This window comes from Nocardia sp. NBC_01377, assembly GCF_045040005.1.
GTDB lineage: Bacteria > Actinomycetota > Actinomycetes > Mycobacteriales > Mycobacteriaceae > Nocardia > Nocardia noduli.
The window spans coordinates 8,514,423-8,870,139 of the sequence record NZ_CP109566.1 but is presented as its reverse complement, the minus strand read 5'-3'; the positions used below and the strand labels follow the sequence as shown (position 1 = coordinate 8,870,139).

The window sequence follows — 355,717 nt, the reverse complement described above, 5'->3', positions numbered from 1 at the left end:
CAGGAACAGTTTTCATCGATGCGGTATCGACGTAACCTGCCGGGAACGTCAGTCGGTGCCACCCACGCGCTGGACGAGGCCGCCCAGCGACTGGAGCTGCTCCACGAAATTCGGGTAACCACGGTCGATATGGAAGACGTCGTGCACTTCGGTCACTCCGTCGGCCACCAGGCCGGCGAGCACGAGGCCCGCGCCCGCGCGGATGTCGGAGGACCACACGGGAGCGCTGGACAGTCGCGGAATTCCGCGGACGACGGCGTGGTGTCCGTCGGTACGCGCGTCGGCGCCGAGGCGGATCATCTCCTCCACGAAACGGAACCGCGCCTCGAAAATATTCTCGGTGATCATCGAGGTGCCGTCGGCGATCGCCGCAAGGCCGATCGCCATCGGCTGGAGATCGGTCGGGAATCCGGGGAACGGCAGGGTCGAGAAGTTGACCGCGCGCGGACGCTCCGGTTGCACCACACGGAAGCCGTCGACGTCGAAGGAGATGCGCGCGCCCGCCGAGCGCAGTTTGTCGAGCACCAGGGACAGGTGTTTCGGGTTGATCCCGGTGACCTTCACATCGCCCATGGTCATCGATGCGGCGATCCCCCACGTCGCCGCGACGATGCGATCGCCGATGACACGGTGGTCGGTCGGCGACAAGCGCTCGACCCCCTGGATGGTCAGCACCGAAGTACCCGCGCCGCTGACCCGGGCGCCCATCTGTACGAGCATGTTGCAGAGGTCGACGATGTCGGGTTCGCGCGCCGCGTTGTCGATGACGGTCTCCCCCTCGGCGAGTACCGCCGCCATGAGGATGTTCTCCGTCGCGCCGACCGAGGGGAAATCCAGCCGGATCCGCGCGCCCTGCAATTCGTCGGCGCGCGCGACGACGCAACCGTGCTCGATTTCGCTGGTCGCGCCGAGCAGTCGCAGGCCCGCCTGGTGCATGTCGAGTGGACGCGAACCGATCGCGTCGCCACCGGGCAGCGCGACAACGGCGCGCTTACACCGCGCCATCAGCGGTCCGAGGACGCAGACCGAGGCGCGGAACTGGGTCACCGCGGGGAAATCCGCGTGGTACTTCGGCTCGGCCGGGGTGTTGATGGTCACCACGGAACGATCGCCGGGCGACTCGTCGGCGATGGTCACCTCGCAGCCGAGTCCGCGCAGCACCTCGGCCATCAGCGGCACGTCGAGGATGTCGGGGCAGTTGGTGATCCTCGAGGTCCCCTCCGCCAATAGGGCAGCAGCCATCAGCTTGAGGACGCTGTTCTTAGCGCCTCCCACTGCGACTTCGCCGACGAGCCTGTTGCCCCCGGTGACCAGAAACCGTTCGCTCACACCGGCTAGCTTATCCATCGTCGGCGGGAGATACGCGCGTGTACGCGATCCCGGTACACCGACGGACAGGTCGGTTGTCTGATTCGTCCCGAAGTCCTCGCGCGGCGGAGATCGGAATCCGCTCTCACTTCCAGCCGGGTCGTACACCACGGTACGATCCGCTCGTGCGGTACGACGCGGCCTCGGGTGACCGCCTCGACGGTGGACTGAACTCGACACTTCGGGAATGCCAGACCGATTGATCCGGGGTGATCAGGTGCTCGGCGTGTCCGGCCGCGCCTCGCTCCCTGTCATCACCGGGACGACGTGGCACGTCGATGGCATCGATCGATGACATGCCGAGGGAGGATTTCGCCGGCCTCCTGCGAGGCACGCACGATCGGCGGGTTGAAACCTATTGGTTCGCAACTTGTTCGACCCGGACGGTAGGGCATGCGGGTCGGCACGGATCGGCGGACGAACGCGGCACCGCGGGACTCCTCCCCCTCACACCGGGCCCGCACGGCGCCGCGAACCACGACGAACGCGGGGCCGCGGGGCCGCGGGGCCTCCGCCTCCATCAGACCGGGCGGCACGGCACCTACAGCGCCGCGAACCACGCCGTACGACGCGGTATCACTGATCCTTCTTACCGCCGCCGGGCTTCCACAGAATGTCACCCTCGGGGTTGGTGACCCGGCTCAGGATGAACAGCAGGTCGGACAGGCGATTGAGATATTTCGCGGGCAGGACGGCGGTGTCTTCGGGGTGAGCCGCGACCGCGGCCCATGCCGACCGCTCCGCCCGACGCGCCACGGTGCGCGCGGTGTGCAGTAGCGCGGCCAGCGGGGTGCCGCCGGGAAGGATGAACGAATTCAGCGGCGCCAGTTCGGCATTGAACTCGTCGCACCAGCCTTCGAGCCGATCGATGTAGTCCTGGGCTATCCGCAGCGGCGGGTACTTCGGCTCGGCGACCACCGGGGTCGACAGATCGGCGCCCGCGTCGAAGAGATCGTTCTGTACCTGCCGCAGCACCCCGAGCAATGCGGGATCGGGCTGTCCGAGCGCGATCGCGACGCCGAGCGCCGCGTTGGCCTCGTCGCAGTCGGCGTAGGCGACCAGTCGCGGATCGGTTTTGTCGACCCGGGAGAAATCGCTCAGGCCCGTGGTCCCGTCGTCACCGGTCCTGGTGTAGATCCGAGTCAGGTGCACACTCATGCGGCTGTCCGCCTCTCCGCGTGTTCTCGCCGGTCGCGACGCTGCCTGCCGGGGTTCCCGGCGACGAGAGTCCGCGCGGTCGAATTCGGTCGTTGCGCTCCCGAGCGTAACGCCGGGCGGCTACATCCCCGGCATGCGGCGGGTGCGGTCCGACGGTCGGGATTCGACCCAGGAGAGAAAGGCCGCGCGCGCGCCGCGATCGAGGGCGAGCTCGTAATCGCCGTCGGCGTCGGCGACCGCGGTGACGATGATGTCTTCGGTCATGATGTCGTATTCGTCGCCGACCGGACCCCGACGGTCACCGATCTCGATGCCACGTCGTCGAATGGTGGAATCGGGGCCGAGTCGCAGACTCGTGAGTTTGTAGAAGACGAGGCGATCCTCGTCGTATCGGATCAGACCGTGCCGCCAGCCCTGGCCCCCCTGTGCGGGCAGTACCCGCAGCAGCGCGGCCGTGCCGCCGCGGCGCAACATGACGAGCCGGTAGACGGATATCAGGGCGAGTGCGACCAGCACCGACACCAGAATGATCAGAACAACCATCCCGGTCTGCAATGCTGTTCGTCCCTTCTCGACGGCCGTTCACGAGCCCCGCCGGATACCCTGCCGATTCGATATTCAAACACGAGTGTACAAACGGCCGAACAGGTGGGGCTGGATGCCCCGAATACCGTTGTCGGCGGCGAAGATATCTTCGCCGCCGACAATCGGATCTATGGAGAGCTGTTCACGAACCAGAGGGTCTCAGAGCTGTGCGACCTTCTCGACCGCGCGCACCTGAGCCTGGGCCACCTTCTGGTCTTCGTCGGTGGCCGCCGCGTCGGCGAGCACCTTGCGGGCCGCCTCCACGTCGACCTCACCCGCGAATTCAGCGGATTCGGCCAGGATCCGTACGGACGTGGCGGTGACCGAGAAGAAGCCACCGTGCACCGCCGCGACGATCCGCTCGCCCTCGACAGGAACGATGTTCACGATGCCACCCTCGACCAGCTGGCCGAGCAGCGGTTCGTGGCCCGCCATGATGCCGACCTGGCCCTCGGTCGTCTGGGCGCTGACGAACGACGCCTGACCGGACCAGAGCCGACGCTCGACGGCGACGAGATCTACTGACATTTCGGCCATGGGTGACTACTTCCCGGCGATCTTCTTGGCGGCCGCCTCGACGTCGTCGAGACCACCGCAGGAGTTGAACGCCTGCTCCGGGAAGTGGTCGAACTCGCCCTTGCAGACGCGGTCGAAGTCATCGATGGTCTGCTCCAGCGGAACCACCGAGCCCACCTGACCGGTGAACTTCTCGGCCACGATGAAGTTCTGGCCGAGGAACTTCTCCAGGCGACGGGCGCGACCGACGAGGACCTTGTCCTCTTCGGAGAGCTCGTCCATGCCGAGGATGGCGATGATGTCCTGCAGTTCCTTGTACTTCTGCAGGATCCGCTTGACCTCGTTGGCCACCGCGAAGTGCCGATCGCCGACGATCGAGGCCTCGAGGATACGAGAAGTCGAGGTCAGCGGGTCGACGGCGGGGTAGATGCCCTTCTGCGAGATCGGGCGGGAAAGCTCGGTCGTCGCGTCCAAGTGGGCGAAGGTGGTCGCCGGGGCCGGGTCGGTGTAGTCGTCGGCGGGCACGTAGATGGCCTGCAACGAGGTGATCGACCGACCACGGGTCGAGGTGATGCGCTCCTGGAGCTCACCCATCTCGTCGGCCAGCGTGGGCTGGTAACCGACGGCGGAGGGCATGCGGCCGAGCAGCGTCGACACCTCGGAACCGGCCTGGGTGAACCGGAAGATGTTGTCGATGAACAGCAGCACGTCCTGGTGCTGCACGTCGCGGAAGTACTCGGCCATCGTGAGCGCTGAGAGAGCCACCCTCATACGGGTGCCCGGCGGCTCGTCCATCTGGCCGAAGACGAGGGCGGTGTCCTGGAGGACGCCCATCTCTTCCATTTCCAGGTGCAGGTCGGTGCCCTCACGGGTGCGCTCGCCGACGCCGGCGAATACCGACGTGCCGGAGAACTCACGCGCGATACGGGTGATCATCTCCTGGATCAGCACGGTCTTGCCGACACCGGCGCCACCGAACAGACCGATCTTGCCGCCCTTGACGTACGGGGTCAGCAGGTCGATGACCTTGATACCGGTCTCGAGCAGCTCGGTCTTGCCTTCGAGCTGATCGAAGCTCGGGGGCTTGCGGTGGATGCCCCACTGCTCGCCGTCGCGGCCGAGCCCCGGGGTGTCGAGGCAGTCGCCGAGCGCGTTGAACACGTGACCCTTGACGACGTCACCGACGGGCACCGAGATCGGCTTGCCGGTGTCGGAGACGGACGCGCCGCGGACCAGGCCGTCGGTCGGCTGCATCGAGATGGTGCGCACGATGCCGTCGCCGAGGTGCTGGGCGACCTCGAGGGTCAGGGTCTTGGCGACCGAGGTCAGCGTGATCTCGGCGTGCAGAGCGTTGAACAGCTCGGGGATCGCGCCACGCGGGAACTCGACGTCCACGACGGGGCCGATGACCCGGACGACGCGGCCTGCGGCTGCGCCGGTCCGGCTCGTGTTGTCTTGAGTGACAGCTGCGGTCATTTGGATTGGTTCTCTCTGTGTCGATTTGCGGCATGCACCGGCCCTGCGTGGTTACGCAAGCCGCCGCGTTCGGGCCAGTTGTTCATGCCGCGGCGCTTAGTCGCGGTCCGAGCTCGACGCCAGCGCGTTCACGCCGCCGACGATTTCGCTGATTTCCTGCGTGATCTGGGCCTGACGGACCGAGTTCGCCTCGCGCTGAAGCACACTGGCGAGTTCGTTCGCGTTGTCGGTGGCCGCCTTCATTGCGGTGCGCCGAGCCGCGGACTCGGATGCCGCTGCCTCGAGCAACGACGCGTAGATACGCGTGTTGACGTACTTGGGCAGCAGAGCCGCCAGCAGTACGTCGGCGTCGGGCTCGAATTCGTACTGCGCCGAGATCTGCGCGGTCGGCGAGTCGGACAAGCTGTCCTCGCCGAGGTCGAAGTTCTCGTCGACGAAACTCACCTGGATCGGGGCGAGCCTGCGCACCTCGGGGGTCTGGGTCAGCATCGAGACGAAACGGGTGTACACGATGTGCAACTCGTCGACGCCCGCGATATTGCCGCTGCCGTCCGGATTCGGAACCTCGTTCTCGGAGCCCGCCATGAAGCTCTCGACCAGGTGCGCGCACGCGGCCGAGGCATCGCTGTACTTGGGCTGCTGCGAGAACCCGGCCCACGAGCCGATCAGATCCCGGCCGCGGAAGGTGTAGTACGTCACACCCTTCTTGCCCATCACGTACAGCACCGGCTCTTTGCCCTCGCCGCGCAGCGTGGTCATCAGCTCTTCGGCGCGCCGGAGCACGTTCGAGTTGTAACCACCGGCCATACCGCTGTCACTGGTGATGACCAGGACGGCGGCACGGCGCGCGTTCGGACGTTCGGTGAGCAGCGGGTGCGACAGATTCTGCGACGCGCTCGCCAGTTCCCCGAGAACCTTGGTGATCTCCTCCGCGTACGGCTTCGCCGCCGCGACCCTGGCCTGCGCCTTGGAGATTCGCGAGGTCGCGATCAGCTCCTGGGCCTTGGTGATCTTCTTGATCGAATTCACACCACGAATGCGGGAGCGCAATTCACGCAAATTTGCCACGGTTCACACTCCCTTCATTCGCACGGGCGGCCTGGGCGGGCACGACCGGGCGACGCGTGACGTCGCCCCCGTGCCCGCTCGTGCCGCAGATCGGAAAAAGCATCGCTGATCCGCGCTTACTTCTCGACGTGCTTACGGGTGACCGACAGCGACTCGACCTCTTCGTGGTCCAGTTCGCCCGCTTCGGCTTCGTTCACCACGCGGCTGCCATCGGAAGCGAGGAAGCCCTGCTTGAACTTGTCGGTCGCCGCCTTGATGGCGTCGGCCGCGTCACCGGTGAGCACCTTGCCGCCTTCGATGGACACGAAGGCGTCGGCCGCGTCGCGGTGCAGGTCCTCGATCAGCTCCGCGTTGAAGCGGCGGATGTCGGCGACCGGAACCGAGTCGTAGTAGCCGGCGTCGACCAGGTAGATCGAGACGATCTGGTCCTCGACCGCGACCGGCGAGTACTGATCCTGCTTGAGCAGCTCGACCCAGCGGGCGCCACGCTCGAGCTGCGCCAGCGACGCGGCGTCGAGGTCCGAGGCGAAGGCGGAGAACGCCTCCAGCTCGCGGAACTGCGCCATTTCCAGACGCAGCGAACCGGCGACCTTCTTCATGCCCTTGGTCTGGGCGGCGCCACCGACGCGGGAGACCGAGGTACCGACGTTGATCGCCGGGCGGACACCCTTGTTGAACAGGTCGGACTCGAGGAAGACCTGGCCGTCGGTGATGGAGATGACGTTGGTCGGGATGAAGGCCGAGATGTCGTTGGCCTTGGTCTCGATGATCGGCAGACCGGTCATCGAGCCCGCGCCCAGCGCGTCGGACAGCTTCGCGCAGCGCTCGAGCAGGCGCGAGTGCAGGTAGAAGACGTCACCCGGGTACGCCTCGCGGCCCGGCGGGCGACGCAGCAGCAGCGAGATGGCGCGGTACGCCTCGGCCTGCTTGGTCAGATCGTCGAACACGATGAGGACGTGCTTGCCCTGGTACATCCAGTGCTGGCCCAGGGCCGAACCGGTGTAGGGCGCGAGCCACTTGAAGCCGGCGGAATCGGACGCGGGCGCGGCGACGATGGTGGTGTATTCCATCGCACCTCGGGCCTCCAGCGCGGACTTGACGCCCGCGATGGTGGAACCCTTCTGACCGATGGCGACGTAGATGCAGCGCACCTGCTTGGCCGGGTCGCCCGAATCCCAGTTCGCCTTCTGCGCCAGGATCGCGTCGATGGTGACCGCGGTCTTGCCGGTCTTGCGGTCGCCGATGATCAGCTGACGCTGGCCACGGCCGATCGCGGTCAGCGCGTCGATGGCGGTGATGCCGGTGGCCAGCGGCTCCTCGACCGGCTGACGCTCCAGCACGCTCGCGGCCTGCAGTTCCAGCACGCGCTGCTCTTCGGCCTCGATGTCGCCGAGCCCGTCGATCGGCTGGCCGAGCGGGTTCACCACGCGACCGAGGAACTTGTCGCCGACCGGGACCGAGAGCACGTCACCGGTACGGCGAACCTGCTGGCCCTCTTCGATCTGGGCGTACTCGCCGAGGATGACCGCACCGATCTCGCGGTCCTCCAGGTTGAGCGCCACGCCGAGCACGCCACCCGGGAATTCGAGCAGCTCGTTGGCCATCGCCGAGGGCAGGCCGGAAACGTGCGCGATGCCGTCGCTGGTGTCGGTGACCACACCGACTTCTTCGATGGAGGTCTCGGGGGTGTAGCTCTGTGTGTAGCTCTCGATCGCGCTACGGATCTCGTCGGAGGAGATCGTCAGCTCCGCCATGTTCTTCCTGCTCTCGCTGTGTGGGTCTCGAATGTCGGTTGGTGGTGCGCTGCGGGACTCAGGCGAGTTCGCGACGCAGCCGCTCCAGTCGGCCGATGGCACTGCCGTCGATCACGTCGTCACCGACGCGGACGACGAGGCCACTGAGCAGACTCGGGTCGACCTGCACGTGCACCGTGACCGGCTTGCCGTAGATGCGCCCCAGGGAGGCGGCGAGCCGCTCCCGCTGCTGCGTCGTCAGGGCGACCGCGGCGTGCGCGTGCGCGACGATCTGATCGCGACGGCCCGCTGCCAGGTCGGCCAACTCGTCGAAGGACGTGTCGATGCCGCCGCGCTGCCGGGTCACCACCTGTTCGGCCAGTGTGAGGGTGATGGGCTCGACCTTGCCGGTCAGCAGTCCCGCGAGCAGTTCGCGCTTGGCCGATGCGGGCTTCGCACGATCCGACAGCGCCTGCTCCAGATCCGGGTTGTCGCTGACGATCCGGCCGAGCCGGAACAACTCGTCCTCGACCGCGTCGAGCCGGCCGCTGTCGGCCGCTGACTCCAGCAGTGCCTCCTGGCCGAGCAACACCAGGGTGTCGACCAGATCGGCGGTACGGGACCAGTCCTGTGCCACCGCGGTGGTCAACACCGCCTGCGTGGCGGGGCTGACCTTGCCGCCGAAGACCCGCTCGCTCAGCTCGGCGCGCGCCGAGCCCTGTACCGACACGTCCGCGAGCGCAACACGCAGCGAACGCTGATCGTCCAGCACGGCGACAACGGCGAACAGTTCCGAGCCCGTGGTGGCGGCGACACCGTTGCTTCCGGTCAGAGCGGCCCGAAGCGCCTCCCGCGACCGGGCGCTTGCCTCGCGGCTCGCTGCGTACATGCTTCTCACTTTCGCGTCGTTACCTTCCGACCCCGATGCCGGCATCGGTGTCGTCGAGTTCGGCAAGGAACCGCTCGATCGACGCCGACTGCTTGGCTTCGTCCGAAACCGACTGTCCGATGATCTTCTCGGCCAGGTCGACGGCCGTACGGCCGACTTCGGAACGCAGCTCGGTCAGGATCTGCTGGCGCTGGGCTTCCAGCTGGCTGTGACCGGCGGCGACGATGCGGTCGCTCTCGGCCTGGGCCTCCGTGCGCATCTGCGCGAGGATCTGCTGGCCCTGGGTGCGGGCATCCTCACGGATACGCGCGGCCTCGAGGCGGGCGTCGGCCAACTGCTGCTGGTACTGCTGCAGCGTGACCTGGGCCTCTACCTGCGCGGCCTCGGCGCGGGCGATTCCGCCCTCGATCTTGTCCGTACGCTCGTCGAGCACCTTGGTCAGGCGCGGGACGACGTACTTGTAGAAAGCGAACGCGATGATCGCGACGCAGACCACCGACCAGACGATGTCGTACACCTCGGGGATGAGGGGATTGACATCCTCACCCTCCGACGCGGCGAGCAAACTGTACTGGTACATCGGAATCAGAAAATGAAGCCGGCGACGAGACCGATCAGCGCCAGCGCCTCGGTGAACGCGATACCGAGGAACATGTTGGTGCGGATCGTGCCCTGCAGCTCGGGCTGGCGGGCGATGCCTTCGATGGCCTTACCGACGACGATGCCCACACCGATGCCGGGGCCGATGGCCGCCAGACCGTAGCCGATGGCGCCGAAGCCCTTGAACGTCGATTCGGAGGTAGCAGCTTCCTGGGCCAGGTACGCGAGGCTCATGAGTGTTCCATTCCCTTTCTGTTGCTCACCGGCCGGTCGGCACGGTGTAGCAGGTTTGGCAGTTAGTTGGTTCGGGTCGGTCAGTGGTCGTCGGCGTGCTGCGCGAGACCGATGTAGACGGCGGTCAGCAGCGAGAACACGTAGGCCTGCAAGAAGATGACCAGGATCTCGAACAGCGTGAATCCCAATCCGGCGAGCAGCGAGAACGGCGAGAACACCTTCATCCAGGCGGCGGCGTCGAAGAGGAAGAACCAGGTGGCGCTGAAGAACAGCACCAGCATGATGTGGCCGGCCAGCATATTGGCCATGAGTCGGACGGTCAGCGTGAAAGGACGCAGGATGAAGGTCGAGACGAACTCGATCGGGATCAGCAGTACGTGCAGCGCGGGCGGCACATTCGGCACCACGATGCTGCTGCGCATGTACTTGCGGAATCCGTACTTCTTGATACCCACGTAGTTGAACGCGACATAGGCGACGACTGCCAGCACCAGCGGCATACCGATTCGGGCGTTCGACGAGATGTTCAAACCCGGAACGATGCCGGAGAAGTTCAGAAAGAGGACCGTGAAGAAGATGGTCGCGATCAAGGGGAAGAACTTGCGACCGGTTTCCTTACCGAGGATCTCGTCGCAAATCTGTTCCTTGACGAAGACAAGTCCGGTCTCGGCGACATTCTGGATACCGCGCGGAATGAGCTTCGGCGAGCGGAATGCCAGCAGCATGAAGCCGACCAGAACCGCCGTCATCAGCAACCGAATCAGCATCAACCGATCGAGTTCGAACGGTGTTCCCTCGAACAGCACAGCTGGAGGGAAGAAGTCGGTAAGCGACGGCGCGTGGAACTCGCCCGCCAGAGTGGTGACGCTCAGCGTTCTCTCCCGTGTTCGGGCCGCGGGTACGTTCATTCCCGCGGTTCGATCGGACATTGACGATCAATTGGGTCGACTCAGGTCGGCTCGAAATTCGTCAGCAGCTGCGCGGCAATACCCGCCCGGGCGTCTGTACGTGTGTCGGCGACGTTCGTCGACATGCAGAACCGGAACCCCTCGGAGCCCGGCACGGCAGTAAGCATAGCGGCACCGGGAGGGATCCGGTCGATCCCCCCTACTTGGTCGCTTGCTTACCAACACTTTACCAAGTTATCTACGACGCTGTGTAGGGGGGTGATGTTATTCGGGGGCGGGGTCCGGTTCTGGGTCTCCCGCGGGGGTCGTCACGTACGGAACCTTCTGGCGCAGAACACCGTAGGTCTCGGCCCCGAGGACGATCAGCAGCGCGCCGATCACGGTGAGGAACAGCGCGGTGCGGTTGTAGAAGTCGAAGTTGTTCAGCACGCCGGCCACGATCAGCACGACGAGCACCTTGCCGACCCAGCTGACCAGCATCACAAGGCCCGCGGTACTCGGCGGCAGCTTCGCGCCGAAGAGGATCACGGCCGCCGTGGTGAGGATGAATCCGCCGCCGATGGCCGCGCCGAGCAGAGCGCCCCAGAGGCCCTCGACACCCGCGGTGGCGGTCGCGATGGCGACCGAGAGCACGATCAGCACCGCGAGGCCGATCAGGCCGTAACGCAGTGCCGCGCGCAGGGGCGCGTCGGGACCGGGGACAGGGGTCGGGGTGAAGCTCACGATCGGGCCTCGCTGACGGTCTTGACGGTCGCGTCTTTACTTGACGCCGTATTGTCGATCCGCTCGCTCACGTGGACCGACTTTACCCGTGCGGCTGCTGGTCGCCCGCGGGCTCCCCGCGTCGCATACCGGGAATAGCGGTCACCACCAGCGCGAAGACCAGCCCGCCCGCCATCAGCAGGACGACGAGCCGCCGGTCCATCAGTGAACTCCCGACCGCGCCGAACGCGAGCACGCCGACCCACAAATATATGAGCAGCACCACGCGACGATGCGAATGCCCGATCTGTAGTAAGCGATGATGCAAGTGCATTTTGTCCGGAGTCGAGAAACTGACCCCGGCACGGACGCGGCGCACGATCGCCAATACGAGATCGAGCACCGGAATGAACATCACGGCGCCGACCAGCAGCAGCGGTGAGAGCAGACCGACGATGTCGCGCGGGCCGAAACCCTGCAGCGGAATCCGGCCGGACGCACTCGTCGAGATCGCGGCCAGCACGAGACCGATCAACATCGATCCCGAATCGCCCATGAATATTCGGGCGGGCTGGAAATTGTGCGGAAGGAATCCCAGACAGGCGCCCGCCATCGCCGCGGCGAGCAGCGCGGGCGGATAGGTGTCGACCGAACCGCCCTGTTCGTTCATCAGACCCACGGCGAACACGAATACCGCGGCCGCGCATATCAACCCGAGTCCGGCCGCGAGGCCGTCGAGACCGTCGACGAAGTTCATCGCGTTGACGAGGGTGACGGTGACGGCGACCGTCACCAGACCACCCTGAAGGGCGTCGAGCGAAATCGTGGAATTGGTGAACGGGTTGTAGATGCTGTACCAGCTCAGACCCATCACGGCCATCACACCGGCCGCGGTGACCTGCCCGGCGAATTTGGTCAGCGCGTCCAGGCCCCATCGGTCGTCGACGATGCCGACGAGCACGATCAGCGTCGCCGCGACGAGTACCGCGGGGATATCCGGCGCGTAATCGAAACCCCTGCGCAGAGCGGGTAATTGGTGCGCGAACAACACCGCCGCGACCAGGCCGACGTACATGCCGACGCCGCCCATGCGCGGGACCGGCTTGACGTGGACGTCACGCTCACGCGGAACCGCGACCGCGCCGAAGGCGATCGCGAGCACCCGGATGCCGCCGGTGGCCAGGAATGTCACCGTCGCCGAGATCAACAGGACGAGCAGCAGCTCGCGCAACGGAACGATGGAACTCATTCGGCGGACCGCCCGATCACCCGTCGGTCCGTTCGGCGCTCGCGCATCGGTCGCCGCTCACCGCGTAGCGGCACTGGTCAACTCGTCGGGCGCCATGCCGAGCACTTCGGCGATCTTCTCGACCGGCACCGCGCCCTCGCGCAGGATGCGCGGCCGGTCCGCGGTGAGATCGACGATCGTGGAGGCGACGGCATGGTCGGAACGACCGCCGTCGAGGTACACCCCGATCAGATCGCCGAGCTGATCGCGGGCCTCGGGCGCGGTCTTGGCGGGGGGCTGCCCCGAGACATTGGCACTCGACACCGCGAGCGGCCCTACCTTGTCGAGCAGTTCCAGCGCGACCGGATGCAGCGGCATGCGCAGCATCACCGTTCCCCTGGTATCGCCGAGATCCCAGGCGAGCGAAGGCGCTTGCTCCACAACGAGACTCAGGCCACCCGGCCAGAAGGCCCGGATCAGTTCGCGGGCCTGCGGACGCACCGAGAACACCAGACCGTCGATGGTGTTCCACGATCCGACCAGAACCGGCACCGGCATATCGCGGCCGCGGCGCTTGGCGGCCAGCAACGAACTCACCGCGGCGGAATCGAACGCGTCGGCGGCGAGGCCGTACAACGTGTCGGTCGGCATCACCACGAGTCGCCCTGACTTCAGTGCACTGGTGGCCGCGGCCAGTCCGGCGGCACGCGAATCGGGATCCGCGCAGTCGTAGACGGTACTCACGGCCCCCATACTGTCACGCGACCCGGCGACGACTGGTATCAGGCCGTCGCGGCCTCGAACCCACCGTGTCGGTGATCGGTGCCACGTTCCACCGTTCTCGATCCAACGGAGCCGAATCATGCCGTTCGGCTCCACGAGCGAGCATCCGTGTCCGCGGGACGACCTCGACGTCTACGCCGCTTCGGTCTGCGACCGGATCACGCCCGATCGCCGGAAACCGCCCTGCGCGCGACGACGAACCGTGGACGGCCCGCGAGGTCGGGGTGTTCGATGACATCGGTGAACATCCCGACCTCGGCGTTCAGCAGGGCGGCCAGTGTCGAGCCGTTGGAATCGTCGTGTTCGATGGCCGTCGCACCGCCGGGACGCAGTAGCCGGGCGATGGTCGGGACCATGCCGCGGACCACGTCGAGCCCGTCGGTTCCGCCGAAGAGGGCGCGGTGCGGATCGTGGTCGACGACTTCCGGGTCGAGGACCGTGTCCTCGGGGATGTAGGGCGGGTTGGAGACGACCACGTCGACGCGGCCGTTCAATTCGGTGAGCAACGTCGGATCGGTGACGTCGGCGGCGTGCAGGACTATCGCGGTGTCACCGTCGGCGGCGCGGTCGTCGGCATTGCGACGCGCCCAAACCAGCGCGTCCGGGTCGAGTTCGACCGCGTGCACCCGCGCGTCGGGACGGGCGTGCGCGATGGCGAGCGCCAGAGCGCCCGAACCGGTGCACAGGTCGACGACGATCGGCGAATGATCGCGCGGCAGGGTCTCGAGAAATGCCAGCGCCCAGGCGAAAAGCAATTCGGTCTCCGGGCGGGGGACGAAAACACCCGGTCCCACCGCGAGGTCGATCTCTCCCATCGCCGCGACACCGGTCAGATGTTGCAGCGGAATGCGTCGCGCGCGACGTGCGACCAGTTCGCGGTACCGCTCGAGCTGCTCCGGTTCGATCAGCGGGACCAGTATCAGCCGGGTGCGCTGCACCCCGAGCAGATGCGCCGCCAGCAGTTCGGCATCCGTGCGGGGGCTGTGCACCCCGGCCTGCCGCAGGATCTCGGCGGCCTCGTCGACAGCCGGACGCAGCGCGATTCGTGTCATCGGCCGACACCCGCCTTTCCTCTCACATCGAACACGGAAAACGGCCACGCGTATCCGGGCACACCGTCGGCGTGGGCCGCGCGCACCGGCTCGGCACACCGTTCACACCGCATCGACGGCAGCGCGTGCTGACCGCCGACAAGCTCACCGCGTGGTCTTGCCTCGGCCGGAAGAAACTTCCGGTCACTCCCCCGACATGCGCGCTTCGCGATCCGCCTTCGCCAGGGCGTCGAGCAGCGCGTCGAGCTCACCGTCGAGGACGGTGTCGAGATTGTGCGCCTTGAAACCGATGCGGTGATCGGCGATCCGATTCTCCGGGAAGTTGTAGGTGCGGATGCGTTCGGAGCGATCGACGGTGCGGATCTGCCCGGCCCGGCCCGCGGCGGCCTCCTGATCGGCCTGTTCCTCGGCGAGGGCTTGCAGCCGGGCGGCGAGCACCTGCATGGCGCGGGCCTTGTTCTGCAACTGCGAACGCTCGTTCTGGCAGGTCACCACGATGCCGGAGGGCAGGTGGGTGATGCGGACCGCGGAGTCGGTGGTGTTGACGCCCTGACCGCCCTTACCCGAGGACCGGTACACGTCGATGCGCAGGTCGGTCTCGTCGATCTGCACCTCTTCGACCTCGTCGGGTTCGGGGTAGATCAGGACACCGGCCGCCGAGGTGTGGATCCGGCCCTGCGATTCGGTGACGGGCACCCGCTGCACGCGGTGCACACCGCCTTCGAATTTCAGGCGCGACCAGACGCCGTCGCGGGTAGCGTCACGGCTCTTGATGGACAGTGTCGCGTCCTTGTAGCCGCCGAGATCGGAGACGGTGACACCGAGGATCTCGACCTTCCAGCCGTGCCGCTCGGCGTAGCGCACGTACATGCGGGCCAGGTCGGAGGCGAACAGCGCGGATTCCTCGCCGCCTTCACCGGATTTCACTTCCAGCACCACGTCGTCGCCGTCGTGCGGGTCGCGCGGGGCCAGCAGATCGGCCAGCGTCTGTTCCAGCTCGACGACCTGGGCCTCCAGCTCGGGCACCTCGGCCGCGAAGGACGAATCGTCGGCGGCCAGTTCCTTGGCGGCCGCGAGATCGTCGCGGGCGGCGCTCAGTTTGCCGTGGGTCGCCATGACCGGCGCGAGTTCGGCGAAACGTTTGCCGACTCGGCGGGCCGCACCCGGATCGTTGTGCAGGGCCGGATCGGCCAGCTGCATCTCCAGACCCGCGTGCTCGGCCAGAATGTCATCGATCGCGGACGGCTGCGTCATGGTTGGGCTCCCTCTCAGATGTGCCCGGCGGCGAAGACCACGGCCACCGGGAATGCCGCTGCAAACGCACCGACGCCCGGCCTGCGATGCAGGACCGGGCGTCGGCGGGGAAGCTAGTTGGCGTCGGCTTCGGCTTCGGCCTTCTTGCCGGCGCGCTTGCCGTAGCGAGCCTCGAAGCGGGCGACACGGCCACCGGTGTCGAGGATCTTCTGCTTACCCGTGTAGAACGGATGGCACTGCGAGCAGACCTCGACGGTGATGTGTCCCGACTCCTTGGTGCTGCGAGTCTGGAAGGTATTACCGCAACCACAGACGACGGTGGTGTCGACGTAGGTGGGGTGGATTCCTGCCTTCATGGATGTCCTCTCGATATTGGTCGCCGGGTCGCCCACGAGTGTGAGCGTGAACCGGAACCGACTAGGCGGGATTGTCTGCGCGAACGCACAGACGCACGGCGATCCAGTATGCCAGAACCGTTCGTACGCTAGAGGAACACCCCCCGCCCACCGTTTGTTCCTGAACTTTTCCGCGTCCGGGCCGGAAATACCGAAAGGGCCCCGCGTACGCGAGGCCCTTTCGGTGTCGTTCGGTTATTCGTCCAGCGCGCCCGGTGCGGTCTTGCTGACCTGCATCAGGAACTCCAGGTTGTTCTTGGACTTCTTCAGTCGGTCGATCAGCAGATCGATCGCCTGGTGCGAGTCCAGTCCGGACAGCACGCGACGCAACTTGTGCAGCACCGCCGCCTCGTCCGGGTTGAGCAGCAACTCGTCCTTACGGGTACCGGACGGGTTGACATCCACCGCCGGGAACACCCGCCGTTCCGCGATCTTGCGGTCCAGCTTGAGCTCGGCGTTGCCGGTGCCCTTGAACTCCTCGAAGATCACCGTGTCACCGGTCGAACCGGTTTCCACCATCGCGGTAGCGATGATCGTCAGCGAGCCGCCGTTCTCGATATTGCGGGCCGCGCCGAGGAACCGCTTGGGCGGGTACAGCGCGGTCGAGTCGACACCACCGGAGAGGATACGACCCGAAGCGGGCGAGGAGTTGTTGTAAGCGCGGCCCAATCGGGTGATCGAGTCGAGCAGCACCACAACGTCTTTGCCCATTTCCACCAGGCGCTTGGCGCGCTCGATGGCGAGTTCGGCGACCGAGGTGTGATCCGCCGGCGGCCGGTCGAAGGTCGAGGCGATGACCTCACCCTTCACCGAACGCTGCATATCGGTGACCTCTTCCGGACGTTCGTCGACCAGCACGACCATGAGGTAGCACTCGGGGTTATTGGTCGCGATCGCGTTGGCGATGTCCTGCATGATCGTCGTCTTACCGGCCTTGGGCGGCGAGACGATGAGGGCGCGCTGGCCCTTACCGATCGGCATGATCAGGTCGATGACCCTGGTCGTCAGCTTGTTGGGCTGGGTTTCCAGGCGCAGTCGCTGATTCGGGTACAACGGGGTGAGCTTGCTGAACTCGGGACGACGCCTGGCCGCCTCGAGGTCACCGCCGTTGACGGTGTCCAGACGCACCAGCGGATCGAACTTCTGCCGCTGATTGCTCTGCTCACCGTCACGCGGGGCGCGCACCGCACCGGTGATCGCGTCACCGCGGCGCAGGCCGTTCTTGCGGACGAGATTCATCGACACGTAGACATCGTTCGGCCCGGCCAGGTAGCCCGAGGTGCGAACGAAGGCGTAGTTGTCCAGCACGTCGAGGATGCCCGCGACCGGCTGGAGCACGTCGTCGTCGCGAATCTCGAGCTCACGTGCCTCGCCGACGCTCGGGGCGCCTTCGCGGTCACGACCGCGACGACGTTCCCGGAACCGGCGTCCGCGACGTCCGCGACCGCCTTCTTCGTCGTCGCCGCCCCGGTCGGCACCGCGATTGCTCTCGCCACGCGGGCCCGCGCTGCCGTTCTGGTTGCGGTCACCCTGGCTGTTGCGATCGCTCTGGCCGCGCTCACCGCGATCGCGGTCGCCCTGATTGCGGTCACCCTGGTTGCGGTCGCCCTGGCTGTTGCGGTCGCCCTGGCTGCGCTCGCCACGATCGCGCTGCTCACCCTGGTTACGGTCACCCTGACCGCGCTCGCCCTGATTGCGCTCACGACGACGCTCGCCCTGGTCGCCGTCCTGCTTCGGCTCGTCACCGCGCGCGTCGGCAGATTCGCCACCGCCCGATCGAGCCTGGTCACGACCGCGACGCTGACGACCACGGCCGCGCTGCCCCGACTCGCGGCCGGAATCCTCGGAGGTCTCCGAAGACCCCACAGCACCCGCGGCGCCCGTGTCGGCCTTCGCGGTCTCGGCTCGGCCGTTGTCGGCCTTCACCTCGGTCTTGGGGGAATCGAGCTTGGGGGATTCGACCACTGCCGAATCGACCTGAGCGGATTTCGTCCGCGCGACCTCGGTCGCCTTCTCCTTCACCGGTGCGGACGCCTTCGCGGGAGCGGCTTCCTTGGCGGGCGGCGTCACATCGAGGGTCGCCTGCTCACCCTTCCCCTCGCCGCGCGCGGGCTTGTCCGACTTCGCCGGCTTTCCGGCTTGATTTTCCTTGATGGCGGCGATCAAATCGCCCTTGCGCATTCCGGAGGTGCCTCGGATACCGAGTTCCCCCGCGAGCGCGCGCAACTGCGGCAACAACATTCCAGTCAGCCCCGATCGTGCGACGTCGGTTTTTTCGCTCATCTTCGAAATCTGCCCGGAGTCACTTTCGCTGCCACCCGAGGAACTCGGGTTGGATTCCACCCCGGGGGTCGCGAGCAGGTCCGTATCTGTCACGGAAATCCTTTCCTTCCCTCGATTGCCGTGTGCTGTGTCGAGGGTTTCGTCCCGCAGTCCGGGCACCGTGCCGGACTCGGATGCCGTAAATCACCTGCCCCGCCGGACCGGCGGCTTCGCCACCGGATTATGAAAGGTGGGAGAGATCATTCCAGTTGCGCAGCTACGCAGCACCCCCATGGCCTGGAGGCTCGAGCCTGGAGCCTGCTGGAGCGATTGCCCTGATGAAGCACCGGCGTCTGATGCGCACGATGTACGGACTCGCCCAGGATAGCTGGCAACGGTAAGCATCGGCAAGACGGACTCGCCGTCAGCCGACTCGGACGCCCTCGGCGAGTCCCGGTTCGACCACCCGGAGCCCGTCCGCGACCGCGAGTCGGCGCAGATCAGCGGGGAATTCGCTGGTCCCGAGGGCCAGGATGGTCGGACCGGCGCCGGAGACGGTGGCGGCGATTCCCGCGGCCCGCAGCCTGGTGATCCAGGCCGTCGTCAGTGGCAGCGCGGGTGCGCGCTGGGTCTGATGCAATTTGTCGCAGGTCGCGGGCAGGAGCAGGTCGGGACGCTCGGTCAGCGCGACGACGGCCAGCGCCGCACGGCTCACATTGAAGGCCGCGTCGGCGTGTGGCACGGTCTCGGGCAGTAGACCGCGGGTGTGCGCGGTCGACGAACGCACCTCGGGGATGAGGACGACCGGGTGCAGCGACGCATGCGGATCGAGTCTCACCGCGCGGTAGATCCGGCTGTGATCCGGTACGTCCTCGCCTCCGGCGCCCGCTTCGGCGGCGGTTTCGGTCCAGGACACCACGATTCCGCCGAGCACGCTGGCCGCCGCGTTATCCGGGTGGCCTTCGAATTCCGAGGCCAACTGCACCAACCGGGCCGGGTCGGTGGCCAGTGCCGGATCGAGTCGGGCGGCGAGGGCACAGCCCGCGGCCAGTCCGCCGACCACGGCCGACGCCGAGGAACCGAGTCCGCGTGAATGCGGAATCACATTGCGGCACACCACATCGAGGCCGTCGGCCCAGACACCCGCCGATTCGAGACCGCGCTCGATCGCCCGCACCACCAGATGCGAAGGGCCCCACGGCACGTCGCCGGCGCCCTCACCCTCGACCCGGATCGTGAGACCGGATTCGGTGGTGCGCACCTCGATCTCGTCGTAGATGCCGAGTGCCATACCGAGCGAGTCGAATCCGGGACCCAGATTGGCCGTCGACGCGGGTACCCGCGCGGTGACCGAGAGCCCGACGGGCAGGGTCACGGCCACCACTTGACTGTCGCGCGAATTCAACTCAGGCCAGCTCGAGTTCGGCGGCGATGGCGACCGGATCGACCGGAATCGCTTGCACCTGCGGCATTCCCAACAGCGCGGTGTCGGGATCCTTCAGGCCGTTACCCGTGACGGTGCACACGATGGTCAGCCCGGTGCCGAGCCAGCCGTCCTTGTGCGCCGCGAGCACGCCCGCGACGCTCGCCGCGGACGCGGGTTCGACGAAAACGCCCTCCCGCGCCGCGACCAGGCGGTACGCCTCGAGGATCTCGTCGTCGGTGGCCGCCCGGAAAGCGCCGCCGGACTGTTCCTTGGCCTCGACCGCGCCGTTCCACGAGGCGGGCGCGCCGATCCGGATGGCGGTCGCGATGGTCTCGGGATTCGAGACCGGTGCGCCGTTGACCAGCGGCGCGGCCCCGGCCGCCTGCACGCCGAGCATGCGCGGCAGACCGGTGGTGATGTTGTCGGCGTAGTACTCGCGGTACCCGCGCCAGTAGGCGGTGATGTTGCCCGCGTTGCCGACGGGCAGCGCGTGCACGTCCGGCGCCCGACCGAGTACGTCGCAGATTTCGAACGAGGCGGTCTTCTGCCCCTCGATCCGCGCCGGGTTCACCGAATTCACCAGCCCGACCTCGGGAAAGTCCGAGGTCACCTTGCGGGCCAATTCGAGGCAGTCGTCGAAATTGCCGTCGACCTGGATGATCTTCGCGCCGAGCATGACCGCCTGGGCCAGTTTGCCCATCGCGATCTTGCCCTGCGGGATCAGTACCGCGCAGCTCATCCCGGCACGGGTGGCGTACGCCGCCGCCGATGCCGAGGTGTTGCCGGTGGACGCGCACAGCACCGCCTTCTGGCCGCGGTACTTGGCGTCGGTCATCGCCATCGTCATACCGCGGTCCTTGAAGGAACCGGTCGGATTCGCACCCTCGACCTTGAGGTACACCTCGCAGCCGGTCAGCTCGGACAGGTACGGCGCGGGCACCAAGGGGGTGCCGCCCTCGAACAGGGTCACCGGCTCCCAGTCGGCCGCACCCCGCAGACGATCGCGGTAGGCCGCGATCAAACCAGGCCAGCGCGAATGCACGCCGGCTTGCGGGGCGATCGCCTTCCCGCCCTGCTGCCCGATACCGGTACTCATTCCTCGGTGCCTTCCAATCTCAGAACGCTGGTCACATTGGTGACGGATGTCATCTCCGCGAGAGCGGCGACGGTATCCGCGAGCGCCGACTCCACCGCGTGATGGGTGACGACGACCAGGCGCGCACCCTCGCCGTGCCCTTCCTGGCGCACGGTGGAAATGCTGACGCCGTGGTTGGCGAATTCGCCCGCGACCTTCGCCAGGACCCCCGGGACATCTTCGACCTGGAGATTCACGTGGTAGCGAGTGGGCGTATCGCCGATCGGCGCGATCGGTAGCTCAGCATAAACCGATTCACCGGGGGCGCGGCCACCGAAGAATTTGTTCCTGGCCGCCATGACCAGATCGCCGAGTACCGCCGACGCGGTCGGAGCGCCGCCCGCGCCCTGACCATAGAACATGAGTCGTCCGGCGTTCTCCGCTTCCACCACGACCGCGTTGAACGCGCCGCTGACGGCGGCCAGCGGATGTTTGCGAGGAATGAGCGCCGGGTAGACGCGCACCGAGATGCGCTCCTTGCCGCCCTCGGCCGGGGTGGGCTCACCCGGTCCCGCGCCCACTCGCTCACAGATGGCGAGGAGCTTGACCGTGCAATTCACCGCCGAGGCCGTTTCCAGGTCCTCGGCGCTGATCTTCGAGATGCCCTCGCGGTAGACGTCGGCGGCGGTGACCCGGGTGTGGAAGGCCAGCGAGGCCAGGATCGCGGCCTTGGCCGCGGCGTCGTAACCCTCGACGTCGGCGGTCGGATCGGCTTCGGCGTAACCGAGGCGGGTGGCCTCGGCCAGCGTCGCCGAATAGTCGGCGCCGGTCTCGTCCATCGCGGAGAGGATGAAATTGGTGGTGCCGTTGACGATGCCGACGACACGGTTGACCCGATCGCCGGACAGCGACTGGATCAGCGGACGCACCACCGGGATCGCACCGGCGACGGCGGCCTCGAAGTAGAGGTCGGCGCGGTTGCGTTCGGCGGCCGCGGCGAGTTCGCCGGTGTAGTCGGCCAGCAACGCCTTGTTCGCGGTCACCACGGATTTGCCCGCGTTCAACGCGGCGAGGATGAGGCGGCGGGCCGGGTCGATACCGCCGACCACCTCGACCACGAGGTCGACGTCGTCGCGGGCGACGAGCGCGTCCGCGTCGGTGGTGAGCAGTTCGGCGGGCAGCCCGCGATCCTTGGCGAGATCGCGCACGGCGACACCGCGCAGCACCACCGGCGCGCCCACGCGCGAGCGCAGGTCCTCGGCGTGGTCGCGCAGAATCCGCACCACCTCGGTGCCGACATTGCCCATACCGAGGACAGCGACGCCGAGCGGTCGATCCGCTCCCCAGTTACCGTTCTTGGCCACTGCGGTCATGACTGTTGCACCTCCAGGCTGAGCAGATCTGCGACCGTTTCCCGGCGCAGGATCAGCCGCGGCTGCCCGTCACGGACGGCGACGACCGCCGGGCGGGTCAACTGGTTGTAGCGGCTGGACATCGAGTAGCAGTACGCGCCGGTGGCGGCCACCGCGATCAGGTCGCCCGGGCCGACATCGGCGGGCATCCAGGTGTCACGAATGACGATATCGCCGCTCTCGCAATGTTTTCCGACCACGCGCGCGACGACCGGCTGGGCCTCCGACGAGCGCGAGACCAGACGGCAATCGTAGTCCGCCTGATACAGCGCGGGGCGGATGTTGTCGCTCATGCCGCCGTCGACGCTGACGTAACGCCTGCGCAGTCCGCCGTCGAGGGAGACGTCTTTGGTGGTGCCGACCTCGTAGAGGGTGACCGTGCCTGGACCGGCGATGGCGCGACCCGGTTCGACCGCGATCTTCGGCGTCGGCAGGCCCGCGTAGGCGGCCTCCGCTTCGACGAGCCCGCGCAGTTTGGCCGCGAACTCGTCCAGCGGCGGCGGATTGTCGCTAGGCAGGTACGAAATACCCAGTCCCCCACCGAGATCCAGAATCGAGATCTGCGCGGTGCGTTCCGCGCCGAATTTGTCGATGGCGTCGCGCAGCAGGCCGAGCATGCGACGGGCCGCGATCTCGAATCCGTCGATCTCGAAGATCTGCGATCCGATATGGCTGTGCAGGCCGACCAGTCGCAGGTTCTTCGCCTCGAAGACCAGCGCGAGCGCCTCCATCGCGTCGCCGCCCGCGATCGAGAAACCGAACTTCTGATCCTCGTGCGCGGTCGAGATGTATTCGTGCGTATGGGCTTCCACGCCGACGGTGACGCGCACCAGCACGTCCTGCACCACCCCGGCCGCGCCCGCGACCGCCTCGAGACGCTCGATCTCGATCAGCGAGTCGACCACCACGTGGCCGACACCGGCGCGCACCGCGGTTTCCAGTTCGTCCACCGATTTGTTGTTGCCGTGCAACGCGATTCGCTGCGCGGGGAAGCCGGCGTGCAGGGCGATCGCCAACTCGCCGCCGGAGCAGACGTCCAGCGACAAGCCCTCGTCGCGGATCCAGCGGGCGATCTCGCCGCACAGGAATGCCTTGGAAGCGTAGTGCACCCGCGCGTCGGGCCCGAAGGCGCGCACCATGTCGCGGCAGCGGGAGCGGAAATCGTCCTCATCGATGACGAACAGCGGGGTTCCGTACTCGGCGGCCAGATCCCGCACCGGCACGCCCGCGAACCGCACCGCGCCGTCGTCGTCACGGGAGGCGTTGCGGGGCCAGACGTTCGCGGGCAGGTTGATCATCTGCCTCGGATCCGAAGGCCGCTCGGCCAGATTCGGGGCGTGCGGGATTTCGGCGTGCCGGGGTCCGGCGGGATGAGCACTCACCGTGCTTCCTTCCTGAGATCAGCGAGCGCGCTCGCGCGACTCGACAGTGACGCACTCACATTCGCTCCGGTGCGCTGACACCCAGCAGTCCGAGACCGTTCGCCAGCACCTGACGGGTCGCCTTGACCAGTTCGAGCCGCGCGGCGTTGAGCGCGCTGACCGGCTCCTCACCCCGGGGCAGCACCCGCATGTCGTCGTCGGATTGGAAGGGGTGATAGGCCCCGGCCAGTTCCTCCAGGTAGCGCACGACCCGGTGCGGTTCGCGCATCTCGGCTGCGCTGGTCACCACGCGCGGGTATTCCCCGATGGTGCGAATCAGCTCACCCTCCCGATCCGAACTCATCAGCGCGAAATCCGGTGCGACGGAGGGGAAATCGAAGGCGGACGCGTTGTCGATGATGCGGCAGGTGCGCGCGTGCGCGTACTGGACGTAGTAGATCGGATTCTCGTTGTTCTGTTTGGTCCACAGATCCAGATCGATATCGATGCTGGAGTTGACCGACGAACGAACCAGCGAATAGCGCGCGGCGTCGACGCCGATCGCCTCGACCAGATCGTCGAGTGTGACGACGGTGCCCGCGCGCTTGCTCATCCGCACGGCGACACCGTCTTTCACCAGATTCACCATCTGGCCTATGAGCACCTCGACGGTGTCGGGGTTGTCGCCGAACGCGGCCGCGGCGGCCTTGAGCCTGCCGATGTATCCGTGATGATCGGCGCCGAGCATGTAGATGCACAGATCGAAGCCGCGGGCCCGCTTGTTTTGGAAGTAGGCGATATCACCGGCGATATAGGCGGAGGTGCCGTCGCTCTTGATGACGACGCGGTCCTTGTCGTCACCGTATTCGGTGCTGGCGATCCACCAGGCGCCGTCCTTCTCGTACAGATTGCCCGAGGTCTTCAACTCCTCGACGGCCTTCTCGACCGCGCCGGAGGCGAACAGCGAACTCTCGTTGAAGTACACGTCGAAGTCGGTGCCGAAATCGTGCAGGGTCTGCTTGATGTGGGTGAACATCAACTCGACGCCCTCGCGCCGGAACAGCTCGTGACGCCGCGGCTCGGGCAGGGTCAGCGCGTCCGGATGCGCGGCGAGCAGCGTCGCGGCGATCTCGGTGATGTAGGCGCCCGCGTAACCGTCCTCCGGGGTCGGCGCGCCGGTGGCGGCGGCGACGAGCGAGTTCGCGAACCGGTCGATCTGCGCGCCGTTGTCGTTGAAGTAGTACTCGCGGGTGACATCGCCGCCCTGCGCGGCCAGGATGCGGCCGAGAGCGTCGCCGACGGACGCCCACCGGGTACCGCCCAGGTGGATCGGCCCGGTCGGATTCGCGGAGACGAATTCCAGATTGATCGCGGTACCGGCCAACGCGTCACCGGTTCCGTACGCCGTGCCCGCGGCCAGCACCTTCGTCACGATCGCACCCTGTGCGGCGGCGGCGAGACGGATATTCAGGAAGCCGGGACCGGCGACCTCGGCCGAGGCGATATCGTCCGCGGCGGCCAGCGCTTCGGCCAGCCAGCCCGCCAGTTCCCTCGGGTTCGCGCCCGCCTTCTTCCCGACCTGAAGCGCCACATTCGTGGCATAGTCACCGTGTTCCGGATTACGCGGACGCTCGACAGTGACCTCGTCGGGGAGGACCTGGGGGTCCAGTCCACGTTCGGCGAGCACCTTCGCGGCGATCGCGCGGAGGAGGTCTGCAAGGTCAGCTGGAGTCACGAGTCTCTATCCTATGGTCTGGGCAGGTGAACACCTTCGGGTGGGCACCACGCAGCACAGCGCAATCATCACGTCGAGAGAGACACGAGCGATGTCGAGTAGCAATGCCTCGAAGTCGGCCAAGGCCGTCCGAGCCGCAGGGAAGGGCTCGCCCTCCCTCAAAAAAGGGGGCGGCGGCAAGAGCCGGCTTCCGGGGAAGCGCCAGATCCCGTGGATGGCCATCGGCGGGGCCGTGGTGATCATCGCATTGATCGGCGCCCTGGCATACAGCCTGGTCCCGAAATACCGCGACCAGGCCGACCTGGAGAAATTCACGCCGAGCGCGCAGAAGAAGGACCCCTCCGACCAGATCGCGGGTGTGCTGAAGAAGGACTACGCGCAGGGCGCGGGCAAGCATGTCGAGCCGACCCAGCGGGTGGCCTACGACCAGACCCCGCCCTTCGGCGGACCGCACGATTCGGCGTGGGCGGCGTGCACCGGTGTCGTCTACGGCAAGGCGATCCGTTCCGAGAACGCCGTGCACTCGCTCGAACACGGCGCGGTCTGGATCGCGTACAACCCGGACAAGGTCGACGCCGCGGGCGTCGCGACGCTGAGCAAGAAGGTCGAGGGCAAGGCGTACACGCTGATGTCGCCCTATCCGGGACTCGACAAGGCGATCTCGTTGCAGTCCTGGGGTCACCAGCTGAAGCTGGACAGCCCCGACGACAAGCGGATCAACCAGTTCATCACCGCGCTGCGCCAGAATCCCTACGGCGTGTACCCCGAGGTCGGCGCCGACTGCTCCAATCCGTACTTCGACCGTGAGAACCCGTCGCCGTTCGATCCGTCACCCGTCGGCCCCGGCGCGGTGCCGATGGACGGCTCCGGCATCGTCACCGATCCGGCGGAGCTGAGCGGTAGCGGCGGGGTTCCCGCGATGCCGAACATCCCCGGTGTGCCGACACTGCCGACCGGACTGGCGCCGCAGCCCCAGCAGGGACAGTAGTGGGATCATCGCCCGACGCCTCGGAGCCGGATCGCCCCGGCTCCGAGGTGAACCCCGGTGATTCGGGATCGGGGGACGTCGCCGCACTGTCGGAAACCTCCGGCACCGGAATGCGCGAGCAGTTCCGCACCCAGCGGACCGCGCTGCTGATCATCGGCGCGATCGGGGCCATCCTCATCGGCTTCGCCATCGGCACTCTGGCCCGCATCCCGCTCGACGGTTCCGCCGAACCCGATCCCGGAACCGTCGACATCGGCTTCACCCAGGACATGTCGGCCCATCACGCGCAAGCTGTCGAAATGGCGGGCATCGCCCTGATGCGTTCCACCGATCCCGACGTGCGCAGGATCGCCTACGACATCATGACCACCCAGCAGGCCCAGATCGGGCGCATGCAGGGCTGGCTCCAACTCTGGGGCAAGCCGGCCCAGGGCCTCGACGGCTACATGGGCTGGATGACCGACACCCGCGGCGGAGGCGGTCACGACCACGGCGGCACCGACAACCACGCCATGAACGGCCCGACGTCGACCATGCCGGGCATGGCCACCGCCGCCGAACTCGCCGCCCTGCGCCAGGCCACCCCCGCCGAGTTGGACCCGATGTTCCTGCGACTCATGCTGCGCCACCACCAGGGCGGTCTCACCATGATCGAATACGCCGCCGATCACGCCGAAACGACCGCGGTAGGCACCCTCGCGGCGGGAATGGCCGCCAGCCAGAAGAACGAATCGCAACTCCTCACCACCCTGCTGACCGCTCGCGGCGGCACCCCCCTCCCCCTCAACTGACACCCCAAATCCCCCGGCCCCACCTACTTTTTGGCGGACAGCACCCGATGCGATACGCTTTCCCCGCCCGATCGGACGGCTGATCCCCCCGATCGAGAACTATCCCGCCCTCGTAGCTCAGGGGATAGAGCGTCTGCCTCCGGAGCAGAAGGCCGCAGGTTCGAATCCTGCCGAGGGCACCACCGACAAAGGCTCCGCACCAGCACGAACACTGGTCGGGGCCTTTCTCGTTTGCTACGTCCGAGGTCAATCGACCGGGGTGACGATGTTGAATTGCGGGTCGAATTCGTCGAACAGTCCGAGAACGGATCGGAGCTTCTCGACGTCGCCGTCGACGGTGATCTGGCCCGCCGCCGACAGTTTGTCGAAGGTGGAGGGCTGGAAGATGATCGCGACGAGTCCCTGGTGGTCGAGGGTGATGGTGGCGTCGGGGGCGGCGAGTTCTTTGGGCCAGTAGTGCAGGACACCGTTGCGAACCTGGAAGGAATGCGGGCCGTCCAGGTCGGTGATGTTCAGGGCGAAGCGAGCCGAGTGTTCGACGGCGGCGGGACCGTTCAAGCGGATGGCGGCGTAGTCGAAGAGCAGGTCGATGGGCATGCCCATCACCATGTCCAGACCCGCGGCGGCGGTGGGGACGTCGCGGCGGGTGCCTTCGCGCAGTTCGAGCGCCGCGGTGAGGAAGGCGTTGCGCCACTGGGGACCTTCGGCCTGGTAGCCCAGTTGTTCGTAGGCGTCGGCCTGGAGGTTCTTGGCGTCGGCGTTGTCGGGTTCGGCGGTGACGACGTGGTCGAGAAGTTGCACCGCCCAGCGGTAGTCGCCGTCGCCGGACGCGGTGCGAGCCAGGTCGATGACGGCCGCCGCGCCACCCATGGCCTCGACATAGCGGGGCGCCGAGACGTTCTCCGGATGCGGGTACAGGGTGGCGGGATTGCCGTTGAACCAGCCGAGCTCCTTGTGAAAGACGGCCTTGAGGTCGTGGCTGAGGGTGCCGTGGTAGCCGCGATTCCACCAGGCTTTGTCCAGGGATTCGGGGAAGGTGATGCGTTCGGCGATCTCGATGGGCCGGTAACCGCGGTTGGCGAGTCGCAGGGCCTGGTCGTAGATGTATTTGTAGGCGTCGCGTTGGGATTCGAGGAATTCGCGCACGTGGGCGTTGCCCCACACCGGCCAGGTGTGCGGACCGAAGTGGACTTCGGCGTCGTCGCCGTAGCGTTCGAGTGCCTCGTCCAGGTAGTGGGCGAATTTCGAGGCGTCGCGGGTGCGCGCGCCGCGCAGGGTCTGGATGTTGTGCAGGCTGTGATTGGCGTTCTCCGCGCAGGTCAGCGCCCGATATTCGGGAATCCAGATATGCATTTCCTCCGGCGCCTCGGTGTCGGGGGTGTACTGGAATTCGAAGGTGATGCCGCCGAAGGTCCGCCGGGTGCCGGTTTCGGCGATGAGGTCGGTCGGGGCGATATAGCCGATGGCCGCGGGGGTTATCGCGGTGCCGATACCGCAGGAGACGAAGCCGCGGTCACCGGTCGGGAGGAGTTCGCCGAAGAAGTATTGGGCGCGCCGGGCCATGACATTGCCCGCGAGGACGTTCTCGCCGAGGGCCAGGCGATCGAAATCGAGACCGGGCGCGATGACGGCGACTTTCCCGGAGGCCACATCCTCGCGGGACGCGAAAGCCAACGCGCCACCGAAATGGTCGCCGTGGGTGTGGGTGTAGATGATCGCGGCGATCGGTTTGCGCGGGCGGTGCGCGAAATACAGGTCGCGAGCGACTTCGGAATTGCGGATGCCCTGGCCCGCGTCGATCAGGACCACCGAATCGGCGGTTTCGACGAAGGTGACATTGGCGATGTCGTGGTTGCGCACCTGGTAGATGCCGGGAACGACCTCGAACAGCCCGCCGACGGTGATCAACTGCGATTGCCGCCACAGACTCGGATGCACGGTGTCGGGGGCATCGGATTTCACCGACTGCTGCAATTCGGCCAGATCCCAGACGACCCGGCCGTCCCGGTCGGTGATTCGCCCGCCGTCGGGTAGTTCGGCGATCAGACCTCGGCCGACGTCGTCGTAATCGCGTTGATCGTCGAAGGCTAAATACTCCCGCGCCTGTTCACCCATCGACTTGGTCTGCGAGGTCGCCTCATGTGCCGAAACGGTCATTTCGTCTCCCGGAAGTCGATGGACGGCTACACCTGCCCGTGATTCTCGACAGCCGCGTGGACATGGGCCTCACCCTCGGCGGGTGAACAGGAGGGCGCCCCTTCCCGAGCGCCCGGCACGGCAGCCGCGTCGCGCGAGCGGAAGGTCGGCGGCACTCGGACCGGCCCGACCCCGGATACGGCCGGTAATCTCGGCCGCATGACCTGCTGCGGACCGTCGCGCCGGACCGCGCTCGGCATTCTCGGACTGGCCGCGCTGATACCGTTGGCGCGCACGGGTTCGGCTCGCGCCCAAGCGAATCCGGTGATCGCGACCGATCTCGAAGTGGTGACGGTCACCGGCGACTCCGTGATCATGACGTGGACGACCGTCACCCCCGGTACCGACGGCCGATTGGCGCCCGTCGCGGCAGGCGGTGAGGTCAGGATCGGGCCCGCGGACGCGGCGCAGACCCCGGCCGTGCGGTACGCGGAATCGGAGTCGACACCGTTCCACTACGCCGAGATCCACGGCCTGGAGCCGGGACGGCGCTACCGGTTCGAGGCCTGGTCGGACGGCAATCGCGCGACTCCCGCACTGAACCTGACCACGCTCGCGCCGGGTTCGTCGGAGATCACCGGTGAGTTCACCACCCTGGTCCCTCCCCCCGGCCGTCTGCTGCGCACCCTCGCCCTGGCGAACGACGTGCACTACGGCGAGACGGTCAGCGGCCTCGTCATCGGAGACTTTCCTCCCGGTTTCCGCCAGGGCCCCGGGCAGCCGCCCTATCCCGAGGTCATGCTGAACGCACTGCTCGATGATCTGCGCCGACCGGACCGCGGAGCGCAACGGCTACTTCTCGCGGGCGACCTGACCAGCGAGGCCAGGCCCGAGGAATCGAGGACCGTGCGCACCCGACTGGATTCGTGGGGCACGCTCGGACAGGACTACCTCGTGGTGCGGGGTAATCACGACCGCCCCCACCTGGGCGACGACTATCGCGGCTGCCGCCCCGCCCCCGCCGATCATCACGACTGCTGGGGCGAAGTCTTCACCGCGCGTCAGGAATTGGTCGAGCACGAGATCGGCGGTCTGCGCTTGCTCGGGCTGGACACCGGCGATCTCGACGCGGCGGGCGGACAGATCGACCCCGCACAATTCGACCGGCTGGCGCAGGTATTGCGCGCCGATCCCGACCGGCCGACGCTGGTCTTCGGCCACCATCCCGTCACCACGGAATCCGGTCTTACCAATACCGCCGGACCCGGTTTCGTCCTGAACGCCGCCGACAGCGCCGAATTACAAAAGCTCTACACGCGAGCGCCCGGTGTCTTCCTGCATCACGCGGGCCACACCCACCGCAATCGCCGTACCCGTCCCGACGCGGATTGCGCCGTGGAGTTCCTCGAAGTCGCCGCGGTCAAGGAATACCCCGGCGGCTATTGCCTGCTGCGCGTCTACGAAGGCGGCTACACGGTGAATTTCTACAAGACCCGCACCCCGGCCGCGCGAGCGTGGAGCGCGCTGACACGCGGCGAATACTTCGGCCTGCTCCCCGATTACACGCTCGGCGTTCCCGGCGACCGCAATCACGTTGTGCTGCGCGATTTCTCCGGTCTTTCCTGACCGATACCGGCGAGGACGAGGGCGGGCCCGGATCGACGACGGCGCTTCGTCTCTCCGGACCCGCGACAGCGCACGCGGTGCCTGTCATCGAGCGAGCGGCGGGAATTGAACCCGCGTAAACGGCTTTGCAGACCGTTGCCTCAACCACTCAGCCACGCCCGCCTCGTCAACGACAATGCCGGTCGCGTCGCGATAGGACCAGGCTTGCGTTCACGCTGATTTCAATGCGTGCGGCGCCGTTTCGCCGCCTCGACCACTCGATTCGCCCGGCATGGGATGATCGAGTTCATGTCTCCGCCACGCCCGCTCCCGCTGGACCCGATCGAGGAGGCCCACCGCCAATGGGTCGGCCACGGGTGGGGCGATGTCGCCGATGGGATGGCCGCGGTCACCTCGCTGGTGCGGGCTCAGCAAATCGTCATGGCGCGGGTGGACGAGGCGCTCAAGCCCACCGGTCTGACCTTCTCGCGGTACGAACTGCTCATGCTGCTGAGCTTCAGCAAGACCGGTGCGCTTCCGATGGCGAAGGCCAGTGCGCGCCTCCAGGTGCATCCGACCAGCGTCACCAATACGGTCGACCGATTGGAGGCCGCCGAGTTGGTCGTGCGGGTGCCACATCCGAGTGATCGGCGCGCCACTCTGATCGAAATCACCGATGCCGGTCGGGAATTGGTCGCGCTCGCCACCGAGGATCTGAATGCCAGAGTGTTCGCGCTGCCGGGGCTGCCGCCGGACCGGGTGCAGCTGCTGCTACAGCTACTCTCGGAGTTCCGGCACACCGCCGGTGACTTCGACACCGAGGGTGTCGCGCCGGTGTGGTCTGCCCAGGAGAATTAGACTCAAATCCGACCGGTCAGTTCTTTATCCTGTCGAATCGGACATTCGATGACAGTCCGGCATCCATCGAGCGAATTACTCGAGCCATTGTCTTGGCAGCGGCGGAGAAAAGGTTCACCATGGATCCATGGTGCTGGTTCTCGGAGTGTCGGCGGGTGCCGGCGGCGCTCGCGCGGTGCTGACGCATTCCGACCAACCGCATCTTCCGCCGATCGAACGCTGCCACGTCGCGCGCCGGGCGGGTGGCGGTGTCGAGGAACCCGTACTCGAGGCGATCGTGCGGATGCGCCGCTCGGCCGATCAGCGTGACGAACTCGTCAGCGGTACCGCGGTCACCTGCCGGTGCCCGCTGCACGCCGAATCCATTCGGGCGGGTGCGGGCGACGAACCGCTCACCATCGTCGACGAGCCCCTCGCGCAGCTGCGCTACCTGCGTTTCACCGGACAACTCCCCGACAGCGGCTCGGTCATCCTCTACGACCTCGGGGCATCGGGACTGACACTCACCCACGTCGACTGCCGGACCGACGCGGTGCTGTCGAGCAAACACAGCACCGTCCTGGGCGGCGACGGCTACGACGCGCTGTTGCGCTGGCAACTGGCACGCGGCGGCGTCCTCACCGACAGATCCACCAGCCGCAGACATCGCGAAGCGTTGAGCAGCGCGCGGGTGATCACGGCGCTGGACGCCATCTCGGGCGGGCGGGCCGTCATCACCCGCAGCGACCTGGTGGAATTGTGTTCGGCGGGGATCCACCATTCGGCCTCGTTCGTCCACCAGCTCATCGAGGAGAGCGGCGTCCAACCGGACGGCCTGGTCCTGCTCGGCGGGTGCAGCCGCAGCCCCGACGTCCGCGCGGAACTGGCCGCGCTGATCGATCTGCCTATCATCTACGACCCCGAACCGGAATACGTCTCGGCACGCGGCGCGGTACTGCTCGCCGCCGAACGCCACCACGGCGATGTCAGGATGGCGCGGATGCGCAAAGGCGCGGCGATCGTCGTGCCGCGCCCGCCGGTCACCCGCCGCAAGGTCATCGCCGCCGTCGCCGTAACCGTGGCCCTCGGCGCGACGATCGCCGGACTTCTTGCCCTGGAACATAATTCGGAACGCTCCCCCGACGGCGGGACCGCACCGACCCAGGTGGAACTCGGCACGCGACCTCAACTGTCCAACAACTGATCCCGGGCCGTAGGAGCCCGGCCGTGGGATTTCGGCCGGGCTCCGCCGCTCAGCGGTTCTCGAACTTCGCGGGACGCTTCTCGATGAAGGCGGCCATGCCTTCCTTCTGATCCTCGATGGCGAAGAGGGAGTGGAAGACGCGGCGTTCGAAGCGCAGGCCCTCGGCGAGGGTCGTCTCGAAGGACCGGTTGACCGATTCCTTGGCGATCATGGCGACCGGAAGGGACATCGAGGCGATGGTGGTCGCCACCTCGAGCGCGGTGTCGAGCAGTTCGGCGGCGGGCACGATCCGCGAGATCAGACCCGCTCGCTCGGCTTCCTCGACGTCCATGTTCCGGCCGGTCAGTACCAGATCCATGGCCTTGGCCTTGCCGATGGCACGGGTCAACCGCTGCGAACCGCCGATACCGGGGATGACGCCCAGTTTGATTTCCGGCTGCCCGAATTTGGCCGTGTCGGCCGCGATCAGGATGTCGCAGAGCATGGCGAGCTCACAGCCACCGCCGAGCGCGTAACCGGCGACGGCGGCGATGGTCGGCTTGCGGAAATTCGCCAGCCGGTCCCAGCGCGCGAAGAAATCGTTCAGGAACACGTCCATGTACGACTTGGGCTGCATTTCCTTGATGTCGGCGCCTGCGGCGAAGGCCCGCTCGGAGCCGGTGATCACCACCGCCCCGATCTCCTCGTCGCGCTCCAATTCGTCGAGCGCGGCGATGACGTCGTCGAGAACCTGCTCGTTGAGCGCGTTGAGCGCCTTCGGGCGGTTCAGCGTGATCCAGCCGACCCGGCCCTTACGTTCCAGCAGAATCGTGTCGAAATCGGTCACTCGGCATCCTCTTGGTCGGAACGGCTACGGATATCGGTGACGATAGCGGAGAAGTCCAGACCGGCCCGATCCTGGTTGAACCGGGTGTAGATCTCGGAGGCGAGCAGACCGAGCAGACCGTCGACTCCGTTGTCGCGCAGGGCGTTCGCGGCCAAGCCGAGATCCTTGGTCATGAGCGCGGTGGCGAAACCGGGCTGGTAGTCGTTGTTGGCGGGGCTGGTCGGCACCGGGCCGGGGACCGGGCAGTAGCTGGTCAGGGCCCAACTCTGGCCCGAGGCGGTCGAGACCACGTCGAAGAAGGACTGGTGGCTCAGGCCCAGTTTCTCGCCGAGTACCAATGCCTCGGACAGGCCGATCATGGAGATGCCGAGCAGCATATTATTGCAGATCTTGGCGGCCTGGCCGACGCCGGACCCGCCGCAGTGCACCACTTTGCCGCCCATGACGTTCAACACATCGGCCGCGTCGGCGAAATCCTGTTCGCCGCCGCCGACCATGAAGGTCAGCGTGCCCGCTGCCGCGCCCGCGACGCCGCCGGAGACCGGGGCGTCCAGGGCGCGGTGACCCGCGCCCACGGCCAGTGCCGCCGCGGCCTTGGCGTCGGCGACATCGATGGTCGAGCAGTCGATGAACAGGGTGCCAGGGGTGGCGGCGGGCAGCAGGTCGGCGTAGACGTCGAGCACCAGTTTGCCGTTGGGCAGCATGGTGATGACCACGTCGCGGTCGGTCGCGGCGGCCGAGGCGGTGGCGACGACGGTCGCGCCGTCCTCGCGCGCCTTGTCCTGCGCGGCGGGCACCGGGTCGAAGGCGACGACGTCGTAACCCGCCGTGACGAGGTTGGCGGCCATCGGGCCGCCCATGTGCCCGAGGCCGAGGAAGCCGATCTTCTTGGTCACTACTGTCCTTCCGGAATGTTCAAACCCAGTTCCCCGACGCCCAATTCGGCGAAGTAGGCGTCGACCGCCGCCGTGGACACATCGGCCAGGGAGGCCGGATTCCACCGCGGATCGCGGTCCTTGTCGATGACCTGGGCGCGAATTCCTTCGACCAGGTCGTGGGAGGCCAGTGCCGCGATGGACACCCGGTACTCCTCGTTCAGCACCGCCTCCAGATTCGGCAGGCCGCGCGCGTTGCGCAGCGAACGCAACGCGACCTTCAGCGCGACAGGCGATTTGCCGAGGATGTCCTCGGCGGCCCGTGCGGCCTCGGGTGTGCCGTCGGCCCGCAATCGGGCGACGATCTCCTCGACCGAATCGGCGCTGTAGCAGGCGTCGATCCAGCTCCGCTGTGCCACCAGCGCGGATTCCGGTGCGTCGCTCGCGAATTTGGCGATCGCGATATCGGCCGACTCGGTCCGCAGGGTTTCCAGCAGCGCGGCGATATTGTCCGAAGTCACGTAGTAGTCGGCGAATCCGGCCGCGATGGCGTCGCCCGCGCCCATGCGCGCGGTGGTGAGCGCGACGTGGGTGCCGATCTCGCCGGGGGTGCGCGAGAGCAGGTAGGTGCCGCCGACGTCGGGAACGAAACCGATGCCTACCTCGGGCATGCCGATCTTGGACCGTTCGGTGACGATGCGATGGCTGCCGTGACCGGACAGCCCGACACCGCCGCCCATCACGATGCCGTCCATGACGACGACGTACGGCTTCGGATAGCGGCCGATGAGCGCGTTGAGGATGTACTCGTCGCGCCAGAAGACGCCGGTCGGCGAATCGACGTTCGCGCCACCGCCGGACGCGTCGGCGTGGATGGCGACGATATCGCCGCCCGCGCACAGACCGCGCTCACCGGCTCCGGTGACGACGACGGTGCGCACCTCGTCGTCGGCGGCCCATTCCCGCAGCGCGCGTGTGATGTCCAGTGCCATCGCGTGATTGAGCGCGTTGATGGCCTTGGGCCGGTTCAGCGTGATCAGGCCGAGCCCGTCACGTTTCTCGATCAGAACTTCGGGTTCGGTCACTATGCCGCTCCTACCACCGCGCGGGCGACGACCACCCGCATGATCTCGTTGGTACCTTCCAGGATCTGGTGCACGCGCAGATCCCTGACGATCTTCTCCAGGCCGTATTCGGCCAGGTAGCCGTAGCCGCCGTGCAATTGCAGGGCCTTGTTCGCCACGTCGAATCCGACGTCGGTCGCGAAACGTTTCGCCATGGCGCACATCTCGACCTTGTCGGCGGAATCGGCGTCCAGTGCTGCCGCCGCGCGCCAGAGCAAGGTGCGCGCGGCCTCCAATTCGGTACGCATATCGGCGAGTTGGAATTGCAGCGCCTGGTTATTCAGCAGCGCTTTGCCGAACGCGTTGCGCGCGGCCAGATACGGCACGGTCTTGTCGAGCGCGGCCTGAGCCCCGCCGACCGAGCAGGCCGCGATATTCAGGCGGCCACCGTTGAGCCCGTTCATGGCGATCCGGAAGCCGTCGCCCTCGGCGCCGAGCCGGTTGGCGGCGGGCACCCTGGCGTCCTCCAGGATCACCTGGCGGGTCGGCTGGGCATTCCAGCCCATCTTCCGCTCGTTCGGCCCCACCGAGAGTCCGGGAGTGTCGGCCGGGACGATGAAGGCCGAGATTCCGCGCGCGCCATCGTCTCCGGTGCGCACCATCATCACGTAGACATCGTTGGACCCCGCGCCCGAGATGAACTGCTTGGAGCCGTTGAGGATGTAATCCTCGCCGTCGCGCACCGCCTTGGCGCTCAGCGCCGCCGCGTCCGAGCCGACGCCCGGTTCGGTCAGCGCGTAGCTGGCCAGATGTTCCATCGAGGTCAGGCGCGGCAGCCAGTGATGGCGCTGGGTCTCGTCGCCGTAGCTGTCGATCATCCACGTCGCCATATTGTGGATCGAGATGTAGGCCGCGATGGCGGGGCAGCCGGTGGCCAGCTGTTCGAAGATGCGCACCGCGTCGAGCCTGCGCAGCCCCGACCCGCCCACGTCCTCGCGCACGTAGATGCCGCCGAGGCCGAGTGGGCCCGCCTTGCGCAGCACGTCGACCGGGAAGTGTTTCTGCTCGTCCCACTCCAGCGCGCGCGGCGCGAGGAACTCGTCGGCGAATCCGCGCGCGGTGTCGCGGATCGCCTTCTCGTCTTCATCGAGATCGAACATCGTCAATCCATGGTGGGAATGACGAAGGCGTTGGGCACGGAGCTTGCGGAGTGCCCCGGGGATACTGCTTTCCTTTCGCCTTCCGGCCAGCGCTGCGTGACGGTCTTTGTCTTGGTGTAGAAGCGGATCGAATCCGGGCCGTGCTGGTTCAGATCGCCGAAGCCCGAACGCTTCCAGCCGCCGAAGGTGTAGTAGGCGATCGGGACCGGGATCGGGACGTTGATGCCGACCATGCCGACCTGCACGCGCGCGGCGAAATCACGGGCGGTGTCACCGTCGCGGGTGAAGATCGCGACGCCGTTGCCGTATTCGTGCTCGTTGGCCAGTCGCAGACCCTCTTCGTAATCCTTGGCGCGCACGACCGTCAGCACCGGGCCGAAGATCTCTTCCTGGTAGATCCGCATCTCGGGGGTGACATTGTCGAACAGGGTCGCGCCGACGAAGAAACCGTCCTCGCCGCCTTCGACGGTGAGGCCGCGTCCGTCGACCACGAGCGAGGCGCCCTCGTCGATGCCGACCTGGACGTAGTTGTTGACCCGGTTGACGCCGTCGAGCCCGACCAGCGGGCCGTAGTCGGCACCGAGATCGTCGGACCGCCCGACATTGAGCTTGTGCACGCGCTCGGTCAGCTTGGCGACCAGGCGATCGGCGGTCTCTTCGCCGACCGGCACCGCCACCGAGATGGCCATGCAGCGCTCGCCCGCCGAGCCGTAGCCCGCGCCGATCAGCTGGTCGGCGACGTCGTCGAGGTCGGCGTCGGGCATGACGATGGCGTGGTTCTTCGCGCCGCCGAAGCATTGCGCGCGCTTACCGTTCGCGGTCGCGGTCTCGTAGATGTACTGCGCGATCGGGGTGGAGCCGACGAAGCCGACCGCCTTGATGCGCGGATCGTGCAGCAGGGTGTCGACGGCTTCCTTGTCACCGTTGACGACGTTGAAGACGCCGGGCGGCAGACCCGCCTCGAGGAACAGTTCGGCCAGGCGAAGCGGCACCGAGGGATCGCGCTCGGACGGCTTGAGCACGAACGCGTTGCCGGTGGCCAGCGCGGGGCCCGCCTTCCACAGCGGGATCATCGCCGGGAAGTTGAACGGGGTGATACCCGCGACCACTCCGAGGGGCTGACGCATCGAGTAGACGTCGATGCCGGTGCCCGCGCCCTCGGTGTACTCGCCCTTGAGCAGGTGCGGGATGCCGACGGCGAATTCGATGACCTCGAGTCCGCGCTGGATGTCGCCCTTGGCGTCGGCGATGGTCTTGCCGTGCTCGGAGGACAGCAGCGCCGCGAGGGAATCCATCTCGTCCTGGACCAGGGCCAGGAATTTCATCATGACCCTGGCCCGCTTCTGCGGGTTGGTCGCGGCCCAGCCTGGCTGCGCGGCCTCGGCGTTCGCGATAACCGCCTCGACCTCGGATTTGCTCGCCAGCGGCACCCTGGCCTGCACCTGTCCGATATTCGGATCGAAGACGTCGCCGAATTTGCCGGAAGCGCCGGGGACGTGCTGTCCACCGATGAAGTGCGTGAGTTCGCGAACCATGCCAGTCCTCTTCGTTGTCGACATCGCGCATCACGCGATCTGCGGTCATCCTATAGTTGGATGTCCAAGTAAATGAACGGCCACGGCGGCGATGTGATCCTTCCCACCGCCCGCGGTTGTGTGGCGCTGTGACGGCCATCACCGTAGGATTAGTTTGACGTCCTAGTATCGGGCATCGAACTTAATCTGAACAGACTCCCTGAAGGGGCTCTCGTGGCCGACGATCGCGCGTTGCACACGCCGAACAATCCCATCCGATTCGTGACCTCGGCCGCCCTCTTCGACGGCCACGACGCGGCGATCAACATCATGCGCAGGATCCTCCAGGCCCAGGGCGCCGAAGTGATCCACCTCGGCCACAACCGGGCGGTCAGCGAAGTCGTCGACGCGGTGCTGACCGAGGACGTGCAGGGTGTGGCGGTCAGCTCCTACCAGGGCGGCCACGTCGAATACTTCGAATATCTCGCCGACGCGCTGAAAAAGGCGGGGGCCGAACATGTCCGGATCTACGGCGGCGGCGGCGGGGTGATCGTCGACGAGGAGATCGCGCGCCTGGCCGAAGCGGGCGTCACCATCTTCTCCCCCGAGGACGGACAGCGGCTCGGCCTGCCGGGCATGATCAACCGGCTGATCCGCGACTGCGACTACGACCTCGCCGTCACGCCCCCGGTGCTCGACGCCGTGCTCGCGGGCGAACGAGCGGCCCTGGCGCGCGCGATCACCTGTCTCCAGGAGGGCACCCTGCCCGCCGCCGATCGGCAGGCCCTCGCCGACGCCGCGGCGGCGCGCCCGGTGCCGGTCCTCGGCATCACGGGCACCGGCGGTTCGGGGAAATCCTCGCTCACCGACGAATTGGTGCGCAGGCTGCGATCGGACCAGCAGGACAAACTGCGCGTCGCGATCCTCGCCGTCGACCCGACCCGCAGGCGCGGCGGTGGCGCGCTGCTCGGCGACCGCATCAGGATGAACGCGCTCGACGGCGACCACCTCTTCTTCCGGTCGCTCGCCACCAGGGGCGGGCACGAATTGCCCGGCGATATCGACGGCATCGTGACCGCGTGCAAGGCCGCCGGATACGACCTGGTGATCTTGGAGACGCCCGGTATCGGTCAGGGCGACGCCGCCATCGTCGACCACGTCGATCTCGCGATGTATGTGATGACACCCGAATTCGGGGCGGCGTCGCAGCTGGAGAAGATCGACATGCTGGATTTCGCGGACGTGGTCGCGATCAACAAATTCGAGCGACGCGGCGGCGCGGACGCGCTGCGCGATGTGTCACGCCAATTGATCCGCAATCGAGAGGCCTTCGGCGCGGGGCCGGAGGATATGCCGGTTTTCGGCACCAGCGCCGCGACCTTCAACGACGACGGCGTCACCGCGCTCTACCAACATCTGATCGCACGCCTGGCCGAATTCGGATTACCGCTGGAACCGGGTGTGCTGCCGCGCGTGCGGACGCGCGCGTCGACCCGGTTCGCCCAGATCATTCCGCCCGCGCGGGTGCGCTATCTGGCCGAGATCGCCGAAACCGTCCGCGATTACCACGCCCTGACGGCACGACAGGCGGCGGCGGCCCAACGCGTGCAGCGGCTGGAACTGGTCGCGGCGGAACTGCCGGACGATATGGCGCTGGGCGCTCTGCTCGACGGTGCCCGTGCCGAACTGACCGACGACAATGCCGCCCTGCTCGCCGAATGGCCCGCACTGGCCCGGTCGTATTCGGGTGCGGAACGGGTCGTGCGGGTACGCGACCGTGAGATCCATACTCTGCTGCGGCGCGAAACCCTGTCGGGTAATTCGATCCCACGGGTGGCCCTGCCCCGATTCACCGATCACGGCGAACTGCTGCGATTCCTGCGCGCCGAACACCTGCCGGGATATTTCCCGTTCACCGCGGGTGTCTTCCCGTTCAAACGCGACAACGAGGATCCGGCGCGCATGTTCGCCGGGGAGGGTGACCCGTTCCGCACCAACCGGCGTTTCAAGGTGCTCAGCGAACATTCCGACGCGAAAAGGCTGTCCACCGCCTTCGATTCGGTGACCCTCTACGGCCACGACCCCGCCGAACGTCCCGATATCTACGGCAAGGTCGGCACGTCGGGCGTGTCCATCGCCTCGCTCGACGATATGAAGGCGCTCTACGACGGTTTCGACCTGACCGCGCCGACCACCTCGGTCTCGATGACGATCAACGGTCCGGCGCCGACCATCCTCGCGTATTTCCTCAACACCGCGATCGATCAGGCGGTGCTGGCGTTCACGACGGACAAGGGTCGCGAGCCGAATACCGAGGAGGCCGCCGAGATTCGCGCCGGAACCCTGGCGACGGTGCGCGGCACCGTACAGGCCGACATCCTGAAGGAGGATCAGGGCCAGAACACCTGCATCTTCTCGACCGAATTCAGCCTGCGCATGATGGCCGATATCCAGGAATGGTTCGTGCGCAACGGCGTCCGCAATTTCTACTCGGTCTCCATCTCCGGCTATCACATCGCCGAAGCGGGCGCGAATCCGATCAGCCAGCTCGCGTTCACCCTCGCCAACGGATTCACCTACGTCGAGGCGTATCTGGCGCGCGGTATGGATATCGACGAGTTCGCGCCCAATCTGTCGTTCTTCTTCTCCAACGGCATGGATCCCGAGTACTCGGTGATCGGGCGGGTGGCGCGGCGGATCTGGGCGGTCGCGATGCGCGATCGCTACGGGGCCGACGAACGCTCGCAGAAACTCAAGTACCACATTCAGACCTCGGGCCGATCGTTGCACGCCCAGGAGATGAATTTCAACGATATCCGCACCACGTTGCAGGCGCTGATCGCGATCTACGACAACTGCAACAGCCTGCACACCAACGCCTACGACGAGGCGGTGACCACCCCGACCGAGGAATCGGTGCGCCGGGCGCTGGCCATCCAGCTCATCATCAATCGCGAATGGGGTATCGCGATGAACGAGAATCCCTTGCAGGGCAGCTTTCTCATCGACGAGCTCACCGATCTGGTCGAGGAGGCGGTACTCGTCGAATTCGAGCGGATAAGCGATCGCGGCGGGGTCCTCGGGGCGATGGAGACCGGCTATCAGCGCGGCAAGATCCAGGACGAGTCGATGCGGTACGAACATCGCAAACACGACGGATCGCTGCCGATCATCGGCGTCAACACCTTCCGCAACCCGCACGGCGAACCCCATCACACGCTGGAACTCGCGCGCGGCACCGAGACCGAGAAGCAGTCACAGCTGGCGCGGGTCGGCGATTTCCAGCGACGTCACCGCGACGACGCGCACGCCGCGCTGGCCCGGCTGGAAGAGGTGGCCCGCACCGACGACAACATCTTCGATGTGCTGATGGATGCCGCGCGGGTGTGCACGTTGCAGCAGGTCACCGATACCTTCTTCCGGGTCGGGGGGCAGTACCGCCGCAATGTGTGAGACGCCGGGTGGGCCGGGATTGTCGGTGCCTGTCGCTACCATCGCGCGCATGGAAGCAACCGGCACCTTCACCGTGACCGCCTTCGCCCCCGCCGAGGTGGTCGTCGAACCCGTGGTCGTCACCGCGCTGCCGGTGGGCGTGGCCACCATGACCAAGATCTTCGACGGTGAGATCGCCGGGCAGGCGGCCACCGTGTTCACGGCCGCGTTCGATCAGGACAGCGGCACCGGGACCTACCTGGCGATGGAATCGTTCGAGGGCGTGATCGCCGACCGCGCGGGCAGTTTCAACTTCCTGCATTCGGCGACCACCTCCGGCCGGGACCGCAGCGATCCGTTCTTCCTGATCGTTCCGCACAGTGGCACCGGCGAATTGGCCGGTATCACCGGGACCGGTGAGATCACCGTCGACGCCGACGGCACCCATCGCCTCCGGCTCGACTACGACCTCACCTGAGCGTCGGCCAGTCGATCGAGCAGCGTGGCGCGCGCGGTCACCAGCGACGGCCCGTACCAGGTCAGATCGCGGCCGGCGACCAGCGCGACGGGGATGCCCGGAAATGCCTCGGGGCCATCGGATTCGGTGAAGACGTAGGGTTCGTCGGGCAGTACGGCCAGCGTCACGTCGGCGGTGAGTTCGTCGAGGGAGGTCCTCGGGTAGCGGTCGGGGCGAACCGCGTGGACCAGGCGCAGACCGAGCCGGGCCGCGAGATCACCGGTGAACGTGTCCCGGCCGACCACCATCCACGGGTCGCGCCAGATCGGGATCACGGCCGCGCGCGAGGGTTCCGGAGCCGTTGCCGCCCAGACGGATTCGGCCTCGATCAGCCAGCCCGGCCGCTCGATACCGAGGGCGGAGGTGAACATCCTGGTCAGCGAGCCGATGGCCTGATCGACGGTTTCGATGTCGGTGACCCACACCGCGATCCCGGCGGCCCGCAGACGATCGACGTCGATGCGCCGATTCTCCTCCTTGTTGCACAGCACCAGGTCCGGCGCGAGTTCCACGATGCGCCGGATATCGGGATTCTTCGTGCCGCGCACCCGTTCGACATCGAGTTCGCCGGGGTGGGTGCACCATTCGGTCGCCGCCACCAGCAGTTCGGGACAGGTATGGGCGACCGATTCGGTGAGCGACGGCACCAGCGACACCACCCGCCGGATCGAGGCGGGCAATGTGGTCTCGAAGCCGAGATCGTCCGGTTCGACGCGCACGGTGCTCATAGGTCCATGGTCCCGCGCGGACCGCGCGAGTGCCGCGACGGGGTGTCGGCGAGGCGACCGCGCCGTAATTCTGCCCGACCGCCGATGCGCCGACACCCGTTGTCCCAGCTCACATCCGTCACTGTCCGACGACATCGCCCGGGGTGCGGTGACGCCGGGCGGCGCGGACGGCCGTTATCGAACCGCGCGAAGGTCGGCGTAGTGGCAGTGAGCGGGCAGTAGCCGCACGCTCCCGAGGGGACCACACTGGAAGGAGCACCCGGCGCCGGGAGACCGGTAGCCACCGGACAAGGTCCCGTCCCGAGCTCGTCCGGCAGAACCATCGCCCTCGATGCCGGGTGCTCACTATCGGCCGCGCGTGCCGCGACGATCCGCCACCGACTCCGTGGGAGCAGAATCGGCAGGATCGTTACGCGACAAGCGAATCCGCGACGGAGCCGCTACCGACACTCCGCCGCGGAGCCGAAGGTGCGACGGCATGATCCGACGCAGGGGGCCGGATCATGCCCGCGACGTCAGCTGACGAGCGGATCACGGGGCATACCGAGGATCCGCTCCGCGATCTGATTGCGCGTCACTTCCGAGGTACCGCCCGCGATCGCCATACCGCGCGCGCCGAGCACCATCAGCCCGGCCAGCTCCGCGGGTCCCTCGGCCAGCGCGAGATCGGGGCCGAGCAGCGCGGCCATGATCGCCGCTCGCTCGCCGATATGTTCGGCCAGTTTGAGTTTGGTGATATTGCCTTCGGGACCGGGCCCGGCGCCTTCGATACTGCGGGCGGCCCTGCGCAGGTTGAGCAGACGCAGCGCGTGCTCCTCCGCCAGGAATCGACCGACCCTGATGTCGGCGTCGGCACAGCGGTCCCGGTACCGGGTGACCATGGGCACCAGCGTTCCCGCCGGAAAGACGCCCGCTCCCGATCCGCCGCCGATGCTGACGCGCTCGTTGCCCAGGGTCGCGCGCGCGACCGTCCACCCGGTGTCGGGCGCGCCGACGACATCCTCGTCGGGCACGAAGACATCGGTGAAGAACACCTCGTTGAATTCCGAGCCGCCGATGAGCATTCGCAGCGGGCGCACCTCGACGCCGGGCGCTTCCATATCGATGATCACGGTGGTGATGCCCGCGTGTTTCGGCACATCCGGATTAGTACGCACGGTCGCCAACCCGCGACGGCTGTAGTGCGCGCCGCTGGTCCAGACCTTCTGCCCGTCGATGCGCCAGCCGCCCTCGACCCGAGTGGCCTTGGTCTTGACCGCCGCCGCGTCCGATCCGGCATCGGGTTCGGAGAACAACTGACACCAGACCTCTTCCTGGCGCAGCGCCTTCTCGACGAATCGTTCGATCTGCCAAGGTGTTCCGTGCTGGATCAAGGTCAGGACAACCCACCCGGTGATCGAGTAGTCGGGCCGCCGCACACCCGCCCGGGTGAATTCCTCCTCGATGACGAGCTGCTCGACGGCGCTCGCGGCACGTCCCCACGGCCGGGGCCAGTGCGGCATGATGTAGCCGGTCGCGATCAGTTCGTCGCGCTGCGCGGTCTCCTCCAGCGCCGCGAGGCGCCGCGCTTCGACGGCGATCGCCGCACGCAATTCCTCGGTCCCCTCGGGCAGGTCGAGACTGTTCTCCCTGGTGACACCCGCCGCGGTCATCGTGAAGACATCGCGGGCGGGTGCGTCGCCGCCGAACAGGGCCCGCAGGGCGAGCGCACGGCGAAGATGCAGGTGGGCGTCGTGTTCCCAAGTGAATCCGATACCGCCGTGCACCTGGATATCGAGTTCGGCGTTGTGGACGTAGGCGGGCAGGGCGAGTGTGGCCGCGGCCGCGGCGATCAACCCGAACTGCTCCTCGTCCTCGCCGGCGGCCCGCGCGGCGTCCCAGACCGTGGCCACCGCAGACTCGGCGGCAACCAGCATGTTGGCGCAATGATGTTTGACGGCTTGGAAAGTCGCGATGGTGCGACCGAACTGCTTGCGTACCTTGGCGTAGTCGACCGCGGTCTCGACACAGTCCGAGGCTCCGCCGACGGCCTCGGCGGCCAGAACGGTCCTGGCGAGTGCGAGTGCGGTCGAGCGCGCCCCGGGCAGGACATCGGACGGCGCGACCGCGACATCGTGCAGGGTGACCCGACCGGATCTGCGGGTCGGATCCAGATTCGGCGGAACCTCGACCGAAACGCCCTCGCGCTCGCGTTCCACCAGCACGACATCGTCACCGGCGAACACGAGCAGCATGTCGGCCATGCCCGCGCCGAGTACGACACCGGCTGAACCACCGGCGCGACCGCCGTCGTCCACTCCGACCTCACCGCCGAAGCCGACGGCCGCCGTCACCGATCCGTCGGCCAGTCCCGGCAGCAGGCGCGTCTTCTGTTCCTCGCTGCCACGCGCGGCCAGCACGGCCGAGGCGATCACGGTCGGAACGAACGGTCCCGGGGAACGGCACGGCCCAACTCCTCGACGACCACCACCAGTTCCGGCAGTCCGAACCCGGAGCCGCCGTATTCGGCGTCGATATGCAGACCGAGCCAGCCGAGTCCGGCCAGCTCCGCCCAGAACGGCGGGCGGCCCTCCTCGGCGGAGTCGAGCAGGTCCCGTGCCGACCAGCGTGCTTTGTGGCCGGTCAGGAACGCGCGCGCGACCGCGGCGAGCTCGCGGTGATCGTCGGTCAGTGCGATACCCATCGGTGTCCTCCTCGACATACCGTCAGCCGTACGGTACCGGAATCGGCAGCACGGATTCCCGGGTTTCCCCGGAGCGAGCGCACCGCGTTCGTGGCAGTGCTGGGACAGCGGTAGGGCATTCTCACCGAACCGCGTCGCGGGCAGAATTGTCAACGGCACCCGGCGCGAGGAAGCTACCGATCCGCGCTGACCGGGCGAACCCCGCCCGAACGAGTCCGGGAGGCTTGGTCGGTTGCGCTGCCGGGTGCCCGCCAACCTCCGCGTTTCCGAACGAACCCCGAATGCCCGTGTCTTCGCGCGACCAGCGGGCCCGGGCCCGGGAGCCCGGACTCAGCGCCCGAACACGTCGTACAGCGCCCGCAGTTCCCGCAGACCGGCGGCCGCACTCGGCTCGTCCTCGGCCAGCATCCGCAAGGCGCGGCGCAGGATCACCGGATCGAGATCGTCGGCGGCGGGGCGGAATTCCGGGGTCGGCAGATCCGGCAGCGTGACCCGATCCCCGTACGGATCGTCGGAGACCGTCGGCCGCGGATCACGTTCGATCCCCCCGATGAGGGTGTCCAGATCCAATCCGCGCAGAGTGAGGATTTCACGCGGACGCTCGTCGAGCCGTTCGGCCAGCAGATAGCAGACCGCGGCCACGTGCTTACACGGCCAGCCCGGATCCGGGCAGGTGCAGGTGAAATCCAGATCCGCCGCCGTGGTCGGGAGCAGATGCGGTCCGAGGCCGCTCGGCAGCGCGCCGGAGGCTATCTCGGCCAGCATGCCCGGCGCGGTGCGAATCGTCTCGATCAGCAGCGCCAATTCCTCCTCGCGCAACGGGCGCACGGTGAAGACCGCCGTGAACGGACGCGGCTGGCTCCCCTGTACTTCCGCCGTCACCGCCCCGGGGTCGATGCGATAGCTGACCACCTGACCGGATCGCGCGTAGGTGCGCCCGCGCGCGAGGCGGCCCGGCTCCGCCATCGCCTCGACGGCGTCGATCAGGGCCTTTCCCCACCAGGTCCGGCCGAACCCGCCGCGTCGGCTGCGCGCGGAGACCCCGCCGTCGACCGGACGACGCTTACCGTATTTGCTGTAATCCTCGAAGGGACTCATTCGCCGACCGCCTCCGCGCCGAGCGCGAACAATTCGCGTAATTCGTCGGTCCCCATCTCGGTGATCCAGTTCTCGCCGGCACCGACCGCCAATTCCGCGAGATGACGTTTTCCGTTGATCATCTCGTCGATCTTCTCCTCGATGGTGTCGACGCACACCAGTTTGCGCACCTGCACGTCACGCCGCTGACCGATACGGAACGCGCGGTCGGTGGCCTGGTTCTCCACCGCCGGATTCCACCATCGGTCCAGGTGCACGACATGGTTGGCCGCGGTGAGATTCAGCCCGGTGCCACCGGCCTTGAGCGAGAGCAACATCAGCGGCGGTCCGTCACTGGACTGGAATCGGTCGACCATGGCGTCGCGGCGTTTCTTGGCCACCCCACCGTGCAGGAACGGGATTTCGGAGCCGAAACGCTCCACCAGATAGGGCGCGACGAGTTCACCGAATTCCCGGAACTGGGTGAACAGCAGCGCTTTCTCACCGTCGGCGAGCACGGATTCGAGAATATCCTCCACCAGCGCCAACTTTCCGGAGCGATGGTGGCCGTGCAGCAGCACCGCCGAACCGTCGCCGAGGAAATGCGCCGGATGATTGCACACCTGTTTGAGCCGGGTCAGCGCGCCGAGGACCGCACCCTTGCGCGCCATCCCCTTGGCGTCCTTGATCTTGGCGAGCATGTCGTCGACCACCGCCTGGTAGAGGGCGGCCTGCTCGACGGTGAGATTCGCGCGCACGGTCATCTCGAATTTCTCCGGAAGATCGGAGATGACCGCCGGATCGGTTTTCACCCGGCGCAGCACGAACGGCTGAGTGAGAAAACGCAGCCGCGATATCGCGTTCTGGTCCTGTTCGCGTTCGATCGGCACCGCGAAACGCGCACGGAAGGTCTGGGCGCTGCCGAGCAGCGACGGCATCGCGAAATCGAGGATCGAACGCAATTCCTCCAGCCGGTTCTCCACCGGGGTTCCGGTGAGCGCCAGCCGGTGTCGCGCGGGCACGGCACGCGCCGCGCGCGCCTGTCTCGTCCCCGCGTTCTTGATGTGCTGGGCCTCGTCCAGCACGATCCGTTCCCATTCGCCGCGCCGCATATCGTCGATATCGCGGGCGAGCAGCGCGTAAGTGGTGATCACCAGATCCGCCTCGGCCACCGCCGCGTCGAATTCCGGACCGGTCCGCCGCCCGACGCCGTGGTGGACGAGAACTCGCAGGTCGGGCGCGAACCGCTGCGCCTCGCGGTGCCAGTTGCCGACCACCGACATCGGGCAGACCAGCAGCGTCGGCCCGGGGGGTGCCGTCGCGTCCGCGCCGATTCGCGGGAAGGTCTGCGCGACTTCACGTTCGTGCAGGAGCAGGGCGAGCACCTGGATGGTCTTGCCGAGGCCCATATCGTCGGCGAGGATCGCGCCGCACCCCATGCGGCTCATGGTCGCCAGCCAGGTCACGCCGCGACGTTGGTAGGGCCGCAGTTGAGCTTTCAGCCCGACCGGTGGTTCCACGGGTTCGACCTCGTGGTGCCCGTCGAACAGATCGGCCGCCCAGCCGGTCGCGGTGACCTCGGTGATCGGCACCTTGTCGACGCGCCCGCTCCCGAGTTCGCCGAGCATATCGGCCAGGGTGATCGGCGCGGGGTCGGTGTGGGCGGCGACGTAGCGCGCCGCGGCGGCGAGCACCTTGTGATCGGCCTGCACCCATTCGCCGCGCAACTGCACCAGATCGGATTTGCCGCTGACCAGCCGGGCCATCTCGGCCGCGGTGAGCACGGTATCGCCGAGCGCCAATTCCCAACGGTAGGAGACCAGACCGCGCATGCCGACCGTGCTCTCGGCGGCGGGGACGGCGCTGTCCACCCGCAATCGCAACGAGGGCGCGGTGATATTCCAGGCCCGCGGCAGCAACAGGGCAACCCCCGCCTCCCGCAGCGCGTGCGCGCCGTGTTCGACCAGATCGGCGACGACCGGTGTCGGCAGCAGCAGGTCCATGCTCTGCGGGTCGCCGGGCAGATCACGCAGACGCGGATAGGCGCGCTGCGCCTCGCCCAACTTCTCGATCGTGGTCCGCACGAGGCTCGGATCACCGTGCAGCGGAATCGGGGCCGGGGCCTCGCCCGCCAGCCGCAGACAGACTTCCAGCCGCCACAGCGCGACCGATTCGTCGTCGGTGCCGAACATGCCGTCGGGCTCGAGCAGGCGCAATACCAGTTCCGGCTGATCGACGGTGAGACTGGCCCGCCACCGTTGCAGCGTCTCGGCCACCTGGTGACTGCCGCCTTCCAACGGCACGTCCCCCACCAGCGCGGCCGGTAACGGATGCGAGGCGGACTGCCCTTCGAGCAGTTCCCGCGCGATCGGATCGGTGAGTTCGCCGACCAGATCCTCCAGCACCGCGGCGGGCCTGCCCGCCACCTGGAGCGCGGCGGGCATCGCGACCGCCGCTTCCGCGAGCCAGGCGCGTTGGCGTTCGCCCCCCACCAACCGCCAGCGCACCCACCACTGACCGTCGTCGCGGCGCAATTCCGGCACGACGCGCCCGGCGCGCACCCACCGTTCTATGCCGTGCGCGAGGTGGGCCAGATATCGCAGATCACCGGAGACGACCTCGGCGGGCAGTCGCTGCCGCAGCGCGGTGGCCGCCGCAGCGGGCGCCATCGCGTGCACCCGCACGTGGTCGATCTCCGCGCGGTCGGTCCCCTCCGCACGCATGACATCGGCACGATGGCGGAACTTCGACGAGCGCAGCGTCGCGCCGAGCGGCTCGGGAAGCGTGCCGGGAACCTCGTCGTCGTCGGTCCACAACAGCAGCCCCGACCCTGGCGACCACAGACCGTGCAGCATCCGCTTATCCAATCAGGTGCCTCCGACAGCGGTCGCGCCGAATTCCGCGATCGCACTGTCCTGGATTTCCGCACCCGAGCGGATAAACTGGTATATCCGCAGGTCATCGCATCTGAATCGTTATCCGAATGGTTATCGCGGCGCTGTCGCCATGGCATCGCGGCGAATCACCGCCGGGTGGCCGACCCGCCCGGGCGTCCAAGGAAAGCGCAGGGCAGCAGCATGACGATTCTGCTCCAGGTACTCGAGCAGAGCTTCACGCCGACCACACCGTGGGAACGGCGCAAATTCACCTTCGTCAACGCCGACAAGATCGTCGACATGCGACTGGACGGTCAATCCGGGGTCTGGCTGGATCTCTCACGTCAGGGCGAATCACAGCGGCTGGCCAGGACGGTCGACCCGGCCGACGCGGTGACTTTCCTCCTCACGACCTTCGCCAAGATCGCGGAATGCGAGGAGCGCGGCGGCTCGTGGTTGATCGGTCACGACGGCGCGCACACCGAATCGATCGCGGCCACCCGATTCCCGCCGCGCCCGAACATGGTCGCCGAAGACGAACTGCTCGCACGGGCCTGGCTCTGAAACACCCTCCGCACTGACCTCCGGCGGCGCCGGATCATGTCGGTGCCGCCGGGTACAAGTGACGGGTGCGCGCCGATACTCGAGAATTCTCCCCGGGTGGACCACCCCGGTGGATGCCGCTCGTCCTGGCGGGCGCCCTCGCACTCGCGGGATGCGCGCTCGACGTCGGCACCGCGCCCGCGCCGGGCAGTCCGACCGGGGTCCAGCTGGACGATCTGTTGACGCGGGTACGCGTCGTCGCCGCCCGCCCGCATCCCGGCGGCTACGAACGGGACTGCTCGGACGGCCGGGCCTGCGTATTCGGACCGGCGTGGACCGACGATCACGACGGACCGGCGGGTCACGACGGCTGCGACACCCGCAACAATGTGCTGGCGGCCCAGCTCACGGCGGTCGCCTTCCGGGCGGGCACGCGCGACTGCGTCGTGATGTCGGGAAACCTGGACGACCCCTACACCGGGCAGCGCGTCGGCTTCAGCAAGTCCGAGGCCCGCGCGGTGCAGATCGACCACGTCTACCCGCTCGCCGCGGCCTGGGACATGGGCGCCGCACGCTGGCAGCCCGAGCGACGGGTGCTCTTCGCCAACGACATCGAGAACAATCTGCTCGCCACCGACGGGGAAACCAATCAGGCCAAAGGTGACAGCACCCCCGCCGAATGGTTACCGCCCGCCGCGGCCAACCACTGCTTCTACGCCGCGAAATACCTCACGGTCGCGGTGTACTACGACCTTCCGGTGACGGTCGCCGACGAAATGGCACTACGTCAGGTCGCGCGGGGGTGTCCGTGAACCGGATGCCGGTGCCGGATGCCGGGCCTACGGCCTCGGCACCGGTTTCTCGACCCGACGACAAGAGTCCCGAGGGCCGACAACCCGCGCCGGGGCCTCACCATCGCAATGCGACCCCGGCGTCAGACTCCCGTGGCGACCGGGCGCTTCGGATCGTTGGACCACTGCGACCACGAGCCCGGGTACAGCGCCGCTTCCACGCCGACCACGGCGAGTGCGGCGACCTGGTGGGCGGCGGTGACGCCGGAACCGCAGTAGACCGCGATCGGGCCTGGCCCCAATCCGGCGAAACGTTCGCGCAGATCCTCGGCGGCACGGAAACGTCCGTCGGCGTCGAGATTCTCGGCCGCCGGCGCGCTCACCGCGCCGGGGATGTGCCCGGCCTTGGGGTCGATCGGTTCGATCTCGCCCCGATACCGTTCGGAGGCTCGCGCGTCGAGCAGCACGCCCTGCCAGCGGGCGACCGCGTCGGCGTCGACCACCGGCAACCGGCCGGACGCCAGGCTGACGTCGCCCGGTTCGGGATCGGCTTCGGGCCCCGTCGCGAGGACTCCGCCCGACGCCGTCCAGGCGGGCAGCCCGCCGTCGAGAATTCGGACGTCCTCGATCCCCGCCCAGCGCAACAGCCACCAGGCGCGGGCCGCGGCCATGCCGCCGGTCGCGTCGTAGACGACCACCGATTCGCCCACCCGCAGCCCCCAGCTGCGCGCGCATCGCTGCAACTGCGCGACATCGGGTAGCGGATGCCTGCCGCTCGCCGGGGTGGGCAAAGCGGCCAGTTCGGTCTCCAGGTCGACGAAGACCGCACCGGGAATGTGGCCGTCCAGATAGTGCTGGGGACCGTCCGGGTCGCCGAGCGCCCATCGAATATCGAGCAGCCGAATATTGCCGCCCGCCAACGCTTCTCCGAGTTCCGTTGCCGAAATCAGTACCGCGCTCACGCCATGACTCCTCATCCAGATTCGCATCTCGCGCACCGACGCCCTCACCCTACGCACGACCCGCGCGCATATCGCTCCACCCCGCAGGATGAAGGAGAGCAGTTCGCGACGCTACCCCCGTATCGCCATGGTCACATCTCGCGCGAACAATTCAGGCCAGTTTCCGCCGACTGGCAGGTGACACGCCGTGCGACCGGCGGAAAGATCCGTGCAATGTCGAAGATTCCAGCGGCGCGGGACGAGCCGGGCACCGACGCGGCGGAATCATCGGAAGCGCCGGGGTCATCGGGGGGCGAATCGGCGCCTGTGCCCGAATCCGCCCGGCCGGGACCGCCGTCGGGCGATGTCGCCCGAACCGGATCCGACATGGCGGTCACGGCCGTCGGCGCACCGACCTCACCGGCCGTGACCGAGCCGGGCATCGAGGTCAGCGCGGATTCACCCGTCGCCGACTCCGGTATCGCGCAGCCGATCGGCGCGGGGGTGGTGACCGCGCTTGTCGGGTTCACCAGTTCGTTCGCGGTGGTGCTGAGCGGGTTGAGCGCCGTGGGCGCGACGCACGCGCAGGCCGCGTCGGGGCTGCTCGCGCTGTGTGTCACCCAGGCCGTCGGGATGATCCTGCTCAGCTATCGGTACCGGATGCCGATCACCCTGGCGTGGTCGACGCCGGGAGCCGCGCTGCTGGCGAGTACCGGCGCGGTGTCGGGCGGCTGGGCCGCCGCGGTGGGGGCGTTCGCCCTGACCGGTGTCCTGGTGGTGATCACCGGATTGTGGCAGCGGCTGGGCAACCTGGTCGCGGCCATCCCGGTGGAGATCGCCCAAGCGATGTTGGCCGGGGTGCTGATCCCGCTGTGTCTGGCGCCGGTCGCGGCGGTACACACCAGTCCGGGCGTGGTGGTTCCGGTGATCGTGGTCTGGTTGGTGTTGCAGCGCTTCGCGAAACGCTGGGCGGTGATCGCCGCGTTCGTGACCGCCGTGATCGGGGCCGGTATCAGCATCGTCGCCCAACATCGGAGCCTGGACCTGTCCGCGATGGCACCTTCGGTGGAACTGACACTGCCGCAATGGAATTGGCAGGCGATGCTGGGGGTGGCGATACCGCTCTACATCGTCACCATGGCGTCGCAGAACATTCCGGGCACCGCCGTGATGCGCTCGTTCGACTACCGGGTGCCGTGGCGGGCGGCGATGACCGTCACCGGGATCGGCACCGTGCTCGGCGCGCCCGCGGGCGGGCACGCCATCAATCTGGCGGCGATCAGCGCGGCGCTGTCCGCGGCGCCCGCCGCCCACCCCGACCCGAAACGCCGCTGGATCGCCGCCGTCACCGCGGGCTGCGCCTACCTGCTGCTCGCCCTCGGCTCCGCCGCCCTGGTGACGTTCATCGCGGCCGCGCCGGAGGGAACCCTCGAAACCGTCGCGGGTCTGGCCCTGCTCGCCACGCTCGCGGCGGCGCTGGCGGGCGCGCTGAGGCCGGAACGCCACCGGGAAGCGGGCGTCGTCACCTTCCTGATCGCCGCGTCCGGCGTCGGCTTCCTCGGAGTCGGCGCGGCCTTCTGGGCGCTGATCGCGGGCCTGGTGGTCCGCCGCGTCCTCGATTATCGGGACTGAGCCGCCGCGCGGACACTGCCGGGAAGGCCGCCACCCGCGCTCGTCTCAGGCGCGGCTGAGCAGCGTCAACGGATCCTCGAGCAGACCGCCCACCGTCGCGAGGAAGCGCGCGGCCAGTTCACCGTCGATCATGCGGTGATCGAAGCCGACGCCGAGTGTGGTGACCCAGCGGACCGCGAGTTCGTCACGGACCACCCACGGGCGCTTCCTGATCGAGCCGACGCACAGGATCGCGCCCTCGCCGGGATTGACGAGCGGCACACCGGTATCCACGCCGAATACCCCGATATTGGTGAGGGTGAAGGTGCCGCCGCGCAGGTCGACCGGTGTCGCGTTACCGGCGCGCGCGGTCTCGGCCAGCCAGCCGATCTCGCGGCACAGGTCACGCAGGCTCAGGCTCTGCGCCTCCTTGAGATTGGGGACGAGCAGTCCGCGTTCGGTCGCGACCGCGATGCCGAGGTTGACGTAGTGCTTGGTGACGATCTGCTGGTTGGCGTCGTCCCAGGTCGCGTTGACACCGGGGAATTCGGTGATCCCGGCGATCACGGCCTTGGCGATCAGCGCGAGCGCCGTCGGGGCGAGTTCGGAGAAGGCCTTCGTGCTGCGCAGATGGTCGAGCAGTTCCATCGATGCGGTGAAATCCACGGTGAGAAAGGTGCTGGCCTGCGGGATGGTGCGGGCGCTCACGGTCATCGATCCGGCGATGCGTTTACGGATGCCCGCGATCGGGGTGCGGGTCTCCCTGGCCGCGGGTCTGATGAGCCCTTCCCCGCTGCTTCCAGCGGGTGCGGCGGCGGTGCTTGTCGTTGCCGGACGGGCGAGTGCGCGGGGCTGGGAGACCGGGACCGCGCTACGCACGTCCTCGACGGTCACCGCACCCCGGGGACCCGAACCCGCGATGTACCACAGGTCGATCCCGAGTTCCTTGGCGAGTTTGCGCGCACCGGGTGTCGCGGCGGCGCGCCCGGCATTCGACGGCTCCCGATCCTGCTGCGGCGCCGACGGTTCCGGCTGCCGCGCGGGGCGGGGTCGGCGGGATTCGGGTTCGCCTTCCGGGCCGTAACCCACCAGCACCGAGGTGCGGCGGTCACCGTTGACCTCGGGCGCCGCGGCGACGGCGAGATCGTTGCGCACCCTGATCAGCGGCGCTCCCACCGGAACGGTGTCACCGGGTTTCGCGAGCAGTTCGACGACCGTTCCGGAGAACGGCGACGGCAGGGCCACCACGGCTTTGGCCGTCTCCACCTCCGCGATCGTCTGGTTCAGCTCGACGGTGTCCCCGACGCCGACCGACCACGACAGCAGTTCGGCGTCCGCCAGACCCTCCCCGAGATCCGGGAGCCGGAATTCCAGGACGTGGCCGTCATCTTGCACAGGGGCACCTCTCACTGGGCGGTCGGACGTCAGGCGGCGGACAGCGAACGGTCGACCGCGGCCAGGACGCGGTCGGGGTCCGGCAGGTGATATTTCTCGAGTTTCGCCGGGGGGTAGGGAATGTCGTGGCCGCCGACGCGAAGTACCGGCGCCTCCAGATGATAGAAGCAGCGTTCGGTGATCTCGGCCGCGATCTCACCGCCCAGCCCGCCGGTGACCGGAGCTTCGTGGACGACGACGAGCCTTCCGGTCTTCGTGACCGATTCCTCGACGGTGTCGAAATCGATCGGCGCGAGACTGCGCAGATCGATCACCTCCAGTGAATGCCCCTCCTCGGCCGCGATTCTCGCGGCGGTGAGGGCGGTGGCGACGGTGCCGCCGTATGCCGCGATCGTCACGTCGGTGCCGCTGACGCAGATCCGCGCACGATCCAACGGCAGGTCGGGCTCGGCGTCGAAATCGACCTCGGCGCGATCCCAGTAGCGTCGTTTCGGTTCGAAGAAGATCACCGGATCGTCGAGCGCGATCGCTTGGCGCGCCATGTGATAGGCGTCTTCGGGAGTACTGGGTATCACCACGCGCAAACCGGCGGTATGGGCGAAATACGCTTCCGGCGACTCGGAATGATGTTCGACGGAGCCGATCCCGCCGCCGCAGGGTATGCGAATCGTGATGGGAGCGGTCACCTTTCCCCCGGTGCGGTAATGAATTTTGGCCACCTGCGAAACGATCTGGTCGAAGGCCGGATAGACGAACCCGTCGAACTGTATCTCACACACCGGCCGATACCCGCGCAGCGCCATCCCGAAAGCCGTTCCCACGATGCCGGATTCGGCGAGCGGCGTATCGATGACCCGGTTGTCACCGAAATCCTTCTGCAAGGTGTCGGTGACCCGGAAGACACCGCCCAGCCTGCCGATATCCTCCCCCATCAGCACGACCTTCGGATCGTCCTCCAATGCCCGGCGCAGACCGGTATTGAGCGCGGCGGCGAAGGTGGTGATCATGGGCGGACTCCTCCCGGTACCGCGGAGCCCGCGCCGGGATCGCCGGCGAGATACTGCGCGTGGGCCCGCCGCCGCTCGGTGAGCAGCCGGTGCGGGGTGGCGTAGACGTGGTCGAACAGCCCGGAGGGGTCGGGGTCGGGCATATCGATGGTCGCGGTGCGCAGCCGGTGGGCCACCTCGTCGGCCCGCGCGATGACCCGCTCCTCGAATTCCCCGTCCCAGTCCTTCTCACGTTCGAGGAGTCTGCGGAGCCGATCGATCGGATCGCGGCGCTTCCACTGCTCGGTTTCCGCGTCGAAGCGGTAGCGGGTGGGATCGTCGGCGGTGGTGTGCGGCCCCATCCGATAGGTCAGCGCCTCGATGAAGGACGGCCCGCCGCCACCTCGGGCACGCGCGATCGCCCTCCTGGTCACCGCGAGCACGGCGAGTACGTCGTTCCCGTCGACCTGGACGCCGGGGATGCCGTAGCCGAAAGCCCTTCGCACGATCGGCGTGGCACTCTGCACCCGGACCGGAGCGCTGATCGCCCAGTGGTTGTTCTGGCAGAAGAACACCACCGGCGCGCCCCAGCTCGCGGCGAACCCCATGGCCTCGGCGATATCGCCCTGACTGCTCGCGCCGTCGCCGAAATACGCGATGGCGGCGATCTCCGCGCCGTCCAGGTGGGCGGCGTAGGCGTAACCGGTCGCGTGCAGGCCCTGCGAGCCGACGACGATATTCGGATTCGTCATATTGATGTCGGCGGGATCCCAGCAGTGGTGGGCCGCGCCGCGCCACAGCCGCGTCAGATCGCCGGGATCGACACCGCGACAGTAGGCGACGGCCGCCTCCCGGTAACTACAGAACACGTAGTCGTCGGGGTGCAACGCGCGGGCCGACCCCACCTGGGCGGCTTCCTGTCCGAGCAGCGGCGGCCACAGGCCGAGCTGTCCCTGCCGTTGCAGTGCCGTCGCCTCGGTATCGATACGCCGGGAGACGACCAGGTCCTCGTACAGGGCGCGCAATCGCGCCGGGCCGATATCGGCGACGAGCGCGGCGTGCTCACGATCGAGCACCCTGCGTCCGTCGGGCTGGACCAACTGGACCGGATACGCGGGTCTGTCCGTCATCACCGATCGCCTCCTGACCGTCCGTCTGTGGCACGCCCCCGCTCTCGTACTGTGCTCTACTTCACACCTTTCACTACATAGCTTAACGCGCAATCAGGCAGGTACTCGATGAGCACAATGCACAATTCGGCCACCATTTCGGATGGCATACTGCATTCCATGACCGGCAAGGAACCCGCCGAGGTGACCCTGGACGCCACCGACGCGCGCCTACTGCTCGAACTCGTCGCCAATCCCCGCGCGACCGGCGTCGAACTCGCGTCCCGCCTCGGCCTGTCCCGCAATACCGTGCAGGCCAGGATGTCGCGATGGGAGGCGGCCGGGGTGCTCGGCAGTTTCGAATTGCGGGTGGAACCGCGAGCACTTGGCTATCCGCTCTCGGCGTTCGTCGCGGTCGTGCTGGATCAGCATCGGCTCGATTCGGTGGTCGCCGAACTCGGCGAGGTCCCCGAGGTCACCGAGGTCTGCGGGCTCACCGGGCAGACCGATCTGACGGTTCGGGTGGTCGCGCGCGACGCCGACGATCTGTATCGGATCACCGGGCGGATTCTGAAGATTCCCGGCGTCGAACGGACGAATATGGCACTGGTGATGCGCTCGCTGGTCGGCCCGCGCACCGCACCGCTACTCAAACGACTGGCCGGGCGTGACCAGTCCGGAAAAAGCGACGTGTAGTTCAGTGTGTCTCTTTCCGGCGTTGCCCGCTATGGTCCGAACATGGAGATTACGGACAAGGTTGCGATCGTCACGGGGGCCGGGGCGGGCATCGGAGCGGCGGTGGCGCGGCGACTGGCGGCGGGCGGCGCGAAGGTGGTCCTCGCCGATCTGAACGCGGATTCGGCGGCGGCGGTCGCCGAATCCATCGGTTCCGCCGCGGTCGCGGTCGGCGGTGACGTCGCCGACGAGAAGGTGATCCAGCAGTTGATCGACCGCGCCGAGGAAGCGTTCGGACCGGTCGACCTGTTCGTCGCCAACGCGGGTATCGGCGGCGGGCCGGGACTGGACAGCACCGACGCGCAGTGGTCGGCGTCGATCGAGATCAATGTGCTGTCGCATGTGCGCGCCGCCCGACTGCTCGTGCCGGGCTGGGTCGAACGCGGCGAGGGCTACTTCCTGTCGACCGCCTCGGCCGCGGGCCTGCTCACCCAGATCGGCTCCGCCCCGTACTCGGTGACCAAGCACGCCGCCGTCGGATTCGCCGAATGGCTCTCGATCACCTACGGCGACAAAGGTGTTCGCGTCAGCTGCCTCTGCCCCATGGGCGTCGACACCCGGCTGCTCCAGAAGGATCTGATCCCCGACAACCCCGAGGCGGCCGAACTCGCCGTCAAGGCGGTCACCACGGCGGGCCCGGTGCTCAGCACCGAAGAGGTCGCCGAATCGGTGGTCGCCGGTATCGACAGCGAGCGCTTCCTGATCCTGCCGCACCCCGAGGTGCTGAAGATGTACCGCCACAAGGGTTCGGACTATGACCGCTGGATCGACGGCATGCGCCGCTTCCAGGCCGCCCTTCAGGCCTGAGTCAGTCGGTGACCAGCGTGGCCGCGGCCGTGCGGATGACCTCGGGGATCTCGACCGGTTTGCGCGTCTCCGAATCGACGTAGACGTGCACGAAGACACCGGTGGCCGCCAGTTCCAGCGCACCGTCGGCCTCGCGGAAGATCGCGAGGTCGTAGGTGATGCTGGAACGGCCGAGGCGCGAGACGCGCAGGCCGACGCGCAGCTGATCGGGGAAACTGAGCGACCCGTGGTACTGGCACGAGGTCTGCGCGACCACCCCGAGTGCGGGCAGATTCCTGATGTCGGTGCCGGTGGCGTCGATGAGCCAGGCGTTGACCGCGGTGTCGAAATACGAGTAGTACGTCACGTTGTTCACGTGGCCGTAGTGGTCGTTGTCCGCCCACCTGGTCGGCACCGGCCAGAGCACTGGATACTGCTGCGTCACCCCGCCGACGATAGCTCAGCGGGTGTCGCGCCGTGCCGGTGGTCACGCGGGCTGACGCCGAAATGGCGTTTGAACGCGGCGCTGAGCGCGAAGGCGCTGCCGTACCCGACCTGCCTGGCGATGGCCTCGATGGTCGCCTGGGAACCTTGCAGCAGATCGGCGGCGAGTTCGAGTCGCCACTCGGTGAGAAAGGCCATCGGCGGTTCGCCGACCAGGTCGGTGAAACGGCGGGCCAGCGCGGCCCGCGACACCCCGACCGCCTCGGCCAGACCCGCGACCGTCCAGCCGTGCGCCGGATTGTGCTGCAACAGCCGTAATGCCTTGCCGACCAGCGGATCGCTGTAGGCGTGGTACCAGGCGGGCGCCTCGTTGCCCGCGAACCAGGCGCGCAGCGCGGTGATGAGCACCAGGTCGAGCAGTCGGTCCAGGACCGCGCCCTGGGCCGGTTCGTCCCTGGTCGCTTCGTCCGCCAGCAAGTCGAGGACGCGGCCGTCGAATTCACCGCGGCGCAGGACGACGAACGGCGGCAGCGCGCGCAACAGCCGTTGACTCACCGCACCCGCGGATTCGTAGGTGCCGGTCACCATCATGGTGGCGCCGTCCGGATCGGTCCCCCACTGCCGCACGCCGAGTGTCAGTGCCTCGCAGAGCAGTTCGCCGTCGAGGGTGGTCGTGACCTGGCCCGGGTGGATGAGGATCTGCGGGGTCGTCTCCGGCGAATCGGCCACCGTGTACGGCCGGGGGCCGCGCGAGATCGCGATATCTCCCGCCTCCAGCCTGCGCGGCGCGGCGGATTCGGGCCGTTTCGGATCGGCGTCGGGGACGATCCAGGCAGTCCCGCGGACGATGGACAACACGGTCAGCGGCGACTCGTCCTGTATCCGCAGCGACCAGGGCGGGTCGAGCAGCGAGCAGACCACGAACGCACCCCTGGCGCGTGGACCTTCGAGCAGGCTGGCGAGGACATCCACCTCACCAGGGTAGACGCGGGTGCTGCCGGTACCCGGACGAATGTCGTCCCGCGCGGTACCGATCGTCGGTACCGTTGAACGGGTGCCGGTTCCGACGGTCGACCGCAGGCTGCGCCTGGCGCGCGCGGCGGTGTTCGCGGTGTTCGCGCTGAACGGCTGTCTGCTCGCGCTGTGGGTGGTGCACATCCCCGCGGTCTGCGATCGGACCGGAATCGCGAAATCCACACTGGGCAGCTTCATCCTGATACTCGCCGGGGCGGCGCTGATCGGCATGCGGATCAGCGGCCCGCTGGCCGATCGCTTCGGCAGCCGCGCCATGGTGGCGGTGGCGGCGTGCCTGATCTCGGTCACGGTGATCGGCCCCGGCCTGGCCACCGGGCCCGTCGGTTTGGCGATCGCGTTGGCCTGCTTCGGATTCGGCAACGGGGCGCTCGACGTGTCGATGAACACCCAGGCGGTACATGTCGAACGCGCCTACGGCAGACCCGTGATGTCGGCCTTCCACGCCCTGTTCTCCGGCGGCGGACTCCTCGGTTCCCTCGTCGGCGCGGCGGCGCTGCGAGCCGGGATGGATATCCGGCTCACCCTGACGATCGCCGCGGTGGCCGGACTCGGGCTCGTCGCGGCCGCGCTGCCGTTGCTCCTGCGTGACACCGGCACCGAATTCGTCGCCGACGCCGTCGAGATCGTGTCGGTTCCCGCCTCGGGGGCGGCGGTTTCCGAGCCGGGTGACGCCCCAGCAGCCCTTCGGGCCCCCCACCGCACGAAGGTGCTCGGACTCGCCGTCGTCGCCTTCATCTGCCTGCTGACCGAGGGCGCGGCCGCGGACTGGAGCGCGCTACAGGTGCGCGACCATCTCGGCACCGACGAGGCCACCGCCGCACTGGCTTTCGCCGGCTTCTCCTTCACCATGACCGCGGGACGGTTCGCCACCGATCGCCTCGCGGGCGCCTTCGGCCCGGTCGCGGTGGTGCGCTACGGGACGCTGATCTGCGCGGGCGGACTCGCGGTGATCCTGGCGTCGGTGTGGACGCCACTGACCCTGCTCGGCTGGGCCTGCGTGGGACTCGGCCTGTCGGGGGTGATCCCGCAGATCTTCACCGCCGCGGGCAATCTCGGCTCGGTGACCGTCGCCACCGACATGTCGCGCGTCTTCAGCATCGGCTATCTCGGCCTGCTCGCCGGACCGGCGCTCATCGGCTGGCTGACCGCCGTCGTCCCGCTGACCGCCGCGTTGGCCGTGCCACTGGTGGCGATCCTGGTCTGCGAACGGTTCGCGGGCATCGTCGCCCCGGTCGGCGGCGGGCCGGGACCTGGTTGACGTCGGCCCGGGGACCGCTCATACCGGCGGGGCCAGGCAGAGCGTCATCGGTTCCGGTTGCGGGTAGACGATGGTGTCCTCGTCGGTCGCGGCGCTGCCGCAGGCCGAACGGTCGGCGGTGCCGCGCACGATCCGGGCGACCTTGAAATCGGCCGCGGCCGTGCAGGCCACCCGCGTGCTCGCACCCGTCAGCGCGCTGTCGACGCAGTCGCCTTCCCCGACATTGAGGCGAAGGCACAGCGTGTACTCGGCGCCGGAGGTCTGGTAGTAACTCGCGTAGTCGACGCTCGCGCATTCCGCGTCGACACCGTCGAGTCGCTGGGCCACCACGTAGTTGGCGTCGGCGTCAGCACATTCGGCGACCGCGAATTCGGCTTCGACCGTGCTGCCGGAGAGTTTCCCGCAGCTGCCGACCCGGACCGTCTCGTCGCCGGTCGCGAAATACGTGCGCGCCGCGAATATCGCCAGTCCGAGCACCACGAAAACACCCAGGAGTTTGAGTACCGCCACCAGAGTGCTCTCGCCGTGTTCGTCGTCGGGCAAATAGTCGTCGGACTCCGATAGGTGGTCCACATCACCCGGGGCGGGGTCGGCGGGTATCTGCCGCGGGTATTGCGGCGGCGTGCTCATACGTACTCTCCCTGGGTCGAACTCACCGCCGTCCGGCGGGCAACTCTGGCGGCAAATGTATCGGATTCCGGCCGACGACCGGCGACCGCCTCCGCCCCCGCGACATCGCCCGGAATGCGCAGGTACGTTGTATTTAGCCTGGGAAATGTTTCAGAGAATGAGGAAAGTCAGATGAGGAGCTCGACAAGAGCGCTGCTCTGTATGTGCGCGGCGGCGACGTCGGTTCTCGGCGGTGCGGGTGCGCTGGGTTTCCACGGCGCGGTGGCCGCCGCAGAACAGACAGCGGATAAATCGCGTGCCGTCACCACGGAGGACGGGTGGGAACTGCGGATCACCAAATCCGCGGAGAATGTGGACCGCGCGGCCAATCTCGCCAATACGCCACTGAGCCGGGAGGCTTTCGTCAGCCTTTCCGCCAGTGCCGATATCGGCGGCGACGGCCGGGTCGCGGTGGATTCGGGTTCCCTGCAACTCGGATATCAGGTCGGATGCCAGGTCGACGTTTCCAGTGGTGTCACCATGAGTCTCGGGGTGACCATGGGGCCGAGCGTCGGAATTTCCACCTCGGGAGTCAACGTCGGGGTGGGCGCGCAGGTCGTGCCGAGTATGTCGATGACGGCGAAACCGGGCAGCATCGTGAGCCTGCCCTTCGGGACGAAGGCGTTGGCGGGGCCGCGCGGTTCGATCACCACCGAACAGGTACAGATCAAGGTCGACGGCTGCCTCGGCGCGGTCAGCCTGCGCTCTTTCGCGATCGTGTCCATGTCCACCGCGACGGCCGACAATTCGATTTCGGTCTACGGCGATCCGGTGTGGCTGTGAGCCGGGCCGCGCGAACAGCGGCGGGCGTCCTGCTCGCGGCCGTGGCCTTCGCCCCGGTCGCCCAGGCCGCGCCCATCGTCCCCGTGACGCCCGAATCGGAATGCGTCGCCACCGAGACCTCCTGCGAGCAGCCCGCGACGACCACACCCGCCCCGCGTCCGCCTTCGCTGCCCCAACCCGGGGCGACGAATCTGATCCCGCAGCCCAAACCGGCCGCCCCCAACGCCAATCCGCCTGCGGGAGCGTTGGTTCCGCCGACACCGGGTGCCGGTCGCGGCGTTCCGATCGTCCCGGTCGGCTGATCCGGCCGGGTTCGCCCCGCGACCGAGCCCGACACACACGGCAGCCCCCGTTCGATGAACGGGGGCTGCCGCGCCCTGCGTGTCTACGACGCTGTAGACCAACAGCGGATCTACAGCGCCTTGAGCTCCTCGGTGACCGCACCGACGGATTTCTTGGCGTCGCCGAACAGCATGGAGGTGTGGTCGGCGTAGAACAGCGGGTTGTCGATACCGGCGAACCCGGAGTTCATCGAACGCTTGAGCACGATCACGCTGCGCGCCTGGTCGACGTTGAGGACCGGCATCCCGTAGATCGGGCTGGAGGCGTCCTCGCGGGCGGACGGGTTGGTGACGTCGTTCGCGCCGATGATCAGGGCGACATCGGTGCGCGAGAACTCGCCGTTGATATCGTCCATTTCCTTGAGCGCGTCGTAGGACACCTCGGCCTCGGCCAGCAGCACGTTCATGTGGCCGGGCATGCGACCCGCGACCGGGTGGATGGCGTACTTGACTTCCACACCCTTGGCTTCGAGCAGCGCCGCCATCTCCTTGACCGCGTGCTGGGCCTGGGCGACGGCCATGCCGTAACCGGGCACGACGATGACCTGATTGGCGTAGGCCATCTGGATCGCGGCGTCGGCGGCCGAGGTCGCCTTGGCCTGCTTGGCCTCACCGTCACCCGCGCCGGGTGCGGTGCCGCCGCCACCGAAGCCGCCCGCCACGATGGCCGGGATCGACCGGTTCATGGCCTTGGCCATGAGGTTGGTGAGGATGGTGCCGGACGCGCCGACGATCATGCCGGCCACGATCATGGCGGTGTTGTTCAGCGCCAGGCCCGCCGCCGCGGCCGAAAGACCGGTGAGCGCGTTGAGCAGGGAGATGACCACGGGCATATCCGCACCGCCGATGGGCAGCACGACCATCAGGCCGAGTACGCCCGCGGCGAGCAGCAACAGCACCATCCACCACCACGGCGCGCCGCCGTCGGAGGCTCCGAGACCGATGACGACCGCGGCGGCCACCGAGACGATGAGCAGCACCAGGTTCAGCGGCTGCTGGAGTTTTCCGACGCCGATCGGCTTGCCGGGCAGGATCTCCTGGAGCTTGCCGAAGGCGATCAGCGAACCCCAGAACGAGATCGAGCCGATGATCGCGGCGAACAGCGAACCGACGATGATGTGCACGGTCGGGGACTCGCCGTGCTTGAACGCCGAGAAACCGCTGGTGTCCAGGAATTCGGCCCATGCGATGAGTGCGACGGTGCCACCGCCGACGCCGTTGAACGCGGCGACCAACTGCGGCATCGCGGTCATCTTGGTGTACTTCGCGGGCGGCACACCGAGCGCGACACCCACGACGAGTCCGGCGACGATCAGAATCCAGTTGCCGGTGTCGCGCACCGCGATCAGGGTCGCCACCACGGCGATACCCATGCCGACCGCCGCGATCCAGTTGCCGCGCACCGCGGTCTTGGGGCCGGTCAGACCCATCAGACCGTAGATGAACATCGCGAACGCGACGATATAGAGAATATTGACGAGGTAGTCCATGACGTTTACTTCCCCGCCTTCTCGGCGCCGTCGGCCGGGACGGCCTTCTTACCCTTGAACATGCCGAGCATGCGGTCGGTGACGACGAATCCGCCGATGACGTTCAGCGTTCCGAACACCACGGCCACGAACAGGATGATCTGGATGCCGATGGACGGATCCTCCATCTTGCCCAGGGTGACCAGCGCGCCGAGCACGACGATGCCGTGAATGGCGTTGGTACCCGACATCAGCGGCGTGTGCAGGGTGTTGGGCACCTTGGAGATGACGGCGAATCCGACGAATCCGGACAACACCAGGATCGCGATATTCGCGAGCAGTTCGGTATACATCAGGGCTGCACCTCCCGGGTGACACAGGAATCGGCGAGCACCTGGTCTTCGAAGTCGGGGACGACCTTGCCGTCGACGAGCATCAGTTCCAGCAGTGCCGCGATATTCTTCGAGTACAGCTCCGAGGCGTGCTCGGGCATGGTGGCGGGCAGGTTCAGCGGCGAGGCGATGGTGACCTCGTGCTTGACCACGGTCTCACCGGGTTCGGTGAGTTCGCAGTTACCGCCGGTCTCCCCCGCCAGGTCGACGATGACACTGCCGGGCTTCATACCCTCCACGGCGGCGGCGGTGACCAGGCGCGGCGCGGGACGTCCCGGCACCAGCGCGGTCGTGATCACCACGTCGAAACCCTTGATCGCGTTCTCGAGCGCCTGCTGCTGCTGAGCCTTCTCGTCGTCGGTGAGTTCGCGGGCGTAGCCGCCCTCGCCCGCCGCGTCGATTCCCAGGTCCAGCCACTGCGCACCGACCGAACGCACCTGATCGGCGACTTCGGGTCGCACGTCGTAGCCGGTGGTCCGGCCTCCTAGTCGTTTGGCCGTGGCCAACGCCTGGAGGCCCGCGACACCGACGCCGAGCACGAGCACGGTCGCCGGTTTCACGGTGCCCGCCGCGGTGGTGAGCATCGGGAAGAAGCGCGTCGACTCGGACGCGGCCAGCAGAACCGCCTTGTATCCGGCCACGTTCGCCTGCGAGGACAGTGCGTCCATCACCTGCGCGCGCGAGATACGCGGGATCGCCTCGACGGCGAACGCCTGCACCCCGGCATCGGTGAGGGCCTCGATCTGATTGTCACTGTTGCGCGGCGCGAGGAAGCCGATGAGCGTCTGTCCCTTGGACAGTTTCGCCACCTCGGTGTCGCTGGGTGGGGCCACCTTCACGACCACCTCGGCCGACCACGGATCACCGATGGTCGCTCCGGCCTCTATATACGCCTCGTCGGGGATGAGCGCACCCAGTCCGGCGCCGGATTCCACGACTACCTCGACACCCTGTTTCAACAAGGCCGGGATAATCTTGGGCACCAATGCGACACGCCGTTCGCCCGCGTTAGACTCGCGAACGACTCCGACACGCGCTCCGCGCGGCGACGAGTCGCCCACGCTCTGCGTTGTCTCCACTTGTCAGACTTCCTTCTCGTGCTGGCCATTAGCCACCGAACGACGGATGAATGAAGTTACTCGTGAGTAAGTTCATCCGAATCCTCGCAACTGTATCCGGCTCGCGGTGAGCGTAGCTGAGATGCCCATCACACGCCCGAACCACCGCGCGCACGCCAGGACACCCGAGCCACCGACTCACAGCCGCGCCGGGGCCGTCACGATCGCCGAACGATGTCGCGACCGCCGCCCCGTCGACACTCATCGACGCAGGTGAGCGCCACGCTTCCGGCCGCACGCGCTACACGACGAGAATCGGGAACGGACAGCATTCCGGTGGTGTGTCGCACTCGGAAACAGTGATGTGCATCATGTCGGATGCCCGATTCGGGGTGTTCGGGGTCCCACACAGGTCGTAGGGTCGCGGTGTGAATGCTTGCGTCTTCTGCCGCATCGTGGCGGGCGAGGCTCCGTCGACCAAGGTCTACGAAGACGACACCCTGTGCGCGTTCCTCGATATCCGGCCCATCGCCGCCGGACACACGCTGATCATCCCCAAGAAGCACGCCGCCGAACTCGACGATCTGGACGCCGACCTCGGCGCGGAGATCTTCCGCGCCGGACACCGGCTCGCACTGGCGATGCGGCGCGGCGCACTGGCCGCCGACGGGGCCAACCTGATACTCAACGACGGCAGGGCCGCCTTCCAGACCGTCCCGCATATCCATCTGCATGTCATCCCGCGCAGAAAAGGCGATCTCTTCGGCGTCACGAAGGGATTCCTGCTGCGCCGATCACACGATCCGGCCGGAACCGCCGCGAGTATCCGAGCCGGGCTCGCGGCACTGGACGACGACAACGCGCGCGATATCGAAGGGACACAGTCATGACCGAACCGACGCCGGACCGGATCGAGACGATCGACCTGCTCGCACAGCAGTGGCAGGCCGTCACCGCGCTGGTCGCCGACCTGGACGAAGACGGCTGGCGCACACCGACCGCCCTGCCCGGCTGGACGGTCTTCGACGTCGTCGCCCATATGATCGGCACCGAATCGTGGCTGCTCGGCGAGAAACCGCCCGCACGTGACACTGCCGAGAACGAGATCGACGTGCGCGAACTCCCGCACGTGCGCAACGAGACCGCCGTGATGAACGAGATCTGGGTCGACCGACTGCGCCCCCTGACCGGCGCGCGACTGCTGGAGATGTTCGGCACCATCACCGACCGACGCCTCGCCATGCTCGGGAAGATGGGCGACGCCGTCTGGAAGACCCCCACACCGTCACCGGTCGGCCAGGTCACCTACGGCCGATTCATGCGGGTACGCCTGTTCGACTGCTGGATGCACGAACTCGATATCGCCGACGCGCTCGGCAGGACAGTCGACGAGGGCGGACCACGCGGGGAGGAGGCCTTCGCCGAATTCGCGGAGTCGCTGCCCCGCGTCGTCGTGAAACGCGGGAAGGCCCCGGACGGCTCCCGGATCGCCATCGATCTGACCGGCCCGCTCGCGCGGACGCTGTCCATCGAAGTCGACGGCCGAGCCGCCTACGCCGACACCTTCGACGAACCCACCGTGACGGTTCGCCTCGATTCGGGTCTGCTGGTCCGGCTCGGCGGCGGCCGCACCACCGCCGACGAGCATTCCGGCGACATCACCGTCACCGGCGACGAGGAAGTCGGGCTGCGCCTGGTGCGCAACCTGGCCTTCACTCTCTGACCGATGCGACTTTTCCTGTCCAGCTACCGTTTCGGCGCGCACGCCGACCGACTGCGCGCCCTGGTCGGCGAGCCCGGTCGTGTCGCGGTGATACCCAACGCCTGCGACGCCTGGCCGCACTACTGGAATGCCATCGACTCCATCGATATGACCCCGCTACGCTCGCTCGGTTACCGCCCCGAAGTATTCGACCTCCGCGATTTCATCGGTCGCCCAGACGATGTGGAGCGGCAACTCGCCGAATTCCCCATGGTGTGGGTCCGCGGCGGCAACACCTTCGTCCTGCGCGCCCAATTCGCCCGCAGCGGAGCCGATCTCGTCCTCCCGCGCCTCCTCGCCGCCGACACACTCGTCTACGCCGGCTACAGCGCGGGCGCGTGCCTGCTCACCCCCGACCTGCACGGCCTGGAAACCAGCGACGATCCGGGCGAAGTGGTGACCACCTGCGGAATCGAACCACTCTGGGACGGACTGGGTTTGGTCGATCGCCCGATCGTCCCGCACTTGAATTCCCCCTTGGACCCGGAGGGTTCGGGCGACGAACTGGCCGCACGGTTCACCGCGGACGGTGTCCCACACTGGGGACTGACCGATGAAGGAGTGGTCGTCGTCGACGGCGATCACGTCGAAGTGCTGCGATAGCAGATTCGACCGGTCGCCTCGTTGCCGCAGAACACAGTTCGTCCGCGACTTGTGAAAGTAATCAGTGGCGAACTCACCCCCAGAGCCATCGAAGATGGCTTCCCCTCGACAGTCGCTCGCAATACTGCGTGCCGCGCGGCTCAGCGATCGGCACCCGCTGACGCGGACGCGGTTTCGGAGCGGCGAGCGCGGAACACCACCCAGCGCATCGCGCTGTACATGTAGACCGCTTCGCAGCCACCCGCCAGCAACCGGGACAGGTGATATTCGAGGCCGAGGGCGGTGAGGCCGGTGCCGACGCCGAGGATGAACGCGACGTAGTTGATCGCGACCACCACGACGTAGATCGCCGCTTGGCGGCCCACCGGGGCGTGCGAATGGAAGTTGAAGGTGCGGTTCAGGAAGAAACTCAGCCCGAAAGCGCAGATGTAGCCGAGGGTGACCGAGAGCCAGATCGGCCAATCCCACCATCCGTGGAAGATCGTGAGGAGCAGCAGATCGACCGCGAAGGTGAAGCCGTTGATCAGCGCGAAACCGAGAAAGGTCGGCGGCACGAGACTGTTCAGGCCGAACGGCAGACCGGCGACGACCGCCTCGCACCACCGGGTGAACCGGTCGGCGAGGGTGTCGGTGGTGGTGGCCGGATCGAGCACGGCGCCAGCATGCCAGCGGTAGGTGTCCATCAGGTGAGCACTCGGCGAACCGAGTGGTGCCTCAGCCGAGGCGCGACCGCGATTCCGGCCGGTCCAGTGCCGCCCATTCCGCCAGCGTGCGTCGCGTGGTGACGGTGTCGGCCCCCGCGAGCAGGGCATCGAGCAGCACCGTCGGATCGGCCCGCCACTGCTCGGCGATCCTCGCCAGCGCGTCGGCGCCGAACAGTCCTGAGCGGTCGAGCGCGGTGAGCCATTCGCCGAATTCACCCGCGCGGATCCGCCGCAGCGCCGCGACGTCGACGCCGCCTTCGACCGCGTCGCCCTCGAAGGCCGCGCTCAACAGTTCGCGGTAGTCCGGCATGTGGCTCGGCATCCGACCAGCCTCCCTTGTCATCGAATTCCGGACGGCGTCCGTTCCTGCGCGACCCCTGCTCAGCGGATATGACCGCAGCGCACCCTGCGCATACCGTAGCGCCGGTGCGCGGCCCGTGGTAATCCCATAGTTCCCCGGCCCGCGCGGTCCTCGAGAATTTCCCGGCATACCGGGACGGGAACGTTACCGTGGACGATTGTGGACCTGTATGACCTGATCGATCTGCTTCCCGACGGCGCCGTACTCACGGATCCGGACCTGCTGGCCGGTTATCGCCACGATTGGGCCCGCGATCCCGGGGCGGGGACGCCGCTGGCGGTGGTGCGCGCGACCAGCACCGCCGACGTCGGCGCGACACTGCGCTGGGCCGACGAGCATCGGGTGCCCGTGGTGCCCCGCGGCGCGGGCTCCGGGCTGTCCGGTGGTGCGACGGCCGTCGACGGCGGGATCGTGCTGAGCACCGAGCGGATGCGCGCGATCACCGTCGATCCGGTCACCAGGACCGCGGTCGTACAGCCCGGATTGTTGAACGTCGAGGTCAAACGCGCGGTGGCCGAACATGGGCTGTGGTACCCGCCGGACCCCTCGTCGTTCGAGATCTGCTCGATCGGCGGCAATGCCGCCACCAACGCGGGCGGGCTCTGCTGCGTGAAATACGGGGTGACCACCGACTACGTACTCGGCATGGAAGTCGTGCTCGCCGACGGCACCGCCGTGCGGCTCGGCGGGCCGCGACTCAAGGATTCGGCGGGACTGTCGCTGACCAAACTGTTCGTCGGCAGCGAGGGCACCCTCGGCGTCATCACCGAACTGACACTGCGGCTGCTGCCCGCCCAGCCGCGCCAGAGCACCGTCGTCGCGACCTTCGCCTCCCTGACCGCCGCCACCGAGGCGATCCTCGCCATCACCGGAATGCTGCGACCCTCGATGCTCGAATTCATGGACTCGGTGGCGATCAACGCCGTCGAGGACGAGATGCGCATGGGTTTGGACCGTTCCGCCGCCGCGCTGCTGGTCGCACGCTCGGACGCACCCGGCGAATTCGCCGCACGCGAGGCCGAACTGATGGTGGCCGCATGCGAGAAGGCCGGAGCCTCGGAAGTTTTCCACACCGAGGACCCCGACGAAGGCGAGGCGTTCACCGCCGCGCGACGCTTCGCGATTCCCGCCGTGGAACGGATAGGCCCGCTCCTACTGGAAGACGTCGGCGTTCCGCTGCCTCGACTGGGCGACCTGATCACCGGCATCGCCGCGATCGCGCGGCGCAACGACGTACTGGTCTCGGTGATCGCCCACGCGGGCGACGGCAACACCCACCCGCTGATCGTGCACGATCCCACCGACGCCGCGAATACCGAACGCGCGCACCGGACATTCGGCGAGATCATGGACCTGGCCATCGAACTCGGCGGAACGATCACCGGTGAGCACGGCGTCGGCCGACTCAAGAAAGCCTGGCTGCCCGCCCAGGTCGGGCCCGAGGTGATGGCACTGACCCAACGCGTGAAAGACGCGCTCGATCCACACGGCATCCTCAATCCGGGGGCTGTGATGTAGCGGCCGGGGCCGCGGGTTCGCGGCGCTCGTAAGGCTCGCGCCGGGCGGGCGGGCGGGGTGGTGCGGAGGCGCCGGGTGATGGGGGTTGTGCGGTGTCGGGGTGCGGGCACTGCGCGCGTTTCCATACGCCATCGGGGGGTGTGTAACTCGCGAGGAATTCCGTCGGGCGTTGTGGGTGAGGTGGTCGAGAGCGAGGCGAGGCCGTGTCCGATTGCCCACCAAGTCAGGGGCGGTGGGTGGTGTCAGCTCACGATCTTCCGGTCGTGCGGGTGTCGCAGGGAGGGGCCGCTTGTCAAGGGAAGGGCGGCGGCAGGGGGCGCGTGAATGCGGCTATACACTCGGCTCGAGCGTGGCCCGGCCTCGGTCGGGCCGGAACATATCCGACCACCGAGGAGTTCTGTCAGAACATGACCACCAGGCTCGAGCACAATGTCGCCGACACCCGTTTCGAGATCTACATCGACGACACCCTCGCCGGGTACGCCGATTACGCCGAACGGGAGGACGCGAAAGTGCGCGACTTCCACCACACCATGACCTTTCCCGAATTCCGTGGTCGCGGCGTCGCGGGGGCGGTGGTCGGGTTCGCACTCGACGAATCCCGCTCCGAGGGTTTCACCGTCATCCCCACCTGCTGGTACGTCGAGAAGTACATCGTCGAACACAACGAGTACGCCGACCTGGTGGCCTGAGCTACCCCCGGACGGGCGACCTACGGACACGGATCGTCCACTCCGGAGGCGGCCTTCGCCAGGTGCGCTACGAACGGGCGACAGGAGCGAGTACGTCTTCGGCCTGGACCGCGAGTCTGCTCATGCGGTCTTCAGGCGACGTCGGTGCCGTCAGTCGGCGACTTCGCTTGCTAGCGGCTATTTCTCGACCATGAGGATCAGCCGACTCACCACCCCGTCGGCCTGTACCACCTGCCCGCCACAGGATCAGGCAGTTGGTGGGGTAATAGTGCTGTGCCGTCAGATTCTTCCACCAGTGACCGCCGGGGCCATCGGTTCTTCTCCCTCGTAACGCACCGGCAAGTGGCTTGGAGCCGGGATTGACGGTGCCCACCGGCACCTGAGTGCGCGCCACACGAAGAGGCAACGCAAGGTCGGAGTCGTCCCCGCCACTGTTGGATTTTCTGTAGATCGGCAGCTCGGGCGACCCACGTCTCCGCCCCGTTGGGAACGATCAGCCGAGCACGTCCATTTTTCGACTCGTTCGCCAAAGGCACCCTCTTCGGCCAAGCCACGTACCGGCCGAGTTCGAGCACATCGATCGAGGCATGATCGCGAAGAGCCTTCAGATATACATCCTGATCGGCGTACGCACCGGGGCTGTCCCCGGCATCGACGCGAGCGGTGCAGTACACGACCCGGTCAACGTAGGAGTCGGTCCATCCGCACAGTGCGGTGGCGAGAGCTCGAACATCGAGCCAGCGCCATCCAGCGCTTCCTCTGCCACAGATGCCACGCATGCCGAAGTACAGATCGAACGCGTCGACATACACCCCCGCCCGCACTTCGACCCCTCCTGCGCTATCGCTGACCTGGATGTTCTCAGAGTCGGCCTTCACCCGTGGGTACGCGGAGGGAAAAAGACCCAGCCCTGCGAGAGGACTGGGTGAGTGGCGGAATCAGCCCTTGAGCAGGGCGCGGGACATGACGACGCGCTGGATCTGGTTGGTGCCTTCGTAGATCTGGGTGATCTTGGCGTCGCGCATCATGCGCTCGACCGGGAAGTCGGTGGTGTAACCGGCGCCGCCGAACAGCTGGACGGCGTTGGTGGTGACTTCCATGGCGACGTCGGAGGCGAAGCATTTCGCGGCGGCGGAGATGAAGCCGAGGTTCTTCTCGCCGCGTTCGGCGCGGGCGGCCGAGGTGTAGACCATCAGGCGCGCGGCCTCGATCTTCATCGCCATGTCGGCGAGCATGAACTGAGTGTTCTGGAAATCGGCGATGGCGGTGCCGAACTGCTTGCGCTCCTTGGTGTAGGTGATCGCGGCGTCCAGTGCGCCCTGGGCCAGGCCGACGGCCTGCGCGCCGATGGTCGGGCGGGTGTGGTCGAGGGTCTGCAACGCGGTCTTGAAACCGGTGCCGGGCTCGCCGACGATGCGGTCGCCCGGGACGCGGCAGTTCTCGAAGTAGAGCTCGGCGGTGGGCGAACCCTTGATTCCGAGTTTGTGCTCGAGCGGGCCGATGACGAAACCTTCGTCGTCCTTGTGGACCAGGAATGCGGAGATGCCGTTGGCGCCCTTGTCGGCGTCGGTCACGGCCATCACGGTGTACCAGGAAGACTTGCCGCCGTTGGTGATCCAACATTTGGAGCCGTTGAGGATCCAGTCGTCGCCGTCCTTGCGCGCGCGGGTGCGCATGCCCGCGGCATCCGAGCCCGCCTCACGCTCGGACAGCGCGTAGGAGGCCATCTCGCCGTTGACGATATCGGGCAGGACCTTCTGCTTCAGTTCCTCGGAACCGTTGAGGATCATGCCCATGGTGCCGAGTTTGTTGACGGCGGGGATCAGCGAGGAGGAACCGCAGACCCGCGCGACCTCTTCGATCACGATGCAGGTGGCGACCGAGTCCGCGCCCTGGCCGCCGTAGGCCTCCGGCACGTGCACCGCGTTGAACCCGGCGGCGTTCAGCGCGGTCAGCGCCTCCTCCGGGAACCGGGCGTTGCCGTCGACGTCCTTGGCGTGCGGGGCGATTTCCTTCTCCGCGAGACCACGGATGGCCGACCTCAGTTCGTCGTGGAAGTCCTCGAGCTTGAAGAGGTCGAAGTTCGGATTTCCCGCCATGGGGGCACTCTCCTGGTCTGTGGTCTCGATCGCTGCGTTGGGCAGAGTATCCGTTATCGGCACTCAGTGCCACTTTGCGATCGAGTATACGCCGGAAGTTCCATACCACATGGGGATGCTCGATGGCACTGGGTGTCAGCTGACGGGCCGGGCGACGCGAGTTCGCCAGGTCACAGCGTACCGAGTTTGCGGACGAGCAGATCGGCGACCTGCCGCGGCTGCATATCCCTCGGGAACACCGCCACCACCAGATCCTCGTCACTGTGCACCGGCCCGCGACCCCGCGGAATCGAGGCCAGTTCGATCCGCAGATCCGCCGCGCCCGCCGCCGATTCCCCGCGAACCATCCGGCGCAGCAGATAGTTGTGCGTGGCCGTCACCGCCGCCGTGAACTGCACCCTGGCCAGATCCGGCGCCTCGGGCATCCGCTCGCGCAGATAGTCGGTGAACAATCGCTCGTAGCGGAAGACCGTGACGATCTCGCGTTCGCGCAGCGCGGGCACCCGCCGCACCACCCGGTATCGCCGCGCCGCGATCTCGCGCCACTGGGTGAATCTCTCGAAGACCTCGACCACGGCCCCGCACACGGCGTCCCACGGATCACCCTGCGCGGCTTCCAGATACGCGGACGCCTGCGCCAGTTGCGATTCGTGATCGGCGAAGACCACATCCTCTTTCGACCGGAACTGCCGGAAGAACGTCCGCCGCGAGATCCCCGCCGCCTCCGCGATCTCGTCGACGGTCGTCGCCTCGTACCCCTGTTCGGCGAACAACCGCAGCGCCTGATCCACCACCATCAACCGGAACCGCGCCGCGTCGTCGTCCATCCGGGGCCGAACGCTCTCGCCAGTTGCCACCGGACCACAGTACTGGCCCCCGCCGACCCGCCGTCCACACGAGGGAAATCGGTTTCGAATATTTCGTTTGCTTCATATAATACGAATAGGAGGAGGTCCCATGACAGGCATGCAAGCGGCGAAGCGCACCGAGCCCGGCGAAATCGACGCCGAGGTGGCCGCCCGAGCGGTGCGGCGAATCAAGGACTACCTCATGCGGCACCCCAACGAGCAGACGATCAGCGTCGGCGGCGAGACAGGCACGGACGCCCTGATCGTCCCCCGCCAAGCGGTCAGCCTGCTCGCTTTCATCTTGGCGCAGGCCGCGGAAGGCCGAGGAGTATCGGTGGTCCCGTCCCATGCCGAGCTGACCACACAGCAGGCCGCAGACTTGCTCAACGTGTCCCGTCCATACGTGATCGGACTGCTCGAAACGGGCGAGATCCCCTTCCGTCTGGTGGGTACCCATCGCAGGATCCGATTCGATGATCTGAAGGAGTATCGACACCGGAGCGAGGGAACCAGTCGCGACGCCGCGGACGAACTCGCCGACCTCGGACAGGAACTCGGCATCTGACATGGTCGACGGATACGAGCCATTGATCGAGGGTTTGACACTGCCCGACCCCGACGACCGACATGTGCTCGCCGCCGCCATCAAGATCGGCGCGCAGGTCATCGTCACCTCGAACCTGGCCGACTTCCCGAACGACATGCTGACCCCGTGGCACATCCAGGCCAAGAGCCCCGACGACTTCCTGCTCGATCAGATCGCACTGGACGACAGGGTCGTATGGGCGTGCGTTCAGCGGATCGCGGATTCTGGTCGCAACCCGCCCGAGAGCGTCGATGACGTGCTCGACGGACTGGAGAGCGCGGGACTGGTCGAATCCGTCGCCGCGCTCCGTGACGGGCGTCTCGGCTAGCCGAGGAGTTGGGCGCGCAGTGCGGCGTCCTTTTCCAGGACCATGGTTTCCAGGCTCGCTTGGAAGGTTTCCATGCGTTCGCGCAGGGCGGGGTCGGCGGTGCCGAGGATGCGGGCAGCGAGCAGGCCCGCGTTGCGGGCGCCGCCGATGGAGACGGTGGCGACCGGGACACCGGCGGGCATCTGGACGATGGACAGCAGGGAATCCATACCGTCGAGGTATTTGAGGGGGACGGGGACGCCGATCACCGGCAGGGGGGTGGCGGAGGCGACCATGCCGGGCAGGTGGGCCGCGCCGCCCGCGCCCGCGATGATCACCTTCAGACCGCGGCCTGCGGCGTCGCGGGCGTAGTCGAGCATGCGCTGCGGGGTGCGGTGCGCGGAGACCACGCCGACCTCGAACCGGATCCCGAACTCCGCCAACGCTTCCGCCGCGGCCTCCATCGTCGGCCAGTCGGAATCGCTGCCCATGATCAGGCCGACAAGTGGATTACTCATGCGGATCCCATCCGTCGGTCCATACCGCGTGCGACATCCAGTGCGCCGCCCGCTCTGCCTGCTCCCGCGCCACCGCGACGTCGTCGCCGAGCACGTTGACGTGCCCGATCTTGCGATCGCGGCGTTCGCCCTTGCCGTACATGTGCACCTTCGCCCGCGGCAATCGCGCGAACAGGTGGTGCAGTCGTTCGTCCATCGACATCCGCGGCGCCTCCGGCGCACCGAGGATATTCGCCATCACCGTCACCGGCGCGAGCGGTGCGGTATCGCCCAGCGGGTAGTCCAGCACGGCGCGCAGATGCTGTTCGAATTGGCCGGTCACCGCACCGTCCATCCCCCAGTGACCGGAATTGTGCGGACGCATCGCGAGCTCGTTGACCAGCAGTTCGCCGCCCTCGGTCTCGAACAGTTCGACCGCCATCACCCCGACGACGCCGAGTTCGCGCGCGAGATTCAACGCAAGCGTCTCGGCCGCCGCCCCCGACTCCTCTGCCAGGTCCGGCGCGGGCGCGATCACGACCGCGCACTGCCCGTTGCGCTGCACCGTCTCGACCACCGGCCAGGTCGCGGCCTGCCCGTAGGGCGAGCGGGCGACCATCGCCGACAGTTCGCGGCGCAACGCGACCTTGGCCTCGGCCAGCAACAGCACGCCGTTGGCCAATTGTTCGGTCACCAACGCCTCGGTCTGCGCGGCGGACTCGGGCATCCAGACACCGCGTCCGTCGTAACCGCCGCGCACGGCCTTGAGTACGAAGGGCCAGCCGTGCTCGTCACCGAAACGCACCGCGTCGGCGGGTTCGGTGACGGCGGTGAAGGCGGGAATCGGGACACCGAGTTCGGCCAGTTTCGCGCGCATGGCCAGTTTGTCCTGCGCGAAGACCAGGGCCCCCGGCGGCGGCGCGACATTGACCCCTTCGGCGACGAGCGCTTCCAGATGTTCGGTCGGCACGTGTTCGTGGTCGAAGGTCAACGCGTGCGAGCCGACGGCGACCTTGCGCAGCGCGGCGAGATCGTTGTGACTGCCGAGTACGACGTCGGAACTCACCTGGGCGGCCGGGTCGCCCGGGTTCTCGGCGAGCACGCGCAGGCATTGGCCTAGGGCGATCGCCGCCTGGTGGGTCATCCGCGCGAGCTGGCCGCCACCGACCATGGCGACGGTGGGCATCGAGGACGGATCGAAGGAACGGGGTGTCACGCTGATCAATCTTGTCATGTCAGGTGGCAATGATCGGTACCGGTACACTCGGCGCTTGTGTCATTCGTCGACGACGTGGTCAGCGTCCTCCCCCAGCCCCTCCGGGAGATCGCCTTCCGCCATCACGAGCTGATCAAATTCGCCATCGTCGGCGCCACCACTTTCATCATCGACAGCGGCATCTTCTACACGTTGAAGTGGACCGTCCTGGCCGAGAAACCGGTCACCGCCAAGATCATCTCCGGCGTCATCGCGGTCATCGCCTCCTATGTTCTCAATCGCGAGTGGTCGTTCAAGAACCGAGGCGGGCGCGAGAAGCATCACGAGGCGCTGCTGTTCTTCTTCGTCAGCGCCGTCGGTGTGATCCTGAGCAATATTCCGCTGTGGATCTCCAGTTATTGGCTCGACCTGCGCCAGCCCGACGTGAGTTTCGCCGTCGAGAACGTCGCCGATTTCATCAGCGCCTTCGTCATCGGCAATCTGCTCCAGATGGCGTTCCGGTTCTGGGCCATGCGCCGCTGGGTCTTCCCGGACGAGATGAGCGAGATCGTCGAGGAGTTCGAGGAACTGCTCGAGGAAGAACATCTCGACCGCAGCTGAGGACTAACGCGGTTCGGTCACGGTGCCGACGCCCTGCCGGTTCGGCGGGGACGCGCCGAGGAAGACCGCGAACAGCGCGGGTCTGCGCCGCTGCAATTCCAACCGGCCGCCGTCGGCTTCGATCAGGGCCCTGGCCAGCGCCAGCCCGACGCCGGTCGAACCGCCCGCCGAGAAGCCCCGGTCGAAGATGTGCGGAGCGAGTTCGTCGCGGATGCCGTCGCCCTCGTCGGCGACCTCGACGCACACCAGCGGTTCCCGAGCGTTCCCAGGCCGCACCGTCCGCACCGAGACGGTGCAGGTGCCGCCGCCGTGCATGAGGGCGTTGTCGACGAGTACCGCCGCCGCCTCGCGCAGCCGCGACGCGGTGATCGGCGCGCTCAGCGACTGGTCGCCGGTGAGTACCAGGGTCCGGCCCGCCTCGGTGAACGGATGTTTCCACTCCTCGACGACACCGCTCAGTTCGTCCATCACCGGAATCGGGTCGCGGTCGGCGGCGTCCTCGTCGCGAGAGGCGCGGACCAGGTCGTCGATGGCCTCGGTCAGCCGGTCGACCTGGGCCATCGCCTCCTCGGCCTCGTGCACCACCTCGGGATCGGAATGCGCGGACAATTCGTCGAGACGCAGTCGCACCGCGGTCAGTCTGCTGCGCAGTTGATGGGAGACATCGGCCACCAGCGCGTGTTCACGTTGCAGACGGCCCGCGATCTCCACGGTCGCGGAATCGAGCACATCGGAGACCCGGTCCAGTTCGGAGATGCCGTGCCTGCGCGGATCGGGACGGAAATCGCCCATGGCCAGGCGCGCGGCACGGGCGGCCACGTCCCGCAGCGGGTCGGCGACCCGGCGCGCGGTGACCACCGCGACCGCCGCCGCGGCGGCCAGCGAGACCAGCACCGCCAGCGCCACCACCGCGACGGCCTGGCGCTGCATCGCGTGCATCGGCGCGGCGGGGACCTCGAGTCGAAGCGACCCCGAAGTCCCCATCGACAGTGATTCCACCAGCGGATCGTCGACCTCGGCCACGCCGACATCCAGCCGCGAGGCATTGTCCTGCGGGGTCGGATAGACGACGGTGAGTTTGCCGTCCTTGGGCACGAGCGCGCCCACCGAACGGATGTCGAGACCGCCGCGCACCATGCCGTCCTGTTGTTCCTGGCTGATCACCTCGGTGGCGATGCGGTCGAGCCGGTCCTGCAGATCGTTGCGGGTGATGTCCTCCACCCACAACCAGGCGGTGTAGATGAGCGGCACGCCGAGCACCACCGTGGTGATGGTCAGCACGGTGAGCATGGAACGGAGAATTCTGCGACGCACGTCAGTCGGTGTTCAGCCGGAATCCGACACCGCGCACGGTGACGATGCGGCGTTCCGCCATCGGCCCCTCGTCGCCGATCTTGCGGCGCAACCACGACATATGCATATCCAAGGTCTTCGAACCGCGCAGTTCGGCGTCACCCCACACCTCGCGCAGGATGGTCTCGCGCGGCACCACCTGGCCCGCCCGGTCGATGAGCACCTTGAGCAGTTCGTATTCCTTGTTCGCGAGACCGATCTCGGCGCCGTTGACCAGCACCCGGCGCGCGGCCGGTTCCAGTCTGATTCCGCCGACCTCGACCGCCTCGTCACCGATACCGCTGCGCCGCAGCAATGCCCGCACCCGGGCCAGCAGTTCGGCGAGCCGGAACGGTTTTCCGACGTAGTCGTCGGCGCCCGCGTCCAGGCCGACCACGAAATCCACCTCGTCCGTGCGCGCGGTCAGCATCAGCACCGCCAGATCCGCGCCTCGGGCCCTGACCTGACGGCACACCTCGAGACCGTCCATGCCGGGCAGGCCGAGATCGAGGATCAGCAGATCGTGATTGCCCTCGAGGGCGCGGCGCAGCACGGCGGGGCCGAAACTCTCGACCGTGACGGAGTAGCCCTCCCGCCCCAGCGCCCGCGAGAGCGGCGCGGCGATGGCCTCGTCGTCTTCGGCAAGCAGTACGGCGGTCATGGTCCCAGATTACGGACAGCGGCGGTACCGGCGCGCACAACGGGCACGGCCATCGTGGAATCGACGCGCGTCACGACGCCCGAGGGATCATCAGTAGTCACCGTCCGGTATGCGGCTGCCGCGCCCCTGTTCCACCTCGAAGACCTGGTGGTACAGCATGGAGTGCACACCCTGCACGTCCGGGATGTCGTCGTATTCCAACGGCTCGTCGGACGAGGACGCGATGATCAGCGTGCCGGTGCCGAGCAGACGGTCGAACAACCCGTGCCGGAACTGGACGCTCGAGATGCGGTTCATCGGGATATCGATGCCCGAATGCGTCAACACGCCCTGGCGCACGAGCACGCGTCGCTCGGTCACGATGAAATGTGTCGACTTCCAGCTGACAACCGGTGCGACGCAACGCCATCCGAGAATGGCGAGCCACAGCACCAGCACCACGATCAGCAGGATCGACCTGGTCGGCGGATCGGTGGTCCGGTAGACGAATCCGCCGGCGAAGCCCGCGACCGCGGTGGCGACCAGCAATATCACCGCGGGCCAGAACAGCATTTTCCAATGCGGATGGCGATGGAGTATCAATTGCTCGTCCGGCGCGAGCACATCCTCCGGGTAACCCATGCCGGAACCCTACCGTGTGAAGATGCCCGAACGCCTGACACCGAACCATGGCGTGCTGCACAATCTTCAGCCGCGGGGGTTGAATTCGCCTGCCCGGCGACCGGGGCGCGAGGCACAGTGGTTTCTGCTCGATATTTCCTGCTCGACCGCTCGATCCGACCGACGAATGCCGAACCGACCGTGGAGGCGCGCGTGACCAAGGATCTGACCCAGCTCGAAATCCTGCGAGAACTGCAACCGGTGGCCGAAGAGAATCTGAATCGGCACCTGTCGATCGCCAAGGACTGGCATCCGCACGACTACGTGCCGTGGGACCAGGGCCGTAACTTCGCCGCGATGGGCGGTGTCGATTGGGCTCCCGAGCAGTCGGCGCTGAGCGAGATCGCCCGCGTCGCGATGATCACCAATCTGCTCACCGAGGACAATCTGCCCTCCTATCACCGCGAGATCGCCCACAACTTCTCCCAGGACGGCGCGTGGGGCACCTGGGTCGGCCGCTGGACCGCCGAGGAGAACAGGCACGGCATCGTGATGCGCGACTACCTGGTCGTCACCCGCGGGGTGGATCCGGTCGCGCTGGAACAGGCCAGGATGATCCACATGACCAACGGCGTGTCCGCGCCACCGAACTGGGGCGGTTTTCTGAGCAATGTCGCGTACGTGACGTTTCAGGAGTTGGCCACCAGGGTCAGTCACCGCAACACCGGGCGCGTCTGCGACGACCCCGTCGCCGACCGGATGCTCCAGCGCATCGCCGCCGACGAGAACCTGCACATGATCTTCTATCGCAACATCTGTGGCGCGGCGCTGGATCTGGTGCCCGACCAGGCGATGGTCGCCCTCAACTTGGTGCTCACCTTCTTCATCATGCCCGGTATGGGGATGCCGAACTTCCGGCGCAACGGCGTGCTCATGGCCAAACACGGCATCTACGACCTGCGCCAGCACCTCGACGAAGTGGTGCTTCCGGTGCTGAAGAAGTGGAATATCTTCGAACGCGCGGATTTCACCGAGCGCGGCGAACAAGCGCGCGACCAGCTGGGCGCGTTCGTGCAGAAATTGGAGCAGGACGCGTCACGGTTCGAGGAACAGCGGGACCGGATGTTCGCCAGGCAGGCCGCCCGCGGAGTCGGGCAGCCTGTCTGACAACGGATCGACTGCGCGCAGCGTGCCCGTCACCCGTATCGGGTGGGGGCACGTGACGCGTTGCGGGTGTTCAGTATTCGGCGCGCAAATGGGTGACGTCGCCCGCCGAGACCGCGCGATCGCCGATCACCACCCGCCCGCTGTGATCGACATCGATGGCGACACCGGTCAGAACCTCTCCTCCCGGCAGTTCCGCCCGCACCTCTTTACCGAGGGTCGCGCATCGTTCGCGGTAGGCGGCGGCCAACTCACCGACATCCCAACCCGAGTCGCGCCAGGCGATGAACCGGCGGGCGAATTCGCGCAGGATGCTCGCGGCCAACTCGGTGCGGTCGACGGTGGAAGCGCCCGCCAGTGTCAACGAGATCGCGTGCGGCACGGGCAGTTCCGCCTCGTCCAGGCTGACGTTGAGGCCGACGCCGATGACGACGACCGGGGCCTCGCCCGCGCCGGCGACCTCGGCGAGGATGCCCGCGACCTTACCTCCGCCGATCAGTACGTCGTTGGGCCATTTGAGATTCGCGTCGACTCCCGCGGTGCCGCGCAGCGCGTCGACCACCGCGACCCCGGTGAGCAACGGCAGCCAGCCGAGTACCGAGGGATCGATCCCGCTCGGGCGCACCAGCACCGACATCGCGATCTGCGCCCGTGGCGGGCTGACCCAGTTGCGGGCATGTCGCCCGCGTCCCGCTTCCTGCGCCTCGGCGATCAGCACGCTGTTGTCGGCGTCACCGCGACCGGCCCGCGCGATCAGATCGGCGTTGGTCGATCCGGTCGACTCCACCACGTCGACGCGGGAGTAGAACGGGAGCCGCGACGACTCGGCGACGCGACGACGCAGGAGTTCCGCGTCCAACGGTGGTCGATGCTGCGTCGATTCCGACGAGGGCGTGGTCACCAGGGGCACGCTACCGGCGTGCCCCCGATAACCCGGATCCACCCGACGAGATCGAACTCCCGCCCCGGAGCCGTGTTGTCCACAGCCGTGAGATATCGCGCGTTCATCGCGCATTCCGGTTCCGGGGCGATCCTCGCCGTATCGGAGGTGACCGCCACTTCGGTTTCCGACTCTGTTTCCCAGTACTCCGGGTCCGGAATCGTCGGTTTCGTCTCGATGGTCCGCCAACTGGTCCACGCCGCGGCGGTGGCGAATTCTGCGACCCTTCTTCCCCATTCCCACATGGTCCGGCTCCTCCCCAGAGCTGAAATTCGGACTACTCGACGGTATCCGGGACCGGGCCGCGCGCACCAGTGATTTTCACCGCCCGGGGACACCACGAACACTCGGATCTGTTGTGGGATCGCACAGTCTCGCGTGCGGACCGACCAGGGAATTCCGGGCCCCGGACCTGGGCGGAAACTGATCTAGCCGGGGTTTTTATACTGACAGGTAGCCGAGACTGGGTTACGGAGAAGTATCGGCTCTGGTTACACTCCGGACCATGACGAGTGTCCAGCAGCAGTCCGCCTCCGGTTCGGCGGACTCCCCCGATATCCACACCACCGCTGGGAAGCTGGCTGACCTGCGGAATCGGCTGGAAGAGGCGCAGCGCCCGATGGGTGAGGCCGCAGTCGACAAGGTACACGCGAAGGGCAAGATGACCGCGCGCGAGCGCATCCTCGCCCTGCTCGACGAGGGTTCCTTCGTCGAGCTCGACGCGCTGGCCCGCCACCGCTCCGTCAATTTCGGCCTGGACAGCAATCGCCCGCTCGGCGATGGTGTCGTCACCGGCTACGGCACCATCGACGGCCGCGACGTCTGCATCTTCAGCCAGGATGTCACCGTCTTCGGTGGCAGCCTCGGCGAGGTCTACGGCGAGAAGATCGTCAAGGTCATGGACCTGGCGCTCAAGACCGGCCGCCCGCTCGTCGGCATCAACGAGGGCGCGGGCGCGCGCATCCAGGAGGGCGTCGTCTCGCTCGGCCTGTACGGCGAGATCTTCCACCGCAACATCCAGGCCTCCGGCGTGATCCCGCAGATCTCGCTCATCATGGGCCCGGCCGCCGGTGGTCACGTCTACTCCCCCGCGCTCACCGACTTCGTGGTGATGGTCGACGGGACCAGCCAGATGTTCGTCACCGGCCCCGACGTCATCAAGACGGTCACCGGCGAGGACGTCACCATGGAGGATCTGGGCGGCGCGCACACCCACATGACCAAATCCGGTGTCGCGCACTACGTCGCCTCCGGCGAACAGGACGCCCTGGACTACGTCAAGGATCTGCTGTCCTACCTGCCGAGCAACAACCGCGCCGAAGCGCCGCGTCTGCCCGCCACCGACCCCATCAACGGGGCCATCGAGGATTCCCTCACCGACGAGGACCTCGAGCTGGACACGATCATCCCCGACTCGCCGAACCAGCCGTACGACATGCACGAGGTCATCCGGCGACTGCTCGACGACGACGAATTCCTCGAGGTCCAGGCCGAGCGCGCGATGAACATCATCGTCGGCTTCGGCCGGGTCGACGGCCGCAGTGTCGGCATCGTCGCCAACCAGCCGACCCAGTTCGCGGGCTGCCTCGATATCGACGCCTCGGAGAAGGCCGCGCGCTTCGTGCGCACCTGCGACGCGTTCAACATCCCGATCATCACCCTGGTCGACGTTCCCGGATTCCTGCCCGGTACCGGCCAGGAATACAACGGCATCATCCGGCGCGGGGCCAAGCTGCTCTACGCCTACGGCGAGGCCACTGTGGGCAAAATCACGATCATCACCCGCAAGGCCTACGGCGGCGCCTACGACGTCATGGGTTCCAAGCACATGGGCGCCGACGTGAACCTCGCCTGGCCCACCGCGCAGATCGCCGTCATGGGCGCTTCCGGCGCCGTCGGCTTCGTCTACCGCAAGCAGCTGCAAGAGGCCGCGAAGAGCGGAAACGACGTCGACGCGCTGCGTCTCGAGCTCCAGAACGAGTACGAGGACACCTTGGTGAACCCCTACGTCGCCGCCGAGCGCGGCTACGTGGACGCGGTCATCCCGCCGTCGCACACGCGCGGTCAGATCGTGTCGGCGCTGCGTCTGCTCGAGCGCAAGATGGTGACCCTGCCGCCCAAGAAGCACGGCAACATCCCGCTGTGATTGCGCGATACCCTCGGTAGGCCGCGCACACTTGTCGTAGATGATGCGATGAGTGGATCCGAGGATGACCATCACATCATCCGGAGACATCGAGCATGGGTGTACCGAGGGCTGGACGCCTGATCGAGGTAGAGAGAGGATCTGGCACTGTGACGACCGTGGCAGAAGAAGAACTGTTGACCACCGCCGAATTGGAGCTCACAGTCGACCCGATCGCGGAGGAGGTCGACGCGGTATCGGAGGCCACAGCGGCCGCCGACGGCGCGGGCGAGCAGCCGTTCATCCGCATCGTCAAGGGATCCCCCAGCGACGCCGAGATCGCCGCGCTGGTCTGTGTGTTCGCCGCCGCCGCGGCGAGCGGTGACGGGTCGGGCGCCGACCGTGGTCCGTCGGATGCCTGGGGTCGACCGACCCTGATGCACCGCGGCACGTCGCCGTTCTCCCCGTACGCCTTCCCACAGCTGTCACATCTGCGCTGACGTGACCGGGCGCGACGAGCGAACGCTCGAGGTCGTGCCCTTCCGGCACGCCGTGACCGAACCGCACGCCCCCGGGGCGCGGCCGTGACGCGATTCGTTCTCGCGTCCGCGTCCCCGGCGCGCCGGGAAGTACTCCGCTCGGCGGGTATCGAACCCGTCGTCCTCGTTTCCGACGTGGACGAGGACGCCGTCGCCGCCGCACTGCCGGAGGGGACACCGCCGCACCGGGTCGTCGTCGAATTGGCAAGGGCCAAAGCCGAATCCGTCGCGGCCGGATTCCTCGCCGCCGGAACGGGTGAACTCGGCGCGGACAGCGTCGTCGTCGGCTGCGATTCGATGCTGCTTGTCGACGGCGAACTCCAGGGCAAACCGCACACCCCCGAGATCGCGCGGACGCGCTGGGCCGTCATGGCGGGCCGCAGCGCCGATCTGATCACCGGCCATTGCGTACTGCGCTTACGGGACGGTGCGATCGTGGGTTCGGCGCTGGATTGCAGCGCCACCACCGTGCATTTCGGTAAACCCGAGCCCGAGGAACTGAACGCCTACATCGACAGCGGGGAACCGTTGCGGGTCGCGGGCGCGTTCACCCTCGACGGGCGCGGCGGCTGGTTCGTCGACCGGATCGACGGTGACCCGTCGAGTGTCATCGGTATCGGACTACCACTGCTTCGCCGCCTGCTTGGCGATGTCGGTGTCGGCATCGCGCAACTGTGGGCCGCCGGCACGCCCGGCTGAGGTCTGGGCCAGCGGCGGTTCGTTCAGCGGCGGGCCCTCGGCACGCCCCGGAGCCGCCGTATCGCGATTCTCCGGGGTGCGGCGCGCGGCCGTGAGTTCCAGGCGCACGACACACAGTTCCGGCTCCACGAAAGGCTGCAACCGCACGTTCACCGCGCCGCGCGAACCGTTGCGATCGAGTACTTCGTTGATGAGTCCGAGATGGACGCCGCAGACCACTTCGGAGTGGGTGCGCGCCAGATCGCGCAGCGGACACGCCGTCATCTTGATGAGCACCTGATCGTCGGGCTCACCCGACTGATCGCGTTCGGGCGCGAAGCCGAGTTCGGACAGCAGTGTCACGGTGACGTCCTTGGCGTCCTCCAGTGATTTCACGGGGTGATCGCCCGCGTCCAGTTTGGCGCCCCAGACCCGGCCCGCGGTGATGGCCGCCTCGGAACGACGTCGGGGATCGGGGCCGAGCTGGTCGGCGAGAACCTGGGACAATTCCTGATAACCGACAGATCGCTGGACGGCGCTGTAACCGATACGCGGACGGCCGCGACCGCGTGGCGGCTGCTGGAATTGCCTTACCAGGGATTCCTTGGTGAGGACATCGAGGTGAAATCGGACAGTGGTGACGTGCTGCCCGGTGACGCGAGCCAGTTCCTGGGCATCGAGAGGTTCGCTGGCGCCACGTAGGATCGCGAGCAGTCGACGTCGCGGCCAAGAATCGGACATAGCTCACCCCTCCTCCCGAGAGACTTTATCGGATGTGGGTGCGATTTATTCGCCCATTCAGCCGATTCGTGATCTGAAACGAGTTTCACTTTCGTCCCCACACTTACCATCGCCCTGCTACCCGAACCGCTGTCACCGCCCGTCTACCTCGCGTGAAGGACTCAACATCGTGCCCGTTGCTCCGGACCCACATCCCGCATTCGGTTCCTACGCACACCCACACCGACTAGTAACCACAGAGTGGCTGTCGGCAAACATAGGCACGCCGGGACTCAAGATCATCGAGTCCAACGAAGACATCCTTCTGTATGACATCGGCCACGTTCCCGGTGCGGTCAAGATCGACTGGCGGGGCGACCTGAGCGATCCGGTCGCCCGTGACTATATCGACGGCTCCCGATTCACCGAGCTGATGCGCGCGAAGGGAATCGAGCGCGAGGATACCGTGGTCATCTACGGAGACCGCAACAACGCGCAGGCGGCGCACACATTGTGGCTGTTCACGCTGTTCGGTCACCAGGATGTGCGGCTGCTCGACGGCGGACGCGAGAAATGGATCTCCGAGGAACGCGACACCACCTTCGAACCCGCCTATCCCGCCCGCGCCGAGTATCCGACGGTGCGCCGCGACGACACCTCGGCCCGCGCCTTCCGCGACGACGTGCTGCTCCACCTGGGCAAGCCGATCGTCGACGTGCGCTCGCCGGGCGAGTACTCGGGCGAGGCCGACCCCGAGCCCGGGGAGGCGGCGCTGCGCGGCGGGCATATCCCGACCGCGGTCAACATCCCGTGGACGCGGTCGACGACCACGCACAGCCGGTTCCGTTCCCGCGCGGAACTGGACGAGATCTACGAGCCGCTCGACGGCCGCGACGACGTCGTCGTCTACAGCCGCGTCGGCGAACGGTCGAGCCACAGCTGGTTCGTGCTCACCTATCTGCTCGGCTACGAGACGGTCCGCAATTACGACGGCTCCTGGGCCGAATGGGGCAACTCGGTACGATTACCGATCGCCACCGGCGAGCAGCCGGGCGAGGCGCCGGTCACCCCCGCGCGACGCAGCCGACAGCGTTAACACCGAAACCGGCCGGACCAGGGCGTATCTCACATCGGAAACAGCACTGTGATCCACGACCTACTGCCCAGTAGGTACATCCGGGTTCCGCGTCTGTTGACAGACTGCCTACACTCGCCCGAGACGTTAATTGTCGACCACGGGAAATGGAGCCTGCGCAGCAACCCACCCCCGCGAAGCGACCAGAAGATTGCAAACCAGGAGGCTCAGTGCCCAGCCATGCCAGCGCGCGGATCACGAAGGTACTCGTAGCTAACAGAGGCGAGATCGCCGTGCGCGTGATCCGGGCGGCCAAGGATGCCGGACTCGGCAGTGTCGCGGTCTACGCGGAACCGGACGCCGAAGCCCCCTTCGTCAAGCTCGCCGATGAGGCGTTCGCCTTGGGCGGTCAGACCTCGGCCGAGTCGTACCTCGTCTTCGACAAGATCCTCGACGCCGCCGCCAAATCCGGCGCGGACGCCATCCATCCCGGCTACGGATTCCTCTCCGAGAACGCCGATTTCGCCCAGGCCGTCATCGACGCCGGGCTGATCTGGATCGGCCCCTCCCCGCAGTCGATTCGCGACCTCGGCGACAAGGTCACCGCCCGTCATATCGCCGAGCGGGCCGAGGCCCCGATGGCGGCGGGCACCAAGGACCCGGTCAAGAACGCCGACGAGGTCGTCGCGTTCGCCGAAGAGTACGGCGTTCCGGTCGCGATCAAGGCCGCCTTCGGCGGTGGCGGGCGCGGCATGAAGGTCGCCCACACCATCGCGGAGATCCCCGAACTCTTCGAATCGGCCACCCGCGAGGCGGTCGCCGCCTTCGGCCGCGGCGAATGCTTCGTCGAGCAGTACCTGGACAAGGCCCGCCACGTCGAGGCCCAGGTCATCGCCGACCAGCACGGCAATGTCGTGGTCGCGGGCACCCGTGACTGCTCGCTGCAACGCCGGTTCCAGAAACTGGTCGAGGAGGCGCCCGCGCCGTTCCTCACCGACGATCAGCGCGCGCGCATCCACGCCTCGGCCAAGGCCATCTGCAAGGAGGCCGGTTACTACGGCGCCGGCACCGTGGAATACCTCGTGCAGGGCGACACCGTGTCATTCCTCGAGGTGAACACCCGCCTCCAGGTCGAGCACCCGGTCACCGAGGAGACCGCGGGCATCGACCTGGTGCGTCAGCAGTTCCGGATCGCCGAGGGTCACGAGCTGTCCATCACCGAGGACCCGACCCCGCGCGGACACTCGTTCGAATTCCGCATCAACGGCGAGGACGCGGGCCGCGGCTTCCTGCCCGCCCCCGGCCCGGTCTCGGTGTACCGCGAGCCCACCGGCCCCGGCGTGCGCGTCGATTCCGGTGTGGTGCAGGGCAGCGTCATCGGCGGACAGTTCGACTCGATGCTGGCCAAGCTGATCGTCACCGGCGAGAACCGCACCCAGGCGCTCGAGCGGGCCCGGCGCGCGCTCGCCGAGTTCGAGGTCGAGGGTCTGGCCACCGTCATCCCGTTCCACCGGGCGATCGTCGAGGATCCGGCGTTCATCGGTGACGGCGAGAAGTTCGACGTCTACACCAAGTGGATCGAAAACGAGTGGGTCAACTCGGTCGAGCCCTACACCCCGTCCGGCGTGACCGAAGACGAGGACGACGATCTGCCGCGGCAGAAGGTCGTGGTCGAGGTCAGCGGCCGTCGCGTCGAGGTCTCGCTGCCGGGCAGCTTCTCCGTCGGTGGCGGTGCGGGCAGCAACGGCACCGGTGTCATCCGTAAGAAGCCCAAGCCGCGTAAGCGCGGTGGCGCGGGCGGTGCCGCCGCCTCCGGCGACTCGGTCACCGCGCCGATGCAGGGCACCGTGGTCAAGGTCGCCGTCGAAGAGGGTCAGTCCGTCGAGGCGGGCGATCTCATCGTGGTGCTCGAGGCCATGAAGATGGAGAACCCGGTCAACGCGCACAAGGCGGGCGTGGTCACCGGACTGTCGGTGGAGGCGGGCGCCGCCATCACCCAGGGCACGGTGCTGGCCGAGATCAAGTAGGCCGTAGGTCACAGCGAAAGTGGGCGTGGACTTCCAAGTCCACGCCCGCTTTCGCGTTTCCCTGGTCCACGAGACGGGCGCTGCGCGGTGCTCGCGTCGCTGTCGTATCGTGAGCCGGTGAGCAGTTCGTCGATCGGGCCCACCGTGGCGGAGGTGATCCGCGCCCGCCGGGATACGGCGAGCCGGGCGGACGGACACCGCTTGGTGCTCGTCATCGAAGGTGGCGGCAGCCGGGGGGTGTACGCGGGCGGCATGGTGCAGGCGCTGGAGGAACTCGGGCTCTCCTCAGGGGTTTTCGACGCCGTGTACGGCACGTCGGCGGGGGCGTTGAACGGCGCGTGGTTCCTGTCCGGCCGGGTCGTGCCCGGGATGCGGACGTGGACCGATCCCGACATCATGCGCGGCACCGTGTATCCGGCCAGGATGTTGCGCGGGCGTCCCGCTTTCGATCTGCGCTGGCTGGTGCACCAGGTGTACGAGGGTATCGAGCCGATGGACTTCCCGGCGATCCTCGCCAACCCCACCACCTTCCACCCGGTCGCCACCGATATCCGCACCGGACTGGCGGTGGACCTGCATCCGCACATCGTGGACCAGGCCACCTTGCAAACCGCCTTGCGCGCCTCGGCCGGTCTGCCGATTCTGGCCGGACCGCCTGTCGCACTCGGCTCGTCGCTGTATTTCGACGGCGGTCTCGCCGAGTCGGTGCCGATCCGTCTCGCGGTCCGCGACGGCGCGACCCATTCGCTGATCCTGCGGACCCGACGCCTCGACGAACACCGACCGCCCGCCTCCCGCCTGCACCAGATCGTCGGCGGCGGCTACCTGCGACTGCGCGCTCCCGGCGCGTACCGGGCGTGGTTGGCCCGCACCGGTCAGCAGGGCGCCGAGGACCGCTTCACCGCGGCACTGACCACTGCCGCCCTCCAGATCCATCCCCCCGCCGGCTCTCCCGATATCGACAGCGCCTGCCGCGATACCGACCTGCTCACGACGGCCATCGAAATCGGTCGGCGCGCGACCCACGCCACCCTCCGCGCCATCGTCGCCGCCGCGTGAGTCGACAGGTCTACGGGCCTGCCGCGCGGACGGTCACCGGAGGAAGACCGAGACTCCGTCGGACAGGATGAAGTCGTGGAGTTCGAGGTGGTTCGGGGTCGCGTCCGAGGGGATGTCGAAGACCAATTGGGTGGTGCCGGACGCGCCGGGAGCCAGTTCGAACGAGTAGCCCTGGCCGTGTCCGAGGGTTTGCCATGCGGTAGCGGTGGTGTCGTGGTCGAGGGCACGGGACCGACTGTCGACCAGTTTCTGCCCGAACGGCAGGAACCATTTCGTCTCGTCGGAGATATTGCGCACCGCGAGGGTGACGATGAGGTAGGTGCCCTGCGGGGATCGCAGTCCGACGCGGTCGACGCCTGATTCGATGCCGGTCACCGCGAACTCGAATTTGCCGTCCCGGACCGCCGCGCCCGCCGGTGCGGGGCCGGAATCACCCGAACCCGATCCCGGAATCTCGTCGGCGACGGCGGGCGGACGCGCGCTGTCCGAGCCACCCGAACTCCCCCCGGCGATGAGCGCGAAACACCCAGCCGCGAAGGCGAAGGGGGCCAGGAAGATCACGACCAGCGCGCCGATCACCTTCCTCAGCACCCCACCGCGCCGCCGCTTCGGCACCCGGCGGGGCGGTGCCGGACGCCGTGGCGGGGCCACCGGTACCGGTCCCCGTGACGGCCACCGCACCGCACCCCACTGACTCTTGGCCGCAGGAGGTCGACGCGTGTACGGCCGCGGCACCGGCGGGGCGGGCCGGACCGGCGGGCGGAAATACGGATTCGGTTGGTACACCACAGGAACGGGCCGATAGCTCGCGGCGAGCGCGGCACCGGCGGGCGGATCGAGGCGGGTCTCCACCCTGGTCGGCGTCGGTCCCAGCGCGGGCATCACCTTCGTCGGCTCGGGCCCCGGTGTCTCGTTCACCGGATACCGCTGCGCCGGTGTGGGATCGGCGCGCACGGGCGGCTGCGGGCGTGGGTCCACCCGCGTCGGGGTCGGCGCCTCGGTGATGAGCTTGGTCGGCGGCGGGACCCGGCCGGGATCGTCCGCGGGGATTCCCGGCGGTGCTCCCGCCGACGTGGACCCGGGCGACGGGACGTCGCTCGGCGGTGGGTTCCTGTCCTCGCGCGCGGACGAGCGAGGGACACCCGCCACGCCGGATTCACCGTCCGGTCCGGGGGACCGGCCGATCGCGGCCCGTGCGGCGCGGGCGAATTCGCCCGCGCTGGGATGGCGGTCCGCCGGTTCCTTCGACATCGCGCGGGCGATGACGGCGTCGAGTGCCGGTGTGATCGTCGGGTCGACGGTCGACGCGCGGGGTGGGGCGATCATGAGGTGCGCGTGCATCTGCTGGGCCGGGTCGGCGTCGCCGTAGGGGCGCTGCCCGGTCAGGCATTCGTAGAGCACGCAGGCCAGCGAGTAGACGTCGGTGCGGGCGTCGGCCCTGCCGTTGAAGCGTTCGGGAGCCATGTACGCGCAGGTGCCGATGGCGAATCCGGCCGCGGTGACGCCCGTCTGCCCCGCCCGCTGGGCGATGCCGAAGTCGATCAGATAGGTGAATCCGTCCGGTCGCACGAGAATGTTGGACGGTTTCACGTCCCGGTGGACGAGTCCGGCCCGGTGCGCGGTATCCAGCGCCGCGGCCACCTGGGCCAGGATGTCGACGGCGTCGGGCGCGGTCATCGGTCCGCCCGCGGCCAGCCTGGCCTCCAGATCGGTGCCCTCGATGTATTCCATATCGATGAACAGCCGACCGTCGACCTCGCCGTGCCGATGGATCGACACCAGGTGCGGATCACGCAGAGCCGCCGCGAGTTCGGCTTCCCGCTCGAAGCGGATGCGGTAGCTCGCGTCGGCGGCGAGTTCCGGCGGCAGCAGTTTCAGCGCGACCCGTCGCCCTTCCGGATCGAGCGCGAGCCAGATCTGGCCCATTCCGCCCTTGCCGAGCAGCCGTTGCAGCCGGTAGCGACCGAACCGAGCGTCGCCCATCGCGAACCTCCCAGTCACCGTTGACGTGCGCCGCTGGAGCCGATCCGGCTCGCGAATGTCCGAGCGCGCCAACGAAAGACCAGTTCACGGCATTGCCGCCGCACTCCCCGGCCCCACTTGGAGCCTAGCCCCGCCCGGGCCCGGCGAACAGCGCGAACCGTGTGACCTGCCCGACGTCGCCTCGGTCGCGCTGTCGGGGGCCGCGCTAGCCTTGCCTCGTGGACGAGAAACCGCGGGTGCGTATCGGCGCCGGGAGAGGCTGATGGAACCCATCGAGATCAACGCGGGCAGCTGGTACCTGCGGGCGATGCGCGCCGACGACCGGATCGACGACCGCCCGGCCCTCGCGACGGGCGGCGTCACCGATCCGGATTACATCGCCACGCGAACGGCCCAGTGGGACAACGAGACCCACTACTCCTGGGCGGTGTGCGAGCCGACGACGGCCGAGATGGTCGCCGAGGTCGGCGCCACCCCGGCGGCGGACGGGTCGGCGCGGATCACCGGATGGGCGCGCGCAGGGTACGAACCGGCGCTGGAGGACGGCCTGACCACGGTGCGGCGTTTCGTCGAAGGCGCGCTCGGCCTTCGACCGGTCTGAGCACCGGGATCCACGGCATCGTCCACCAGCGCACCCTCCGCGAGCGGTCGCGACGGCCTCAGTCGACCGTCGCGAGCACCCGTTCGATGGCGTCGACGGCGGCGTCCAGTTCCTCGACGGTGACGGTGAGCGGCGGCCGGAAGCGAATACCGCGCTCCCCCGTTCCGAGGATCATGATGTGCTCGCGTTCCCGGAGCGCGGTCAGCAGTTCGTCGCGCAGCCGGGCCGACGGCAGGGTGATCGCGCACATCAGTCCGCGGCCCCTGGGCTCGGTGACGCGTGGATGCGCCGCGGCCAACTTCTCCAGCCGTTCCAGCAGGTGCGCGCCGAGCGGCGCGACGCCGTCGACGAGGTGATCACGTTCCATCACCTCGAGGATGCGGCGGGTGCGGACCATATCGGTGAGGTTGCCGCCCCAGGTCGAGTTGAGCCGGGAGCTGACCGCGAACACGTTGTCGGGCACCTCGTCGACGCGTCCGCCCGCCATCACACCGCAGACCTGGGTCTTCTTGCCGAAGGCGACCACGTCGGGTTCGAGCCCCAGCTGCTGGTAGGCCCAGGTGGTTCCGGTCATGCCGACCCCGGTCTGCACCTCGTCGACGATGAACAGGGCATCGTTGTCGTGGCACAACCGCTGCGCGGCCAGCAGGAATTCCGGGCGCATGTGCCGGTCCCCGCCTTCGCCCTGGATCGGTTCGGCGATGAAACACGCTATGTCGTGCGGGTTTTCGGCGAAGGCGCGGCCGAGCTGCGCGAGCGCGGTCGCCTCGGCTGCCTCGATATCGCGGTCGTCGGCCAGATACGGGGTCTCGATGCGGGGCCAGTCGAATTTCGGGAAGCGCGCGGTTTTGACGGGATCGGTATTGGTCAGCGACATGGTGTAGCCGGAGCGGCCATGGAAGGCGCCGGTCAGGTGGGCCACCTTGGTGCCGAGTTCGGCCGGTCGGCCGTTGGCTTCGTTATGTCTGCTCTTCCAGTCGAACGCGATTTTGAGCGCGTTCTCCACGGCGAGCGAGCCGCCGTCGATGAAGAACAGATGCGGTAGCCGCGGATCGCCGAGAACACGCGCGAACGTGTCGACGAAGCGGGCCATCTCGACGGTGTAGACGTCGGAGTTGCTCGGCTTGTTCAGCGCCGCCGTGGTGAGGGCTTCGCGGAATTCGCCGTCCTCGGCCAGTGCCGGATGGTTCATGCCCAACGCGTTGGACGCGAAGAAGCCGAACATGTCCAGGTAGGTACTGCCGTCTCGTTCGTCGACGAGCAGGCAGCCCCTGGACTTCCGTAGGTCGAGCACCAGGTCGAATCCGTCGGCGAGGATATGGGCCGACAGGATCTCGTGTACGCGTGTCGCGGGGGTGACCGGGGTCGTGTCACCGCCCGTCCGGGTGCGCTCCATTTCGATGGTCACACCGGTAGGGTACGAGAATATTTACGCTTTCTCTACAGGAAGGCGGATAAATTAGCGTCAACGGCTACTTATCGTAGAATGTCTGCAGAATGATGGTACTTCGAGTCCTGACATTGGCGGTCGCCCTGATCTCCTGGAGCAACTGCTCGAGGTGCCGGGGCGAGGCCACCCGCACCAGCAACACGTAACTTTCGTCACCCGCTACCGAGTGGCACGCCTCGATTCCGGGGACGTGCTGAAGCACCGCGGGGGCGTCGTCGGGTTGCGACGGATCGAGAGGAGTGATCGCGACGAATGCGGACAGCAGTTGCCCGAGAGCCTCTGGATCGACGTGCGCGGTATAGCCGCGAATCACTCCGCGAGCCTCCAGCCTGCGCACCCTCGATTGCACGGCCGACACCGATAAGCTCGCCTTTTCGGCCAGGTTCGACAGGGTGGCTCGACCATCGGCCATCAGTTCACGAATCAAGAGGCGATCTATGTCATCGAGTACGGGTCTTGCCGGTGTATCCGCCATCACGGAAGGCTAACCCAGCGAACGCTACTCGTGGCGGAAACGTCGACTCGTTCACATCCGGCAACATGGCAGCACCAAAGGCGCAGCGGAGCAAGCGATGACACAGACACTCAGCGATCAGCTCACCCCCGAACTCGCCGAACGGACGCGCGTGCTACTGCGCGGGTTCGGCGCCGAGATCCCGGCTCCCGGCGACCTCACGGTTCGCACGCCCATCACCGGCGGGCAACTGCTGACGATCCGGGCCGACACCGAGGAACAGGCCCACGCCGCGATCACCCGCGCCGCGACGGCGTTCGACGCCTGGCGCACGGTACCCGCGCCCAGCCGCGCCGCCGTGGTGCGCAGGCTGGCCGAACTACTGACCGCGCACAAGACCGAACTCGGCGAGCTGGTCACGCTGGAGGCGGGCAAGATCGGCGCGGAGGCGGTCGGCGAGGTCCAGGAGATGATCGACATCTGCGAATTCGCCATCGGTCTGTCGCGTCAGCTCTACGGCCGGACCATGCCGTCGGAGCGGCCGGGGCATCGACTCATGGAGACCTGGCACCCGCTGGGTGTGGTTGGCGTGATCTCGGCCTTCAACTTCCCCGTCGCGGTGTGGGCGTGGAATACGGCCCTGGCGCTGGTGTGCGGTGACACGGTGGTGTGGAAACCGTCGGAGACGACACCGCTGACGGCGCTGGCCTGCCACACCCTGTTGCGTCGCGCGGCCGTCGACGTCGGCATCGATCCCGAAGTGCACCAGCTGATCCAGGGCGATTCCCGGATCGGCGCACGGCTGGTCGACGACGAGCGCGTCGCCCTGGTCAGTGCCACCGGCTCGGTGCGCATGGGCCGGATCGTCGCGCCACGCGTCGCGCAACGCTTCGGCCGATGCCTGCTCGAACTCGGTGGCAACAACGCGGCGATCGTCACGCCCTCCGCCGACCTCGAATTGGCGGCCCGCGCGATCGTTTTCGCGGCTGCGGGCACCGCGGGCCAGCGATGCACCACGTTGCGGAGACTGATCGTGCACGCCGACGTCGCCGGACCGTTGACGGCGCTGATCGAGCGCGCGTATCGGCAACTGCGCGTCGGCAACCCGCTCGACGACGGCGTGCTTGTCGGACCGCTGATCGACCGGGCGGCCCACGACAACATGCGGATCGCGTTGGAACGCGCACTCGGCGACGAAGGCGAATTGGTATGCGGCGGTGAGCGCGTCGAGGTCTTCGGCGACAACGGGCATTACGTGCGCCCGGCCCTCGTGCGCATGCCCGCCCAGACCGCGGTGGTGCGCGAGGAGACCTTCGCCCCGATCCTCTACGTACTCACCTATAACGAACTCGAGCACGCCATCGCCCTGCACAACGCGGTGCCGCAAGGACTTTCGTCCTCGATCTTCACCACCGACCAGCGCGAGGCCGAAAGGTTCCTGGCCGCCGACGGTTCGGACTGCGGCATCGCCAACGTCAATATCGGCACCTCCGGCGCGGAGATCGGCGGCGCGTTCGGCGGCGAGAAGCAGACCGGCGGCGGACGCGAATCCGGTTCGGACTCGTGGAAGGCCTATATGCGCCGCGCTACCAACACAGTCAACTACTCCGCCGAACTACCTCTCGCGCAGGGCATAAAGTTCGCCTGACCTGCCGATTAGGTGCTCCACTACCCCGCGTGTAGGGTTGGTCTTACCCAACGCGGGGTGGAGCAGCTCGGTAGCTCGCTGGGCTCATAACCCAGAGGTCGCAGGTTCAAATCCTGTCCCCGCTACAAAAGTTCAGGTCGGAGAGATTTTCTCTCCGACCTGAACCATTTCTCCATGATTCGACGTTTGTTTCAGCCGCGTCGCGCCGCCGCTCGATGGCATCAACGCCGACGAAACGATCTCGGCCTCTGATGCCGGTCCTCGGTTGCCGATCCCGATCGCCGCCTCGAAAATCGCCGCCTCGAAACCCGAACGGCGCTGCCGCGAGAGCGACGGATACCTTTGCGGGACCGCGGGATCGGTCAATCCGGTAGGGCGTTGCGAGTTCGTCGGCGATCACGGCTCGGAACAGCACGCGTGCATATGGTCGAGGGATGGCATCGGTCAAGCAGGTCCAAGTCACCTTCGACTGCGCGGAGCCCGAACGCGTCGCTCGATTCCGGTGTGAGGTGTTGGGGTATGTCGTGCCGCCGCCACCGAAAGGGTTTGCCACCTGGGACGATTTCCAAGGGTCGCTCCCGCCCGAACGTCGGGGTTCAGGGTTCGCGTGCGTCGATCCCTCGGGTGTGGGGCCGCGACTGCACTTCCAGCGGGTCCCCGAAGGGAAGGTCGTCAAGAATCGGGTGCATCTCGATGTGCGGGTCGGTACCGGGCTCGTGGGTGAAGAACGTCTCGCCGCGCTGGAAGGTGAGTGCGCACGGCTGATCGCGCTGGGCGCGCAACGAGTGCGGCTTCTGCGGGCGGATGGATACAACGAGTCGTGCCTGGTGATGCGGGATATCGAGGGTAACGAGTTCTGTCTCGACTGAGGTGCGCGAAAGAGTTCTTCTCCGTCACCGCCAGGCCCCGTCAGGCGGACAGCTGACGCTGTTCGCCCACGGACGAGTAGTTGACATGAATCTCTGCTTGATTCCGCGACGGTCCTCGATGTGGGTCGGCAGCGCGGACACCGATTCCTTCGTTCGCGGCCCACCGTCTATCGGCTGCTCCGAATACGAACATCCGTGAGCGCGGGCGAGGCGAGGACATCGACCAACGCATCGTTGCGGCCGAGCCAATTGAATCACTATTCTCAAGGATCGAGAACAGCGTTGCGCTCCCACGCCTCGGATGAGAGGTTCGCTCTCTCGACGTCTCGACGTGTCGAATTCTATTGGTGAACTGATACTTCTGTGGATAGAGTGACTTCCCACACAGCCGGTCGCACAGCCGGCTACCAGCTCGACGTTCACAGCTATGTGGACGGGCATTCCTCAGAGGCGGGGATCGAACATCGGTGTCAGGTATCAACTCCGTTCGTGGTGACACAGCGACGGGTTCCGAGGGCGGGCGTTCGCGCGGCACCGTCGGTGTACGGACCCGGCTGCTCGCGATCGTCCTCATTCCGAGTCTGGCCCTGCTCGGCATCGGCACCGGTGCGACCGTCTACCTGATCAAGGACGGACGCAAAGCGGGGCAATGGGCCGAACTCGCTAGCGCGACAACCGATCCGGCGCGTCAGATGGTCGAGGCGTTCCAGGTCGAACGCGGTGCGTCGATGCTGCACCTGGCCGGGAGCCGGCTCGCCACCGGCACACTCACGGTCGCGAGGAAGAACTCCGATACCGCCTTGGCGGCGGTGCAGGCACAGGGGGACGCGGCCTCGGCACTGCGGCCGGACCTGTCGACCGATATCGACGGCTACAACCAGCTCTACAGTCAGCTTCCCGCGCTGCGCTCGGGAGTCGACGCGCGCGCCGTGCCCGCCGATCAGGTGTTCACCGCCTATTCGACGGTCATCGACACCATCGTCGCCGCGACGCTGCTCGCCGCCGAGGTCGCCCCGGACGCCGGGGCCGCGACAGGCTTGTACCAGGCCATGCTCCTGCTGCGCGCGAGCGAATCGATCTCACGCGCGGCCGCCGTGGGCGCGGTCGCGCGAGTCACCGACCGGCTCACCGGCGCGCAACTCGCGGATCTGACGCGCTACGTGGGTGATTCACGCGCCCAGTTGGCCACGGCGGCTTCCGCTGTCTCCGGTCCCCGCGCGGAACAGTTCGAGGCCATCACCGAGGGAACGGATCGTCACCGGATCGTCGCGATGGAAGACGCGATGCTACGAGGGGGCGTCGTGGATTCCGAGGAGATGCCCGACGACGAATCCGCAGTCGGATGGCAGGCGGCCGCCACTTCGGTGAGCGCGGCGCTGGCCCGGTTGTGGGTCGATCTGTGCCGCGACAGCCAGGCCGACGCGACGACTGCCGGTGAGAACCGCGCGGAAAGATCGGCCTACGGCGGTGCGGCGATTCTCGCCATTACCGTGCTGGTCTTCCTCGCCGCGTTGTTCCTGGCCAACCGCCTGATCGGCCGGATGCGCCGACTGCGTCAGGAGACCCTCGCACTCGCCGAGGAGCGGTTGCCCGAAACCATTCGCTGGCTCAACGACGGTCGCGATATCGGCAGGGAGGCCGTCATCACGCCGCTGGATTTCGGCGACGACGAGATCGGCCATGTCGCCGACGCGTTCAATCGCGCGCACAGCGCGGCCGTCGCGGCGGTTGTCGCCGAATCCAAGACGCGCGCGGGTGTCAAGGCCGTCTTCCTCGATATCGCTCGTCGCAGCCAGGTCATGGTGCACCGCCAACTCACGCTGCTCGACCGCGCCGAGAACGACGAGGAAGATCCGGGCAAACTCGGCACCCTGTTCCAGCTCGACCATCTCGCCACCCGCGCCCGCCGCAACGCCGAGAATCTCATCATCCTCGGCGGCGAGCAGCCGGGCCGTCGCTGGCGCACCCCGGTCCCCCTCATCGACGTGGTGCGCGGCGCGGTCGCGGAGAGTCTGGACTACCCCCGGATCCATACCGGGCGGGTACCCGATATCCGCATCATCGGCGGCGCGGTCGCCGACCTCATCCACTCCACCTCATCGCCGAACTCACCGACAACGCGACCGCCTTTTCACCGGCCGAGACGAGGGTGAGCGTGTCGGGGCAATCGGCGGGTAAGGGCGTCGTCCTCGAGATCACCGACCAGGGGCTCGGCATGTCGGACGCCGAATTCGACGAGCGCAACGCGATGCTGGCCGACCCGCCGAGTTTCGGACTGGCCGCGCTGTCGAGCGACGCGCATCTCGGTCTGTTCGTCATCGCCATGCTGGCCACCCGTCACGGCATCTCGGTGCGGCTGGGCAAATCCGACTACGGCGGCGTGCGAGCGATCGTCCTCATCCCGACGACCCTGGTCGCCGACGGTGACGAGAGTCCCGAACGCACCGAAACACCCCGACGAACGCTCTCCCGAGGGCCTCTGGACGTGCGAGGAAGTTAAACCTGACTCTTCCATTTTGTTGCGCAACCGTGACTTCAATCGTTAGGGTGGCTCGGGATACAACCGGTGCCACACCGGTTTCCGGTCCCCGTCGACCGGTCGCAAGAGGGCGGGAACGCCCAGAGGTAGGCTCGATTACCGGTGTTTGACAGCAAGTTCCTCGATACCTTGACCACGGCTATCAAGCGCGGAAAGCTACACGGTCCTATCGGAGTCCGCGCCCGGCTGCTCGCGATCGCACTGATACCGAGTATCGCTCTGCTCGGCATCGGTGTGGGGGCTTCGGTCTACCTGGTGAACAACGGCAAGGACGCCGAGAACTGGGCGGAACTGGCCAGCGCGACCGCCGAGCCGTCGGTCCTGATGATCGAGGCCTTCCAATTGGAGCGCGGCGCCTCGATCTTGTTCCTGGCAGGCGACCCCGCGGTCGGCGAGAATATCGCGGCGACGAGGAAGAATTCCGACAACGCGCTCGCCGCGCTGCAACTCGTGGGCGAGAACGCGGTACTACTTCGTCCCGACCTGAAATCCGAACTCGCGGGTTACACCGAGCTGTACGAACAACTTCCGATCCTGCGCGCCGGAATCGACGCGCGTGCGCTGCCCTCCCAGCAGGTCTTCCTCGCGTTCAGTACCGTCATCGACACGATCGTGCAGGGTTCGCTGCTCGCGGCCGAGGTCGCGCCGGACGCCAAGATCGCGGTCGACCTGTACAAGGCGATCCACCCGCTGCGTGCGGCAGAGGCCGTCTCGCGAGCGGGTTCGATCGGTTCGCAGGGCCTGCTCACCAATCAGTTCTCCGCCGAACAGCTCACCGAATTCATTCGCTACGTCGGAGACGCGCGCGGTGAGATGGCTTTCGCCGCAGGCACATTGACCGGTGATCGCAAAGCGCAACTCAAGGCCATCCTCGACGGACAGAGTTGGCAACAGCTCACCGCGATGGAGGATGCCGTCGTCCGCCGCGGCGTGGTCACACCGGAGAGCGACCCCCCTGCCAGCAGGAACTCGGCAAGCGGCTCGACGTCCAATTCGTCGAACAATTCGTCGAACAACTCCACCGGCGGCTCGTCGGCCAACGCGGCGCAGGCGAACGCGCTGCCGCTCGGTTTCGCCGAGTGGGGAACCGTTGCCGCGCATGTGCGTTCGGATCTGCTCAAACTCTGGGAAGCCCAGAGCCGGGAAGCGCACCGCAACGCCATGGCCTCCGGCGAGGAGACCGCGTCCAACTCCCTCTACGGCGGTATCGCGGTCGGCTTCGTCACGCTGCTGGCCTTCGTCGCCGCGCTGTTCCTGGCCAATCGACTCATCCGCCGGATGCGCAGGCTGCGCCGCGAGACCTTGGAACTGGCCGACCAGCGCCTGCCCGAGGCCATCAAGAGACTCAGTTCGGGCCGCGAACTCGATGAGGACGCCGATCTGGCTCCCCTCGACTTCGGCAAGGACGAGATCGGCCAGGTCGCCGACGCGTTCAACCGCGCTCACGCCGCCGCCGTCGTCGCCGCCGTCGCCGAGGCCAAGACCAGGGAGGGCGTGAACGCGGTCTTCCTCAATATCGCCCATCGCAGCCAGGTCATGGTGCACCGCCAGCTCGCACTGCTGGACCGAGCCGAGCGCGAGGAAGAGAACGCGAGCAAACTCGACGTCCTGTTCCAGCTCGACCACCTGGCGACCCGCTCGCGACGCAACGCCGAGAACCTGATCATCCTCGGCGGCGAGAAACCCGGTCGGCGCTGGCGCAATCCGGTGCCACTGATCGACGTCGTCCGCAGCGCCGTGGCCGAGAGTCTGGACTACACCCGGATCAATACCGGAAAGCTGCCGGATCTGCGGATCACCGGCGGCGCGGTGGCCGACCTCATCCACCTGCTCGCCGAACTCACCGATAACGCCACCGCCTTCTCACCGCCGCAGTCGCGGGTCGCGATCTCCGGTAATCAGGTCGGCAGAGGTGTCGCGCTGGAGATCGCCGACCAGGGTCTCGGGATGTCGACGGCCGAACTGGCCGAACGCAACGCCCTGCTGACCGAGCCGCCGGACTTCAGCGTCGCCGCGTTGTCGACCGATGCCAGGCTCGGCCTGTTCGTGGTCGCGAAACTGTCACAGCGCCACGGGATCTCGGTGCGGCTGGCCGAATCCGACTACGGTGGCATCAAGGCGATCGTCCTGGTGCCGACCGCACTGATCGCCACCGGCTCCGATGACGAACCCGTCGAACGCAGGCCAGCGATCGCGGCCCCGCCACCGCAGCCGACCTTCGCGCCCGCGGCGGTCTCGACGGTCACCGCGGGTATGGCCAATACAGAACGGACGATAGCGATGCCGCCGAGCGGCGGGGAGAAACCAGCACTTCCTCGGCGCAGGCGCGCCGCCGAGGAGGCCGCAGCCGAGTCGGCGGCCAAGACGACCAGGTCCGTGACGATGCCACGACCGCGTTCGGCCGACGAAGCGCGCAATCTGATGTCGGCGATCGAGAGTGGTACCCGCCAGGGCCGACTCAATCGTGTCGAAATCGACAATTCAGCAAAGCAGTCCGATCGACAAGAAGGTGCCGGTGACAACCTCCAAGCCCCGTAGCCTCGACTGGTTGCTCGACGATCTCATCGAGCGACTGCCCGATGTCCGTTTCGCCATCGTGTTGTCCACCGATGGTCTGTTGCTCGGCCAGTGCGGGTCGATGGATCAGCCCGACGCGGAGCGTTTCGGTGCGATGGCCTCGACTCTGCACGGTGTGGCACGTAGCGCGGGCGCGCATTTCGACGTCGGTGGTGTGTGCCAGACGGTGGTCGAACTCGACGAGGCGGTGCTGTTCATCACCGCGGCGGGCGAGAACGCCTGCCTGGCCCTGTTGACCGTGGAGACGGCCAATATGGGCATGGTGGCCTACGAGATGAACCAGACCGTGCAACGCGTCGGCGCCCATCTCTCGGTCGATCCGCGTCCGACCCTGGACGAGGCCGGCTCGAGACAACCATGAGTGATGACGAGCGTGAGTCCTGGTACGACGAGGATGCGGGCCCCCTTGTGCGCCTGTACGCCGTCACACACGGGCGGTCCGATAACGCACGGCCCGAACTGGACATGCTCACGCTCGTGGTGAACGCGAGCACGGGCGTGCGATCACGGCGCCCCGATCCCGAATACGCGGAAATCCTGCGGCTCAGCCGCACGGCGCTCTCGGTCGCGGAGGTCGCCGCGCACCTGAACCTGCCGTTGAACTCGACAAAGATCCTGGTCGGTGACCTGATCGACGACGGGCAGCTCAAGTACCGCTCCCCCGATCCCAAACCGGACGCGGTATCGCGCAACCCCGAACTGTTGCGCGCTGTGCTCCGGGGTATCCAGGCGATCTGAGCCGATCCGGCGCCGCCGTCGCGGTGACGCCGGATCTCGGGCTCATTTCATGCGGGCGAGAAGACGTTTCGCGTTCATGTACGCGATCGCCTCGATCGACACCATCGGGTTGACACCGCTCGCGGTCGGGAAACAGGACGCGTCCGCGATGACGATATCGGGCACCTCCCAGGTGACGCCGTCGGGATCGACCGCGCAGTCCTCGCGGGAGCCGCCCATGCGGGCCGAGCCCATGATGTGCAGCGCGCCCATCCCGCACTGTGCCGGACCGTAGCCCGCGGCCTCGGCCGACGCCGCGAATTCCGCGTGCGGACCACGAACTCCCGGTTCGTATTCCGCTCCGAGCTGATGTCCGGAGAAGATCCGCTTCGCGCCCGCGGCCTCCAGAATCCGTGCGGCCCCGACGATTCCGGTGTGCATATGGGCGGCGTCGCGTTTCGACAGCGTGTATTTCACGATCGCCTCCCCGCTGCCGTCGACGGTGACGGTGCCGTGGTCGCGATCGCGGGTGATGACGCCGACCGCGGCGGTACGGGCCAGATCCAGCATGGCCGACCGATGCTGCTGTGCTCCACGCCAATTCATGAATCCGACCAGCATTCCCGGATGCAGCGGCCCGGTCTCGTAGATGACGCCGTAGCCGTCGCTCAGATCGCTGTGCTTCCGCGAGATCCTGGTCTGGAGTCCGCCTTCCCAGGGAGGCACCTCGTCGTCGAATGTGCCGAACACCGCGGACGCCGGGTGCAGACGCAGGTACTTGCCGATGTTCTTGTTGCGCAGTCCCGAGCGGCGCAGCAACGCGGGGGTCTGGATCGCGCCCGCGGCGACGACCACCGCGCGGGCGCGCACCCGGATCTCGGCCCCGTCGGCGGTCACCGCCCGCACCCCCTCGGCACGTCCGTTGCCGACCTCGACCGCGCGGACGTCGACGCCGACGACCAGTCGGGCCCCGTGCTCGGCCGCGTCGGCGAGCCAGGTCTTGGTCGCCGACTGTTTCGCGCCGAGCCTGCATCCGTAACCGCGATGCCCGCACTCGATTCCGGCGTCGCAGGCGTCGGTGACATTGCGCGGGAGTTCGGCGATATCCCAGCCGAGCGCGGCCACTCCGCGCGCGAGGACGTCGTCGCGTGCCGACAGCGGTGACCTGTCGTAGGTGACGCCGAGGCGGCGTTCCACCGCGTCGAGGGCATCGCCGAATTCCTCGTCGGCGAACTGGGTCGCGCCGAGTCCCGCCCATTCGGCGCGCACGTCGTCGGGGGTGCGCAGCGAAGTGCTCCAGTTGACGACGGTGCCGCCGCCGAGGCATCCGCCGGCGACGAGGGTCAGTTGGCCCTCGGCCGTCGCGGTCGGTCCCGGTGCGTACAGATTCAGCAGGCCGTCGAGTTCGCCGGTGCCGAAATCGGCGTCGTCGTAGTAGCCGCCGCGTTCCAGGACGACGACGAGTCCGCCTTCGGCCAGAACCGCCGCCGCCGCGCCACCGCCCGCGCCGGAACCGATGACGACGACATCGCAGTCGTAGGTGGTCGCCTCGGACGGACGCAGCGGGGTGAGCGCGGGCTTCGGCGCGGACGCCAGCGCGCCCGGCGGCGCGGGGTAGCCCATCTCCTTCCACAGCGGATTGGTCCCGGCGTCGTGTAATAGGACAGCAGCGCGGCCGTATCTGTCGCGTCGGGCACCGGGCTTCCCTCGGGGGCCCGGCGCTCTCGTCGGCCGGGGTCGTACTCGGACATACAAGAATGCTCGTTCACATAATACGTGTGCTGGAACACTACCCCGGCTCCGTGACACCGTAAAGCGACGCGGCGTCCACACTCAGCGGCGGGCGATCGATCCGTCGCGGAACACCCAGCGCAATCCGACGAAGCGCAGCAGCGTCGCGACCAGATTGGCCGAGGCCAGCGCGAGTAATTGCCACTGGACCGGCACACCGGGCGCCCAGCGATGCAGCGCGAACAGCGCGCCGCTGGTGACGAGGAGCCCGAAGCCGAAGATCAGCAGTCCCTGGAAATGATGGGCGAGCGCGCGGGCCGACCCGCGCACGCCGAAGGTGAAAGCCCGGTTGGCCGCGGTGTTGCCGATCGCCGTGATCAGCAACGCCGCGAAATTCGCGAACTGCGGACCCACAACCGGCTGCCACAGCAGATACAGCGCCGTATAGGCCACCGTCGATACCGCGCCGACGATCGCGAACCGCACCACCTGCCCGACCATGCCGCGCGGCACGCCGTCGACGAGCGGTTCGCGCCCGATCGCGCGACGCAACTCGTTCAGCGGCAGCGCGCCGGTCGTCATGGCGCGCGCGAGCCGCCAGATGCCCCGCAGATCCTTGCGCGCGGTATCGATGATGTCGACCCGGCTGTCCGGGTCGTCGATCCAGTCGACGGGCACCTCGTGCACCCGCAACCCGGCGTGCTCGGACAGAACCAGCAGTTCGGTATCGAAGAACCATTCGCCGTCCTGCACCAGGGGCAGCAGCTGCCGGGCGATATCGGCGCGAATGGCCTTGAATCCGCACTGCGCGTCCGAGAACCGGGCCCGCAGTGCGGCTTTGAGGATCAGGTTGTATCCGCGCGAGATGAATTCGCGCTTCGGGCCGCGCACCACCCGCGCCCTCGGGCTCAGGCGGGTGCCGACGGCGAGATCGGAATGCCCCGAGATCAGCGGCGCGACCAGCGGAAGCAGGCCGTTGAGATCGGTCGAGAGGTCGACGTCCATATACGCGAGGACCTCGGCGTCGGAGTCGAGCCACGCGGTGCGCAGCGCGCGGCCGCGACCTTTCGCCGTCAGGTGCAGGACGCGGACGCCGGGGTATTCGGCCGCGAGCGCGTGCGCGATATCGAGGGTGGCGTCGGTACTCGCGTTGTCGGCGATGGTGATTCGCGCCGGAAAGGGGAAACCCTCGGCCAGATGCGCGGAGAGCCTGCGCACACAGCCCGCGAGATCCTGCTCCTCGTTGTAGACCGGGATCACGATATCCAGGACCGGCGGCGCGGTCGCGGTGCCGATCGTCCGAGGATCGGTCGCGGTATCGCTCATGTCGTCAGCTTCGCCGACCGACCTCCCCGAATCCTGCGGGTCGGCTGGGAATTTCCTGTGGATGGGAACGCGGGACGCGCGGCAACGACACCGAGAAGGTCGCGCCCGCGCCGGGCGCGCTGTCGACGGTCACCCGTCCACCGTGCGCGGTGACCAGCGCCTGCACGATCGACAGGCCGAGACCGGTGCCGCCGCTGGCCCTGGTCCGCGAGCTGTCGGTCCGGTAGAAACGTTCGAAAACCCGTGCTGCGGAATCCGGTTCGAGTCCGGGGCCGGTATCGATCACGTCGACGCGCACTTCGTCACGCGAGGGTTGCAGGCGTACCGTCACCGGCGTTCCCGCCGGGGTGTGGGTGAGCGCGTTGCCGACCAGATTCGTCAGCACCTGACGCAGCCGCCCCTCGTCGCCGTCGACCACCATCGTGCCCTCGCCCGCGCCGATCTCCAGCCCGATCCGCCGCCGCGCGCCGGGGACGGCGTGCTGATCGGCGTCGATCGCCTCGGCGTTGTGCACCGCGTCGCCCGCCACCGCGCGCAGGTCGACCGGCGCGCGTTCGACCGGACGGTCGGCGTCGAGCCGGGCCAGCGTGAGCAGATCCTCGACCAGCAGCCCCATCCGTCGCGCCTCACCCTCGATGCGGCGCAGGACGAGTTCCGGATCCTTGCTCGCCCCTTGGCGATACAGCTCGGCGAAACCGCGGATGGTCGTCAGCGGTGTCCGCAATTCGTGGCTGGCGTCGGCGACGAATCGGCGCATCCTCGCCTCCGAACGTCGCGCGTCCTCCTCCGAGGCCTCGGTGGCCGCGACGCCGTGCTGGATCCGGGTGAGCATCACATTGAGGGACCGCGCCAGCCGGTCCACCTCGGTGTCGACCCCGCGCACCGGAACTCGCCGGTGCAGGTCGCCGCCCGCGATGGCGGCCGCGGTCTGTTCGACCGTGAGCAACGGCCGCAGGCTGCGCCGGACGGCGAGGTAGCCGACCACGCCGAGCGCGAGCAGAGCCAGCGCGCCGGTGCCGAGTTCGAAGTAGATGAGACGCGACACCGTCTCCTGGTTGTCGGTCAGCGGCAGTCCGATGGTGGTCGACCCGTACTGGTTCGACACAGTCAGCACCCGCCAGTGCGCGCTCGAATCGCCGATCGAGCCGACGGTGACCGGGCCCGGCCTCGGCCCCGCGCTCAGATCGGGCAGCTCGCCGGTGCCGCCCGCGAGCTGGTTGTAGATCTGCCCGTCGACGCCCTTGCGCAGTTCGAAGAACCGTCGTGGCTGGTCACCGGCGGATTCGGAACGCGGAGACGGTCCGGGCATATCCGCCGGAATCCACTGCGTCCGCCCGTCCTCGGAGACGACCTGCCGCATCGCCCTCGGCATCGCCCAGGTGCGCGCCGAATCGGAGAGCTGGTCGTCGACGCGCTGGGTGAGCGACCGGCTCAGTGCCGAGGTGACGGCGAATCCGGTGGCCACCAGCGCCAGCGCGGACAGTGAGACGAGCACGACGACCAGCCCCACCCGCAGTGGCACCGCCGACAAGCACCTGCGCAGCCACGAGCGCGGGCTCGGCTCGGGCACGGTGGATCCCCTGGTCATACTCCCAGGCTGACAAGGTCGGCGGCGCTGAACCTGCGAGCGCGCTGGGAGTTCGCTGTGAACGTCGGGACCGGCTCGCGGTGTGGCCGGATCACGAGGCGGGAGCGGTCAGGTCGTAGACCGTCGCGTCACCGATCGTCCGTGGCGCGTAGTGCGCGCTCACCCATTCCTCGATCTGCTGTCCGGTCGATTTCTCCCGGTCCCCGCCGGGGCGCGGCGGACGCGGACCCGAACGCCGCGACGTCACGAAGTAGCCGATATCGCCCGCCGCGACGTGCGCGCGGAACTCCTCCAGCGTCGGGGCGTCGTCGCGACCGCTGAAACCGCCGATCGCCATCACCGACGCGCCACTGCGCAATTCGAGTCCGGAGGCGCCGAAGGAACCGACTGTCGCCGCGGACCAGCGCCGGTCGCAGGCGCGCACCATCGCCTCGAGTTCGGTGTTGGGGCCGATGCCGGGCGGGCCGTCGGGGCCCGGGCCGGGAGGTCCACCGGTGTCGGTTCCTGGACCCGGGTTCGCCTCTCGTGACATACGCTGCCCGGCGGGCGGCGCGTCGGCGGTGGGCTCACCGGCCCGCTCCTGTCCGGCTGCGGGGCTGCCACCGGGCGGCCCTCCACCGGACGGCGCGCCACCACTCGCTCCCTGTGCTGGCCTTCCACCAGACGGCGGGCCGCCCATTGCGTCTCCTCTCGCGCCCGGGCCCGGGCTGCCATCGGGTGGCGGCCCACCGGCCAACGCATCGCCCCTCGGCCCCGAGGCCGGAATACCGCCGCTGTGCGGATGGGTGGTGGTGACCACCGCGTAGGTGGCGGTGCCCGCGAATCCGGCGATCAGGCCGACCGTGGCGACGATCGCGGGCAGCACACGAGCCCGCCGGGTTCTCGGTAGCAGACCCACGGCGGCGACGATCGCGCCGATCACGATCGACCAGCGCAGCCACGGCAGCCATTCCGGCGTGCGGTCGAGCAGGACGAAGGCCCAGACACCCGTGACGACGACCATCGCGGCGAGGATCATCCGCGCCGAAGCGGCGGCCCTGAGCTCCCACAGCCGCGTCACCGAGACGGCGGCGAGCGCGGCGACACCCGGCGCGAGGGCGACCGTGTAGTACGGGTGGATGACCCCGCTCATATAGCTGAAGACCAGTCCGGTGCCGAGTACCCAACCGCCCCACAGGATCAGGGCGGCGCGCGCACGGTCGGTGCGCGGGGCGCGGCGGGTCGACCACAATCCGGCGACGAGGCCGATCAGGGCCGCGGGCAGCAGCCAGGACACCTCGGTGGCCATCAGATCCCGTAGGAGCCGGGTGATCCCGGTGTCGCCGCCGAACGCGCCGCCCATCCGCGCACCCGCCGCGGGGGCGGACTGTCCGCCCGGATTACCGTGTCCGCCGAGCAGTCTGCCGAGGCCGTTGTAGCCGAGCGTCAGCTCCCACAGGCTGTTGTTGGTCGAGCCGCCGATGTAGGGACGGTCGCGGGCGGGCCACAATTCGACGAGCAGGACGTACCAGCCGCCCGTCACGATCAGCGCGGCCAGCGCGGTCACGAGTTTGCCTACCCGCGAACAGAATCCGCCCGCCGCCGCGACGAGGAACACCAGTCCGAACGCGGGCAGGACGAGGAACGCCTGCAACATCTTGGTCAGGAATCCGACCCCGACGCCCACTCCCGCGAGGACCAGCCAGCCGGTACTGCCGGACCACCAGCGCGTGCCGTCCGCCTCGACCGCGCGCACCGTGCAGTAGGCGGCGGCGATGAGGGCGAAGGTGAGCAGGGCATCGGGATTGTCGTAGCGAAACATCAAGGCCGCGACCGGGGTCGCCGCGAGGGCGGCACCCGCGATGAGCCCGGCGCCGGGTCCGGCCCACCGCCGGACGGCGGCGCAGAGCAGCGCGACCGAGCCGACGCCGAGGAGTGCCTGCGGGACCAGCACCGAGAACTCACCGAAGCCGAAGAGTCGCCCGGACAAACCCATCAGCCACAGCGCGGCGGGCGGTTTGTCGACGGTGATCGCGTTACCCGCGTCGTGCGAACCGAACAGCAGCGCGCGCCAACTCCGCGCGCCCGCCTGCGCCGCCGCGGCGTAGTACTCGTTGCCCCAGCCGGACACGGTCAGGTTCCACAGATACAGCAGCGCGGTCGCGCCGAGCAGCGCGAACACACCGGGCCGCGCCCACCTCGGCTGGGTGACCGGTCCGAAGAGCAGCCGGTCGGTCCACGTGCGCGGTCGCGTGTCCGTCCGTCGCGCGGGTCGTGGTCGTGCCGCCGGGGCGCTCGCGGTCGCCGTCATCGTCTGCCCTTCCGCATGGTCGATCCACCGTTGTCCGTTCGCACCGAGCCCGTCATCCCCCGCCTTTCGCGTCACCGACCCGTCGAACCTATGCGCGGCGCCTCTCGGCAGGCTCCGAAGTTCCTGCGAACCAGCTGTGAGTGAGCATCCGAAATTCGTTTTGGTCTATTTGACTAAAACTATGCTACGGTGGTCACATGATCGAGACGATGGTCAGGACCCCCGAGGGCGCGCGGCCCGACGACCTGGAGTTCCTGCGCTTCCCCGGCGGTGAGTGGTTCCTGCGGACCGGTCCGTCGTTCGACCCCGAGGCCGAGCGTTTCGCGGTCGTCCGTGGCGGATTCCCCGACGACCTGCTCGCCCTCGGCATGTGGGCCGACGTGGTCCGGCGGCACGGGAAACCCGCGCGGGTACTGATGCCCTACATCCCGGCGGCACGCACCGACCACGACGTACCGTGCGGCGCCGCCGTCTACGCCGCGGTGATCGGCGCGTTCGCCGACGAGGTGATCTACGCCGATATCCATTCGCCACTGGCGAAATCGACACTGCGCGGGCCGACGCTGACCGAGATTCCGCTCGGGCGGCTCGCCTCCTCGGCACTACCGCGCGACTACGACCTGGTCGTCGCCCCCGACGCGGGCGCGGGCGAGCGGGCCGCGATCGTCGCGGAGGCACTCGGGGTGGAGGCATTCGGGGTGGAGGCATTCGGGGTGGAGGCATTCGGGGCGGAGGCATTCGGGGCGATCCCCGTCGCACACGGACGCAAACGTCGCGATCCGGCGACCGGGCGACTCGACGGTTTCGAGTTGTCCACACCTGTGACGGGCCTGCGGGTACTCGTGGTCGACGACATCTGCGACGGCGGCGGCACCTTCGCCGGGCTCGCCGCGGCCGGTTCGTTCGACACCGCCGAACGGGTGGACCTGTGGGTCACCCACGGCGTCTTCTCCGGCGGCGAACGCCTCGCGGCCAATCTCGCGCCCTATTCCAGCGTCTACTCCACCGACTCACATCCCGGTGCTCGCGCGACCGCGCTGGCCCCGGACCGCCTGCACCTGATCGACCTGGTCGATCACGTTCTCTCCGAAGGAATCCTGTGATGTTCCGCCGTGCCACCGATCCCCTGTTCCTGACCGACGCCTACAAACTCGACCACCGTCGCCAGTACCCCGACGGCACCACCCGCGTGTATTCGAACCTGACCCACCGCGCGTCCCGGATCCACGGTGTCGAACACGTCGTGCATTTCGGATTGCAGGCTTTCCTGCGCGATGTGCTCGAGGATTCCTTCGCGCGGTTCTTCGCCGCCGACGTCGACCTGGTCTGCGCCGAATACGAGCGTCGCGCGCGGTCGATCCTCGGGCCGAACCTGATCGGCAGCGAGCACATTCGCGCGCTGCACGCCCTGGGTTACCTGCCGCTGAGCATCCGCTCGGTACCGGAGGGCACCCCCGTTCCGCTGCGCGTGCCGGTGCTGACCATCGAGAACACCCGCCCGGATTTCTTCTGGCTGACCAACTACCTGGAAACCGCGCTGTCGGCGGCCATCTGGCAACCGTCGACCTCGGCGACCAGCGCGTGGCGGCTGCGCGCGCTGCTGGAGGCGCGAGCCGAGGCGACCGGCGCCGATCCCGAGGCGGTCGGTTTCCAGGGGCACGACTTCTCGTTCCGCGGTATGCCGGGCATCGAGGCCGCCGCGGCCTCGGGAGCAGCGCATCTGCTGTCGTTCAGCGGCTCGGATTCGCTGGTGTCGGCGGACTGGATCGACTACTTCTACCCCGACGATTCCGGAGAGCGGATCCTCGGCTCGGTCGCCGCCACCGAACATTCGGTCATGTGCGCGGGCACCCGCGAATCCGAGGACGACACCTACCGCAGGCTGCTCGATCTCTACCCGAGCGGGGTCGTCTCGGTCGTCAGCGACACCTTCGACCTGTGGCGGGTGCTCACCGAAACCCTGCCCGCGCTGCGCGACCGGATCCTGGCCAGGGACGGGACACTGGTGATCCGGCCCGACTCGGGCGATCCGGAGACCATCCTGTGCGGCACCGGCGCCGACGACACGCCTGCCGGACGCGGGGTGGTCGCCCTGCTGTGGGAGACCTTCGGCGGCACCGTGAACGCGGCGGGCTACCGCGTCCTCGACCCGCGTATCGGGGTGATCTACGGCGATTCGATCACCTACGACCGCGCCGACGCCATCACCGCGCGGCTGAAGGCGATGGGATTCGTCTCGACCACGGTCGTTTTCGGGGTCGGCTCCTACACCTACCAGTACGTCACCCGTGACACCTTCTCCTCGGCGATGAAGGCCACCTACGTCGAGGTCGATGGGATCGGGCGCGACATATTCAAGGCGCCGGTCACCGACTCGGGCACCAAACGCTCGGCGCGCGGGCGTCTCGCGGTGCTGCCCGGCGCGGACGGCGAACTCGTCGTCCACGAGCAGGCCACCCCCGAGCAGGAGGCGGCGAGCGCGCTGGTCGAGGTGTGGCGTGACGGAACCTTCGTCCGCAGAACGGGTTTCGCCGAGATCCGGGCGCGGTTGCGCGAGGAGAGCAAGCGCTTCCGGTGATCGTGACCTCGGATGCCCCGGCCCGATCGCGGGGCATCCGACGGTCACGAACGCGGCTCAGCCCGCGAAATGCAGACTCCACTCGCCGCGGAAGTGCAGCCTGGTGACGCTGCCCGGCGGGATATCCACGCGCCAGAACGATTTCGGCGGTGCGTCCAGGGTCACCAGCAGCGCGGCACGCACCACCGCCGGATGGGTGACGGCGACGGTCGAGGCGCCGTGCGAGGCGATCTCGGCCATCCAGTACCTGATCCGGGCGATGACATCGGTGACCGATTCGCCGCCGTGACCACGGAACCCCGGATCGGTGAGCCACGCGTACAGCTCGGCCTGGGGCACGGAATTCAGGTCGTCACCGCGCCAGACGCCCGCGTCCAGATCGCGCAGCCGCTCGTCGGCCGCACCGGACAGGCCCATCGCCGTCGCCGTCTCGGTGGCCCTGCGTTCCGGAGCGGTGAGCACCCTGGCCCCGGCGGGCCTGCCCCAGGCCGTGATGGCACGGCGGCCCGCCTCGGTCAACGACTCGTCGGCGGGGAAACGTGCCTTGCGCGTCGCCTCGGTCATGCCGTGGCTGACCAGGTCGAGTCTGAGCACCTTCTGCACGGGTGGAAGCGTACGGCGACGGCGCGCGCCCGGGTCGCCGATTGCCGCTCGCCGGTGCTTGTCGGTCCCCGGGTGCACACTGTCGATATGGCCGAGCACTCGCAAACGGAGTTCTCGACCGCCATGTTCTCCAAGGCGACGAGCGGGTGGTTCGACGGCGCGTTCCCCGCGCCGACCGCCGCCCAGCTCGGCGCCTGGCAGTCCATCGCGGCCGGGGAACACACCCTGGTCGTCGCGCCGACCGGGTCGGGAAAAACCCTGTCGGCGTTCCTGTGGGCGATCGACCGGCTGGCGAGCCGGGAACCGTCGGACCAGCCGCGCGGTACCTCGGTGCTCTACGTGTCGCCGCTCAAGGCGCTGGCCGTCGACGTCGAACGGAATCTGCGGGCGCCGCTGGTGGGAGTCACCCAGACGGCCAAACGGCTCGGCTCCGAGCCGCCGGAGATCAGCGTCGGCGTGCGGTCGGGGGATACCAGCGCCGCCGATCGCCGGTCGATGCTGCGCAAACCCCCCGACATCCTCATCACCACCCCAGAATCGCTGTTTCTGATGCTCACCTCGGCGGCCAGGGAAACCCTCGCCGAGGTCGGCACGATCATCATCGACGAGGTGCACGCCATCGCGGGCTCCAAACGCGGCTCGCACTTGGCGCTGTCGCTGGCCCGGCTCGACCTGCTGACCGAGCGGCCCGCCCAGCGGATCGGTCTCTCCGCGACGGTGCGCCCGCCCGAGGAGGTCGGCCGATTCCTGGTCGGCAACGCGCCGATCACCATCGTGTCCCCGCCCTCGCCGAAAACCTTCGACCTGTCGGTGCGGGTGCCGGTCACCGATATGACCGAGATCGGTGACTCGGAGCAGCCCGGCTCGATTTGGCCGCACGTCGACGAGGCCATCGTCGACCTGGTGCTCGACCACCGGTCATCGATCGTGTTCGCGAATTCCCGCCGCCTCGCCGAACGGCTCACCGCCCGGCTCAACGAGGCCTACGCCGCCCGCGTGGGCGACCCGGTCGACACCGCGCACGGCCCGCCCGCCCAGTTGGGCGCCTCCACCGAGGTGGTGCACGGCGCGGAACAGTTGCTCGCCCGCGCGCACCACGGATCGGTGAGCAAGGAGCAGCGCGCCGTCATCGAGGACGATCTCAAGAGTGGCCGGCTGCGCTGCGTCGTCGCCACCAGCAGCCTGGAACTCGGCATCGATATGGGTGCGGTCGATCTGGTCGTTCAGGTGGAAGCGCCGCCCTCGGTGGCGAGCGGGTTGCAGCGGATCGGGCGGGCTGGACATCAGGTCGGCGAGATCTCCAAGGGCGTGCTGTTCCCCAAACACCGCACCGACGTCATCCACTGCGCTGTCACCGCGCAGCGGATGCTCGGCGGACAGATCGAAGAACTCGCGATTCCGGCGCACCCGCTCGACATCCTGGCCCAGCAGACCGTCGCCGCCTGCGCGCTGGAACCGATCGACGTCGACGCCTGGTTCGACACCGTGCGCGGCACCGGCAGTTACGCCGCGCTGCCGCGCTCGGCCTACGAATCGGTGCTCGACCTGCTCGCCGGGCGCTATCCGTCCGACGAATTCGCCGAATTGCGACCGCGGCTGGTCTGGGACCGGGACGCGGGCACCCTCACCGGACGGCCCGGAGCCCAGCGGCTGGCCGTGACCTCGGGCGGCGCGATCCCTGATCGCGGCATGTTCGCGGTGTACATGGTGGGTGAGAAGAATTCGCGGGTGGGCGAACTCGATGAGGAGATGGTCTACGAATCCAGGGTCGGCGACGTTTTCGCGCTCGGCGCGACCAGTTGGCGGATCGAGGAGATCACCTTCGACCGCGTCCTGGTGACACCCGCCTTCGGGCAGCCGGGACGGCTGCCGTTCTGGCACGGCGACGGCCTCGGCCGACCCGCCGAACTCGGTGCCGCACTCGGGGAATTCGTGCGCAAGGCCGGGAAGGTGAACGTCCCCGGCCGCGGAACAGCCTCCGCCCCCGACACTTCCGCGTCACCCGGAGACGGCTTCGACGCACTCCGTTCGAGCGGGACGGTATCCGGCACGCTGCTGGATACCGCGCGGTCGGCGGGCCTCGATGTCAATGCCACGACCAATCTCGCCGCGCTGCTGGACGAACAACGCACCGCGACGGGCACGCTACCCACGGACAAGACGCTGGTGGTGGAGCGTTTCCGGGACGAACTGGGCGATTGGCGGCTGGTGCTGCACTCCCCGTACGGGCTGCCGGTGCACGCGCCGTGGGCGTTGGCGGTGGGCTCGCGGCTGCGGGAACGTTTCGGTGTCGATGTCGCGCCGAACGCCTCCGACGACGGCATCGTGGTGCGACTGCCCGATACCACCGACGAGCCGCCCGGCGCCGATCTGTTCGTCTTCGAACCCGACGAGATCGACGAGATCGTCACCGAACAGGTCGGCGGCTCCTCGCTTTTCGCGTCCCGATTCCGTGAATGCGCCGCCAGGGCCTTACTGCTGCCCCGGCGCGATCCCGGTAAACGCGCACCGCTGTGGCAGCAGCGGCAGCGGTCGGCGCAACTGCTCGACGTGGCGCGCAAATTCCCCGACTTCCCCATCCTGCTGGAGACCGTGCGCGAATGCCTGCGCGACGTGTACGACCTGCCCGCGCTGCGTGATCTGCTCGGCCGGGTCGCCAGGCGTCAGCTACGGTTGATCGAGGTCGAGACCGCGACGCCGTCGCCGTTCGCGAGTTCGCTGCTGTTCGACTACATCGGGCAGTTCATGTACGAGGGCGACAGTCCGCTGGCCGAGCGGCGCGCCGCCGCGCTGTCGCTGGATTCGAGTCTGCTCGCCGAGCTGCTCGGCCGGGTCGAGCTGCGGGAATTGCTCGACGCGGAGATTCTGGAGCAGACCGAGCGGGAACTGCAACGGCTCACCCCCGAGCGCAGGGCCAGGGACGCCGAAGGTCTGGCGGATCTGCTGCGGTTGCTCGGGCCGCTCACGGCGGACGAGGCGGGGCAGCGCTGCGTCCGGGCCGACCGTCTCGAGGACGAGGCGAACGAGACCGACCTCGGAACAGCCGACAACCCGACGCGAAACGGCCCCGAGGACGATTCGACGGCCGTGCCGGACCACCACGCCTGGTTCTCGCAATTGCGCACGAGCAAACGCGCGCTCGAGGTCAGCTTCGCGGGCCGCACCTGGTGGGTCGCGGTCGAGGACGCGGCGCGATTGCGCGACGCGCTGGGCGTCCCGCTTCCCATCGGTACGCCCGCGGCGTTCATCGAACCGGTCGCCGACCCGCTCGGCGACCTGGTCGGGCGGTATGCCCGTACCCACGCGCCGTTCGGCACCGAGGCCGTCGCCCGGCGATTCGGCATCGGGACCGCGGTCGCCGCCACCGCGCTGCACCGGCTGGTCGCCGAGAAACGTGTCGTGGAAGGTGAGTTCACGCCCGCGGCGACCGGTTCGGAATGGTGCGATACCCAGGTGCTGCGCCGTTTGCGGCGTCGCTCGCTCGCCGCGGCGCGGCACGAGGTGGAACCGGTCACCACCGCCGCCTTCGGACGGTTCCTCCCGTCCTGGCAACACGTCGGCACCGGGGAATTGCGCGGGGTGGACGGTGTCGCCACGGTGGTGGAACAGCTCGCGGGCGTACCGATTCCGGCCTCGGCCTGGGAATCGCTGATCCTGCCAGCCCGCGTCGGCGACTACTCACCCGCGATGCTCGACGAACTCACCGCCACCGGCGAGGTGATCTGGTCCGGGCACGGGGCCATCACCGCGAAAGACGGCTGGATCGCGCTGCACCCGGCCGAACACGCGCCCTTCACCCTCGCACCGCCGGACGAGATCGAACTCTCCGAAACCCACCTGCGGCTGCTGAACACCCTCGGGGCGACGATCGCGATACCGCCGCCGGTCGAATCGGACGGCGACGATGCGGCTCCGCGTCTACCACCGGTCCTGCACGGCGGCGGCGCGTATTTCTTCCGGCAGCTCTCCGACGCCACCGGACTGCTCGACGACACCGCGGTGTCGACCGCGCTGTGGGAGCTGGTGTGGGCGGGCGTTGTCTCGGGTGACACCTTCGCGCCGGTGCGGGCGCTGCTCTCCGGCACCACCCGCACCACCACCGCGCATCGCGCCCCGCGCCGCGCCCCGCGTGGCCGCGCCTACGTGCCGCGCCCGAGCATGCCGACCAGAACCGGGCCACCCGCGGTGGCGGGACGCTGGTCGCTGCTGCCGGAGCGGGTGTCCGACAACACCGTTCGCGCGCACGCGACGGCCGACACCCTGCTGGAGCGCTACGGCGTGCTGACCCGCGGCTCGGTCCAGAACGAAGGGGTGCGAGGCGGTTTCGCGCTGATGTACCGGGTTCTCACCGAATTCGAGGACCGTGGGCGGTGCCGTCGCGGCTATTTCGTCGACTCGCTCGGCGGCGCGCAATTCTCCACCACCGATGTGGTCGACCGGTTGCGCTCCTTCGACACCGACCGCGTCCGGCCGGGTTCCCGGCGCACCGCGACGGTGGCGGCACTGGCCGCGTGCGATCCCGCCAACCCGTACGGTGCGGCGCTGCCGTGGCCCAAGGGCGACGGCGAGGGCGGGCACCGACCCGGACGTAAGGCGGGCGCGATCGTGGTGCTCCTCGACGGCGAAGCGGTGCTGTACCTGGAGCGCGGCGGTAAGACCCTGCTCACCTTCACCGAGGACCCGGACGCGCGCCGGGCCGCCGCGGCCGCCCTGGCCGATCTGGTGCGGACCCGTCGGGTCGACGCGCTGGTGATCGACCGGGTCGACGGAGATTCGGTGCACGGCAACACCTTCGCCGAATTCCTGACCGGCGCGGGTTTCTCGGCCACCCCGCGCGGTCTGCGACTGCGGGGCCATACGTGATCCGATTACGGTCGTGTCATGCCCGAAGGTGACACGGTATTCCTGACCGCGGCCGGGCTGCGGCGGGCCCTGGTCGGAAAGACGCTGGTCCGCAGCGATTTCCGGGTGCCGCGCTACGCGACGGTCGATCTGGTGGGCGAACGCGTCGACGAGGTGGGCAGTTACGGAAAGCACCTGTTCATCCGAACGCCGCGGGTGAGCATCCACACCCATCTGAAGATGGAAGGTATCTGGCGGACCTACTGTGTCGGCGAACGCTGGACCCGTCCCCGGGTGACCGCGCGACTGGTTCTCGCCACCGACGACACCGAGGCCGTCGGCTTCTCCCTCGGCAAGGTCGAGGCCGTGCCGCGCGCGCAGGAGCATCTGGTGATCGACCATCTCGGCCCGGATCTGCTCGGCCCCAACTGGGATCCGGCCGTCGCGGTCGAGCGACTACAGCGCTATCCGGATCAGGCGATCGGCATCGCCCTGCTCGACCAGCGCAATCTGGCGGGCATCGGCAATATCTTCCGCAGCGAAGTCTGCTTCCTGCGCCGGGTCCACCCCGCGACGCCCGTGCGCGATGTCCCCGATCTGCTCGCCCTGGTCAACGAGGCCCACCGCATCCTGTCCGAGGCCGCGCACTCACCGCCGCGCCGGGAACTCGTCTACGGCCGTCAGCGTCGCCCGTGCCAGCGATGCGGCACACCCATCACCGTCCGACCGCTGGCCGACACCACCCCGGCCTCCGATCGCATCACCCAGCACGAACGCGGGATCTACTTCTGCCCCCGCTGCCAGCCGCCGCCCGGGTGATCGCCGCCCTCACCGCTCGAGCAGATCCCGCAGCGCGTCGAGATCGCGGCGCACCCATCCGGCGTCGGTCTCGAACTCGTCGTCGCTCACCCCGGCGCGACGGAACAGGGTCAGCACGACGGTGGTCCCCTCCTCGTTGCCGATCGCGCGCAGCGGGATGTGCAAGGTCGAACCGTCGGGGAATCGCACCCGATGGTCGGCGATGCCGAAGTCGTTGGGCGGGCTGAAACGGACGTAGGCGCTGCCCTGGGGAGCGTCGGCGAGCCATTCGCCCGGCTCGGCTCCCGGACTCACGCCCGCGGGCGCGAGTCCGCCCGCCAGGCCGGTGGCCCAGGACGGATAGTTCGCCGGATCGCCGAGGAAGTCGGCGACCGTCACGAACGGCTGTGCGATATTCACGCTGACATGGCGCACGGGTCTGGTCACCATTCGACCCTACGACGACGGACTCCTGCTCGCCCGCGACCACGGATCGCGGGTGCGCATGTTCTCGGCCCACCACGCCGGGGAGCTTCGCGCGCTGCGATCGGTCGCGGCGTGACGCTCGGCCATTGACCGCACCACGCCCGACCTCTAACTTACAAATTGGAAGTTAGGGTGAGGGAGTATGGCTGTGAGCGATTCGAACGATCCGCGACGGTACGTGGTGATCGGCGGCGGACTGGCGGGGCTCGCGTCGGCGGTGTGGCTGGCCGAGGCGGGTAAACAGGTCACCCTGCTGGAGCGACGCGGCCGACTCGGCGGACGCACCCACGCCATGAAAGCGGAAGCGGCCGAAGATCTTCCCGATAACGGGCAACACGTGATCGCCAGCGGTTACCACCACCTGTTCCGGTATCTCACCAGCGTCGGCACCAGGCGTTTCGTCGCGTTTCCCCGTGGCGGCACCCTGCGCTGGCCGGACGGCCGCTCGGCGACGATGCGGACCACCGGTCTGGGCGCCTGGCGCACTCTCACCGGACCGCATCCCGACGCGACGGCCCTGGACCGGGTCCGCACCGCCCTGGCCACCGCAAGGCTCAGCCAGCAGTGCCTGCGTCAGCCCGCCGATCTCGTCGACCTCACCACCGCGCAGTGGTTCGACCGGGTCGGCATGCCCGCCACCGCGCGCGAGGCCGTCTGGGATTGGCTGGCACTCGGCATCGCGGCCGAGCCGGTGCACCGGGAATCGGCCAAGGTGTTCGCCGATGTGCTCGCGACCGGTATCCGACTGGGAATCAAGGATCGCAAAGGTGTCGACATCGGCTACCCCACCACCGATCTCGACACCCTCTACGTCACCGGCGCGCTCGAGGTCTTCGCGCGGCACGGGGTCGAGGTGCGCCACAAGGCGGTGGCGCGACGCATCCATATCGCCGACGGGAAGGTGACCGGGGTCGCGCTCGCCGACGGTTCCGTCGTCCCCGCCGACGCGGTGATCTGCGCGGTGCCCAACGCGAATATCGGCGGCCTGCTCGACGAACTGCCCGAACACCCCGAGATCTACGCCGCCGCGGACAAATTGGGCCACACGCCGATCGTCAGCACCAACCTCTACCTGGACGGGCCACTCGGCACCGAAAGCGAATTCGAGGCGCTGATCGGCGGCACCGGCGTCATCGACGAGGTCTTCGACCGGCAGCTGATGACCGGCCGCAGCACCGAACGGGCCTGGCTGTACTGCCTGACCACCAGCGGCGCCTACGAGCAGATCCACAAATCGAACGAGGAGATCGTCGACGAACAACTGGCGCTGCTGCGCCGCTACTACCCCGCCGCCGCGGCCCTGAAAGTGGTTCAGGCCCAAGTGATCCGGATGCCGAAGGCCACCTTCTCCCAGGTTCTCGGCACCCACGGCCTGCGCCCGGCCCAGCGCACCTCGGTACCGACCCTCGCGCTGGCAGGTGATTGGACCGCCACCGAATGGTCGGCGACCATGGAGAGCGCGGTGCAGAGTGCCGCTCGGGCGGTGGATCTACTGCTCGCGCTACCGTCTGAGTCGTGAGCACCGAGCGTCGCCCCGCCGCCACGCCGCGGACGAGTACGGCGCCCGCCGATCCTCCTCGCGCCGAAGCCGATTCGGCGTCGACACCGCGGCGGCGCATGTCCGCCACCGATCGGCGCGCCCAGCTCCTCGACATCGCCCGCGACATCGTCGCCGCCGAAGGTTTCGCCGCGGTGACGATCGAGCGGGTGGCGCGGTCGGCGCCCGTCGCGCGAGCCCTCGTCTACCAGCAGTTCGTCGACCTGTCCGGGCTGATGACGGCGCTGCTGGAACGCGAGAGCGAGATCGCGCTCGCGGGGATCGGCACCATCGACCCGCTGGGTGTCGACGGGAATACCGACCGGTCGAGCACGGACGACCGCGTCGGTACCGGCACCCGACAGGGCGCGGGCGACGACCTCACCGACCCGACGAACGCGGGCAACAACCCCACATCGGCCAGGCGCGCCGACGACGTGGACCGGGTCGGCCAGGCGATCCTCGCCTACCTACACGCCGCCCCGACCAGCTGGCAGATCATGCTCAGCCCACCCGACGGCGGACCGCCCGGCCTGCGTGAGCGCCTCGACATGGGACGCGCCTACGCCAGGGTGATCGGCGCGGGCCACCTGTCCCACTATGCGGGGGTCACCGTCGACCCGGACGGCCCGACCCAACGCCTTCTGTTGGCCGCGATCGAGGAAATCGCCCGATTGCACCTGGCCGACCGGCGGACCTATCCCGACGAACTCGTGCTGAGCTACCTGCGTTCCCTGGTCGACTGGGCGACCGCCGTGGAAGCTCCGCACGCCTCGACCTGAGACACTCCCGGCGTGCGACAACTCGACGCCGTCCACCTGGTTGCGCACGAGGGACTACGCGGGCCGAGTAGCGCCACGGGGGCACACCGCCGACCTGGTTGCGGCCCCACGGACTACGCGGGCCGAACAGCACCACGGTCGCACACCGCTCCGGAAGCATGGGCGATCGCGCCGGGGCAGGCTCGGTTGCGCGCCCTGTCCACCGGAGTCCGCGCGAGCGCCGCTTCCGTGGGCCCGAAATCCGCTCAGCTGTCCAGCGGCACCGGTTCGAGGAGTTGCGGTCGGGGTTCGGGGGCTGCGGCGCGCAGGGCGTCGGCGGAGGTGTCGTCGGGCTGGTTCTGCGAGTGGATCTCCGCTTCCACCCTGGCCTGATAGGTCTTGACCTCGCGCTCGATATCGGATTCGTCCCAGCCGAGTACGGGGGCGACCAGTTGGGCGACCTGCTCGGCGCAGTTGGCGCCGCGGTGGGCGTATTCGATGGCGATCCTGGTGCGGCGGGCGAGGATATCGTCCAGGTGCAACGCGCCTTCGGCCGCCACCGCGTAGACCGCCTCCACCTGGAGGTAGGCCGGTGCGTCGGTGATCGGTTGCAGCAGTTCGGGTTTGCCGTCGGCCATGGCGATCACCTCGTCGGCGAGGGAACCGTAGCGATCGAGCAGATGTTTCACCCGGTACGGATGGACGCCGTAGGTCTCGGCCAGATGCAGGGTCTGGTTGACCAGGGCGAAATAGCCGTCGGCGCCCAGCAGCGGCACCTTCTCGGTGATGGACGGCGAGACGCGAGCCGGAATGTCCTGTGCCGCTTCGTCCACCGCGTCGTAGGCCATCACCCGGTAGGTCGTGTACTTGCCGCCCGCGATGGCGACCAGACCGGGCGCGACCCGCGCCACCGCGTGTTCGCGCGACAGTTTCGAGGTGGAATCGCTCTCCCCCGCCAGCAACGGCCGCAGGCCCGCGTACACACCGTCGATATCGGCGTGGGTGAGCGGGGTGACCAACACCTCGTTCACCCGGTTGAGCAGGTAGGCGATATCGGCGTTGGTGGCGGCCGGGTGGGCCAGGTCCAGATTCCAATCCGTGTCGGTGGTGCCGACGATCCAGTGCGCGCCCCACGGGATGACGAACAGCACCGAGGTCGCGGTGCGCAGGATCATCGCGGCGTCGCTGACGATCCGGTCGCGCGGCACCACGATGTGCACGCCCTTGGACGCGCGGACGTGGAACCTGCCCCTGCTGCGCGCCAGCGACTGCACCTCGTCGGTCCAGACGCCCGTCGCGTTGACGACCACGTGCGCGCGCACCTCACCGGCGCGGCCGTCCTCGCTGTCGCGCACCCGCACACCTGTGACCCGGTCGGCTTCGCGCAGGAAGCCGACGACCTGGGTGGAGGTGCGGATCACCGCGCCGTAGTGCGCGGCGGTGCGCGCGACCGTCATGGTGTGCCGCGCGTCGTCGACGACTGTGTCGTAGTAGGTGACGCCGCCGATCAGCGAGTCGCTCTTGAGCCCGGGAGCCAGCCGCAGCGCGCCGTGCCGGGACAGATGATGCTGTCCCGGAACCGATTTCGAGCCGCCCATGGAGTCGTAGAGCACCAGGCCGGAGGCGACGTAGGGCCGCTCCCAGAACCGGCGGGTCAGCGGATAGAGGAAACGCAGCGGTTTCACCAGGTGCGGGGCCAGCGTCGACAACGCCAGTTCGCGCTCGCGCAGCGCCTCGCGCACCAGTCCGAATTCCAGCTGTTCCAGATAGCGCAGACCGCCGTGGAACATCTTCGACGAGCGGCTCGACGTGCCGGAGGCCAGATCGCGGGCCTCGACCAGGGCCACCTTCAGACCCCGGGTCGCGGCATCGAGCGCGATGCCCGCACCGACCACGCCGCCGCCGACCACCACCACGTCGAAATGATCCTTGCCGAACCGCTCCCACGCCGTACGGCGCTGCTCGGGCCCGAGAAACTGTGAATCCGGCTTCGTGGTCATGCTCGCCTCCTCGCGCCGACGGCGCAATCGCCGGCTGTCGATGTTGGTGTGGCACGCGCGGTCGGGCTGTTCCACTTCCAGGCTATGCGACTGGGCACACGTCCAGCGGCGGGCCTGACCCGTGTCGCCGAGCGCTACCCACCGGTATCCGAATCCACCCTAGTGCGGGTGGCGCGTGTGCGCGCGGCGTGCGGAAACCACGGCCTGCACGCTCCCCGCGGGCCCTGTCGTGGACCGAGTACGACCGCCGCATTCGGACATGACACGCCCCGGGTTTAGTAGCCTGCTCGAATGCGTCGCTATGTGGCCGCCATCGATCAGGGCACGACCTCCAGTAGGTGCATCGTCTTCGACCGGCACGGCCGCGTCGTCGGGGTGGCCAAGCGGGAGCACGAACAGATCTTCCCTCGGCCCGGCTGGGTCGAGCACGATCCCGAGACCATCAGGCGCAATACCGAGTACGTTCTCGGCGCGGTACTCGAACAACTCGATCTCACCGCCGCCGATATCGCCGCGGTCGGGGTGACCAACCAGCGCGAGACCACCGTGGTGTGGGACCGCGCCACCGGCGAGCCCATCCACAACGCCATCGTCTGGCAGGACACCCGCACCGACCGCCTCGTCACCGAATTGGGCGGTGACATCGGCCCCACCCGCTATCAGGACCGCACGGGACTGCCGCTGTCGACCTATTTCGCCGGGCCGAAACTGCGCTGGATCCTCGACCGGGTCGAAGGAGCGCGGGAGCGCGCCGAAGCGGGCGAACTGTGTTTCGGCACCATCGACAGCTGGCTGCTGTGGAATCTCACCGGCCGACACGTCACCGATGTGACCAATGCCTCGCGCACCATGCTCATGGATCTGCGCACACTGCGATGGGATCCGCGGATCTGCGCGGAATTCGGTGTGCCGGAGGCGATCCTGCCGGAGATCCGCAGTTCGTCGGAGGTCTACGGGGAGATCACCTCCGGTCCGCTCGCGGGCGTTCCGATCGCGGGAATCCTCGGCGACCAGCAGGCCGCCACCTTCGGCCAGGCCTGCCTGTCCCCCGGTGAGGCCAAGAACACTTACGGCACAGGCAATTTCATGTTGCTCAACACCGGGACCACCCCGGTCCTCAGCAAACACGGACTGCTCACCACCGTCTGCTATCGCCTCGGCGATCAGCCCGCCGTCTACGCGCTGGAGGGGTCGATCGCGGTGACCGGCTCGCTGGTGCAGTGGTTGCGCGACAATCTCGGCCTCATCTCGAGCACCGAGGAGATCGAACCGCTGGCCCGCAGCGTCGAGGACAACGGCGGCGCGTATATCGTCCCCGCCTTCTCCGGCCTGTTCGCGCCGCGTTGGCGACCGGACGCCCGCGGTGTCGTCGCCGGACTCACCCGATTCGTCACCAAGGCCCACCTGGCGCGCGCGGTGCTCGAATCCACGGCCTTCCAGACCAGGGAGGTGGTCGACGCGATGCGCGCCGACGCCGAATCCCAGCGTCTCGGACTGGAATTGACGACGCTCAAGGTGGACGGCGGCATGGTCGGCAACGATCTGCTCATGCAGTTCCAGTCCGACATCCTCGATGTCCCCGTGGTGCGCCCCGTGGTCAACGAGACGACCGCGCTCGGCGCCGCGTACGCCGCGGGCCTCGCCGTCGGCTACTGGCCGAGCACCGACGACATCGTGGCGAACTGGACCGCGGACACCACCTGGCGGCCGACCATGTCGGCCGAGGTCCGCGACGCCCAGCTGACGGCGTGGAACAAGGCCGTCGAGCGCACCTACAACTGGGTGGACTGACCGGAAACCACGTGCGCGCGGGCGTGCGCCCGCGCCAGCCGATCGACGGCCTTCACCAAGACCGGCGCGTCGGAGGTGGTGAAACACATCCGCATCGAATGCGTGTAGGCGCTGTCCACCGTGAAGGCCGCCCCGGGAACGTAGGCGACACCTTCCTCGAGCGCGCGCGCCAACAGCGCCGAGGTGTCGGTGCCGTCGGTGAACGAGGCCCAGACGAACATGCCGCCGGAGGCGTCGGTACAGGACAGGCTGTCGCCGAACGTCGCGCGGACGGCGCGGACCAGAGCCTCGGCGCGGGTCCGGTAGGTCGCGCGGACCGTGTCGACGTGTGCGGTGAGCCACGCGTCGTCGGCGAGGAGTTCGGCCGCGATCTGCTGGGTGAGCGCCGAACCGCACAGGTCCGCACCCTGTTTGAGGAGTTCGACGGCGCGGCAGACTCTTTCGGGCGCCGTCATCCAGCCCACGCGCAGGGTCGGCGCGATGATCTTGGACGCGCTGGAGAGGCGAATCACATTGCGGGAGTGGGCCGCCACCGGCTCGGGCGGTGCGGCGTCGAACCACAGCTCGCCGTAGGGGTCGTCCTCGATCACCCAGATCCCGTACGCGTCGGCGAGTTCGGCGAGCTCCCGGCGACGCCGCGAGCCCATGGTGACCCCGCCCGGATTGTGGAAATTGCTGACCGTGTGCACCACGGCGGGACGCTCACCGCGGGCGAGCAGCTCGCGCAGCACGTCGACGCGCATCCCCTCGCCGTCCAGCGGCACCGCGACCAGACGCGCGCCCGCTGCGCGGAAGACTTGCAGCGCACCGACATAGGCGGGATCCTCGACGACCACCAGCGCGCCGGGATCGAGCAGCACCTCGGCGAGCAGCGAAAGCGCCTGCTGCGAGCCGTGTGTCACGAAGACCTCGGCGAGCGCGACCGCGCGGCCGATCCGCGCCGACTCGCGCTCGGCCAGCACGGCGCGCAGCGGCGCCCACCCCGGCGATTCGGTGTACTGCAAGACCGCGGTGTCGGTCAGCGCTTTCGCGGCGGCCTCGGCGATCCGCTCGCTCGGCATCAGCGCGGCGTCGGGCAGCCCGCCCGCGAGGCTGATGATCTCGGCGCGCGAGGTCAGTTTCAGCAGGTCGCGAATCGCCGAACTCTGCAACCCGTCCAGTTTCGCGGACAGCGGCGGTCGATTCGGCGACATGGAAACCTCCGGGGGACGCCACGGTTCTGGTCATGTCCACCATCGCACAGCATGACCAGAATATGAAATTCTATTCCCGTAATATGGGATTTCGAGTCTTGGAGCGGGGTCTACCAGCGACGAAACGAAGACGGGCTGCCACCGCGACGTAATGCGCGATGACAGCCCGATGCGGGAGAACGACCGTTCAGCCGCGCTCCCGGATGGCGAAGATCAGGATCCTGCCGTCCCGGTCGACGGTGCTGACCGTCTGCCGGTACACCGTGGTCGTGCCGTCGGGCCGATGTTCGGTCAGATCGACGTCGAAGGTGTCGGAGGCCACCTCGGTGATGCGCAGGCAGTGCGTCGTGCCCGCCGGGATCTGGTCGGTGATCGCGCCCTGGATGATGTCGGCCGACGAGATGTTCTCGGCGTCGGGAGCGACGTACCTGCGCACGCCCTCACCGCTGCGCTCGACGTAGAACGCGTGCTGGAATCCCAGGATCGCCGACGGTCCGCTCGACGTGTCACCGGGGCCGTTGCCGACCGACACCTTGCCGTCGCGGCTGGCCGGGCAACTCAAGGCCGCCGCCGTCGACGGCGGCGACGCCGTGGCGGACGCCTCGTCCTCACCGCCGCCCCTGCCCATCGCGACGATCGCCACGATCAGACCTATCAGCACGACGGCGGCCACGGCGACGCCAACCACCACGCCCCGGCCCTTACTCGCGGACTTGGTGGTCTCTGGCACGGGCCTACTCGGCGCGAGCCGCTTGGCGATCGGATCGTCGGCCCAGGACAGGCCGGACTCGCCGCCGCGCGGTTCCTGCGGCGGCCTGGGCACCTCGCCGGAATCGGTCGGGCTCCACCAGTTGTCCGGTTTCGGCGCGGGGGCGGGGGCGGGATTCCGGTGGCGCGTGGTGGCGTCGGGGTCGAAATCGGGCTGCGGGGCGACCGGCGCGGGGAAGTCCGTCGTGTCGGGCGCGCGGTAGCGTGCGTCGGGCGGCGGACCCGCGGGTTCGGCGGCCGGTCGCCAGCCCAGTTCCGGATGATCACCCGGCGGTTGCGGAACCGACCAGGTGGGAACGGATTCGACGGTAGGAGGGCCGCCATCACGCAGCGGCGGACCGAAACCACCGGTCGGCGGACCACCGTCACGCACCGGCGGACCGAAATCGCCCGTCGGCGGACCACCGTCACGTAGCGGCGGACCGAAATCGCCCGTCGGCGGACCGAATCTGCCCCCCTGGGCGCCACCGCCCTGCGGCGGTCGCCCGAAATCGGTGAGGGGAGGGCCGAAGTCGCCCGTCGGTGGTCCGCCGTCATGCGGCGGACCACCCACCGGAGGGCCGAAACCGCCCACCGGAGGACCGAATTCCGACCGGCGCCTGCCGGATTCGTCGTCCTTCGCGTCGCCCTCGGAGACCACGACCCATCCTTTCCCCGTGACATACGAGTGGGGCGGTCGCGAACGACCGCCCCACCGTCGAATCAGCTCATGTCAGTACTGGACCGAGCCACCCCACTGGGTGGTGACGCCGGCGACATTGACCGTCTGCGGGATGACATCACCCGGTGCGATGATCGCGGGAAGTTTAACCTGCGCGGCGGCTTCCAGCGCGGCGGTTCCGCCCGGCTGCGCGGCGATCCACTGCTCGACGGCCGCCTTGGCCAGATTCACCTGGGTGGTGTCGAGCACCGTGGTGGACTTGTTGTCCGCGAGACCTTCACCACCGGTGTAGCTGGTGATCTGAATGGTGTTGGCGCTGACGAACTCCACCGAGACACCGGCTTCACCCGCACCGGTCGGCGTGCGGTATCCGACGGTGCCGACGTAACCGGCCGCATTGTTGAAGTGGTGGGTATTGGCCACGAAACCCGGCAGCAGGGTGCCGCCGTCGACGTTGGCGCCGACTTCGGTACGCGGACCGGTCATCTCGACGACCGGCGCGGCGGGCGCCGAATCGATCCGCGGGGCCTCCCAGCGCGGCGGCTGCTGGATGAGAGTGTCGCTCTCCGGCTGCGCGGCCGGGGTGTCGGTGCCCGAACGGGGCGCGGTACCGGGCGTGCCCGGCTGCGTCGCACCGGGCACGGCCGGGGCGGCCTCGGTGCCGGGAGCCTTGGGATCCTCGGCGGTCGCGGGCTGCGCGGGCTGACCCGGTACCGGCAGCGGCGCGACACGCGGGGTGGTGACACCCGGCTGCGTCGGAGCCGCGAGTTTCGGATCCTTCTTCGGATCGGGCATGACCTGATCCGGATCCGGGGTGGTGATACCCGGCTGGCTGGGCGTCGGCTTCGATTCAGGTTTGGCCGGATCGGGTTTCGCGGTCCCCGGCGCGGATTCGGTCGGCGTCTCCGGTGGCGTCTCGGTACCCGGCTGGGCCGGGGCGGGAGTGGTGGGCGTGGTCGGATCGTTCGGAACCGCCCCCGCGGGCGCCGCGAGAAGAGTAGCCACGGCTGCCGCGGCGGCCAGCGGCAACGACGTCCCCGCCATCGTTCGCTGCGCCCGACTCGGCTTACGATGTTTCACTTTTCGCAATTCCCCTTTTCGGGTGCGGCCGCACGCGGTCGCACTCAGTTGTCCCTGACGAGACACGCGGTCGTCGTAGCACGACCCTCGGGCTGTTCGCCGTTCCCGTTTGGAAAGAAGCTTCCCCCCACGACAGAACCAGCGACCGCCGCCCGATCGCATCCCTGCCCGGAGTCAACCATATGTTCGGCCGACAGGCAACGCGATGAATCCCAGCCGGTAACAAGCACACTCGGAGCATCGCTACCGAGGGGCGGACCCGCGTCAATCCAAGTCGTCATGACGCATCAACTGGCGCGCCGCCTCGATCACCGAACCCGACAGCGACGGATACACCGAGAACGTCTGGGCCAGATCGTTGACGGTGAGGTTGTTCTGCACCGCGAGCGCGATCGGCAGGATCAACTCAGAGGCGATGGGCGCGACGACGACGCCGCCGATCACCACACCTGTCGCGGGGCGGCAGAAGATCTTGACGAAACCCCTGCGCAGCCCCGACATCTTCGCGCGCGGATTGGTGTTCAGCGGCAGCATCACCGTGCGTGCCGGGGTCTCACCGTTATCGATGGCGGTCTGGCTCACGCCGACCGTCGCGATCTCCGGGCGGGTGAACACCGCGGAGGAGACCGTCTTCAGCCGGATCGGGCTGACACCCTCGCCCAGCGCGTGATACATCGCGATCCGGCCCTGCATCGCGGCCACCGAGGCCAGCGGCAACAGGCCCGTGCAGTCGCCCGCGGCGTAGATACCGGGCACCGAGGTACGCGACACCCGGTCGACCCGCAGATAGCCGCCACGATCCAATTCGATACCGACCTGGTCCAAGCCGAGATCGTCGGTATTGGGCGTGGAACCGACGGTCATCAGGGCGTGCGTGCCCGTCACGGTGCGACCGTCGGAGAGTTTCACCACAATGCCGTCGGCGGTGCGCTCGACCGCGTCCGCTCGCGCGTGTTTGACCAGTTCCACACCGCGCTCGGCCAGCGCCTCCTCCAGCACCAGCGCCGCGTCCGCGTCCTCACCGGGCAGCACCCGGTCACGACTGGAGACCAATTTCACCCGCACGCCCAATTCCGTATAAGCGGAGACGAATTCGGCGCCGGTGACGCCGGAACCGACCACCACCAACGTTTCCGGGAGTTCGCGCAGGTCGTAGAGCTGACGCCAGTTCAGGATCCGCTCACCGTCGGGTTCGGCGCCCGGCAGCACCCGGGGACTGGCGCCGGTGGCGATCAGCACCACCTCGGCCTCCAGCACCCGCTCGCCGCCCTCGCCACGCGACACGAACACCCGGTGCGTCGTCGACAGTCCGACGGCGGGCTCGGTCATCCGCGCGCGACCGGAGACAACTCTCACACCCGCCGATTGCAATTTGGACCGGATATCGGAGGACTGCGCCAGCGCGAGGGCCTTCACCCGCGAGTTCACCTCCGGCAACTCCACGGCAGCCTGACTCGGATCCAGCGTGATGCCCAGGTCCTTGGCGCGGCGCAGATCGGTGCGCACCCCGGTCGAGGCGATGAACGTCTTCGACGGAACGCAATCCCACAGCACGCACGCACCGCCGATGCCATCACGGTCGACGAGCGTCACATCGGCGCCGTGCTGGGCCGCGACCAGCGCCGCTTCGTAACCGGCGGGACCGCCACCGATGATGGCAATGCGGGTCATGAATACCTCCGCTTGGGCTGTCGACCGGGATCTCCGGCGCACAGACAACGTTATCGGGCGAGCACCCGGCAACCACTGCCGACTCGACCTCATGAGACGCGCGCGACCATCGAACGCGGCAACAGATGACACTCGCACAGGGCACTCTGGGCGGGATATGAGCGATCCGCCGATCTTATTGGCTACCCTTTCACCGTGCCGATCTACGCCGCCTACGGGTCGAACATGGACTCGTCCCAGATGCTCGAGCGCTGTCCGCACTCCCCCATGTCCGGAACGGGCTGGTTGGAGGGCTGGCGACTCACCTTCGCCGGCGACGACATCGGGTGGGAAGGACCGCTGGCGACGGTCGTCGAGGAACCAGGATCCCGGGTTTTCGTCGTGCTCTACGACGTCTCGCCGGAGGACGAGGACAGGCTGGACCGCTGGGAAGGTTCGGACTTCGGAATCCACAAGAAGATCCGGCTACGCGTCACCCCGAGCCCGGGCAGCGGGACCGAACCACGCCTGGCGTGGTTGTACGTCCTCGACGCCTACGAAGGCGGGCTACCCTCCGCCCGGTACATCGGCGTGATGGCCGACGCGGCCGAAAAGGCAGGCGCGCCAGCGGAGTACGTGCACGCGCTGCGAACCAGGAACAGCCGCAACGTAGGGCCGGGAAACTTCAGCTGAATTCTTGGCGGCCGGGGCCGCGGGTTCGCGGCCCCTTTTGTCTCGCGTCCGAGCGGTCGAGACTCGCGACTTCGTCGCATTGTCTCGACCGCTCGGACGCGAGACGGCCGCGAACGGGCGCTCGTAAGACTCGCGCCGGGCGGGGTTCTGGTGGGCGGCCCGCTCCGGGCGGGTGTTGTTCATCCTGCTTGCAGGATGATGTTGCTCAGGGCTCGGACGCCGACGGCGAGGGCGCGTTCGTCGAGGTCGAAGGTGGCCTGGTGCAGGTCGAGTTGTTCGCCTTCGCCGGACCAGACGCCGAGGCGGGCCATGGCGCCCGGCACCTCTTCGAGGTACCAGGAGAAGTCCTCGCCACCACCGGATTGGGGGGTGTCGGCGAGGGCGTCGGGGCCGAGGGCTCGGATGGCGTCCTCGAACATGCGGGTGGAGTGCTCGTCGTTGACCACCGGGGGGACGCCGCGGCGGTAGTTGAGCTGGTAGCGCACGCCGGTGGGGGCGAGCAGGCCGTCGACGATCTCGTTGACCATCGGTTCCAGCAGCGACCACGTGGCGTGATCTCCGGTGCGGACGGTGCCGGTGAGCATGCCGGTCTGCGGGATGGCGTTGGGGGCCTTGCCCGCCGATACCGCGCCCCAGACCATCACGGTGCTGGTGCGGGGGTCTATGCGGCGGCTCAGCAGGCCGGGCAGGCCGGTGATGACGGTGCCGATGGCGTAGACCAGGTCGCTGGTCAGGTGCGGGCGCGAGGTGTGGCCGCCGGGGGAATCGAGTACCAACTCCACGGTGTCGGCGGCGGAGGTGATCGCGCCGACCCGGATGCCGATCCGACCGACCTCGAGACGAGGATCACAGTGCAGGGCGAAGATCCGGTCGACGCCTTCCATCGCGCCCGCGGCGACCATGTCGATGGCTCCGCCGGGCATGACCTCCTCGGCGGGCTGGAAAACGAACCGCACGCCGACCGGCAGATCGATCTCGGCCAGCGCGAGCGCGGTGCCGAGCAGGATCGCGGTGTGGGCGTCGTGACCGCAGGCGTGCGAGACTCCTGGCACCGTCGAGGCGAAGCCGAGTCCGGTGAACTCCTGTAACGGCAGGGCGTCCATATCGGCGCGCAGACCGATGCGCGGGGCGTCGACGGGGCCGACGTCACAGATCAGACCGGTGCCGACCGGCATCTTCTGGGGTGTCAACCCGGCCTTGGTCAGCCACGTCGAGATGAACTCGGTCGTGGCGAATTCGGTGCGGGACAGTTCTGGATTGGCGTGGATGTGCCGCCGCCACTGGATCAGATCGACCGTGTGCTCGGCCAGCCACGCGTCGACGACCTCCGACCCGCTCATATCCGCCACTCCCGCGCCCCCCGGGCCCTCCGTGGTCGCACACGCGCTCCCTTCCGCATGCGCCGACGATCGGCCGGTTGTGCTCACCGAACTTCCTCCTGTCGTCGAACCAGACGTTCCAACAACCTGTCTCTCTGTACTTCATCGCGCGCGATGGCGATAGCGGTACGCGCGAGCGCGAGCGCGCCATCGGTGACCGCGCGATCCGCCGAGGCGTTGACACTGGCCGCGGCGAAGCCTGGCTGATGTGTCACCGCCCCACCGGCATCGATGCCGATCACCGGATGGATGCCGGGGATGACGTTGGTGACATTGCCCATATCGGTACTGCCCAGCGGGCGCCGCGCCTCGAGTTCCGGTGCGATCGGCACCCGACCCAGGTCGGCGATCTGCTCACGATAGGCACACAGTAGTGCCGCATCGGGCGTCAGCTCGGTATATGTCGGGGCGAGCGTCCGGATTTCGTGGGTGCAGCCCGTTGCCAGTGCGCCCGCCTCGAAACAAGCCGATGCGCGTCGCATCAGTTCATCGAGGGATGCGGAATCCGCTGCGCGTAGGTAGTACAGCAGTTCCGCACGTCCGGGCACGATATTGGGGGCTACGCCACCGTCGCCGACTATACCGTGAAGTTGCTGGCCAGGCTGGATATGTTGACGTAGCAAGCCCAGAGCTACCTGCGCGATGGTGACCGCGTCCCCCGCGTTGCGGCCCAGTTCGGGCGACGCGCTCGCATGGGCTTCGCGGCCGTGGAAGACCACCCCGATATCGGCGAGAGCCAGCGATCTGGCGCCCGCGATGTCGACCGGACCGGGGTGGACCATCATCGCCATCGCCACGTCGTCGAAGACGCCGCGCTCCAGCATCAGCACTTTGCCGCCGCCGCTCTCCTCGGCGGGCGTGCCGAGCACGATCACCGTGATACCGAGTTCGTCGGCCACCTCGGCGAGGCCCAGACCCGTCCCGACCGCCGCCGCGGCGATGATGTTGTGTCCGCAGGCGTGGCCGATCTCGGGCAGGGCGTCGTATTCGGCGCAGATGCCGATCGTCAGATCTCCACTGCCATAGGTCGCGCGGAACGCGGTCGCCAGATCGGCGACGCCCAGGTCGACCTGGAAACCGCGCTCGATCAGCGGGGCTACCGTCTTGGCGACACTGCGCGTCTCCTCGAACGCCAGTTCCGGCTCGGCGTGGATGGCGTGGGACAGCTCGACGAGACGTCCGGTGGCGGCGGCGATCGCGGCGTCCGAGGCGTCGACGGCGATCGTCGTCGCCCGGGTCCCGTCGGCGTGCTCGGCCACAGCCCTGTCTGCGCGCGCGAGATCGCCGCGCGTTTCCTCGTGCCCGCTACGCGGTGGTGGCATGCGACACAGTCTCGCACTACGGGTCGCGGCAGTTGCACGCTGCGCCCGGCTCCGCGCCGCGGACCCCGGGCTCTCGCGCGGCTCGTCTACCCCGCGGCGAAGGCCAGGTTCTCCCTGGTATTGGGGACGGCGAGCCCGGCCAACGACCCGGCGTGCAGCGCGCGCTTGATCACCGGCAGATTCGGTTTGCGGTTGCTCGCGAGTGCCGCCGCGCGCGCGACGGCGGTCTCCAGCAACACCTCGGGTGCGGCGAGGTCGTCGACGATGCCCGCGGCCGCGGCCTGATCGGCGGGGTAGCGATGCCCGGTGGTCATCGCCTGCACGCAGACCTGGTTGCTCAGCCGGTTGGTCAGCAGCGCGTTCATCCCGACGGTGAAGGGCATGCCGAGATGCACCTCGGGCAGGCACCAGAAACCGCGATCGGAGCGCATCACCCGGAAATCGTGCGAGGTGGAAAGCATCGCGCCCGCCCCGAAGGCGTGGCCGTTGATCGCGGCAACGGTCGGCAGCGGGAAGGTGAGCAATCGGGCGAAGACGCCGTGCACGCGATCGAGGTAGTCGTGCATGTGGTCGAGGTTGCCGAAGAGCCAGTCGGTGTCGAGGCCGTTGCTGTAGAACTTGCCGGTGGCGACGGTGACCAGCGCCGAGGGACCCTCGCTCGCCTCGACCTCGTCGAGCAGCCCGTGGAATTCATCGATCCAATCGGGGTGGAAGCGGTTCTCGCTGTCGGTCTGTCCCTCGTTCCCGAGGTACAGGACGAACACATCTGCCTCGCGCTCCAGATACGGCATGCGGCGCAGCTTATCGGGCTGTCGCGGCGAGTCCTACTCACGGGTAGCCGGTCCGCGCGACACGATGCGGCCCGGCCTCGCGCCGGGGACGCTCGCGGTGTCGGCGACTACGTCGCTCGCGTTCGGAGGCCGTCGAATAGAGTGAGTTCATGCTTGCCGAACAGGCCGCCCAGGCGATCGCCGAACGTACCGGAGTCGAACGCCACCGGGTCGCGGTGGTTCTCGGGTCGGGCTGGCAGGACGCCGCCGCGGAGATCGGAACGCCGCGCGCCTCGGTCGCCATGCCGGAACTGCCCGGATTCGGAGTGCCGAGCGCACAGGGACACGTCGGCATGGTGCATTCGCTCGCCGTCGACAACACGCCCGTGCTGCTGCTCATGGGACGCCAGCACCTGTACGAGGGATACGCGCCCGCGCAGGTCGTGCACCCCGTCACCGCGGCCATCGCCGCGGGCGCGGACACCGTGGTGCTCACCAACGCCGCGGGCGGAATCCGTGACGGCCTCCGGGTCGGCGAACCGGTCCTGATCGGCGACCACCTCAATCTCACCGGACGGACACCGCTCGAGGGCGCCTCGTTCGTCGACCTGGTCGACGCGTGGGACCCCGAACTGCGGGCGCTGGCACGCGAGATGGACCCCGACCTGACCGAGGGTGTCTACGCGGGCCTGACCGGTCCGCAGTACGAGACACCCGCCGAGATCCGCATGCTGCGCACCATAGGCGCGGATCTGGTCGGCATGTCGACGGTGCTGGAGGCCATCGCGTGCCGGGCGCTGGGAGCCCGCGTGCTCGGCATCTCCCTGGTCACCAATCTGGCCGCGGGCGTGACCGGTGAGCACCTGTCGCACGCCGAGGTACTCGCCGAAGGGCACGCGGCGGCCCCGCGCCTGGGCAAACTGCTGCGCGGCATCCTCGAGCAACTGTGACGGTGAGCGTGACGACGTCGGCGAGGATCGACTGATGTTGCGTTTCGGCACGGCGGGCCTGCGCGGTCCGCTCCAGGACGGCCCCGACGGCATGAACGTCGACACCGTCGCCAGGGCTACCGCCGGGTTGGCCGACTGGCTGCGCGGACGGTGCCTCGGAGGCGGGATCGTGATCGTCGGCCGCGACGCGCGCCACGGTTCCGCCGAATTCGCGCAGGTCACCGCGGAGGTCTTCGCCGCCGCCGGTTTCTCGGTGCTGATACTGCCGCGCCCGCTGCCGACACCGCTGGTGGCTTTCGCGGTGCGGGAGTCGGGGGCGGTCGCGGGCGTGCAGATCACCGCGTCGCACAATCCGGCGACCGACAACGGCTACAAGGTCTTCCTCGACGGCGGCGCGCAACTGATCCCGCCCGCCGACGCCGAGATCGAGGCGGCGATCGACGCGGTGCGCGAGCCGATCCCGCGCGCGGATCCCGCCTCGGGTTCGACGGACACGCGTGTGCGCGCCGCGCTCGGTGACGATCCGGGCGAGGAGATCGTGCGGCGCTATCTCGCGCGCGCCGCTCAGGTGCCCGCCGCGATCGGCGGACCGGGCGAGCGCGCCGATATCAGGATCGCGTTGACCGCGCTGCACGGTGTCGGCGGCGCGACCGCGGTCACCGCGCTCGGCGCGGCCGGATTCACCGATGTGCGCGTCGTGCCGGAGCAATTCGAGCCCGACCCGGACTTCCCCACCGTCGCCTTCCCGAATCCGGAGGAGCCGGGCGCGGCCGATCTGCTGCTGGCCCTCGCCGAGCGCGTCGACGCCGACGTGGCGATCGCACTCGACCCCGACGCCGACCGCTGCGCCGTCGGCATCCGCGGTCCGCGCGGTTGGCGGATGCTGCGCGGCGACGAGACCGGCGTGCTGCTCGGCGACGACGTCCTGCGCACCGCACCGCCCGGCTCCTTGGTGGCGACCACCATCGTCTCCTCCCGACTGCTCTCCGAACTGGCCGAGGCCAGGGGCGGGCGTTACGCGGAGACGCTGACCGGTTTCAAGTGGCTGGCCCGCGCGGGTGACGGACTCGTCTACGCCTACGAGGAGGCCATCGGCCACTGCGTCGACCCGGCGGCGGTGCGCGACAAGGACGGGATCACCGCCGCCGTGCTCACCGCCGACCTGGTGGCCCGCCTCGCGGCCGTCGGACGCACCCTGACCGACGAACTGGACGATTACGCCGTCGAATTCGGCGTGCACGCGGGCGACCAGGTCTCGCTGCGACTGCTCGACATCTCGGCGGCGGTCGCCGTGGTCGACCGGCTGCGCGCGGCCCCTCCCGACGAGATCGCGGGCGAGCCGGTGAAATACACCGACCAACTCCGGGTGCGTGGCCGGATGCGGACCGACGCGTTGATCTTCGACGGCAGTGGCATCCGGGTCGTGATCCGGCCGTCGGGGACCGAGCCGAAACTCAAATGCTATCTGGAAGTGGTCGAACCGGTGTCCGGGCGGGCGGGGCTGGGAACAGCGAGAGATCGTGCGGACGAGCGTCTTTCGCGACTGCGGGAATTCTGCGAGAGTCTCTGACACCCGGCCGCCGGTGCGTGCCTCCGGAAATGTTCGGAACGACTCGGCTCAGCGCGGTCCGAACTGCCGATCGCCCGCGTCGCCGAGGCCGGGGACGATATAGGCGTTCTCGTTCAGGCCCGCGTCGACAGCGGCGGTGACCAGCCGGACCGGCAACCCCGAATCAGCGAGCGCGGCAATGCCTTCGGGGGCGGCGACCACGCAGACCGCGGTGATGTCGGTGGCGCCGCGGGCGACGAGCAGTTCGAGGGTGTGGCGCATGGAACCGCCGGTGGCCAGCATCGGATCCAGTACGTAGACCGGGATCTCGGCGAGATCGGCTGGCAGCGATTCCATGTAGGGAACAGGCTGGTGACTGTCCTCGTCACGGGCGATGCCGACGAATCCGACCCTGGAGTCCGGGATCAGCGCCGATGCCGCGTCGATCATGCCGAGCCCGGCGCGCAGCACCGGGACCAGCAGCGGCGGCGCGGCCAGCCGCACGCCCTCGGCGACGGCGACGGGTGTGGTGACGTCGAAACGGGTGGCAGGAGCCTCACGCAATGCCTCGTAGATGAGGATCGCGGTGAGATCGCGCAGTGCCGCGCGGAACCCGGAATTGGGTGTGCGCGCGTCGCGCATGGTCGTGAGCAGGGCGGCGGCGAGTGGGTGGTCCACGGTGTGCGTGCGCATAGGGGAACGATAAGGTCGTCGGCAGCGGGGTGGAGTACATCGCGAGGAGTACACCGCGACACAGGGATACAACGACACAGGGATCGGCGCGCATCCAGTCCGATCGCCGACCCGAAATTTTCCGAACGAGCGGGAACCGATCGGGAACGCAGCGCGTCGAACTAGGTGGATGACGTACTCTGCCTGGGAACAACGGATGGGGGAAGCACTATGCGAAAGATGTCGGCGGACGCCGAAGGCATTGCGGCTTATAGCGCGACCGCCGAGGTGATGTCGGGTGAGATGGCGGGGGCCGCGGTCAGTGCGGCGGCCGCGAACCCGGCGCTGCTCGGACCGATCATGGGCCTCATCGGCGGTGATTTCATGACCGCCTACGCGGCCGCCCACGCAGGGCATATCGCCTCCATCGGCCAGCTCTCGGCGGTGCTGTCGAGCCTGGGTGGCGCCACGGCGGGCGCGGCGACCGTGCTCACCGAAACGGACCTGAACAACGCCGCCGCGCTGAAGACGACAGATCTGGACGGATGAGCCGGTGATAGATATCAACGTGCTGGCCAAGCCGCTGTTGGATCTGCTCTCCAGCTTCGGCACCGGCGTGCTGCCGACGGGCGGGCCTTCGGACGCGCTGAACTCCACCTCCACGGTGCTGGATCAGCTACATCAGTTGAGCCGCAACAGCATCAACCAGATGAACGTCGCCTGGGACGGCGTCGCCGCCGATGCCGCGACGTCGAAGGCGTTGCGGGTGCAGACCTCGACCGCGACCATCTCCGATCGCGGCACCGAGATGGCCACCGTGGTCGATCAGGCCGCCGTGCAGGTCGAAACGGGCCAGAAGGATCTGAACGGCATCGTCCAGTCCTTCCTCACCCAGGCGTCGAGCCTCGGCCCCGCCATCGCCACCCCGCAGGGCTTCACGGTGCTGGTCGGCTCCGCGATCGACCACCTGAATCAGGGGCTGAGCGTGGTCAACCGCACTCAGACCGAACTCAACACCCAGACCCAGGCGATGAACTCGCTGACACCGCCGCCGTCGACCTCCCTGGCTTCGGTCCCGAGCAATCTGGCCTCCGGTCTCACCTCCGGGGTGAACTCGGGCGTCAACGGGCTGCTCGGTCTCGCGAGCGGCGCGGGCAGCATGGTGAGCACCGTCGGCAAATCGCTGAACACCGCCTCGTCGGCGGCGACGACGCCCGCCGCGAGCAAATCGAGCACCGGCACCTCGGCCACGCCGAGCAATACCGACACGGCCAAATCGACGTCGTCCGACGGCACCGGCGTGAAGATCACCCTGCCCGACGGCAGCACGGTCGAAGCGCCGAACGAGAAGGCGGCGACGGCGGTCAAATCGGCGCTCGGCGCGGTCGGCACCCCGTACGTCTGGGGCGGTAACAGCCCCGGATCGGGTATCGACTGCAGCGGCCTGACGCAATACGCCTACGGCGAGGCGGGCGTCGAACTGCCGCGTCTGGCCCAGGAACAGCACATCGGACACCCGCAGGTGTCACCCGGCGATCTGATGCCGGGCGATCTGGCCGTATGGGACGGCCACGTCGCCATGGTGGTCGGCAACGGGCAGCTCGTCGAGGCCGGCGACCCGGTCTCGGTCAGTTCCATTCGAACGGAGAACATTGGTATGGAGTTCTACGGCTTCTACAGGCCCACCGAATGAGTACGCCGGTGGATCCGCAGCAGTCGCAGCCGGTGCCGAATGTCACGGTCGCGGGCAGCACCAACAGGTCGGGCACCATCGCGGTGCGAGCGACCGATCAGGGCATGCCCGTCGAGATCAAATTCGAGCGCAGTGAATACCGTTACGGCGCGCAGGCTCTCGCCGGTGAGATCCTGCGCCTGACGCAGCGGTCCACCGTCGCCGCGCGGGCCAGGCGCCGCGAGGTGCTCACCGAGGCCGGAATGCCCGCCGACATCCTGGACCGGCTCGGGTTGCCGACCAGACAGCAGGCGGTCGACGAGCTGGACCGGATCGACGACGCCGACACCGGGCCGACGAGCTGGATGAGGCCGGTATGACCGAGCCGAAGGCAGGGGCGATCCGTACGGAACCGAGTGGCAGGCGGGCACAGGTATGAGTGCGGAAATGGACGCGCTGGTCGCGAACGCGACGTCGAAACTGGAAGCGCTCGAGGCCGCGCTCTACGGCCTCAAGCAGGTACGCGGCCAGTTCACCACCGACGACGGGGCGGTCAGCGTCGAGGTGAACAGTGACGGCGCGCTGGTCGGACTCTCGCTGTCGGAGGCCGTCACATCGATGGCTCCCAGCGATGTCGGTCAGCTGATCATCTGGGCCTGTAGGCAGGCTTCCGAGAACGCGGGCGCACAGCGCTCGAAGGTCGTTGCGACACTGAACGAGTCGTTCGCACCCGCCACATCCGACGCGAACGGCAGCGTTGGGGGCGGGCCGGATAGTGCCTGACACGGAAGGTCGATAGGCTTCCGCTCATGGCTTCTGGAGACATCGTCCCGATCGAGCTCGGCCTGACCGACGGCGATCTCGTCACACTGTGGGCACCGCGCTGGCGGGACGGCGACGACGAGTGGGAGGCGTTCCTCGGACACGAGGATTCGCTGTACGGTTTCGAGTCCGTGGCGGAGCTCGCCGCGTTCATACGAACCGACTCCGATAACGACCTCGTCGATCATCCGGCCTGGAAGATCGTGGTGGCGTTGTCGGCGGCCGAACTGGAGCCGGAGGAGAATCATTCCTTCGATCTCGTCGCGGTTCCCGAGCTGGCCGCCGGTGACCCCGAGGTGGAGTCCATCGCCGAACTCGAGGACACCCTCGAGATGGTGCGCAATATCGGCGAGGTCTGTGAGCTGGAGGTCGTCACCAAATTCTTCAGCTCCCACCCGGTGCTCGGCGCGCTGCCGGCGGGCGTGAGTTCCTTCGTCGGTCGTGACGGCGAGGAATTGTGGATCCAGATCGGCGCGGCCATCGCCAAGGACTGGGACGCCGTACTCGACGCCATCGACTCGGTGGTCTCCACCCCCGATGTCGACGCGACGGCCCTCTCGGTCGCCGAGGCGGAACTGCTGGCGGCCGAGGAGAACGTCATCGACGCCGACGACGCGGCCGACAGCGAGGAGGACGAGGAATTCGAGTCGGTCGATCTCGACGCGGATGACGACGAGGACGAGACGTTCTGGAACGAGGTCGGCATCGACCCGGTGAAGATCATCACCTCCGACGGCGAACTCTTCACGCTGCGCTGTTACCTCGACGACGAGCCGATCTTCCTCGGCAAGGACGGCGCGATCTCGACCTTCGGCTCGGAGCGGGCGCTGGCGCGCTACCTGGCCGACGATCACGAACACGATCTGTCCAGGGTCAGCACCTACAGCGATGTGCAGACCGCGGCGGTGGACGGCTCGCTCGAGATCGAGGTCACCGACGAGAACGTCTACGTGCTGCACGGTCTGGCCGACGATCTGTCGCAGGGGCCGGAAGCGGTGGATATCGACCAGCTCGACCTGGCGGTGGAACTGTTCACCGACGCGGCCGACTACGCCGAGGACGATGCCGTCGAGCAGGCGCTGGCCCAGTCCACCCCGCTCGGCTGGTACGTCTCCTACCTGCTCAATCCCGACCCGACCCGGCTCGCCCCGAATCCCCCGTTCACCGCGGAGGCGCAGAACTGGCGCGAGCTGGAACGCAATTTCGAGGCGCGCATCGTCCAGAAGTAAGGGCGGCGGAGCACGAATCGTGCGGCACCGACTCCGGTCGGTGCCGCACGATCATTTCAGCCGGATCCACACCTGTTCGGCGCGGCCGAGCAGTCGGCCGTCGGCTCCGTAGACAGCCGACGACGCGAACGCCTTGCGTCCCTGCTCACCGTGGAGTTCACCGACCGCGACGCACTCTTCGCCCACCTCCGGCAGGTCGGGCACGATCGCGGTCATCTTGCCGAGCACGGCGGGGCGTTCGACCATATCCGGCAGCGACCAGCCGCCGGGGCAGTCCAGCGCCGCCCACACGATCGCGGTGCCGATCGGCAGCGACGCGTCCGGAATCCACTGCGAGGCCACCAGACCTTCCCCGACCAGTCCCGGTTCGATGCGCAGACCGTCGGGGCGGGCGCTGCCGCACACGAAACAGCTCGAGAAGGTCTCGTTGCAGCGGTACGACCGCGACGCCTCCCCCGCCGTCGCGAACGGCACGGCACGCGGCGCCTCGTGCTCGAATACGCCGCCACTCGATTCGGCGACCACGACGTCACCGTGCAGCAGCGCCCCGTCCCGCACCAGCAGCGGGGTATCCAGCGGAGGCGGACTCCGCAGCACCACGGTGACGGTCGCCGCATCGTGCTGATCGGCCAGCAGCCCACCCAGGTAGCCGCCGTTGGCGGAATCCGGCGGCCCGTTGAAACGGCGAGGAACCTGCAGCACTGTCACGTCGGGCACGCTAGCGAATACCCGCCCGGAGCCGTGCATGGCGGGGTATCCGTCGGTCCACAGCGCTGCACGGAGGAACCGTGTGGTTCTCCCTCGAGGGCAAGGCGAACCACACCGAGACCCGGGCGTCAGGTCGGCTACCCCGCCGACGGGTAGTGCTGGTCCAACCACTCGTCGAAGGTCGGGCCGGTCAGTATCGCGCCCGGTCCGGGCAGCAACGCGCCTTCGGCCTGACGTCGCTGGTCGGGGTCGTTCCGGTCGGAGACCTCGGTCACCTGTGCCGGGGCACCGCGTCGTGCCGCGAGTTTCGTGACGGCCGCGGCGAGGTTCAGCGCCTCGGGGCCCGCGATCTCGACGCGGTCGGCACCGGATTCGTCGACGGCCAGGTCCGCCAGGTGTTCCGCGACGGCGCGGGCGGCGACCAGTTGGGTGCGGACTTCCGGCACGTGGGCGGTGTCGCCGCTGGTCGTCCAGTCCAGCATCATCTCGGTGAATTCGTGGAACTGCGCGGCGCGCAGGATGCGCGTCGGAACCTGTCCCGCGAGATAGCCGTGTTCGTGGGCGAGTTTGCCCGCGTAGTGACCGCTGGTGAACGGATCGATGCCGATGATCGAGACCAGCACGATCCGGCGCACCCCCGCCGCGGCGGCGGCACGCTGCACATTCGTGGCGACGGTGCCGAAGAACTCCCGCACCGCCTCGGTTTCGGTGGTCGCGGCGTTCACCGCGTCCACCACGACCTCCGCACCGCTCAGCGCCCGCTCGAGGCCTCGACCGGTATGGACGTCGACGCCCGACGAACGGGTGACGGCCACGACGTCGTGCCCCCTGTTCTTCAGCACGTCGACGACCTCGCGGCCGATCCGCCCACTCGCTCCGACAATCGCGATCCGCATTGCGTTCTCCTCTGACTCGATCCGGTTCATCGAGTAGACGAGGCGGCGCCACACGGTGTGACATATCGGAATCGGGAGCGCGCCATCGCACCGGGTCCGGCTCACGGACCCCGCGCGGTGGCGCGCCGATCGGCTCAACCGAGCAGTACCGCGTATCCCGGTTTGATGATGTCGTCGATGATCCGCAGCCGTTCCGGGAACGGGATGAACGAGGATTTCATCGCGTTGATGGTGAAACGTTCCAGATCACTCCAGCCGTAGCCGAATGTCTCGACCAGTTTGAGCATCTCTTTGCTCATCGTGGTGTCGCTCATCAATCGGTTGTCGGTGTTGACGGTGACGCGGAAACGCAGCCGGGCGAGCAGGTCGAACGGATGTTTGTCCAGGGACGGCACCGCACCGGTCTGCACATTCGACGAGGGGCACAATTCGAGCGGGATTCGCATATCCCGCACATAGTTCGCCACCCGCCCCAATTTCGCGTCCTCGATCGCGCCCGGCACCTGGATGTCGTCGGTGATCCGCACGCCGTGACCGAGACGGTCGCAGCCGCAGAAAGCCAGCGCCTCGTGGATCGACGGCAATCCGAAGGCCTCACCGGCGTGAATCGTGAAATGCGCGCTGTTGGCCCGCATGTATTCGAAGGCGTCGAGATGACGGCTGGGTGGATAGCCCGCCTCGGCGCCCGCGATATCGAATCCGCCCACACCGCGATCGCGCCAGCGCACCGTGAGTTCGGCGATCTCCCGTGAACGCGCCGCGTGGCGCATGGCGGTCAGCAGGCAGGTCACCACGATCGGGTGACCGGCGGCCGCGGCGGCCGCCTCACCTTCGCGGAATCCGGCGAGGGTGTGCTCGACGACCTCGTCCAGGCTGAGCCCGCGTTCCAGATGCTGTTCGGGCGCGAAACGCACTTCGGCGTAGACGACGCCGTCGGCGGCGAGATCCTCCGCGCATTCCTTGGCGACCCGGCGCAAGCCTTCCGGGGTCTGCATCACCGCGACGGTGTGGGCGAAGGTCTCGAGATAGCGTTCCAGCGAACCGCTGTCGGCGGCGTTGCGGAACCATTCACCGAGGGATTGCTCGTCGGCGGCGGGTAGGTCGTGGTAACCGCAATCGGCGGCGAGCTCCAGCACGGTCGCGGGCCGCAGACCACCGTCGAGGTGATCGTGCAGCAGTGCCTTGGGAGCTTGGCGGATCGAGGCAAGGGTCAAAGGCATCGGTCCTGTCATGAATCCACGTTAGCCGCACCCGACGGCGCGGGCAGCGCAGTTGGCACAGACGTCACACCGTGGGCGGCTGTGATTACGCTCGCGGTCATTTCGGCTTCGAAGCGCCGAGACGCCGCTCACGGCGGCGCTGACGCCACGGCCTCGCTCAGGAGTTGCCGATCCGGTCGAGTACCAGCGGAACCCGCGCCGGGGCGTCCGTCCCGATCGCGTAGGCGTCCGCCAGCGCGGCGACGGCGCCCTGGAAGGTCTCGGGGGTATCGGTGTGCAGGGTGAGCAGCGGCTGCCCCGCCGACACCGGATCGCCGGGTTTGGCGTGCATTTCCACACCCGCGCCGAATTGCACCGGTTCGCCCTGTCTGACCCGTCCCGCACCGAGACGCCACGCGGCGATGCCGACGCCCATCGCGTCGAGCCGGGTCAGCACGCCGTCGCGCTCGGCGCGCAGGGTCTCGGTGTGCCTGGCCCTCGGCAGCGCCGCGGCCGGATCGCCCCCCTGGGCACGCACCATCGCGCGCCAGTGATCCATCGCGCGTCCGTCGGCGAGGACGTCGGCCGGATCAATATCGATTCCCGCCGCCGCGACCATCTCCCGGGCCAGCGTCAACGTCAGTTCGACCACGTCGGCCGGACCACCGCCCGCGAGTACCCGCACCGATTCCTCGACCTCGAGCGCGTTACCGGCGGTATCTCCGAGCGGGGTGTCCATCGCGGTGAGCAGCGCGACGGTGCGCACCCCGGAGTCAGTGCCGAGTCCGACCATGGCGCTCGCCAGCTCGCGCGCGCCGTCGAGGGTTTTCAGGAAGGCGCCCGAGCCCACCTTGACGTCCAGGACCAGCGCCGCGGTGCCTTCGGCGATCTTCTTGCTCATGATCGAACTCGCGATCAACGGAATGGATTCGACAGTCCCGGTGACATCGCGCAACGCGTAGAGGCGTTTATCGGCGGGCGCGAGATCGGCGCCCGCCGCGCATACCACGGCGCCGATGGCCGGGTCGGTGAGGATTTCGCGCATTCGCGCCACCGACACGTCGGCGCGCCAACCGGGAATGGATTCCAATTTGTCCAGGGTGCCGCCGGTGTGACCGAGTCCGCGCCCGGACAGTTGCGGTACCGCCGCGCCGCAGGCCGCGACCAGTGGCGCCAGCGGCAGGGTGATCTTGTCGCCCACACCGCCGGTCGAGTGTTTGTCCACGGTCGGACGTGGCAGATCGGTGAAATCCATCCTGCTGCCCGAGGCGATCATCGCCGCGGTCCAGCGGGCGGTCTCGTGCCTGGTCATCCCCCGCCATACGATCGCCATCGCCAGCGCCGACATCTGCTCATCGGCGACCTCGCCCCTGGTGAAGGCGTCGACCACCCAGTCGATCTGCGCGTCCGACAGTTCGCCGCCGTCGCGTTTGGTCGTGATGATGGAAACCGCGTCCAGTGCCGTCACATCGAAAGTCTGGCACGGGGTTCGTCATCCCAGGCGTTCGAAGGCCGACCGGATTCGGTACAGGCGGCCGCACGTGGCGCACCGAAGCCGCCCGACCGGCCGCGTCGACAGATCAGCGCTGTCCGGCGTCCAGATCGTCGGGGCCGAACGCGTCGGGCAACAACTGTCGCAGCGGTACCGGGCCGTCCCGGTGATCGACCAGGAGTTCGGGTCCGCCGTGTTCGTACAGCAGTTGCCGACAGCGACCGCACGGCATCAGGATTTCGCCGCGAGAATCGCTCACGGAGACGGCGACGAGACGTCCGCCACCGGTCACGAATAAGTTACCGACGAGTACACATTCGGCACACAGGCCTAATCCATATGAGACATTTTCCACATTACACCCGCTCACAATTCGACCATCGTCACTGAGAGCCGCGGCGCCGACCGGAAACCGCGAGTACGGTGCATACGCTTTGCGCATGACTTCAATAGCATTGCCGTGCAATACATTCCAGTCGATTTCCGACATGCGGACCCTCCCCTGTGACCAGCCGAATACGGGCGCGAGAGGACTACGGCGCACCCCTTTGCGCATCAAGAAAGGTAAGCCTAAGTCCGTCCAATGTAGCGCAACGCACGGCACGCCGAATTAGTTCCGTCAATGCCAGGGGATTAGAGTTCAGAACAGATCGGTTCAGGTTCCCGGCGGCGGGCCGGAGTGTAGCCACCTGGGCATTCACCCCCCAACGCAGCTTGCGTTAGGACTTGCAACCGGGTCCATCAACGACGTTGGAGGCGACCGCACTCTATGACCACGATTGAAGCTCCGGCCCAGCCGAAGCGGAAGACGCTGTACCGAGGCGACCCCGGCATGTGGTCGTGGGCGCTGCACCGGATCACCGGGGTCACCCTCTTCTTCTTCCTGTTCGTGCACGTGCTCGACACCGCGCTGGTGCGCGTCAGCCCGAACACGTACAACGAGGCCATCGAGACCTACAAGACCCCGATCGTCGCTTTGATGGAAATGGGCCTGGTCGTGTGCGTGCTCTTCCACGCGTTCAACGGCGTCCGGGTGATCCTCGTCGACTTCTGGGCCAAGGGTCCCAAGTACCAGCGCGTGATGCTCTGGATCATTCTCGCGATCGTCGTGGTGCTGGCCGCGCCTGCGATCGGCCGCATGTTCTTCTACCTGTTCACGGAGCACTGATATCGATGAGCGCACCTGTACTCGGTAAGTCCTACGACCGCCCCGCGAGCCTGGACCTGCCCCGCTCCCCGCGCGCCCGCGCGAACAACAATTTCGAGAAGTACGCGTGGCTTTTCATGCGCTTCTCCGGGCTGCTGCTGATCGTGCTCGTGCTCGGCCACATGACGATCATGCTGCTGCTCGACGGCGGCGTGAAACGACTCAACTTCGCCTTCGTGGCGGGGCGCTGGTCGAGCCCGTTCTGGCAGATCTGGGACCTCACCATGCTGTGGCTGGCCCAGTTGCACGGCGGCAACGGTCTGCGCACCGTCATCGCGGACTACTCGCGCAAGGATTCGACGCGGTTCTGGCTCAACACCGCCCTGGCGATCTCGATGATCCTGATCATGGGCGTCGGCACCTACGTCATCTTCACCTTCGACCCCAACATCAGTTAGGAACAGGCCACCTCACATGAGTGACTCCAGGATCCAGGAGCATCGCTATGACGTCGTGATCGTCGGCGCCGGTGGCGCCGGCATGCGCGCGGCGATCGAGGCGGGTCCGCGTACTCGGACGGCGGTGCTGACCAAGCTGTACCCGACCCGCAGCCACACCGGCGCGGCGCAGGGCGGCATGTGCGCGGCGTTGGCGAACGTCGAAGAGGACAACTGGGAATGGCACACCTTCGACACCGTCAAGGGTGGTGACTACCTCGTCGATCAGGACGCCGCCGAGATCATGGCCAAGGAGGCCATCGACGCGGTGATGGACCTCGAGAAGATGGGTCTGCCGTTCAACCGGACCCCCGAGGGCAAGATCGACCAGCGTCGCTTCGGCGGCCACACCCGCGATCACGGCAAGGCCCCGGTCCGGCGCGCGTGTTATGCCGCCGACCGCACCGGCCACATGATCCTGCAGACGCTGTACCAGAACTGCGTCAAGCACGACGTGGAGTTCTACAACGAGTTCTACGTGCTCGACCTGGTCATGAGCGAGAGCGACCGCGGCCCCGTCGCGACCGGCGTCGTCGCCTACGAACTGGCCACCGGCGATATCCACGTCTTCCACGCCAAGGCGATCATCTTCGCCACCGGCGGCTCCGGGCGCATGTACAAGACCACCTCGAACGCGCACACGCTGACCGGTGACGGTATGGCGATCGTGTTCCGCAAGGGCCTGCCGCTCGAGGACATGGAATTCCACCAGTTCCATCCGACGGGCCTGGCCGGGCTCGGCATCCTCATCTCCGAGGCCGTGCGCGGCGAGGGCGGCATCCTTCGCAACGAATCCGGCGAACGCTTCATGGAGCGCTACGCCCCCACCATCAAGGACCTCGCGCCGCGCGATATCGTCGCCCGCTCGATGGTGCTCGAGGTGCTCGAAGGCCGCGGCGCGGGTCCGAACAAGGATTACGTCTACATCGACGTGACCCACCTCGGCGCGGACGTGCTCGAGGAGAAACTGCCCGACATCACCGAATTCGCCCGTACCTACCTCGGCGTCGACCCGGTGCACGAACTGGTGCCGGTCATGCCGACCTGCCACTACGTGATGGGCGGCATCCCGACCCGGATCCGCGGCGAGGTTCTGCGCAACAACACCGACGTGGTGCCCGGCCTGTACGCCGCGGGCGAATGCGCGTGCGTCTCGGTGCACGGCTCCAACCGCCTCGGCACCAACTCGCTGCTCGACATCAACGTCTTCGGTCGGCGCGCCGGTATCGCCGCGGCGGAATACGCCCTGCGCACCGAATTCGTCGAGATGCCGGAGACGCCCGCGAAGATGGTGCAGGACTGGCTGGAGCTGATCCTGTCCGATCACGGCACCGAGCGCGTCGCCGACATCAGGACCGAGTTGCAGTACACGATGGATATGAACGCCGCCGTGTTCCGCACCGAGGACACCCTCAAGACGGCCCTGACCGATGTGCACGCGCTCAAGGAGCGTTACGCGCGGATCACCGTGCAGGACAAGGGCAAGCGCTACAACAGCGATCTGCTCGAGGCGGTCGAGCTCGGCTTCCTGCTCGAACTGGCCGAGGTCACCGTAGTCGGCGCGCTCAACCGCAAGGAATCGCGCGGCGGCCACGCCCGCGAGGACTACCCGGACCGCGACGACGTCAACTTCATGCGGCACACGATGGCCTACAAGGAGGGTGCGGATCTGATCTCCGACATCCGCCTCGATTTCAAGCCGGTGGTGCAGACCCGTTACGAGCCGATGGAGCGTAAGTACTGATGACTGCTGTAGCCGAGGCACCCTCCTCGCAGAAGCCGGCTCCGGTCCCCGACGGATCGGTCATGGTCACCGTCAAGGTGGCGCGGTTCAACCCTGAGGACGACAGAGGCGCGCACTGGGATTCGTTCCAGGTGCCGGTGCTGTCGACCGACCGGTTCCTCAACGTGCTCATCTACATCAAGTCCTACCTGGACGGCACGCTGACCTTCCGTCGTTCCTGTGCGCACGGCGTCTGTGGTTCGGACGCCATGCGGATCAACGGCGTGAACCGGCTGGCCTGCAAGGTCCTGATGAAGGACATGCTGCCCAAGAACGGCAAGGCCCTCACCATCACCGTCGAGCCCATCCGCGGACTGCCCGTGGAGAAGGACCTCGTCGTAAACATGGAGCCGTTCTTCGACGCGTTCCGCGCCGTGAAGCCCTACCTGATGACCTCGGGTAACGAGCCCACCCGCGAACGTATCCAGAGCCAGGCCGACCGCGCCCGGTTCGACGACACCACCAAGTGCATCCTGTGCGCCTGCTGCACCACCTCCTGCCCCGTGTACTGGAGCGACGGCAGCTACTTCGGCCCGGCCGCGATCGTGAACGCGCACCGCTTCATCTTCGACAGCCGTGACGAGGGCGCCCGCGAACGCCTCGACATCCTCAACGACGTCGAAGGCGTGTGGCGCTGCCGCACCACCTTCAACTGCACCGACGCGTGCCCCCGAGGCATCGAGGTCACCAAGGCCATCCAGGAAGTCAAGCGCGCACTGCTGTTCGCCCGCTGACCCCACGAAGGCGCCGCGCAGGCCGTCCCACCGAAAGGTGCGGGCGGCCTTCGCTTTTCGGTGAGGTCGCGGTCAGCGGGTGGCGCGGGCGCGCACGTCGCGGATGGCCTCGACGATCGCGTCGGGGGCGTCGAGCTGCACGGTGCTGTGTTTGGCGTCGGGCAGCGCCCGGTATTCGCCGTCGGTGACCGAATCGGCCATGGCGGTGTAGAGCCGCTCCTTGCTCTCGTTCAGTTGCCCCAGCATCGTCTTCGACAGCGAAAGTCGTTGGCCGGAATCGGCGCCCAGCGCCGCCATGGCGATGAGGGGGATGTCGGGGAACGGCGGACCGGCCTTCAGTTCGTCGCGCAGCGCGGTCGTATTGCTGCGTTCCTTCGTTCCGTTCACCATCCACTCCCGGCTGACGTGGCCCGCGACGAGCGGCTTGCGGATCTCGGCGGGCCAGTCCGCGAACATCTTTCGGTAGAAGGGCCGCGACAGCGCCCGCAGCAGGGTGGTCTGGAACCTGCCGGGGACGGTGTCGGGGGTCTGGTCCAGATGCAGGTCGGCGGGCATGTGGGTATCCCAGTCCTCGGAGAACGATTCGAGGGCGACCAGACCCGCCACGTCACCGGGGAACATCTGCGCGAAGCGGCGCGCGTACGCTCCGCCCAGCGAATGCGCCACCAGGACATAGGGTCCCGCGATACCCGCGGTCGAGAGCAGGGAATGCAGTTCGGCCGCGACCTCGCTCGCGGTGCGGGGCAGGTCGACCCGATCGCTCCAGCCGGTGCCGCCGCGGTCGTAGAGGACCGAGGTCGTGAACGCGGAGACCGCCTCGTGAATTTTCAGATAGTCGAGACCGACCGAGCTCGCACCGGGCAGGAACACCACGGCGGGACCGCCTTCGCCGGACGAGTGCAGGAACAACTGATGTCCCGCCACCCGGTGGTGACCGCCGATCGGAGGTGCGCCGCCGTCGCGGCCGTCCGTAGCCCGCTGGTTCATCGACCGCCTTCCGTGAGATCTCCGCACAAAGTATGCGCAGGGCGGCGCGGCGCCCGAACATCGGCCCGGCCGCCTCGCGCGATCGCGGGCGCGGACCGTCGGCTCAATCGCCGCCGTGCGGCAGCGGCGCGGCCCGTGCCCAGTCCTGCCCCGCCACCACCACGTGATCGAGGAAACGCAGCCCGACGGTGCGCGCGGCCTCCACCAGCAGACTGGTTGCGCGCCGATCGTCCAGGCTGGGCGCCGGGTCGCCGGAGGGGTGGTTGTGCACGATCGCGAAGGCACGTCCGTCGTGGCGCAGCACGGTGTTCAGGATCTCCCGCACCGGGACGGCCACGTGATCGATCGCGCCCTCGGCCACGAAAACCTTCTGTCTGAGCCGGTGCTGGGTGTCGCAGACGAGCACGAGTAGCCGTTCCACCCGCTCACCGGCGAACAGCGGGCCCGCGACAGCGACCACATCGGCGGCGCTGTCCAGGCGCGGCGCGAGGTCGATACTGTGGCGCACCCTGGTCCCGAGTTGGAAGGCGGCCGCGATCGCCGCGGCCTTGGCGGGCCCCACACCGGACCGCCTGGCCAATTCCTCGGGCCTGGCGGCGGCGAGTCCGGCGATGCCGCCGTGCTCGGCCAGCAACTCGGCGGCCATGTCCAGCGCGCTCTCCCCGCGTCTACCGTGCCCGAGCAGCAGGGCGAGGAGTTCACTGTCGCTCAGTACCCGCGGGCCGAGGGTGAGCAGTCGCTCCCTCGGCCGCTGGCCGAAAGGCAGATTCGCGATCGGTACCGACATGCAAAGCCCCCTCGAATGCGTTGGTCGGCTCGAATCATGCCAGCGGGCACCGACAGACTAACCGCCTGCCACGGTGACGATCTCCGCTCCCGACAGTGCGCTCAGCGCCCCGGAGGCCAACCGTTCCAGATGATGGAGTTGGCGTTCGTGCACCACGATTCGGCGCAGTGCCTCGTTCACGGTGGCGTTGCTGTTGGATGTCCCCATTATGGCGGCGGCAGCGGCCAACAATTTCTGGTCGAGATCGACCCGCACGCATTCCATGCGCCCTCCTTCGTGCTGTCGTCATCTTGCGGCATCCGGCCCGCTCATACGTGGCAAATGGCTCAGACAGTGGGCGTCGGCGACGCACGGCGGCCACGCAACCTTCGCAAATTCCCACCCTCGTCGGATATCGCGTGCGGGTGTTCCTGGTCGGGGACTCGACGATGAACCGGCCGGATTCGCAACCGTGTGCGGGCCCACGTCTCGAATCGGGCACGTCGAATCACAATCAGCTAGGCAATATGCGCAGTCGCGCGTGGGTTCGTTGTCGGATCGGCCACGCGGTGCTTGCATCGAGATATGTTCACCGAGGCCCAGCTGTATTCGCCGGTGACGCGGACCGGTGACGGCGATGTGACGGTGCACCTGAGCACCGAGCATCCCGGCGTGCACGATCCGGCGTACCGGGCACGCCGCAACGCGATCGCGGCGTGCGCGCTGGAATACACCCCGGGCGCGCCCACGCCGAGAATCGCCTACACCGAGGCCGAGGAACAGGTGTGGCGGACCGTCTCGATCGAGCTCGCGCGCAAACATCGCGGCCTCGCGTCCGCGGAGGTGCTCGCGGCGGCGCGGCGTCTCGCGCTGCCCACCGACCACATACCGCAATTGGACGAGATCTCGGCCGCGCTGACGCCGCTGACCGGTTTTCGCTACGTGCCCGCCGCGGGGCTGGTGCCGTTGCGCGAGTTCTTCGGCTCCTTCGCCGACCGGACCTTCCATTCGACCCAGTACATCCGCCATCACTCGGCCCCGCTCTACACCCCCGAACCGGATGCCATCCACGAGATCATCGGCCATGCCACCCAGCTCGCCAGTCCCCGCTTCGCCGCGATCTACGAAGCGGTCGGCGCGGCGGTCGCCCGGTTGCGGACCGACGCGGCGCTGAAATTCCTCGCCGATGTCTTCTGGTTCTCCCTCGAATTCGGCGTACTGCGCGAGCACGGCGACATCCGCTGCTACGGAGCGGGACTGCTCTCCTCCTACGGGGAGATAGACGAATTCCGCAGGGCCGAACTGCGACCGCTCGACGTGTTCGCCATGGGTACCGGTGTCTACGACATCACGCGTTATCAACCGGTTCTGTTCTGCGCGGAATCGATGTCGGAGATCGAGGATGTGATCGGCGCGTTCTTCGAGACCATGGACGACGAAACGCCGCTGCGCGCCCGCCACCTGCCCACTCACGCCAATGTCCCAGTTGCGCAATAATTTACGTCGAGCCGTGTCGTATCCCTCGTGATGACAACCGACCGGTCGGCTGTTACGGTCTTTCGCGTCCGACACAGCCTACGGGACGAGAACGAAATGACAGTTGATGCAACGGATTCGACGCAGGACGCGGCCACACCGCTGTGGCTGCAAGGCCGAGACGCCGTGGTCGCGGCCGCAGCGCCCGAGGACTGGCGCCACGAAGCGCCGGATTACCACCTGACCGAGTTGACCGTACCGCGTGAGCGCACCACCGAACACGCGCCGGGATCGCTCGAAGCGATCGTCGAGGATCTGGTCCGGGTGTTCGAGATGGAGATCTCGCACAAGAAGGACCCGGCGACCTGGGTGTCGCTGGTCGCCGAGCACTACCGCGGCCGGGTGAACGGCGGGAAGTGGCAGGACGCCGAGGAATTCGCGCGGATCGGCAGCTACAACATCCTGATCGGCGACAATCCCTACTACGACGGCGCGAACGAGACCTTCGAGAGTTCGCACGACATCTTCCACACCGCCATGCCGAACGGATTCTTCTGGGAGGTACTGGAAGTGATGGCTGGCCCGCCGAACGTCACCTTCCGCTGGCGGCACTGGGGCAACTACGACGGCCCCTACCGCGAGCATCAGCCCACCGGCGAGCTGATCGAGATGTTCGGCGTCACCATCGCCAGGGTCAGCGAGGACCTGCGCATTCTCGAACTCGAGCACTTCTACGACAACAGCACGCTGCTCGGCCCGCTGGCCCACGGCTGCCCGGTCACCGGTCCGAAGTCCGAGTAGTTCGACGGCGGGCGCGACCCCCCTTCCCGGAGTTCAGTTTTCGCCGCGCAGGGGAAAGCCCGCTTCCATGAACATCAGCGCTCGGCTGATGTTCTCCGGGTTCATCGGAACCATTTTGGTGATGGCGAGAATGCATCCCGCGACGGCGCCCGCCGTGACGCGCACCTCGAAATCGGCTTCGTCACGATGGAGATGTTCCGCGAGCAGGCCACAGATGAGATCGATGTTGCGCTCGAACTCCCTGGTGACGGCCGCGCGTAGATCCGGGACGTGGTACAGCAACGCCTGGCGTTCCTGTTCGAACGCCAACTCCTCACCGGACAGATTCGAGAAGACCGTGACCACCGCCTCGCGGAACGCCGTCAGCGGCGGGGTGTCGCGCGGTTGCCTGCGGATCGCCTCGATCAACAATGGATCGAGGTCGTCGGTGAGTACCAACTGTTCCTTGGAAGGGAAGTAGCGGAAGAAAGTGCTCGGCGAGACCTCCGCCACCTGCGCGATCTGTTCGACGGTCGTCTCGTTGTAGCCCTGCTCACGGAAGAGCCGGAACGCCTCCGACCTGATCGAGCGCCGAGTGCGTTCCTTCTTCCGCTCGCGCAGGCCCTGCGTCTCCGGCAGGGCCTGCGCCGCGGTCCCGTCACCGGGTGAGTCAACCGACATGTGTCGATTCTGGCGTATCGACGGCAACCTTCGCCTCCGTTACCGTCGCACGGCCTCGGGGCAGCACCCGGATCGCCAGCGGCACCGCCACCGCGCAGATCGCGGCGCAGACCCACAGCATGGCGTCCATGCCGCCGACGAAGGCCGCTCGCACCTGCTCCAGCACCACCGGGTCACCCGACGCCTTCGCCGCCGCCACACCGGAATTCACGCTGTCGCGAATCGGATCGACGTCCAGCGTGCCCAATTCGTGGCGATAGACGGTCGCCGACACGGTGCCGAGCAACGCCACCGCGATGGTGCCCGCCGCCTGGCGCATGGCCTGCAACAGCGCCGAGCCCATCCCGGCGCGCGCCACCTCCAGGTCATCGATGGCGACGGCCATGCCGACCGGCATCGCGATACCCATGCCCGCGCCGGTGAGCGCGATCCACAGCGCGCTGTACCAGTACGGACTGCCCGCGGTGGTGAGCGCACCGAGGCCGAGGCCGATCGCGAGCGTCACCAGGCCCGAGGTGACCAGCGGACCCGCCCCCAGCCTCGGCAGCAGCCGGTCACACAGGCGCGTGCCGACGACGAGGCCGCCGATCAGCGGCAGCAGTCGCACACCGCTGCCGAGCGCGTCGGCGCCGAGGACCGACTGGTAGTACTGCGGCACGGTGAAGAACAAGCCGAACATGCCGAAGGTGATCAGCACGGTGAAGACCGCGCCCCAGCGGAAGCCTGGTGCGCGGAACAGCGCCAGATCGATGAGTGGGAACCTCGCGCGGCGCTGCCAGAGCAGGAACGCCCCGAGCGCCGCGACGCCCGCGACGAGGACGGCCGACGCCGCGACATCGCCCCAGCCCCTGTCCCCGAATCGGATGAATCCGTAGGTGAGGCCAAGCATTCCGGCCATCGACAGCAGCGCGCCGATCGGATCGAGTGGACGCCGATCGGGGTTGCGGGATTCCGGGACGAGCGCGGCGACCGCGAGCGCGCCGACGACCACCATCGGGACGTTGATCAGGAATACCGAACCCCACCAGAAGTTGTCGATCAACCATCCGCCGAGGATCGGGCCGAGCGGCAGTCCGATCGCGGTCGAGGTCACCCAGATCGACATGGCCCGCGCCCGCTCCCCGGAATCGGGGAACAGCACCGGAAGCACCGCCATGGACAGCGGTATCATGGCCGCCGCCGCGATACCGAGCACCACGCGAGCCGCGATGAGCTGGCCCGAGAACGTCGCGAACGCGCACGCCAGCGAGGCCAACCCGAACAGGACCAGCGCCGCGAGCAGGATCTTCTTGCGTCCGTACCGGTCACCGAGCGCTCCCGTGGGCAGCATGACGGCCGCGAGCGCGAGCGTGTAGGCGGAGCTGAACCATTGCAGCGCACCGTTGTTCGCGTTCAGGTCGACCGCGAGCGTCGGCAGCGCGACCGTCAGGACCGTCATGTCGAGCCCGATGGTGAGCATCGCCAGCGCGAGTGCGCCGAGCGCCAGCCAGCGCCGAGCGGAATCCGTCTTCATACCGCACCCTTTTCTGGTGGTTACTATACTTTGATAGTAACCCTCATTTGAGGGTTACTATCAATATATACCCGCAGACTCTCTCTCACCCCTCGATCGCGCCCCGCCGGATGTGACCGCGCGCACCGGCATCCGACGAGGGCGACCGATAGGCTCTGAGCCGATGAAATTTCGGGATTTTCGCCTCCTCGCCACCCTCTGCCTCGGTTCCGCGCTGCTCACGGTGGCGGTACCGGGGTTCGCCTCGATCGCCTCGTCGCACGCCCAGCCGTCGAGCAGTACGACGAGCACGCCGTTCACCACGCCCAATACCGATACCTGCCCGCAGAAGACACGACCGCCCGCCCCCATCGACGAATCCGAAGTGCCCGCGCCGGGAAAACCGACGCCGAGCGCGCTCGCGGTCCCGGCCACCCCCATCGGCGGTGCTCGAATGGGCGAATGCGGCGTCGTGCTACCCAAGGGCGCACCCGTTGCGCCGGAAGAGATTTCGGCCACCTCGTGGATGGTTTCCGATCTCGACACCGGCGAAGTACTCGCCGCCAAGGATCCGCACGGACGCTACCGGCCCGCGAGCACCATCAAGGTGCTGCTCGCCACCGTCGCGCTACGCGCACTCGACCTGAACAAGACCGTGATCGGCACCCAGGCCGACGCCGACGTCGACGGCACCAGGGTCGGCATCGGGCCCGGCGGCCGCTACACCAATCTCCAGCTGATGCAGGCGCTCATCATGGCGTCGGGCAACGACGCCGCCCATGCCGTCGCGACCCAGCTCGGTGGCGACGAGGCGGCCGTGACGAAGATGAACAATCTCGCGAGATCGTTGTCCGCCTTGGATACTCGTGCCGCCACACCGTCCGGACTCGACGGTCCGGGGATGAGTACCTCGGCCTACGACCTGTCGGCACTGTTCCGCGAGGCCATGTCCATCCCCCTGTTCGCCGAATTGATCCACACCGAACAGGTCGACTTCCCCGGTTTCCCCAAGGATCCGAAGAACCCGGACGACACCGATCACCCAGGCTTCCCCATCGGCAACGACAACCAACTGCTCTACAACTACGACGGCGCACTCGGCGGCAAGACCGGTTACACCGACGACGCGCGCCAGACCTTCGTGGCCGCGGCCCAGCGCGGCGGCCGTCGACTGACGGTGACCCTGCTCCAAGCCGACGTGAAACCGATCCGCCCGTGGGAGCAGGCCGCACGCCTGCTCGACTACGGTTTCGCGCTCCCGAGCGGCGCCCGGGTCGGCACCCTCCCCTCCCCCGAACGCATCGTGCCCAAGGACGCCCCTCCCCTCGCCACCCCGCCACCGTCGTCCTCCGACGACACCGTGACGCAGGCCGAACCCCACGGCGAAGCCCACCGGTCGACCACGAAAACACTCCTGCTGGTCGGCGGCGTCGTCCTGGTTCTGGCCCTACTCGTCGGTGCCCGACGTGTCAGCAGACCCCGACGGGACCGCTACCGCCGCTGAGCGCACGAAGGGGCGTGGGTTCAGCCCGGATCAGCCGAGCGGCTCAGCGCCGCCCGGAGAACCGGCGCACCTGGGTCAGCGCCAAGGCCGCGAGCGCACCCGCGCCGAAGGCGACCGCTGTCCCGGGAGACGCGCCGGGACCGCTCACGCGCGGCCTGATGACGGCGGGCGCGGGCACCGGGGTGTCGGCTTCGTGGAGGTTGTCGCGGGCGGTGGCGGCCCACGCGGTGGCGAACAGGATGATGCGGTAGGTGATGTAGCTGAAGACCATCAGGCCGATGATCGAGCCGAAGGTGGCGCCCGCCGGACTGCGCAGCACGATCTGCAAATAGATCGAGGCGACGAATTTGAACGCCTCGAAGGCCACCGCCGCCAGCAGGGCCGCCCGCGCCGCGCTCGTGAGCGTGACGGGCTCGCGCGGCAACCTGGCGATGATCCAGGCGAACACCGCCCAGGTCGCCAGCAGGGCGAGCACGATGGAGGCGAGGGCCAGCAGGAAACGGGCGCCGGGCAGATCCGAGAGGCCGAGTGATCGAAGCACTTCCGAGCCGAGGGTGCTCGACCCGAGCGCGGAGAGTCCGAACGAGATGACGAAAGCGAGCCCGAGTCCGACCAGCGCGCCCAGATCCGAGAGTTTGCTCATGAACCAGTTGGGTTCCTGGGTCTTCTGGTCCCACTGTTCGGTGAGGGCGGCCCGCAGATTCGCCATCCAGCCCAGTCCGGCGTAGGCGGCGCCGAGCAGGCCGAGGACACCGACGGCGCCGCGCGACTTGATGGCCTGATCGATCAGCTCGTTGATCTGCTCGCCGAGCGAACCCGGAATGTTCTCGACGATCTTCTCCTGCATCTCCACGAGCAGGCTCGGGTGACTGGACAGGATGAAACCCGCGACCGCGAACGCGACCATCAGCAACGGGAACAGCGACAGCACCGTGAAATAGGTGATGCCCGCCGCGTAGTAGTCACCACGCTGACGCTGATAGCGCCCGCCCGCCCGGATCATGTGATCGAGCCACGGGCGCGCCTGAACGCGACGTTCCACCCAGGCCTTGCTTTTGTCGATCGCCTGCACTGTCCAGCCCCTTCGAACCGAAACCTCGCGGGTACCGCCGCGTCAGCGAGCCAGGAAGCCGACCCGTTCGTAGACCTGCGCGAGGGTGTTGCTCGCGATCTCCCTCGCCCGCTCGGCGCCACCGGCGAGGATGCGGTCGAGTTCGCCCTGATCCGCCAAATACTCTTCCACCTTCGCACGCAACGGCGTGACAAATTCGACCAGCGCGTCGGCGACGTCGGATTTCAGGTCGCCGTAACCCTTTCCGGCGTAATCCTGTTCCAGCGTGACGATCGGCGTACCGATCAACGAGCTGAGGATCACCAGCAGATTGCTGACGCCCGGTTTGGCCTCCGGGTCGTAGCGGATCTCGCGCTCGGTGTCGGTGACGGCGGATCGGATCTTCTTCGCCGTCACCTTGGGGTCGTCGAGCAGGTTGATCAGCCCCGCGTCCGTCGACGCGGATTTGCTCATCTTCGCCGTCGGATCCTGTAGGTCGTAGATCTTGGCCGTGCCCTTGACGATATGGGCCTCCGGCACCACGAACGTCTTCTTGAAGCGGGTGTTGAAGCGCTGGGCCAGGTTTCGGGTGAGTTCGAGGTGCTGGCGCTGGTCCTCGCCGACGGGGACCTGATGCGGCCGGTAGAGCAGGATGTCGGCGGCTTGCAGTACCGGATAGGTGAACAGGCCGACGGTGGCGTTCTCGGCGCCCTGTTTGACCGACTTGTCCTTGAACTGCGTCATCCGGCTCGCCTCGCCGAATCCTGTGATGCAGCCGAGCACCCACGCGAGTTCGGCGTGCTCGGGCACTTGACTCTGCACGAACAACGTCGATTTCTTCGGGTCGACACCGATCGCGAGCAACTGGGCAGCCGCGGACTTGGTCCGGGCCCGCAGCTGCTTGGGATCCTGCGGCGCGGTGATCGCGTGCATGTCCGGGATGAAGTACAACGCGTCGTATTCGTCCTGCATCGTCACCCAGTACTGCAGCGCACCGAGATAGTTACCGATATGGAACGATTCGCTGGTCGGCTGGATCCCGGACAGGGCACGCTGCTTGCGTTCTGCGGCCGGGGTGTGCGCAGGACTGGACATGCCGCCAATCCTTCCATGCCACTCAAGCGGAATTTCGCGCCGCCCGGGTGCGCGGCTCCACACCGGGCATACTCGGACGCCCGGTGCGCGCGAGTTCGTGTTCGCGGCGCGAAACCAGCGTGCGGGCGCGCTCGGCCCGGCCAGCGTGCCGCGCAGCACCAGCGGCGGGCGGATGTGCGCGGCCCGGATGCCGGTGGCGAGGGCGCGATAGCCGAGTTGATCGGCCGCGCTCCAGTCCATGCCTTACAGCTCGCGGATGCGCGGCGGCAGGCTGCCGCGCACCAGCAGATAGAACGCCGACCCCCGAACTGCGGGCGAGGACCACCGAGACCGTCCGGATCTTCGCGAGGCTGGTCGCCGCACAGGGCATCGACTTCTACGGAACGGCCGCCCCCGAGCCGGTGATCGATTTCCGCGCCACCTACCTGGTCGGCGGACTGGTGCAGACCCTCACCGCCTGGCTCCAGGGCGATCTCCCCATGACCCGCGAGGAACTGATCGACCACACCACCGACGTCTTCGTCCTGCTCGGCGAGGATCTCGCGGGCCGACCGGGCTGACGGAACCGCCGCCGAGGACGTCCTCGGCGGCGGCTTTCCCGAGCGGCGGCTCTCCCGAGCGGCGGCTCAGTCGAGGCTGAGCGGCGCGATCCGGGGCGGAGCGGGTTTGCCCTGGAAGATCACGCGGAAGGCGACCTCGCGTCTGGCCCAGTAGTCGGCGCAGTCACGCATCGCGGTGGTGAACCATTCTCGCTCGCGCGGCGCGTCGGCGAGCAGTTCGTCCGAGGTGCGGAGCACCACGATGTAGCCCGGCGCCTTGCCGATGAAATCGTCCAGGTCACGCAGACATTCGTCGAAGGCGTCCTTGTTGGCGCCGAAGTAGTAAGGGAATTGGAACGCGGCGGCGAATTCGTCGAACAGTCCGGTGAGGCCGCGCATCTTCGCGGAGCGCAACTCCCGCACCTGATAGCCACTCGGCGCGCGAGAACGCAGACTGCTCAACTCGGCCGCGTCGACGCTGAGCGCGCCGAGGGCAGGACCGCTCGCCTTGGAGACGGCCGCGACCATCGGCGCCGCGCCGAGCGCGACGGGACGGGCAAGGAACTGCGACAACGGAACCGGTTTGTTCATCAGCGCATCCTCGTGAAAGTCGTGTAGTGGTCACCGGTGTACCAAGCGGATCCGTCGCTGCCGGTGACGATGCGTTCGGCGTCGCGGGATCTGTTGCGTTGCTTGGGGTTCACATCCCATTCCCGATAGGTGACGGCACGGCCGTCGGTATCGGTGCGAGGCAGGTCGCCGCCGCGATTCATCCATTGCTCGCCGCCCTTGGTACCCGGCGCGTTCGCCGAATCCGGCCAGCGTCCCGCGTCGATCTCGACCAGGGTCTCGTAGGCGCGCTCCGGAACGCCCGCGACTCGCGCGGGTGCGGCGGGCGACGCGACGGGAGAGGCGGCGGCGGCCCGGGTGGTCGTCGGGGACAGCGAGGTGACGGCGGTGTTCTTCGCGGTCGAATCGGTACCGCCGGTCTCGCCGCCACGCCCGGCCAGCACGGCGACGAGCACCACCACCGCCAGCGCGACGAGCGCGCTCAGCAGACGCATCACCTTGGGGTCGAGTTTCATCGGTACTGCACCGTCACCGGGGCGTGATCGGACCAGCGCAGGGCGTAGGTGGGCGCGCGTTCCACGATCGCCTGTTTGGCCCGTGCCGCCACCTCGCCGCGCGCCAGGTGGTAATCGATCCTCCAGCCGACGTCGTTGTCGTAGGCGCGACCGCGGTAGGTCCACCAGCTGTAGGGACCCGGCACGCCGGGGTGCAGGGCGCGCACCGTGTCGACGTAGCCCGCCGCGAGTATCCCGTCGATCCAGGCGCGCTCGCCCGGCAGGAAACCCGAATTCTTCACATTGCCCTTCCAGTTCTTGATGTCGAGTTCGGTATGGGCGACGTTCCAGTCGCCGCAGATCACGAAATCCTGTGCCCGCGAGGTCAGGTGCTCCCCGAGCTGCCCGAGGAACCGGTACTTCTCGTCCTGCATCGGCGTATCCGCCTCGCCGGTGTGCACGTACACGCTGGCGACGGTCAACTCGTCGAAATCGGCCTCGATGTAGCGGGCCGCGCCGTCGAATTCCGGGCTGCCGAAACCGATCCGGACCGCCGACGGTTCGCGCCGCGACAGGATCCCTACCCCGGCCCGGCCCTTGAGACCCGGTTCGGCGTGCGCTAGGTACCAGCCCGCGTCGAGGACCGAGGCGAGCGCGGCGCGCGTCTGGGCGTCGGTGGCACGGGTCTCCTGGACACAGACGATGTCGGCCTCGGTGGTGGCCAGCCATTCGAGCATCCCTTTGCCGGTCTTGCCCGTAGCAGCGCGGATGCCGTTGACGTTGACGCTAGAGATGATGTAGGGCACGTGACGACGGTACAGCGCTCACCATGCGCCCCACTCCCACAGGACCGTCCCCCGGAGTCCGGCGTCGGCCCGGTCATGTCGGTAAACGCTGTCGCAAACAACTGGACGACCGTACAATGCAGGTCAGACATACTCTGCCGGACATCGCAGTCCAGGAAGGGGTGACGACGATGACGTCCGATGCCTCCAACCCCCTGGCCCCCGCTACGCGCGCCGTCACCGCGAAACGCGCGACCACGGCGAAACGCTCCGTCCGGAAACCCCGCACCAGGCCGAAGCCGACACAAGCGCTGCACATGGGTTCGGGTGACCCGTTGCTCCTGCTGCACGGTTTCATGTTGTCGCCGCACTGCTGGGAGCAGACCGCGGCCCGCCTCGCCGGGCAGTGCGAGGTCTTCGCCCCGGCCTTCGCTGGGCACTGGGGCGCCGAGGCGCCCGACGGACCGGCGATGAACGTGCACGTCCTGGCCGATCGGGTCGAACGACAGCTCGACGAACTCGGTTGGCGCACTTGTCATATCGCGGGCAATTCGCTCGGCGGGTGGGTCGGTGTCGAATTGGCCAGGCGCGGCCGGGCTCGCACCCTCACCCTGATCGCGCCCGCGGGCGGCTGGAATTCGCCCTCGCTGACCCAGATCCGGGTCGGGATCAAATTCCTGTCGCTGGTGCCGCTGGTCGAATTCGGCAAGCTGATGGGCGATTTCGCCGCCGGGAATCCGGTGGTCCAGCGTTTCGCGAGTCTGCTGCTCGGCCGCAGCGCCGCCTCGGTGCCCCGCCGCGAGGCCATGGCGGCCATCACCGCCGCCCTGCACTGCGACGCGATGATCCCGATGCTCCTCGGCGGTCTGCGCGCGCCCGCGCTGGAGGATCTGTCCACCCTGACCACGCCGGTACGGCTGCTGCTGGCCGAACACGACCACATCATCCCCAACCGCGTCTACGCGCGCCGTTTCCTGCGGGAACTGCCCGAGTCGGCCGACCGCATCCTCGTCAACGGGGTCGGGCATGTCCCCATGCTGGAGGCCCCCGACCGGATGGCCACGCTGATCGCCGAACACGTGTACGCCAGCCGCACCCGCCTGCGCGCGGTGTGACCGGTCCGGGTGCGGCGCGCGCCGCACCCGGTTCCGCGCCTATTGCGCGAGGAGACCTTTGGCGATGTGGGTCACCTGGATCTCGTTGCTGCCCGCGTAGATCATGAGCGATTTGGCGTCGCGGGCGAGCTGCTCGACCCGGTATTCGGTCATGTACCCGTTACCGCCGAACAACTGGACCGCCTCCATGGCCACTTCCGTCGCGGCCTCGGAGGCGTACAGCTTGATCGCCGACGCTTCGGCCAGGCTCGGCGGTTTACCCGCGCGCCCCCGCTCCAGCACGTTGAAGACCATGTTCTGCACGTTGATCCGCGCGACCTCCATCTTCGCCAGTTTCAACTGGACCAGCTGGAATCGCCCGATCTCCTGTCCCCAGAGTTTGCGACTCTTCGCGTACTCCAGGCACAGACGATGGCATTCGTTGATGATGCCGAGCGCCATGAAACCGACGCCGATCCGTTCGGCGGTGAAACTGGAGCGGGCGCTGTCGCGGCCGTCGCCGCCGCGATGCTCCTCGGTCTCACCGAGCAGCCGGTCACGACCCAGGCGCACACCGTCGAAGAACAGCTCGCCCGTCGGCGAGGAGTGCAGCCCCATCTTCTTGAACGGTTTGCCCTGCGTGAAGCCCTCCATCCCCGCGTCGAGGACGAAGGTGAGCACCTTGCGGTCGCGTTTGTCGGCGCCGTCACCCTCGTCGAGTTTGGCGTAGACGACCACGACGTCGGCGAAGGGACCGTTGGTGATGAACGTCTTCTGTCCGTTGAGGATGTAGTCGTCACCGTCGCGCCGGACATAGGATTTCATCCCGCCGAAAGCGTCCGATCCGGAATCCGGTTCGGTGATGGCCCACGCCGCGACCTTGCGCATGGTCACGATATCGGCGAGCCAACGCTGTTTCTGGGCGAGCGTCCCGCGCGACATAATGGTGGTGGCGCCGAGTCCGATGGAGACACCCAGCGCGGTCACCAAACCCATACACACGCCGGATAATTCGCCGATCAGCACCGCCATCATGGATTCCTGCCCCGCGAAAGGGCTTCCGCCGGAGGATTTCTTCTCCGGTGCGGGCTCACCGGCCGCGACCGCCTCGGCCTTCGCCTGTTCCTTGGCCAGCGATTTCTCGATCGCCTCACCCGCGACGGCGTCGATGCCGAACTCGCCGAACAGTTTCCGGATGATCGGATACGGCGTCATCTCACCGATGTCGAGCGCGTCGAGATGGGGACGGACCTCCTTGTCGACGAAGGTCCGCACGGCATCGCGGATCATCACGTCGGTTTCGGACCATTCGAACATCGTTGTTCTCCTTACCTGATCACGGCAGCCGGGCGGCGATATCATCGATGAGCCACGGCCCTTCGGCCTCGATCGTCTTCACGTCGTGCCGGACGGACAGCTCCGAGATGGCGCCGCCCTGGACGGCGAAAACCTTGCCGGTCGTCACGCACTCGTCCGATGCCAAGTATGCGACCAGCGGGGAGATATTGGCGGGGCTGAAGGCGTCGAATTCGTCCGCGCCGAGTTGTTCGGCCTCGGCGGCCAGCATCGCGCCCATACCGGGGGTGGCGAGGGTGAGCCGGGTGCGCGCGATCGGCGCGATGGCGTTGACCCGCACGCCGTAGCGCCCGAATTCCTCCGCGGCCACCAGGGTCAGCGCGGCGATCGCGGCCTTGGCCGCGCCGTAGTTGGCCTGTCCGGCGTTGGGCAGTGTGGTTCCCGAGGCCGACGCGGTGTTGACGACCGCCGCGCTGGGCCGATTGCCCGCCTTGCTCTGCTGTTTCCAGTACGCGCCCGCGTGGTGCAGCATCGCGGCGTGCCCCTTCAGATGGACCGCGATCACCGCGTCCCACTGCGATTCCGTCATTCCGGCGAGGAAGGCGTCGCGCAGGATGCCCGCGTTGTTGACCACCACGTCGAGTCCGCCGAATTCCGCGACCGCCTGTTCGACGAGTTTCCGCGCTCCCTCCCAGCTCGCGACGTCGTCGGTGCTGACCGAGGTGGCGGGCTCGGACACCCGTCGCTGAGGACGACGTCGGTCCCGCGCACCGTTTCGAAGGCGTAGGTGGTCTTCCCGTTCTCGGATCCGGCCTTCCAGACACGGGTCTCCAGGTCGTCGCCGGGGAAGACCATCTTGGCGAAACGCACCGCGAATCGCGTCAGTCGACGGGTGTCCGAGCCCGCCACCTCGGTCAGCACCGCCCACGACGCGAACGCCATGGTGCACAGACCGTGCGCGATGATGCCCGGCAGTCCCGCGTCCGTGGCGACCTGCTCGTCCAGGTGCAGCGGCACCGGATCACCCGCCGCGGGCGCGTAGCGGTAGGTCTGGTCGGTGTCGACGTGTTGGGACACCACCGCCACCGGCACGGTCGACCGCAGCGCCTCGTCGAATTTATGTGTCGGCGCGGCCGCGCCGACCGACTTGCTCGCGTGGATATCACGGAAGAAGGCGGTCAGATACTGCTCGTTGACCAATTCCCCGGCACCGTCACGACATTCGACGAGTATCGAGATAGAGGTCCCGTTGGCCCGACTGGTGTAGCCGATCGCCTTGGCCCGTGACACCAGCCGGTCGCCCGGCTCGATCGCCCGGTGGAAGTGGAAATCCTGCTCGCCGTGCACGACCCGGCCGAAGATATTCGTCGGCGCGACATCGATCACCGGCATCAACATCGCCTCGAAGACCGGGACGATGGCGAAAACCGGTGACGCCACCGCACCGGCGCGGTGCGCGGAAATCGGATCGTTGGTGGCCGCCGCGTATTCGGCGATCCGCTCCGAGGTGACCGCGAAAGTCTCGTCCTCGCACCAGGTTTCCAAACCCGCGTCGTCGAAGGCCACCACGCGGGTGCCGGACTGCGCTGTCATCGTCGCCCCTCGAGATCAGGCCGAGGCCAGCGCGTCGAGCTGTTCCAGCGAGGTGTCCAGCTGTTTGAGTCCGTCCTTCTCCACCGCCTTGCCCAGCGCGCCCTTGATGAGCGCGCCCTCGAAATCACCGGAGACGACGACCGTGCTGCCGCCCTCGCCCTTCGCCCGGATATCGAAGGTGAATTCGGTTTCGACACCGGCCATTCCGGTGCCACCGAGGGTGAGCCGGTGCGGCTGTGCCACGGACACCACGGTCCATTCGAGTTTGTTCGCCATGCCGAGCATGACGATCTTCGCGACGAGTTTCGAGCCCTCGGCCAGCGCGGCGGGCGGTTCTTCGAGGAAACGCTCGTGGATGGTGAACCATTCGGCCCACGTCTGCGGGGCCCCGCGGCCTCGCCCTCCCCGCAGAGGCCGAGCGCGGAGGTCGGCGAGCACTGCAATTTGGTGAGCGGGTCGTAGATCATCCGCGAACCCAGGATGTCATCGAGGGTGTATTCGTCCTGGAACTGCGAATACGGATTGTTCACCGAATGCTTGTGGTTCTTGTAGCCGATCTTGGCGAAATGCTCGGCGGTGGTGCCGTATTGCTTCATGTGCTCGCGGCCCGGGCCATCGGCTGTTCGCGATCGTCCCAGGTCGACCCGAGCGAGCCGGGCTGCATCTTCTCGAAACCGAGCGCCAGCGTGCATTCGGCGAGGCCGCCCCTGATGGCCTGGGCCGCGAGATACAGCGCGGTCGAACCGGTGGAACAGTTGTTGTTCACGTTGAGCACCGGAATACCGGTCATCCCGAGTTCGTAGACCGCGCGCTGGCCGGAAGTCGACTCACCGTAGACGTATCCGACATAGGCCTGCTCGACCTCGCGGTAGTCGATTCCGGCGTCGGCGAGCGCGGCGGTGCCCGATTCCCTCGCCATATCCGGGTAGTCCCAATCGGTGCCGTCCTCGTTCTTTCGGCGTCCCGGCTTCTCGAATTTCGTCATGCCGACACCGACGACGTAGACCTTGTTCGCCATCGAACTCCCTCAGTTTTCGGACCGCCCGCGCTAGTGGCTACGTGACGTATCGCTTCGAACCGAACCGATAACAAACATACGAGCATGTATGTAACTACGCAAGATGGCGACGGCCCCGACTATTCGGAAACCCTGCTGCCTGCAATGAGAGGCCGGATCTCCCACATACAGTTGATCTCGTATGTGAGGGACCGCAGGGCCGCAGGGGAGACCGTCAGTCGAGCGAGTCGACCTTCTTCAGCGCGGCGTTCGCGATCCCCCGCAGATGCACACAGGCACGACGCCAGCGGCGATGCGCCCGTTCGGAATCGGCGTCGATGAAATTCGCGACGAGAATGCCGCGCAGCGCGTCCATCGCGGTGTAGACGAACTCGCGGGCTTCCTTGCGGCGCATCTCGTCCGGCACGAATCTGGCCACCGCCATGAGCACCGCGTTGTTGACGAAAGGTTCGACCTTCTCCATCGCCGAGGCCAGCACCGGATCGGTCCGGCCCGCGACCCACAATTCGGCCGTGGCGATGAACAGCGGTCCCCGGTGCAGTTCCCACAGGAAGGCCAGCGCGGCGTCGACCGGATCGGTGCCGACCACCACCCGATCCATCTCGCGCATCGCGGTTTCGGCACGCCGCTGCGCGAGGTGGCTGATGGCCGCGACCACCAGGTCGGTCCTGGATCCGAAATGATGGACCTGCGCACCCCGGGTGACCCCGGCCCGCTCGGCGACCCTCGGCGTGGTGGTACCCACGTACCCGTACTCGACCAGACAGTCGATCGTCGCGTCCAGCAACCGCGTCCGCATTTCGCTGCTGCGCTGCTCCTGGGTGCGGCGCTGCGGTTTGGGGGCGTCGGTCCTGGTCATTCGGACGATTCTACACTTACATACAGTCCTGTATGTTCTACCGTGAGCGTCAGGCGGGATTCCCGCGGGCCGCCAAGACGGTCAACGCGAACAGGACGACACCGAGCACGGCGAGTCCCGCGCCGACGGCCGCGGGCGCCGAGTAACCGAGACCGGCGGCGATGACCACGCCGCCGAGCCACGCACCCGCCGCGTTGGCGATATTGAGGGCCGCGTGATTGAGGGCCGCGGCGAGGGTCTGCGCGTCGGCGGCGACATCCATCAGCCGGGTCTGGAGCCCCGGGGCCAGCGCCGCGCCCGACGCGCCGATCAGGAACGCGCCGATTCCCGCGGTGAACGGATTGTGCGCGGCGGCGATGAATCCGGCGAGGATGACGACCATGGCGATCATCGACAGGAAGATCGCGCGATCCACGCCACGGTCGGCGAGCACGCCACCGACGATATTGCCGACCACCATGCCGACGCCGAACAGCATCAGCACGATCGGCACCAGACTCAACGACATGCCGGCGACATCGGTCAGCGTGGTCGTGATGTAGGTGTAGACGGCGAACATCCCGCCGAAGCCGACGGCGCCGACCGCCAGGGTCAGCAGCACCTGCGGGCGTCGCAGCGCGCCGAGTTCGGTCACGGGATTGGTGATCTTGATTCCGGTGAGTTCCGGAACGAATCGCAGGAGTGCGAGCACGGTGGCGGCGCCGATGAACACCACCACCACATAGGCGTCGCGCCAGCCCAGATGCTGACCGAGCCACGTCGCAGCGGGAACGCCGACGACATTGGCGGCGCTCAATCCCAGCATAACCGCGGCAACGGCCTTGGCGCGCTGTCCAACCGGGGCCAATGTGGCCGCGGCCAGCGACGCCACACCGAAGTACGCGCCATGCGGCAGACCGGAGACGAAACGGGAGAGGACCAGGGTCGCGAAATTCGGCGCGAAGACGCTCGCGATATTGCCGACGGTGAAAGCCACCATCAAGAACACGAGCAGCCGCTTGCGCGCGACCCGCGCGCACAGTGCCGCGATCACCGGCGCGCCGACGACAACGCCGAGCGCGTAGGCCGACACCGCGTACCCGGCCGTCGGCTCGGAGACATGCACGGACTCCGCGATATCGGGCAGCAAACCCATGGTGACGAATTCGGTGGTGCCGATGCCGAAGCCCCCGAGAGCGAGGGCGAGCATGGCCGGGATATGCCAGTCCGTCCGCTCGGCGGGCACGGTCGTCTGCGCGATCACGGGACTGGTCACGCCTTCATGTAACAGGTGCCCGTCCATGATCTCTTCCCGCGCATACGTGAGTTGAGCCACCCGCACCGGCCCGGCCGGACATTCTCGGACGCGACGGGCAGATACCTGCCCGCGGCGACCGCGAATGTCCGCGTGGACCGCAGACAGCTCGGGCACCCACCTGTGGGCGGGTGCCCGTGTCGGCCCGGCGCTGGGAGATCCCAGCGCCGGAAGAGGTGAGCGTGTGAGCTCGCCTCTCTCACCTGGCTCAGCGCAGGGCGCGGGCCAGGTTCTCGTCGAGCGCGCCGAGGAATTCCTCGGTGCTCAGGTAACTCTGGTCGCCGCCGACGAGCGCCGCGAGGTCCTTGGTCATCTGGCCGCCTTCGACGGTCTTGATGACGACGTCCTCGAGGGTCTGGGCGAAACCGATCACCTCGGGGGTGTTGTCCAGCTTGCCGCGGTGCTCGAGCCCGCGCGTCCAGGCGAAGATCGACGCGATCGGGTTGGTCGAGGTCGGCTTGCCCTGCTGGTGCTGCCGGTAGTGCCTGGTGACGGTGCCGTGTGCGGCCTCCGCCTCGCAGGTACGGCCGTCCGGGGTGAGCAGCACGGAAGTCATCAGGCCGAGCGAACCGAAGCCCTGGGCCACGGTGTCGGACTGGACGTCGCCGTCGTAGTTCTTGCAGGCCCAGACGTAGCCGCCCTCCCATTTCATGGAGGAGGCGACCATGTCGTCGATGAGGCGGTGCTCGTAGGTGAGGCCCGCCGCGTCGAACTGGGTCTTGAACTCGGCGTCGAAGACTTCCTGGAAGGTGTCCTTGAACATGCCGTCGTAGGCCTTGAGGATGGTGTTCTTGGTGGACATGTACACCGGGTAGTTCTGGGCGAGTCCGTAGTTGAACGACGCGCGAGCGAAGTCTTCGATGGACTTGCGGAAGTTGTACATGCCCATCACGACGCCGCCCTCTTCGGGCATCTTCACGACCTCGTGGACGATCGGCTCGCTGCCGTCCTCGGGGGTGAAGGTGAGCGTGACGGTGCCGGCCTGGAAGACCTTGAAGTCGGTGGCGCGGTACTGATCGCCGAACGCGTGGCGGCCGATGATGATCGGCTTGGTCCAACCGGGGACCAGGCGCGGCACGTTCGAGATGATGATCGGCGCGCGGAAGATGGTTCCGCCCAGGATGTTGCGGATGGTGCCGTTGGGCGAGCGCCACATCTTCTTCAGGCCGAATTCCTCGACCCGGGCCTCGTCCGGGGTGATGGTGGCGCATTTGACGCCGACGCCGTGCTCTTTGATGGCGTTCGCGGCGTCGATGGTGACCTGGTCGTCTGTTTTGTCCCGGTACTCGATTCCCAGGTCGTAGTACTCGAGGTTCACGTCGAGATAGGGATGGACCAGCTTGTCCTTGATGAACTGCCAGATGATCCGGGTCATCTCGTCTCCGTCGAGTTCTACGACGGTGCCTTCAACCTTGATCTTGGACATGGATCTTCGTGTCCTCCTAGGATGGTGCCCTCATTGCACGGCCAGGTGAACACGCTTGTGAGCGGACCCCAGCTGTTCCAACAGACAACGTATATGTCCCGTCTTGTCGGCGGGACGTGTGGTGCAAAACAAGACAAGCGTACTGCTGGTGATGTGCTCACCGCGCGGGGAGGTACCACTGTGCGTAACCTCGCAGCGTACCCGGGTAACGGTGTTAGTTGTTACCCGCAGGTAGGTATCAGGTGATCGGGAGCATATCGGCGCAGGTCACGCATAATGCGCCTACCTGCCGAACCGACGTGGGTCCGCGCACCGCAACCGGCACGCGGACCCACGATCGGATTCGTTTCCTCAGACCGCCATCGGCACCTTGACGTCGTCCTCGGCTCCCTCGATCAGATTCTCCGGCTTGTCCCGGATCATCAGCGCGATCACCGGGATCGCGGCCAGGAAGAAGCCCGCGCCCACGTAGAACGCGACGTCGTAGCTGTGGATCGAAGCGCGCGCGGCGAGATCGGACACGGTGGGATTGTCGATCACGTAATCCTTGGCGACCTGCACGGAGATCGTGGTGAGCAGCGCGGTACCCACCGCGCCGCCGACCTGCTGCGCCGCGTTCAGCAGCGCACTGGCGACACCGGAGTCCTGCTCGTCCACCTGATGCAGGGCCACGGCTTGCATGCCGACGAACAGCGGGCCCATGCCGAGCGCGATCAGCGACTGCGCGGGCAGCACGCTGAACGCGTAGCCGTCGCCGAAGCCGAGCTGGGCCAGCCAGAGCAGACCGATCGTGCCGAGCACGGCGCCCGCCAACATCAGCGGACGCGGGCCGAGCTTGGGCAGCAGGGTGCTGGTGATACCCGCGGAGATGGCGATGCCGATCGGGAAGGGCAGGAAGGCCACACCCGCCTTCAGCGGCGTGTATCCCAGCGTGTTCTGGAAGTAGAAGCTGAGGAACAGGAACATCGCGAACATCGCGATCGGAACCAGCAGCGCCACGATCAGCGCGCCACCCCGGTTGATCTCACCCGGAATACGCAACGGCAGCAGCGGATTCGCCGAGCGCCGCTCGACCCCGACGAAGACCGCGAGCAGGACGACGCCGACGGCGAGCAGACCCAGCGTGCTGCCCGCGGTCCAGCCGTCCTCGGCGGCGCGACTGAAGCCATAGACGATCGCGACCAGACCGAACGTCACCGAGACGGCGCCCGGCACGTCGTAACCGCCGGTGCGCGGCGCGGGGACGTCCTTGAGGACGAAGGTGAGCGCGCCGATCAGCGCGATGATCGCGATCGGGGCGTTCACCAGCAGGGTCCAGCGCCACGAGGCGTATTCGGTGAGCGCGCCACCGGCGAGCAAGCCGATGGCGGCGCCCGCGGCGGAGATGCCCGCGAAGATCGAGAAGGCCGTCGCGCGCTCCTTCGCCTCGGTGAACGTCACCGAGACCAGCGACAGCGCGGCGGGTGCGAGCAGTGCGGCGAAGGCGCCCTGCAGGCCGCGGCCCACGAACAGCTGGGCCCCGTTCTGCGCGAGTCCGGCCAGCGCCGACGCGGCGGCGAAGCCGATCAGGCCCGCGATGAAGATGTTGCGGCGGCCCAGGTAGTCCGCCATGCGGCCGCCGAGCAGCAGCAAACCGCCGAAGATCAGCGTGTAGGCGGTCATCACCCACTGGGTGTTGCCCTGACTGATCTCGAGATCACGTTGTGCGAATGGCAGTGCGATGGTCACGATAGTGGCGTCGAGAACCACCATGAGCTGTGCCAGCGCGATGACGGCGAGAGCGAGCCAACGTGCGGAACTCCCCCGTTTCCCCGGTGCGTCGGCCGCCGATGCGGTGTCGGTCATCTCGGTCTCCTCGTTCGAAGTACAGGACTTTCGGATCAAGTCGGCTAATCCTGTCACCATCAGACATTTGGCGTCAAGAGAAAAATGTCGCAATCAGACATTTGCCTATGGCTGCCAAACAGTAACAGTCGTGGGATAGAATGCGGAAATGCTCGACTCACCAGCGCCGATCGACGTGGCCGCCGATGCCCGCGCCACCGGCTCGGCTCGGGGACGCTGCGGCCCCAGCCTGCGCGAGCGCAAGAAGATCCAGACCCGCGCGCGCATCATCGAAGTCGCCCTGAACCTGTGCGACAGCCAGGGCTTCGAGGCGACCACCGTGGAGCAGATCGCGCACGCCGCCGACGTGTCACCACGCACCGTGAACAGGTATTTCGAGACCAAAGAGGACATCATCCTCGGCCCGGTCTCCGATTTCGGCGAAGGCGTCGCCATCGCCCTGCGTCAGCAGCCGCGGGCCGACAGCGATCTGCGCGCGCTGTGCAACGCCTACCTGGCGATCATCGACAGCGCCGCCAACGGCGGGGACGTCACCTCGTTCCGGCAGTTCCAGCAAATGCAGCGCATCGCGCGCAACAGCCCCGCGGTCAACGCCCGCGCTCTGGAATTCGGCGAGACCAAGACCACCGCGATCACCCGATGCCTGGCCGAACGCACCGGCGACGCCCCCGGCGCCCTGCGCGTGCGCCTGGTGGTGGCCACCTGGCAGATGCTGTGCCATATCGCGATGGCCGATTCCGAGGAGCTGGTCGTCAACAGCGACCCGCAGACCGCCGCCCGCGCCGCTCGCGCCGCGGTACTCACCGCGTACAACGAGCTCCAGCGCATCTGCTCGCAGTCGCGCCCGCTCGAATCCGCGTGATATTTCCAACGGAATTCGGGCGTTTCGCACCGTCCGGTTACCATGTTTCTCAGGTCATGAGTGCCAGCGTCAAGCCCCGGCTCGCTGGTCGGCAACCCTCCAGCTGCGGTGGGGTGCTCCGGGTGATGACCGGGCTCCCGAAGGCCGGGAGCAAGCGCGCTGTTCAGGAGGATCCCGAAATGTGTTGTTGTCCGTCGCCCGCGTTGCGATAACCCGTTCGTCCGGCGAACAACCCCTCATTTGGAGAACGATATGAGCGATCCAACGACGTCCCCGATCGATCCGGCCGCCTGGTCCTTCGAGACCAAACAGATCCACGCGGGCCAGTCCCCCGATCAGGCCACCGGTGCACGGGCACTGCCGATCTACCAGACCACCTCGTACGCCTTCCGCGACACCGATCACGCCGCGGCGCTGTTCGGGCTGGCCGAACCGGGCAACATCTACACGCGCATCATGAATCCCACCCAGGACGTGGTGGAACAGCGCATCGCCGCGCTGGAGGGCGGAGTGGCCGCGCTGCTCGTCGCCTCGGGGCAGGCGGCCGAGACCTACGCGATCCTCAACCTGGCCTCGGCCGGTGATCACATCGTCTCCAGCCCGCAACTCTACGGCGGCACCTACAACCTGTTCCACTACTCGCTGCCCAAACTCGGCATCGAGGTCTCCTTCGTCGACGATCAGGACGATCCCGAACAGTGGCGCGCCGCCATCCGGCCCAATACCAAAGCCTTCTTCGGCGAGACCATCGCCAACCCGAGTAGCGCCATCTTCGACATCCGCGGGGTCGCCGATGTGGCGCACGCGGCAGGCATCCCGCTGATCGTCGACAACACCGTCGCCACCCCGTACCTGATCCAGCCGCTGGTCCACGGCGCCGACATCGTCGTACACTCGGCGACGAAATACCTCGGCGGACACGGCACGGCCATCGGCGGCGTCATCGTGGACGGCGGCACCTTCGACTGGACGGTGGCCGACGCCGACGGCGCGTCGCGCTACCCCGGTTTCACCACGCCGGACCCGAGCTACCACGGCGCGGTCTTCGCCGATCTCGGCGCTCCCGCCTACGCGCTCAAGGCGCGCGTGCAGTTGCTGCGCGATCTCGGCGCCGCGATCTCGCCGTTCAACGCCTTCCTGATCGCCCAGGGTCTGGAGACACTGAGCCTGCGGATCGAGCGGCACGTCTCCAACGCGAAGGCCGTCGCCGAATTCCTCGCGAACCACGAGGACGTCGAAGCCGTCTTCTACGCGGGTCTGCCCACCTCGCCGTGGTACCAGCGCGCCGCCGCACTCGCCCCCAAGGGCGCGGGCGCGATCATCGCCTTCGACCTGCGCGGCGGTATCGACGCGGGCAAGAAATTCGTGGACGCGCTGACCCTGCACAGCCACGTCGCCAATATCGGCGACGTGCGGTCGCTGGTGATCCACCCGGCCTCGACCACACATTCACAGCTGACACCCGAGGAGCAGTCGGCCGCGGGCGTGACGCCCGGCCTGGTGCGCCTCGCCGTCGGCATCGAGGGCATCGAGGACATCCTCGCCGACCTACGCGCCGGTTTCGCGGCGGCGACGTGACCGTGAGCACCGAGCCGAGCACCGCCCGTCCAGTGACCGGTACGACATTGCTGCCACCGCCGGACGGGCGGCTCGGCGTGATCACCATCGGGGATGTCCGGCTGGAGAACGGCGCCGTCGTCCCCGATGTGGGTCTCGCGGTGCAGCGCTGGGGCGAACTGTCTCCCGCGCTGGACAATGTCGTCCTGGTCGAACACGCGCTGACCGGTGATTCGCACGTGGTCGGCGCGCCCGACGGGCTGCATTCGCAGCCCGGCTGGTGGGACGGCATGGTCGGCCCCGGTGCGCCGATCGACACCGACGAATGGTGTGTGATCGCGACGAACGTGCTCGGCGGCTGCAAGGGCAGCACCGGGCCCGCGTCGCTCGCGCCCGACGGGAAACCGTGGGGCGCGCGGTTTCCGGAGATCTCCATCCGCGATCAGGTGAACGCGGAGATCGCGCTCGCCGATCTGCTCGGCATCGACCGGCTCGCCGCGGTGGTCGGCGGGTCGATGGGCGGTATGCGGGTGCTGGAATGGATGATCACCGCCCCCGCGCGGGTGGCGGCGGCCCTGGTGCTCGCGGTCGGCGCACGCGCCACCGCCGACCAGATCGGCACCCAGGCCACCCAGATCGCCGCCATCACCTCCGATCCGGACTGGCAGGGCGGCGATTACCACGGCACCGGCCGCGCCCCGACGGCCGGAATGGGTATCGCGCGCCGGATCGCGCACCTGACCTACCGGACCGAAGGCGAATTGGATCACCGCTTCGAGAATCACGCCCAGGGCGACGAGGATCCGTGGCGCGGCGGCCGTTACGCGGTGCAGAGCTACCTGGAACATCAGGCCGAAAAACTCTGTAGCCGTTTCGATCCCGCCACCTACGTGTTGCTGACCGAGGCGATGAACCGGCACGACGTCGGCCGTGGACGCGGCGGTGTCGCCGCCGCACTGGCATCGACCCCGGTGCCGTGCGTGGTGGGCGGCGTCGACTCCGATCGGCTCTATCCGCTGCGGACCCAACAGGAATTGGCCGAACTGCTTCCCGGCTGCGACGGTCTGGAGATCGTGCATTCCCGCGACGGGCACGACGGATTCCTGACCGAAGCGGCGGCGGTGTCGAAACTGCTGATCGAGACCATGCGGCTGGCGCGCGAAAACCGCTGAGGCGCGGACTTTCCCGATCGTGCGGTCGGTCGTCGAGGGGTGCGCTGCCGACTAGCGAACTAATCGACCGGGCCGACCAGTAATCGGACCACCGCGTCGACGAAGCCTTCTATGCGTTCTCGCGGATACTCGTCGGGATCGTTGACGGCCGCACCGCCGTCCAGGCCGCCGATCACCTGATGCGAATCCACGCCCCGATGACCGGCATCGAACCGATCAGCGGCAAGCGCTACAGCGCGAACAGCCCGGAAACCCAGCTGTGGATCCACATCACCGGCTGGCATTCGGTACTCAAGGCATACGAGGTCTTCGGCCCCGGACCTCTCACACCCGAGGAGGAGACCCGCTACTGGGCCGAACGCGCCGAAGAGGGAATTCACCACCTCCTGTGGACACCGCGGAGCAACGGTGCGGGCATGTCGTATTACGTCGGCAGCCGGTTGCTTTCGCTCGCCTCGATCGCACTGCTACCGAAATGGATGCGCACGCTCGGCCACTTCGACCGTCCCGGCATCGTCGACATCGCCGTCGCCCCACCCGCCAAATCCCTGGTGTGGGCCTTCACCCGCTTCGACAAGGCGGGCCTGCTCCGAGCTGCCCCGTTCATCGCGCCGATGGCGGGGCGGATTCTCGCCCAGCACATCGAAGGCGCGCCGCCCGCACGGTTGGAAACCACCACGCCCACTGCCGCGCGGGAGCGGTACGGGATGCACGGGGTATCGAAAGCGGTCTGAAATACGGTGCATTGCCGATCTTTTCGCGATGATCGGGCGGTCCGTACGGCTTCGGCCTGATCAATCTGGACCGATCGGTCAGCCGACACCGACCGTGCTGATGGTCGCGGCGAGCGTCACGATGGCGGAGCCGAGCAATCCGAGCGCCGCCACATCGAAGGGCCTGCTGCGCACCGCGAGCAACCCGACCTGCGCGGTCGGCAGGCACAGCCGAAACGCCGCGGCCAGCAGGGTGGCGCCGCCGAAGAACAGCGCGCCACGTCGCCAGCGATCGGAGGCGACGAAGATGACGGCGAGCAGGATGACCAGGGTCACCACCACCATCGGCAGATGGCAGCGCAGGAATTGCGCCCCCGCGCTGGGCCGCCTTCCCATGGGCGATTCGACATCGGTCACACCCCGATTCTTGCAGACCCGCGCCGGACCGGCGCCGAACCCCGGCTCGCGAACGATCCCCCGCGGACACCCGTACCGACAAGACTCACACGGTTGCGCCGACGAACCACCCGTCCGCACCTCGCGACGTGCCCTCCGTTCCGGCGCACAACCGAACCGAGCGGCCACGTATCCCCCACTCGCCCTTGACCCGCACCGTTCCTCCGTACCAGACTGGGCCCGGCATACGAGGCCCGCGGATCCGGCGGAAACCTCGTTCACCGGGGACGAAATCGGGGGAAGACCATGCGAATCAATCGTGCCGTCATGACCTTCGTGACGCTGGTGACCGCGCTCGGCGGCACCGCGAGTTGTTCCGATAACACCGTCGCCCCGCCCGCCCGGCCGACCGTCGACTCCGTCGCCTCCTCCACCGCCGTCGCACCCCCACCCCCCGACTTCGGCCCACTCGGCTACGGCAAGATCCGCCTCGGCATGAGCCTCGCCGACGCCCAGGCCACCGGCGAGATCGCGAAAGTCGAGGATATGGGCGGCGACCCGCCCGGCTGCGGCCGCTACACCGCCACCGCGGGCTGGAGCGGCTTCTACAACCAGGGCGAGATCGTCGCGATCATGCACAACAAACTGCCCGCCCACACTCCCGAGGGCATCACCGTCGGCTCCACCCTGGACGAGATCCGCGCCGCGTACCCCACCCTGAAACTCGGCCACAACTGGAGCTCCGCCGACGTCCCCGGCCAGCCCGCCCACTACGGCTTCCTCGGCATCCGCTCGGAAAGCCCACCCGGGGCGAAGGTCACCCAGATGCTGCTCTACAACGACCGCGACACCTGCCACAACTAGTCGCGCCGCCGAATCCGCGATACGACAACGCGGATACCTGTGGTTCAGCGGAGACCGAGACCGTCACTTCGCAAGAAGCGGTGTGATCGTGTCGACGTCGGTGACCATCGCGTGCCCCTGGAAGGCGAAATCGTCGTAGGCCCGCGCCATGGCCTCCTTATCCTTACCGCCGCAGGCGTCGGCGACCACGACGGGCACGAAACCCAGGTCGGTGGAATGCGTGACGGTGGGCGCGATACCGATCTCCAAGGCGACCCCGCAGATGGCGTACGTACCGATGCCGAGGTCACGCAGGGTCGCGGCCAGCGGAGTCCCCTCGAACGCCGACATCGAGGTCTTGTCGAACACGATCTCATCGGCCCGGGGCCGGAGTTCGGGAACCAGCTCGAACGGCGGGGTGTCGCGCTGCAGAATGGGCTTCACCTCGTCGACGGACTCGATCTGCTGCCAGTTCATCGCCATGCGCAGGCCGAACACCCCGGTGAGCCGAGGCGGCAGGAAGAAGTGGCGCAGGAAGATCACCGGATAACCACCGCGCCGCGCCGCCTCCACCAGCCGCACGACCCGCTCGACGATCTGCGGCCCATCGGCCAGCTGCGACAACACCCCGACCTGCATGTCGTACACGAGCACCGCCATCCGATCCGGCGCGCACACATCGGTCAGTCCTTCGGGTATATCGAGTCCGTTGCCGAACCGCATCGTCGCGCTCCTCATCGATATCGCTGTCCCCGGATGACCGCGTCCACCGCGATCGGGCTCGCCCCACTCTACGTCGAGTGATCATGTGGGACACCGCATCCCTGGCCCGCCGGTCCCTCGGCGACCGATACGCGCGCCGACCTGGGCAACCCATCGGCGTGGCCGAGGCTGATCGATCCAGTAACCGATCAGCCCCACCGGACCGCGGACTGATCGGACGCCTCGAGAAGATTTGCCGAAGTCTCGCGACGTGGGCACGTCGATGTGCAGATAGCTCAGTTCTCAGGTCAATGACTCAGGCGTCGAAAGTGGCAAGCCACTAGACTCGCAACCATGACCGCAGCGCACGACTACGAAGACCTGCATCGGTTGGTCGACCGGCTCACGCCCGACCAAGCGCGGGCGTTGCGGGCGGTCGCACTCCAACTCGTCGTCACCGAGTCCCCCGAACCGGCAACTGCGGCGGAACCGGCAGTCGAGCGGCGTCGGCATCTCTCGTTCGCGGGCGTGATGGACGCCGAACCCGACCTCGCCGCACGTTCGGAAGACCTTCTGCGTGAGGAACGTGGTAAACGGGCCGGTGATCGTCTGCGACACAGGCCCGCTAGTTGCCGTCCTCAACAACGACGCTGATCACCAACGCTGCCTTGATCTCTTGGAAACCCATCCCGGCCCCCTGCTTGTGCCGAGTCCGCTGCTCGCGGAGGTCTGCTACTTTCTGGAAACTCGCGTAGGACCGCAGGTCGAAGCCGCATTCCTGGAATCCATTGCCGCGAACGAAATCGAACTCGTGAGCTCACCCGCACTGATCTACAGCGTATGGCCGAGCTGGTACGCCGAAAGTACGCCGACTTCCCATTGGGAGCTGTCGATGCCGCCGTACTCGCGGTGGCAGAACGACTCGGTGTCGGGGAGGTCGCGATGCTTGATCTGCGGCACTTCAGCGCTGGGACCCGCCACTCGACTCCTCTTCGACTTCTGCCGAACTGACCGCCTCGCTCGCACGGGTACCCCACCTGGTTCAATAGGCGCCTGTGTTCCGACTGATGTTCCACGAGCCCGCTATTCCGGGGAATACCGGTAATGCGATTCGATTGGTGGCGGGGACCGGGTGTGAGCTGCATCTGGTCGAGCCGTTGGGGTTCGATCTGTCCGAGTCGAAGTTGCGGCGGGCGGGGTTGGATTACCACGATCTGGCGTCGGTGACGGTGCACGCGAGTCTCGACGAGGCGTGGCGGGTGTTGGCGCCGGAGCGGGTGTTCGCGTTCACGACGCAGGCGGAGACGAGGTACACCGATATCGCGTATCGGGAGGGGGATGTGCTGTTGTTCGGGACCGAACCCACCGGGTTGCCTCGGCAGGTACTGGACGATCCGCGTATCACCGAGCAGGTGCGGATTCCGATGCTGCCGGGGCGGCGGTCGATGAACCTGTCGAACGCGGCGGCGGTCGCGGTGTACGAGGCGTGGCGACAGCACGGGTTTCCCGGCGGGGTCTAGGGCGGGAATTCAGGTGAGGGACCGGCTCGCCGAGCCGAGATCTTCGAGGGCCGCGAGAACATACGGCGCGAGCGCGGCGTCGGCGTCCAGCCATTGGGCGTAGCCCCGTTTGAACGCGAGAACACCCAGTTCGCCCGCGAGGTGCGCGGTGGGGTCGGGAACTCCGCGAGCGACGAGGGCGTCGGTCATGGCTACCGCGAGCCCCACGCTCTCGGGCGCCTCGGCGATCCCCTCTGCCAGTAGTCGGCTCAGCGTCTGCCGGCCCGCCACCAGCAGATCGCGCTTGTCGGGGAAGTGCCGAAAGAACGTGCTCTTCGCGACGCCGGCGCGCTGGGCGATCTGCGCGACCGTCTCGCACTCGTCCGCTCGGAGTCGTCCGCCAAGGTCTTGGAGGCCGCGGGCGCCGAATCCGTCCTTGGCGACCTCGCCGATCTGCGCACGATCCGCACCGGCGCGGCCGAGACCGACGGCGTGATCCACCTGGCTTTCAGCAACGACTTCACATCCCTTGCCACGCTCGCGGCCGGAATCGTCGAGGAAAGCGCCGCTCTCGCGGCCATGGGCGAGGAACTCGTCGGCAGTGATCGCCCGTTGATCACGGTCTCGGGCACACCCGCCATACCCGGGCGCTGCTCGACCGAGGCCGACCCGGTGTCGACCGAGGGACCTGTCGGCGGTCGCGGTCACTCCGTCACCTCGGTCCTCGACCTCGCCTCGCGCGGTGTGCGCAGCGCGGCCATACGACTGCCGCGCACGGTGCACAACGAGGGCAAAGGCGGATTCGCCGGGATATTGACCGAGGCCGCGCGCCGCAACGGCGTGTCGGGGTTATCCGGGCGACGGCACCCAGCGCTGGCCCGCCGTGCACGCGCTCGACGCGGCCGTACTCTTCCGACTGGCTTTGGAGAAGGCTCGGGCGGGGACCTCGTGGCACGCCGTCGACGACCGAGGGGACGCCATGCGTGACATCGCCGCTGTCATCGGTCGGAGACTGGGGAGCGCCACGGAAGCCGTGCCGCAAGAGATGTTCGGACCGCTCGGCCCGATCTTCGCCGCCGACCAGCCCTCGTCCAGCGAACACACCCGGCAGACGCTCGGCTGGCAACCGAAACACCCGGACCTGCTCGAAGATCTGGAGAACATCCAGCCCTGATCGGTCGGCAACCCCGCATCATGAACTCGCTCTAACGGTCGATCTCGAAACGTTTGTGGCGGGAGGTCGCGCCCGCGGCGAGGCGGACCGCGCTCTTGGGGACGCCGTAGTGCTCGGCGAGGAGTTCGATGGCGGCCCTGTTGGCCTTGCCTTCGACGGCGGGAGCGCGGACGTAGAGCTGGAGGGTGCCGTCGTCGAGGGTTTCGACGAGTGGGCCCTTACGGCTGTTCGGTTTGATCGTCGCCTTGATCACCGTCGGCGGCACACCGGGTTTCCTTTCTCCGCAACGGTTTCGTAGCAGGTGGGTGCTGCCCGCATTCGGAAGGGCATCCACCTGCGGGGTGAGGATCGCGCGGCTCGCCGTCGCACCGGGCGTCCTCGGCGGCACCGAGTACGCCTTCGCCGCAACGATTTCCGTTGCGAGGGCGTCGCCGAATTCGGACTGGGTGCCGCCTGTACGGGCAAGGATTGTGCCGCTTGGTCTCTTGCCCGGCCGCTCCGGGTGGCCATCACTTCCGCGATGCCGGTCCTTCGGTGTCACCCTTCGCGTCCTTGGTGCTGCTCGCGTCTTCTCCGGATGCCGCTTCCGCCGAGCCGCCCTTCACGGCGTCGGCCTTCGCGGTCCCGGTCGTGGTTGCACCGGATACCGTTTCCGCCGAGCTCTCCTTCGCGGTACCGGTCTTCACGTCCGCGTCGCCGGATGCCGCTTCCACCCGACTGTCTTTCGTGACTCCCGCTTTCGCGTCCGAACTGTCCGACACGGGATCGGCGGAACCGGCGGCGCGACCACGCTCGACTCCCGCACCGGACGACACCGGACGACGGCGCACCACGCGCGCGATCCCCCACACCACCGCGCCGACGACGAGCAGGAACCCGGCCCACGGGATCGCCTTGCCGACGAAGACGACGGCGTCCTGCAACCAGTCGACCAGCGAATTCCAGCCGGAGACGATGCCGTCCGAGAAATTGCCGGGGCCGTCGTCGGTCTCGGACTTCTTCTCGGTGGCCGTGATGGCGATGGTGAGGCTGGACAGGCTGACCTGATCATCGAGGAGTTTCTTCTGCGCGGTGAGACTGTCGAGTTCGCCCTGCCTGCTCGACAGCGCGCTCTCGGCGGCGAGCAGGTCGGCGGTATTGGTCGCGCCGGCCATGAGGACGCGCAGGCGGTCGACCGAGGACTGTAGGGCTTTGATCTTGGCGTCGAGGTCCTCCCACTGCATGGTCACGTCTTCGCGATTGGTGCTGACGCGAGTGACCTTGCCGAGGCCGCCGAGTCCGTCGATGAACGCGTCGGTCTTGTCCGCGGGCACGCGGACGGTGAGCGACGCGCTGGGGTCGCCGTCCTCGGTTCCCGGCGCTTCGGTGCGGTTGTCGATCCGGCCGCCCGCGGCGCGGACCTGGTCGGCGACGGTCGCGGCGGCGGCGATCGGATCGTCCGCGGTGAGATCGACACGGCCGGTGACGACTTCCTTGCGCGCGACCGTATCGGCGGCCTGCCCCCTGCTGTCGGCGGACTCACCCGCCTGTTCGCGCAGGCCGGGCGGCGAAATGGCGGGCGCTGGCATGGATTTACCGACCGTCGGCGAGGGCGACGACGATGACATGTCGTCACTGCCGCAGGCCACGAGCAGCACCGAACCCAGGAGACCGATGCACAGCACCGCAAGCTTTCGCATGGTCGCAGGGTAACCGTTACGCGGACCGTGGCGGCGGGATAACGCAGCCCGAAGCGCCGACGCGGGTGCGGACGGCGCGCAGTCGCGTCTCGATCGGCGGATGGGAGTCGAGCATTCGGGCGAGCGGGCCGGGCTCGCGCCGCGTCGAGACCCGACGCAACCACAGATCGAGCACGGTGTGGGTCTGTTGTCCGTAGCCGAGGTCGACGGCGACGGCGTCGGCCCTGATCTCCGACCATCGCCGCTGCGCCTGTTTCGCGAACGGTTCCGCGAGCAGCGCCGCCGCCGCGATCACCGCGGTCGGGATTCCGAATATCGTCGCCGCCCCGAGGACGGCCGCGACGAATACCAGCACTCTGGTCGGGGTCAGTACGGCGAAACAGATGACGTCCATGGCTTTTCGCACACCGAACAGCCGCAGCAACGCGACGAATCCGACGATATGCGCGGCCTGGGCGACGAATACCGCGAACAGCCAGGTGATCTTGCGGTATCCGGTCCTGATGAGCGCGACCGGAAGTCCGTACCAGTAGGCGAGCATGTGGGCGCGCTGGCCGCCGCCGAGATGGTGGCCGAGTTCGTGGGCGAGGACGGCTTCCAATTCACGCGGTCCGAGCGCGGCGATCGCCCATCCGGTGACCGCGACGATGTGCCCCGGCGCGGCGAGCGCGTTGACGTCGCGGGTGTCCTGGACCCACAGCGAATAATCGTCGGCGGACACTCGCGCGAGCTGAGCGACATTGTGCCAGGCCGGAATCAACACCGCCTGTTCCTCCGGACGCGGTCGGCGCACCCGGAAGATCAGTGGCGCCATATCCGGGGTCGGCGGTGGGATGAGCGGGCCGACGAGCAGCCAGGTGAGCGTCAGTCCGAGCGCGGTCGACGGTCCGCCGAGTGTGCCCGCGCCGTAGACGAGCAGGCCGCTGATCACCATCGACGGCAGTGAAACCGCAAGGGTGACAAGCGCGGTCGCGCCTCGGTCCCGGCACGATACCGGGAGGCGGTGATCCGGTGGGTCTGCGGGCATGGTCATCCGTCGAGTCGGCGGCGTCGTAGTGGGGACAATAGTGTGTCGGCCGTTCGGGTGGTCATCGATGCGCCCACCGCGGCGGCGCGGCGGTCGGCTCACCGACTCGATCATGCTCGGGCTCGCAGTGGCAGTGGCAGTGAGGTGCAGATTCCCCGTATCAAGAAGCGTGGGAGGGCATCGCAGCACCGTTTGCGATGTTTGGCGCCGCGCCGCGGAACTCGCCCCGCACCGGAGACCGGCCCGCGCGTTCAGCGGAAGTCGCGCGAGGTGGAATCGACGCGGAGATCCATGCGCTGCAGGTGTTCGGCGACCACGCTGACCGCCCCTTCCGCGTTCTGCACCCGCCCACGGACGAGCAGCGCGGCGGCGCCCTGGGCCAGTCGCCGATAGCGCGTCCACAGGCCGACCGAGCAGACGATATTCACCATGCCGGTCTCGTCTTCCAGATTCAGGAAGGTGACGCCCGCGGCGGTGGCGGGCCGCTGACGATGGGTGACCGCGCCGCCGACGAGCACCTTCGAACCGTCGGGCACGGCGAGCAGGCCGGAGGCCGAGATGACGCCGAGCGCGTCCAGGCGCGCGCGCAGGAATTCCGTCGGATAGCTGCCGGGGGAAACTCCGGTCGCCCACACGTCGGCGGCGGCCAGTTCGAGAGCGCTCATACCGGGCAGCGCGGGCGCGGCGGTGGCCGCGCCGGTGCCGGGCAGGCGGTCGGGTCGTTCACCGGCGGCGGCGCCCGCCGCCCACAGCGCCTCGCGCCTGGTGCTGCCGATACTGCCGAGAGCGCCCGCGGTGGCGAGCGCTTCGGCCTGCGGGACGGTCAGTTCCACGCGCCCGGTCAGATCGAGGAAGGAGGTGTAGGGCCCGGCGGCTCGCGCCGCGACGATCTTCTCGGCCAGTTCCTCACCGATATGGCGCACCGACGACAGTCCGAGCCTGATATTCGTGCCCCGATCCTCCAGCGTCGCCTCGGCACGGCTCACGTTGATATCGGGACCGCGCACCGTGACGTCGTGTCGCCGCGCGTCGGCGACCAACGATTGGGGAGAGTAGAAACCCATCGGCTGCGCGCGCAGCAGACCGGCGCAGAACGCGGCCGGATGGTGCAGTTTGAACCAGGCCGAATAGAAGACCAGTGCGGCGAAACTCTGTGAATGACTTTCCGGGAAGCCGAAATTCGCGAAGGCGTAGAGCTTCTCGTAGATGCGGTCGGCCACGTCGCCGGTGATGCCGTGTACTTCGCGCATACCGCGATAGAAACGTTCGCGTAGTCGCTCCATCTTCTCCGGTGAGCGTTTGGAGCCCATGGCACGGCGTAGTTGATCGGCCTCGGCGGCGGTGAATCCGGCGACGTCGACGGCCATCTGCATGAGTTGTTCCTGGAACAGCGGAACCCCGAGGGTGCGTTGCAGGGATTTCTCCAGCGCCGGATGGTCGAAGCGGATCTCCTCCTGCTCGTTGCGGCGGCGGATATAGGGGTGCACCGAGCCGCCCTGGATCGGTCCGGGCCGGATCAGCGCGACCTCGACCACCAGGTCGTAGAAATTCCGGGGTTTCAGGCGGGGCAGCGTGGCCATCTGGGCGCGTGATTCCACCTGGAAGACACCGACCGAATCGGCGCGCGAGAGCATTTCGTACACCCCGGCCTCCGTCAGGTCCAGCCGGTGCAGTTCGACCGTCTCACCTTTGTGTTCGCGTACCAGGTCGATCATGTAGTGCAGCGCGGAGAGCATGCCGAGTCCGAGCAGATCGAATTTCACCAGACCCACGGCGGCGCAATCGTCCTTGTCCCATTGCAGAACACTGCGGCCGGGCATACGCGCCCATTCCACCGGGCAGACATCGGCGATCGGACGGTCGCAGATCACCATGCCGCCCGAATGGATGCCGAGATGTCGCGGCAGGCCCTCGATATCGGCGGCGAGTTCGAGTACCGGCGGCGGAATATCGGTTCCGGTCTCTGCCTGAACACCGGACCAGCGACTCACCTGTTTGCTCCAGGCGTCCTGCTGACCCGGCGAGAACCCCAGTGCGCGTGCGGCATCGCGGACGGCGGATTTGCCGCGATAGGTGATCACATTCGCCACCTGGGCCGCGTATTCGCGACCGTATTTCGCGTAGACGTGCTGGATCGCCTCCTCCCGGCGATCGGATTCGATATCTATGTCGATATCGGGCGGACCGTCGCGCTCGGGCGAGAGGAATCGTTCGAAGAGCAGTTCGTTGGCGACCGGATCGACATTGGTGATGCCGATGGCGTAGCAGACCGCGGAATTGGCCGCCGAACCCCGACCCTGGCACAGGATGTCGTTGGTCCGGCAGAAGTCGACGATATCGTGCACCACCAGGAAATAGCCGGGAAAGTCGAGTCCGGTGATGATCGCGAGTTCGTGTTCGAGTTGCCGGTAGGCCCCGGGATTGTCGTCGGGTGTGCCGTAGCGTTCCCGCGCGCCCCGCATGGTGAGCGCGCGCAGCCAGGAATTCTCGTCGTGGCCGTCGGGTGTGTCGAACGGCGGTAGCCGAGGTGCGATCAACCGCAGGTCGAAGGCGCATTCGCGAGCCAGTTCGGCGGCGTTGGACACCGCGCGCAGACCCGCGCGCCCGGCTCCCGCGCCGAGCAGCCGGGCCATCTCCGCGCCGGAGCGCAGGTGCGCGCCGCCCGCGGGAGCGAGCCAGCCCGCGATGTCGTCGAGGCTCTGTCTGGCCCGGATCGCGGCCAGCGCCATGGCCCGGCGACGCTGTCCCGGTCCGGCGAAATGCGCGCCGGTGGTCGCCACCACGGGTAGTCCGACCCGGTCGGCCAGGGCGATCAGGTGGGCGTTGCGTTCGTCGTCCTCGGGGACGCCGTGGTGGGTGAGTTCCACGCCGACCCGGTCGCCGCCGAACCGATCGATCAGTTCGCGCAGCGCCGCCTCCGCCCGCACCAGGCCGGTGCCCCCGGCCAGCAGATCCTGTTCGACGGCCTGCCTGAGATGGCCTTTGCGGCAGCCGGTCAGGATATGCCAGTGCCCGTCCGCCGCCGCGGTGAGCGCGTCGAGGTCGTAGCGCAGGATGCCCTTCTCCCCCGCGGCCATGTGCGCGGTCGAGATCTCCCGTGCGAGTCGCCGGTACCCCTCCTGACCTCGGGCGAGTACCAGCAGATGTGGGCCCGCCGGGTCGGGCGATCCGGTGCGTGGCGCGGAATCGGGCGCGACACCCGCGCCGAGCGACAGTTCCGAGCCGAAGACGGTCGGCATACCCCATTCCGCGGCCGCCTCGGCGAAGCGCACCGTCCCGTAGAAACCGTCGTGATCGGTGAGCGCGATCGCCTCCAGTCCGAGCCGTACGGCCTCCTCCACCAGTTCTTCCGGCTGGCTCGCACCGTCGAGGAAGCTGTAGGCCGAGTGGGCGTGCAGTTCGGCGTAGGGCACCGAGGGGCCACCGACCCGCTCGACCGGCTCGGCCAGGTATTCGCCGCGTTTACGCGACCAGGCCGGGCTGTCACCGCCGTCACCGGGGTACATCGCCTCCGGATTCGTCCGACCGGGTCGGCCGGACAGCACCCGTTCCATCTCCGCCCACGTGGGCGGCCCGTTACCCCACCCCACCAGCGCATCACCTCCTTTCTATCGAACATACATTCGATAGATGAGATGTCACGCATCGGGCCGCCGAACCGCCGGACTCCGGAAGATATCGCCGGAGTCGCGCGGATCACTCGGCTGTCAAACGTTGCGCCGATCCCGCCCGCAGGGCCTCCTCGACCCGATCCAGCCCGGAACGGATCATCGCGCCGTAGGCATCCTCGGCCAGAATCCGGAGATGACCGCGCGCGATGGCCAATTGCATGCGCGCGCCGTCGAAATCGCCCACGCGACGGTGACTGTCGGCCAGGTTGAGATAGAGCGAGGGCAGGAAGCAGCGCAGTCCGTCATCGAGCGGAATGCCGGGGCTGAACACCGCGGTGAGCGCGCGCTGATCCCAGATCAGCGATTCCTCGGCAGTCTTCTGCAACACGGCCAGATGATGCGCCACCACGCAGCGCTGCAACGGATCTCCGGCCGGACCTAGCTCATCCCACAGTGCGCGCAGCGCGTGCCGCCCCGCCTCCGAGTCGCCCCTGCCGAGCCGCACCGCGGCAAAGATGTCCGCCATCCGATCGTCCGCCATGCGCACGAGTATCGCACATATGTTCGATAGATTCGAGGCTTGCCGGAAGGAATCACCGAGCCTTTGCGCGAGGATTGCCGGACACCGCGACCTTCTCTCGAAAGCCTTACCGCGGAACACCTTCGAAAATACCCTCCACCAGCGGCAAGTCCTCCGGCCGGGCGACCACGATCCGACTTCGACACCCCGAATCGGCAATCCCGTGGCATCGACACACCCGCCGTGGCGCGCACCACCCCGACCCCGGACCGACCCGAGTCGGCGAGGTCCGGCGACCGGGGGTCGGCCACCACTTGGCAGAGCAACTTACTTTGGAGTAAGTTCAGATCATTCGACCGCGAAGGAGCAGCGATGAACGCCACGCCCGACCGTGACTCAACGGGTGACGCCGCCGCCGTCCCGGCCTCCGATGTGGCCCGCTCCGCCGAGGACGGGCAGATCCGTCGCAATCGCCGCACCCGCGATCTCACCGGTCGCCACGTCGTGATCACCGGCGCCTCTTCCGGTATCGGCAGGGCCGCCGCCCTCGCGGTCGCGGCGAAGGGCGCCACCGTCCTGCTGCTGGCCCGACGCGGGGACGAACTCGCGGACGTCGTCGCGGAGATCCGGGCCGCCGGCGGCACCGCCGAGGGCTACCAGTGCGATGTCACCGAATCCGATTCGGTCGACCAGACCGTCAAGACCATCCTCGACGAGTACGGTCACGTCGACATGCTGGTGAACAACGCGGGCCGTTCCATCCGCCGCGCCATCCACCGCTCCACCGACCGGCTGCACGACTACGAACGCACCATGGCGGTCAACTACTTCGGCGCGCTGCGCATGACGCTGGCACTGCTGCCGCAGATGCGCGAACGCCGATTCGGCCACATCGTGCAGATCAGCAGCGCGGGTGTGCAGGTCGCCACCCCGAGGTTCTCGGCCTACCTCGCGAGCAAGGCGGCGCTGGACAAGTTCACCGAGGTCGCCGCGGTCGAAACCATGGCGGACGGCGTCACTTTCACCACCATCCACATGCCGCTGGTCCGCACCCCGATGATCACGCCGAGCGGCGCTCAGGGGCCGTCCGAATCCCCCGAATGGGCCGCGGCGACCATCGTGCGCGCCCTCGCCGAACGCCCCAAGCGCATCGACGTGCCCCTCGGCACCCTCGCCGAATACGGCGCGCTGGTCACCCCGAAATTCCGCGACCGCATCCTGCACCGCTACTACCGCGCCCTGCCGGACTCGCCCGCGGCCAAGGGCGAACAGTTGGAGGACGCGCCGGAAACCGCCGTCCCGGAAACCGCTCCACCCGCCGAGCCGCGACCGCGGTCGGCGGCTCGCCGCGTCACCGGAACCGCGCTGCGCCGCGCCGCGCGCTGGGTGCCGGGGACGCACTGGTGAACCGCGCCCGTCCCCACCCCGCAGGGGGCGGTGGGGACGGGTGCGCATATCGTCACGATCCCGGCCGAATGTCAGCTGTTACCAACGGATTTCGCGAGTGTCCGGAAACCGGCCTCGGTAGGAGTCCGCTGTTACGCCGGTCCGATCGGCGGTAGCGGTCGCGGATCCTCTGCGACGAGGGCGGTCACGGGTTTGGGCTTCGCGCCGCAACTTGCCTGGCGCGGTTCGAAGTCGACGGTCCGCGTGCCCACCCGCCAGCGGCGGCCGTCGCGATGCGTCACGATCGCGGAATCCCCGACCGCGCTGTCGTTCTCGGATCGGACGACGAGATCGTCGACCCCGGCGGCGACGATCGCCCTGACCGCGATCTCGGCGGCCTGCTCGACGGGAGGATAGCAACTGCGGCCGCGGAATCCGGTCGACGAGACCTCGCCGCGCCGGGCGGCCTCGACCGCGTCCACGGCGGCGACGGAATCGACACGGCCGTAGGTGTTTCCCGTCGGCAGCAGGACCATGGCGGGGGCGAACCGGTGCCCGCCGGTATGCGAACACTCCCAGACCTGATCCGGGTAGCGCGCGGCGAGAGTCGCCGCGATCGGCCTGCCGAGCAGCGCGCAGCACTGGTCGCGTTTCCCGTGCGCGCATACCAGCGTCAACGGATCACGCACCGCCGCACCGATTCCGGGCGGCGGGCCGTCGACGATCCCGAGATCCAGGTCGAGCAACTGCTTCAGGTCGGTGATCTCGAATCGTTCACACCACGAGCCCTCAGGACGCGAACTCGCGAGTAGCACCGTGCGGGTTCCGGTGAACTCGTACCGCCCCGGCCGCCTGATGAGGGTCGGACGCACCCGCGCCGCCTTCACGCGCGCGGCCAGTTCGGCGGTGATCTCGGGACCGAGCACCTCGTCGCCGATCACATCGCGCCCCCACGCGCCGGGATGTTCGATACACAGCCAGCCGGTGACCGTGGTCGCCGTTCCGGGCAGCGGAAGATCGACCGCGGCGGCGGCCGAGCAGGTCATACCGTCGAAGCGGGTCGTCAGTTGCGTCATCCGGCGGCCGGTCGCGGGGGTGGTGCGGCGGACATGAGTCTTACCTTAGAACCCTGTTCCGGGCGGGCACTCCGCGCCGCGATGTCGAATCGACCACAATACGGACCGGCGTCAGGACAGAAACGGAAGGACGACGGCCTCGAACTCGCGGTGACGATCGCGATGGATACTGTGCCCGCTGGTGAACGCGCACACGGTGCAGTCCGGCACCGCGGCCTGCATGATCGCCAGTTTCTCCGGATCGACCATGCCGCCGGGCCCGCCGCGCAACACCAGGGTGGGCGCGGTGATATCGGAGAGTCGCTCCCACCATTGCGGATCGGGTTTGCGGAACTGTTCGAGGGCGGTCGCCGTCATCGTGCGGTCGAAGGCGACGACGGCGCGGGGATGACGGATCAGGCTCGACGCGGCGTGCCAGAGTTCGGGCACGCTCGGGAATCGGCGGGTCAGGCTCATCTGCTCGTCACCCGAGCGCGCGGGCAGCGGACATTCCTCCATGACCAGCCTGCGGACCAGATCCGGGCGTTCCTGCGCCACGCGGGACACCGCGTAACCGCCGAGCGAATGCCCGACCAGATCCACCGACGACAGGCCGCAACGCTCGATCAGCCGCAGCAGATCCGCGCCGAACTCACCGAACAGGTAGGAATCCGAATGTGAGCTGCGACCGTGACCGCGCAGGTCGGGGATGATGACGCGCCTGCCGCGCGCGAGCAGGATGCGCGCGAAACGGTCCCAGGTGTGCCCGTCACCACCCATGCCGTGGACGAGGACGACCGGCACATCCGCCGCGTCCGATCGACCGATCCCGGAATCGCGGTAGGCGATCCGCACGTCACCGATCGCCATGCTGGTCACCGACAGATTCACGATATCCGAGGGTACCGGTGGTCGCGATCAGTCGTAGAGCCCCTCCGCCCGCCATATCTCGTCGCGATAGACGAGCAGCAGGACCCTGACCTCGGTATCGGAGCTGTCCAGTTGCACCTGGGCGCGGGCGGCCGACGCGGCGGATTCGGGGGTCCACCAGTACTCGTCCAGCGGCCACGGACCGGCCCATCCGGTCAGCCGCCACTGCCTGCTGCCCCAGCGCAGCACCACCGGGTCGGCGGAGAACAGGCCGCGGGCGGTGACTCGCACCCGGTGACCGTCGGCGGCTTCCAATTCCACCGTCGGACGGTTGAGCAGCAGGACCGCGGGAGCGGGTTCGGGCAGACGGCCCGGCCAGGGCAGCCCCGGATCGGCGGCGGGCACCCGCTCGTCACCCAGCACGACCATCGTGACGCGTTCGGCCGGGCCGCGGCCGCCGCTGAGCACCCCGACCTGCACCGCCTCGCCACCGAGCAGACCCTGCACCCGGATCAGGGCGCGCCGCGCCCGCTCGTTCTCCTCGCCGACGCCACCCCACAGGCCGAGTTGCAACGCGCCCGATGCCGCGATCTCGACCGGTTCCAGGCGCAGCAGGGTGATCGGCGCGGTCGGTCGGTCGCGCCGGGTCAGCCAGCCGTCCAACTGCCAGCGCACCCGATCCGCCGTACCCGACGGGGTCAGCGGCTCGGCACAGCGCCAGATACGCGAGAGATGTTCTCCCGCTTCCGTTTCCGCGTAGACCGAAAGCCGGGTGCACGAGACCGAGGCGGCGGCGAGCGCGGTGTGCAGCGCGGTCGCGAGCATGCGTCCGGCGAAAGCGGCCGCGTCGACCCGGTCGATCGGCGGATCGCAGCGGTATTCCACCGTCAGTTCCGGCGGCGGCCGACGTGCCGACGGCGGCCGTTCCGGCACGGCCCGCGCGAGGCGATGCGCGAGCACGGCGTCGACCCCGAAGCGGGAGGCGACCTCGGCCGGGCTCAGCGCGGCGAAATCGCCGATCCGGCGCAGACCGAGGCGATGCAGCAGATCGACGAGGTCGGCGCGTTCCGGAGCGGACAGACTCGGTTCGGCGGCCAGTTCGGCGATCGGCAGGGGCGCCAGAAATCCGGCGCCCTCCCCCGGCGGCACCAGCACACCGCGTTTGGCGGCGAGTACCGCCGTCGACAGTTCGTCGGCGATACCGATCTGCGCCTCGACGCCGAGCGCGGACACCGCGTCGACGAGACGTTCGGCCGCCGCCTCCTCGGAGCCGAAGAACCGCGCGGCCCCGCGGGCACCGAGCACAAGCAGTCCCGAGCGCAGCACCTCGACTCCCGGCACGGTCGCGTCCACCGTCGAGACCACCGGTTCGAACAGGCGCGCGTCCCGATCCGGGTCGTCCTGCACGAGGAACAGATCGGGGCAGCGCGACTGGGCCTCGCGCCGTCGCAATCCCCGGCGCACCCCCTCGAACCTGGCCACCGCCGAACACGCGACCACCCGGTTCCCGAACAGCACCGCGACCGGCCGCGTCGCGGGCAGATCCGCCGCCGCGGCCGCGGCGACCGCGGGCCAGTCCTGGCACCACAGGGCGAGCACCCGCGACCGTCCCGGACGAATCACGGTGCGACACCGGCGACCAACGCATGGTCGACGGTCGCGCGGGCGACCCCGGTCACGAGGCCGCGCCTCGGGCGGCGACCGGCGCCTCCCCCGCGCCCGCGACGACACTACGCGGGACCCATTCGACACGGCCGCCGTTCGGGCACAGGTCGATGCGGCCGCGCCGGGACGGACCCGACTTGGCGCGGATATCGACGTCGAGGCCGATCGAACGCAGTCGTCCGTGGCCCGCGCCGAGCCCGGCATAGCCGCAGACGCGGGCGCTCATGCGCAGGGAGGGGTTGGGCCAGTGGCCGTCGGCGACCACGAGGGTGGCGCCGTGACTGCGGGCGCGGGCGGCGATCACGCGGGACCGCGACGGCGCGACCGAGGTGCCGCCGAGGCCGAGCACCACCAGATCCAGTCCGTCGAGCAACACCGCGGCCACCTCGACGGGGTCGGGTCCGGGATCGGCCACCACGGCCAGACGTGCCAATTCCGCGCCCATTTCCACTGCGGCGAGCAGCCCGAACCGGGGCATCCCCACCACTGCGGCATGCCCGCCGTGTTCGGTCACCGCGGCGAGCAGCCCGGCCAGCAACGACCGCGCTCCCGTGTACGCCACGACAGATCCCTTCGCGAGACCGTCATCGGGCAACAATTCCGCAAGGGCGTTCGGCACCGGGAGTGACTCTCTGCGCAGTTCGGTCTCGCGGGGAATCCGCCCGACCTCGGACTGGCCGCGCCCTGGGATCGCGGCCATCCTCCTGCGGAGTTCCTCCAGCTTCTTCTGGCGTTTCTCATCCCCCACCCGCACGTCCGAACCCATCACAACCACCTACTTCCCACGATGGACTCCGAGGCGAAGCGAGCGGGCCGACCCCCGTTTCTCCATCGAGAAATGAGAGTCAGCACCGATACAGCTATCGATCACTATCGAATATACGTTCGATAGTGATCAAGTAGAAACCCACCCCCGTGATCCGTCAAGGGTGGCGCGCCGACGCCGTTCCCCTCTTCCTCGCGGGCCGTCTCCGACCCCAGCCGTCCCAGAAGTTGTCCGAGAATTTGCCAGCCCGGGTCCACCCGAGGGCGAGCCAGGATCGATCACGCGCGTAGGGTCGGCATTACCACGGAAGGGGCATCGACGCCCGGAGCCGCTCTCGCCGTCCGCTCGAATCAGGTCGCCTAGCACGAGATTCGGATACCCTGCACCCATGATCGATCGCCACCGTCCCATCGTCGGCCCGCAGTACTTGGTCGCAGGCCGTTACCGCCTGCAGTCGAAACTCGGCGGCGGCGGCATGGGCGCGGTGTGGCTGGCGCACGATCGCCTGCTCGATCGGGAGGTCGCCATCAAACAGGTGCTGACCACCGCCGGACTGCCCGAGGCGGAAGCGGAGAAGGTCCGCGGCCAGATCCTGCACGAGGGGCGGGTCGCGGCGAAACTGTCCCACGACCACGCGATCGCGGTCTACGACGTGGCCCTGGAAGCGGGCGAACCGTGGCTGGTCATGGAACACCTACCCTCACGCAGCGTGGCCAGGGCGCTCGGAATGGTGCAAACACTGCCCGTGGTCGAGGTGGCGCAGATCGGCGCGCAGGTCGCCGACGCGTTGGCCGCCGCGCATTCGGTCGGCATCGTGCACCGCGACATCAAACCGGGCAATATCCTGGTCGCCGATCGCGGCCCCTCGGTCGGCATCGCCAAACTCAGCGACTTCGGCATCTCGCGCGGCGCGGGCGATCTCACCGAAGATCCCGAAGGCATCATCACCGGCACCCCCGCCTACCTGCCGCCCGAGGTGGCCCGTGGCGCGCAGCCGACCGAGGCCAGCGACGTGTTCTCCCTCGGCGCGACCCTCTACACCGCGATCGAGGGTCAGCCGCCGTTCGGCCTCGATGAGGACAGCGACGTCCTGGTCGAACGTGCCGCGATGGCCCAGATCATTCCGCCGACCCGCAGCGGCGTCCTCACCAACGCCCTGCTGCACATGCTCGAACCCGCACCGCAGCGCCGACCGACGATGGCCGAGGCCAGGGACGAAATCCTCACCGCCGCTTTCGGTCCCGGCACCGACTCCTACATTCTCGGTGCCCCGGTGCGCACCGAGGACGGCACCATCCCGTCCTGGGCCGCCCGCAGTTCCGCCTCCGGCCTGCGCAGTCCGCACGCCATGCCGTTGCCGCGCCCGCAGCACCAGGCACCCGTCCGGGCCGCAGGCAACGCCGCGCCCGTCGGCCAACGGGCCCAAGGGAATCCGCCGAGCAACGCGCCGCTCGCCATCGCCGTCGGGCTGCTGATCGGACTGGTCATCCTCATCGCGATCCTCGTCGCGGTGATGTAGTTCCGTTCAGTCGATCCGCCTGCGATGCGCCCAGCGGGTCAGCGCGTTCCGATTGGACTGCTGGGTCTTGCGCAGCACATTGGAGGCGTGGGTCTCCACGGTCTTCACCGAGATGAACAGGGTCTCGGCGATTTCGCGATAGGTGTAGCCGCGAGCGAGCAGGCGCAGCACCTCGAGTTCACGCGGCGTCAGCGAGTCCAGTTCCGGATCGAGCGGCGGTTCCGGCACCGGTGACCGGCCCGTGAACGAATCGAGGACGAATCCGGCCAGGCGCGGACTGAACACCGCGTCACCGCCCGCGACCCGCCGGATGCCGTCGGCCAGTTCGGATCCCGAAATCGTCTTGGTGACATAGCCGCGCGCACCCGCGCGAATCACCGCGATCACGTCCTCCGCGGCATCGGACACGCTCAGCGCCAGACATACCGGACCGTCATCGATCCCGGTCAGCACCGCGACACCACCGCCGTCGGGCATATGCACATCCAGCAGCACCACATCCGGACGCGCAGAGGCGATTCCGGCGATGGCCTCGGCCACCCCACCGGCTTCGCCGACCACTTCCATATCGGGTTCGCGACTCAACTCCGCCCGCACACCCGACCGGAATACGGCGTGATCATCGACGAGAAAAACCCGCACGCTCACCTGCTCCGCTCCTCCGCCGTTGCGCGTTCGCCGTCGGTCGATCCGACAGCGCCGTCGCGAACCGGCGGTCGCATGCCGGGCGAAATTCTGGGCGCACCCGGCGCGTCACCGAAATCCGCGCGGAATCGGTTGCCCGGAAGCCACCTTAACCGCGAAGCCCGACGGGAGGAGGTCACCGACCGTCCGGCACGTGGCCGACGGCTCACGTGCCCTGGCCGGTCGATTGCGCGATCCGCTCCGTCACGGCGCTTGCGGTGTCGGAGAGGTCGTCGGCCCGATCGTCGTCCGCCCCGGAATCGGTGCGCGGCATGATGATCCGCACCTCGGTGCCGCGACCGGGCGTGGACAGGATCTCGACCTGTCCGCCGCGCCGCTCGATCCGGCCGCGGATGGATTTCGCCAGGCCCTGACGATCCTGTGGGACGGCGTCGAGGTCGAACCCCGCGCCGCGGTCGCGCACGAAAACGCTCACCTGATGCGGTTCCGCCTCCGCGAACAGGTCGATCGCCGGGACGCCCGCGTGTTTGGCCGCGTTCACCAGCGACTCCCGGCTCGCGCCGAGCAAGGCGGTGAAATGTTCCTTGGGCAGGCCGCTGCCGGTGTCACCGAGATCCATCGACACATCGCCGACCGTCACCGTGGTGACCTGGACGCCGTGCTGATCCTCCACCTCCCCCGCGATGGTGCGCAGCGCGGCCGCCAGACTCGACTGGGCCGGACCCGAATCCTCGAACAGCCATCGGCGCAATTCGCGTTCCTGGCTGCGGGCCAGCCTGGTCACCTCTTGCGGATCGTCGGCCTGGCGCTGGATCAGAGCCAATGTCTGGAGAACCGAATCGTGCAGGTGGGAGGCGATCTCCTCGCGCTCCTCGTTACGAATGCGGGCGGCGCGTTCGTCGTTCAGCGCGCGCATCATGCGCAGCCACAGCGGCACCGTCAGCAGTCCGGCGCCGATCAGCGTGACCGCGACCGCGATCAGCGCCGACCCGAGCGAACTCAGATCGATCCTGGCGAGCACCACCACGCCGAGTCCGAAGATCACCATGGTCGCGCCCGCGACGATGCGGGCCCAGGTCACCACCGACGGCCGGGCGGGCAGGCCGAGCAGCGAACGCGGACCGTCGGTGTCGTACTCGCGCCACACCAGCGCCGCGCCGATCGTCACCACCACGATCGGGACGATGATCTTCGCCGCGACCGTGCCGTTCATCAGCCACGACACCACGATCGACAACCCGAGCCCGAGCAGCGCGAGACCGACCGACTGCCTGCGTTCGGCACCGGACGGCTTCGTCGAATCCGCGCCACCGGGGGTGAAGACCCACAGCAGCCCGTACGCGGCGATACCGGCGCCCGCCAGCGCGGACAACAGCACGAACGCCATCCGCACCTTGAAGACGTCGAGCCCGAGATGATCGGCGAGTCCACCGGCGACACCGGCGACGACGCGCCCACCCGAACGCCGGACCAGCCGCACCTGCGGATTCGGCCCCAGATCCAGCACCGGCGCGGGTCCGAACCCCCGCCCGGGCGCGAACCCGAACCCGAGGGCCGGATCGGGTCGATACCCCGCCTGCCTGCGGGCAGCGTCGAACGCTGGATCAGTCGGGTACATATTCCGATACTGGCACGCCCCGAGGGCCGAGGGCATCAGGAATCACCCTGATCCGCGCACCGGCGCCGGACGCGGGGCCGCGTTCCGGCATCGCCCGGGCCGGCGAGCGCCTACTGGTCCTGGAGCAGTCCGAGCAGATTGCCGTCGGGGTCGAGAACCGTGGCGACCCGGCGACCACCGCCGACCTCGTGCACGGGGTCCTGCACCTTGGCCCCCGCGGCCGTCACCTCGGCCAATTTCGCCTCGATATCCGACACCTCCCAGTAGGCGGTCGGCACGGTCGGGCTCTGCGGCCCCCCTGCGGGCACCAGGCCGATGTGCTGCCCCGAGGCCTCGTACCCGACGTAGTAGGACTCGTCGGTCTGCGGCGCCATACCGAGCAGCGCGGCATAGACCTGCTTGGCCGCCGCCAGATCGGAAACCGGATGCAACACCGCGTGGATTCCCGAGCCGACGCCCTCCCGTTGTCCGGTCCGGAAAGAAAAGGGCGGATGACCAGCATGTCGGGGAAACCTTCAGTGATCACTCAGTGATCGCTAAGGCGCGTTCGATATACCTGATATCGAGAGCGCGTTTGTCCATGAGCCACCGGACCGGAGAACTCGAACTATGGCTTCTGCCAGTAGTTTTCCGCTCCGAATCGGAAATGGGGGGCGGTCGTGGCGCACCGCCGGACATACGTTTTTCTCACGGACAGGCTCATCGGTTCCGAGCAGGTCCGACCGGGATACAGGGGAGGAATCTTGTCGTACACATTCGCACGCATCATCGCCGCCGCGTTGGCGCCGATCGCCCTCGCGGTGGGCGGGGTCGGGACGGGTACCGCCGACGCCTACGCATTCGCGGCACACGAGAACAACTACGCCACACCGACCGGCTTCGCGTTCACCGTGGGCCACACCGACCTCGTGGCCGATCCGGTGCCTCCGCAGAACGGGCTGCCGACCACCCGCGAAGTGTTCCTGGACAACACCTCCTACGGACACGTCGACGACCCGGGTACCGCGGTGCTGAAGACCGGATACCTGGTCAGCTGCGCGGTCGGCATCGATCTGACCTTCGGTGCGAAGGCGGGCGCGGAGTTCGGCGCCGGAGTCACACTCGGCGTCGGCGCCAGCCCGGATTCCCTGACACCCGGCCTCGACGCGAGCATCGGCCCGTCGATCCACGCGTCCATGGGTCTCGACCTCGACATCACCCCCGGTGTCATCAAGGACATCGAGGTCGGCAGCAAGGACATCGTCGGTGGCACGACGGGTTACGTGATGAGCCGTGATTTCCACCTGATGGTGGAAGGCTGCGGCGGGCCGCTGACGATCCGCCCCTACACCAAGATCGAGGTCGACTCACCCGAGACCTCGGCCAACGGGGCTGTCTACGGGGACATCATCGTCCTGTAGCAACTGGAGACGCGTGAGGGCGGTGCGGATATCCGCATCGCCCTCACACGCACCCGACGTCGGAATCGGCCAGTAAGTTTGTTCGTATGTCTGCGCGCTCTGTTCAGTTCCACAGGCGCACAAGGTGACGGGGGGCGTCACGGCCGAAGGCCGGGGGGAAACTCGTTTGCCGCGTGCGATATTCGCCGAATCCTTTGCGGCCCTCTATGCCACCGCCGGAAATCCGACGTTGCGCCGAGTCGCCACGGCGGCCGCGAGCCGGATGAAGGGGAGCCGTGGTACGCAGACCAATCCCGCATCCGCCCAGCGCATCAGCGATTGGAAAGCGGGCCGGAATGTCCCTGCCCGCTTCGAATCCCTACTTCCGGTCGTGCTCACCCTCATCGACCTGGCGAAGAAGTCGGGCGCCGCGCCGAACCCGCTGTTCGATCTCCAGTTCTGGCGGCGGCTGTGGCAGGAGTCGATCAGCGGAACTCCGGCCGAGATAGCCGATCTCACCTGTCCCTACCCCGGCTTGACCGCCTACCGCGACAGGGATCGCGATCGGTTCTTCGGAAGAACCCGTCACACAGCGGAATTAACCGAGCTGGTACGCGCCGCCGCGGATACGAAAGGCGGCATCGTCACCCTCGTCGGTGCCTCCGGGGCGGGCAAGTCCTCGCTGTTGGCGGCGGGGTTGACCGCCACACTGACCAGGGAACCGGAGAGGTGGTCCGTCGTCACCGTGACGCCGGGCGCGCACCCGCTCGCCGCGCTGATGGAGGCCATGTCCGCAGGAAAGCCGAACGACGAACCCTCCTCCGCTGTCGCCACCGCGTGCATCAACCGGCGACTCCTCATCATCGACCAGTTCGAAGAGCTGTTCACACTTTGCGTCGACGAACATGAGCGAGACGTCTACCTCTCGACTCTGCACCGCCTCGCCACCCACCCTCCGCGACCGATCGCCGTGGTCATCGCCCTACGTGCCGACTTCTACGCGCCCTGTCTCGACTATCCCGACCTACAGGAATCGCTCGAAGACCGGAGCTATCTGCTCGGCCCCATGCGCGCCGACGAATTGCATCAGGCGATCGTCGGCCCCGCCGAGCACACGGGCCTGAAACTCGAACCCGGCCTGGACGAACTCGTCATCACCGAACTCTGCGGAATCGGTGATCACGAAACCCGCCAGAGCTACGATCCCGGCGCCCTGCCGCTGCTCTCTCACGTCATGGCCGCGACCTGGCGCAATCGCGACGGTTTGCGCCTGACCCGTGCCGGATATCGCGCGGCGGGAGGTGTGGTCGGATCTGTCGCCGCCACGGCCGAATACGCGTGGAGCGAGCTCTCCGATGCCCAGCAGTCGGCGGCGAAGACCGTCTTGCTCGGACTGGTCACGGTTGCGCCCGATGCCCGCGACACTCGCCGCACCACGACCCGCTCGGATCTGCTTCGCAGCACCAACGATCCGGACGCGGTGGGCGCGGCGCTGGAACTGCTGGCTCGCACCCGCCTGATCACCCTCGACGCCGATTCGGTCTACCTGACCCACGAGATCGTCCTGGATGCCTGGCCTCGGCTGCGCGCCTGGATCGACGAGGACCGGGTCGGCTATCTGCTGCGACAGCGGCTGGAAGCCGACGCCGCCGAATGGGATTCCGGTGGCAGGGATATGGCGCTGCTGTATCGGGGCACCCGGTTGGACAACGCGAGCGCGCACACCGTCACAGGGCAGACGCGGGGCGTCGCCCGCGAATTCCTCGACGCGTCACGTAAGGCCACGCTCCGCACCAGGAAACGTTCGTCGGCGACGAAAGTCGTTCTCGCGCTCGCCGGTGTCGTGCTGCTCGTCGTCGGTTTCGCGGCATACGCGCAGAGCCGGATCGCCGCCCAGCAGCGCGACGACAAGCAGATCGCGATCCTCATCGCGGAGGCCGACCGTCTGGCATCGATCGATCCGACATTGTCCGCACAGTTGTATCTCATCGCCTATCGGCTACGGCCCGACGATCCCGAACTTCGCGCGCGACTGTTGCGGACGCAGAATATGCCGCTCGCGACGGTACTTCCGGGGGGTTCGGATGAAGTCACCCGACTCGCGTATCACCCAGGCGGCCACCTGCTCGCATCCATCGGCAACGATGGCAGCATCCGGCTGTGGGATACCGGTGATCGTCCACACCAGATCGGCAACACGCTCGAGGACGTCGATCACTACGGCCCGTTGGCATTCAGTCCAGATGGCACCTTGCTCGCGACCAGCCTCGAGGGTCGGCCGCGGCTGTGGGATGTACACGATCCATCCGCACCACGCCTGCTGACCGCTGCGACCGGTGGTGATGCGAACACGATCATAGATATGGTCTTCCGCCCCGACGGCAAAGCGCTGGCGGCGGTCCTCGCCGACGGGAGCGGATTGCAGATGTGGGATATCGAGAAGCCCACGGCTCCGAAACCGACGACATTCGTCCCCACCGCGCCCGACGCGTATATGAAGTCGGCCGCCTACAGCCCGGACGGGCGGCGACTGGCGATCACTTCTCGACTCGACGCGAGCGGACCGGCGGCCACTCGCACGAATACGGAGCTGCGGGATCCGACCGCCGAACGCCCTCGCGCGATCATAGAGTTGCGGGATCCTACGGACCCCGGCAAAAGCACAGGATCACCGATCGAGACGACCGATGTCGCGGATATGAAGTTCAGTCCCGACGGTGCCATTCTCGCGGTGGTCGGCAACGCGAGCAATACAGCGGGCGAACTGGGCGGCACCCTCGAACTCTGGACCGTAGCCGAGGCAGTTCCCCGGCAACTCTCAGCGCACACAGACCCCGACTCGACAATCTCGACACTGTCGTTCGGCCCTGATGGGCATACCGTGGCAACAGGTGGCTCGGACGGTGCCGCAGTGTGGAACATCGTCGACCCGAACCGGCCCGAAATCATTGGCAACCGACTTACCGGCAGTCCCGTCAACTGCCGCAATTCCGGTAGGTCCGGGCCATGCGTCGATCAACCCGCAACGGTCGCGATCAGCCCGGCGGGTGGCACCGTAGCGACTGGAGGCAGAAGCGGATCGGTGCGATTGTGGTCGCTGCCGTCCACCTTCGTCCTCGACGGTATCGGTATGAGCATTCCAGCGTTCGATGAATCCGGAACCCTGATGGTCCTCGGCTCGGGCGAAAACAAATTCAGCGTCTGGGATGTCGGAGATCCGGACAAACCATACCGACGTGCGGGATTCAGTGCGGGGCTTTCATACAATCTGAATCTTCATCCGAACGGACGCACGATGACCTTCACAGAGGTCGATGCCCAGTGGAAACCGGACGACCATACGACGAGGATGCGGATACTCGACCTTTCCGACTCCACACATATCCGACTGCGGAGGACCGTGGAATTGTCCGGTACTGAGAGATCCCGGTACGGGACGGTGCGGATGAGCCCGGACTGGCGATTGATGGCCACCGCGTTCAACACCACGTTCGGGGCCGACAGTGGTCAGACCATCACACTCTGGGATTTCACCGACCAGGAGCGACCTGAGCGGTTGAGCGAAGGGATAACCATCCCGCAGGACGAGATAGACACAATATCCTTCAGCCACGACGGTGGACTTCTCGTGGTCGTCGGATGGAGCTGGCGCGGAAACAGCGAAGCAAGCGAGATGACACTCTGGGACGTCTCGAACCCCCACCTGCCACGACAACTCGGTACACCTCTCCGATCCGAGATCGGGCCGATCGATGACGCGCAGTTCCTTCCCGACGATCGCGGCCTGCTCGTTCGCGGAAACGAGAAGTTCCAGATCTGGGATATCGATGACCGGGAACATCTCGAACCGACTGGAGACCCGGTCGCCGGACACAGTTTGTCGTTGGTAACCGTCGATGTCAGCCGCGACGGGCACTTGCTGGCCACCAGCGGACAGGATGGCGTCGTGCGACTGTGGGATATCTCGGCCCCCCGCACGCCGGTGCCGATAATGCGAAGTTCCATTGTCTCGCCCGAGGAGAACATCTGGTGGACGATCCGATTCCACCCCGACGGCACCCATCTGGTCGCTTCCGGCAAGGACGGCGTCATGCACATGTGGGACCTGGACGAACGTCGGGCCGCGGAGCGGATCTGCGCCGTTACCGGGGCTGCGATCACCCCTGAACTATGGCAGCGATTACTGCCTGGCGAGGGGTATCGCCCGCCTTGCGGATGAGCTGACTCGCACACACGGGCGTGACGGGTACACAGCATCGGGTGAACTTTCAGGGTTCACCCCGATGTGCTGAACCACCTGTGCGGCCGACCATGGAAGCATGACGAAAACGAGCTTCGGCGATCAGCTTCAGCAGATGTGGCAGTCGCGGCCCGTCCGGTTGCCGCGTCAGGGGCCGGTCGCGGGTGTCGCGGCCGGTTTCGGTCGGCGCTACCAGGTCGATCCGGTGCTCGTGCGGGTGGCTTTCGTGGTGTCGGCGCTGTTCGGCGGGGCCGGGATCGTCCTCTATCTCGTGGGGTGGCTGCTGTTCAGCCAGGCGGGTGACCAGACGTCGGCGGCGGAGTCGCTGTTCGGCAAGGGGCACAGCTCGCAGTCGCCGACCAAGACGATCGTGCTGATGGTGGCGCTTGCCATCGCGGTGAGCACCATGGGGCCGGTGGGGATGGGGATGGCCGGTTCCGGCGTCATCAGCCTCGCGCTCATGCTGGCGGGCTGGTGGATGCTGTTCATGCGCACTCCGCAACCGCCGCCGGGGACCAGTCAGCTCGACGAATACGAGTTCGACGCCGGACTCAGCGCCACCGGATATCCCGGTGCGGTTTTCCCCAGCGGTACGACCGGTAGCTTCTACGCGCCGGAAGCGCCCGTGACCGGTATGTACACGCCGTATACGAAACTGCCCGAGATGTATGTACCGGAGACGCCGACTGCGCACGACCCGGCCCCCGCACAGCGGGCGGACGACAGCGCGGTCCGGCTCGACAAGGACGAGACCGGCGAGAACCGCACCGGCGGTGCGGTCGCAGGGGATGCCGGTACTGCGGGCAACGCCCCCGTCGGTGATCTCGGCACCACCGCCGACCAGCACGTTCGACTCGACAAGTCCTCGCCCGAAATCGACGCGCAATCGAATGCGCGCGCCGAGAACCCCACCGCCGTGGAGTCGAGCGGAGATTCCACCGGCGGCACGGTGACGGCCGACAGACGCCCGAACCCGATCGCGGCGGCGGCACCCGCCGGTATCCCCTGGCCCGGTTCACCTCGGACCCTCACCCCCGGACCTCGAACAATCATCGGCGGCCCGGTGCCCCCGTCCTGGGATCCGCTCGGCGTCGCGCCGCTGGCCTGGGATCTTCCCGACCCCACCCCGGCGAACAAGGTCGTCGCACCGTCCCCGCGACGCCCCCGCTCCCGGCTGACGCCGGTGGTGATCGGCCTCGCCATCCTGGCCGCGGCCGGTGCGGGCGCCGCGGCCGCGTCCGGCGTCGAATGGATGACGCCCGCGCGGATCGGGGCGGTGGCGCTCGCGGTGGTCGGACTCGGACTCGTGCTCGGCGCGTTCCTGCGCCGCGGTTACGGCCTGCTCGTCGTGACCGCGCCGCTGGCCGCGTTCGTGCTGCTCGCCTCGCTGGTCGGTCCGATGGAATTCGACGAGGCCACCATGGGTGATCACACCTGGGCTCCCACCGCGACGGCCGATCTGAAACCCGAGTATCACCTGTCGATGGGTTCGGGGACGCTCGATCTGCGCGGGCTGGATCTCACCGAGAACCGCACGGTGGACCTGTCGGTGCAGATGGGCGAGGCGCGCGTACTCGTCCCGGCCGGAATGACGGTGCGCACCGAATGCACCGTCGCCATGGGTGAGCAGTCGTGCCCCACCGGTGTCACCGGTCCGAATACACCGGGAGCGCCGGTACTCGATCTGAATGTCGATGTCCGTATGGGAGATGTGGTGGTGGAACGTGGCTGATCAGAACGCTTCGGACAAGACCGGAGGGCGCGGCCCGTCCGCCTCGCTGCTGATCGTCGGACTGCTCGCGCTGGCGTTGAGCGTCTTCGCCCTCGTCGGACCTTCCACCGTCTCGGCCGCGGGGGCCATCTCCTTCGGCTGGATCATCGTGATCGCCGCCATCGTGGTCGGCGTCGTGCTGGTGATCTCACCCCGCGTACATCGCTGAACCGATTCACCACATGACGCAATGACCCGCCCGCCCCGGACGGGTCATTGTTCGTTCTACTCCGAGGAGAACCCCATGGCCGCAGCGCATTTCGACCATTCCACCACGAACGAGGAACGCCGGACGGTCCCGAGCGAACCGGTCGCACCCACGCCGCGGTTCGCGTTCGGCGGCATGCTGCTCGGACACCTGATACTCGGCCAGGCCCGCGCGGAAACCGCGGCGGAATAGCGCCGGTTCCCGAATCCGCACGGGGGCAGGACTATTCGGCCTCCGTAACCGTCACTCCCACTCGATCGTCCCCGGCGGCTTACTGGTCACGTCGAGCACGACCCGGTTGACCTCCGACACCTCGTTGGTGATGCGGGTCGAAATGCGTTCCAGCACTTCGTAGGGCAGCCGGGTCCAGTCCGCGGTCATGGCGTCCTCGCTGGATACCGGACGCAGCACGATCGGATGTCCGTAGGTGCGTCCGTCGCCCTGCACGCCCACGCTGCGGACGTCGGCGAGCAGCACCACCGGGCACTGCCAGATCTGACGGTCCAGATCGGCCGCCGTCAGTTCCTCACGCGCGATGGCGTCGGCTTGGCGCAGGGTGTCGAGCCGGTCGGCGGTCACCTCGCCGACGATGCGGATCGCCAGGCCCGGACCGGGGAAGGGCTGGCGCGCGACGATTTCCTCGGGCAGACCGAGTTCGCGACCGACCGCGCGGACCTCGTCCTTGAACAGCAGTCGAAGCGGTTCGACGAGATCGAACTCCAGATCGTCGGGCAAGCCGCCGACATTGTGGTGCGACTTGATATTCGCGGTGCCGGTGCCGCCGCCGGATTCGACCACGTCGGGATACAGCGTGCCCTGCACCAGGAATTCGACTTCGGGAGCCGAGCCGCCCGTGCCCTGTTCGGCGACGACCTCGCTCACCGCGTCCTCGAAGGACCGGATGAACTCACGGCCGATGATCTTGCGCTTCTCCTCGGGATCGCTGACACCCTTCAGCTCACCGAGGAATTTCTCCACCGCGTCGACGGTGACCAGTCGCGCGCCCGTGGCGGCGACGAAATCCTGCTGGACCTGTTCGCGCTCCCCCGCCCTCAACAGGCCGTGGTCGACGAAAACGCAGGTCAGACGATCGCCGATGGCGCGTTGCACCAGGGCCGCGGCGACGGCGCTGTCCACGCCGCCGGACAGCCCGCAGATGGCGTGCCCATCACCGATCTGTTCGCGCACCGCCTCGACCAGCGATTCGGCGATATTGGCCGGGGTCCACGCGGCGGGAATTCCGGCGATCTCGTGCAGGAAGCGGCTGAGCACCAGCTGACCATGCGGGGAATGCAGTACCTCGGGGTGGTACTGCACACCGGCCAGGCGCCGCGCGCGATCCTCGAACGCCGCGACCGGCGCGCCCACGGTGGTGCCGGTGACCTCGAAACCCTCCGGCGCGTCGGTGACGGCGTCGCCGTGACTCATCCACACCGGCGCGATGGTGGGCAGACCGCCGTGCAGCACACCGCCGTCGATATTGAGTTCGGTCCGACCGTATTCGCGAGTGCCGGTGTGGGCGACGGTGCCGCCCAGTGCCTGCGCCATCGCCTGGAATCCGTAGCAGATGCCGAAGACCGGCACGTCCAGATCGAACAGCCGCGCGTCCAGTTGCGGCGCGCCCTCGGCGTACACGCTGGACGGACCACCGGACAGGATCACCGCGAGCGGCTGCTTGGCGGCGATCTCCTCGACGGTCGTGGTGTGTGGGATCACCTCGGAGAAGACACTCGATTCACGAACCCGCCGGGCGATCAGTTGGGCGTATTGGGCGCCGAAGTCGACGACGAGGACCGGTCTCTGGGATTCTGCCACCGCCATAGTCTAGTGAGCGGGCGCGGCGAGCCGACCACGGGCACGGCGGCGCCATTCCGACACGCTCGGACGAAACCCGAGGAAACTCCGACGTCGCGCCAAATCCCGCCGCACACCACCCCCGTGCTGGTTATCCTCGTGTTCGTGCCATTCGCCCCAGCGATAGATGCCGACATCCACTACGAGGACAGCGGCGGGGACGGCCCGGTAGTCCTATTGGCGCACGAATTCTTCATGGACCGCACCATGTTCGCGTCGCAGATGGCCGCGCTGGCACCAGAATTCCGCATCGTGTCGTGGGACGCGCGCGGACACGGCCGCACCAGGGACCAGGGCCTGCCCTTCACCTACTGGACCGCCGCGCGCGACGCGCTCACCGTGCTCGACCACCTCGGCGCGGAGCGTGCCGTCTTCGGCGGCACCGCACAGGGCGGCATCACCGCGCTACGGACGGCGCTGATCGCACCCGAACGCGTGTCGGCACTGATCCTCATCAGCACCGAAGCGCACGGACCGACCCCGGAGCAGTCGACCGAAACCCAGAAATTCCTGGACAAGTGGTACGACGACAACTCACGTCGGGGCGCGGCGAATCAGTTGGCGCACTGGCTGATCGGCGACGACGACTGGTACCGGGCCATCTGGACCAAACGTTGGCTGGTACGCGATCGCGACGGCATCGAAGTCGCCGCGACCTGTCTGCTCGGCCGTGAATCGGTGGTGGGACGGCTGCCCGAAATCACCTGTCCCGCACTGGTTATCCACGCCACCGACAGCGGTATCCCCGACCATCGGGCCAAACGTCTCGCCCAGGACCTGAGCGCGGCCACCTACGTCGAGATCGCGGGCGCTCGGCTCGCGGTGACCATGACCCACCCGGAACCGGTGAACCACGCGATCAAGCAATTCCTGCGCGGTTCCGTCACGACGGGCCACGCGCGGTGAGCGAACGCTCACCGCGCGGAGGCCGAAACCTCACGTACGGACGCTGAGAAATCACGCGGGAACGCTGATGATTTCACGCGCGGACGCTGAGACCGACCCGCTGGAATTCCTTCAGATCCGAATAACCGGCCTTGGCCATGGAACGCCGCAGACCGCCGACCAGGTTCAACGAACCGAACGGGTCATCGGACGGGCCGAACAGGACACGCTCGAGGGTCGGGCGCACCGGCTCGCCGATGGACTCGCCACCCAGATCCCACGGATCGTCGACATGCAGCATCGAACCGCGCGGCACCGAGGGGTGCGCGGCGGCCGAGGGCCAGTACCAGCCACGGCCCGGCGCCTCCACGGCCGAGGCCAGCGGCACACCGAGCATGGCGGCGTCCGCGCCGCACGCGATCGCCTTGGCCAAATGCCCGGAGGTGGCGACATCGCCATCGGCGATGACGTGCACGTAGCGTCCACCTGTCTCGTCGAGATAATCCCGGCGCGCCGCGGCGGCATCGGCGATGGCGGTGGCCATCGGCACCCCGATACCGAGCACCTCGCCGGTGGTCGTCGCACCGGGATAGGAGCCGTAACCGACGATGACGCCCGCCGCGCCGGTGCGCATCAGATGCAACGCGGTGCGGTGATCGCTCACGCCACCCGCGACCACCGGCACATCGAGTTCGGCGATGAAAGTCTTGAGATTGAGCGGCTCACCGTCACCGACATGTTCGGCGGAGATGATGGTGCCGTGCACGACCAACAGGTCGACACCGGCCTGCACCAGCGACGGCGTCAGCGAACGCGCGTTCTGCGGACTCACCCGGACAGCCACCGTCACCCCGGCGGCCCGCACCTCCGCGACCGCCGCCGCGAGCAGATCCGGCTGCATCGGCGCGGCGTGCAACTCCTGCAACAACGCGACCGCGCGCTCGTAGCCGCCCTTGCCGACGAGTTCGAGCAACTGTTCGATCTTCGCCTCGACATCGGCGTGCCTGGCCCACAGACCCTCGCCGTTGATCACGCCGAGACCGCCGAGACGGCCCAGTTCGATCGCGAACCGCGGCGAAACCAGCGCGTCGGTCGGATGGGCGAGGAACGGGATCTCGAAACGGTAGGCGTCGAGCTGCCAGGACAGCGACACCTGCTTCGACGAGCGGGTACGCCGCGAGGGGACGATGTCCACATCGTCCAGTTCATAGGTACGCCGGGCGGTTCGGCCCATGCCGATCTCGACCATGTCGCGCAACTGTCCTCCTGTGATTTGGCGGCACGGGGGCCGCGGGTTCGCGGCCCCTTTTGTCTCGCGTCCGAGTGGTCGAGACTCGCGACTTCGTCGCATTGTCTCGACCACTCGGACGCGAGACGGCCGCGAACGGGGCGCTCGTAAGGCTCGCGCCGGGCGGGGTGCGGGTGGGGGTGGGTGGGTGGGGATCGGTCCGGGGGTGGGCCGATTGGTCCGGGCGGGTCCAGTTTCTCGGGTCCGCCCGTGTCGGCCTGTCCGGGGTGGTCCAGTTTCTCGGGTCCGGCCCTGTCGGCCTGTCCAGGGCGGTCCGATTCCGCTGGTCCGTCCGGCCGAACCGGCTCGGCTCGGCTCGGTCAGGGAGATCCGGCCTCTCGAGCTGTACCGGGCCTGGTGTTCGGTCGAGCCTTCCCGACCGTCCGAGTCCGAGCGATCGAGTCTGCGGGTTCCGAACGGTGGTCGAACCGGTCCGATCCAGCCGACGGTGCGGTGGGCGGTCGGGGCAACCGGGGTTTCCGGGTGGACAAGCGGGGGGTGATCGCATCGGTCGAACGATCGGGGGGTGGCGGGACGAGTGTGACACGACTCGGCGGTGGCGAAGCCGTGACGCATCCTGCGAGGCAGCTCAATCATGCACCGAACGGACGGGCCTGTACACGGATGGTCGGGCGGGTGGCGGATCGCGAAAATCCGGACGGTGCCGGATATCGCGAATCGGCGCGCCGGGTGGCGCGCCGAAATCCGTCGTCCGATCAGCCGCGGCCCGTGTAGTTGGGGGCCTCGACGGTCATCGTGATGTCGTGGGGATGACTTTCCTTCAAGCCCGCCGCGGTGATCTGGACGAACTGGGCTTCCTGAAGGTGGGCGATCGACTGCGAGCCGGTGTAGCCCATCGCGGCGCGCAGACCGCCGGTGAGCTGGTGGATCACCTGATTGACGGGGCCGCGGAACGGGACCCTGCCTTCGATGCCCTCGGGAACCAGTTTGTCCTCGGCCAGCACGTCGTCCTGGAAGTACCGATCCTTGGAGTAGGACTTGGCCTGGCCACGGCCCTGCATGGCGCCCAGCGAGCCCATTCCTCGATAGCTCTTGAACTGCTTGCCACCGACGAGGATCAGCTCACCGGGGGATTCGGCGGTGCCCGCGAGCAGCGAGCCGAGCATCACGGTGGACGCGCCCGCGGCGATGGCCTTGGCGATATCGCCGGAGAACTGGATACCGCCGTCGGCGATGACCGGAACGCCGTGCGGCTTGCAGGCGGCGACCGCCTCGAGGATCGCGGTGATCTGCGGCGCGCCGACACCGGCGACGACGCGAGTGGTGCAGATGGAACCGGGGCCGACACCGACCTTCACCGCGTCGGCGCCCGCCTCTACCAGCGCGAGCGCGCCCGCCCGGGTCGCCACGTTGCCGCCGACGATCTGGATGCGGTCGCCGACCTCGGCCTTGACCTTGGTCACCATCTGGAGCACGCCCGCCTGGTGTCCGTGGGCGGTGTCGACGATCAGGACGTCGACACCCGCGTCGGACAATGTCATGGCACGCGACCAGGAATCCTCCCCGACGCCGATCGCGGCGCCGACGAGCAACCTGCCGTCGCGGTCCTTGGTGGCGTTCGGGTACTGATCGGTCTTGACGAAGTCCTTGACGGTGATCAGACCGCGCAGCCTTCCGTCACCGTCGACGATCGGCAGTTTCTCCACCTTGTGACGGCGCAGCAGCCCGAGTGCGGCCTCGGCGGTCACGCCCTCGCGCGCGGTGATCAGCGGCGCTTTGGTCATCACGTCGGCGACGCGACGGTTCACGTCGACCTCGAAGCGCATGTCGCGGTTGGTGATAATGCCCACAAGCGCGCCGGTCTCGTCGACCACGGGAAGGCCGGAGATACGGAAGCGGGCGCACATCGCGTCCACCTCGGCGAGCGTGTCGGACGGACGACAGGTCACCGGGTCGGTGACCATTCCCGCCTCGGACCGCTTGACCGTCTCGACCTGCGCGGCCTGGTCGGAAGCGGCCAGATTGCGGTGCAGCACACCCATACCGCCCGCGCGCGCCATGGAGATGGCCATCCTGGCCTCGGTGACGGTATCCATCGCCGAACTCACCAGCGGGGTGCGCAGCCTGATCTCTCTGGTGAGCAGGCTGGAGGTCTCGACCGAGCTGGGGATGAGATCCGACGCGGCAGGCAGCAGCAGCACGTCGTCGAACGTGAGGCCGAGCATGGCGATCTTGTTCGGATCGTCGCCACCCGTATGGGGGCGGACTGCGATTCGTTCGCCCGTTACGGGACTACTCATTCGGATCGACCCCTCCTGGACATCGAAAGCGACAGACGCCGAAAGGCCCGGCGTCGCGCACAATTTCTGGGATAACGGTGACGGCGACGACCGGTGTGTCGGGAACCGGAGGGCGCCTGAACCCATGGTATCTGCCCCGCTAACTCTCCAGTGACCGCGCCTCGATGCCGTCGCGCGGATACCTCGAACACACACCTCGCGCGAAACTTGCTGGCCGCATCGCTGGCGCAGAGCCCCCTGTTCTGCGTACCGTGGGTGTGTGCGTGACCATCTACCACCTGGCTTGCCGCCGGATCCTTTCGCCGGAGACCCCTCCGACCCGTCCGCCGCGCTCGATGCCATCGAGCCCGGTGAACCGCTGGATCCCCACGAGCGCCTCGCGGTCGAGGAGGATCTCGCCGATCTCGCTGTCTACGAGGCGCTACTCGCGCACCGCGGGATCCGCGGACTCGTGGTGAGCTGCGAGGACTGTAGGCAGGATCACTACCACGATTGGGACATGCTCCGCGCCAACCTGCTCCAACTGTTGGTCGACGGAACGGTCCGACCGCACGAGCCCGCTTACGACCCGACGCCGGAAGCGTATGTCACCTGGGATTACTGCCGGGGATACGCGGACGCCTCGATGAACGAGGCTTTCCACGGCGACGGATTCGACGGATTCGACTGACTCTCCCGTCGCCCGGTCGCAGCCCCTGACACCGGGACCTCATCGCGGACCCGGTCTCGTGCCGCGTCCGTGAAGTCACGCACGCTCCCCCGCTCCTTTTCCTCGCCCCGTGACGCACAGCGGTGCGAGGAACGGCCCTCCTGGGACGAAGCACGAAAAGAACCGATCACCCACGGGTGATCGGTTCTTTTCGAAGCGTGTGTGTTCCCCGGAAGATAGCTACCGGTAGCGCCGTTCCTCCGAACGACGCGGAGAACGAGAATCCTGGACTACCTCGATCGAGGCATCCGGGGTGACAGCGAGATCAGCTCGGACGGCCCGGCAGCGTGAAAGGCAGGGTCGGAATCGTGATACCCGGGTTCGGGGTCTGATTCGAGGGCTGGGTGGGGATTCCCGCGCCACCGGTGGGAACCTGCTGGGTGGGCGGTTCCTGGGTGGGCTGGGTCGGCTGCGTAGGAGGCTGGGTCGGCGGCTCCTGCGTGGGCGGAGCCTGAGTCGGCGGCTCCTGAGTCACCGGGGGGACCGTGGTCACCGGCGGCGGCTCCTGCTGAGTCGGCACGGTGGGGTTGGTCCCCGTCGGTGGCTTGGGCGCCGATGTGTCCACCGGCGCCTGCAAGATGGTGTTGTTCGGTGTGGTCTGGCTCGCAGGCTGCTGACCCGACTGTCCGGGAGTGACCGGCTGGCCGGGGGCCGTCGGCGCGGTGCTTCCCGAACCCGCGGTGGGCTTCGGTTCGCTGGGCTTGGTCATCGCCTCGACCTGGGCCGCGACGTCGGGCCATTCCTTGCGCAACGATTCGAGCAGTTGCGCCCACTGTGCTTGCAGCTGAGCGCGTTTCACCGGATCGCTCACCTGGTCGACATTGGCCTGCGCGGCTTCGAGCTGCGCCTTCGCCGAAGACGGATTACGTTGCGAGAGAAGCTCTTCGGCCTGCTCCAGCTGACTGTCGGCACGATTCACCACGGTGGACTGCGCCTGTTCGCTGAACACGACCTCTTTGACCCGCCACAGCGGGTTACCCGGCTCCGCGTTGTACGAGAACGCCGTGAGTCCACCGATGACGAGCGCCAATGCCGCCGCGGTGCCGAGGATGGGACGAACCAGCCGCAAACGGCCGTTGGTCTGGGCGCCGACCCGCACTTTGCGTGCGCCGATCTCCTGGTTGACCGCCGCCGCGACGGTATCCAGATCCGGGGTGCTCGGTAGCGGGGGCACGACGATCTCTGCCCGCCAATCCGCGAGCAGCGCCGCCAGCTGGAACTCCTCCGTGCTGTCGGTCTGCACCGGCCCACCGTGGGATAGGGCGTCGATCAGCGCGTCGTCCCGACGGACAGCGGCGATATCCACCGGTCCGGACTCCTCGGAAGCCCCGGCGTAGGGACCGCTGTTCCGCGATCCACGTCGCGCCTTCCAGTCGCCCCGACCGCGCTCGCCATCCCTAGCCATACATTTCACCTGCCCTCGCCACTTGTGACTTCAGTTTCGCGAGCGCCCTGTGCTGGGCAACTCGTATAGCTCCCGCCGTACTGCCCACGGCGACCGCGGTTTCTTCCGCTGACAAACCCATGACCAAACGCAGGATCAGAATTTCTCGATGCTTCTCGGGAAGCGTCGCGAGCAAGCGGTTCATCTGCCTGCTCGTCTCGGATTCGAGAGCTCGTTGTTCCGGCCCCTGGTCGGTGGATATGACATCTGGTACTTCGGCCATCGCCTCCGCCTTGTTACGTGCGGCGTTTCGATGAGCGTCTGCGACCTTGTGCGAAGCGATTCCGTATACGAAGGCCATGAAGGGCCTGCCCTGATCTTGATATCTGGGCAAGGCTGTCATCACGGCCAGACATACCTCCTGCGCAACGTCGTCGGCGGAGAGCTGCCCGCGCTCCGCTGCGCCGATCCGCGCGCGGCAGTAACGAACTACCAACGGGCGGACCAGCTCTAGTACCTGGGCTAAAGCGGATCTGTCGCCCTGCGCAGCGGCAGTGACGGCGAGGTCCAACTCTTCGCCCGTGTTCGTCATCGTCAGAGAGATTCCTGGCGTTACAAGTGGCACCGGCCCGATGACCTGTGCTTCCGCGGAGCTGCGGAACGGGACTAACAATAGCGATACAACCCACACCGCTGGGCAACACGGTCCGGTTGTCGCTACAACCCCACCGATGGGTTCAAGCGACGCCGGGAGGCCGAAAGTGACCGCCACGCCTGGCGATCGCCGCGCCGTACTGTGCGGCTTCTTCGGCGGCGGACGCGTCCGGCAGGCCGGTGCGCAGCATCGCGCAGGCCCAGCCGAGCGGAAGCAACTCGTGTTCGCGGCACCGCGTGGCGACCTCGTCGGCGGCCTCGGCCGCGGCGGCGAGATCGCCCCGCGTCATCGCCGCCGCCGCGACGAGCAGCAGCGACTTGACCCGGTGCCGTATCGAGGGGCACCGCTCGGCCGACGCGAGACCCGCCGCCGCGTGCACGCTCGCCGGTTCGGGTCGCCCCTGGGCCAGCGCGGTCTCGGCACTCACCCAGTGCCAGCGGATCATCGCCCGTGGATGCGCCGCGTCGAGCGAGTTCGCGGCACGGCCGAGTAGTCGGGTGGCCAGATCCGTGCGGCCGGTGCCGAGCGCGTCGGCGGCCAACCCGGTGAGCGCGTCGCACAGCGCGGCCGCGCGATCGGGCACGGCGAAATCCGCGACGGTCGACGAGGCGGTAGGCCCGAGTACGCCATGCTTCCCACTCGAGACAGCGGGTCGCGCCGTGTCGACCGGATTCGACCCGCCGATCGGCGCTTCCCCGGACAGGTGAGCGAGGGCGCGACCGTCGGCCACCGATGCTCTCGCATGCCAGCCCAGTTGACGCAGCAGTGATCCCTCGGTGCTCGCGACCAATGACAACACGGTCGGATCGGAGGTCGCGCCGCGCGTGCTCCGAAGTTGCGCGCGGGCCGCGGCGTAGCGGCCCTGACCGCCGAGTACCACCGCCCGGAGCCAGGAGTCGACCGGGCCGGAGACGGTCGGCAACTCGGCAGCGGCGAGACCGGGTAGGTCACCGAAAGCCGCCGCAGCGAGGACTTCAGATCGGGTATCCATGAGCGGAGCTGGAGCGAACACGGCCGCACTCTATCCCGTGGCCCGCGCGCGCCGCGGCGGCGCGAAACGGGACCGCGACGACACCGCTCGATGAGCAACCGTTCAGCACTTCCAGCCCGAAGCATGTGTTTCCATCAGGTAAATCTCCTACAGAGATTGCCGGATCACCGTCGATGCGAATTCACATGCGTTTCGCGTAATTAACCTGCGCGCCCCGCTTCGGCCATCTCAGGCGCGGCAACCGAAGGGCCGCGAGGTGCTGGACACCCGCGCCGATACCGCGCCGCTACCGCGTCAGCAACCGGCTAGTTCCAGGGATAATCGGCTTCTACCAGGGGAAATGCGGCTCGGTCCAGGCCAGAGCCGGTCCAGCCGCCCACGGGCCAATCGAACAGTATCACCGGAGTCATCGTAAAAAGTAAACAGCGAGTAGGTTAAATCTCGCGGTTGAAGATTTGGGAAACCAGTGCGCCGAACTATTGACGGAATTTCGCAGCTGGACCTAACGTAACTCATCGCCACGGTCGGCGCCGCGCGAAATTGCAGCGACCGAGTAGGGCGAAGTCCTCGGGCCGGACGCCAACCCGGCCAGGGTCCGAGAAATTTTGCAGAACAAACTGCTCGACAACGCTGACGAGCTCGCATCACGAGGAGTTCACCATGCCCATGCCGACCCACCTCCCCGGACCGAACGCAGATGTTTGGGATTGGCAGATGCGAGGCTCATGCCGCGGGCAGGATTCCGCGGTGTTCTTCCACCCCGACGGCGAGCGCGGACGCGCTCGGACCGCGAGAGAGATGCGCGCCAAGGAAATCTGCCGCAGCTGCCCGGTCCTCATGCAGTGCCGTAGTCACGCGCTGAAAGTCAGCGAGCCCTATGGAATATGGGGCGGCATGTCGGAGACCGAACGCGAGATGCACGCCAGGCGCAATCGTCGCCGCATGGCGGTGTAGCCGACGCCCGCGGGCGGTACGAAACCCTTTCGCCGAATCCGCCCCATCCGAACCGTGCGGTGCGCCGAATGCCTAGCAAACAACCGGCCACTGAACAGCACACGCACGATCACCGGCCGAACCCCTGACGGTCCATTCGCGTCAGGAGTTCGATTCCGGCAGTAGGCGCGCAGGCTGCCCAACGGTCACCACCGTCGGCCCGCCGCCGTGTCCACGGCACGGACGGTTTGCGATACCCACCGAAAGGGAGGCGATAGCGGCCCGCTACGGTAGTGACCGATGACACAGAATGGAGCGTTGTGACAACGCGGCAGCCGGCCGCAGAGGGCGACTCGTTCCGAAGAGAAGCCATCCCACCCAGTGTGGATTCTGCGATGTCGGCACGCGCGGCCGAAAGTATCGAGCTCGCCGCCCTTTTGCATCGTTGCGGCCTGTCCGATCAAAAGGCTTTCGCCGAACTGTACGACCGAACGTGCGCGCGCGTCTTCGGTCTGGTGCTCCGGGTGCTACACGATCCGGGGTACGCGGAGGAGACCACCCAGGAGGTCTATCTCCAGATCTGGCGTACCGCATCCAGTTACGACCCCGCTAAGGGCTCCGCGGTGACGTGGCTGATGACTCTCGCCCATCGGCGTGCCGTCGATCGGGTCCGTGCCGAGCAGGCCCACACCCAACGCGAAGTCGCCTACGGGGTACGGGTTCTCGGCAACGAATTCGACGAGGTCACCGAAGAAGTCGAGCGCAGGCTCGAACAACAGGCCGTCATCGAAGGGCTCGGCTCATTGACCGAGACCCAACGAGAGGCCATCTCGCTCGCTTACTACGGCGGGCGAACCTACGCCGAAGTAGCGACATATTTGGGTGTGGGATTACCGACCGTTAAGTCCCGAATTCGGGATGGACTGACACGACTGAAGAAAAGTTTGGGGGTGACGTGAGATGAACGAAGTCCGGATCGATCTCGCGCACGCCGTCGCGCTCGGATCGATCGACGACGAAGACCATCACGCGGTACGAGAATTGCTCGACAACGAGGACCCCGCTCTACGCGCGGCGTTCCTCGCGGAAGTGCGGCAGGCGAAAGACGCGCTGTCCGCACTCGCCGAGATAGCGTCGGCCCAGCCACCGGTCGCCCTGCGCGACCGTTTGCTGGCTGCCATCGCCGACGAACAGCCCTAGGCCCGCGTCCCGCGAGCAGACCACCCACCGCGCACCGACCGCCCGTTCCACGGGGAGGTCGCCGTGCCGCCCACAGCAACCGCGCTGCCGCATCGGCATACAGCGACGAAGGCCCCCGGATCACCAGGATCCGGGGGCCTTGTCTGTTATGCGATGCGAGCCGAGCTCAGTGGCTGTGGCCGTGATGACCGTGGTCATCGGCCGAGGGAGCCGGCTTCTCCGCGATGGCGCTCTCGGTGGTGAGCACCATGCGCGCGACCGACGCCGCGTTGACGACGGCCGAGCGGGTCACCTTGACCGGATCGATGACACCGTCGGTGAGCAGATCGCCGTAGGTGAGGGTGGCGGCGTTGAAACCTTCCTTGCCCTCGGCGACCTTGCTGACCACAACGGCGCCGTCGAGGCCCGCGTTGGAGGCGATCCAGTAGAGCGGGGCGCTCAGCGCGGTCCGCACCACCTCGACGCCGACGGCCTGATCGCCGGACAGCGAATCGCGCAGCTCGACGAGCGCGGCGGCGGCGTGCACGAGCGCCGTGCCACCGCCGGGCACGATGCCCTCGTCGACCGCGGCCTTGGCCGCGCTGACCGCGTCCTCGACCCGGTACTTGCGCTCCTTGAGCGCGGTCTCGGTGGCCGCGCCGACCTTGATCACCGCGACGCCGCCCGAAAGCTTGGCGAGCCGCTCCTCGAGCTTCTCCCGATCCCAATCGGATTCGGTCGCCTCGATCTCGCGACGCAGCTGCGTGCTGCGCGCCGCGATGTCCTCGGCGGTGCCCGCACCGTCGACGATCGTGGTCTCGTCCTTGGTGACCACGACACGCCGGGCCTGGCCCAGCACGTCGAGACCGGCCTCGCGCAGCGTGATTCCCAGATCCGGGTTGATCACGGTGCCCGCGGTGACGACGGCGAGGTCGTCGAGGAACGCCTTGCGGCGGTCACCGAAGAACGGCGCCTTGACCGCGACGGCCTTGATCGTCTTGCGGATCGAGTTGACGACCAGGGTCGAGAGCGCCTCGCCCTCGACGTCCTCGGCCAGGATCAGCACGGCCTTGCCGGATTCGGCGATCTTCTCCAGCAGCGGCAGCAGGTCGGGCAGCGAACTGACCTTCTCGCGGTGCAGCAGGATGTAGGCATCCTCGAGCACGGCCTGCTGGCTGTCACCATCGGTGACGAAGTACGGCGACAGGTAGCCCTTGTCGAACTGCACGCCCTCGGTGACGACGAGTTCGGTCTGCAACGTCGAGGACTCCTCGACGGTGACGACGCCGTCCTTGCCGACGGTGGTCAGCGCCTTGCCGACCATCGCGCCGATTTCCTCGTCGCGCGAGGAGACGGTGGCGACCTGCGCGATGGCCTCCTCGCCGGAGACCGGCGTGGCCAGCGCGAGCAGCGCCTCGGAGACCGCGTCGGCGGCCTTGGCGATACCGATACCGAGGGTGATCGGATTCGCGCCGGCGGCAACGTTCTTCAGGCCGGCGCGGATCAGCGCCTGGGCCAGCACGGTGGCGGTGGTCGTACCGTCGCCCGCGACATCGTTGGTCTTGGTGGCGACACTCTTGACGAGTTGCGCGCCCATGTTCTCGAACGGATCCTCGAGCTCGATCTCGCGCGCGATGGTGACACCGTCGTTGGTCACGGTCGGGCCGCCGAAGGCCTTCGCGAGCACCACGTGCCTACCGCGCGGGCCGAGGGTTACCTTGACGGCGTCGGCGAGTTTGTCGACACCGCGTTCCAGAGCCCGGCGAGCCTTCTCGTCGAACTCGATCTGCTTTGCCATATGTCCTTTTCCTTGGATAGGCCTCGAACAGCACTGCCCCGGCCCCGTTGCGGGGGAACCGGGGCAGTGTCGTTACGACTCGATCCCGGCCGGGTGGCCGGGAACGCGGTCACTTGCTGACGACAGCCAGCACGTCGCGCGCGGAGAGGATCAGGTATTCCTCGCCCTGGTACTTGATCTCGGTGCCGCCGTACTTGCTGTAGATGACGGTGTCGCCCTCTTGGACATCCAGCGGAATACGCTTCTCGCCTTCTTCGGCCCAGCGGCCGGGTCCTACTGCGACGACGGTGCCTTCCTGCGGCTTCTCCTTCGCCGTGTCCGGGATGACCAGGCCGGAGGCCGTCGTCGTCTCGGCCTCGTTGGCTTGGACGAGGATCTTGTCCTCGAGCGGCTTGATGTTCACGCTCGCCACGTTGAGCCCTCCACTTTCGGGGATATACGGTCGTCCGGAACTGTTGTCCCGAACCATCGGTGTCGTGTTGTCTCGACCGGCCCGCGGGTTCTCACCTACGTCCGAACGATCTGACCCTGCGCATAGCCCCGTCGTCGCGGGTGCCGGGACCCCTGCTCAGTGGTCAAAGGCTTGGCACCCATCCATCACGCGGTGCCGACTAGCACTCTATACATGAGAGTGCCAGCGCTCAAGGGTGGGCTGTGCCAATGCCCGTTCTACCCCTCCTCGGCGCGCCGTGGCGGCTCCGGAACAGCGCTGAGGAAACGTGTCGACAAACACTGAACAGGGCAGGTTGCCCTTCGGCCTGTGGGCTTCCCATTACTTCGCCGAATCTGTAACGTTCGGATAACAGATTGTGACAGTATTGACGACGGTCGCCGTACGCCCGTCCGATTCGTCACGAACCGACGTCGCAGGGGACGCGGCCAGCGTGACGCAACACAGTTGGACATCACATCTGTCACAGCAGCACCACCGGCTTCACCAGAGAGCAACTCCACACGTGATCACAGGCCGTTCCCAGCGACCCCACCGGACAACGGGTCGGCCGATTCGTGCGCCCGGATCGTTCGTCACCCGCGTAGCGGCCCGGCAGGTTATTCGCGAGCGTCGCCAGGACCGTGACCATTCGCCCCGCGACCATCCGTCCGGAGGGAGGTGAAACATATGCGAACGTCGCTCGGCATCTCCGCCGGGAACGAGGTCGTCTGCTCGGCGCTCGTAGCCACCGCCCCGAACGGGGCACAGAGTTTCGACTACCGCGTCGTCTCCGCCGACGCGGCCCACTCCGATCTCGGAGATCTCGTAGCCTCCTCGATCGAGCTGATGACCACCCAGCTGCCCGCCAGCCAGCAAATGGGTTACGACGTCGCCTTTCCCGTCGGCGCGCGATTCACCGGAACGCATCCCACCGGCCTCGACGCCGTGCCGACCAGTGTCGCCGTCGCCTACCGCAGCAAGGAGCAGGCCCAGCTCATCCGGGCCGCCACCGGCAAACAGCGTGATCTGCGGCTGATCCCCGAATGCGATGCGGCACTGACCTATCTGCGACACACCGGACTGCTCGACCGCTACGGGACCGTCGCCATCGTCGATCTCGGCGCCTCCGGTCTCACCATCACCGTCGCCGAACAGGCCGACGGCACGGTCCTCCGTTCCGAGCGCACCTCGGCGATCTGCGGTAACGCCATCGATGACCTGATCTACCACCACCTGGTCGATCTGCACTACGCCCGGCGCGGCACCAGGCCCAATCGCGGCATGCTGACCAACCGCGGCCGCGCGGCCAAGGAACACCTGTCGATCGCGGCCGCGGTCACCATCGATCATGTCGCCGGACGCCCGCTCAAACTGACGAGAGCCGATTTCGAGGAACTGATCGCCAACCTGCTGCGCGACACAGCGGCTTTCGCCGCCGGGGTCTTCGCGCGCACGCCCACCGCCCCAGAGGCCGTCGTGGTGATCGGCGGGGGCGCCAACATCCCCTCGGTCGTGTCCACCCTCGCCGACCGACTCGACCTACCGGTGCACACGGTGAACGACCCGGAATCCGTCATCGCCAAAGGCGCGGCACTGGTCGCCGATTCGGCTCAGCCGTCGTCCTTCCCGGTCACCGCGCTCGGCACCGACGCACCGGCGGGCACCTTCACCAAGGTCGTCGGAATCCTCGCGGGCGCGATCGTCGTCGTCGGACTCGTGATCGGCTACGGCATCAAGACTTTCGCGCCGACCGCCGACGACGAGGTCTCCCCCGCGGGCACCACGAGCAGCGCCCAGCAGATGCCACCGCCGCCGCTCACCCTGTCTCCGTCGACCGGAGCGGGCACCGTCACCGGTCGGGACAGTACGACGCGGCCGAGCGGCGGTACCGGCCCCTCCGGCACGCAGGAGCCGACGCAATCGCCCACCGGGGTCTACCCGACCTCGCCCCCGTCGACCCAGCCGACGCTGCGACCCGATCCGAACCTGCCGTCGATACCGTTCCCCGAACTGCTCGGTCCCGGTCTCGAGGAGAGTGCCGCGGACCCGGTGCTGCCGCAGCACAACAATTCCGAGACCCACACCGCCCCGCCCGCGACCGGCACCGCGCCGTCACCGACGCAGACCCCGGCCCAGTCGCATATTCCGCTGCCACCGCCGCTGCTCTCGGATTCGGGTTCGTCCGCGCTCGGCACGAACGGCCCGTAAACCCTTCCGGAAGAACCTGTTACGCAGGTCCCCGCCGACCGCCCGTGTTTCCCGTCGAACCGGGTGGCGTCGCGCTCCTCACACGAATCGAGCAGGGGCGACGTCATTTTCGGGGGCACGCCGATCCGCAACGGCCGATCGCCGCGTCGCGATTCGACCGACAACGGCCAGGCAAGGGGGAACACGTGACTGCCGTACCTCGCTCGGCACGACACCGGCGCGCGCACTGCTGGTGGTTCTGCGTGCGCACCGCCCTCGCCTCGGCGGCGGCGCTGTCGCTCGCGCTGTTCGGACTGACGCTGGAGCGGGTGGAAGAGCCGATGCGCCCGCTGCCGCCTATATCGACACCGATGACCTCGTCCGGCCCGACGCCACCGTCCTCGACCCCGGGGCGGTAGCGATCCGGGTCAGACCTGGCTGGTCGACACCGGAAGGCCGGGATCGGTGGCGACGGTCAGTTCCGACGGTGTCGCGCCGCCCGCGATGACGTGCGCGCCCAGCGCGGCGATCATCACACCGTTGTCGGTGCACAGTCGCGGTTTCGGCACGCGCAAGGTGATTCCGGCCGCGGCGCAGCGTTCTTCGGCCAGCGAACGGATACGCGAATTGGCCGTGGCGCCGCCGCCGAGCACGAGGGTATCGACGCCGACGTCGGCGGCGGCCCTGATCGCCTTCATGGTCAGCACATCGGCGACCGATTCCTGGAACGACGCCGCGATATCGGGAATCGGCAGTTGGTCGGGGGTGATTCCCTGACGCTGCGCCGCCTCGACATGTCTGGCGACCGCGGTCTTGAGACCGGAGAAGGAGAAGTCGTAGCGCGGATCGCGCGGTCCGGTCATCCCGCGCGGAAACGCGATCGCCGCCGGATTCCCTTCCTGGGCCGCCGCGTCGAGCGCGGGTCCGCCCGGATAGCCGAGGCCGAGCAGTCTCGCCACCTTGTCGAAGGCCTCCCCCGCGGCATCGTCGACGGTGCTGCCGAGTTCGACGATCGGTTCGCCCAGATCCGCCACCTGCAACAGGTGGGTGTGACCGCCGGAGACCAGCAGCGCGACGCAGGGCGGCATCGGTCCGTGTTCGAGCGTGTCCACCGCGACATGCCCGCCGAGATGGTTCAGCGCGTAGAACGGCACATCCCAGGCCGCCGCATAGGCTTTCGCGGCGGCGACGCCGACCAGCAGCGCACCCGCGAGCCCGGGGCCGATGGTGACCGCGAGCGCGTCCGGCTTGACCACACCCGCCACCGAGAGCGCCCGCCGCATGGCGGGGACGATGGCTTCCAGATGCGCGCGCGAGGCGATCTCGGGCACGACACCGCCGAATCGGGCGTGCTGGTCGATGCTGGAGGCGACCTCGTCGGCCAGCAGTTCACAGGTGCCGTCACCGTTCCAGCGGACGATCCCGACACCGGTTTCGTCGCAGGAACTCTCGATACCCATGACGATCACGACAGCACCTCGTCCGCCTGTGCGCCGCGCCAGGCCTGTCCCTGCGCGCTCAGCTCCGGCCTGCGCATGGTGTAGGCGTCGGCGCCGCTGGGGTGGTAGTAGTTCTTGCGCAATCCGATGATGTGGAAACCGTGTTTGGCGTACATCGCGATCGCGGGCTGATTGTCGGTGCGCACCTCGAGGAAAACGGGTCCGCCGCGTTTGCCCGCCTCGGCCAGCAGTGCCTCCAGCAGTAGTGTGCCGACACCGCCGCGATGGCAGATCGGGTCGACACCGATGGTGTGCACTTCGGCCTCGGGGTGTTCCGCGTCACCCAGCAGAGCGATTCCCGCGTAACCCACCATGCGCCCCCGCTCGTCGCGGGCCGCGATATAGCGATTGTGTCCAGCCGCGAGTTCGGAACGGAAGGCCACCGCCTGCCAGGGATCGTCCTCGGGGAAAAGCAACTGCTCCAATGCGACGCATCGATCGATATCGGCGATGGTCATCGGCTCGATCCGGACGGTGCTCTCGCTGACCTGCTCCACCTCGGACGCCCGCTCGGGTGTCTGCCTTTCCGGTTCCACCGGCCTCACGCTCCCGTCCGGTCGAGGGTGCGGAAACTGTTCTCGACCGCGTCGGGCCTGCGCAGATACAGCGGGGTCAACGATTGCGGCACCGCGCGGGCGAGTACCTCGGGCGCGGCGACGCGTACCAGTCCGGCGGGCGACGGCGTCTCGACCGGCAGTACCGGGAGATCGAAGAAATCCACGTGCGACGCCGATCCGGCGATGACCTCCGCCTGCGCCGAATCCAGGTCACCGGGTTTGATCACCTCGGGTCCCGCCACCCGGACGCCGTCGCGGTAGCGGGCCCAGTACACCTCACGCCTGCGCGCGTCGGTCACGACGAGCAGTTCGCGGTCCGGCGTCAGATCCGGCGCGGCGTCGGCGGCGATGGCGTCGAGGCTGCACACCCCATACACCGGGATGCCGAGCGCGTCCCCGAAGGCCGCCGCGGTCGCCATACCGACCCGGAGTCCGGTGAACGGACCGGGGCCGACGCCGACCACCACCGCGGCGATATCGGTTCTGGAACGGTCTGCCTCGGTGAGGCATTCGAGGATCTGCGGGGTCAGCACTTCCGCGTGCGCCCTGGGATCGACTCGGACACGGGAGGCGAGGGTCCGCAGGTCCATCGTGGTCGTCGCACCCGGCGTGCCCTGCTCCAGTTCCACCAATCCCGCTGTAACGGCGGGTGTCGCGGTGTCGACAGCTAGTACAAGCATGATTGGCCCAACGATACCGGGTGGTACCCGGGCGCGGTACGGAGCTACCCGACAGCAACGAACGGCTGGTCATCGCACGTTTCGCACGTCCCGGCGACTGTGATCGACGCTACTGGACCCATTCCCAGTCGGCTGTGCGCACATCGGAATCCGGTTCCCGCGACAGCCGGACCCGCAGATGCCGGTCGGCCAGATGCTCGACCACGCCGAGTCCCCACTCTACGACGACCACCGCGTGCTGTAGATCGGTGTCGAGATCAAGTGCGTCCAATTCGTCCAGATCCCCGCCGAGCCGATACGCGTCGACGTGCACCAACGGCAGTGACCCCGTGCCCGCGCCCGCCCGATGCTGTCTGGCGATGATGAACGTGGGCGAACTAACTCGCCCCTGCACGCCGAGCCCGGCCGCGATACCCCGTGTCAGCGCCGTCTTGCCCGCGCCGAGCGGTCCGTCGAGCACCACCAGATCACCCGCCGCCAATTCGGCCGACAGTTCCCGGCCGAGCGCCTCGGTATCCTCCACCGTCGGCAGCACCCGCCGTCGTCGTGCCACCGCCGTCCTCCGATCCATCCGCCGACCCCGCACGAGCGTACCGGCCCGGGCTTCACCGCCTTCGCGCACCGACGGGGTTGTTCCGGCGAGAACGCGCGCTCAGCCCCCGGCCGCCTCCGGCGCCGTTTCCGACCGCGCGATGGCGTGCGCCAGGGCGCGGCGCAGCAGCTGATCGAGCCCGTCGTTGACGCTGTCCGGGAATTGCAGATGCGGCATATGGGCCGCGCCCTCGATGCGGATCAGGACACTGCCGGGAAGTTCACGGTGCAGGGCACGGGAGTTGCGGAACGGGATGACCAGATCACGCCCACCGCCGATGACCAGCACCGGCAGTGCGGACAGCACCGGGAGTGCGCTCGATTCGTCGTGCAGTTCGATCGCTTTCAGGAATTTCACGATCGTCTCGACGGGCGTTCTGTCGATCATGGCCGTCGCGAAACGCGACAGCGTCGGACTCACCGGACCGTGGAAGGAGCTCACGTGCAGGATCGGCGCGATGACGTGCCGGACCGTGCTGCGTCCGGCCTGGACCAGGGCGGGCGCGGTGTGCACGGCCAGCCGGAAGCCGTCGATCGCCGGATTACGCAGCAGTTGGGTGACACCGGCCGCGGTGACCTCGGCAGCCGTGGTCGATACGAGCCCCACCCCGATCACCCTGTCGGAGAACAATGTCGGGAACTGCGCCGCGGCGGCGAGTACCGCCATCCCACCGAGCGAATGTCCGACGACCACCACCGGCCCGGTGGGCGCGGCGTGTTCGAGCACACACGCCACATCCCGTCCGAGCTGATCGACGGTGCACCGATCGGTGGCGGGCGTGCCCGAACGCCCGTGACCGCGCAGATCGAAGAAGACCATGCGAACCCCGGCGCCCCAACGCTTTTCCAGATCGCGGCGCTGGAAGTGGAACGACTCCATGCTGTTGCAGAATCCGTGCACGAACAGCACGGTGACCGGCGCGTCCCGCGGACCGCATTCGCGCGTGGCCAGCCGGACACCGTCCTCGGTGACCACCGCACCCGCGCGGTCACGCTCCAACAGCGTGAAATCCTCGCCGCGATACTCGTCACTTCCGGTCGGCGCCAGCACCCGCGCCCCGACCCGACGCAACGCGTGCGCGCCCGCCAGCGCCCCGACCACACCCGCGGTCGCCATTCCCCCGCGCAATATGCGATTCGAACGTCGCGATCCCATCGCAAACCCTCTCAGCTGACGGCGTACCCACGAGTCGGCCGCACGCGGCGAACACGCACGGTAACGGCCACCATAACCGCCCTCCGACCGTGGCGTCGCTCGAGTTCAGCCGCCCACATGACGACGAATAACCCGTCCCTTCGGCGCGCAAACGACTTCGTAGTGAATGGTGTCGAGCAGATCGGCCCAATCCTGCGCGGCGGGCTCGCCCGGCCCGCCGCCGAAAAGCACCGCCGTATCACCCTCGACGACGTCGGCCGGATTGTCACCGAGGTCGACCACGAACTGGTCCATGCAGACCCGGCCGACGCCGCGATGCCGCGCACCGCCGAGGAAAACCTCGAAACGCCCGCTCAACGGCCGGAACACACCGTCGGCGTAGCCTGCGGGAACGAGTGCGACGGTGGTGTCGCGCGGCGCGATCCACTGGTGCCCGTAGGACACGCCCTCCCCCGCCGCGACCCGCTTCACCAGCGCGACCCGCGCCTGGAAGGTCATCGCGGGCCGCAACCCGAAATCGGGCAGGCCGGGAACCGGAGACAGCCCGTACACCGCGATGCCGGGGCGCACCATGTCGAACGCCAGGTCGGGGCGGGTGAGCGTCGCCGCCGAATTCGCCAGATGCGTCGACTCCGGAGGCAGGCCGAGTGCCTTCGCGGCGGCGATCGCCTCGAGGAAGCGTTCCCGCTGGATATCCAGGAAAGGATGTTCCGGCTCGTCGGCGTGGGCGAGATGGGAGAAGATCGCCCGGAACCGCACCACACCCTCGTCGACGAGTACGCGCAGTGCCGCGAGGACCGCCGGGTACTCGTCCGGCGCGATTCCGTTGCGGTTCAGCCCGGTATCGACTTTGAGGGTGACGGTGGCGGTGCGCCGCAGCCCGCGCGCGGTCGCCGCGACGGCACGCAGATGCCCCAGCGACGACACTCCTATCTCGATATCGGCGGTGACGGCGGCGCCGTAGTCGGCGTCGGCGTTGTTGAGCCAGCACAGAATCGGCGCGGTGATGCCCGCGGCGCGCAATCGCACCGCCTCTGCCACCGTCGTCACACCGAGTTCGGCCGCCCCCGCCGCCAACGCCGTGCGCGCCACCTCGATCGCGCCGTGGTTGTATCCGTCCCCCTTCACCACGACCATCACCGCGGCGTCACCGGCGTACTCGCGCAGGATCCGCACGTTGTGGGCAATGGCATCCAGGTCGATGACGGTTTCCACTTGGGCGTTCACGGATAACGATCCTGCCACTCCTTCGGAACCGACCCGGGACCGCCGCACAAGATCTCGTTCAGTACCGACCCGGGGGCGCGGCGCGCAACGTGCCGATCGCGCGACGCAGGTGGTCGAGCAGCGGGCCTGCCGAGATCGGGGCGGCGGCATCGCCCGCGTTGGCGGCCAGGTTTGCGGCGAGGCTGTGCGCGCGGGCGCCCGCGGCCGCGCACCAGAGCGGGTCGCGGCCCGCGGCGAGCAGCGCGCCGATGATGCCGGACAGCACGTCGCCCGCACCGGCGGTGGCGGCCCAGGAACCGCCCGCCTCGTTCACGAGAACCGGGCGGCCGGGAGCGGCGACGACGGTCGCGCGGCCTTTCAGCAGCACTGTCAGTTCCCAGGATTCGGCGAGTTCGCGTACCGCGGCCACCCGATCCGAGCCGACATCGTGGCCGGTCAGACGCGCGTATTCCCCGGCGTGCGGAGTGAGGACGGTCGGCGCGGTACGGCCGCGGACCAGCGCGGGGTCCGCCGCGAGCAGAGTGAGTCCGTCGGCGTCGACGACGACCGGCAGTTCGGTCGCGAGAATTTCCGCGAGACGATCGCGCGCGTCGGAATCCGTGCCGGATCCCGGACCGAAGATCCAGGACTGCACCCGCCCGGTCGCCGAAATCGATTCGGCGGCCACCACTTCCGGGAAACGCGCCAACACCGCGCCCGCACCGGTCCCCGCGTAGCGGACCATGCCCGAGGTGGCCGCCACCGCCGCGCCCGTGCACAACACGGCCGCGCCGGGATAGGTCGCACTGCCCGCGCAGACACCGGTGACACCCTGCGAATACTTGTCGTCGGTCGGTCCGGGCACCGGCCATTCGGCACCGACGGTGCCGGGGTCGAGCGCCGCGATCCCGGGCTCGGGCAACCGTAAACCGATGGGCACCAATTCGATTCGTCCGCAATACGGCGCGGCGAGCGCGTGCACCGGCTTGAGCGCACCGAAGGCGACGGTGACATCGGCGCGCACAGCGGGACCGCTCACCACACCGGTATCCGGGTCGACACCGCTGGGCAGATCCACCGCGACGATCGGGGCGGCGCTGCCCGCGACGAGTTCCGCCGCACGCGGGCGCAGCGGACCACGCCCGGAGATGCCGACGATCCCGTCGACCAGCAGATCGGGCGTGCCGATCTCGTCACCGATCCGCCCACCCGTCGCACGCAACGCGGCGAGCCCTTCCGCGTGCGCGCGTTCGGGATTCAGCAGCACCGCGGTCACCGCGACGCCGCGCCGCCGCAACATCGACCCCGCCCACAGCGCGTCGCCGCCGTTGTCCCCCGATCCGACGAGCAGCGTCACCGAACGTCCAGCCACACCTGCGGTGCGCGCGCGCAGTTCCGCCGCGATCACACGCGCCAACCCGTAAGCCGCCCGTCGCATCGGCACGCCGTCGGGCACCCGGGTGAACAGTTCCGCTTCCGCCGCCCGCACCTCGTCGACGGTGAAATATCCCCGCTGCGTGGACATACCCGTATCGCCTCCACTGCGTCGATCCGGCACGACTCCCTGGCCGCCCCGACCCTACCCGCCATCGGACGCACCACCGGGCACCGCGCGACCGGCGACTACGCTTGGCCGTCATGTCGATCGGTAGCCACGCGAAATCCGCCCGGGTCGTGACCGGGTTCGTCCTGGCCGCCGCGGTCCTGCTGTCGAGTTGCGGCTCCGGCGACTCCGATTCGGCCGCGACATCCACCGCGAAAACACCCGCGGCGACCACGACACCCGCGAACACCGGGTCGCCGGAACGCGCGGCGGTCACGGTGACCGTGGACGATATGAAATTCGCTCCCGAGAACGTCACCGTCAAACTGGGCGAGACCGTGACCTGGAAATTCTCCGACCGCGTCCCGCATTCGGTGCAGGGCATCGGCGACAAGGCGATGGGAATCAACAGTCCCATCTACACCACCGGCCAGTGGAGCTACACCTTCACCGCCGTCGGCACCTACCGCTACCTGTGCTCGCTGCATCCGCAGATGCGCGGCACGGTGACCGTCGAGTAGGTTCCCGCCTACTCGACCGTGACGGATTTCGCCAGATTCCTCGGCTTGTCCACGTCGTATCCGCGGGCCTGCGCCACCTCGGCGGCGAAGATCTGCAAGGGGACCGTCGACAGCAACGGCTGGAAAAGTGTGGGCGCCGAAGGAATCTCGATGAGGTCGTCGGCGAACGGACGCACCGTGTCGTCGCCCTCCTCGGCGATCACGATGGTGCGGGCGCCGCGCGCCTGGATCTCACGGATATTGCTCAGCAGTTTCGAATGCAGCACGGCGCGCCCCTTCGGGGACGGCATCACCACGATGACCGGGAGACCGTCCTCGATCAGCGCGATCGGACCGTGCTTGAGCTCGCCCGCGGCGAAGCCTTCCGCGTGCATGTAGGCGAGTTCCTTGAGTTTGAGCGCGCCTTCCAATGCCACCGGGTAGCCGACGTGGCGACCGAGGAACAGCACGGTCGGCACGTGCGCCAGCTGCCGCGCGAGCGCCCGCACCTGCGGACCGGTCTCCAGCACCCGCTCCACCAGCTTCGGCATGGCCTCGAGTTCGGCGAACTCCCTGGCCACCTCGTCCGGGTACTTCGTGCCCCTCGCCTGCGCCAGCGCGAGACCGACCAGGTAGTTCGCCGTCACCTGGGCCAGGAACGCCTTGGTCGACGCGACGCCGATCTCGGGGCCGGTCCTGGTGTAGAGCACCGCGTCGGATTCGCGGGGAATCTGCGCGCCGTTGGTGTTGCAGATCGCGAGGACGCGCGCCTTCTGCTCCTTGGCGTGGCGCACCGCCTCCAGCGTGTCGGCGGTCTCGCCCGACTGGGAGATCGCCACCACCAGCGTCGACCGGTCGAGCACCGGGTCGCGGTAGCGGAACTCACTGGCCAGCTCGACCTCGACCGGAAGCCGGGTCCAGTGCTCGATCGCGTACTTGGCGAGCAGACCCGCGTGATAGGAGCTGCCACAGGCCACGACGAAGACCTTGTCGAATTCGCGCAACTCCTGGTCGGCGAGGCGCTGTTCGTCCAGCACGATCCGGCCACCGGCCTCGTCCTGGGTGAAATGCCCGATCAAGGTGTCCGCGACACCCGCGGGCTGCTCCTCGATCTCCTTGAGCATGAAGTAGTCGTGACCGCCCTTCTCGGCGGCGGCCAGATCCCAGTCGATGGTGAACGGACGCGTCTTACCGCCGACCTCGTTCCCGTCGAAGTCGGTGACCGAATACGAATTCGCGGTGATCACGACGGCCTGGTCCTGGCCCAGCTCGACGGCCTCGCGGGTGTGTTCGATGAACGCGGTCACATCCGAGGCGACGAACATCTCGCCTTCGCCGACACCGACCACCAGCGGGGTGGACCGGCGGGCGGCGATGATCAGATCCGGGTGGTCGGCATGGGTGAACACCAGTGTGAAGGCCCCTTCGAGCCGCCGCAGGACCGCCAGCGCGCTCGCGACGAAATCGCCCGCCGTTGGGCCGGCGGCATAGGCGAGACCCACCAGGTGCACGGCGACCTCGGTATCGGTGTCGCTGAGCAACTCGACCCCGGCCGCTTCCAGTTCCTTACGCAGCGGCACGAAATTCTCGATGATGCCGTTGTGCACCACGGCCACCTTCTCGGTGATGTCGCGGTGCGGGTGCGCGTTGCGATCGGTCGGCGCGCCGTGTGTCGCCCACCGGGTGTGTCCCATTCCCGTGGTGCCGACGAAGCGGTCCGTGCCCGATTCGGCGAGTTCGGCCTCCAGGTTCGCCAGGCGTCCCGCCTTGCGTTCCACGGCCAGAACGCCCGACTCGCCGAGGATCGCGACCCCCGCGGAGTCGTATCCGCGATATTCCATGCGGCGCAACGCGTCAACGACAACGACGAGCGCGTCCCGGTACCCGACGTAGCCAACGATTCCGCACATGGCTCCCCAGAGTACTTATCGGATAACGTTCACGTCGTGTCGGCGTCTGTGAAATCCCTTTTGAGCACCCTGACCAGCCGTGGCCCGCACCGCGTGTTGCACGGCAACCTAGCGATCGCGGGGCAGCCCGGTGTCGTCTACACCCCCGAGTCGGGGCTGAGCCTGCCCGCTGTCGCCTTCGGCCACGGGTGGCTGACCGGCGCGTCCAAGTATCGGCAGCTGATGGAACACCTCGCGTCGTGGGGTTTCGTCGTCGCCGCCCCCGACACCGAACGCGGGCCGATTCCGTCACATCTTGACCTCGCCACCGATCTGCTCACCACCCTCGACATCTGCACCGGTGTCCGCCTCGGTGACGGCGACATCAGCGTGCACCCCGACCGCCTCGCCCTCGCCGGACACGCCATGGGCGCGGGCGCGGCCGTACTGGCCGCGAGTCGCCGCCGAGTCGCCGCCGTCGCCGCCCTCTTCCCCGCCCCCACGGCACCGTCCGCCGAGAGCGCCGCCCGCGATATCGACAGCCCCGCCCTGATCCTCGCCTCGGCCTCCGGCATCGAGTCACTCAACTCCAACGCCATCCCCCTCGCCTCCGCCTGGGGCGGGACGAGCATCCTGCGCACCGTCGACGGCGCGTCCGGCAACGGCCTCGTCGAGGGCAGGCGAACGTTCGGAGCACTCGGTGTGGGCAAACACGAGAAGAAGACCACCCGCGCCACCCAGGCCCTGCTCACCGGCTACCTGCTCCACACCCTCGTCGGCGACAAGACCTACGAAGCGTTCGCCGACCCCGAGGCCCACATTCCGCACTCCACCGTGGTCGATCCCGACGCGCCCCGCGAAGAGGAGGACAAGCCCAAGATCTCCCTCGGCACCGTCGCCTCTCTGCTGCGCAAGTAGGGGCGGGGTCAGCCGCAGCGCGGCTCTCCGGTTGTCGATGAACTGGTCGGGGTCGAACATCGCCGATTCAGGGCCTGCGGGCCCGTCCCTCGATCACTTGCGTGGCGTCCGAACCAGCCGACGACGCTCGCCTGCTCGAATCGACCACCCGCCTATGATCCGGTCAGATCAGCCAACTCTCACGTCGGTAGTACTCGCCCTCCGGGTCGTCGTCATCGGTCGGGGTAACGACATCCTTCGATCTGCGGAGAGCCAGCGCTCGGGCGATCACTTCGCGCTGTTCGCGCGCTTGGGCCGCTGCACGCTCCCGTTCCTCCGCTTCGAGGCGAGCGTGCTCTTCGCGCCCAGTTTCGACGCGTTCGATGGCTTCGAGCAAAGCGGCACCGTTGTCCGCGCTCGACTGTCTCTTCATCTCGTCGTATTCGTCTTGGAGCCGCACCATGCCGCGCCGATACTCCTCGACGGTGCACTCGATTCGAGACCCGTGATCCACGGCGTTCACCTCCCACTCGTGCGGCTTACAGCGGGCCCGCCTCTGCCAACAGCGCGCCGCTGTCGGGCTGCTGAGTTGTCGGATTCTCCGGTGTTCCCGGAAGCGGCACGATCGTCGGTGTGTGCTCGCCGTCCTCGTGACGACGGGCACGGGACGGTAGCCCAGGACTCGCACTCGGTTGTCCGGTGGACCCTTCGTCGGGTTTGTGCGCGGGAGGCTCGGACTTGTCTTCGCTCCGGGGCTCCTGCTTCTTGCCTTCTTCCGCGTCGGCCTCCTTCACCCCGTTCGTGTCGTCGTCCTTCGCCGATTCGTCGGAAACGATCGTCGGGTCGCCGTTCTCGTCCAATGTCACGCTGTACTCGCGGGATGTGCCATCGGCATCGGTCTCGACCAACTTCGGCCGGCCGTCCGCGCCGACCTCCAGGGTGAAATGCCTTCCGGCAAGATCGAACTCGCCGACTTCGGCATCCTTCTTCCCGTCTGTGTCGCCGTCTTCCGATTCGGAATCGTCGGGGTCCTCGGCCTTCCGACCTTCGATGACCTCCTGATCTTCGATCGCCGCTTCTGCCTTCGTCAGCGCATCGTCGATGCCCTCGGTGATCAGTTCGCCGAGGGAGGTCAACCCGGGCTCGAGCCCGTCAGCGAGTGCGCTTGCCGCCGATGCGAGCGTCTGACCGAGGGACTCGAGTCCGTTCAGCGATGTGACCTTGTCGCTGTCCTCGGAGGTGTTCTTATTGTCGCAATCGTTCGACGTGTTTTCACTTCCGTCATCCGATGCATTCTTGCTACCGCCGTTGTTCACAGTGTTCTTGCCGCTGCCATTATTCGAGGTGTTCGTATTACTACTACCGCCGGGTATGCACCGACTACTATCCTCCGAGTTGTTCATTCTCGGGTCGCCAGCATTTACCGTCGACATTTCTGCCGGCACCGGATATGGAGCTGTATCAACCCCGTTCAGAGCAATGATCAGATCGTCGTAGAGCTGCCGCACCGCAGCCTCGGCGCTCGAACACACCTGCTCGAAACTGGCCACCGTCTCTTCGACATGAGCGGCGAAGGTCTCCCGCAACCACCGCTCGGCCTCCCTCCCCTCCTCCGATTCGCGGTCATTCCGGGCGGTGTCGAAGAATTTGTCGATCTCCTCACGGCTTCGCCCGTTCCGATCGGGGATATCGGGCAGGGTCGGGTGCCAATAGCTCTCGACGATTCGCGCCTTTACTTCGATGATCTCGCGTAGTCCGGCAGCCGCCTTCGTCAACACCGAGGACAGGGCCGAGACTTCGGCGTGGCCTACTTCCGCCCTCTTCACCTGGGAGTCGAGCATCAGCCACGCGGCATCGCCGGCCTGCCCCTGCCAGACGGATGGCAATGCCGCCCGCTGCGCGGTCTGACTGTCCAGTTCCACCTTCGTGGCGGTAACAAGCCGTCCCATCGTCACGGCCATCTGCTCCAACGCCGCGATATCCATTCCACGCTCGACGTCGTACCTGGTATACAGCGAACTCATCTGCAAGAGAGCGATTTCCCCGCAGCCGATGCCGAGCGACGCGAAGCATTTATTGTAGCGCGGAAGATATTCTTCGAAATACAACAGCCCGGAAGCGCCGTTGTTCAGTAATATGTCGGCAGTAGCGTCGGCGGCCGACGACAATGGGATCGTGCGATACTCGACCATTCAGCTCATCCCCCCGATAGGCGGCACTCGATGTGCCTTCGGCCCGAATTACCGCGAAGCTCATCCGAGATCGATGATCGCTGCCGCGATCCGTTTCACGTTGCTGTCGTCGATCGACGCATAACTACTCGCGCTCGCACTCATCTGCGCACCGGTTCTGTCGACCGCCGTCTGCCAGTTCTTCAACCACGTCGCGACGCGGTCGATACCCGCGGCGATCCCAGCACCTTCGGTGGCATACTCCCGACCCGCCTGTGCCGGTCCGAATTCCGATCCATCGACATCCGCGACCTTTCCCCCGACGATCGCGGCCGAGGTCCGGAGATTGCCACCGATTCTGCCGAGTGTGCTGGGATCAACGATTACCTGTCCACCGGTCGACACCAGAATCCTCCATCCGTCGCACAGATCGTCGGTTATCAGACAGATCCGACGGCCAGGAGCCGTCGGCACAGTTGAACGCGAGAGATCGATTCGGTTCCATCGAATCCCGGACGGCCGAACCATCCACGGGAATCCACAGGAACGGACCCGAGCTACCCGACGCGTTTCGCAGGTTCCAATGATCCGCACGATCCGTGCGGATCATTGCAGCCTGCGGCCGGTTTTCCCCTCGAAGGGGCGGGGGTGTACGGGGACCGTTGCGCACCAGAATAACGGCGCTGCCCCACCACGGGAAAGTCATGCGGCGCCACCGATTTCGATGGCGACCCGCATGGCCTACCGCGACCTGCTACTTCCCGATCTCACCCTGGTCCGTGCGGACCCACCCCGACGTTCCATCGGGATGGTGGTGGAATTCCCAGGCGGCGTAGTCGCCGTCCTTCTCGACGATGGTGACGTGGTCGGCGATGCCGTCGTGGTCGTAATCGCTCCACACGTGCATGGCGTCGTCACCGGTGGTCGTCTCGGTGTCGAGGATGCCGTCGCCGTTGATGTCCTGGGTGGGGTGGTTCAACTCGACGGGGCCGAGTCCCTCCAGTGACGACGAGGTATCGATGTCGGGTAGATCCAGACCGGGGAATTCGCCCGAAGTGATCATGACTCCTCCTCGACAGACTCGGATGACAGTTCTGCGGGCTTCCCCTGCCGACGACTTCCCCCGAACATGGGCCTCCCCCTATGCGATGGAACCACACCATCCTGTCATCCACGACTCCCGGGCGCAGCCCCGTACCTGTCCAGTGGGGTCACTTCTTCGGAATTATCAGCCACAGCACCAGGTAGAGAATGAACTGCGGGCCGGGGAGCAGGCAGGACAGGACGAAAAGCAGACGCACGACATTGGCGTTCCAGCCGAAGTATTCGGCCAGGCCACCGCAGACCCCTGCGATCCAGTTGTCGCCGGTGGAACGGGTGAGGCGGCGGACGGGTGCGGTCATCGGATTTCCCTCTCGGAGTCGGTCGGTACGACCTCAACTCTGCGCCGAACGACCATGCCGGGGCATCGGGCCACCGACCGATCTCGACCCTGATTTCCACGGCATCCGTCTCAGGGAGAAACCCCGAACGCGGGGGTGCGCGCCGTCCGGTGGCGACCGGGTGCGAATGCCCGCGACGGAGCACGGCAGACTTCTCGAGGTGAGCACCACTCTGCATGCGCGCGGATTGTCCGCGGGACACGGCGAACGCACCCTGTTCGACGATCTCGACATGACCCTCGCGCCCGGTGACGTGATCGGCCTGGTGGGGGTGAACGGGGCGGGGAAATCGACGCTGATGCGGATGCTCGCCGACCGCGACGCTCCCGCGGGCACCATCACGTTGAGCCCGCCCGACGCCACGGTGGGTTACCTGGCGCAGGAGCCGGAGCGTGTCGTCGGGGAAACGGTGCTCGAATTCCTCGGTCGACGTACCGGAGTGACCGAGGCACAGCACGCCATGGACGCGGCCGCGCTGCGATTGGCCGAGGGCGGCGACGACGATTACACCCCCGCCCTGGAGCGTTGGCTGGCACTCGGCGGCGCCGATCTGGAGCAGCGGGCGGAGGAGGTCGCGGCGGATCTCGGGCTCACCGAATCGCTCATCGGTGGCCTCGACACCCCGATGACCGGGCTGTCCGGTGGACAGGCCGCGCGCGCGGGACTGGCGTCGGTCCTGCTGTCGCGCTTCGACATCCTGCTGTTGGACGAGCCGACCAACGATCTGGACCTGGACGGTCTGGCGAAACTCGAGCAGTTCGTCACGGCCGTGCGGGTGCCGCTGATGGTGATCAGTCACGACCGGGAATTCCTGGCACGCACGGTGAACGGGATCGTCGAACTCGATCTGGCGCAGCAGCAGGTCGGCCTCTACGACGGCAGTTACGACTCGTACCTGGCCGAACGCGCGATCGCTCGGCAACATGCCCGCGAAGCGTACGACGATTACTCCGACATCAGATCCGGCCTCGAGGCGCGCGCCCAGATGCAGCGCAACTGGCTCGAGCACGGCGTGCGCAACGCCCGTCGCAAAGGTAAGACCGACTCGGACAAAGCCGGTCGCAAGATGCGTGCCGAATCCACCGAGAAACAGGCCGCCAAGGCCCGCCAGACCCAGCGCAGGATCGAACGGCTCGACGTCGTCGATGAACCGCGCAAGGAGTGGGAACTGCGCATGTCGATCGCCGCGGCCCCGCGCAGCGGTTCGGTCGTCGCCACCTTGACCGATGCCACGGTCACGCGCGGAGATTTCACGTTGGGGCCGGTCACCACCCAGGTCGACTGGGCCGACAGGATCGTTCTGACCGGCGCGAACGGATCCGGCAAGTCCACCCTGCTCGCGATGCTGCTCGGCAAGCTGAAACCCGACACCGGGACGAGTTCGCTCGGCTCGGGTGTCGAAATCGGCGAGGTCGATCAGGCGCGCGAACTGTTCCGCGGCGATATCCCCCTGGCCGAGACCTTCGGCACCGAGATGCCCGACTGGCCCGATGCCGAGGTCAGGACGCTGCTCGCGAAATTCGGGCTGCGCGGCCAGCACGTCGGACGCTCCTGCGAAACACTGTCCCCCGGCGAGCGCACCCGTGCCGCGCTCGCACTGTTGCAGGCGCGGGGAGTGAATCTGCTGGTGTTGGACGAGCCGACGAACCATCTCGACCTGGCCGCCATCGAGCAGTTGGAACAGGCCGTCGAATCCTTCACCGGCACCATGCTGCTCGTCACCCACGATCGCCGCATGCTCGACGCGGTCACCTCCACCCGCCGCTGGCGCATGGCGGACGGGCGACTCGTCGAAGAGGGGTAGGGGCGCGGAGTCGGTCCGCCCGCCGGGTGAACCGACCTTCCCCCGACTCGATACCGCGACCACCGTGGCCACCGTGGCCAGTTCACTCGTTGCCACGGTCACCGCCGATCCGCGAAACCGCTGGCGGCGTAGCACAGCACACAAGTTGCGGAACCACGCGAGCCTCGTCACAGAACCGCCGCGCGGCCGGGATCGGTTCCGCAGATCGCGGATCGAGGTCGGTCGTCGGACGTACACCAGGCTTCGCATGCCCCCGCGCTGTGGCCGGGAGTTGGCCGTGGCACACCGTCACGGGTCCGGCATCGAGCCGTCCGATCAACTCCACGGCTTGCCGATATCCACGCCGACCACGGTGCCGCAGCACCTCGCGCGCCAACCGAGGCGGCGAAACACCCTGTTCGACAACCGCTTCCAGCGTCGCCGCGGCGACATCCCGGCTCACTGTCCTGGCGACATCGACCGCGGTACGTGCCGCGGTGGTGGTCAGCGTTCCCCTGATCAGTTCGAGTTCGGCGGCTTCGGCGTGATCACGGTGCACGAACAACTGCGCCGACCGGGCCGGGCGGGCGCCGAGCACATGGGTCGTTCGGGTATCGGCGACCGCGAACCCGTGTAGTTCTGCGGCGGTGTCGTAGGCGGCGATCACGGAGGTGAGGCCGGTGGTGAGCCGCGCGGCCTCTACCCGTAACTCCGGGACCGGCGGTGTATCCGCCTCGCGGTAGACGCCACGGAAGACCCGCACCCACTCCCCGCGGTCCACCAGGACGCGCATCTCACCCCTGGTGTATTCACAGAGCACCTGCCACACGGCGAATGCACCGAATTGCTTGTCTCGTGCCTGTTCCAGTCCTGGTCGCATGGACCGAGTCTCGTCCACGGCCGCGCCACCGAACTTCGACCGACCTGGGAAAACAACAGGCCTGTGGATAACTCTCGGCCTGTGGATTTCCCGAAACCGTGCCCCGGGTCCACAACCGCGCTACATCCCGACGAAGTCGATCATCGGCCCGGGATAGCCTGCGACACCGCCGTTCTCGCGCCAGGGGCGATGCGCCGCCGCACCCGCCAACTCGGCGACCTCCGGCACCCACCGTCGCACGTACACGCCGTCCGGATCGAAACGTTCGGCTTGCCGCAGCGGATTCAGCACCCGGTTCGGCCTGGTGTCGGTCCCGGTTCCGGCGACCCACTGCCAATTGAGCTGATTGTTCGCCAGATCCGCGTCGACCAGCCAGCGCAGGAAATGGTCGGCGCCGATCCGCCAGTCCACGCGCAGGGATTTCGTCAGGAAGCTGGCCGCGATCAGTCGTGCGCGACCGGGCATCCAGCCCTCGGCCCGCAATTGGCGCATTCCGGCGTCGACGATCGGATATCCGGTACGCCCTTCGCACCACGCTTCCACGGCCCGCGGATCCTCTCGCCAATGGATCGACCGGTCGTGATAGTCCTTCCACGCGACGGCGGGACGGGCGGCGAGTAATTGGTGGTGGAAGTCCCGCCACGCCAACTGGCGGGCGAAGGCCGATCCGCCTTCGCCGGTGACATCGGTCCGGTGCAGCACCTCCGATGCCGAGAGACAGCCGAAATGCAGATACGGCGAGAGCCTGGAGGTGGCATCCGCCACGAGGTCGTCGCTGCGTGCCGCGTAATCCTCGACGGGGCCGGACAGCCACTCGGTCAGCAGTTTTCGGCCGGTCGTCTCGCCCCCGACGGAAAGTTTCGGCGATGCCTCTCCCCGACAGATCGAATCGACGGTGGGCAGATCGCCCGCCGCGATTCTCGGCAAGGTCATCGCGTGCGCGCGCGGAAGCGGTGCTCGCCGATGGACTTCCATCCATTTGCGGAAATACGGCGTGAACACCGCGAAATGATCGCGGCCGGTCGAAGGAACGACGGCTTCGGGCGCCACCGTCGTGACGGAGGCCTCGTGCACCCGCAATTCACATCCGCGCCGCCCCAGCCGTTCGCGCAGCGCGTTCTCCCTGCGTCTGCTGTAGCCGCTGACATCGGCCGCGATATGCACGACATCGGCGCCTACCCGGTCGACGATCTTGTCGACCTCGTCGACCACCGTGCCGCGCCGGACGACCAGCCGACCACCCATCCCCTTCAGTTCGCCATCGAGTTCGGCGAGGGCGGCGGCCAGGAACGCGGCGCGATTGGGGGTCGATGCGCGGCCCGCCAGAATCGTGTCGTCGAGGACGAACAGCGGCACCACCTTCTCGGCGCGACACCCCGCCGCCAAGGCCGGATTATCTCGCACCCGCAGATCCCGGGTGAACAGCACAATTCCGACACCGACCACGCTGTCGCACCTCTTTCGCTGGAAAGTGTTACCACAGAACGTCTTCCGCGCGACAACCACGAGGGTCGCGCCGCGACGGCAGTGGGCGGCTCAGCCCCTACCGGCGCGGCGCGCCCTCGCGGACGTCGCGTAGCCGATCCCGCCAACTCTTCGACGTAACCCATGGTAGCCGATAAACGATGCGATTTCGATGCATTCTTCGGAAACTGACAGATAGCGGACACCGATGCCGTCATCGAAACACAGTCCGGGTACAGGATTCCCGACGATTCACCATCTCGAACCGTAATTATACGAGGCGTAAACGATGCATACAGAGGTTAAGGGCGCGGCTGCCACATGCACACCCGCCGACCTCGTGCTACCTCGAGTTCGGTCGCAGCCCGGCGAGCGGCGCATCGTCACACTGCTGACGGGCACGCCGTGCTGACGTAGGGACGTCGCGCCCACACCGGCGAACCCGATCCGCAGGCGCGCTCATCCCGCAACAAACCCGGTCGGCCGCAGCCGACGATCAGGCTTTCGGTTTACACCGAGGCGACACGCTTGGCGAGATCATCGGCCAACTGCCGCGCCTGCACCGGATCGGTCGCCTCGACCATGACCCGAACCAACTGCTCGGTACCACTGGGCCGCAACAGGACTCGGCCGGAATCACCGAGAATCCGCTCGGCTTCGCGTACCGCGTCCAGCACCTCGGGCGCGCGAGCCACCAGCGACTTGTCGGTGACGGGCACATTCACCAGCACCTGCGGCACCGTCGTCAGCACCGCTGCCAGGTCGGACAGCTCACGCCGCGTCTGGGCCATGCGCGCCATCAGTTTGAGACCGGTGAGAATGCCGTCGCCGGTAGTGCCGAAACGCGGCAGGACGGTGTGACCGGACTGTTCACCACCGAGGGTGTACTTGCCGCGGCGCAGTTCTTCCAGCACGTAGCGATCGCCGACCGCGGTGGTGCGCAACGTGATTCCAGCCTCTCGCATAGCGATATGCAGGCCGAGATTACTCATGACGGTGGCGACCAGGGTGTCTTCGAGCAGTTCGCCCGCTTCCCGCATAGCGATGGCGATGATCGCCATGATGGCGTCACCGTCGACGATCGTTCCTCGCGCGTCGACCGCGAGACAGCGGTCGGCGTCACCGTCGAGGGCCAGGCCCAGGTCAGCGCCGTGTTCGACCACGGCGGCCTGTACCTGCTCGAGATGCGTGGAACCGCAGCCGTCGTTGATGTTGAGGCCGTCGGGTTCGGCGTTGATGGCGATCACGGTCGCGCCCGCCTCGCGGAAGGCGGCCGGGCCGACCTCCGAGGCCGCGCCGTGCGCGCAGTCCAGGACCACGGTCAGGCCGGTCAGATCCTGCCCGGCCGCCTCGACCAGATGTTCGACGTACCGTTCGTGCGTGCCCTCGAGGCTGTACCGATCGGGGATGTTCGCGCCGTGGTCGCGCGCGCCCGCGGCGTTGAGCACGCGTCCGATCCCCGCGCCGGTGGGGCGGTGCGGCGTGCGCTCGTCGATCAGCGCTTCGATCCTGTCCTCGACGGCGTCGTCGAGTTTGTGCCCGCCCGCGGCGAAGATCTTGATGCCGTTGTCCGGCATGGGATTGTGCGAGGCGGAGATCATCACGCCGAGGCACGCGTCGTAGAGCCCGGTGAGATAGGCGACAGCCGGTGTCGGCAGCACACCCACCGAGAGCACGTTCACCCCGGCGGCCGTGAGCCCGGCGGTGACCGCCGCTTCGAGCATCTCGCCCGAGGCGCGCGGATCGCGGCCGACGACGGCCAGCGCCCGCTTCTTGCCCCTGCTCAGGATTTGTGCCGCCGCTCCAGAAACCGCGAGCGCCAGTTCCGGACTCAGCGAATCGTTGGCCAGTCCGCGGACTCCGTCGGTGCCGAACAAACGTCCCATAGTCGTCCCTCGTTGCCCTTCACGAGAAATACAGCAATACAGCACGAGAGCAGGCAACCAGCGGTTGCTGGAAACCTGCTCTCATACAGCTGCCGCGCCGACCATACCGCTCCCGACACCGCGTGGGTGCCGGAAAGCGGGGGCCGACGATGCCAAAATCAGCGCTTCGAGTACTGGGGCGCCTTACGCGCCTTCTTCAGACCGTACTTCTTACGCTCCGTGGCACGCGGGTCACGTGTCAGGAAGCCTGCCCGCTTGAGGGCGGGACGATCGTCCGGGGTGACCTCGATCAGCGCGCGGGCGATGGCCAGACGCAGGGCGCCCGCCTGTCCCGACGGGCCGCCACCGTGCAGGCGAGCGTGGATGTCGAAGGACTCGACGCGCTCGACGGTGACCAGCGGGGACTTGACCAGCTGCTGGTGCACCTTGTTCGGGAAGTAGTCCTCGATGGTGCGACCGTTGAGCACGAAGTTGCCCGAGCCCGGGGTCAGCCGCACGCGAACGACGGCTTCCTTACGACGGCCGACGGTCTGCACCGGGCGATCGATCAGGACCGGGGCGTAGGTGGCGGGTTCGGCCTCGTAGCCGTACTCCTCCTCGACGACCTCGACGGTGCCGTCGGCGTCGAAGGTCTCCTCGACGGCCTCTTCGGTGTATTCCTCGGGCGCGGTCACTGGGCCACCTGCTTGATCTCGAACGGAATGGGCTGCTGAGCGGTGTGCGGATGCGTCGGGCCCGCGTAGACCTTCAGCTTGCCCGCGATCGCGTTGCCGAGCTTGTTCTTCGGGATCATGCCCTTGACGGCCTTCTCCACCAGCCGGTCGGGGCGGCTCTCCAACACCTGACCGACAGTGCGCGACTTGAGGCCGCCCGGGTGGCCGGAGTGGTGGTGGATCAGCTTGTCCGCCTTCTTGTTGCCGGAGATGGCAACCTTGTCGGCGTTGATGATGATGACGAAATCGCCACCGTCGAAGTTCGGGGCGTAGGTCGGCTTCGTCTTGCCACGCAGCAGATTCGCTGCCTGGACGGCGAGACGGCCGAGCACTACGTCAGTGGCGTCGATGACGTACCACTTGCGGGTCACGTCACCCGCCTTGGGGCTGTACGTAGGCACAGTGCTTCCCTGTCTGTAGTCGGTGTTGCCGGCCAAGCGTGCGATCGAGGCTGTTCCCGGCGGCCGGTGGAGACCCGGGCCTCGAAGATGCCGCACGCCGACGAGCCACGATACCAGGAGGGTATGGCTCGGGAAGAATCGCCTCAGATCACGACCGGCGGACCCGGATCGCCAACACCGGGCGCCCCGGGAACCACGAACCGCAGGTTGTCGGTGTTCGGCTCGGCGCATCCGGGGTCCTCGCCGCGCGCGTGCGCGATTCCGGGGCCGCGTTCGACACCCACACGCGGGGTGAACGCGCATGCCGCCGGGTCGAGCGAACCCGCCAGTTCGACGCGGTCCGAGTCGGGCGAGAAGGCCACCGCCAGCAGCGCGACCACGCCGACCACGGCGTGCGCGCCGAAGAGGTTGTCCTTGATCTTGTTCCAGCGGGTGCCCTTGCGGGAACCGGACTCGTCGTCCTCTTCCTCTCCGGGCGGGTTCTGCCACCGGTCCGGGCGTGCCTGATCCTGCGGCGGATAGGGCGAGCCGGGTGCGGACGCCTGCTGTCCCGGCGCCGGGAACTCTTCCCTCGTCTCCGGCGGCCGGGTGAATCGGCTGCCGAATTCGGCCAGATGCGGCGGCAGTCCGCGCGACATCTCCTCGCGGGTGACCCGCGTCGTGGGTTCCTCGCTCGGTGCGGGCTCGGGCGGCGACGTCGGATATCCCGGACCATAGGTGACGGCGGGCGGCGTGCGCGGTTCGACCGGCGGCGGAGGTGCGGCCGACGGCGGCACCGGGTCGGCCGGGCGACGGACCATCTCGGGAGGCTGCGAGTCGTGGCGCGGGGCGGCGGGTTCCGGTTCCGCCGATTCGCTGTCGGTCACCAGCAGATGGGTGGCGCCCAGCACGAGGGCGTGCATGGGATGGTCGGCCACCCGCAGCCGGTGGCCGAGGTGATTCTGGAAGGCGTACCGCAGCGCCTCGTTGAAGCAGACATTGCCGCAGAGCAGCACGGTCGAGGTGTCGGCGCCGATCGCGCGGGCGGCCGCCATCACCTCGATCACCACGTTGTCCGCCGAACGGGCGTCGCGCATGGCTTCCGCGGTGACCGCGACGTCCACCGATTCGGTCGGCTGGTCGTCGTCCCCGTGCACCGCGACCACCAGCATGGTCCGGCCGTCGGAGTACACCCCCGTCGCGCCGTTACCCCTCGGGGCACGCTCGTCAGGCGCGCGGACCAGCCCCAGCGCCCGCACGTAACCGGAGAGCGCCACGCTTTCCGGCAGCGGCTCGACCACGACATCGAGCTGTTCGACCATCTCCACGTAGATGTCGATCTTCTCGTCGGGCCAGCCGTCCGGATACGGCAGCGCCACCACATCGGGCCTGCCTCGCAGGTACTCGCCGACAGCGGCCAACGGGTTGTACATCCTGGCCCGGAACACGAGTTCCGCGGGCCACGTCGCCCCCGCGATCACGATCTGCGGATGCCCCAGAATGTCACGCACATCGGCGATGGCCATGCCCAGATCCGGCCGTTGCCGCTCGACCCCCGCGGTATGCAATCGGCCCGACGAATCGGCCAGAAGATAGGCGGGCGGTGTATACGTCCCTTCCACCTGAACCGGGCGGATCGGTGTGTCCACACCGCCCGCAGCCACCGACACCACATCCCATCCGAGATGCACTGCCCCTACTCGCACCGTCACAGGCATAAGTGTGCCTGGTGCGTGGACGTCGTGCTCGCGATCCCCGTCATCGAGACGGCGCCGAACGGATCGGTGCCACTCACGCGGCGGACTTCTTCAGCCGCAGCCTGCTCCAGGTGAAAACGGCCAGGATCGCGGTAATCACCAGCAGCAGCACGATATCGAGAATCCAGGTGCCGGACGTATGATCCCACAGTCCGTCGGGCTGGGAGTTGAGGAAGATTTCCCTGATGTTCACCGTCGATGCACCCGCCGCGTAACCCCATCGGGAGGGGAACAGCCACGACACCTGTTCCAGGCCCGGCCTGCCGGTCACCGGGATAAGGCCGCCCGCCATGACCAGCTGGACCATGATCATCACCACGAGCATCGGCATGACCTGCTCGTTCGATTTCGCCAGACTCGACAGCAACAGTCCGAACACCACGCAGCAGACCGCGGTCAGCGCGATATCGACGTACAACTCGACACTGCCCGAGGGGATCAGCGAGCCCGCGCCCGGCGGCTTCTTGCCGATGAAGGTGATCACGATGAGCACCGCGGCCTGGAGGAATGCCGTGATGCTGAAGACGGCGATCTTGGCAAGCAGATACGCGGACGGCAACAGTCCGACCGCGCGCTCACGGTAGAAGATCGTCCGCTCGCCGACCAGGTCGCGCACGGTGAGGGTGGCTCCCATGAAACAGGCGCCCAGAATAAGCACGACGAGCAACTGCTGGGCTTCCGCGCCGCCGGACGGGGTGATGGCGCCCGACACCGGGTCCTGGACGAGTCCGCCCGCGGTGAAACCGTTCTTACCCGGAACCACCAGCGACAACGCGCCGAGAATGAAGGGCAGCACGAGCAGGAAGGCCAGATATCCACGGTCGGCGAATATCAGGCGGATCTGTCTGCGCATCAGTGTGGAGAACTGTTTGATGCCACTGGCGCGTGGTGGGCGGCCCGCCGATCCCGGTTTGACGGGCGCGGGAGCGGGAGCCGGGGGGATGAAGGCCTGACGGGACCGGTAGGCGGCGAAGGCCTGGTCCGGGTTGGACGCCACATTCGCGAAGATCTCGGCCCAGTCGCTGGTGCCCATCGCGCCGCCGACGCCCGCCGGATGTCCGCAGAACGCGGTCTTACCGCCTGGTGCGAGCAGCAGCACTTGATCGCACATATCGAGGCAGGCGACCGAGTGGGTCACCACGATGACGACGCGGCCCGCGTCCGCCAGTTCGCGCAACATGACCATGACCTGGCGATCCAACGCCGGATCGAGGCCCGAGGTCGGTTCGTCCAGGATCAGCAGCGAGGGGCCGGTGAGCAGTTCCAGCGCCACCGACGCGCGTTTGCGCTGACCGCCCGACAGCCGATCCACCCTGGTGTCGGCATGTTCGGTGAGCGAGAGTTCCTTCAGGACACCGTCGATCACCTTCTGACGATCCGCTTTGCTGTTGTCGGGCGGCAGCCGCAATTCCGCGGCGTAACCGAGCGCTTGGCGGACCGTGAGCTGGCGGTGCAGCACGTCGTCCTGCGGGACCATGCCGATCCTGGAGCGCAACGCCTCGTATTCGGCGTGCAGGTTACGGCCTTCGAAGGCCACCACACCGCCCGAGGGCTGTGTACTGCCCGCGATGAGTTTGGACAGCGTCGACTTACCGGCGCCGGACGGCCCGATCAGCGCGGTCAGGGTGCCACGACCGGCCTGCATGTTGACGTCGACGAGCAACTGTTTGTTGCCCTCGACGGTGAATCCGACGCCGTGCACGCTCAACCCCTGCTCGGCGACCGGCTTCTGCCGATGCACCAGCGTGCCCTGTTGGACGACGAAGTCGATATTGCCGATCGTGACGATGTCGCGTTCGCGCAGCACCGTGCGCTGCTGCCGGGTGCCGTTGACGAAGGTGCCGTTGGCGGATCCGAGATCCTCGATGGTCAGCCCCTCCGAGGCGGCGACCAGCCTGGCATGTTTGCGCGAGGCGAGCGGATCGTTGACCACGATCTGGTTGTCGGTGGTGCGGCCGATGGCGAGCCCACCGGGCGGGAGACGATCGGCGCGGGCGATCGGCGAAGTCGACGGCCGCGCGCGCAACGGGGGCAGCGCCGAGGTGTCCGCCCTGGTCGTCATATTGAAATTCGGCTGCTGCGGGACCGGAGGCTGCGGTCCCGACTGCTGCGGCAGCGGAAGTTGCGGCGAGGACTGCGACGCCACCGGCTGCTGTGGTGTCGGCGGCTTCGGCAAAGCCTGCGACGACGACTGCGGCGGCGCGGGCGACTGCGCCATCGGCTGTGCCCCCGACTGCGACGGCACCGGCTGCTGCGGACGTTGTTGCTGGCCGGGAGCGGGCCGATTCGGGTGCTGATAGCTCGGCCGCTGTCCCTGCTGCGGCTGGGCGACCGGGGGCGTCATCGGCCGCTGCTGACGTGGCTGCGGCGCGGACGGAAGCAGATGCAGCAGCGGCCCACTGATCGCGTCACCGAGACGGACCTGCGTCGGGCGATCGATCGCCACCGGCTGACTCAGCCGTCTGGCGTCGACGAAAACACCGTTGGTACTGCCATTATCGGAGAGAACCCAGCCGCTCCCCTGCCAGGCGAGTGTCGCGTGTACCCGTGAAACCAGCGGGCTGTCCACGAACAAGGTGACCTCTGGTGCGCGGCCCATGGTGATCTTCTGATTCGAATCGAAGACCCGATCGGTTCCATCATGGCGCACGGTGATGGTCTGCGCCCCCGGTGAAGACATGCAGCGGATACTATGCCATCACCCGGACATCGGCGGTGCCCCCGACGCGCCTTTTGTCCCGATCCGGTGCCCGACGCGAACATCATTCCGGCCGACTTAGGGGGAGCCTTGCCGAAACTCCGAGCGACAGCGGTCATATCGGCGCTGTTGTGCGCGGTAGTGCTGCTGGCGGGCTGCACACGCCTGGTGGACGGGCGCGCGGTCTCGGTATACGACGACCCCTTCAAGGTGGCGGGACTGCCGACGACCAGTGGCCCCAGCGGCCCGAAGGCGAACGTTCCCGATTCCGACCTCACCGCCGTCAACGGCGACGGAGGTGCCGCGGACACCCTGGCGCTCAACGCCGTCGACGATATCCAGGCCTACTGGCGGACCGAATTCCCCAAGAACTTCGACGGCGAATTCGTCCCGGTGAACCGGCTGCTGTCCTGGAACGCGAAGGCGCCGCGCAGCCAGGCGCTCGAATTCTGCAAGGAGACCACCTACCACCTGGTCAACGCCGCGTACTGCCGACTGGACAACTCCATCGGCTGGGACCGCGAAGTGCTGCTGCCGACCATGGAGGAGACCTTCGGCAAGATGGCCGTGGTCATGGTGCTCGCCCACGAATACGGTCACGCGATCCAGAACATGGCCAAGATCGTCGATTCCAAGGATCCGGTGATCGTCAAGGAGCAGCAGGCCGACTGCTTCGCGGGGGCGTTCATGCGTCACACCGCCGAGGGCAAGTCCAAGCATTTCACCATCAACACCTCCGACGGCCTGAACTCGGTACTCGCGGCGACCGTCGCCATTCGCGACTCCGACCCCGACGATCCCGAGAGCGTGCACGGTTCTGCCTTCGAACGCGTCACCGCAGTTCAGATCGGTTTCACCGACGGTCCCGAGGCCTGCAAAGGTATCGACATCGATGAGATCAATTCGCGGCGCGGCAATCTCCCCCAGTCCTTCGAAGGCGACGACAACCGCGGCGAGTATCCGATCGACAAGAGCACGCTGATCGAACTGAGCAAGGCGCTCGCCGCGATCCTGCCGGTCCAGAACGCCCCGACCTACGACTACAACGGCGCGAAGATCGACTGCCGCGACGGTGTCACCACCGAACCGGTGTCCTACTGCCCGACGAAGAACACCATCGCCACCGATGTTCCCGCCCTGGCCGAACGCGGGACCGCCGACAGCGAGGAAGCCGACAATCCGTTACCGCTGAAGGTGACCGGCGATTACAACGGCTACGTGGTGTTCATCGCGCGCTACACGCTGGCCGTACAACTCGGTCACGGCCAGCCGCTCATCGGCGCGAAAGCCGGACTGCGCGCCGCGTGCCTGGCCGGAGTCGTCACCGGCAAACTGGCCGACCCCGAGCGCACACGCAACGAGGGTGACATCACCCTGGCCGCGGGCGACCTCGACGAGGCGGTATCGGGCCTGCTCACCGATGGTCTCGCCGCCAGCGACATCCAGGGCAAGACCGTGCCGAGCGGATTCGCCCGGGTCGACGCGTTCCGTGCCGGTGTGCTCAACGGCGAGAACACCTGCATTTCCCGATACTCGTAACGTGCGTCAGCCGCCGAAGGGCGGCGGCGCCGCGGGCTCGTAGCGCAGCACGCGGTTGCCGATCATCACCTCGGTGCCCTGCACCAGGATCATCGGCTGGTTCGGGGTGAGCCGGACCCAGTCCCGGTAGCCGGGCAGGCGGGTGCGGGTGCCGTTGGTCGACCCCCGGTCCACCACGGTCACATCCCAATTCACGAGGTGGACCTCGGCGTGCGCACGCGACATCCCGCCCGACGAATCGTCCACCTTCAACGGGATCAGCCCACGTTGGACGGCATCGGAATTCTCCGGATCGCGTCCGATGACCGCGTCGGCGGCCAGCATGTAGGTCATGCCGTCATCGAGGACGAGCATGCCGAGCGGCGGACGCACCACCTCGATCAACTGCTGCGTCTGATCGACCGGCATCCCGCACACGGTGCAGAACGCCGATCGTGGATCACTGGGATGGGCTCGCGCGCATTTGAATCCCAGCACCTTGACGGTGAGCGCGGTCGCCTTCGCCGTCGCCTCCAGCCTGCGCTGTAGATCCGGGTCGGGGCGGGGCGCCGGGTTGGTGCCGCCGAGCTGAGTCAGGGCGTGATGCGGATCGGGTTGTTCCGCCACCGAATCCAGCATCGAAGTCGCCGCCTGCGTGGCCGTGATGTGCGGTGCGGGCTCGGATGGTTCCCGGCGCTGCTGCGCACGGGGTTCGGGATCGATACGCGCGGTGGGCAACGGCGCCTGTTCACGCGACACCGACACCCCCGCTCGGCCGGGATCGCTCGACCGCGCGCCATCCGACCACACGATCGCGCCCGACGCCTGCGCGATGCCCTCGACCAGCCAGCCGATCCCCCTGCCCGCGGGCAACTCCGGGATACGGCCGTCGCCGCCGTCGATGAACAGCGCGACAGCGCGGGACGGGATCGACGCGACCCGGTCCACCGTGAACGCCGCGTCACCGCCTCGGAAGAACTCGGTCCGACCGGCGTCCTCCAGCACCACCGTCACCGCGCCGTGCAGGAAGATCGCCATCCCCCCGTGTTCGGCCGAGGACAGAATGCCGAAATCGATCGGCACCCCCGGACTGATCTGCTCCGCGTGCTTCATCAACCAGCGCGTCGCCTGGCGCGCGATGAACGCACCGGGACCTTCGGGTTGCCGCTCGACGGCGTCACGCACCAGTTCGGCCAGCGACTCCACGGCGACGGCCGAGGGCGAATCCGGGGTCGGCTCCCCGCCGCCCCGATGCGCGACCAGCACCACCGCGCCCGCGACCCTGGCGACAACGTGGTTTCCCGCGACGACTTCGACCTGCCGCTCCTTCAACGGAATCCGCCTACTACGCGGGCCGGGATCGTCGCCATACCCACCAGGGTAGTGCGCGGCCGCTCACGAAGTACGAGTTGGTCACGATCGGCCGCCACACGCCCGGGGGCAGCGCGATCCCGAAATCAGCGGTCGCTCTGTCCCCACTCCATCCGGTAACTTCGGAGGGCACATTCGGGAGGAACGAGGGGCCTGTCATGGTTCGGACTTCGCGCGTCGCATCGGTTGCGGCATGCGTACTGTTGGCGGGGTTGCTGAGCGCCTGCGGCGGGGTATCGGGAACGGCCGTTCCCGGAGAGATCGACGTACGGAAGCTGGAGGTCGGCACCTATCCCGTCGACGCCCACGAATACGATCAGAACTCCTCCGGAAAAGGCTCGCTGCTGGAAGGTATGCGCATGGCCGACGCGGTCGTGCCCAGCGTGCAGATCGACTCGTCGCTGAAATTCGGTCGCGGCAGCACCGTACTCACCGACGCCACCGAAGCACTCGACTTCCTCGCCAAGACCTCGAAACCGGTACTCGACAACCGCAAGTACATCACCGGCTTCGCCGCGAGCGGCGCGGACAAACCCGACCCTGCGGGCCAGACCCACCCACCGACGGACGCCACCGCCGTCACCAACGTCGTGCTGCGCTTCCCCGACGAGGCCTCGGCCAAACTCGCCGCGCGCGAACTCGAGGACGCCGACCTGAGCGTCTCCCCCGACAACCGCAAGATCCCCTCGACCAAATACCCCGACGCGTACGTGCATTGGCGACCCGGCGTACCGAACGTCGGCGCGTTCCACGCGCACAAAGAGTTCGTGATCTCGCTGTTCATCCAACGTCCCCGCGCCGACAGCACCGACCTGCTGAACTGGGTCGACCGCACCCTCGCCGCGCAGGTCCCCGCCATCGACAACTTCCGCGCGACCCCCGTCAACCAATTCGACTCACTGAATGTCGATCCCGACGGCCTCCTCGCCCGCGTCGCCGTCGCCGACCGCAAGGGCCACACCCCCGACGACGACTCCTTCGCCATCTACGGCCCCAACCACGGCATCCACTCCGCGGACGACGAATCGGTCACCCAGAAACTCCTCCAGGACACCGGCGCCGACAAAGTCGCGATCGTCGACGCGAGTTCGGTCACCCGGGTCCGCGATTTCGACGCGGCCCGCAAACTCGTCGACGGCCTCATCGACACCGCGGGCGACAAGTTCGACCCCATCACCGCACCCACCGACGTCCCCGGCGCCAAATGCCTGCAACTCAACAGCCAGGGCGACCTGGAAAAGGATTACAAATACCGCTGCTACGTCCCGTACAAACGCTATGTCGGCGTGGTCACCAGCGACAAGGAACCCGATGTGCGGCAGAAGGTTGCGGCGCAGTACGCCCTGCTGGCCAATAGTTTGTGAGGGCGGGAAGCACCGTCGTGTGTTCCCGGATCCGAACACTCAGCAGCGTCACCGGGGTTCTGATCGGCCTCGGCACAGCCGGGTCCTGATATCGCGTTGACGTAGGATCTGCCGGTAAGCACAGATAGCGGGGGAGGGTGAAGTTTGCTATGCGATGAACCGGGTGACAACGCCCGGCTCCGACGCTGGCGCGCGGGTGAGTCGGCAATGGGGGAACCGATGAGATTTCGACGCGGACTGGTCACGCTGCTCGCCATGGTGACCGTCGCCGGGGTCGGCTGTTCGGCATCGACCATCACCGGGGAGCCCCGCCCCGGTATGGCCTCGGTCGACGTGGCTTCGCTGAAGACCGGCGCTTACAAGCCCGAACCCAGCGCATACGACCCCATGATCGACACTCCGGGCGAGCTTCGGGCGGTCGAGGCCCGACGCATGCTCAATTACCTCGTTGTCCCCTCCGACATCGACAGCGATATCACCGAACTCAGTGGCACCGAACTGTTCACCACCCCCGAAATGCCATTCATCTTGGAGACTCTTCCGGAGAAATATCGGCCCGTCACCGTGGACAACAACCTGCTGATAGGTGTGTACGTCGTTCGGATCAACAAAGATCTGCGAAGCCGCAAGAAACTGATCATCTCGGTGCTGCGCTTCCCGACCGAGGCTGCCAGCAGAAAGGCCGTCGAACAGTTCGACCAGATCACCAATGCCGACCCCGGACGCCACACGATTCTCGTCGACGGTCATGCGGATGCCAGAACATCCTCGGCAGACGACATCACAGCCGTCTCGTTCATGCCCCATGGTTCATTCGTCATCCTGGTGAATGCCGGTGTCCCCCAGCCGAACCAGACCGCCCTGGCCAGCGTCATCGGAACGACCATCGATCAGCAGGTCGCCCGGTTGGCGCAGTTCCAGCCCACACCACTCGATGACATCCTCGATCTACCGATGGATCAGGACGGCATCATGCGACGCGCGCTTCCCAAAGCTCCCGGTGGTGGCGATCCGTTCTACAACGACGATGACTTCGGCCCTGTGCAGCCGGCAGGCCAACTGCACTTCGAGCGAAATCCCGTCGAGATGAAGCGAGCACTCGAGGAAAGCGGCGTCGATCTCATCGGACGCCGCGGCGGCATCGTCTATCGCACACGCGATCTGTCCGCCGCATTTCATCTGCAATCCGTTCTCGTCAAAGCTGGGAGGAACGACGAGGAACTGGAGCCGCCGCCGGGGCTCCCGGATGCCCGCTGTGTACGAATCGAATTCGTAGACCAGGTGAGACATTTCGATGAACTGTGCGCGGTGGTACGCGGAAGATACGTGGGCGTGGTCGTGGCGAAATCGAGATTCAATGGACGCTCCGACCCTGCGCTGTACAACCGAGCAGCAGCTCAATATGCGATTCTGGCCAGGAGCGAGTAGGGCCGTGGTGCGATTCCGAAACGCCCTCACCGTCATCGCGGTTGCCGTGACTCTTGCGACGGGATGCGGCACCGATCCCGCTCCCGAAACCACCCTGAATGTCGCCGAACTCGATTCCGGAAATTATCCATCCGTCCCGCGAGACCTCGCGGAGTTGCGCGCATCGCAGTACGGGCCGCTCCGAGAAGCCGCTCGGATCGGTGCCGTCACATCGCTCATCATCGAATCGGACGACCGGTTTCCCTTCCAGCGACTGAGCAACCCCGAGCGCAGGTCCGTCCCGGGTGGAGACGCGATACGCGGCCAATACTCGTTGAGCGACGAGGAATTCGCCGAGTTGGCGCAGGGGTTTTCCACCGGTTGGCAGACCAGTGCCGAGCGTCGCAGCCCTGTGTGGCTCGGACGCCAGGTAAGTCTGCAGATCCTTCGATACTCGGATGCTTCCGCAGCCTCTGCCGCTGGGGACAGACTCGCCGAGCGTCAAGCCCGGAATCTGCCCGGTGAATCCCTTCGACTCGCCGACTTCGCACAGGCTCACGTCAAATGGTCACCTAGTCAGAAATATCTCGACGTGTGGTTGGCGCACGATTCTCTGCTGCTGGCTCTACATATCGATGATCCGGTGAGCGAGCCCGCCGAAGCGGCACCACTGCTGGAAATTTCCCACAGAATTCTCGTCGACGAGATCGAAGCACTGAAGTCGTACGCACCGACTCCGATCGCTGAATTCGACTCGATCCCTGTCGACGTCGATGGCCTGCTCAGCCGCACGCTTCCGTTGGAAGACTCCCAGAAACGCATGACGTACGACCAATCGATGTTGTTGTCGGCCCGAGCAGCGCTGCACTACGAAATCCATCCGGCGTCATCGAAGGCCGCGTTCGAGAACTCCGGTGTCGACCTCGTCTCGTTCTCGGGGGGTCGAGTCTATCGAGCGCGAGATGCCGCAGGTGCCGCACGCTTGATGGCGGCGCTCATCGCTCAGAATTCGGTCGGATGGAAACCGATGGACCGCCCGCCGAACATGCCCATGGTCGAATGCTTCGGGACCGAGGACAAGACGATGAATGTCAGCTGGTATCCGCCGGTGTGCTTCGTCCCGATCGGCAGATTCGTTGCCAGAGTGACCGGAAAGAATCCCCAGGAGCTGTATCAGAAAGCGGCGGCACAGTACAAACTTCTGGTCTCGGAGTGATGTGGCGGACTGTATGAAATCCTTTCCAGCACGAACGCTGTGGGTCCTGCTCACCTCCGCGGCACTGGCGCTCGGCACTGCGGCTTGCGGTACCGAGATACCCGGCCACGCGGTTCGAGTCCAGCCCGACACCTCCGGTCTCGACGTCGGCAACTACGAGGTGAAGCCACGCACGGTCGGCAATGCCAAGAACCAGCGGCAGGCCAGAGCGCGTGAAGCGCAAAGACTGGCCGACTTCGTAGCACTCCCCTACGAGGCCGATCCCGCGTATGTGGAGGACGCGTGGTTCGTCCGCACTCACATCGTCCTGAACCGAAAGACGTTGGGCAATCTGGTCATCAACGATACTTTCGATGATGTCGCGAAAGACCTGGTAGCCGGATGGGTCAATGCGTGGTCGACAGGTGGTGCGGAGGACGCCCCACGGCGCACGATGAATATCGCCGTCCTGATGTTCCCGGATGCGAATACCGCGAATTCCGTCGGCCCGATGCTGGAGAACGACGACTTCACCTACAACCGGGACAACGAACCTGTCTCGATCACCAAGCATCCGAACACGAAGGCACACTGGCGGCCCGGAGTGTCGTCCATCGGCTCATGGACCGTCGTCGACAGGTACGTCATCTTCATCAAGGTCGTCGACGACACCTCCGCACCCGATCTACCCGCGCTGATCACACACGTCGAGCGGATGCTCGACGTCCAGATTCCACTGCTCGGCGAATTCCGGCCCACTCCCGGCGCTGACCTCGCCCGGATTCCGCTCGACCCACCGGGCATGGTGGGACGCACCCTTCCCAGCAGCCTGGAATCACCCGTTCGTCCGGAGCCCGACGGCTACTACACCGGCCGCGGCGCCGTCTCGCTGTTCTTGACCGGCGGCGCGGATACATTGTCTTTGCTGAAGAAGAACGAGGTCGATCTCGTCTCGTTCGGCGACGCGGTCGTGTTCCGAAGCAGGACCGTGCGGGGAGCCGAAGCTCTCTGGCAGGAGTGGCGGTCATCGACGAGACGGGAACCGGATCAGACGATCGTCGCATCGCCCGCCGGACTCACGGACCGAGTGGACTGCTTTGCCCAACACACGGGCTCCGATCCCAACAAGTACCTCATCGACAATCTGTGCATGATGCATATCGACCGCTACGTCGTCCAAGCCCGTGGGAAGCAACTACCCGACCTGCATCAGAAGATCTCTGCCCAGTACACACTCTTGACCAGCAGGTGAGATCGCATCGGGCGGCGGTTCCATCCAAGCGACCGAGACATCGATTGCGGCAGCATCCGACGGCGGAACCTCGCGGTCTGCCGAATTCGCGCCGCCGCGAAGTCGAAGACCGAATGATCGCTTGCTAGATTGCACCCGAAGGCCCGCTCGCCGGGCATTCGACATCGTTGAGGAGGTCCCGAATGGCGTTGCGACCCGGCGCAATCGTAGGCGGCTACCGGGTGCTCCACGTACTGGGCAGCGGCGGTATGGGAACCGTCTACTTGGCGCAGAATCCCATCCTTCCCCGCCGTGACGCGCTGAAGGTCCTCAGCGCGGACCTGTCCACCGATCACGAATTCCGCGCGCGATTCGAGCGCGAAGCCAACCTTGCGGCCGGTCTGGATCATCCGAATATCGTCGCGGTCTACAACCGCGGCGAAGAGGAGGGCCAACTGTGGATCGCCATGCAATACGTCGACGGGACCGACGCGGCCGAAGAGGCCAAGGCGAGACCGTCGACGATGACACCGCAGCGCGCATTGCGGATCATTTCCGAAGTCGGCAAGGGGCTCGACTACGCACACAGGCGCGGGTTGCTGCACCGCGATGTCAAACCCGCAAATTTTCTGTTGTCCGCACCCGAACACGGGGACGACGAGCGTGTACTCCTCACCGACTTCGGCGTCGCGAAATCCTCGGAGGACGGCCAAGACCTCACCGCGACCGGTAATTTCATGGCGACGGTCGCCTACGCGCCGCCGGAGCAACTGATCGGAACGAGCCTCGATCCGCGTGCGGACATATACAGCCTCGGATGTTCGTTCTTCAGGCTGCTGACAGGCCAGAACCCCTATCCTTCGACCCTGCCCGCCGTCGTCATGATGGGCCATATCCACGAGCCGCCGCCGAAACTCAGCGCGGTGCGCCCCGGCCTACCCGCGGCTCTCGATGATGTGATCGCCAAGGTGCTGGCCAAGGATCCCGCACAGCGGTACGCGACGTGCCGCGAGTTCGTCGCGGCAGCCGAGGCCGCGATGCACGGGCCACAGCATTTTCGGGCGCCCGACGGGGGTAGCACCACAGATCCGCGCGCGACATACCGGCCGTACCCCACCCAGCCGCAAAGCGAGAGGGACGCGTCGTACGTGGCTTCGGGAAGCGTCGCCTCCGCTACCACCGATCAGCAGCTGGTGACGACGCTGAGGTCGGCCTCCAGCGCGCGGGCTCGGGCCCGTCGATGGCTCGTCGCCGCCGTCGTGGCAATCGTTGCCGCGGCCGCCGTCACGACTGGCGCACTACTTCTCACCAATGGGGATTCATCGTCGAACACCGGCGGTGGCGCCGATTTGGCGCAGGTCCGTAAGTCACACCCGGAATTCGACGGGAAGACGGTGACGGCAATGAATTTCGGAACCGCGACTCTGTCCGTCGCGCTGAATCCAAGTCCACAGGCAAAATTCTTGCAGGACCTCGGGTTTCGATACAGCACCAAGTACAAAGCGGTAGGTGATGAGAACTCACCACGGCAACTGCCGATCGGAACGTCTTCCTCCGAAATCGACTCCGAAGTACTCATCGTGTTTCGTACCGATAAAGAAGCAGGCAATGGCGGGTTCCGCGGATTGCCCACCGGAATATCGTACAGCTCAGCGAAGATCGTGATCATCGACGATCTCGCGACCGTACAGGCATTCCAGGTGTGGACTGATCAATCCGCCGGAACATTGATCGACAGTTTGGTTTCCGCGATCGCGAAGGTTGTCGCGAAGTAGCGGACTTCGCTCGGCACCTTGACAACTCGTGGCGCACAGTGAATTGCACACGAAACGCAGGTAGCGCTGCCACACACCGTTCGGTAGTGTGATGTCCAGCCAGCCCACTCGCCGTTCAGGTGGAGCAAGCAGGGGGAAGGAGGGGAGCGATCGCGCTGGCGGCGACCGACGCGATGACACCGCGGTCGAGATATTCGGGGGAAGTCAGCTAGACCCTCCACCTCGGTGCAGTCCGGTCGACCATGCGCAAGCTTCGGGCCACGACGGAATCCAGAAGATTTCCACGAAATGGATGGAACCGATCGGGCGAGGGGTGCGTCCAACCATATGAACAGTGTCAGCTCAGATTTCGGGCGACGACCACGAGCAGCAGGAGGAAGCCAGCATGGCGGAACAGTTGAAGGCAGACAGTACGGTCATCGCGCAGAAGGCCAAGGAGTTCCAGGCCCAGCACGATAGCTTGATGATCGCCATCAGGACCCTGAAGGCCGACGAGGACAACGTCACGAACGGCGCAAACTGGCAGGGTCAAGCCCGCGACGCGTTCAACTCGTTCATGGAGCGCTACTACTACCAGGCCGACAAGATGAACGACAAGCTCATGGAGACCTCCGAGAAGCTGGTCAAGATGAGCGGCAACTTCCAGGATCAAGACGACACGTTCTCGTCGAAGGTCCAGGCTCAGATCTCCAGCCTCGATCTTCCTCCGGTCTAATTCCTCTCTCTCGAACGATTCGTAAGGAGTCTGAACTATGAGCAAGCCGATCTCAGCCAACTTCTCGGGTGTCGAATCGGGTGCGCAGCAGATCATCAAGCGCGCCGAAGGCATCAGCCAGGATCTCGAAGCCTTCCACAAGAAGGTCGAAGAGTACGTCGCCGTGTACGGAGCCGGTGCCGCCAACGATGCGTTCAGCGAAATGCAGCGGAACTGGGCCAAGCAGGCCGAATCGCTGCAGACGACGCTGAACGGCGCCGCCCAGCTGGTCAGCACCGGCAACTCGGAGCTGCAGAGCACCGACTCCGCTCTGGCCAACCTGTTCTGACGGCTGTCTGTCCTGCGGTATGTGCCCCCGGCGTTATGCCGGGGGCACACGGCTTTTCATGAACGTTTCACCGGTGCGCGGGGCAGCCGTCGGCGAACCGACGAGCTGCGCGTCTACGGCATCACATCGACCGAGGCCGCGAACTTGTCGCAGGTCGTAGCCAGCGCGTCCCACCCGTTCCCGGCGTACTGGCAACCGATGCTCACCTGGATGCCGTGTTCCACCAGTATGTGCCAACGCACGGTCGAACCACCCTCCGGCCGTTCGGTATAGGCCAGCATCGAACGGCCGCCGAAGACGACGTCGCGGCGCAGGTCGCTGATCGTCGGCTTCTGTTTCATCTGGTCCGCCAGATCGGCGGCGATCTGTTCGTATCCGGCGTTCGGGGCGACGGAGCCCTGGATGACGGTGATCCGGAGTTTGGTGCCGTCGAGCGGTGCGAGATCGACGCGGGAGCCGCCCGTGGCCGGGGTGGCCTTCCAGCCGTCGGGGGTCTGGAAACGGATGCGGCCGAACACTTCCGGTGTGGGGCCGGGTGGGGTGGTGGGGGCGGCGATTCTCGGCGGCGTGGACGGGGCGGGGGCCGTCACGGTGCCGGTGGGCGGGGGTGCCGCCGTCGCGTCGTCGTCGGAGCCACCGAGTGCGACGACCGCGCCGATCACCGCGGCGGCGATCACGACGACGGTCGCGACGGCGCCGAGGATGTACATCGTCCGGCGCTGTTTCGGATCCTGTTGCGCGGCCGCGCGTTCGCGCAGCGGTTGCAGCCATTCGTTCGCGGGAAACGCGGGGGCGGGGCGGTATTGGGGTTGCGGCTGTGCGGAGCGAACCAGATCGGCACCGGTCACCGGGCGTACCTCGGCGGCGGGCCCGCATACCTCTTGCACCGAGGACCGGATCGCTTCGAGTTGCGCGGGAGTCGAAACGCCCACTACTCGAACGATATCGACCTGTCGGCCATCCAGGAGTGTGCCGAGCAGCGACGACAGGGCGAGGGCGGCGCGCGGGTCGACACCGAGGTCGGTGACCGCGAGATCCGGTTCGAATTCGCAGGATTCGAGCTGGGGACCGTGCAGGCCGGGTGTCACCGTGGACGCGGTGGTGGTGATCGCGCCGAATTCCAGGACCACGCTGCGCGAGGCGCGGGCGGCCGAGAGGTCGGTGGTCACCGAACGAATGGCCATTTCCTCGAATGTCACCTCGGCGGTGAAGCGGCGGACGGCGGCGTCGACCACCGAACGCCTGCGCCCGCCCCATTCGGTCGGGCAGACCACGGTGACACGTTCGGCGGGCGAGGCGACGCCGAGATTCTCGAAGACCGCGTCGACCACCGCGGCCATGGATTCGACGACGGTGGGCACGCGGGGCAGCAGCGCGATCCGCTCCGCGGGGACGAACTGGACGGCGGAGCTGACCTGGGTGGGAGGGGTCAGAGACTCCCCCACCACCAGATTTCCGTTGCTGCCCAGCACCACCGACGGCGGCACCTCCCAATGGGTGGCGGGGCCGACGGCCCAGACCCTGGTGTCGGTCATGACCAACTCGACGGTCGACATCACTCCGCCGCCGGCATCCAGGCGAGCTGGATCAGTTCCTGCGCGTTACGGGTGATGAAATGACCGCGGCCCGGCGGCAGCGGGCTCGGGCGCACGGTGCCCATCAGCACGCCCTCGTCCTTGTTGCAGCTCATGATCAGACCCGCGGAACCGAGATCCTTCATGCGCGCCATCGTGGCTTCGTACATGGCCCTGGCCGAACCGCCCGAACGCCGCGCGATGATCAGGTGGAAGCCGAGATCGCGGGCGTGCGGAAGGTGTTCCACCAGAACCGATGTCGGGTTGCCCATCGAGGTGGCGACCAGGTCGTAGTCGTCGATGATGACGTAGAGCTCCGGACCGCTCCACCAGGATCGGTCGCGCAGTTGTTGCGGGGTCACGTCGGCGCCGGGCGTGCGCTGGCTGACGTAGGCGGCCAGATCGGCCATGTTCTGGGTGAACTGCGGCGCGGTCGAACCGTATCCGGCGAGGTAACCGTCGGGGACGAGGCCGAGCATGGAGCGCCGGTAGTCGCCGAGGATGATCCGGGCCTGGTTCGGAGTGTTCGACGCCGCGATACCGTCGATGATCGAACGCAGCAGTGTGGTCTTACCGGATTCGGTATCGCCGATGATGATGAAATGCGGGCTCTCGTTGAAGTCGATGAAGACCGGGGCAAGTTCGGACTCGTTGATACCGAGCGGAATCCGCATGGTCTTGACGTTCGGATCGACCTGCGAGGGCCAGTTGCCCACGTGCTGGAGCAATTGTTCGCGGGGCAGTACTTCGGGCAGCATGCGGGCGGCGGGCGCGGCGCGGCCAGGGGTGAGGCGGGCGATGGTCGACACCGCTTCGGCGACGGCCTGACCCAGATTCGTCGGGTCGGAACTGCCGTCGATACGCGGCAGGCCGGTGAGCATGTGCAGGCAGTCCGGTGTCATACCGCGGCCGGGGCGGCCCTGCGGAACCAGTGCCGCGAATTTGCGGCCCAGGTCGGAATCCATCGGATCACCGAGTCGCAACTCGATACGGGTGGCGATCTGATCCTTCAGGGCGGGACGGGCCTCGGCCCAGCGGTTCAGCGCGATCACCACGTGCACGCCGTAGGAAAGACCCTGCACCGCGAGGTTCATGATCGGCTGTTCGAGCGGCTCGAAATCCTGTCGGATCGAGCTGAATCCGTCGACCACCAGGAACACGTCGCCGAACGGATCGTCGTGTGTTCCCGCCGCCGCCGGACTGCTCGACGGGTCCGTGGACCGCAGCCGCCGGAACTCGGACATCGATTCGATGCCGAGCGCACGGAAACGTCCCTCGCGCTGACGCACGATGGTGGTCATCTCCGCGATCGTGCGGCGGACCTTGTCCTCGTCCAGGCGGCTGGCGACCGAGCCGACGTGCGGCAGTCCCTCGAGACTGCCGAGCGTGCCGCCACCGAAGTCCAGGCAGTAGAACTGCACCTGCTCGGCGGTGTGGGTCATGGCCATCGCCATGATCAAGGTGCGCAGCGCGGTCGACTTGCCCGACTGCGGACCGCCGACCACCGCGATATTGCCGCGTGAGCCGGAAAGGTCGACCACGAGCGGGTCACGCCGCTGGTCGTAGGGACGGTCGACCAGGCCGATGGGCGCGCGCAGGGTCGCGGGCGAGGCGTATTCGCCGGTGAGGACCGAACGCGGGATGAGTTGATCCAGGGTCGGCGCCTCGTCGAGCGGCGGCAGCCAGATCTCGTGCGCGGGGCGGCCGTGCCCTCGGATGCGGGAGACCAGCATGTTCAGGTTGGACATCTGGTCGCCGTCGTCGGAATGCTGATCGTCGGGTTCGTGGGTGGGTTCCTGCGGCAGCGGAATCCTGTCGACGGCGCGGAAATCGACGTGGTGCGCGGTGAAGGGCCTGGCCCTGACATCGATTTCGCCGCCGGCGATACCCGCGCTGGTGACCTCGCGCTGCGAGCCGCCGCCGACATAGGGGCCGGAGACGTAGGACGCCTGGAAGCGCTGGATCTCACCGGAATCCGACTTGAGGTAACCACCACCGGGGATACCGGGCAGGTTGTAGGCGTCGGGCACACCGAGCACCTGGCGTGATTCGTTGGCGGAGAACGTCTTAAGACCGATGCGGTAGGAGAGGTGGCTCTCCAGACCCTTCAGCTTGCCTTCCTCGAGGCGCTGGGACGCGAGCAGCAGGTGGACGTGCAGCGACCGGCCGAGGCGACCGATCATGACGAACAACTCCGCGAAATCCGGGTGCTGGGTGAGCAGTTCGGAGAATTCGTCGAGTACGACGAACAGCGCGGGCAACGGATCCAGATCCGCGCCCGCGGCACGGGCCTTCTCGTATTCGGACACGTTGGCGAAATTGCCCGCCTGGCGCAGCACTTCCTGGCGGCGGTTCATCTCACCGGCCAGCGCGTCGCGCATACGGTCGACGAGATCGGCTTCCTCTTCGAGGTTGGTGATGACGGCGGCGACGTGCGGCACGCCGTCGAGACCGAGGAAGGTCGCGCCGCCCTTGAAGTCGACGAGGACGAGGTTGAGCTGATCCGGTGAGTGCGTGGCGAGCAGGCTCAGCACCAGGGTGCGCAGGAATTCCGATTTACCGGAACCGGTCGCGCCGATGCACAGACCGTGCGGGCCCATACCGCTCTCGGCGGCTTCCTTGATATCGAGTTCGACGGGCAGTCCGTCCGCGCCGACGCCGAAGGCCACCCGCAGCCGCTCCCGGCCGTAGCGGGGCCGCCACGCGTGCTCGGGGTTGAAGGTGCCGATATCGCCGAGGCTCATCAGCTGCGACCAGGTCGAGATCACCTCGCTATCGTCGGTTTCGACATCGCTGCTGCGCTGGGTGGCCGCGCGATACGGTGCGAGCCTGCGCGCCACCTGCTGGGCCTGCTGGCTGCTGATCCGGTCGATGAGCGCGAAACGCTCCTGGTTGCCGGTGGCGCCGCGGCCGATGCACTCGCCGTTCTCGATGACCATCTTGATACCGCGCGACACCGCAAGGCGCGGTGCGTAACCGCAGAGGTCGATGATGGTGACACCCTCGAAGCCGGATTCGCGCAGCTGGTCGTCTTCGGCCTCGAGCAGGCCACCGTCGACCACGATGACGATATGGACCAGATTGGCGTTCGCGGGCTGGTTACGGGAGTAGCGGACGCGATTGGCGAGCAACGAATGCAGGCTCGCCATCGCCTCGCGGATCGAGCCGAAGAACATGCGCTGGGAGCCGATCCCGTCCTGCGCGTCCGGATGCTGGGTGTGCGGAAGCCATTTGGTCCATTCCCATTCCCGCGCGGTGTCCGGCCCCGCCACCACGGCGACCAGGACCTGGTCGGGTGCTTGGAACATGCACAGCTGCAACAACATCGCGCGTGTCATGTCGCGGGCCTCGACCCGGTCGCCGTCGAGGGCGATGGTCGCGAAACCCTTGACCGCGATGGCCGTCGGCAGATCCGGCACGGTGGAATGGGCGCGCACGAACCGGCGCAACGACACCGCGGCGATCGGCTCCAATTCCTCGACCGGGCCGGTCTCGGGGGCGACGAGCCTGGTAGCCAGACGCTGACCGCCGATGCCGATGCGGGCGTGGCAGAAATCCTTGTCCCCGGCGCGCCGCTCCCACATGCGGCTGGTCCCGGCCAGCATCCAGATCAGCGCCGGTTCCGGATGACTCCATTCCACCGAAGCGCGCTGCTGGGAGGCGGTTTCGTCGACATCCTTGCGGACCTGGTCCAAATAGCGCAGGTAGTCCTTGCGGTCCTCGTTCGCCTCAGCGGCCTTCGCGCCTTTCCCCCCGCCCTGGCCCGCGAACATGCCCACCATCGAGAACATCATCATGAGCGGGAACATCATGCTCATCGGGTTCGACGCGATACCGCCGCCCTGGGTGAACATCAGGGCCATCATGCCGACCATGCCGATCACCATGACGACCGGCATCATCTTCGATAGGAGGTTTCCGGGTGTCACCCGGGGAATTTCGGGTGGCGGCTGTAATGTGACCTCACCACCGGGCGTACGGGGCATCTCCCGACGGGCACGGCGCTGGAACCGGACAGTACTCATCGGTCGAGAAATCCCCCTTTTGCATGCTGCAACTTCGGGCTCAGTGTAGAGGCCGCTGCCGACATGTCGTACAGTTCGTCCTGCATTCTGCTGTCAGGACGCCGGGGTTCGCAACCTCGCCGCCTCGGGCGCGCGTCAGCGGAAGTACGAGGTAGAACACGAAGTTGGGGGAAGTTTGACGCACGCGCGCCTTGACCACATCGACGAAGACTCCTCCCGTGGGATCGTCCGCGCGCCTGATCTGGCGCGTGTCACTATCCTGGCCAAACACACCCAGGTGGACATGGCCATCCCGGTCGACGTGCCGGTCGCGTTGGTCATCCCGAGCGTCGTCGACATGGTCGCTCAGCACAGCCGGACCAACGATTTCGACAACGAGGGCGAACGTTACGAGCCCGCCGAGTGGGTGCTGGCCAGGATCGGTCAACCACCGCTGTCCAATTCGCTGAGCCTCGGGGAACTCGGCGTACGCGACGGCGAACTGCTGATGTTGGAAAGCGCCTCGCATATCGCGCCGACACCGCTGTTCGACGACATCATGTACAACGTCGCGATCGCCGACGCGGACCACTACCGAAGCTGGACACCGAAAACCGCGAGGCTGACCGGTTCGGTGCTCGCCGCGATCACGATGATCATCGGCTGCCTCGGATTGCTGATGTCGCCGGACGAACTGCCGGTGTGGGTGAGCGGTTCGATCGCGCTCGGCGTCGGAATCCTGCTCGTCGTCGCGGGCATGGTGCTCAGCCGCATGTACGGCGACACCAGGACCGCCCTCGTCCTCGGCGGCTGCGCGCTACCCGCGGCCTTCGCGGCCGGAATGCTCTACGTCCCCGATGATTACGGCTGGGCGCACCTGCTGCTCGGCTCGGTACTGCTCGGCGCGACATCGATTCTCGCCTGGCGCGTCACCGGCGTCGGACTCGCGCTGTTCATCGGCACCGCGACCCTGTCGGTGTACGCCGTTCCCGCGGCCATCGTCGGATTGCTCACCGATCAGCCGGTCAAGGCGATCGGCGCGGTCGCCGCGGCCATCGGCCTGGCCGGACTCTCGCTCTCGCCGCGGATCTCGATGCTGCTCGCGAAATTGCCGCTGCCTCCCGTGCCCTCCCCCGGCACCCCGATCGATCCGACCGAGGACGATCCCGACGATCACCGGGCACTGCCGACGATGGACGCGCTGCGGGTGAAATCCGAGCGGGCCAGGATGTACCTCGCCGGACTGGTATCGGCGACCACGCTGGTCACGGTGGTCGGCGCGCTCGCCGCCACCGACCCGGAGTCGGGTGATCCGTACTGGCAGGGTATTTCGCTCGCGCTGGTCTGCGCCGCCGTGCTGATGTTCCGCAGCCGCACCTACGCGGGCGCGGAACAGGCTGTCGTACTGATCGCGGGCGGCGCGTCCATCGTGCTGCTCATGCTGGTCGGGGCCAGTTTCGAAATGGATATGCCGCTCGGGGTGTTCGGGGTGGCCATGATCATCCTGATCGCGTCGCTGATCCTTGGCATCATCATCCCGAACCAGTCGGCGACACCGCCGATGCGTCGAGGCGTGGAGCTGCTCGAATACGCCTTCGTCGCCGCCGTGCTGCCGCTGGTGTTCTGGGTGGCATCGCTCTACTCCCTCGTCCGCGGACTATGAGTGCGGGCAACGAGCCGAAAGCGATGAGGATGAGCGAGGCGCTGTCGTGAAGGTGCCCCTGCGAATCGTCGCGGTCGCTGTCACGCTCGGTCTGAGCGCGTCGCTCGGTCTCGGCGCCGGACACGGTGTCGCGCACGCTGATCGCCCGCCTTCCGCAAACCCCGCACTGCGGCCGGCGGGAGATCCGGCGGCGCCTCCGGAGAAGACCGAACGCCCAGCGAACTCCAATTGCGCTGACATAGTGACGGGCGGGGACGGCTCGACGATTCCGACAGCACAGCGGTCCCTCGATCTGGAGCGTGCCTGGAAGTTCTCCAAGGGCGCGGGCCAGGTTGTCGCCGTCATCGATACCGGCGTGGCCAGGCATCCGCGACTGCCCGACCTGCAAGCCGAAGGTGACTTCGTAGCCAACGTCGGTGATGGCACCGAAGACTGCGACGGGCACGGCACATTCGTCGCGGGCTTGATCGCGGCCTCCGAGGTCGACGGTCAGGGATTTGCGGGGGTGGCACCGGAGGCGCGGATCATGACGATTCGCCAGACCAGCAAGATGTATCAGAAGGAAGGCCGCTCGCGGGAAAAGGCGCCCGACGATTTCCCGGACAGCTATGGCAATCTCGGCACGATGGCGTCCGCGATCGTGCGCGCGGTCGACAAGGGTGCCACCGTGATCAATATTTCCGAGGTCTGGTGCGGTCCACAGAAGGACGTCGACGGCTCGATCGGCGCGGCACTTCAGTACGCCGTGGAACGCGATGTCGTGGTCGTGGTCGCTGCCGGAAACGCCGAGGACGCGTGCAAGACCGAGAATACGGTGGTCGACCCGCTCGATCCAACCGCCGATCCATGGAGCAAGGTCCAGGTGAATGTCGTGCCTGCGCGTTGGGACGACTATGTTCTGTCGGTCGGATCGATCGATTCCAACGGCGCACCGTCCAAGTTCACTGTTCCAGGCCCATGGTTGAGTGTCGCCGCACCGGGCGAGAATATGGTCTCGCTCAACCCGCGTGGTAGCGGCACCGCCGTTGGCGCGATCAATCAGCGGGGAGAGCAGGGGACGATCTCCGGGACCAGTTTCGCGACACCGATAGTCGCCGGTGTCGTCGCGCTCGTTCGGGCGCGATTCCCTGAACTGAGTGCCCGCGAGGTTATGAAACGTATTCAGGCAACGGCGCATGCACCGGCTGAGGGCTGGAACAAGTACATCGGATATGGCGCGGTGGATCCGATCGCAGCCCTGACCGACGAGGTCACCGGCTCTCTTCCACCCAAGACCCCGACTCCTCCGAAGAGTCAGCAGCTCGCGGTGCCCGCGGCGCCGACGCCGCCTGACAATCGAGCGCGCGATGTGTCGTTGATCGGTACAGGCATCATCGGAGGCGCACTGCTCCTGGGCTATCTCGCATCGTTCCCGATTCGCCGACGATTCGGCGTATCGGGTAACGACATGTGACGGTCGTCCGCAGCACTGAAGGGAAGAGGCCCTGGAGACGCGCACCAAGACCTCTTCCCTTCATAATCTCCCGGCGCCGATCATGGCTCGAAGCGGCGATACCGCCATCCCGGGCTAGGTGTTCGAGTACCGAACTCGGACCTCATAGACCGCGTTGCCCTGACGATCGTAATAGGCGATTGCGCAGTAGTACTGCGGGTAGGTCGCATGAGTTGCCGTCGGATCCTGGCGAGAATTGAAGTCGTATTGTGCGCGCGCGGCCGCATTGTTGCACTCGCTCGCCGTCAACCCCTCGGCGTGTGCGACACCGGAACCGACGACTCCGGCGGCACCTGATCCCAGCGCGATCAATACGGCCAGCGACGCACTCGCGCGATTGATGTTCTTCATTTCCCATCCCCTTCAATACTTTGCTGACCCGAGCGGGTGAGCAATACGGCAGACGATCGAGTCCAGGCGAAAATTGCTGCATCGAAAGGGTTCGATGCAGCGCGTTCCTGTTTCGCCCAACTGGAAACCCACTCGTCACATTCTTGGACGCGCAGGGACCAAGATCGGTTCCGTAACCCACCACACTGGCCTTACATCAGCCCTCCGATCGTCGCTGGGCTGCCACGCAGGCCGGGCAACCGGTAGCCTCAGCGGACCGACCTGCGGTGATGCCGATATCGCAGCCGAAACGACACAGGTAAACCCATGGCCGAAACACCGCCCGCGCTCACCCGTCGAGAAACCTGGGAACGGACGACCGGCATCCCCATGATGGTCCTGGCCGTCGTATTCCTCGGCGTCTACGCCTGGCAGGTACTCGATACCGGGGCCTCACCCCGGCTGGATGCCTGGCTCACCCGGGTCGACTTCGCGATCTGGGCGGCGTTCGCGCTGGATTTCGCGGTGCGCCTGTGGCTGTCGGGGAACAGGTGGCGATTCCTGCGCACCCATCCGGTCGATCTGCTGATCGTGGTGCTGCCGCCGTTCCGTCCGCTGCGACTGTTGCGCGCGGCCATGCTCGTGATCGGCACCCTGAACCGCAACACCACGACCAGGGCAAGGCTGGCGGTATTCGTCGGCGTGAGTTCGGTGCTCGTGCTGTTGCTGTGCAGCCTGGCGTTCTTCGACTCCGAATACGGCGCCACCGACAGCAAGATCCACAATTTCGGTGACGCGCTGTGGTGGTCGATGGTGTCGGTGACCACGGTCGGCTACGGCGATGTGTATCCGGTGACGACCGAAGGCCGTTTGATCTCGCTGATCCTGATGACCTTCGGCATCGGCCTGATCAGTTTCGCGATCGGCACCACCACCAGCTGGGTGATGGACCAGCTGAAGAACGTCGAAGCCAATGTCGAGAGCACCGATCGCGAGATCACCGTCCTCGTCACCGAGATCAGGGCGCTGCGCGACGAGGTCGCCGCGCTGCGCACCGCGCGGGAGTCGGTCGCGGCGACCGAGTGACGGCCCTAGTTGCTGGCTTTCCCGACGGTCTGTTTCGCCGGTGACGGGTCGGGGGACACGCCGTCGTGGGCGACCATCGCCTCTTCACGTCCCAGGGTCGGCCCCGACGCCAGCAGACCGACGATCGGCCACGGCGCGGGTTCGGGCCTCACACCTGATCCGGTGTCGAGTCCGAGCGCCTTCTGTGAATCCTCGTTCTTGATGCCGTAGCGAACGCCGGTGTCGGCGATGTAGAACATGCTGTCCTTGCGACGGCTGTCCGGCTCGATGCCGGTGGTCTGCACGAAGGCCCCGGTGCCCGGCGGGATGTACACCGAATCGGCGTTCGGTCCCGAACCGTCGGACTGGGCCAGCGGCACCAGTTTCGCGCTGTCCGGAATCGGCAGGGTGACACCGGTGATCACCGAAAGCTCGGCCCACCTGCCGCCGTCCTTGTTGTCTGCCGCGGCGGGAATCGGCTTCCAGGACATGCAGCTGACCGGCTGGTCCTTCACCTCGACGATGCCGGGCGCGCGCTTGGGATAGTCCTCGACCTTGAGCGCGTGCGAGACATCGGCATTGGTGCGATCCGATTGGCTGATACGCGGGTCGTCGGACAGTGTGGGATTGGAATTGCGGATGATGTCGGCGGTCAGCTTCGACACTTCCTGGAAGCCGTCGCCGAGCACGACGTAGTACTTGTCCGGTTCCGAAGGCACCTGGACCACGTCGGCGATGCGGTGATTGTTCGCCTGGTAGGTCACCGTGCCGCCGGGATTGTCGATCTTCGGCGAGATGATCGGCAGCACTTCGGGAACGGTGTTGATGAATCCCTCGGCGACCGGGCGCGGGGTGGCTCCGGTGATGCCGAGCGCGTCGGTGACCGCGCGGACGTTCATGTCCACGCGCGCCCGCTTGCCGTCGAATACCAGGTAGACGGTGTCCTTGGCCTTGACGAGCAGTGCCTGATCGGCGCCGAGGACGGAGGCCTTGTCGCCCAGTTGTGGGTCTCCCGCGAGTACCGAGGTGGTGAGATCCTTACTGCCGTCGACCTTCAGCACATCGCAGACCGTCCAGGCCCGGCCGCTGCCGTCCTTGTCGTAGCGCAGCGCAGCGGGCGCACCCGGAATGCCGATCAGCTGACCGCGAGGTTTCTTGCCGAGTTCGGATTCCTTGACGATGACGGCTTTTCCGGATTCACCCGAGGCAAGCCGGGCCGAGGCGAGGTTCAGCGCCGGATGCACCACGTCGTCGATGACCACGTAGACGCCGCCGGACTCCTTGCCGATCAGCAGGGTGTTGGAACCGATCTTGTCCTGGGGGCGAAGCAGCGCGAGAATGCCGCAACCGGCCAGTACGACGAGTCCGAGCACCAATCCCACGGCGTACGCGCGGGTCTGCGATCGCATCGGGTCGTGCAGCATGCGAACGTCCCGGCGGACCAGGGCGTGTTCCATCCGGCGGACCAGGAAGCGATAGCCGCTGACCTGCCAGCGCGTAGTAGGTTTGGACGGCATCTTCTCTCCCCCGGACAGTGCTCACCTTCGCCGAACACAGTACAGTTCGCGGGGACTGTTGTTCAGCTCGGCCGGTAGGAAGCGGTCGATACCGGGTACTTGGGGGACGATCATGGCCGAAGCAGCCGGAGCAGGGCCGCGCCCGCTCCTTGGTCGCATCTCACTACAGAATCTGCTGGTAGCACAGGTAATCGGACTTTGCGCCGGTCTGATCGCGCTGCTGGCCGGACTCGACAAGTGGCCCGCCCTGGCCGTCGCGGTAGCCCTCATGCTGCTCCCGCTGATCCCGATAGCCAAACGCACCGTGCTGGATTGGATCGCCACCTGGTGGCGCTATCTGAGCAAGCGCGACTACGAGATCGGCGACACCGTCGATTTCCGCGGCCCCGACGACCGCTCGCTCGGCCTGTACTGGGACGGCAGCCGCGTCGTCACCGTCGTCGAGGTGCTGCCGCCGCGCGGCGGACTCACCAGGATCTCCAGCAGCACCGTGCACGCGTCGCATCTGCTTCCCCTGCCCGAACTCGCGAAATGCCTGAACCAGCACGACATTCTGCTCAGTGGCATCGACATCATCAGTCACGGACACCGCAGCCGTTCCGGCACACCGGCGGGCACGATCTACGAATCCCTGCTCGGTCCGCTGCCCGCCACCGCCCATCGCGCGGTCTGGCTCGCCATCAGCTTCGACACCATCGCCTGCCCGGAAGCGGCGGCCCGGCGCGGCGGCGGCAGCGAAGGCGCCTCGCGCGCGGTCACGATCGCGACGCAGCGGATCATGCGGGCACTGGAGGACGCCGATTGCAGCGCGCGCATCCTGACCGCCCCCGAAATCCGCAAGGCCGTCCTCCAGATCACCGCGGGCTACGACCCGCGCGCGCTGACCCACAGCTGGCGCTACGCCGAGATCGGCAACGCGGTCAATATCGGCAGCGCCGTCGATCCCAAACGGCTCGGTTCCGATCTGCTCGCCCAATTGTGGGTCGCGCCTTCGCGCGGCACGACGGTCGCGGTGCGACTACGGCCGGGCAACTCCGCCGAATCGGTGAGTATCGGCGCCGCCTGGCGTCTCACCGCCAGGGAACTGCCGGACCGCGGCAAGCTCGCGGGCATGGTCTCGATGGCGGGACGGCATCGCGACGGGCTGCTCGCTCATCTGCCGCTGGCGGCCCCCGGTGTCGACGACACCGTGCCGATGATCGAATATCCGATCGATGTGCTTTCCGCGCTGCATCTTCCGTCGTCGGGCTGCGGACAGCTGATCGGGTCGGACGAGGAGAATCAGGGTGTCGCGGTCCGGATCGTCGGCACCGGTATCTCCACCGTGTACGTCGCGGGCGAGCTGTATCTGGCCCAGCAGTTGGTCTTCCGCGCGCTCGCGGTCGGCGAACGAATCCTGATCCGCACCGATCGCGCACGCGCCTGGGACAACCTGGTGCAGACCATCGGCAACCCGGAGCGGTTGACCATCGCGGTCGAAACCCACCAGTCCGACGCGGGTTTCACCGCGACGGTGGTGGACGGGGTGCTCGCGCCCGCGCCGCACGCGGGTGTCACGACCATCTACGTCACGGGCGATCCGATGGGCTGGCCCGCGACGCGCCCCGACCTGTCGATCCACCAGCCGGGAGCGATCGGCAACCACGTGGTGCTGCGCACCGGGACGGCGCAGGTCGATCTGACGCTGGTCTCCATCCCGCGCGAGGCCACCTACATCGGACAGCCGCGCGGTCGACGGATCATGCAACCCCAGTGATTTCCACCCCTCGCGGAAGGCGGGCCGGTCAGCCGGGGTACGGGTCGGCCGCTCGCGCGGCTCGCAAAGTGCTCGCCCACCAGGCCAATTGACGCAGCATGCGAGCCGACGCGTCGACCGCCGCGCCGTCGCGGGTCTCACCGACGGCGTCGAAGGCGCGCTTGGCCTGGTGGAAACTCACCGTCTCGCGGACCGACACCATGTGGATCTCGGCCACCACCTGACGTAACTGCTCCACCGCGCGCAACCCGCCCGACAGCCCGCCGTAGGACACGAATCCGATGGGCTTGGCACGCCATTCGTGTTTCGCGGTGTCGAACGCGGTCTTGAGCGAGGCCGGATATCCGTGGTTGTACTCCGAGGTGATCGCGACGAAGGCGTCCGCCGCCGCCAGCCTGGCCCGGAAGGCTTCGACCTGCGGTGATTCGGTGAGGTCCACCGGGAGCGGGGTGTCGATCAGGTCGATGACACCGGTGTCGAAGGCGGAATCCGTACGCACGGTCCGCAGGAACCACTCGGCGACGACCGGGGCGAAACGTTCCGGTCGCACACTGGCGACGATGACTTCGAGCCGTAGCGGAGTGGTCATCTCGCGAGCCTAGTCCCGGGTATCGACGTCGAGGCGATCATCGCGCCGACATCCGCGGGCCGACAGTATTGCCGCACGGAGAACTCACCGCACCCTTGGCGGTCGGGCGGGCACCGAAGGACCAGCGCGGAGTTTCGTCGGGAGTGACCCGCCGCGCGATCTAGGACTCGACGGATTTCACGGTGGACGTGGCGAATTCGGCCAAGCCGGGAACCGGGGCGATGTTCGCGGTGAAATCGATGGCGCGTTTCGCGCGTTCGGGATCACCGACGAAATGCCGGATGTCGGCGAGACGATATTGGCCGGTGACGACGGGCGCCTGACCGCCACAGGCCCGCGACATGGTCGAGGCGACCTGATAGAGGGTGACCGGGTGCCCGGAGGCGATATTCAGGGGGACGAATCCGGGCAGGGCGCGTTCCACGGCGGCGACGGTGGCGGCCGCGGCGTCGTCGACGTGCAGGAAATCCCTGACCTGGCCGCCGTCCTCGAACACGCGCGGAGCACGGCCCGCCGACAGCCCGTCGCGGAAGAGCGCGGGCACCCCGAAATGTGCTCCCGGACCGTAGATCTGGTGATAACGCAGGACCGTGACCGCGTTGCCTGTGGCGAAACCCCAGGACAGCGCGTAGTTCTCCTGCGCGGCCTTACTCGCCGCGCAGAATCCACGTGGACGCGACGGCGCGTCCTCACCGACGGGATCCCAGGTCAGCACCTCACCGGTGCGCGGCGCGCGATGGTCGAACATCCCCCGGTCCAGGTCGGCGCGCAGCCGCACCCCCGGTGAGAACGAACCGCCGTGCACCATGCGGTAGCGGCCCTCGCCGTAGACGTCGACAGAGGACGCCAGCACTAATCGCTTGACCCCGGCGCGGCTCATGGCCGCGAGCAGCACGGCGGTACCGAGATCGTTGTGAGCCGCGAATTCGGCGGGGTTCAGGCCGGATTCGACGAGTCCGCCCGTCTCGGGTGCGCCCGTCATGCCGGTGACCGCCGCCAGATGACAGACCACCTCGACGCCGCGAGCGAGCGTTTCCACGGCCGCGGCGTCACGGATATCGACGCGTGAGACGCCTTCCGGCGGCGCCGCGTCCTTGCCGTGCACGGCGGGATGCATCACATCGATCGCGACGACTTCGTGATCCGCTGCCGCCAGGGCACGCCGCACGTGCGATCCGAGAAATCCGGCCGCACCGGTCACCAGCACTTTCATATCACTATCCCTGTTCGGCTACCGCATCGAGTTCGCGGCGAGCGAACCCGCCGGACTCGCCTCTCACGGTAATTCGAACGGCAGCGATACTCCCGCATGAACACGGCAGCGGTCGCAGGTGTCGGTCCCGGTCACCGCGGAGACCGAACGGCGAATCAGTTCCTTGAACGGCCCGAGGTTGCGTGTGAACTCGGCGAACACCTCGACCGCGTGCACGCCCGAGCCCTCTTCGAGTCCGGCGTCCAGATCGGTCACCAGAGCGACGGCCGCGTAGCACATCTCCAGTTCGCGGGCGAGAACGGCTTCCGGATGCCCGGTCATGTTCACCAGATCCCAGCCCTGCCCGGCGAACCAGCGACTCTCGGCGCGGGTCGAGAAACGCGGACCCTGCACGACGACCATCGTGCCGCCCGCTTTCAGCGGCAGCTGCTCGATCTCGGATTTGATCGCCGCGGAACGCAATTCGTCGCAGTACGGGTCGGCGAAGGACACGTGCACGCCGCCACCGTCGAAATAGGTCTGCGGACGGCCGGAGGTCCGGTCGACGAGTTGATCGGGGACACCCACGGTGCCCGGCCCCCAGTCGGCGCGCAGACTGCCGACCGCGCACGGCGCGAAGATCCGCCGCACCCCCAGCGAGCGCAGCGCCCACATATTGGCCAGGTAGGGCAGGGTATGTGGCGCGTATTCGTGCCGCCTGCCGTGGCGCGGCAGGAATGCCACCGCCCTGCCCTCGACCTCGCCGATCGCGATGGGCGCGCTCGGTGTGCCGTACGGGGTGTCGACGTCGACGTCGGTCGCGTCGTCATCGAAGAAGTCGTAGAAGCCACTGCCGCCGATGACGGCGATCGCGGGCCGGGGAAGCGAACTCATGACTGCGTATTCTCCCGATCACCGAAAAGGCCGACGAAACCGGTACCCGATCCGCGCACCCGCCGCCCCGGTGACGACCCCGATCACGCGATGATGGGACACGCCCACCTGACAACCCGTTCGAACAAATGTACCCTAGGGGGGTATCAACTATCGACGATACCCGGCAGGCAGCGAGGAGAGATTTCGGTGACATCCCCCGAGACGAGCACCACCCAGGATCAGCCCTGCCACGACGAGCACGCGCCGCACGGCTACATCACCGCCAAAGACGACTACCTCAAGCGCCTGCGCCGCATCGAAGGCCAGGCGCGGGGCCTGCAACGGATGGTCGAGGAAGAGAAGTACTGCATCGATATCCTCACCCAGGTCTCGGCCATGACCAAGGCGCTGCAGGCGGTGGCGATGGGGCTGCTCGAAGACCACATCAGTCATTGCGTGGTGGACGCGGCGGTCGCGGGCGGCCCGGAAGCCGAGGCGAAGATCAAAGAGGCCACCGACGCCATTGCCCGGCTGGTGCGCTCCTGAGCGGTCCGTGACGCCCGCGGACGGGCCACCGACCTTCGGAGACCACGTCAGCGCCCCATCGGCAGGATCGCCGCCAGCGTTCGCAGCGCGTCGACGTAGTCCTCGTTCAAGGCCTGGATCGCGACGTGATCGGCGCCCGCGTCCAGATGCGCGACGAGCCCGGCGGCGACCTCGGCCGGTTTGCCGTGCACCGCGAGGACGTCGATCAGGTGATCGCTGCCCGGTTTGGTCACATCTTCCTCGGAGAAACCGAGACGACGCAGATTGCTGACGTAGTTCACCAGCCCCAGGTACATCGGCACCATCTTCCTGGCCACCGCGCGCGCCCGCTCCGCGTCCTCGTCGAGAACCACTTTCTGTTCGGCGACGAGCAGTGAATCAGCGCCGAGCGTCTCGCGGGCGATCCCGGTGTGCTCCGGCGGGACGAGATAGGGCAGCGCGCCCGCGGTCCGATCGCGCGCCAGCCGCAGTACACGCGGTCCGAGCGCGGCCAGCGCCCTGCCCTCCTTCGGCACACCGGCCGCGTCGAGTTCGTCCAGGTAGGCCACGAGCGCGTCGTAGGGTTTCACGGCCTCGGTTCCGTCGGACTCCGGGTGACCGACACCGATGCCGAGCAGGAAACGTCCGGGAAAGCGCTGCTCGATCCGGTGATAGGACTCGGCGACGGCATCGGCCCGTACCGCCCAGATATTCACGATGCTGGTGCCGACGGTCAGCGATTCGGTCGCCTCGAGCAGCGATTCGACCACCGGCAGATCCGCCGGAGGCGAACCGCCGAGCCACAACGCGCCGAACCCCAGTTCTTCGAGCTCCCGCGCCGCCTGCGGGGTGAAATTCCCGTAGTAACGCCACACACCGAATTTCCCGAGATCAACTTTGGTCATGCCGGAGGCAACCCGGTCCGGTGCCGCATCTATTCCGACGACGGCCGATCAGCTGCCGCAGCATCCCGCGTCGCCGGTGGGGACCGTTCGCATCTCCCGCGTCTCGGCATTGCGGGCCGCGAGGTCGGCGTCGGCCGGGTAGTCGACGGCGATCAGGCTGAGACCGTGGGCCGGGGCGACGGTGACAGAACTGGAGCGCTCGGTCTCCTTCAGCAATGCGCCGACCCATTCCGGGGTGCGCCGTCCCTCCCCCGCCGCCAGCACCGCGCCGACGAGACTGCGGACCATCGACCAGCAGAAAGCGTCCGCGCTGACCCGGGCTATGAGCAGATCGCCGTCGCGCTCCCAGTCGAAACGCTGTAATTCGCGCACCGTGGTCGCGCCCTCCCGCCTGCGGCAGAAGGCGGCGAAATTGTGCAGGCCGAGAAGTTTCTCCGACGCCGCGCGCATGGCAGCGAGATCAACGGTGCTCCGGCACGGGACGACCCCGCGCGCCGACAGCGGGTCGGCACCGTAGGGGGCCGTGGTGAGGCGGTAGGCGTAATGCCTGCGAACGGCGGAGAAACGGGCGTCGAATGCGGGCGGGGCGACGCGCGCGTTCTTGATGCGCACATCCTTGGGCAGGAATTTGGCCATCCGGTGCACGAGGGCGGGCCCGTCGAGGGTCGCGGCGGTGTCGAAATGGGCGACCTGACCTTCGGCGTGGACCCCGGCGTCGGTGCGACCCGCGACGGTGAGCTGGACCGGCTCGCGGAACACCTTGCCCAGCGACTCTTCCAGCACGCCCTGCACGGTGCGCAGCCCCGGCTGTTTGGCCCAGCCGATGAAATCCGTTCCGTCGTAGGCGATATCGAGCCGGATACGGGAGACCGCGGGTTCGGGCGCCGCGACGGTGTCCGCGTCGGCGGCCGTCCTCACCGAATCCGACGTATCGGTCGGAACCATCGAATCCTCCACGCTGTCGGCTCGTCCGTCGACGAGAGTCGTTTCGTGCGAAACATACGGCCGGAAAGAGAGCGAGCCCGCCGACCCGAAACGGGTGGCGGGCTCGTTCTGGAACTCCGGCCGGCGTCGAGCGTCCGGATCACTCCCGCGTACGCGAAGAACGATCTCAGGCGTCGGGATCATCCCCGCACAGGCGAGGAATCGACGTCAGTCTGTCTTCTTGTCCTCGGCGGCCTCGTCGGCGGCCGGGGCCTCGACCTCGGCGGTCTCGGCGACAGCCTCGTCGGCTTCGACCTCGACGACCTCGGCAGCCGGGGCGGCCTCGGTCTTCTGCGACGCGGCAACGCGACGGGCACGGTCGGCCTCGTTGGTCACGGTCTTCTCCCGGACCAGCTCGATAACCGCCATCGGCGCGTTGTCACCCTTGCGGGGCAACGTCTTGGTGATGCGGGTGTAGCCGCCCTCACGGCCCTCGAACGAGGGGCCGATCGAGGCGAAGAGCTCGTGCACCACATCTTTGTTGCGGATGACCTTGAGCACCTCGCGACGGTCGGCGAGGGTGCCGGCCTTCGCCTTGGTGACAAGCTTCTCGGCGTAGGGGCGCAGCGCCTTGGCCTTGGACTCGGTGGTCTGGATTCGGCCGTGCTCGAAGAGCGCCGTCGCCAGATTGGCGAAGATCGCCTTCTGGTGCGACGACGACCCGCCGAAGCGAGCACCCTTCTTGGGCTTGGGCATGAGTTGTTCTCCTTGTGTGAGGCCGAACCGGGGCGCCTACCCCAGTGGCCTAAAGCTGTTCGGTCTCGGCGTAGTCCTGCTCGCCACCGTCGGTGTCGGTGAACGTGCCGCTGTCGCTCCACGTTCCGGTGCTCGCGTCGTAACCCACCACGGAGGACGGGTCGAACGACGCCGGGCTGTCCTTGAGCGAGAGGCCGAGCGCGTGCAGCTTGACCTTGACCTCGTCGATGGACTTCTGGCCGAAGTTACGGATGTCGAGCAGATCCGACTCGGTGCGGGCGACGAGCTCGCCCACCGTGTGCACACCCTCGCGCTTGAGGCAGTTGTAGGAACGGACGGTGAGGTCCAGATCCTCGATCGGCAGACCGAACGAGGCGATGTGATCCGCCTCGGCCGGCGAGGGGCCGATCTCGATACCTTCGGCTTCGACGTTCAGTTCGCGGGCCAGGCCGAAGAGTTCGACCAGGGTCTTGCCCGCCGAGGCGAGCGCGTCCCGCGCGCTGATGGAGTTCTTGGTCTCCACGTCGAGGATGAGACGGTCGAAGTCGGTGCGCTGCTCGACACGGGTGGCCTCGACCTTGTAGGTCACCTTGAGCACCGGGGAGTAGATCGAATCCACCGGAATCCGGCCGATTTCCGCGCCGGACGCCTTGTTCTGCACCGCCGGGACGTAACCGCGACCGCGCTCGACGACGAGCTCGATCTCCAGCTTGCCCTTGTCGTTCAGGGTGGCGATATGCATATCCGGGTTGTGCACGACAACACCCGCGGGCGGCACGATGTCACCGGCGGTGACGGTGCCGGGGCCCTGCTTGCGCACGTACATCGTGACCGGCTCGTCCTCTTCCGAGGACACGACCAGACCCTTGAGGTTCAGGATGATGTCGGTGACATCTTCCTTCACGCCCGGGACGGTGGTGAACTCGTGCAGAACGCCGTCGATACGAATGCTCGTGACCGCGGCCCCCGGAATCGAGGACAGCAGGGTACGCCGAAGCGAGTTGCCGAGCGTGTAACCGAAGCCGGGCTCGAGAGGTTCGATGGTGAACTTCGAACGGTTCTCGGCGACGACCTCTTCGGTCAACGTCGGACGCTGGGAAATCAGCATGTGGATCATCCTCCTGTACGGGCGCCCACTATTTGACGCCCACGTTGTGGGATTTTCCCTCCCCTCCACCAGGGTGGCGGGGAGGGACAGCAGCGCGAAAGCTGTTTACTTCGAGTAGTACTCGACGATCAGCTGTTCCTGCAGCGGCACATCGATCTGGGCGCGCTCGGGGACCTGGTGCACCAGGATCCGCAGACGACCGGGGATCACCTGGAGCCAACCCGGAACCGGGCGGTCGCCGACGGTCTCGCGAGCCACCTGGAACGGCAGCGTGCCGAGCGACTTCTCCTTGACATCGATGATGTCGTACTGGGTCACCTGGAAGCTGGGGACGTTCACGCTGCGGTTGTTCACCGTGAAGTGACCGTGGCTGACCAGCTGACGCGCCTGACGACGGGTACGGGCCAGACCGGAGCGGTACACGACGTTGTCGAGACGGGTCTCGAGCAGACGGAGCAGGTTGTCACCGGTCTTGCCCTTGAGGCGGTTGGCCTCTTCGTAGTACCGGCGGAACTGCTTCTCCATGACGCCGTAGGAGAAGCGAGCCTTCTGCTTCTCCTGCAACTGGAGCAGGTACTCGCTCTCCTTGATCCGCGCGCGGCCGTGCTGGCCGGGCGGGTAGGGGCGACGCTCGAACGCCTGGTCGCCTCCGACGAGGTCGACACGCAGACGACGCGATTTGCGGGTGATGGGGCCTGTATAACGAGCCATTTTTCGCTATTCCTTTCCCGCTAGACGCGACGCCGCTTGGGCGGACGGCAGCCGTTGTGCGGCTGCGGGGTGACATCGGAGATCGTGCCCACCTCGAGGCCCGCGGCCTGCAGCGAACGGATCGCGGTCTCGCGGCCCGAACCCGGGCCCTTCACGAAGACGTCGACCTTCTTGACACCGTTCTCCTGCGCCTTGCGGGCAGCGTTCTCGGCGGCGAGCTGCGCGGCGAACGGGGTCGACTTGCGCGAACCCTTGAAGCCGACGTGGCCCGAGGACGCCCACGAGATGACGTTGCCGCTCGGGTCGGTGATCGACACGATCGTGTTGTTGAACGTGCTCTTGATATGCGCGTGGCCGTGCGGGACGTTCTTCTTTTCCCTGCGACGCGACTTCTGGGTCTTCTTGGGGCCGGAAGCCCTGCTCTTCGGAGGCATGCGCTATCCCTACTTCTTCTTGCCTGCGACGGTGCGCTTCGGGCCCTTGCGGGTGCGCGCATTGGTCTTGGTCCGCTGGCCGCGAACGGGCAGGCCACGACGGTGACGCAGGCCCTGGTAGCAGCCGATCTCGATCTTGCGACGGATGTCGGCCTGCACCTCGCGGCGCAGGTCACCCTCGACCTTGAGAGACGAACGCTCGATGTAGTCACGCAGCTGCGTGACCTGCTCGTCGCTGAGGTCCTTGGAACGCAGATCCGGGCTGATGCCGGTAGCGTCCAGGATCTCCTTCGACCGGGTGCGGCCGATGCCGAAAATGTAGGTCAGCGCGATCTCCATGCGCTTTTCGCGCGGGAGATCTACGCCCATGAGACGTGCCATGGTGGCAGTTCCTTAATGTTGCGGAGGTCTGCTCCCTGTCCGTTCCCCTCGTCTTGGCGGGGCACCGGCCTCCGTACCGGTGGTTGGCACGCACGCCTCGGGGGTGAACCCGAATAACCGCAGCGTGCGGCTGGAGCTGGGAGTTCTTCTTGCCAATCCGAACTGCGTTCGGTGCTCGGCTAGGTGACCGGCCGGGGTTTCCCCCGGCGGGGATCAGCCCTGGCGCTGCTTGTGACGCAGGTTGTCGCAGATCACCATGACCCGACCGTGACGGCGGATCACCTTGCACTTCTCGCAGATCTTCTTGACGCTCGGCTGAACCTTCACGTCCGTCCAATCTTCTTGTGGTTCACACGGGTGTGAACACAGTTTTTCCCCAGCCGACGACTGGGGAAGTCTGTGGTGACGGACTCGCGCCCGTCGATTCGATCGCGCCGGAGCGCGGTCACTTGTACCGGTAGACGATCCGGCCGCGGGACAGGTCGTAGGGCGACAGCTCGACGACCACCCGGTCCTCGGGAAGGATACGAATGTAGTGCTGCCGCATCTTTCCGCTGATGTGCGCGAGAACTTTGTGTCCGTTCTCGAGCTCGATCCGGAACATCGCATTGGGCAGCGGCTCGACAACTCGACCCTCGACCTCGATGGCCCCGTCTTTCTTCGCCATGTCCTCCGCGATCCCGGTTCACCGAACGGCAGTGCCGCTCGAACCTGGTTTGATTGCCTGGGTGTCTGTTCCCATGGATCCGTGTCACCGAGCAATTCGGAACCGATTTGCCGATAACGGGGCATGCGAACAGGTGGGCGCATAGGTGCACCGCCGCTCCAGCTTACCGGTACGCTGCGTATCCGGCAAAAACGCCCCGGCCAGGCGCGTGGGAATTCGCTGTCGACGATCACGGGACGGGGGATCCCGAACCTCCGCGCGGGGTCCGGACGTTCCGGACGGGCCGGGCTCTCCTGGACACATAGGACCTGCTTCGGTCGCGTAAACTCACCCCCGTCGAGATCCGGTCGAACAGATCCCAGGGGGATGTCGTGAGCCAGCGCAGTGGGCCGTCCGTGCACGCAGCGCCGTCGACAACGGACAGACCGCGCGGCACCGCGTTTCCCGGGCGGCGCCGGACTGCCGGACCCGCGTCCCCGCGGCGCGTAAACACCGCGCGGGCGGGTACATTCGTCACCGAAAGCGGTGCGCCCGTCGCGGGCGCCCGGCCGGAACGCGGGTACGGATCGAATCTACAGCGGGGTGGCGTGTGAGTCGTAACGACGACGGCCTGCCCATGCTGCCGCCGTGGCTCTCCGAAAGCGATGTCGGCGGCTATGAGGCCCCCGTGCAGAACCTCCCGACCGAGGATGTCATCGATGACGGTCCGCGCCGTCGACGCGGACGATCGGCCGCCCCGGACGGCGGACGCCAGGATCCCAACGCGACACCGGGCCGCAAGGACAAGAAGCGCCGTTTCTTCGGTGGCCGCGACAGGGACGAACGATCCGGGTACGACGAACAGGATTCCGCCGAGGAAGAGGGCCGTACCGGCCCCGATACCCGGCAGCGGGACGGCGGCTCGTGGTCCCAGGAACCGGAACCACCCGCGCAACCCGATCCGCGCACCGGCGAGCAGTCGAGTCCGGGTGATCCCCGGTTCGAACAGCCGCGCCCGCCGTCACCGCGGTACGCCCCCGACCCCGCGTACCAGCCGCGGCCGGAACCGTCGACCGGTTACGGCGGTTCGGAACCGCCGCCCCTCCCCCGATACGACAGCGGTCTGCCGACACGCCACCCCGGCAACCCCTCCGCGGGTTTCCAGCCACTCGGCCCGACCGACCCGCAGTCCGATCCGAACCCGCCCGGTTCCGAAGCGGCGACGACCAGGTACCAGCGTCCGCTGCCCGACCCGCCCGCCGAGCGTCCCCGCACATCGGGCGATACCGGTGGATCGACGCCCGGGCTGCCGCCACTGCCGGTGCCGCCGCCCACAGCGCAGCGGCCGCCACTGCCCGACGCACCGCGATCGGACGCACGGCTGCCCATTCCCGACGCGCCGTCGACGGGCGAGCGCCCGCCGGTCGCCGAGACGCCGCTGTCCGCGCAGCGTCCACCGGCTTCCGATTCATGGCCGACCGCCCAACGACCACCGCTACACGAGGCACCGTCACCAACTCGGGGGCCGAGTCCCGACGCGCTGTCGACTCCCCCGCGGCCATCGATTCCCGAGGCGCCGCCTCAGGCGCCCGCTCCCGCCGCACCCCTGAACGCCCAACGACCGCCGCTTCCCGAGGCACCCTCATCAGTTCAGGGGCCGACTCCCGAGGCACCGTCGACACCCCAGCGGCCATCCATTCCCCAGGCGCCGTCGACAGGTCAGGTACCGCCCGACGCACCGCGGAACGCCCGACGATCCCCGATCCCCGATCCGCCTGCGACAGGCCAGCAGCCACCGGCAGGGCCGCCGAACGCGGGGCGCGAATCCGTTTCTGAGGTACGACGAGTTCCCGTCGCGCCGCCGAGTGACCAAGGCCAGCCCATTTCGGAGGTGCCGCAGGCCGCTCCTCAGCGACCGCCGCTGCCGGGGCCGCCGCCCACCGAATTCGGGGAGCGGCGGGGCGAATCCTCCGACAGTGGCGCCGCACCCGATACGGGGGCGGCGAGCGTGGAAACCCCCGCGGCCGTCGAGCGCGCCGCAAGCGAACTCGATGGTCCCCCACCGTGGTTGACCCCGCCCCGCGAAGGGCATGGTGCGGCGGAGGATTCGACCGGCACGCCGGGCACCGCGACCGGACCCGCCGACGCGCGCGGTCCCGTGGCGACGCCACCCGCGTCGGAGGCTCCCGCTTGGCTCGCACCGCCCGCGAGCACCTCTGCCGAACGCTCCGAACGTCCCTCGCCTCAGGGTGAATTCGGCCAGGGGGAACAGGGCCAGGAGGCGCGGTACGGGCAGCCCGGCGAACGTCCCGGGTACGGACCGAATCCCACGTACGGCGACACGTCGTCGAACAGCGGTTCCACCGGCGAACAGCGACGACCCGAAACGCCGTACCCGTATGGCGATCGGGGCCCCGCGACCGGGCCGAACTTCGCCGCGCCGCCGTCCGCACCGGGTGACGATCGCGCCACCGGACACGGATCTCCGACTCTCCCGCAGGGTGTCACCGAACCGGCAAGCGACCAGAACGCACACCCCGGATTCAACGCCCCGCACGGATACGGACCGGGTACCCAGGGACCGCCCTCGGCCGGCAGGCCGCCGATCCCGGACTCGGCGTCGAGCGCCGTCGAGGAAGCCGCGAATGCGCGTGGCCGCCATCGTCTCTCACCGCCCGAAGGTGTCGGCGGCGGGACCGATCACCGCGCACCGGTCAGCGATCAGCCCTCCCCCGGCATGGTCGGCCGCGACCCGAACGTCTTCGCGCAACAGCCCGCCGACCCTCGGGCCCCCGGCTGGCAGCAGCCGGTCGCGCAACCTCCGGCCGGTTACGCGAACGCGGCACCGGCCGGTTACGCGAACGCCCCCGCCACACCGGACCCGAACGCGTTCCGCCCGGCCCAGGAGGGGCAGGCCGCGCCACCGTACGGACCGGGCAACCAGTTCCAGCAGGGCGGCGCACCCGCTCCCCCGCAGCAGCCGGATATGAATGCCCCGCAGTGGAATACCGGTGGCGGTGGATCGAGTTGGGGACAGGCGCAGCCTCCGACGGGTCCGCACGGACAAGGTCCGTCACTGGACGATGTGCCGCTGCGGCGGGCCAAACGCGCGACGGGCGGCGGATGGCGCAAGGCCGTGCACCACATGTCCGGCGGCGCGATCAACCCCGGTATGTCCGCGGAGGAACTGCGCCTCCAGGAGTTGGTGGCACGGATCAGGCAGCCGGTCCGCGGCGATTACCGCATCGCGGTGCTGTCGTTGAAGGGTGGCGTCGGCAAAACGACGACCACCATGGGCCTCGGCTCGATCTTCGCGTCCATCCGCGGTGACCGGGTGATCGCGGTGGACGCCAACCCCGACTTCGGCACGCTCTCACAGCGGGTGTCGCTCCAGACCCGGTCCACCGTGCGCGACCTGCTGCTCGATCCATCGATCGAACGCTATTCCGATGTGCGCAGACATACCTCGCAGGCGACGAGCCGCCTGGAGGTGCTGGCCAGCGAACGGGATCCGGCGGCGTCGGAATCGTTCAACGACGAGGAATACCGGGCCGTCACCCGGATTCTGCAACGCTTCTACAACGTCATCCTGACCGACTGCGGCACCGGCCTCATGCATTCGGCCATGACGGGCGTGCTCGATCTGGCGCATTCGCTGGTGCTGGTCTCGTCCGCGGCGATCGACGGCGCGCGCAGCGCGGCGGCCACGCTGGACTGGCTGTCGCTGCACGGCCACGATCATCTGGTGCGCAATGCCGTCGTCGTCATCAATCTGCCGCGCGAGGGGTCGCCGAATGTCGGGGTGCAGCAGCTGCGCGAATACTTCCTCTCGCGCTGCCGCGCCGTCCACATCATCCCGTACGACCAGCACCTGTCCGAGGGCGCGGAGATCGATCTGCATCGGCTGAGCAAACAGGCCAAACGCGCCTACGTGGAATTGTCGGCGACCGTCGCGGACGAGTTCGGCGTGGATCACCGCCGGTATCACTGACGTTCGGGTCGCCGTAGGCGGCACCGGACGGTCACCAGGCAGGCAGCCGCCTGCGACCCGCGAGCACGTCGTGCACGAGATCGTCGTAGCCGTCCGCGAGTTCGGCCAGGTGGTACCACGCCGCGTGCAACTGCTCGTCGTTCGCGTCGAGCGTCTCCAAGGCGTGGTGCGCGCGCACCGCGGACTGGGCGAGACGGTCGATCACCGCGCCGACGGTTTCGGTGTGCAAGGTGGCGCCGAGCCGATGCTGCGGTACCGCACGTAGCACCCAGTCGTCGATGGCCATCACCAATTCACCTCGGCGACAGTCGTTCTCGGAGATGGTGGCGGGATCGGAATCCACCGAACCACCGCGACCGACCCACCGGCGCTCGTGCAGCACCGCCAGATCACGCGCGAACCATAGCAGCGGGCCACCGACCACACGGTGGCCGCGGCACGCCCTCACTAGTACACCCGAAGACGGCAGTACGCCGAATGTCCCCGACTGCGCTGCCGGGTCGACACATCGCGATGCCTCGGGAACCGCTATCACGACCGTAGATGAATCCGAACCTGCCACGTTGCCTCGCCGTTCATAGCCGCACAACACCGGATCAGGACGTTCTCACAGTAAACCTCTGCCGGGACCTGTCAAGCACTACACGGACCCGTTAGCCCATTGTAATCAGTGCCGTTCTCCCGCGTGTGAGCTTTGCCCAGTGAACTCACAGCACACGCTAAAGCGGTGGCAGGTGCGCGATCTGCACCATCTCCTGTCCTCGCGAACGCGATACCAGGACACCACGGCCCGGCGGCAACTTGGTCGGGCGCACATCGCCGATCAACTTTCCCTCGTCACGTGGCCCGCTCATGATCAGGGTGTCGACGGACATGTTCTTCAAAGTGCCGAGTACGCCGTCGAACAACGCCCGTGACACACCGCCGATACGCCGTGTGATGATCAGGTGCAGGCCGACGTCGCGCGCCTGCGGCAGGTATTCCACCAATGGCAGCAGCGGGTTGACGCCCGTCGCGACCATGTCGTAGTCGTCGACCACGAGATAGATCTCCGGGCCGGTCCACCAACTGCGCTCGCGCAACTGCCGCGGGGTGATGTCGGAGCCGGGGATGCGCTGGGACATGTACTTGGCCAGGCCGTTCAACATCGTCCCCGAGGTCTGCGACGAGGTGGAGTAGCCGGCCAGATGATCGTCGTCGACCAGGCCGAGCATGGAGCGCCGGTAGTCGATCAGGATGACCTTGGCCTGCTCCGGTGTCGAGTTCGCGACGACCCCCATGACGATATTGCGCAGCAGGGTGGTCTTGCCGCACTCGATGTCGGCGAAGGCCATGAAATGCGGCTCCGTGCCGAAATCTATGGTCCAGGGCTGCAATTCGCTCTCACCGAGGCCGACGACGACCTTGGTCGGACCGGTTTCGACATCACGCTCGGCCGCGATCGACAGCACATCGTCCCGGCCGATCTCCAGCGGGAGCATGCGCACCTCGGGCGCGCGGCGAACGCCGTACATCCGCACGAGTTCCTTCTTGGCCAAGGCGACGCCGTCCGCGACGGTCGAGGCGTCGGCGCTGGAATCCAAGCGCGGCAACGCGATCAGCATATGCAGTTGCTCGGGTGTCAGACCGCGACCCGGCCTGCCCATCGGCACCAGGGCGGCGGTGCGCCTTCCCATCTCGGAATCGGACGGGTCGCCGAGACGCAATTCGAGGCGGGTGGCGATCTGGTCCTTGATGGCCGGGCGGATCTCACCCCACCTCGAAGCGGTCAGGATCAGGTGGATGCCGTAGGACAGGCCCTGCGCCGCGATCGCGTTGACCTGCGGTTCCAGCACATCGAATTCCTCACGGACGGTGGCCCACCCGTCGATCACGAGGAAGACGTCACCGAATTGATCGGCGGCGAGTGGGTCGCGCGCCGGATCCGCGGTCGTGCCGTTGATCATCCTGGCCTCGAAGGCCGAGAACTTGCGCCTGCGGAACTCGATCATGGACTCGATGCCGAGTTCGGTGAAACGCTCCTCACGCTGGCGCAGCAGGGTGGTCAGCTCGGCGAGAGTGCGGCGCACCCTGTCGCTGTCCAATCGACCGGCGACCGAACCGACGTGCGGGATACCGGCCAGACCAGCGAGGCTGCCGCCGCCGAAATCCAAGCAGTAGAACTGCACCTGTTCGGGTGTGTGCGTCGCGGCCGCGGCCATCACGAGGGTGCGCACCGTCGTCGACTTGCCCGACTGGGGTCCGCCGACGATCGCGACATTGCCCGCGGCACCGGCCAATTGGACGGTGAGCACATCGCGGCGCTGCTCATAGGGTTTGTCGATGATGCCGATCGGCATCCACAGCTGTCCGTGCCGGTTCACCGGCGAACGCCAATCCGGTTCCGGCAGCAGCATATCCACACTCGGCGAGTCGTCGAGCGGCGGCAGCCACACCTCGTGCGCGGGGCGGCCGTGTCCGGTCAGCCGTTTCACGACGACTTCGAGCAAGGTGTCCGGCAGACCCTCCTCGCCCGGTGACGGTGGGAGCGGTGGCAGTTCGGGTAGCCCGGAACGCGTGGTGGGCGCGGCCGCGGCGGTGTTCGATATCTCGACGGGGGCCGCGGTGAACGGGGTCAACCGCTGACCGCCGACCATCCGTCCGCCCACCTCGGTGGTGCCGCTCGGCGAGACGTAGGAACCGGAGACGTAGGTCGCGTTGAACCGCAACGGATCGTCGGCGTCGCTCTTGAGATAGCCCGAACCCGGTACGCCCGGCAGGTGATAGGCGTCGGTGATACCGAGCACGGCGCGTGATTCGTTGGCGGAGAACGTGCGCAAGCCGATGCGATAGGACAGGTGCGAGTCCAGCCCGCGCAGTTTGTTCTCCTCCAGGCGCTGCGAGGCGAGCAGCAGGTGCACGTGCAGCGAGCGGCCGAGCCGCCCGATCATCACGAAGAGGTCGGCGAAATCCGGTTTCTGCGAGAGCAGTTCGGAGAATTCGTCCACCACGACGAACAGCGCGGGCAACGGGTCGAGCGCCGAACCCGCCGCACGGGCCTTCTCGTAGTCGGTCACATTGGCGAAATTGCCCGCCGAACGGAGCAGTTCCTGGCGACGGTTCATCTCACCGGCCAGCGCGTCCTTCATGCGATCGACCATCGAGAGTTCTTCCTCGAGGTTGGTGATCACCGCCGCGACGTGCGGCAACGGCTCCAGACCGAGGAAGGTCGCACCGCCCTTGAAGTCGACCAGCACCAGATTCAGGGAATCCGGCGAGTGCGTGGCGACCATCGACAGCACGAGGGTGCGCAAGAACTCCGACTTGCCGGAACCGGTCGCGCCGATGCACAACCCGTGCGGGCCCATGCCGTTCTCCGCGGACTCCTTGATATCGATCTCGACGGGTGTGCCGTCGGGCGTCACTCCGATCGGAACCCGGAGTCGCTCGCGTGCGGTTCGCGGGCGCCACACCTTCGTCGGATCGATCTGCGCGGCGTCGGAGATCTTGAGCAGCGCCATCAGCCCCGGATCGGCGCGCATATCGTCACCGAGACTGACGATCTGGGCCGCGGTGGCGAGTCGATAGCGGGCCAGGTCACGGGCGAAGGATGCCGATTCGGCGATACTCACCTCGTCCGCGTGCGCGAATCTGTCCACGCCGGTGGCGCTCTTGGCGCTCACCTCCCCCTTCGCGACAACCAATTGCAGACCGCGGCGCACCGCCAATCCGTTCTCCGGCACGCTGAGATCCAGCACGGTGACCCCGTCGAGCCCGGATTCACTGACCAGCCGTTCGGTGCCGTTGACGTAACCGTCGTCGATGACGACCACCAGGTGCAGACGCCCCTGCACGGGTTGGGGATTGCGCATGAAACGGCCGCGTTCGAGCAGTTCGTCGTTCAACGCGGTCTCCAGCTCACCGAGCGAGCCGTACATCATCCGGGCCGAGCCGATGCCGTCACGCACGACCGGATGTTGCAGGTGCGGTAGCCATTTCAGCCACGCCCAGTTCGGTGCGTCGGGATCGGCGCATACCACGGCGACCGCGACGTGGTCGGGCCCGTGGAAAGCGGTGAGTTCCATCAGCATCGAACGCACCAGGGTGCGCGCCTGCTCCGGATCGCCGCCGACGTTGATCGCCGGGAACGCGCGCAACGAGACCGCGGTCGGCAACTCGTGCACCACCGAATGCGTGCGAACGAACCGGCGCAACGCCACGGTCGAGACCGGCTCCAGATCCTCCAGCGGCCCGGTCTCGGGACGCGCGAGCTTCGTCGCCAAGCGGTGACTGCCGATACCCACCCTGATGTGTCCGAAATCCGGGTCGGTCGGCCTGCGCTCCCACATGCGTCTGGTGCCGATGACCGAGACCAGATCACGCGGCTCGGGATGACTCCAGCGCAGCGATTCGAGTTGTTTGCCGCCTGTCCTGCGGACGTCCTTGCGCATCTGGTCCAGGTAGCGGAAGTAGTCCTTGCGTTCCTCGTTGAGTTCGGGCGCGCTCTTGGAGGCACCGCCCCGATAGCCCATCATCATGCCGACCATCGACATGAGCATCATCATCGGGAACATCATCATCATGGGGTTGGCCAGCAGATTTCGACCCATCATGGCCATCATCGCGATCATGCCGACGACGGCGACGACCATCACCACCGGCATCAGTTTCATCAGCAGTGGCGCGGGCAGCGGCCGGGGGATCTCCGGCGGCGGGCTCAACGTGACTTCGCCGCCGGGTGCTCGCGGCGGCGCGATGCGCGGGCGACGAACGAAACCTTCGGTAACCATGCGCTATCCCCCAGTGGGTTCGCGGTCGAGACGGTCGAGATCGTCGAGATCGTCGAGATCGTCGAGATCGAGTTCACGGCGCGCGCGGAACGGAATCGACAGCGCCGCACCGATACCGAGAACCGCGAGGCTGACGATCGAACCGATGACCGCGATGCGGCGCGGCAGCGGGTCGGGACCTGGCGGCCTGGACGGCTCGGCCATCACCCGTGGCGAGTCCGCGCCGACCGAGACCGGCTGGTCGGGCAGTTCGGCGGTCAGCGCGGCCACCGGATCGATCAGGCCGTGCCCCAGGGAGTCGTCACGTCCCGTACCCGGCGCATGCGCGGTACGGATCACCCGTTCGACGACCTGTGCGGCGGTGAGTTGGGGAAACCGGGACCGGACCAGGGCGACCACGCCGGAGACGTAGGGCGCGGCGAAGCTGGTGCCCTCGATCGGGCTGATGCCGTCGCTGGTCTGCACGCCGTCGACCAGACCGGTGCCGCCCGGTTTGCTGTCCAGGGAGACGATCCGGCGGCCGATCGCGGCGGCGCGCACCCACGGACCGTGCAGCGACAGTTCCGAGACCATGCCGTTCGGGTCGATGGAGGCGACGGAGAGCACGTACGGGTCGAACCACGCGGGACTGACCACCGTCTGCACCGCCGACCAGCCCGGCCGGTCGTTCTGGTTCTTGCACGCCCCTTCGGAATGCACATTGCCCGCGGCCGCCACCACGACGACGTTGCGGTCGAACGCGTACTTCACCGCCGCGCCGAGGGCGCCGTCCTGGGGTGCGGCGCCCGCCGTCGAACACGCCACCTCGGAGATGTTGATGACGGTGGCCCCCATGTCCACGGCGCGCACGACCGCGCCCGCCAGGGTGAGGACATTGCCGTAGCCGGAGGTGGTGATGGCGCCCGGTTGCTCGCCCGCGCGGCGATCGGCGGCCTCGTAGGCCAGGCTGAGTTGGCGGATCGCGAGAATCTCCGCGGCGGGCGCGACACCGGTGAAGGCGTCGCCGCTGCTCGGCGCGGCGGCGATGATGCCCGCGACCAGGGTGCCGTGGCCGTCGCAGTCCACGGTGCCGTCGGTGTCGGAGACGTAGTCACCGCCCGGCTGGAGGGTGGGCAGACGCGGATGACGGTTCACGCCGGTATCGATGACCGCCACCCGCTGGCCCGCGCCGCGGCTGAACTCCCAGGCCGTCGGCAGATCGAGAACAGCTTGCGCCAGCGGCGGTTCCACCGGCGGGCCACCGGTGAGCAGGGGTTCGGCGCAGACCGATCGCTGTTCGGTCGGCTCCAGCGGCGCGGGCCTGCCGCTGATGGCCAGCGCGGCGCCGAGCGCGCCGTTGTCGACGGCGGGTGGACCGATCGCCGCGGCGGGAACCGGAACGCCGAACGTCGCGGCGCCGAGCAGCGCCGCGACGCCCGCCGTCACGGCGCAACGGCCCAGCCGCCCGGTCATAGGTTCAGGTTCCTCGCCATCGCGTAGATGCCGAGCAGCCACAGCGCGAGCGGGATGACCGCGCAGATCAGCAAATACTCGACGATCTCGCCGACACGCCTGACGACCGGAGTGATCTCGATATGGGGACCGATCACGCCGAACGCGACGGCGGCGGCGGCGAGTACCAACAGCAGGCCGCCCGAGAGCAGCCACATTCCGGAGTGACCGAAGGCCAGCATGGTGAGCAGCCCCGCGAGCACACCCGTCCCAGCGACGATCAACGTGCCCGCCTGCACGAGATCGGCGTAGGACCGCCCGCGCAGGCAGAGCACGATCGCGCTGATCACCGCCAATGTCAGGCTCTGCCAGCGCAGTTGGCCCAGCGCGTCGGCGGTGCCGAGCGCACCGGCGCAGGCGACGATCGCGCTGCCGATCACCAGACCCGACTGGTACTGGTTGGCGGTACTCGCTCGTCGACCGAGTCCGGCTGCCGACGGCAGGGTCGTCGCGCCGATCGCGCCGATTCCCTCGATGGTCGGGCGCTGTTCGTGATCGGCGGGGTCGATCGCCGCACCGGCGGTGGGCACCGGCGGCACCGGCAGGCGCGCGGCGACGGCGGCGAGCCGGGGAATCATCGACAGCAGAATGATCGCGCCGACCAGCAGCCCGACCGCGATCCTCGGCAGCGCGGGCTCCCACACCATCCGCACCAGCGCCGCGATACCGCCGAACAGCGTGAGCGTCACCGCGGCCGCGCACAGTGTCGCGCCGACACCGACGGCCCGGTACGACCCGACGGCGATCACCAGGCTCACCGCGCAGCCGAGCATCAGATGCGGACTGCCCAGCTCGCCGGGCACGAAAAGCGCTGCGCCACCGAAGAACAGCAGCAGAGCGGTCAGCGACAGCCACAGCGCGCTCAGGCCGTCTCCGTATCTGCGCGCCGCGACGATCGCGGCGACGGCCGCGGCGATACCGGCACCGGTCGCGGGGAAGGCCGCGGCAATACCGGCACCGTCGGATCGGCCGAGCGCGAACAGGATCAGCGCGATCAGCGCGATCGTCACGCAGGCGGCCAAGCCGGTCCAGCGCGCCGACCTCGGTGACCAACTGTGGTGATCCTCGGCCGTCAGCCGTGACACCGCGTCGATGACGTCGTCGAACAGCGCGGGCGACTCCTTGGCCGTCACCGACCGCAGCACCAGCAGTTCGCCGTCGTATACCTCGGCCTCGGTGAGGGTTCGGCTCGGCGGGATGGCGTCGCGACCGAGTCTGGCCAATGTCCAATGTTTGGTCTCGAGCGGCGCCCCGCCGTCGTCGATGTCCACCGGATCCGGGTTGCGGGATTCGATCAGTCGTACGAGATCGGACATGAACGAAGCGATCGGCACGGTCGCTGGCAGTCCGATATCCATCTGCGTATTGCCGCCGATCACGGATACGCGACACAGTTCGGGTTCAGCGGCTACCGCGCCGCTGCTCGGCGATTCGGTCAATTGCGCGAAGACCTCGGTTCCCTGGCGAACATTCCCGACCAACACTCGATCCGGGCCCCCGCGCCGTTCCCCGCTGCCGCGCGAGCGGTGCGATTCGCGGGGTGCGGCGGACCGACAGCCAAATCTAATGCATCGAACAGACATACAGCACGCCAACGGTACACTGACTCAAATATGAACGCAGGCAATATCACTGGTGAACAACTCGGAGACCGGTTCCGATGAGCGGTAACAGGCAGGCACAGCGCGCGTTCGACGCGGGCGTGCTCTCGTTGGGGCTGCCGATCGATGGTCAGGAATCGACCCGCGACCTCGAATACGCGAAGTTGGCGTTCCAACGTGCCACCGAATGGGATCCGACGATGTGCGACGCGTGGCTCGGACGCGCCGCCGCGGGCGAGTTGACCGCCGAGGTATTGCACAACCTGCACAAGACCAGCACGACAACCCTTTTCCGCGAGCAGCGTCGCCTCGGACTTCCGTCACGCGCGCTGTCGGGCCGCTTCGTCTCCGGTCTGTACATCGACTACCCGTTGGCGAGTTACACCGAGATCTGGCTGGCCATGGCCGCGCAGCTCATCTCGGAGCGGGAATACGACGACGCCGAGAAGGTACTCGACGAACTCGCCGAACACCGTCGGCGCCGGGTCTCCCCGGACGAACGGGTCGCCGACGATCGGATCAGCGCCTACATCCGCGGTGTACTGCATTTCAATACGCAGCGCTGGCCCGATGTGATGGCCGTGCTCACCGGTTCCGCCGAGTGGGACGATCCGTACCTGGCGGCGGGCGCGCACGTGATGGTCGGAACCGCGTGCGCCCAACTCGGATTGTTCGGCGAGGCCATCCGCCGTATGGAACAGGCCGAGGCGGGTCCGATCCCGGCGGCGCACAACACGGCGATGTTCTGCCGCGGCCTGTGCCTGCGCGAGACCGGCGAGGAGGACAAGGCCCAGGCGCTGTTCGAGAAGGTCTATTCGCAGGCGCCGGATTTCGCGGCCAATATCGCCGCCATGCGCGATCGCACCTATCGCCTCACGGTGAGTACGGCGGAGTCGATCGACGCACGCACCGACAAGTGGGATCCCGCCTCGGCGCCGTCGGCCGAACAGATGCGCAGTGCCGACACCGAGGACCGCGCCAAACGCATCCTGTCCCAGGCGCGGGCCGAACTCGACCGCCAGATCGGCTTGGAGGCGGTGAAGACCCAAGTCGCCAAGTTGCAGGCCACCGCGCAGCTGGCGAAAATCCGGGCTGAGAAGGGTATGGCCAGCGTGCCGCGCGGAAACCACCTCGCCTTCACCGGCCCGCCCGGCACCGGCAAGACCACCATCGCCCGGGTGGTCGCCAAGATCTATTGCGGTGTCGGCCTGTTGAAGACCGACAAGGTCATCGAGGCCAAACGGATGGATTTCGTCGGCCAGCACCTCGGGAGCACAGCGATCAAGACGGACAAGCTGATCGATACCGCGATGGACGGGGTGCTGTTCATCGATGAGGCGTACACGCTGATCCAGACCGGTCTGTCCGGCGGCGACGCGTTCGGACGCGAAGCGGTCGACACACTGCTGGCGAGAATCGAGAACGACCGGGACCGGCTGGTCGTGATCATCGCCGGATACGACGGCGAGATCGATCGGTTGCTGGCCGCCAACGACGGTCTGGCCTCCCGTTTCGCCAAACGTCTACAGTTCCCTTCCTATACGGCGCCCGAACTCGGACAGATCGCCGAACTCATCGCGAGCACAAGGGATTCGGAGCTCTCCGAGGAGGCGAGCGCACTGCTCGAGGCGGCCTGCGAAAGGCTCTACAACTCCGAACGGGTCGACCAGAACGGGCAGCCGAGGCGCGGTATCGACCTGGCGGGCAACGGCCGCTTCGTGCGCAACGTCGTCGAGTCGGCCGAGGAGGAGCGCGAATTCCGGCTGGCCAACGACGATTCCCTCGATCTGAGCGCGGTCGACGACTCGGTGCTGATGCGTATCGAGGCCGACGATATGCGGGCCGCGCTCAGCGGGGTGCTCTCCTCCCTCGGAGTGCCGAACTAGGTGCTCAACGGCTGGTCGGCAGCACGTCGTGCTCGACAAGCGCGTCCGCGGCGGAAAGCGTAGGGCCGGGCACCAATTGGCCGATGATCGCCCACGGCGCCAGGCGCGGCGAGTCACCGACACCGAGCACCTCCGCGGTCTCGAGGTCGGGGATGCCGTAGCGCACCCCGTTGTCGGCGACGTAGAACAGGCTGCCCCGGCGCGGACTGCCCGGATCCATCGCGGTCACCTGGACGAATTCGCCCGAGGACGGCCGCAGATAGGCGGTGTCGACCCTGTCGCCCGCGCCGTCGGAGGTCGCGAGGGTGACCGGTACGGCCGATTCCGGTATCGGCGACCTGCTCCCCGCCAGCAGGGTCACCGCCGCGCGGTCCGCGCTGCCTTCCGCGCTGGAGTCGCGTGCCGGATTCGTCCTGCCCCACGAAACGCAGGTCACCGGGGCATCCTCGGCGGACACGATCCGGGGCGCGACGGCGGGGAAGTGATCGACGGGAAGTTCGGTGACAAGGGGGATTCCGGAGAGCGCATCCGGCGGCAGTGGCTTGATCCGGCTCATGCCCTGCGAATCGGCGATCCGGATCACGTCGGCGGTGAACGCGCTGATCCGCTGCACACCGCCCGTGAGCACCACGTAGAGATCGCCCGGATCCGAATCGGCGCCGCCGATCGAGATGACGCCACCGACCGGGACATCGGACAGACGACCCGGTCCCGGCGTTCCCGCCGCCGGGATACGCGGCGCGACGAGCGGCGGCACGGCGGCGGCCGCGTCGAGCAGTCCGGCGCCGACGGGACGCGGCCGAGCCCCGGACAGACCGAGCGCCCTGGTGATCACCGAATCCGCGCGGTCGAGTACCGCGCGTTTGCCGTCGTAGAGCAGATAGGTCTGCTCGGCGCGCCGCACCAGTACCGCTTCGTCCGCGCCCAGCGGGTGGACGCGCTCGTTCACCTGGGGCCGACCCGCGATCACCGTGGTCCGCACGCCCGAGGCCGAGGCCGCGCTGCCGGTGATCGACAACTCGATCGTGTCGCAGATACTCCAGTCGGAGCGACCGCCCTGCGTGGAGCCGGGCAGCGCGGACGGCGCTCCCGGGATGCCGAGCATCGGCCCGCGCGGCTCGGCCGCCAGTTTGCTGTCCTTGACCGAATGCGGTGACTCGCTGCTGCCCGTGATCAACCGGGCGGAGGCGAGATTGAGTACCGGATGCAGCGTGCGTTCGCCGGAGTCGCGCTCCACCACCACGTAGAGCGCGCCGCTGTCCTTACCCATCACGATCAGCGAATCACCGATGGCGCCCTGGGGACGCAGGAAGGCCATGATCGCCGCTCCCGCGATCACCAGCAGTCCGAGTACCGCGCCGACCCAGAGCGAACGTGTCTGGGAACGCATGGGATCGTGCAGCATCCGCACATCGCGGCGCACGAGCGCGTGGTCGAGCCGGTGCAACAGGAAACGGTATCCGTTGACCTGAGCCTTCGTCGTCAGCTGGGCAGGCACGTGGACTCCATACGAATACTCCGAGGCCGGTTGTCTGGCAATTCTTTACAGTATCGGCCGTCTCGCCGGTGTCAATGCGCGCGACGAGCCGCACTCGACCGCACGCGCGGGCGGGCGGCGACGGGTAGGCTGATCACGAAAGTCGCGGCTGGGGCACGTGATCCGATGCGTGTCGTAGCCGATCATCGTGGACGAGGCTGTGAACGAACCGAATTCCGAATCCGTGCCCGCGCGTAAGCGCGCGGACGACAGAGCCCCGATGAGCACCGTGCTTCGCGATCCGGAAATCTGGTTGTTCCGCCATATCCCGTTGCACTACATGATCGCCCTGCTGTTGTTCGCCGCGACGGCGGCGTGGGTCGCCACGGCATTCGCCGCGCCCGCCCTCGCGATCGCGATCGTGGTCGTGTTCGCGCTGGCGGCGGGCGCGGCGCCGGTCCGGCGACGGCACCCGCACAACCTGGTGGGGATGATCGCGCGGGCGGCCGCCTATCGCGGGCGGCGCGCCCGCCCGGACCGGCTCGCGACCAGCGACGAGACCGTCGACGTGCCGCTGACCGAGGGCGGCAGTTACGGCGTGCGCTGGGAGGGCGGACTGCTCATCACGATGATGCGGATCGACCCGCCACCGGATACCCTCACGCTGTTGCGCCGGGGCGAGGTGAGCACCGACCAGGTGCTGCCGCTGACCGAGATAGGGAAATGCCTGAGCCAGTTCGATATCCGACTGGCCTCGATCGACGTGATCAGCACCGGCGCCCGCACCGCGAGCAACGGTGTCGTGGCTCGCCTGTACGACAGCATCATCGGCCCGCTGCCCGCGATCGCGCATCTCACGGTGTGGCTGGTGCTCCGTCTGAATCCGCTCGCCAACGCCCGCGCGATCGACAATCGCGGCGGTGAGGCGACCGGCACCCTGCGCACCGCGATCATCGCGACCCGCAGGGTGGCCAATCGCCTCGCCGTCCGGGATATCTCGACCTCGGTGCTCACCGCGAGCGAGATGAACGCCGCGATGCGGGTACTCACCCGCGGTGTCGCGCTGGAGGCGTTCGAGGAGACTCCGCGCTCACTCGTCCACGACGGTGTGCACCTGACCAGCTACGCGATCGGACCGGAACTCGTCGGTTCGCGCGGTTTCGCCGACATCTGGGCCACACCGAGCCTGAACACCACGGTCACCGTGCGATTGCGCCCCGATCGGCGCCGCGGTGCCGACCTGCCCGGCGGTATGCCGTCGATCACCCTGGCCGCGCTCGCGCGCTTCGACACCGAGGCCGAACCCGAGGGACCGCCGGTGGCCGGGCTGCGCGCACTGCCCGGTCAGCAGTTCCGCGCCCTTCTCGACACGCTGCCCATCCGGTCGAGCGGACACGACAAGGCGGGCGACTACTGTGGCCCGCTCGACGCGCTCGACGGCATCGCCCTGCCGACCGCCGGTTGTGGACAGCTGATCGGGGCCGATCGACTCGGCCAGGGCATCGCCGTACCGCTGATCGGTGAGGGCACCCGCCACCTCGAGGTGATCGGCAAACTCGATCTGGCCCAGCAGGTACTCCTGCGCGCGATCGCGCTCGGCGCGCACGTCGTGGTCCACACCTACCGACCGGAGAACTGGCATTCGATGGTCGTCAATGTCGGTGACCCGTACACACTCTCACTGGCTCCGCGTTTCGCAGGCGGACAGGTGCCCGCCGCCCCCGCCGCTGCGACGCCGGGTCCGACTCCGACGGCCACCGTCGTCGTCTTCGACGGCGTGGCACCCACGGCGCAGACCGGCGGCGCGACCATCGTGCACGTACGCGCCCCGAACACGCCCGCGATCGAGCCTGCCGCGGATGTCGTGCTGATCCAGGACCCCGCCGCGCCGAATTCCATCACGGTGCGCACCTCCAGCGCGGATACGACCGTCACGATGGTGACGACACCGGACGAGATGCGCTACATCGGCGAATCACTGGTCGCGGCACGCTGATCGGCGCCGAACCCGTCGGGTCCGCACCATCGGACAGCCGGTCGAAGCCCTGGCCTCGACCGGCCGTCACGGCCACGGCCCATCAGGCGCCGAAGCCGTCGCCGATCGTCTTGTCGGTCTGGAACGCGCGAACCAGCGCGTTGTCGACCGCGGTGGCCATCTTGTTCAGGAGCGTGAGCGCTTCCTGGTACTCGGTGTCCCATTTGCCCTTGGCCGTGTTGAAACCGTCCAGGCCCGAACCCTCCCAGGCGGCGTTCAGATTCGTCGCCGCGCTGTTCATGTTCTCGGCCTCTTGCACGAGCTTCGTGTAGTTCGTGTGCAGGCTGTCGTACAACTGGGTGATGGCTGCTTCGTCGTAGAGCATCAGCTGTGTCCTTCGTCGGTAGTGCGCTGGGTGCGACCGGAGGGGTCAGGCGAGGCGAAGTCCGCCGAAATCGTCACTGCCCTCTTGATCGATCGCCTGGAACTGGACCGTGCCGCGACCGACATGGCCCTCGATCTCGCTCAACACCGCGTTGAGGTCGTCGTTCTGGGCGTTCCATTCGGCGGCCGCGGTCTGGAACGCCGCCGAGGCGTCGCCCTGCCATCCCGCCTTCGCCGTGTCGACCGCCTCGTCGAGGGCGGCCAGGGTGCGTTGGATCGCGTCGACCGCGTCGGCCATCGCGGTCTGCGCCCTCTGCGCCTCTGCGTGTTCTGCCTTCAAAACCATGATTGCGTTCCTTCCGGGTATCTGTTGTGGTGGCGGGTGACGGCGAATCCATCACCCGAGTCGGAGACGATTACTGCGGCAGCCACCTCCTCCCGGGCAACATGTCGATCAGCCCGGAAATCACCTGTGCGACACGGTGATCGGTGCCCGGTGTGACGGTGGACCAGATCTGCCCGTCCGGTGCCGCGTCGGGGGCGACCACGATTCGGCCGCGACCGGTCTCGTACACCACCGCCGCGCACGGCGGTCGCGTGGTGACGCCGTCGTCGTGGGCGTAGGCGACGATCTCGGCGTAGGCGTGACAGGACTCGAAGGCGAGCCCGTAGCGGGGGGCGTCGCTCGCGTCGACGCCGAGAGCGTAGACGGCGTCGGTGTATTCGGCCGCGGTTCGGGCCGTCGACAATCGCTCGGCGAGGTCGGACGCGAGCGCGGTGAAGGCGGCGATATCGGCGGGCTCACCGCGCCCTAGCGCGCGCAGTAGCGCCGCCACGAAGGCGGAGCCGGAACCGTCGGACCAGACCGTGCCGATATCGAGTTCGTCACCGGACCTCATGGCCAGTGCGTGCCGCCCGGCCCGTCCGACCAGGCACAGCTGGATCGGCCCACCTTCGCGACGGTGGATCCGCGCGACCAGTTCACGATCGGGTTTGGCCAGGACGTGCATGGCGTCCGCCAGATCGGATTCGACCTCGCCGTAGCCATCGATCACACCGCGACCGGTCAGCTCGGTGACGGCGGCGTGCTGGGTCGCGGTCCACTCGTCGTAGGTCGGCCGACTCGGGCCGATCGCCAGAACCAGCGGCATGGTCTGGATGCCGAGCCGTTCCGCGACGGCGAGGACACCGTCGTTGGTCAGCGTCGTCATACACCACCTCCGGCGGTCCCTCGGTTCTGTGGCACCGCGGCGGATTCGGGGGCGCCGAGGACGGCGGGGCCCGCCACGATGCCCGGTTCGGATCCGAGGGCGTCGCCCACCGCGGACACACCGGCGTGCGGTTCGTATTCCTGGTCCTGCCCGGTGCCCGCAGCGCCGATCGCCCCCGGCACCAACGGAATCGAGGAACCGGACGCGGCGACCGGCGCGACCGTGGCGGCGGTCCGGGTGCGTGTCTCGGTCTCCGGCGACTGCGCGAGAACCGGGGCCTGGTAGGCGGTCTTCACCCTCGGGATCGCGCCGAGGCCGAAACCCGCGGGCCGGATGGCCGCGGCGACGGCGGCCGTCGAGCCGACCGCGGGCATCGCCGCCGCCTGCCCGGACTGCTCGGCTTCGAGGGCGACCGGAGATACGAGCGCTGGCGGTTCCCGCTGTTCCCACGGCATCGCCAGCGGTTCGGTCGCCGACTCGTAGGCCCGCATCACCCGCGACGCCGCCGCTTTGGCGACGTCGGAATCCGCGTCCGTGTGGGCCGACACCGCGTGGATGGGTGCGCCGAGACCCGCGGTGAAGGTTTCCAGCAGCATTTTCGCCTGCGCCAGCGCCGCGAGCTCGCCGCTGTCGGGCATCGCGAGCCGCGCGACCTCGTACGCCGCGGCCTGGGTCTGCGCCTTGACCGCGTGCTCGGCGGCCGCGCCCGCCGCTTCCACGAGCCAGTCCCGCAGTCCGCTCACCCGGTCGATCACCTCCCGGCTGGTGGTGGACTGCCACGCGCCACGCAGGCTCGTCATGACCAGTTCGTACTCGACCACCGCGGCGCCGAAACTCTCGGCGAGCCTGCCCCACGCGGTGCCCGCCTCCGCCAGCGGCACCGCGCCGGGACCCGTGGTGAGTTCGGCGGCCATCCGTTCCGGCTCCATGGCCTCCCAGACGACGCCGGTGAACCCTGGCGGCGGCGGTTCGATCATCCCTGTGCTCCGTATCGGGCCGTTCGGCCTCAGCCGATGCCGAATCCGGCACGGCCGAGATCGGTGGCGTTCTCGCCTTCGACCCGCCCGAATCCCTCGATCTGACCGCGCAACACCGCGGCCAGCCTGCGTAGTTCGAGAATTCCTTCCGCGGCGTTGCCGGTGTAGTTCGCCGCGACCTGGTTCATCGTCTGCGCGGCGTGCCGCGACACCGCGTCCAGACCGGCGGGCTCGACGGCCAAGGCGGGCTCGTTGTCCCGCAACCCGTGCTCGAGCCGATCTGCCAGCCCGTCGAGCCTGCTCGCGGCTTCGCGCGCGGCCACCGGGTCGAACTGGACTCCTTCGAAATCCACTCCTGCGCGAACCATGCCGAACCTCCTGATCAGAGCGTGAGATCTTTATCGGGCGGTGCCTGTGCGGACGCCTGCTCGGTCGCGCCGACCACCGGCAACGAGGCGCCAGCGATATCGCCGACCACTTCGTCGCCGTGTTGTGCGTTGACCAGGAACCCGGGCACGTCACCGCCGTCACCGGTACCGCGGGCTCCGGCCGCGAGACCGGCGCCGCCGCCCATCGGCATCATGCCGCCGGGACTGCTGCCCGCCACGGTGCCCGAGGCGCGGGCCGCGGCGGGCGCGGTCGCCGGATCGGTGCCGAAACCGCCTGTCCCGGTGGACGGCATCGCGGCGGTCTTCGTTCCGCTGTACGGGCTCAGGGACGCCGAGGCGGGCGCGCCGGCCACATAGCCACCGATTCCGCCGCCACCTCCGCCACTCCCCGAGGTCCGCCCCTGCGCGCCGTCGGCTTCCTCGCCGTCGACGCCCGCACCGTCCTCGGCGGCGGCGTCCTTCGCCTTCGGCGGCGCGAGCAGGCCGGTGTTGGCGGCAGCGAGCCTGGTCAGGCTCTGCGCCCCCTGACCCGCCATCGTCATCATCGGCGCGAGCATCTGGAGCAGTTGCATGACCTGCTGCGCGGAGTCGACCCCTTTCGGGGCGTCGGTGATATCCACCTTCTGACCGGCCTGCGTCATATTCGCCGAGTGGACGGTCAGCTCCGCCCTGGTCTGCGTGACCACCGCGAGCGCTTCGCTGACCGCCTCCGTCGTCGCGGCCACCATGAACAACTGCCCACCGGGTGTCGCCAGCAGCGGCGCAGCCGCCGCCATCGAGGTGACGTACTTGGTGATGACCGTCGACATCGATCCGGCGCCGACCGCGACCGAGGCCGCACCGCCGACGACGACGCCCTTCTCACTCGTGCTCTGCGCGGCGAGTTCGGCCCCGTCCTGCTGGGCCTGTCCTGCCTTCTCGGCCGCCGCGGCGGCCCCCATTCCCTGCCAGAGGGTCATGACGGTCTGCAACGCGGTGCCGCTCAATGTCATCGCGGTCTGCAACGCCGTGCCTATTCCGGTGAGTACCCGGGTGGGGTCGGCCCCGGAACCCGCCACGGTATCCAGCGCACCGGTCCCGAAGGCGGCGGCCATATCGGTCAGCGGGCGCGCGAGGGCCGCGATATCGATCACGGGTAACGGCGGCAATTCCGGAAGGGGCGGCAGCGCCGAGGGATCCGGAAGCCCGGGCAGTCCCATATCACGCAGGATGTCGTTCACGGGCCGGTCGATATGCGGGGCGAGCACGCTGCCCCGCAGAAGGTCCAGAACCGTGGGATCGACCGGCGGATTCATGGGAGACCGTATGCCGCCGTATCGAATTCGGCGGCCGAGGTCGCCTCCGAGGTCTCGTAGGCGATAGCGCTCTGGGTCGCGGTCATCGCGGTGGCGGCGTGCACGGCCGCCAACTCCAGTACCGAGGACACGTGATTGGCCTGCGCGTGCGCGAACGCGAACAGGAATTCCTGGCCGATCAGGCCGAAGACGGGCACCACTGCCGCCATCGTCGCGGCTTGGTCGACCGTTCCCGCGGTAGCGACGCCGGTCGCCATCGACACGGCCGCCTCCGCGTATCCACGGATGGCATCGGGTGCAGCTACGAGGTCGCTCATCAGTATTCCCCGTTGTTGTCACAGAGTTGAACGCAGCCCTACCGGACACGGACCACTCGACCAACATAGCACCAATACCGCTGTCATAGTAGACCTTTCGCATAGCGGCTGAAACGGATTCCGTCAAGAGATGTGACATGAATGTGCTATGAACCGACCGGCGCGAACGATCTCTACTCGGCCACTTCGGCGTTGAAGGCGGCGACCAGTTCCGCCCGGCGCGCGAACGCGACACCGGCCGCCGCGGTCGCCGTCGAGACGAGGCGTTCCTCGAACTCCTCCGGCGTCAGCGTGGAGATGGACTGTCCGAAAGCGAGATTCAACAACGCCCCGTTTCCGTCCACTTCGACCGTCACCGCACCGTCCGCCGACGTCGCGTCGCCGCGCACGCCCGACATATCGTCGACGAGGTCACGCATCCGGAACAGCCGCCTGCGCACGCTCGCTTCCAGCTCGTCCATCGACTCGAACACGAATTCTCCCCTCCCGCGGCGGGTTCCACCTCGACGATCACACTTCGCGCAGCCAGCTACGCGGTTCCACGTCGTATTCTTCCTCCTGCGCGGCGTCGCGGGAATACACCTCTTCTGGGGTCGGCAGGCCGAGCAGGGCCAGCATGTCGCCGCGTAATCCGGCCGCTTCCAACTGTTCGCGCCGAGCCAGCCCCGCCCGATCCGCCGACTGTCTGCACAACCGCAGGACCTGGGCCGCGAGCGCGTCCGGATCCTCACCGAGTTTCGCCGATTCGATCGAGATGCCGCGCGGCAGACCGAGTTCGGTCGTTCGCACGGTGATCGAGCCGTCCGGCGAGGACGCGCTCCATTCGGGCAGCACCGGCTGCTCGGCGTCGCTCATCGAACCTCCCACCCACGCCTACGCGCGATAGTCACGACACCCGCTCGTCCTTGATCGCCCGGACGATCGCCGCCACCCGGACATTGATCATGGAGATCAGCCGCGCCCGATCGGCGGCGACGGCCAGCGGGGGATGTTGATCGTCGACGAGATAGCGTCCGTCGTCTTCCAGATCCCGCCATTCCAGCCGATGGCGGGTCATCCCCCTCGGTCCGAACAACGAGCGCCCCTGCTCGATATCCAGCGTGCCACGGCTTTTCAGAGGCGCGTCGAGGAATCGGGCCGCCCGCTCGGCGACCGAACCGTCGAACGTGTCGTGGACCGCCGATCGTCCGAAGCTGTAATCCAGCTCTTCCGCTTCCGGCCGCGCCGACAGGGTGATGTCGGCGAGTCTGCCCGGCACCGCCTCCGGTATAGCCCGGACGACCGCGTCGGCCAGCGCGACGGCGTCGCATTCGAGCACCGTGAAAGATGTGCCGTGGTAGAAGGTCTCACCGGGTAGCTGACAGATCACGAAACCACGATCGGCCCGGCGGACGGCGTGGATTCGGACCAGACCGGCGGGTGCGCGCGGTTCGCGACCGTCCGTGCCACTCGCGACGATTCGAAGATCGGGATGGACCAGCGCGTCCACCAGATCCCGCGCTCGCGGGCCGAGTGTCTGCCCGGCACGGTCGAGCGCTTCGGCCTGTTCGACGCGAAAGACACTCGCGAGTTCGGTTCTCGTCGCGTAGAAGAACGGCCACGGCAGAGTTTCGCGCGCGGCGTCGAACCACAGCGCGTAGAACTCGAGATCGGTCAGCTTCCAGCTATGACTCATTGCTCCACAACGGGTTTGACCACGACGGGCGCCTCGCCGATGGCATCCTCCAGATACTCCACCGAATCGAGATAGTCGGCCCGCTTGTGCTCCTTCTGGCCCTGACCCCCCTGGCCGGCGGCGCCCATCGCACCCGGCGAACCGGGCATACCCGGTGTGCTCGCGGCCAGACCCGCCCGCGCGGCCACCACACCGGTGGCGGCGGGCAGCGAGGCGCGAGGAAACAGCTTGGAGGTGGCCGCGACATCCTTCGCCGCCGCGCCACCGGCGGCACCGCCACCCGCGCCACCACCGCCTTTGCCCGCGCCCCCGCCCCCAGCGCCCGCCTTCTTGGAGAGCTCTTTCTGGAAGTCCGCCAGCGAACCGGGGAGACCGGCCAGACCGGCGGACTGCACGCTCTGCTGCGCGGCCTCCAGACCGTCCTGTACGGCTTGCTGTGCCCCCTGGAGGCCCTGCTGGAGCGCTTGCTGAACCTGCTGCCCCGCCTGTTGCGCGGCCTGCTGAGCCTGTTGCAACGCCTGTTGCGCCGCTTGTTCGGCCGCCTGCTGCGCAGCCTGCTTGGCTGCTTGTTGCGCGGCCTGTTGGGCTGCCTGCTGAGCTTGCTCGGTGCTCTGCAACTGGTCCTGCGTCAATCTCGCCATGGCGGATCGGAGCTCGTTGTAAGGCAGCGAGGCACTGCTGAGAGTCTGACCGGCCCCGGTGTTGCCACCGGTATTGCCGCCGGGGTTTGTTGTCCGGGGCGGGGGCTTCGGACCCTGGATTCCGGCGGGTCCTGGGAGTTCCGGGAGCACCGACGACGCGGCGACGCCGGGGGCGTACCACGAGTTGAACGCCGTCTGAGCGCGGGTCACCGCGGTGTTCTCGGCCTGATCGCTCGTGGGTAGCGCCTCCCGGGGCAGTTCGTTGTAGAACCTCGACATCCAGCCGGACGCGCCCTCCAACAGCCCGGCGACGGAGGTCATCGCGGTGGTCAACTGTCGGGCTGCGGTGGTGTACCGGTTGACCGCCTCCATCCCCCGGTCGGCGCTGTCGCCCTGCCATCGCGTGTTGGTCAGCCCACCCATATCGCGCGCCAGGTTGTTGAAACCGATCAGCAGCCGGTCGGACATGCGCTGCCACTCGCCCGCCAGCATGGTCAGGCCGTTGATCTTATTGCTCAGGGAATTGTAGAGCGAGTTCGCGGCCGGGTAGGTGAGCGCGGCAGCGGGTTCCAGAAACGGATCGAACGCACGCCTACCCGGCGCGGCCGGATCGAGCGCCCTGCCGTTGTACGAACCGGTGCCGATCTCCGTGGGAATCACCGGATCGTCGGAGATGTAGCCGTCGCCGTACCGTCGCATTCCGACGTTGTGCACGTAGCCCGCCGCGGGGCTGTCCGCCTTGAAACCGTTGAAGACCGACTCGGCCGTGGCTTCCTGGTCCTTCACCATGTTCCCGGCGATGACGAACGCCTCACCCAGATCCTGCAACGACCTTCTGAACGCGGGAAGCGTGGTGTCGATCAACTCGACGCCGAGTTTCTGGAACTCCGCCGACAGCGTGCGGCCGGACCCGAGATTGCCGAAATGATCGACCGTTTTCAAATCCTTGTACAGATCGTAGTACCCGGGTGGCGGCGACCCGGCGGGCGCGTCCGCCTTGTAATCGGCGGCAGCGTAATCGAATATGTCCATCGCGTTCGCGATGAACGTCACCGCGTCGGTCGCGATCGCCTCGTCGATCCGAAAGATCCTGTTACGTGCGGCATCGCGCAGTCCCGAATAGGGATTCGGTTCAGCCATAAGTCAACTCCGCCCTACACAGTGCAGTGTGTCGCTCGCCCCGGCACGTGGCCGGCCGACACCGGCGAACGAGGTGCTCGTCCCGGCGGCCGCGGACACACGTCGAAAGGCCCGGCCCCGGTATTGCCACTCCAGCCGATCATCGCACGGAACCGTCGAATGGTCAGCAGTCTCGGCGGTCGACGACCGAATCGTCGTCCGTACCGCGAGATCCGCGCACGTGACCGTCACGCGTTTTCCGCACCGTGTCGCCGTCGGAACCGCCGTTCGAAGTCTGCGCCGAAAACCGATGCCGCCACCGAGGACGAGGATTGTTCGAGCACACCGTCGTCGGCGACATAGAAGACGGGACGCCCGATGGCGAGTTCACCCGGCACGGTCTGCGCGAAGACCGCCCACCCCACACCGATCCGCTCGGCACGCAGTTCGCCGACACGGTGTCCGGGATCTCGGTCGGAGAGGAACCGGCGAACGATCGCCACGGCGTCGTCGGCCGCCATCGGTTCGGGCACGCTCACCGCGACACCTGCGAGTATCAACTGGTAGAACGCGCCGTCGAGACCGTCGAGGCCCGCGAACACCCGCTCGAGCGTAGGGCGGGTAACCGCACCGGTCTCGGCCGCCGCGACCAGACTCGAGACCGCTTCACGCTGCCGATCGGAGGGTCGCTCGGCGAACAGATCGCAGATCACCTCGACAACCGTGTCCGCGTCCCGGATCCCCGGTATCGCGTCACCCAACCGGTCGGGCGACGGCGATTCACCGTGGTGCCAACCGCCCGCTTCCCACCAGTAGCAGAACGACAGCAGCCCGGTGCGCGCGCGGGAATTCAGCACCGGATTGGCCACCCATTCGGGCGCTCCCGCATACAGTCTCGCCAACTCGGCCCCGCCGTTGTAGGCGGCGTCGAGTTCGGGGGCGTTCCACACACCGCCGGACAGGACGGCCCGTCCACCCGGCAACATGTACAGGGTCGCGCCGCTGCGGCGCGGGCTCTCGAAAAGCCCGAGCGCGGGCAGGATCCTCGGCCCCCATCGCGATCCGACGGCCGTGAAGGCTGCGGCCATCACGGCCCACCGTCCCCACATCACCGGCAGCGCCGGAAATATGTCGTCGCCGCGCACAGCGCGGACTCCCGCCGCGCGATCGGCGCGGGCCTGCCGCGCCGCCGATCGCGCGCCGCGCGATTGCCGGTCGCCGTGGCGGATATAGGCGGCGAGCCACACCGGAAGCGCCTTGCGCGGAAACACCGCCAGGTCGGCGGCGTACACCGCAGCCGGGAAGAGTTGGTCGTCGGGGAAGGGTTCGTCGCCGTAGTCGTCATCGACCTCGATCGTGCCGTCGGCGCGCGAGGTCAGCCGCAGCCGCCACCACGGCCCGTCACCGAGTTCGGCGCTCAGTCGCCTGTGGTCGCGGACCAGGGACAGCACCTCGTCCTCCGGGTACACCCGCACCGCGCGCTGTTCACCGTCGAAGAAGTACACCTGCGCCGACTCGGCGGTGCTGGTCAGCGCGAAGACCGCGTCCAGTCGGACCCAGCCCTTCGGCCCCCGCGCGACGAGTGCGCGAACAACCCGATGGCACAACTGTTTCGCGCGCTCGGACGGCCCGGTCGGGTCCACCTCGAGGGTCAATCCCACATCCGGATCGCCGTCGGCGTCCGTGATATCTCGCTGGCTCGGGTCGTCGCTGCTCACGTGGCGGCCTCTTTCGGATTTCCTGCCCGCGCCGCTCCGGCAGGCGGAAGCCGTTGCGCCGCTGTGTCATCGCCGTATCGCTGCCCATCCTGACACAAGCGCGCCCGGTGGATTCGCCTTGAGTTGATATTCCGGCTGTGGCACAGTCGATCTATAACCTGCGTCGAGTGCGCGGCACACCGAGGGGAGTTCCCGATGAGCAGAGTTCAGGTGACCTCGCAGAGTGTCGCGAAACTCGCCGAGGACGTGGACAGCTTCGGCGAACGCCTGCGCGGGATCGCACGAAACGCGGCTTCTGCCGTCTCCCCGGGGGAGACAGCCTGGGGCGACGACAAATTCGGCGCGAAATTCGCCGTCGAGGGCGAGTTCGACCCCAGCTCCACGACGATGGTCGACAACACCGGCACCATCGCCACCACGTTCGACAATCTCGCGAGCGGCCTGTCGACGGCGGCCCAGGATCTGGCGCGCACCGAACAGACCAACACCCAGCAGTTCTAGGTCGCGGGAAGCTGCCGTGGCGAACGAATTCGCCGAGGACGCCACCGCCGACATCCTGGACGGGTTCGCGGCGCAGATACGCGCCATCGCGGCGGCGGCCGAACAGCGGGCCGAGCTGACCGCGACGGCGTTCGCACAGGGCAAGCGGGTCAAGGTCACCGTCAACGCCGATGGCGTCGTATTGGAGACCAGGTTCTCCTCCGATATCGGCGAGCTCACCTACGACGAGATCGCCCGTGCCGTGACGACCGCGGCGCAGGAGGCGGCCAAGGACGCCGCGGCCAAGGCCGAGAACCTGCTCGCGCCGATCGTCGAGCAGCGCGCACGGATGCCGAAACTCTCCGAACTCATCGACGATCTTCCCGATTTCGAATCACAACGCCCGACCTTCCCCGCGGCGTCGATGGCTCCGTTGAGCGCCAGGAATCCCACCGCGGAGCCGAAACCGCTTGGCGCGGAACCGGTCGAGGACTACGAGACCTGGCGGGCCGCCGCCAGGGGTGGCGGGGTCACCGACGAGAGTTGGTGAGCGGTCTCACCCGGCGGACAGCAGGTTCGCGTAGTGATCGCGGACAGCCTCGAGTCGGTCCCGGTCGAATCTGGCGGGCTCGCGCTGGTACACCGCGCGCCCGTCCACCGAGGCGAAAGCCGAATCGGGAACCGAGGGCGAGCCGTCGGGTACGAATTTCAGCACTTCGTGAACGGCGGCCAGCGCGGTGGCGAGGGTATGCCGCGCGGCACGGCGGCCTCGTTCGTCGAGGCCATCGGTGGATTCGGGAACCTGCCGCGCACATTGATCCGAATACCACAGCCATACGCCGGGATCGAGCAGTTCCGAGGGTTCGTCCGACCCGAAACGCACGGTGTCGACGCCGGGGACGAGGACCTGTTCGGGGAGCCGGAACTCGTACTCCCTGAGCACGCCGCAGCCCGCGCAGGTACCGGTGTAGCGGCTCACGAGGTCGCCCGCCACATTCACGACGGCACTGCGGAAATCACAGGTGGTGGATCCGCATCCGTGGCACGGTTGCAGGCGCAGGAAAAGCCGGGCTTCGAGGTTCGTGCGGGCCAGTGGAAGAGTCTGTGGCACAACCACCCTCACTTCGAGGTATCGGGCAGGTGGACATAGTTGGCACGCTGTACCGGACTGAGCCGCGCGACCGCCAGTTCACCCGCGCCGACACAGATCGGGCAGACACGACGGTCGAAGCATTCCGGGCAACGGTGACGCCCACGAATCTCGTCGGAAACCCACCCTCGGCCCCGGCACACCGGACACCACCCTGTTCCGGAACATTCGTAGCACAGCACATAACCGGGGTCGACATCGTCCGAGGTGCGCACCGGAGACGGTTCCTCGCTCGGCGTGGTGGACAGCGCCAGCGCGGCCGTCTCACCCGAGTACAGCACCACGGTCGAGGAAGTGGAGAAGCGCACGCGCACCACGGATCCCTCCGCGGCACCGACCACGGTGACGGCGCTCTGCGTCGGTTCCCCGGAATCGGCGCTCACCTGCCACCCCGCCGTGACGAGCGCGTCGGCGGCACGGGTAGCCAGCGTCTCCGGCGAGATCGACGGATCTCGTGAGCCGCGAACAGTCACGCTGTGGCGGTAGCGGACGGGCTCGTGCCAGTCGGCCACCTCCGGTTCGCCCAGCCCGCGTTGCTCGCCGACGGCCTCGGGTGTGCACAGCGCGACGAGTTCGGCGATCCGCGCGTGCAGCTCGGCGCCCCATCGGTCCAGCTGGGCCCTGGTATCGGATGCGTGTGCCATCAGTCCTCCGGATCTCGAGGCTACCACCGGCCGCGCAGCCCACCCGCGCGCGGCCACGCCGCCGCGCGCACCACCCGATTCTCCGGGAAACCGGGCCGACGTGTTGTCATCACCGAGTTGTTGTGCGACAGTCGAATATCAGGTACTGAACCAAAGGCGGCACAGCACAACATTTTCCGTCGTCGCGCGCCCGGATGGCAGATCGGCGGAATCGACGAGGAGCCGGAGTGGGCGGTTTCGCACGATCGGACCGCGCGCTCGACAGTCGCGCCGAAGGCTGAGGTTGCCTGTGCCACTGCAATTTCCGAGCTGGGCCGAGCCGATCGAATGGCTCGTCGGTGCGGATTGGCCGCACGGCAACGAAGATCTCATGCGCGAGATGGGCCGCGACCTCACCGACATCGCCGACGAGATCCGCAGTCTCATACCCGAACTCGACGGCATCATCAGCGGCCTGGAAACGGTCTATCCCGAGGGCAGCGGCGGCGAGAGGATCGTCGCCTGGATGAAGCCGTTGCGCGACAGTTCCGAAGGCAACAACGGCTCACTACAGAAATTCGCCGACAACTACGACCTGCTCGCGGGCGCGGCCGATTCGATGGGCGACCAGATCGAGGCCGCCAAACTCAACTTCTACATCTCCTTCGGGTGGGTGCTCGGCGAACTGGCCCTCGCGCTGGCGAGCGGGCCGTTCAGCCCGTTCTCCACCGCGGCGGTCTTCGCCAGCGCGCGCGCCGCCTTCCGGGTGATCGCCAACAGGCTGTTCGGCCGGATCGCGGCCATCATCGCGCGCATCGCCGGGGGCAGGATCTCCGCGGTCGCCGTCAAACACGTACTCATGGAGGGTTTGCAGGAAGCGCTGGTCGAGGTGTTGCAGGGCACCACCCAGGAACTCATGGTCCAGACCTACCAGAACACCACCGGCGCCGTTGACGGGTACGACTGGAACGCGGTCGGGCAGAACGCGGCGGTGTCGGCGGTGGCCGGTGGCGTGGGCGGCCTCACCGGTGGCCTGATGGGTCGCCGGTTCGACACGTCGATGGGTGGTTGGCGAGGCGCTTTCAACGGCGCCGTCGTCGGTGCGGGCGGTGGTCTCGGCGGTGCGGTGGCCGCGGGCCTGATGACCGGCGAATGGGATCCGCGCAGCCTCACCGGCGGCATGTTCTCCGGCGCCGGTCCCGGTGCGATCCGCGGGTCGTACGGCGTGCCCAACACGTCGGCGAGCAATATCCCGACGACGACCGTCCCGACGATCGACGGCACCGCGCCGACCGTGCCCAGCGTCGACGGAACCGGGCCAACGCCGACCCCGACGGCCGAAACCGACCCCGCCGCGAACCCGACCTCCGAGACCAGCACCCCCACCAGCCCGGCCTCCGCAACCGATCCGGCCGCCACCAACAGCCCCGCGACCAGCCCGGCCGCCGGAACCAGCCCCGCGGGCAACCCCACATCCGAAGCCGGCCCCTCCGCCGATCCCACCGCCGAATCCAACGCGGCCACGGACACGAACGCCCTGAACAGCCCTGCCGCCAACGCCGCGTCCGAGACCAGCCCCGACAAGGACACCACCGCGACGCAAGCCGCCGGTCCGGTCGACGGCACCGAATCGTCCCCGTCGAGCGACCCCGCGACGAATCCCGCCACCGACTCGAACGCGAATACAGAGCAGAAATCCCCGCCCGCCACCGGAGACCGCGGCGACAACTCCACCGCGTCGAACGAGTCGGGCGGACCGCGCGAATCCCCCGGCCACACCGCGCCGACGAGCCAGCAGGATTCCGGCGCGAATACCGATTCCGCACCCCGGGATGCCGCGCAGTCGACGCCCGACCACGGCCCATCGGACAGCGCGGGCAATGACCACACGAACCATCAGGATCGCGCGGGCACGGCGGGTGATACGGCGACCGACCCCGCGGCTACCTCGCGCGGCACCACCCCGACGACCACCGCATCGCCTTCGGAGACCACCGCGGGCCCGGTCGGCACGCACGCGATGCCGAGCGCGTCGGAATCGGGCACGCCCGGCTCGCCCGTCCAGGCGTCGAGTACGACGGCGGTACCGAACGCGGCGGCGGCGTCCGCGCCGACCTCGCCGTCGACGGCAGGCCAGCCCGCGTCGAACACCCTCGCCTCCCCCGCGACGTCGTCCGCGCAGTCCCACCCGCCTGCCTCGACCTCCGCGGGCTCACCCACCGCTGCCGCCCAGTCCCCGCAGTCCAATGCCCAGAACGAGGTCGCACGCGCCCGAACCCCGGCCGCGAGCCTGTCCGTGCCGACCGATGAATCCCGGACGCCGGTGGCGGGGCCGCGAGCGAGCTCGACCGGAACGGCCGTGACCTCCCCCGTCGACGCGGCGCCACAGGCCGCCTCGCCCGAAATCGACGTCGACCAGGGCACTCCGACCATCGAGGTCGGGCTGCCCGCGGTGGCGGTCATTGCCGGACCTGCCCTCGACACTCCTCGGACGACACCGAGGACGCCGTGGAACGGCGGGGTCGGCGAACATCGCGGTACGGCGAGCCCGGTCGCCGACTTCCACGGCGACGCGCGACCGACCGGACAGCCCGATCTCGACATGGCGCAGCTGAAGACCGAGATCGGCGACAATCTGCGGCTGATCACCCCCGAGATGATGGCGTTCAACCGGGACGGCGACTACTTCGTCCTGCCCGACGGTCGCGAGATCCACCTGCGTATCGCGCCGACCGAGGACGGTGCCGTCGCCGAATTCGGCCCGCACGACAAGGGTTACGAAATCCGGGTGTCACCGCGAGCCCGCACCTCCGATGTCGCTCGCGCGATCGCCCACGAACTGTCGGAGATCGCGCTGTCGCTGGACCCGACGATCGATATCGACCCGGTCTCCGAGGCGCCGACGTCGATGACCACGCACCTCGGTGGCCGGTTCGCGGAACTGCGGGTGCTGCTCGCCCACATCGACCGCGCCACCTTCGATCCGGCCCGGGCGTCTCAACTCCCTTCGCTCCGTCACGATCTCGCCGACCTGGCGGCCCATCTCGGTCTCGACGGACAAGGTGGGCCGAATTCCGACCTGCTGCGCGAGCACGATCCTCGGCTCGCGCGGCGACTCGCTCTCGAACAGGACGGCCTGATCGCCGCGCGCCCGACGGTAGGGCCCGACACCACCGATCTCGACGCGGGCGCGACCGATTACGACGCGCGACTGGCGAACCTCGACGGCGACTTCGCCGACAGTCTCCGGCGCGTGGAAGAGGCGGGCCTCCAGGGACGCGCGCGGGAGGAACTCGCGCGCCGCGTCTTCGACCCGCTGTTCACCGGCCCGGAGGCGAAGGCCGCGCGGGCGACCGTCCCCACCACCGTTCTGCTCGATGCCCTCGATCCGATCAACGCCGCGCTCAACGACACGACCACCACCGAAACCGAGCGCGCCCGCGCCGTCGACGCCGCCATCGACGGATTCCGCGCCGCGATGCCCGACGCGTTCCGGGAAGTGTTCGGTGACCACGGTTTCCAGCGGATGCACGATGCCGCCGCGGCGCTGGGCAACCAACCCCGGCGGATCACCACGGAATTGGACCACGGCGCCGGAACGGTCGACGTCGACGGCCGGACCACGCCGTTCGCGGATTTTCTGCACGACGTCGACCGGGCCAACCGCGCGGCGACAGATCTCGGTATCGAGGTGGAGTACACCGTCGTCGTGCACGATCCCGTCGACGGCCGCTCCGGTGTCGAGATCCTGCCACGGCCCCGACCCCAGCATCGACTACCGCTGCCGCAGAACGTGTTCGGCGAGGACAACCATCGAATCACCCACCAGCCGCGGCCGACCGCACCGGCGGTGGCCGCGGGCGGACACACCATCGACGTCGGGGTCGGCCGCAGCGCGTTCGGCGTGGAGATGACCCCGACCGCAGACCGGGCGGGCGGCGGACTGATCATCAAGACCGAACTCGCCTCCGAGTTCCCCGTCGCCGCTCAGCGCCGCCGCGACCGAGGCGTCCTCGATCCAGGTCCGCTCACCGAGCCCGGCACGGTGATGGTGTTCGGGGATCTGCTGTTCAACGGGAACGTGCTCGCCCAGGCAGGCGTGGGGTCGATCGGCCGCATCTTCGTCAACAATGTCAGCGCGAAATTCTCACCGGCCCAATACGATGCGCTCGCGGCCGCCCTGGTGGCGAGCGTGGCCCCCGGCGCGCGTATCGAACTGCAATGGGATACCAAACCGGAGAGCGCGACCGGTCATGTCAACGATCGCGGTCACATCGACGGCGACCAGCTCCTCGACGCCCTGCGTCGCCAATTCCCCGATTCGGATCTGCCGTTCCGGGTGGAGGAGCGCACCGAGTTCCCGCCACCGGGAAACAACGACTACGACTACACGATCGACGCGGGCGGCAGCAACGTCCTGAACCGCGCGAAGATGGCGGGTTTCGCCGCACCGCGACCGGATCACCGCATGGTGATCGTCTACGAACCGGCCGGTGTCGATCTGCCCGACCATCATCGCGGCACCGCCACGGCACCCGGAACCTTCGATGGTGACGCCCAGAACCGCACCCCCACCTCCGATCCGGACAAGAGTGGTCTTGCCCCGGGCGATCGACCGGCAGCACCGTCACCGTCCGAAGCCGCCCCCACCGACCCCGACCAGGCAACGCCGAGCACCCCGGACGCCGATACCGCGCCCGATGCCCACCACACCCCGACCAGCACCGCCATCGGTGACGATCCTGCCACCCGACGCGTACAGGAGAACCTGCGCAACGAAGGCGACTTCGACGTCATTTTCCACGCCGACACCAACGGCAGACCCCTCGGCAACCTCACCCCGCGACAGATCGCGGCCGCCATCCGCGACAACCCCGATTACACCCCCGGCACTCCCATCCGCCTCATCGCCTGTAACACCGCCAACCATCCCGACCTGGCCCAGCAACTCGCCGACGCATTGGGCGTCCCCGTCCACGCCGCCACCGACGCTGTCGGCGTACCCGCCAAACCGAATTCGCCTGCCCATGTCCGCGACGGCGGGACCTGGACCACGCACCACCCCACTCGCTCCGGCGAGACCGCACTCGAAGCGACGTCCCGCGCGCCCGAGACCCCTGCGGAATCCGGTCGGCCGTCGATCACACCGAACGACGGAGGTCCCGTCGACTACATGGGTGACGAGGCGCCGTCATCCGATGATCCTCCGCGCAGGCCGATGGAGGAGAAACTTCAGGATCCGGTATATCGACAGCGATATTACCGTGAATACCCGGACGGATCGGTACGGGTAAAAAGCGGAAAACAGCTGGACGAAGACGGCGAGACCACCCCCGCCGTTACCGTCAACCCGGACGGCCGCTGGATAGAAAACGAGGGTCTACTTTCCCGCGCCGAATACACGGCTCGGCGCTCCCATTTTCCGCCGGCTTCGGCGGAGTTCACGGCGACCCCGACCGGGCCGACCGCGGAAGAATTCGGCGAACTGCCGGAGACCGCGCGACAGCATGCCGCCGACCGCGCGGCGGCGCTGGAGATACTGCGGACGGCACAGAACGGCGAGGACTACGCCGTGGTCCGCGACAGACTCATCGACGAGATAAACACCGCGAACGATCAGAACGACGCGGAGAAGAAGAAGGCCGCCGAGGCCGCACTCGAAAAATTACGCCAGGACGCGGTCGCTGTTCGTGATCACTCGGAAAATTTGGGAGAAACCGCCGGGCGGCACGCGGTACTCGCGGAATATCCGCCTTCCCGGGGATGGACGGTCGAACCGCTCCACGATCTGGCGGGCATAAACGAAGGCCCGAAACAGGGCCAGTTCGATCAGATCTATAAAGTAACGGATAAAGACGGCAATGAGTACTACGTCGTATACGAGGCCAAAGGTCCCAGTGCGGATCTGGGGTCCAGGGGCGGCCATGAACAGGGCACGCCAGCATATTTCGACCTGATAATCGCGCGAATGCAGAACGGCACCACAGCAGAGTCCGATCTCGCCAACGATCTCGTAAGAGCGAGGCGGGACGGTAAACTCATCTACGCGAAGGTCACCGCACTCGTCAACGACGACGGCACATACCGAGGAGTGCAAGTCAAACCGTTCAAGATGTGACGACAGAGGAAGGAAAACATGCCTACTTCCCGTATCGCCCGGGCAGTTCCCCCCAGGGCTACCACTCGGGAATACATTCTCGAACAGATCTCCGCGATGAATGAACTCACGGAGCGCAGCTTATCGGGAGACTCCCTCGAAAAGCGGGCGGACACAATTCTCAGCGGCATCGTGGCGGACCAACTTCGCGCGGCCGGCTACGCGAGTCTGCTCGATACCGACGGCCGCACCCCCGAGTTCCAGCGTTCAGTTGTCTTGGCACTCCAGGCCCAGACCGGTCTGATCCGCCTCTCCGATCTCCCCCCGGAAGGCACCAGCGGGCTTCGCCTCGGGCCGGGCGCGCCGGATCGGCCGATACACGGAATCGAGGGAAACGCGCCGTCGAACACCATCGCCGCGTATCTCATCGGCCTGTGGCTCACGATTATTTCGCGCAATTCTTCCATCATGGAGGATATGGCCTGGTACCCCGTCGATCTGACTGCTGCGCCCACCGCGCGTTTCAACAAGTACATGTTCCTGTGGGCGGAATGCTGGCAAGCACTGTTCCGACACCGACAGGTCGAAGTCGGCCGAATCACCGCGGCGATGGACGCGACCCTCCGCCGCAATCTCGAATATCCCGACGAAGACTACGGCACACTCATCGCCTATCCCGCGATGAATCTGCTTCTCCACCTCGTCACTCGCAATACCGCCGAATTCAACACGACCCTCGAACAGGCGCTCGAAGATCACGCCGCGTTCAACTCGACGCCCGATCGCGTCGCCACCGCACACGCACTCGTCGCCTGGCCTCTCCTCGCCGCCGTGTGCCAAGCAGCCGACAAGGGCATACCCGTCGAAGTCGAATCCGACTATCTTCCCCGAGCACTCATCGACAGAGACTGGGCAGCACCCTACGAACCCATCTACTGATCGACGACGAGGGCACCCGACCATAGCGGCTACCCTGGTGGCGGAATCACGCTCGACGGGCGGGGCACGGAAATACCCGCGTCCGCGGGGGAAGGAATTCCGATGGCCGTTCTGAACGCGGTGGGCATCTACCGCGAGATGTACAGGAACAAGGACACGTTACCGTCCGTACGCGATCCGCAACCACCGCAGTCGCTAACCGATCGACAGGACATTCTGCGGTACATGCGTTCAGCCACAACGGTTTTCGATGTCCTCGAGGATGTCACCGACCTGTTCCGGCCCGGTAATGTCATTCCCGGCGGATCGTCACTGATCTCCGATGGCCGGTGGATCTGGCGGGTGGATTCGATCCACTACCTCGCGGACCATCCGTTGGCATTCCCGGAAGCCTTCCTCCGTCACGTCCGCTCGGCCGAATACCGGCCTCCGACCGCGCTGCCGTCGAACGACGAGTTCGACCTCGCCGTCCTGACGTATTTCTGAGTCGAGACTCGACATCACAGCGGTTCCAGATAGCTGATCTGCACCATCTCGTGGTCGCGCGAGCGCGAGACCAGGGTGCCGCGTCCCGGCGCGAGTCGGCTCGAGCGCACATCGCCGAGCAGTTTGCCCTCGTCCTTGGGCGCCGACATGAGCAGCGCGTCGACCGACAGGTCCTTGAGCATGCCGAGCACCTTGTCGTACAGGGCTCGCGAGGCGCCGCCGGATCGACGGACCACGACCAGGTGCATGCCGATATCGCGGGCCTGCGGCAGGAATTGCAGCAGCGGCTCGAGCGGATTGCTGCCGCCTGTGGTGATCATGTCGTAATCGTCGACCACGACGTAGATCTCGGGCCCGGTCCACCAACTGCGTTCGCGCAGCTGTTTGGGGGTGATGTCGGAGTCGGGAATTCGCCTGGTCAGGTACGCCGCGACTTCCTGGATCATCGGACCGGCGGTCTGCGACGAGGTCGAATACCCGGCCAGCTGGTCACCTTCGATGACGCCGAGCATCGTGCGCCGGTAGTCGAGCATGATGACGCGCGCCTCGTCGGCGTTGGAGTTCTCGGTGATACCCATGACGATATTGCGCAGCAGCGTGGTCTTGCCGCACTCGACGTCGGCGAAGGCCATCAGATGCGGCTGACTGTCGAAATCCAGTACCAGCGGGGCGAGTTCGTGCTCGCCGAGACCGATCACCACGTGCGTCTTGTCCTGGACGATGCCGTTCGCGGCGGCTTCGGCGAGCACCTGCGCGCGCGGGATCTCCAACGGCAGCATCCGCACCGCCGGGGCCTTACGGGTGCCGTACAGCTCGGCGAACTGGGCGCGGGCCGCGGCGATACCGTCCGACAGCGATTCCGGGTCGGAGCTGGAGTCCAAGCGCGGCAGGGCCATCAGCATATGCAGTTTCTCGGCGGTCAGACCGCGACCGGGGCGGCCGGTCGGCACCAGAACGGCGGTGCGACGGTCCATTTCGGAATCACTCGGATCGCCGAGGCGCAGTTCCAGCCGGGTGCCGACGAGATCCTTCACCGCCGGGCGGATCTCGGGCCAGCGGGTGGTGGCGATCATCAGGTGGATGCCATAGGACAGGCCCTGGGAGGCGAGCGCGTTCATGGCGGGTTCGAGACCCTCGTACTCGGCGCGGATGGTCGGCCAGCCGTCCACGACCAGGAAGACATCGCCGAAGGTGTCCTCGAACAGGGGGTCGGCGGCCTGCTCGGCCGGGCTCAGCTGCGCGAATCGCGCTTTGCGGCGGCGGAATTCCTGGATGGACTCGATGCCGAGATCCCGGAACCGTTCTTCGCGCCGAGCGAGCAGGGTGATCATCTCGGCGACCGTGCGCCGCACCCGGTCGACATCCATGCGGCCCGCGACCGAGCCGACGTGCGGTAGGTCGGCGATACTCGTCAGGGTACCGCCGCCGAAGTCGAGGCAGTAGAACTGCACCTGCTCGGGGCTGTGGGTGGCCGCGGCGGCCATGATGATGGCGCGCAGCGCGGTGGATTTGCCCGACTGCGGACCGCCGACCACAGCCAGATTGCCCAGACCGCCGGACAGGTCGACGGCCAGCACGTCGCGGCGCTGCTCGTAGGGCTTGTCGATGACGCCGATCGCCATCCACAGCTGACCGTGCCGGTTGGTCGCCGAACGCCAGTCCGGATCGGGCAGCAGCATATCGACCGACGGCGATTCGTCGAGCGGCGCGAGCCAGACCTCGTGGGCCGGGCGGCCGTGTCCGCGCAACCGGTCGACCACGACATTGAGCAGTGTCTTGGGGACCTCGCCCAGGGCGGGCGCCGACGCGGTTTCGTCGTCGCCGTCCTCGTCGTCGAATGCCGCGGCTTCCGGTGATCCGGGCGGCGGCGGCAGCGCGGGAAGGCCGCGCCGAGCCGCCGGGGTCCGGCGTTCGGGAGTCGCTTCGGCCTCCTCCTGCGCGCCGGCCCCGGTCGGCTCCTCGACCGGCGGGCGTTCGATCTCCACCGGGGCGGCGGTGAAGATCACCGGTGAACCGTCGATCTGCCTGCCGCCGACGGTCCTGGCCGTACGGCCGGTGCTGGGCGAGGTGTACGCGCCGGAGACGTAGCAGGCGTTGAAGCGCAACGGGTCGTCGGCGTCGCTCTTGAGATATCCCGCACCGGGCACGCTCGGCAGATGGTAGGCGTCGGTGATACCGAGTACGGCGCGTGATTCGTTGGCGGAGAAGGTGCGCAGGCCGATGCGGTAGGACAGGTGCGAGTCCAGTCCGCGCAACTTGTTCTCCTCCAGCCGCTGCGACGCCAACAGCAGATGCACGCGCAGCGAGCGCCCGAGCCGCCCGATCATGACGAACAGGTCGGCGAAATCCGGTTTCTGCGAAAGCAGTTCGGAGAATTCGTCGACGACGACGAACAGCGCGGGCAGCGGGTCGAGTGGCGCGCCCGCCGCGCGGGCCCGCTCGTATTCGGTGACATTGGCGAAGTTGCCCGCCGAGCGCAGCAGTTCCTGCCGCCTGGTCATCTCACCGGACAGCGCGTCCTTCATCCGGTCGACGAGCGCGATCTCCTCCTCCAGGTTGGTGATCACCGCAGCGACATGGGCCAGCGACTCCAGACCGAGGAACGTCGCGCCGCCCTTGAAGTCGACCAGGATCATGTTCAGCTGATCCGGGGAGTGCGTGGTGATCATCGAGAGCACAAGGGTGCGAAGGAATTCCGACTTGCCCGAACCGGTGGCGCCGATGCACAGGCCGTGCGGGCCCATGCCGTTCTCGGCCGATTCCTTGATGTCGATCTCGACCGGGGTACCGTCCGGGGTGATGCCGATCGGCACCCGCAGACGTTCACGGTCACTGCGCGGACGCCACACCGTCGTCGGATCGATCTGGGCGGCGTCGGGGATTTTGAGCAGGTCCATCAGGCCGGGCACCGCGCGGGATTCGTCGCCGAGGCTGACGATCTGCGCGGCGGTGGCGACTCGGTAGCGGGCCAACGCTCGTGCGAGAGTGTCGGCTTCGGCCAGCGTCACGCTGTCGGCGGTGGCGAACTTCTCCACTCCCGCCGCCGACTTCGCCGCGACCATGCCGTCGGCGCACACCAATTGCAGACCGCGACGCACGGCGAGACCGGTCTGCGGCGCGGTCAGGTCGATGACGGTGACCGAGTCCAGGCCCGCGTCGCTCACGATGCGCTCGGTACCGCTGACGTAGCCGTCGTCGATGATGACCAGCAGGTGCAGACGCCCGGCGGTGGGCTGGGCATTGCGCATGAACCGCCCGCGTTCGAGCAGTTCCGAGGAGATCGAGGTCTCCAGTTCGGCCAGCGACCGGTACATCATCCGCGCCGCGCCGATGCCGTCGCGATCGGTCGGATGCTGCACGTGCGGAAGCCATTTCGCCCACGACCAGTTCGGGTCGTCGGGATCGGCGCAGATGACGGCGACCGAGGACTGGTCGGGACCGTGGAAGGTGACGAACTCGAGCAGCATGGCGCGCACCAGCATCCGGGTCCGGTCGATGTCGCCCTCGATATTGATGGCGGGAAAGGCCCGCAGCGAGATCGCCGTCGGCAGGCCGTGCACCACCGAATGGGTGCGGACGAAACGGCGCAGCGCCACCGTTGACACCGGTTCGAGGTCTTCGACCGGCCCGGTCTCGGGTCTGGCGAGTTTGGTCGCCAGCCGATGGCTGCCGATGCCGACCCGCACGTGGCCGAAGTCGGGGTCGTTCGGCCTGCGTTCCCACATCCGCCTGCTGCCCGCGACCGACCGCAGATCGGCCGGATCCGGATGACTCCAGATCAGCGATTGCAGCTGCGACAGACCGGTTTTGCGGACGTCGCCGCGCGACTGATCGAGGTATCGGAAGTAGTCCTTGCGCTCCTCGTCGAGTTCGGCGGCCTTCTTGGGCCCGCCCGCGCCGCGCATCGAGATCATCATGCCGAACATCGACATCATCATCATCATCGGGAACATCAGCATCAACGGGTTGGCCAGCAGGTTGCGGCCCATCATGACCATCATCGCCATCATGCCGACCACCGCGACCACCATCACCACCGGCAGCAACCGCATCAGCAGACTGGGCGGCACCTGGCGCTGGATCTCCGGCGGCGCGCTGAGGGCCACCTCGCCGCCGGGCGCGCGGGGCGGCGCGATCCGAGGGCGACGCACGAAACCTTCGGTGAGCATTCCTACCGTCCTTCGGGTGGTGCGGTGTCCGGGCCCGCCGAGGCGGTCGCGAGCACGGGATCGGTCTCCTCCGCCGGGTCGACCGAGTCGGTGTTCCTGCGGCGGAACGGGATCGACGCGGCGTAGCCGATGGCCAGCGTGGCCAGCAGCGTGATGGAACCGATGATCGCGACCCGGCGCGGCAGCGGATCGGGTCCGGGATCCGGCGGCGGCGCGGGGAAACCGCGCGGTGTGGTGACATCGTCGCCCGCGACGGACAGGTGCGCGGTGAGCGCGGCCACCGGGTCGATCAGGCCGTAACCGACTTGGTCGTCACGTCCGGTGCCGGGGTTGTGCGCGGAACGCTGGACGCGGTCGATCACCTGGGCGGCGGTCAGTTCGGGGAAGCGGGCGCGCACGAGTGCCGCCAGTCCGGAGACATAGGCGGCCGAGAAACTGGTGCCGTCGACGGTCACCGTGCCCTGGGCGCCCTGCTGGGCGTCGACCAGTCCGGTGCCGCCGGGTTTGCTGTCGAGCGAGACGATGCCGCGGCCCGGCGCGGCGATGCCGACCCACGGACCGTGGATCGAGAACGGCGACACCGCGCCGTCGGGATCGGTGGAAGCCACCGACAGCACATAGGGCGCGAACCACGCCGGGCTCACCACGGTCTGCACACCGTCCCAACCGGAGCGCTCGTTCTGGGCGTCGCACACCGACTGGTCGAGATTGCCCGCCGCGGCGACCACGACGACATTGCGCGCGGCGGCGTATTTCACCGCCGCGCCGAGCGCGGCGTCGGCCGAGCCGGAACCCGCCGGCCTGCACGACACCTCGGAGATGTTGATGACGGTCGCGCCGAGATCGACCGCGCGAACCACGGCCGCGGCCATGGTGAGCACATTGCCGTAGCCGCCGGAGGCGACCTTGCCCGGCTCGTCGTCGCTGCGCCGGTTCTTGTCCTCGTATTGCAGGCTGAGCTGGCGGATCGCCAGGATCTGCGCGTCGGGGGCGACCCCGACGAAGCCGTCGTCCCGGCTGGGCCGACCGGCGATGAGACCGGCGACCAGGGTGCCGTGACCGTCGCAGTCCTCGGTGCCGTCACCGCCCGCGGCCACGAAATCACCGCCGGGCCGCACATCGAGGCGCGGATGCCTGTTCACCCCGGTATCGATCACCGCGACCAGTTGGCCCGCGCCCCTGCTGAACTGCCACGCCGCGGGCAGGTCCAGGATCCGTTGCGGCATCGGGGCATCCCTCGGCACCGCGCCGGAGAGGAACGGCTCGACGCAGAGCGCGCGCTGTTCGGTCGGATCGGGTGGTCCGCCGCCCGCGTTCACCGCCAGCGCCGGGCCCAGCGCCGCGTCATCGATCACGGGCGGGGTGAGCGCCGAGGCGAACGCCGGTGTGGCGAAGGTCCACGCGCCGAGTACGGCGGCCGCGGCGAGGGCGCCGCGCAGGCGGTGGTGAGCGGATCGCATCTCGGGCATCAGAACGTGATGTTGCGTGCTGCCGAATAGACGTTCATCACCCACAGCGCGAGCGGCACGATCAGCACGATCAGCAGGTATTCGAATAGCTCCACGGCGCGGCGCAGCACGGGCGAGACCTCGGTGTGCGGACCGATCACGCCGAAGCCGACGGCGGCGAGCCCGGTGACGAGCACGATGCCCGCTCCCATCGGACGCCAATCATCCTGCGCCACGGCGAATCCGGCGACCAGGGCGAGGCCGGTGACGACCCCCGCGGCGATCAACGCCGCCGCCTGGACCATATCGGCGTAGGCACGGCCGCGCAGGCACAGCACCACCGCGACGATGCCCGCCAGCGCCTGGCTCTGCCACCGCGGGTCACCGAAGGGATCGGCGGCGATCACCGCACCGCCCGCGCTGAGTATCGCGGCGGACAGTTGCAGGCCGGACTGGAACTGATTGGCCGCGCGGGCCCGCTGTTCGAGACCGGCCGCCGACGGCAGCGCCGTCGCGCCGATCGCGCCGATATCCTCGATGGTCGGACGCGGCTCGTGATCGGCCGGGTCGATGGCCGCGCCCGCCGTCGGCACCGGCGGCACCGGCAGTTTGGCCGCGGCGACGGCTAGTCGGGGCGCCAAGGTGATCAGGATGAGTCCGGCCAGCATCACCCCGACGGCGATATCGGGAACATCGAAGTCCCAGATCATTCCGATCAGCGCCGCGACCGCGATCACCACCGCGGTGGGCACGACGGCCGCGGTCACCAGCGCACCGGCCTTGGCCCCGGCGTAGATCACCAGCGCGGCGACGAGGGTGGCGACCGCGCCGAACAGCAGATGTGGAGCGTCCAGTCTGCCCGGAGTCAACAGTGCCGCGGCGACTCCCAGCAGCAGAGTTCCGTAGAGCCCCACCATGATCACGGTCAGCCGCTGCTCTTTGTAGCGACGTCCGGCGATGACCGCGGCACTGGCCGCGAGCAGTCCGGCGCCGAGCGGGATGAAGCCGCCGACGATGCCATCACCCTTGTCGAGTACCAGCAGGGCCAGCGCGGTCAGCACCGCGACCAGTCCGGTGACCAGGCCCATACCGCGCGCGGAACGTGCTGACCAGCCGTGCATTTCGTCGATGCTCAACTGCGCGACCGCGTCGATCACGTCATCGAACAGGGCGGGCAGTTCCTTGGCGGTCACCGATCGCAGCACCAGCAGTTCGCCGTCGAAGATCTCGGCTTCGGCCAGGCTCTGGTGCGGTGGGATCGGATCGCGGCCCAGTCTGGCCAGCGTCCAGTGCTCGGTGGTCGGCGCCGCGCCCTCGTCGCTCTCGGTCAGGTCGGGGTTGCGTGAATCGATCAGCCGCACCACATCGGCGATATAGGCGGCGACCGGGACGCCCGCGGGCAATCCCATATCGAGTTGTGTGTTTCCGCCGATGACCGATACGCGGCACAATTCCGGATCAACGGCCCCGGCGCCGTTGTTCGACGATTCCGTCACGGGTGCAGGACTCCTATGATCGTGCTGTCGCGTTATCGCAACGGCCACAGCCTAACCGAGAATCAATGGCGCGGCAGCCGCTAAGCTGAGCGGTAAAAAGCGCAGTTCGTTCTTAAGGGGTTCCGCCGCATGACCGGTAATCGCCAAGCACAGCGCGCCTTCGACGCAGGCATTCTGTCCCTGGGCATCGCGATCGACGGCCAGGAATCGGTTCGTGATCTGGAGTACGCGCAGCTCGCCTTCCAGCGGGCCACCGAGTGGGATCCCGGCATGTGTGACGCCTGGCTCGGCCGGGCGGCCGCGGGCGAGGTCACCGACGAGGTGATCTTCAATCTGTTCAAGACCAGCGGCGCCACCCTGTTCCGCGAGCAGCGCAGGCTCGGACTGGCCGCGCGCGCGCTGTCCGGCCGGTTCGTGCTCGGCCAGTACATCGACTACCCGCTGGCGACCTATGTCGAGATCTGGCTGGCGCAGGCCACCCAGTTGATTGCCAGGGGCGACTACGACGAGGCCGAACGCGTACTCGACGAACTCGACGTCCACCGGGCCGGACGTCCCGCCGACGCCGACGACATCCGCATCTGCGCCTATGCCCGTGGCCTGCTGCATTACACCACTCAGCGCTGGTCGGACGTGATGACCGTACTCGCCGGATCGGCCGAGTGGCAGAACCCCTACCTGGCCTCGGGCACCCATGTGATGGTCGGCACCGCCTGCGCTCAGCTCGGTTTGTTCGGTGAGGCGATCAGGCGGATGGAGGCGGCCGAGGCCGGTCCGATCCCGACGGCGGCGACGACGGCGCGCTTCTGCCGCGGCCTGTGCCTGCGCGAGATGGGCCGCGAGGACGAGGCGAAGGCGCTGTTCGAGAAGGTCTTCTCAGAGGCGCCGGATTTCGAGGCGAACACCAAGGCGATGCGCGACCCGAAGTTCCGCATCACGGTGACCAGCAAGGAACTCATCGACGCGAGGACCGACCGCTGGGATCCGGCCTCGGCGCCGACCGCCGAGCAGGTCGAGAGCGCCGAGCGCGGCGACCGGGCCAAGGAGTTGTTGCACACCGCGCGCGCCGAACTCGATCAGCAGATCGGCCTGGCAGCGGTGAAAACTCAGGTGGCGAAACTACAGGCGAGTGCGCAGTTGGCGACAATTCGCGCGGAGAAAGGTATGTCCAGTACGCCACGTGGACAACACCTTGCGTTTACCGGCCCGCCAGGAACCGGTAAGACAACAATTGCCAGAGTGGTGGCAAAAATTTACTGTGGGTTGGGTTTACTAAAAACCGATCGTCTTGTAGAGGCGAAACGCGCGGACTTTGTCGGGCAGCATTTGGGCAGCACCGCGATCAAAACGAACGAACTGATCGATTCGGCGATGGACGGCGTGCTTTTCGTCGATGAGGCGTACACGCTCATCCAGACCGGCCTGTCCGGCGGCGACGCCTTCGGCCGTGAGGCCGTCGACACCCTGCTGGCCCGGATGGAGAACGACCGAGACCGGCTGATCGTGATCATCGCGGGCTACGACGGCGAGATCGACCGCTTCCTGGCCGCCAACGACGGTCTGTCCTCCCGTTTCTCCAAACGTGTGAAGTTCGACTCCTACACACCGGCCGAACTCGGGCAGATCGGCGATTTCATCGCGCGCAAACGTGATTCGGAAGTCTCGGAGGAGGCGCTCGCTCGACTGGTCGCCGCCTGCGGCGCCCTCTACGACCGCCAGGTGGTCGATCAGAGCGGTGAGCAGCGGCGCGCGATCGACCTCGCCGGTAACGGCCGCTTCATCCGCAACGTGATCGAGGCGGCCGAGGAGGAGCGCGAATTCCGCTTGGCCACCGATGAATCCATCGATCTGAGCCAGGTGGACGCCTCGGTGCTGATGCGGATCGAGGTCGCGGACATGGACAGCGCGCTGAACGGAGTGCTCGCTACCCTGCGCTGATCCCGGCGCTCGCGTCCGAGGCCGTCGCCGCGATCAGTTCCCCACCGCTATCGGCTGCGCGCAATCACCGGCGCGCCGGGACGCGTCCGGACATTGCGGCAGATTGTCGTGACTCATCAGCGCGTCCTGGCGGGCCAGTGTCGGGCCGGGCGCCAACGCTTCGATGATCGGTTTCGGCACCGGTTTGGGCTGCTTCGGTAGCCCCAGCACCTGGGCGGTGGCGCTGTCGGGGATGCCGTAGCGAATCCCGGTGTCGGCCAGGTAGAACATCGGCCCGTTGGAGATCGAGCCGGGCGTCATCGCGACCGAACGGACGAACTCACCGGTGCTCGGGCGGACGTAGACCGCGTCGACCCGATCACCCGCACCGTCGGCGGTGGCGGGCACCACGGGCATCGCGCCGCCGGGCAGCGGGAGTTCGCGCCCGGCCGACAGGGTCACGGCGGAGATGCCGTCGTGCTGCCCGAGCGCCCAGGTGATGCAGAAGACCGGATCGGCCGACGGCGAGAGGATGGAAGGGGTCTGCTCGGGGAACTGCTGCACCGGCAGGTCGCCGAGCACCGGCACGTCGACGATGCGGTCCGGCGGCACCGATCGGATGTCGGTCATGCCCTGGGAGTTGGCATTCCGGATGATCTCCGCGGTGAACGGCGTCACGGGCTGCACCCCGCCGGCGAGTACGACGTAGAGTTCCTCGGCATCGACGGCCCGCACCCGGATCAGTCCGCCGATCGGGACGTCGGAGAGTTTGCCCGGCCCCGGTTCGCCGAGCCGGTCGATCCGGGGCGCGCGCAGCGGCGGCACCGGCTCGGTGGCGTTCAGCAGCGCGGCGCCGATCGGCGCCGGAGTGTGCTCGTCCAAATTCATGGCGCGGCTCAGCACCGCGTCGTTCGGATCGAGCTGGGCGCGCCTGCCCTGGTAGAGCAGATAGGTGGCGCCGGAGTTGGTCACCAACCTCGCCTGCTCGGGGGCCAGCGGCCGCGCACCGCCTTCGGAGGTGTCGAGCGCGCCCGCGATGACCGTGGTGATGACACCTGCGGCGGCCGTGGCGCTGCCGGTCTTCGAGAGCGGAACCACGTCGCACATGGTCCAGTTCGCGCTGTCGTGGTCGGCCGACCCCGGCATCGCGCCGGGCGCGCCCGGGATGCCGAGCAGCGGACCGCGTCGCATCGTGAGTTTGCTGTCCTTGACCGTGGCCGGTGACGCCGCCGAGCCGGTGATGAGGCGAGCCGAGGCCAGATTCAGCACCGGGTGCAACGTGTTGTCCACCACGACGTAGAGCGCCCCGGAGTCCTTGGCCATCACGATCTTCGAATCACCGACCGAGCCCTGCGGTTTGATGAAGGCCAGGATGACCGCGCCCGCGACGACGAGCACACCGAGCACGATACCGACGATCATCGACCGGGACTGCGAGCGCATCGGATCGTGCAGCATCCGCACATCCCAGCGCACCAGCGCGTGTTCGTAACGCTTGAGCAGGAACCGGTAGCCGTTGACTTGGGCACGGGTGGTCATCTGTGCCGGCACGCACGCCTCCGAACTTGCCTGATTTCCAACCGATATCGCGACCGCACGTGATCATCGACAGGCATAGAGTAGCGAACCCCGACGAGTTCGGTCCATGATGAGCGCATGACCTCCACGGCGGTTTCCGACAACGCGGCGACCGCACCGCGTTTGCATTCCACACAATTCTGGTTCTTTCGCCTCATGCCATTGAGCCGGACCATCCCGGTGCTGCTGATCGCCGCCGTAAGTGCCTTCGTAGCAAGGGTTTTCGCCTCGCAGTGGTGGGTGCCGGCGCTGGTCGCCGCACTGGTGATCGTCGTCGCGCTCACCCCGCGAAAAGGCGTCAATATCGCCACCTGGACCGGTCGTAAGTTCACTTTCGCATGGCAGAGATTGGGCAATAATTCGTCTACTGTTAATCATTCGCCATTCGATGTTCCACTACCCGACGGCGGCAGTTACGGAATGCGCTGGGATGGCGCGCGATTGATCACGATGTTGCGGATCGAGGCGCAGCCGCGCACGGTGGTTCGGCTCAGTCCGGCGGGTCTGCTCGGCGACGACATGCTGCCGCTGCCCGAGATCGCCCGCTGCCTCGACCAGTTCGACATCACGCTGGCCGCGATCGACATCATCAGCACCGGCTCGCGCAGCGCGGGGACCGGCGCGGTGGCGCGGGCCTACGAGAGCATCCTCGGCCCGCTGCCCGCCGTCGCCCATCGCACCGTGTGGGTGGTGCTGCGCCTGGACCCGCTGGCCAACGCCGACGCGGTCGACCGGCGCGGCGGCGGGCCCACCGGCACGCTGCGCGCGGCCACGGTCGCGGCCAGACGGGTCGCCAATCGCCTCGCGGCACGCGGTCTTTCGGTGACGGTCCTCTCGGCCGCCGAGATGAGCCAGGTCATGACCCAGCTCACCCACGGCTGCGCACTCGACGAATTCGCCGAGACCGCCGAATGCGTCCAGCACGACGGCCTGCACCACACCACCTATCGGATCACCCCGGAAGGCATGGGCCCCAAGGGGATCGCCGAAGTGTGGTCGACCCCGACGGTGGCGACCACCGTCACCGTGCGCCTCCAGCGGGCGCGGGTGCGCGAGTCGGAGACCCGCGGGCAGATCGCGGTGACCGCGACGGCGCGGTTCGTCACCAAGGACGCGCCCGTGATCCTGTCGGCCGCCGGTCTGCGCCCGTTGACCGGTCAGCAGCGCCGTGCCCTGCTCTTCGGTCTGCCCACGGCCACCGGCGTGCCCGCGCTGCCGCTGGAGCGTTACCTCGGCGCACCGGACGCCCTCGACGACATTCCCATGCCGATCGCGGGCTGCGGGCAACTGATCGGCGCCGACGCCTCCGGTCAGGGTGTGGCGCTACCGCTGGTCGGCCGCCACGTGCACCGCGTCGAGATCATCGGTTCTCCGCTGGTGGCCAAGCAGGTGATCCTGCGCGCCATCGCCCTCGACGCCAGCGTCGTCGTGCACACCGCCCGCCACGACGAATGGAAGCCGATGCTGGCCTATATCGATGTGCCGCAGGCCCTTACCCTGGCGACGTGGTCTGCGGGTTCGCAACAGGCGGGTTCCTACCGGTTCGCGACCATGGTCGTCTTCGACGGAATCGCCCCCACCGGCCACTATTCCGGTGCGACGGTCGTACTGCTGCGCGCGCACGACTCCGAGCGGGGCGACTTCGATCCCGACATCACCCTCATCGAGGATCCGGACACCGCGAACCTCGTCACCGTGCGCACGGCCTCCGGAGAGACCAGCGTGCGCATGGTCGCCACACCGGAGGAACTGCTCTACGTCGGCGCGCGGGAGCCCGCCACCGCGTGAGCGTTACCCAGGCCGAGCGGTTGCCGCGGCCACGGGTGACGAAACGTCGACGGCCCGTTCGATCCGTAGCGGATCGAACGGGCCGTTTCCGTGGGCGAGGTATCAGCCGCCGAAGCCCTGCGAAACCTTGCCGTCGGCGTGGAAGGCGTTGTTCTTCGCCTGCTCGACGGCCTTCGACAGCGCGTCGATGATGCCGATGGTGCTATCGGGCGATTCGCCGTCTTTCTCCGGGTTGCCGAATTCGACGTCCCACTTGTGCTTGGCGATATTGAAGGCGTCCAGACCCGTGTTGCCCTCCCAGGCAATACCGAGACGCTTGGCGGCGGCCTGCAGGTTGGCGGCCTCCGCCACCAGCGCGCCGCGGTGCGTGGCCAGTTCCTCGGAAAGGGTTTGCAGAATCGGTCCGTTGTACAGCATGACGAGACGTCCTTTCGTGTGCCGAGCGGAAGCGATCGGCGAGTGGTCAGAGGTTGGTGTGCCCGCCGCCGGAGCCCGCGGAGGTGACGAGGCCGGTGTTGTCGGAGTCGGTGTTGATGTAGGTCGTGTTGCCCTCGCCGACCAGCGCGGTGAGCTCGTCGAGGATGGCGTTGAGCCGGGCGGACTCGCCCTGCCAGCTCGCGACGGCCTTCTGGCAGGCGCCGGCCGCGTCGCCTTCCCAGCCCGGACGCGAGGACTCCAGCGAGGATTCCACGCGGCCGATGATCGTCTTGATGGAGCTCACCGAGTTGGACATATCGCTCTGTGCGGCCCTGACGATCGCATCATCATTATTTACTACGGACATTGGACATCCCTCATTTCTCTGTCGGGCAACTGATTCGAGTGTTGGTTGACGGACACAAGAGTGGCGCTAGGGCATCCACCTTCCACCGGGCAATGTGGCGACCAGAGCCGAGATCGCCTGCGCGACACGGTGGTCCGAGCCCGGTGTGAAAGTGGTCCACACCCGAAGGTCCGGTGCGGCGTTCGGACTCGCCGCGATCCGGCCCCGCACGGTGTCGTACACCGCGACGGAGCCGGAAGATCTGGTGGTACGCCCCTGTTCGTGGGCGTAGGCCACGATCTCGGCGTGGGCGTGGCATTCGGCCATCGCCATACCGAATTCGATCGCGTTGTGGTCGACGACGCCGACGCTGTACGGGACAGCGGTGTAGTCGGAGCTCGCCGCCGCCGCGTTCAGACGGTCGGCGAATTCGTCGGCGGGGCCGCTGAAACTCGGCACGTCCGCCGCCGCGCAGACGCCGAGGACCGCGAGAAAAGGTTGCGCCAGGGCGGCGCCGCCCTCGTCGGCCCAGGTCGTGGTGATGTCGATCTCGTCGCCGTCGCGCACCGCGAACGCGTGCGCGGCACCGCGGCGCGCGAGGCAGACCCGACGCGGACCGTCGGCGGTCACGATCCGGGCGGCGAGCTCGCGCTCGGGGTTGGCCAGAATACGCAGGGCAGCTGTCAATTCGGCGTCGACGTCGTCGTAGGCGTCGACCAGCCCGCGCGCTCGAAGATCCGCCATCGCCGCCTCGCGCGCGGCCAGGAACGCCTCGATCGAGTCCTGACGCGGCCCGATTCCGAGCACGAGCGGCATGGTCTGGATGCCGAGCAGATCGCACACCGCGAGAACCGCCTCGTCGGTCAGAGTCGCCATGTCCGCCCCTACTCCGCCGGGGTCCCGGTGGCGGTCGCCCTGGCCTCCACGCCGCCGAGCACCGACGGCGCCGCGGCCAGGCCCGCGTCCAGTTCGAGAGCGACACCGTCGTTCGCGCCGACCGCGCCCGCTCTCGGGGTGTGTTCCTCCTCGCCGTCGCCCGCGGCCGTGCCACCCGCGAGCGCGGCGGGCGGCAACGCCTGACCCGCCGCAGTCCCGACCGGCGTCGGCGAGGTAGCGGTGGTGACGACCTCGGGTCGGGCCACGATCGGACCGACCGTATGCGCCCGCGCGCCGCCGAGGGTTCTCGGCACGGCGAACTGCGGCATCGTCGGCAGTATCGGCATCGCGGGCATCGATGTGCTCACCGGTGTCGAACTCTGCTGCCCGACAGCTTGTTCGGCGTCGAACGCGGCGGGCGTCGCCAGTGGCGGCGGCGTGTTCTGCTGCCACGGCTCCGCGAGCGGTCGCGCGGCCGCCTCGTAGGTGCGCATGACGCGCGCCGCGGTGGATTTCGCGACATCCTGGTCCGCGCCGATCTCGGCGGCGACGCCGACCAGTGGTCCGCCCAGCGACGCGCCGATGGCCTGGATGGTTCGCAACGCCTGTTCCATGGCCGCGATCTCGGCGGTGTGCGGCATGGTCAGCCGCGCGACCTCGAAGGCCGCTGCTTGCGCCGCGGTGTGCTCGGCATTGCGCGCGGCTTCGGTCACCGTGTCGGTGAGCCAACCGCGCATCGTCGAAAGCCGTTCCAGCACCAGATCACTGGTGTCGGACTGCCAGTGCGCGCGGATACCGGCGATGATCCGGTCGTAGTCCACCACGGCCGCGCCGAAACTCGCGGCCAGCCCGGTCCACGCGGCAGCCGCCTCGACCAGGGGGACCGAACCGGGCCCGCTCGTCAGATCGCGGGCCAGCTGATCGGTGGGTCTGGCTTCCCAGACCACACCGGTGAATCCGGGTGTGGGTGGTTCGATCATGTTCTCAGGCCGAAGCCCCGAGGTCGGCGGCATTGGTGGTATCCATATCGGTCAGCTCACGCGCTTGCGCGCGCAGCGTCGCGGCCAGTCTGCGCAGCTCGAGCGCGCCCGTACCGGCCGAGAGGTCGAAATCCTGCGCGACAGCTCGCAGCGTCGCGGCCGCACGCTGGGAGACTTCGTCGAGTCCTGGCGCGGGCGCCATCAGGGCGGGGTTGTGTGCCTTCAGATCGGCTTCCAGCCGACCGGCGAGCTCATCGAGCTCGGCGGCCACACGGACTGCTTCCACGGGATCGAATCGCATGACGAACTCCTAAAGGGTGAGTGCCTTGTCCGGGGGTTCCCGGTCGATGTCCGGGGTTGTCGTCACGGCCTCGGCCGCACCGATGACCGGTACCGCGATGCCGTCGATCGCGCCGACGACCTCGTTGCCGTGCGCGGCGTTCACCAACTCGGCGCGGAAAACCTCGCCGCCCGCGCCGGCCGCGCGCGCCGCCGCACCGGCCGCGCCCATCGGTCCCGGCGCCATCGGCGTCATACCCGGCGTCGAGGCCGCGGTGGTTCCGAGCGGGACGGCGGCCTGTGCCTGGGCGCCGCCGCCCGCGAGCATTGTCGTGACCCTGGCCTCCTGCAGGGGAAGCGCGGGCGCGGTACCGCTGACGGCGCCGGGCACACCGTTGACGACCGGAGCCGTGAACGGCGTAGCGGGCAGCGCCGCGGCTACCGGGGCCGCGACGGGCACCTCGGCCAGCGTGCTCGCCACCTGGCCGACCACCTGGGCTCCGGTGGTTCCTACGGTCACCAGCCCCTGCACCATCTGCAATACCTGCGTGACGTATTGCGCCGGGTTCAGGCCACCCGCGGCACCGGTGCCCGCCGAGGCCATCGACCTGGCAGCCCCCAGCGGCGCGCTCGTCACCGAGGACAGCGGCGAGGCGACGCTGTCGGCGACCATCGCTCCGGTTCGCGCCACCCCTCCCGGCACCTCGGTGACCGCGACTTTCTGGCCGTTGGCGCTCATCTCGGCACTGTGCACGGTGAGTTCGGCCCGCGTCTTGGCGATCACCGCGGTCACCTGTGTCATCGTCTCGGCCGTCGCCGCCGCCACGAACGCCTGGCCGGGCGGGGTGACGATGAACGGACCGGCCGCGGCGAGCGAGGCCAGATACTTGGAGATGATCGCGCTCACCTGCGCATAGCCGGTGAAGACACTGGTCGCGGCGGCCGCGTGGTTGACGTTCATCCTGCTGCCCTGCGACACCACCTCGGCCGTATCGGCCGCGGTGTTGGCGGCCTTGCCCGCCGCCGAGGTCGCGCCAGCGCCTTCCCACAGCGACATCACCGTCTGGATCGCGGTCGTGCCGAGCTGGGTCGCCTGCTGCAACGCCGAGACCACCTGCGTGAGCACCTGGCTCGGATCCGGCCCCTGGCCCGCGCCGGGAATCCCGGTACCGAAACTGCCTGCCAGGTCCGTCATCGGTTTGATGAGAGCGCCGATATCGAGCACCGGCAGCGGCGGCATCTCGGGCATCGGCGGCAGCGGGGGCAGTTGTGGCAACGCGGGCAGGCCGAGTGTGCTCAGTACCTCCGCCACCGGCCGATCCACGATCGAGCCGAGCGCGCTCTCACGCAGCAGGGACACGATCGACGGGTCCAGCGGCGCACTCATCAGGCGTTTCCGATGCTGCCCAGATTCTCGGCGCTGTCCAGATCGGTCGCGGTGTACTGGGCCGCGCTCTCGAAGGCGGTGAGCGCCGTGCCCGCGTGGACCGCGGCCACCTCGGTGACCGAGGTCAGATGCGAGGCCTGCGCGGCCGCGTAGGTGGCCAGGAAGTCCTGGCCGATCAGTCCGAATACCGGAACCGCGGCCGCGATCACGGCCAGCTGGTCGACCGATCCGGCCGTCAGTGTCTGCGCCGCCAGCGCCGCGGATGTGTTTCCGTACTGCACGATCGCTTCGGGAGTTGCTATCAGGTCAGCCATGAAAACCTCTGCGCGATAGTCGGATCGACAGGTGATGTCGGATCGGCGGAAGAACTTCAGCTATTGGAACAGTCGTCGGCAGAGAGTGGCGCAAAAGGAGCTTAAGAGGACTCGACGCTCGGGTGAACGTCAGGTGCCGCCCGCCCCCGGCCCGCACTCGGTATCAATCACGCTGGGAATCAGCGGATTTAGTTGACATGACATCGTTGAAGCCGGTCACCAGATCGCCGCACCGGGCGAAGGCCAGACCCGCCGCCCGCCGCGCGGTGCCGACGATCGCCTCGTCGAATTGTTCCGGCGTCCACCGATTCACCTCCGAGGTGAGGACGAGATCGAGTAACGCGCCGTTGCCGTCGACGGTCACCGTCACCACGCCGTCGGGCGAGGACTCCCGCACCCGGACCGCCGACATGCGTTCACCGAGTTCGCGGATCCGGTCCACCCGGCGCTGCGCGGCGGCGACGAGTTCGTCCATCAGCGCTTCGCCGAGCTCACCCGGCGAATTCGCGTAGGCGGCCAGGTGGGGCGGTAGTCCGCCGCCGTCGGTCCCGGTCACAGTGCCCTCCGTTTCGCGGCGTTCACAGCGTCCTCAGCCAGCTCTGCGGCTCGACCTCGTATTCCTGTTCGTCGATGAGTTCCCTGCGCTCGACCTCGGCGGCCGTCGGCAGTCCGGTCAGCGCCAGCAGATCCGCGCTGACCCCGGCCTCGGCCAACCGCCTACGCCGTTGCGCGCCTGCCCGATCGGCTGCCTGCCTGCACAGTCTGAGCACCTCGGCGGCCAGATCCTGCGGCGCTCTGCGCAATTCGGCTCGATCGACCGAAACACTGAGCGGTAGACCCTGTTCGGTGGTCTCCACGGTGATGGATCCCGATCGCGACATCGCGACCGCCCTCGGCAATTCCTCGTGATCGCTCATACCCGTTCATCCTTGATCGCTCGTACCACCGTGACCAGTTCGGCGTTGATGGCCGCGATCAATCCGGCCCGATCGACCGCCGTCGCGGTGGCGGACGGTCCGACGGTGACCACATGTCGTCCGTCGTCGGGCAGATCGCGCCACTGCAACCACCGGATGATCCGGCCTTTCGGCCCGAATCGCGAAATACCCTGGGCGATCTCGATGATGCCGATGCGCTCGGGGACGGTGTGCAGGAATCGTCGCGCACGAGCGTCGGGCGTTTCGTCGAAACTGTCCCACAGCTGCGCGGGCGCCTCGAAATCGTCGACGGCGCTCGGCAGGGCGAGCGATTCGAAGCTGCCCGCCCCGACCTCGGGAAGCGCGTCGACCACCATGTCGGCGAGCCGTAACGCGTCGCATTCGGTGATGGTGAATCCGGCGCTGTGATCCACGGTGCGGCCGGGCAGCTGGGTCAGTAGATAGCCTCGCACCTCGCGCCGGACGGCGAGCAGCCGGATGCCCGCCGCCGGGTCACTCGGGTCGGCGCCGTGCACCCGGATGGCGATATCGGGACGCGCGATATCTTCCAGCGCCGCGTCGAGATCCGGATCGGGCGCGGTGAGCGACCGGTCGAGAACTCGCACCCGCTCGCGCTGGAAATCGTCCTCGTAGGGGATGTCGGTGGTGAAGACGAAAGGGTGCGGCAGCGGGTCCTCACGCAACCGCTGCCAGCGCACCACGAATTCGAGATCGGTGAAACTCCAGCGCGGGGTCATCGTTCCACGACTGGTTTGACCACGACGGGGGCATCGCCGATCGCGTCTTCGAGATAGTCGGAGGATTCGAGGTAGGTGGCCCTGCGGTGCTGGTTGTTGCCCTGCCCCGCGCCCGCGCCCGCCGCACCCGCCGCACCGGGGGTACCGGGCGTGCCCTGGGTGCCTGCGAGCGCGGCGGCCGGGCTCGCGGCGTCGAACTGGGTCGACGCGCTGATCGGCACGAACGCCGCCGCACGGGGGAACAGTTTGGAGGAACCGGTCGGGTCGTGCGCGAGCACCGCGGCGGGTGCCCCGAACCCGCCGCCACCGCCGCCACCCGCGCCACCGCCACCGGCGCCACCGGCCAATTTCGCCGCGAAACCCGCCAGATCGTTCGGATCGCCCGACCCGGGGATATCGATCCCGGGAATCCCGGTCAATCCGGCTCTGTCGAGCAGCTCTCGCTGCTGGTCCGGGGTGAGGAACTGCGCGAACTGTTCGAAGGCCTGCTGCAACTGCGGCAGGCCCTGTTGCGCGGCGGCCAGCAACTGCTGCACGAGGGTCTGGAAGAACTGCCGCTCCTCGGGGCTACCGGGAACCAGCGAACCGACCCGCTCGGCCAGTTCGCGTGCGCCCCCGGCCAGTTTCTGCTGACCGGGCACCTGTCCCGGCACCAGGCCACCGGACACCAGACTCGCGAGCTGCTGGCCGTACGAATTCGGGTCACCCGCTATCGGATCGGTAGTCCCCCCACCGAAGTCCCCGCCGAATTTGCCCAGCGCACCCGGCATCGTGCCCGCCGGATCACCCAGGCCGCCGGTGTCCCCGAACTGTTCCCTGACCCCGGGGGCGAGTCCTTCGCCGCCACCGTTGTTGCCGCCGTTCTCGCCATCACCGTTCTGACCGCCGCCGGTCTCACCGCCGCCGGTCTCACCACCACCTCCGTTGTTGCCGCCGCCGTTGTTGCCGCCGCCGTTGTTGCCGTTATTACCGTTGTTGTTCCCGTTATTGCCCTTGTAGAACGGATTCGGGATCCGACCGAACGCACCGTCGGCCGCGGGCAGCACCGGTATGTGCGACGTCGACAGCCCGAGTCCGGCGAGATAGGTGGTGCGGAAATTCTGCCGGTACAGCGCGAGATCATTCGAACCGGCCGGAGGCGGCACCACGTAGAGCCCGAGCGACGGATTCGTCGGGGACGTCGGCATCGACCGCTGGGTCGAGTCCAACCAACCGGCCGTGAAGAACAGCAGATCACCGACGCCGCGAGCGCCCGCGGACAACTGCGGAACCGCGTTCGCATAGGCCTTGACCGCGGCCACCGCGATCTCCTTGCCCGGCCCTTTCCACTGCTCGGCCGTCACCGAATCGACCTTGTTGACGAAATCGACGAATATGCCGTCGAGTTCGCTTCCCACCCACCGCCAGCCCCCCGACTGATTGGAGAGGTTCCCGACGACCTGGTTAACCCTGATGTGGTTGCCGACCCCCCACAGCGCCGGCCAATCCAATCCGTCGGCACTCTCGCCCATGATCGTCGTCGATTCGAACCCGGTCAGGGTGGTCAGCGAATTGGGCAGCGTTCCTGCCGTCGCCGTGAGCGTCGTGGTCGGCGGCGGGGTCGTCGACGGATATCCGTCGAGTTCCCATTTCTCGGTCGGATTGCTCTGGATATTGTCCAGCAGATCGGAGTTGAAGCCGTCCACGTCGCCGTACGCCTTACCGGCGGCGACGAAGGTGTCGATCATGTCGGTGAGAATCGCTTTGTGGTCGTTGAGGATGCCGTCCAGCTGGGTCGCCTTCTGGCCGAACCTGGTACCCAGCGCCGTGCCGGAACTCAGGCTCGACACCGGCCTGCCGGCGGCCAGATCGGTCAGGTAGTCCCGCAATCCGTTGATTCCCATGATGACCTGCGAGCCCGCGGCAGCGAGATCACGCGCCACCTGCGGTTCGAACCGGAGCGCGTCGGGACCCCCCGTATGTGTTCGCGTGTACTCGCTCAAGCCGTCCCACGGATTGCCCGTGGGTACCTCTCCGCTCATCGGTCGTGCTCCCTGATCGAATCCGGCGCCGACGGAACTTCGCCTCTGCCCAAGACCATACCGGCCCGCGCGTAGCTCGCACCATCTTGAGAGCTACGAAATCTCTTGTGCGATAAGTTGATTGGGAATAATTGCGAACGGCGGACTACCGCCGTGGCAACGGCGGATGAAGACCGGGTGACAGGTCGGGTCCGGCCGTCACGATTCGACAGTCGCCGCACCCGACATCGTCAACTGATTCATCGCGGCGTCGATATCGGCCTCCTCGCCGAATACCGCGAGCAGATGCGCTCGAGTGATGTCACCCTCGAACCCGGCGGTGAGCAGTGCCCCCACGTGCGCCGCACGCGGATCGTCGGGCCCCGCGCCGATGAGATCGCGAATCACCTGCTCGACGGAGTCGTCGTCCCAGATACCCGGCACCGCCTCGCCCAGGTCCGGACCGCCGGGCGACTCACCCCGGTACCACTGTTCGTCGGACCACCAGTAGCAGAAGGAGAGCAACCCACTGCCCGCGCGGGCGTTGAGGACCTGGTCGACCACCCACTCGGGCGCACCCGCGTACACCTTCGGCAGTTCGGCGCCGTCCTGATAGGCCGCGGCCAACGCGGGTGCGTCCCACACGCCACCGGACAGCACGGCGCGCCCCCTCGGCAGCAGATACAGGGTCGCCCCCGATCGCCGCGAGCCCTCGAACCAGCCGAACGACGGCATGATTCGCGGCCCCCACTCCGACCGCACCGCGACGAACGCCGCCGACATCACCGTCCAGCGCACCCACGTCGTCGGCAGATCCGGCAGGTCGACGTGCGACTCCACCGCCGCGACCCCCGCGGCGCGATCGGCTCTGGCCTGCTGGGCCGCGTACGTGGCCGGCCGCGTCTGCCTGCCGTCGTGGAACAGGTAGGCGGCCAACCACACCGGCAGCCGCTGACGCGGAAATTCTTCCAGATCGGCCAGATACGCCTCCGGCGCGAACAGCTGCTCGTCGGGGAACGGCTCGTCTCCGTAGTCGTAGTCGACCTCCAACTGCCCGTCGGCGTCAAGTCGCATGAACAGCCGCCACCAGGGACCGTCACCGAGCATCGCGGACACCCTGCGATGCTCGGCGGCGATTTCCAGAATGCCGTCGGGAACCGCGACCCTGAGTACCTGATCCTCGTCGCCGACGTAGAGCACCTCGCCGCCGCCGAGCTCGACGGTCAGGGTGAACACCGCGGTCAGCTCCCGCCATCCCTGCGGGCCCATCTCCCCCAGTTCGTGCGCGATCCGCACCGCGAGCTCATGCCCCCGCTCCTCGGGAGTCTGTTCGAGGTCCGGCGACGGGATCTCACCGGCGACCTCGCCCGCCACCTCGGGCTCAGCGCCGGTCACCTCCCCCGGCTCCGCCGACGCGGGCGTGCCCTCGGCCACCGGGACCGGCTCGACCGCGGGGATCGCGCCGAGCGGCGCTCCCAGCGTGAATCCGAGATCGGGCAGCCCGCCGCCCGCGAGCGGTCCCGCGCCCGCAACCAGGGTCTTCTCATCGCGATCGCTCACAGGCCCTCGCCTCTCGAGTTCATCGGCGCCGCAACGGAACCGGTCACCAACCGGAGTCGATGACCCGTCCCGCCGACGGTCCGGGATGTTCTTCCACATCGTCGTACTGCGCGTCGCCGCCCCCGGCGGACAGCGCACGATCCGCCGAATTCGGCGGCGCCAGCGACGGTTCCGGCGCCTCGGGCACCCGCAGATCGGGCATATCCTCGATCAGGTCCGAGAGTTTCGGCAGACGAGCACGCCGTTCCTGTACCGGCGCCATCAGCGCGGTGTGCTGATCGGCGAGGTGTTTCGCCGCTTTCTGCGCCGCCTCGGTCACCGCCTTCGCGATCTCCGAATGGTTCAGATCCTCTATGCCCTGACCGAATTTCGTCTCGATCACGGTGCCGTCCGCGTTCACCGACACCGTCACGCGGTTCCGGCGCACCGAACCGGTGCCGACCAGAGCAGCACGCGCGCGCTGTATTCCGGCGATCGCGCGCATCTGATCCCTGGCCTCGTCGAGGATCGCGGCGAGGTCGGCCCTGGCATGCTCGTTGCTCATAGCTCACCGAGCATGCCGATGGCCGGGAAACCTCCGATGACCCTCACGTGAATGACTGATGGCGCCGACGCGACGTCGGACAGTCAGTCGTCCAGTTCGGCGAAATCGTCCATCCGCTCCAGAATCCGTTCGATCTCCCCATCTACCCACTCGGCCAGCGCCGCACCCGACATTCCCACCGCCACCGGCGCCGCGTGATGCAACTCCATCACATAGCGTCCGTCGCCGGGAAGGTCGCGCCAGAGCCTGCCCGCGCGGGTGATGCCGCGCGGCCCGTACATCGACCGCCCCTGCACCACCTGCACCGATCCGGTCGCGTCGGACGCGACATTGAGGAATTTGGTACTCGCGGAACCACGAACGTCCTCGTCGTCGGAGACCATCGAGCCGAACCCGAAACCGGACCCGGTCGATCTACCACCGGGTTCGGGGAGATCGATCGAGAAGGGTCCCCGCGTGCCCCCGACAGCGGAGGGCATCAATGCCATGACGGCATCGCCCAGCCCCCGCGGATCACAGGTGGTGATCGTGTACGCCGCGGCGTGATCGAGGGTTCGGCCCGGTTCCTGCACGGCCACGAACGCGCGCGAGCCTCGACGACCCGCGTGGACTCGCACCCATTTCTGCGGGTTGGCGAAATCCGCGTCCTCCCAGGACTGCGCGCCGACCACGACCGTCGGCCTGGAGAAGGTGTCGATCACCGTCTCGAGGTCACGGTCCATCCGGCGCATCAGGTCCGAGCGCGCGTCCTGACAGGCCCGCACGTAGTCGTCCATCCACGGGATATCGCTGGTGAAGGTGAACACTCCCGGCATCTCACCGTCGAGGTGCAGATCGCACAGCACCTTGAATTCCAGATCGGTCAGTTTCCAGGTACTCACCACATCACCCGCGTCACGGCTCGATCACCGGTTTCACTCGGAACGGTGTGTCACCCAAGGCTTCATCCATCCAATCGGTCGAGGTCAGGAATTTCGGCCTGCGATGCCCGCCCGCGCCCGCGCCGCCCGCCGCACCGGCACCCGGCGATCCGGCCGCACCCGGGCTGCCGGGTTGGCCGTTGGTGCTGGCCGCGGTGGTCCCGTCGCTGCCGAACATGAAACCCTCGGCCGCGGGCAACGCGGCACTGCTGGCGAACAGGTTGGTGTGCCGTGGCTCGGCGAGCGCCTGAGCCGGTATTTCCCCGGCGCCGCCGAGTCCGCCGAGGTCGCCGCCGCCACCGCCGCCTCCACCACCTGCTCCGAGGCTCGGATCGAGCCCGGCCGCGAGGTCGGCCAGCCCGCCGAGACCCGGGATATTGCTGAGTTCGTTCAACTGACCGGCCAGCCCCTGCGCGACCGATGGGTCCAGCACACCGGTCAGGAACTGACCGAATGCCTCGAACCCGTCACCGATGGCCTGCCCCAGCTGCGAAAGCAGTTCGGTGCCACCGTTGGCCAAGAGATCGAACAGTTTGCTCCCGTTCTCACCGAGCACACCTTCGATACCGCCGGCCTCGCCGATGGCGGGCAACAGCTCGCCGAGCGCGGCGGACTGTTCGGGACTCAACGTCGGCAGCAGATCACCGAGCGCCGAGGCCTGTTCCGGACTCAATGTCGGCAGCAGCTCGCTGAGTGAGCCGAGTGCCTCGGGACTGATATCCGACAGCAGTTCACCCAGCGCCGTCGTCTGTTCCGGCGTGAGTTGCGGCAGCAATTCACCGAGCGACTTGGCCTGTTCGGGAGTCAGACTCGGCAGCAAGTCGCCCAGCGCCTTGCCCTGCTCCTCGGTCAGGCCCGGAATCAATTGATCGAGGCTCGGCCCGCCCTCGCCGTCTCCGGTTCCGCCGTCGAGTCTGGACAGGAGATCCTGCAAAGGCGACTTCGTACCCTTGCCCGTTCCGGTGCCCGTCCCCGTGCCCGAACCTGTCCCGGTGCCCTTGCCCGTGCCCGTGCCGGAACCCGTGCCCGAGCCACCGAGCGAACCCGGCAACGCACCGCCCTGGGGGATGGGCATGTCATCCGCGGACTCGTCTATCCCCGCGCCGCCGCCGTACTTGTCGATCAGTTCATCGATGCTGGGAGCCTCTTGGCCGCTGCCGGTACTACCGCCGCCGGTTCCGCCGCCCGTGCCACCACCGGTTCCGCCGCCCGTACCGCCACCGGTCTCGCCGCCGCCGGTGCCGCCCCCCGTGCCGCCGCCGGAATCCCCTCCGCCGCCGAGCAATTCATCTAGATTCGGCAGATTGTTGCCGGTACCACCGCCGTTGCCGTTGCCGTTGCCGCCGGTATCTCCGTTCCCGCCGCCACCGTTCCCGTTTCCGTACCCGCTACCGCTTCCGTACCCGCTACCGCTTCCGTACCCGCTACCGCTTCCGTACCCACTACCGCTTCCGTACCCACTACCGCTTCCGTACCCACTACCGCTTCCGTACCCACTACCACTTCCGTACCCACTACCACTTCCACTTCCACTTCCGCTACCACTTCCACTTCCGCTACCACTGCCACCGCCATTTCCATTTCCGCCGGCCTGCTTACCGGGAATCTCGATGGTCGGGACAGCCGACTTCGTCTTGTTGATGCCCTCCACGTAATACTTCTTGAATCTGTCGCGATATTTTCCGGTCTGATCCTTGTTGCAGCCGCGCTTCTTCGGCGAGTTCGGACCGGGCATTTCATTCTTGGTGACCGTCAACCACTGACTGGTGTAGAGCAGGCTGTTGCCCATGACCTTGGTCGCCGCGACCAGATCGACGGTGCTGTTCTTGTACTTCTCCACCGCATTGGCAGCGGCCTCGGACGAGGCGCCTCGCCATGAACTCTTCAGATTCTGAATTTGCGTCGCGTAGGTCTGCAGGTGAACTTGTATCTTGTCCCCGAGCCACAACCACTGGAAATGCATCTCATACGGCGGCGACGGAATGATCGATGCGCCGAAGCTCTGTAGATCTTCGAAGCTGAGGTTGTCCGCGTTCTCGACCGTCACCGTGACGGGGTCGGTCTTGCCGCCGTATCCCTGCACAGTTTCCGGGAAGGCCGGCATCGTGTAGGAAACATCGTTGTAGTAGCCGTCCCAGTTGCCGGTCCTGGCTGTGTCACCGATATCCAACTGGCCGTAAGAGTAGTCATCTTCTCCCGACGTGGAGGTCACCGTCGGTTTACCGCCGTTGGGCGCGGGCGGCGTCAGATTCACGGTGACATCTCTGACTCTCGTCAGAGTATTGAAGTTGACCGTGTTGTTGTTCTCCGCGGCGGCGAACGCCTTGCCCGCGGCGACGAACGTGTCGTACTGGTCCTGCACGATATCCGAGTGCGTGACCAGCGAATCGTAGAGCGCCTGGCCGTGATCGGAGTACGCCCGCGCCAGCTCACGACTCGAGGCCAGGTTGCTGAACGCGCCCACGGAATGTAGACGCTGCTCGTAGACGATCGCCGCGAGACGATCCAGATCCGCGATCAACTGCGCGGCGGCCTTGGTGGCCGTGACGACATTCGCGACGTCGAATTGCAACAGCCCGTTGTTGGCGGATCCGAGAATCGGCGCCCATATCGACGGAGGCGGTGCCCCTGGGTTCGTCACAGCTCATGCTCCTGAATCATGTAGTTCACCGATAGCCTCACCGTTGCCGCCGTATCCAGCCGATCCGTCATCAGGCCTCGTCGGAGGCGATCATGAGATCGGCGGCCTGTCCCTGGCCATCGGCGAAGCCCTGCGCACCATTTCCCAGACCTTCCCCGCCTTCGAGGAGGGTATTCCGGGATGTCTTGTACCCGTTCGCCCCTTCGGAGAACTTCTTGCCGAAAGAGTCCTTACCCCAGGGGAAATTTGTGGCGTCGTCCTCGAGATCCAACGAAGTACGCAGGTTTCGGACCACCCCTTTGATCGCGGTAGCCGCTTCCAGGCTGATACCGGCGGCCCTTTTCAGCGCCACAGGGTCGATTTCGATACGATTCGGCGTAGTCATAGGATTTCGGCCTCACTATCAGTTCTATTGTGTGGTCTATTTCAACTCGAACGGTTTGTCCGGACCGTCGGTGGGAGCACCCGCACCGTCAACCGCTCCCTTTTGCGGGAGTGGAACGGGTGCGGTTTTCGGCTTGATCACCGAATTCGGCGGCCGCCAATCACCCTGGTCCGCGAGATCGGTGGGCGCGGTATAGGCGCCGGGGAAAACGAACGGCAACGGATACCACTTCGGCCTGGTCTTGGCTTTCATGTCCTTGCCCGCGGCGAACGACGGCGAATACTCCACGAATCGGCCGTGCGCGTTGTGTCCCCAGACAGAATCCGAAGTCAGGCGCGATTCCTTAGCAGGCGTTATGTTGTTCGCGTAATTGTCCGCTTCGGTCTGACGCCGCTGTATAGCGGCCTGATCGTCCCGTGCTCGCTGATCGACCCGGTCCTGCTGAGCCTGCAGCGCGGCCCGGTCCTCCCGCGCGCGTCGCTGATCACGATCGCGTTGCGCCTGATCCTCACGCACCCGCTGCTGATCACGCTGCTGCTGCGCCTGATCCTCACGCACCCGCTGATCATTACGCTGCTGCTGCGCCTGATCCTCACGCACCCGCTGATCATTACGCTGCTGCTGCGCCTGATCCTCACGCACCCGCTGATCATTACGCTGCTGCTGCGCCTCATCCTCACGCGCACGCTGATCATTACGCTGCTGCTGCGCCTCATCCTCACGCACCCGCTGATCATTACGCTGCTGCTGCGCCTCATCCTCACGCACCCGCTGATCATTACGCTGCTGCTGCGCCTCATCCTCACGCGCACGCTGATCATTACGCTGCTGCTGCGCCTCATCCTCACGCACCCGCTGATCATTACGCTGCTGCTGCGCCTCATCCTCACGCACCCGCTGCTGATCACGCTGCTGCTGCGCCTCATCCTCACGCGCACGCTGATCATTACGCTGCTGCTGCGCCTCATCCTCACGCACCCGCTGATCATTACGCTGCTGCTGCGCCTCATCCTCACGCGCACGCTGCTGCTGGGTCTGTTCGTCCGCGTGCGCCCGCCGCTCGTTGACTTGCTGGGTCTCTTCTTCTGTGCGCGGGTGCTGCTTAGCCAACTCGTCTTGATTTGCCCTCCGCTGCTGGAGATCTTCGTCCTCCTGCGCCCGCCGCTCGTTACGCTGCTGAGTCTCCTGATCCTCACGCGCACGCTGCTGATCACGCTGCTGCTGCGCCTCATCCTCACGCGCACGCTGATCATTACGCTGCTGAGTCTCCTGATCCTCACGCGCACGCTGCTGATCACGCTGCTGCTGCGCCTCATCCTCACGCGCACGCTGATCATTACGCTGCTGAGTCTCCTGATCCTCACGCGCACGCTGCTGATCACGCTGGGTGGTCTCGTCGTCCTCACGCGTGCGCTGCTGATCGCGCTGGTTGGTCTCCTGATCCTCACGCGCACGCTGCTGATCACGCTGCTGCTGCGCCTCATCCTCACGCGCACGCTGATCGTTACGCTGCTGAGTCTCCTGATCCTCACGCGCACGCTGCTGATCACGCTGGGTGGTCTCGTCGTCCTCACGCGTGCGCTGCTGATCGCGCTGGTTGGTCTCCTGATCCTCACGCGCACGCTGCTGATCGCGCTGGGTGGTCTCCTGATCCTCACGCGCACGCTGCTGATCACGCTGGGTGGTCTGGTCGTCCTCACGCGTGCGCTGATCGTTACGCTGATTCTGGTCGCGCTGGGTCTGCGCATCCTCGTCCGCGCGCCGGGTCCGGACCTGCGGATCGCGGTCCGCGCCATTGGGCGTGGGCGTCGCATTACCGTCGCCGAACAGATTTCGAACCCTGTTCACACCGAAACTGGTGGTCTTCTCGTTGTGCCAGACATTGAATCGCAGTTGATCGCCCGTGGGCGGCGTCCACTTGTTCGAAATCCCTCGGACACCACCGACGATCGCGCCACGCGCGATGGAGCCGGTCCACCCCTGAGGCGAGGCCAGGCCAGTCAGATCACCGGTGACCGTGGCCGCACCGAGATTGCTGAACACGTTGCTGACCGCGCCCGTGGCCGCACCGATCACCGCACCGTGCAGGAACATGCCGGACCGGAACGGAGCGTTGTTCAACGCCGTACCGAAGCCCGGGTTCCTACTCCACGGCACATGCCGATCCACCTTCGGGAAGATGAACTTGTCCGAACCGCGCCCGAGTACCCGACCGAATTCACGGGAAGGAATGGTCGCGAATGCCGAACCCATGATCGACGCGCCGAACTCCTTGCCATTGAAGTTTCGACGCTTACCCTGCCCCATCTGACCGACCTGGATGGATGCGTTGATGGCGGCCGCGGTGATGATGGATTCGGTGATCTTGATCGTGTAGACCGAGATGCCTTTGGCCGAGGGCACCTTGTATTTCCAGCCGACAGGCTTGATCTTCGACTTCCAGTCCAGGATCCAGTACCTCGACGTCCGGGTGCCGGCAGCCAGGCCGTCGCCGCCGCGCTTGGCCATCTGGATCTCGGTCCTGGTCGCGAAACCGACCTTCGCGACCTGCTTCTCGATGAATCCTTGCACCGTATCCTCGAGAACCCGCAGGACAGAACGAGTCGTCGTGATTGCGGCGGCCTCCGCCGCAGGAGCCGTAGGTGGGAACACCCAGGCCCAGATGATCTCCATCAACAACCAGACCAGCGAGATGATGATGTTGAGCTTGGCGGCCTGAATTTCGGTTCCCATATCGAAAGTCGCCTCGTACAACTTCGTGTACAAGTCCGCCAACGCCTTGATCGACTGGTCCCCCACCAGGAACTTGTCGAACATCACTCCGACCTGTTCCGCGCCCGCGCCTTGGGTGTACGCCGCCATCGACGCGCGCTTGGCGTTCTCCATCGTGCCGACCACGGCGGCGAGATCCCTGCTCGCCGTCTCCCACGCCCTCGCGACGTCCCACATGCGATCCTCGTCGCCGTCGGGCCAGGTCGTACCGGCGATCCAGCCCAGCCAACGAAGATTCTCGGGTAGATAGAGGGTCATCGGGAATCAGCTCAGTCGTCGGAGATCATCGAGCGCGACACCGTTCCGTCGAACACACCCGCTGCGCGCGAATCGAATTCGCGCATACTGGTCGGCGGCGGCGGAGCGACCGGCATCCGGGCACCGAGATCGGGAGCGCCCTCGATGATGTCGGAGAGCTTCGGCAGCTGCGACTTTCGCTCGCGCAGCGGAGCCAGGAGTTCCTGGCTGAGCCTGTCGACCTCTTGCGCGGCCTTCTGCACCGCCTCGGTCATCCCCTCGGCGATCTCGTCGAAGGTGAGGTCGGCGATGTCATCGGCGAAGACGGTCTGGATCAGCAAACCATCGGCGTTGACGGTCACCGTGATTCGCGCTTCGCAGGTACTGGCGGTCGCGGTCAGCTTCGATCTCTTCAGCTGGACGTCCGCGATGCCACGCATCTGCTCGTCGAGCCCTTCCAACATCGTCATCATGTCCGCATGCAGACGCTCGTTGACCATCGCACCTCCCGGCATCGTCGATCAAGAACACCGCACAACGGTGAATCAGCGGTGGCGGGCAAGGAAATTCGGCGGAACAGGGAGCCGATATCCCGACCTTCGCCCTGCACGATCCGAGTACGACAGGTAGGCGAGATGTCATCGTGTCGCCACACTCCGTTCCATCCGGTGGTGCGGCGAAGTCATCGATGACGAACAGACTTCCGAACCGTAATCCAGAACCCTTCCATGAGATTGAGCACGAATGCGCGTAGACGGTCGGATATTCCTCGAGGCGACCGCGGTGGTCATTCCCGACGAGCGCCAACACATCGATCAGGCACTCACCCGAGGTTTCGTGAGCGCGAAAGCGGCAGCGAAATCAGAGATTTCGGACATCTCGGTGGCATCGAACGGACAGACCGCCGAGGAGCTCGCGCTCATCGCGGGCCACGAGGTACTGCGATCGGCCGATATCGCAGCCGCCGATATCGACTTCCTCGCGCACGCTTCGATCGCTCACGGCCTCGATGATTGGACCATCGCGCCGCGGCTGTCGCGGCTGCTCGGCGCCAATCGCGCGGTGTCCATGGGAGTCAGGCAGATGAGCAACGGCGGCGCCATGGCCGTGCAGGTCGCCATCGCGCAGATGATCGCCGAAACCCGTTTCGAGCACGGTCTCGTTCTCACCGGTGACGTGGCGGGCCAGGACGCGTCGTGGCGTTGGCAACTCCACATGGGCGCTGCCCTCGCCGACTCGGCGACCGCTCTACTGCTCTCGCGCACCACGGGCGCGCTCTCGGTGCGGTCGGTCGCCTCCTGCGGTGCACCGCAGGAGGAGGCCTGGTACCACGAACGGGCGACGCTGGGAGAGGCAGCTGCCACCAAGCCGAATGTGTTCCGACTACGTAAAGCCACGCGCGCCGCCGTGCAGAACGCCTGCGCCGACGCGGATATCGAGTTCGGTGATCCCCGGCTGACCGTCACCGTCCTGCCGCGACTCACCCCGGCGTTCTGCGAGAGCGCCTTCCACGAAGTCCTGCCCGATACCGAGGTCGTCAACCTGTCCGGCGAGACCGGACATCTGTTCGCCGGAGACCTCACGGCGAACCTGAACTATCTGTGCACCAAGAGATCACTCGCACCGGGCGAGTACGCGTTGGTGATCAATGTCGGAGTCGGGCTCACCGCCACCGCGATCGTGGTGCGGGGAGAAGAGTGAGCCGACCCGACAACTACTCCGGGCGCAACGTCAGGATGCGCGGGCCGTCCTCGGTGACCGCGACCGTGTGCTCCCAATGCGCGGCACGGGTGCCGTCGGTGGTGACCACGGTCCAGTCGTCATCGAGAACTTTCGTCTGAGTGGTCCCGAGCGTCAGCATGGGCTCGATGGCCAGCACCGAACCCACCACGAGTTTCGGCCCCTTGCCCGGAGCGCCCTCGTTCGGCAGGAACGGGTCCATGTGCATCTCGCGCCCGATCGCGTGACCGCCGTACCCGTCGACGATGCCGTAGGCGCGGCCGTGCTTCTCCTCGGCCGCGCGGGTGCCGATTTCGATGGCGTGTGAGATATCGGTGAGGCGGTTGCCGGGCAGCATGGCCGCGATACCCGCCTCCATCGACAGTCTCGTGGCCTCGCTCAGCAGTTCATCGGCGTCGATCATGTTGCCGACACCGAATGTCCACGCCGAATCGCCGTGCCAGCCGTCGAGGATCGCACCGCAATCGATCGAGACCAGATCGCCTTCGGTGAGGATCTCTCCCGAGGTCGGAATGCCGTGCACCACGCGGTCGTTGACCGACGCGCAGATCGACGCGGGGAATCCGTGGTAGCCCTTGAAGGAGGGCACCGCGCCCGCGTCACGGATCACCTGCTCGGCGACCTCGTCCAGGGCGAGCGTGGAAACCCCCGGGACCGCTGCCGCCCGCACGGCGACGAGCGCGCGTCCGACGACCGCGCCCGCCGCGGCCATCGCGTCCAGCTCACCCGCGGTGCGGAACGGCACCACTTTCTTGTTCTTGCTCCGACCGAAGACCATCGCGGATCAGCGCTCCCGTTTCCGGGGCATCCCCCAGGTTCGGCACACTCCGAAGACTCGGGACACTACTGTCCCAAGGCACGCAACGCGCGTGCGTTGACGTCGTCGACCTCGCCGATACCGTCGACGGTGACGACCAGGCCGTCGTAATGCTGGAGCAGCGGCTCGGTCTCCTCGCGATACACCCGGAGCCGGTTGCGGATCACGTCCTCGCTGTCATCGGCGCGGCCACGCGCGAGCATCCGCTCGACCACGGTGTCCTCGGCGACGACGAAGCACAGGACTGCGTCCAGCTTCTTGTCCATATCGCCGAGGATCTTCTCCAGGGCCTCGGCCTGGTCGATGGTGCGCGGGTAACCGTCGAGCACGAAACCGCTGACGGCGTCCGGCTCGGCGACCCGAGACTCGACCATACGGTTGGTGACGTCGCTCGGAACCAGATCTCCGGCATCCATGTACTTCTGCGCTTCGCGACCCAGCGGTGTCTGCTGGCTGATATTCGCGCGGAACAGATCCCCGGTGGAGATGTGTGGGACGCCCAGCTTCTCGGACAGCAGGACGGCCTGGGTGCCCTTGCCCGCGCCCGGCGGACCTAGCAATACAACTCTCACTTGAGGAACCCTTCGTAATTTCGATTCATCAGCTGGCTCTCGATCTGCTTCACTGTGTCGAGACCGACGCTCACCATGATGAGGACCGCGGTGCCGCCGAACGGAAGGTTCTGAGCGCCGCCGGACGAGCCGATATCGAGGAACAGGTTGGGCAGCACTGCCACGAGACCGAGGTAGATCGAGCCGGGCAGGGTGATGCGGCTCAGGACGAAATTCAGGTAGTCGGCCGTCGGCCTTCCCGGACGGTATCCGGGAATGAAGCCACCGAACTTCTTCATCTCATCCGCGCGTTCCTCCGGGTTGAAGGTGATCGCGACGTAGAAGTAGGTGAAGAACACGATCAAACCGAAGTAGATCGCGATATAGACCGGGTTGCCCGGGTTCACCAAGTATTTCTGGATGATCTCCTGCCACCAACTCGGGTCCGTCGCGTTCTGCGAACCTGTCAGCTGAGCGACCAGGTTCGGCAGATACAACAGCGAGGACGCGAAGATCACGGGGATGACGCCCGCCTGGTTGACCTTCAGCGGCAGATAGGTCGAGGACCCGCCGTACATCTTCCGGCCGACCACCCGTTTGGCGTATTGGACCGGAATGCGGCGTTGACCCTGTTCGACGAAGATCACCGCGGCGATGATGAGGAAGGCCGCCACACAGACCAGGCCGAAGACCAGGCCGCCGCGGCTGTCGAGGATGTTCTTGCCCTCGGTCGGAATCCTGGCCGCGATACCGGCGAAGATCAGCAGCGACATGCCGTTGCCGACGCCGCGTTCGGTGATCTGTTCGCCGAACCACATGACCAAGGCGGCGCCCGCGGTCATGACGAGCACGATGATGATCATGCCGAAAATGCTGGTGTCGGCGAGGATGTCCTGCTGACAGCCCTGGAGCAACTGGCCGCGCGCCGCGAGCGCGACGAGACCTGTCGCCTGGAGGATCGCCAACGCGACCGAGAGATAACGCGTGTACTGCGTCATCTTGTTCTGACCGGATTGGCCTTCCTTGCGCAGGTCCTCGAACCGCGGGATGACGACGGTCAGCAGCTGAATGATGATGCTGGCGGTGATGTAGGGCATGATGCCGATCGCGAAGACCGACAATTGCAGCAGCGCACCACCGGAGAACAGGTTGATGAGCTGGTAGATGCCCTGGGAATCACCACCGGAGACCAGCTCGATACATTCCTGCACCGCCTTGTAGTCCACACCCGGTGAAGGCAGCGCGGCACCCATGCGGTACAACGCGATCAACCCCAGCGTGAAGAGAATCTTCCGCCGTAAGTCCGGAGTCCGGAAGGCCGATACGAAGGCGGAAAGCACAGATCCTCCTGGCGCGAACGACATGGTCATGACATGGATATTTCAGCGATGTCCAACTCTGGAGAAGCCGAAAACCATGACGTGGCTTGGCAGACAACAATTGAACTCTAACAGCGGCACCGGACGAGCTTTCACCCGTCCGGTGCCCACTACGTTGAGAGTACCGTCAGCCCAGCTCGGTGACAGTGCCACCGGCAGCGGTGATCTTCTCTTTGGCTGCGCCGGTCACCTTGTCGACGGTCACCTGGACCGCGACGCCGATCTCGCCGTCGCCCAGGACCTTGACCAGGCGGTTCTTGCGAACCGCTCCGGCCGCGACCAGCTCGGCCTTGCCGATCTCGCCCCCCTCGGGGAACAGCTCGGCGATCGAGCCGATATTCACGACCTGGTACTCGGTACGGAACCGGTTCGTGAAGCCCTTGAGCTTGGGCAGCCGCATGTGCAGCGGCATCTGCCCACCCTCGAAGGCGGCCGGGACGTTCTTGCGAGCCTTGGTGCCCTTGGTACCACGGCCCGCGGTCTTGCCCTTGGAACCTTCACCGCGACCGACACGGGTCTTCTCGGTCTTGGATCCGGGAGCAGGACGCAGATGATGCAACTTGATGGTCATGTCAGACCTCCTCAACTGTCACGAGGTGGCGCACGACGTTGATCAGGCCGCGATTCTGAGGGTTGTCCTCACGAACCACGGTCTGACGGATCTTCCGCAGGCCGAGCGTACGAAGGCTCTCCCGCTGGTTCACCTTGGCGCCGATCGACGACTTGATCTGGGTCACCTTGAGATCTGCCATTTACCTGGCACCTCCCACTGCCTGAGAGCGCGCGCGCAGCATGCCCGCGGGGGCGACGTCCTCGAGGGGCAGGCCACGGCGGGCCGCGACCTCTTCGGGACGCTGCAGCATCTTGAGTGCCGCAACCGTCGCGTGCACGACGTTGATGGCGTTGTCGCTACCGAGCGACTTCGCCAGAATGTCATGGATGCCAGCGCATTCCAGCACGGCGCGAGCCGCACCACCGGCGATCACACCGGTACCGGGCGAAGCCGGACGCAGCATGACCACACCGGCCGCCGCCTCACCCTGAACCGGGTGGACGATGGTCGAGCCGATCATCGGAACGCGGAAGAAGCCCTTGCGAGCCTCCTCGACACCCTTCTGGATGGCCGCGGGAACTTCCTTGGCCTTGCCGTAGCCGACGCCGACCAGACCGTTGCCGTCACCGACGATCACGAGGGCGGTGAAGCTGAAGCGACGACCACCCTTCACGACCTTGGAGACGCGGTTGATCGCGACGACGCGCTCGAGCTGGTTCTTGTCGGTCTGCTGGTCGCGACGGTCGCCGCCACCACGCCGATCGCGGCCACCGCCGCGCCCGTCGCGGTTGTCGCCGCCACCGGCGGCACCTGCCTGCTGTCCGGCGGGTCCGTTGCCGCCGTCACGCCTCTGACGTCCCGGCATCAGACGTTCCTTCCGTAAATGTTTGCAGTCATCAGAACTTCAACCCACCTTCGCGAGCGGCATCGGCCAGCGCCGCGATGCGGCCGTGGTAGTCGTGACCACCACGGTCGAACACGACGGCGTCGATGCCTGCGGCCTTGGCACGCGCGGCCAGCAGTTCGCCGACCTTCTTGCCCTTGGCCGACTTGTCGCCGTCCAGGGCACGCACATCGGCCTCGATGGACGACGCGGCGGCGATGGTCTTGCCGATCGAGTCGTCGATGAGCTGTGCGTGCAGATGACGCGAAGAGCGGTTGACCACCAGGCGCGGACGCTCGGTGGTGCCGACGACCTTCTTGCGCAGACGGAAGTGACGGCGGGTCTTCGACAGACGACGCGTCGTGGACACGTCCTTGCCACGCGGCTTGCGCTTGGCGATCTGGTTTTCGGTTTGCGCCATGATCACTTACCCGTCTTTCCGACCTTGCGGCGAACGACCTCGCCGGCGTAGCGGATGCCCTTGCCCTTGTACGGGTCGGGCTTACGCAGTCCGTGGATGACAGCGGAGATCTGACCGACCGCCTGCTTGTCGATTCCGGACACGGAGAATTTGGTGGGCGACTCCACCGCGAAGGTGATGCCCGCCGGGGCTTCGATCGGCACCGGGTGGCTGTAACCGAGGGCGAACTCGAGGTTCGAGCCCTTGGCCTGCACGCGGTAACCGACTCCGAAGATTTCCATCTTCTTCTCGTAGCCCTTGGTGACGCCCTCGACCATGTTGGACACCAGGGTCCTGGTCAGGCCGTGCAGCGAGCGGTTCTGACGATCATCGTTCGGGCGAACGACCTCGAGCTGGCCGTCCTCACCCTTGGCGATGGTGATCGGTTCGGCGACGGTGAGCGACAGGGTGCCCTTGGGCCCCTTCACCGACACGTTCTGGCCGTCGATGTTCACCTCGACGCCTGCGGGAACTGTGATGGGCTTCTTGCCAATGCGCGACATTTGTCCTGACCTCCCTTACCAGACGTAGGCGAGGACTTCGCCGCCCACGCCCTGCTTGGCCGCCTGACGATCTGTGAGCAGACCGGTCGACGTGGAAATGATCGCCACGCCGAGGCCGCCGAGGACCTTGGGCAGGTTGGTGGACTTCGCGTACACACGCAGACCGGGCTTCGACACGCGGCGCAGGCCCTGAAGGCTGCGCTCACGGCTGGGGCCGTACTTGAGGTCGACGATGAGGGCCTTGCCCACCTCGGCGTCCTCGGTCCGGTAATCGGCGATGTAGCCCTCGCGCTTGAGAATCTCGGCGATATTCACCTTGATCTTCGAATGCGGAGCCTTCACCTGATCGTGGTACGCCGAGTTGGCGTTGCGCAGACGCGTCAAGAAGTCTGCGATCGGATCAGTCATGGTCATGGTTAGACCTCGACACCTTTCTCGCCGCGGTTCCCATACAACACCGACCTGCGCGAGGCAGACGGCCGTGGGCCTACAGCAATGGGGCTGGTCCGGCCGACACTTGCCGACCGGATGAGTTCTCTTACGAGCGCTCGGTGCCAGAGCTGCCGCACGTCGATCCGGTCATTACATCGGAGACATGCGGACATGGGGGTGCCCAGGCAACCGGTCTAGTGTAGGCAACGGTCTGACCAGGACAAAATCG

319 protein-coding genes, 3 tRNA genes, 4 pseudogenes and 1 riboswitch are annotated in these 355,717 nt (G+C 67.5%); of the genes and pseudogenes, 115 read left to right on the top strand and 211 right to left on the bottom strand.

Features of this window, described 5'->3' with window-relative positions; all coding sequences use genetic code 11:
• Positions 1–48: 48 nt before the first annotated feature.
• From murA to argS, 23 genes are all read right to left on the bottom strand, one after another.
• Complete coding sequence (gene murA / locus OG225_RS40505) at positions 49–1,329, bottom strand: UDP-N-acetylglucosamine 1-carboxyvinyltransferase (RefSeq protein WP_405179858.1); 1,281 nt, start codon at positions 1,327–1,329, stop codon at positions 49–51.
• Between the two features lie 615 nt (positions 1,330–1,944).
• Complete coding sequence (locus tag OG225_RS40500; RefSeq protein WP_405179857.1) at positions 1,945–2,526, bottom strand: cob(I)yrinic acid a,c-diamide adenosyltransferase; 582 nt, start codon at positions 2,524–2,526, stop codon at positions 1,945–1,947.
• Positions 2,527–2,646: 120 nt separating this feature from the next.
• Complete coding sequence (locus OG225_RS40495) at positions 2,647–3,069, bottom strand: DUF2550 domain-containing protein (protein WP_216917202.1); 423 nt, start codon at positions 3,067–3,069, stop codon at positions 2,647–2,649.
• Between the two features lie 201 nt (positions 3,070–3,270).
• Entirely contained in the window at positions 3,271–3,648 is a 378-nt protein-coding gene (locus OG225_RS40490) for a F0F1 ATP synthase subunit epsilon (RefSeq protein ID WP_216917203.1), read from the bottom strand.
• 6 nt (positions 3,649–3,654) lie between these two features.
• Complete coding sequence (atpD, locus tag OG225_RS40485; protein ID WP_109529188.1) at positions 3,655–5,103, bottom strand: F0F1 ATP synthase subunit beta; 1,449 nt, start codon at positions 5,101–5,103, stop codon at positions 3,655–3,657.
• Between the two features lie 96 nt (positions 5,104–5,199).
• A complete protein-coding gene (locus tag OG225_RS40480) occupies positions 5,200–6,171 on the bottom strand; it encodes a F0F1 ATP synthase subunit gamma (RefSeq protein ID WP_405179856.1) in 972 nt (323 codons plus the stop codon).
• A gap of 116 nt (positions 6,172–6,287) precedes the next feature.
• Complete coding sequence (gene atpA, locus OG225_RS40475; protein WP_405179855.1) at positions 6,288–7,925, bottom strand: F0F1 ATP synthase subunit alpha; 1,638 nt, start codon at positions 7,923–7,925, stop codon at positions 6,288–6,290.
• Positions 7,926–7,983: 58 nt separating this feature from the next.
• Complete coding sequence (locus OG225_RS40470) at positions 7,984–8,793, bottom strand: F0F1 ATP synthase subunit delta (protein ID WP_405179854.1); 810 nt, start codon at positions 8,791–8,793, stop codon at positions 7,984–7,986.
• 19 nt (positions 8,794–8,812) lie between these two features.
• The gene (locus OG225_RS40465) at positions 8,813–9,373 is read right to left on the bottom strand and encodes a F0F1 ATP synthase subunit B (RefSeq protein ID WP_405179853.1); all 561 of its coding nucleotides are present in this window, start codon (positions 9,371–9,373) and stop codon (positions 8,813–8,815) included.
• Between the two features lie 5 nt (positions 9,374–9,378).
• Complete coding sequence (locus OG225_RS40460; RefSeq protein WP_040704792.1) at positions 9,379–9,627, bottom strand: ATP synthase F0 subunit C; 249 nt, start codon at positions 9,625–9,627, stop codon at positions 9,379–9,381.
• 80 nt (positions 9,628–9,707) lie between these two features.
• Positions 9,708–10,556, bottom strand: coding sequence for a F0F1 ATP synthase subunit A (gene atpB / locus OG225_RS40455; RefSeq protein ID WP_405179852.1), 849 nt, complete (start codon positions 10,554–10,556; stop codon positions 9,708–9,710).
• A 243-nt stretch (positions 10,557–10,799) separates the two neighbouring features.
• Positions 10,800–11,258 carry a hypothetical protein gene (locus OG225_RS40450; protein ID WP_405179851.1) on the bottom strand — a complete coding sequence of 153 codons (459 nt, stop codon included), beginning with the start codon at positions 11,256–11,258 and terminating at the stop codon, positions 10,800–10,802.
• An 82-nt stretch (positions 11,259–11,340) separates the two neighbouring features.
• The gene (locus OG225_RS40445; RefSeq protein ID WP_216917208.1) at positions 11,341–12,486 is read right to left on the bottom strand and encodes a glycosyltransferase family 4 protein; all 1,146 of its coding nucleotides are present in this window, start codon (positions 12,484–12,486) and stop codon (positions 11,341–11,343) included.
• A 57-nt stretch (positions 12,487–12,543) separates the two neighbouring features.
• Positions 12,544–13,209 carry an L-threonylcarbamoyladenylate synthase gene (locus OG225_RS40440; protein WP_405179850.1) on the bottom strand — a complete coding sequence of 222 codons (666 nt, stop codon included), beginning with the start codon at positions 13,207–13,209 and terminating at the stop codon, positions 12,544–12,546.
• Positions 13,210–13,406: 197 nt separating this feature from the next.
• Positions 13,407–14,300, bottom strand: a complete 894-nt coding sequence (prmC, locus tag OG225_RS40435) for a peptide chain release factor N(5)-glutamine methyltransferase (RefSeq protein WP_405179849.1) — start codon at positions 14,298–14,300, stop codon at positions 13,407–13,409.
• Between the two features lie 183 nt (positions 14,301–14,483).
• Positions 14,484–15,554 (bottom strand): peptide chain release factor 1, encoded by a 1,071-nt coding sequence (gene prfA, locus OG225_RS40430; protein WP_216917210.1) that lies wholly within the window; start codon positions 15,552–15,554, stop codon positions 14,484–14,486.
• A 113-nt stretch (positions 15,555–15,667) separates the two neighbouring features.
• The gene (rpmE, locus tag OG225_RS40425; protein ID WP_216917218.1) at positions 15,668–15,910 is read right to left on the bottom strand and encodes a 50S ribosomal protein L31; all 243 of its coding nucleotides are present in this window, start codon (positions 15,908–15,910) and stop codon (positions 15,668–15,670) included.
• 234 nt (positions 15,911–16,144) lie between these two features.
• Complete coding sequence (gene rho, locus OG225_RS40420; RefSeq protein ID WP_405179848.1) at positions 16,145–18,325, bottom strand: transcription termination factor Rho; 2,181 nt, start codon at positions 18,323–18,325, stop codon at positions 16,145–16,147.
• A gap of 310 nt (positions 18,326–18,635) precedes the next feature.
• Positions 18,636–19,592, bottom strand: a complete 957-nt coding sequence (thrB, locus tag OG225_RS40415; protein ID WP_405179847.1) for a homoserine kinase — start codon at positions 19,590–19,592, stop codon at positions 18,636–18,638.
• A gap of 25 nt (positions 19,593–19,617) precedes the next feature.
• Positions 19,618–20,733, bottom strand: a complete 1,116-nt coding sequence (thrC, locus tag OG225_RS40410; RefSeq protein WP_405179846.1) for a threonine synthase — start codon at positions 20,731–20,733, stop codon at positions 19,618–19,620.
• Positions 20,730–22,085: a homoserine dehydrogenase gene (locus tag OG225_RS40405; RefSeq protein ID WP_405179845.1), complete on the bottom strand. Its 1,356-nt coding sequence runs from the start codon at positions 22,083–22,085 to the stop codon at positions 20,730–20,732. The genes thrC and OG225_RS40405 overlap by 4 nt, the downstream gene beginning before the upstream one ends.
• Positions 22,082–23,506 carry a diaminopimelate decarboxylase gene (gene lysA / locus OG225_RS40400; RefSeq protein ID WP_405179844.1) on the bottom strand — a complete coding sequence of 475 codons (1,425 nt, stop codon included), beginning with the start codon at positions 23,504–23,506 and terminating at the stop codon, positions 22,082–22,084. Before lysA ends, OG225_RS40405 begins: the two co-directional genes overlap by 4 nt.
• Positions 23,507–23,561: 55 nt before the next feature.
• Positions 23,562–25,220: an arginine--tRNA ligase gene (gene argS, locus OG225_RS40395; protein WP_216917216.1), complete on the bottom strand. Its 1,659-nt coding sequence runs from the start codon at positions 25,218–25,220 to the stop codon at positions 23,562–23,564.
• Between the two features lie 91 nt (positions 25,221–25,311).
• On the opposite strand from argS, the gene OG225_RS40390 reads away from it, so the two are divergent.
• The 3 genes from OG225_RS40390 to OG225_RS40380 all read left to right on the top strand — a co-directional run bounded on the left by OG225_RS40390 (position 25,312) and on the right by OG225_RS40380 (position 27,181).
• Positions 25,312–26,208 carry a DUF3105 domain-containing protein gene (locus OG225_RS40390; protein ID WP_405179843.1) on the top strand — a complete coding sequence of 299 codons (897 nt, stop codon included), beginning with the start codon at positions 25,312–25,314 and terminating at the stop codon, positions 26,206–26,208.
• A 110-nt stretch (positions 26,209–26,318) separates the two neighbouring features.
• On the top strand, positions 26,319–26,999 hold the full coding sequence (locus tag OG225_RS40385) for a DUF305 domain-containing protein (RefSeq protein ID WP_405183520.1): 681 nt from the start codon (positions 26,319–26,321) through the stop codon (positions 26,997–26,999).
• A gap of 106 nt (positions 27,000–27,105) precedes the next feature.
• Positions 27,106–27,181 (top strand) — tRNA-Arg (locus tag OG225_RS40380).
• Positions 27,182–27,245: 64 nt separating this feature from the next.
• Here the strand turns inward: OG225_RS40380 and OG225_RS40375 are convergent.
• Entirely contained in the window at positions 27,246–29,156 is a 1,911-nt protein-coding gene (locus tag OG225_RS40375; protein ID WP_405179842.1) for an alkyl/aryl-sulfatase, read from the bottom strand.
• Between the two features lie 198 nt (positions 29,157–29,354).
• Here OG225_RS40375 and OG225_RS40370 point away from each other — a divergent pair, with 198 nt between their 5' ends.
• Positions 29,355–30,761 (top strand): metallophosphoesterase, encoded by a 1,407-nt coding sequence (locus OG225_RS40370; RefSeq protein ID WP_405179841.1) that lies wholly within the window; start codon positions 29,355–29,357, stop codon positions 30,759–30,761.
• Positions 30,762–30,851: 90 nt separating this feature from the next.
• On the opposite strand, the gene OG225_RS40365 is transcribed toward OG225_RS40370, so the two are convergent.
• Positions 30,852–30,923: transfer RNA gene (locus OG225_RS40365), tRNA-Cys, on the bottom strand.
• A gap of 126 nt (positions 30,924–31,049) precedes the next feature.
• Between OG225_RS40365 and OG225_RS40360 the strand changes: the two genes are divergently transcribed.
• On the top strand, positions 31,050–31,598 hold the full coding sequence (locus OG225_RS40360; RefSeq protein WP_405179840.1) for a MarR family winged helix-turn-helix transcriptional regulator: 549 nt from the start codon (positions 31,050–31,052) through the stop codon (positions 31,596–31,598).
• Between the two features lie 127 nt (positions 31,599–31,725).
• The gene (locus OG225_RS40355; protein ID WP_405179839.1) at positions 31,726–32,781 is read left to right on the top strand and encodes a hypothetical protein; all 1,056 of its coding nucleotides are present in this window, start codon (positions 31,726–31,728) and stop codon (positions 32,779–32,781) included.
• Between the two features lie 49 nt (positions 32,782–32,830).
• Here OG225_RS40355 and OG225_RS40350 read toward each other — a convergent pair whose 3' ends face one another.
• The 5 genes from OG225_RS40350 to OG225_RS40330 are packed head-to-tail and all read right to left on the bottom strand — an operon-like array spanning position 32,831 to position 38,241.
• A complete protein-coding gene (locus OG225_RS40350; protein ID WP_405179838.1) occupies positions 32,831–33,607 on the bottom strand; it encodes an enoyl-CoA hydratase in 777 nt (258 codons plus the stop codon).
• Positions 33,604–34,503, bottom strand: coding sequence for a 3-hydroxyisobutyrate dehydrogenase (mmsB, locus tag OG225_RS40345; RefSeq protein WP_405179837.1), 900 nt, complete (start codon positions 34,501–34,503; stop codon positions 33,604–33,606). The genes OG225_RS40350 and mmsB overlap by 4 nt, the downstream gene beginning before the upstream one ends.
• Positions 34,503–35,570 carry an enoyl-CoA hydratase/isomerase family protein gene (locus tag OG225_RS40340; RefSeq protein WP_405183519.1) on the bottom strand — a complete coding sequence of 356 codons (1,068 nt, stop codon included), beginning with the start codon at positions 35,568–35,570 and terminating at the stop codon, positions 34,503–34,505. Before OG225_RS40340 ends, mmsB begins: the two co-directional genes overlap by 1 nt.
• Entirely contained in the window at positions 35,567–36,706 is a 1,140-nt protein-coding gene (locus OG225_RS40335) for an acyl-CoA dehydrogenase family protein (RefSeq protein WP_405179836.1), read from the bottom strand. The genes OG225_RS40340 and OG225_RS40335 overlap by 4 nt, the downstream gene beginning before the upstream one ends.
• Before the next feature lie 2 nt (positions 36,707–36,708).
• A complete protein-coding gene (locus OG225_RS40330; RefSeq protein ID WP_405179835.1) occupies positions 36,709–38,241 on the bottom strand; it encodes a CoA-acylating methylmalonate-semialdehyde dehydrogenase in 1,533 nt (510 codons plus the stop codon).
• Between the two features lie 213 nt (positions 38,242–38,454).
• On the opposite strand from OG225_RS40330, the gene icmF reads away from it, so the two are divergent.
• Both icmF and OG225_RS40320 read left to right on the top strand, forming a co-directional pair.
• Positions 38,455–41,673: a fused isobutyryl-CoA mutase/GTPase IcmF gene (gene icmF / locus OG225_RS40325; RefSeq protein ID WP_405179834.1), complete on the top strand. Its 3,219-nt coding sequence runs from the start codon at positions 38,455–38,457 to the stop codon at positions 41,671–41,673.
• Positions 41,674–41,722: 49 nt separating this feature from the next.
• On the top strand, positions 41,723–42,130 hold the full coding sequence (locus tag OG225_RS40320) for a DUF3224 domain-containing protein (protein ID WP_405179833.1): 408 nt from the start codon (positions 41,723–41,725) through the stop codon (positions 42,128–42,130).
• On the opposite strand, the gene OG225_RS40315 is transcribed toward OG225_RS40320, so the two are convergent.
• The 4 genes and pseudogenes from OG225_RS40315 to OG225_RS40300 form a co-directional block, all read right to left on the bottom strand.
• On the bottom strand, positions 42,115–42,897 hold the full coding sequence (locus OG225_RS40315) for a helical backbone metal receptor (protein ID WP_405179832.1): 783 nt from the start codon (positions 42,895–42,897) through the stop codon (positions 42,115–42,117). The genes OG225_RS40320 and OG225_RS40315 overlap by 16 nt on opposite strands.
• Positions 42,898–43,412: 515 nt before the next feature.
• A pseudogene (locus tag OG225_RS40310) lies at positions 43,413–45,580 on the bottom strand (acyl-CoA dehydrogenase).
• A gap of 330 nt (positions 45,581–45,910) precedes the next feature.
• Positions 45,911–46,678, bottom strand: coding sequence for an SWIM zinc finger family protein (locus OG225_RS40305; protein ID WP_405179831.1), 768 nt, complete (start codon positions 46,676–46,678; stop codon positions 45,911–45,913).
• A complete protein-coding gene (locus OG225_RS40300; RefSeq protein WP_405179830.1) occupies positions 46,675–49,512 on the bottom strand; it encodes a DEAD/DEAH box helicase in 2,838 nt (945 codons plus the stop codon). The genes OG225_RS40305 and OG225_RS40300 overlap by 4 nt, the downstream gene beginning before the upstream one ends.
• A 222-nt stretch (positions 49,513–49,734) precedes the next feature.
• Between OG225_RS40300 and OG225_RS40295 the strand changes: the two genes are divergently transcribed.
• Complete coding sequence (locus tag OG225_RS40295) at positions 49,735–50,097, top strand: hypothetical protein (protein ID WP_216915157.1); 363 nt, start codon at positions 49,735–49,737, stop codon at positions 50,095–50,097.
• Positions 50,098–50,210: 113 nt separating this feature from the next.
• Positions 50,211–50,888, top strand: coding sequence for an HNH endonuclease family protein (locus OG225_RS40290; RefSeq protein ID WP_405179829.1), 678 nt, complete (start codon positions 50,211–50,213; stop codon positions 50,886–50,888).
• Between the two features lie 122 nt (positions 50,889–51,010).
• On the opposite strand, the gene OG225_RS40285 is transcribed toward OG225_RS40290, so the two are convergent.
• Entirely contained in the window at positions 51,011–51,844 is an 834-nt protein-coding gene (locus tag OG225_RS40285) for a sulfurtransferase (RefSeq protein WP_405179828.1), read from the bottom strand.
• A 351-nt stretch (positions 51,845–52,195) separates the two neighbouring features.
• Between OG225_RS40285 and OG225_RS40280 the strand changes: the two genes are divergently transcribed.
• Positions 52,196–53,440: a benzoate/H(+) symporter BenE family transporter gene (locus OG225_RS40280; protein ID WP_405183518.1), complete on the top strand. Its 1,245-nt coding sequence runs from the start codon at positions 52,196–52,198 to the stop codon at positions 53,438–53,440.
• A 45-nt stretch (positions 53,441–53,485) separates the two neighbouring features.
• Here OG225_RS40280 and OG225_RS40275 read toward each other — a convergent pair whose 3' ends face one another.
• The 3 genes from OG225_RS40275 to pdhA are packed head-to-tail and all read right to left on the bottom strand — an operon-like array spanning position 53,486 to position 56,930.
• Positions 53,486–54,814 (bottom strand): dihydrolipoamide acetyltransferase family protein, encoded by a 1,329-nt coding sequence (locus tag OG225_RS40275; RefSeq protein WP_405179827.1) that lies wholly within the window; start codon positions 54,812–54,814, stop codon positions 53,486–53,488.
• Between the two features lie 29 nt (positions 54,815–54,843).
• Positions 54,844–55,821: an alpha-ketoacid dehydrogenase subunit beta gene (locus OG225_RS40270; RefSeq protein WP_405179826.1), complete on the bottom strand. Its 978-nt coding sequence runs from the start codon at positions 55,819–55,821 to the stop codon at positions 54,844–54,846.
• Positions 55,818–56,930 carry a pyruvate dehydrogenase (acetyl-transferring) E1 component subunit alpha gene (pdhA, locus tag OG225_RS40265; protein WP_405179825.1) on the bottom strand — a complete coding sequence of 371 codons (1,113 nt, stop codon included), beginning with the start codon at positions 56,928–56,930 and terminating at the stop codon, positions 55,818–55,820. The genes OG225_RS40270 and pdhA overlap by 4 nt, the downstream gene beginning before the upstream one ends.
• A gap of 159 nt (positions 56,931–57,089) precedes the next feature.
• Between pdhA and OG225_RS40260 the strand changes: the two genes are divergently transcribed.
• Both OG225_RS40260 and OG225_RS40255 read left to right on the top strand, forming a co-directional pair.
• Positions 57,090–57,605, top strand: coding sequence for an Lrp/AsnC family transcriptional regulator (locus tag OG225_RS40260; protein ID WP_405179824.1), 516 nt, complete (start codon positions 57,090–57,092; stop codon positions 57,603–57,605).
• Between the two features lie 42 nt (positions 57,606–57,647).
• Positions 57,648–58,451: an SDR family oxidoreductase gene (locus tag OG225_RS40255; protein ID WP_109529221.1), complete on the top strand. Its 804-nt coding sequence runs from the start codon at positions 57,648–57,650 to the stop codon at positions 58,449–58,451.
• A gap of 1 nt (position 58,452) precedes the next feature.
• Here the strand turns inward: OG225_RS40255 and OG225_RS40250 are convergent, their stop codons facing one another.
• Both OG225_RS40250 and OG225_RS40245 read right to left on the bottom strand, forming a co-directional pair.
• Positions 58,453–58,875 (bottom strand): thioesterase family protein, encoded by a 423-nt coding sequence (locus tag OG225_RS40250; protein WP_216915142.1) that lies wholly within the window; start codon positions 58,873–58,875, stop codon positions 58,453–58,455.
• Complete coding sequence (locus OG225_RS40245) at positions 58,872–59,846, bottom strand: AraC family transcriptional regulator (RefSeq protein ID WP_405179823.1); 975 nt, start codon at positions 59,844–59,846, stop codon at positions 58,872–58,874. The genes OG225_RS40250 and OG225_RS40245 overlap by 4 nt, the downstream gene beginning before the upstream one ends.
• A 40-nt stretch (positions 59,847–59,886) precedes the next feature.
• Here OG225_RS40245 and OG225_RS40240 point away from each other — a divergent pair, with 40 nt between their 5' ends.
• Positions 59,887–61,167 carry an MFS transporter gene (locus tag OG225_RS40240; protein WP_405183517.1) on the top strand — a complete coding sequence of 427 codons (1,281 nt, stop codon included), beginning with the start codon at positions 59,887–59,889 and terminating at the stop codon, positions 61,165–61,167.
• Between the two features lie 18 nt (positions 61,168–61,185).
• Here OG225_RS40240 and OG225_RS40235 read toward each other — a convergent pair whose 3' ends face one another.
• Positions 61,186–61,797, bottom strand: a complete 612-nt coding sequence (locus tag OG225_RS40235; RefSeq protein ID WP_405179822.1) for a hypothetical protein — start codon at positions 61,795–61,797, stop codon at positions 61,186–61,188.
• A 171-nt stretch (positions 61,798–61,968) separates the two neighbouring features.
• Here OG225_RS40235 and OG225_RS40230 point away from each other — a divergent pair, with 171 nt between their 5' ends.
• Both OG225_RS40230 and OG225_RS40225 read left to right on the top strand, forming a co-directional pair.
• Complete coding sequence (locus OG225_RS40230; RefSeq protein WP_254190477.1) at positions 61,969–62,619, top strand: MspA family porin; 651 nt, start codon at positions 61,969–61,971, stop codon at positions 62,617–62,619.
• Positions 62,616–62,921, top strand: a complete 306-nt coding sequence (locus OG225_RS40225; RefSeq protein WP_405179821.1) for a hypothetical protein — start codon at positions 62,616–62,618, stop codon at positions 62,919–62,921. Before OG225_RS40230 ends, OG225_RS40225 begins: the two co-directional genes overlap by 4 nt.
• 110 nt (positions 62,922–63,031) lie before the next feature.
• Here the strand turns inward: OG225_RS40225 and OG225_RS40220 are convergent, their stop codons facing one another.
• From OG225_RS40220 to OG225_RS40210, 3 genes are read right to left on the bottom strand one after another with little or no spacing between them, the layout of a single operon-like run.
• Complete coding sequence (locus OG225_RS40220) at positions 63,032–64,450, bottom strand: NAD(P)(+) transhydrogenase (Re/Si-specific) subunit beta (protein WP_216915132.1); 1,419 nt, start codon at positions 64,448–64,450, stop codon at positions 63,032–63,034.
• Positions 64,451–64,455: 5 nt separating this feature from the next.
• Positions 64,456–64,782, bottom strand: coding sequence for an NAD(P) transhydrogenase subunit alpha (locus tag OG225_RS40215; protein ID WP_216915130.1), 327 nt, complete (start codon positions 64,780–64,782; stop codon positions 64,456–64,458).
• Positions 64,782–65,900 carry a Re/Si-specific NAD(P)(+) transhydrogenase subunit alpha gene (locus OG225_RS40210; RefSeq protein WP_405179820.1) on the bottom strand — a complete coding sequence of 373 codons (1,119 nt, stop codon included), beginning with the start codon at positions 65,898–65,900 and terminating at the stop codon, positions 64,782–64,784. The genes OG225_RS40215 and OG225_RS40210 overlap by 1 nt, the downstream gene beginning before the upstream one ends.
• Before the next feature lie 407 nt (positions 65,901–66,307).
• Between OG225_RS40210 and OG225_RS40205 the strand changes: the two genes are divergently transcribed.
• Genes OG225_RS40205 through OG225_RS40195 form a run of 3 tightly spaced genes read left to right on the top strand, consistent with a single transcriptional unit; the run spans position 66,308 to position 68,244 of the window.
• Entirely contained in the window at positions 66,308–66,769 is a 462-nt protein-coding gene (locus OG225_RS40205) for an HIT family protein (protein WP_405179819.1), read from the top strand.
• Complete coding sequence (locus tag OG225_RS40200) at positions 66,766–67,602, top strand: maleylpyruvate isomerase family mycothiol-dependent enzyme (RefSeq protein WP_405179818.1); 837 nt, start codon at positions 66,766–66,768, stop codon at positions 67,600–67,602. Before OG225_RS40205 ends, OG225_RS40200 begins: the two co-directional genes overlap by 4 nt.
• Positions 67,603–67,605: 3 nt before the next feature.
• A complete protein-coding gene (locus OG225_RS40195; RefSeq protein ID WP_405179817.1) occupies positions 67,606–68,244 on the top strand; it encodes a Type 1 glutamine amidotransferase-like domain-containing protein in 639 nt (212 codons plus the stop codon).
• Between the two features lie 140 nt (positions 68,245–68,384).
• Here OG225_RS40195 and OG225_RS40190 read toward each other — a convergent pair whose 3' ends face one another.
• The gene (locus OG225_RS40190; protein ID WP_405179816.1) at positions 68,385–68,927 is read right to left on the bottom strand and encodes a GtrA family protein; all 543 of its coding nucleotides are present in this window, start codon (positions 68,925–68,927) and stop codon (positions 68,385–68,387) included.
• A 31-nt stretch (positions 68,928–68,958) separates the two neighbouring features.
• On the bottom strand, positions 68,959–69,270 hold the full coding sequence (locus OG225_RS40185) for a hypothetical protein (protein WP_405179815.1): 312 nt from the start codon (positions 69,268–69,270) through the stop codon (positions 68,959–68,961).
• A 198-nt stretch (positions 69,271–69,468) separates the two neighbouring features.
• Between OG225_RS40185 and OG225_RS40180 the strand changes: the two genes are divergently transcribed.
• The gene (locus OG225_RS40180; protein WP_405179814.1) at positions 69,469–70,827 is read left to right on the top strand and encodes an FAD-binding oxidoreductase; all 1,359 of its coding nucleotides are present in this window, start codon (positions 69,469–69,471) and stop codon (positions 70,825–70,827) included.
• Between the two features lie 407 nt (positions 70,828–71,234).
• Positions 71,235–71,519, top strand: a complete 285-nt coding sequence (locus OG225_RS40175; RefSeq protein WP_216912853.1) for a GNAT family N-acetyltransferase — start codon at positions 71,235–71,237, stop codon at positions 71,517–71,519.
• A gap of 938 nt (positions 71,520–72,457) precedes the next feature.
• On the opposite strand, the gene OG225_RS40170 is transcribed toward OG225_RS40175, so the two are convergent.
• Positions 72,458–73,618: an acyl-CoA dehydrogenase gene (locus OG225_RS40170; protein WP_405179813.1), complete on the bottom strand. Its 1,161-nt coding sequence runs from the start codon at positions 73,616–73,618 to the stop codon at positions 72,458–72,460.
• Between the two features lie 170 nt (positions 73,619–73,788).
• Complete coding sequence (locus tag OG225_RS40165) at positions 73,789–74,445, bottom strand: TetR family transcriptional regulator (RefSeq protein WP_405183516.1); 657 nt, start codon at positions 74,443–74,445, stop codon at positions 73,789–73,791.
• Positions 74,446–74,575: 130 nt separating this feature from the next.
• On the opposite strand from OG225_RS40165, the gene OG225_RS40160 reads away from it, so the two are divergent.
• Both OG225_RS40160 and OG225_RS40155 read left to right on the top strand, forming a co-directional pair.
• Entirely contained in the window at positions 74,576–75,031 is a 456-nt protein-coding gene (locus tag OG225_RS40160) for a helix-turn-helix domain-containing protein (protein ID WP_405179812.1), read from the top strand.
• A 1-nt stretch (position 75,032) separates the two neighbouring features.
• Complete coding sequence (locus tag OG225_RS40155; RefSeq protein ID WP_405179811.1) at positions 75,033–75,380, top strand: hypothetical protein; 348 nt, start codon at positions 75,033–75,035, stop codon at positions 75,378–75,380.
• Here OG225_RS40155 and purE read toward each other — a convergent pair.
• Both purE and OG225_RS40145 read right to left on the bottom strand, forming a co-directional pair.
• Complete coding sequence (gene purE / locus OG225_RS40150) at positions 75,377–75,877, bottom strand: 5-(carboxyamino)imidazole ribonucleotide mutase (protein ID WP_355089529.1); 501 nt, start codon at positions 75,875–75,877, stop codon at positions 75,377–75,379. The genes OG225_RS40155 and purE overlap by 4 nt on opposite strands.
• A complete protein-coding gene (locus OG225_RS40145) occupies positions 75,870–77,090 on the bottom strand; it encodes a 5-(carboxyamino)imidazole ribonucleotide synthase (protein WP_405179810.1) in 1,221 nt (406 codons plus the stop codon). The genes purE and OG225_RS40145 overlap by 8 nt, the downstream gene beginning before the upstream one ends.
• Before the next feature lie 39 nt (positions 77,091–77,129).
• On the opposite strand from OG225_RS40145, the gene OG225_RS40140 reads away from it, so the two are divergent.
• The gene (locus OG225_RS40140) at positions 77,130–77,672 is read left to right on the top strand and encodes a GtrA family protein (protein ID WP_216912859.1); all 543 of its coding nucleotides are present in this window, start codon (positions 77,130–77,132) and stop codon (positions 77,670–77,672) included.
• 3 nt (positions 77,673–77,675) lie between these two features.
• Here the strand turns inward: OG225_RS40140 and OG225_RS40135 are convergent, their stop codons facing one another.
• The 3 genes from OG225_RS40135 to OG225_RS40125 all read right to left on the bottom strand — a co-directional run bounded on the left by OG225_RS40135 (position 77,676) and on the right by OG225_RS40125 (position 80,286).
• Complete coding sequence (locus tag OG225_RS40135; protein WP_109529242.1) at positions 77,676–78,986, bottom strand: HAMP domain-containing sensor histidine kinase; 1,311 nt, start codon at positions 78,984–78,986, stop codon at positions 77,676–77,678.
• A gap of 1 nt (position 78,987) precedes the next feature.
• Positions 78,988–79,665, bottom strand: a complete 678-nt coding sequence (locus OG225_RS40130; RefSeq protein WP_109529243.1) for a response regulator transcription factor — start codon at positions 79,663–79,665, stop codon at positions 78,988–78,990.
• A gap of 90 nt (positions 79,666–79,755) precedes the next feature.
• On the bottom strand, positions 79,756–80,286 hold the full coding sequence (locus tag OG225_RS40125; protein WP_405179809.1) for a PH domain-containing protein: 531 nt from the start codon (positions 80,284–80,286) through the stop codon (positions 79,756–79,758).
• Between the two features lie 192 nt (positions 80,287–80,478).
• Here OG225_RS40125 and OG225_RS40120 point away from each other — a divergent pair, with 192 nt between their 5' ends.
• A complete protein-coding gene (locus OG225_RS40120; RefSeq protein WP_405179808.1) occupies positions 80,479–81,432 on the top strand; it encodes an acyl-ACP desaturase in 954 nt (317 codons plus the stop codon).
• Between the two features lie 70 nt (positions 81,433–81,502).
• Here the strand turns inward: OG225_RS40120 and OG225_RS40115 are convergent, their stop codons facing one another.
• Both OG225_RS40115 and OG225_RS40110 read right to left on the bottom strand, forming a co-directional pair.
• Positions 81,503–82,330 carry a biotin--[acetyl-CoA-carboxylase] ligase gene (locus OG225_RS40115; protein ID WP_405179807.1) on the bottom strand — a complete coding sequence of 276 codons (828 nt, stop codon included), beginning with the start codon at positions 82,328–82,330 and terminating at the stop codon, positions 81,503–81,505.
• A complete protein-coding gene (locus OG225_RS40110; protein ID WP_405179806.1) occupies positions 82,327–82,614 on the bottom strand; it encodes a hypothetical protein in 288 nt (95 codons plus the stop codon). The genes OG225_RS40115 and OG225_RS40110 overlap by 4 nt, the downstream gene beginning before the upstream one ends.
• A gap of 260 nt (positions 82,615–82,874) precedes the next feature.
• On the opposite strand from OG225_RS40110, the gene OG225_RS40105 reads away from it, so the two are divergent.
• The 3 genes from OG225_RS40105 (at position 82,875) to OG225_RS40095 (ending at position 85,732) form a co-directional block, all read left to right on the top strand.
• The gene (locus OG225_RS40105; RefSeq protein WP_405179805.1) at positions 82,875–84,515 is read left to right on the top strand and encodes an acyl-CoA carboxylase subunit beta; all 1,641 of its coding nucleotides are present in this window, start codon (positions 82,875–82,877) and stop codon (positions 84,513–84,515) included.
• 149 nt (positions 84,516–84,664) lie between these two features.
• Positions 84,665–84,994, top strand: a complete 330-nt coding sequence (locus OG225_RS40100; protein WP_216912879.1) for an acyl-CoA carboxylase subunit epsilon — start codon at positions 84,665–84,667, stop codon at positions 84,992–84,994.
• An 84-nt stretch (positions 84,995–85,078) separates the two neighbouring features.
• The gene (locus OG225_RS40095) at positions 85,079–85,732 is read left to right on the top strand and encodes a Maf family protein (protein ID WP_405179804.1); all 654 of its coding nucleotides are present in this window, start codon (positions 85,079–85,081) and stop codon (positions 85,730–85,732) included.
• Here the strand turns inward: OG225_RS40095 and OG225_RS40090 are convergent.
• Positions 85,655–86,452 carry a helix-turn-helix transcriptional regulator gene (locus tag OG225_RS40090; RefSeq protein WP_405179803.1) on the bottom strand — a complete coding sequence of 266 codons (798 nt, stop codon included), beginning with the start codon at positions 86,450–86,452 and terminating at the stop codon, positions 85,655–85,657. The genes OG225_RS40095 and OG225_RS40090 overlap by 78 nt on opposite strands.
• A gap of 169 nt (positions 86,453–86,621) precedes the next feature.
• Here OG225_RS40090 and OG225_RS40085 point away from each other — a divergent pair, with 169 nt between their 5' ends.
• From OG225_RS40085 to OG225_RS40075, 3 genes are all read left to right on the top strand, one after another.
• Positions 86,622–87,527 carry a sulfurtransferase gene (locus OG225_RS40085; RefSeq protein WP_405179802.1) on the top strand — a complete coding sequence of 302 codons (906 nt, stop codon included), beginning with the start codon at positions 86,622–86,624 and terminating at the stop codon, positions 87,525–87,527.
• A 209-nt stretch (positions 87,528–87,736) separates the two neighbouring features.
• Complete coding sequence (locus OG225_RS40080) at positions 87,737–89,533, top strand: acetyl/propionyl/methylcrotonyl-CoA carboxylase subunit alpha (RefSeq protein ID WP_405179801.1); 1,797 nt, start codon at positions 87,737–87,739, stop codon at positions 89,531–89,533.
• Positions 89,534–89,650: 117 nt separating this feature from the next.
• Positions 89,651–90,592 carry a patatin family protein gene (locus tag OG225_RS40075; RefSeq protein WP_405179800.1) on the top strand — a complete coding sequence of 314 codons (942 nt, stop codon included), beginning with the start codon at positions 89,651–89,653 and terminating at the stop codon, positions 90,590–90,592.
• Positions 90,593–90,625: 33 nt separating this feature from the next.
• Here the strand turns inward: OG225_RS40075 and OG225_RS40070 are convergent, their stop codons facing one another.
• On the bottom strand, positions 90,626–92,575 hold the full coding sequence (locus tag OG225_RS40070; RefSeq protein WP_405179799.1) for a protein kinase domain-containing protein: 1,950 nt from the start codon (positions 92,573–92,575) through the stop codon (positions 90,626–90,628).
• A gap of 262 nt (positions 92,576–92,837) precedes the next feature.
• Here OG225_RS40070 and OG225_RS40065 point away from each other — a divergent pair, with 262 nt between their 5' ends.
• Entirely contained in the window at positions 92,838–93,176 is a 339-nt protein-coding gene (locus OG225_RS40065; RefSeq protein WP_405179798.1) for a hypothetical protein, read from the top strand.
• Positions 93,177–93,234: 58 nt separating this feature from the next.
• Here the strand turns inward: OG225_RS40065 and lat are convergent, their stop codons facing one another.
• Both lat and OG225_RS40055 read right to left on the bottom strand, forming a co-directional pair.
• On the bottom strand, positions 93,235–94,572 hold the full coding sequence (lat, locus tag OG225_RS40060) for an L-lysine 6-transaminase (protein ID WP_405183515.1): 1,338 nt from the start codon (positions 94,570–94,572) through the stop codon (positions 93,235–93,237).
• Between the two features lie 76 nt (positions 94,573–94,648).
• Positions 94,649–95,101 carry an Lrp/AsnC family transcriptional regulator gene (locus OG225_RS40055; RefSeq protein ID WP_109529255.1) on the bottom strand — a complete coding sequence of 151 codons (453 nt, stop codon included), beginning with the start codon at positions 95,099–95,101 and terminating at the stop codon, positions 94,649–94,651.
• Between the two features lie 97 nt (positions 95,102–95,198).
• On the opposite strand from OG225_RS40055, the gene OG225_RS40050 reads away from it, so the two are divergent.
• Together OG225_RS40050 and OG225_RS40045 are read left to right on the top strand one after the other, a co-directional pair.
• On the top strand, positions 95,199–96,728 hold the full coding sequence (locus OG225_RS40050) for an aldehyde dehydrogenase family protein (protein ID WP_405179797.1): 1,530 nt from the start codon (positions 95,199–95,201) through the stop codon (positions 96,726–96,728).
• Positions 96,729–96,779: 51 nt separating this feature from the next.
• A tRNA-Met gene (locus OG225_RS40045) sits at positions 96,780–96,853 on the top strand.
• A gap of 7 nt (positions 96,854–96,860) precedes the next feature.
• On the opposite strand, the gene OG225_RS40040 is transcribed toward OG225_RS40045, so the two are convergent.
• Positions 96,861–97,094 (bottom strand): hypothetical protein, encoded by a 234-nt coding sequence (locus OG225_RS40040; protein ID WP_405179796.1) that lies wholly within the window; start codon positions 97,092–97,094, stop codon positions 96,861–96,863.
• A gap of 68 nt (positions 97,095–97,162) precedes the next feature.
• Between OG225_RS40040 and OG225_RS40035 the strand changes: the two genes are divergently transcribed.
• From OG225_RS40035 to OG225_RS40010, 6 genes are all read left to right on the top strand, one after another.
• Positions 97,163–97,597 (top strand): VOC family protein, encoded by a 435-nt coding sequence (locus OG225_RS40035; protein WP_405179795.1) that lies wholly within the window; start codon positions 97,163–97,165, stop codon positions 97,595–97,597.
• Between the two features lie 467 nt (positions 97,598–98,064).
• Positions 98,065–99,750: a nitrate- and nitrite sensing domain-containing protein gene (locus OG225_RS40030; RefSeq protein WP_405179794.1), complete on the top strand. Its 1,686-nt coding sequence runs from the start codon at positions 98,065–98,067 to the stop codon at positions 99,748–99,750.
• Complete coding sequence (locus OG225_RS40025; protein ID WP_405183514.1) at positions 99,696–100,097, top strand: ATP-binding protein; 402 nt, start codon at positions 99,696–99,698, stop codon at positions 100,095–100,097. Before OG225_RS40030 ends, OG225_RS40025 begins: the two co-directional genes overlap by 55 nt.
• A 141-nt stretch (positions 100,098–100,238) precedes the next feature.
• Positions 100,239–102,674: a nitrate- and nitrite sensing domain-containing protein gene (locus tag OG225_RS40020; RefSeq protein ID WP_405179793.1), complete on the top strand. Its 2,436-nt coding sequence runs from the start codon at positions 100,239–100,241 to the stop codon at positions 102,672–102,674.
• Positions 102,652–103,074: a roadblock/LC7 domain-containing protein gene (locus OG225_RS40015; protein ID WP_216912900.1), complete on the top strand. Its 423-nt coding sequence runs from the start codon at positions 102,652–102,654 to the stop codon at positions 103,072–103,074. The genes OG225_RS40020 and OG225_RS40015 overlap by 23 nt, the downstream gene beginning before the upstream one ends.
• Complete coding sequence (locus tag OG225_RS40010) at positions 103,071–103,451, top strand: DUF742 domain-containing protein (protein WP_405179792.1); 381 nt, start codon at positions 103,071–103,073, stop codon at positions 103,449–103,451. The genes OG225_RS40015 and OG225_RS40010 overlap by 4 nt, the downstream gene beginning before the upstream one ends.
• A 42-nt stretch (positions 103,452–103,493) precedes the next feature.
• Here the strand turns inward: OG225_RS40010 and OG225_RS40005 are convergent, their stop codons facing one another.
• The 4 genes from OG225_RS40005 to OG225_RS39990 form a co-directional block, all read right to left on the bottom strand.
• Positions 103,494–105,053: a GMC family oxidoreductase gene (locus tag OG225_RS40005; RefSeq protein ID WP_405179791.1), complete on the bottom strand. Its 1,560-nt coding sequence runs from the start codon at positions 105,051–105,053 to the stop codon at positions 103,494–103,496.
• A 210-nt stretch (positions 105,054–105,263) separates the two neighbouring features.
• Positions 105,264–106,487, bottom strand: coding sequence for a glycosyltransferase (locus OG225_RS40000; protein ID WP_405179790.1), 1,224 nt, complete (start codon positions 106,485–106,487; stop codon positions 105,264–105,266).
• Between the two features lie 4 nt (positions 106,488–106,491).
• Positions 106,492–108,075, bottom strand: coding sequence for a sensor histidine kinase (locus OG225_RS39995; RefSeq protein WP_405179789.1), 1,584 nt, complete (start codon positions 108,073–108,075; stop codon positions 106,492–106,494).
• Positions 108,076–108,166: 91 nt separating this feature from the next.
• On the bottom strand, positions 108,167–110,365 hold the full coding sequence (locus OG225_RS39990) for a glycosyltransferase family 39 protein (protein WP_405179788.1): 2,199 nt from the start codon (positions 110,363–110,365) through the stop codon (positions 108,167–108,169).
• A 197-nt stretch (positions 110,366–110,562) separates the two neighbouring features.
• Between OG225_RS39990 and OG225_RS39985 the strand changes: the two genes are divergently transcribed.
• Both OG225_RS39985 and OG225_RS39980 read left to right on the top strand, forming a co-directional pair.
• Positions 110,563–111,468, top strand: coding sequence for a hypothetical protein (locus OG225_RS39985; RefSeq protein ID WP_405179787.1), 906 nt, complete (start codon positions 110,563–110,565; stop codon positions 111,466–111,468).
• Positions 111,468–112,943: a nicotinate phosphoribosyltransferase gene (locus OG225_RS39980; RefSeq protein WP_405179786.1), complete on the top strand. Its 1,476-nt coding sequence runs from the start codon at positions 111,468–111,470 to the stop codon at positions 112,941–112,943. Before OG225_RS39985 ends, OG225_RS39980 begins: the two co-directional genes overlap by 1 nt.
• A 57-nt stretch (positions 112,944–113,000) precedes the next feature.
• Here OG225_RS39980 and OG225_RS39975 read toward each other — a convergent pair whose 3' ends face one another.
• Positions 113,001–113,546, bottom strand: coding sequence for a histidine phosphatase family protein (locus OG225_RS39975; RefSeq protein WP_405179785.1), 546 nt, complete (start codon positions 113,544–113,546; stop codon positions 113,001–113,003).
• 87 nt (positions 113,547–113,633) lie between these two features.
• On the opposite strand from OG225_RS39975, the gene OG225_RS39970 reads away from it, so the two are divergent.
• Positions 113,634–118,409, top strand: coding sequence for a DEAD/DEAH box helicase (locus tag OG225_RS39970; protein WP_405179784.1), 4,776 nt, complete (start codon positions 113,634–113,636; stop codon positions 118,407–118,409).
• Positions 118,410–118,427: 18 nt separating this feature from the next.
• Positions 118,428–119,207, top strand: coding sequence for a DNA-formamidopyrimidine glycosylase family protein (locus tag OG225_RS39965; RefSeq protein ID WP_405179783.1), 780 nt, complete (start codon positions 118,428–118,430; stop codon positions 119,205–119,207).
• Between the two features lie 9 nt (positions 119,208–119,216).
• Here OG225_RS39965 and OG225_RS39960 read toward each other — a convergent pair whose 3' ends face one another.
• The gene (locus OG225_RS39960; protein WP_405179782.1) at positions 119,217–119,636 is read right to left on the bottom strand and encodes an SRPBCC family protein; all 420 of its coding nucleotides are present in this window, start codon (positions 119,634–119,636) and stop codon (positions 119,217–119,219) included.
• 184 nt (positions 119,637–119,820) lie between these two features.
• On the opposite strand from OG225_RS39960, the gene OG225_RS39955 reads away from it, so the two are divergent.
• Both OG225_RS39955 and OG225_RS39950 read left to right on the top strand, forming a co-directional pair.
• Positions 119,821–121,191 (top strand): FAD-dependent oxidoreductase, encoded by a 1,371-nt coding sequence (locus tag OG225_RS39955; protein WP_405179781.1) that lies wholly within the window; start codon positions 119,821–119,823, stop codon positions 121,189–121,191.
• A gap of 98 nt (positions 121,192–121,289) precedes the next feature.
• The gene (locus OG225_RS39950) at positions 121,290–121,991 is read left to right on the top strand and encodes a TetR/AcrR family transcriptional regulator (RefSeq protein ID WP_405183513.1); all 702 of its coding nucleotides are present in this window, start codon (positions 121,290–121,292) and stop codon (positions 121,989–121,991) included.
• A 245-nt stretch (positions 121,992–122,236) separates the two neighbouring features.
• On the opposite strand, the gene OG225_RS39945 is transcribed toward OG225_RS39950, so the two are convergent.
• The gene (locus OG225_RS39945) at positions 122,237–123,970 is read right to left on the bottom strand and encodes a glycerol-3-phosphate dehydrogenase/oxidase (protein ID WP_405179780.1); all 1,734 of its coding nucleotides are present in this window, start codon (positions 123,968–123,970) and stop codon (positions 122,237–122,239) included.
• A gap of 291 nt (positions 123,971–124,261) precedes the next feature.
• Here OG225_RS39945 and glpK point away from each other — a divergent pair, with 291 nt between their 5' ends.
• Positions 124,262–125,761: a glycerol kinase GlpK gene (glpK, locus tag OG225_RS39940; protein ID WP_405179779.1), complete on the top strand. Its 1,500-nt coding sequence runs from the start codon at positions 124,262–124,264 to the stop codon at positions 125,759–125,761.
• On the opposite strand, the gene OG225_RS39935 is transcribed toward glpK, so the two are convergent.
• From OG225_RS39935 to OG225_RS39920, 4 genes are all read right to left on the bottom strand, one after another.
• Complete coding sequence (locus tag OG225_RS39935; RefSeq protein WP_405179778.1) at positions 125,743–126,954, bottom strand: PLP-dependent aminotransferase family protein; 1,212 nt, start codon at positions 126,952–126,954, stop codon at positions 125,743–125,745. The genes glpK and OG225_RS39935 overlap by 19 nt on opposite strands.
• A gap of 187 nt (positions 126,955–127,141) precedes the next feature.
• Positions 127,142–128,362, bottom strand: coding sequence for a hypothetical protein (locus OG225_RS39930; protein ID WP_405179777.1), 1,221 nt, complete (start codon positions 128,360–128,362; stop codon positions 127,142–127,144).
• A 72-nt stretch (positions 128,363–128,434) separates the two neighbouring features.
• A complete protein-coding gene (locus OG225_RS39925) occupies positions 128,435–129,427 on the bottom strand; it encodes a hypothetical protein (RefSeq protein WP_405179776.1) in 993 nt (330 codons plus the stop codon).
• A 300-nt stretch (positions 129,428–129,727) separates the two neighbouring features.
• Positions 129,728–131,134 (bottom strand): NAD(P)H-quinone dehydrogenase, encoded by a 1,407-nt coding sequence (locus tag OG225_RS39920; RefSeq protein WP_216916986.1) that lies wholly within the window; start codon positions 131,132–131,134, stop codon positions 129,728–129,730.
• A 195-nt stretch (positions 131,135–131,329) separates the two neighbouring features.
• Here OG225_RS39920 and OG225_RS39915 point away from each other — a divergent pair, with 195 nt between their 5' ends.
• Positions 131,330–131,806 carry a gamma-glutamylcyclotransferase gene (locus OG225_RS39915; protein WP_109525569.1) on the top strand — a complete coding sequence of 159 codons (477 nt, stop codon included), beginning with the start codon at positions 131,330–131,332 and terminating at the stop codon, positions 131,804–131,806.
• A gap of 179 nt (positions 131,807–131,985) precedes the next feature.
• Here the strand turns inward: OG225_RS39915 and OG225_RS39910 are convergent, their stop codons facing one another.
• From OG225_RS39910 to OG225_RS39900, 3 genes are all read right to left on the bottom strand, one after another.
• The gene (locus tag OG225_RS39910; protein WP_405179775.1) at positions 131,986–133,146 is read right to left on the bottom strand and encodes a M20 family metallopeptidase; all 1,161 of its coding nucleotides are present in this window, start codon (positions 133,144–133,146) and stop codon (positions 131,986–131,988) included.
• 83 nt (positions 133,147–133,229) lie between these two features.
• Complete coding sequence (locus OG225_RS39905; protein WP_405179774.1) at positions 133,230–134,507, bottom strand: M20 family metallopeptidase; 1,278 nt, start codon at positions 134,505–134,507, stop codon at positions 133,230–133,232.
• 86 nt (positions 134,508–134,593) lie between these two features.
• Positions 134,594–135,298, bottom strand: coding sequence for an enoyl-CoA hydratase/isomerase family protein (locus OG225_RS39900; protein WP_405179773.1), 705 nt, complete (start codon positions 135,296–135,298; stop codon positions 134,594–134,596).
• Positions 135,299–135,447: 149 nt separating this feature from the next.
• On the opposite strand from OG225_RS39900, the gene OG225_RS39895 reads away from it, so the two are divergent.
• A complete protein-coding gene (locus tag OG225_RS39895) occupies positions 135,448–136,227 on the top strand; it encodes a purine-nucleoside phosphorylase (protein ID WP_405179772.1) in 780 nt (259 codons plus the stop codon).
• A gap of 34 nt (positions 136,228–136,261) precedes the next feature.
• Positions 136,262–137,797, top strand: coding sequence for a phospho-sugar mutase (locus OG225_RS39890; protein WP_405179771.1), 1,536 nt, complete (start codon positions 136,262–136,264; stop codon positions 137,795–137,797).
• 48 nt (positions 137,798–137,845) lie between these two features.
• Here OG225_RS39890 and upp read toward each other — a convergent pair whose 3' ends face one another.
• The gene (gene upp, locus OG225_RS39885; RefSeq protein WP_216916992.1) at positions 137,846–138,469 is read right to left on the bottom strand and encodes a uracil phosphoribosyltransferase; all 624 of its coding nucleotides are present in this window, start codon (positions 138,467–138,469) and stop codon (positions 137,846–137,848) included.
• Positions 138,470–138,688: 219 nt separating this feature from the next.
• Between upp and OG225_RS39880 the strand changes: the two genes are divergently transcribed.
• The 5 genes from OG225_RS39880 to OG225_RS39860 are packed head-to-tail and all read left to right on the top strand — an operon-like array spanning position 138,689 to position 142,171.
• Positions 138,689–138,997: a hypothetical protein gene (locus tag OG225_RS39880; protein ID WP_405179770.1), complete on the top strand. Its 309-nt coding sequence runs from the start codon at positions 138,689–138,691 to the stop codon at positions 138,995–138,997.
• Positions 138,998–139,001: 4 nt separating this feature from the next.
• On the top strand, positions 139,002–140,141 hold the full coding sequence (locus OG225_RS39875) for an NlpC/P60 family protein (protein WP_405179769.1): 1,140 nt from the start codon (positions 139,002–139,004) through the stop codon (positions 140,139–140,141).
• The gene (locus OG225_RS39870) at positions 140,138–140,500 is read left to right on the top strand and encodes a hypothetical protein (protein WP_109525561.1); all 363 of its coding nucleotides are present in this window, start codon (positions 140,138–140,140) and stop codon (positions 140,498–140,500) included. The genes OG225_RS39875 and OG225_RS39870 overlap by 4 nt, the downstream gene beginning before the upstream one ends.
• Before the next feature lie 55 nt (positions 140,501–140,555).
• A complete protein-coding gene (locus OG225_RS39865; protein ID WP_405179768.1) occupies positions 140,556–140,903 on the top strand; it encodes a YbaB/EbfC family nucleoid-associated protein in 348 nt (115 codons plus the stop codon).
• A 26-nt stretch (positions 140,904–140,929) separates the two neighbouring features.
• The gene (locus OG225_RS39860; protein ID WP_405179767.1) at positions 140,930–142,171 is read left to right on the top strand and encodes a primosomal protein; all 1,242 of its coding nucleotides are present in this window, start codon (positions 140,930–140,932) and stop codon (positions 142,169–142,171) included.
• Positions 142,172–142,222: 51 nt separating this feature from the next.
• Here the strand turns inward: OG225_RS39860 and OG225_RS39855 are convergent, their stop codons facing one another.
• The 5 genes from OG225_RS39855 to OG225_RS39835 all read right to left on the bottom strand — a co-directional run bounded on the left by OG225_RS39855 (position 142,223) and on the right by OG225_RS39835 (position 146,956).
• Complete coding sequence (locus OG225_RS39855) at positions 142,223–142,879, bottom strand: hypothetical protein (RefSeq protein WP_405179766.1); 657 nt, start codon at positions 142,877–142,879, stop codon at positions 142,223–142,225.
• 137 nt (positions 142,880–143,016) lie between these two features.
• Entirely contained in the window at positions 143,017–143,775 is a 759-nt protein-coding gene (locus tag OG225_RS39850; RefSeq protein WP_405179765.1) for an SDR family oxidoreductase, read from the bottom strand.
• 134 nt (positions 143,776–143,909) lie between these two features.
• Complete coding sequence (locus OG225_RS39845; protein ID WP_405179764.1) at positions 143,910–145,007, bottom strand: adenosine deaminase; 1,098 nt, start codon at positions 145,005–145,007, stop codon at positions 143,910–143,912.
• Positions 145,008–145,152: 145 nt separating this feature from the next.
• A complete protein-coding gene (locus OG225_RS39840) occupies positions 145,153–146,442 on the bottom strand; it encodes a thymidine phosphorylase (RefSeq protein WP_405179763.1) in 1,290 nt (429 codons plus the stop codon).
• A 112-nt stretch (positions 146,443–146,554) separates the two neighbouring features.
• Positions 146,555–146,956: a cytidine deaminase gene (locus OG225_RS39835; protein ID WP_405179762.1), complete on the bottom strand. Its 402-nt coding sequence runs from the start codon at positions 146,954–146,956 to the stop codon at positions 146,555–146,557.
• Positions 146,957–147,235: 279 nt separating this feature from the next.
• On the opposite strand from OG225_RS39835, the gene sdhC reads away from it, so the two are divergent.
• From sdhC to OG225_RS39815, 4 genes are read left to right on the top strand one after another with little or no spacing between them, the layout of a single operon-like run.
• Positions 147,236–147,634, top strand: a complete 399-nt coding sequence (gene sdhC, locus OG225_RS39830; RefSeq protein ID WP_216917000.1) for a succinate dehydrogenase, cytochrome b556 subunit — start codon at positions 147,236–147,238, stop codon at positions 147,632–147,634.
• Between the two features lie 5 nt (positions 147,635–147,639).
• A complete protein-coding gene (locus tag OG225_RS39825; protein WP_109525553.1) occupies positions 147,640–148,071 on the top strand; it encodes a succinate dehydrogenase hydrophobic membrane anchor subunit in 432 nt (143 codons plus the stop codon).
• Between the two features lie 16 nt (positions 148,072–148,087).
• A complete protein-coding gene (sdhA, locus tag OG225_RS39820) occupies positions 148,088–149,854 on the top strand; it encodes a succinate dehydrogenase flavoprotein subunit (protein ID WP_216917002.1) in 1,767 nt (588 codons plus the stop codon).
• Complete coding sequence (locus OG225_RS39815; RefSeq protein WP_405179761.1) at positions 149,854–150,627, top strand: succinate dehydrogenase iron-sulfur subunit; 774 nt, start codon at positions 149,854–149,856, stop codon at positions 150,625–150,627. Before sdhA ends, OG225_RS39815 begins: the two co-directional genes overlap by 1 nt.
• A 72-nt stretch (positions 150,628–150,699) precedes the next feature.
• Here the strand turns inward: OG225_RS39815 and OG225_RS39810 are convergent, their stop codons facing one another.
• From OG225_RS39810 to OG225_RS39800, 3 genes are all read right to left on the bottom strand, one after another.
• Positions 150,700–151,614, bottom strand: coding sequence for an alpha/beta fold hydrolase (locus OG225_RS39810; protein WP_405179760.1), 915 nt, complete (start codon positions 151,612–151,614; stop codon positions 150,700–150,702).
• Between the two features lie 103 nt (positions 151,615–151,717).
• On the bottom strand, positions 151,718–152,401 hold the full coding sequence (gene radC / locus OG225_RS39805) for a DNA repair protein RadC (protein WP_405179759.1): 684 nt from the start codon (positions 152,399–152,401) through the stop codon (positions 151,718–151,720).
• 57 nt (positions 152,402–152,458) lie between these two features.
• A complete protein-coding gene (locus OG225_RS39800) occupies positions 152,459–152,665 on the bottom strand; it encodes a type II toxin-antitoxin system VapB family antitoxin (protein WP_109525548.1) in 207 nt (68 codons plus the stop codon).
• Positions 152,666–152,965: 300 nt separating this feature from the next.
• Between OG225_RS39800 and OG225_RS39795 the strand changes: the two genes are divergently transcribed.
• Positions 152,966–153,877 carry a phenylalanine 4-monooxygenase gene (locus tag OG225_RS39795; protein WP_405179758.1) on the top strand — a complete coding sequence of 304 codons (912 nt, stop codon included), beginning with the start codon at positions 152,966–152,968 and terminating at the stop codon, positions 153,875–153,877.
• A 96-nt stretch (positions 153,878–153,973) separates the two neighbouring features.
• On the top strand, positions 153,974–154,657 hold the full coding sequence (locus OG225_RS39790) for a SnoaL-like polyketide cyclase (RefSeq protein ID WP_405179757.1): 684 nt from the start codon (positions 153,974–153,976) through the stop codon (positions 154,655–154,657).
• Positions 154,658–154,690: 33 nt separating this feature from the next.
• On the opposite strand, the gene OG225_RS39785 is transcribed toward OG225_RS39790, so the two are convergent.
• Positions 154,691–155,317, bottom strand: a complete 627-nt coding sequence (locus tag OG225_RS39785; protein WP_405179756.1) for a TetR family transcriptional regulator — start codon at positions 155,315–155,317, stop codon at positions 154,691–154,693.
• Complete coding sequence (locus OG225_RS39780) at positions 155,307–156,830, bottom strand: MFS transporter (protein ID WP_405179755.1); 1,524 nt, start codon at positions 156,828–156,830, stop codon at positions 155,307–155,309. The genes OG225_RS39785 and OG225_RS39780 overlap by 11 nt, the downstream gene beginning before the upstream one ends.
• 163 nt (positions 156,831–156,993) lie before the next feature.
• Here OG225_RS39780 and OG225_RS39775 point away from each other — a divergent pair, with 163 nt between their 5' ends.
• Positions 156,994–158,313, top strand: coding sequence for a D-alanyl-D-alanine carboxypeptidase family protein (locus OG225_RS39775; protein ID WP_405179754.1), 1,320 nt, complete (start codon positions 156,994–156,996; stop codon positions 158,311–158,313).
• Between the two features lie 43 nt (positions 158,314–158,356).
• Here OG225_RS39775 and yhjD read toward each other — a convergent pair whose 3' ends face one another.
• The gene (gene yhjD / locus OG225_RS39770; RefSeq protein WP_405179753.1) at positions 158,357–159,385 is read right to left on the bottom strand and encodes an inner membrane protein YhjD; all 1,029 of its coding nucleotides are present in this window, start codon (positions 159,383–159,385) and stop codon (positions 158,357–158,359) included.
• A 42-nt stretch (positions 159,386–159,427) separates the two neighbouring features.
• Positions 159,428–160,459, bottom strand: coding sequence for a tryptophan--tRNA ligase (gene trpS, locus OG225_RS39765; protein WP_405179752.1), 1,032 nt, complete (start codon positions 160,457–160,459; stop codon positions 159,428–159,430).
• A 401-nt stretch (positions 160,460–160,860) separates the two neighbouring features.
• Between trpS and OG225_RS39760 the strand changes: the two genes are divergently transcribed.
• Positions 160,861–161,019: a TetR-like C-terminal domain-containing protein gene (locus OG225_RS39760; RefSeq protein WP_405179751.1), complete on the top strand. Its 159-nt coding sequence runs from the start codon at positions 160,861–160,863 to the stop codon at positions 161,017–161,019.
• 66 nt (positions 161,020–161,085) lie between these two features.
• On the opposite strand, the gene OG225_RS39755 is transcribed toward OG225_RS39760, so the two are convergent.
• The 3 genes from OG225_RS39755 to OG225_RS39745 are packed head-to-tail and all read right to left on the bottom strand — an operon-like array spanning position 161,086 to position 162,868.
• A complete protein-coding gene (locus OG225_RS39755; protein ID WP_109525539.1) occupies positions 161,086–161,589 on the bottom strand; it encodes a barstar family protein in 504 nt (167 codons plus the stop codon).
• Positions 161,589–162,083, bottom strand: coding sequence for a ribonuclease domain-containing protein (locus OG225_RS39750; RefSeq protein ID WP_405179750.1), 495 nt, complete (start codon positions 162,081–162,083; stop codon positions 161,589–161,591). The genes OG225_RS39755 and OG225_RS39750 overlap by 1 nt, the downstream gene beginning before the upstream one ends.
• Positions 162,080–162,868 carry an exodeoxyribonuclease III gene (locus OG225_RS39745; protein ID WP_405179749.1) on the bottom strand — a complete coding sequence of 263 codons (789 nt, stop codon included), beginning with the start codon at positions 162,866–162,868 and terminating at the stop codon, positions 162,080–162,082. Before OG225_RS39745 ends, OG225_RS39750 begins: the two co-directional genes overlap by 4 nt.
• A 170-nt stretch (positions 162,869–163,038) precedes the next feature.
• On the opposite strand from OG225_RS39745, the gene OG225_RS39740 reads away from it, so the two are divergent.
• Complete coding sequence (locus OG225_RS39740; RefSeq protein WP_405179748.1) at positions 163,039–163,962, top strand: alpha/beta fold hydrolase; 924 nt, start codon at positions 163,039–163,041, stop codon at positions 163,960–163,962.
• Positions 163,963–164,001: 39 nt separating this feature from the next.
• On the opposite strand, the gene OG225_RS39735 is transcribed toward OG225_RS39740, so the two are convergent.
• The 9 genes and pseudogenes from OG225_RS39735 to OG225_RS39695 all read right to left on the bottom strand — a co-directional run bounded on the left by OG225_RS39735 (position 164,002) and on the right by OG225_RS39695 (position 173,272).
• Positions 164,002–165,258: an acyl-CoA dehydrogenase family protein gene (locus OG225_RS39735; RefSeq protein ID WP_405179747.1), complete on the bottom strand. Its 1,257-nt coding sequence runs from the start codon at positions 165,256–165,258 to the stop codon at positions 164,002–164,004.
• A 19-nt stretch (positions 165,259–165,277) separates the two neighbouring features.
• On the bottom strand, positions 165,278–166,165 hold the full coding sequence (locus OG225_RS39730; protein ID WP_405179746.1) for an SDR family oxidoreductase: 888 nt from the start codon (positions 166,163–166,165) through the stop codon (positions 165,278–165,280).
• Positions 166,069–166,830: pseudogene (locus OG225_RS39725) on the bottom strand (MaoC/PaaZ C-terminal domain-containing protein); the annotation flags it as partial. The pseudogene OG225_RS39725 and the gene OG225_RS39730, both read right to left, overlap by 97 nt.
• Positions 166,831–166,845: 15 nt before the next feature.
• Positions 166,846–167,268: an SRPBCC family protein gene (locus OG225_RS39720; protein WP_405179745.1), complete on the bottom strand. Its 423-nt coding sequence runs from the start codon at positions 167,266–167,268 to the stop codon at positions 166,846–166,848.
• A pseudogene (locus OG225_RS39715) lies at positions 167,253–167,848 on the bottom strand (beta-ketoacyl synthase N-terminal-like domain-containing protein); the annotation flags it as partial. The gene OG225_RS39720 and the pseudogene OG225_RS39715, both read right to left, overlap by 16 nt.
• A 214-nt stretch (positions 167,849–168,062) precedes the next feature.
• Positions 168,063–168,707 carry a TetR/AcrR family transcriptional regulator gene (locus OG225_RS39710; RefSeq protein ID WP_405179744.1) on the bottom strand — a complete coding sequence of 215 codons (645 nt, stop codon included), beginning with the start codon at positions 168,705–168,707 and terminating at the stop codon, positions 168,063–168,065.
• Between the two features lie 49 nt (positions 168,708–168,756).
• Entirely contained in the window at positions 168,757–169,989 is a 1,233-nt protein-coding gene (locus OG225_RS39705) for an MFS transporter (RefSeq protein WP_405179743.1), read from the bottom strand.
• Positions 169,990–170,209: 220 nt separating this feature from the next.
• Positions 170,210–171,427 (bottom strand): NADP-dependent isocitrate dehydrogenase, encoded by a 1,218-nt coding sequence (locus OG225_RS39700; RefSeq protein ID WP_405179742.1) that lies wholly within the window; start codon positions 171,425–171,427, stop codon positions 170,210–170,212.
• Positions 171,428–171,778: 351 nt separating this feature from the next.
• Positions 171,779–173,272 (bottom strand): MFS transporter, encoded by a 1,494-nt coding sequence (locus tag OG225_RS39695; protein WP_405179741.1) that lies wholly within the window; start codon positions 173,270–173,272, stop codon positions 171,779–171,781.
• A 148-nt stretch (positions 173,273–173,420) separates the two neighbouring features.
• Between OG225_RS39695 and OG225_RS39690 the strand changes: the two genes are divergently transcribed.
• From OG225_RS39690 to OG225_RS39680, 3 genes are all read left to right on the top strand, one after another.
• On the top strand, positions 173,421–174,134 hold the full coding sequence (locus tag OG225_RS39690) for a TetR/AcrR family transcriptional regulator (protein ID WP_405179740.1): 714 nt from the start codon (positions 173,421–173,423) through the stop codon (positions 174,132–174,134).
• Positions 174,135–174,186: 52 nt separating this feature from the next.
• Positions 174,187–174,297: riboswitch (SAM riboswitch) on the top strand.
• Between the two features lie 89 nt (positions 174,298–174,386).
• The gene (locus OG225_RS39685) at positions 174,387–175,712 is read left to right on the top strand and encodes a bifunctional o-acetylhomoserine/o-acetylserine sulfhydrylase (RefSeq protein WP_405179739.1); all 1,326 of its coding nucleotides are present in this window, start codon (positions 174,387–174,389) and stop codon (positions 175,710–175,712) included.
• Positions 175,709–176,863: a homoserine O-acetyltransferase gene (locus tag OG225_RS39680; protein ID WP_405179738.1), complete on the top strand. Its 1,155-nt coding sequence runs from the start codon at positions 175,709–175,711 to the stop codon at positions 176,861–176,863. Before OG225_RS39685 ends, OG225_RS39680 begins: the two co-directional genes overlap by 4 nt.
• A gap of 59 nt (positions 176,864–176,922) precedes the next feature.
• On the opposite strand, the gene OG225_RS39675 is transcribed toward OG225_RS39680, so the two are convergent.
• The gene (locus OG225_RS39675) at positions 176,923–177,054 is read right to left on the bottom strand and encodes a hypothetical protein (RefSeq protein ID WP_405179737.1); all 132 of its coding nucleotides are present in this window, start codon (positions 177,052–177,054) and stop codon (positions 176,923–176,925) included.
• On the opposite strand from OG225_RS39675, the gene OG225_RS39670 reads away from it, so the two are divergent.
• Positions 177,043–177,597: an oxygenase MpaB family protein gene (locus OG225_RS39670; RefSeq protein ID WP_405179736.1), complete on the top strand. Its 555-nt coding sequence runs from the start codon at positions 177,043–177,045 to the stop codon at positions 177,595–177,597. The genes OG225_RS39675 and OG225_RS39670 overlap by 12 nt on opposite strands.
• A gap of 78 nt (positions 177,598–177,675) precedes the next feature.
• On the opposite strand, the gene OG225_RS39665 is transcribed toward OG225_RS39670, so the two are convergent.
• Positions 177,676–177,972 carry a DUF3017 domain-containing protein gene (locus OG225_RS39665; RefSeq protein WP_405183512.1) on the bottom strand — a complete coding sequence of 99 codons (297 nt, stop codon included), beginning with the start codon at positions 177,970–177,972 and terminating at the stop codon, positions 177,676–177,678.
• 306 nt (positions 177,973–178,278) lie between these two features.
• Between OG225_RS39665 and OG225_RS39660 the strand changes: the two genes are divergently transcribed.
• Positions 178,279–178,836 carry a hypothetical protein gene (locus OG225_RS39660; RefSeq protein ID WP_405179735.1) on the top strand — a complete coding sequence of 186 codons (558 nt, stop codon included), beginning with the start codon at positions 178,279–178,281 and terminating at the stop codon, positions 178,834–178,836.
• Between the two features lie 63 nt (positions 178,837–178,899).
• On the opposite strand, the gene OG225_RS39655 is transcribed toward OG225_RS39660, so the two are convergent.
• On the bottom strand, positions 178,900–179,538 hold the full coding sequence (locus tag OG225_RS39655) for a cysteine hydrolase family protein (protein WP_405179734.1): 639 nt from the start codon (positions 179,536–179,538) through the stop codon (positions 178,900–178,902).
• Between the two features lie 333 nt (positions 179,539–179,871).
• Here OG225_RS39655 and OG225_RS39650 point away from each other — a divergent pair, with 333 nt between their 5' ends.
• Together OG225_RS39650 and OG225_RS39645 are read left to right on the top strand one after the other, a co-directional pair.
• Positions 179,872–180,171 (top strand): hypothetical protein, encoded by a 300-nt coding sequence (locus OG225_RS39650; RefSeq protein ID WP_405179733.1) that lies wholly within the window; start codon positions 179,872–179,874, stop codon positions 180,169–180,171.
• Positions 180,095–180,277, top strand: a pseudogene (locus OG225_RS39645) (PIN domain-containing protein); the annotation flags it as partial. The gene OG225_RS39650 and the pseudogene OG225_RS39645, both read left to right, overlap by 77 nt.
• A gap of 71 nt (positions 180,278–180,348) precedes the next feature.
• On the opposite strand, the gene OG225_RS39640 reads toward OG225_RS39645, so the two are convergent.
• A complete protein-coding gene (locus OG225_RS39640; RefSeq protein WP_405183526.1) occupies positions 180,349–180,498 on the bottom strand; it encodes a hypothetical protein in 150 nt (49 codons plus the stop codon).
• A 74-nt stretch (positions 180,499–180,572) separates the two neighbouring features.
• On the opposite strand from OG225_RS39640, the gene OG225_RS39635 reads away from it, so the two are divergent.
• Positions 180,573–181,037: a tRNA (cytidine(34)-2'-O)-methyltransferase gene (locus OG225_RS39635; RefSeq protein WP_405179732.1), complete on the top strand. Its 465-nt coding sequence runs from the start codon at positions 180,573–180,575 to the stop codon at positions 181,035–181,037.
• Positions 181,038–181,046: 9 nt separating this feature from the next.
• Here the strand turns inward: OG225_RS39635 and OG225_RS39630 are convergent, their stop codons facing one another.
• Positions 181,047–181,376 (bottom strand): TetR family transcriptional regulator, encoded by a 330-nt coding sequence (locus OG225_RS39630; protein WP_405183511.1) that lies wholly within the window; start codon positions 181,374–181,376, stop codon positions 181,047–181,049.
• On the opposite strand from OG225_RS39630, the gene OG225_RS39625 reads away from it, so the two are divergent.
• Complete coding sequence (locus OG225_RS39625; RefSeq protein WP_405183525.1) at positions 181,332–182,003, top strand: hypothetical protein; 672 nt, start codon at positions 181,332–181,334, stop codon at positions 182,001–182,003. The two genes, OG225_RS39630 and OG225_RS39625, sit on opposite strands and share 45 nt — an antisense overlap.
• On the top strand, positions 181,996–182,190 hold the full coding sequence (locus tag OG225_RS39620) for a hypothetical protein (protein ID WP_405179731.1): 195 nt from the start codon (positions 181,996–181,998) through the stop codon (positions 182,188–182,190). Before OG225_RS39625 ends, OG225_RS39620 begins: the two co-directional genes overlap by 8 nt.
• A gap of 31 nt (positions 182,191–182,221) precedes the next feature.
• Here the strand turns inward: OG225_RS39620 and OG225_RS39615 are convergent, their stop codons facing one another.
• The 5 genes from OG225_RS39615 to OG225_RS39595 all read right to left on the bottom strand — a co-directional run bounded on the left by OG225_RS39615 (position 182,222) and on the right by OG225_RS39595 (position 189,048).
• Complete coding sequence (locus OG225_RS39615) at positions 182,222–182,440, bottom strand: DUF167 domain-containing protein (RefSeq protein WP_405183510.1); 219 nt, start codon at positions 182,438–182,440, stop codon at positions 182,222–182,224.
• Between the two features lie 259 nt (positions 182,441–182,699).
• Positions 182,700–183,869 (bottom strand): DUF4349 domain-containing protein, encoded by a 1,170-nt coding sequence (locus OG225_RS39610; protein WP_405179730.1) that lies wholly within the window; start codon positions 183,867–183,869, stop codon positions 182,700–182,702.
• 16 nt (positions 183,870–183,885) lie between these two features.
• On the bottom strand, positions 183,886–184,803 hold the full coding sequence (locus OG225_RS39605; RefSeq protein WP_405179729.1) for a M48 family metalloprotease: 918 nt from the start codon (positions 184,801–184,803) through the stop codon (positions 183,886–183,888).
• A 344-nt stretch (positions 184,804–185,147) separates the two neighbouring features.
• Positions 185,148–188,486 carry an error-prone DNA polymerase gene (locus tag OG225_RS39600; RefSeq protein WP_405179728.1) on the bottom strand — a complete coding sequence of 1,113 codons (3,339 nt, stop codon included), beginning with the start codon at positions 188,484–188,486 and terminating at the stop codon, positions 185,148–185,150.
• 106 nt (positions 188,487–188,592) lie between these two features.
• Positions 188,593–189,048 (bottom strand): hypothetical protein, encoded by a 456-nt coding sequence (locus OG225_RS39595; RefSeq protein WP_405179727.1) that lies wholly within the window; start codon positions 189,046–189,048, stop codon positions 188,593–188,595.
• Positions 189,049–189,399: 351 nt separating this feature from the next.
• Between OG225_RS39595 and OG225_RS39590 the strand changes: the two genes are divergently transcribed.
• Entirely contained in the window at positions 189,400–190,434 is a 1,035-nt protein-coding gene (locus OG225_RS39590) for an SDR family NAD(P)-dependent oxidoreductase (RefSeq protein WP_405179726.1), read from the top strand.
• 131 nt (positions 190,435–190,565) lie between these two features.
• On the opposite strand, the gene OG225_RS39585 is transcribed toward OG225_RS39590, so the two are convergent.
• The 4 genes from OG225_RS39585 to OG225_RS39570 form a co-directional block, all read right to left on the bottom strand.
• Positions 190,566–191,489: a sucrase ferredoxin gene (locus OG225_RS39585; RefSeq protein ID WP_405179725.1), complete on the bottom strand. Its 924-nt coding sequence runs from the start codon at positions 191,487–191,489 to the stop codon at positions 190,566–190,568.
• Between the two features lie 111 nt (positions 191,490–191,600).
• Entirely contained in the window at positions 191,601–192,359 is a 759-nt protein-coding gene (locus tag OG225_RS39580; RefSeq protein WP_405179724.1) for an alpha/beta fold hydrolase, read from the bottom strand.
• A gap of 27 nt (positions 192,360–192,386) precedes the next feature.
• Positions 192,387–193,961, bottom strand: a complete 1,575-nt coding sequence (locus tag OG225_RS39575) for a DNA polymerase Y family protein (protein ID WP_405179723.1) — start codon at positions 193,959–193,961, stop codon at positions 192,387–192,389.
• 52 nt (positions 193,962–194,013) lie between these two features.
• On the bottom strand, positions 194,014–194,769 hold the full coding sequence (locus tag OG225_RS39570) for a hypothetical protein (protein ID WP_405179722.1): 756 nt from the start codon (positions 194,767–194,769) through the stop codon (positions 194,014–194,016).
• A 388-nt stretch (positions 194,770–195,157) separates the two neighbouring features.
• Here OG225_RS39570 and OG225_RS39565 point away from each other — a divergent pair, with 388 nt between their 5' ends.
• Entirely contained in the window at positions 195,158–196,288 is a 1,131-nt protein-coding gene (locus tag OG225_RS39565) for a serine/threonine-protein kinase (protein ID WP_405179721.1), read from the top strand.
• Between the two features lie 6 nt (positions 196,289–196,294).
• Here the strand turns inward: OG225_RS39565 and OG225_RS39560 are convergent, their stop codons facing one another.
• The 3 genes from OG225_RS39560 to OG225_RS39550 form a co-directional block, all read right to left on the bottom strand.
• Complete coding sequence (locus OG225_RS39560; protein WP_109525679.1) at positions 196,295–196,930, bottom strand: response regulator transcription factor; 636 nt, start codon at positions 196,928–196,930, stop codon at positions 196,295–196,297.
• Between the two features lie 208 nt (positions 196,931–197,138).
• Positions 197,139–198,551 (bottom strand): PspC domain-containing protein, encoded by a 1,413-nt coding sequence (locus OG225_RS39555; RefSeq protein ID WP_405179720.1) that lies wholly within the window; start codon positions 198,549–198,551, stop codon positions 197,139–197,141.
• A gap of 110 nt (positions 198,552–198,661) precedes the next feature.
• Complete coding sequence (locus OG225_RS39550; RefSeq protein WP_405179719.1) at positions 198,662–198,985, bottom strand: VOC family protein; 324 nt, start codon at positions 198,983–198,985, stop codon at positions 198,662–198,664.
• A 309-nt stretch (positions 198,986–199,294) separates the two neighbouring features.
• Here OG225_RS39550 and OG225_RS39545 point away from each other — a divergent pair, with 309 nt between their 5' ends.
• From OG225_RS39545 to OG225_RS39525, 5 genes are all read left to right on the top strand, one after another.
• The gene (locus OG225_RS39545) at positions 199,295–199,951 is read left to right on the top strand and encodes an MspA family porin (protein ID WP_405179718.1); all 657 of its coding nucleotides are present in this window, start codon (positions 199,295–199,297) and stop codon (positions 199,949–199,951) included.
• A gap of 166 nt (positions 199,952–200,117) precedes the next feature.
• Positions 200,118–204,149, top strand: coding sequence for a hypothetical protein (locus OG225_RS39540; protein ID WP_405179717.1), 4,032 nt, complete (start codon positions 200,118–200,120; stop codon positions 204,147–204,149).
• A gap of 100 nt (positions 204,150–204,249) precedes the next feature.
• Complete coding sequence (locus tag OG225_RS39535) at positions 204,250–205,902, top strand: PspC domain-containing protein (RefSeq protein WP_405179716.1); 1,653 nt, start codon at positions 204,250–204,252, stop codon at positions 205,900–205,902.
• The gene (locus OG225_RS39530; RefSeq protein ID WP_109525509.1) at positions 205,895–206,110 is read left to right on the top strand and encodes a hypothetical protein; all 216 of its coding nucleotides are present in this window, start codon (positions 205,895–205,897) and stop codon (positions 206,108–206,110) included. Before OG225_RS39535 ends, OG225_RS39530 begins: the two co-directional genes overlap by 8 nt.
• A gap of 75 nt (positions 206,111–206,185) precedes the next feature.
• On the top strand, positions 206,186–206,341 hold the full coding sequence (locus OG225_RS39525) for a hypothetical protein (RefSeq protein WP_405179715.1): 156 nt from the start codon (positions 206,186–206,188) through the stop codon (positions 206,339–206,341).
• A gap of 51 nt (positions 206,342–206,392) precedes the next feature.
• On the opposite strand, the gene guaA is transcribed toward OG225_RS39525, so the two are convergent.
• A complete protein-coding gene (gene guaA, locus OG225_RS39520; RefSeq protein WP_405179714.1) occupies positions 206,393–207,970 on the bottom strand; it encodes a glutamine-hydrolyzing GMP synthase in 1,578 nt (525 codons plus the stop codon).
• A gap of 138 nt (positions 207,971–208,108) precedes the next feature.
• Here guaA and OG225_RS39515 point away from each other — a divergent pair, with 138 nt between their 5' ends.
• On the top strand, positions 208,109–208,909 hold the full coding sequence (locus tag OG225_RS39515) for an alpha/beta fold hydrolase (RefSeq protein ID WP_405179713.1): 801 nt from the start codon (positions 208,109–208,111) through the stop codon (positions 208,907–208,909).
• A 73-nt stretch (positions 208,910–208,982) separates the two neighbouring features.
• Here the strand turns inward: OG225_RS39515 and OG225_RS39510 are convergent, their stop codons facing one another.
• Together OG225_RS39510 and guaB are read right to left on the bottom strand one after the other, a co-directional pair.
• Positions 208,983–210,146: a GuaB3 family IMP dehydrogenase-related protein gene (locus OG225_RS39510; protein ID WP_405179712.1), complete on the bottom strand. Its 1,164-nt coding sequence runs from the start codon at positions 210,144–210,146 to the stop codon at positions 208,983–208,985.
• Between the two features lie 746 nt (positions 210,147–210,892).
• A complete protein-coding gene (gene guaB, locus OG225_RS39505) occupies positions 210,893–212,437 on the bottom strand; it encodes an IMP dehydrogenase (RefSeq protein WP_405179711.1) in 1,545 nt (514 codons plus the stop codon).
• Positions 212,438–212,696: 259 nt separating this feature from the next.
• Here guaB and OG225_RS39500 point away from each other — a divergent pair, with 259 nt between their 5' ends.
• Entirely contained in the window at positions 212,697–213,107 is a 411-nt protein-coding gene (locus OG225_RS39500) for a DUF5319 domain-containing protein (protein ID WP_040704598.1), read from the top strand.
• A 304-nt stretch (positions 213,108–213,411) separates the two neighbouring features.
• On the opposite strand, the gene OG225_RS39495 is transcribed toward OG225_RS39500, so the two are convergent.
• The 3 genes from OG225_RS39495 to OG225_RS39485 all read right to left on the bottom strand — a co-directional run bounded on the left by OG225_RS39495 (position 213,412) and on the right by OG225_RS39485 (position 216,176).
• The gene (locus tag OG225_RS39495) at positions 213,412–214,551 is read right to left on the bottom strand and encodes an anti-sigma-D factor RsdA (protein WP_405179710.1); all 1,140 of its coding nucleotides are present in this window, start codon (positions 214,549–214,551) and stop codon (positions 213,412–213,414) included.
• Positions 214,544–215,122 (bottom strand): sigma-70 family RNA polymerase sigma factor, encoded by a 579-nt coding sequence (locus tag OG225_RS39490; RefSeq protein WP_109525503.1) that lies wholly within the window; start codon positions 215,120–215,122, stop codon positions 214,544–214,546. The genes OG225_RS39495 and OG225_RS39490 overlap by 8 nt, the downstream gene beginning before the upstream one ends.
• 145 nt (positions 215,123–215,267) lie before the next feature.
• Complete coding sequence (locus OG225_RS39485) at positions 215,268–216,176, bottom strand: hypothetical protein (protein ID WP_405179709.1); 909 nt, start codon at positions 216,174–216,176, stop codon at positions 215,268–215,270.
• A 660-nt stretch (positions 216,177–216,836) separates the two neighbouring features.
• On the opposite strand from OG225_RS39485, the gene OG225_RS39480 reads away from it, so the two are divergent.
• The 3 genes from OG225_RS39480 to OG225_RS39470 all read left to right on the top strand — a co-directional run bounded on the left by OG225_RS39480 (position 216,837) and on the right by OG225_RS39470 (position 218,309).
• Positions 216,837–217,130: a WhiB family transcriptional regulator gene (locus OG225_RS39480; RefSeq protein ID WP_040704593.1), complete on the top strand. Its 294-nt coding sequence runs from the start codon at positions 216,837–216,839 to the stop codon at positions 217,128–217,130.
• 374 nt (positions 217,131–217,504) lie between these two features.
• The gene (locus tag OG225_RS39475; protein WP_198654279.1) at positions 217,505–218,068 is read left to right on the top strand and encodes a sigma-70 family RNA polymerase sigma factor; all 564 of its coding nucleotides are present in this window, start codon (positions 217,505–217,507) and stop codon (positions 218,066–218,068) included.
• A gap of 1 nt (position 218,069) precedes the next feature.
• A complete protein-coding gene (locus OG225_RS39470) occupies positions 218,070–218,309 on the top strand; it encodes an RskA family anti-sigma factor (RefSeq protein ID WP_405179708.1) in 240 nt (79 codons plus the stop codon).
• A 166-nt stretch (positions 218,310–218,475) separates the two neighbouring features.
• Here the strand turns inward: OG225_RS39470 and groL are convergent, their stop codons facing one another.
• Both groL and groES read right to left on the bottom strand, forming a co-directional pair.
• A complete protein-coding gene (groL, locus tag OG225_RS39465; protein ID WP_405179707.1) occupies positions 218,476–220,086 on the bottom strand; it encodes a chaperonin GroEL in 1,611 nt (536 codons plus the stop codon).
• A 109-nt stretch (positions 220,087–220,195) separates the two neighbouring features.
• Positions 220,196–220,498 (bottom strand): co-chaperone GroES, encoded by a 303-nt coding sequence (gene groES, locus OG225_RS39460; RefSeq protein ID WP_109525498.1) that lies wholly within the window; start codon positions 220,496–220,498, stop codon positions 220,196–220,198.
• 708 nt (positions 220,499–221,206) lie between these two features.
• On the opposite strand from groES, the gene OG225_RS39455 reads away from it, so the two are divergent.
• On the top strand, positions 221,207–222,727 hold the full coding sequence (locus tag OG225_RS39455; protein WP_405179706.1) for an Hsp70 family protein: 1,521 nt from the start codon (positions 221,207–221,209) through the stop codon (positions 222,725–222,727).
• A gap of 185 nt (positions 222,728–222,912) precedes the next feature.
• The gene (locus tag OG225_RS39450; protein ID WP_405179705.1) at positions 222,913–223,125 is read left to right on the top strand and encodes a hypothetical protein; all 213 of its coding nucleotides are present in this window, start codon (positions 222,913–222,915) and stop codon (positions 223,123–223,125) included.
• Positions 223,126–223,134: 9 nt separating this feature from the next.
• Here the strand turns inward: OG225_RS39450 and tsaD are convergent, their stop codons facing one another.
• The 7 genes from tsaD to OG225_RS39415 form a co-directional block, all read right to left on the bottom strand.
• Positions 223,135–224,175 carry a tRNA (adenosine(37)-N6)-threonylcarbamoyltransferase complex transferase subunit TsaD gene (gene tsaD, locus OG225_RS39445; RefSeq protein ID WP_405179704.1) on the bottom strand — a complete coding sequence of 347 codons (1,041 nt, stop codon included), beginning with the start codon at positions 224,173–224,175 and terminating at the stop codon, positions 223,135–223,137.
• Positions 224,172–224,663 (bottom strand): ribosomal protein S18-alanine N-acetyltransferase, encoded by a 492-nt coding sequence (gene rimI / locus OG225_RS39440; RefSeq protein WP_109525676.1) that lies wholly within the window; start codon positions 224,661–224,663, stop codon positions 224,172–224,174. The genes tsaD and rimI overlap by 4 nt, the downstream gene beginning before the upstream one ends.
• A gap of 83 nt (positions 224,664–224,746) precedes the next feature.
• Complete coding sequence (gene tsaB / locus OG225_RS39435; protein ID WP_405179703.1) at positions 224,747–225,442, bottom strand: tRNA (adenosine(37)-N6)-threonylcarbamoyltransferase complex dimerization subunit type 1 TsaB; 696 nt, start codon at positions 225,440–225,442, stop codon at positions 224,747–224,749.
• Between the two features lie 109 nt (positions 225,443–225,551).
• The gene (tsaE, locus tag OG225_RS39430; protein WP_216914566.1) at positions 225,552–226,013 is read right to left on the bottom strand and encodes a tRNA (adenosine(37)-N6)-threonylcarbamoyltransferase complex ATPase subunit type 1 TsaE; all 462 of its coding nucleotides are present in this window, start codon (positions 226,011–226,013) and stop codon (positions 225,552–225,554) included.
• Between the two features lie 81 nt (positions 226,014–226,094).
• Positions 226,095–227,189, bottom strand: coding sequence for an alpha/beta fold hydrolase (locus OG225_RS39425; RefSeq protein ID WP_405179702.1), 1,095 nt, complete (start codon positions 227,187–227,189; stop codon positions 226,095–226,097).
• A 105-nt stretch (positions 227,190–227,294) separates the two neighbouring features.
• Complete coding sequence (gene alr / locus OG225_RS39420; RefSeq protein ID WP_405179701.1) at positions 227,295–228,416, bottom strand: alanine racemase; 1,122 nt, start codon at positions 228,414–228,416, stop codon at positions 227,295–227,297.
• A 58-nt stretch (positions 228,417–228,474) separates the two neighbouring features.
• A complete protein-coding gene (locus tag OG225_RS39415; RefSeq protein WP_405179700.1) occupies positions 228,475–229,920 on the bottom strand; it encodes an NAD(P)H-hydrate dehydratase in 1,446 nt (481 codons plus the stop codon).
• Between the two features lie 113 nt (positions 229,921–230,033).
• Between OG225_RS39415 and OG225_RS39410 the strand changes: the two genes are divergently transcribed.
• Positions 230,034–230,459, top strand: coding sequence for a cupredoxin family copper-binding protein (locus OG225_RS39410; RefSeq protein WP_216914560.1), 426 nt, complete (start codon positions 230,034–230,036; stop codon positions 230,457–230,459).
• Positions 230,460–230,467: 8 nt separating this feature from the next.
• Here OG225_RS39410 and glmS read toward each other — a convergent pair whose 3' ends face one another.
• Positions 230,468–232,348, bottom strand: a complete 1,881-nt coding sequence (gene glmS, locus OG225_RS39405) for a glutamine--fructose-6-phosphate transaminase (isomerizing) (protein ID WP_109525488.1) — start codon at positions 232,346–232,348, stop codon at positions 230,468–230,470.
• 36 nt (positions 232,349–232,384) lie between these two features.
• On the opposite strand from glmS, the gene OG225_RS39400 reads away from it, so the two are divergent.
• Positions 232,385–233,245 carry a dienelactone hydrolase family protein gene (locus OG225_RS39400; protein WP_405179699.1) on the top strand — a complete coding sequence of 287 codons (861 nt, stop codon included), beginning with the start codon at positions 232,385–232,387 and terminating at the stop codon, positions 233,243–233,245.
• A 163-nt stretch (positions 233,246–233,408) separates the two neighbouring features.
• Here the strand turns inward: OG225_RS39400 and OG225_RS39395 are convergent, their stop codons facing one another.
• From OG225_RS39395 to OG225_RS39375, 5 genes are all read right to left on the bottom strand, one after another.
• The gene (locus OG225_RS39395) at positions 233,409–233,738 is read right to left on the bottom strand and encodes a hypothetical protein (protein WP_405179698.1); all 330 of its coding nucleotides are present in this window, start codon (positions 233,736–233,738) and stop codon (positions 233,409–233,411) included.
• 25 nt (positions 233,739–233,763) lie between these two features.
• The gene (locus tag OG225_RS39390) at positions 233,764–235,416 is read right to left on the bottom strand and encodes a hypothetical protein (protein ID WP_405179697.1); all 1,653 of its coding nucleotides are present in this window, start codon (positions 235,414–235,416) and stop codon (positions 233,764–233,766) included.
• Between the two features lie 60 nt (positions 235,417–235,476).
• Entirely contained in the window at positions 235,477–235,800 is a 324-nt protein-coding gene (locus OG225_RS39385) for a hypothetical protein (RefSeq protein ID WP_405179696.1), read from the bottom strand.
• Positions 235,801–236,149: 349 nt separating this feature from the next.
• Positions 236,150–236,458 carry a DUF6802 family protein gene (locus tag OG225_RS39380; protein ID WP_109525484.1) on the bottom strand — a complete coding sequence of 103 codons (309 nt, stop codon included), beginning with the start codon at positions 236,456–236,458 and terminating at the stop codon, positions 236,150–236,152.
• A gap of 148 nt (positions 236,459–236,606) precedes the next feature.
• Entirely contained in the window at positions 236,607–236,798 is a 192-nt protein-coding gene (locus OG225_RS39375; protein WP_216914550.1) for a PspC domain-containing protein, read from the bottom strand.
• A gap of 166 nt (positions 236,799–236,964) precedes the next feature.
• Between OG225_RS39375 and OG225_RS39370 the strand changes: the two genes are divergently transcribed.
• Positions 236,965–238,641 (top strand): ABC-F family ATP-binding cassette domain-containing protein, encoded by a 1,677-nt coding sequence (locus OG225_RS39370; protein ID WP_405179695.1) that lies wholly within the window; start codon positions 236,965–236,967, stop codon positions 238,639–238,641.
• 82 nt (positions 238,642–238,723) lie between these two features.
• Here OG225_RS39370 and OG225_RS39365 read toward each other — a convergent pair whose 3' ends face one another.
• The 7 genes from OG225_RS39365 to OG225_RS39335 form a co-directional block, all read right to left on the bottom strand.
• The gene (locus OG225_RS39365; RefSeq protein ID WP_405179694.1) at positions 238,724–239,500 is read right to left on the bottom strand and encodes a hypothetical protein; all 777 of its coding nucleotides are present in this window, start codon (positions 239,498–239,500) and stop codon (positions 238,724–238,726) included.
• Between the two features lie 120 nt (positions 239,501–239,620).
• Positions 239,621–240,946, bottom strand: coding sequence for a cryptochrome/photolyase family protein (locus tag OG225_RS39360; RefSeq protein ID WP_405179693.1), 1,326 nt, complete (start codon positions 240,944–240,946; stop codon positions 239,621–239,623).
• A 527-nt stretch (positions 240,947–241,473) separates the two neighbouring features.
• The gene (gene glmM, locus OG225_RS39355; RefSeq protein WP_405179692.1) at positions 241,474–242,850 is read right to left on the bottom strand and encodes a phosphoglucosamine mutase; all 1,377 of its coding nucleotides are present in this window, start codon (positions 242,848–242,850) and stop codon (positions 241,474–241,476) included.
• A 158-nt stretch (positions 242,851–243,008) separates the two neighbouring features.
• Complete coding sequence (gene rpsI, locus OG225_RS39350; protein WP_109525479.1) at positions 243,009–243,524, bottom strand: 30S ribosomal protein S9; 516 nt, start codon at positions 243,522–243,524, stop codon at positions 243,009–243,011.
• Positions 243,521–243,964, bottom strand: a complete 444-nt coding sequence (rplM, locus tag OG225_RS39345; RefSeq protein WP_109525673.1) for a 50S ribosomal protein L13 — start codon at positions 243,962–243,964, stop codon at positions 243,521–243,523. Before rplM ends, rpsI begins: the two co-directional genes overlap by 4 nt.
• Before the next feature lie 143 nt (positions 243,965–244,107).
• The gene (locus tag OG225_RS39340) at positions 244,108–245,661 is read right to left on the bottom strand and encodes a hypothetical protein (protein WP_405179691.1); all 1,554 of its coding nucleotides are present in this window, start codon (positions 245,659–245,661) and stop codon (positions 244,108–244,110) included.
• A gap of 73 nt (positions 245,662–245,734) precedes the next feature.
• The gene (locus OG225_RS39335) at positions 245,735–248,380 is read right to left on the bottom strand and encodes an FHA domain-containing protein (protein ID WP_405179690.1); all 2,646 of its coding nucleotides are present in this window, start codon (positions 248,378–248,380) and stop codon (positions 245,735–245,737) included.
• A 108-nt stretch (positions 248,381–248,488) separates the two neighbouring features.
• On the opposite strand from OG225_RS39335, the gene OG225_RS39330 reads away from it, so the two are divergent.
• Positions 248,489–249,937, top strand: coding sequence for a metallopeptidase (locus OG225_RS39330; RefSeq protein ID WP_405179689.1), 1,449 nt, complete (start codon positions 248,489–248,491; stop codon positions 249,935–249,937).
• A gap of 6 nt (positions 249,938–249,943) precedes the next feature.
• On the opposite strand, the gene OG225_RS39325 is transcribed toward OG225_RS39330, so the two are convergent.
• Positions 249,944–251,248, bottom strand: coding sequence for an FHA domain-containing protein (locus tag OG225_RS39325; protein ID WP_405179688.1), 1,305 nt, complete (start codon positions 251,246–251,248; stop codon positions 249,944–249,946).
• A 197-nt stretch (positions 251,249–251,445) separates the two neighbouring features.
• Between OG225_RS39325 and OG225_RS39320 the strand changes: the two genes are divergently transcribed.
• The 7 genes from OG225_RS39320 (at position 251,446) to OG225_RS39290 (ending at position 259,302) form a co-directional block, all read left to right on the top strand.
• Positions 251,446–252,651 (top strand): hypothetical protein, encoded by a 1,206-nt coding sequence (locus tag OG225_RS39320; protein WP_405179687.1) that lies wholly within the window; start codon positions 251,446–251,448, stop codon positions 252,649–252,651.
• A 255-nt stretch (positions 252,652–252,906) separates the two neighbouring features.
• The gene (locus OG225_RS39315; protein ID WP_405179686.1) at positions 252,907–254,079 is read left to right on the top strand and encodes a hypothetical protein; all 1,173 of its coding nucleotides are present in this window, start codon (positions 252,907–252,909) and stop codon (positions 254,077–254,079) included.
• Between the two features lie 313 nt (positions 254,080–254,392).
• The gene (locus tag OG225_RS39310; protein WP_405179685.1) at positions 254,393–255,274 is read left to right on the top strand and encodes a hypothetical protein; all 882 of its coding nucleotides are present in this window, start codon (positions 254,393–254,395) and stop codon (positions 255,272–255,274) included.
• 13 nt (positions 255,275–255,287) lie between these two features.
• Positions 255,288–256,505: a hypothetical protein gene (locus OG225_RS39305; protein ID WP_405179684.1), complete on the top strand. Its 1,218-nt coding sequence runs from the start codon at positions 255,288–255,290 to the stop codon at positions 256,503–256,505.
• Between the two features lie 182 nt (positions 256,506–256,687).
• A complete protein-coding gene (locus tag OG225_RS39300) occupies positions 256,688–258,259 on the top strand; it encodes a serine/threonine-protein kinase (RefSeq protein ID WP_216914528.1) in 1,572 nt (523 codons plus the stop codon).
• Between the two features lie 334 nt (positions 258,260–258,593).
• Positions 258,594–258,974: a WXG100 family type VII secretion target gene (locus OG225_RS39295; RefSeq protein ID WP_216914526.1), complete on the top strand. Its 381-nt coding sequence runs from the start codon at positions 258,594–258,596 to the stop codon at positions 258,972–258,974.
• A 37-nt stretch (positions 258,975–259,011) separates the two neighbouring features.
• Positions 259,012–259,302, top strand: coding sequence for a WXG100 family type VII secretion target (locus OG225_RS39290; protein ID WP_216914524.1), 291 nt, complete (start codon positions 259,012–259,014; stop codon positions 259,300–259,302).
• Between the two features lie 113 nt (positions 259,303–259,415).
• Here OG225_RS39290 and OG225_RS39285 read toward each other — a convergent pair whose 3' ends face one another.
• Positions 259,416–260,858, bottom strand: a complete 1,443-nt coding sequence (locus OG225_RS39285) for a type VII secretion-associated protein (protein WP_405179683.1) — start codon at positions 260,856–260,858, stop codon at positions 259,416–259,418.
• A complete protein-coding gene (gene eccCa, locus OG225_RS39280; RefSeq protein WP_405179682.1) occupies positions 260,858–264,901 on the bottom strand; it encodes a type VII secretion protein EccCa in 4,044 nt (1,347 codons plus the stop codon). Before eccCa (OG225_RS39280) ends, OG225_RS39285 begins: the two co-directional genes overlap by 1 nt.
• 175 nt (positions 264,902–265,076) lie before the next feature.
• Here eccCa (OG225_RS39280) and eccD (OG225_RS39275) point away from each other — a divergent pair, with 175 nt between their 5' ends.
• Together eccD (OG225_RS39275) and mycP (OG225_RS39270) are read left to right on the top strand one after the other, a co-directional pair.
• Entirely contained in the window at positions 265,077–266,543 is a 1,467-nt protein-coding gene (gene eccD, locus OG225_RS39275; protein WP_405179681.1) for a type VII secretion integral membrane protein EccD, read from the top strand.
• Between the two features lie 46 nt (positions 266,544–266,589).
• On the top strand, positions 266,590–267,996 hold the full coding sequence (gene mycP, locus OG225_RS39270; RefSeq protein ID WP_405179680.1) for a type VII secretion-associated serine protease mycosin: 1,407 nt from the start codon (positions 266,590–266,592) through the stop codon (positions 267,994–267,996).
• 114 nt (positions 267,997–268,110) lie between these two features.
• Here the strand turns inward: mycP (OG225_RS39270) and OG225_RS39265 are convergent, their stop codons facing one another.
• A complete protein-coding gene (locus OG225_RS39265) occupies positions 268,111–268,386 on the bottom strand; it encodes a hypothetical protein (RefSeq protein WP_405179679.1) in 276 nt (91 codons plus the stop codon).
• A 306-nt stretch (positions 268,387–268,692) separates the two neighbouring features.
• On the opposite strand from OG225_RS39265, the gene OG225_RS39260 reads away from it, so the two are divergent.
• Positions 268,693–269,451, top strand: coding sequence for a potassium channel family protein (locus OG225_RS39260; protein WP_405179678.1), 759 nt, complete (start codon positions 268,693–268,695; stop codon positions 269,449–269,451).
• 5 nt (positions 269,452–269,456) lie between these two features.
• Here the strand turns inward: OG225_RS39260 and eccB (OG225_RS39255) are convergent, their stop codons facing one another.
• Positions 269,457–270,947 (bottom strand): type VII secretion protein EccB, encoded by a 1,491-nt coding sequence (gene eccB, locus OG225_RS39255; protein WP_405179677.1) that lies wholly within the window; start codon positions 270,945–270,947, stop codon positions 269,457–269,459.
• A gap of 112 nt (positions 270,948–271,059) precedes the next feature.
• Here eccB (OG225_RS39255) and eccE (OG225_RS39250) point away from each other — a divergent pair, with 112 nt between their 5' ends.
• Positions 271,060–272,703 carry a type VII secretion protein EccE gene (gene eccE, locus OG225_RS39250; RefSeq protein ID WP_405179676.1) on the top strand — a complete coding sequence of 548 codons (1,644 nt, stop codon included), beginning with the start codon at positions 271,060–271,062 and terminating at the stop codon, positions 272,701–272,703.
• 28 nt (positions 272,704–272,731) lie between these two features.
• On the opposite strand, the gene OG225_RS39245 is transcribed toward eccE (OG225_RS39250), so the two are convergent.
• The 3 genes from OG225_RS39245 to OG225_RS39235 all read right to left on the bottom strand — a co-directional run bounded on the left by OG225_RS39245 (position 272,732) and on the right by OG225_RS39235 (position 275,378).
• Positions 272,732–273,292: an NADPH-dependent FMN reductase gene (locus OG225_RS39245; RefSeq protein WP_405179675.1), complete on the bottom strand. Its 561-nt coding sequence runs from the start codon at positions 273,290–273,292 to the stop codon at positions 272,732–272,734.
• 160 nt (positions 273,293–273,452) lie between these two features.
• Positions 273,453–274,505: an NAD-dependent epimerase/dehydratase family protein gene (locus tag OG225_RS39240; protein WP_405179674.1), complete on the bottom strand. Its 1,053-nt coding sequence runs from the start codon at positions 274,503–274,505 to the stop codon at positions 273,453–273,455.
• Between the two features lie 63 nt (positions 274,506–274,568).
• Positions 274,569–275,378 carry an S-methyl-5'-thioadenosine phosphorylase gene (locus OG225_RS39235; protein ID WP_405179673.1) on the bottom strand — a complete coding sequence of 270 codons (810 nt, stop codon included), beginning with the start codon at positions 275,376–275,378 and terminating at the stop codon, positions 274,569–274,571.
• Between the two features lie 189 nt (positions 275,379–275,567).
• Between OG225_RS39235 and OG225_RS39230 the strand changes: the two genes are divergently transcribed.
• On the top strand, positions 275,568–275,906 hold the full coding sequence (locus OG225_RS39230; protein ID WP_109525463.1) for a metal-sensitive transcriptional regulator: 339 nt from the start codon (positions 275,568–275,570) through the stop codon (positions 275,904–275,906).
• A 47-nt stretch (positions 275,907–275,953) separates the two neighbouring features.
• Here OG225_RS39230 and OG225_RS39225 read toward each other — a convergent pair whose 3' ends face one another.
• The 9 genes from OG225_RS39225 to infA all read right to left on the bottom strand — a co-directional run bounded on the left by OG225_RS39225 (position 275,954) and on the right by infA (position 281,771).
• The gene (locus OG225_RS39225; protein WP_405179672.1) at positions 275,954–276,790 is read right to left on the bottom strand and encodes an LLM class F420-dependent oxidoreductase; all 837 of its coding nucleotides are present in this window, start codon (positions 276,788–276,790) and stop codon (positions 275,954–275,956) included.
• A 48-nt stretch (positions 276,791–276,838) separates the two neighbouring features.
• The gene (gene truA, locus OG225_RS39220) at positions 276,839–277,651 is read right to left on the bottom strand and encodes a tRNA pseudouridine(38-40) synthase TruA (RefSeq protein WP_405183509.1); all 813 of its coding nucleotides are present in this window, start codon (positions 277,649–277,651) and stop codon (positions 276,839–276,841) included.
• Positions 277,652–277,942: 291 nt separating this feature from the next.
• Complete coding sequence (rplQ, locus tag OG225_RS39215; RefSeq protein ID WP_405179671.1) at positions 277,943–278,470, bottom strand: 50S ribosomal protein L17; 528 nt, start codon at positions 278,468–278,470, stop codon at positions 277,943–277,945.
• A 49-nt stretch (positions 278,471–278,519) separates the two neighbouring features.
• Entirely contained in the window at positions 278,520–279,578 is a 1,059-nt protein-coding gene (locus OG225_RS39210) for a DNA-directed RNA polymerase subunit alpha (protein ID WP_109525665.1), read from the bottom strand.
• Positions 279,579–279,683: 105 nt separating this feature from the next.
• Positions 279,684–280,289 (bottom strand): 30S ribosomal protein S4, encoded by a 606-nt coding sequence (gene rpsD / locus OG225_RS39205; RefSeq protein ID WP_216917364.1) that lies wholly within the window; start codon positions 280,287–280,289, stop codon positions 279,684–279,686.
• A 20-nt stretch (positions 280,290–280,309) separates the two neighbouring features.
• A complete protein-coding gene (gene rpsK, locus OG225_RS39200; protein ID WP_014349147.1) occupies positions 280,310–280,723 on the bottom strand; it encodes a 30S ribosomal protein S11 in 414 nt (137 codons plus the stop codon).
• A 9-nt stretch (positions 280,724–280,732) separates the two neighbouring features.
• On the bottom strand, positions 280,733–281,104 hold the full coding sequence (gene rpsM, locus OG225_RS39195) for a 30S ribosomal protein S13 (RefSeq protein ID WP_109525459.1): 372 nt from the start codon (positions 281,102–281,104) through the stop codon (positions 280,733–280,735).
• A gap of 213 nt (positions 281,105–281,317) precedes the next feature.
• Positions 281,318–281,431 (bottom strand): 50S ribosomal protein L36, encoded by a 114-nt coding sequence (gene rpmJ / locus OG225_RS39190; RefSeq protein ID WP_011207363.1) that lies wholly within the window; start codon positions 281,429–281,431, stop codon positions 281,318–281,320.
• Positions 281,432–281,549: 118 nt separating this feature from the next.
• The gene (infA, locus tag OG225_RS39185; RefSeq protein WP_003418601.1) at positions 281,550–281,771 is read right to left on the bottom strand and encodes a translation initiation factor IF-1; all 222 of its coding nucleotides are present in this window, start codon (positions 281,769–281,771) and stop codon (positions 281,550–281,552) included.
• A gap of 589 nt (positions 281,772–282,360) precedes the next feature.
• Here infA and OG225_RS39180 point away from each other — a divergent pair.
• The gene (locus OG225_RS39180) at positions 282,361–285,741 is read left to right on the top strand and encodes an AAA family ATPase (protein ID WP_405179670.1); all 3,381 of its coding nucleotides are present in this window, start codon (positions 282,361–282,363) and stop codon (positions 285,739–285,741) included.
• 31 nt (positions 285,742–285,772) lie between these two features.
• On the opposite strand, the gene OG225_RS39175 is transcribed toward OG225_RS39180, so the two are convergent.
• From OG225_RS39175 to eccD (OG225_RS39160), 4 genes are all read right to left on the bottom strand, one after another.
• The gene (locus OG225_RS39175) at positions 285,773–286,084 is read right to left on the bottom strand and encodes a DUF4254 domain-containing protein (protein ID WP_308165332.1); all 312 of its coding nucleotides are present in this window, start codon (positions 286,082–286,084) and stop codon (positions 285,773–285,775) included.
• A gap of 376 nt (positions 286,085–286,460) precedes the next feature.
• Entirely contained in the window at positions 286,461–290,510 is a 4,050-nt protein-coding gene (gene eccCa / locus OG225_RS39170; RefSeq protein WP_405179669.1) for a type VII secretion protein EccCa, read from the bottom strand.
• Between the two features lie 3 nt (positions 290,511–290,513).
• Positions 290,514–291,962, bottom strand: a complete 1,449-nt coding sequence (mycP, locus tag OG225_RS39165) for a type VII secretion-associated serine protease mycosin (RefSeq protein WP_405179668.1) — start codon at positions 291,960–291,962, stop codon at positions 290,514–290,516.
• On the bottom strand, positions 291,959–293,482 hold the full coding sequence (gene eccD / locus OG225_RS39160) for a type VII secretion integral membrane protein EccD (protein WP_405179667.1): 1,524 nt from the start codon (positions 293,480–293,482) through the stop codon (positions 291,959–291,961). Before eccD (OG225_RS39160) ends, mycP (OG225_RS39165) begins: the two co-directional genes overlap by 4 nt.
• Positions 293,483–293,661: 179 nt before the next feature.
• On the opposite strand from eccD (OG225_RS39160), the gene eccA (OG225_RS39155) reads away from it, so the two are divergent.
• Positions 293,662–295,488 carry a type VII secretion AAA-ATPase EccA gene (gene eccA / locus OG225_RS39155; protein ID WP_405179666.1) on the top strand — a complete coding sequence of 609 codons (1,827 nt, stop codon included), beginning with the start codon at positions 293,662–293,664 and terminating at the stop codon, positions 295,486–295,488.
• Between the two features lie 4 nt (positions 295,489–295,492).
• Here eccA (OG225_RS39155) and eccB (OG225_RS39150) read toward each other — a convergent pair whose 3' ends face one another.
• Complete coding sequence (gene eccB, locus OG225_RS39150) at positions 295,493–296,986, bottom strand: type VII secretion protein EccB (RefSeq protein WP_405179665.1); 1,494 nt, start codon at positions 296,984–296,986, stop codon at positions 295,493–295,495.
• 259 nt (positions 296,987–297,245) lie between these two features.
• On the opposite strand from eccB (OG225_RS39150), the gene eccE (OG225_RS39145) reads away from it, so the two are divergent.
• Positions 297,246–298,961: a type VII secretion protein EccE gene (gene eccE, locus OG225_RS39145; RefSeq protein WP_405179664.1), complete on the top strand. Its 1,716-nt coding sequence runs from the start codon at positions 297,246–297,248 to the stop codon at positions 298,959–298,961.
• A gap of 82 nt (positions 298,962–299,043) precedes the next feature.
• On the opposite strand, the gene OG225_RS39140 is transcribed toward eccE (OG225_RS39145), so the two are convergent.
• The 12 genes from OG225_RS39140 to OG225_RS39085 form a co-directional block, all read right to left on the bottom strand.
• On the bottom strand, positions 299,044–299,325 hold the full coding sequence (locus OG225_RS39140; RefSeq protein WP_216911464.1) for a WXG100 family type VII secretion target: 282 nt from the start codon (positions 299,323–299,325) through the stop codon (positions 299,044–299,046).
• Positions 299,326–299,370: 45 nt separating this feature from the next.
• Complete coding sequence (locus OG225_RS39135; RefSeq protein ID WP_216911463.1) at positions 299,371–299,670, bottom strand: WXG100 family type VII secretion target; 300 nt, start codon at positions 299,668–299,670, stop codon at positions 299,371–299,373.
• Positions 299,671–299,740: 70 nt separating this feature from the next.
• A complete protein-coding gene (locus tag OG225_RS39130) occupies positions 299,741–300,535 on the bottom strand; it encodes an ESX secretion-associated protein EspG (protein ID WP_405179663.1) in 795 nt (264 codons plus the stop codon).
• On the bottom strand, positions 300,532–301,512 hold the full coding sequence (locus OG225_RS39125) for a PPE family protein (protein ID WP_405179662.1): 981 nt from the start codon (positions 301,510–301,512) through the stop codon (positions 300,532–300,534). Before OG225_RS39125 ends, OG225_RS39130 begins: the two co-directional genes overlap by 4 nt.
• Before the next feature lie 29 nt (positions 301,513–301,541).
• The gene (locus OG225_RS39120) at positions 301,542–301,880 is read right to left on the bottom strand and encodes a PE domain-containing protein (protein WP_405179661.1); all 339 of its coding nucleotides are present in this window, start codon (positions 301,878–301,880) and stop codon (positions 301,542–301,544) included.
• A gap of 14 nt (positions 301,881–301,894) precedes the next feature.
• The gene (locus tag OG225_RS39115; protein ID WP_405179660.1) at positions 301,895–303,196 is read right to left on the bottom strand and encodes a hypothetical protein; all 1,302 of its coding nucleotides are present in this window, start codon (positions 303,194–303,196) and stop codon (positions 301,895–301,897) included.
• Positions 303,193–303,513, bottom strand: coding sequence for a type VII secretion target (locus tag OG225_RS39110; RefSeq protein WP_405179659.1), 321 nt, complete (start codon positions 303,511–303,513; stop codon positions 303,193–303,195). Before OG225_RS39110 ends, OG225_RS39115 begins: the two co-directional genes overlap by 4 nt.
• A gap of 173 nt (positions 303,514–303,686) precedes the next feature.
• Positions 303,687–303,986 (bottom strand): YbaB/EbfC family nucleoid-associated protein, encoded by a 300-nt coding sequence (locus OG225_RS39105; RefSeq protein WP_405179658.1) that lies wholly within the window; start codon positions 303,984–303,986, stop codon positions 303,687–303,689.
• A gap of 37 nt (positions 303,987–304,023) precedes the next feature.
• A complete protein-coding gene (locus OG225_RS39100) occupies positions 304,024–304,368 on the bottom strand; it encodes a hypothetical protein (RefSeq protein WP_405179657.1) in 345 nt (114 codons plus the stop codon).
• A gap of 31 nt (positions 304,369–304,399) precedes the next feature.
• Positions 304,400–305,188, bottom strand: coding sequence for an ESX secretion-associated protein EspG (locus OG225_RS39095; protein ID WP_405179656.1), 789 nt, complete (start codon positions 305,186–305,188; stop codon positions 304,400–304,402).
• Complete coding sequence (locus OG225_RS39090) at positions 305,185–306,969, bottom strand: hypothetical protein (protein WP_405179655.1); 1,785 nt, start codon at positions 306,967–306,969, stop codon at positions 305,185–305,187. Before OG225_RS39090 ends, OG225_RS39095 begins: the two co-directional genes overlap by 4 nt.
• 227 nt (positions 306,970–307,196) lie before the next feature.
• Positions 307,197–308,666, bottom strand: a complete 1,470-nt coding sequence (locus OG225_RS39085) for a hypothetical protein (protein ID WP_405179654.1) — start codon at positions 308,664–308,666, stop codon at positions 307,197–307,199.
• 195 nt (positions 308,667–308,861) lie between these two features.
• On the opposite strand from OG225_RS39085, the gene OG225_RS39080 reads away from it, so the two are divergent.
• Together OG225_RS39080 and OG225_RS39075 are read left to right on the top strand one after the other, a co-directional pair.
• The gene (locus OG225_RS39080) at positions 308,862–309,167 is read left to right on the top strand and encodes a hypothetical protein (protein ID WP_216911453.1); all 306 of its coding nucleotides are present in this window, start codon (positions 308,862–308,864) and stop codon (positions 309,165–309,167) included.
• Positions 309,168–309,183: 16 nt separating this feature from the next.
• A complete protein-coding gene (locus tag OG225_RS39075) occupies positions 309,184–309,696 on the top strand; it encodes a YbaB/EbfC family nucleoid-associated protein (protein ID WP_405179653.1) in 513 nt (170 codons plus the stop codon).
• 6 nt (positions 309,697–309,702) lie between these two features.
• On the opposite strand, the gene OG225_RS39070 is transcribed toward OG225_RS39075, so the two are convergent.
• Positions 309,703–310,257, bottom strand: coding sequence for a hypothetical protein (locus OG225_RS39070; protein WP_405179652.1), 555 nt, complete (start codon positions 310,255–310,257; stop codon positions 309,703–309,705).
• An 8-nt stretch (positions 310,258–310,265) separates the two neighbouring features.
• Positions 310,266–310,940, bottom strand: coding sequence for a hypothetical protein (locus OG225_RS39065; RefSeq protein WP_405179651.1), 675 nt, complete (start codon positions 310,938–310,940; stop codon positions 310,266–310,268).
• A gap of 289 nt (positions 310,941–311,229) precedes the next feature.
• Between OG225_RS39065 and OG225_RS39060 the strand changes: the two genes are divergently transcribed.
• The 3 genes from OG225_RS39060 (at position 311,230) to OG225_RS39050 (ending at position 318,441) form a co-directional block, all read left to right on the top strand.
• Positions 311,230–317,037 carry a hypothetical protein gene (locus OG225_RS39060; RefSeq protein ID WP_405179650.1) on the top strand — a complete coding sequence of 1,936 codons (5,808 nt, stop codon included), beginning with the start codon at positions 311,230–311,232 and terminating at the stop codon, positions 317,035–317,037.
• Between the two features lie 171 nt (positions 317,038–317,208).
• Positions 317,209–317,955, top strand: coding sequence for an immunity 49 family protein (locus OG225_RS39055; protein WP_405179649.1), 747 nt, complete (start codon positions 317,209–317,211; stop codon positions 317,953–317,955).
• Positions 317,956–318,180: 225 nt separating this feature from the next.
• Positions 318,181–318,441 carry a hypothetical protein gene (locus OG225_RS39050; RefSeq protein WP_405179648.1) on the top strand — a complete coding sequence of 87 codons (261 nt, stop codon included), beginning with the start codon at positions 318,181–318,183 and terminating at the stop codon, positions 318,439–318,441.
• Between the two features lie 14 nt (positions 318,442–318,455).
• On the opposite strand, the gene eccCa (OG225_RS39045) is transcribed toward OG225_RS39050, so the two are convergent.
• From eccCa (OG225_RS39045) to eccD (OG225_RS39035), 3 genes are read right to left on the bottom strand one after another with little or no spacing between them, the layout of a single operon-like run.
• Positions 318,456–322,610, bottom strand: a complete 4,155-nt coding sequence (eccCa, locus tag OG225_RS39045; RefSeq protein WP_405179647.1) for a type VII secretion protein EccCa — start codon at positions 322,608–322,610, stop codon at positions 318,456–318,458.
• 2 nt (positions 322,611–322,612) lie between these two features.
• Complete coding sequence (mycP, locus tag OG225_RS39040) at positions 322,613–324,070, bottom strand: type VII secretion-associated serine protease mycosin (protein ID WP_405179646.1); 1,458 nt, start codon at positions 324,068–324,070, stop codon at positions 322,613–322,615.
• An 8-nt stretch (positions 324,071–324,078) separates the two neighbouring features.
• Positions 324,079–325,554, bottom strand: coding sequence for a type VII secretion integral membrane protein EccD (eccD, locus tag OG225_RS39035; RefSeq protein WP_405179645.1), 1,476 nt, complete (start codon positions 325,552–325,554; stop codon positions 324,079–324,081).
• 129 nt (positions 325,555–325,683) lie between these two features.
• Between eccD (OG225_RS39035) and eccA (OG225_RS39030) the strand changes: the two genes are divergently transcribed.
• A complete protein-coding gene (eccA, locus tag OG225_RS39030; RefSeq protein ID WP_405179644.1) occupies positions 325,684–327,492 on the top strand; it encodes a type VII secretion AAA-ATPase EccA in 1,809 nt (602 codons plus the stop codon).
• Between the two features lie 33 nt (positions 327,493–327,525).
• Here eccA (OG225_RS39030) and eccB (OG225_RS39025) read toward each other — a convergent pair whose 3' ends face one another.
• Complete coding sequence (gene eccB, locus OG225_RS39025; RefSeq protein ID WP_405179643.1) at positions 327,526–329,022, bottom strand: type VII secretion protein EccB; 1,497 nt, start codon at positions 329,020–329,022, stop codon at positions 327,526–327,528.
• Between the two features lie 105 nt (positions 329,023–329,127).
• Here eccB (OG225_RS39025) and eccE (OG225_RS39020) point away from each other — a divergent pair, with 105 nt between their 5' ends.
• Entirely contained in the window at positions 329,128–330,837 is a 1,710-nt protein-coding gene (gene eccE / locus OG225_RS39020; protein ID WP_405179642.1) for a type VII secretion protein EccE, read from the top strand.
• A 102-nt stretch (positions 330,838–330,939) separates the two neighbouring features.
• On the opposite strand, the gene OG225_RS39015 is transcribed toward eccE (OG225_RS39020), so the two are convergent.
• The 18 genes from OG225_RS39015 to OG225_RS38930 all read right to left on the bottom strand — a co-directional run bounded on the left by OG225_RS39015 (position 330,940) and on the right by OG225_RS38930 (position 348,670).
• Entirely contained in the window at positions 330,940–331,254 is a 315-nt protein-coding gene (locus OG225_RS39015) for a hypothetical protein (protein WP_216911442.1), read from the bottom strand.
• 46 nt (positions 331,255–331,300) lie between these two features.
• The gene (locus tag OG225_RS39010; protein ID WP_405179641.1) at positions 331,301–331,621 is read right to left on the bottom strand and encodes a WXG100 family type VII secretion target; all 321 of its coding nucleotides are present in this window, start codon (positions 331,619–331,621) and stop codon (positions 331,301–331,303) included.
• A gap of 66 nt (positions 331,622–331,687) precedes the next feature.
• Positions 331,688–332,476, bottom strand: a complete 789-nt coding sequence (locus OG225_RS39005) for an ESX secretion-associated protein EspG (protein WP_405179640.1) — start codon at positions 332,474–332,476, stop codon at positions 331,688–331,690.
• 8 nt (positions 332,477–332,484) lie between these two features.
• Positions 332,485–333,456, bottom strand: coding sequence for a PPE domain-containing protein (locus OG225_RS39000; RefSeq protein WP_405179639.1), 972 nt, complete (start codon positions 333,454–333,456; stop codon positions 332,485–332,487).
• A 4-nt stretch (positions 333,457–333,460) separates the two neighbouring features.
• Positions 333,461–333,757: a PE family protein gene (locus OG225_RS38995; RefSeq protein ID WP_405179638.1), complete on the bottom strand. Its 297-nt coding sequence runs from the start codon at positions 333,755–333,757 to the stop codon at positions 333,461–333,463.
• 9 nt (positions 333,758–333,766) lie between these two features.
• The gene (locus OG225_RS38990; RefSeq protein ID WP_405179637.1) at positions 333,767–335,122 is read right to left on the bottom strand and encodes a hypothetical protein; all 1,356 of its coding nucleotides are present in this window, start codon (positions 335,120–335,122) and stop codon (positions 333,767–333,769) included.
• The gene (locus OG225_RS38985) at positions 335,122–335,436 is read right to left on the bottom strand and encodes a type VII secretion target (RefSeq protein WP_405179636.1); all 315 of its coding nucleotides are present in this window, start codon (positions 335,434–335,436) and stop codon (positions 335,122–335,124) included. Before OG225_RS38985 ends, OG225_RS38990 begins: the two co-directional genes overlap by 1 nt.
• A 163-nt stretch (positions 335,437–335,599) precedes the next feature.
• Positions 335,600–335,992 carry a YbaB/EbfC family nucleoid-associated protein gene (locus OG225_RS38980; RefSeq protein WP_405179635.1) on the bottom strand — a complete coding sequence of 131 codons (393 nt, stop codon included), beginning with the start codon at positions 335,990–335,992 and terminating at the stop codon, positions 335,600–335,602.
• 22 nt (positions 335,993–336,014) lie between these two features.
• The gene (locus OG225_RS38975) at positions 336,015–336,353 is read right to left on the bottom strand and encodes a hypothetical protein (protein ID WP_405179634.1); all 339 of its coding nucleotides are present in this window, start codon (positions 336,351–336,353) and stop codon (positions 336,015–336,017) included.
• Positions 336,350–337,111 (bottom strand): ESX secretion-associated protein EspG, encoded by a 762-nt coding sequence (locus OG225_RS38970; protein ID WP_405179633.1) that lies wholly within the window; start codon positions 337,109–337,111, stop codon positions 336,350–336,352. The genes OG225_RS38975 and OG225_RS38970 overlap by 4 nt, the downstream gene beginning before the upstream one ends.
• Positions 337,108–339,132, bottom strand: a complete 2,025-nt coding sequence (locus OG225_RS38965; RefSeq protein ID WP_405179632.1) for a hypothetical protein — start codon at positions 339,130–339,132, stop codon at positions 337,108–337,110. Before OG225_RS38965 ends, OG225_RS38970 begins: the two co-directional genes overlap by 4 nt.
• A 198-nt stretch (positions 339,133–339,330) precedes the next feature.
• Complete coding sequence (locus OG225_RS38960; protein ID WP_405179631.1) at positions 339,331–340,671, bottom strand: hypothetical protein; 1,341 nt, start codon at positions 340,669–340,671, stop codon at positions 339,331–339,333.
• A 43-nt stretch (positions 340,672–340,714) separates the two neighbouring features.
• Complete coding sequence (locus tag OG225_RS38955) at positions 340,715–341,215, bottom strand: YbaB/EbfC family nucleoid-associated protein (protein ID WP_216911431.1); 501 nt, start codon at positions 341,213–341,215, stop codon at positions 340,715–340,717.
• Between the two features lie 83 nt (positions 341,216–341,298).
• Positions 341,299–342,096 (bottom strand): ESX secretion-associated protein EspG, encoded by a 798-nt coding sequence (locus OG225_RS38950; RefSeq protein WP_405179630.1) that lies wholly within the window; start codon positions 342,094–342,096, stop codon positions 341,299–341,301.
• A gap of 13 nt (positions 342,097–342,109) precedes the next feature.
• On the bottom strand, positions 342,110–344,776 hold the full coding sequence (locus OG225_RS38945; RefSeq protein WP_405179629.1) for a hypothetical protein: 2,667 nt from the start codon (positions 344,774–344,776) through the stop codon (positions 342,110–342,112).
• A gap of 70 nt (positions 344,777–344,846) precedes the next feature.
• Entirely contained in the window at positions 344,847–345,161 is a 315-nt protein-coding gene (locus OG225_RS38940; RefSeq protein ID WP_405179628.1) for a hypothetical protein, read from the bottom strand.
• A gap of 36 nt (positions 345,162–345,197) precedes the next feature.
• Positions 345,198–348,191, bottom strand: a complete 2,994-nt coding sequence (locus OG225_RS38935; protein WP_405179627.1) for a hypothetical protein — start codon at positions 348,189–348,191, stop codon at positions 345,198–345,200.
• Positions 348,192–348,202: 11 nt separating this feature from the next.
• Positions 348,203–348,670, bottom strand: coding sequence for a YbaB/EbfC family DNA-binding protein (locus OG225_RS38930; protein ID WP_405179626.1), 468 nt, complete (start codon positions 348,668–348,670; stop codon positions 348,203–348,205).
• Between the two features lie 244 nt (positions 348,671–348,914).
• Here OG225_RS38930 and OG225_RS38925 point away from each other — a divergent pair, with 244 nt between their 5' ends.
• Positions 348,915–349,871, top strand: coding sequence for a hypothetical protein (locus OG225_RS38925; RefSeq protein WP_405179625.1), 957 nt, complete (start codon positions 348,915–348,917; stop codon positions 349,869–349,871).
• A gap of 13 nt (positions 349,872–349,884) precedes the next feature.
• On the opposite strand, the gene map is transcribed toward OG225_RS38925, so the two are convergent.
• From map to rpsH, 9 genes are all read right to left on the bottom strand, one after another.
• On the bottom strand, positions 349,885–350,688 hold the full coding sequence (map, locus tag OG225_RS38920; RefSeq protein ID WP_405179624.1) for a type I methionyl aminopeptidase: 804 nt from the start codon (positions 350,686–350,688) through the stop codon (positions 349,885–349,887).
• Positions 350,689–350,753: 65 nt separating this feature from the next.
• Positions 350,754–351,299, bottom strand: coding sequence for an adenylate kinase (locus tag OG225_RS38915; RefSeq protein ID WP_405179623.1), 546 nt, complete (start codon positions 351,297–351,299; stop codon positions 350,754–350,756).
• A complete protein-coding gene (gene secY / locus OG225_RS38910; RefSeq protein WP_109525429.1) occupies positions 351,296–352,618 on the bottom strand; it encodes a preprotein translocase subunit SecY in 1,323 nt (440 codons plus the stop codon). The genes OG225_RS38915 and secY overlap by 4 nt, the downstream gene beginning before the upstream one ends.
• Before the next feature lie 166 nt (positions 352,619–352,784).
• Complete coding sequence (gene rplO, locus OG225_RS38905; RefSeq protein ID WP_216911422.1) at positions 352,785–353,228, bottom strand: 50S ribosomal protein L15; 444 nt, start codon at positions 353,226–353,228, stop codon at positions 352,785–352,787.
• A 1-nt stretch (position 353,229) separates the two neighbouring features.
• A complete protein-coding gene (gene rpmD / locus OG225_RS38900; protein WP_216911421.1) occupies positions 353,230–353,409 on the bottom strand; it encodes a 50S ribosomal protein L30 in 180 nt (59 codons plus the stop codon).
• The gene (gene rpsE, locus OG225_RS38895; protein ID WP_109525426.1) at positions 353,410–354,075 is read right to left on the bottom strand and encodes a 30S ribosomal protein S5; all 666 of its coding nucleotides are present in this window, start codon (positions 354,073–354,075) and stop codon (positions 353,410–353,412) included.
• A 31-nt stretch (positions 354,076–354,106) separates the two neighbouring features.
• Entirely contained in the window at positions 354,107–354,514 is a 408-nt protein-coding gene (rplR, locus tag OG225_RS38890; RefSeq protein ID WP_109525425.1) for a 50S ribosomal protein L18, read from the bottom strand.
• Between the two features lie 2 nt (positions 354,515–354,516).
• The gene (rplF, locus tag OG225_RS38885) at positions 354,517–355,056 is read right to left on the bottom strand and encodes a 50S ribosomal protein L6 (RefSeq protein ID WP_216911420.1); all 540 of its coding nucleotides are present in this window, start codon (positions 355,054–355,056) and stop codon (positions 354,517–354,519) included.
• Positions 355,057–355,071: 15 nt separating this feature from the next.
• On the bottom strand, positions 355,072–355,470 hold the full coding sequence (gene rpsH, locus OG225_RS38880; protein ID WP_216911419.1) for a 30S ribosomal protein S8: 399 nt from the start codon (positions 355,468–355,470) through the stop codon (positions 355,072–355,074).
• Positions 355,471–355,717: the final 247 nt, after the last annotated feature.

What these genes read in the sequence shown, in the direction of transcription:
- OG225_RS38975 (WP_405179634.1), bottom strand. Translation starts at nt 336,353, where the DNA reads ATGAGCGATCACGAGGAATTGCCGAGGGCGGTCGCGATGTCGCGATCG.
- OG225_RS38965 (WP_405179632.1), bottom strand. Translation starts at nt 339,132, where the DNA reads ATGAGCGGAGAGGTACCCACGGGCAATCCGTGGGACGGCTTGAGCGAG.
- OG225_RS40130 (WP_109529243.1), bottom strand. Translation starts at nt 79,665, where the DNA reads ATGACCGCCGTACTGCTTGCCGAAGACGACGAGGCCATCGCCGCGCCG.
- OG225_RS40295 (WP_216915157.1), top strand. Translation starts at nt 49,735, where the DNA reads ATGACGATTCTGCTCCAGGTACTCGAGCAGAGCTTCACGCCGACCACA.
- OG225_RS39425 (WP_405179702.1), bottom strand. Translation starts at nt 227,189, where the DNA reads ATGGGATCGCGACGTTCGAATCGCATATTGCGCGGGGGAATGGCGACC.
- OG225_RS38990 (WP_405179637.1), bottom strand. Translation starts at nt 335,122, where the DNA reads ATGAGTGCGCCGCTGGACCCGTCGATCGTGTCCCTGCTGCGTGAGAGC.
- guaB (WP_405179711.1), bottom strand. Translation starts at nt 212,437, where the DNA reads ATGAGTAGTCCCGTAACGGGCGAACGAATCGCAGTCCGCCCCCATACG.
- OG225_RS40230 (WP_254190477.1), top strand. Translation starts at nt 61,969, where the DNA reads ATGAGGAGCTCGACAAGAGCGCTGCTCTGTATGTGCGCGGCGGCGACG.
- OG225_RS39815 (WP_405179761.1), top strand. Translation starts at nt 149,854, where the DNA reads ATGACTGCTGTAGCCGAGGCACCCTCCTCGCAGAAGCCGGCTCCGGTC.
- OG225_RS38955 (WP_216911431.1), bottom strand. Translation starts at nt 341,215, where the DNA reads ATGAGCAACGAGCATGCCAGGGCCGACCTCGCCGCGATCCTCGACGAG.
- OG225_RS39990 (WP_405179788.1), bottom strand. Translation starts at nt 110,365, where the DNA reads ATGACGGCGACCGCGAGCGCCCCGGCGGCACGACCACGACCCGCGCGA.
- prmC (WP_405179849.1), bottom strand. Translation starts at nt 14,300, where the DNA reads ATGACACGAATCGCGCTGCGTCCGGCTGTCGACGAGGCCGCCGAGATC.
- OG225_RS40465 (WP_405179853.1), bottom strand. Translation starts at nt 9,373, where the DNA reads ATGTACCAGTACAGTTTGCTCGCCGCGTCGGAGGGTGAGGATGTCAAT.
- OG225_RS40270 (WP_405179826.1), bottom strand. Translation starts at nt 55,821, where the DNA reads ATGATCACCACCTTCGCCGCCGCGCTCAATACCGGTCTGCGCCGGGCA.
- eccB (WP_405179677.1), bottom strand. Translation starts at nt 270,947, where the DNA reads ATGCCGTCCAAACCTACTACGCGCTGGCAGGTCAGCGGCTATCGCTTC.
- OG225_RS40185 (WP_405179815.1), bottom strand. Translation starts at nt 69,270, where the DNA reads ATGCCGAGCCACATGCCGGACTACCGCGAACTGTTGAGCGCGGCCTTC.
- OG225_RS39825 (WP_109525553.1), top strand. Translation starts at nt 147,640, where the DNA reads ATGAGCGCACCTGTACTCGGTAAGTCCTACGACCGCCCCGCGAGCCTG.
- rplO (WP_216911422.1), bottom strand. Translation starts at nt 353,228, where the DNA reads ATGACCATCAAGTTGCATCATCTGCGTCCTGCTCCCGGATCCAAGACC.
- OG225_RS38970 (WP_405179633.1), bottom strand. Translation starts at nt 337,111, where the DNA reads ATGACCCCGCGCTGGAGTTTCACCGATCTCGAATTCGTGGTGCGCTGG.
- OG225_RS40320 (WP_405179833.1), top strand. Translation starts at nt 41,723, where the DNA reads ATGGAAGCAACCGGCACCTTCACCGTGACCGCCTTCGCCCCCGCCGAG.
- eccE (WP_405179664.1), top strand. Translation starts at nt 297,246, where the DNA reads ATGAGCACCGTGCTTCGCGATCCGGAAATCTGGTTGTTCCGCCATATC.
- OG225_RS40035 (WP_405179795.1), top strand. Translation starts at nt 97,163, where the DNA reads ATGGCATCGGTCAAGCAGGTCCAAGTCACCTTCGACTGCGCGGAGCCC.
- OG225_RS40280 (WP_405183518.1), top strand. Translation starts at nt 52,196, where the DNA reads ATGGCGGTCACGGCCGTCGGCGCACCGACCTCACCGGCCGTGACCGAG.
- OG225_RS39140 (WP_216911464.1), bottom strand. Translation starts at nt 299,325, where the DNA reads ATGCTCTACGACGAAGCAGCCATCACCCAGTTGTACGACAGCCTGCAC.
- OG225_RS40125 (WP_405179809.1), bottom strand. Translation starts at nt 80,286, where the DNA reads ATGGGTTACCCGGAGGATGTGCTCGCGCCGGACGAGCAATTGATACTC.
- OG225_RS39700 (WP_405179742.1), bottom strand. Translation starts at nt 171,427, where the DNA reads ATGTCCAAGATCAAGGTTGAAGGCACCGTCGTAGAACTCGACGGAGAC.
- OG225_RS39980 (WP_405179786.1), top strand. Translation starts at nt 111,468, where the DNA reads ATGTTCCGCCGTGCCACCGATCCCCTGTTCCTGACCGACGCCTACAAA.
- OG225_RS39090 (WP_405179655.1), bottom strand. Translation starts at nt 306,969, where the DNA reads ATGGCTGAACCGAATCCCTATTCGGGACTGCGCGATGCCGCACGTAAC.
- OG225_RS40010 (WP_405179792.1), top strand. Translation starts at nt 103,071, where the DNA reads ATGAGTGATGACGAGCGTGAGTCCTGGTACGACGAGGATGCGGGCCCC.
- OG225_RS39260 (WP_405179678.1), top strand. Translation starts at nt 268,693, where the DNA reads ATGGCCGAAACACCGCCCGCGCTCACCCGTCGAGAAACCTGGGAACGG.
- OG225_RS39910 (WP_405179775.1), bottom strand. Translation starts at nt 133,146, where the DNA reads ATGAGCGGGTCGGAGGTCGTCGACGCGTGGCTGGCCGAGCACACGGTC.
- glpK (WP_405179779.1), top strand. Translation starts at nt 124,262, where the DNA reads ATGCGTCGCTATGTGGCCGCCATCGATCAGGGCACGACCTCCAGTAGG.
- OG225_RS40500 (WP_405179857.1), bottom strand. Translation starts at nt 2,526, where the DNA reads ATGAGTGTGCACCTGACTCGGATCTACACCAGGACCGGTGACGACGGG.
- OG225_RS39660 (WP_405179735.1), top strand. Translation starts at nt 178,279, where the DNA reads ATGCGAATCAATCGTGCCGTCATGACCTTCGTGACGCTGGTGACCGCG.
- OG225_RS39285 (WP_405179683.1), bottom strand. Translation starts at nt 260,858, where the DNA reads ATGTCGACCGTCGAGTTGGTCATGACCGACACCAGGGTCTGGGCCGTC.
- OG225_RS39850 (WP_405179765.1), bottom strand. Translation starts at nt 143,775, where the DNA reads ATGCGGATCGCGATTGTCGGAGCGAGTGGGCGGATCGGCCGCGAGGTC.
- OG225_RS39795 (WP_405179758.1), top strand. Translation starts at nt 152,966, where the DNA reads ATGTTCACCGAGGCCCAGCTGTATTCGCCGGTGACGCGGACCGGTGAC.
- OG225_RS39800 (WP_109525548.1), bottom strand. Translation starts at nt 152,665, where the DNA reads ATGGAATGCGTGCGGGTCGATCTCGACCAGAAATTGTTGGCCGCTGCC.
- OG225_RS39380 (WP_109525484.1), bottom strand. Translation starts at nt 236,458, where the DNA reads ATGATCACTTCGGGCGAATTCCCCGGTCTGGATCTACCCGACATCGAT.
- OG225_RS40490 (WP_216917203.1), bottom strand. Translation starts at nt 3,648, where the DNA reads ATGGCCGAAATGTCAGTAGATCTCGTCGCCGTCGAGCGTCGGCTCTGG.
- OG225_RS39890 (WP_405179771.1), top strand. Translation starts at nt 136,262, where the DNA reads ATGTTGCGTTTCGGCACGGCGGGCCTGCGCGGTCCGCTCCAGGACGGC.
- pdhA (WP_405179825.1), bottom strand. Translation starts at nt 56,930, where the DNA reads ATGACGGACAGACCCGCGTATCCGGTCCAGTTGGTCCAGCCCGACGGA.
- OG225_RS40335 (WP_405179836.1), bottom strand. Translation starts at nt 36,706, where the DNA reads ATGTTCGATCTCGATGAAGACGAGAAGGCGATCCGCGACACCGCGCGC.
- OG225_RS38935 (WP_405179627.1), bottom strand. Translation starts at nt 348,191, where the DNA reads ATGACCCTCTATCTACCCGAGAATCTTCGTTGGCTGGGCTGGATCGCC.
- OG225_RS39455 (WP_405179706.1), top strand. Translation starts at nt 221,207, where the DNA reads ATGCGAACGTCGCTCGGCATCTCCGCCGGGAACGAGGTCGTCTGCTCG.
- eccCa (WP_405179669.1), bottom strand. Translation starts at nt 290,510, where the DNA reads ATGGTTACCGAAGGTTTCGTTCGTCGCCCGCGCATCGCGCCGCCGCGA.
- guaA (WP_405179714.1), bottom strand. Translation starts at nt 207,970, where the DNA reads ATGGCGGTGGCAGAATCCCAGAGACCGGTCCTCGTCGTCGACTTCGGC.
- OG225_RS40495 (WP_216917202.1), bottom strand. Translation starts at nt 3,069, where the DNA reads ATGGTTGTTCTGATCATTCTGGTGTCGGTGCTGGTCGCACTCGCCCTG.
- OG225_RS40470 (WP_405179854.1), bottom strand. Translation starts at nt 8,793, where the DNA reads ATGTACGCAGCGAGCCGCGAGGCAAGCGCCCGGTCGCGGGAGGCGCTT.
- OG225_RS39650 (WP_405179733.1), top strand. Translation starts at nt 179,872, where the DNA reads ATGACCGCAGCGCACGACTACGAAGACCTGCATCGGTTGGTCGACCGG.
- lat (WP_405183515.1), bottom strand. Translation starts at nt 94,572, where the DNA reads ATGGAGCGCACCCGGACGGGCGGTGACACGACCCCGGTCACCCCCGCG.
- OG225_RS40005 (WP_405179791.1), bottom strand. Translation starts at nt 105,053, where the DNA reads ATGGGCTACCCCGCGCCGCCGGGCGCGCTGGCGTCCGCGCCGAAGCCC.
- OG225_RS39670 (WP_405179736.1), top strand. Translation starts at nt 177,043, where the DNA reads ATGCGAATCCACGCCCCGATGACCGGCATCGAACCGATCAGCGGCAAG.
- OG225_RS39620 (WP_405179731.1), top strand. Translation starts at nt 181,996, where the DNA reads ATGCGTGACATCGCCGCTGTCATCGGTCGGAGACTGGGGAGCGCCACG.
- OG225_RS39480 (WP_040704593.1), top strand. Translation starts at nt 216,837, where the DNA reads ATGCCCATGCCGACCCACCTCCCCGGACCGAACGCAGATGTTTGGGAT.
- OG225_RS39065 (WP_405179651.1), bottom strand. Translation starts at nt 310,940, where the DNA reads ATGGCACACGCATCCGATACCAGGGCCCAGCTGGACCGATGGGGCGCC.
- OG225_RS39410 (WP_216914560.1), top strand. Translation starts at nt 230,034, where the DNA reads ATGTCGATCGGTAGCCACGCGAAATCCGCCCGGGTCGTGACCGGGTTC.
- OG225_RS38940 (WP_405179628.1), bottom strand. Translation starts at nt 345,161, where the DNA reads ATGACTACGCCGAATCGTATCGAAATCGACCCTGTGGCGCTGAAAAGG.
- OG225_RS39895 (WP_405179772.1), top strand. Translation starts at nt 135,448, where the DNA reads ATGCTTGCCGAACAGGCCGCCCAGGCGATCGCCGAACGTACCGGAGTC.
- OG225_RS39945 (WP_405179780.1), bottom strand. Translation starts at nt 123,970, where the DNA reads ATGACCACGAAGCCGGATTCACAGTTTCTCGGGCCCGAGCAGCGCCGT.
- OG225_RS39375 (WP_216914550.1), bottom strand. Translation starts at nt 236,798, where the DNA reads ATGACCGCACCCGTCCGCCGCCTCACCCGTTCCACCGGCGACAACTGG.
- OG225_RS39225 (WP_405179672.1), bottom strand. Translation starts at nt 276,790, where the DNA reads ATGACCAAAGTTGATCTCGGGAAATTCGGTGTGTGGCGTTACTACGGG.
- sdhC (WP_216917000.1), top strand. Translation starts at nt 147,236, where the DNA reads ATGACCACGATTGAAGCTCCGGCCCAGCCGAAGCGGAAGACGCTGTAC.
- OG225_RS40290 (WP_405179829.1), top strand. Translation starts at nt 50,211, where the DNA reads ATGCCGCTCGTCCTGGCGGGCGCCCTCGCACTCGCGGGATGCGCGCTC.
- rpsM (WP_109525459.1), bottom strand. Translation starts at nt 281,104, where the DNA reads ATGGCACGTCTCATGGGCGTAGATCTCCCGCGCGAAAAGCGCATGGAG.
- OG225_RS40315 (WP_405179832.1), bottom strand. Translation starts at nt 42,897, where the DNA reads ATGAGCACCGTGCGCGTCGAACCGGACGATCTCGGCTTCGAGACCACA.
- OG225_RS39755 (WP_109525539.1), bottom strand. Translation starts at nt 161,589, where the DNA reads ATGAACAAACCGGTTCCGTTGTCGCAGTTCCTTGCCCGTCCCGTCGCG.
- OG225_RS40000 (WP_405179790.1), bottom strand. Translation starts at nt 106,487, where the DNA reads ATGAGCGATACCGCGACCGATCCTCGGACGATCGGCACCGCGACCGCG.
- OG225_RS39780 (WP_405179755.1), bottom strand. Translation starts at nt 156,830, where the DNA reads ATGAAGACGGATTCCGCTCGGCGCTGGCTGGCGCTCGGCGCACTCGCG.
- OG225_RS39335 (WP_405179690.1), bottom strand. Translation starts at nt 248,380, where the DNA reads ATGTCTTCACCGGGGGCGCAGACCATCACCGTGCGCCATGATGGAACC.
- rpsE (WP_109525426.1), bottom strand. Translation starts at nt 354,075, where the DNA reads ATGCCGGGACGTCAGAGGCGTGACGGCGGCAACGGACCCGCCGGACAG.
- OG225_RS40220 (WP_216915132.1), bottom strand. Translation starts at nt 64,450, where the DNA reads ATGGACTACCTCGTCAATATTCTCTATATCGTCGCGTTCGCGATGTTC.
- OG225_RS40105 (WP_405179805.1), top strand. Translation starts at nt 82,875, where the DNA reads ATGACGAGTGTCCAGCAGCAGTCCGCCTCCGGTTCGGCGGACTCCCCC.
- OG225_RS39015 (WP_216911442.1), bottom strand. Translation starts at nt 331,254, where the DNA reads ATGCTGTACAACGGACCGATTCTGCAAACCCTTTCCGAGGAACTGGCC.
- OG225_RS39125 (WP_405179662.1), bottom strand. Translation starts at nt 301,512, where the DNA reads ATGATCGAACCGCCGCCGCCAGGGTTCACCGGCGTCGTCTGGGAGGCC.
- OG225_RS40460 (WP_040704792.1), bottom strand. Translation starts at nt 9,627, where the DNA reads ATGAGCCTCGCGTACCTGGCCCAGGAAGCTGCTACCTCCGAATCGACG.
- eccE (WP_405179676.1), top strand. Translation starts at nt 271,060, where the DNA reads ATGGCCGAAGCAGCCGGAGCAGGGCCGCGCCCGCTCCTTGGTCGCATC.
- OG225_RS39080 (WP_216911453.1), top strand. Translation starts at nt 308,862, where the DNA reads ATGAGCAGAGTTCAGGTGACCTCGCAGAGTGTCGCGAAACTCGCCGAG.
- OG225_RS39245 (WP_405179675.1), bottom strand. Translation starts at nt 273,292, where the DNA reads ATGACCACTCCGCTACGGCTCGAAGTCATCGTCGCCAGTGTGCGACCG.
- OG225_RS40155 (WP_405179811.1), top strand. Translation starts at nt 75,033, where the DNA reads ATGGTCGACGGATACGAGCCATTGATCGAGGGTTTGACACTGCCCGAC.
- rplR (WP_109525425.1), bottom strand. Translation starts at nt 354,514, where the DNA reads ATGGCGCAAACCGAAAACCAGATCGCCAAGCGCAAGCCGCGTGGCAAG.
- OG225_RS40215 (WP_216915130.1), bottom strand. Translation starts at nt 64,782, where the DNA reads ATGTATACCGAACTGCTCGCGAATATCGCGATCCTGGTGTTGTCCGGA.
- eccCa (WP_405179647.1), bottom strand. Translation starts at nt 322,610, where the DNA reads ATGCTCACCGAAGGTTTCGTGCGTCGCCCTCGGATCGCGCCGCCCCGC.
- OG225_RS40405 (WP_405179845.1), bottom strand. Translation starts at nt 22,085, where the DNA reads ATGACCGCAGTGGCCAAGAACGGTAACTGGGGAGCGGATCGACCGCTC.
- trpS (WP_405179752.1), bottom strand. Translation starts at nt 160,459, where the DNA reads ATGTCCAGTCCTGCGCACACCCCGGCCGCAGAACGCAAGCAGCGTGCC.
- rplF (WP_216911420.1), bottom strand. Translation starts at nt 355,056, where the DNA reads ATGTCGCGCATTGGCAAGAAGCCCATCACAGTTCCCGCAGGCGTCGAG.
- map (WP_405179624.1), bottom strand. Translation starts at nt 350,688, where the DNA reads ATGGTCTTCGGTCGGAGCAAGAACAAGAAAGTGGTGCCGTTCCGCACC.
- OG225_RS38995 (WP_405179638.1), bottom strand. Translation starts at nt 333,757, where the DNA reads ATGCGATTCGATCCCGTGGAAGCAGTCCGTGTGGCCGCCGAGCTCGAT.
- OG225_RS39950 (WP_405183513.1), top strand. Translation starts at nt 121,290, where the DNA reads ATGTCCGCCACCGATCGGCGCGCCCAGCTCCTCGACATCGCCCGCGAC.
- rimI (WP_109525676.1), bottom strand. Translation starts at nt 224,663, where the DNA reads ATGACCATCGCCGATATCGATCGATGCGTCGCATTGGAGCAGTTGCTT.
- OG225_RS40330 (WP_405179835.1), bottom strand. Translation starts at nt 38,241, where the DNA reads ATGGTTCGCGAACTCACGCACTTCATCGGTGGACAGCACGTCCCCGGC.
- eccE (WP_405179642.1), top strand. Translation starts at nt 329,128, where the DNA reads ATGACCTCCACGGCGGTTTCCGACAACGCGGCGACCGCACCGCGTTTG.
- thrC (WP_405179846.1), bottom strand. Translation starts at nt 20,733, where the DNA reads ATGAGTACCGGTATCGGGCAGCAGGGCGGGAAGGCGATCGCCCCGCAA.
- OG225_RS40375 (WP_405179842.1), bottom strand. Translation starts at nt 29,156, where the DNA reads ATGACCGTTTCGGCACATGAGGCGACCTCGCAGACCAAGTCGATGGGT.
- OG225_RS39585 (WP_405179725.1), bottom strand. Translation starts at nt 191,489, where the DNA reads ATGACGCAACTGACGACCCGCTTCGACGGTATGACCTGCTCGGCCGCC.
- OG225_RS40305 (WP_405179831.1), bottom strand. Translation starts at nt 46,678, where the DNA reads ATGAGTCCCTTCGAGGATTACAGCAAATACGGTAAGCGTCGTCCGGTC.
- OG225_RS39525 (WP_405179715.1), top strand. Translation starts at nt 206,186, where the DNA reads ATGGCCGCAGCGCATTTCGACCATTCCACCACGAACGAGGAACGCCGG.
- OG225_RS39300 (WP_216914528.1), top strand. Translation starts at nt 256,688, where the DNA reads ATGGCGTTGCGACCCGGCGCAATCGTAGGCGGCTACCGGGTGCTCCAC.
- OG225_RS39690 (WP_405179740.1), top strand. Translation starts at nt 173,421, where the DNA reads ATGCTCGACTCACCAGCGCCGATCGACGTGGCCGCCGATGCCCGCGCC.
- rpmE (WP_216917218.1), bottom strand. Translation starts at nt 15,910, where the DNA reads ATGAAGGCAGGAATCCACCCCACCTACGTCGACACCACCGTCGTCTGT.
- OG225_RS38925 (WP_405179625.1), top strand. Translation starts at nt 348,915, where the DNA reads ATGCGCGTAGACGGTCGGATATTCCTCGAGGCGACCGCGGTGGTCATT.
- OG225_RS40165 (WP_405183516.1), bottom strand. Translation starts at nt 74,445, where the DNA reads ATGGACGACGACGCGGCGCGGTTCCGGTTGATGGTGGTGGATCAGGCG.
- OG225_RS40260 (WP_405179824.1), top strand. Translation starts at nt 57,090, where the DNA reads ATGACCGGCAAGGAACCCGCCGAGGTGACCCTGGACGCCACCGACGCG.
- OG225_RS39370 (WP_405179695.1), top strand. Translation starts at nt 236,965, where the DNA reads ATGCCCGCGACGGAGCACGGCAGACTTCTCGAGGTGAGCACCACTCTG.
- OG225_RS39870 (WP_109525561.1), top strand. Translation starts at nt 140,138, where the DNA reads ATGAGTACGCCGGTGGATCCGCAGCAGTCGCAGCCGGTGCCGAATGTC.
- OG225_RS39485 (WP_405179709.1), bottom strand. Translation starts at nt 216,176, where the DNA reads ATGGATACCCGATCTGAAGTCCTCGCTGCGGCGGCTTTCGGTGACCTA.
- OG225_RS39470 (WP_405179708.1), top strand. Translation starts at nt 218,070, where the DNA reads ATGAACGAAGTCCGGATCGATCTCGCGCACGCCGTCGCGCTCGGATCG.
- tsaE (WP_216914566.1), bottom strand. Translation starts at nt 226,013, where the DNA reads ATGGATCGGAGGACGGCGGTGGCACGACGACGGCGGGTGCTGCCGACG.
- OG225_RS39095 (WP_405179656.1), bottom strand. Translation starts at nt 305,188, where the DNA reads ATGAGTCATAGCTGGAAGCTGACCGATCTCGAGTTCTACGCGCTGTGG.
- OG225_RS39695 (WP_405179741.1), bottom strand. Translation starts at nt 173,272, where the DNA reads ATGACCGACACCGCATCGGCGGCCGACGCACCGGGGAAACGGGGGAGT.
- upp (WP_216916992.1), bottom strand. Translation starts at nt 138,469, where the DNA reads ATGCGCACGCACACCGTGGACCACCCACTCGCCGCCGCCCTGCTCACG.
- OG225_RS39110 (WP_405179659.1), bottom strand. Translation starts at nt 303,513, where the DNA reads ATGAGCGACCTCGTAGCTGCACCCGATGCCATCCGTGGATACGCGGAG.
- mycP (WP_405179668.1), bottom strand. Translation starts at nt 291,962, where the DNA reads ATGACCGGGCGGCTGGGCCGTTGCGCCGTGACGGCGGGCGTCGCGGCG.
- OG225_RS39735 (WP_405179747.1), bottom strand. Translation starts at nt 165,258, where the DNA reads ATGTTCGAATGGTCCGAAACCGACGTGATGATCCGCGATGCCGTGCGG.
- OG225_RS39655 (WP_405179734.1), bottom strand. Translation starts at nt 179,538, where the DNA reads ATGCGGTTCGGCAACGGACTCGATATACCCGAAGGACTGACCGATGTG.
- OG225_RS39785 (WP_405179756.1), bottom strand. Translation starts at nt 155,317, where the DNA reads ATGTCGGTTGACTCACCCGGTGACGGGACCGCGGCGCAGGCCCTGCCG.
- OG225_RS38930 (WP_405179626.1), bottom strand. Translation starts at nt 348,670, where the DNA reads ATGGTCAACGAGCGTCTGCATGCGGACATGATGACGATGTTGGAAGGG.
- OG225_RS39265 (WP_405179679.1), bottom strand. Translation starts at nt 268,386, where the DNA reads ATGAAGAACATCAATCGCGCGAGTGCGTCGCTGGCCGTATTGATCGCG.
- OG225_RS39495 (WP_405179710.1), bottom strand. Translation starts at nt 214,551, where the DNA reads ATGGCTAGGGATGGCGAGCGCGGTCGGGGCGACTGGAAGGCGCGACGT.
- OG225_RS39555 (WP_405179720.1), bottom strand. Translation starts at nt 198,551, where the DNA reads ATGTACCCGACTGATCCAGCGTTCGACGCTGCCCGCAGGCAGGCGGGG.
- OG225_RS39860 (WP_405179767.1), top strand. Translation starts at nt 140,930, where the DNA reads ATGGCTTCTGGAGACATCGTCCCGATCGAGCTCGGCCTGACCGACGGC.
- OG225_RS39100 (WP_405179657.1), bottom strand. Translation starts at nt 304,368, where the DNA reads ATGAGCGACGCCGAGCAGCCGGTGCTGCCCGAATGGAGCGCGTCCTCG.
- OG225_RS40065 (WP_405179798.1), top strand. Translation starts at nt 92,838, where the DNA reads ATGGAACCCATCGAGATCAACGCGGGCAGCTGGTACCTGCGGGCGATG.
- OG225_RS39570 (WP_405179722.1), bottom strand. Translation starts at nt 194,769, where the DNA reads ATGGGTTCGGACGTGCGGGTGGGGGATGAGAAACGCCAGAAGAAGCTG.
- OG225_RS39135 (WP_216911463.1), bottom strand. Translation starts at nt 299,670, where the DNA reads ATGGTTTTGAAGGCAGAACACGCAGAGGCGCAGAGGGCGCAGACCGCG.
- OG225_RS39810 (WP_405179760.1), bottom strand. Translation starts at nt 151,614, where the DNA reads ATGAACCAGCGGGCTACGGACGGCCGCGACGGCGGCGCACCTCCGATC.
- OG225_RS39900 (WP_405179773.1), bottom strand. Translation starts at nt 135,298, where the DNA reads ATGCCGTATCTGGAGCGCGAGGCAGATGTGTTCGTCCTGTACCTCGGG.
- OG225_RS40390 (WP_405179843.1), top strand. Translation starts at nt 25,312, where the DNA reads ATGTCGAGTAGCAATGCCTCGAAGTCGGCCAAGGCCGTCCGAGCCGCA.
- OG225_RS40235 (WP_405179822.1), bottom strand. Translation starts at nt 61,797, where the DNA reads ATGAGCACGCCGCCGCAATACCCGCGGCAGATACCCGCCGACCCCGCC.
- OG225_RS40190 (WP_405179816.1), bottom strand. Translation starts at nt 68,927, where the DNA reads ATGGACACCTACCGCTGGCATGCTGGCGCCGTGCTCGATCCGGCCACC.
- OG225_RS40160 (WP_405179812.1), top strand. Translation starts at nt 74,576, where the DNA reads ATGACAGGCATGCAAGCGGCGAAGCGCACCGAGCCCGGCGAAATCGAC.
- atpD (WP_109529188.1), bottom strand. Translation starts at nt 5,103, where the DNA reads ATGACCGCAGCTGTCACTCAAGACAACACGAGCCGGACCGGCGCAGCC.
- rpsH (WP_216911419.1), bottom strand. Translation starts at nt 355,470, where the DNA reads ATGACCATGACTGATCCGATCGCAGACTTCTTGACGCGTCTGCGCAAC.
- OG225_RS40360 (WP_405179840.1), top strand. Translation starts at nt 31,050, where the DNA reads ATGTCTCCGCCACGCCCGCTCCCGCTGGACCCGATCGAGGAGGCCCAC.
- OG225_RS40055 (WP_109529255.1), bottom strand. Translation starts at nt 95,101, where the DNA reads ATGGCGGATACACCGGCAAGACCCGTACTCGATGACATAGATCGCCTC.
- OG225_RS39050 (WP_405179648.1), top strand. Translation starts at nt 318,181, where the DNA reads ATGCGTTCAGCCACAACGGTTTTCGATGTCCTCGAGGATGTCACCGAC.
- OG225_RS39115 (WP_405179660.1), bottom strand. Translation starts at nt 303,196, where the DNA reads ATGAATCCGCCGGTCGATCCCACGGTTCTGGACCTTCTGCGGGGCAGC.
- OG225_RS39740 (WP_405179748.1), top strand. Translation starts at nt 163,039, where the DNA reads ATGACGTCCGATGCCTCCAACCCCCTGGCCCCCGCTACGCGCGCCGTC.
- rpsK (WP_014349147.1), bottom strand. Translation starts at nt 280,723, where the DNA reads ATGCCTCCGAAGAGCAGGGCTTCCGGCCCCAAGAAGACCCAGAAGTCG.
- OG225_RS39845 (WP_405179764.1), bottom strand. Translation starts at nt 145,007, where the DNA reads ATGACAGGACCGATGCCTTTGACCCTTGCCTCGATCCGCCAAGCTCCC.
- OG225_RS40070 (WP_405179799.1), bottom strand. Translation starts at nt 92,575, where the DNA reads ATGGGCGACGCTCGGTTCGGTCGCTACCGGCTGCAACGGCTGCTCGGC.
- OG225_RS39790 (WP_405179757.1), top strand. Translation starts at nt 153,974, where the DNA reads ATGACAGTTGATGCAACGGATTCGACGCAGGACGCGGCCACACCGCTG.
- OG225_RS40110 (WP_405179806.1), bottom strand. Translation starts at nt 82,614, where the DNA reads ATGTGGGAATGGGGAAGAAGGGTCGCAGAATTCGCCACCGCCGCGGCG.
- OG225_RS39390 (WP_405179697.1), bottom strand. Translation starts at nt 235,416, where the DNA reads ATGGTCGAGTATCGCACGATCCCATTGTCGTCGGCCGCCGACGCTACT.
- atpB (WP_405179852.1), bottom strand. Translation starts at nt 10,556, where the DNA reads ATGTCCGATCGAACCGCGGGAATGAACGTACCCGCGGCCCGAACACGG.
- OG225_RS40445 (WP_216917208.1), bottom strand. Translation starts at nt 12,486, where the DNA reads ATGAGTTCCATCGTTCCGTTGCGCGAGCTGCTGCTCGTCCTGTTGATC.
- OG225_RS39985 (WP_405179787.1), top strand. Translation starts at nt 110,563, where the DNA reads ATGATCGAGACGATGGTCAGGACCCCCGAGGGCGCGCGGCCCGACGAC.
- OG225_RS39970 (WP_405179784.1), top strand. Translation starts at nt 113,634, where the DNA reads ATGGCCGAGCACTCGCAAACGGAGTTCTCGACCGCCATGTTCTCCAAG.
- atpA (WP_405179855.1), bottom strand. Translation starts at nt 7,925, where the DNA reads ATGGCGGAGCTGACGATCTCCTCCGACGAGATCCGTAGCGCGATCGAG.
- OG225_RS39965 (WP_405179783.1), top strand. Translation starts at nt 118,428, where the DNA reads ATGCCCGAAGGTGACACGGTATTCCTGACCGCGGCCGGGCTGCGGCGG.
- OG225_RS39590 (WP_405179726.1), top strand. Translation starts at nt 189,400, where the DNA reads ATGAACGCCACGCCCGACCGTGACTCAACGGGTGACGCCGCCGCCGTC.
- OG225_RS39775 (WP_405179754.1), top strand. Translation starts at nt 156,994, where the DNA reads ATGAAATTTCGGGATTTTCGCCTCCTCGCCACCCTCTGCCTCGGTTCC.
- eccCa (WP_405179682.1), bottom strand. Translation starts at nt 264,901, where the DNA reads ATGAGTACTGTCCGGTTCCAGCGCCGTGCCCGTCGGGAGATGCCCCGT.
- OG225_RS39610 (WP_405179730.1), bottom strand. Translation starts at nt 183,869, where the DNA reads ATGCGAAAGCTTGCGGTGCTGTGCATCGGTCTCCTGGGTTCGGTGCTG.
- radC (WP_405179759.1), bottom strand. Translation starts at nt 152,401, where the DNA reads ATGTCGGTACCGATCGCGAATCTGCCTTTCGGCCAGCGGCCGAGGGAG.
- OG225_RS39320 (WP_405179687.1), top strand. Translation starts at nt 251,446, where the DNA reads ATGGTTCGGACTTCGCGCGTCGCATCGGTTGCGGCATGCGTACTGTTG.
- OG225_RS40090 (WP_405179803.1), bottom strand. Translation starts at nt 86,452, where the DNA reads ATGTCCGATTCTTGGCCGCGACGTCGACTGCTCGCGATCCTACGTGGC.
- OG225_RS40145 (WP_405179810.1), bottom strand. Translation starts at nt 77,090, where the DNA reads ATGACAAGATTGATCAGCGTGACACCCCGTTCCTTCGATCCGTCCTCG.
- OG225_RS39920 (WP_216916986.1), bottom strand. Translation starts at nt 131,134, where the DNA reads ATGACCCGCATTGCCATCATCGGTGGCGGTCCCGCCGGTTACGAAGCG.
- prfA (WP_216917210.1), bottom strand. Translation starts at nt 15,554, where the DNA reads ATGACGCAGCCGTCCGCGATCGATGACATTCTGGCCGAGCACGCGGGT.
- OG225_RS40300 (WP_405179830.1), bottom strand. Translation starts at nt 49,512, where the DNA reads ATGCTGCACGGTCTGTGGTCGCCAGGGTCGGGGCTGCTGTTGTGGACC.
- rpsD (WP_216917364.1), bottom strand. Translation starts at nt 280,289, where the DNA reads ATGGCTCGTTATACAGGCCCCATCACCCGCAAATCGCGTCGTCTGCGT.
- OG225_RS38985 (WP_405179636.1), bottom strand. Translation starts at nt 335,436, where the DNA reads ATGGCTGACCTGATAGCAACTCCCGAAGCGATCGTGCAGTACGGAAAC.
- OG225_RS39490 (WP_109525503.1), bottom strand. Translation starts at nt 215,122, where the DNA reads ATGACGAACACGGGCGAAGAGTTGGACCTCGCCGTCACTGCCGCTGCG.
- OG225_RS39605 (WP_405179729.1), bottom strand. Translation starts at nt 184,803, where the DNA reads ATGGTGATCAGCGGCCTGCTCGTCTACGGCGCGGGCACACTCGGCGGA.
- OG225_RS40240 (WP_405183517.1), top strand. Translation starts at nt 59,887, where the DNA reads ATGTCGTCCCGCGCGGTACCGATCGTCGGTACCGTTGAACGGGTGCCG.
- OG225_RS39710 (WP_405179744.1), bottom strand. Translation starts at nt 168,707, where the DNA reads ATGACCAGGACCGACGCCCCCAAACCGCAGCGCCGCACCCAGGAGCAG.
- OG225_RS40370 (WP_405179841.1), top strand. Translation starts at nt 29,355, where the DNA reads ATGACCTGCTGCGGACCGTCGCGCCGGACCGCGCTCGGCATTCTCGGA.
- OG225_RS39010 (WP_405179641.1), bottom strand. Translation starts at nt 331,621, where the DNA reads ATGTCCGTAGTAAATAATGATGATGCGATCGTCAGGGCCGCACAGAGC.
- OG225_RS39565 (WP_405179721.1), top strand. Translation starts at nt 195,158, where the DNA reads ATGATCGATCGCCACCGTCCCATCGTCGGCCCGCAGTACTTGGTCGCA.
- OG225_RS39535 (WP_405179716.1), top strand. Translation starts at nt 204,250, where the DNA reads ATGACGAAAACGAGCTTCGGCGATCAGCTTCAGCAGATGTGGCAGTCG.
- OG225_RS39340 (WP_405179691.1), bottom strand. Translation starts at nt 245,661, where the DNA reads ATGCCTGTGACGGTGCGAGTAGGGGCAGTGCATCTCGGATGGGATGTG.
- OG225_RS39000 (WP_405179639.1), bottom strand. Translation starts at nt 333,456, where the DNA reads ATGATCGAACCACCCACACCCGGATTCACCGGTGTGGTCTGGGAAGCC.
- OG225_RS39665 (WP_405183512.1), bottom strand. Translation starts at nt 177,972, where the DNA reads ATGGGAAGGCGGCCCAGCGCGGGGGCGCAATTCCTGCGCTGCCATCTG.
- rpmD (WP_216911421.1), bottom strand. Translation starts at nt 353,409, where the DNA reads ATGGCAGATCTCAAGGTGACCCAGATCAAGTCGTCGATCGGCGCCAAG.
- OG225_RS39995 (WP_405179789.1), bottom strand. Translation starts at nt 108,075, where the DNA reads ATGACCAGGGGATCCACCGTGCCCGAGCCGAGCCCGCGCTCGTGGCTG.
- OG225_RS39120 (WP_405179661.1), bottom strand. Translation starts at nt 301,880, where the DNA reads ATGGTTCGCGCAGGAGTGGATTTCGAAGGAGTCCAGTTCGACCCGGTG.
- purE (WP_355089529.1), bottom strand. Translation starts at nt 75,877, where the DNA reads ATGAGTAATCCACTTGTCGGCCTGATCATGGGCAGCGATTCCGACTGG.
- OG225_RS39475 (WP_198654279.1), top strand. Translation starts at nt 217,505, where the DNA reads ATGTCGGCACGCGCGGCCGAAAGTATCGAGCTCGCCGCCCTTTTGCAT.
- sdhA (WP_216917002.1), top strand. Translation starts at nt 148,088, where the DNA reads ATGAGTGACTCCAGGATCCAGGAGCATCGCTATGACGTCGTGATCGTC.
- OG225_RS39305 (WP_405179684.1), top strand. Translation starts at nt 255,288, where the DNA reads ATGAAATCCTTTCCAGCACGAACGCTGTGGGTCCTGCTCACCTCCGCG.
- OG225_RS39315 (WP_405179686.1), top strand. Translation starts at nt 252,907, where the DNA reads ATGGTGACCGTCGCCGGGGTCGGCTGTTCGGCATCGACCATCACCGGG.
- OG225_RS40200 (WP_405179818.1), top strand. Translation starts at nt 66,766, where the DNA reads ATGACCGAACCGACGCCGGACCGGATCGAGACGATCGACCTGCTCGCA.
- OG225_RS39235 (WP_405179673.1), bottom strand. Translation starts at nt 275,378, where the DNA reads ATGAGTTCGCTTCCCCGGCCCGCGATCGCCGTCATCGGCGGCAGTGGC.
- OG225_RS39905 (WP_405179774.1), bottom strand. Translation starts at nt 134,507, where the DNA reads ATGCCACCACCGCGTAGCGGGCACGAGGAAACGCGCGGCGATCTCGCG.
- groL (WP_405179707.1), bottom strand. Translation starts at nt 220,086, where the DNA reads ATGGCAAAGCAGATCGAGTTCGACGAGAAGGCTCGCCGGGCTCTGGAA.
- glmM (WP_405179692.1), bottom strand. Translation starts at nt 242,850, where the DNA reads ATGGGACGTTTGTTCGGCACCGACGGAGTCCGCGGACTGGCCAACGAT.
- OG225_RS39880 (WP_405179770.1), top strand. Translation starts at nt 138,689, where the DNA reads ATGTCGGCGGACGCCGAAGGCATTGCGGCTTATAGCGCGACCGCCGAG.
- OG225_RS39925 (WP_405179776.1), bottom strand. Translation starts at nt 129,427, where the DNA reads ATGGCGGGGACGTCGTTGCCGCTGGCCGCCGCGGCAGCCGTGGCTACT.
- OG225_RS39290 (WP_216914524.1), top strand. Translation starts at nt 259,012, where the DNA reads ATGAGCAAGCCGATCTCAGCCAACTTCTCGGGTGTCGAATCGGGTGCG.
- OG225_RS39240 (WP_405179674.1), bottom strand. Translation starts at nt 274,505, where the DNA reads ATGAAAGTGCTGGTGACCGGTGCGGCCGGATTTCTCGGATCGCACGTG.
- tsaB (WP_405179703.1), bottom strand. Translation starts at nt 225,442, where the DNA reads ATGCTTGTACTAGCTGTCGACACCGCGACACCCGCCGTTACAGCGGGA.
- rplQ (WP_405179671.1), bottom strand. Translation starts at nt 278,470, where the DNA reads ATGCCCAAGCCCAAGAAGGGTGCTCGCTTCGGCGGGTCGTCGTCGCAC.
- OG225_RS39365 (WP_405179694.1), bottom strand. Translation starts at nt 239,500, where the DNA reads ATGCGACCAGGACTGGAACAGGCACGAGACAAGCAATTCGGTGCATTC.
- OG225_RS39005 (WP_405179640.1), bottom strand. Translation starts at nt 332,476, where the DNA reads ATGGCGACTCTGACCGACGAGGCGGTTCTCGCGGTGTGCGATCTGCTC.
- OG225_RS39130 (WP_405179663.1), bottom strand. Translation starts at nt 300,535, where the DNA reads ATGACGACGCTGACCAACGACGGTGTCCTCGCCGTCGCGGAACGGCTC.
- OG225_RS40285 (WP_405179828.1), bottom strand. Translation starts at nt 51,844, where the DNA reads ATGAGGAGTCATGGCGTGAGCGCGGTACTGATTTCGGCAACGGAACTC.
- OG225_RS39835 (WP_405179762.1), bottom strand. Translation starts at nt 146,956, where the DNA reads ATGTCGGAAATCGACTGGAATGTATTGCACGGCAATGCTATTGAAGTC.
- OG225_RS40355 (WP_405179839.1), top strand. Translation starts at nt 31,726, where the DNA reads ATGGTGCTGGTTCTCGGAGTGTCGGCGGGTGCCGGCGGCGCTCGCGCG.
- OG225_RS39415 (WP_405179700.1), bottom strand. Translation starts at nt 229,920, where the DNA reads ATGTCCACGCAGCGGGGATATTTCACCGTCGACGAGGTGCGGGCGGCG.
- OG225_RS40385 (WP_405183520.1), top strand. Translation starts at nt 26,319, where the DNA reads ATGCGCGAGCAGTTCCGCACCCAGCGGACCGCGCTGCTGATCATCGGC.
- OG225_RS40175 (WP_216912853.1), top strand. Translation starts at nt 71,235, where the DNA reads ATGACCACCAGGCTCGAGCACAATGTCGCCGACACCCGTTTCGAGATC.
- OG225_RS39865 (WP_405179768.1), top strand. Translation starts at nt 140,556, where the DNA reads ATGAGTGCGGAAATGGACGCGCTGGTCGCGAACGCGACGTCGAAACTG.
- OG225_RS40255 (WP_109529221.1), top strand. Translation starts at nt 57,648, where the DNA reads ATGGAGATTACGGACAAGGTTGCGATCGTCACGGGGGCCGGGGCGGGC.
- OG225_RS39595 (WP_405179727.1), bottom strand. Translation starts at nt 189,048, where the DNA reads ATGGCGGACGATCGGATGGCGGACATCTTTGCCGCGGTGCGGCTCGGC.
- OG225_RS40195 (WP_405179817.1), top strand. Translation starts at nt 67,606, where the DNA reads ATGCGACTTTTCCTGTCCAGCTACCGTTTCGGCGCGCACGCCGACCGA.
- mycP (WP_405179646.1), bottom strand. Translation starts at nt 324,070, where the DNA reads ATGCGATCCGCTCACCACCGCCTGCGCGGCGCCCTCGCCGCGGCCGCC.
- OG225_RS39210 (WP_109525665.1), bottom strand. Translation starts at nt 279,578, where the DNA reads ATGCTGATTTCCCAGCGTCCGACGTTGACCGAAGAGGTCGTCGCCGAG.
- glmS (WP_109525488.1), bottom strand. Translation starts at nt 232,348, where the DNA reads ATGTGCGGAATCGTTGGCTACGTCGGGTACCGGGACGCGCTCGTCGTT.
- OG225_RS39705 (WP_405179743.1), bottom strand. Translation starts at nt 169,989, where the DNA reads ATGGACGGGCACCTGTTACATGAAGGCGTGACCAGTCCCGTGATCGCG.
- OG225_RS39935 (WP_405179778.1), bottom strand. Translation starts at nt 126,954, where the DNA reads ATGTCGCCGAATCGACCGCCGCTGTCCGCGAAACTGGACGGGTTGCAG.
- OG225_RS39685 (WP_405179739.1), top strand. Translation starts at nt 174,387, where the DNA reads ATGAGCGATCCAACGACGTCCCCGATCGATCCGGCCGCCTGGTCCTTC.
- OG225_RS39960 (WP_405179782.1), bottom strand. Translation starts at nt 119,636, where the DNA reads ATGGTGACCAGACCCGTGCGCCATGTCAGCGTGAATATCGCACAGCCG.
- OG225_RS40170 (WP_405179813.1), bottom strand. Translation starts at nt 73,618, where the DNA reads ATGGCGGGAAATCCGAACTTCGACCTCTTCAAGCTCGAGGACTTCCAC.
- eccA (WP_405179666.1), top strand. Translation starts at nt 293,662, where the DNA reads ATGAGCGGTAACAGGCAGGCACAGCGCGCGTTCGACGCGGGCGTGCTC.
- OG225_RS40050 (WP_405179797.1), top strand. Translation starts at nt 95,199, where the DNA reads ATGACACAGACACTCAGCGATCAGCTCACCCCCGAACTCGCCGAACGG.
- infA (WP_003418601.1), bottom strand. Translation starts at nt 281,771, where the DNA reads ATGGCGAAGAAAGACGGGGCCATCGAGGTCGAGGGTCGAGTTGTCGAG.
- eccA (WP_405179644.1), top strand. Translation starts at nt 325,684, where the DNA reads ATGACCGGTAATCGCCAAGCACAGCGCGCCTTCGACGCAGGCATTCTG.
- OG225_RS39750 (WP_405179750.1), bottom strand. Translation starts at nt 162,083, where the DNA reads ATGAAACTCGACCCCAAGGTGATGCGTCTGCTGAGCGCGCTCGTCGCG.